This is a genomic window from Roseburia sp. 499 (assembly GCF_001940225.2).
GTDB lineage: Bacteria > Bacillota > Clostridia > Lachnospirales > Lachnospiraceae > Petralouisia.
The window spans coordinates 692,059-1,153,431 of record NZ_CP135164.1; the positions used below are offsets into that span (position 1 = coordinate 692,059).

Here is a 461,373-nt window from a genome sequence, read left to right on the forward strand (position 1 = left end):
GATGTATGATGTTATTCCGATGTTTGAAGAGCATAAAAAGGAAGAGATTGTACATAGTTTAAAGGGAAAGTATAAGGAAGCTGATATTGAGGAAGCTTGGGAAGAAGTCAAAGAATTAGCTGAGGATGATCAGTTATTTACAAAGGATGAATATGAAGGCTATATTGACCAGTTTAAGACCAGACCTACCGTAGTAAAGGCATTGTGTCTGCATATTGCCCATGATTGTAATCTTGCCTGTCGCTATTGCTTTGCGGAAGAAGGAGAGTATCATGGTAGAAGAGAACTGATGACTTTCGAAGTTGGTAAGGCAGCATTGGATTTTTTAATTGCTAATTCCGGGAATCGTCGGAATCTGGAGGTAGACTTTTTCGGTGGAGAACCACTGATGAACTTCGATGTGGTAAAACAGTTGGTAGCATACGGAAGAGAGCAGGAGAAAATTCATAATAAGAACTTCCGATTCACGCTGACAACCAATGGCGTATTATTGAATGATGACATCATGGAGTTTGCCAATAAAGAGATGGGCAATGTGGTATTGAGCATTGATGGAAGAAAAGAAGTTCATGATTATATGCGTCCATTCCGTAAAGGGGCCGGAAGCTATGACTTAATTGTGCCTAAGTTCCAGAAGTTTGCAGAGAGCAGAAATCAGGATAAGTATTATGTAAGAGGAACTTTTACACACAATAATCTGGACTTTTCAAAGGATGTATTGCATTTGGCTGATTTGGGATTTAAACAGATTTCCGTAGAGCCGGTAGTGGCACAACCTACAGAAGACTATGCATTAAAAGAAGAAGATTTACCACAGCTTTTCGAGGAATATGATAAGCTGGCAGTGGAAATGATAAAAAGACATAAAGAAGGAAAAGATTTCAACTTTTTCCATTTTATGATAGATTTAGAAGGTGGTCCATGTGTGGCAAAGAGATTGTCCGGATGCGGTTCAGGAACGGAGTATCTTGCAGTAACACCATGGGGAGATTTTTATCCTTGCCACCAGTTTGTAGGAAATGAAAAGTTTCTGATGGGAAATGTATACGATGGCATTAAGAACACGGAATTGCAGAGTGAATTTAAGTGTTGCAACGTATATGCGAAGGAAAAGTGTAAAAACTGTTTTGCAAGATTTTATTGCAGTGGCGGTTGTGCTGCGAATTCCTATAATTTCCATGGAAGCATTACAGATGCTTACGATATTGGATGTGAGCTTGAGAAGAAACGTGTAGAATGTGCTATTATGATAAAAGCTGCATTGGCAGATGAAGCATAATTGATAACGCATAGAGAATAACACAAGAGAGGAAGAACTATCATGAAGAAAAGCAGAGCTATGGGGATTCTGGTTCTGATTCTGGCAATTTTGGCAGGTATGACTTGGTATGCCGGAACCATTATCTCGACTGTCGGTGTTGGAGAAAATCGTAACATCAAATTAGGCCTTGATTTAGCAGGTGGTGTCAGCATTACCTACGAGGCAGTAGAAGAAAAACCATCCGCCGAAGACATGAAAGACACTGTTTATAAGTTGCAAAAACGTGTGGAAAAGTATAGCACGGAGGCAAGTGTATATCAGGAAGGTTCCAATCGTATCAGTATTGAGATACCGGGAGTTTCTGATGCCAATACCATTTTAGAGGAAATGGGAAAACCGGGTTCCTTAGAATTTCAGACATCTGCCGGGGAAACAATCTTAGACGGAAACGATATTAAGGATGCTCAGCCGGAGACTTACACAGACGAGCAGGGAAGAAGACAGAATGTAGTATCCCTGACTCTGACGGAAGAAGGAACGAAAAAGTTTGCGGAAGCGACAGAAGCAAATCTGGGAAAACAGATTCCGATTGTATATGATGGTGAAACTATTAGTAGTCCAAACGTACAGTCAGTAATTTCTGATGGAAATGCACAGATTACCGGAATGGAGAGCTATGAAGCAGCTGATGAATTGGCTTCTACCATTCGTATTGGTTCCCTTTCCTTGGAACTTGAAGAATTGAACTCAAAAGTTGTAGGTGCACAGCTTGGAACTTCTGCAATGTCCAGTAGTTTATTGGCAGCAGCCATTGGTCTGGCAGTAGTGATTTTGTTTATGATTGTAATGTATCGTATACAGGGATTTGCATCCGGTATTGCATTGATTTTATATTCTGCATTGATGGTATGGGCATTATGGATTTTCGACATTACTCTGACCTTACCTGGTATTGCAGGTATTATTCTTTCCATTGGTATGGCAGTTGATGCAAATGTTATTATCTTTGCCAGAATACAGGAAGAAATTGCAGCCGGAAAAGCTGTAGGTACAGCGATGAAGATTGGTTATGACAAGGCATTGTCAGCTATTGTAGATGGTAATGTTACGACTTTAATTGCAGCAGTAGTATTAGGACTGAGAGGTTCCGGTCCTGTGAAGGGATTTGCTTATACCTTAGGAATTGGTATTGTATTATCCATGTTTACTGCATTGGTAGTAACCAGATGGCTGATGAAATGCTTCTATGCACTAGGTGCGAAAAGTGAAAAACTTTATGGTAAGAAGCCGGAAAGAAAAACCATCAATTTTCTTGGAAAACGAGCAGTTTTCTTTACAGTATCAATTGCATTGATAGCAGCCGGATTTATTGGAATGGGTGTGCATAATGCAAATGGAAACAAGGTATTAAATTTCAGTCTTGATTTTGTAGGTGGAACTTCTACAACAGCAGAGTTCTCAAAAGAATATTCTATTGCAGAGATTGATAAGGAAATTGTTCCGGTAATTGAAAACCTGACCGGAGATAAAAACGTTCAGACTCAGAAGATTAAGGAGTCTAACCAGATTGTAATTAAGACACGTTCTTTGAATTTAGAAGAACGTGAAGCATTAAATGATACATTAGCAGAAAAGTTTGGGGTAGATAAAGAAACCATTACTTCTGAAAATATCAGTTCAACTATCAGCTCCGAAATGAAGTCTGATGCAGTCTGGGCAGTAGCAATCGCAACTATCTGTATGTTGATATATATATGGTTCCGGTTTAAAGATATTCGCTTTGCAGGAAGTGCAGTATTGGCACTGGTACATGACGTATTAGTAGTGCTTGCCTTCTATGCAGTTGCAAGAGTTTCTGTTGGAAATACTTTTATAGCATGTATGCTGACGATTGTAGGTTACTCTGTTAATGCAACAATTGTTATCTTTGACCGTATTCGTGAGAACTTGCCGGTTTTACGCGACCAGAATGAAGAGAACTTATTGGAAGTGGCGAACAAAAGTATTACACAGACATTGTCCAGAAGTATTAATACCTCTCTGACAACCTTTGTCATGGTTGCGCTTCTGTTTGTTTTAGGAGTAAATTCTGTGAAAGAATTTGCATTACCTCTGATGGTTGGTATCATCTGCGGTACTTATTCTTCTATATGTATTACGGGAGCGTTATGGTATACCTTCCGAGTAAAGTTTAAGAAAAAAGAAAAATAATAAGGTAGAAATAGAAAAAGAGAAGCATTAGCTTCTCTTTTTTTAGTATTAAATCGTTTTATTCCGTTTCGCTTGCTTCAGTCTTATCCACACCGGCCCACTGATCAAATTTCTTCATAACAGCATCGTAGGTTTTCTGAGAAATTTCCGGTAACTCTCTGCCCCATGATTTGGTAGCAGCTTTAAAACCTTTTTCGAAGGCAGCACGCATGGATTCAGCTTTCTCTGGGTCATCGCCCACCAGAGCTTTTGCAAATTCAATAATGCGGTCAGAAGTCTGTTCTACGCCCCAGTAACCGTCTTCTGCAATATCAGCCTGCGCCTGCGCTTTTACTTCCGGAGTAACGGTGTAATCACCACTTGCCAGGAATTTCCACATATCGTCAACTTGACCGATTTTTATGCCCTGTTGAGACATCATTTTTTCAACCAGACTCTTTAATTGAGAAGTTCTTGCATCAGCATCTGCTTTCAGGCGAGCAACAACATCTTCCTTGGCATAGATTGTTTTGGAAGAGGTATCCGTACCTTTTTCATAAACGACTCCGGTATCTTTTTCACTTGATTTAGAGTCGGTAGAAGTTGATTTTGTGTAAGTTTTGGTATTAGTTGCTGCAGTATAAGCAGCTGCATTAGTAACACTGTTTACGTTCATAGTAACCCTCCTTGGAAAAAATCAATGGGTATCCATACCCGTTTTTACTATTCTTGTATTTTCTATCGGCAGGAAAATGGAGAAAATTAATAGCTTAATGATTGACTTTTTATATAAAAAATGTTTAACTAGTAAGTAGTATGTATACAAAATACAGGAGAAAAACAATGTATGAAATGAGACTCAGGGCACTGGCAAAAATAAATCTGGGACTGGATGTTATTCGAAGAAGAGAAGATGGCTATCATGAGGTGAAAATGATTATGCAGACCATCCGGCTCTATGATCGGATTACCATTAAAAAAACGAAAAATCAAAAGATACAGGTGAAGACAAACTTGTTCTATTTGCCGGAAAATGAGAATAATCTGGTATATAAGGCAGCGAAGTTGCTTATGGATGAATTTCAGATACAGCAGGGTGTGCAAATTGATTTGCAGAAGTTTATTCCGGTTGCAGCGGGTATGGCAGGAGGAAGTTCAGATGCAGCGGCTGTATTGTATGGAATGAATCGAATGTTCCGGTTAGGTTTGTCCACAGAAGAATTAATGCAGAGAGGAGTAAAGATTGGTGCAGATGTTCCTTATTGTATTATGAGAGGAACAGCTTTGGCAGAGGGAATAGGAGAGGAATTAACAGAACTTATGCCGGCACCGGAGTGTAAGGTATTAATTGCGAAACCGCCCATTAGTGTATCTACCAAGTTTGTGTACGAGAATTTGAGGTTGGATGAGAATACAAAACATCCGGACATCGATCTTTTGGTACAGGATATTGAAAGGGGAAGTCTTAAGGATATGGCGGCACATATGGGAAATGTGTTGGAAAGTGTTACTATCCCAAATTATCCGGTAATTGCTGAGATTAAGGAACAGATGATAAATGATGGGGCATTAAATGCCATGATGAGTGGAAGCGGTCCTACTGTATTTGGTTTGTTTGAGGACAAGGAAAAAGCAGAATATGCGTATCACCGGATGCGGGAAGGAAATCTTGCAAAACAGGTGTATTTAACGGAAATATACAATAACAGGAGGTAGACCATGGCTGATAAATTGGAATTAAACATGAATGCGTATTTGCCCTTGCGTGATGTAGTATTCAATACATTGCGTGAAGCAATTTTAAAGGGAGAATTAAAACCGGGAGAACGACTGATGGAGTTACAGTTAGCTTCTAAGCTTGGTGTCAGCAGAACACCAATCCGTGAAGCAATTCGTATGTTGGAATTGGAAGGGCTTGCAGTAACGGTACCAAGAAAGGGTGCGGAAGTTGCACGAATGACAGAGAAGGATATGGAAGATGTGCTTCAAATTCGTAAGGCATTGGATGAACTTGCGGTAGGTCTTGCGTGTGATAATATTCAGGAGTCTGATTTGGAAAAATTGCAGGTGGCATTGAAGAACTTTGAAGCAAGTACCAGAAGTCATGATGTAAAAAGGATTGCACAGGCAGATGTAGAGTTTCATGATGTGATTTATCAGGCTGCGAATAATCCCAAACTAGTAAACATGCTAAATAATCTGCGGGAACAGATGTATCGTTATCGTGTGGAGTATTTAAAGAGTGAAGAGAGCTATCCAACGCTGATTCAGGAACATGAAAAGATTTTTGATTGTTTGAAGAGAAAAGACAGAGATGAAGTGATACGAGTTATGAGTTATCATGTGGTAAATCAGGAAATGATGGTAAAAAATATTATTCGGGAACAAGAGTAAACCGTTGTGGTTTCTTACATATTTCTTGAATAAACAAGAAAAATCTGGGAAAAATAGAAAAAAGAGAAAGAAAAAGAATTCCTATCATAGGGATTCTTTTTTTACGCTATAAGATATAAATGAAAGAAGGTGAAGTATTATGCCCAAAAAGATTACCACAAGGCTAGAGGAAAACATTCGAAATTATGAAGAACTGTTCTCGGATTGTGCTGACATTAAGAAAAGACGAATTAAGGTGGGACAGCATTTAAAAAAGGAATGCTATATTGCCTACATTGAAGTGGCGGTCAGTGGTACGGATTGGAAGGAGTCAGCCATTGGAAAGCTGTTAAATACATTACGGGAGCTACCTGAGGAAGAATTAGCCTCTTATGTAAGAAGCAATACATGGGATATATCAGATTCGGAGCCGTTTGAGACTATCGAAGATGCAGCTCAGGGTATGTTGACAGGAGATGTTATTTTCTTTTTAGAGGGTTATGAACGGGCATTGAAGATTCCGGATCAGGGATATCCTGGAAGAGGTGTATATGAAGTAGAGTCAGAAAAAGTAATACGGGGCTCTAATGAGGGATTTTCAGAGTCTATCAAGCTTAATACAGCATTAATCCGAAAGCGTTTGCGCAGTCCTCATGTCAAGGTAAAGGAAAGCTTTGCGGGGAGAAGAACACATACCAATGTGGATTTAGTCTATATGAAGGATTTGATTTATCCGGGAATGTTAGAAGAAATTGAAAAGCGTTTGCAGGAGTTTGAGATAGATGGAACATTGGACAGTGGGATTATTGAACAGTTGACGGAAAAAAGGAAATATTCTCCATTCCCGCAGTTTCAGACCACTCAGAGACCGGATAGGGCAGCTATGGCAATTTTAGAGGGAAGGATTGTGTTGCTTTCGGATAATTCGCCTGTGGCGCTGATACTTCCGGCAACCTACAACACCTTTATTCAGACCAGTGATGATTATTACAGTCGTTGGGAGATTGCTTCTTTTACCAGAATATTGAGATATGTAGCCTCTTTTCTTGCCATGACATTTCCGGGGCTTTATCTTGCTATGACTAATTTCCATACCCAGATTTTGCCCACAGACTTATTGCTTTCCTTAGCAGCAGCAAGGCAGGGAGTACCGTTTCCGGCGGTAGTGGAGGTTCTTTTGATGGAGTTGGCATTTGAATTGCTTCGAGAGGCAGGAGTACGACTTCCGGGAGCCAATGGAAATACCATTGGAATTGTGGGAGGATTGATTATCGGTCAGGCGGCAGTGGATGCAAATATTGTAAGTCCCATTGTAGTAATTGTAGTGGCATTGACTGCCCTTTGTTCCTTTGCTGTACCTAACGAAGAATTTGCTACGGCATTTCGAATCTTGAAGTTTGCATTTATTCTGGTGTGTGGCTATCTTGGTTTCTTCGGATTTTTGCTTGGAATTATGGCAGTACTGATTCATTTGTCTCATTTGGAGAGCTTTGGAATTCCATATTTGTCTCCTTTTGTGGGGGCGGATTTGAACGGATATCAGGATGAACGAGATACTTTTTTACGTCTCCCTCTGAAGTTCTTGAAAAAAAGACCGGTTTATACCAGGAATGGAGCAAGAACCAGACTAAAAATAAAGTAAGGCGGAAAAATATGTTTGCAGATAATTGGAAAATTTCGTTACGCCAGATAAGCAGATTGATAATCTTAGATTTATTTGGACTAAGCAGTCTGGTATTACCCGGAATTCTTGCGGATATGACGGGAGCAGACGGTATTTTTTGCCTGCTTCTTGGAATGTGCGGCGGGCTTTTAATGTTGGGACTAATACAAGGAAATTTAAAGTTCATGCAGGAAAGTTATTATGAATACATGAAAGAAAATATAGGACAATTTCTGGCGGATATTTTCATGGTATTCTATCTTATGTATTTCATCGTACTGGCAGGATATGTGGTATATCAAATGGACGTGCTTATCTTATCATGGTTACTGCCGGAGGGGGCTTACTGGATGGTAGAACTTTGGGTGTTGTTATTGGCAGGCTATGGAACCTTTCGAGGAATTGAAGGACGGGCAAGAATTTATGAGATTCTGTTCTGGTTTCTGGGAATCCCCTTGATTATTATGCTTGGATTTGCAGCGACTTCTGTAAATACAGATTATTGGACACCAATTTTCTACTCAGATGGAAAACTTTATATGGAAAATAGTTTTACTGTGTGGAGTTTTCTGTTGCCTTTGGCAGGAATCTTGTTCTTAAAACCATTCGCAGGAAAAACGGAAAAATTGGCAGTGTGCGGAAAACGGGCAGTGATTACCGTAACGTTGGTAAATGTAGTAATTTATTTGATTTTGATAGGGAATTTTGGACAGAATACCGTGCAGATATTAAAACGTCCCATAATTACCTTAATGAGTATGATAAATTTGCCGGGAGGTTTTTTCCCAAGACAAGATGTGACCATGACAGCAGTTTGGTTCTTTGCGCTGTTTGCTTTGCTCCATACGGGAGTATTTCAGGGAACGTTGATTCTAAAAGAGTTATGCCACGAAACTAAGACAAATTATAGTATGGTGGCAGTTTTAGTATTGATATTTTTTACCGGAAACAGCTTTATGAAGAATCACTTTATGGAGAATATCTTTGAATCATATCAGCGGTGGATTGCATTACCGGGAATGTTTGGAATTTTGCTGTTGGTGCCTATTATCTGTCATGTGCGAACATATTTCAAAAAAAGGAAGGGAGGAAGAAAGCGGTGCGAAAACGTATAGCAGCGTTTAGTATGGCAGTAAGCATTAGTATGCTGTGTGGTTGTGATTCTGTAGAGCTGGAGCAACGCAGTTTCCCACTAGCAATGGGGATTGATGTGCAAACTGAGCAGCCGGAAGAAAAGTTGGTGGTGAGCTTTGATTTTCCGGATTTAAAACAAATTTCTGAAAAAAGTAAAACTTCCGATACTCCTATGGAATTTTCTCTTGAGGGAAAAGACCTGTATCATGTAGAAAAGTCTTATGAAAATAATACCAATCGTATTTTGGATTATAATCATTTGAAAAATATCATTCTCAGTGAGGAAAATTTTAACGATATGCGTCTGTTGCGTCAACTTTTGGAAAGTTGGGAGGATCGGCCTGGTGTGGCAGGAAATACCAGTCTGCTTTTGTCAGAAGGAAAGGCTGCAGAGATTTTGTCTCTAACGGAGGAAACAGAAGGGTCTGTAGGAAAATATCTGGAGGAAATGTTAGAAAGCCAGAAGGATTTTAAGTCAGATAAAATTGCTACGATAGGAGACTTGATGGATCAATGGCATAATCAAGATGAACTGATTTTAATACCGGTATTGACAGAACAGGGAGAGCGCCCGGTCATCTCGAAATATGGAGTGATTTCTAATTTTCAGTATGTGGGAGATATTTCGGTGGAAGAGGCAATGGAGGTCTTTTTAAGCCAGAATCTGCTTAAGAACTTTCAATATGAGTGCGAGGATGGAACCATTGTGGAAATTACGGATATTTGTGTGGAAAAACAGATTACAGAAGAAGAGGGAATACCGGTGGTGACAGTGTCTGTTGATGGAAAAGGAAGTATCTGTCAGTCCAACCAGACAGATAAACGGCAGCAATATCAACTGGAACAGCAATTAGAGAAACAACTGGAATTTGAACTTACTGAAACAGCAGGAAAGCTTCAGAAGGAAATGGGTATCGATATGACAAATAGTTATGTTGCTCTTGGAGGACATAATAGAAATTTATATGAAACATATCGGAACATGCCGGAAACTTATGGAAAGGCAGTACAACAGGTATTTCAAACAGATATTACAATTTTAAATTTTCAATAAATGGAATAAAATAGAAAAAACAGGTAATACTTTCTTTAACCGGTAAAACAAGGGTTTTCGCGAGACCCGGTTAAGGAAGGTATTAGTGTGAAAAAATTACATAGAGCAGGAAAAAGAATTCTGGTGCTGGCAGCAATGATAGTGGTAGCGGTGACAGGGTATCAGCGGTATCAGCAACGTGAAATGGCAGAGGAAATTGCAGGAAAAATTATACGTTTTCATATACTTGCTAACAGTGATTCGGAAGAAGACCAGCAATTAAAGCTGAAGGTAAGGGATGCAATTGGAAGTTTTATGCAGCCAAAGCTTGTCGAAGTAACAGAGATTGAAGAAAGTCGTCAAATTGTGATGGAGAATCTTTCTGCTATTGAAGAACAGGCGGAAAAAGTGATATCAGAGGAAGGATATACATATACTGTATCTGCAAGACTTGCTAACACGGATTTTCCCGAAAAGACGTATGGACCTTATACCTTTCAGGCAGGAAATTACGAGGCTCTCGAGGTAACCATTGGAAACGGCGAGGGGCATAACTGGTGGTGTGTCATGTACCCTAATTTGTGTTTTTTTAACAGCACTTATGAAGTGGTGGATGAGGAAGCTGAGAAGTCCTTAGAACGTGTGTTGACCCCAGAGGAATATAAGAGTCTTATGGAGGATAAAAACTACCAAGTGAAATTTGCTATTGCAGATTTATGGAAAGATGTGAAGGAAGCAGTTGCAATTTCTCATTAAAAAAGGTAATATAAATCTATATGACTTAATATATGGAGATAGTAACATGATACAATCAGTTGAAGATAAAAAATATGCCCCAATCGGGGTGTTTGATTCCGGCGTAGGCGGGCTTACCGTAGCAAGAGAAATTATGCGCCAGTTGCCGGAAGAACGTATTATTTATTTTGGTGATACGGCAAGAGTGCCTTATGGTAGTAAATCAAAAGAGACGATTACCCTTTATTCCAGACAGATTATTCGTTTTCTGGAGTCAAAGGGGGTCAAGGCAATTGTGGTAGCTTGTAATACAGCAAGTGCTTTTGCACTAGAAACTATTCGTCCGGAGATGAAGATTCCAATCATTGGAGTGGTAAAGCCCGGGGCGAAGGTTGCAGCAGAGACTACCATAACTGGAAGAATTGGAGTAATCGGAACAGAAGGAACCATTGGCAGCCAGATATATACTAAGACTATAAAGGAGCATAATCCGGATGCGACAGTATTAGGAAAGGCGTGTCCGTTGTTTGTGCCGTTAGTAGAAGAAGGATGGCTGAAGGATCCGGTTACCATTGAAGTAGCCAAGCGTTATCTGGAATTTTTCCAGAAGTCAGATATTGATACCTTGATTTTAGGATGTACTCATTATCCGTTATTGCGGTCGACCATACGAGGTATTATGGGAGAAAAGGTGAATTTGGTAAACCCGGCATATGAAACAGCACAGGGATTGAAACGACTTTTGGCAGAACACCGGTTGACAAATGACGGTGCTGATACCAGAGATGTGCCTATGTATCAGTTTTATGTCAGTGATGCAGCAGAGAAGTTTAAAAATTTTGCAAATTCTATTTTACCATGTGAGATAGAAGAAGCACGTTTAATACATATAGAGGAGTAATGTATGACAAAAGATGTATTATTAAGAATTAGTGGATTGCAGTTTGCAGCCCAGGGTGAAGAGGAAGCGGAACCGGTAGAGGTAATTACTGCCGGAGACTATTACAAGAAGAATGGAAAGCATTATATCTTGTATGATGAGGTAATGGAGGGCTTTGAAGGAAGCACCCGTAATATAATCAAGATTACAGATGACTATTTGGATATTACCAAAAAGGGTGTTTCTAATGTTCATATGATATTTGAAAAAAATAAGAAGAATGTTTCTTATTATTATACGCCATTTGGAAGTATTCTCATTGGCATTGATGCAAAAAGCGTAGATATCAATGAAACCGATGAAAATATAGATGTTAAGGTAAAATATAATCTGGAAGTGAATTATGAGCATCTTGCAGACTGCTCTATTACCATGAATATTAAGTCAAAAGAGGCGAAAGATTTTTCACTATCATAGGATAAAATAGCAAGGAGAAGATGATTATGAAGGTAAGAAAGGCGATTATTCCGGCGGCAGGTTTGGGAACCAGATTTTTGCCGGCAACGAAAGCACAGCCGAAAGAGATGTTACCTATCGTGGATAAGCCAACGATACAGTATATTATTGAAGAGGCTGCAGAAGCGGGGATTCAGGACATTATCGTAGTGACGGGACGTAATAAACGTTCTATTGAAGACCATTTTGACCGTTCCATTGAATTGGAACTTGAACTGGAGAAAAACGGAAAACAGCAAATGCTGGATATGGTAAAAGAGATTTCAGAGATGGCAAATATTCACTATATTCGTCAAAAGGAACCACGGGGATTGGGACATGCTATCCTTGCAGCGCAGCATTTCATTGGAAATGAACCATTTGCTGTACTTCTTGGGGATGATGTAGTTATTTCTAAGAAGCCATGTCTGGGACAGATGTTGGATGTATTCCATGAATATCAGACTTCTATCTTAGGAGTACAGACCGTGCCACATGAGGTAGTTAATAAATATGGAATCATTGCCGGAAAACAGGTGGATGATCGTGTATACAAGGTTCAGGACATGGTAGAAAAGCCGGCATTGGAGGAAGCACCATCCAATATTGCTGTACTGGGACGATACATTATTACGCCTGAAATATTTCCATTTTTGGAGACACAGGATGCTGGAAAAGGTGGCGAGATTCAGTTGACGGATGCGCTAAAGCGTCTTGCGAAAGAACAGGCAATGTATGCGTATGATTTTAAAGGCCATCGTTATGATGTGGGAAGTAAAATTGGATTCCTACAGGCAAACATAGAATTTGCATTACGAGATGATACATTAAAGGATGAAGTGAAGGAATATTTGCAGCAGCTTCATGGTAATATGGATGAGATGTTGAAATATGACTAATTTTTAAACTAAAAAACTGGGATTATACCGTTGCGGTACAATCCCAGTTTTTTATGTATGGTTATTATTTTTGTTTCTTAAAGCGATCCCGGAATCTCTTTTTCTGAGGAGCCGGTTCATTAGAACCACGAAGTCCTTTTACTCCGGTAATGTAAAGACCACTTACCACAGCCTTTACTTCCTTTTTAGTAGGAATGCTGTCATAAATCTGAGCATCACAGATTAAAGTCATTACTTTAGGTCCAACCTTTGCCTTAACGATAGGCATTTTGGAACGTCGTAACATCTTTGGTGTCTGTTCTAAAACTGCAGCGGGAAGTCCGGCGTCTTTTAGACGCATCTTTTTCTTATCGATAATCAGCATTGATATTGTCTGCGATGACGCAGCAATCTGTGCATCCTGTTCCTCTTTCTTTTTCTGAGCTTTTTTACCTACAAAGTAAAGTGCGATGACTGCTATTAACATAACAGCGGCAATTACCAGTAGTACGATTTGCCAAGTTGCCAAATGAAACCCTCCTTTTGTTTAAAGTCTGTTAAATATTGTATCATTGATTAGTATAAAAATCAATGGTATAATGTACGAAAAATGACCGGAGGAGAAAGAAAAGATGAAGAGAAATACAAAAGTATTGGTGATTTCACTTGTGATATTGCTGGTGATTGGGGTAGCACTACTTTGGTGGGTAATAGCAGGAATACAAGAGAATGGTGATAAAAAGACAACGAAAGCGCAGCTAGAGGAAACTTTTAAAGAGCAGAATGATGCCAAAGAACAGAATGATGCCAAAGAACAGGATATAGAAAAGCAAGAGATAACAGAAGAGGATGCGGAACAAATACCGGAAGAAGATACACAGGAGCCGGTAACGATTGTGTTTTCCGGAGACATTCTTCTAAGTTCCTATGTGTTGAATAATTATGAAAATAGTGGAATAAGCGGAGTGATTTCAGAAGAATTACAGATGGAGATGCAGAATGTGGACCTTACCATGGTAAACGAGGAGTTCCCTTTTTCTACAAGAGGAACACAGGCGGCAGATAAGCAGTTTACATTTCGGGTAGATCCGTCTTATGTAAAAATATTGCAAGAAATGGGAATAGATGTAGTTACGCTGGCAAATAATCATGCCTTGGATTATGGAAAAGAAGCGTTGTCCGATACATTTCAGACTTTAGATAGTGCAGAAATTGCTTATGTAGGAGCAGGAGAAAGTAAGGAACGTGCAGCACAGCCTTATGTAACAGAAATGGGTGGAAAGACCTTTGGATTCCTGGCAGCGTCTCGTGTAATACCAGAGGTAAGCTGGAACATTGACAACCAGCAGCCGGGAATGTTGTGTACATATGATAGCACAGAACTTTGTGAGGCAATTCGTAAGGCCAAGGAATCTTGTGATTATGTAGTGGTTTATGTACATTGGGGAATTGAACGGGAAAATACACCACAGGATTATCAGAGACAATTAGGACAGGCGTATATTGATGCAGGAGCAGATATGGTGATAGGCTCTCATCCTCATGTATTACAGGGGATAGAGTATTATAATGGAAAACCTATTGTATATAGTCTTGGTAACTATATTTTTAATCAGGATATTGGGAGTACCGTGCTGCTGAAAGCAACCGTCACACCGGAGAATGAGACAAACCTTCAACTGATTCCGGCATATGCTTCCGGTGCGAAGACACAGAAGATGGATACAGCTTCTAGTGCGGAATTATACCAGTTTATGGAAGGGATTTCATTTGGTGTATCCGTTACGGATGAAGGAGTTGTGATGAATCAGCAGCAGTAATTGAAGGGGAAGGTATACTTAATTATGGTGCAAGGCAGTTAAGAAACTCTTTCCTTGTAATTTTGTATAGTCCGTGTTCAAGGTCAAAAGGAGCGATAGTATTCGCAAGTGACTGGCGCTCATATTTTGTACCGGAGAGTGCCTGACACAGAGCATCTGTATCAAGTGTACCAAAGAAATCTCCATGGATAGTGCAATCATTGATGATTCCATGTGTAATATCTAGATTTATTTTTACGTTTCCACCGGCAAAATGTCCTGTTTTAGAAAGGGTACATTTTGGATTTCTACCATAAATTGCATCCCAATTTTGGAATTTTTGAAGTGCGAGTTCATGGATTCTCTTACAATCTTCGTTGGTCAAAGTATAGAAAGAATAGTCGGGACTACCCATAATACTATTTATCATACGTTGCTTAAATTCCGCCGGAGGCATTGGGGAAGGAAGGTGCTCAGAAATATTTGTAACTCGTTCATGAACACTTTTAATTCCTTTGGAAATTATTTTGTAAGAATCCACGGTAGTGCTTTGTACCATTTGCTCTATGTCGGTGTTAAAAAGAAGAGAACCATGGTGCAGTGTAAATCCATTATAGAGGTACTGTGCGTTACCGGAAAATTTTTTGCCATCAATCACTAAATCATTTCGACCATTAAAACCGGCACCGGGGATTCCCATTTCATGCAGTGCATCAATAACAGGAGTGATATATTCAGAAAAACTGATTTCTTCACTCTGGGAAGGAATAATGAATGTAAATTGAAATCCACCCATATCGGTATAGATTGTGCCACCACCGGACATACGGCGCACAATGTTAAGTTGATGTTCATTTGCATAAGGAAGGTTGATTTCCTCTAGGGTATTCTGATATTTCCCAACCATCAGAGTAGGGCTTGTTTGCCAAAAGAGAAATACCGGTTCTTGAAACATTTTTTCTGTGATAAGATAATACTCCAGACCAAAATTAAAATAGGGGTCGGTGGACCCGGTTTCTATGTAAATCATATAGTTTCCTCCCTATATAGTCAAGTCTTTTTTCCCTTAAAATAAGGGATTTGTTTAAATTGTTTCTCAGTAAAACGAGCCATCATCATGGATATTTCTCTGCATCTGGTGCAAAAATAGTGGTTTCTGGGTACACGAATTAAAACGTCTCGATTGTTTCGTTTTAAATGGCCTTGTGTATACCCGTCCCTCTATGGTGATGTACCTCCCATGTCTACCAGGATCATCTCACATTTTGGAGAGTCCTCACTTCCTTCGTTCCACCTATCCATAACCAGGGTGTCAGCTTAGCTCCTTTGCAGGGTCATGCCCTCTGGAAAATATTCCTGCCGACTACTGGCTCATACTTTGTAAATTTTGTTACTGACTGTTTCTATGAAAGCACCTTGCGGCGGACGTTTACCTCTCATTTCCACTTTTGCCGATTACTCAGCTTTTATTCTTGTCAGCCCTTATCGTGGCTGAGCAAAACAATCCTTTCCTAATTGCTTTGTTCAACCGCGATAACAAGCTTGGGTTTCTGTGTTTCTTTTAATTCAGTGCCAATGCCGGACGCTGTATATCTTCAAGCATTTTCGTTCCGTCATATGCAACACCCTTGGTTAATATCGTATAAAATATACGTATTACCTTACACGCAACCGCTATTACCGACTGCATTTTCTTCAATGGATTCCGTTCTCTTGTTCTATAATAATTATGGATTTCCTTAAACTCTGCATTCTTTCCTATTAACGATATTGCCGCTTCATATAAAACATAGCGCAGCCTTTTTCTTCCACGATAACTGATATGACTTTCTCCGTTATGCTTTCCTGAATCATTGCTAACGATTGCATATCCGGCCAACTTCTGTAACTGCTTTGGATTGTCAAAACGTCTTATATCTCCAACCTCTGCAATAAATCCACAGATTGTTATCATACCAATCCCTTTTATCTCCAAGAGTTTATCTATATATGGAATCTCATACAGTTTTTCTTCTATTGTCTGCATCAAATCATTCATTCGACAAGTATACATTTCATAATCACCAAGCAAAATCTGAAGTTCTACTCTTGCTGCTTCTGGTGCTTCTTGACTTCCGATACTATGCTCTGCTTTATTTACCAGGGTCTTTGCCCTCTTAATTCCTACTGCTCTCAGCTTCGCATCTCGCCATATTTTATTCACTCCATCAACTCCAAGTCTTACGATATCCCCCGGCAATGGTGCCTGCTTTAAAATCATCATTCCACTTACGGCATCAAGATTCCCATAAACATCCTTGTATTCTGGAAAGTAAATGCTAAACCAACGTGCAATTCGATTTTTGATTCGAGTTATTTCTTCCTGTGTCTGGAATCTTAAATTTGAAAGATTTCTTATTTCCGCATAAATTCCTGATGGAATATATGGATAGGAAAATCTTCCTTCGTTTACCAACGCAGCAATTGTCTTCGGATCTTTTCGATCATTCTTGTTCGGATTATTGTCATCCAATTCCTTTGATTTTTTTACATGATGTGGATTCACATGCACCGGGCGCATTCCTAAGTTTTGTAGAAACATTCCTAAACCAAACCAGTAGTGTCCTGTAGGCTCCATGCCTGGGAGCACTACCTCTTTGTCGTGATTTTCAGCAATTTCATCCATCCAGTTCTTAAACGCCATAAAACCTTCTTCATCATTGCTGAATGCAAATGGTTTTCTTGAATACTCATAATTACGCCAATCAAATGCTCTTGCATAATGCACTTGACTACCAACATCAATACCAACAATCAAAGTTTTTTCTGTTATTGATGCAATTTTACTGTTTTGTGTGTTATACTTCATTTTAGATACCTCTCTGTTTAATAAGATTTTTTACTAACCGTGCAAAGTCAGTAATCTTATTTTACACTGAGGTATTTTTTTCTCAACCTTCTTTCTTGGAATCCTCTACATTTTTAATTATACAGGAAGCTCCTTTTAGGATTCTAATGCCTCGGCGGCACGATAAGAGCTGCGTACTAATGGAGAACTTGCAATATAATGGAAGCCTTTTTGCATTCCTATGACTTTATAGATATCAAATTTTTCCGGAACTACATATTCTTTCATTTCAATATGTTCTTCGGAAGGGCGTAGATATTGACCTATGGTAAAAATATCACAGCCTACGGCTAATACGTCATCCATAGTATGAAGTACTTCTTCATCTGTTTCCCCAAGACCTACCATAATGCCGGTTTTGGTACGAATAGAAGGATCTTGTTCCTTTACATAGCGTAAAACGTCAAGGCTTCTTTGATAATTGGCTTCTGGGCGTACAGTGGAATAGAGGCTGGGGACGGTTTCGATGTTGTGATTGATAACTTCAGGATGGGCAGCAATTACAGTATCTAAGGAAGCATGATCCCCTTTCATATCGCTAATAAGTACCTCAATGGAGGTAGAAGGGCACAATTCCCGGATTGCAGCAATTGTTTTAGCAAAGTGGGAAGCACCGCCATCCGGAAGGTCATCCCGTGTAACTTGTGTGATCACCACATGACGAAGTCCTAAATGTTTTGCAGCTTCAGCAATATGCTGAGGTTCCAGCGGGTCGACAGGTTCCGGGGTTCCGTGAACGACATTGCAAAAACGGCAGTTCCTGGTGCACTGACTACCTAAAATCATGAAAGTAGCGGTGTGTTTTTGAAAACATTCACCTAAGTTAGGACAGTTGGCTTCCTTGCAGACTGTGTTGAGTTTTAAATTTGTCATGAGTTCACTGACTTCCTCAACGGCTTTTTGATTATATTTTACTTTGAACCATTCGGGCATTTTTTCCATGATAGTATTCTCCTTTAGTCATTCCAACTTATGACAGCGACAGGCTCATTAACAGCAACTTCATCGCCTTCTTCATAATATACTTCGGTCAGAACTCCGGAAGCAGTTGCTTCTACTTCGCTGACTACTTTTGCAGTTTCAACCTCAAAAAGAATATCGTTTTTTTCGATGTTATCTCCTTTTTGTTTTAACCAAGCAGCCAAAACACCTTTTTCCATGTCGGAAGAAAGTTTTGGCATCTTAATAATTTGTTCCATAATGAAACTCCTTTCTATCCTTAAAATAAATATGGTATCCAATGTTCTGTAGCATCTCCCAGATAAGGAGATAGAAGTTGACATAGATTTTGGTATCCATAACGTTGTCCGATGAGAGCAGTAATTGCTTCCTTTGGTAGAAAAGGAGCAGTACACTCTGTGATAATACCGTGATTTACAGAGAGAGTAACGTTATCACGGCGTAGCGTAAATTTAGGAGATTTTCCCCAATTCCATTCCCAGGTATTATATTTTTCATCTCGTAGATGTTTAATTGCCTGATAGTCTGCGTCAGACAATATATATGGGGTGTCATTCTGTTGAAAAAATTGATCATGTAAAGCGGACTTAAACTCATCCATGTTCATATGGATTTCTTGTAAATGCTGGGAAATATTAGTCACTTGAGAAGAAACAGATGTTACTGCTTTTGATTCAATGGTGGCGTCTGTGACTTTTAAAAAGCGATGCAATTTTTCCATATCTGCGTGAAAAAGTAATGTGCCGTGATGGAGAACACGGTTTCCGTGGATTGTCTGGGCACTACCTGATATTTTTTTATCACCAATGGTAATATCGCATACATTTCGTTTTCTGGCATCGATGCCAAGACTTTGTAAGGCACCGATGACGGGAGTTAAAAAGTCATCATAACAAGGAGGACCGGACGTTGCAGTGGAAGTAATGAAGGCGTAATTCAAATTTCCTTTGTCATGAAAAACAGTACCACCACCACTGATACGTCTTGCAACTTTGATTCCGGCAGTTTCTACTGCGGGAATATTAATTTCTTGATAGACATTTTGATATTTTCCAACTACAAGAGAATCGTCATTTTGATAAAGTAGAAAATAAGAGTCATCTGTGAGATTGTTTAAGACATATTCTTCTGTAGCAAGATTCCAAAAAACGTCATTTTGATTCATTTCCAGATATTGCATAAGGGTCCTCCTGTTCATATATTACATGATGAGAGTATGTATTACTTTTCTTTCTTAGGAGCGTCTTTATCTACGACTTTGATAATTCCTTTTTTCCACATGATGCGGGAAGAAATTATAGCAATAGGAAGCATAAAGAGGATTAAGAATCCTACCATGCCGAATAAAGAACTGCCGCTGGTAAAACGTACTACAAGTGCTAAAACAGATACAATAACAAGTACAGGGAGTACACCCATTACACCATTTTTTACTACCTTGCTTCCGGAACTGGTGTTGGAGAAAAGTCCCAATGCAAGGGAACCGAACAGTGCAGGGATAATATAGTTAGATGCTGTTTTTACAGCAGGCAATTCAAAGATTGGACTAATCCATGTGCTGAGAAGTGCTGCCAATGCTAAAATAACAATAGTCATAATAGAAGAAACGGCTACTCCAACAGAAGCAACGGCTTCACCTTCTGGCGTATTTGCTTCTTTTTTTGCAATCTTCATTGCATTTACTGCAACCGGAAGCTTTAAGTTCATAATATTACCGGTGATAAAAGTAAGATAACTGGAAGAGCCAAGGATTGGTGTGTAACTGAGAGCCTCAGAAATTCCTACCGGGATATAAATCATTAAAATACTAATAGTTGACAGGTTGAATACTTCGCCTAAGGAAGGAATACATCCGTAATAGCCAAGTACAATAAAGGGAACAGCAACCATATAGATGAGAGCGATTAAGGTACCGATACGTCCCCATTTATGCGACCATGTTTGAAATGAATCCATAGTTTGTGCATTTGTATTTTCTTTTTTCATAATAAGTTCCTCCTAATCACATGTTATTTACAGAAACAGACCAGCCCAGAAGATGGAAGAAATCATACCACCAATCATGGAGAAGGCCATGATAAATTCACTCAGCCAGCGAAGTTTTGGACTCTTGGAGGCCAGAACACCAAGAAGGATAGCAATTACTAATCCGGTCAACATAACGGCAGCCTGAACAGAATCGCCAAATAATAACACAGGAACATAAACTGCAAACAGGCAGAGCATGAAAGTTCCACTTAATACATATTTCCAGGTACTTGAGTTTTTTGTTTTATTTACACTCATGGAAAGTTTCTTTCCAAAAGGAAGTAATACAAAAAAACCGCTTAACATACCGATACTCATAAGAATCATAACAACACCAAACTGGCTTCCGGTTGCGCCACCAAGCATTTCTGCACTGCTGGAAAATCCAATGGCAGAGGATACACTGCTGGCAATCAGGGATTCATAGGAGAGAGAACCGATGACGGAAAGTCTCCACCAGGACCATACGGTACCAAGTACAGAAATCAGTGCAAATAATCCAACTACAATGGATAAACTCGGAACGATGGAAAAGACAAGACTAGACTTGATGACTTTTCCTAAATCTTTTTTACTAATGCCCATTTCCAGGCAACGTGTGTATGCTTTTTTTAGATAAGCCAGTGAAAAGCCAACGATATAAAGCAGGCCAATCGCAACTAAAATAAGCAACAGGGGACTTGAAATAATCTCTTTCATAAATAAACCTCTCTTTCGTAAATCAACTCGCGATTTAATTAAATGTTAATTAAATATATTTAAAAGAATGCGCTAGTTGTGCTCTTCCAGCCAACGCATTGCTGTATATGCATAGACAGCGCTACCGCTTGTCAAGGCCGCTTCGTCGAATTTTGCCTTTGGATGATGTTGTGGATAACAGTAACCTTCTTCAGGATGACCGGCAGCAAAAGCAAGCATAATGGAAGGAACCTCTTGACTTACATAGGCAAAGTCTTCGGAACCGGCTGTCTTAGGTGCTTTTTTCGCTCCAGACATGGCATTTAACTGTCCGGCAGTAAATACCTTGGATGGACCGAATAATTCCTGAAGATATTTGACCGTACATTTGGATAAATCGTCATCATTTACAAGAGTAGGACATCCACTTCCAAATGTAACTTCTGCAGAAGCGCGGAAGGTTGCTGCGGTACCTTGTGAAATTTCCACCATTCTGGTTTTTAAAAACTCTCTCACATCCTCATCATAGGTACGGATAGTACCGCCCAGTTCTACTGTATCTGGAATTGCATTAGAAGCTTTTCCGCCATGAATAGAACCAATGGTGAGGACTGCCTCATCAGAAAGTGCAAGTTCTCTTGCGTTGATTTCCTGAAGAGCGGTGATGATATGTGCAGCAACGGTAATTGGATCAACACCATTATTTGGCATGGAGCCGTGGCATCCTTTTCCTTGTATTTTGATGGTGAAGTAGTCTGCAGCAGGTGCGCTTACACCCCCATCAGAAACGATTGCGGTTCCGGTTGGAAATGGCATTCCTGCCATAACATGTATCATCAGGGCTGCATCTACATCAGGATTTTTTAGTAGGCCGTTACTAATCATGTCATGGGAACCCTCGAAGATTTCTTCTGCCGGCTGGAACATGAGTTTTACTGTTCCATTGATTTCATCTTCGTGAGCTTTTAATAGTTTTGCAGCTCCTAACATCATGGTTGTGTGCATGTCATGACCGCATGCATGCATTTTTCCATTAGTAGATGGAAAATCAACATCTGCTTCTTCTTGAATTGGAAGGGCATCCATGTCTCCACGTATCATGAAAACTTTACCTGGCTTTTTTCCACCGGCAAGAGCAACCAGACCGGCTTTGCCACATTCTTGTGGTTCATAACCCATTTCGATAAGCTTATCTTTTACAAAGGAAAAGGTTTCCTGAATATCGAAACCTGTGCCTGGGTGTGTGTGCAGATAACGTCTGTTAGAAATAAGTTCTGCTTCATATTCTTTGCATTCTTGTAATAATTCGTTTACTGTCATAATAATATTTCCTCCTATTACTCAATTGTTTATTATCTCACATATGCTTATTATATCACAAGAACATTATAATATTATTTTGAGATAAAAATAAAAAAAATGGTGCCCATTGCCTGAGCACCATTGCTTGTTGGAGATATTATCATTGGTTTTTTGTTTGTCAAGACAAATATTTAACCTGATTTATTCACGGTTGTGCCGTGAAAGTGGCTGAAAGCCACATTGTTACTGTATTTTAACTGAATATTGCTTTTCACTTATTAAGTGAATAAAAAAAGAGCATCCAAATGTGGTAAAATTAAGGTGTCGAATCTTAAATCATAACCCAAAAGGAGCCCTTTATGAGTATTGTAAACACCTTATCTCTTGAAAGCAATAGACAAATTAAAATAAATTTTGACGGAGGTGATTTGTCCTCCGATGCAGGCTTACTTCTTATCAAAGAATTCGTAAGCAAACTTGGTATTGATAAGCTTTTTGACAAAGCTTTCAAGACCAATGATTCTGCATTATTCAGATATCATACGGATCAGAAAAATCTGCTCCAGATGATATATATGATCATTGCCGGTTATTTCGAAGATGATGCTTCCGATGAACTTACAAATGATCCTGTATTCAAGTCTGTACTTGAAAAAGATGCCCTTGCATCACAACCTACGGTATCAAGATTTTTTAACCGTACGGATGAAGATACCTTAAACCAGTTCCTTACTATTGGCAGAATGCTGAGAAAGAAAATCTACAGTATCCAGATGCCACAGGCTGTTATTCTGGATCTTGATTCCACTCTTCTTGATGCATATGGTAAACAGGAAGGAAAAGCCTTTAACTTCCACTATCAGAGTAATGGATACCATCCGCTTGTCTGTTATGATGGAATGACCGGGGATCTGATTAAAATCCAGCTTCGTGATGGAACACAGTATTCCTGTACCGGAGTGGTTGACTTCCTGCAGCCGATACTTGATGAATACCTGAACGATTATCCGGCAATCCGTATTCTGCTTCGTGGTGACAGCGGTTTCGCTACGCCTGATCTTTATACGCAGTGTGAGGAAAATGGCACAAGCTATGTTATCCGGCTGAAAGAGAATGGAATTCTCCGTGAAAAAGCATCCCATCTTGTGGATGAACTTGATGAGATAACAAGGAATAACAAAGTTGATTATGCGGTAGTTTATGGTGAATTCATGTACAAAGCAGGTTCATGGCCTTATGAAAGGCGCGTGGTCTGCAAGGTTGAAAAGCCAGAGAACCAGATGATTTACATGTACACATTTATTGTCACAAACATGGATTCCTCACCAGAGTATCTCATCAAATTTTACTGCAAAAGAGGACTGATGGAAAACTTCATCAAAGAAAGCAAATCCGGTTTTGATTTCGCTTCCGTAAGCAGTCATACCAGAATGGTAAATGCCAACAGGCTTCAGGTACACGCTCTTGCGTATAACATATTTAATTGGTTTAGACGATTGGCGTTATCAGCAAATATGCGAAAGCAACGCATTGATACCGTCCGTTTAAAACTGCTGAAGATTGCTGCGAAAGCAGTTCATTCAGCAAGATATATAACATTCAAGCTGTGTAGTAGCTGTCCTTACAAGAATGAGTTTTATGAAACTCTGTCAAATATCAGCAAGCTTAGTATACAGCTGGAATAGCAACTATTAACGAACCTTGACAGCTCGATAACTGCTCTGAAATTTTCCATAGGTATTTTATACCCTTTTGCAGGTGATTTGAGAGAAGTTGTTACGGCAAGGATTAGATTTTTTGATTCACGGTAAATTTATTGGTTCAGATACTGATCCGTGAATAATTCAGGTTAAGTTTTCGGCAGGCGAGTAATAAAGATTCTGCTAAAATTATGAACCTGACGTGCCGGGAAAAGACACTGGAGCTTAACGATGTTTTGGAGAGAATAGAGCAGTCGGTTGAAATTATGTCTGTATATGCTACTGATAACTTCGAGAGTATAGAAAGGCTTTTAAGCGATTCAGCATATGAGGAACAATATATACAAAATCTTTCTGAACTTGGCTTGACAATAGCAAATGAGACGGACGGTGCCGTTGCGGTCTGGGGCAGACTGAGTCCAGAATGTACTACATCAAAGTCTGGATTTTTCTGGGTAAAAGACATGGAAACAGGACGGTTTGAAGATTGTGAACTTACAGATTTGTCCAAATATGAAAAAGACGATATAGAACATGTCGGATGGTATTATATTCCGATGGAGGCAGGAAAAGCCGTATGGACGCAGCCCTATTATAACAAAAATATTGAGGTTTATATGATTTCCTATGCCATTCCTGTCTACAAGGATAATGAATTTCTTGGAGTAGTGGGAATGGACATCGATTTTAATTATATAACAGAAAAGGTGGACAGTATTGAGGTATATGAGACAGGAGAAGCATATCTGACAAACGAGAATTTTGAAATTGTTCATAGTAAAAACCATGAGAAAGGTACTTTGGTAAAAGAACTCGGTGAAAGTCTGGAAGCAGGAAAAAACGAGGATGTTATAAATACGGATACGGTTTATTCCTATACATTTGCTGGAATCCAAAAGAAGGCGGCATTTCAAACACTGAAGAACGGTATGTGTCTTGCGGTTACGGCACCTGTTTCGGAAATTAATAAAACCCAGAGAAAGATTATGGGGCAGATTGTGTTTACAGAGTTTTGGGCAGTGATAATATTTGTGTGTATTGCGTGGGCAATTGCCAGAACGATTGTGAATCCATTAAAAGAATTGGATATTGCTGCAAAGGAAATAGCAAGTGGAAATCTGGATGTTTCGCCTACCTGTAAGTCAAAGGATGAGGTGGGAACTCTTGCGGAAAGTTTGCGGGAGACGGCAAATCAGTTGAAAATACGAATTGATTATATAAACAATCTTGCTTATGTAGATCCACTTACCGGTATAATGAATAATACAGCTTATTTGCAGGAGGTTTCTTTAATAAATATAGATGTACAAAAAAGGATAGGAGATTTCACAGTATTTGTTGTTGATGTAAATGGACTAAAAGCCATCAATGATAATTATGGTCATGATTATGGAAATAAGCTTATCATGGCTGCAACCAAGATTCTTACAGGAGTTTTTGGATATGAGAATGTTTATCGCATAGGAGGCGATGAATTTGCAGCAATTATGAAGAATATCAGTAGCGAAGTATGTGGTGAGCTTAAACAGGAATTTGAAAGCCCGGGGGGAGAATAGCATGGTAATGAGAAATAGTCTTGATTAGAGATGGAAAAAGGATTGTTCTGATTAAAAAGTAAATAGAATATATGATATTAAGGAAAAATATCCATAGGAACAAAGAATGAATAGTCCAAAATTTGAAAATCTCTTAAATCTTGCCTTAGATGCAACGGAGCGGGAACGTGAAAAGTCTGTGCAGCTTGGAGTAGGCTACGAGCCGGAAGAAAACCGATGGGAAATCATTGTAAAATATTCCGGAGCAATCAAAAATCTGGAACAACAAGATAACAGAATCCGAGTGACAGAACTGATGAATGAGTATGCTATCTTAAATGTGCCGGAGGATGCCATGGGGTTGATAGCTGCGGCACCGGAAGTAGAGTTTGTGGAAAAGCCCAAGCGGATGTTTTTTGCTGTAAGTCAAGGAAAGAGTGTTTCCTGTATCAATGCAGTTCAGACCGGAAGATTCGGGTTGACGGGAAAAGGGGTGATTGTTGCAATTCTGGATTCTGGGATTGATTACAGTCACCCCGACTTTCGTAATGCAGATGGAAGTACTCGAATTCTTGCTATCTATGATGAAACTTTAGAACGGGAATATACCGCAGAAGAGATAAATCAGGCACTGATGGCAGACAGTGAACAGGAAAGATTTCGATTAGTGCCGAGCCGTGATACTTCCGGGCATGGTACCCATGTGGCAGGAATTGCAGCAGGAAATGGCAGGGCATCTAATGGGGTGAATCGGGGAGTTGCCTATGAAAGTCCACTCTTAGTGGTAAAGCTTGGAACGGCAGAACCGAATGGTTTTCCAAGAACGACACAGATTATGCGGGGCTTAGATTATGTGGTGAAGAAGGCACTGGAACTGCAGATGCCTATGGCTGTAAATATCAGCTTTGGAAATAATTATGGTGCACATAGCGGAACGGCACTTTTGGAAAGCTATATCAATGATATGGCTAATTTTTGGAAAACAAGTATCGCTATAGGAACGGGAAACGAAGGAGCGGCAAGAGGCCATACATCAGGGTATTTGCAGCAGGGAATAGAGAGGGAGATTTCATTTGCTATTAGCACTTATGAAACTGTTATGAATCTGCAGGTATGGAAATCCTATGTAGATGATTTTGATGTGTCTATTGCTAGTCCTTCCGGGCGTACGGTAGGTCCGATACAGAAGATTCAAGGGCCTCAACGTTTTGTACTAGGGCAGACTGAGCTTTTGATTTATTATGGAGAGCCCAGTCCTTACAGTCCCTATCAGGAGATTTATATTGATTTTATTCCGGCACAGACCTATATAGATTCGGGTGTTTGGAGATTGATATTGACGCCAAGAAGAATTGTACGGGGGAATTATGATATATGGATGCCGGGACAATCTGTGCTGAATGCCGGGACAGGATTTCTTTATCCGGTAGAGGAAACAACGTTGACCATTCCATCTACAGCGGCAAAAGTAATTTCCGTAGCGGCTTATAACTCCAGAAATGATCAATTGGCGGATTTTTCGGGAAGGGGGTATACCAGACAAACTAATGAAGTGAAGCCGGATTTGGCAGCTCCGGGAGTCGATATTCTTTCTGCTGCCCCAGGAGGGGGATATGCAGTGCGTAGCGGAACTTCTATGGCAACTCCTTTTGTGACAGGAAGCTGCGCACTTTTGATGCAGTGGGGAATCATAAACGGGAATGATGCTTATCTGTATGGGGAGAAAATAAAAGCGTATTTACTGCGCGGAGCAAGACATTTGCCGATTTTACAGGAATATCCCAATCCGGAAGTGGGTTGGGGTGTGTTGTGTGTAAAGGATAGTCTGCCGGAATAAAAAATCTCCTGCTGTTTATGGCTTTGATAAAAATACATAAAATTTTCAAAAATGGCATGAATTATTTGACAATAATGTATAAAAGATTTACAATAAGAGTAAGATTTTTTGCGGGATTTTTGATTTGACAGAACATACAATAAAGGAGGAAAGGAGTGTGTGATTGCTGTTTTTAAACCAATCATGCGACGGAGAAAATGGTAGAATACAAGGATGGAAAAGTTTGTCTCGAAAAACTGGAGATAAAGGATATCATTGATATTAATATTCTTCAAGATTTTCTGGATAACTTTGCGTTGGGGATGAATTGTGCAGCAGTGGCAGTTGACCTAGAGGGAAAAGAGGTTACAAAACCAAGTTATTATCGTGATTTTTGTCAAAGACAGGTGCATATGTCTTCGCTTGGGGATAAACGTTGTGCGGAATGTCATAATCAGATGGGGGAAGAAGCGGCAAAAATCGGCAAACCTTATGTAGGAAATTGTCATGCAGGACTGATTGATTTTGCGGCACCGATTACCGTTGATAATTATCATATCGGAACTGTACTTGGAGGACAGATTCTGAATAAGCAACCGGATTTGGATGCAATGCGTAAAATGGCATTAGAGTTGGGGTTAGATCCGGAGGAGGTTGAAGCGGCTGCAAGTCAGATTGATGTTGTGCCGGAACAAAATATTAAGGCTGCTGCCGAAGTGCTTTATGTAGTAGTGAATGAAATGGCACAAAGTGGCTATAACAGGTTGGAAATCGAGTATTTGTCTAATACATTGGCAGAAAACTTTATTCAGATTTCACAAGCGGTAGAGGCACTTACGCGTTCGGCAGTGGAAATTACAGACAGTCAGCATGAATTAGAAAGTGAGATTCAAGGGGTAAATGATCTGACAAATGAAATTGCTAAGATTAATGAATCCATTGCACAGGTTGCACGCAAGATTAAGATGATTGGATTGAATGCGTCTATTGAGGCAGCAAGGCTGGGAGAAAGCGGAAGAGGATTTGCTGTTGTAGCAAACGAGATACAGCATCTTTCAGAAAATACAACAAGTACAACAGCGCAGGTGACAAGTCTGAATCAGCGGATTGAAGAAAAGTTGCAGACAACAATAAGTAATTCGCATAAGACGCTTTCTGTTACGGAAGACCAGTCAGCGGCAATGGAAGAACTTTATGCTACGGTACAAAATTCCGTAGAATTAGCAGAATACATTAAGAGGATATTTTTAGATGACTAATATATAGTATCAGGATGCGGTTTTGTAGGATTAGGGATTTTCCCGATAGGTTACCGGGAAAATCCCTGATTTATGTTTAGGGAGAGGTTTATGAAAAGAATTTTAAATGTTTTGTATGGTGTTTGTGTTGGTATGGTAGTGGGGCTTTTTTTATGCTTATGTGGGGAATTTCGAAACGAAGTATTTCAGACTCGTGAGGATAGTGGATATGCATATTTGACGGAATATAAGCAGGAGAAAGTAGAAGACAGGAGTGCGCCTGTTGGGGTAAAAAATGAATATGTAATACAGCAGTTGGCTATTCCGGAAGGAGGAAGAAATCTAATATTTTATACCATACACCAAAATGTAGAGGTATATATTGGAGAAGAACTTGTATACAGTGTGCGACCGGCAGAAAACAATCCATTTGGAAAGACCCCGGGAAATAACTGGAATGTAATACCGATTTATGAAAAAGATGCAGGAAAGGAAATCAGAATCGTAATCATTCCGGTGTATGAAAGTTCTATTGATATTGTTCCGGATTTTTATTTTGGAGCGAGAGTTGGTATTTGGGCAAAAGTAATGCAACGTAATTTGTTGGCGCTTATTTTGAGTGTACTTGCGATTGTTTCGGGCATTATACTTGTTGTGTTTGGCCTGCTTACACGTCGAAGTGTAGAGATGAATAAGGGACTGACGATGATGGGAATGTTTGCACTGAATATAGGAATTTGGAAGTTGTCGGAAAGTGATGCTATGGCAATGGTGTTCCGTAATTCTATTGTTTTGGCATATATACCATTTTTGGCATTGTTGTTGGTAGTTGTTCCGTTTGTGTTATATATGAAGAATTTATTTGCGAAAGAAAGCAGAATCTGGTATGTACCGTGTTTTATAAGTATTTTTGTAATAATGATTTCCATTGTTTTACAGATTACCGGGATAGCCGATTTCAGGCAGACTCTGTGGATGAATCACATGGTCATGGGGACCGTGATAGTGGTTGGACTGTTTATGCTGATTCGAGAACTTCGTATGGTTGGCTGGAGCAGGCACTTAAAGATTATGGTTATATGCATGAGTTCATGTTTAGTTGGAATGTTAGGAGACATTGCTATTTACTATGGTTCTAATGGTGCTACCATGACAGTTATGGGAATGCTGGGATTTCTGATTTACATTATCGTATTGGGAGTAATATCTATAAAAGAAGTGCGAAAATTGATGTCTATAGGAAAGCAGGCAAAGCGGTATGAGCAGATGGCGTACCACGACCAGCTTACCGGACTTTATAATAGGGCGGCTTATGCGGATTATATAGGGCGTCCGGAGTTTAAGTCGGAGCATTGTATTTTGGTAATGTTTGATTTAAATAATTTGAAATATTGTAATGATACCTGGGGACATGAAATGGGGGATTCTTATATTGTAAATAGTGCAGAGCTTATTTACGATGCATTCGGTAGCGTAGGAAAATGTTACCGAATGGGTGGAGATGAATTTTGTGTACTTTTAAAAGAAGTTTCTTTGAAAAAATGTGAAAATCTAGTAAAGAAATTGCAGAAAGAAACAGAAATCTGGAATAGCGAGACGAAAGAAAAATTCCAGATTCAAATTGCGTGTGGGTATGCGCAATTTGATGAAGATATGGACTATGATTTGGGTGATACCTTAAGGCGCGCCGATAAAATGATGTATCACGAAAAGTTTAAAATGAAACAGGAATAGGAAAAAAATCCTATTTTAATGCGGAACGGCATATCATATAATAAAAACAAAGTTATATAACTTTGTTATATAACGACGCTATGTAAAAAAGTAGAAAAGAGAGAGTTATGCCACCAAAACCAAAATGTACAAAAGAGGATATTATAAAGACAGCATTTGAAATGACAAGAGAGAACGGAATTGAATCTGTGGTTGCAAGAGAACTGGGAAAAAGATTGGGGGTATCAGTTACCCCCATTTTTTCTAATTTCAAGAGTATGCACGAATTGGAAGAAGAAGTAAGAAAGCTTGCAATGCAGGAATTTGACAAATACATTGCAGATGCATTGAACTATTCACCCGCATTTAAACAGTTTGGAATGCAGATGATTCGTTTCGCAAAGGAAGAACCGAAATTGTTCCAGGTGGTTTATATGCAGGAACATGCAGAAAGTTTGCGTTTTGATGAAATGTTTAAAAGGATGGGGGATGTAGTTAAAGTTTGTGTTGAGGTAGTGCAGAAGGATTATGACTTGACAGAGAAGGAAGCGTATGAAGTTTTTAGTCAGTCATGGTTGACAACCTTTTCACTCTGTGTGCTGGAAGCAAATAAGATTTGCAGTTTTTCTGATGACGAGATTTCAGAGGTTTTGAGCAGAGGATTTCAAGCAATCTTAATGCTTGTAAAATCTGGAGGATGTAAGGTGGTATCAGTAGATAGAGAAAGTGAAATGCAAAGTATGGGGTGAAGAATATAAAAAGATAGGAAAAAAATCCTATATCATTTTATATGTAAAAAATGTAATAATATAAAAAGTGTCGAAAATTTGCTGTTTTATATCAGATTTTTGTGTAAAAAGACGAAAAGAATTATCAAAAAAAGCTATATATGGTAAAATATGAGTAACCCGTAGGGTATATATTGTGATTGGACATAATGCACATGAATAACTTGTGCGCCCCTTCGGGAATCTCTGTTTGTTGGAGGAAGGATATGGCAAGGGAGAAAAAGCGTTTAGGAGATATGCTGATTGCAGAGCATATCATTAGTCAGGAACAGTTAGAGGCTGCATTGAAAAAAGCTTCACAAGAACATAAGAAGATTGGTGAGGTTCTGGTAGAACAGGGGTATGCTACAGAGGAAGCAATTGCAAAGGCAGTATCTAGACAGCTTGATATAGAAGTAGTGTCGTTAAAAGGAATTGAAATAGATGAAAGTGTGTTGAAACTGGCAGATGGAAAAATCTTAAAAAAACATACGATGATTCCTTTTGCGTTTAGCAAAAATAATATGAATATCGTAAAAGTTGCTATGGCAGACCCAATGGATATGATTGCGATGGATGACTTTTCCATTGTAACGAATCTTCAGGTAGAGCCTTTCATTGCTACCACTCGCGATATTTTAATGGCACTGGATAAGTTTTATGGTAACCGTGAAACCTTAAAAGCTGTGCAGGAATATGCGAAGGAACGTGGGGCTGTAACAGCAGCTGCGAATATGGCGCTGGAAGAAGAAAATGATGATGTCAGCAGTTCGCCAATTGTAAAACTGGTGAAGTCCATGATTGAGCAGGCGGCGCGTCAGAGAGCCAGTGATATTCATATAGAAGCCCTTAAGAGTATGGTGCGGATACGTTTTCGTATTGATGGTGTTTTATATGAGAAGTTTTCTTATGATATAGAGTTGTTGAGCGCTATTATTACTCGTATTAAGATTATTGGCGGTATGGATATCGCAGAGAAGAGAAAACCTCAGGATGGTCGTATTACTATGGTAATTGACAGGGTAGAATATGATATCCGTGTATCCATTCTTCCTACTGTGTACGGGGAAAAATGCGTAATGCGTCTTGCACAGAAGAAAGCATTGACCAGAAATAAAAAAGAGTTAGGATTTTCACCAAAGGAACTGGAGTTGTTCGATGGCATACTGAAGAATCCAAATGGAATTCTGTTAGTAACCGGTCCTACGGGAAGTGGTAAATCTACAACACTTTATACAGCATTAAGTGAATTAAATAGAGAAGACGTGAATATAATTACCGTAGAAGACCCGGTAGAAGCAAATTTGGATGGGGTAAATCAAGTGCAGGTAAATGTCAAAGCGGAGTTGACTTTTGCCAGTGCATTGAGGTCTATTTTGCGACAGGACCCGGACATCATTATGATCGGAGAAATAAGAGATGGAGAGACTGCCCAAATAGCAGTACAGGCTTCTATTACCGGACATTTAGTAGTAAGTACGTTACATACTAATAGTGCGGCAGGAACCCTGACACGATTGATGGATATGGGGGTAGAGAGTTATTTGCTGGCAGATTCCATGGTAGGAGTAATTGCACAAAGACTTGTGCGTAAGTTATGTCCAGATTGCAAGAGAGTACATACACCTACTACAGAGGAATTGAAGTTTTTGAAAATGGAAAAAGATGAAGAAATCACTCTATATGAGCCATGCGGATGTCAACACTGTAATAATACAGGGTACGTCGGACGTATGGGAGTATATGAGATTATGCCGATTACACCGGCAATTCGTTCTGTGATTGCAAAGCATGGAAGCACAGAAGAAATAAAGGATGTGGCGCTACAAGAGGGGTTGAGCACTCTTTATACAAGTGCAAGAAGATTAACCTTACAGGGAATAACTTCCGTAACCGAAATGGCGAGAATCGTATATGAAAATTAGAAAGGCGTGGAAGGTATGATAGAGGAAAAACTGCTTGGTGGGGCTGAACAGGAAGAAAATAAACTGGAAAAATTGGAAAGAATCATGCATGAAGCAGGAGAACGCCATGCTTCTGATATACATCTTGCACCGGGAAGTCCGGTTATGCTTCGTGTAGATGGAGACTTGGAACCAATGTCTCCGGAGAAAATTAAACCATATGAGGTAGAGGCGATTATCAAACCAATGTTGACAGAATCGCAGATGGCAGAATTGGAGGAAAAGGGAGAACTGGATTTTGCGTATTCCATGTCAGGTTTTAATCGATTAAGAGTAAATGTATTCCGACAGCGTGGAACCTATGCTATGGCACTGAGAATTCTTTCCTTTGATATTCCGAATCCTGGAGACTTAGGAATTCCAGACGCGGTCATAAAATTGACGGGATTGAAGCGAGGACTCGTACTGATTACCGGAGCAACGGGAAGTGGTAAATCTACGACATTGGCAGCTTTGATAGGACTCATTGCCCGTACTTATGCAAAGACAATTATTACATTGGAAGATCCGGTAGAATATATCCATCAACATAATAAATCTATGGTTTTACAAAGAGAAGTAGGTGGGGATACCATGTCCTATGCAAATGCCTTGAAGGCAGCATTAAGACAGGATCCGGATGTTATTCTGGTAGGAGAGATGCGTGACTTAGAGACGATTTCCACAGCAATTACGGCGGCAGAAACAGGGCATTTGGTATTTTCTACGTTACATACCAATAGTGCGGCAGATTCCATTGACCGTGTAATTGATGTATTCCCACCGCATCAACAGCAACAGATACGAATTCAGTTGGCTGGAGTTATTGAGGGGGTAGTGGCACAGCAGTTACTTCCGGTACAGAAGACAGGAGGACGTGTGGCAGCATATGAAGTAATGCTTTCTAGTCCGGCAATTTCCAATCTGATTCGAGAAGGAAAGGCATTCCAGATTCCTTCTATGATACAGACAAGTCGTAAAGAGGGAATGCAGACCATGGATGATGCCATTTATGATTTATATATGAGAAATTTAATTTCCGCGGAGACTGCCATTGCTTATGCGCATGAACCAAACGGAATGAGAAATAAAGTACAGATATTCTGATAGGAGGGTTAGTGTGGCAGAGTTTTTATATGTTGCCATTGATAAGAATGGCAAAGAAAGAAAAGGAAGTCTGGAAGCAGAGAACAGAGAAAGAGCATATGACAAATTGAAGAATGAGGGAATGATTCTTCTGGATTTAAATGAGGCAAATGCCCTGAACAAGGATATCAAAATTAATTTGGGTGGGAAAGTAAAGCCTAGGGATTTAAGTGTTTTCTGTCGTCAGTTTGTCAGTATGATAAATGCAGGTGTGACCATTGTAGATGCATTGAATATGCTTTCAGACCAGACCGAGAACAAGAGACTGGCAGAAGCAATCAGACAGGTTCGTATCGACATTGAAAAGGGAGAAAGCATGGCAGATGCCATGGTAAAGCATGATACGGTATTTCCAAGTATTATGGTCAGTATGACCGCGGCAGGAGAAGCTTCCGGTAAATTGGATACTGCATTTAGCAGAATGGCAGACCAGTTTGAGAAAAGCGCAAAACTTCAGGCGATGATTAAAAAGGCAATGATATATCCAATCATACTTTTCTTTGTAGCAATTATCGTTGTGGCAGTATTTTTAATTAAGGTTATTCCAAGTTATACAGATATGTTTGAACAGCTTGGAAGTGAATTGCCGGGAATTACGAGGGCAGTTGTAGCAGCCAGCGACTTTGTAGTAAATAATTTTATTCTCATATTAGTAGTAATAGCTGCGCTGGTGATTGGAATTAAGATATTTGCAAAGACAGAGAATGGAAAAGACTTCTTCGGAAATCTCGCCATTAAGGTTCCGGTGATGGGCAAGTTGAATGTGAAGACTGCCTGTTCCAACTTTGCAAGAACTTTGAGTACGCTGTTGTATTCGGGAGTTCCCATGATAGACGCGCTAGAGATTGTATCTAGAGTACTGAGCAATTCCTTGTACAAAAAGGCACTCTTACATGCCAAAGAAGAGGTTGCCAAGGGTGTTCCACTCTCTGAGCCAATCGCAAGCAGCGGATTGTTTCCACCAATGGTTTCTCATATGACAAAGATTGGAGAGGAAACCGGTGATGTAGAAGAGATGCTGAATCGTCTGGCTGATTACTATGACGAAGAAGTACAGGCAGCAACAGAAAGTCTTACAGCAGCTATGGAGCCAATGATTATCTTGGTGTTGGCAGGAATTGTTGGAATTCTGGTTGCAGCAATTATGGCACCTATGGTTAAGATGTATGGTGATTTGGAACATGTTTAGAATTAAAGGGAACTGTGATAGGGCACAGCTTCTTTTAAGATATAATGAGCATAAGCGAATCAACGTGCTTGCATGATTGATGAGCGGCGAAATTATTGAGTGAGCAATGCTCACGAAATATAAAGCAAGAGAAAAGGAGAATGAGTATGTTAAAAATGATGAACAAAAAACAGAAAACAACAACAAACAAGGGTTTCTCTTTAGTAGAACTTATTGTAGTAATTGCTATTATGGCAGTATTGGTAGCTGTACTGGCACCTGCAATGTTGAGATATGTGGAGAACTCCAGAAAATCAACGGATGCTTCTACTGTAGAAGGTGTAGTATCTACTGCACAGGCAACAGTTATTAGTGATAATGTAGCACCAGGAACTTATGTAATTACTATTAAAGATTCTGGTTGTAAAGTTGAAAAGGATGATGGTACTAAGTTAGCGGATAGCTTAGAGGAGTCTTATGGGGCACCTGCATCAGGAGTTTTTAAAGATGTCAAATTGAAATCCTCTACATGGAAAACAGGTGGTGTTGAAGTTCAGATAGTAGTTAACGATACAGGAGCTACAACAGTTAAGTATTTTAGTGCTGGAAAAACTGGTGATGATTCTTTTGCAAAATATATTGAAGCAACAGAAGCTGATAAGACCGCTGTAACAGAAAATAAATAGATTTAAAATTATTAATTTAACACACCCGAAAGGACACATTTAACCAATGGAACCAGAACTGATACCCGTATACATAATCTTATACATATTTATATTTCTTTTAGGAATTGAAATTGGAAGCTTCTTAAATGTATGCATATATCGCATACCCAACCACGAAACCGTGGTAACAGAGCGCTCTCATTGTATGAGTTGCGGGTATCAGCTCAAATGGTATGACATGATACCGGTTTTCAGTTGGCTTTGTCTTAGGGGAAAATGCCGAAAGTGCAAATCGGCGATTTCTGCCCAGTACCCTATTGTTGAGGCGGGAAATGGAATTCTATATATAATTATTTTTGGGGTAAATGGTTTTAATATGGTAAGTGTACTGTATTGTCTTATGGCATCAGCACTTTTGGTATTGAGTATCATAGATATTAGAACTTATGAGATTCCTTTTGGAATTAATGTTTTTATATTTGCATTGGGACTGGTCCGGTTGTTGGTTGATAATCGGAACTGGTCGATGTATCTGATTGGCTTTTTTGCCGTCAGTGTATTCTTAGAAATATTGTTATTAGCAAGTCATGGAAAGGCAATCGGTGGCGGTGACGTAAAGTTAATGGCTGCTGCCGGTTTGCTACTTGGCTGGAAGGAAATCATTTTGGCGTTTTTTATCGGATGTATTCTTGGCTCTGTGATACATCTTGCCAGAATGAAGATACAAAAGGCAGAGCATATGCTGGCGATGGGACCTTATTTGTCAGCGGGGATTTTTATTGCAGCCTTATGGGGCGAACAGATGGTGCAAACATATATGGAAATATTGATTGGAGTAGGATGAAATGGCAAATAAAGTATTGAGTATTGAGATTGGTCAGGATCTCACCAGAGTAATTGAAGTTGATTATAAGAGCAATAAGCCTAAAATTTATAAATATTTTTCATTTCCCACACCGGAGGGAACCATTTCCGATGGTATCATAGGGGAAAAGAAAGCAGATTTCAGCCGTTTGTTAAGAGGCGGACTCAGAAGTAATGGAATTACGACGGATAAGGTAGTTTTTGCAGTAAGTGCAGGAAGTATTGCAAGTCGTGAAGTTGCAATTCCTATTGTAAAGGAAAATAAGATTCAGAATGTGTTGCTTGCAAATTCTTCCGAATATTTCCCGGTAGATTTATCACAATATCAGTTGGCATACCGGTTGTTGGAAAAAGATGATGAGAATAAACAGTTAAAGCTTCAAGTCTATGCGATTCCAAAGAAACTGGTAGAATCCTATGAGGAACTTGCGAAGGTTTGTAATCTTACCGTTCAGGCAATTGATTATGTAGGTAACAGTGTTTATCAGTTAATGCAGAAAATTGCACCAAAGGAAATGTCAATATCTGTTAAGGTAGACGAGGGATTATCCTTAATTACCATTGTAAAGGATGGTAAGGTAGAGTTACAGCGTAGCGTTGCTTATGGTATAGAAGGGGTAACGGAGTGCATCAGCGATTCTAAGATAATTGGTTACAAGCCACAGTATGAAGCTATTTTTGAATATATGAGAACGAATACCTGTGTTCATAAAAACATAGATAGAGGAAACGTAGAGGAAGAAACAGCAGAGAGTAATCCGACACTTTCCCAGCTTCGGGATGAGGCAACGGAGTCCTTACGATATCTTGTTGGAAACATTTCCAGAGTTTTGGATTATTATACTTCAAGAAATAGTGGCGTTGCGATTTCTCAGATTTCTCTTTTGGGAATTGGTGCGGAGTGTATGGGATTAAAGGAGTTATTGAGCAATGAATTAGGTGTTACAGTAACTACGGAAACCATGTTTGACCAGAGTATTCCGGAGGGAGCTGCAAATTATCTGGCATGTGTTGGAGCAGTGTTGAATCCTCTTGACATTGCGAAAGAAGTAAATGCTAAGAAAGGGCAGGAAGGTAGTGGTTCATCTGAATCATTGCAGAGTTCCCTTATTATATTCGGAGTAGGTGCGTTTGCAGCACTTTTATTGACGGTGATTCCACTGGTTCAGAATTTTAACTTGAACACGAAGAAAATTGATTTGGAAGATCGTCTGGAAGAATTGCAGCCGGCACAGGAAGCTTATGATGCATATTTACAGGCTCAAAATGAATATACCGATGCGGCAACAATGGATGCTATGGCAACAACACCAAATGATGGATTGTTAGATTTTCTGCAAGAGTTAGAGGAAAAGAGTCCTTCCAATATTACAATGGATAATATGACGGCAGGAATTACAGGAGTTACCTTAAGTCTGAAGGCAGAGAACAAGGAACAGATTGGTGATTTAATTACACAGTTAAGACAGTTTAAGTCGGTAGGTTCGGTAGAAACCAGTGGTTTTTCAGAGGAAAAGGATGATGCCGGTAATGTTAGCATTAATTGCTCTATTACTTGTACTTATGCCTTGGCAGATGGAAGTGAAGATGCCGAAAATGCAACAGAAACAGATGTAGTAGACACTACAGATACCAATAATGCAGGAGAATAGGAGGGGGACATATGACAATTTCAAAAAAAGACCAAAAACTACTCCTATGTGTAGGAGGATTATTGCTGGCATTGTTAGCATATCTTTTCGTATTTCGTAATTTTAGTGAGAAAAATAGTGATTTGCAGAAAGAAAACCAGAATCTGTCAAGCCAAGTGCAGCAGTTAGAAATTTTGGATGCCAATAAGGAACAGTATATTTCAGATACGAAGGATTTGAAGGCACAAGTGCAGGAGATGATTGACCAATACCCATCAGAGGTACGGGAAGAAAATGCAGTTATGTATGCGTATGAAATGGAAAATGAATCGGATATTCATGTAAATTCCATGACGATTACACCGGCTAATCTATTGTATACCATGGAAAAAGGATATGGTTTGTCAGTAATTACTGTAAATATGGATTATTCTGTAACATATGAGGGATTCAAAGATATTATAGACTTTATCCGTACGGATAGAGACAAACGTAACGTGGAGAGTATTTCTCTTTCTTATGATTCCGAGACAGGCAATCTGTTGGGAACCATGGTTGTAAATTTATTTGAGTTACAGGGAATTGATAAGGAATACGAAGCTCCTTACATTCCATCTATGCCGAGAGGAAATAACAATCCATTTGGAACAACGGGAGTAAGTCAGGAAAATCAGGAAGAGGCTGCGCAGAATGAAGAGCAGAACGAAGATTAAAAATGATAAAAAAAAGAATAATGGTGGATATACACTGGTAGAGATATTGGCGGCAGTAGCTATTCTGGTCATTGTTGTAATACCGCTTCTTCATAGTTTTGTTTCGATAGCAAGACTGAATGGAAAGGCGAAAAATGAGCAGGAAGCTACAGCAGTGGCTCAAAATCTGATGGAAAACATTAAGGCGGCACCTATGGAAGTGTTGCTTGCCTCATCAGAGACGTACAAGGATGAAGCTGGAAATGTCATCGAGGATGAAGACGGAAATCCGAAGATGAAAGTACAGGTAGTGCCAAGTGAGTCGAATCCGGGGGAATATATGATTTATTATAATCAGTGTGATTTCAATGGAAGGACATATCGTGCAGTGGCTAAATTGGATGCTACGACCTACCGGAAGGAAGAGGAAACAGAAGAAGATTTATATAATGATGTAGGGCTTGCAGATATTACTACCATGAGCAATAAGTCGGATGCATTTTATGTACAGGATATTGCAGGAGATACAGAGGCGGCAAGACATTTTGGAACGGAAAGTATAGTATATCCTGCAATGCATAGAGATATTACAGTGGACATTGATAAAAGTGCCACAGGCAAGGCAACAGTTCATATCAATGTAAAATATGAGTACAACGGAGTTTCTTATACGAATGTTGAGAATGTCTGCGTTTATTCTAATTCTGGTGGAACAGAGCTAGAAAATGTATATCTTTTCTTTCAGCCAATGTATACAAGTAACGGAGGAGCGGCAAAGGAGAGTATCCATGTGAATAACAATGCAAGTCTTCCGGTGGATGTATATCTGGTAAAGCAGAATTATGACAGTACTACGGAGGTACAAGAACGTAATTACCGTGTAGATGTAGATATCAATGAAACGAATCGAACAGAATTCACCCAAGACGGTAGTTATTATGTATTGACGAATCTTCAGACGAATCTGGATAAAAGCCGGAATCAGATGAAGCTTACTTATGGTGGGTTTTCAAGGCAGACAATCGGAGGAAAGTCTTATACAGCAGAGGAATTACTGGGAATTGATACAGATTCGTCTTTGGTAAAGGAAATAAAAAAGGACAGATTATATACGGTTGAGATTTCAGTTTATAGAGTAGAGGATGATACTTATGGTGACGCGTTGGTTACACTTACCGGAACGAAAGAAGAATAATAAAGGTTCCATGCTTATTATGGTGATTATGATTGTAGCCATAATTGGTATTTTAGTTACAATTTTGTATGGAATGAGCCTTCTTAATTTTCAGATGAAGTATACGGATGAGACAGCGAAGAATACTTTTTATGATGCAGAAAGTGCTTTGGATGAGGTGAGAGCAGGTTTGCAGGTGGAGGTATCAGATGCAATAACCAATGCTTATATTCGCACCATGGAGTCTTATTCACAGTTGACAGAAGAAGAGAGAGATACACAGTTTAAAAGTGAATATGTACGAAATCTTCGTGAAGCCATTAGGGAGACCGGAGACAGCAGTAAATATAGTACACATCACTTGAGTGGTTATCTGGTGAAAACAAGATATGATGAGTCTACAGAAATAGGAGCCAGAATAAGCAGTTCTAATAATGCGTTACGCATTACAGAACAGGGAATAATTTTGGAAGATGTGGAAGTAACTTATTATGGTGTTCAGGACTATGTGTCTTATATTAAGACAGATATTGTGCTGAATTTCCCGGAAATCGATTTTACACAGGCAGCTTCTATACCGAAACTTACTACATATTCCATGATTGCCAATACACAGTTTAGCGCAACTGGAACAAAGGCAGATGTTGAAGGAAATGTATACTGGGGAAAGAGTGGAAGTAATGGTGGAACTGTGATTGATAATTCAGATATAACATTAAAGCAGAGTGCAGATAGTACTACCAAGGCATCTCTTATCACAGGCGGAGATATCAATATAAGTAATAAAGCCTCTTTTATCGCTGATAATGTAGAGTTATGGGCGGACAACATAGAATTGGCGGGCAGTGACCTTGACATTTCCGGTGTGTCTTACTTAAAGGATGATTTGGTAGTTGCCAATAATAAGGGACTAGATGGTGCAAGGATACCAAGTGACCTTAAGATTTCCGGGGACTATTATGGTTATGGAAGTCCTGCGACGGCAGTATTGGCAGAATCAGTACAAGAGGCAGATATTGAAGCGTCACCGGCAGATTATAGTAGTGCCATATTGGTGAACGGTGCGCATACAAAGGTGGATTTGTCTGGATTGGATGCACTGATGCTGGCTGGAAGTTCCTATATTCAGACCACTGGACAAAGTGGAGCCAATGTATCAGGAATTACCAATAAGGATACGGCCATGGGAGAGTCATTGGCAATTAAAAGTAGTCAGACAGCCTACTTGGTACCTACCGGTTGTGTTGCACCGGAAAGTGAAAATGGTGGAATGAACCCGATGCCTGCAACCCAGTATAATAAGTTGGTACAGGAGATGGGAAAGGATAAGTTGGTAGATTTCAATACCGTGGTTCCGGAATATGGAGATTCCTTAAGTAGTATGGGAGTAAATAGTTATCAGCCGGCATACTATCGTTTAAATAATAATGTAAGTATGGTGTATTTATTTATGAAATTTGATACACAGGCAGATGCTAATAACTTTTTTGAACGGTATTATTCTATTGCAAAGAACAGAAGCGCCTTAGATGGTAAATTGGATGCATATACCAGTCAATTAAAATTGCCGGATCTCGATACCATGGCTGACAATACCAGATTTTATTATAATGGTAACATTCTGGTGAATGATGGAAGTACCGATAGTTTTTATATCAATAAACTTCAGTCGGTAACTTCGGAAGAACAGTCTTATTTAGCGGCTACTCAGGCGGAGTATCAAGATAGTTTTACAGCTTTAAATAAAAAATTGATTCGTGATTATACACAGCTTTCGGCAGAAGAAAAGTCGAATGATGTATATGGCAATTTGGTAAATGGATTTTCCAGTGCAGACAATAAATACAATATTCCGGCAGGAAGTAAGAAAGTATTCATATCCTCCGGTACAGAAAATTATGCAGCTGTAGTGGTAAATGATAATTATACAATTACAAGTAACAAAATTAGCGGTACTGATATGGAAGGAAATACAATAGCAAATGCAGAATTGAATGTTGTTATCTCTTCCGGAAATGTAATTGTACAGAGTGATTTTGAAGGTCTGATTATTGCGAAGGGAACGATTACGATTAAAAATCGTGACGATGGAAGCAGTAGCTATCAGTTGAAATCATCACCTACAAAAACAGCAATTGCGTTATCAGCTGCAAATCAGGAAGGTGTTACAGCAGCGAAATATCTAAAAGGTGATGTTGCATTGATTAATGGTGTAAACGATGATGAAGAGGGTAGTGAAATTAAGATATCAGATTTAATTACTTATGATAACTGGCAGAAAAACTAGAAAGAAGGAGGTACATTATGCGGAACAACAAAGGATTTTCTTTTGCAGAAGCAATTGCGGTAATTGCCATTTTGGCAGTGCTGGCAGCGGGAGTTGTTGTTGGAATCGGTTCGCTGGGAGGATGGCGAGTGACGAATTGTGCCTCTGATATTAACAGCTCAATGAAGAATACAAGAGTAAATGCTATGAGCAAGTCCAGTGCATATATGCAGATTCGGTGTGACAGCAATGGAGATTATTTTCTGATGGAGAGTGGAAAGCAAGAAGAAAAGGTGGCATCAGGAAGTATAAGCATTACTTATGAAACAAATAATGGGGTCACTGTTGATATTACGGATGGGAGCCCGCTTATATTGTCTTATAGTAGAAGTTCTGGTGCTTTTATGCCTATCATAACCAATGTTAGGGATGATGGAACATTTACTTTTATGACAGATGCAGGTGGTGCATATTGCTATTGCAGTAAAATTGTCATAACAAATGGAGCAAAGACGAAAACAATCACACTGGTAAAAGATACCGGAAAACATACGCTGGAGTAACAGGAGATGGTAGAGTGAAGGATAATAGAGGATTATCACTGGTAGAATTGGTTGCTGTTGTGGCAATTATGTTAATTTTGTCAACAGCAGTGATAGGATTTGTAGCGGCGGGAATGCGGCATTATCAGGAAGCACGTTCCGAAGTGAACCGGCAGAGTGAAGCTCAGATGGTGTCCAATCAGCTACAGGATCTTTTGATAGATACTGCTAATGGGGTCAAGTATGATGATAGCTCTAAAGAATTATGGGCATATACTACGGAAGCAGAAAGTGGAACCAGTATTTATACAGCTACGAAAATAAATTGGGATAGACCTACAGAAAAGTTGTTGTTTTCTAAATACATTTATAATCCTGAAGGTGGCGGTGGTTATACTCAGGTTGAGGATGGCGTGGATCAGTTATTAGCAGAACATGTCAGTGACTTTACAGCGGATTTGTCTCGGTTAGAAAATGAAAATATTATTACATTTGGGATTGAAATTACAATACAGGAAAAATCCTACCACACGGAAGGCGTTGTAACCCTTAGAAATAAGTTGAAAGAGGTAGCGGACGAGAATGAGGCATTTAAAGATGTCGTGGTGGAATTGAATCCTATTGTGAAGAACGTTGTTATCAGTCCTTCCAGTGCATGTATGTGGCAAGGGGGGAATTATTCAGGTTTTACAGCAGTAGTAAATGGTGTGAACTATCCGGCACAGGATGTTTCATGGAAATTTTCAGAGGCAACGGTAGCTGCATTGACAGATGCAGGAACTACAATTGATTCGAATTCCGGTATGGTTACACTGGGAGAAAATGAAACATGTGAGAGTCTTACAGTTGTGGCAACTTCACTGGAAAGTACCAAAAATCAGCCCGACAGCAGTAAATGGGTAAGTGGGAATGCAACAGTTCTTAATAAGTATGTTACCGGAATTCAGATGGGAGCATTAGAAAATACCGCAAATCTCAGTGCTGAGGCAACATTGTCAGTAAATGGTGTAAACTTTGAAGGGAACGAGGACTTGTCAGGAAATATAAGTTTTGAGATTACCGATGAAACCGGTGCTGAGGCAACAGATATCCGAACCAGCGTAAGAAGTGCCGGACAGCAGGTGGCAGGTCAGAAATCAGAATATATTTTAAAGATATTTGCAACTTCAGATAAGTATAAGGGAAAAACAGTATACGTCCGCCCAAGTATTAGTTTTAACGGAAAGACTTGGAAAGGTGCAGAGCAAACTGTTACTTTTAAAGAGCGTAAGATAACAAGTCTTACCTTGGAGGTGCAAGATGAGAATGGAAACTGGATGGAATGTGGCAATACTGCTTATAATGGAAAACGCGGAGAGGTATTGAAGTTTAGAGTAAAAGTTTCCTATGGTTCCGGCGATTCTTTAAATACTGAGTTTGAAACCTATTGGTTGCCGGGAGATAGTGAATGGTCAGAATATCTTACTTGGTCTGTGACAAAGGGTGGTAAGGAAACGCAAGACTATGGAGATGTAGCTGAGCTTGTGAATAACGGAACCTTTACTCTTGGGGATTTAGAACGTTACAATGTGGCGAATCAGTATTCCTTTGCTATCAATGTAGGATATAAAGACGCCGCCGGTTCTGCAAGTGGTCAGAGCATAAAAATATCAATACCGGAGGTTTCTATATCTGTTTTAGAACGGCATGATGGTCAGTCAAAAGAATTTATGACAAATGGTGAAAGTCAAAATCTTCATTTTGTAGTGTCAGGGCTTGATGCTAGCTTATATGATATTACCATGGAGAGTGTAGAACAAAGTGTAATGCAGCAGGGAAATGTAAGAATTTCCGGAGACTTAGTAATATTGACACCACAAAAAGCGGGCAAAGCCGACATAAAGTTCAATCTTGTGGATAAAGCGGGAAATATAATTCAGAAAGGAAATAAGGACATTAATGTTAACTTCCCGTTAGAGGTTGGAAATAAAAATCTCTATGTTAGAACCGGTGCATTTGGAAACTATGATTATACTTTGATAGAAAGTTCTATGTATGTTCCTGTAAAAAATTATAGTACAAAAGGAACTACGGCTTATTCCATTAATGGTGTTAAGGTGGAGTATCGAACAACCAGTGGATTATTTGGAACAGACAAGACAGTAACAATTAATGATGGAAATAAGTATACAAGTGTCAGCCATGATGGCGAACAAATATGGTACAGATAGAAAGGTAGGAGTGGCATGAAGAAAGTAGTAAAAAGAACGTTGTCAGGTACATTATGTGCGATTCTTGCTGTCTGCCTGTATCTGGGCTCTGTCATTCAAGAGGTGCAAGCGGGAATCATAGCCAATAACGCAAGTGCAGATACAAAGAAGGTTTATACAGAGAAGGATTCAAATTATAAGAGCGGAACGGCAGAAAATCCACTGACTATTTTAGAGATTGTGCCGAACCATAGTATGGCAAAGATTGGTTATCTCATACCGGGATGTGAACCAATTGACATGAATAAGTTAAAAACAGATGATACGGTATTTGGAACATATCGTTCTATGTTTGCTACCAGTAACAATGGAGAAGAAACAGCGGTTACTGTGGAAGATGTAGATTTAAAAAAATTTGCAGATCAGCTTCCTTCTAAAGCTACGGTACGGGAACCATGGCAGGATAAAGAACTGTTGAAATCCATGGCACCTGCAGATATTAATTGGGTAACGCAAGAAACGAATTTTGGTATGTGGCGATTTGTGATTAACGCATATACGGAAACGGGATATTATCAGTATGTAGAAGACGGAACAGGATATTTTAATCTGGAAAACAGAGATACTGCACCGGAGTTTGTATATGATGAAAATCATAAGGGAAGTTATAACTGGGTAGAAGCAGAAAATACAGAAGGAATTACGACAGATTATACTGCGGATTGTGTTTGGACAACAAGAACTTCGAATTACTATTTTGAATATAAAGAGCGTGCTATTACCAATAATGATTTACTGATAAAGAATACATTTGATACTTCTTCGCAAGAAGGATTTGTTTCTCAGGTTATTACGCTGACACCGGAAGAACTAAATAGTGAGGAGAATCTTAAATTAATTGATACAGTGGATTTGATTGTCATTGGGCAGGATGCAGAGACTGATATACGCAAATTGTGGAATGCAATGCGTGATGATGAAGATTTGGATCCTGTAGATGAGAATGCGCCTACTAAATTCAGTCAGAATGATTTGCCATGGGCTGCGGTAAAGCGTATTGTAGAAAGAATGGCGTCCGAGAATCCATCAGCATTGATTTTAGATAAGACCACTTATGATAATGGTGGAAGTACGAACCTTACCAAGCTTGCTATTATGTTGTTAGAGTATGATCCTACATTGTTTATCGATTGCTATTTTGATAAGATTGATGGAAACGGAACATATACGGATAGTAATAAGGTTGCACATGCAGAGTGGGTATGTAGTGAATATCCGGAGCAGAATACATTTGATTTAAATCTGGCAAAGAACAAGAATATTAACTTGGAAGCAGGGAATGGAGTAATTGCAGACAATATATATGCGTATAACGGATATAATGTTTTTACGCATGGATATGGCGATAAAAAATACAGTGAGACTACATTGAACAAAGAAGCCTTTGATTATTTCGAGGAAATAAATGGAAGCAGACCGGAAGCACTTAGTGCCAGTGAATTTGTTCAGTACATATTAAATGGTAATCGCTATAAGACCTCTATGAGAATTTTGGAGGTGGAACCAACGAATTCCTTTATCTATCCGGGAGATGATTATATAGATACCACCAAGGATGATAGTTGGGTGGAATACTATCGCGCATTGGTTCCATGGATGAAGGGAGATTTAAAACAGCTGGTGAAGAATGGTAAAATAGAAATCGTAACCATGCCAAGTTGGGAATTCATCGGTAAAATAGAAGATTTGAACGCTGAGTATGATATGATTGTTTTTGGACCAAAGCAGAATAAGGCAAATGGTTCGGAAGGATATAATGATACCGATATGAATGGGCTGATTTATAGTAGTATCGGAGATAAGGTGTTAAAAAATGCGAGTGCAGTTCGTAAATTTCATGAAATGCAAAGTGGTGAAGCAATGCGTTATTCCGGCAATGACTTGACAGAAAAGAAGTTTGTCGAAGTAAAGAATTTCTTGAAGGGCGGAAAACCGGTAGTTGTGGATAGCGTATTTTATACCAAAGGTTCTACAGGAATTAGCACCAATACAGTAAATAAAGTTACAGTAGATGAAAGCTCTTATGCATATCAGTTGTTTGCTCTTAAAGGAACAGAAGAAGGCAGGAATATTTTTGTAACCGACCGGCTGGATATGTCAGAGATGAAAAAATTATTGTCCAGAGAAAGCTGTGAAATTGAGTTTTATACCGCAGATGGTGGAAAGGGTTATCCGACAGAATATAAGTATGAGACGAAGAGTGATGGAAGTATTAATGGTGATACAGTAACTTATGTGGATTCTCAGACGTTTGCTTATCAGTTCCGAATTAATGGTACGCAAAGTCAGAATTATGGGGTAAAACTTTACATTGACAGAAATGGTGATGGTATATATAAAGGCTCTTTGAAAGAAAATGTTTTAGGACAGAATGAGGATGAGTCGGAAGAAATTGAAGGGCTTACCGTAACAGATATGTATGGAAATCCTGTGGATGCCAATAGTCTCAAGGCTGGTGTCTGGTATCGGGTATCCAAGGAATTGCCTGCAAATTATTTGGGAATTTTACCATGGAAGTTGGAGTTATATGATACTGCCAATACCATGATTCGTGATAATGTGGTGAAATATTCTGCAATTAAGACTACAGCAGAGAATCGAGAGAAAATAAAGGTGTTGCAGATGAATCTGGTGGTCAATCTGGGAACAAACGATTCTCAGCCCGATGGAGTTGTTATGGCAACAGAGGGGTACAAAAGTGACGATCTAAATGCCAAGAAGTTTCAAAAATATCTGGGCGCAGTAAATGACTTTGATGTTACAGTAGAAGTGTTGTCAAATAAAGCTTGGAATCAAATGTTTGGAAAAGGAAGCAACAAGTCAGATGAGGAAAAAATAGAAGATTGGAAAGCATATCTGGATGAGTATGATATGTTGATGATTGGATATATGGATGTTGCGCAGTTTACAAGTAATAATGTTTTTCAGGCCGGATTTGAATATTTTGTCAGTCAGAACAAGAGCGTCATCTTATCTCATGACATAGTGAAGGATGAAAGCTACAAATGGGATTCCGGAGTTTCCGGTAAGATGTCTAATTATGATGATAACATTCGTGATTTGTTGAGTCAGCGACGATATAATAGCAGTTATGTGAAACTAAAAGATAAGGAGGTTGCTTTAGTTTTAGACCAGACATTGAAAGATCATAAGGAACATAATAATGATATTACCTCTCTTACCACAACCAATGAGAATGGGGAATTGGTACCGAATTACGGTGATAATAGTACGAATTTTTATGTGAAGTATGGACCAAATTCGAATAGTAATAATAAAGGGGCAAAATCTGATAGAGATTGCCATACAACGAATCCGAGTTTCCCATCTACAACCACATATGTGAATATTAACAATTCCGGGCAGATTACCAATTATCCTTATACATTGGGAAGTGTCATTAAGGTTGCAAATACACATGCTCAGTATACCCAGTTAAATTTGGATGATGAAGATATGGTGGTATGGTATTCACTGACGGATTGGTATTCGAAAGATTATGCAGATGAAGTAAAACAGATTTCAGGAAGTAATGCAAAAGGGAAATCGGAATTCGGGCGAGGTTTATATTCCTCTAGGGAAAGTGATGTAAGAAATAATTTCTATATCTACAATATAGGAAATATCACCTATACAGGTATGGGACATTCGGGATATAAAGATGGGGCAACCTTGCCGGATGATGAGGTAAAACTTTTTGTAAATACCATGATTAGTTCGTATCGTGCTACCTCAGATAATCCATATGCAGAGGTAACCAATGCAGATAAGGTAGAGAACAGCAAGAATGATGTATATCTGTATGTGCCTATGGATGAGGCGAATTTTGACTATACCAATGAAAATATTCAGGTGAAATTTAAGATAACGGATCCTAGTTGGTTGCAGACACAAGATAAGGATACCTATTTGCAGTTTACCACGGATAAATTAGGAACAGAACCGCTTACCAATCAGATGCCTTTGTATCTGGAGAGAACCGGCAATCTGGCAGGAACAACGGAGCTTACATCGAAGGATAGATATGTATATTTGAAGAAACCTGCAAATTGGAGTGACAATATTTCCTGTTATATATATTCTGGTATTGATGAGTCTAATAAAAATGCATCGTGGCCGGGAGTAGAAATGGAAAAAGTCAATGGAGAAGGCTTGTATCGCTGTAAGGTTCCATCCTCCATTATTAGTCCACTAGTGATATTTACGGATGGAAAGAGTCAATATCCGGGGCAGAATCAGCCTGGTTTGAGTTATAGTGGTTCTTCCATGATAGCAGACGGGACAAAATATTGGAACTGGACGGCTTATCCGGAAGAGAAACAGCAGGCATATCAGGTGGATGTCGATGGTAGTTATTACTTTAATGTAAGTTATCAAGAACTGATAAATCAGGGACAGTTGGAATACTATTTGTGTTTGAAGTCGTCCTATAAGAAAAATGGAAATACAGTTATGAACAAAGAAGTAACCAAGGTAACTGTGCTTCCAATGCCATTATTTGACTTGAATTAGAAAAAGTGGGAATTTTTCAGCATTGAAAGGTAAAAATAATTCGCACTAAATCATATGAAATTACTGTGGTTTTCTCTGTAATAAGGTAAAATAGAAGAAAAACTTTATCGCAGAGGTGCAAAATGAGCCGAGAGCAGGAAAGAATCAGAAAGAAACTTGAAAACAATCCCATTGCTGAATGTAATAAGATTCAGAACAGATTTTGTCCGGAACTATTTTCGATGTTCGGCAGAGTAAAAGATCCCCGTAATCAGAGTTACATTGATTATTCTTCAAGAGTCATGCTTGGAACTATGTACTATAAAAGTATTGCAGGGATTTCGAGCATGCAGGAAATGACAAGAACCTTTAATGATGAGAAAATCTGCAGAAATTTATACAGATTCATGGGAGAAGAAGTAAAAGATTATATGCCCCATGGTGTGACAGAAAATGAATTTCTGGAAAGATTAGATCCAAGGGAGTTAGAGAATGTTCAGCAGAATATCGTATATTCCATGATTCGTCGAAAGACCTTTGATAATGCCAAGGTGTTAAAGAAATGGCAGATTATTGTAGATGCAACCGAATTGGACGAAGGATACCAAAAGAAGAATGAGCATTATCTGAGCCGGTGTTACAACAGAGGCTCAGATAAAGAGTACATTAAGTATCACAGAAGCATACTTGAGGCAAAAATATACTTTGGAGAAAATCTTGTATGCAGTATTGCATCAGAAACAATAGAAAATTCGGAGAAATATATAAATCAAAGTGATGAAGCAGTAAAACAGGATTGCGAAAGTAAAGCTTTTGTAAGACTTGCTGCCAAAATCAAACAGAAATTCCCGAGGCTGCCAATTATCATTACGGCAGATGGACTGTATGTTACAAAAACAGTTTTACAGATATGTAAAGATTATCATTGGGATTACATTATCCGATATAAAGAAGGCTGCGCTTCATCAATAGCTAAAGAATACCGTGCACTTCCGGAAAAAGAAACAATTGGAACTGATATAGAGTATCAGAATAAAATCATGTTCAATGACTTTGACGTGAATCTAATCTATTATCGGGAAAGGTGGATTGTAAAAGGTGAAGAGAAAGAAAGAGAGTTTGCCTGGATTACAAGCATCGAGATTACGAAAAGTAATGCAAAAAAAATCGTACGTGCCGGACGTAACAGATGGAAAATAGAAAATCAGGGATTTAACCGCCAGAAGCATTGGCAGGGAGATATAGAGCACGCATGTAGTTGGAATGAGCGGGCACAGAAGAATCACTATCTGATGGAACAGATAGCGGATTTTGTGAAGCAGCTATATGAGTATTTCTATCTTGAAAAAAATGGAATAAAAAAGCTGCAAAAAAATATATCTCCTGAATTGTTAGCCAGCTTTGGACGGCAACTAACAGAAACAGAAGATATACCAGTTCAACTGAATAACTCAGTTCAAAACTGAATTAATTGTAGCAAAGAAGGTGATGCCTGCCAAGAGGAAAATGCAAAATTTATTCACAATTTTTTTTGACAGGAATTTGTGTAAGTATGCAATGTGGATAACTTAAGACATTTTCACACGAAATGTCGAAGATAAGCATTTTACGGAAATGGTAGGCTATAAAACAAATTTACCTTTCAATGCTGGGAATTTTTGTTTTTACCTAGACAAATGAAAGAATTAATGCTATTCTATATACATAGTATGTTACTGGAACAGCAGGCATTAACTATACATAAATCAAGAGGATATTTATGTGTGTTAATGCCTTTTTTTATATCATAGGAAAGAACTTACGAAAAAGAAGTCAATCATAGGTTATAAAGCACAAAAAGGCTGGATAATATACAAAGTATCCCCTAAAAATAAAAAAGGAGTGAGTAACAGATGAAAGACAAGATTTTTGGTGTTCTTCAACGTGTAGGAAGATCTTTCATGCTTCCTATCGCAATTCTGCCGGTGGCAGGACTTTTACTTGGTATTGGTGGTTCCTTTACCAATGAAACCATGCTTGATACGTATGGTTTAATGAAAATCATGGGACCCGGAACGATTCTCAATATGATTTTCACCGTAATGAGTGAGGCAGGTAATGTTATATTCGCAAACCTGCCGGTTCTCTTTGCTATGGGCGTGGCAATAGGAATGGCAAAGAAGGAAAAAGAAGTAGCAGCATTAGCATCCGTAATCGCATTCTTTATCATGCATGCATCTATCAGTGCTATGATTACTATCAATGGTGGTACGGAAGCGATGTTAGACGGAGCTACAACTGACGTATTAGGAATTACATCTCTTCAGATGGGTGTGTTTGGTGGAATTATCGTAGGACTTGGAGTAGCAGCATTGCACAACCGGTTCTACAAGATTGAACTTCCACAGGTATTATCCTTCTTTGGAGGTACCAGATTCGTACCAATTATTTCTGCATTGGTGTATGTAGTAGTAGGTATTGCAATGTTCTTTATCTGGTCGGTAATTCAGCAGGGAATCTACAGTGTAGGTAATGTGGTATTAGCTTCCGGTTATGGTGGAACATGGGTATACGGAGTTATGGAGCGTGCATTGATTCCGTTCGGACTGCATCATGTGTTCTACTTACCATTCTGGCAGACCGGAGTAGGCGGTTCTATGGAAGTTGCAGGACAGATGATAGAAGGTGCACAGAACATCTTCTTTGCACAGTTAGCAGATCCAACCGTAGATCACTTTGCGGTAGAAGCAACCAGATTTATGTCCGGTAAGTTCCCATTGATGATTTTCGGACTTCCGGGAGCAGCGCTTGCAATGTACCGTTGTGCAAAGCCGGAAAAGAGAAAGGTAGTAGGTGGTCTGTTATTATCCGCAGCATTGACATCTATGCTGACTGGTATTACAGAACCGATTGAATTTACATTCTTATTTGTTGCACCGGTATTATATGTTATTCACTGTGTATTTGCAGGTCTTGCTTATATGTTCATGCATCTCTTGAATGTAGGTGTAGGTATGACCTTCTCCGGTGGTTTGATAGATATGTTCCTGTTCGGTGTATTGCAAGGAAATAAAAAGACCAGTTGGGTATGGATTGTTGTCGTAGGAATTGGATATTTCATAGTATATTATTTTATGTTCTCCTTCTTGATTAAGAAGTTTAACTTCAAGACACCTGGTCGTGATGATGCGGACGAAGTAAAACTCTATACCAGAAAAGATGTAGAAGCGAAGAAAAATGGAGAAAAAGAAGGCGGAAATGAACTGTCCCGTAAGATTTGTGCAGGTCTTGGCGGAAAGAAAAATATTTCTGATGTAGACTGCTGTGCAACACGTTTACGTTGTACCGTATTTGATGCAGATAAAGTAGATGATGCTTTATTAAAATCAACAGGGGCTTCCGGAGTAATTCACAAAGGATTAGGTGTACAGATTATTTATGGACCGAAGGTTACTGTCATTAAATCCGATTTAGAGGATTATCTGGAAACAGCACCGGACGAAGAAGATATTCAGATATCTGCTTCTGTAGAAGAAAAGCAGGAAAGCCAGTCTGGAAACCAGGGACAGAAATTGGTAAAAACCATTATGATTGCAAGCCCGTTTGATGGAAATGCAGCAGAATTAGAAACAGCACCGGATGAAGGATTTGCAGGAAAAATGATGGGAGATGGAGCTGTAGTAGAGCCATCTGAAGATACAGTAAAGGCACCGGTAGATGCCACTGTAAGTTTTGTATTTCCAACAAAACATGCCATTGGATTAGAAACAGAAGATGGAATGGAGATGCTTCTTCATATCGGAATTGATACCGTAAAATTAAATGGAGAAGGATTTGAAGTATTAGTAGAAGAAGGTGCAAAGGTGAAAAAAGGCGATGCACTAATGAAGATTGACATGGATTATATCAAGTCACATGCACCATCTTTAGTATCACCGGTATTATGCACTGATTTGTCAGATAACCAGAAGATTCGTATGGTAAAGACAGGAGCAATAAAGGCGGGAGAAGATCTTTTCGCTGTAGATATTTATGAATAAAGCATAGGGGAAGGAAAGAGTATGTACCGTGTTACCAAGGCATTAAACCATAATGCAATATTAGCAGTAAAGGAAAACAGCGTAAAGGAATATCTTTTGCTGGGAAAGGGAATCGGATTTGGAAAAAAGGTATCAGAATATGTAGAACCGGGTGAGGATGTCAGAGTATATTCCTTACAGTCTGATTCAGAGCGTGGAAATGCCAGAAAAATGGTACGGGATATGGATCCGGTATATTTAGAGATTTCTAATGCCATACTAAAAAAGGCAGAAGAAGAGTTTGGTAAGATAGACCGGAGCATACTCTTTCCTATGGCAGATCACATTGCATTTGCAGCAGAAAGAATTCGCAAAGGGGAACAAATTAGTAATCCACTGACTCAGGATATACAGGTATTGTTCTATAAGGAATATAAGATTGCAGAATTGGCAGAGGAGTTGCTTTGGCAGATGGAGGGAATCCGTATTGATAAGGATGAGATAGGATATATTGCACTTCATGTTCATTCCTCCATCTGTGATGAAAATGTATCCAATGCTATGCAGATTGCAGCGGCAGTGCGTGAGTGTGTTGCAATGATTGAGGAAGAGACGGGCAGTAAGATTGATGTACAGACCCTTTCTTATAACCGTTTGATGAATCATGTGAAATATATGGCAGCGAGAGGTATGACCGGAGAAGAATTGAAACTGGATATGAATGAATATATTGAGAAGCAGTATCCAAATTCTTTTCAGATTGCAGATGAAGTGTGTAAGCATCTCTCCCGCGCACTTCAAATAGAACTGCCGGAAATTGAGATAGGATATCTGGCAATGCACATAGAACGTGTATGCTCCAATGAAATAGAAAGTTAAATTATTACAAAAAGAAAATGAAAGAGAGGAAACGAAAATGAAAACATTTCAGTACAAAATTACAGAAGAAGTAGGAATTCATGCAAGACCGGCAGGACTTTTGACAAAGGCAGCAAAGGAATGTGGTTCCAAGGTTACCATTTCCAGCAATGGTAAGAGTGCAGATGCAACTAAGTTGATGGCTGTTATGAGCCTTGGTGTAAAATGTTTTGATGAGGTTACTGTTACCGTAGAAGGTGAAAATGAAGAAGAAGCAGCAGCTCAGATGGAAAAGTTTTTCAAGGAGAATCTGTAGACAGGAGAGATTTCATGGAAAAATATAGTGGTAAGTCAATTTTTCAGGGAATTGCAATTGGAAAATTATTGTTTTATGAAAAGCAGCAGGCAGAAGTAAAACGACATAAGATAGAAGATAAGACAGCAGAAATTGAGCGCTATGAAAAAGCGAAAGAAACTGCTATTGCACAACTTCAGAAGTTATATGAAAAGGCATGTAAAGAAGTAGGAGAAGTAAATGCTGCCGTATTTGAAGTGCATCAGATGATGCTGGAGGATGAAGATTATAATGATTCCGTGCGAAATATGATTGAGCAGCAGGAAGTAAATGCAGAGTATGCGGTAGCTGTAACAGGAGATAATTTTTCTAATATGTTTGCTGAGATGGAGGATGAATATTTCAGTGCAAGAGCAGCAGATATTAAAGATATTTCAGACCGCGTCGTATCTGTGCTTTGTGGTGGAGACGGAGGCGTGAATGATTTGGACGAGCCGGTTATTTTGGTGGCAGATGATTTGGCCCCAAGTGAAACTGTTCAGATGGATAAGGAAAAACTCCTGGCATTTGTAACAGAGCAGGGCTCATCCAACTCCCATACAGCAATTTTAGCCAGAACCATGAATATTCCGGCATTGATAGGAATAGCCATTCAGAAAGAATGGAATGGAAAAATGGCAGTAGTGGATGGATTTACAGGCACTTTGTATGTAGAGCCTACCGCTGAAGTCTTAGATGAGATGACAGAGAAGCAGAAAAAGCTATTAGAAGAACGGGAATTGCTTCAGGAGTTGAAAGGAAAAGAGGATATTACAAAAGACGGACGTAAAATCAAGCTGTATGCTAATATTGGCAATGTTTCTGATGTTGCAGGGGTACTTAAGAATGATGCAGCAGGAATTGGTCTGTTCCGTAGTGAATTCCTGTATTTGGAAAAGGATCATTTTCCAACAGAAGAGGAACAGTTCTTTGCCTATAAGACAGTAGCAGAGAGAATGGCAGGGAAGAAGGTTATTATCCGTACATTGGATATCGGTGCTGATAAGCAGGTAGATTACTTCAATCTGGATAAGGAAGAAAATCCTGCTATGGGCTATCGTGCAATCCGTATCTGTCTCACACAGCCAGATATATTTAAGACACAGCTTCGTGCCTTATTCCGTGCAGCAAAGTATGGAAATATTGCAATCATGTATCCTATGATTACTTCGGTAGGTGAGGTAAGAAAAATTAAGGAAATCGTGGCAGAAGTAAAGGAAGAATTAGAGAAAGCAGAAATCCCTTACGGAGAAGTAGAACAGGGAATCATGATTGAAACACCGGCAGCAGTTGTTATGAGTGATGAGTTGGCGAAGGAAGTGGATTTCTTCAGTATCGGAACCAATGATTTGACTCAGTATACACTGGCAATTGATCGGCAGAATGCAAAATTGGATGACTTCTATGACTCTCATCATCCTGCAATTCTTCGAATGATACAGATAGTTATTGATAATGGTCATGCTAACAACTGTTGGGTTGGTATTTGTGGAGAATTAGGAGCAGATACAACTCTTACGGAAACATTTGTAAAAATGGGAATTGATGAATTATCCGTTTCACCGGGATTCGTACTTCCGATTCGAAAAATCATTCGCCAGATGGAGAGTGGAAAGTAAATAGAAAAGACCTTTGTTATCTGAAAAGATAGCAAAGGCTTTTTTTATATGTTAAAATATAGGAAAACACGAAAAAAGTAGGAAGAAGACTATGGGCAAAATTTGTATAGCTGTACTGGCGCATGTAGATGCCGGAAAGACAACTTTATCAGAGGCAATGCTTTATCACAGTGGAAGCATTCGGAAAATGGGAAGAGTAGACAATCAGGATGCTTTTTTGGATAACTATGCACTGGAACGGGAACGTGGCATCACTATTTTTTCCAAGCAGGCAGAACTCAAACTTGGGGAACAAGAGATTACGCTGTTGGACACTCCTGGACATGTGGATTTTTCAGCGGAAATGGAACGAACCTTACAAGTATTAGATTACGCTATTTTAGTCATCAGTGGGGCAGACGGTGTTCAGGGACATACTAGGACTTTATGGCAGCTGTTAAAGCGATATCAGGTACCGGTTTTCTTATTCATCAATAAAATGGATCAGCCTGGAACAGATGAGCAAGTGCTTATGGAGCAGTTGCGGGATGGTTTGTCAGAAAACTGCATTGATTTTTCTGTAGGAGAGTCGGAAGAATTTTATGATAATATTGCCATGTGTGGTGAAGAAGCTATGGAGCAGTTTTTAGAAGATGGCAGTATTAAAATAGAACAGGTCAGAAAAATGATACAGGAACGAATGATATTTCCGTGTTTTTTTGGTTCTGCGTTAAAGGAGCAGGGGGTAGAAGAATTCTTAGAAGGACTTGTTGCGTATAGTCAAGTGCCTTCCTATCCGAAGGAGTTTGGAGCAAGGGTATTTAAGATTGCAAGAGATGAACAAGGAAATCGACTGACATACTTAAAAGTAACAGGAGGAAGTCTTAGGGTAAAAACGATACTTCCGGGCCAACAGGAGAAGATTAATCAGATTCGGATTTACTCCGGAGAAAAATATATTACCGTAGAAGAAGCAGAAGCCGGAACAATTTGTGCTGTAACCGGATTGAGTCAGACCCGTCCGGGAGAGGGCTTTGGTATGGAGTCTGAAGTATCTGTACCATTGCTAGAACCTGTGCTGACTTATCAGATTTTACTTCCGGAAGGAATGGATGCAGCAGTAGCACTTCCGAAGTTGCGCCAGCTTGAGGAAGAAGAACCGGAACTTCATATCGTCTGGGAGGAACAACTGCAAGAAATTCGGGTGCAGGTCATGGGGGAAGTACAGATAGAGATTCTGAAATATCTGGTAAAAGAGCGGTTTGGAATAGAGATTGAGTTCGGAGCAGGAAATATTGTATATAAAGAGACCATACGAAATGTAGTAGAAGGCGTGGGACATTTTGAACCATTACGTCATTATGCAGAGGTACATCTTAGAATGGAACCGGGAGAGCCAGGAAGTGGGCTTCAGTTTGCCACTGAATGTAGCGAAGATGTGTTAAGTCGTAACTGGCAAAGATTGATTTTGACACACTTGGAAGAAAAAGAGCATAAGGGTGTCTTGACCGGTGCACCGATTACGGATATAAAGATTACTTTGACTACTGGCCGAGCTCATCAGAAGCATACCGAAGGTGGAGATTTCCGACAGGCAACTTATCGGGCAGTACGACAGGGATTAAAACAAGCGGAATCTGTACTGTTGGAACCGTATTATTCCTTTCGACTTGAAGTGCCGGAAAGCAGTATTGGACGTGCTATGACAGACTTAGAGCGGATGCATGGAGTGTTTGAAACACCGGAGATTCAAAATGGGAGAGCGGTGCTTACAGGAAGTGCACCGGTGGCGTTGCTTCAGGATTATCCTAAAGAAGTGACAGCATATACCAGGGGGGAAGGTAAGCTCTTTTGCACGATTTTGGGATATGGCCCTTGTCACAACGAGGAAGAGGTTATTGCAGAGAAGTGTTATGATTCAGAAGCGGATTTAGAGAATCCTACAGGTTCTGTGTTCTGCGCTCATGGAGCAGGATTTGTAGTAAATTGGGACGAGGTTAAAAATTATATGCATCTGGAAAGTACACTAGAGACTGCAGAAGTATCACAGATAGAAGAGGAGCCGATATTTACAGAATATACAGAAGAAATGTGGATTGATACGGAAGAAATTGATGAAATCCTGTCAAGAACATATGGAGCAAATAAGAAAGACAAGGGGAATTCTGTAGAAAGTGGTTTTGCCAAAAAGCGTAAGCCATTAGAAATATCTTCTGTAACCAGAACCTATCAGCCGAGAAAGTCAGAGGAAGAATATCTGCTGGTAGATGGTTATAACGTGATTCACGCATGGGAAGAGTTGAAAGAGCTGGCAGAGACCAATCTGGACGGAGCAAGAGGAAAGCTCATGGATATTTTGTGTAATTATCAGGGGATTCGTAAGTGTAATTTGATTGTAGTGTTTGATGCTTATCGTGTAAAAGGACATGCAGCAGAGGTGACGGATTATCATAATATCCATGTGGTATTTACGGCTGAAGCAGAGACTGCAGACCAGTATATTGAAAAATTTGCCCATGAAAATGGAAAAAAATATCGTGTGACAGTAGCAACTTCAGATGGACTAGAGCAGATTATTATTCGTGGGCAGGATTGTCTGTTGTTGTCGGCACGGGAACTAAAGGAAGAAATAGAACGAGTATCAGAACAGACCAGGCAGGAATATATGAAAGAGCAAGCGGGAGAACGGAATCGTCCTATGGAGGAGTTGCTAAAAGAAGTACATATTTAGAGGATTGTTTATTGAAGACGGAAGGCGTTGATGGTATAATATTAATATTAGGAGGTACGGCCATGAAGAATATATTAACGATATTTAAATCAGATGTAAAAAGGTTGGTAAAGAATCTGTTGGCACTTATTATTATCATCGGATTATGCTTTTTACCATCATTGTATGCTTGGTTTAATATTTATTCTAATTGGGATCCTTATTCCAATACCGCTAATATTAAAATAGCAGCTTTTTCAGAAGATAAAGGATATACACTTCCGGATGGAACAACAGAAAATATGGGAAATGAAGTATTAGAGGAATTAAAGACAAATGAGTCCATAGGGTGGGTGATTGTAGATACTTCAGAAGAGGCAATTGAAGGAGTAAAAAGTGGAGATTATTATGCAGCCGTTGTCATTGAAAAGGATTTTACCTATAAAATGTACAATATGTTTGCAGAAGGATTTGCCAATCCCGGTATTACATATTATGAGAATCAAAAGAAGAATGCAGTAGCAACTAAAATTACAGATACAGCGGTTTCCACCCTGCAGCAAAGTATTGATGCAAAGTTTATAGAAGTGGTCATTTGTACGGTGTTTGAGCAGACTAATGCAATGTCTGGGGAGTTGGAAAACAGCAATAAGATAGAGGAATTCATTGGAAAAATAGAAGGAATCAATGAAAACCTCAAAGAATATGAGGCAGCAGTCAGTAGCCTTTTAGAGGGAAATGAGGCTCTGACCGCATCAGTGGGTGAAGCCAAGGGAAAGCTTCAGGGACTGCAGGAAAAGGTGGCAATAGGAATTAGCGATATAGATGCAGTAAGTGGAAATATTGCCAATACACAGACACGCCTTTCTGATTTTAGCGCGAATGTAAATACATCTCTTGCAACCATTGAAACATCTTTGAATAAGATTGCCACAGATATTTCAAATGCAAAATTGGCAGATAAGACAAGTACAGTAGTGTCAGATATGACGCAGGCAGCTCAGGATGTGGCAGAATTGCAGAAACAAATTGCGGAGTTGGTGACAGCATTGAATAATATTACAATGCCGGAGGATAGCCAGCAGAGTCAGGAATTAGAACAACAGCTTCAGGAGGCATTGGAAGCTCTTAATTCCCTTGCAAATGGAGCCGGAGATATTCAGAATGCTTTAGAACAGCTTGGAATTGCAGGAGAAAAAACAGGAAGTTTAGCAAATATGGATACCGGCAATTTACCAAATGTAGCAAATGATATTCGGGAAAGTCTGGTAAATGCCAAAGTAGGAGATATCACAGCTACACTTACCAGTTGCAGCAATTCTGTGGCAAATATGAGAAATATGTATACCAATAGTCTGGTGCCGCAGGTGGATGGTATTCTGGATAGTACAGGACAGATTTTGGGAACAGTATCTCAGTTGTTAGAAAGCACGGATGAAACATTGGAAAATACCAGTGATATTTTCGATGGTGTGGTAACGACATTAGATGGAGCAAATCAGAGTCTGGAACAGATTCAGACAATTTTACAGAGTGTAAGCGGGAAGTTGACTGCAATCATAGATAAGTTGAATAGCGTAAGCGAGGATGAAAGGGTAGATGCATTGATAGAGCTTATGCAGGGAGACCCGGATACCTATGGTGAGTTTTTCTCAGAGCCGGTAAAAATTGACACGAAACAGGTGTATCCTATTGAAAATTATGGTTCTGCCATGACACCTTTTTATACAGTGCTTGCATTATGGGTAGGAGCCATGCTTTTAGCTGCATTAGTAAAGGTAAAGGCGGAGCCGAAAAATATGCCGGATGTAAAGTTGTATCAGTTGTTTTTTGGGAGATATTTGTTATTTTTTGTATTAGGGCAGATTCAGGCGCTTATTGTAGTGCTAGGAGATATTTATCTCCTGCATTGTCAGATTCTGGATAAGGGAATGTTCTGGTTGACTGCATCGGTAACAAGCTTTGTATTTACGTTGCTGATATACGCATTGACTCTTTCTTTCGGAGATGTGGGAAAGGCTATTGCAGTAGTTATTATGGTTATTCAGATTGCAGGCTCCGGTGGAACCTTCCCAATTGAGCTTTTGCCTTCTGTTTACCGAAATATTTATATCTTCTTCCCGTTTCCGTACGCTATCAATGCTATGAGGGAGACCATTGGAGGAATGTACGGAAGTACCTATGTAAAATCTATGGGAGAACTGCTGATATTTGCAGTTGCGTCCCTTGTAATTGGATTAATAATTAGAAAACCATTTATCAAACTAAATCATTTCGTGGAAAAACGAATGGAAGATACGAAAATGATGTAAAAAGGAGTGAGGAAAATGGAAGATGATAAATATAAAAAAGCATATGATATGGTGATGCACTATGAAGGACAGATTCATCAAAAGAATCAGAAGAGAATTTCCATTGGACTAAAATGTATTCTCGTTATCCCGTTGATTTTTCTTGCTCTTTTGTTTTGGACAAATAGCTCGAAAGTTATATTTCTCATACTTTGGATTGTTTCTCTATTTATTTTGGCAGCATATTTAATTGCTGTAGAATATATGGATTACAATCTTATGGAACGTATGGCGAAGTTAAATGGGGAAGAACAGGAGATGGAAGGATATCAGCTCATCGGAAATGAAGTGTTGGAGAACCGGATACAAGAAGTATTAGAAAAAATAGAGAGTGAAGAAGGCATGGAGGGCGGAAATGAAAAACATCATTAAAATCTTTCTTGCAGATACCAGAAGAATCAGTAAAAATGTAGTAGCAGTAGTGATTGTTATGGGGCTTTGTGTCATTCCGTCGCTATATGCCTGGTTTAATATTTTTTCAAATTGGGATCCATATGGTCCGGATGCTACTTCTAATCTGAGGGTTGCAGTGGTCTCTTTAGACCAGGGAAGCACAGTTTCGGGTGTGGAATTAAATGTTGGTGATAGTGTAATTGAAGGATTAAAGAGTAATAATACCATAGGCTGGGTTTTTACCGATACCGAGGATGAAGCGGTTAAAGGAGTAAATAACGGAGATTACTATGCTGCTCTTGTAGTACCTGAGAATTTTACAGAGGATATGATAAGCTTTTTAGGGGGCGATATTCAACATCCTCAAATTGTATATTACGAAAATGAAAAGAAAAATGCAATTGCGCCTAAGATTACCGGAAAAGCAAAGAAGGCGGTACAGGAACAGGTAAATAGTACCTTTGTCAGCACATTGGCAGAAGGAATTATGGAGGTAAGTAATGTATTATCCGGTCGAGAAGGAGAAAACGGAAGCGTATTTGATACTGTTACAGAAAAATTAGTAGAATTAAAGGAAAATCTGCAATTGTATTCTAATTTGCTCAGTTCGTTTATTGGAATTACAGATTCAGCGTCTAATATTATGGCAACCAGTCAGGCGGTGTTGCCTAACCTGAATGATATCGTTAATAATGGGAAAAATACTATTAACAGCATACAGGATGCAGCGTTGAATAATTCGGGTAGTGCAGAGTCACTACTGGATATGGTATCTTACAGTTTTAAAATTGTAGATGGTGCATTAGAGGATTTGAAGAATGCAGTTCAGTCAGATTTAAATTCTATTGATGGGCAATTGGATGCAAATAGTGCGATTGGTGGTATTCAGACGGCACTTCCTTATATACGTCAGTTGTTTAATAATGCGGTATCCGGATGGACGGATGAAGGCACGCAGTTAAAAATTGATGAAATTAATAGTAGTCTGGATACGATTGAAGCAGATTTGAATAAGTTATCTGCCAGTCAGACAGAATTGTCGGATACAGCAGAAGCGTTGAAAAACAATTTAGTACAGGAAATTATTACATGTCAGAATCAAATACAAGCATTAAAAGATAGTTTTGAATATTCCGTAAGACCTAACTTACGTTCTACAATGAATTCCGTTCAGAGTTCACTGTTAGATGTACAGTCTATGTTGGGAGGTATGGATGGTGATTTTAGTGAAGTTGAAGAAGTTTTGGCAGAATATGAAGGAGTACTAAAGGATGGAACAGCAGGACTGGAAGAGTCTAGGGCGAAAACAGAAGAAGTAATTGCCAGTCTGGATGTCGTTGTTACCAGTTTAAAAGAATTTGAAAATGATGAACAGTATCAGGAACTAGTGGATATGTTAAAAACAGACCCAAAACAGCTTGCGGATTTTATTTCATCTCCGGTAAGCCTGGAGACGGAGCAGATATATCCAATTGCTAATTATGGTTCTGCTATGGCACCTTTTTATACAATACTGGCGCTTTGGGTTGGTGCATTAATTTTGGTTGCTATTGTACATGTAAAGGTACTCCCGGAGAAAGGAATTACTAATGTGAAGCCTTACCAACAATATTTTGGAAGATATATTTTCTTCTTCCTAGTGGGACAGGTGCAGACATTAATTACAATATTGGGAGAGATATTCTATATAAAAATACAATGTCCGCATCCGTTTCTATATTGGCTTGCGGCGGCAGTTAGCAGTTTGGTATTTACCATATTCATCTATTCATTGACAGTGGCTTTTGGAAATATCGGAGAAGCGCTTGCAGTGGTCATAATGGTCATTCAGGTAGCAGGAGCCGGAGGAACCTTTCCAATCGAGACCTTACCGAAGGTATATCAGTACACTTACAAATATCTTCCATTTCCGTATGGAATGAATGCTATGCGAGAATGTATCGGAGGAATGCATGGAGCTGATTATTTGAAATATATCGGTGTAATGGGAATATATGTAGTAATCTCTTTGGTGATTGGATTGTTGTTGGCAATTCCATTTAGGAAAATGAACGAAAGAATTGAGCGTAGTAAAGAAAAATCAGATGTTATGATTTAATCATAACATCTGATTTTTTTTACTGTTAAAATGGTTTTTGATAGCGGCAAAGCTCTCTGTGCTGATGACATGTTCGATTCGGCAAGCGTCTTCAGCAGCAACTTCCGGTGCTACGCCCAATGTTACCAGCATATTGGTGAGAGTGTTGTGACGTTCATAAATCATTTCTGCAATTTCTCTTCCGGTATCGGTCAGAGTAATAAAGCCAGCTTCTGAAACTGTAATATGTTCCTTTTCCCGTAAATGTTTCATGGCAACACTAACACTGGATTTTTTAAATCCGAGCTCTGTAGCAATGTCAATAGAACGTACCACAGGTAACTTATGGCTTAGAATTAAAATCGTTTCTAAATAGTTTTCGGCTGATTCATTTGTTTTCATATAAAATCCCCTTTTTTAGTTAGTTACGAATAACTGTAGTATACCATATGCAACAGAAAAGCGCAAATTGAGAAAAATTATCAATAACATCCTTGACAACTAACGCAAGTTAGCATATACTAACCTAAGTAAAGGAAATGAGATTCATTATCAATACGAAAAGAGAGGATGAGCGTGATGCCTTTAACTATGGCGAAAGCAGGAGAAGCTAACATCATTAAAAAAGTTGGTGGAAAAGAAGAGACCAGAAGATTTTTGGAGAATCTTGGATTTGTAATTGGTGGTCTGGTAACTGTTGTATCCGAAATCAACGGAAACATGATTGTAAATGTAAAGGAGTCAAGAGTTGCCATTAATAAAGATATGGCAAATAAAATAATGGTATAAAGGAAGGAAAAGAACATGACATTAAAAGAGATTGCGTGCGGAAAAACAGTAAAAGTCCGCAAGCTCAATGGAGATGGTCCGGTAAAACGTCGGATTATGGACATGGGGATTACAAAGGGAGTAGAAGTGTTTGTGAGAAAGGTAGCTCCTCTGGGAGATCCTGTAGAGGTTACAGTAAGAGGATACGAATTGTCTCTGCGGAAAGCTGATGCAGAAATGATAGAGGTAGAATAGGAGGAGTTCATATGTCAGTAAAGATAGCGTTAGCAGGTAATCCAAACTGCGGAAAAACAACATTATTTAATGCACTGACCGGTTCCAATCAGTTTGTGGGAAACTGGCCGGGAGTAACAGTGGAGAAAAAGGAAGGAAAGTTAAAAGGTTATAAAGATGTGGTTATTATGGACCTTCCGGGAATTTATTCGCTGTCTCCGTATACGTTAGAAGAAGTGGTAGCGCGAAACTATTTAATCGGTGAAAGACCGGATGCGATTTTAAATATTGTGGATGGAACCAATATAGAACGAAATTTATATTTATCTACACAGTTGATGGAACTGGGAATTCCGGTTATCATGGCAGTTAATATGATGGATATTGTTGCGAAGAATGGCGACAAAATAAAGATAAAGAAGCTTAGTGAAAAATTGGGCTGCGAGGTAGTAGAGATTTCTGCTTTAAAAGGAACCGGAATCAAAGAAGCTGCAGAAAAGGCAGTAAAGCTTGCAGAAAGCAAAACAGCAAAGGTACCGGTACATAGCTTTGCGCCGGAAGTGGAAAGCGTTCTTGCTTCTATTGAAGATAAGATTGGAGCAGATATTCCGGAAGAACAGAAACGTTTCTTTGCGATTAAGCTATTAGAGAAGGATGACAAGATTTCTGCACAGATGAAACAGGTTCCTGATGTAACAGCAGAAATCAATACGATTGAAAAAGAAATGGATGATGATACCGAAAGCATCATTACAAATGAGAGATATACTTATATTTCTTCTATTATTAAGGAATGTTATACAAAGCAGAATAAAGAAAAACTGACAATCTCTGATAAGATTGACAAGATTGTAACAAACCGTTTTCTGGCGCTTCCAATTTTTGCGGCTGTAATGTTTCTTGTATATTATGTTTCCGTAACAACGGTTGGCGCATTTGTTACAGACTGGACCAATGATACGTTGTTTGGTGAATGTATTATTCCGGGAGCACAGTCCTTCTTTGAAAATATCGGATGTGCAGATTGGTTAACAGGACTTATTGTAGACGGTATTATTTCCGGTGTAGGAGCAGTTCTTGGATTTGTTCCTCAGATGCTGGTATTGTTTATCTTCCTTGCTTTCTTAGAGGCTTGTGGATATATGGCAAGAGTTGCATTTATCATGGACAGAATCTTCCGTAAGTTTGGTCTTTCCGGAAAATCTTTTATTCCAATGTTAATCGGAAGCGGATGTGGTGTTCCGGGAGTTATGGCAAGCCGTACTATTGAAAATGACAGAGATCGTAAGATGACAATTATGACTACTACATTTATTCCGTGTGGAGCGAAATTACCAATTATCGCTTTGATTGCAGGTGCATTATTTGATGGCGCATGGTGGGTATCTCCAAGTGCTTACTTCGTAGGAATTGCAGCAGTTATCTGTTCTGGTGTTATTTTAAAGAAAACTAAAATGTTTGCAGGAGATCCGGCGCCATTCGTTATGGAACTTCCGGCATATCATCTTCCTACTGTTGGAAATGTATTAAGAAGCATGTGGGAGCGCGGATGGTCCTTTATTAAGAAGGCAGGAACTATCATTCTTCTGTCTACTATTGTACTTTGGTTCTTACAAGGATTCGGATGGGTAGACGGTTCCTTCGGAATGTTAGAGGCGGAACAGTTAGATAATAGTATTTTGGCAAGTATCGGAAGTGTAATTGCACCAATTTTTGCACCACTCGGATGGGGAGATTGGAAAATGGCAGTTGCAGCCGTAACAGGATTGATTGCAAAGGAAAACGTAGTTGGTACATTTGGTATTCTCTTTGGATTCGGCGAAGTAGCGGAAGATGGAGTAGAGATTTGGGGACAGTTGGCAGGAAGCATGACAGCAATAGCAGCATATTCCTTCTTGGTATTTAACCTGTTGTGTGCACCTTGCTTTGCAGCAATGGGAGCAATTAAGAGAGAAATGAACAATGCAAAATGGTTCTGGTTCGCTATTGGATATCAGTGTGTTTTGGCATATATTGTTTCCTTGTGTGTATATCAGGTTGGAACATGGATTACAACAGGCGTGTTTGGAATAGGAACAGTTGTAGCACTTGTTCTTATCGCGGGATTTATTTATCTGCTGTTCCGTCCTTATAAGGAGAGTAACACATTAAAAGTAAAAGGTATGGTTGGAGCAAAATAATATGAAAACACAGATGCAGAAAGAAATGATACTGGAAAAATTAAAAGAAAACGGATGTAGAATTACCAGGCAGCGAAAATTGATTCTGGATATTATTTTAGAGGAAGATTGTAACTGCTGTAAGGAAATTTTTTATAAGGCATCCAAAAAAGATGAGTGTATTGGCGCAGCGACCGTGTATCGTATGGTAAATATGTTGGAAGAAATTGGTGCCATTAGCAGGAAAAATATGTATAAAGTAGCATATTCCCCGAACTGTCTTTTAGAAAATGCTTGTACCGTAGTTTTGGATGATGAAAGTAGCTATAATCTTTCTGCAAAAGAGTGGAATGAGGTTATTCGCAGAGGATTAAATGCTTGCGGATACCTAAAAGACCAAGGCATAGAATCCGTTACAATAGCTGGATGTGAGTGCGAAGAAAAGACATGTTAGAGTGATAAAAAAGGATGTTCTTTCTGAAGAAAGCAGAGAGAATATTCTTTTTTTCATATCCTGTAGTGTTAAAAATGTAGAACAACCGATTGCGCACATAAAAAGTGAAAATGGATGTAAAAAGTGCACAAAAAAATAATGAAAATATATATAAAAATGAATGTTGACAACAGAAACTATAGTTGATATACTCAAAATATAGAACAACCGATTGCGCAACGGTGAACAACGGGAACACGAAGAGAAAAGGAGAGAGAACATGGATAAATTTGTGGTAAACATTATTCATCGTCCGGAGATGGTTCCAGAGTATGCAGAGAAAGTAACTGGACACGGAAAAGAAGAAGACATCGGAAGGAAAGCGTTATTGACGGAATCATTGGATATTTTTAAGACACAGCAGAGACTGGCACATGAGAACGGATTAAAAACCACCATACAGATGACATATGCAAGCCTTTTTAATGACGAAGCAGTAGAATTGGCAAAGGCAGACCATGAAAAATACGGAGACGAAATTGCCCTATCTTTGCTGGGATTGCCGTGTAAGGAATTTCGTGAAAAATATAAAACTAAGGATTTCTGTATCTGGATGTTTTCTATGGAAGACAAGAAATCTATTGTAGATGATGTATTTGAAAAATTCCATGAACGTTTTGGATTCTATCCGGAATCTACCGGTTCCTATTACATGGACGCAGATTTGACAAATTACATTAAGAAAAAATATCCTTCTGTGAAATGTGCGGTTGCAACCTGTTGGGAGGAAGGACCAAAGGCATATCATACTTGTAATAATTCTTGGTATACCTTGTTTGACGGAGGCCCATGGGCACCATGGATTCCATCCAAGCAGAATACGCATGCACCGGCAGCAGACGAAAGTGAAGATTCCGGAATTGTAGCAATTCCACATCTTTCTCGAGACCTTTTGGCATGCTATGACGGAAACGGTTCCAACTTCGGAACCCATCCACAGAACGTATTGCGTGGTATGATTTATGATTCCAAGACCTGGGAATATCCATATTTGTATAATCTGATTGACCAATATCGCTCATTAGAAAAATACAACAATGGTTATGCATACAACATGATGTTTGTAGGACCGGGCTGGATGAATAAGATGGGACGTTGGGAAGCTCCTTATGAATTATTAGAAAAATCTTATGCAGATGGTTGCGCTTACTATGGAAAACTGAAAAAAGAAGGCAAGCTTATTGATATGACTATGGCGGAATTTGCAGATTACTATCGTCAGAAGAAAACCTATAAGGAGCCGGAATGTGCGCTTTGGAGAGATATTTTGTATGGCTCTGATAAGCAGGTGTTCTGGTATACAGACCCATATATGAGAGCATGTGTAAATATGGATCAGGGGGGTGCAATCGTAGACCTTCGTCCTTATGCTGCAAAACTGGAGTGGCCGGTAGGAATCGGAACTCCGCATGTACAGGATGCTTCTTATCCATTCCTGATTCAGGAAAAATATCGTGCAGGATATTTTACTCACTATGCAGGAGAAGGAACAGTACGAAGTGCAAAGCTTACCCATAATGGAGAAGAAGTAGATTTGTGTTTATGCCGCACGAAAGCACATTTTTCTCAAGAAGGAAATACTCGTATCTTAACCCTTGATCCGGTAGATATTGAATTTGCTGATTTAACAGTAAAGCTTCAGACGAAGATTTTCTTTGAAGAGGGAGCATCTAACATCAAAATGGAAAGAACCATTCTTGAAATGAGTGACCCAACGGCAGAAGTAGAGTTGAACGAATACATGGTAGCATGTTATGGAACCACAGAATATCCGGAGGATATGACAGGAATTACTTTAGCATGTGAAGGTAGTGAAACAAAGATCATTTCCTACGAATATAAGTGCAGAGAAGAAAGTCTGGCGGGAGCAAAAGCAGTGAGTGCAGTTATCCCGGCTATCCAGACCAAAGTATCTCTTACTCCTTCCGCTGACGCAGAAGGATATATTAAGGAAGGTTATGCATTCTCTCCAATGTTCACATTGGGATATAAGAAAAAAGTTTCGGATAAGGAGGTATTTGCGACATGGCTCAATCTGGAAAAGGCAAATTAAATTACCGTTGTCCGTCCTGCTTTATGAGGGATTTGGACATTGATATGTTCTACGACAAAGAGAAAAAAGAATATTACTGTATCCGTTGTCAGTACAGTGGAACAGAAGAAGATGTTTTGGCAAAAAATGAAATGGTGCGATTTCGTTATCGTGATATGATGAAACGTTTTGATAAGTTTGATTTTGATTAATCAGTAGATGCTGGGGCTGTTTTTTTACAGCCCTTTTGCCGTTATAGAAAGGGAGAAAAGGCATGAATAAATTTATCAAAGGTGTAGATTTGTCTACCATGGCAGAGTTGGAACGGTTAGGAGCAAAGTATTATAATCACGGTGTAGAGGGAGATGTATTGGATATTCTTATGGAATACGGTATCAATGCAGTACGCTTGCGTGTTTGGCACAATCCTTATTCGGAAACAGGGGAACCATACGGAGCAGGAACCAATGATTTGGCTACTACGATTCAAATGGCAAAAAAAGTTCGGTCAAAAGGTTTGGATTTCTTACTGGATATCCATTATAGTGACTTCTGGACTGATCCGGGCAAGCAGATAAAGCCCAAGGCGTGGAAAGATTATTCAGTATCGGAATTAGAACAGGCAATGTATGATTATACCGTAGAGGTGATGGAAGCATTGGTAAAGGCAGATGCAGCACCAACTATGGTACAGGTGGGAAATGAGCTTTCGAATGGAATTCTCTGGCCGGAAGGAGAGGTTCCTAATTATGATAATCTGGCAAGGTTTGTCAGTGCCGGAATCCGTGGGGTAAAGGCAGTGATACCGGATATGCCAATTATGATTCATTTAGACAATGGTGGGAATAATGAACTATATCGCAGGTGGTTTGATAACTACTGTCAGCGGGGAGAAGACTTTGACGTGATAGGGCTTTCTTATTATCCCTTCTGGCACGGAAGTCTTGACAGCCTTAGCAATAATATGAAAGATATTGCAAAACGTTACAATAAAGAGTTGATAATCGCAGAGGTTTCCATGGGATATACAATGGAAGATTATGCTTCTTATGAGAAGTTAGGACCCGAGGAGCGAAAGGGTATGGCAACTAAACCATCTCTGGTAGAAAAAATAGAGTACCCTATGACAAAACAGGGGCAGAGTGACTTCATGCTGGATATTATGAAACGATTGAAGGAGATACCGGAAAATAAAGGATGTGGCTTTTATTATTGGGAACCGGCGTGGATTCCGGTGGCAGGTTCCGGCTGGGCAACAGAAGCCTCCTTAAAATATATGCAGGATAAAGGACCTTGTGGAAACGAATGGGCAAATCAGGCGTTGTTTGACTATGAGGGGAATGCGCTTCCGGCATTGGAAGTGATACGGGATTTTAAAGGATAAAAAAATATGTTACAATAATAAAAAAATTGTATATATTAAAAATAGGGAATAAAATTATAGTAACAGATAGGAGAGAAGGGAAATGAATGCAGTAATTGGAATTTTGATTCCATTTTTAGGAACTACGTTGGGAGCGGCTTGTGTGTTCTTTTTGAAAAATGAGATAAAGCCGTTAGTGCAGAAATCATTGCTTGGTTTTGCATCCGGTGTTATGGTAGCGGCATCTGTTTGGTCTTTACTGATACCGGCGATTGAGATGTCAGAGGATATGGGAAAACTTGCCTTTGTTCCGGCAGCAGTGGGATTTGCTCTTGGAATTGCTTTTTTGCTTGGAATGGACAGACTGATACCGCATTTACATATGAATGCGGATAAGCCGGAAGGACCGGAAACAAACCTAAAAAAAACAACCATGCTGGTACTAGCTGTTACTCTTCATAATATACCGGAAGGTATGGCGGTTGGTGTTGTGTTCGCAGGACTTTTAAGTGGAGAAAGTCAGATTACAATGGCAGGAGCATTTGCCTTGGCAATTGGAATTGCCATTCAGAACTTTCCGGAGGGAGCAATTATTTCTCTTCCGTTGAAAAGTGAAGGTGGAAGTAAGGGAAAATCATTTTTCTATGGTATGGCGTCCGGAATAGTGGAGCCTATTGGTGCAGGAATTACAATTTTACTGACGGGATTAGTGGTTCCGCTACTACCGTATCTTTTGTCCTTTGCAGCAGGAGCCATGATTTATGTGGTGGTAGAGGAATTGTTGCCGGAGGCATCAGAAGGAGAACATTCGAATATTGGTACCATAGGGTTTGCCTTGGGGTTTTTGGTTATGATGATATTGGATGTGGCACTAGGATAAGAATTCCGCTTGCGGAATTCTTTTTTTGGGGTAAAATTTGACACCGGATACCAAAACTGATAAGATAACGCGTGATGGGAAAATAATGAAAGGGGAGGGGATAACATGTCTAAAGAAATTAAAGTAAATCAAGAGGCAGTGGAATGCAATGCCGATGCCATTTCTGGCGCAACCCAGTATTTTGAAGTGGTTGCATTAACTCCATCTGATAATCGAACTACAATTACAGCAAATGCCAAGGGACAGGCTGCTTATGCAAAATCTCAGGAGATAAAGAAATCTTTTGGAGATGCTATGAAGCGGGAAGCATCTAATATTAGAAGCCTTGGTGTGACATTCCGGCAATATGATGAAATGTTGAGTGAACTCTGGGAAAACGGTTTTGGAAAAAAATGAATAGTGATAATGGGAGCAGAGAGATGGAAAAGGAAGCAGGAATTGAAGAATTACAAGAGAAAATAAAAGAATTAGAGGAAAATCAGGAAGAATTTGAATATAATGCAAAGCAGGTTTTGCAAGATGAAGAGGAAGAAGATATAGGGATTAGCCAGTCACATGCAATGCTTGAAAAAATAAGGGAAAAATGTTCCCCGGAAGATATTGCAATTCAGCAAATTATTGATGAAAAACAGGACATGTTAAGAGGTCTTCGAAAGAAAAAGATAGAATTTGATGACGAATTTCGTAGGGAAATCAAGAAGCAAAGACAGAAGAAAGAAATAGGTATCGAGGAACTATATCAACAGATATCTGATATGAAATATAAGGAAGATAAATAAGGAAAGGGGAGAACTTATATATGAATGAAAATTCGTACTTGAATCCGGTAGATATAAGAGCACAGTGCGATGCTGCTATAAATAGTTTGGAAAAAGATAATGAGGCAACGTATATCATAGAGAGAAACTTGAATTCTTTTATCGAGGATTCACAGGTGCAAAGTTATGCGTTCAAATCATTAAAACAACAAATGGAAGATTATAAGTCTGTATTGCCGGTTATGAGAATGGCAAATCAGGCAGATATAGAAGATTTTCGTTTTTTAAAACTGATGACAACAGGAACGGAATTAAATGGAAGTAATATTTTGGAACAAAAGAATATGGCAATAGAAGCAAAAAAATCTGATGAAGCAAATGCTGAAAAATATAGGAAAAAAGCGCAGAAAGCAACATCTGTTACGCTTCGGGTACAATATACTACAAAAGTAACTAGTTATATGGCAATGGCGGCATTAGATCAAAGATTATATGATGAGTGCCAGAAGAAAGAAGATACTTATGATGGAATTGAAAAATTTACATGTGGATTGTTCGAGGAAGGAGCGTCAATACGGGCGGCGGTAGAAAGTGCCTTGAGTGGAATACAGGGAGCATTTCAAAATGGAGTATATGTACCTGATATGCAAGCAGCGTGGAGAGGGGAGATATCCGGTTGTTATATTAATAGGGTAGTGTTAGCATCTAATTAGTACAAAATAAAATGAGATATTCCCTTGAAAATATTATATAATACCAAGAGGAGGTACTCATTATGCCAAGAAAACAACACACTAAGCAGTTCAAGTTGGATGCTGTCAACTATCGTAAGGAACACCCTGATCTCACTCAGGCTGAATGTGCCAAGAATCTCGGAATAGGTGTTAGCACCTTAGCCAGGTGGGAAGCTCAATATAGAGACTCTGATGGCGACATCCCAGTTAGAGGATCCGGAAACTATGCCTCTGACGAAGAAAAGGAAATCGCTCGTCTGAAACGGGAGCTTCGTGATGCTCAGGATGCGCTCGATGTGTTAAAAAAAGCCATCAGCATTCTGGGCAAAGACTGACAGAAGCTATCTATACAGAAGTTTCTGCAAAGGTAGAGGCATCTAAAGTTACTAAACGCCGCGTCTCTACTTCTGGAATGCTGAAATTTTTAGGCGTGTCTCGTTCTGGATACAGAGCCTTTCTAAACCGTAAGCTCTCTCCTACTCGACAGCGAAAAGAATCTGTCAAAAAGGAAATCCAGAAAATCTATGATGATTCTAAACAGAATTACGGCGCTCCTAAAATAACACAGGAACTTCGCAAATCTGGCGAAACCATTGCAGAGCGTACTGTAGGTAAATATATGCGCGAAATGGGTATAAAAGCTCAATGGGTCAAGCCTTGGACCACTACTACCAGAGACTCTGATTTTAGCAGTGAACTCCATAACATCCTGAATGAGCAGTTCAACCCTGAACGTCCTAACGCTGTCTGGTGCACCGATATCACTTATATCTGGACACAGGATGGATTTGTCTATCTTAATTGCGTTATGGACTTATTTGCCAGAAAGATTATTGCATGGACGCTCTCTGACACTATGGAAGTATCTTCCGTAATTGAAACAATCAATAAAGCAAAGGCTGTTCGAAATACCGATTTGCCTTTGATTATACATTCAGACCGTGGCAGCCAGTATGTTTCTAACGCATGGCGTGAAGCCACAGAAAATATGCAGCGTAGTTATTCTCACAAGGGCTACCCTTATGACAATGCCTGCATTGAATCCTTCCATTCCCTGATTAAAAGAGAATGGCTTAACAGATTTCATATTCGAAACTACAAGCATGCTTATTCGCTTGTCTTTGAATACATTGAAACCTTTTATAACACCGTCAGAATACATAGTCACTGTGACTATGTGTCTCCTGATGAATTTGAAAAACTGTATGAGAGGGCGAAATTACTGCCGGCAGCTTAGCTGGCAGAACTTCTCATTTTAATTTGTGCTAAATCTTGACATAGGACCAGGGTGATGAAGATAAATGCAGATGGCACAATAACAGCGAGATGGGCAGAAGTAAGAAGGATATTAAATAAAGATGCAGAAGAAATTACAGAGGAAGAATATAATGCATTAGCAGTGCTTTATTTGAATATGGGGGAAGAGGATTTGGCACAGTTTCTTAAATTGTGTATGGATAAGGTGGAGGATGTAAAGGATACATCAAAATGGATTGGAAATGGAAGTGGTGTGTATACAGACAATAAGGAGGATTACTCTGTATGGGAAATAGATGAAGAAAAAGTACAGAAGATATTAAATAGAATTGTACTTGCTTCGGATGAAACATTACTTACACTTCAGATGATAGACAGTGAGGCGCATGGAGAAATATATAAGGCTTTGATGAATCAGAGAGATATTATGCTTCAGAGAATATCATTATTAAAAATAGTAAGTGAAATTGGAGAATTTCGAGGATGGTATCAGGAAGAAGAGCCAGTAGTATCTGTAGACATAGATGAAGTTGGAGTTATAACATTGGAATTCTGTGAGCGAAGAGATATTTGTGATACTGCATGTACTCAAATGAGTAATATGGGAGAATCTAGTGTAAAGATTTCAGAGACACGAAATGGGATAATGATTAATTGGAAAGCTATTGAAGAAGGCAGGACTTCTGTTGATGGATACCTAGGTATTTCGTCTTGTGGCGAAGTGAGTGATATATCAGAATATGCCTTGGAGCAGTTAGGAAATCAGATATTAGGGAATGTGATTGGAGGTGTTCCCTATGTTGGAGGTGCGTTAACATTTGTCATGAGTGCAACAGATGCAACTATAGGGTATCAAGGAAGGTTAAATGATGCAAAATTTATTGCAGGAGAGTATGAACAACTTAAAAAGACGAATATTTATACAATTTTTGACTGTAGTGCAAATTTAATAGAATATGATGTTGCAAGTGCCGAAGAGAGAAAAATGTATGTGCAACCAGGAAGAAATACACAAGCTATTATTGAACGAGTAAATGATGAATTGAAAACAAAATTTGTAATGGAAGATGTTATTATAAATCCTATTGAAGTATGCAAGATTATTAATCAGTTAATAGAAGAGAATCCAGAAAATGCAAATGCATTTAATAAGGCGATTATTGGTGATAAGGAGAGAATGTATGAAAAAAAAGATTATTAAAGTGGGGATAGGCTTTATATTATTAATTATGGTTATTACAATAGCAATTGTTTTTTATAAACATGAAAAGGAGAAAGAACGGTTATCTCGAGAACCGTATTTCACAGAATATGAATTAAATGATACTGAAATGGATATTTTGAATTTGGAATACCATGTAAAAGTAACACCTGAAATGAGAAAATTGGCAAAAGAAGATAATGAGGATATTTGGCCAGATTTCAGATTCGTGACGATAGAGCCAACAGAAGATACAGAAGTAGTAGTAACTGTTATGAATTATTTGTTATTTGATTGTCAAGAAGAATCAAATAAATCAGGAAGGGAAACGGCAAATAAATATGGAATTAGCAAAGAAAATAGATTGACCGTAGAATGGGTAATGAGTCATCCAAGAGAAGCAGTAGATATCATGAATGAAATGTTAGAGGCTAGAAATGATTTTATGTATCTTTGGAATGGTATATATTCTTTATATGAAAAAATTACTGGAACACCACTGGAGAGGAGTGAACCATAAAAGTTTAATGTGGAAGATAAAGTAAGAGGCATTGTAAACAGCAGAGTATGGAAATGAATAGTGGGGAAAAGATGTGAAGAGGAAAAAGATTATGAAGGCAGTTGCATGGCTTGTAGTGCTGGGAGCAGTCATTGCAATAACAATTCTTTTTTATAGGTATGAAAAAGAAAAGGAGAGATTGGCACAGGAACCGTATTTCACAGAGTATAAATTGAATACAACGGAGATGGCTGCTTTAAACGGAGAGTACCATGTAAAAGTAACTCCAGGAGTGACAAAATTATCCAAAGAAGACAATATAGATACGTGGCCGGATTATACATTTGTGAAGATAGAAGCAACGGAGAATACGGAAGTAGCCGTAACGGTGATGAATTATTTGTTGTTTGATGATAGATATGAATTAAATAAAGCAGGATGGGAAAAAGCGGAGAAATATGGAATTAATGCAGATAATAGATTAACGGTAGAGTGGGTAATGAATCATCCCAGAGAGGCGGCAGATATTATGCTTTCAATGGCAAATAGGGGGCAAGGTTTTCAAGATTTAGAAAATTATGTTTATCCTATATATGAGAAGATTACTGGAATACATTTGGAATATGATTTTTGGAAGGATTTTGACAGTTTTAGTGAATAGAAAAGATTATTAAAAAAGAGTAAATGATGAATATGGAAAACAAAGAAAAAGAATATTTAGGTATTATAATTATTACGTTACTACATGGAATTTATACATATATTGATCTTGGAAGAATGCCACATATATCGTTTGGAATATTTGATAGGATTAGTGTGGGAGCCTTTGTTATGTGGATGATTTATAGTATGTTTTTGTATGTTATTGTGCAAATGTGGATGAACCAGACTCATAATATTTTAAAACAGTCTATAATTGCAATATTATTTGGTGCAATAAGTGCGACTGTAAAAGGAGGCCTCGATTTGGGCGTTACAAAATTGTCCGATTATTTACAAAGCATCATAAAACTAGCATATATAGACCAGATAACCACAATCCTTTTTGGGATGTTACTCATGACGTTTTTAATTGTTTTCGTTGCAAAACGAAAAATTCATTTTGATATAAAAAGAGTTAGAGTTCCTATGTGTATACTTATCATCACCGCGTTATCGTATATTGCAGTCGTAATAAATTATATCCATCAAAATCAAGCTGCAATACGGACTTATAATGCAACAGAGGAACAAATATATAACTTAGATTATCATTTTGGACTGAAAATATTAGATAAGAATGTATGGTTCTATGTCGTATTTTACATTGCATTCTGGTGGTTTATGAGAAGATTGACAGAAAAACAAGAGGAAAAGTAGAGGAGTTAAGTTATGGGTTATTTTTTCAAAAAAGAAGCAATCATTGTAGCATTATACATTGTTTTAATCGTAATTTTACGACATGGAACGGAAAAGAAAAAGATTACTTATTGGAAAATAGTAGAAAGCTTTATTATTGTAGTAGGTCTGGAAGCAATGACAGAATATTATGGTGCTTATATGGCGTCGGGGACACAGGTATTACTATACGCTATTGCACAATGGCTACTATTAAGCATTGTATATATTTTAGCTGGGCTGACTATTTATCATGCATGCACACAAAGTGAAATGAGTTATATGACAATGTGTAAAAGGTTTCCTTTGTGGGTTAGAGTGTGTATTCCAGTGTGTATTGTTTTAGGAGTTATTCTCATTATACTGGAAAATGATTATTATATTGGATTATTAGAACAGCTAAATCAAGGCAATATAAACCTGATGGATGCATTGAACGTTAATTTTGTAAGTCCGTACTACAGAATCCGAGAGGTATTGCGACTCTTAAATATTGGAATTCTGGTATATGGTTGCAGTACCATATATAAAAACTATGATAAGCAAGGCGAATAAAAAGATATAATAGCATAGAGGAAATAATAAGAGGAGTTATTGAGAAAAACCATTCAATAACTCCTCTTGCTAAATCAGATACTTTTGTGTATTATACTTATAGGTTAGATATAACTAACCAAAGAAAGAAAAAACTAACTGAAAGGATGACGGAAATCCAATGAGTAGGGAAATGAAGTATCTGATTGCCAATGTGAACATGAAGGCGTTGGATGCGCAACTGGCATTTCAGTGTGCACCTGTATTGATGAATTGTAAGATTTCAAATCTTTTAATGGTAGAGAAAGAGAAAGTCGAACAGGTGATACAGTTGTTTGAAGAAACGGAATTGTCGTGTAAGCTGTTAATGATATCCGTAGAGAAAGCTGCTTTTTTGATTTATCGCGAGAGTGAATTAGTTTCTTATTTGGAACAAATCGAGGTTCAAGAGTTGATGAAAACATTTGGATATGTGAGTTGCCAATTAGAGAAGATTTTAGAGGAGTTTTCAAAACGATATACGAAATATGTGCAGGCAGATGGAGATTTTCCTCATGAAATGGGATTACTGTTAGGTTATCCGGTAGAAGATGTAGTGGGATTTATTCAGAATGAAGGAGAGAATTTTTTATATTCCGGATATTGGAAAGTGTATACGAATCTTTCGGAAGCGTTGGAGCATTTTGAACGCTATAATCAGGCGAAGGAAACAGCTGTGAGAATGGTTTCCGAAGGAAAGGACATTTTTCATGTACTACATACCGGCTCTTTTCAGAAAACGAATCAGAAACAAAATATGGTATAGGAGGACTTTATAAGATGAGTAAGATTATTGTAGCATTCTGGTCTCAGTCAGGAAATACAGAAGCAATGGCAAATGCCATAGGAAGAGGAATTACTGCCGCAGGAAAGGAAGCGGAAGTGCTTCATATTTCTAACGTATCAATGGATGATTTGAAGCAGGCTGATTGTTTTGCGTTAGGTTGCCCAGCAATGGGAGCAGAGGTTTTGGAAGAAGGAGAGATGGAACCTTTCGTGGCAGAAGTAGAAGGATTTGCAGCAGGTAAGAAAATCGCTTTGTTTGGTTCTTACGGATGGGGCGATGGCGAATGGATGCGCGATTGGGAAGAACGCATGAAGTCAGCAGGAGCAACTATTGTAAATGGGGAAGGTTTAATTATACAAGAAACACCGGATGCAGCCGGTGAAGCAGAGTGCGAGAGTCTTGGAAAACAATTGGCATCTCTGTAAAATGTGCAGGCTGCTGATACCCGGCAGCCTGACTTTCTAAAAAAGCAAAACGAGGAGAGAAAAATGAGCGTAGTTATTATCGGTGGACATGACAGAATGGTCTGTCAGTATAAAAAGATTTGTAAGGCACATCAGTGCAGAGCGAAAGTGTTTACTCAGATGTCAGGTAACCTGAAAGAGAAAATAGGAAGTCCGGATTTAATTGTATTATTTACAAATACAGTATCTCATAAAATGGTACGTTGTGCGTTAACAGAGGCAGAGCGCACCAATGCGGATGTGGTGCGATGTCATACCAGTAGCGGAACTGCTTTGGAAGAAATTTTATCTGAAAAGTGCGGAGCATAGATGAAAGAGTGCAAAGCACTCTTTGTTTTAAAAATAAAAGAAACATGACGAGGTGTTGTCATGTTTCTTTTGTTATATTATATTTGAAAATTATTTTAGGAAAAAGGAGCATTCCTGTAATTCAGAAATAACGCCAATTGAATAAAAGAAAACCTCGAAGTACAATTAAGGTGTTCATCTTGGCCGGATGAAAAAACACTTTAAGAATACTGGAGGTTTCTAATAATGAATTTAACACAGAATGACAGACTTAAGCAAGTAACAAGTGACACTTTAATTGTTGGAGTTGATGTTGGATCACAAACTCACTTCTGCAGAGCGTTTGACTGGAGGGGATTTGAACTCTCCCGAAGAGTATTCAAGTTTAGTAACACCGGAATGGGATTCCTCACTTTTCTTAGGTGGACAGAGGAACTCATGAATAAGACCGAAATGAAGAAGGTGATTGTCGGCTGCGAGCCTACCGGATGCTACTGGCTTACTTTTCAGAAGTTCTTACAGGACCATGGTATTCAGCTTGTAACGGTTAATCCGTTTACAGTTAACAGGAGCATGGAACTGGATGATAACAGCCCTGAGAAAAGTGATTTAAAGGATCCTAAGACAATTGCGTTGCTTGTGAAAGATGGAAGGTATTCAACTTCTTATCTTCCAAGTGGAGTGTATGCTGAAATCCGAGAGGCCTCTGTTTGCAGAGACCAGATCATGAAACAGCATGTACGTCTGTCAAATCAGATACAGGGATGGCTTCAGAAGTTCTTTCCGGAGTATTTTGAGTGTTATGCCGATTGGGATTCTACCAGTGGACTTATGCTTCTGAAAGAGGCACCACTTCCACAGGATATCCTAAGAATCGGAGCAGGTGGAATCAATCAGATATGGCGTGATGCAAAGGTGCGTGCGGCAGGCATAAAGAGGGCGCAGACCCTGGTAGAAGCCGCACAGAATAGTGTAGGACTGGAAGCCGGTGAGGCTGCAAGACTTGAGATATGGGTTCTTGTAAATGACTACATCCTGAAAGCAGAACAGTTAAAAAGGCTTGATGAATACCTGGAGGAAAAAGTAAAAGAAGTACCAAATGTGGAGAAACTGCTCGCCATTAAAGGAGTAGGGATGAGTACTGTGATTGGTTTTATTGCAGAGGTTGGTGATATCGGACGTTTCACTGATCCAAAGCAGATACAGAAGCTTGCAGGACTAGAGATAGTCAAAAAGAGCTCAGGTAAAAAGAAAGGTCAGCCAAGAATCAGTAAGAGGGGCAGAAGAAAACTACGAAGAACCATGTATGAATCAGCACGTGCATTAATGACATGGAACCCTGCATTTCAGGATGTTTTCCTTTATTACAGGAACAGACAGAGGAACCCTCTTGGAGGAATGCAGGCAAAGATAGCAGTTGCGTGTAAGGCAATTCGGGTATTCTACGTAGTATTACAAACAGGCTGTGACTTTGATGAGGAGAAGTTCCGAAGGGACATCATCAGGCCGGAGGCAGCCTAATAAAAAAAGCACATACTGTAGCAGATAACGTCCGCCAGGAATTCAATTGGTGCTGGATTACAGGAGTGCTCTCTAGCAATGACAAAGCAGAGCGAAGCCGCTAAGACATTTTTTATAGGGCATGACCCTGAGAAGGAGCAGAAGCGGCACCCCACTATGGGTAGGCTGGACGAAGGAATTTAGGACCCTTGTAGTAGAGGATGATCCTGTTAGACATGAGAGGTTAGCAGCCATAGGGAAGAATGGGACACAGATTCGCCTTCATAAAAAGGATGACGTTTTATTTCGTGTACCTTTCTGACTGGAAAACGAAGTGCATTGCAACTGAAATGACACAGTTTTCGCCCATTAATTAATGCTTATCATTGTTTGTAACTTTATAAACCATTGCACAAATGGCTAAAATACAGGCTTTTTTGTGCAAAATAAATAAGAAAGTGTAGAGAGAATGAAAAAATGGAATATGAAATTGTGAAATTGGAAGAAAAAGTGGTTATGGGATTTACAGCACGCACCAACAATAATAGCCCGCAGGTGGGAACTGTTATTGGAGGCTTATGGGAGAAGTTTTTTGGAGAAAATGGATATGCAAAAATTCCGGAAAAGAAGACTGGGAAAACATTAGGCATTTATACTGATTATGCTTCTGATGCAAATGGAGACTATACGGTTATGACTGCTTGTGAAATCACAGGCGTAGTGAGTGAAGAAGCCAAAAGTCTGGGGATGGAGGTAAGAAAAATACCAGCAGGAAATTATGCAAAATTTGTGGTAAAAGGAGACATGCAGAAAGCAGTCGCAGAAGCATGGCAGGAAATCTGGAAGATGGATTTAAAAAGAAGTTATGGTTATGATTTTGAAGAATATCAAAATGATGACATGGAAAATGCGGAAATTCATATTTATATCAGCTTGTAAATGCTTTGAAAATATTTATTCCAGATATTGACAAATTCCATATTTATATGATAACCTTTATTTCAGATGTGCGAAAAAAGAAATGGGTTGTTTTCATAGTCGCATTATTGATTGAGTTAGAAGCTCAAATTTTATAAGTTGGTTACTTAAAACCAGTGTGGTATACACATCAACTTGTGAAGTGGTCAATAAGAGTAGTAAAAGTAAGTATTTGCTATATAGACTCTGGAAACCCTATTTGTAACTGAAGAAGCGCATAGTTATTTGAACTGGAAAATAATAGCATATGTGAATAATCAGGCGCAGGTGATGTTATATCACCTGCGCTTTTTGCGCGATTCAGCAGACTGAACGTGGAGTATCACAAAATTTCTGTTTGCAGAAAATTTTGTGATATGACATGGGCAGGAGCAACGCGAACTTAGAATTGCTTGCAATTCTAAGTCTGATGAATCGGTACAATAAGACTAAACATGGAGAAAAACAATGAAGACTTTGACACAGAATGATGCACCCATCTATGATGCATTAAAACAATTTCAGAAAAAAAGAGTAGTGCCCTTTGATGTACCCGGACACAAGAGAGGGAAAGGAAATCCTGAATTAAAAGAGCTTTTGGGAGAGCAGTGTGTATCGAATGATGTAAATTCCATGAAGCCATTAGATAACCTTTGTCATCCCGTATCTGTAATTCGTGATGCGGAAAAACTGGCGGCAGAAGCCTTTGGAGCAGCAAATGCTTTTTTTATGGTAGGTGGAACAACTTCTGCAGTACAGAGTATGATTTTAAGTGTCTGCAAGCGGGGAGAGAAAATTATCCTGCCGAGAAATGTACATAGAAGTGTCATTAATGCCATGATTTTAAATGGGGCTCATCCGGTCTATGTAAATCCTGATGTAGATACACGGCTTGGAATTCCACTAGGAATGAAATTGTCTCAATTAGAAAAGGCAATGGAGGAAAATCCGGATGCAAAGGCCGTATTAGTAAATAATCCTACCTATTATGGTATTTGTTCTGATTTGCGCTCTATCGTGAAATTAGCACATGCACATGGCATGATGGTATTGGCAGATGAAGCTCATGGGACCCATTTTTATTTTGGGGAGAATCTTCCAATATCTGCGATGGCAGCAGGAGCAGATATGGCGTCTGTAAGTATGCATAAGTCTGGCGGAAGTCTGACACAGAGTTCTTTTTTGTTGACAGGACCGAATGTAAATGCAGGATATGTAAGACAGATTATAAATTTAACACAGACCACCAGTGGTTCCTATTTGTTGTTATCAAGTCTGGATATCTCTCGAAGAAATCTTGCCATTCGTGGAAAAGAGGAATTTTTCAAAGTAATCGGTAAGGCAAGATATGCTAGGGAAGAGATTAATCAGATTGGAGACTATTACGCTTACTCAAAGGAATTAATTAATGGAGACAGTATTTTTGACTTTGACGAGACGAAGCTTTCTGTTTATACCTTAGATATTGGATTGGCAGGAATTGAAGTCTATGATTTGCTGCGCGATGAATATGATATTCAGATTGAGTTTGGTGACATTGGAAATATTCTTGCTTATATTTCCATCGGAGACCAACAGAAAAATATCGAACGTCTGGTAGGGGCATTGGCGGAGATTCGTCGTCGTTTTCGCAAGGACAAGGCGGGAATGTTGACCCAAGAGTATCTTGCACCTAAGGTTGTGGTTACTCCGCAGGAGGCCTTTTATGCAGAAAAAGAATCTTTACCTATGATGGAGACAAAGGGAAGAATCTGTAGTGAGTTTGTAATGTGTTACCCACCGGGAATTCCGATTTTGGCACCGGGAGAAGAGATTACAGCAGATATTTTACAATATATTCAATATGCTAAGGAAAAGGGTTGTTCCATGACGGGTACAGAAGACCCTGCCATTGAGCGGTTAAATGTACTGAAAGGAGTATAGAGATGGAAATATGGTTTTCTGAAAATCATACAGATGATGTGAAACTTTCCATTCGGGTGGACCGGCAACTTTACAGTGTCCAGAGTGATTACCAGAGGATTGATGTATTTGATTCCAAGGAGTTTGGCAGAGTGCTGACATTAGATGGCTATGTGATGATGACAGAACGTGATGAATTTGTCTTTCATGAAATGTTGGTACATGTGCCTATGGCAGTGCATCCTAATGTGAAAAAAGTGCTAATTATTGGCGGCGGTGATGGTGGTGTAGTACGGGAACTGTATCATTACCCTGAAATAGAAAGCATTGATTTAGTGGAGATAGATTCCATGTTAGTGGAGGTAAGTAAAGAGTATTTTCCTAAAATCTCCTGTCGCATGGATGACCCGCGTTTAAATATACATTGTGCAGATGCATTGAGATTCATGCGTTCTAAAGAAAATGAATATGATTTGATTATTGTAGATTCCACAGATCCTTTCGGACCGGGAGAGATTCTGTTTACGAAGGAATTGTATGGAAGTTGTTACAAGGCATTAACGGAAGACGGAATCATGATTCATCACAATGAAAGTCCGTTTTATCAGGAAGAAGCGGCATGGTGTCAGCGGATTCATAAGCGAGTGAGTGATATTTTTGAAGAAAGTCAGGTGTATCAGGCACATATTCCGACTTATCCTTCCGGTCACTGGCTCTTTGGATTTGCTTCCAAAAAGTATCATCCGTTGAATGACCTTGCACCGGAAAAATGGAATATGCGGGGAATCCGTACCCGTTATTATACTACAAGACTTCATCAAGGAGCCTTTGCGTTGCCTGCTTATGTAGAGGAAATGTTGAGGGAAGTGGAGGAATTTTAAATATGTTAAATAAAAATATAGAGACCTTTATCGGCTGTGATGCGGAATATGAAGAAGCAAAAATCGTACTGTTTGGAGCCCCCTTTGATTCCACAACCTCATATCGTCCGGGAACCCGGTTCGGCAGTCGTGCTATTCGGCAGGAATCATACGGATTAGAGACATACAGTCCCTATCAAGATGAAGATTTAGAGGATTATGCGGTATTTGACAGTGGCGACTTAGAACTTTGTATGGGAGATTCTAAGATAGCCTTGGAGCAGATTGAGGAACGAGCGAAGATTATCTTGGAGGACGGAAAACTGCCATTTCTTATAGGTGGCGAACATCTGGTGACCTTAGGAGCAGTTCGGGCAGTGGCAGAAAAATATCCTGACCTTCATATTCTTCACTTTGATGCTCACACAGATTTGCGTCAAGAATATCTGGGAGTAGAGTTATCCCATGCCTGTGTGATTCGTCGGTGTCATGATATTTTAGGAGACGGAAGAATTTTTCAGTTTGGAATTCGTTCCGGCGAACGGGCAGAATTCCGATGGAGTGAAGAAGGACATGTGACAACTCATAAGTTTAATTTTGATGGTTTAGAAGATGTTTTGAAGAAGCTGGAAGGAAAACCGGTGTATTTTACCATAGATTTGGATGTGTTAGACCCATCCATTTTTCCGGGAACAGGAACACCGGAAGCCGGAGGCGTAGGATTTATGGAGCTATTGGATGCTATTTACGAATCCTGCTATGCTCTTAATATTGTGGGATGCGATGTGAATGAACTGTGTCCGCCTTGCGATACCAGTGGAGCATCTACAGCAGTGGCGTGTAAGGTAGTAAGAGAATTTTTGTTGGCATTATTGAAAAAGCATAAATAGGAGGAACAAAAAATGAGAAAATTAATGATTATCGGCTGCGGAGGCGTAGCTAGTGTTGCTATTCATAAGTGTTGTCAGAACAGTGAATTTTTTGATGAAATCTGTATTGCAAGCCGTACCAAGGCAAAGTGTGATGCATTAAAGGAAAAGTTAGAAGGAACTACATCCGTAAAAATTACAACAGCGCAGGTAGACGCAGACAATGTACCGGAGCTGGTAGCTTTAATCAAAAAAGAGCAGCCACAGGCAGTATTGAATCTGGCATTGCCTTATCAGGATTTGCATATTATGGATGCGTGTCTGGAAACAAAGGTGCACTACATTGATACCGCAAATTATGAGCCGGAGGATACAGCAAAGTTTGAATACAAGTGGCAGTGGGAATACAGGGAACGTTTTGAACAGGCTGGAATTACAGCGTTATTGGGAAGCGGATTTGACCCGGGAGTTACCAGCGTATTTTCTGCTTATGCCCTGAAACATTATTTTGATGAAATCAATTATATTGATATTCTGGACTGTAATGCAGGAGACCATGGATATCCGTTCGCCACCAACTTTAACCCGGAAATCAATATCCGTGAAGTGTCCGCAAAAGGTTCTTACTGGGAGGATGGACATTGGGTAGAAACAGAGCCAATGGAAATCAAACGCGTTTACAATTTCCCTGAAATTGGAGAAAAGGATATGTATCTGTTACATCATGAAGAAATTGAATCCCTTGCCCTTAACATTCCGGGAATTAAACGAATCCGTTTCTTTATGACCTTTGGACAGAGTTATCTTACACATTTAAAATGTTTAGAAAATGTAGGAATGACAAGCATCGAACCAATTATGTATGAAGGAAAAGAAATCATTCCGTTACAGTTCTTAAAAGCAGTATTGCCGGACCCATCTTCCTTAGGCCCAAGAACAAAGGGAAAGACCAACATCGGCTGTATTTTTATTGGAAAGAAAGACGGAGTAGAAAAGAAGCTGTATATCTATAATACCTGTGACCATCAGGAGTGTTACAAAGAGGTTGGTTCTCAGGCAGTTGCTTATACTACAGGAGTTCCGGCAATGATTGGAGCCATGATGGTAATGAGCGGAAAATGGCAGAAACCAGGTGTATATAATATAGAAGAATTTGATCCGGACCCATTCATGGATGCCTTGAATAAGTGGGGACTTCCATGGAAGATTTCTGAGAATCCGGATTTGGTAGAATAGGAAAACGCATGAAATATCAGGAATTACCTACCCCATGTTATGTGGTGGAGGAAGAAAAAATTGTTAAAAATATAAAGATATTACAAGATGTCATGGAGCAGACAGGGGCACATATCCTGCTGGCACAGAAGGCATTTTCCATGTATTACAGTTATCCTTTGCTTGGAACTGTTTTAAGTGGAACCACTGCCAGTGGGTTATATGAGGCAAGGCTCGGTGCAGAAGAAATGGGAAAGGAAAACCATGTTTTTTCTGCGGCATATCGGGAAGATGAATTTGAAGAGATTGCAGAGCTTTGCGACCATATTGTGTTTAATTCCATAGGACAGCTTCGGAAATTTGAGAACATTGCAAAGGCGAAGGGAAAAAGCATTGGAATCCGTATCAATCCGGAATGTTCTACGCAGGAAGGTCATGCAATTTATGACCCCTGTGCACCGGGTTCCCGATTGGGAATTACGCTTAGCCAGTTGCAGGAGGCAGAAAGGGTCTATGGACAGGGGTTGCTTGCTAATGTAGAAGGACTGCATTTTCATACACTTTGTGAACAGAATTCCGATGACTTGAAAACCACATTGGATGCGGTAGAGGAGAAATTTGGTTCTTACCTAAAGAAAATGAAGTGGTTGAATATGGGAGGCGGGCATCATATCACAAGAGCGGATTATGACGTGGACTTGCTCATTTCCTGTATTCGTCATATGCAGGAAGCCTATGGTGTGGAAGTGTATCTGGAGCCGGGAGAAGCAGTAGCATTGAATGCAGGACTTCTGATAACGAAGGTGCTGGACATTACAGAAAATAGTGGTGTTCAAAATGCCATTCTGGATACATCCGCCGCATGTCATATGCCGGATGTACTGGAGATGCCTTATCGTCCGCCACTTCAGGAAAGTGGAGAACCGGGAGAAAAAGCATATACCTATCGTTTGGGCGGTCCCACATGCCTTGCAGGAGATGTGATTGGAGAATATTCCTTTGATAAAAAATTGACAATCGGGCAGACTCTGGTGTTTGAGGATATGGCAATATATTCTATGGTGAAAAATAATACTTTTAACGGGATGAAGTTACCTGCCATTGTGTGGAAGAGCGGAGAGGATTGCAGGATTGTGAAAGAGTTCGGGTATGAGGACTTTAAAGGGAGAATATAAGAAATTGAAAGAACGCATTGAGCGAATTGTATAAATGATGGAAAACCTATTTCGGCATAGCTGAGATAGGTTTTTCTATCATAAGAAAGACCGTTTTGTTATTTTTTATTTATATTTTAGAAATTTTTCCTTTAGAATTATCTGATATTCTTAATCTATCAAATAAAAGGAGAGAAAAACAGATGATGTGGATGAGAAAGATTGTTAGGAGAAAAACGCAGTTTACCATCATAATGCTGCTTACCATGATGGCTTCTGCAATTCTGACGGCGTGTATTTCATTTACCATTGAAACGCAGCAATTTGTAGATGAGTATTACAGCGTCGAGAACAGTCCGATGTGCTTTGCCGTTTCCGGACGTGAGGATGCTGCAGAGTTGATTTTAGAAGATAAGGATGCTTCTAAGGTCGTCTCAAAAATAGTGGAAGGTAAGGCAAAATATATAACGGATGTTTTTTATGTAAATGATAAAAAAATTTCCAATGAGGGAAATTTTGCCTATGATATCAGTAACCTGGACGAGATTGGTTATCCTGTTACCATTGCAGAGGGAGAGGAAAAAGAGGCACCGGGGGATGGAGAGATATGGATTTCACATATATTTGCCAAAGCGTATGATGTGCAGGTAGGCGACAATTTCAAGATAGGAGACGGTCAGGAATACCGTGTTTCAGCAATTGTAAATACCGCATTGTGCAGTTCCGGTTTTATAGACGCCTATCCTTTTTATGTAAATGAGAAGACGTTGAAGGATATGAGCGGAACCGAAGGTTATGTGGTGAATATTTTTACGGATGATGAGGAACTATCACTGAGAGAGCTTCAGGAAGTCTTACCGGAAGAATTTGCGCAGAGCCAGATGATTATGCTTGATAAAGAAACACTCAAAATGTGTCTGAATATTTTGGCAGGTATTTTCGGAGGTGTCGGAGTGGTGGCAGCCATTATCATTCTTGTGGTTTCTATGGTGGTCTTCCGGTATTTGGTTCGGGCGACCATTGCAAAAGAATATCAGATGATTGGTATTTATAAGGCACTGGGAAGAGATAACAGAGAAATTAAGAGGATTTATCTGACGGCTTATATGGTGGCTGGTATGGTAGGAATGTTGCCCGGATTTTTCCTGGCAAGACCTCTGGCAGGTTACCTTGGTAGAACTGCATTGGGAGGAAACAGAGAGTTTGTCCTAACTGGGAAGACAACTGTGATAGGGATAGCCGTAATTCTGTTCATGGGTCTTGTTCTTCTGCTAAATGTTTACAGCGAATTGAAGAAAGTACATAGCATTTCACCGATACAGGCGATGAATCTTCAGAATCTTTCTTCGAAAGAAAAATTGTGTAAATCAGTGATTCCGAATGCCTCATCCAGTGCAGCTATGGCTGTGAATGGGATATGTAAACGTAAGGGAATGAGTCTTTTAATCATTATGATTCTCACCGTCTCGGTTTATATGGATGTGATGGCAGGAGAAGTTGCCTTAACTTTGTCCAAGTATGCACAGGACAGAAATATTTGGGAAAATCTTCCGGATTATGACTGTATGATAAAGACAATGGGAAATGAAGAGGCACTTAAGTATATTCAGAATTCAAAAGATGTTGAGGATTATGTGCAGGTGATGTTAGATCCGGTTTGTTCGGATATGAAAATTGAGGGTACCCAGTGGACTGCAGATGAAGCACACCCAATGATTTATGAGAATTTTAATGAAAAACGGTATGAAAATGTGCCTTTTACGAAAGGAAGAATTTGTCTGGAAAAGCATGAGATTGCTGTTTCTGAGCAGTTTTTGACTGAGGTAGGAAAGGAAGTAGGCGATTATATAAAGATTAGTTCCGAGGAGAAAGAAATTAATTGCCTAATAGTCGGAAGTTATAGTGCCATGATGAAGGGAGGAGCTTCCTTCTACATGCAGGAAGAAGATTTTCGTGAACTTGGATTTAAAATAAATTATGACACAATACTGGTATTTTTGAATGAGAATGTGGACTACGATAAGTTTTCAGAAGAGTTTGAGAAAGTGGTGGATGAGAGCCAGATTTATAAAGATTTCAATTTTGTAGAAAGGGAAGGAGATACTGTTAGGGAAATAGCCAATCCAATTTGTGTAGTATTGTCTGTAGCTTTTGCAGCTTTCAGTGTTTTGAATATTGTGAACATGGTGCATACACAGCTGAAGGAGAATCGTAGAAAGTATGGTATCCTTAAGGCAATGGGCTTCACCACAGGATATATTTGTCGGGAAAATGTGATAAGCTTTACCATTCAATATGTAATAGCAGTAGTGGTTACTATCCTACTGAGTGAATGGATTTCGCCGATTATGTTCTCCTTGGCATGTGGAGTAAGGTATATCTGCAAGCCTGCATGGTTGGTGGCGGCAGTTGCAGGTGCAATGTATGTAATATTGATGATGATTACACTTTTGATGTTACGGACAATAAAAAACATCAAACCGGTTGAATTAATGGAAGAGTAAATAAGCAGAAAGGACACATGTATATGAAAAAGACGATTATTGAAACCAGAGATTTGTGTAAGAGCTTTGTGGTTGGAAAAAATGCAAACAATGTGCTGAAAAATATAAATTTATCTATTTACGAAGGAGATTTTACGATTATAATGGGAAGTAGTGGAAGTGGCAAGTCAACATTGTTGTATTCGCTCTCTACTATGGACAAACCTACCTCAGGTAGTGTAATGTTATATGGTGAGGATATTGCAAAAATCAATGAAAAAAGAGCTGCCAGAATCAGAAAAGAGAAAGTGTCATTTGTGTTTCAGAGTATGAATCTTCTTTCGGATCTGAATGTGTTTGAGAATATTGCATACTGCGGCTATGGTACAGCAGAAAAAGAGAAAATTAATCAAAAGACAAGGCAGCTTTTAGAACGAATGGGACTTGCCGATATGGCGGAAAAATACCCTTCAGAAATATCCGGTGGAATGAAGCAGCGTGTAGCGATTGCCCGGGCACTGATATCCGGGGCAGGCGTGATTTTTGGAGATGAGCCTACCGGAGCGTTGAATTCATCTATGGGGAAGCAGGTGCTTGACCTTTTGACGGAGTTGAACGAAGAGGGGCAGTCAATTGTCATGGTTACCCATGACCTTAAGGCTGCAGCCAGAGCAACCAGACTTCTTTATCTGGAAGATGGCAGAATTGTAGGAGATTTGAATCTGGGACATTATACGGAAGAAACCAGAAAAGAGAGAGAAAACACGGTGTATACTTTCTTAAAAGAACATAACTGGTAAGGAGGATACCATGGCGGGAGAAAGAATCCTGTTAATTGAAGATGATAAGGAACTTCAGGAAATCATGTCCGGTTTTCTGAAGAAGGAAGGCTACGAGGTGGTACAGGCTTTTGACGGGCAAGATGGGATACGTCTTGCCCGGGAGGCTCGGCCGACCCTCATACTGTTGGATCTGATGCTTCCGGGAGCAGACGGATTTGAAGTGTGCAGGTCTGTGCGTACCACATCGGTAGCACCGATTATGATTATATCAGCGAGAAACAGCGATATGGACAAAATGTTGTCACTGGGAATCGGAGCAGATGACTATATGGAGAAGCCCTTTTCCATGCTGGAGCTTTTGGCAAGAGTTAAGTCACATATCCGTCGTTATACATCCTTTTCCCAACCGAAGGAAGAAGAAAAACGAATCGTAATGGGAGCGGTTGAGATTGAACCGTTGTCCTACAAAGTGTGGGTGTGTGGCAAGGAAATTGAATTAACATCAAGAGAATTTCAACTACTTAATTACATGGCTTCCCATCCGGGCAGAGTATTCTCAAAGGAGCAGCTTCTTGATGCAGTATGGGGATGCGCGGAATATATTGATGAAAATACCATTACCGTATACATAGGAAGAATACGAGAGAAAATGGTTCGAGCAGGCGCCTGCTACATAAAAACGGTTTGGGGGGCTGGATATAAATGGGAGATGTAATTCGAAAAAAATTATTGTGTTATGATGTGGCCAGTCTTTTGCTGGCCTTATTGCTTTTTGTTTTCCTGTTTTCTGCGGCATATTACAATATTAGTTATCAGGGAGATGAGCGTGATATAAGGGTAAAAATGAATCAGTTGCTTGTCTGTTTGCAAGAGGAACAGAATGAAGCTATGAAGATTCCTTCAGGCATTCGGGAGGCAGATTTCCCCTATTGTGTATTTGATGATGGTGGAAGAGTGATAGCTGCCACCATGAAAGGTTTTACGGTGGGAGAAAAGTATGATTTGAGTATCATAGGAACGAATAGATATTATATGGCTCCCATCGTAAGAGGCAAAGAGGTGGCAGGAATGCTGCTTGTGGATTTTTCTGGTGAGCGGCAGAAGACACTGGAAGATCTGTTGGGAGTGGAAATTGGAATGTCCCTGCTGTTACTTGTAGCAATCTGTTTGGTAAGATATAAAGCATATCGTGTAATGAAAAAGGATATCTGGGGGCCAGTCAATGAAATACATAAATCAACCAGAAGTATTTTGAATGGAAGTTTTGAGGAGAGCATTCGTTACGATTATAGCGGAGAAATCGGCACATTATGTCACGACTTTGAGAAAATGAGAGATGAGATTCGTGACGGAGCTATGCGTGAACAACAGTCAAGGGAAAAAGAACGCGTGCTATATGCAAGCATTTCACACGATTTAAAAACACCGCTTGCTATTATTACCGGGTACTTAGAACAGATATTATATGGAGTAGTAAATACCAGGGAGCAGATTTTGGAAACAGCGGAGCATGCGCTGAAAAAGGTAAAAGTACTAAATAAGTTGACAGAGGATATTTTAGAGCATTCCAAAGCGCAGATGAACCAGCTACAGATGCAAAAACGTGAATTTTATGCAGATGCTTTTTTTAAAGAACTGCTTGAGGAATACCGACAGGAAGCTCTTTCGCAGGAATATCAGCTTACCTATGAGTTGCCGCCGAAGGTGCTTATTTTGATTGACCCTGACAGGATAGCTCAGGTAGTCCAGAATATTGTAAGTAATGCGGTAAAATATAGGAAGGATAGGTGTGAAATACAGGTATCCTTTGAAATTATGGAACAGGAAAAAAGGATTCTTGTAATTAGTATCAGCGATAATGGAACAGGGATTGAGGCTGCAGATATCCCATTCGTCTTTGATTTGTTTTATCGCGGAAATAAAGCAAGAACGCAGAATGTGCCGGGATCTGGCATAGGTTTAAATATTTCAAAATATATTGTGGAGCAGCATGGCGGAACCATGGAATGTGATAGTGTTGTTGGGGTAGGAACAACGATATCTTTTTCTATACCGATTCTTTGAGAGAGTTGATTTATTGAGTATTGGAAATCTGGCATGAGAAAAACTTTAAAACTGGCACTATTAAAAAGGTCAGAATGAGAGTATGATAGTCACTAGATTTTTAACGAGGAGTGATGAAAAATGTCAGAAACAAAAGCAACAACAAAAACAGCAGGAAGCTTAGAACAGGTGAAATTTTTAACAATTACCGCAATTGGAATCGCGTTGGTATATGTATTTACATGGTTAGTAAATATCAGACTTCCTTTTGCACCAAATGGAGGACTCATTCATCTTGGAAATGTTCCTCTTTTCATTTTTGCTATTATTTTTGGTAAAAAGACAGGAGCAATCGCCGGAGGAATCGGTATGGCGCTTTTTGATGTGACTTCAGGATGGACTGTCTGGGCACCATTTACTTTGGTTATTGTAGCAATTATGGGATTTGTAGTAGGTTTGATTGCTGAAAAGAAAAAGGGATTCTTCTGGTATTTATTAGCGATGGTAGCAGCGCTTCCAATTAAGATTGTAGGTTATTATATTGCAGAAGGAATTATTAAAGGAAATTGGATAGTACCGGTTACTTCTATTCCGGGAAATTTGCTTCAGATTGGAGTGGCCATTGTAATTGTGGCTATTATAATCGTACCTTTGAAAAAAGCAGCGAATAAAGTATTAGGATAATAGGTGACAAACTATGTATAAGATTATGACACCGGGACCAACTCAGGTGAAAGAAAATGTCCGCATGGCGCGTAGTCTGGAATGTACCAATCCGGATTTGGATGAAGAATTTGTGGAATTTTATAAGGAAACTTGCGAATTAATCAGCAGTCTCCTACACACAAAAAATGAGACACTGATTCTAGACGGTGAAGGAATTCTTGGACTGGAAGCAGCCTGCGCATCACTAACAGAGCCGGGAGATAAGGTTCTTGTTTTAGATAATGGAATCTATGGTAAGGGATTTGCAGACTTTGTTTCCATGTATGGCGGTAAGCCGGAACTTTATACAGTGGACGATAAGAATCCTATTGATACGGTAGCATTAGAAGAATATCTCAAGGATAATCATGATTATAAGTATGCCACAGTAGTACATTGTGATACCCCAAGTGGTATGCTCAATGATATTGGAAGCATTTGCCCGCTTTTGAAAAAATATGGCATTATGACAGTAGTAGACTCTGTTTCAGCCATGTTTGGCGAAGAAGTACGGGTAGACGACTATCAGATTGATATTTTGTGCGGTGGTTCCCAGAAAGCGGTTTCCGCACCTCCGGGACTGACATTCGTGGTAGTAAGTGAAGATGCAAAAAAGGCGATGGCAGAGCGAAAGACACCGATTGCTTCTTTCTATGCTAACTTAAAAGTCTTTGAGGGATATTATGAGGCAAAGTGGTTCCCATATACCATGCCAATCAGTGACATTTACGGACTGCGGGCAGCTTTTGACAATATTGCAGCAGACAAAGATATGCTGGAGCGTCATGCAAAAATCGGAAATGCTTGCCGAAAAGCGGTGACAGAAGCGGGATTAAAACTGCACTTAGAGGCAGGATTTTCAAATACGGTTACGGTATTTGATGTACCGGGAGAAACAACTGCGAAAGAGATTCTGGATACCATGCGAAAGGAACACAATATCATGCTGGCAGGTTCCTTTGATACTCTGGCAGGACAAGTCATTCGTATCGGACATATGGGAAGTAATGCCAATGTAGAAGATATGTTAGAGACTTTAGGAGCATTAGACGATACCTTGAAAAAGCTGGGTGTTTCATTAAAGGCTGATATGAAAGAAGTATTTCAAAAGAATATGTAAGAGAAAAGATAAGGCATTTGGAGTATTCCGGATGCCTTAATTTGCTATAGGAGAAAGACATAATGAACTCTCGGAATCCTGAGTGTTCATGCCGGCGGAAACCCGGCATTGTACTTTGAAAAGTAAATATTATATGTGGAACGAAAAAATCGCACGAGAAATAAACATAGCTTTCACTATGTTTCAAAAAGTGGTATTATAGACAATAGGATTATGCTGCATTCAAAATCAACTTTCTGAGGGTAGATTCAAATGGCAAATCCCATGCATCCAGATGTTGTAGCATCAGGATGTGATAGAGTCGGCAGTACCACATCTTTGTTGAGCGGTGTCTGCCGTCTTCTAATTTAAAGTCTAATTTCTCACGTTTATTTGAACGTTCCGCAGATGTTCTTGCGTTATACTCCAGCTTCCATTCATTGCTGCTTCTTGGTGGATTATTAAATAATCTTGGGTTATCATTCATTACCAAATGAACGGTACGCCCATATTTGGCATCAGAGCACGGATTATCGCAGGTGCAGGAAATACAACCATTTTTCCTGCTGATTTTTGGACACTTGAATTTCATTCTGCCTTTTGAAATTTCAATACCATCACGGCGCATACGAAAACCACATGGACAGATTGGTACACCATCCTTATCAATGGTAAAGTCGTTTTTATAGACAGGTGGTCTGCCACCTTTGCCGTTAAGATCGATAAAAGGCGTGATATTTTCACGCTGAAAGTATTGATAATAAGGCATGGCATCATGGGCAGAATCTAATAGTACCTTTGAGATTTTATAGTCTGGCAGGAATGATTTCATTCTGAAAAAAGCATGTAAAAATCCATGTGAATCATGCTTGGAGGCACAGGAATAGTGAGGAAATACAGGCAAGTCGCTTTCAGCGTCGACAAGCATGTATAAGTCATACCCATGATAAAAACAATCACGAGATGAATCCCATCCGATATCGCAGTCGGGCTGGGAAAAGTAACGGTCACATTTGCAGTCAGTAATACCGTTTTCTTTGCATTTGCAGACACGATGCTTACGTTCTCTGTGTGAAGTGACAACAGGAGTTCCATCTCCGGCAAGTGCTAAAGCATTTTTATGAATAAGTCCTTTATCGACAGAACTATCAAGGAATTCTTTTTTATAGATTTTAAACAGAGAAGCATAAGGCTGATCATCCAGATGAAACTCCGTGTTTTCTAACTCGGGAAGGAGTTCAGCAACGGTAACTTTTTCTACAGAATCCGCTTTTGTTCCTTTAGATTTAGGTTTTTTAACCTTTGTCTTAAGGGGATGGATATGAGAAGACATATGACTATCATCGGAGTCCCACAGACAACGGTTAATGAAATCATAAAAAGTTCCAACACCAGGAGTGTTGCTTACTTCAAATCCGCTAAGAATGGCATAAAGAGGATTGATTTTAAGCTGAGCAGCCCATTCTGTTAAGGAAGTAACTTTAAAATCGATGGATAAAAGATAGGAACGCTGCATGCAGGATGGAGTTCTTGGAGCAGGTCCGAATTTGGAATATTTATCAGCCAGAATAACATCGGTTTCAGATAAATCAAGGTTCCAGAAACGTTCAATGATATCCCAAGTTGAACGAGCAAGAACATCAGGGTTAGGATAATATTTACGAAGATTAGTAACAACAAAGTTTTGGTAGTCAGTATGACTGCCACAGTTAACAGGTAACATAAAAATCGCCTCCATATCGAAAAATGATTGCCGCCGCAAACGACGGTTCTTATTAATCAATAGGCGCGAAGCGCCGCATTTTTTGATGCGATTGTCAAGTGTTTTTGACAAAAAAGTGGGGGATTTTATAAAAAAAGGAATCTGAAAGCCTTATATTTACTGGCTTAAAGATTCCGAGAGATTATCATAACCAAACGGAGGATTGCAATGATAGAGTTGAAAAAGATTTATGAGGAAATTCAGGAAAAAATAGATAGATTAGATTTTGATTTATTATGGCCGGGATTTCATAAGAAGGAATTTGCTCTCTATAATGATGAAATTGTGGTTTTAAATGGAAAAGAATTTCCAAAAACGGAAGAATTTCTCGCCAATACTGCAATTATGTATGAGGGAAGATATATTGCAATCTGGTATTTAAAGGGAGCGATAGACATTACAATTTTGACCAGTAAAATTGTTCATGAAATGTTTCATGCGTACCAGTTGGAACAAAATGAACTGCGGTTTGCAGATGAAATAGAAGGATTAATGCATTATCGATATACACCGGAATATTTGCAGATACGGTATCGGGAGAATGTTCTTTTAAAAGAGTTGGGAGAACAATTTCAGGAAGAAAAGATGCAGGAGTTTTTAAGTTCCCGTAAGATGAGAAAAAGCCAGTTTCCATATGAATATCAGTATGAAACCGAGGTTGAAGCAATTGAAGGGGCGGCAGAATATGTAGAGTTACAGGTATTAAAAGTATTAGATGAGAAAAAATATCAAAAACGCTATATACATCTGATGGAAAATATGTTAAAAAAAGAGAAGCTGATACCTGCACGGGCGATTAGTTATGATACAGGTGCATTGTTTTTGCTGTTGTGTAAAGAAAATGGACTTCCGATTTCTAATGAGATAGGAAATACAACTGAAATTTTTTATGCAAAGTTAATTGAACAGGCAGAAGAGAAACGATTTTCAGGGGAAATAGATTATGATATTCAGAAAATGTGTCAGGAAAGGGAACAGGAACTGGAAAGAAAGGTATCGCATATCATATCTACAAGTCCTGAGGTCATAAGAGGAAAAATGGAGTTATGTGGATTTAATGCATATGCACCATGGTTTTATCAAGGGTACATTTATTCTGAAGGATTTTTGTCCTATAAAGACCGGGAACAAAAGAATTGTTATGGGAATTTCTTGTTTAAGTTTGAAAATAATTACATTACAGAGATATATCGAGAAGTATAAAGATAGAATGTAAAAAGGAAAGGTGGGAAGAGATGGCTGATGTTAAAGTAGAAGGATTGCAAAAAAATATTTATGATACCTTAAAGGAATGGGAAATCAAAATCGGTTACCGCAAGGAAGAGGTGCAGTTATATTATCCAAAAGAGTCTCTTTTGGAACTTTTAGAGGCAGAGGAAGAGAATCTGGAACAACAATTAGAAGGGTTCTGTAAGGCAGTAAAAAGAGAATTGGGCGATATTGCAATATATGAAACCAATGAAAAGGGGCGATATTGTGTCAGAGTTCCGGCACAAGGTGTTTCTTATATTCATGAACATATTCCGGAAAGTGAGTTTTTAAAAGCATTTTTAAAAACAGTAACAACTCCCGGTACCAAACTAGAGGATGTTGCTACTGTTTTTTATCAGTTTTCAAAACATGTTGTCATAGAAAAACAGGAAGAGCGGGAGTGGGGCATTTTCTTTTTAGAGGAAGAAATCGACCCTTATGTGTATTATGTGGAAGAGGATGATTTTGGCTTAGAGTATCATCGTTTCACAAAAGAAGCATATCAGAGGTTGAACCTAAAGAGATTATGAATATGATATTCTTTGTTATTCTTGTATTTTTATGTGAAATCTGATATTGTATATGAGTGAAGTAAAGAAGATGAATGAAAGAGTGAATATAATTTTGCCAGCACAAAAAGTATTCTTGTTTGAAAGAAAGGAAGATATAAGTTATGGCAGAAGAAACGAAATTGATTCTTGATGAAATTGGAGAATTGAAAACAGAAGTTAAATCTATTCAATTAACCTTGGAGAATGAGACAAATCGTAACATTAAGATTATTGCAGAGGGACATTTGGACTTGAGTAGAAAATTGGATGAAGCGTTAATGGTGGATAATGAGAAAGAAATGCTTTTAATCCGGGTAAACGTGTTAGAAAATGAAGTGAGAAAATTGAAAGAACGCATTGAGCGAATTGCATAAACTATGATTGCAAAAGACCGTTTGTCCAGCGTGGCAAACGGTCTTTGTTTATAAAATATGCAGTTTTATGATTTTTTCTTTTCGTATATGTGTCTTGCTAAATATACGAAAGGAGTATCTGCTACACTGGTTACTACGAAAATAATATAACTGGAAACCATAATGGAAATTAGGGTTTCGACTCCGTAAACACCTAAAAATGCTCCAAGGGTAAAAAGTACAGTGTTCATCAACTGAGAAATCAGAGTAGAGCCGTTGTTACGAATCCATAGGAATTTCTTGCTGTCTCCAAATTTTTTTGTAGTAAAGGCCCACCACTTATGGTATGCCCATACGTCGAACAATTGCACAATAACATAGACAATGATACCAACCAGCATCAGGCGTGGCGTATTAGAAAAAATAGTGCGGATGCTTGGCATTGCCCAATCATTTGCATTTGGTGTATAGAGAAGCCAGGAAGAACTGATAGGAATAAAAATCACTGAGGTTGCAATTCCAAGATAAACAGCTTTTTTTGCAGTTTTCTTTCCGTAAATTTCGCTGGAAATATCTGTTACCAGAAAAGTGGAAGCAAATAGAATATTTCCCAATGTCATTTCCATGCCAAAGGCATTTACAACAATTAGTGCTTCAATATTGGCAGCGATTGTGGCAATAATTGTCCAGAGATAAAGTCCTTGTTCCTGAAAAATATAAAAAGCAACAAGAACAGCAGAAAAAGTGAATATAAGTGATAAAATCAATAAAAGTTCGTTTGGCATTATTTGTTTCCTCCTACTCCAAAGTCTGTGTTTTCCATGAGAATATCTACTCGTGGATTGTCAATATAGCGTGGATAGAGATGCTCACGAAATAGAGCAATTACTCTTGGGTCCGGTTTGATTGGCATACGGTTTTCTACCATAATATTCACACATACCCGTTCAAAATGTTTTAGTCCTGTTTCGATGTCATGTTCCATGCTTTCTACTGTCTGTCCCGGAATTCCTTGTAACAAACAGACTTCATCAAAATATTTTGCAATATCCTCAGGGTTATCTGTATCGATTCCTTTTACCAGATAACTTTCCCGAAAGAGAGAATCGAAGGTTTCTACACCGATTTTTAGTTTCAGAGTAATCCCTTTTTTCAAAAAACGTTCTCGGAAAGCAGGAATTGCATCACGATGCATCCAGTGACATTCAAAATGAATTTCAGTAATCCCTTTTTCCAGACAAATGCTTTCTATCATATTGATAGTATCTGCATTCAAGTCTACGAAGCTACCGGAGTTGATGACCTCAAGCTTATGATATTGTCCGGTTATCTGTAAGAGCTGTTCACGGTTCAGGGTGAAGTTGGCAGCTTCATCCGAAGACTTGTCCAGATGATAGTCACAAAAACGGCAGCGTTTCCAAACACAGCCGGAGCCTCGTAGCATCACAATTTCTCTTGGGTTTTTTTCTGTTATTATAGAATAACGGATGGGGTCAAAAGTTTCTGTCATAATAATCCTCTTTCTGTTCGTGCATAAAAAAGGACACGTCCTTCAAAAAACGTGTCCATCCATAACAAAGTAAACAGAAGGCATTTCCTTCTGCAAAATCCGTAGTTTTGTTTAGAGACAGGATGGTCACGAACTGTCTTATCTTTTTTGAGCCTCTAACTCTTCAATACGCTTTTTTAATTGCGAGATTTCGTCAGCGTATCTAGCGTTTTCATCAGCGTATCTAGCGTTTTCAGCAGCATATTCTGCGATTTCTTTTTCCAATTCGTCAATCCGGAATCGATATTTGTCATTGGGAAGCTCGATTGCGCCATCCAGTAAAGGTTTCATTTTTTTACAACCTCCTACTTTTTCTAAATCTGCACAAATATGTGCGTAGAGAAGTTCGGTTAATTCCAGTAACTGTTTCGCATCATCTACCGTAATGTTGCCGAACTGTACATTTGCTTCGATACTTCCGATTATATCATGCTTAAGTTCCTCCTGCAACAATCGGATTCTTGCTACATTTTTGTTATTTTCTTGCAAGCTGTTCTTTCCAATGGTATGATAGGAAATATGAAAAACGGATTAGAAAACCAATACATCATAAAAGATAATAAAAAGCTCCGTATGGGATATACAACGGGGAGTTGTGCTGCTGCTGCTTCAAAAGCGGCAGCCCATATGTTACTTACGGGAGAAAATATTGCATATGTAAGTTTAATGACACCCAAAGGGATTAAACTTCATTTAGAGGTTTTGGATATTAAAAAGACAACGGATAGCGTTTCTTGTGCCATAGAAAAAGATGCAGGAGATGATCCGGATGTAACAGACAAACTCTGGATATATGCCAGTGTGTCAAAAAAGGCTCAGTGCGGAATCGAAATCGTCGGTGGAAAAGGGGTAGGTGTGGTAACAAAACCAGGATTGGAACAGCCGGTAGGAACTGCAGCTATTAATAAGATACCCCGGAAGATGATTACAGAGGAGTTAGAAAATATCTGTAAAGAGTGTGGGTATCAAGGCGGACTTCTGGTAGAGATTTCCGTACCAGAGGGAGAAAAAACAGCCGAAAAGACCTTTAATCACAGACTTGGAATCATGGGCGGAATTTCTATTCTTGGAACTACAGGGATAGTAGAGCCTATGAGTGAGACAGCACTTCTTGCAAGTATACGGGTAGAGTTGAATCAGCAGATACAAATAGGGCATAGAAGCCTTGTGATTACGCCTGGAAATTATGGAAGGGAATTTTTAAGAGAAAACTTTCCCTTTGACTTGGAATCTGCAATTAAATGTAGCAATTTTGTGGGTGATACCATTGATATGGCAATAGAATTAGGAGTAGAAAATATTCTCTTTGTAGCACATATCGGTAAGTTTATCAAGGTAGCCGGAGGGATCATGAATACCCATTCCAGAAATGCAGATGCAAGAATGGAGATTTTATGTGCTAATGCAGCGGTTGCAGGTGTCGATGTTAATGTATTGCAGCAGATAATGCAGGCAGTTACCACGGAAGAAGGCTTACGTGTGTTGAAAGACCAAGGTTATCTGGAAAAGACCATGGAGCTGGTAATTGAAAAGATACAGTATTATCTGGAAAAGAGAAGTTATGGGAAATGTAATATAGCGGTGGTACTGTTTTCGAATGAGCAAGGAGAACTAGGTAGAACGGAAAATTTCGAGAAAGTAGCAGAAGAGATACAAAAAGGAAGGAAATGATAAAATGGAGATTATAATAAAAGATATGACTGAAAATGAGATAGAAGGGAAAGCTTTTGTTCATTGGAAATCGTGGCAAGAGTCATATAAGGGGCTCGTTGATGATAACTATTTGAAGGAAAAGGTTACGCTAGAAGCTTGTAAAGAAATGGCATATAAGTGGCCGGATAATCTAATTGTTGCAATGGATGGAAGTAAGACGGTAGGTTTCTGCGGATATGGTAAATCTGAGAATAGTGATTTAAAAGATTGTGGAGAAATATTTGCTTTGTATGTGCTTAAAGAGTACCAGAACCAAAAAGTAGGATATACATTAATACAAGAAGCTTTGAGGAGATTGGAAAAATTTCCGAATATCGCAGTATGGGTATTAACGGGCAATGAAAAGGCTATAAATTTTTATAAGAGAGTCGGTTTTGCATTTGATGGTGTAACTCAAAAGATTGTTTTGGGAACTCCAAACAGTGAAGAAAGAATGATTTTACACAGATAAATAATGGAAACTGTTCCTACATTAAGGAGAAATTATGACAGGAAAATTATACGGAATTGGAGTAGGACCGGGAGATCCGGAACTCCTTACGCTAAAGGCAGTACGCCTCATAAAGGAATGTGATGTAATTGCAGTTCCGGGAAAACAAAAAGAAGAAACAGTGGCATACAAAATTGTAAAGCAGGCAGTACCGGAAATCGCAGAAAAGGAATGCTTAGAAGTCGATATGCCAATGACAAAGGATAAGGAAAAACTGGCACAGAGCCATAAAGCAGCTTTTGAAAAGGTATCACAGGTGTTGGATGCAGGAAAGAACATTGCATTTTTAACATTGGGCGATCCTTGTGTATATTCTACCTATATTTATATACATCAGAGAATCCAACAGGCAGGATATGAAACAGAAATTGTCAGTGGAATTCCATCTTTCTGTGCTGTATCAGCAAGGCTGAATCAGGGGCTTGTGGAGCGTAGTGAGATGCTTCATGTGATTCCATCTTCCTATGGAATCGAAGAAGGAATGAAGTTATCTGGAACCCGTGTATTGATGAAAGCGGGAAAAAAGATGGGACAGGTGAAGGAACAGTTGAAAAAAATGAATGTTCAGGCATCTATGATAGAAAACTGTGGCATGGAAAATGAAAAAATCTATCACAGTATAGAAGAAATACCGGAAGAAGCAGGCTATTATTCATTGATTATCGTAAAGGAGCAGTAGAAATGGTTTATTTTGTAGGAGCAGGAAGCGGTGCTCCGGATTTAATTACAGTGCGGGGACAAAAGCTGTTACAGCAGGCTGATGTAGTGATTTATGCAGGTTCTTTAGTAAATCCTGCATTGTTAGAAGAAACAAAGCCGGATTGTGAAATTTATAACAGTGCAAAAATGACCTTAGAAGAAGTAATCGAGGTAATGAAACGGGCACATCAACAGGAGAAAATGACAGTGAGGCTTCACACCGGAGACCCTAGTATTTATGGTGCGGTCCGAGAACAGATGGATATTTTGGAACAGGAAGGGATTCCTTACGAAAGCTGTCCGGGCGTTAGTTCCTTTTGTGGTGCAGCCTCTGCACTGAATCTGGAATATACCCTGCCGGATGTATCGCAAAGTGTCATTATTACAAGAATGGCGGGAAGAACTCCGGTGCCGGAAAGGGAAGAAATTGCAAGCTTTGCAGCGCATCATGCCACAATGGTAATATTTTTAAGTACCGGTATGTTGCCACAACTTCAGGAACGGTTGATGGCAGGGGGCTATGAGCCTGAGACTCCTGCAGCCATTGTGTATAAGGCAACCTGGCAGGAAGAAGAAAAATACATTTGTACTGTAAACACACTGGCAGAAACGGCACAGGAGCATAACATTACAAAGACAGCACTGATTATCGTAGGTGATGTGGTGACACATAGTAATTACCGTAGGAGTGATTTGTATCACCCTGAGTTTGAAACGGAGTTTCGAAAACCATGCAAATAGAAATCATTAGCTTCACAGAACAGGGAAGCCTGATAGTAGCAAATATAAAAAAAGAATTAGAATCATATGGAAAAGTGCAGGTTACCAATGGAAAAAAGATGGAACGGTCTTTGCAGGAATGGTGTGAAAATGCATTTTTGCATGCACAACTTTTGATTTTTGTGGGAGCCACAGGGATTGCAGTGCGAGCAATTGCGCCTTTTATAAAGGACAAATTTACAGATCCGGCAGTGCTTGTGGTGGACGAGAAGGGAAAATATGTCATTCCTATTTTGTCCGGTCATGTGGGAAAAGCCAATGAATATGCCGATTATCTTGCAGAGAAACTATCTGCAACAGCAGTGATTACTACAGCAACAGACTTGAATGGAAAGTTTGCAGTAGATGTATTTGCCCGGAAAAATCAGTTAGTAATTAGAGATAGAGCATGGGCAAAAGAAATCTCCGCAGGGATTTTACAGGGAGAAAAAGTTGGATTTTTCAGTGAAGGAAATGTGATTGGAGATATTCCAAAGGATTTGGTATTAAGGCAATCGTCAGAGGAAGAGCATCATATTTACGTAGGGATTCATACCTCAAGTTATCTGATTCCAAAAGCAGTAACCCTAGGAGTAGGATGTCGAAAAGGAAAGTCTGCGGAAGAATTAGAGCAGTTCATATTAAAGCAGTTAGAACAACAGCATATCGCATTAGAAAGTATTGCCTGTGTAGCTTCTGTGGATAAGAAGAAGGAAGAACCGGGGATTATTGCGTTTTGCCAAAAGTACGGGTTTGTTTTTCAGACCTTTTCCCCGGAGCAGTTAAAAGAAGTATCGGGAGAATTTACGGAGTCAGCCTTTGTGGAAGAAAATATCGGTGTGGGAAATGTATGCGAACGGGCAGCAGTCTGTGGACAAAATCATCAACCAAGCCATGTCATCTTGCCAAAAACAGCAGAAAATGGCATGACTCTTGCAATAGTAGAAAGAGAATGGAGTGTTACCTTTGAATAAATTATACGTAGTTGGAATTGGACCTGGGGCTTATGAAGATATGACCCTAAAGGCAATTAAAACATTAGAAAGCTGCGATGTTATTGTAGGATATACAGTATATGTGGACTTAGTGAAGGAGCATTTTGCAGAAAAAGAATTCCTCACCACTCCTATGCGTAAGGAAGTGGAGCGGTGTCGTCTGGCATTTGAACAGGCACAAGAAGGCAAAGTCACAGCCATGATATGTAGCGGTGATGCCGGAGTATATGGCATGAGTGGATTGATGTTAGAACTAGGAGCAGAATATCCGGATGTAGAAGTGGAAATTATTCCGGGAGTAACCGCAGCCTTAAGCGGTGGTGCAGTACTTGGAGCACCTTTGATGCACGATTTTGCAGTGATTAGCCTCAGCGATTTGATGACACCTTGGGAGACCATTGAAAAGAGATTACAGGCAGCAGCAGAATCAGACCTTGCCGTTTGTTTGTATAATCCTTCCAGTAAGAAACGGGCAGATTATTTGAAAAAAGCATGTGAAATCATGCTGAAAGCAAAGAAGCCGGAAACCGTCTGTGGTATTGTTTCTCAGATTGGCAGAAAAGGCGAGTACATGGAACTGTATTCCTTAGAGGAATTAAAAGATGTACAGACAGATATGTTTACAACCGTTTTTATTGGGAATTCTTCCACAAAAGAAATCAATGGAAAAATGGTAACACCAAGAGGGTATCGTATCTCTTAGAAGGACAGAGAGGAAAAGGCGCATGCAGGAAGTATTATTATTTTCGGGAACAAGTGAAGGAAGAAAGTTGGCAGAGATTCTAAGTGCTCACTCTGTAAAAGTGACCGTCTGTGTAGCAACAGAATATGGTCAGGAAGTAATGCAGGAATCAGAGTTGGTAGAAGCTAGAGTGGGGCGTATGAATCAGGAGGAAATGGAAGTCTTGATTCAATCAAAAGACTGGCTGGCAGTCATAGATGCTACTCATCCATATGCCAAGGAAGTGACAGAAAATATCAAGAAAGCATGTGAACATCAGAAAAGAGAAGTGTTGCGTCTGTTACGAAATAGCAGTGAGCGTGCGGAACATATTTATTATGTGGATTCGACAGAAGAAGCGGCAGAATATTTGAATCAAACCGAAGGAAATATTTTTCTTACTACCGGAAGTAAAGAAATTGCCAGATACATGGAACTGATAGAGGATACCTCAAGAATCTATGCAAGGATTTTGCCGGGAACAGAGGAATTGGAAAAGTGTCATGAACTGGGACTCAAGGGAAAACAGATTATCTGTATGCAGGGTCCATTCAGTGAAGAATTGAACCTTGCCATGATGAAGGAAGTAAATGCGGAATGGTTGGTAACTAAAGAGACTGCAGGAGCAGGGGGGTATCCGGAAAAAATTCGTGCAGCAGAGCGGGCAGGAGCAAGAGCTGTTGTAATAAAAAGACCGGAAGAAACCGGGTATTCCATGGAAGAAATATTGGAAAAACTCAGTATTTCACCCAAACAGGAAAGCAATGTCAGACAGGAAATTTCGCTTGTGGGAATTGGAATGGGAAACGTAGAAACACTGACATTGGAAGGTTATGAAACCATAAAAAAAGCAGACCTGTTGGTAGGTGCAAAACGTATGTTAGAATCCATACCGGAAGAACTCAAAAAAGGGGAAGTGCAATTTATTTCTTATAAGGCACAGGAGATTCTTTCTTATATTGAAAATCATCCACAGTATGAAAAGACAGCAGTTCTTTTGTCTGGAGATGTGGGATTTTACAGTGGAGCACATGCATTATTAGAGCAGATAAAGGCATTAGAGACGCAGGAAAATACACAATTTCAGGTAAAAATGGTGTGCGGTATTTCCTCTGTGGTATACTTTGCATCCAAACTTCAAATGTCATGGGAAGATATGCGGCTCATGAGTCTTCATGGACGCAATCAAAATGTAATTGGCGCATTGCAGAAGCATGAAAAAGTATTTATCCTGACGAATGGCGCGGAGGGAATCAGAACCCTCAGTAGAGAATTAATACTGTTTGGCATGGAACAAGTCAGACTCTATTTGGGAAGACAGCTTGGAAGTGACGAAGAAGAGATAGAAGAAGGAACGCCGGTGGATTTTCAAGATTATGATAAGGAAGGGCTTTGCGTGCTGGTGCTGGTAAATGCAAAGGCAAAGGAAGCCGTTATAACCCATGGGATTCCTGACCAAGATTTTTTACGGGAAAAGGTGCCTATGACCAAGGAAGAGGTGCGGAGTATTTCCTTATCCAAGCTGAGATTGCAGCGAGATTCCCTTGTTTATGATATTGGTGCCGGAACCGGAAGTATTTCTGTGGAATGCGCCCGAATGGTAGTGGATGGAACGGTATACGCTATCGAAAAAAAGCCGGAAGCATGTAAGTTAATTGAACAGAATAAGTATAAGTTTGCAGCGAGCAACCTTCATATTATAGAAGGAGAGGCGTCGGAAGCATTAGAAGAACTTCCTACACCTACTCACGTTTTTATTGGAGGAAGCAGTGGAAAATTAGAAGAAATTTTGAATATTTTGTGGGAAAAGAACCCCAAAGTGCGCGTGGTGATAAATGCTATTTCATTAGAAACTATTGCAGAAGTGACAAGACTGATAAAGAAATACGATTTTGCAGAAAAAGAAATTGTGCAGGTAACCGTGGCGAAGTCAAAGGAAATTGGAAGTTATGAAATGATGATGGGGCAGAATCCGGTATATGTGGTGACGTTGCGGCGGTAGTTGAGAAAACATAAACAGATAGTTGTTTTACGGAGACAAAAACCGGTGTTATAGTAAAAGAAAAACCGGAGGAAAAACGTATGGATATGGAACAATTTGGCGAATATTTGGCAGAGTGTCGCAGAAACAAAAAGATGACGCAGGAAGAATTTTCGTGTAGACTCGGGGTAACTGCCCAGGCAGTGTCGAAATGGGAACGAGGACAGAGTTTTCCGGATATTGGGCTTTTGAGTGGAATTTGCAAGATTCTGGATGCAGACCCTTGTGAGCTTTTAAATATTTCAAGGACAGAAATTCGGATAGAAAGTAATGACCGAAAAGAGCAGCAGGAACTGTTAAATAATCTCTGTGCAGAACCGTTACAGATTATTTTTGGTGAAGACCTGATACCGGTTTTTGTGGAAGGACTTAAAACAGAACTGGTAGCAGAAAAACGTTTGGAAACGGTAAGAAAAACAGGAATTCTTGTACCGGTCATCAGAATTCGCGATTCGGTGGAACTTGGAAACAGGGAGTATCGTATTACAGCATATGATAAGGTATTGCGTCAAGGAAGTGTAGAGCATATCACGGAAACTACTTACGAAACGCTAATAAGCGAAATCTTTGAACAGTGCAGACAGCATTATGATGTGGTATTAAACAAACAATTAGTCAAGAATCTGATTGATCATATCAGAGACGAATATCCGGGAGTAGTAGAAGGATTGGTTCCGGATAAGATTTCGTATCTTTTTGTGAAGAAGGTATTAGCCGAGTTGGTAAGAGAAAAGAAAAGTATTCACAATATGATTGGAATTTTAGAAGTATTAGAGGAAGAAGTAGTGGAAAAGGGCGTTACGGACATAAAGGAAATCGTAAAGTTGTTCTAAGTTCTTTCTGATTTCTATATACTAATAGTACAAATATAGAAGTAGGAAGGAATAGGACACATATGTGCGGAATCGCGGGATTTTATCATAAAGAAAAGGATTACAGGGAACGGGCAGAATATTACCGTTCCCTTCTTACTGCCATGCATCAGGCGCAGTGGCATAGGGGACCGGATGATGAAGGAATTTATTTGTCCAGACATTGTGGGCTTTCACATAGCAGGCTTTCCATTATTGATATTCAAGGAGGGCATCAGCCCATGATACGAAGCAGGGACGGGCGAACCTGTGCAATTGTATACAATGGAGAATTGTACAATACAGCAGAATTGCGGCAAATGCTGCAAATAAGGGGATGCCAGTTTACCACAACTAGTGATACGGAAGTGATTCTTACCGGGGTCATGGAACTGGGGGTAGAATTTGTAAAAAAAATGAATGGAATTTTTGCATTTGCGTTATGGGATTCTAAAGGGCAGAAACTGTATTTGTTTCGAGATCCGATGGGAGTAAAGCCCTTGTTTTATACCTGGTGTGAAGAAGAATTGATTTTTGCATCAGAACTTAAGGGGATTTTTGCCCACCCCTTGCCAAAGCCTGAGGTAGATAGAGAAGGGTGGAATGAGATTTTCGGAATCGGACCGGCAAGGAGCGGTGGCTGTGGCGTTTTCAAGGGAGTCCATGAGGTACTGCCAGGAGAGTATCTGGTATGCACAAAGGATGGTTGTCACAGAGAAAAATATTGGAGGCTTCATAGTCATCCACATGAGGATGACTATGAAAGAACTGTGGAGAAAGTTTCTGAACTTGTTTATAGTGGTGTGGCAGGGCAAATGGTATCAGATGTACCAATTTGTACTTTTTTATCTGGGGGAGTGGATAGCAGTCTGGTGTCGTCTATTTGTGCGTCAGAACTGAAAAAACAGGGAAAGCAGCTTACCACCTTTTCTTTTGATTTTGTAGATAATGAGAAAAACTTCAGGAAAAATGATTTTCAGCCGTCCCAGGATCGTCCTTATGTAGAAAAGATGGTGGAATATCTGGGCAGTGAACATCATTTTCTGGAGTGTAGCAATGAACAACAAATTTCTATGCTGAAAGATTCTGTAAAGGCTCATGATTTGCCAGCTATGGCAGATGTGGATTCTTCTATGTTGTATTTTTGTTCTCAGGTAGCAAAGACTCATAAAGTGACACTGACGGGAGAATGCGCAGATGAAATATTTGGCGGCTATCCATGGTTTCATAAAAAAGAAATGCTAGAGTCAGGAACTTTTCCGTGGACTATGGACCTTGCACCGAGAAAGCAGCTCTTGACGGAGGAGTTTTTAGAATATTTAAAAATGGATGAGTATGTAGACGAAGCATATCATAAATCATTGGCGGAGGTGCCAAAATGTTCGGAGGATACAGAGGAAGAAGCAAGACGCAGGGAAATTTCTTATCTGAATCTAAAGTGGTTCATGCAGACATTACTGAATCGTATGGACCGAACCAGTATGTACTGTGGATTGGAGGCGCGGGTTCCCTTTGCAGACATTAGAATTGTGCAGTATGTGTGGAATGTGCCATGGGAAATGAAGACAAGGAACGGTGTGGTGAAAAATCTTCTACGACAGGCTGGACAGGGAAGATTGCCGGAGGAAGTATTGTTTCGCAGGAAATCCCCGTATCCTAAGACCTATGACCCGAAGTATGAAAAACTTTTGAAAAGTATGTTCCAGGAAATGCTTGAGGATTCCAATGCTCCGGTATTGCGTTTTCTGGATAAGAAGAAACTTCAGAACTTCATGAAACAGTCTTCGGATTATGGAAAGCCATGGTATGGTCAGCTGATGGCAGGACCTCAGATGCTGGCGTATTTATTTCAGGTGAATGAGTGGATGAAGATGTATTTTCCTAAGTTCGTTGTCTGAGGTTTTTCCTTCTTCTGCAAAGAACCTGATACATAAAATCGGATTTTTATATGAATCCACACTTTTAGTTCTTCTATACAGCAGCAACAAGAATGTTAGATAAGGGTATGCCAAAAGAACTCGGACAGATATACATTTAAGCCCGTGTTTCTCTTTCCTCAGACATCTTTCTGGCATACCCATTCATTCTTTTATGCTGCTGTAAGAAGAACACAAAGTGTTCCACATATGAAAATCCGATTTTTTGTATTCAGCTTCGGCTGCAAGAAGGGAAAAACTGAGTTTCGAATTAGGAAAATTTTCAAAATCTATTGACAATTCGTATTTACGTGCTATAATACAATCAAACATATGAATAAATGTTCAAATGATAAAACAAAGAATAATAAAAGGAAAGGAAGTAAATATTATGAAAAAGACTTATAAAATTGATGTAGATTGTGCAAACTGTGCAAATAAGATGGAGGAAGCTGCTAAGAATACAGCAGGTGTAAAGGATGCAACTGTAAACTTTATGACACTTAAGATGATTGTAGAATTTGAAGAAGGACAGGAGCCAAAGGCAGTAATGCAGGAAGTGTTGAAGAACTGCAAAAAGGTAGAGGATGATTGTGAGATTTTCCTATAAGAATGGGAGGGATATCTATGAACAAGAAGCAAAAGAAAGTTTTTATACGAATCATTATAGCAGCAACATTGCTGGTGATTTTGTCGTTCGTTCCGATAAAGGGATATGTGAAATTTGCATTATATATGGTTCCGTATCTGGTAATCGGTTATGATATTTTGAAAAAAGCGTTTAAGGGAATATTAAATAAACAGGTATTTGATGAAAATTTTCTTATGGCAGTTGCAACTGTAGGGGCGATTGCTTTAGGAGACTATAAAGAAGGTACTGCCGTAATGCTGTTTTACCAGATTGGAGAATTGTTCCAAAGCTATGCAGTTGGTAAAAGCAGAAGAAATATCAGTGAACTTATGGATATTCGTCCGGATTATGCCAATGTAGAAAAGGACGGAAAACTGGAAAAGGTAGACCCGGACGAGGTGGAGATAGGGTCAATTATTATCGTTCAGCCAGGAGAAAAAATACCGATTGATGGTATTATTACAGAAGGAAATAGTACATTAAATACCAGTGCACTGACTGGAGAAAGCCTTCCAAGAGAAGCAGTAGCCGGAGATGAAGTGATTAGTGGATGTATCAACATGACAGGTGTACTTAAGATTCAGACTACAAAGGAATTTGGAGAATCTACGGTTTCTAAGATTCTTGATTTAGTGGAGAATTCCAGCTCAAAGAAGTCAAAATCAGAGAACTTTATTTCCAGATTTGCTAAGTACTATACTCCGGCAGTTTGTTATGGTGCCTTGGCGTTGGCAATCTTGCCGCCATTAGTGCGGATGCTCGCATTAGGAATGACACCGGAATGGGGCGTTTGGGTATATCGTGCATTGACTTTCCTGGTTATTAGTTGCCCATGTGCATTGGTTATCAGTATTCCGTTAAGTTTCTTCGCGGGAATCGGAGGAGCCAGTAGAGAAGGCGTTCTGGTAAAGGGTTCTAATTATTTGGAGACACTTTCTAAGACAAAGTATGTAGTATTTGATAAAACCGGTACCATGACCCAAGGAGTATTTGAAGTCAGTGGTATTCATCACAATGAAATGGAAGATGAGAAGTTGTTAGAATATGCGGCTTTGGCAGAAAGTTCTTCTTCTCATCCAATCAGTAAGAGTTTGCAAAAGGCATATGGAAAGCCGATTGACAGAAGTAGGGTGACAGAGATAGAGGAAATCAGTGGAAATGGTGTGACGGCAAAGGTGGATGGTGTTGCAGTTGCAGCAGGTAACGCGAAATTGATGGAACGTCTTGGAATTGTATACAAGGAATGCCATCAGGTAGGAACTGTAGTGCATATGGCGGTGAATGGTGTCTATGCAGGCCATATTCTGATATCTGATATTTTAAAACCTCATGCAAAGGATGCCATTCATGCATTGAAGCAGGCAGGCATCACAAAGACAGTTATGTTGACTGGAGATGCTAAGAATGTAGCAGAGAAAGTGGCAGATGAATTGGATATTCAGGAAGTGTACAGCGAACTGCTTCCGGCTGATAAGGTGACAAAAGTAGAAGAACTCCTAAGTAAAAAGGGTGAAAAGGCAAAACTTGCTTTTGTCGGGGATGGAATTAATGATGCGCCGGTTCTGTCCAGAGCAGATATTGGTATCGCAATGGGAGCTCTTGGTTCCGATGCGGCTATTGAAGCGGCAGATGTTGTATTAATGGATGATGATCCGTTAAAAATTGCAAAGGCAATTAAAATATCCAGAAAGTGTATCCGCATTGTGTATGAGAATATTTACTTTGCCATAGGAATCAAGGTGATTTGTCTGATTTTGGGAGCTCTTGGTATTGCAAATATGTGGCTGGCAATTTTTGCAGATGTAGGTGTTATGGTAATTGCAGTTTTGAATGCCATTCGAGCATTATTTGTAAAGAAACTGTAGATGGAAGGCGGTGAAGGAATGGCTGAAAAGGAAACAGAGTGTTGCGAATCTTATGAGGTTCATGAGAATCTTTTGAAAATTGTAAATAAAACCATGCCGGAGGAAACGAAGCTTTATGATTTGGCAGAGTTGTTTAAGGTATTTGGTGATTCTACCAGAATCCGGATTCTGTTTGTATTGTTTGAAGCAGAGGTGTGCGTATGTGATTTGGCACAGGTCTTAAATATGACTCAGTCTGCGATTTCTCATCAGTTACGAATCTTAAAGCAGAATAAGTTGGTAAAGAGCCGAAGAGAAGGAAAGTCTATTTTTTATTCTCTTGCAGATGAACATGTGCGGACTATTATAGCACAAGGATGTGAACACGTTGAGGAAGAATAAAGGCAAGTTATAGTAGAAAATCCCCCTTATCTATGCTAGAATGAACTCATATCAAGGAGGAATTATTATGTTAGAAGTAGGAATCAAAGGATATCAGGAATTTGTTGTAGCCGAAAAGGATACAGCAAAGGTTCATAAGAGTGGAACATTAGATGTTTTAGCAACTCCGGCTATGGTTGCATTAATGGAAGAGACTGCATGGAAGAGTGTGGCAGAAAAATTAGAGGATGGAATGGGAACTGTAGGTACTAGTTTAAATATAAAGCATCTTGCGCCAACTCCGGTAGGAATGAAGGTATGGTGCGAGTCCTTGTTGAACGAAGTAGACGGTAGAAAATTGGTATTTTCAGTAGATGTTTTTGATGAAACAGGAAAAGTTGGTGAAGGAATCCATGAACGTTTCATTATTGAAGAAGAGAAGTTCCAGAAAAAGGCAGATAAGAAGAAAGAAAAATAGAAGTGACTAGTATTATGAAGAAAAATCAACAAATGTCAGAATCTGTTTTCGTAGCAGCCTTTTTATGTTTGTCCGGTGGATTTCAGGATGCCTATACCTTTTTTAATCGAGGAGAGGTATTTGCCAATGCACAGACCGGAAATATGGTTTTAATGGGAACAAGTTTTGCAACAGGAGATTATCATACAGGAATACGTTACCTTCTTCCTGTTCTTGCGTTTGCGGCAGGAGTTTATGTGGCAGAACGTATTCGTAGACATTTTAAATATTATGAAAAAATGCATTGGAGACAGCTCATTGTGATTATGGAGATTCTCTTTTTATTCGGCGTAGGATGGATGCCACAAAAGATGAATCTTGTAGCGAATGTGCTGGTCTCCTTTGTCTGTGCTATGCAAGTACAAAGTTTCCGTAAGGTAAAGGGAAATGCCTATGCCAGTACCATGTGTATTGGAAATTTACGGACAGCGACAGATATGTTGTGTAGCTATCATGTAACAAAAGATAAACGGTTATTGAATAAAAGTTTTTTATATTTTGTATTTATAGGAATCTTTATTGTAGGAGCAGCTTTTGGTAGTGTTCTGGCAAAGATTATAGGAGAGCGGGCAATATGGATTTCCTGTGCACTGTTATTGATGGCATTTTTTGTTATGTTTATACGAGAGGATGTAGAACATAAGGCGTTGTAGAAACCTTAATATAGGAGGAACATGTGAAATTACCAAGAATTATGCTGGCGGCACCCGCAAGCGGAAGTGGAAAAACATTAATAACATGTGGATTATTGCAGCTGCTGGTGAATCGGGGAAAGAAACCAGCGGCTTTTAAATGTGGACCGGATTATATTGACCCGATGTTTCATAGGAAAGTAATTGGAACACCATCTAAGAACCTTGACACCTTTTTTACAAAAGAAAATGAGACGAGATATCTGTTTGGAAAAACAGCAGAACAGGCGGATATTTCAGTTCTGGAAGGTGTTATGGGGTTTTATGATGGTATCGGTGGAGTTACGGACGGGGCTTCTTCTTATGAGCTTGCAAAAGTGACAAATACGCCGGTTGTTCTGATAGTAAATGCGAAGGGAATGAGTCTTTCGGTAGTTCCGTTTATTAAGGGATTTTTGGAATATCGGAAGGATAGTCATATTCAGGGAGTTATCCTAAATCAGACTACAAAAATGACATATTTGTTATTAAAAGAGCAGATAGAACAGGAACTTGGAATTGTAGTATTAGGATATGTGCCAAAGTGTCCGGAACTTACTATAGAAAGCCGTCATTTGGGATTGGTGACACCGGATGAAATCACAGGCTTGCAGGAAAAATTGCAGCAATTGGCAGAACTTCTGGAGGAGACTCTGGATGTGGAAAAAATATTGCAACTGGCAGATGATGCAGAAGTGTTAGAGTGGGAAACACCAGAGATTCCGAGGTTGGAAAAGAAGAGGGAACAAAAAACGCCAAGAATTGGTATAGCAAGAGATGAAGCATTTTGTTTCTGTTATCAGGATAATCTGGAATTGTTGCAAGAAATGGGTGCGGAGCTGGTAACCTTTTCGCCACTGCATGATGAAACACTTCCTTCGCATCTGGATGGTATGATTTTTTATGGAGGATATCCCGAACTTTATGCAAAGCAGTTAAGCCAAAACAGTTCTATGAAAAAGCAAATAAAAGAGGCTGTTTTAAACGGGATGCCTTATCTTGCAGAATGTGGTGGATTTATGTATCTTCAGGAAATGATGGAGGACATGGAAGGTAGAAAATATCCCATGGTAGGTGTGATAAAGGGACAGGCTTATTCAACAGAAAAGCTGGGAAGATTCGGATATATTACGCTTACTGCAAAGGAAGAAGGGCAATTGTTACAAATAGGAGAGTCCATGAAAGCACATGAATTTCATTATTTTGATACGACTAATAATGGAACGGCTTATCAAGCGAAAAAGCCGCATGGAAACCGAGAATGGGATTGTATCAATGGAACGGAAAATTATGCAGCAGGATTTCCGCATCTGTATTATTATTCTAATCCTAAGTTTGCATTCCGATTTTTGCAAAAATGTGTAGAATGGAGTCAGGAAGGATGAGAAAGATGACATTAGAAGAGTGCGTGAAAGAAATAAAACCGGTAGATAAAGCGGCAATGAAGGCATGTGAAAAACGTTGGGATTCCATTGCAAAGCCTTTAAAAAGCCTTGGAAAAATTGAAACAAATTTGACACAAATTGCAGGAATTCAGAGAACGGCAGCAATTCATATGAATAAAAAAGCGTTGGTAGTTATGTGTGCTGATAATGGTGTGGTAGAAGAAGGAGTGACACAGACCGGACAAGAGGTCACAGCCATTGTAGCGGAGAACTTCTTGGATGAAAAGTCTTGTGCAGCCATTATGTGCAAAGATACGGGAACAGACATTTTACCAATTGATATTGGAATGGCAGTAGATACGCCAAGGGTAGAAAAACGCAAGATTGCTTATGGAACGAAGAATCTGGCAAAAGAGCCGGCTATGACAAGAGAAGAAGCAGTACGTGCTATAGAAACAGGAATTCAGGTTGTATCAGAGCTGAAAGAAAAGGGATATGACATAATTGCTACCGGAGAAATGGGAATTGGAAATACCACTACCAGCAGTGCGGTAGCAAGTGTTTTGCTAAGCCAGCCAGTAGAAGCAGTGACTGGAAGAGGTGCAGGGCTTGACAGTGCAGGTCTTAAGCGAAAAATAGAAGTAATAAAAAAGGCAATAAAGCAACATCAACCTAACCCGAAGGATGCAGTCGATGTGTTAGCAAAGGTGGGAGGATTTGATATTGCAGGATTGGCAGGGGTCTATTTAGGCGGAGCTGTTTATGGTATTCCTGTCATAGCAGACGGTTTTATTTCCAGTGTTGCAGCGCTTGTAGCTATTCGTATAGAACCGATGGTGCAGGATTATGTACTCGCCTCCCATGTATCTAAGGAGCCGGCAGGAGCCATGTTGCTAGAGGCAATTGGCAAATCTCCAAGCCTTACCTGTGATATGTGTCTGGGAGAAGGAACCGGAGCAGTTGCGCTATTTCCATTGTTAGATATGGGAGTACATATTTACGAGAAAATGAGCACGTTTGCTCAGATTGACATTGAGGAATATGTACCACTAGATTAGGAGAAAATTATGATAATATTTATCATTGGTGGAAGCGGAAGTGGAAAATCAGAATATGCAGAACAGCGGGCAGTAGAACTAAGACAGGAGAATCCTGATGCAGAACTTGTTTATGTGGCAACTATGGAACCAATGGATGTGGAGAGCGGAAAACGGATAGAACGTCATCGACGCATGCGCGACGGAAAGGGATTTACCACCCGGGAGTGTTACACACATCTGGAAGAGTTAGAGGTAAAAAGTCAGGAAATTGTGTTGTTGGAATGTCTGTCTAATCTTACTGCAAATGAGATGTTTTCAGCAGAGGGACGGAAAGAACAGACCGTATCTGCAATAAAAACGGGAATAAATCGTCTCATAGAGCAAAGTAAAGATGTGATTGTGGTAGGAAACAATGTATTTGAAGATGGGATAACGTATGATGAAATGACAGAAGAGTATTTACGTCAGATGGCGGAACTTCACAAATTTCTAGCGGAACAGGCAGATGAAGTCATTGAAGTTATTTGCAAAATTCCGGTGTTCTGGAAGGGAGAAAAACATGAAGTACATTAATGCATGTATCATTGCCTTTGCCATGTATTCCAAGATACCCATGCCAAAGGCAGATTGGGAAAAGGAAAATATGAAATATGCCATGTGCTTTTTTCCATGGGTAGGAACTGTGATAGGAGCATGTTTCTGGCTTTGGGGCTATTTTGCAGGAAAAATTCCGGTTGGGCAGATTTTGTATGCTGTGGTACTTACGTTGATTCCGGTGCTGATAACCGGAGGAATTCATTTGGATGGTCTTTTAGATACGGCAGATGCGTTAAGTTCCTATCAGCCCAAAGAGCGACGTTTGGAAATTTTAAAAGACTCCCATACAGGAGCTTTTGCTATTATCGTGTGTTGTATATATTTTCTGGCATATTTTGGATTTATATCAGAGATTACTCAAAAAGGAATTCCGGTGGTAGCAGCGGGATTTTTCTTAAGCAGATGTTTGAGTGGATTTGCAGTGACATCATTTCTATGTGCAAAGGATAGCGGATTGGCGGCAACTTTTGCTAATGGCGCAGATAAAAAGCATGTAAGAGTTGTATTGGTGTTAGAAGGACTAATTGCAGTAGGAATTATGTTGTGGCTCAGTATTCCACTAGGAAGCGTGGCAGTCTTCGCAGCATTGTTGACATTTCTCTGGTATCATCATATGTCTGTGGAAAAGTTCGGAGGAATCACCGGAGACTTGGCAGGATGCTTCTTGCAGATTTGTGAATTGATGATACTGATAGCTGTAGTTGTAGTGGAAAAACTAATATAGCAGGGAGGAAAAGACATGATAGTGATTACCGGAGGAGCTTATCAGGGAAAACTGGAGGTGGCGAAAAATCTTTGTAAAAAGAAGAATCCAGTAATTGCGGAGGGAGAAAGTGCCAGTCAGAAGGAATTAGAACAGGCAGATATTATTGCACATTTTCATTTGTATATCAAAAGGTTGATGGAAGAAGGGGGAGTACCTGAAAATCAGGTGCAGGAGTTGATACAGAAAAATCCGACAGTCATTCTGGAAATTACGCAATTAGGGTGTGGAGTCGTACCCATGGAGGCATTTGACAGAAGTTATCGGGAAAAAGTAGGAAGAATTAGCTGTCAACTTGCAGAAACAGCAGAAGCAGTATATTTGGTAAACTGTGGAATTTCAAAGAGATTAAAATAGTCACAAAAGAGAAGAGTCGAGCATACATATGAAAAAAAGGAAAGAATTATTTTCAAAGATGAAGGAGAAGTGCAGAAGTATAAAGCAACGCTTTTGTAATTTTACGGAAAGAAATTGGAAGAATACCGGAAAGCTTTTATATTGGATAGCAATTTTGTTATTTAGCATTTCCACGGGAGTGATGACAGGGACTTTTATGAAGCCTGCATGGGTTGGAAGTTTACTAGTGAGTGTGATTACCTTTGGGATTACCATTCTTGCTTTCTGGTTGGCAAAAAAGATAGCGAAGCTTGTGTTACGAAATGATATCACAGAGTTTCTGAGTTGGTTATTGCTCTGCCTGGTGTGTGTAGATGTAATGACAGGAGAGACTGGTGCTGCAGGAGAGACAGAGAGTACAGTTTTTGCTATTCTGTTCAGTTTGGTGCTAGCTTTATTTTTAAAAAGTATCTGGGCACTTTTTCATCATAAAGTACATACAAAAACCATTTTTATTACGCTATTTCTTACTGGGGTACCAGTGATTGCAGTTGTGGCACTCCTTTGCATAGGAGGATTTTCGGATACTTATATTGCAGCGTATCAGAAACTGACAACGGTAGAAAACTTAACGGAACAGGAAAAAGTGGATATTGAAAAGGACATGGAAAATGGACCTTACACAGTGAAAACTGTGACCTATGGAACTTCCGGTGAAGAAGATGTTTTGTCTGCAACGGCAGATATTAGCAGATTTGCTCAAAATGATGGGATAAGTGGATTTTTGAAGGAACAATATCAAGGATATTCTATGAAAGAAGTTCCTATGGCCGGAATCATTTGGTATCCGGAAGAAAGAGAGAATTGTCCGACACTTTTTATGATACATGGAAATCATGATTGGATTACTGATTCATATATGGGATATGAATATCTGGGAACGTATCTTGCTTCTCATGGATATGTGGTAGTATCGGTAGATGAAAATGCTTGTAATGGATTGTCAGGTGAAAATGACGGACGAGCAGTACTATTACTGGAGAATATGAGACAAGTAGAGCAGTTTAATGAACAGAAGGAAAATCTTTTGTATGGTAAAATGGATTATGAGAATCTTGCATTGGCAGGGCACTCCAGAGGTGGAGAAGCCATTGCAGAAGCATATCTGTTTAATGAGTTGAGTTATTATCCGGACAATGGAAACCGTACGTTTTCCTGGAACTTTTCCATTAAGTCCCTTATTGCTATAGCACCGGTGGAGGGGCAGTATCAGCCGGCTGACCGGGAAGTGGAACTTACGGATGTGAATTATTTACTGATACATGGAGCAAATGACCAGGATGTTGATACATTTATGGGAATGAGACAATATGAAAATATTAGTTTTACCGGAAAAAAGGATTGCATCAAGAGTTCGTTGTATGTAGCAGGTTTAAATCACGGGCAGTTTAATTCTTTATGGGGAAAATATGATTCCTCAGAACCGATAAATCGTATTTTAAATGTAGAGAATTTTCTCTCACAGGAAGAACAACAGCAAATAGCAAAAATATTTGTAAAGACTTTTTTAGATAAAACATTGGAAAATAAAGAAAACAGCAATACGGAACTTCTGGTTGATTGTCAGAAATATCAGGAGATTCTACCACAAACTTTATATGTTCAGTCTTATGCTACCTCTGATGCAGTTACTTTATGTAATTTTGAAGAGGATGTCAGACTGGAGACGGGAAGCCTTGAAGGGGTTAAGATAAGGGCCAAAAGTGTAAATGGCTGGCGGGAAGAAGAGTTGGATTTTTCCTCTGGGAGCTCTAGAGAAAATTATGCAGTTGTCCTAAAATGGGAAGACCAGCAGGGAGAGCCACAGATTATTTTTTCTCTGCCGGAGGCAGAATGGAACAGTAACAGTTTACGATTTGATATTATGAATCTGGAGGAAGATTTTGAAGCGGAAGAAGCGCAGCTTCTAGAGGTAGAAGTGATTGTTACGGATGCAGAAGGGAAAAAGGCAAGTGTAAAGGCAGAGGATTATGTTGCTGTTTATCCGGCATTTCCTGTTCGGCTGAACAAGCTGCAATATTTGTTTGGTTCCGCAGAATATAAGCATCAGTTCCAGACAGTTTCTATTCCGTTTACGGATTTTGAAGGAATAGATGTAACGAGAATTACGGATATTACATTGCAATTTTCACAGAAGAGTGGAAACGTAGCAATTGACAATGTAAAATTGTCGCAATACTAGGAATAAAAGAAAGGCTGATAATATAATGGATTTATTTATCTGTTCTACCATTGCATTGTTTTTCGGGATTCTTCTGGATTTTATTTTAGGAGATCCTCATGGATGGTGGCATCCGGTGATTGGAATTGGAAAAATAATTACAAAGACGGAAAAGATAGTACGAAGTATTTTTCCAAAAACAAAAAAGGGTGAACGTGTTGGGGGAATTGTACTGGCAGTTGTAGTTATTTTGTTGTCAGTAGCAATCCCGGCAGTTTTATTGTATGCAGCTTATTGGATACATCCGATAGTAGGAATGGTGTTAGAAGCAGTTATGTGTTATGCCATGCTGGCAGCAAAGTCTTTAAAAACAGAGAGTATGAAAGTGGCAGATGCATTGGAACAGGACGGACTGGAAGCAGGAAGAAAAGCAGTATCCATGATTGTAGGAAGAGACACAGAGCGTCTGGATGAAACAGGAGTCATAAAGGCAGCGGTAGAAACCGTGGCAGAAAATACTTCAGATGGCGTAATTGCACCACTGATTTTTATGGGAATCTTTGGGGCGTTGGGAGGATTTTTCTATAAGTCTATTAATACCATGGACTCTATGATAGGGTATAAAAATGAAAAGTATCAATATCTGGGAACTGCGGCAGCTAAGTTAGATGATGTGGTGAATTTTATTCCGGCACGCATCAGTGCAATGATGATGATATTGTCCGCATTTTTATGTGGTATGGATGGAAAAGGAGCCTTTCGGATATTCAAAAGAGACCGCTATAATCATGCCAGTCCAAACTCCGCGCAGACGGAATCGGTAATGGCAGGAGCACTTGGTGTTCAATTGGCAGGAGATGCATGGTATTTTGGTGTAAAGCATGAAAAGCCGACGATTGGGGATGCAAAACGTACGGTGGAGCTTCTGGATATCAGAAGAAGTAATCGGCTTATGTATGCGACTACTGTATTGACAGCGTTGGTAGTAATGGGAATACGAATATTTTTGATATTTGCAAATATTTCATTTTAAAGTATAATCGTGGAGTCCGAAGAGAAAAATGATGAGAATTAAAAGTATCGCATGTATTGTAGTATGTATAGGAATGCTTGGAATAGCAGGATGTAGCACAGATAAAACACCAATTAGTAAGATACCTATGAAAGTTCAAATGGTACGGTAAAGACAAGTAAAAATGTTGGGAATTATGCGAGCTATAAGCTTTCGGCATAGGATATTATCTTAGAATAAACAAAATGATTTTGATGAATAGTTAGATTAAACTAAAAATAAGCAAAGTGATTACCGAAATAAGCAAAGTAATTTTGATAAATAGTGGAATAAGCAAAGTGATTTAGTAAAATTATTTTGCTTATTTTGTTTATTTGTAATAGAATAAAAAATAACATTATGGAAGAACAGGGAAAGAAGAAAGGAAAAATCATGCATAAACACGGCGGAGATATTTACAGCCATCCCAATTTTATAGATTTTTCAGCTAACATTAACTTTCTGGGAGTGCCGGAATCTATCATGGAAGCTGCAAAACATGCATTAGGCAAGGTAGTACATTATCCACAACCAGGGAGTGTTAGGCTGTGTCAGGCTGTGGCAGAAATGGAAAAGGTAAAGGAGTCACAGATTATTTGCGGAAATGGTGCAGCAGATGTGATATTTTCTTTGGTATTGGCAGAAAAGCCTAAGAAAGCACTGATTCCCGTTCCTACCTTTCAGGAATACGAGCAGGCACTTTTGAGTGTGGATTGTCAGGTAAAGGCAGTAAAGTTTTCTAAGGAAGATTTTCTGGAAGAAATTGCAGAGGATATAGACATGGTATTTTTCTGTAACCCCAATAATCCTACAGCAGTGATACAGGAACGAGAATATTTATTGCGACTGTTACAAAAATGCAATAAAACCGGAACAAGACTTGTGGTAGACGAGTGCTTCTTGGACTTTATTTTAGGTGCAGAAGATATTACTATGAAACCGTTTTTGGAAGAGAATTCTAATTTGTTTATTGTGAAAGCTTTCACAAAGATATTTGCAATACCGGGAATACGTCTTGGATATGGTTTGTCTTCTGATAAGAGATTGTTAGAAAAGATGCAGCAGGTAACACAGCCGTGGAATGTATCAGTTATCGCACAGGAAGCAGGAATTGCAGCCACCAAGGAAAATGAGTTTATAGAAAGAACCAGAACAGCAGTAGAAGAAGAAAAACAGTATTTACTGCAGGAATTGCAGCAACTCCCGGTGGAAGTATATGGACATGCGGCAAACTTTATCTTTTTTCATGCAATGCAGGGATTAGATGAAAAGCTGGAACAGCGGGGAATTCTGATACGAAATTGCAGTAATTTCCGTGGATTGAAAGAGGGATGGTATCGTATTGCAGTACGCAGCAGAGAAGAGAATCAGGCACTGTTGAGAGAAATGCGAGAAATTTTGATTTGATAAAATATATTTAAAGGGAGAGAAGGAATATGGATATCAAAGAGAGAATGCACAGTACAAAATTGTATAATCCGGGAGACGAGGAATTACTGAAGGAACAGAATGGTTATCTGGATAGGTTATACGACTTTAATATGACACGCCCAACGGAACCGGAAAAGCGGGAAGCAATGTTAAAGGAAATGTTTGCGGAAATTGGCGAGGGATGCTACATAGAACCCCCATTTCATGCAAACTTTGGGGGAAAACACGTTCATTTTGGCAGTCACATTTATGCGAATTTTAATCTTACTATGGTTGATGATACCCATATTTATGTAGGGGATTATACCATGATTGGACCGAACGTAACTATAGCAACTGCCGGACATCCTATTAATCCGGAGCTTCGCCGGAAAGGCTATCAGTATAATGCCCATATACATATTGGAAAGAACTGTTGGCTTGGCGCGGGAGTAGTTGTATTGCCGGGAATCACTATCGGAGATAATGTAGTGGTTGGTGCCGGAAGTGTTGTGACTAAGGATTTGCCGTCTAATGTGGTTGCAGCAGGAAATCCATGTAAAGTACTTCGGGAAGTAAGTGAACACGATAGGACATATTATTTTAAGGATAAAAAGATAGAAAAAGAGTTTTTTGAGGAGTAAACAGGAGAAAAGTATGAGAACGAATATCTTGACAAGTATGTTTCCGAAAGGATTTCCAGATTGGTTTGTGAAACAATTAGAAAAGAGAATAGCAAAGCGAGAACACTTAGTGATGGTTGCATCAGAATTTGAAAAAAATCATGATATGACAGATTATTATTCTAAGATGTTCGCTGATATGTTTCAGGAGGCAGGGATTGAATTTGAACATATTCATATTGTGGACAGTAGAATGACGAAAAAAGAAATGAAAGATACCATACAATTAGCTGATGTGTTGTGGCTTTCCGGTGGAGATACGCCGGTGCAGTATGATTATTTCAAAAAATACGAGTTAATACCGGTAATACAGGAGTATGATGGAATTGTAATTGGTATGAGTGCAGGAGCGATTAATATGGGAAAAACAGCAGTTTGTTCCCTAACATGCCAACATATGGAACAGATAATATATGAAGGTTTAGGGTTGGTGGATATATCCGTAGAACCTCATTTGGATAGTCAGAATGTTTCGCAAGAATTATTAGAGGTTTCTAAGAAATATTCCCTTTATGGAATGTGTGATGACAGCGTAATAATCAGTGAAAATCATAACTTAACCTATTTTGGTGATATTTTTTTGATTGAAAATGGTGTTGTAAAACAATTATCTAAGGCATAAAGTTTGGAGGAAATCAATGGCAAAATCAATTATGATACAAGGTACTATGTCTAATGTGGGAAAGAGTCTAATCGCGGCAGGATTGTGTCGGATTTTTAAACAGGATGGTTATAAGGTAGCGCCTTTTAAATCTCAGAATATGGCATTGAATTCCTATATTACAAAGGAAGGACTCGAAATGGGGCGTGCTCAGGTGGTGCAGGCAGAGGCGGCAGGAGTAGAGCCATCTGTTTTCATGAATCCTATTTTGCTGAAGCCTACCAATGACATAGGTTCTCAGGTAATCGTGAATGGAGAAGTAATAGGGAATATGAGTGCCCGTGAATATTTTGCCTATAAAAAACAGTTGATTCCGGAAATTTTAAAGGCATATGAGAACCTGGACAAGGAATACGACATTATCGTAATTGAAGGAGCGGGTTCTCCGGCAGAAATCAACTTAAAACAGGATGATATTGTTAACATGGGTATGGCAAAAATGGTAAAGGCACCGGTACTTTTAGTAGGAGATATTGATCGGGGCGGTGTTTTTGCACAATTAGTTGGAACGATTATGCTGTTGGAAGATGATGAAAAGGCAATGATAAAAGGAACTATCATTAACAAATTTCGGGGCGACAAGACTATTTTAGATCCGGGAATTGAGATGCTGGAAGAAATGACCAAAATTCCGGTGGTAGGAGTAACTCCATATATGCAGGTAGATATTGAAGACGAAGATAGCCTTAGTGAGAGATTTGCCCGCAAAAACAGTCAAGGTGTGGTAGATATTGCGGTAATACGTTTACCAAGAATTTCTAATTTTACAGATTTTGCAGTGTTAGAAGGAATGGCGGAAGTAAATCTGCGGTATGTAGACAGAGTCGAAAAATTGGGAAATCCTGACATGATTCTGCTACCGGGAACGAAGAATACCATGGCAGACTTAAGGTGGTTGCGGGAGAGTGGACTGGAAGCAGCCATCTTAAAAGCACAGCAGAAGGGAACAGTAATTTTTGGAATCTGTGGTGGATATCAGATGCTAGGGGAACTGCTAGAAGATCCGGAAGGAGTAGAAGAAGGGGGAACGTTACGAGGGATGGGACTTTTACCTGCAAAGACAATATTTACAGTGGAAAAAACAAGAACAAGGGTATCTGGTGAGATTCAGCAGTTTTCTGGTATGTTTCAGAGGCTTTCAGGGAAAAAACTAGAAGGTTATGAGATTCATATGGGGGTTACCAGCATCAATGGAAAAGCAGAAAGTTTTTCTATTATTTCGGAAGAAGGAAAGGTTTCAAAATCTGATGGAGCATGTATTGAAAATGTGTATGGAACTTATGTGCATGGCATTTTTGATGAAGATGGAATTGCAGAGGAACTGGTGCGGATTTTAGCAGAAAAGAAAGGGATTTATCTGGAAGAACAGCAAAATGTGGATCGCCATGCACATAAGGAGTCACAGTACGATTTATTAGCAGATACACTGAGAAAATATTTAGATATGGATAGGGTATATGAAATCCTGTTATAGATATTAGGTAAAATTTGTAAAAGTTTTATAAAAAACTTTACTATGTTACAATGAGTGTATATAATATGGGATATAAGATGGTTTATAAGAAATACGATAAAGGAGAGGTTACTTTGAAAAGAGAAGAAATATTTAAAAATAGAAGCATAAAAGAAAAAGTGATGGACACTATTATGCTGATAATACGTATGTATATACTTAGTATTAGTGTGGCAATTGCAGGATTTATATTAATAAAATTGGTGCCTTCCACAATGGAAGTTGCTATTATGGCAATATGCATTGTGATTCTTTTGGGGTTAGGAGCTGCTAGTATTATTCTTACTTTGCGACAGGCAAAATTGCTGATAGACTATATTGTAAATCCTGTTAAGGAATTAGATAACGTAGCACAAAATTTTTCAAATGGAGTATTCAATGTAGAAGTGAACTATGGTGCAGAAGATGAGATTGGAAATTTGGTAGAAAGCTTTCGAAAGTCAGGAGAGACATTGCATCGGATTGTTGTTGATTTAAATCAGATTCTGGCAGAGCTTGCAGAGGGAAATTATACAGTACAATCACAGTGCAAAGAGTCATATGTAGGAGAATTTGAGTCCGTTATGGAGAATTTGGTAGATACTGTGCAGCGTATAAGTGGTACACTTCATTTAATTAGAGAGTCTTCCAATCAGGTAGCAACAGGTTCGGAGCAACTTGCAATTAGTTCACAGGATTTGGCAAAGGGAGCTACAGATCAGGCTGTTGCGGTTGAAAGTCTGGTAGAGAATGTTGCAGAGGTTACAGACCAGGTTGTTGCTAATAGCCAGTCTACAGATATTGTACACGATAAGGCAAAAGAAGTAGGAAGAGAAGCAAATGTCAGTCAGAATAAGATGCGTGAACTGATGGAAGCCATGGAACGGATTTCTACGACTTCAAATGAGATTGAAAGCGTTATTACAGAAATCGAAGGAATAGCTTCACAAACAAATCTGTTATCATTGAATGCATCTATTGAGGCGGCAAGAGCAGGAGAGGCAGGTAAGGGATTTGCAGTTGTTGCAGAGCAGATTCGTATGTTAGCGGAGAATAGTGCGAAATTCGCAGAAACCTCCCGACATTTATTAGAGGCAAATCAAGTAGAAGTAGAACGAGGAAATGAAGTAACAAGCCAGACGGCTGAATCTTTAAATCGAGTGATTGAAGAATTAGATATAATTATTGGAGAAGTAGCGAATATTCGGATTTCATCTGATAAGCAGGCAGTCTCAGTAAAGAAGATAGAAGAAAGAGTAAAGCAGATTGGTGATGTAATACAAACGAATTCAGCGGCATCTCAGGAAACTTCTGCAACCAGTGAGGAATTATCTGCAGAAACGATATCATTAGATGAATTGGTCGGAAGATTTAGATTGATTGATAAGGCATAATAGCTGTAGTATGAAATGGAAAAACAGGTGTTTATGATGTAAAATAATACAATCATAAGCATCTGTTTTTATTGTGACAGGAATATAGATGTGCTAAAATGTGAGAGATAAGGTGAAATATATAAAAGCCAGGAGGTAAATAAAATGATAAAGCATATTGTAATGTTTAAATTAAAGGAAGAAGCAAATGGGAAAACAGCACAGGAAAATTTGGAAGGAGCATTAGAGCTTTTAAAGAACTTTGAGCAGGAGATTCCTTCTTTGGTACATTTTGAAGCAAGAACCAATTCTGCAGAAGCACCGGAAAGTAATTATGAATTAGCATTAGTTTGCGATTTTAATAATATTGAAGGATTAAATGAATATCAGGTGCATCCGGTACACAAAAACTTTGGAGCATATATTACACCTGTAAGAGAAAGCAGAGCATGCATTGATTATGAGTATTAATCAGGGGCTTATTCATATTTACGAAGGCGATGGTAAAGGGAAGACAACTGCAGCAGTAGGACTATGTATTCGTTTCGCCGGAACCGGAGGAAAAGTTCTGTTTACCCAGTTTTTGAAACGAAATGATTCCGGAGAGTTAAGCATTTTAGAGCAGATAGAAAATATCTGCCTTTTGCGATGTGAAAAAAACTTTGGATTTACGTTTCGCATGACACCGGAGCAAAAACAGGAGGCGGCAGGGTATTATAACGCTCATTTAGAAAAAGCACTGAAAGAAGCAATGGAGCAACATGTGGGACTGTTAGTGCTGGATGAAGTGTTAGATGCTTACAACAGTGACATGATAAAGCATGAAGTTCTTTTAAAGTTTTTGCAAGAGAAGCCACAGGAATTAGAAGTAGTATTGACCGGGCGAAATCCGGCAGAAGAGTTGCTGGAGCTTGCGGATTATGTCACTTATATGGAAAAGAAAAAGCATCCTTATGATGAGGGAATTGGTGCACGAAAAGGAATAGAGTTGTAAGGAATAAAAATATGAAGACAAAATTAGAGCAGGTACTTCCGCAGAAAATTGAAAAGCGTAGCTTCGAGATTATTACGGAAGAACTGGGAGACAAAAAAATAGAAGAAAAGTATGCACCCATTATCAAGCGCGTGATTCATACAACGGCAGACTTTGAGTATGCGGATAATCTGGTGTTTTCAGAGGGCGTGTTGGAACAGGCATTATCTGCATTACAAAACGGTGCCTGCATTGTAACAGATACCCAGATGGCAAAGGCGGGAATTAATAAACATGCATTAGCAAAGCTTGGGGTTGAGATTTATAATTTTATTGCAGATGAAGATGTGGCAAGGATTGCAAAAGAAAATGGAACCACCCGGTCAGTTGCATGTATTGACAAGGCGGCAGCATTGGGAAAGCCGGTTATTTTTGTAATAGGAAATGCACCTACTGCATTGGTACGGATTTATGAACTAGTACAGGAGGGAAAGTTAAAACCAGAGCTGATTATCGGAACTCCGGTAGGGTTTGTAAATGTAGTTCAGTCAAAAGAAATGATTATGGAATTAGATGTTCCATATATCATTGCAAAGGGAAGAAAGGGAGGCAGTAACGTGGCAGCCGCCATTGTGAATGCTTTATTATACATGATTTATGAACGTTAAGATGGCAGGAATTGATTTTACCATGGCACAAATCAATGTGAGACAGTGTTTTGCTTTTACTAAGAATGCAATGACCATTGCCATGGAAAAAATAAAAGAGGACAAAAGAATAAAAGGGTGTGTGATACTTTCCACTTGTAACCGGATGGAATTGTGGCTGAGTCTTTCTGAGGGCGTGGAATTGGATTTGCCTACCTATATTTGCGGTCTGAAGGAATTGAATGCGGAAGAATACAAAAAATTTCTGAAAGTTAGAGAAGGAAAAGAAGCAATTGGTCATTTGTTTTTCTTGAGTGCGGGTATGAAATCCCAGATTGTGGGAGAAGACCAGATATTGACGCAGGTGAAGGAAGCAGCAGCTTTTTCAAGAGAACAGGAATGCATGGATCATGTGTTGGAAGTGCTGTTTCGTATGGCAGTGACCGCAGGAAAACAGGTGAAGACAGAGGTGCCGATGGATAAGGCAAACTTTTCCGCGGCACATCAGGCGATACATTTTCTGAAAGAACAGGGAGTAACCTTTGAAGGGAAAAAGGCATTGGTTATCGGAAATGGTGAGATGGGAAAGATTACAGCTCAGGCGCTCATGGAGGAAGGTGCAGATGTGACAGTAACTGTGCGCCAATACCGCAGTGGTGTAGTAAATATTCCGCAGGGAGCAAAGCGAATCAATTATGGAGAACGTTATAGCTATATACCGGAATGTGATTTTGTTTTTTCTGCAACAGCAAGTCCGAATCTTACCATAACAAAAGAGGAATTAGAGAACTGTAACATACAAAAGTCTCAGATATATGTAGATTTGGCAGTGCCGAGAGATATGGACGAAGACCTGAGAGCGTTAAAAGATATTGAGTTATACGATATAGATTCTTTTCATTTAGAACACCAGTCAGAGCAGATGAAACAGCAGCTTCGTCAGGCAGAGGATATTTTGAACCAATATATGAAGGAATTTTATGATTGGCAGGAAAGTAGGGACTTAGTACCGAGGATTCAACAGATTGGAGAGTCCTCGGGGCAGGAATTTTGTTGGCGCATGGAAAAGGAATTGAAGCATATTGCGTTAAAAGAAGAAGAAAAAGAAGTCTTGCGTGGACAGATGGAACAGACGACAGCGAAAGTGGTGGATAAGTTGCTTTTTGCATTGCGAGATCAGGTGGATACAGATACTTTAAGACAGTGTGTGGAAATATTAGAACAGGTGTATGAATAAATATTAAGAGTGGAGAAAATGTATGATAAGAAAAGCACAACCACAAGATGCTTCCCGTTTGGCGGAGATATTAGTATTTGCAAAAAGAACTGCATACAGACCAATATTTCGAAATGATGAAGTATCTTTTAATGATATACAGGTATTGGATATTGCATTGGAATATCGTGATAATGCAGAACGTTTAAAAGATGTATATGTGTTTGATGATGGAATTGTAAAGGGAATGATGAGTTGGAATTGTTTTTCTGATAGCGGGAAAGAGTTGGAATTGAAAGAATTGTATGTAGATACTTTTTTTCAAAATCAGGGAATCAGAAAGAAACTGTTGGACAATTTTTTAGAACATGCGAAAGAACAGAAAGTTTCCAGCGTATTTTTGTGGGTGCTTGAAAAGAATCAACATGCAAGAAAGTTCTATGAGCAGCAGGGATTTTATTTTGAAGGGACCAAAGAGTTAGAACCTGGAACAACAGAATATATTTGTTTGTATAAAAAAGAAATATAGAACAAGGAGAAGGCAGATGCATTTTATATATTGTCCGCATTGCGGAGAAAAACTGGTAAAAAAAGAAATTGGTGACGAGGGACTCATTCCTTATTGTAATAACTGTCAAACACCTTTATGGGATATGTTCACCACATCCATTATCTGTGCAGTTGTAAATGAGTATAATGAGATTGTCTTACTGCGACAAGAGTATGTTTCTACTACAAAACATGTATGTGTTGCCGGAATCATGCAGTTGGGAGAAAGTGCAGAGGAAACTGTAAAAAGAGAGGTAAAGGAAGAACTTGGGTTGGATGTACTGCGTTTACAATATATTCGTAGCTATGTGTATGAGAAAAAAGAGATGCTGATGCTTGGGTTTAAAGTAGAGGTAAAAAAAGCAGAGTTTCAGTTGTCACAAGAGGTGGATGCAGCAGAATGGGTAGCGTATGAAAATGCTTTGGACAAATTAAGGGAAGGAAGCATCGCTTGGCAGTTAGTGAAGGAAGTGTTAGGATAAGTTAATTATGCATTCGCTATAAAGAATTTTGGAGAGAGCAGGAGCACATATGAATACATATTTTCCATTATTTATTAATTTAAAAGAAAGAGAAATCGTCGTTTTTGGTGGAGGGGCCATTGCCACTAGGAGGGTGAAATCCTTACTTCCTTATGGTGCTAAAATACGGGTAGCGGCACCGGAAATTTCGGAAGAATTGCAGGAACTTGCGAAAGAGAAGGATAATCTTACTTTAGAATATCGCAAATATAAACCAAGTGAGTTGCAAAAACCGGATTTTGTATTGGCGGCAACAGATGATGAAAGAGTAAATACCATTATTTTCCGTGAATGTCGCCACAAAGGAATTATGGTAAATGTGTCTTCTGATAAGGAAATGTGTGACTTTTTCTTTCCGGGAGTAGTACAGCAGGGAGACATTACGGTAGGAGTTACTGCAAATGGGAAGAATCATAAAAAAGCGGCAGAAGTAACAAAACAGATTCGAAAATTGCTGGAGGAAGAAAAATATTGAAAACGACAAAAATCGGAACCAGAGAAAGTAAACTTGCTGTGATTCAGGCAGAAATGGTTGCAGATTATATTAGAAAAAACTGCAAAGAGATAGTACCGGAATTAGTAAAAATGAAGACTACCGGAGATAAAATTTTAAATAAAACACTAGATAAAATAGGTGGAAAAGGATTATTTGTCAAGGAATTGGATGTGGCACTCTTAGAGGGACGCAGTGACATTTCTGTGCATAGCTTAAAAGATATGCCAATGGAAGTCTCAGAAGAATTGCCGTTATTAGGTTTTTCAAAAAGGGAAGACCCACGAGATGTATTAGTACTTCCGAAAGGGAAAAAGGAATTGGATCAAACTTTGCCATTGGGGTGTTCCAGTGCTAGACGAATCATTCAGTTGAAGAAAATCTTTCCGGATATGGATGTCAAAAGTGTCCGTGGAAATGTGTTGACCCGTTTGGAAAAATTAGATAGAGGAGAATATAGCGGACTTATCCTTGCAGCAGCCGGATTAAAACGTTTGGAATTAGAAGAACGCATTAGCCGATATTTTACCACAGATGAGATGATTCCTGCGGCAGGACAGGGGATTCTTGCGTTACAGGGAAGACAGAACGAAGACTATTCCTATTTGACAGAGTTTTATGATGAAGAAAGTACCTATTGTGCGTTGGCAGAGAGAAGCTTTGTGCGTACATTGAATGGTGGATGCAGTTCCCCTATTGCAGCATATGCGGTGGTAGAGAATGGACTGTTAAGATTGACTGGATTATATGCCGTAGAGGGAAGCAGTGATTATGTGACCGGACAGATAGAGGGAAACATGAAAGAGGCAGAAGAATTAGGAGCAAAATTAGCAAGACAATTAAAAGAGGAAAAAATATGATAGGAAAAGTATATTTAGTAGGAGCCGGTCCTTCCGATGTGGGACTTCTTACCATCAAAGGAAAAGAAATATTGGAAAAAGCTCAGGTAGTAGTATATGATCGATTAGTTGGTGCCGGAATTCTGGCATTGATTCCACAGGAAGCGGAAACGATTGATGTGGGAAAGCGAGCTGGTAATCATACCATGCCGCAGGAAGAAATCAATCAGGTATTACTGAAAAAGGCACAAGAAGGAAAACAGGTGGTGCGCTTAAAGGGAGGAGATCCTTTCTTATTTGGGCGCGGTGGCGAAGAGTTAGAATTGTTAGTAGAAAATGATATTCCATTTGAAATTATACCGGGAGTTACTTCTGCTATTTCTGTTCCGGCATATAATGGAATTCCTGTAACACATCGGGATTTTACTTCATCCTTGCATATTATTACAGGGCACAAAAGACAGGGCGAACAGCTGAAACTGGATTTTGAAGCATTAGTGCGTCTCAATGGGACATTAGTGTTCCTGATGGGAGTGTCTGCTCTTTCTGATATTTGTAACGGACTGCTTGGGGCTGGAATGGAATCAGATATGCCGGCGGCAATTTTGCAGCAGGGAACAACTGCAGGGCAGAAGAAAATCATTGCTACGGTATCTACGTTAGCAGAAGAAGTAGAAAAGCAAGGCATACAGACTCCGGCAATCATCGTAGTAGGAAAGGTATGTGCACTTGGAAACAGTTTTGGATGGTATGAAAAGAAACCATTGTTTGGAAAAAGGATTCTTGTCACCAGACCAAAGGAACGAAGTGGAACTTTATGTGGAAAATTACGGGAAAATGGAGCAGAAGTTGTGGAAATGCCTACGATAAAGACGGTTCCCATTTCAGAAAATAAATCACTAAAAAACACGTTGGAAAGACTGGGAGAATATGACTATTTGGTATTCACATCTCCTGCCGGAGTAAAAGTATTTTTTGATGAACTAAGAGAATGCAGAATGGATATTCGTTCTCTTGGTACGGCCAGAATTGCAGCGATTGGAAAGGGAACTCAAAAAGAACTGGAAGAACGAGGACTAATCTGCGACTTGGTACCGGAAATTTATGATGGAGAGCATTTGGGCATTTTATTGGGAGAAACAGCAAAAGATGGAGAAAAGATTTTGATTCCAAGAGCAGCAGAAGGAAATCAGCAGTTGATTCAGGAGATAGAAAAGAGAACAAAGGCTGAGATTACGGATTTGCCAATTTATGAAACCGTATATGAGACAGCAAGATTTGAGCCGGAGCATGTGGATATGACGGTATTTACCAGTGCATCTACGGTAAAAGGGTTTGCACAGGCAATACAGAATTTAGATATAAAAGAGATATCGGCAGTCTGCATCGGAAAGCAGACAGAAGCGACTGCGAAAGCACTTGGAATGAGAACAGTGACAGCAAAAGAAGCTACAATTGATAGTTTGGTAGAATGCTGTATTCAGAATTATACTGACAGATAAAATGTTAATGAAAAAGAGGTTAATGAATTTAGTAGATGTGTTCATTAACCTCTTTTTGTATATGCCAATCCGTTGATTTACACAGACATAGCAGTAATTAAGATACTGCCCGGTCTACCACAGACTTAGTTTTCCATTTTCCCTGGAAGAATCGGATGACTCCGGCAGCTCCGGCTAGAATCCAGGTGAGGCCATTGGTGTACCATACGCCCCACATGCCGATAGCCGGAATTGCCATCAAAAGATAAGCAAAGCCGATTCGTCCTACTACTTCGGTAAGACCATTTATCATGGCATAGGCAGCATCACCTACACCATTTAACATACCACGCGTAACGTAAATCATACCTAAGGCAAAGTACATAAGACTGGTGATACAAAGTCCTTTGGCACCGATTTCGATAATGTTCGGATCATCTACAAACAGTTTTACAATAGGTTTTCCAAACAAAAACATGACTACAATCATCAGCAGGCTGAAAATCAGAACAATAAAGGTGCTCTTTTTACAACTGGTGCTGACACGGTCATACTTTCCTGCACCTGCATTTTGACCGGCAAAGGTGGATACTGCGGTCCCAAGAGAACCAAATGGTTGCTGTACCAACTGTTCTACGCGGCTGGTTGCAGTATAGGCTGCCATTACAGTTGCACCGTATTTATTTACGACACTTTGTAAAGCCACACAGGAAAAGGCAATCAGTGCATTTTGACCGGCTACCGGAAGGCCAATTTGAAAACTCTTTTTTACGATATCAGACTCCATTACAAAGTGGTGTTTTTTTAACTTCATATATGGATTCTTCCAAAGGGCAAAAAGGATAGAACCAATCGCAGAAAGAAACTGTGCAATGACAGTTGCCCAAGCAGCACCGGCTACGCCCATATGGAAAACCAGTACAAATAAAAGGTCCAATCCTACATTTATAAAGCTTGCTACAATCAGAAAAATAAGAGGTGTCTTGGAGTCCCCAAGAGCACGCAAAATAGAGGAAATTCCATTATAAAGTGCTACAATAACAGTAGCTCCGCATACAATCTGCATATAGATGACAGCGTCCTCCATGTTTTCCGGTGGTGTGTTCATAAGAGTCAAAATAGGTCTTGCAAATACAATACTTATTATACTCATTCCAATTCCTGTTCCCGTAATAATGTAAACAGAGTTTGCTATGATTTTTTTTACATATTCGTCTTTCCCGGCACCAAAAAACTGTGAAATTAAAATACCAATTCCGGAAGTCAGACCAAGGCAGAGGGAAAAGAATAAAAAGTTTAGATTTCCTACAGCACCTATAGCACCAAGTGCATTAGATCCTACAAATTTACCTACAATAATGGAATCCACCATGTTATAAAGTTGTTGAAAGATATTTCCTACCAACATAGGAAGCGCAAATCTTAAGAGCAATCCTACTTCATTTCCTTTTGTCATATCGCATACATATCTTTCCTTCATAAACCCGCCTCCTAGTTTTCATCAACGTGATAACAATATATCAACTTTTTTGAAAGAGTAATATAATAGATTCGTATAAAAATAGAATAAATCTATCATTTACAGAAAAACCACTCTGTGCTATATTTAAAAGCAAAATGAACGTCAAATAACATATTTAGATAGAAAAGAGGAAGAAAAATGGAACTGATTACAAGACCACGTCGTCTGCGTGGAAATGCAGTGCTTCGTAAGATGGTACGAGAGACTAGAATAGATGCGTCTAGTCTGGTATATCCCATGTTTGTAATGGAAGGGAAAAATATTAAGGAAGAGATTCCGTCCATGCCGGGGCAGTATCGTTACAGTGTGGATCGAATGGAAGAAAAATTAACGGAACTTGCAGATGCAGGAGTTAGTAGCGTAATGCTTTTTGGAATTCCGGAACACAAGGATGAAGTTGGAAGTGGAGCTTACGCAGAAGACGGTATTGTGCAGAAGGCATTTCGTAAGGCAAAAGAAGTCTGCCCGGAACTTTATATGATAGGGGATGTATGTATGTGTGAATATACGTCTCATGGACATTGCGGTGTGTTGTGCGACCATGATGTGGATAATGATAAGACTCTGGAACTTCTGGCAAAAACAGCATTGTCACAGGTGCAGGCAGGAGCGGATATGGTGGCACCTTCTGATATGATGGATGGAAGAGTGGCTGCAATTCGTGCAAAATTAGATGAGAAGGGATATGTAAATACACCGATTATGTCTTATGCGGTGAAGTTTGCCTCATCTTTTTATGGACCTTTTCGGGATGCAGCAGGGTCAGCACCTTCCTTTGGAGATAGAAAGTCTTATCAGATGGATTTTCATAATCGTAGAGAAGCTTTGAAAGAAGCTATGCTGGATGTGGAAGAGGGAGCCGACATTATTATGGTAAAGCCAGCTATGGCATATGGTGATTTGATTCGGGAGGTAAAGGACAGAACTGATATACCGGTAGCTTCTTACTCGGTTAGTGGCGAGTATGCGATGGTAAAAGCGGCTGCTCAGGCGGGATTTATTGATGAAGCGAGTATCTTGTGTGAAATGGCAGTCAGTGCTTATCGGGCAGGAACCGATATCTATATTACTTATTTTGCAGAAGAATTGGCAGGCTATATGAAAGAAGGAAGAATTGGATGATAACAAATTCAGAGTATTTATTTAAAGAAGCAGTTAAGGTTATTCCGGGGGGAGTGAATTCCCCGGTGCGTGCATTTGGTTCTATAGGTTCCACTCCAAGATTCATTAAGCGCGCAGAAGGCGCATTCATTTATGATGAGGACGATAATCAGTATATTGATTATATTGGTTCCTGGGGACCAATGATTTTAGGGCATAATCAGAAGGATGTATTGGAAGCGGTAACAGAAGCATGTAAGCATGGATTAAGTTATGGTGCAGCTACGGAAGTAGAGGTAGAGATGGCAAAACTGGTATGTGAACTGGTTCCTTCCATAGAAATGGTGCGTATGGTGAATTCCGGTACAGAAGCAGTTATGAGTGCGATTCGTACTGCAAGAGGATACACGAGGAGAGATAAGATTATCAAGTTTACCGGATGTTATCATGGTCATTCGGACGGGCTGTTGGTAAAGGCAGGTTCCGGAGTGATGACGGCAGGTGTACCGGATAGCCTGGGAGTGCCAAAGGGCTGTACTCAGGATACATTGTCTGCGATATATAATAACCTGGATAGTGTAAAAGAGCATTTTAATCGATGTGGAGAAGAAATAGCGGCTATCATTGTAGAACCGGTAGCAGCTAATATGGGAGTTGTGCCACCAGAACCGGGATTCTTAGGAGGATTGCGCAGTATCTGTGATGAATACGGAGCGCTGTTGATTTTTGATGAGGTAATTACCGGATTTCGCTTGGGAATTGATGGAGCACAAGGGTATTATGGAATAAAGCCTGATTTAACTACTTTTGGAAAAATCATTGGTGGTGGAATGCCGGTAGGAGCTTATGGCGGAAGAAAAGAAATTATGGAAGTAGTAGCTCCATTAGGTGGTGTATATCAGGCAGGTACATTAAGTGGAAATCCGATTGCTATGGCAGCAGGACTCACCCAGCTTACTATATTGAAGGAAAATCCGGAGTTTTATAAAAAGTTAAATGATAATGGAGAATGGTTTTTTGAAGAAATCCGGAAAATTGTATCGGATGCAGGATTACCTTATCAGGTAAATCATGTAGGTTCCATTGGTTCTCTGTTTTTTACCAAGGAAAAAGTAAAGGATTATGATAGTGCAAAGACTTCAGATACGAAGGCATTCGCAGATTACTGCAATTATATGTTGAAGGAAGGCATTTATCTGGCGCCGGCTCAGTTTGAAGCAATATTCCTGTCTATGGCGCATAGCAGAGAGATATTAGAACAGACTCTGGAGGTTATGAAAAAATATTTCTTATAGTTCTTTACAAAAAATTTAAAAAAACTTAAATACTTTTTGACTAGACAAGTAGTATGATAGTGAAAGGAAGGAAAACAGAAGAATGGAGAGGGTACAGTGACGAGTGAAGAACGAAGAAGACGAGAGGCATGTCTGGCACGGAGAAGAAAAAGAAAACGGAAAAGAATCCTACAGATGGTACGAAAAGGTGTGATTAGCTGTGGTGCAGTCTTAGTAGTGGTTTTAGTAATCATACATATATCCCAATCGGCACAGGCAAGTGAGAATATATCAGAACAGTCCGTTGATGAGATGGCAGAGGATTTTAAACAGAAGGTGATTTTAGAAGCACCGGATTATCAGGTGGAGCTTTTAACGCCGAATGAATATTCTCGACCACAGATTGCCATGGACGAGGTAAGAGGAATTGTCATACATTATACAGCCAATCCGGGGACTACGGCGGAACAGAATCGAAGTTATTTTGAAAGTTTAAAAGATAGTCATGAGACGAAGGCAAGTAGCCACTTTGTAGTAGGAATTGATGGTGAAATTGTTCAGTGTATTCCAAGCTCTGAGATTTCCTATGCGTCCAATGACCGAAATAATGATACAATTTCTATTGAGTGTTGTCATTTAAATAAGGATGGCAAGTTTACACAGGAAACGTATGATTCTTTGGTGCACCTTACGGCATGGCTTTGTGGAAAGTTTGATGTTCCGGTGGAAAATGTCATTCGACATTATGATGTGACCGGAAAGGAATGTCCTCTTTATTATGTGGAACATGAGGATGCATGGAAACAGTTTAAAAAGGATGTACAAGATTATCTGGATACTTATGGAGTAGAACCGGAAGAGGATTTGTCATAAAAGGAATCTGAAATATCAGATGGTTGTCTGGTGTTTCGGATTTTTTTTTCGTAAACGACACCACTCGCGCGCGGCGAATTCCGCAAGCGGAATTCTTTTTCATAGAATTATGATAGAATTAACAGAAAATTGATATGTGCTATATCTTGCCAAAAAAGAAAGTATAAAGTAAAATAAAAGTCAGATTGTGGAAAAAAGGAGAAGAATATGGTAGAGCAGCATTATGAGAGCTTGAAAACAGAAGAAAATCCGAGAAAAGAGCTGATTTCTATAAAACAGGAATTAAAGGAAAAAGCTGTTGTCTTGGAATGGCAGAAAAAGCTGCAGGGAAACTATGATATTTTTCTGAAATTTTTAGAGCATGAAGATGCAAAAGTGCGTAAGAATGCGGCGTTGATTTTGGGAAATTTGCAAGCGCAGCAAGCAGCACTATCGTTATATGAAGCATATCAGGCAGAAACACAGCGTTTTGTAAAAAGTGATTATCTAACAGCTTTATCTCAATTGGATTATGAAGCGTTTGTGCCGGAGTTACAGCAGCGGTTGAAGGAACTGGAAGAATATAAGCCGGCAGAGAATGAAGAAAAGCATGTGCGAGAAGAGATGACGGTATTGCGTAAGATGCTTTCCGACAAAGAAGAGAAGAAACACCATGTTTTTCGAGGATATAAGGAAAACTATGAGGTTATTCTGACTACTGGAAAGAAAAATCAGGAGATAACAGAGCGGCAGATAAGAAAAGGAAAGACGCTTCGAATGAAAAGTGGCGTACGGGTAAAAACAGATGATATCAGGGAGTTGTTGGAAATTCCCACTTATCGGGAAATGTTGTTTTTACTTAATGCGAGAACGTTGCAACCGCAACCGGAACAGGCAGCAGACACGTTGGTAGCATCAAATTTGTTGGAGCTGTTGAAAAAGGCACATGGGAGCGAAGAGACCTGCTATTTTCGCCTGGGGATTCATGGTAAGATGCCTTTGGATAAGCGAAGTGAATTTGCCAAGAAATTAGCATTTTCTTTAGAAAAGAAGACAGCTTATCGATTGAGAAACTCTACTTCTGATTATGAAATAGAGATAAGATTGATGGAAAAAAGTGATGGAACATTTCTTCCGTTGATAAAGTTTTATACTTTGTCAGAAGAGCGATTTTATTATCGAAAAAATACCATTGCGGCATCAATTCGTCCGGAACAGGCAGCGACAGTGGCAGCACTTGCAAAGCCGTATATGGAAGAAGATGCTCAGATTTTGGACCCGTTTTGCGGTGTGGGAACGATGCTTCTAGAACGAAATCGAATCTGTCCGGCAAGAGTGATGTACGGGATTGATATTTTTGGAAAAGCAATTAGTGGGGCTAGGGAAAATACAGAACTGGCAGGTCAGAATATATACTATATTAACAGGGATTTTTTTGAGTTTACCCATGAATATCTTTTTGACGAAATTATTACAAATATGCCGGAACGAGGAAAAAAGAGTAAGGAAGAACAGGATATTTTTTATCAAAGATTTTTTGAAAAAGCAGCAAAGGTTTTAAGGGAAAAGGGAAAGATTATGATGTATTCCAATGAAAAAAACTTTGTGAAAAAACAGCTGCGTGTAAGAAAAGATTTTACTATGTTGCAGGAATACAGTATGGACGAGAAGGATATGTATTATCTGTTTATTATGGAAAAAAGGGGCTAGAAAACAATGAGACCAGAAGAAAAAATAATAATGGACGGAGAAGAATTACAGGAATTACAAGAAAAGTTCTGTAAAATGCACCATATATATAGTGTTTATTTAAAAGGTGATGTATCTCAGGAAGACATGATTCAGATAAAGGGCTGGAAGGGGGTTGGTGAATATATCAACCTGGAAATCTGTAAAGATTTGCTTTGGCAGTTACAACAGTCCGGAGTAGAAGATGTTGTGGAAGCAGATCTTCCGGTGGATTATGTAAAGGTATGTGCAATAGCGGTACGGGTCAATCAGAAGGTAGTAGCAACTTGGCTGATAGGTGGAATACTCATGGATGAAATACCTTCAGAGGTTGTTTGGGGGGAAGAGGTAAGTGGTACTACCAAAGAAGAATTTGCAGAAACAGTAGAATTTTTGTGTAGTATGTTACGGAATTATTTTAAACTGGGACTTGGAACGATAGAGGCAAGTGAGGAATCTGAAAAAAGCCGTCAGGCAGAAGAGCATATGAAGACAGAGTTGCAGCGCAGTGAGGCCATGGCTTCTGTTGTACAAATGTTGGAATCTGAGCAGGAATTTTCAGAAGTAATTGAACAGATATTTCAGTATACAGGAGCGTATTTGAAATTGGAAGGGGCTCAATTACTTCAGATTGCGGAAGAAAATGATAGCGCTTCTGTGATATGTGAGTGGATGGAAGAGGGCTTGCAAAATCAAAGGAAAAAGCATCAGATAAGACCGGTGAAAGAATATCCGTTTATGAACGGAAAACCATATATGCTTTCTAGTAGTACGCCATTGAACCAAGAATTTCGTGTATTTTTTCAACAGGAAGGACTTAGGGCCGGAATGTTTCTTCCAATAGAGGTAAACGGAAATTTGGCAATGTATTTGTCTTTAATGGTATATAACGGGGAAAGAGAGTGGAAAGTAACAGAAATTAAGTTTGCCCATGATGTTCGTAGAATTATTCAAAGTATATGGGCGAAAAGAGTTGCACGGAATTCACTGGAAAGTTCCTATGATTCTCTAGAAGAGATATTAGATAATATTGAATGTGGCATCTGTGTATCCTCTTTGGAAGAAAGAAAGATGCTATTTACCAACCAGAGGTTTTCTACACTTTTCCCAAAGAGTATCTTGGAGAAAAAAATAAATCAGGTACTGGAAAGGGTATTAAGTGAAAAGGAACAGGGAGAAATATATATAACAGAAGAGAAAAAATGGTTCGATGTTCATCGTACAGAGATTGTATGGGTCAATGGAAAAAATGTTGCTCTTCATACGATTTATGATATTACGGAGAAGAAAAAATATCAGCAAAGAATAGAAAAACAGGTGAATAATGATTTCCTGACAGGGTTATATAACCGAATGCGTTGCGAAGAAGATGTGGCACAGTATATCAAACAGACCAAAGAAGATGGTGACGAGGGGGCACTGTTGTATATGGATTTGGATGATTTTAAACATATTAATGATGGATTGGGACACCAGTATGGAGATGTACTGCTGAAAGCAATTTCTCACAGCCTTCAGCGAATTGAAGGAATAAAAAGTAGTTGTTACCGTATGGGTGGCGATGAATTTATTATTGTAGTTACCCATAACATGTATTGGATGTTGGGAAAGATTATTGATGAGATTTTTGAGATATTTTCCAAACCATGGTTCCTAAAAGGGGCAGATTATTATTGTACAGCGAGTATGGGAATTGTACGTTTTCCGGCAGATGGAGATAATGTACAGGACTTGATAAAAAAAGCAGATATGGCATTGCTTGAAGCCAAGAAGTCTGGTAAGAACCGGTATGCATTTTATGGCGAAGGATTAGAATGTGGATCCTTTAAACGACTGGATTTAGAGAAAAATATGCGTAATGCTACGATGAATGCTTGTGATGAGTTCGAAGTATATTATCAACCGATTGTAGATGTAACAAAACCGGGAAATCCTTGTACCGGTGCAGAGGCTTTGATTCGGTGGAATTGTGAGAATCTTGGGTTTATTTCTCCGGGAGAATTTATTCCGCTTGCGGAGTATTTGGGACTTATTAATCCTATCGGAGATTATGTTTTAAAAGAGGCATGTCATAGTTGTAAGTATTGGAATGATATGGGACATCCGGAGTATAAGGTAAATGTGAATCTTTCTGTTGTTCAATTATTGCGCAATGATGTAGCAGAACGTATCCAGGAAATATTGGAGGAAACAAAAATGAATCCAAAGAATTTGACACTGGAAGTGACAGAGAGTCTTGCAATTAATGATATGGCAAGAATGCAACAAGTGTTGCAGAAAATCAAAGGATTAGGCGTAAGAGTAGCGTTGGATGATTTTGGAACCGGATATAGTTCCTTGAATCATATTCGCGAAATGCCAATAGATGTCATCAAAATTGATAAATGCTTTATTGATGATTTAGGGGAGGAACCATTTGATGAGGCATTTGTAAGGATTGTCTGTGAACTTGCTGCTACTATTGGAATGCATGTGTGCGTAGAAGGGGTAGAGAATGAGCAGCAATATGAGATATTGAAAAAAATGTCAATAAAGATGATACAGGGGTTCTATTTTGGGAAACCTATGACCAAAACAGATTTTGAGAAAAAATATTTGTAAATATTAAATTTTTCCATTGACAATTTGGATAACATTTGATATTATTTTAAAGTCGTCATGACAACAGCATCATTTTCATAATGGTGTATGCGGAAGTGTCGGAATTGGCAGACGAGCAAGACTAAGGATCTTGTGATAGCAATATCGTGTGGGTTCAAGTCCCATCTTCCGCATTCTTTCATTCAAAGGGTTCATCCGTTAGGATGGACCCTTTTGAATTAGAAGCGAAGGGGCATTGAATACAGTGGATTCAAGGTCTCCGCTAAAGTAAGAAGGAAGCAGACTATGGAGAAAAAATTACAGGAAAAATATAAAGAAGCGTTGGACTTTTGGAATCAGACATTAAAATCATCAAAAGAAGATTATGCAGATATCCATCCGGAAACAGGCTGGCGTGAATTGGAAAGTGAAACAATCTGTGCTATTTTTGATAAAGTGACGAATTGGAGTAATGTGTTGGACTACGGTTGTGGTAGTGGATGGGCAGATGTCTATTTGATTAAAAATGGAAGTGACCGGGTTACCGCAGTAGATGTTTCGGAAAATGCAGTTGAATCTGCAAAGTTATATGCGGAAGTATTTCAGGTAGCAGATAAGATTGAGCACAAAGCAGTACAAATTGACTGGTTGGAACAACAGGAAGAGGACACATACGATAATGTCATCTGTATAAATGTGGTAGATGTTGTGCCGGATGAGGTTTCAGATAGTATCATTGCAAATCTGAGAAAGGTTTGTAAGAAAGGCGGTCAGGTGATTATCGGTATGAATCCGTATTTTGATGAAGAAATGCGTTCAAAACGCGAAGATATTACCTGGGAAGGACACTATATGTTTGCAGATGGAGTACTTCGGATGAATAATCATCCCGATGAAGAGTGGATAGAACGGATAGAAAAATACTTTACGGTAGAAAAAGTAGAATATTATAGAATGGATCAGGAAAAAGAAGGAGTAAAACGCCGCTTGTTTTTCTTGAGAGCATAAGAAAAAATCCCTTGGTGTAAGGAGAAAGTAATGTATCGGATTGTAATCTGTGATGATGAAGAAGAAATATTGGAACATATTGTCAAAAGAGTAAGGACGAGTTTTGAACAACTGTCTATTTCGGCACAGTACACTGCGTTAACAGATTCCAGAGAACTTATAAAAATACTGGAAACACAGACGGTGGATATTTTATTTTTAGATATTGATATGCCTTATTTTACCGGAATGGATATTGCTAAGGTGATTACGGATAGAGGTTTAAAAACGTTGCTGGTGTTTGTGACCAGTTATGATGCATTAGTGTATCAAACCTTTGCTTACAGACCTTTTGGATTTATTAGAAAGTCTTATTTTGATAAAGAGGTAGATGAGGTTATCGGGCGTTTAGAAAAAGAATTATTATCATGGAAAGAAGAACTAATTTTACAAAAGGGGCAGGAAGTGATTAAAATTCCAATGGATGATATTTATTACATGGAAGCCAATGGAAATTATATTAATATATATACGGAAAATGGAAATGAAAAATATCGAGAGACCATGACAAAGATTGAAGAGAAACTTAAGGGCAAAAAGTTTGTCAGATGTCATAAAGGATATCTTGTGAATACCAAATATATCAGTAGAATGAACAGTAATGAGATAGTGTTGACGGATGGTAGGATAATACCCATCGGAAGAAGCTATGAAAGAGAAGTGAAACAGATAATACTTGAACAGATGAGAAGATAAACAAAGAGAGGACTCGTATGGCATTTAGGATAATTTTCATACTAACAGTGCTGTTGTGTGCAGTGATTTTTTTGTGGATGAAAGAGTGGAAACAGAGAAAAGCGGTGGAAAAAGAAGAAACTGAGAAGGATAAGCAGCTTACTCGATATATAGCAGAAAACATTGATATGGAAAAGGCACTTTTAGAAGTGAAGAAAAAATATGCAAAGCAACAGGATATGGCAGAGGAAATTAAAAAGATGCAGATGCAGAGCCGGTTGTTAAAGCATGATATGAAGAATCATAGTCTGGTAATACTTTCTTATCTTAACGAGGGGAAAGTGGAAGAGGCAAAGGATTATACCAGTAAAATTCTGGATAATCTAAATAAAATGTATACCTATATCAATGTAGGTAATTCTCTTATGAATTACATAATTAATCATAAGTTATCGAATGCCAAAGAGCAGGGCGTTGAAATCAAAGCAGAAATTGAAAATCTGGCTTTTGCATATATGGATAGTGTTGATTTTTCCGCATTATTAAATAATCTTCTGGATAACGCAATAGAAGCGGCGGTTCAAACAAAAGAAAAGAAGATGGAGGTCATCATATCTAATCAAAAAGGATTGGATTCCATAGTAGTGAAAAATAGTATAGATACTTCCGTGCTAAGAAATAATCCGGAATTTAAGTCCACAAAGGAAGGGGAAGGACATGGATTCGGAATGGTACAAATAAGAAAAATTACAGAGAAATATGCTGGAATGATAGATATTTATGAAGAAAAAGATTATTTTGTAATAAATGTCGTTTATCCCTGTTAGAATACGGTTTATCCCAAGGTCATTGACCAAGGGATATTTTTTTGTTAAATATTTTGTAGAGGACAACAAGAAGGATAGAGGGAAATCTATGATAGTAGTCAAGGATGTGAGAAAACAATTTAAGGATAAACAAGTGTTAAAAGGAATTTCTTTTCATATTGCACCATTTGAGTGCGTGGGTATCATAGGAAAAAATGGTGCCGGAAAGACAACACTTTTAAATATGATATCCGGTATTTTGAAGGCAGATAGTGGTTTTATTCGTATCAATGCCTGCAAGGATATATTGAGCGATGTGCAGGTTCTAAAAAAAATGTCTTATGTGTCAGGAACAAGGACACAGTTATGGAGTGATATGAAGCTAATTTATTCTTTCGAAAATTGCAGAAAGATGTATGGCATAAGTAAGCAGGAGTATGAAGAAAGATTGCAAGAATTGGTAGAATTTTTTGATATCAGAGATTGTCTTCAAGAGCCGGTTACACATCTCTCGTTGGGGCAAAAAATGCGGGCAGAACTGGTCTATGCATTTTTACCGAAGCCGGAAGTATTGCTTTTAGACGAGGCTACCATTGGCTTAGATGTTTCCGTAAAGGATAGGATTATGAAATTGTTGGAGGAGATGAAAAAAGAGAAGAAGACAACCATTGTCTATACAAGTCATAATCTTATGGAAATAGAGAAACTTTGTGACAGAGTTTTGGTCTTGGATGAGGGAAATATAATCTTTGATGGAAGCGTAGAAGAAATTCGTAAAGAGTCTGCTCCGGAATATCAAATGGATATAGAACTGGCGGGAACAGTTCCGGATTTGGAAGATTTGCCGATTGAAAAATATACGATAAATCACAACATTCTTTCGATAAGATTCAATAAGCAGAAAGTGGAAACAGCTGTAATTATGAAGCATATGATTGACAGATGTTCCATAAAAAATGTGAAGATTACGGAGCCGAATTTGGAAGACACGATTAAGAACATATACGGGAGGAACAGTGTAAGATGATTGAAGTGAAAAATGTAAAAAAATATTATAAGGTTGCTGAGCGGGAGAAAGGAATCGTTGCATCGCTAAAGCATTTGTTTAACAGAAAGTACGAGGTGAAAAAGGCGGTGGATGATATCAGTTTTTCCATAGGCGAAGGAGAAATTGTTGGATTCATCGGGCCAAACGGAGCAGGTAAATCAACGACTATTAAGATGCTTTCCGGAATTCTTTATCCGGATGCAGGAGAAGTTGTAATTGATGGATTTATTCCTTATAAACAGCGGAAAGAGTATGTAAAAAATATCGGAGTTGTATTTGGGCAAAAGACACAGTTGAATTGGGATTTACCACTAATAGAAAGTTTTGAACTGCTGAAATACATATACAAAATACCGGAGGAGAAATATCAGAAAAATCTTAAGAAGTTTACAGAACTTCTGGATATGCAGGATTTTATAAATCAGCCGGTCAGACAGCTATCCCTGGGACAAAGAATGCGTGGAGATATTGTGGCAGCGCTTTTGCATTCTCCGAAAATTGTATTTTTTGATGAACCTACCATAGGGCTTGATGTGGTAGCAAAAGAAAAAATCAGGGAATTTATCAGATATATGAATGAAACAGAGAAAACCACAATGATATTTACGACCCATGATATGCAGGATATTGAAAAGGTGTGCAACCGGCTCATTATCATTGATAAAGGTACAAAGATATATGATGGTGGCGTAGAAGAAATTAAAAACAAATATGCCTCTTGTAAAAATATAGAGATGCTTCTGGAGGATGGAACAAAAGAAAATTATGTATTTGATGTTAATAAGATTCCAATGAATGAAGTGATGGAGGAGTTGTTTTCTCGTTTTTCTATAAAGGATATTTCCATTCAAGAACCGGAAATTGATGGGATTATTCGTGATATTTATGAAGGAGGAATACGCGTGTGATGAGAGTGTATATGGAATTCGCTCTGAAAAAATTTCAGAATCGATTGGCATACAGATTGGAATTTTTTATGGGGATTATCAATACTATCATAACAATTGTAGTATTTTGCAGTATTTATAAAGCATTATATGCGGGGACAGAAAGTGTAGATGGAATTACATTTCAGATGGTTGCTACTAATTTTGTTATTTCGTTGGGGCTTTCGAATGCATTTTCTTTCGATGAGATGTTTTTACAGAATAAACTGCATGATGGAAATATTACCAGTGAATTCTTGAAACCGGTGGATTTTAAGTTTCGGATGCTTTGGGAAAATATTGGAGAAGGAATGTTTAAAGTCTTTTTTCATTTTGTTCCGGCAGTGGTGTTTTGCAGCTTTTTTATAGAGTTGTGTGCACCGAAAGACGGAATCAGTGTTCTATTAATGGGAATCAGTGTAATTTTAGGTTATCTTATTTTATGGCAGATTAGTTTTATCGTGCAAACATGGTGCTTTTGGTTGTTTAGTGTGTGGGGAATTATAACCATTAAAAATGTTGTGGTAAATATTCTGGCGGGCTCGATGATACCGATATGGTTTATGCCGACGTTTTTGAGAAAAATAGTATCATATACTCCATTTGAATCCATTTATTTTACACCAATAAGAATTTATCTGGGAGAATTGGCTGGGAATGAAATTCTGTATGGTATGGCAATGCAGGTGGTTTGGATTGCAATATTGTATCTGATTGGAAATCTTTTTTGGAAAAACGGAGTTCGAAAATTAGTAGTACAGGGTGGTTGAGAAAATTGCGTGGTAGAAATGCCGCGCGGAAATGAGGAAAAGTATGGGTGAAATTAGGATTGCTTTGCAGTCATTAAGAATGAGTATGTTATCGAATCTACAGTATCGGGCAGATTCGATTGTTGCCACAATAGCAGTATTTTTGAGAGAGGCGACTAGTATTATTGTAATTTATCTTACGTTAATGAAATTTGACCATATCAATGGATGGAATGTGAATGAAATGCTATTTTTATTCAGTCTTTTATTTATTACATATAGTATTATTGTGATTCTTTTTGCAGATTTGCGGGACTTTTCCAGCATGGTAAGAGAAGGAAGATTTGACCGTCTTCTGGTTCGACCAAGAGGAATTTTGTGTCAGTTGATTGCAAATCATTCGGATGTGATTGCGGCTATTGGGCATGGAATGTTAGGAATCATCCTTTTTCTGGTATCAGCAGGCCGTGTAGGTGTAGTCTGGAATGTTTCCACCATTGTCTATTATATCAGTACCATCATAGGGGGAGTTTTGATTCAGGGCGGAATGTTCATTATATTCAGTGCTTTAAGCTTTTATTTTGTGGAGACCAATAGTATTCGGGAAGTTTTTTATTGGAATATGCGCAAATTTGCCGGATATCCAATCAGTATTTATAACAAGTTGATTCAGGGAATCATGATTTATGTGATACCGTTTGCCTTTGTTAATTATTTTCCGGCACAGTATCTGTTAAGAAAACCGGATATGGAGCAATATCCTGCAATTTATATGTATATAGCACCCTTACTTGGGGTTGTGGTATATTTGATTGCCTATATATTTTGGAGAATCAGTATTCGGTTTTACAAGAGTACAGGAAATTAGGATATAAGTCTGTTGACAAATTTCCTCTGGACAAATTCTTTTTTTGTGCTATAATCACCCTCGGACTTTATGTGAGAGGTGAAAAAAATTGGAAGAAAAGAAACACATATATCTGATTGATTATTTAAAAGCAATAGGAATTGTTATGGTGATTATTACTCATTATGAATGGGAAGATAAAACAACCCCATTTTTTACCTGGGTGATTGCCATGGCAGTTCCAATTTTTATGTTGCTTATGAGTTATAATTTTTCCATGTCCTTTGAACGGAAGACACATGGCAGGTTTCTGGAATTATATCAGTGGAAAACTGTTATGCCAAGAATTGTAAGATTTACCGTACCCTTTGTTATGATTTTTACACTGGAAATGATATTGGAGCGTCTGGAGGGACAAGCTTATTCTTTGAAAAATATGGTGGTCTGTTTTATAGAAGGTGGTATAGGACCGGGAAGTTATTATTATCCTATTCTGATTCAACTATTGTTTTTGTTTCCTATCATTTATCTTTTGGTAAAGCATGCTTCGTGGCTGGGGGTAGCGGCAGTTGCTTTACTCAACTTCGCTTATGAATATTATGTGCGATATAGTGAAATGGAATTAGATACTTATCGGTTGTTGGCGCCAAGGTATTTGATGTTTCTTGCTATGGGATGTTATCTATATTTTCATTTCAAGGATGAAAAGAAGTACCCGTTGCCTGCTTGGAGCCTGTTACCGGGCTTTGTAGTGGGATTCAGTTTTATTGTATGGGTGTATCAGTTGGAGAATCAGCCGGAACTGGAGCTGTTTCGTTTTTGGACAAGAACTTCTATGCTGACAGCGTTTTACATTTTCCCGATTATATATTTATTGTTCCATTATCTAAAGAATAAAAAGATTCCGGGAAAAGCAGGTGTGTTTTTGTCAGAGATAGGAAAAGCGTCTTATCATATTTTTCTGGTTCAAATGGTTTACTTTGAATTTTTTGATGATGTATTGTTCCCGATGCATCCGGCTATTCCGGTAACCATGGGAAATGTGGTGGTATGTGTGGCAGTAGGGTATGGATTTTATCTTCTTGAGAAAAATTTACATGAGAAATCTACTGGTACTTTTCTGCCGATTCGGATATACTATAGAAAGATGCGCAGTTTCGTACATAATTAGAAAAGTAGTGGAAGGGAGCAATGAAAATGAAGTTTATTTCCTGGAATGTAAATGGGTTACGCGCCTGTGTGCAAAAAGGATTTTTGGAATATTTTAAGGAAGTAGATGCAGACTTTTTCTGCATTCAGGAGTCAAAGCTACAGGAAGGGCAGATTGAACTGGAGTTGCCGGAAGGCTATGAAGCTTACTGGAACTATGCAGAGAAAAAGGGATATTCCGGTACGGCGATTTTTACAAAACATAAGCCTTTAAATGTGACTTATGGAATCGGCATTGAGGAGCATGACAAAGAAGGCAGAGTGATTACACTGGAATATGATAACTTTTATCTGGTAACCTGCTATACGCCAAATTCCCAGAATGAACTGGCAAGACTGTCTTACCGAATGGAATGGGAAGATGCATTTTTAGCATATGTGGACAGCCTGAAAGAGAAAAAATCTGTGATTTTCTGTGGAGACCTGAACGTAGCGCATAAGGAAATTGACTTAAAGAATCCAAAGACGAATCGCAAAAATGCAGGATTTACAGATGAAGAACGTGAAAAGTTTTCTGTGATATTAAGTCATGGTTATATTGATACTTTCCGTTATTTCTATCCGGAGCAAGAGCAAATCTATTCCTGGTGGTCTTATCGATTTAAGGCGAGGGAGAAGAATGCGGGATGGCGTATTGACTATTTTGTAGTGTCAGAGGATTTGAAAGAAAAATTGGAAGATGCTAAAATTCATACGGAAGTAATGGGGTCAGATCATTGTCCGGTGGAGTTGGATATTGAATTGTAAGAAAGAAAACAGAATTGCAAAAAAATGATGTGCATGTTAAAATATTAATAAATTAAGTTAAAACGTGGAGAAGTGCCGCTAGATGACTTGAAAACAGTATGAGCAAAATAATACCGACATCTAATAATTCGTGACATAAAACTAATATAGCATAGCAAACTTCTACGGGTATTATTTTTACAAAGGAGGACATTTATGAAACGAAAAATTGTAGCATGTGGGATGATTGCATCATTACTTTTAGGCACAATGTCAGGTTGCGGAATTTCAGATAAAGTATTTGATGTAGAGATGGAAGGTGCATTTGGAAAAAAGGTAGATGACGAGGAGGATAAATTCTATATTTATTCCTGGAATAGTGAACTACAGGACAGGCTCGAATATGTATATGAGGTGTATCCGGAACTGAGGGATAAGGTGGAATATGTCAATGTTGGAGATTCAGATATCTATCAACAGCGTGTGGATCGTGCATTACGAGTTCCGGATGCCAAGGATTATCCGGATATGATTGCTTTTGAATCTGGGTATATTATGAAATATACAAATAGTGATTACACACTTCCTATATCAGAACTTGGAATCAAAGACAGTGATTTGGAACAGATGTATCCTTATACGTTAGAGATAGCAGAAGACAAAAGAAATGGAGAAATAAAGGGATTGTCATGGCAGAGCTGTCCGGGTGCATTTATGTACAGGGCTGATTTAGCAAAGACATATCTTGGAGTGAATTCTCCGGAGGAAATGCAGGCAAAGATTTCAAATTGGGATGATTTTCTGGCAACGGCGGAGCAACTAAAAGCAGCATCTAATGATTCAGTAAGAATACTTTCTTCCAATAAGGATATTTCTAATGTGTTTTATTCCAATAAATCGGTTTCATGGGTAGACGATAATAATAATTTTCAGATGGATGATACAATGGCAGAATACATGGAGGTGTCAAAAAGGCTTGAAGGTGAGGATTTGACATGGAAAACAGACACATGGACAGATGAATGGAGTAATGGGGCAGCCACAGACAATGTGTTTGGGTATTTTGGGTGTACATGGTTTTTGCATTGGACAATTAAAGCAAACTGTGGAGCAACTTTTAATGAGGATGGAAGTTTAGATACTTCTTCTAGTACAGGAACCTATGGAAAATGGAATATGTGTCAGGGACCTATGCCCTATTATTGGGGAGGAACATGGCTTGGTGCTACTGCGGAATGCTCAGATAAAGAAATTGCCGGAAAAATTATGAAAGCATTATGTTGTGATACGGATGTTATGCAAAAAATGTCAGAAGAAACGATGGATTATGTTAATAATAAAGCGGCAATGCAGAATTTGTCTTCAGAGGGGAAAGGTACATACGACTTTCTTGGTGGGCAAGATTTCATTAATGCATTTATCCCTTTGGCGGAGGAAGTAAATGTATCATGGATGAGCGCTTATGATGGAAAAATTAACGAACTCTTAGAACTTCAGTTAGAGGAATTTCAGCAGGGAAATAAAACATATGATGATGCAATTGCAGATTTTAAGAAGGCTGTAGCAGATCGTTATCCAAGACTGAATGTACAATAGAAGGAGAGAGCGTATGAAAGAGAGAAAAACAAAAGTTTTAAGTGGCAGTTCCCTATACAGTATCAAGCATAAGTTGATTCTATGCTTTTTGATACCAATTGTGTTTATGGTTATTATTGGAGTTGCGTCTTATCAGAAGGCAGCAGAAGGATTGGTTCTGGAGTTTAATCAGGCGACACTCCAGACGGTTGGCACTATGAATGAGTATATTAATATGCGTTATGAATATATTCAGGCAGAGGCGTTAAAGTATGCGTTTGATTCGAATACACAGAAATATTGTAATCCGGATGCAGATGCAGATGCCGTTGCAAGACAGGAGAGCAAGGATGCATTGGAGACTGCTATGGTGGATTCAGTTGCAGCGAATCCATTTATTGAGAATATTCATATCGTACCGAATAGTTCACAACTGATTTTGTCGTTTTCTAATGGAGCAACGACGCAGGGGATTTATGAGGATATTGTGGACCCAATGAATGGGGAGACACTTGAACGTTGGACTGATGAACATAAAGAATTGGATCAGACATTGGGTCTTACTCAGAATGATTATCTGTTGGCTTGTCAGATGGATACACAGGATATGAATGGTGGAGTCATTATTGATGTTAAGGAGTCGGAAGTTCGCTCTTTTCTGGAACAGTATGATTTTGGTGACGGAAGTATTGTGGGGTTTGTTACAAAAGGTGGAAAAGAGGTAATATGTGGAGAAAATGAGACAGAGAATATATTTGGGGAACAGAAGTTTTTTAAGGATATTGATCCGGATGTAAAGCGTAATGGAATTTCAAGAGTGAATTACGAGGGAAAAGAGTATGTATTTTTCTATAGCTATAGTGACAGGGCAGAAAGTACGATTTGTGTGTTAGTACCTTTAAGTGTTGTAACAAGCCAGGCGAATGCGATAAAGGTTTTGTCAGTGGTATTGGTTGTTGTGGCATCATTGATTGTTATTATAGTTGGAATTATCATATCTGCAAGCATCCAGAAAAATATGACGAATGTGGTTTCAAAACTTGGTCAGGTAGCTGATGGTGATTTGACCGTTACAGTAGATGTTAAGAGCAAGGATGAATTTAGAGGATTGGCAGAGGCAGCTACTCATATGATTCGAAAGAATCGAAATCTGGTAAAGAAAGTTGAGCTTGCAACAGAACAGCTTGAAGTGTCCACAGAAGAAGTGAAAGACGCATTTGGAATGATAAGCGAGTACTCTGAGAATGTATCAGCTGCAATATCAGAAATCAATGATGGAATGGAAGAACAATTTAATCATGCGCATAGTTGCGTTGAAAAGACAGAACTTCTTTCGGAAGAAATGCAGCAGGTTATTCAGGTTACCAGAAGTGTGGAAACGCTAGTTGCTAATACAGAAGAAATGTTAGGAAAAGCAAAAGAGATTATCTATAATTTGGGGCTTAGAGCCAATGATGCTTTTACCATTACGAATAGAGTAGGGCAGAGTATTGAATCTCTGGCAAAGGAATCTAATGTTATAAATGAATTTATTTCAACAATTTCAGATATATCTGAACAGACAAATTTGTTGTCTTTGAATGCAACTATTGAAGCGGCACGAGCTGGTGAGGCTGGTAAGGGATTTGCAGTGGTATCTGATGAGATACGTAAGTTGGCAGATAGTTCTTCTGAAGCGGCAGGCGAAATTCGCAATAAAGTCGATTTGATTATTGGGCAGACGAATGAGAGTGCAGAATATGCAAAAGAAGCAGAGTCTATGGCAAAGTTGCAACATGAGGCGGTGGATGAAGTAATAGAGGTCTTTGAAGCAGTTGGAGAAAGTATGCATGCTCTTGTGGATGGTCTGATGAAGATTATTGAAAGCACTGAAAGAGTAAATAGAGAAAAAGATGGTACACTTGTTGCGGTTAATGAGATTTCTAAAATTATTGAACAGACAGCACAGAAGACAGAGTATGTAAATGAAACTATGAATAGTATGCAGAATCGTGTGAATAATCTTACGAATGCAGCAGAAAACTTGGATCAGAACATGGAAGAACTTAAGTCAGAGATTTCAGTATTTCAGATTGAGTAAAATTTTTCAGGATAGGGCTGTCATTTATGACAGCCCTATTATATTGCTTTAGCAATAAGTTATTTTTATGAAAAAAGTTTACAGATGTCTGTGAAAGATAACGTTTTAAAGAAGGAGAAAAAAACAATGGAAAAAGGAGATATTCGATTTCGAAAAGTAATCGTTCATATATTAGATTCTACAGTGGGAATGCCGGTGCTTTCCGATACTTTGCTGGATTTCGGTTCAGACTTCGGAGACTTCTTGCGAGAGCATATTTATAAAGTAATGGCAACCGATGATAAGAAAAGCTGTGAGTTTCGTAAGGAAGAATCTGCGGTATATCAGCAACTTCTGCCACTAACAGAAGCGGAAGTGACAGATGAAGCTTTTGTAGAGGCAAGTCAGCAGATTTCTACACATTTATACGAAATCATGAATAAAAATATAGATATTCCACCGGCTGATTTTGTAGTAGCACTGTTTGAAACAGATACGGCAAAGCATATTGCAATGTTGAAAATGGATTATAAGACATCCTACACGCATCATACTCAGTCAGATGCATTTGGAAATACCAATGAAATTATTAAGTTTCGGGCGATTCTTCCTACAGAAAGCCAGAAGTTATCAGAGGCGGCTATTGTAAATCTCTATGACTTTTCTATTTCACTGATAGAAAAGAAATATGATGTGAATGGAGTGAAAACCAATTATTTTTCCAAGCTGTTTCTAAATTGTAGTGGAGCGTTATCGCCAAAAACACAGCTTGCTATTGTCACTAGGGCAATCGAAAATGTGCAGAAGAAATATTATAACGATTCTGAGCAGTTTGAGGTTCAAATGGAGACAAAGCAGATTATACATAATCAGCTAGAAGAGACAGGTATCGTAGATGTACCATTTGTTTTGGATAAGGTATTTAAAGAAAAGGAAGAATTCAAACAGGAAGTAAACGAGAAGCTGGAGAAGTATCATATTGTAGCGGATACTCAGATTGAACCGCAGGCGGAAAGCACCACAAGAAAGTTTGCCAAGCAGTATCTTTCTACTGATACAGGAGTGGAAATCAAGATTCCAATGGAACAGTATCAAGATGGAGAACATATTGAGTTTATTACCAATCCGGATGGAAGTATTTCTATTCTGATAAAGAACGTGGGACATATTACATCGAAATAGAATTATTATGTCAAATAGCACCGTTAAGTTACAAAATAGCACAGGTTCATTGCAGAAATAGCGAATAAATGATAGCATAAATGTAAGTAAAAGACAGAAAAAATGCAATGAGGAGACGAATCATAATGAAAAGTAAAATGAGAACGATTCGAATAGCAATCTGTGATGACGAAGAATTTTATCGCAATGAACTGGAAAAGCTGGTCAGTGTTTATGGAAATGAAGCAGAGGCAGATTTACAGATAGATATTTATTCGGAAGCGCACACATTGACAGAGGCAATTGAGAAAATGGAAAAGATGTATGACATTATTTTCTTTGATGTTGATATGCCGGAAATGTCAGGGATTGAAGCAGCAAAAGCAATCCGAAAGGTAGATGAAAATGTACTCATTTGTTTTGTTACCAGTCATGAACGATATGCCTTAGATGCGTATGGAGTGGATGCTGTCGGTTACGTTATTAAACCTATGAAATATACAGATGTTAAGAAAATCATGGAAAAGGCAAAAATCCAGATATATTATCGTATGGATGAAGAAAAAGCACAGAAACGGTACTTAGAGGTTGTATCTGGAAGAGCAAATGTGTTGATAGATTTGGAGAAAGTGGTATATATTGAAAAAAGACGGAATCAGTGTGTCTTTCATATGACAGATGGGGAGCAGGTCTGCTATGATACATTGGCAAAAGTGTATAAGCAGTTGGATGTAGAAACATTTTTATATACGCATCAGGGATATATTGCGAACTTTCATTATATCAAAGAGGTAAAACGAGATGCAGTCTGTTTTGGGGCAGGGATGGAAATTCCAATTAGCCGCAAATATTATGAACCGATAAAAAAACGTCATATGGATAAGATATACCGGATTCGTGATGAGAGAAATCGGAGTACATCTTAGTCATAGTTTGGAATTAAAATATTAACGTGGAAAGTAGTTTCCGAATAAGAAATATCAATTTGTCCGTTTAAGGCGTCAACAACCTTGCGGACATTTTTTATGCCAATTCCATGAAAAAAATTTTTATCCGTCTTTGTACTAGTAAAGAAACCGTCTTTTTCCTGAATATTTTCCATGTGGTTGTTATCAATCATAATTTCAAGATAAGATTCAGCCTGTTTCATATCAGCTTTTATCCAGCCATCCGGGCACTTTGAAGCGGCAGTGATGGCATTGTCAAACAGATTGGCAAGGATAGTGGTAAGTGTAAAATCGTCTATATTTATATGTGAAAAATCCGTCTTAATCTCACAGTTTATTTTGTGTCGCTTGGCTAACTGCTGCTTTTCATTTAAAATAGCAGATATCGTAGGAGAGGAAGTTTCAATGAGCGCAGGAGCAGAAAAATTCTCGGCAATTCTGCCAATATATTCATGTATTTTATTAAAATTTTGCTGAGCAGCATAGCCGTCAATAATAATCAGGTGATTTTTAATGTCGTGACGGATGGAATGTAGGTCTTTCAGATTTTCTTCAATGTGCGCAGCATATTCCTGTTCCATCCGTTCCATTTCAGATTGTATTTTGTAGTTGGCATTTTCCGTAAGTAAAGAAAGAAACTTATCATAAAGCGAAATGCACAAAATGATGAGGATAGCAATAGTTGAAAAGATGGAGGAAAGTACATAGGAGTCAGGATTTTCCATACAAAGGTACAGAGTGACATGGCTTAGCACCAGGCTGATACCAAGAATAACCAAATTGAAATATATCTGGTAGTGATTGTGGAAACTCCGAATCTTTTTCATATTTGTGTAGAGAACATAAAAGATATAAGCGAGAAAACATACAATAATTGTTTTGTATGTTTGATATAGTGGGGATATAGATAAAACATCTGTATCATTTAAAATACAGGTGTGCATAAATAGAATAAGTGTTAAAAGGATATAGGAAAAAATTTTATACTGAACGAATATAACAATTGTTTTTTTTAGGTCTGGATACAAAAAACTTAATAAAAATAAAGTATCAAATAAATAGCAAAAGAATGTAGCATATGGAATATCTTGTGGTATGGAGTATAAAAAATAAATGGTAAAGTAAATAAGTTTATTCTTCAGAGGAATTTTCTTGTGTGATTCATTCACTGAAAAACGTAATAAAAAAAGAATATTAAAAAAATTGGATAAAATATCTAAATATATTCGATAAAATTCATTCATGATGTAAACCTCCAATATGCATATATATAATGGTTCAGTTGTCAAGACAAAAATCTAAGACTTTTATAATGAACTGATATCCATGGTTAGAGGAAGATAGATTCTCCCCAGTGACATTCTACAATTAAGCAGCCTCCTTAGCGGCTTCATATAGCATAGCTGGATAGTATACGGATGCTGGAGGAACATTACCGATTGCAGAATGGCAACGATCAAAGTTGTACTTATGAATATAAGCAGCGATAGCCTGGCGTGCCTCTTTGATATTTTTCCATTCGGTAAGATATGCTTCTTCGTACTTGAATGTACGGAACCAGCGTTCAATCATGATGTTGTCAGCCCAACGGCTTTTTCCATCCATGCTTTGCTTGATTTTGTTTGCCTTGAGAAAATCCTTGTATTTCTGACTGGTAAATTGGCAGCCTTGATCTGAGTTGAGAATTTCTGGTTTTGCAACTTTGAATGCTTTTTCACAGGCCTCTATGCAGGCACGTGTATCCAAAGTATCATCCAGTTCCCAGCCTACGATACAACGGCTATGCCAGTCTATAATGGCTGTTAAATACAAGAAACCATGCTTCATTGGAATATATGTAATGTCGATTGACCATGCCTGATTAGGACGATCTATGACGGCATTTCTAAGTAAATATGGAACAACCTGTGCCTGTTTCAAACGTTTTGAAAGATTTGGCTTCGGATATACTGGGTTAATACCCATTTCATCCATGTATCTGCGTGCTTTGCGTCTACCGACTTTATATCCACGTTGCTTAAGCTGGGAAGACATCTGTCTGGCACCCCATGTCGGATTATCCGTGTGAAGCCGATCTATGATTCGTTTACATTCAAGTTCTTCATCAGAAATAGGTGTTCCTTTGTAATAAATACTTGTTCTGTTAATGCTAGCAAGCTTCGCAACAACAGAAACCGGAAGATTGCTTTCCTTATTCTTCGAATGGTTTTTTACTAAATTTACTCTCGTAGTCAGGTCCAAGCAATTCTTCAGATTTTTTTTTGAGCCAATCCACCTGCATGGTGAGTTGACCAACCTTTTTCGCATATTCAGCTTTTTCCTTGCGTTCCGATGCAAGCTTTTCCTTGATATTTTCTTCTCTTTTGTCATCAAAGACAACAGAGGCATTGTCTAGGAATTCTTTCTTCCAGTTACGGAGTAAGTTTGGCTGAATATTGTTTTCAGTAGCTATTGTATTTATATCTTTTTCACCTTTAAGCACTTCCAATACGAGTTTTGCTTTGAACTGAGCTGTAAAATTTCTTCTTGTACGAGACATAATTTTTCCTTCTTTCTGATTGATAATAAAAGTATATCAAATTCATTAAGATTTGTCTCAGGAAGTGTCTTAAATTATGATACCATTATAATATAATAAAATTATTATAACTAATAAAATTGAAAAAAAGAAGATAAAATAAAAAGAATATCAAAATATGTCAAATGTCATCATTAAGTTACCAAATAGCACAGGTTTGTTGAAAGTAAAAGAAGAAAATGCTAGAGTGATTTTTGGAGGAGGTGATTAGCAATATGTGGATAAAATTAAAAACAGAGGAGTTGCAAAAACTTAATGGTGGTGAGAAGTATGAGAGTATTATTAATATATTAGAAGTATTGATTCAAAAAATATTGCTCAAATAGTAATAAGTGTTGAGGAGAAGTATAGTTAAAGTAGTATTAGGGGGATGTGCATAAGAAAAATTTGAAAGGCGTGTCAAATAGCACCGCTAAGTTACCAAATAGCACAGGTTTGTTGAAAATGAAAAAATAAAATGTTAGGGTAGATTTGCAGGGAGAAAAACAAACCTATGATGAAATTGGTATAGAGCAGAAAATACTGCTTTATATAGAAACGGATTCCGGTCAATATGCGCATACCGAACCGGAATCCAAACTAGCACTTATAAAAAGTACCTAGGTAGAGTATACAACTTTTTTAGATGAGTGTAAACAAAAAAACGAAAAGGAGAAAAAGAAAATGGAATTAGCAATGCAAAATGGATTTTGTGAGATATCAGTTTGTGAAATGGAGCTTATTGATGGAGGGAAGAGTGGAAATTCAGGAGGATCCGGTTTCATGACAAAAGTGGGAATTGCTGGATTAATATATGATTTTGGGTGTGGTGTGATTGAGGGATTTAAAGAAGCCATGAAGAATGATAAGTGATTTAGAAGTAAAGGAAAAAGCATGGATACGGTAAGGTGGAACAATGCAGAAACAGGAGAGAAAAATGAATTTTTTTAAAGAAAAGTGTTATATTAAAGTTAGTAACATGGCGGGATATAAATATATCTTGTTTTCTGTATTTGCAAGCGTAATAGTAGCATGTATTATGGCGACAATTGAAGAAAGATTTAGTGTGTCATCTCAAAATATAGCAACACAAAATATTATTTTAGTAATTTTTATTGGACCATATGTTGAAACATTGGTACTTGTATGTGTAATATCCATATTAAAGAAAATAATTAAGAAGAAAATAATTGTGATTCTAATGGTGGATTTTATATTTACTCAGTTACATACAGTAAGTATTTTAAGTAAGGTATGCGTTTTTTTTATGATGTTTTTAGCAATGTATGGATATTTGGTACATGAATCAAAAAGAATAAGTCCATTTATGAAAATGTATGTTATTCATGCAGCATATAATGGAAGTTTAGTGATATTATCACAAGTTACAAAGTAAAAAGGAGAAAAAGTATGAATAAAATGGATTTTGATGAATTAACAATGAATGAAAGTTTGGAGATTGAAGGAGGCGGTTTAGTCGAAGATTTAGGAAGATTAACAGGGAAAGTACTATACTATTTTTGCAAAGCTGCTGATAGACTTACTACAGCGGGAGAAATGGAGCGGTGGAATAGAAATAATAAATAAAGAATTAAAAATTAAATAATGATACTGGGGTATATGAAACTTGAGATGTAAATGATATAGAGTGGCGGGGGGGACTTGTGAAGTTGTAGAAGGTGTTACAATGTTATTGCCATAATAGTTTTTGGTAAAAGATAGAAATGAAGTTAAGGGCAAATTATTATTTTTTGCCTTTAACTTTTTCGAAAATTTAAAAAGAGTAGAGAAGAGAATGATTGTGAGGTTTTTGAAAAAAGTGTCACTTGTATTGGTGATTATATCATCAATAGGAATAGTATTAAGTTAGGTTTTATTGTTATTGGAAAGTAGATTGCCTTATGAAAAAATGCATGTTATTTCGTTTATAGGGGGAGAACGTGGGCAATTTTATTTAGAATTTATATGTTAGGTAATTGATAAATGATTTTATCAGTTCTTGTGGATAACTCTCCTCTATATAAGGAGAAAAAATCGGTCAGTATTCAGAATTGTTTCTGAATTGACATAGAGCATCAAATTTGGGGCGTACTTTAATAAGCTCAAATAAGTATTATGACAATTGAATATTTTTTCAGGCAACTAAAGGTTTTAGACTTCGAATGTATTGTGGACAATTCATCGCATATGCAACGATTACCGTCAACTGGCTTGCAATACCGGCAAGAAAGACATCAGCTTTGGTGGTGGAGTGATTTCTTGTTTTCCTTCCAGCAATACACATGTTGATTTTAAAATGATTGATTACACGCTCGACAATGGCTCTTATTTTATAAGTGTCATTCCACTCGTCAGAATCACGTTGGATGCCAGGAAACATACGTAAATCCATGTTCTCATAAGTATATGTTGTTCGCCCTTTAGCAGCTGTGCTGCAAGGGGTTTCACAGTTGCAATGCCAACCATGGCTATAAGACATCTTAGGGCAGATCCATTTGATACGATTTGAACGACCTTTTTCCTTTGTTACTCCACAGTATTTCATGGAAAGAGAGGAGTCATTAGGGCAAGTAGGATAGCCATAAGCATTATAACCAACCTTTTTAAGAGGGCTTTCATTTCTTGGATTATAGGGGATTAGAGCTTTGGAAAAATGGAAATCATTGAATAACTTTCCATACAATTCAGCAGAGTCGAAAGCAGCATCTCCAAGAAAAGTATTTGGATGAAAGTCTGGATGAAGGGAAAAGAAATCACTAAGAACTGGAACAAGTGCTGCAGCGTCACCTAAGGATTTATCTTCATCGGGAGAAGCAGTTTTCTTTTCAACAGGAAGTTCTGGATGCGCAGATTTGAAATCGTCATCATTGATAAAAGCGATATGTCTTACGATACCTAAACCATTGGTAAGAATAGCAAATTTGTCTGCATAGCAAAAATGACCATTGATGTACATATGCTTTGCGTCAGGACAGGAAACAGCCTGTGAAGGCATGAGGCCATAAGCCATCTTGTAAGGGTCGACATCAGGTTTATCTTTGTAAAAAGCTTTGAGTTTTTTGATTAAAGCATTTAAAGTTTTTGGATTGTTTTCAGTAACATAAAGTTCAATTCCGGAGGTATCAAAGGTAAGCATCTGTGCGAGAGATGAGTCAATTAGTTGGCAGATGGGCTCTGTGTAATCAACCATTCGTTGAAACATGAGTTCAATGTAAGGCTCGAATTCGTTTTTGAACCTGGACATTAAGGAAGCGTCAGGAACTTTAGAAAAACCGCAGAAATCACGTAATTCCTTGCAGAGATTTAAGAATAAAAGAAGCAGGGAATCGGTAGGAATAGAAAATATTTTCTGGAGGATATAGGCGGTAAGAAAACCATGAAGAGAATAAAGACGATTCCTGCCGATGGTAAGATAAAAAGCGGATGTGAATTCTGGAGGGATGAAGTCATCAAGATCAAAGTATTCTGCGAGAATATTAAAGAATGATGGAGAGTCATCCATGAACTGGTTTTGACAGTCTGAAAAAGTTTCACTTAAAGAAATTTGATGATACTTAATAGCCATAAATTTTCTCCTCTCTTGTGAAAAAGTGTTTGTGTTGTTACTTATATTTTATCACTTGAGGAGAGAAAATTTATATAAAATTAGCAATAAAACCCAGTAAAATCAATGGGTTACGGCGTTTATCAAACGCCTAAATTTATATGTAAGAAGGAGAAAAAATAAGTATTTAAAAACAAATAATTAGACGGACTGAAGTAAGTACTTGTAACAGGATAAAGAGGAGTCTAAAGATGAAATATTACTGTATTAAACAACATGACATTACTGACTGCGGCGCAGCGTGTCTTGCCACCATTGCAAAGCAGAACGGTTACAAAATTTCTATATCGAAGATTAGGGAGATTGCCGGAACGGACAAGCAGGGCACGAATGCCTATGGTGTCATCAAGGCAGCGGAACAACTTGGCTTTTCTGCAAAAGGAGTAAAGGGAAATAAAGAAGCATTTTTCTCTGAATTTCCATTACCTTGTATTGCACACGTTATTGTAGATGGAAATCTAATGCACTATGTAGTAATCCATAAGATTACTAAAAAGCAGGTTGTCATTGCAGATCCGGCAGAAGGAATCGTAAAACTTACACCGGAAGAATTTTTCGGTGAGGTAACAGAAGGAAAAAAGCTACCAAAATATCAGTGGACAGGCGTATTAATTCTGTTAGTGAAGTCGGAAAGCTTTGTAAAAGGAAAGGAAATCCAAGGTTTATTTCAGCGTTTTTTTCATCTTTTGCTTCCACAGAAAAAATTATTGATACATATATTTCTGGCATCTTTGGTTTATACCGTTTTGGGTATAGCAGGCTCTTTCTATTATAAGGCACTGATGGATGATATTTTACCGGATGGATTGATTCAGACGTTGACTACGCTGTCGGTAGGCGTTATTTTTTTGAACATTTTTAAGGTAATATTGGATGCAATACGTTCTCATTTATTGCTATATTTGAGCCAAAAACTGGACATTGCATTGTTACTGGGATACTATCGTCATGTTTTGGAACTTCCTATGAATTTTTTCGGAAGTAGAAAAGTTGGGGAAATTGTATCCCGTTTTAATGATGCATCTAAGGTAAGGGATGCGATATCCGGAGCAACATTAACGATTATGATAGATACCATTATGGCAGTAGCAGGAGCAATTATTCTATATATGCAGAATACGAAAATGTTTGGAATCGCAGTGATTATGATAATTCTATATGCAATAATCGTTGTGGGATTCCAAAAAAGCTATGATAAGTGGAACCGGAATGAGATGGAGGATAATGCGCAGCTTACTTCTTATTTGGTAGAGTCTTTAAATGGAATGCAGACAGTAAAAGCATTTAATGCAGAACGCAAAGCGAATCGGGAAACAGAAAGCCCTTTTGTAAAATTGTTAAAGAGTGTATTTAATCTTAGTTTTATCAGCAATATGCAAAATGAATTGAAGGTATTTGTAGAACTGGTTGGTGGAGTTGTGATTCTTTGGGTTGGAGGTTTGGATGTAATACATGGAACCCTGACGATGGGACAATTGATAACATTTCAGTCTTTATTGGCATATTTCTTAGACCCGGTAAAGAATTTGATAAATTTACAGCCACAGATGCAGACTGCGGTTGTCGCAGCAGACCGTTTGGGAGAAATCTTGGACTTGGAGGCAGAAAAAGGAGAAGAGGAATATCATAAGCTTCATCCACAGAGTATTGCAGGAGATATAGAATTAAAAGATATTAATTTCCGGTATGGAACCAGAAAGCTTGTATTGGAAAATGTGAACTTAAAAATAAAACAGGGAGAAAAGGTTGCATTTGTAGGGGAAAGTGGTTCGGGAAAACCACATTGGCAAAACTTTTGCTCCATCTCTATCAGGCAGAAGAGGGAGAGATACTTTTAAATGGAAATAATATAGAAGATATTCAAATTGAAACATTGAGGGAGAGAATTGCATATATACCGCAGGAAACATTTTTATTCAGCGGCAGTATTTATGAAAACCTTACCCTTGGAATGGATAGTCCGATCATGGAGGAAGTAGTGGAAGCATCGAAAAAGGCTCAGGCGCATGAATTCATCAATGAACTGCCATTGCGATATGAGACCAGGCTGGAAGAGAACGGAGCGAATCTTTCCGGTGGGCAGAGGCAGCGTCTTGCTATTGCCCGGGCAATGTTGAAAAAACCGGACATACTGATTTTAGATGAAGCTACTAGTAATCTGGATGCAGTAACAGAGCGTGCATTGGATAGTACAATTGGAGAATTTTCCAAAGAAATGACAACAATTTTTATTGCACATAGATTAAGTACAATAAAAAATTGTGACAGGATTTTTGTAATGGATAAAGGGAAAATTATTGAAGCAGGAACCCATGAGGAATTGAAAAATTTCGGTGGAAAGTATGCTGAACTTGTGAAGCATCAGTCGTTGGAAGGTGGTGTATAGGATGAAACCGATTATCATAGATATGGAAGAAATGTCAGACAGCACGGAGGTTTATGGCTCAAGACCAAGTCCGATATTTGCAATATTGATTTATAGTTTAGTAGCAGTTCTGGTTGTAGCAGGAGTGTGGATGTGTTTGTTTCAGATTGATGTTGTAACCCATGCAAACGGTATGATTCGCAGTAGTGATACAACGGCAACAATTACCAACGTTACGGCCGGCAAGATAACTTCGTGGGAAGTAACGGATGGGGCATATGTCAGTGAGGGAGAAACTTTGTTTACAGTAGATGCTGAAGAATTGGAACAGCAAAAGGAGGAATGTGAAGCGGAGTTGAGTAATGTAAATGCAAGACTTGAGATTCTGAATGCATATCAGCAGGCTCTGGATGGAAATGAAGAAGTATTGCAGTCCTGTCAGAATAATACTTATTATGCAGAGTTCAAAACCAGAAAGGAAGGCATTAACATTAACTGTGATACGGTACATAGTGATGCTTCTGCCAGACAGTCGCAATATCAGAACAGTATGGATAGTATCAAAAGTTCCATTGGAACAGTAGAGAGGGATAAAGAAAAATTATCACAAATGTTGACAGATGTAAGAAACAGAAGCAATAGTTTTTCTAGTGATGAAGTATATTATTATGCAACAGTAGAGGAGTACATTAGTAGTTACAATTTTACAGCCAGTCAGTATGACATACAGATTGAAGAACTTCAGAATGCGGTAGATGAAAATGGTCAGCCTCTAGATTATGGAAGCAAAATAGAGGAATTGCAGAATCAGAAAGCACAGGCATTGAATCAAGCAGAATCAGAGATGGTAGCATCCATAGAACAGTCAATTGCATCTAATCAGACCAATCTGGAAAGCCTGAATAGTAATCTGAATGAAGTAAAAGGCAATATAGAAAGCCTGAATAATGGTTCCGAACAGTTAAGTACAGAGCAGATTATTGTAAATGAGAAAAATGCAGTATATGCAGAGATAAATACATATCAGAGTAAAAAAAGATGAGTACGAGACCACACTTGCTTCTTTACAAAGCCGCATTGATGCATGTAAGATACGGGCACAATGTGATGGTTATCTGAATATGAGTACAGATAGAACTGTGGGTGATTATGTTAATGCAGGTGAGAGTATAGGAAATATTGTTCCGGAAAATGATGGACTTTATAAAGTTGTTATTTATGTAGAGAATCAGGATATAGGTGCTATAAAAGAAGGTCAGAAAGTAAAATATGAAATTCCGGCATATCCCAGTTCGGATTATGGTGTGATAGAAGGAACAGTAACCGGGATATCAAAGGATATTAAGGTGAATCAGGATACAGGAACGGGGTATTATGAGGTAGAGGCAACGATATCGTGTAAAGGAAAAAATATAGATGAAAAGCAAGTGGAGTTCATACAGGGAATGGCAGTGCAGGCAAAGTTGGTGACTGAGAAAAAGAGTGTTATGGAATATCTGCTGGAAAAGATAGATTTACTGGGATGATTTTGGGAAAAATAAGTAAATTACCATAAGGAAAAATATTAAAAAAAATCGAATTAGGTATTGACTTTTATCCGCAAAACAGATACAATATATTTCGCGAGTTCAAGCAGGAGTGGCGGAATTGGCAGACGCGCAGGCTTCAGGTGCCTGTGGTAGCAATATCGTGTGGGTTCAAGTCCCATCTCCTGCATTAACTTAAAAATAGTAGGTTGTTGCGTATGCAGCGACCTTTTTGCTTTATTGGAAATTTTTGAAAAAAAATAAAGGAAATAGCGAAGAAACGCAGAATATATCAAATAGGAGACTGTGTTTGTATTCTACTTGATATAGATGAATATAGAGGTGATGTGTAGTGACCATAAGAGAAAATATGGAATTACTGGAACGTACCAATCTGAGTCAATTTGCAACCTTGAGTGAGAATTCTAAGGGGAGAGACCGAGAGGAGATACAGTGTGATATCCGTCCGGTGTTTCAAAGGGACCGGGATCGTATTGTACATTGCAAGTCGTTTCGGCGTTTGATGCATAAGACACAGGTATTTCTGGCCCCCAGAGGTGATCACTATCGAACCAGACTGACTCATACCCTTGAGGTATCTCAGAATGCCAGAACCATTGCGAAGGCATTACGTTTGAACGAGGATTTGGTAGAGGCAATTGCGCTTGGACACGATTTGGGACACACACCTTTTGGACACGCCGGAGAGCGTGTATTGAACGATATTTGCGAAGATGGATTTAAACACAACGAGCAGAGTGTTCGTGTGGTAGAAAAGTTGGAAAAAGATGGAGCAGGTTTAAACCTCACTTGGGAGGTGAGAGACGGCATTTTAAATCATCAGACCAGTTTGATGCCGGCAACTTTAGAAGGGAAAATTGTAAGGTTGTCGGATAAAATAGCATATATCAATCACGATATTGATGATGCCATTCGGGCACAGGTGTTGACAGAAGATGGGATTCCGAGGGAGTACCGGGAAATTTTGGGAGAGACGACTCGGAATCGTTTGAATACTTTTATACATAATATTATTACCAATAGTCAGGGGAAAAATGACATTTGTATGTCTGAAGAAGTGGAAAAAGCCATGAAAGGGCTACGTAGCTTTATGTTTAAAAGTGTCTATACGAATCCTGTGGCAAAGAGGGAAGAACACAGAGCCATGGAACTTGTAGAACGTCTTTTTTATTACTACATGGAGCATGTAGAAAAGATGCCGGAGCAGTATCGTAATATGCTAAGTGCGGGAGAGAAAAAAGAACGGGTGGTATGTGATTACATTGCAGGTATGACAGACCAATACGCCATTGCAAAGTTTGAAGAGATTTTTGTACCGAAGGCATGGCAGGTAGATAAATAAATTTAGGAAGAGAAATAGATAGAAAGGAGACAGAAGATGCCATATTATTCCGAGGAACTGGTAGAAGAAGTGCGTTCTGCCAATGATATAGTAGATGTGATTTCAGGGTATGTCCGGCTTCAGAAGAAGGGCAGTACCTATTTTGGCTTATGTCCCTTTCATAATGAAAAAACCCCATCCTTTTCCGTATCGCCGGGAAAGCAGATGTATTATTGCTTTGGATGCGGAGCTGGCGGGAATGTGCTTACTTTTTTAATGCAATATGAAAACTATACTTTTCCGGAAGCAATGGAGGCATTAGCAGACCGTGCCGGAATTGAACTGCCGAAGCAGGAAATGTCGCAAAAGGCAAGACAGGAAGCGGACAAGCGTGCCAGAATTCTGGAAATTAACAAGATTGCAGCAAAATACTTTTATGCCCAACTTCGTATGGAGCAGGGAAACATTGGAATGGAATATTTCAAAAAACGTGAGTTGACCTCGGAGACTATGACAAAGTTTGGACTAGGTTATTCCAATAAGTTCAGCGATGACCTGTATCAGTATTTACACAAACAGGGATATGAAGATGATATTTTAAAGGATTCCGGTCTTGTGACTATTGATGAACGTAGAGGTGGTCATGATAAGTTCTGGAATCGTGTCATGTTTCCGATTATGGATGCCAACAATCGTGTCATTGGATTTGGCGGACGTGTTATGGGGGAAGGAGAGCCCAAGTATCTCAATTCGCCGGAAACCATGATATTCGATAAGAGCCGTAATCTTTACGGACTTAATATAGCGAGAACCACCAGAAGGCCGTATATGTTGTTGTGCGAGGGCTATATGGATGTAATTGCATTGCATCAGGCAGGCTTTGATAATGCAGTGGCATCACTTGGAACCGCATTTACACCGGGACATGCTAATTTGCTGAAACGTTATACGAAGGAAGTGTATTGTACCTTTGACAGTGACGGTGCCGGAATTAAGGCAGCCTTAAGGGCAATTCCGATTTTAAAGGAAGCAGGGCTTACGGCGAAGATAGTTAATATGAAGCCATACAAGGACCCGGATGAATTTATCAAGGCATTGGGACCTGAGGAATATCAGAAGCGTATTGATAATGCACAGAACAGTTTTATGTTCGAGATTCAGGTTATGGAACAGAATTATAATCTGAAGGATCCGGAAAGTAAAACAGCATTTTACAATGCCATTGCAGATAAGATTCTGGAATTTGAGGAACAGCTGGAACGAGAAAATTACATGCAAGCAGTGGCGGAGAAATACCAGATGGGATTTGAAAATTTCCGGAAGTTAGTAATGCATCGTGGAACCAGAGGTGGAATCACCAAGGAACCTCGGACTTTGAAATCAGGTATCAATGAGAAGAATAAAAAAGAGGATGGTATGAAACAATCCCAGAAATTGATGCTGACTTGGTTGATTGAAGAACCTGGATTGTTTGAGATTATAAAGCCTTATATCGGACCGGAGGATTTCACGGAAGAACTGTATCGGGAGGCAGCAAAACTGGTATTTAAACAATATGAGGAAGGAAAGCTGAACCCGGCAAAGATTATCAGTATGTTTACCGAGGAAGAACAACAAAAGGAGATTGCCGGTCTGTTTAATGCAAGACTGAAGGAAGTAACCACCCAGTCTGATAAGGAAAAGGCATTGAAAGAAACGATTATTCGTGTGAAAAAGAACAGTATGGATTACCGCTCCAAGCATTTAGACCCCACAGATATGGCGGGATTGCAGAAACTGGTCGCGGATAAAAAAAATATGGAAAAACTTCAGAAACTTGAGATTTGCATATTTCCACCAAATAAGGACAAAATATAAACAACGAATGGAAGGATGAAACGAAATGGAAGAAAAAACTGTGAAATTTAGCGAAAAACTGCAGGAGTTATTAGCACTTGCCAAAAAGAAGAAGAATGTACTGGAATATCAGGAGATTAGCGATTTTTTCAAAGAAATGGAACTGAATGCAGAACAATTTGAGAAGATTCTTGACTTTTTGGAGTCGAATAACATTGACATTCTGCGAATTTCCGATGATGACGATGAGGAAGATATTCTGCTTGATGAGGAAGACGAGGTAGAAGTTGAGAATATTGACCTTTCAGTACCGGATGGAGTTTCCATTGAAGATCCCGTTCGTATGTATTTAAAAGAAATTGGTAAAGTACCATTATTAAGTGCAGAGGAAGAGATAGAACTGGCAAAACGTATGGAGTTAGGCGATCAGGAGGCAAAGAAGCGTTTGGCAGAAGCTAACTTACGTTTGGTAGTTTCTATTGCAAAGCGTTATGTGGGACGTGGTATGCTGTTCCTTGATTTGATTCAGGAAGGAAATCTTGGTCTGATTAAGGCAGTAGAGAAGTTTGATTATCGTAAGGGATATAAGTTTTCAACATATGCAACATGGTGGATTCGTCAGGCAATTACCAGAGCAATTGCAGATCAGGCAAGAACCATTCGTATTCCGGTTCATATGGTAGAGACAATCAATAAGTTAATTCGTGTATCCAGACAGCTCTTACAGGAACTGGGAAGAGAACCGTCTCCGGAGGAAATTGCAGAAGAGATGAATATGCCTGTAGAACGTGTTCGCGAGATTTTGAAAATTTCCCAGGAACCTGTATCTTTAGAAACTCCTATCGGAGAGGAAGAAGATAGTCATTTAGGTGACTTTATTCAGGATGATAATGTGCCGGTACCATCTGATGCAGCAGCATTTACTTTATTGAAGGAGCAATTGGTAGAGGTGCTTGGTACTCTGACTGAGAGGGAACAGAAAGTGTTACGTTTGCGTTTTGGATTAGATGATGGTCGTGCAAGAACTCTGGAAGAAGTAGGAAAAGAGTTTAACGTTACCCGTGAACGTATCCGTCAGATTGAAGCAAAGGCGTTAAGAAAGCTTCGTCATCCAAGCAGAAGCCGTAAGTTAAAGGATTACCTGGATTAGTATGGTACAGTTATCAAGACGATTATCAGCAGTTGCCAATCTGGTAACAATCACAGGAATCCTTGCTGATGTGGGGACAGACCACGGCTACATACCGGTATTTCTTGCCGGACAGAAACGGATACAAAGGGCCATTGCTATGGATGTGAATCAGGGACCTTTAGAGAGAGCAAAGGAACATATTCGGCAATATGAGCTGGAAGATAGGATTGAGACCAGATTATCAGACGGACTAAATGCCCTAAAGCCGAAAGAGGCCGAAGGAATTGTGATTGCAGGCATGGGCGGTAATTTAATGAAGCGGATTCTGATGCAGGGAGAAGAAGTTGCAAAAACTGCAAAGGAATTGATTTTGCAACCACAGTCGGAAATTATGGAGTTTCGAAGGTTTCTTTGGGAAAGCGGTTATGTTATCACTGCAGAAGATATGGTGTTAGAAGATGGGAAATATTATCCAATGATGCGAGCAACATATCGCAGTAATAGAAAAAATGAACCGGATATATTAGCGTTTAAATATGGCGAAAAATTATTGGAACAAAAGCATCCGGTATTGCGACAATATTTACAGTGGCAGAAAAAACAGAAGGAACAGATATTGGAAAAGTTGCAACAGAATGCCAAACAGGACGTAAGTAGCAGGACACAGGAACTAAAGCAAGAGCTTGCATATATTACCCGTGGTCTGGAAATGATAGATGGAGCAGATGAAAAATGAAGTGTCAGGAAATCATAACTATTTTGCAGAAGCAGGCACCGGAGCATTATGCCTGTGACTGGGATAATGTGGGACTTTTGGTGGGAGATTCTGAGAAAGAAGTGCATAAGATATATATAGCATTGGATGCCACAGAAGAAACCATAGAAGAAGCAGTAGCGGCAAAGGCAGATATGCTTTTGACCCATCATCCCATGATTTTTAGAGGATTGAAAAAGGTAAATTCCGCGGATTTCGTTGGAAAACGTGTGATGTCTCTGATTCGTGAGGATATAGCTTATTATGCTATGCATACGAATTTTGATGTGAAGGGAATGGCTGAACTTGCAGCAGACCGGATGATGTTGAAAGATTGTCAGGTATTAGATGTGACTTGTGAAGATGAAGAAGGGCTACAAGGAATTGGCAAAGTTGGAAACTTGTCAGAACCGATGAAAGTGCGAGCATGTGCTGAGTTGGTGAAAAAAGCTTTTCACGAGGAACAGGTGAAGGTGTTTGGAAATCTTGACAAAAAGATTTCAAGAGTAGCAATTAGTCCCGGCTCAGGAAAAAGTGTTATTGGCGAAGCATTGAAAAACGGTGCAGAAGTTTTGATTACGGGAGATATTGATCATCATGAAGGAATCGATGCAGCAGCGCAGGGGATGGCAGTCATTGATGCAGGACACTATGGTGTTGAGAAGATTTTTATTCCCTACATGAGAAAATATCTGGAAGAGAATACCGAAGGGATTACGATAATAGAACAACCTGAAAAAAAGCCATTTGTTTATATATAAGAAAGAAGGAAAAATAATGGGAGAAATAAGGTGTAAAGTAGTAATAAACGGTAAAGAAAAAGAATATGAAAAAGGAACTGAGTTTTCTGTACTTGCAGCAGAATATCAGTCACAGTACCAAGACGATATTGTACTGGTGCTTTTTAACAATCATTTGCATGAATTAAATCGATTGTTGGAGCAGGATGGAGAGTTATCTTTCATTACAACTAAAGATAAAGCAGGACGTAAGGCATATCGTAGAAGTGTTACACTTTTGATGCAGCGCGGGGTTTACGAACTGGCAAAAAAAGAGAAAGCAGAAGTATCGGTACGGGTAGAACATTCTATTAGCCAAGGGTATTATTGTGAATTATATGGAAAAGACGGCAAGATAATCCCGGATAACGCATATCTGTTGCAATTGAAAATGGAAATGATGCGTTTAGTGGATGAAAAACGCCCGATTGAAAAGCGAAATATGCCTACAGATGAAGCAGTAGCATTGTTTCGGGAACTTGGTATGCATGATAAGGAGCGCCTGTTTCATTATCGCAGAAGTTCCAGAGTAAATGTTTACAGTATTGGTAACTATATGGATTATTATTATGGCTATATGGTACCGGATACCGGATATTTGAAATATTTCGATTTGCAATTATATGACGAGGGATTTGTGGTGTTATTCCCAGATAAAAATACCAAACTTACAGCAGAGTTTAAGCCTTCTCACAAGCTGTTTCAGGTATTGAAAGAGTCAAGCGAGTGGAGCGATAAATTGGATATTGGAACTATTGGCGCTTTAAATGATGCAGTAGCTCAGGGAAGAATCCAAGATGTTATTTTGGTATCAGAAGCATTAATGGAGCGGAAAATTGGAAAACTGGCAGAGGAGATAGCTGCTCAACCGGATAAAAAGTTTGTTATGATAGCAGGACCATCTTCTTCCGGAAAAACTACATTTTCTCATCGACTTTCTATACAGTTAATGGCACAGGGGGTGCATCCTCATCCGATTGCTTTGGATGACTATTATGTAAACCGTGAAGATACACCGAAGGATGAGAATGGAAAATATAACTTTGAGTGTTTGGAAGCATTAGATATTGAACTGTTTAATAGGGATATGTCTGCCCTTCTGGCAGGAGAGAGGATAGAACTTCCGGCTTATAATTTCCGTACTGGATTGCGAGAATATAAGGGCAACTATAAGCAACTTGGAAAGAATGATATTCTGGTAATAGAAGGAATTCATGGATTGAATGATAAGCTTTCCTATTCTTTGCCAAAGTCTAGCAAATTGAAGATTTATATCAGTGCGCTTACACAGCTAAATATTGATGAACACAATAATCTTCCGACTACGGATGGAAGAATTATTCGTAGAATTGTAAGAGATGCCAGAACTAGAAATATTACGGCAAAACAGACCATAGCAATGTGGGATTCTGTAAGGCGTGGGGAAGAGCAATATATTTTCCCATTCCAGGAAGAAGCGGATGTTATGTTTAATTCTGCCTTGATTTATGAACTGGCAGTGTTAAAACAGTATGCAGAACCATTGTTGTTTGAAATCGATAAAAATTGTCCGGAATATGTAGAGGCAAAGCGCCTGCTGAAGTTTTTGGATTATTTCTTACCGGTTCCAAGTGAAGAAATTGGAAGAAATTCTATTTTAAGAGAATTTATTGGTGGAAGTTGTTTCAACGTGTAAAATAAAGTGTTACTATTCACAGCAAAATATGGATTAAAAACAGAATCGTCGAGCTTGCTCGTAAGAGAATGTTTTTCAATCCGTATTTGACTGGAATCAGGAACCTCCACCTACATAAGCAAAACGTTGAGCTGCGAAGCAGTGACGTACAGCTTTGCTGGACGGTTTTGCGCATGTTGTGTGGAGGTGGCTGTGAATAGTGACTTTAGTATTGTCACAATTTCCACTCTTGATTTTCCTAAAAAAATATGTTAGGATGACGAAAGTGTGCAATAGCATATAGAAAAATAAGTAGGGCAGATAATCGCGGCTGCAAGTGTCGAAAGACCGCAGGTGAGGAAAGTCCGGGCTTCATAGGGCAGGATGCCGGCTAACGGCCGGTGGAGGTGACTCCAAGGACAGTGCAACAGAAATATACCGCCAGGTAACTGGTAAGGGTGGAAGGGCAGTGTAAGAGACTACCGCCTGTCTGGTAACAGACAGGGCATATGTAAACCCCATCCGAAGCAAGACCGAATAAAAGCGTTGACGTGGCCCGCCAGCTTTAGGTAGGTCGCTTGAGATAACTGGCAACAGTTATACTAGATAGATGATTATCCACGACATAACCCGGCTTACAGCCCTGCTTATTTTTGAAAAAGACTCCCGTTTCTAAAAACAGGAGTTATTTTATTACCAAAATATAAAATGTTTCTTAAAAGAAAATAACTCCATTGACTTTAAAATTTTTCTGCGCTACCATAAATTCATACTTAAGTCAGGAGTGAGGAAAATGAAACAGAAGTTACAGCGTTTTATGATGGGAAGATATGGAGCAGACCAACTTGGTCAGGTATATATGGGAATATCATTGGTACTTTTACTGATATCCTTATTTACCAGATGGGGAATATTTTATCTGCTTGGATTTGGTCTGATGATTTATGAGTATTATCGAATGATGTCAAAACAGATTGACAAACGGTATGCGGAAAATCAGAAGTTTGCTACTTGGAGATATAAGAGAGTCGTAGAACGGAATAAGAGAAAGGAACACTGGAAACAGAGAAAGGTGTATCATTTTTATAAATGTCCTTCCTGTAATCAGAAGGTAAGAGTTCCGAGAGGAAAAGGAAAGATATGTATTACCTGTCCAAAGTGTAGAACGGAATTTATTAAGAAGAGTTAATAGAATGGAAAACCCCAGATGACAAAATGTGTTATCTGGGGTTTTTGATATGCAAAGGAATGTTACCGTACTTTCTTATGAGTATTATATTTTTCCTCGCAATATTTGCATCGATAAGTTTCTGTGTCTGGGTCTGTCAGAAGGAAAATCTGATCTAATTCCTGCTCAATAGAAGTAATGCAACGAGGATTCTGACAGGTAATGACATTTTTGATTTCTTTTGGAAGATGCAGTTCTCGTTTCTCTACAATTTTTTCGCCTTTGATGATATTGACCGTAATGTTGTGGTCGATAAATCCAAGTACGTCTAAGTCTACGGCATCAATATCACATTCCACTTTTAGAATGTCTTTTTTTCCCATTTTATTGCTACGGGCATTTTTTATAATAGCAACGCAGCAGTCAAGCTCGTCTAATTTTAAATCATGGTAAATGGAAAGACTCATTCCGGCTTGAATATGGTCTAACACAAACCCTTCTGTAATAGCACCTACATTTAACATACTTCCACCTCCAATAATGTGAGAATCAAAGCCATACGAACGTAAACACCGTATTGAGCCTGTTTGAAATAAGCAGCTCTTGGGTCATCGTCTACCTCCACGGAGATTTCATTTACTCTTGGAAGTGGATGCATAACAATCATATCATCCTTTGCCAGTTCCATTTTTGCTTTATTTAGGATATAAAAATCTTTCATACGGATATAGTCTTCTTCATTGAAGAAACGTTCTCGTTGTACACGTGTCATATATAGAATGTCTAATTCACCGATAGCGTCTTCTAAACGTTCGACTTCTTGAAATGGAACATTGTTCTTCTTTAAAACATCTTCGCGGATATAGCTTGGAACGCGCAGTTCTTCCGGTGAAATTAAAACAAATCGAATGCCGGGATAACGAATGAGTGCGTGAATCAATGAGTGGACAGTTCGTCCAAATTTTAAATCGCCGCAAAGACCAATGGTAAGATTGTCAAGACGTCCTTTTAAAGAACGAATAGTAAGAAGGTCCGTAAGTGTCTGAGTTGGATGCTGATGACCACCATCACCTGCATTGATAACCGGAATACTGGATTTTTGAGAAGCAACCAATGGGGCACCTTCTTTTGGGTGTCTCATGGCACATATATCAGCATAACAGGAAATAACGCGAATAGTATCGGAAACACTTTCACCTTTGGAAGCAGAACTGCTGTCTGCACTTGCAAAACCAAGGACTTTTCCACCAAGGTTCAACATGGCTGCTTCAAAGCTTAATCGTGTTCTCGTACTTGGTTCATAGAAACAAGTAGCAAGTTTTTTCCCCTCACAGGCATGTGCGTATTTCTGAGGATTTTTTTCAATATCAGTTGCCAACGTAAGTAATTTATCCAGTTCCTCAACGGATAAATCCAGCGGGCTCATTAAATGTCGCATATGACTCCTCCTATTTGTAAATTGCTGTTAAACAGTATGAGTGCCTGCAAACAATAAAAAATGTCGCAGGCATTTTTACTATCATATAACAGAAAGAAATAAATTTCAAGAGTTATTTTGGCGAAAATATTTGCCAGAAAAAGAGAAGTATAGTACAATGAAAAAAATATAGATTAATGAGGTGTTCTTATGGCAAATGAAAAAGTTGTATTAGAAGAGAATGAAATTGTATACAAAGAGCGAAAAAGAATTCTGTTTTTCGGATTACCTTGGACTTTCACAAAATACAGTATCACTGCAGATATGATTACGGTGGATAGTGGATTGTTAAAGACGGAAGAAAATGATTGCTATATGTATAAAGTACAGGATGTGAAGTTGACGGCTACATTGATAGAACGAATATTTGGACTTGGAACCATTATATGTTATACGGGAGATGTAACAAACCCACAGCTTTCATTAGTACATATTAAGCATGCCAAGGAGATAAAAAATTATCTGCTGAAGGCATCAGAAGCAGCACGAATGAAGAGAAGAACAGTTAATACTCAGGATATTGGTGCTGGTGATTTAGATTTAGACGGAGATGGAATTCCGGATTAAAAGTTATAGTTTTTAGAAAGAATATGCCGATTTATCTGACGAAAATGTGGGATAAACCGGCATTTGTTTATTTTTTTCTGCATATGATTTTTTCGTAGAGAAGTCCTGTAAGCATCCAGTAAGGGGCATAATCTAATCGTATCACTCCTTTTATATTTGCCCGTGCATTACTGTAGTCCCAGGGGCATACATTATATTTTTTTAAGATACTGCCACTGATATATTCTCCTATAAAAATAAGGATGGAATAAATAGAGGCACGTATTAGGGTAGGAAGATTTTTGATTCTTAGATAAAGTAGTTTAATAATAGCAGCCATTCCATAGATAGGAAACATCCATAAGGAGGTCTTTCCTATTAGCGTAAGTTCGCGTTTACGAAAAGAATCAAAAGCAGTAAAAAGAATTTCCAGGCACCATCCGGTGAGACCACAAATGATAAAATTTTTTTTCATAAGGATAGTATGTACAAAATATTGTAATTTATTGAAAAAGGGGAAAAAATAGAGTATACTTGTTTTCAGTGTGTGTGAAAAGAAATAATAAAAATAGAAAGTCAGGAGGAATCATTATGGCAGAAAATAAAGAGTGTAGTGGTGCATCCAGTTGTTCCAGAGAGAGCTGCGAAGGATGTCCAAGCCACAGCGGTGCGCCAAAGAGTCTGATAGAAGAGGGAAATCCTTTTTCCAGTGTAAAAAAAGTAATTGGAGTAGTTAGTGGAAAAGGTGGTGTAGGGAAATCTTTCGTAACGGCATCTCTTGCTACAGCTATGAGAAAACGAGGATACGAAGTAGGAATTTTAGATGCTGATATTACAGGTCCATCTATTCCGAAAATGTATGGAGTGCATGGACCGGCAGAAGGAAATGATATGGGATTATTTCCGGTACAGGCGGAAGATGGAACAAAGATTATGTCTTTGAATCTTCTTATGGAAGATGAGGAAGCTCCGGTTGTGTGGAGAGGTCCGGTTATTGCATCTACAGTAAAACAGTTTTGGCATGATGTATACTGGGGCGACATCGATTACTTATTTGTAGATATGCCACCGGGAACCGGTGATGTGCCTCTTACGGTATTCCAGTCTCTTCCGGTAGATGGTATTGTCATTGTAACTTCTCCGCAGGAACTAGTGCAGTTGATTGTAAAAAAAGCAATTAATATGGCAGAAATGATGAAAATTCCGGTATTGGGATTAGTAGAAAATTATAGTTTTCTGAGATGTCCGGATTGCGGAAAAGAAATCAAGTTATTTGGAGAAAGTCATATCGATGAAGCAGCGGCAGAAATGGGAATTCCGGTACTTGGAAAGATGCCATTGAATCCGGAGTATGCTCAGATGGTAGATGAAGGAAAATTTGCTCAGATCGAGAATCCTTATCTGGATGAAGCAGTAAAAAAAGTAGAAAACATATAAAGAAAAAATAATTTTTGATAGTGTTTTTGACAAGTAAAAGCCTTGCAGAAAGCGTGTTTGCGCCTGCAAGGCATATTTTTTTGTAGAAAAAATTGTAAGAAATGCATAATTGATTTTTAGAAAAGAACAGATTACAATACCCAATACAGAGCGACGTTCTATATTCTAATATCGCCGGATCTGAGCCGGCATCTTTTTATTCTGAATCAGAGAATCAAAATTAAAGTTATAGTCAAAGGCGTGAAGCTTCGCCAGAAACCAAAAACAAAACAAAAGAAAAAATGAAACGAATGGAAAAAGAAAATAAGTAGGGAAGGAGGAAGCGTGTGAAAGTTATTTTTGAAGAATACAGTGGAATTATTATTATTGGCGTTGTAATTGTGGCGTTAATTGCATTGGTAAGTCTTTTATTAGTAGAGGGCGGACCGGTTCATGATGCATTTGTAAATATGGTCAATTCATTATTTGCTAAGGCAGGAACGGCATAGAGGTTGAGATTCCCTGCCGGATTTCGGCAGGGAATTCGTTTTGAAGATTGGTTAAAAAGAAGAAAGGAAAAGTACGTGGAAACAAGCTGGGAACTTCAAGAAGAGGATTTTGGGGTATTATTACCCTATATACAAAAGAAAGAAGTAACAGATATTGATTACAACGGACACGAGTTGTGGATAACCGATTTAGAGCATGGGCGATATCGTGCAGAAGTGACCGTGACAGAGGAGTTTGTAGAGGAATTTACACATCGGATTGCCAATCGGGTAAATAAACCCTTTAACCGGATGCATAATGTTTTAGAGGCAGAGACAAAGACACTTAGAATTAGTATTGTGCATGAATCGGCGGCAGTGTCCGGACGTTCCATTTGCATTCGTAAGTCCTTGCCGGAGGTAAGGCATACCATTGAAAGCATGTTAGATACGAAGTATTGTCCCTTGCCGATACTAAATCTGTTGATTAATTGTGTAAGGGCAAAGATGAATTTTGTTTTTTGTGGAGAACCGGGAGTAGGAAAAACGGAGTGCGCAAAGTTTTTTTCCAGATTTATACCGCCTAATCAGAGAGCAATTACCATTGAAGATAATCTGGAAATGCATTTTCGGGAAATTAATCCGGAAAATGACTGTGTAGAATTACAAGTGAGCAGGGAATTAAGTTATACAGATGCGATTAAGTTGTGTCTTAGGCAGAATCCAAAGTGGATTATATTGTCAGAGGCACGTTCTACGGAAGTACAGTATTTGTTAGAACAGTGGTCTACCGGAGTATGCGGTTTTACGACGTTACATCTGGATGATTTGAGAAATCTGCCGGATCGAATTATGAATATGATTGGTCGAGCAAAGGATGCAGAGCGTCTGGAAAATTATATCTATGAGTTTGTCAGTGTGGGTGTCTTAATTCGTCAGCGTACAGATGAGAAGGGGCGGCAGAAACGTTATATAGACCAAGTGTGTTTTTATGACCGGTACAGGGGAAAAAACAATATTTATATGTTGTTGGAGAATGGAGAAATCCTGTCAAAAGAAATCCCGAAAGATATCAAAAGAAAAATGGAACGTGCAGGGATAGCGGAGCCATTTCGGTGTAAAGAAACATTGGCATATGAACCGTTGGATATGAGCTTTTTACAGGAGGAAAAATGAAAAAGAGAAGAAAAAAGGAAAGTATCTGGTGGATGTTGAATCCGAAACATTTGCAGAAGCAGATTGATGAATATGGATATTATTTTTCTATGGGAAGTTACTTGTTTTCGTTAGTGATATCTTTTGTAGGTGTGTGTTTGTGTGGCATTATTTTTTCGTTACGTTGGTACCTCACTACAGCAATGGTAGTAGTGTGGATGGTGCTATTGCCGGGAATGATACTAAATGGATACAAGAATATGTATGAACATAAGAAGTTTTTAGAAGCTGCAGACTATATGGAACAGATTTTATATTCCTTTCAGCAGGAAGGGAAAATTTTGGCGGCGCTTAGAGATACAGGAAGCCTTTTTGTAGAAGGCAGGATGCGTACATCCATTAATCAGGCAATAGAGTATATTGAGAATGGAGTCTACGAAAAGGATTTGTATCAGGAGGCACTTTCAAAAATAGAGGTGCAGTATCCGGGGAGAAGGATTTCTGCTATACACAATTTCTTACGATTGATTGAGAAAAATGGTGGAGATTATAGGAGCGGAATCAAGCTCTTGTTAGCAGATAAGGCTTTGTGGGTAGAGAATGTGCTGTTATTGCAGGAAGATAAAAAAAGAGGCAGAAGTAGGGTGATTATGGCACTTATTATTACAATCATTCTGGCTGCTGTATTTCATGGAGTATATCGCTCTATGCCGGAACAATATTCTATTGTAAATCATCCGGTAACCCAGATAGGAACAACCTGTTATCTAATTTTGAATATGTTGATTTTCCGAAAGGCAAATCGTGAACTTGCTGGAAGTTGGCTGGAAAGAGACAGTAACAGTGAGGAGAAAAAGGTCCGGTATTATTGGAAAGTAGTGACAAGTGAAAAGGAGCCGGGCGCATGGAAAAAGAGTTTGTTGTGGGCGATACCACTTGGGCTTGGAATGCTATGGTGCTTATGGAAAGGACATGTTTATGTGGCAGTTATTTTGGTTGTGGTAGGGATTTTCTTAGGAAATCAAAATAGAATTGCATATCACATTAGCTATAATTGGCTGGTGAAGGAGATAAATCTTCGTTTCCCCCAATGGTTGATGGAAATGGCACTGCTACTACAGGGAAACAATGTGCAGGTTGCTGTTGGAAAGACAGTTTCAGAGGCACCGCCAGTGTTAAAACCAGAGTTAGAGAAGATGATACGAGGGTTGAAAGACCAGCCGGAATCCATAGAACCTTATATGGAATTTTTAAAAATGTTTCAGTTGTCCTATGTGCAGTCAGCAATGAAAATGTTATATGCTATATCAGAAGCTGGAAATGGTGACAGTCAGGAACAGATACAAGTCATGGTAAGACGTAATGAAAAGCTACTGGATCAGTCAGAGAAGATATTAAATGAGAAAAAATTGGCAGGAATTAATGCTATTGGATATTTGCCTCAGATTACAATTTCTTTTCAAATGATGATAAATATGGCAGTGTTTATGGTGGTTTTTCTTACAAAAATGAGTATTTAACGGAAAGGAAAAAGAATGGGACAGGTAATAAAAATATACATGGGATTGTTTTTTCTTCTTTTGGAAGCGTTAACAGGAATGGAAGTGGTAGCGGCTGGGATACAGACTGCGGCTGCAAGAGATTATCATTCAGATATTATGGAAGAAATTGCATGTAGTAATTTTAATGAGGAAGTAATTGAGGCGTGTATGGAACAAGCAGAGAAAGCAGGATATCAAGTGGAAATTGAACCTGCAGTATATGACGAGGATGCTAACATACAATTAGCATCTGTAATCTTATATTATGACTATGCTATACCGGTATTGAATCTTTTTTCTCAACATGAGATTCGTGGAATGGCAGGATAGGAGAAAATATGAAAGTGATAATGGAGGAATATGCAGGAATGGTAATTTATGTGATTGCAGGCTTAATGATGGTGGGAGTATTCTGGCAGTTGTTAATAAGAGTAAGTGGATATTAAGGAGGAGAGGAAAGATGAGAACTTTATGGAATGAGTATGGAGGAGTGATTCTGGGAATTACGGGAGCAGTTGCAATAACAGGAGTTGTAGTATGTATGTTGCTTCCGAAAGGAAGTATTTATGAAATAATGATGGCATTTTCCAGAAGTATCTGCTAAATATAAGGAGCTTATTGTAATGGGAAAATGGATAGAAGAATATGGGGAGACTTTGCTGGCAGGAATGGCAGGGTTCATGATAATAATGTTAGTTCTTACGTCAGGAATTCTGGCAGTTATCGGAAACAGAGCAATGATAAAGGAAAATTCCTATACAGAATATCAGGATTTTTCAATTTTTTCAAAAATATGTCAACGGGAAAAGCCAAAGATTTGGTGTAATACAGAAAAAAGTTGGCATGTAGGGGAAGTAATTTTAATAGAAGAAGTATTTTCGGCAGAAGATGCAGAAGGTAAAAAATTAAATGTAAAAGTAGAAACAATCACAGACAAAAATGGAGTAAATTGTATGGATGTGTATCATAGGGAAACACATCAGGTAATCTTTCAGAAAGCGGGAATCTATATATTTGAAATCAAAACGCAGGATGATGAAAATCAGTATACAACAGAAAAAATAGAGGTTTCTGTGGATAATAGGAAGGTGGAAGAATGAAACATGTGATAAATGGAATCATGATGTCTGCAATCACATTTATGGTGATTGCGGCTGTTATGATAATTAGTGGACGCAGTGTTCGAAAAAATGAATTAGAAAAAGCATTGGAGCATGCAGCGGAGCAAACCATAGAAAGTGTGAAGGTAAAACAGGAAATTACGAGAGAAGAATTTATTGAAATGTTTAAGGAGAATCTTTCTATGGGAATTGAAAGTGATTCGGAAATAGTTGTTTCTATTATGAAAGCAGAACCAGAGAAGGGCATATTGTCGGTGCAGGCAGAAGAGGAGTATCACAATCCTTTGGGAAATAAAGAGAAAGTGAGTGCCGAAAGAACGATAATTTTGGAAAAGTATCGTTTGGAAAAAAAGAAGAGGTATACCGTAGTTTATAAGGTTGGAAATGTAGACTATAAAGTATATACACTTACAGAAGGAAGTGTGTTGCCTGTACCGGCAAATCCCAATGAAAATTTTATCTGTTGGTTGGACGAAACAGGGCGGAAAGTAGAGATGGATGGAACTGTAGTAGAATATAGCAGAGTATTTACTGCGAAGATGAATTGATTTGGGAAAATAGAATGTGAGGAACATTGAAAATAGAATAGATAAAGAGGAAAACAGCTTGCTTTTTGGCGGGAAGGCTGATAATATCGGTTCATACCTGCGTTTTTGGAAGAAAATGAAAAAAATGTAAAAAATTTTAAACCAAATGAAAAGTTGATGCGACTTATATATGAGGGTTAAAAATAAAAAGACCATCGAAAGGAGAAAATGGCAGTGGATGGAGAGAAGAATATGCAGACAGAAAAGCTAAAACAGGCGATAGAGTTAATGAAGCAGGGAGAAGAAAAAGGGTTTAACTACATATATGGAGAGACATACAATTTCGTTTATTCCCGTGCGAAACTTGCAATTAATGATGAGCAGGAGGTACAAGACCTGATACAGGAGGTCTATGTGGCGGCTTATCGAAATATTGGAAGCCTTAAGAATGCAGACAGTCTGTATGCATGGCTCAATACCATCACTATGCGCCAGGGAGCATCAATGATAAGAAAGAAAAAGAATCATGTATTACTGTCAGAGGAAAATCAGGGAATGTTTGAAGAAATACCGGATGAATCTGTAGAACTGGAACAAGATGCTATTGTTAGGGAAAATGCTGGAATCTTAAAGGGATTGCTGGAAAAACTATCACCGGAGCAGAAAAGTGCTATTGTATCCTTTTACTATGATGGTTTGAAAGTGGAACAGATTGCAGAACTGACAGAAACCAGTGCAGGCACAATAAAGAGCCGTCTGCATCTGGCAAGAAAACGTTTGCAAGAGCATATTGTGGAGCTGGAGAGAAAGCAAGGATGCAGGCTGCATGGTTTCAGTGCACCATTGTTACTGCTTGCGATTAAGATGTTGTTAGAGGAAACAACACTTCCACAGGCTTCCGCACAGGGAATTTACAATCAGGTCTGCACACAGGTAGGAGTATCGGCATCTACGCTGGCATTCCAGAGTGCAGGAGCCGGAAATATTGCAATGGCAATTTCCGGTGAAACAGCAGGCATAGGAAATGGTTTAAAAACAGGACTGACAGGAGAAATGAAAGGACAAGGAACAGGTATGAACAAGTTATTAAGTAAATTAGCAGGATTAGGAAAAGTAAAGATAGCGGCCATTGTGACAGTAAGCGTTGTAGTAGCGGGAGCTGGAGTAGCAACAGGCGTATATGTACATCATCAGGCAGAAGTAAAAGAAGCACAGGTGCAGGCAGAAGAAAAGGCAGAAGCTGAAAAGAAAGCACAGGCAGAACAGGAAAAACTTCTTGCAGACTTGACTAGTCGGTATGAAAAAGCTGAGGAATTAAGAGACAATCTGATTCTGGAGGATGCAGTCATTGAGATTTTGAATCGTGATTTTACAACGATTAAGACGGCATTGGATGAGAAAACAGCAGATGAAGCGACAGAAAAGACCATGGTAACACTGGAAAAGAATCTGGAAGGATACAGACAGCAGAATGAGCAGTATCTGACAGAGAAAAAAATGGCTATCATGGATTATCATAATGCAACGTTCCCACAGGAAAATCAGGATGCGTGGGACAAGCTCCTTACAGAGTATCAGGAATTGTTTGATGCAGTGAAGTATAAGGATGCCAATGCAAAATTAGAGGAAGTGAATGCGGGAATCATGGCATTCCTTCAGGAAAATACCACAGAAGTAGCAGCGGATGATACCGAAGGAAATACCGGAAACGGAACATCTGATAATGGAAACAATGGAAATGGAAGTACCGGGAATGGAAATACGGGAAGTGGTTCTGGAAACGGAAATTCAAATGGCGGTACCGGGAATGGTGGTAACGGAAATGGCGCAGGAAGTGGTACTGGGAATGGAAACACAAGTAATGGCGGAGGCACAAGTAATACACCGAGTGCAGAGCCGATAACACCAGTAAATGATGACCCGACGTTAACAGGTGTTCTTCCGAATGGGTGGACAATAGAAGAAGCGGAAATGTTAACATCAATATGTAATGCATGGTTTGATTTTATTTATGATGATGCAGGAGCACAGGCACAGTTGACTGCAAAGTTACCGGGAAGAAACTGCACTTTGGTGCATTATCCAGCAGAACAGAATGCAGAAGCAAGAGCATTATGGGATAGTATAGATGAGAATGTGTATTGTCGTTCTAATTTTCGTTCTAGTGATATATTTGGAAGTTATTTTATTTATGGAAATTAGAGAGGATTGCGGATGATGGGGTATATGTGTGGTATCAAAGAGGAATGTCAGCACATTTTTCGAAAGATGATAAGGGAGATAGTGCGGAAAGTTAGCAGAGGCTGAAAGAAGCGCAGAAAGATAGTAGTCAGTAAAAGAAGGGGATAATAAAATTAGGATAAGGAACAATCGTGTTGCAAGGTGGTAATTCTATTCTGATAGTGGTCAATCCATTGCGGTCGATTGTTTCTTTTGTAATTAGAGTATGGCATAGAAGAAATATCGTATAAAATCAATTTGTTAAGGGAAGGAGAGCGAGAAAAAGAGAATGAAGAGAAAAAGAAGAATAGGGAAAGGAATTCTAACTGCGGTGCTGGCGTGTATGCTTAGTACTGCTTTTTTTTCGGTAACTGTAGAAGCTGCTGTACCGGAAGTTACCTATGACCCAAATGCTACAAAGACGGGGTATCATTTGGAAGTATTAGATCAAACTCCTTGTGTTCATACGCCTGGGGTAGATACAAGAACCCTCACCTGTGCCCAGACCGGATTAAAGCATAGTGCGGCAGAGATACAGGGAGCGGTACAGGCATCTCCGGGACTTACTTTTTGGACAGAAGTTCAGACAAGGGAGCCGGTGGGGAAGAGAGCGGATAAGGTGGGAAATGTACTTCTGGTGGGAAGTGTTCCGGGTACTGCTGGTCTTATATTGTCGGAGCCTTATGACTGTGATGATGGTTATGCAGCATATGCATATTACCGGATATATTTTTCCCACTGCCAATACACAGACGTAAACTATTTTGTTGGTTCTCAGCACTATTGGTTAGGTTGTGCCAGAGGAGATGTGGGAGAAAACGAATATCGTCCGGTATCATTTACGCATATACTGACAAGATACCGTTTTGTACCTAATAACTATACCATAGTGTATAACGGAAATGGAGCTACGACAGGTTCCATGGCAAATCAGTCTGCGACTTATGACCAGACATTTAATCTTACAGCCAATGCTTACCAGAAAGATGGTTACCGATTTGTTGGATGGAACACTGCATGGGATGGAAGCGGACAGTGGTATTCTGACAGCCAGGCAGTATCAAATCTGACTGCAACAGACGGTGGTGTGGTAACACTTTATGCCCAGTGGACCCCTATCACATATACGGTTCATTTTGAAGGTAACGGAGCAACCTCCGGAAATACACCGAATCAAAATTGTACCTTTGGTGTAGGTGGTTTCCTGAATACTAATGGATTCAAAAAGCAGTATGGTGTCAACTATAACGGAAATGGCGGAACCAGTGCAAAGACAAGTGATATTGCCGATGCCACATTTAATGGATGGCAGGATAACAATACCCTATATTACAAAGGGATGTATTTCAATTACTTTGGTTTTGATGCACCGTATTATATCAATAAATATCCTGATGTTAAAATGACGTGGGGATATAACAAGTATGCCACATTTGAACATTGGTATATCTATAGTATTTTATATGGAACTGAAAATCGTCAAGCCAGCTATAATTTTAAAATAGACGATTATATGAATTACGGCGGAACTGACTTAAAGGCAGCATTTGGAAATAACCGTCTGGCATATGTGGCTCATTGGATGAACAATGGAATTTATGAAGGAAGAAAAGGTGCAGTTAGTGTTGATACCGCTACATCAGACCTATATCCGAATCAGGCGTGGGTTGCGAATCTTGCCACCAGACAGGGCGAAACAGTAAACCTTACTGCAGACTGGACACCGGGAAGTGTTACGTTGCCAACAGCCACAAGACCGGGTTATCAGTTTGCAGGATGGTACACCAGCCCAACGGGTGGAACATTTATTGGAAATGCAGGAGCAAAATATACACCAACTGTAAATGGTGGAACATTGTATGCACACTGGACAGCAAATGATTACCAGATAGCATTTGACGGAAACGGTGCAACATCAGGAAGTATGGAGAACCAAAAGGCGAAATATGATGTGCCTGTGACACTGAATCCAAATGAGTTTGAACGAACCGGATATACCTTTACCGGATGGAATACGTCACCGGATGGAACGGGAACATCCTATGCAGATAAGCAGCAAGTGAAGAATCTTACCACAGAAAAGAATGGTGTTGTAACCTTGTATGCACAATGGAGTGCAAATTCATATACCATTCATTTTGATGGAAACGGAGCTACGGATGGAGCAATGGAAGATATTCCGGCAGTATATGACCAGGATGTGACATTACTGCCGAATCTGTTTGTCCGTACAACAGAACAGGGAGAAAGTGTCTTTACCGGATGGAACCGGGACGGTGCGGTGTATGAAACAGAATTTGCCGACCAAGACACAGTAAGAAATCTAACGCCTGAAGATGGAGCGGTAGTTACCCTTTATGCCATCTGGGATGATTGCCCGGAGATTGAAGCAGTAGACCGCTATTTCAGTCTGGACTTTGCACAACAGGGAAAAATAACAGAAGAGGAACTGTTAAGTACCGCATCGGCTACAGACCGGGAAGATATTGAACTTGAGAATCGGACAAGCACACAGATAGCAGAAAATGGAATCAACGGAAGTCTCAGTCTGTACGGATATGCAGCAACAGACTTTACCGGAATGACAGACAGCGGGAGTGTCAGCATGACGTATAAGGCAGTGGACAGTATAGGAAATACTGTTTATAAGACGGTTACAGTTTTTATTACCAATACAGAGCCACTGGCGCAGACAGATTTCTGCTATACCAGATTTATCAACGAGAAATACTTTGGTGCTGATTATGACAATGGAGGTCTGCATCCGGAATCCGTCTGGAGAAATGACCCGGAGTACAGAAGTGTGCTGGAGAGTGCATTAACCAATCAGAAGAATGGGGATTCAGAGGAGATATTTTATTTGAGAAAGAAGGAATAGAAGAGGAACAGGCATATCAAGGGAAGCCTATTTATAGTGGTGTACAGAAAATAGGAACTTCCCATGATATAAAACTTTATTTCTCAGCAGCTTTTTGGGCAAAATTAGTATCGACTAAATCTTTGTAAGCTGGGCGTTCAGACAATTCATCTGCTTCTTCCAGAATATCCAAGAGTAAATCGTAGCTTTTTTCTTCAAAGATAACGTCTGTTTTCCAGGTATCCTGTTGGGCATATCGGGTAATAATGGCAGTAATAGTGTCCAAATCTGTTTCCTTGAACTGGGGAGCAATTACGTTGGCAATTTCTTCAGGAGTGTGAGTGCTGACATAGGTCATACCTTTTTGAATTGCATTTGTGAAACTTTGGATGATTTCGGGATGTTCTTTTAGATAGCTGGATTTTGCACTGAAAGCAGTGTAAGGAATATAACCGGAGTCAACACCGAGAGAAGCTACAACATAACCATTTCCTTCTTTTTCTAATGTAGTAGCACTCGGTTCAAATTCCACAGAAAAATCTCCTTGTCCTCCAGAGAATGCAGCAGCAGTGGAGCCAAAGTCAATATTTTGAATAATGGTAAGGTCTACAGAAGGGTCCAGATTATTTTTCTTTAGAATATATTCAAAGACCATTTCAGGCATACCGCCTTTTCGTCCACCAAGTACGGTTTTTCCTTGAAGATCGGACCAGGAAAAATTATCTATATTTGTACGGGCTACTAAAAAGTTTCCTGCTCTTTGGGTGAGTTGGGCGAAGTTAACAACAGGGTCATTGGCCCCTTCGTTATAGGCATAGACCGTAGTTTCCGGTCCCATAAAGCCAATGTCTGCATCATTAGAAAGGAGAGCAGTCATAGTCTTATCGGCGCCAAAACCTGTAACCAACGTCAAATGGATACCTTCCTCTTCAAAATATTCCTTTTCGATAGCCACATACATAGGTGCATAAAAGACAGAATGTGCTACTTCGTTTAAAGTAACGTCAGTAAGGTGTTGCTGTTTTGAGGAAGAACAACCGGAAGAACAGAGGATGCAAAATAAGGTAACCAGACAAAGAATCTTTTTCATAATAAATCCTATTCATTTTTTATTAAGTTATGGGAAAGAGGTAAAAATGTGATATAATTACAAAGAAGAATATGAGCATAGTAGAAAGGGTAGGACTTATGGATATTGAAAAGACAGTAAAAATGCAAAGAAAATATTATGAGACGCAAAAAACAAAATCTTGGAAATATCGAATGGCAGCACTGAATCGATTGGAGCGGGCGATTTTAAAATGGGAAACAGAGATTAATAAAGCGTTGAAAAAGGACTTAAATAAGTCAGCCTTTGAAGCATATATGACAGAAGTAGGGATGACATTAGCGGAGTTGCGCTATGTAAAGAAACATTTAAGAAAGTGGATGATGGATAAAAAGGTAAGAACTCCATTGGCACAGTTTCCTAGTAAAAGCTATGTAAAGTCAGAACCATACGGAGTGGTTTTAATTATGTCACCATGGAATTATCCATTTATGCTTTGCATGGAGCCATTAATCGGAGCATTGGCAGCGGGAAATTGCTGTGTGCTGAAGCCATCTAATTATTCTCCAGCGGTATCAACAGTGATAAAAGGAATGATTGAGGAGACCTTTCCAAAAGAATACGTAACTGTGGTAGAAGGAGGAAGAGCAGAAAACCAGAGTCTGCTGGAACAGAAATTTGATTATATCTTTTTTACCGGTGGCGTACAGGTGGGAAAATTGGTCATGAAAAAAGCAGCAGAACATTTGACACCGGTAACATTGGAATTGGGAGGGAAGAGTCCTTGTATTGTAGAAAAAACAGCTGATTTGAAGTTGGCAGCAAAGCGTTTGGTATTTGGAAAATTTTTGAATGCAGGTCAGACATGTGTAGCACCGGATTATCTTTTAGTACAAAAAGAGGTAAAGGAAGAATTCTTGCAATATGTGCTTTTTTGGATAGAAAAGATGTATGGGAAAGGGTTAGAAAATCGAGAAAGCTATCCTAAAATCATCAATGAAAAACATTTTAAACGTATCAAACAATTGATAGAAGGAGAGGAGATTTTAATCGGGGGAGCGGTAGAGGAAGATTCTTTACAAATTGCGCCTACTGTGTTGAACCATGTAAGTTCTAAGTCACCGATTATGCAAGAAGAAATATTCGGACCGGTATTGCCTGTTCTAGAGTTTGAGAATATTCAGGAAGCAGTGCAATTTGTAAGAAAAAGACCAAAGCCATTGGCATTGTATTTATTTACCGGAGATAAGATGGTAGAGCGAAGAATTACCGAACAGCTTTCTTATGGTGGAGGATGCATTAATGATACTATCATTCATTTAGCAACTTCCCATATGGGATTTGGTGGTGTTGGAGAGAGTGGTATGGGAAGTTACCATGGAAAAGAGAGTTTTGACACCTTCTCCCATAAAAAGAGTATAGTGAAAAAGTATAATTGGTTGGACAATCCTGTTCGTTATGTTCCTTATGGAAAGCAGAAAGAAAAGATAATGCGGATGTTTTTAAAATAAAAATAATCTTGCTTTTTTAGTTTAATGCGGTATAATATACGCTTGTGAGAAAATGCATAATAAAGTGAAAGTGAAGTAGAAAAGAGGGTATTTATGTTAGATAAGACAGATTTACATACTCATACTATTGCTAGCGGACATGCTTATAGTACGCGAAAGGAAATGATAGAAGCTGCAGCAACAAAAGGCTTGGAAGTATATGCAATTACAGAACATGCACCCGCAATGCCGGGAAGTTGTAATAGTATGTACTTTATGAATTATAGAGCATTGCCAAGAAAACATGGTGAAATGACAGTGCTTTATGGTGTTGAATTGAATATTCTGGATTATGAAGGTCATGTAGACTTGCCGGAATCTATATTGAAAGAAATGGATTTGGCATTGGCGAGTCTTCATACACCATGTTTTACAGCGGGAAGCAGGGCAGAAAATACAAGAGCTTATATTGGAGCTATGAAGAATCCGTACATCAATTTTATTGCCCATCCGGATGATGCAAGAATGCCTGTTGACTATGAACAACTGGTAAAGGCTGCAAAGGAATATAATGTGATTCTTGAGGTGAATAATGCTTCATTGTCACCGGGAAGTTTTAGGGGAGACCCAAGGGAAATTTATCATGAAATGCTTGGTTTGTGTATCAAATATCAGGTTCCTGTAGTAATGGACTCAGATGCCCATATTGATACGGCGGTAGGAGCTCATGATTATGCCAGAGAGGTGTTAGAAAGAGCAAATTTTCCGGAAGAACTTTTAGTGAATGTGCATCCGGAGATACTAAAAGATTATATTAATTATTACTGTAAAAAGTAGATATTTATCTATTTACTTCAAAACTTTAATATGTTAAAATTACTATATGATAACGTACTGAAATGTACGGGACGAGAGACAATGAAAAGGAGAAATGGCATATGAGCAAAAAATTAAGAACAGACGCCGTAGACCATTTATTTGAAGCAATCCTGAGTCTGGAGAACAAAGAAGAATGCTATACGTTTTTTGAGGATGTGTGTACGGTAAATGAATTGCTGTCTTTATCTCAGCGATTTGAGGTTGCCAGAATGTTACGGGCACAGAAAACGTATTTGGATATAGCGGAGAAAACAGGTGCATCCACAGCTACTATTAGCAGAGTAAATCGTTCCTTGAATTATGGAAACGATGGCTATGATATGGTATTTGAAAGAATTGGATTGAAAAAAGACGAATAAAAATGAGAGGTAAAAGAGATGTTGCTACAATTATGTAGCAACATTTTTTTACTTTACAGGAAATTGCGTTGCAATTCCTATAAAGTAAAAACGCTCCGCTAAGCGATACGTTCAGCATACTGCGTATGCTCTGACATACCGCAAGGGATGCGCACCTCGCGGAGATGAAATTAGTCGTAAACGACACCGCTCGGGCGCGAAAGAGTCTGGCGAGCAGACGCTTTTTTAATTTTTTAAAAAAACCTATTGACAAGGTAGGAAAAGTAGGATATAGTATGACTATAATAAATAACCACTTAAACAAGTAGAAAATATAGGAAAAGGAGAACCAGCTATGAAAGAAGTGAGAGAAAAAGATTTGTACATAACAAAGGATGACCGAATGTGTGGCTGTTTCTGTTGTCAAAGATAAAATGTAGAATATAAAAACAAAAACATTCGTAAAATTAAGGAGAGAAAAAATATGAGTAAAAAAGCATACGCAGATAGAAATTTAAAATTTGAAACATTACAGTTACATGTAGGACAGGAAAAGGCAGACCCGGTTACAGATGCAAGAGCAGTTCCAATTTATGCAACATCTTCTTATGTATTCCATAATTCAGACCATGCAGCAGCAAGATTTGGATTACAGGATCCGGGAAATATTTATGGAAGACTTACTAATCCGACTCAGGATATTTTTGAACAGAGAATTGCAGCTTTGGAAGGTGGTGTAGCAGCACTTGCAGTTGCTTCCGGTGCAGCAGCTGTTACTTACACCATTCAGAATCTGGCACACAATGGGGAAAATATTGTAGCAGCAAATAATATTTACGGTGGAAGCTACAACCTGTTAGAGCATACGCTTCCGGAATATGGAATTACCACTACATTTGTAGATCCTTCTGATGTCAATAACTTTGAAAAGGCAATCGATGAAAATACAAAAGCACTTTATATTGAAACACTTGGAAATCCAAATTCTGATGTAAGTGATATTGAAGCAATTGCAAAGGTTGCTCATGCACATAAGATTCCGTTGGTAGTAGACAGCACCTTTGCTACTCCATATCTGTTAAGACCAATCGATTACGGTGCAGATATCGTAGTACATTCTGCAACAAAGTTTATTGGAGGACATGGAACTGCAATTGGTGGAGTTATTATAGATAGTGGAAAATTTGATTGGGAAGCATCTGGAAAATTCCCATCTCTGACAGAACCAAATCCAAGCTATCATGGAGTAAGCTTTACAAAGGCAGTGGGACCGGCAGCATTTGTTACTAAGATTCGTGCTATTTTATTAAGAGATACTGGGGCAACAATTTCTCCGTTCCATGCATTTATCTTTTTGCAAGGATTGGAAACATTGTCCTTAAGAGTAGAACGTCATGTAGAAAATGCATTGAAAGTAGTAGAATATTTGAACAACCATCCACAGGTGGAAAAGGTACATCATCCGTCTGTGTCTAAAGATCCAAAACAGCAGGAGTTGTATAAGAAATATTTCCCGAAGGGCGGCGGATCTATCTTTACCTTTGAAATCAAGGGTGATGACCGTACCGCAAAAGATTTTATTGACAATCTGGAAGTATTCTCACTTCTGGCGAATGTGGCAGACGTGAAGTCTCTTGCAATCCATCCGGCTTCTACAACTCATTCTCAGTTGAATGAGCAAGAGTTAAATGAGCAGGGAATTTACAAGAACACCATCCGTTTGTCAATTGGAACAGAGCATATTGATGATATTATTGAAGATTTAGAAGAAGCATTTAAAGCAGTAAAATAAAAAAGGAGGCAGTCAAAAATGGCTGGTATATATCAGGGAACACTGGATTTAATCGGAAACACTCCGTTAGTTGAGGTTACAAACATAGAGAAAAAGCATGGCCTAAAAGCTAAAGTTTTAGTGAAATTGGAATATTTTAATCCTGCCGGAAGTGTTAAGGACAGAATTGCAAAAGCCATGATTGAAGATGCGGAAGAAAAAGGAATTTTGAAGGAAGGCTCTGTTATTATAGAGCCAACCTCCGGAAATACAGGAATTGGTCTTGCAGCCATTGCAGCAGCGAAGGGATATCGTGTTATCCTTACTATGCCGGAGACCATGAGCGTGGAACGACGTAATATCTTAAAAGCATACGGGGCAGAATTGGTTCTGACAGAGGGGCCAAAAGGAATGAAGGGAGCTATTGCCAAGGCAGAAGAATTGGCAAAAGAGATTCCAAACAGCTTTATTCCGGGACAGTTTGAAAATCCGGCAAATCCGGAAATTCATAAGAAGACTACAGGTCCGGAAATCTGGAAAGATACAGAAGGAAAGGTAGATATTTTTGTGGCTGGTGTAGGAACCGGAGGAACAATATCCGGAACCGGAGAATACTTGAAATCTCAGAATCCACAGATAAAGGTAGTAGCAGTAGAACCGGAATCATCTCCGGTATTGTCTGAAGGAAAAGCAGGTCCTCACAAGATTCAGGGAATTGGAGCCGGATTTGTACCGGATACGTTGAATACAAAGGTTTATGATGAGATTTTCAAAGTATCAAATGAAGCGGCATTTGATACCGGAAAAGAAATTGCAAAAACGGAAGGAGTATTGGTAGGAATTTCCTCCGGAGCTGCATTATATGCTGCATTAGAGTTGGCAAAGAAACCGGAAAATGAAGGAAAAACGATTGTGGCATTGTTGCCGGATAGCGGTGATAGATATTACTCTACTTCATTGTTCGTAGAATAGTGGAATATTTAGAAAGATCTGAGGTCTCTTGAAAAGCAGGAGAGCTCAGGTCTTTTTTTCGAGCATATATGGTTGCTACTTGAGAGTTACGGCATTTTATGCTATTATCAAACATATGTTTAATTGTACCCAGAAGAAGTTGGATGTGTACGAGAATAGGACAGTGTCAGAAATAGAGAAATAGCAGGAAAATAAAAGTACCAAGGAGAGTTTTACATGTCGTTTGCACATTTACACGTCCATACAGAATATAGTCTGTTGGACGGTTCCAATAAAATAAAAGAATATGTTGCCAGGGTAAAGGAGCTTGGTATGAACAGTGCTGCCATTACAGACCATGGCGTTATGTATGGTGTCATTGATTTTTATCGTGCTGCAAAGGAGGCGGGAATTAAGCCGATTTTGGGATGTGAAGTCTATGTAGCACCAGGTTCCCGTTTTGACCGCGAAAAGGTAGAGGGAGAAGAGCGATATTATCACCTGATTTTACTGGCAGAAAACGATAAAGGGTATCACAATCTGATGAAAATTGTATCTCGTGGATTTACTGAAGGCTATTATTATAAACCAAGGATAGATCGCGAGGTATTAGAGACATATCATGAAGGGATTATCTGTTTAAGTGCTTGTCTTGCAGGAGAAGTACAAAAACTTTTGTTAAAAGGAAATTATGAAGAAGCGAAAAAGGCAGCACTTTGGCACGAAGAAATCTTTGGAAAAGGAAATTATTTTCTGGAATTACAGGATCATGGTATGCCGGAGCAGAAAACAGTAAATCAGCAATTACTGAGATTAAGTCAGGATACCGGAATTGAATTGGTTGCCACCAATGATGTTCATTATACTTATGAGACAGACGTAGATTCCCACGACATTTTGCTGTGTATTCAGACTGGGAAAAAACTGTCAGATGAGAATCGTATGCGTTATGAAGGCGGACAGTTCTATGTAAAATCAGAAGAACAAATGCGGGAACTGTTTCCATACGCATTACAAGCAATTGAAAACACGCAGAAAATTGCAGACAGATGTAACGTAGAGATTGAGTTCGGTGTATTAAAATTACCGAAATATGATGTGCCGGAGGGATATACCTCATGGGAATATTTACAAAAGCTGTGTTATGAAGGATTGGAACGAAGATATTCCCCGGAAAAACAAGAGGAATTAAAGCCGCAACTAGAATATGAATTGGGTGTCATTCACCAGATGGGATATGTAGATTATTTCCTAATTGTGTGGGACTTTATTCATTATGCCAGAAAAAATGGAATTGCAGTGGGACCGGGACGAGGCAGTGCAGCAGGAAGTATTGTGTCCTATACCCTTGAGATTACGAATATTGACCCGAATCGTTATAGTTTGATTTTTGAGCGATTTTTGAATCCTGAGCGTGTTACTATGCCGGATATTGATATTGACTTTTGCGTAGAACGGCGGCAGGAGGTCATTGACTATGTAAGCCGTAAATATGGTAAGGATCAGGTGGTTCAAATCGTAACCTTTGGTACGATGGCAGCCCGCGGAGTCATTCGTGATGTAGGGCGTGTTATGGACTTACCTTATGCTTATGTAGACACTATCGCAAAGCAGATTCCAAATGAACTTGGAATTACCATAGAAAAAGCGCTTACGATGAATCCGGAATTGCGTGGGATGTACGAAAGCGATGAGAATATAAAGAAACTCATCGATATGTCGAAACGTTTGGAAGGGTTGCCACGGCATACTTCTATGCATGCAGCGGGAGTTGTTATCAGTTCCAAAGCGGTAGATGAGTTTGTACCACTATCCAGAGCATCGGATGGTTCCATTACTACCCAGTTTGTTATGACAACATTAGAAGAACTGGGATTGTTAAAAATGGATTTTCTGGGATTACGTAACTTAACAGTGATTCAGAAGGCAATGCGTTTAATTGAAAAGAGCCAGGGAGTAAAGCTGGATATTGACCATATTGATTTTGAAGATAAAGCAGTTCTGGATTCCCTTGGAACCGGACATACGGAAGGCGTTTTCCAGTTAGAAAGTGCCGGAATGAAGAACTTTATGAAGGAATTAAAGCCGCAGAGCCTGGAAGATATTATTGCGGGAATCTCATTGTATCGTCCGGGACCAATGGATTTTATTCCTGCTTACATTAGAGGAAAGAACAATCCGGAATCGATTGTTTACGATTGTCCGCAACTGGAACCAATTCTGAAGCCAACTTATGGCTGTATCGTATATCAGGAGCAGGTTATGCAGATTGTTCGTGATCTTGCAGGATATACCATGGGACGAAGTGATATGGTGCGTCGTGCTATGTCTAAGAAAAAGACATCGGTTATGGAAAAAGAGCGTCAGAACTTCGTTTATGGAAATCCGGAGGAAGGGGTACCGGGATGTATTAGCAATGGCATTGATGAAGCAGTTGCAAATAAGATTTATGATGAAATGATAGATTTTGCAAAATATGCCTTCAACAAGTCTCATGCAGCTGCTTATGCAGTAGTCTCTTATCAGACTGCGTATTTGAAATATTATTATCCGGTAGAATATATGGCAGCGTTGATGAGTTCTGTTATGGACAATTCAGGAAAGGTATCTGAGTATATTCTGACTTGTCGACAAATGGGAATTCAGGTACTGCCACCTAGTGTAAATGAGGGAGAAAGTGGATTTTCAGTTTCGGATGGGGCTATTCGTTACGGACTTGCGGCAATAAAAAGTGTTAGTCATACAGTGATTGAGAAGCTTTGCGAAGAACGTGAAGAACGAGGAAAATTTACCAGTTTGAAAGATTTTTTGACTCGAATGGCAGACCGAGAAATCAATAAGCGTGTGGTAGAAAATTTGATTAAGGCAGGAGCATTGGATAATTTGGGTGCAACCAGAAAGCAGAGCATGATGGTTTATGCCGGAATCATGGATTCCATTGCGCAAGATAAGAAGAATAATATGGCAGGTCAGATGACATTGTTTGATCTTGCAGGAGAAGAAGAAAAAGCAGACTTTGAAGTGAAGCTACCGGATGTAGGAGAATATTCCAAAGAAATGTATCTGGGCTTTGAAAAAGAAGTGTTAGGAGTGTACATCAGTGGCCATCCATTAGAAGAATATGAAGAAAAGTGGCGAAAGAATATTTCCAGAGTTACTACAGATTTTCTGTTGGATGAAGAAACTGGCCAGACGAAAGTGGCAGATGGAGAAAAAGCCATTGTTGGCGGAATGATTGTGGATAAAACCATAAAATATACCAAAAACAACAAGACAATGGCGTTTATTACATTAGAAGACTTAGTAGGAACCTTGGAGGTCATTATTTTTCCAAAAGACTACGAAAAGAATAGCAGACTTTTGAATGTAGATGACAAAGTATTTATCCGGGGGAGAGTATCGACAGAGGAAGAAAAGAATGGAAAGCTCATCTGTGAGAAAATCTATTCTTTTGATGATACCAGAAAAGAATTGTGGCTCCAGTTCGAAACAAAAGATGCTTATGCAGAAAAGGAAGAAGAATTGTTTCAGATGTTAAAGAATTGTGACGGAAGTGATAGTGTTGTGATTTATATTTCGGGTGAAAAACAGATAAAAAGGCTTCCGCCAAGCCGAAATATTGGGGTTTCTAACGAGATTGTGAACAATTTAACTAACTTTTTGGGTGAAAATAATGTAAAAGTTGTAGAAAAGAGCATTGAAAAACAGTAAAAAAGATATTAGAATGTAATAGATTGATATTTATGCACACAGATGCATAAGGAAAATACCAACAGCATGCATCTGGCGCAACGGGCAGGCGAATATTTGCCCGAGTGCTATATAAAATATAGAATATGGAATTACAGGAGGGAAATGTCATGGCAGACAAGATCCAGACAATAGGTGTGCTTACCAGTGGAGGAGACGCACCTGGAATGAACGCAGCAATCAGAGCTGTAGTAAGACAGGCACTTGCAAAAGGATTAAAAGTAAAAGGTATCAAGAGAGGATACGCAGGTTTACTTCAGGAAGAAATCATTGATATGGAAGCAAAGGATGTATCCGATATTATCCAGCGCGGAGGAACTATTCTTCAGACTGCAAGATGTCCGGAATTTGTTAATCCAGAGGTTCAGAAGCAGGGAGCTGAAATTTGTAGAAAACATGGTATTGATGGACTGGTTGTAATTGGTGGTGACGGTTCTTTCCAGGGAGCACAGAAGTTAGCAAACCTTGGAATTAACACAATTGGACTTCCAGGAACTATTGACTTGGATATTGCATGTACAGAATACACCATCGGTTTTGATACAGCTGTTAATACAGCAATGGAAGCAATCGATAAAGTACGTGATACTTCTACTTCTCATGAAAGATGTTCTGTCATCGAGGTTATGGGACGTGGCGCAGGATATATCGCATTGTGGTGTGGTATTGCAAACGGTGCAGAGATGGTTCTGCTTCCGGAAAAATATGATTATGATGAGCAGAAAATTGTAGATGATATTATTGCAGCGCGTAAGCGTGGTAAGCAGCATTACATCATTGTAAATGCAGAAGGAATTGGACATTCAACAGAAATGGCAAAGCGTATTGAAGCAGCTACCGGTATGGAAACTCGTGCTACTATCTTAGGACATATGCAGCGTGGTGGAAGTCCTACATGTAAGGACCGTGTATATGCATCTACTATGGGTGCTCATGCAGTTGACTTATTATGCGAAGGAAAGTCCAATCGTGTCGTAGGATATCGTCACGGAGAGTTTGTAGATGATGATATTAACGAAGCATTGGCTATGCAGAAGCAGATTCCGGAATACGAATATGAAATCTGCAAGAACTTAAGTCTGAAATAAAAGAGGAATATACGATGATAACAAGTGCCAGTAATCAGCAGATGAAGCATGTTATCCAGTTAAATAAGAAGGCAAAAACCCGCTATGAACAGCGGGTTTTTGTGGTAGAAGGAATAAAAATGTGCATGGAAGCACCAAAAGAAGATATACAGGCAATGTATGTCTCTGAGACTTTTCTTAATGTGCCGGAGCATGGACAGAAATTGAAAAATTATTCCTATGAAGTGGTAGCGGATAATGTGTTTAAGACAATCAGTGATACCCAGACACCTCAGGGAATTCTTGCGTTGGTGAAGATGCCGGAATACACCTTGGAGGACTTGCTGGGGAAGGATGGGAGAAGTTCTCATTTGCTTATATTAGAAAGTATTCAAGACCCGGGAAATCTCGGAACCATGATTCGTACCGGGGAGGGAGCCGGAGTGACCGGAATTCTAATGAATAAGACAACCGTAGATATATTTCATCCTAAAACGATTCGTTCTACCATGGGGTCACTTTACCGTGTGCCTTTTTATATAACAGATTCTTTAGAAGAAACACTGCAGGAATTAAAAGAAAGGGATATTTCTTTGTATGCGGCGCATTTAAAGGGAACGATGTCCTATGATAAGCCGGATTATACAAAGCCATGTGGATTCTTAATAGGAAACGAAGGAAATGGATTGTCTGAGACAATCGCAGAATCTGCAGACGAATATATTCGAATTCCGATGGAAGGAAAAGTGGAGTCGTTGAATGCAGCAATTGCAGCAACACTGCTTATGTATGAAGTGAATCGCCAAAGGCGGTAAGATATAAAAATAATTATGGGAAGTTACGGACATTTTATGTTCTGATTTCCTTTCAGATTTGACAAGGGAAAACCTAAAGCACTTTTGTGCATGTCTTATATTGTAGTTGGTGGAAATGTATTTTCCTAAGTTCGTTGTTTGAAGTTTTTCCCTCTTCTGCAAAGAACCTGATACAAAAAATCCGATTTTAATATGAACCCACACTTCTAGTTCTTCTATACAGCAGCAACAAGAATGTTCGATAAGGGTATGCCAAAAGAACTCGGACAGATACACATTCAAGACAATGTTTCTCTGTCCTCAAACATCTTTCTGGCATACCCATTCATTCTTTTATGCTGCTGTAAGAAGAACACAAAGTGTTCAACATATTAAAATCGGATTTTTTGTATTCAGGTTCAGTTGCATGAAGGGAAAAACCGAGTTTCGAATTAGGGAAATTAATATCATTCCGCTAACTGCAATATTTAGACATGCTAAAAAGTGTGTCTGGTTTTGCCCTTGTCAAATCTGAAAGGAATCAGAAACAAAAAAGTTTCAACTTCCCATAATTATTTTTATATCTTACTCCTCAATAACATGAATCTCTAAAAAGTCAAATTCTATTTCCTCTACAAAGTTATCTTGATAGAATCGTGCTTTATCATGGCGTTTGAATTCAGCCACGGTGGAGTCCAGCCAGATAGGTTTGCTTAAGTCAAATTCATAGCAGGCCTGATCTAAGGCATGAAAGATTTTATGAGTTCTTGTATCGTCACTGTAATCTGTGATAACAGTGTCTTTTAAAAGGCGATTATCCTTAAATATTTTAAACCAGATGCGCATAATGGTGTCCTCTCTATTTGATATGTGTTGTGTTACAGCTACGAGTATATCAAATCCGTTGAGGAAATACAATGTCTTAAAATTGTATAATGACAAAGGGAACAAGGGAAGGTAAAATAGTAATATAAGGTAAATCGGAGGAGGGTTTTACAATGGGAAAATACGTTATGGCGCTAGACGCCGGAACCACAAGTAACAGATGTATTCTTTTTAACGAAAAGGGAGAAATGTGCAGTGTAGCTCAAAAAGAGTTCACACAGTATTTTCCAAAGCCGGGGTGGGTGGAACATGATGCTAACGAGATATGGTCTACACAACTGGGAGTTGCAGTAGAAGCAATGCAGAAGATTGGGGCTTCTGCGGAGGATATTGCAGCGATTGGTATTACAAATCAGCGTGAGACAACGATTGTATGGGATAAAAATACAGGAGAACCTGTGTACAATGCTATTGTATGGCAGTGCCGCAGGACATCGGAATATTGTGATTATTTAAAAGAAAAAGGATTAACAGATATGTTTCGCCAAAAAACAGGATTGGTGATTGATGCATATTTTTCCGGAACCAAATTAAAATGGATTCTTGATAACGTACCGGGAGTGCGAGAAAGAGCAGAAAATGGAGAGCTTCTTTTTGGAACCGTAGAGACATGGCTGATTTGGAAACTTACAAAGGGAGAGGCACATGTAACTGATTATTCCAATGCATCGCGTACTATGTTGTTCAATATCAATACCTTAGAGTGGGACAAGGATATACTGGCGGAATTGGAAATCCCGGAGTGTATGTTGCCGGAAGCAAAGCCTTCCAGCTGTGTTTATGGCATGACAGATGCTTCCTTTTTTGGAGGACAAATTCCTGTCAGCGGAGCTGCCGGAGATCAACAGGCGGCATTGTTTGGACAGACCTGTTTTCAGGCAGGAGAAGCCAAAAATACATACGGAACAGGATGCTTTATGCTGATGAATACAGGGGAAAAGCCGGTATTTTCCCAAAATGGATTGGTGACTACCATTGCATGGGGAATTGATGGAAAAGTGAATTATGCATTGGAGGGTTCTATCTTTGTAGCCGGTGCGGCAATTCAGTGGTTGCGTGATGAATTAAAAATCATTGATAGTGCCTCAGATTCAGAGTATATGGCGAAGAAAGTAAAGGATACCAATGGCTGTTATGTAGTACCTGCTTTTACCGGGTTAGGAGCGCCACACTGGGATCAGTATGCAAGGGGAACCATTGTAGGAATTACCCGTGGAGTAAATAAATACCATATTATTCGTGCTACGTTGGAATCATTAGCATATCAGACCAATGATGTGTTACAGGCAATGAAAGCAGATTCCGGCATTGAATTAAATTCATTGAAAGTAGATGGTGGAGCAAGTGCAAATAATTTTCTGATGCAGACTCAGGCAGATATTATCGATGCGCCTGTTAATCGACCCTCTTGCGTGGAAACGACAGCAATGGGTGCAGCTTATCTGGCAGGGCTTGCTGTGGGGTATTGGGAAAGTAAGGAAGATGTGATTAAGAATTGGGCCATTGATCAGACCTTTGAACCAAAGATTTCAGCCGAAGAAAGAGCGGAAAAAATAAAAGGCTGGAACAAAGCTGTGAAGTATTCCTATGGTTGGGCAAAGGAGGAGTAGCTATGTATGACGTAGTGATTATTGGGGCAGGAGTATCAGGAAGTGCATCAGCAAGAGAACTTTCCAGATATAATTTGAAGATATGCGTGGTAGAAAAGGAAGAAGATGTATGCTGTGGAACTTCTAAGGCAAACAGTGCTATTGTTCATGCCGGATTCGATGCGCCCAGTGGTTCACTTATGGCAAAGTTAAATGTAGAGGGAAATCAGATGATGGAGAATCTTTCCAAAGAACTGGATTTTCCTTTTAAGAAAATTGGGGCTTTAGTTGTCTGTCTGAATGAGGAAGAAATGCCGAGATTACAGGCACTTTATGAAAGAGGAGTGAAGAACGGGGTAAAAGATCTAAGAATAATTGCCGGGGAAGAATTGGTAAGAATGGAAACCAATATTGCAGAGGAAGCAGTGGCGGCATTGTATGCACCAACCAGCGGAATTGTATGTCCATTTGGTATGAATATTGCATATGCAGAAAATGCGGCAGATAATGGGGTAGAGTTTCAGTTTGATACTGAGGTAAAAGGTTTTGAAAAGAATGGTGAAAACTGGATAGTAAAGACAAGCCGGGGAGATTTTGAGACGAGATATATTGTAAATGCCGCAGGCGTTTATGCGGATGTTTTTCATAACATGGTAAGTGATAAGAAGATTCATATTACACCGAGACGTGGTGATTATTGCCTGTTAGACCGTTCCACAGAAGGATTTGTAAATCATACCATTTTTCAACTTCCGGGTAAGTTTGGAAAAGGGGTATTGGTAACGCCCACAGTACATGGAAATACTCTGGTAGGGCCAACTGCTATTGATGTTGGAGATAAAGAAGGAACCAATACTACGCAGGCAGGACTGGATGCATTAATTAGTAAAGCAGGAAAGACAGTAAAAGGCTTACCTATTCGACAGGTCATTACTTCATTTGCTGGCTTACGCGCTCATGAGGAAGGGCATGAGTTTATAATCGGAGAAGTGGAAGGAGCAAAGGGATTCATTGATTGCGCAGGAATTGAGTCGCCGGGGCTGACCAGTGCGCCGGCAATCGGTAAAATGGTAGCTGATATTATTCGAGATTTAAGTCATGCAGAACAAAAGTCTGATTTTAAAGGAAACAGAAAAGGAATCTTAGACCCTAAGATGTTAAGTAAAGAGGAAAGAAATGCATTGATTCAGGAAAAGCCGGAATACGGAAATGTTATCTGCCGTTGTGAGATGATTACAGAGGGAGAAATCCTGGATGCAATTCATCGCCCATTAGGTGCAAAATCTCTGGACGGAGTAAAAAGGAGAACCAGAGCAGGAATGGGACGCTGCCAGTCAGGTTTTTGTTCGCCAAGAACCATAGAGATTCTGGCAAGGGAACTTGGGGTAGAAGCATCGGAGATTACAAAGTCAGGCGGCAATTCTAAAATTATTGTAGGCGTCAATAAGGATAGGATATAGTCAGAAAGCCAGGAGGAGAAGCGTATGTTAAACTATGATATTGTAATTATAGGCGGTGGCCCGGCAGGACTTGCAGCAGCCATATCGGCAAAAAAGCATGGGGTAGAGCATATTTTAGTATTGGAACGCGATAAGGAACTGGGAGGAATTTTAAATCAATGTATTCATAATGGGTTTGGCTTACATACGTTTCAAGAAGAACTCACAGGACCGGAATATGCGGGAAGATTTATGGAACAATTAGTGGAGGAAAAGATTGAATACAAATTAAATACCATGGTATTGGGGATTACGAAAAATAAAATTGTAACTGCCATGAACAGGGAAGAAGGAATGATTGAGATTCAGGCAAAGGCGGTAATTTTAGCAATGGGTTGCCGAGAACGTTCCAGAGGAGCATTGAATATCCCGGGTCACCGTCCGGCTGGAATTTATTCTGCAGGAACAGCTCAGCGTCTGGTGAATATGGAAGGATATATGCCGGGACGAGAGGTGGTGATCTTAGGTTCAGGGGATATTGGGCTTATTATGGCAAGACGAATGACCTTGGAAGGAGCTAAGGTAAAGGTAGTTGCAGAATTATTGCCTTACTCTGGTGGATTAAAAAGAAATATTGTACAGTGTTTGGATGATTTCGGAATCCCTTTGAAATTAAGTCATACGGTAGTGGATATTGATGGAAAGGAAAGAGTGAAGGGAATTACTCTGGCACAGGTAGATGAAAATAGACGCCCTATTCCTGGAACAGAAGAGTATTACCCTTGTGATACATTACTATTGTCTTGCGGTTTGATTCCGGAAAATGAACTTTCCAGAGAACTGGGAGTAGAGATAAGTCCGGTAACTTCAGGTCCTTTGGTGAACGAATGTTTAGAAACAAATATAGAGGGAGTATTTGCCTGTGGAAATGTACTTCATGTACATGATTTGGTGGACTTTGTTTCGCAAGAAGCGGATGCAGCAGGAAAACATGCAGCAGAATATGTCCTGCATGGAAAGAGAATAAGTGGAAGTGATATTCCAATTACTGTAACGGAAGGGGTACGCTATACCGTTCCAAAGACAATTAATCCTACGCGAATGGATGAAAAGCATACGGTGCGTTTTCGAGTAGGGGACGTATATAAAAACTGTTATATTTCCGTATATCTGGATGAGGAACGTATTATTCATAAGAAACGTCCGGTTGTAGCACCGGGAGAGATGGAAGAGGTAGTACTGTCAAAGGAACAGCTTATGGCTTACACGGAACTTTCGCAGATTACGGTAAAAATAGAGGAGGCATAGAAGTATGGAAAAAAGAGAGTTAATTTGTATCGGTTGTCCTATGGGCTGTCCTCTTAGTGTAGAACTTGATCAGGGAGAGGTAGTTAGTGTAAGGGGAAATACCTGCAAACGTGGCGAGATTTATGCGAGAAAGGAAGTAACGAATCCAACCAGAATCGTAACAAGTACGGTAGTGGTAGAAGGAGGAAAATTGGCTGCTGTTTCAGTAAAAACCAGAGAAGACATTCCAAAGGAAAAGATTTTCGAGTGTATGAAAGCGTTAAAAGGAGTGAAGGTGCAGGCTCCGGTTCATATGGGGGATGTTATTGTGAAAAATGTGGCAGATACAGGAGTAGATGTAATAGCCACGAAAAGTGTAGGTAGTCTATCTTAAATTTTATATAACTTCACATGCAAATCACCAATATCCCTCTCTTGCATATAGTAGGGTAGGGGGATATTATGCGTATATGTGAATTAAGAGAAAAAGAAGTCATTAATATTTGTAATTGTGAGTGTCTGGGATTTGTGGTAGATGTTGAAATTGATGAATGTACCGGGTGCGTTCGGGCAATTATTATCCCACGTTGCGGGAAATTGTGGGGGTTCATGGGAAAGAATAATGACTTGGTAATTCCGTGGAAACAGGTTGTCAAGATCGGACCGGATATTATATTGGTGGAATTGCCGGAAACAAAGCCTTCTAAGTAAAAAATTGATTGACAATATTTGGGAAGAAAGCTATACTTATACCAAATATGTGAACGTAGGAGGAAAGCCCGATGAAGTGTCCGTTTTGCAGCAGTGATAATACAAGAGTAATTGATTCCAGACCAGCGGATGATAATAGTTCCATCCGAAGAAGACGTTTGTGTGATGATTGTGGAAAGCGATTTACTACCTATGAGAAAGTAGAGACAATTCCACTGATTGTTATCAAGAAAGACAATAACAGAGAACAGTATGACCGTGCGAAGATAGAAGCAGGAGTATTGCGGGCATGTCATAAGAGACCGGTATCTGCAAATCAGATTAATAAGCTGGTAGATGAGGTAGAAGTAGAGATTTTCAACAGGGAAGAGAAGGAACTATCCAGTTCCCAGATTGGTGAAATTGTAATGAATAAGCTAGAAAGTTTAGATCCGGTGGCTTATGTAAGATTTGCATCTGTATATCGGGAATTTAAGGATGTCAATACTTTTATGAACGAATTAAAGAAGATTTTGGATAAATAGGTAGAAGAGTCCGGTGATGAGGACTCTTTTTTTCTTGCACAAATACCAATGGGGTGTTATACTTGCAAAGGACAAAAAACAAAGTACAGGAGAGATGTATGCTTAAGAGATTTTATCCGGGAGAATATTTGGAATCTGCCTATGGAATTGATTTTGAAAAACTGTACGAGGAAGGCTACCGTGGTATTATCTTTGATATTGACAATACGTTAGTTCCTCATGGAGCTCCGGCAGATGAGCGGGCGAAGAAATTGTTTACAGCATTAAAGAAACTGGGATATCAGTGTTGCTTGTTGTCTAATAACAAGGAGCCGCGTGTAAAAATGTTCAATGATGAAGTGCAGGTAAATTATATTTTTAAAGCCGGAAAACCTAAGGTTGGAGGTTATCAGCGTGCAATGGAACTGATGGGAACCAATCGAGAGAACACCCTGTTTGTGGGAGACCAGATTTTTACTGATGTATATGGTGCGAATCGGGCAGGAATCCGTACGATTCTGACAAAGCCTATACATCCGAAGGAAGAAATACAGATTGTTCTGAAACGTTATCTGGAAAAGATTGTACTGTTCTTTTATAAAAAGAGTCAGAAAAAGCAGAAGTAGAAAGGGATTGAAAATGAAGATTGCAATAGGAAATGATCATGCAGCTACTGAGTTGAAAATGGAGATTATGGAATATGTCAAGGGATTAGGACATGAAGTAATCAATTTTGGTACAGATGGACATGAGAGCTGTAATTATCCGGAATTTGGTGAAAAAGTGGGACGTGCTGTAGTATCCGGTGAAGCAGATTGCGGCATTTTAATTTGTGGTACAGGAGTAGGTATCTCCATGGCTGCAAATAAGGTAAAGGGAGTACGTTGCGGTGTATGTTCAGATGTGACTACAGCTCATTTAATCAAGGAGCATAACAATGCCAATATTATTGCATTTGGTGCAAGAATTGTAGGAAGCGAATTGGCGAAAGATATTGTGAAATCTTATCTGGAAGCAGAATTTTTAGGTGGCAGACATCAGAATCGAATTGATATGATTAGCGAGATTGAGCAGAGAGAATGCCAGTAATGAATAAAAAAAGGTTGAAATATATAGACATTTAGTATAAAATGGAAGAAACGTCGGGCGAAATGCGCCCATAAGTAGCTTAAGGAGGAAATTCGAATGATTTCAGCAGGAGATTTTAGAAATGGTATTACGATAGAATTAGATAATAACATTTACCAGATTATTGAATTCCAGCATGTAAAACCAGGAAAAGGTGCAGCCTTTGTTAGAACTAAGTTAAAGAACATTAAAAGTGGCGGTGTAGTAGAAAAGACTTTCCGTCCTACTGAGAAATGTCCACAGGCGCGTATTGATAGAGCAGACATGCAGTACTTATATTCTGATGGAGATTTATACCACTTTATGGACGTAGAGAGCTATGAGCAGATTGCTTTGGATGCAGATACCATCGGTGATGCATTGAAGTTCGTAAAAGAAAACGAAATGGTTAAAATGTGTTCTCATAACGGAAACGTATTTGCAGTAGAACCACCTCTGTTTGTAGAATTAACGATTACTGATACAGAGCCAGGATTCAAGGGTGATACAGCTACTGGTGCAACAAAGCCGGCTGTTGTAGAAACTGGAGCAACTGTATATGTACCATTATTCGTAGAGCAGGATGATGTAATTAAGATTGATACCAGAACAGGTGAATATCTGTCCAGAGTTTAGGGGCCGTTGTAATACCTACGTTGGTAGTCAAGAGAAATAATTAAGATTGTAAAGAAAAAAATTCCAGAGAATAAAAACTCTGGAATTTTTTTATCATAGATTAAAGTAAAATGTCATGTCTGATTAGCGCTTTTCTGACATTGCCTTAATAGACAATGCATATTCTGAAGGACTCATGCCAGTGATTTTTTTAAACTGTCTGGAGAAGTAGTGGATAGAGGTATATCCTAACGTATCAGCAATTTGCGTAAAGTTCATATTTTGTTCGCGAATCAGTTCCTTGGCACGGGTGATTTTCATATGAGAAAAATAGTCTATAATACCGCAGTCGCATTTGGCGCGAAATAGTTTTTGCAACTGGGAGCGCCCTAGCAGATTATCATGGCAAATTTGTTCAATCGTCAGTGATTCGGAAATGTGGGCATTCATATAAGACAGGATGTGGGAAAAAGTTTCCTCATCCTGTTTTAATTTTACTGATTTTGTGAGAATATTTCCGGTATTTGCAGAAGTTCCTCGGCGGTAAAGAGAAATCAAAAATTGCTCTAAGGACGATTGAATCATCTGTTCCGTTCCGGGGATTGGTTCCGGATTCTTTTCTAAACCACGAGTGTATGGATTGTCCAGAGGAGTAACAAAAGCATGAGAGGCTTCTGCAATAACTGTTGCAAGCAAATTGCGTTCGCGTTCACCAAGTGAACAGATTCTATCTTCAAAGAAATCCATAGCAGGAGAATGGCATACAAAGGAGACAACCACTAGGTTCGGAGCGGTGATGCCGTTTGTGGTGACAGAATGAAACTGGTTAGGCTTATGAAAGATAATATCGCCTTTTTTTAACTGGTAGGTATTATCATCTGCGGTAACCGTAACTTCACCCTTGTCTACACACAGAAATTCCCAAAAGTCATGGGATTCTCCATCAAAGGAAAAATCAGCGCCATATTCAAAATAATGTATCGTAATAATTTGTGGAATGTCAAAAAGCTTGGTAAGGGAATATTTATAAAAATCCATAGCGCCTCCTTTAGGTTAAAAAATTGATAACTCTATTTTAACATATAATTGTGCAAAAAACCAAAAAAATTGTGCAAATACAGAACCTTTTTTTTATATTATCATGATATAGAACAAAAGGATAATTACCTTAAGGAGGGTATGGGAATGAAAAAACCAGTATTAGTAATTATGGCAGCAGGAATGGGAAGCCGTTATGGTGGATTGAAGCAGGTTGACCCAGTGGATGCACAAGGACATATTATTATTGATTTTTCTATATACGATGCAATAGAAGCAGGATTTGAGAAAGTTGTATTTATTATTAAAAAGGCAAATGAAAAAGTTTTTAAGGAAGCAATTGGGAAACGAGTGGAAAAGAAAATCCAGGTGGAATATGTATACCAGGAGCTGGATAAACTGCCGGAAGGATTTCAGATTCCGGAAGGGAGAGAAAAACCTTACGGAACCGGTCATGCAATTTTATGTTGCAAGGATGTAATTGATGGACCTTTTGCAGTAATCAATGCAGATGATTATTACGGAAAGCATGCATATAAAGTGATTTATGATTATCTGGTAAATCATCAGGATGATGAGAAGTATCGTTACACTATGGTCGGATATGCGTTGAAGAATACTTTGACGGATAACGGTCATGTGGCAAGAGGTATATGTGAGACCGATGCAGAAGGATTTTTGACCGATATACATGAGCGTACTCATATTGAAAAAAGAAATGGTGGAGCAGCGTATACAGAAGATGATGGAGTTACATGGAACGAGTTACCTATGGAAAGTACAGTTTCCATGAATATGTGGGGATTCTCAGAGAGTATTATTAAGGAATTAGAGCAAGGATTCCAAAAGTTTTTAAAGGAAGAATTACCAGAGAATCCATTAAAGGGAGAATATTTCCTTCCATTTGCTGTGGATGAATTGTTACAGCAGGGAAAGGCAAGTGTAAAAGTACTTACTTCTATGGATAAGTGGTATGGAGTTACCTATAAGGAAGATAAGGAAATGGTGGTAAATGCTATAGCAGGATTAAAGAAAAGTGGAATGTATCCGGAAGAATTTTAGCCAGAACAGGGGGCGGGTTATCGATGGAACGTCAGATGAAATTGGAGAAACAGGCCTTAGTAGTAACGAAAGAATTTCAGATGGATGGAGAGGCCAAAAGTGCAGTTGGTTATGGAAGCGGACATATTAACGATACCTTTTTGGTGGAGGGTGAGAAACGTTATATTTTGCAGCGAATGAATCGTAGCATATTTACTCATCCGGAAGAAGTGATGGAAAACATTATGGGAGTCACCTCTTTTTTGAAGAAAAAAATAGAGAAAGCCGGTGGTGATACCAGTCGGGAAACGCTAAATGTAATTGCGACAAAGAACGGAAAAAGTTTTTATGTTGACGAAGCAGGTGAATACTGGCGGATGTACAATATGGTAGAAGATGCAGTAAGCTACGACAGGGTGGAGTCGGAACAGGATTTTTACGAAAGTGCAGTGGCATTTGGAAACTTCCAGCAGCTTCTTTCTGATTATCCGGCAGAAACACTTCATGAGACTATACCGGGATTTCACGATACTGCAGCGCGGTATCAGACTTTTTTGAAGGCAGTAGAAGAAGATATTTGTGAAAGAGCTGCGGAAGTAGAGGAAGAAATAGCATTTTTCAAAAACAGAAAAGAAACGGCACAGATACTTGGAAATATGCTGAAAGAAGGGAAATTGCCCCTTCGTGTTACGCATAATGATACAAAACTGAATAATATTATGATGGATGTAAAGACCGGAAAAGGAATCTGTGTCATTGATTTGGATACAGTGATGCCGGGACTTGCGGTACATGATTTTGGAGATTCCATTCGTTTCGGTGCAAGTACCGCAGCGGAAGACGAACAGGATTTGTCCAAGGTAAGCTGCGATATGCATTTGTTTGAACTGTATGTACAGGGATTTTTAAAAGGCTGTGGTGGAAGATTGACGGAAACAGAGATAAAAATGCTTCCTATGGGAGCAAAAACCATGACCTATGAGTGTGGTATGCGTTTCCTTACAGATTATTTGCAGGGAGATGTGTATTTTAAAACACATCGAGAAGGTCAGAATCTTGATCGTGCCAGAACGCAAATGAAATTGGTGGCAGACATGGAAGAGAAATGGAGTTGCATGGAACAGATTGTAGAGGAATGCGCAAAAATACATAAGTAAAGTTTTACTAAAAATATATGAAAGAAATATACAATTTTACTAAAAATAGTAAAAATCATTTTCATACGGAAAAGGTTATGGTATGATGTAAGTAAAAGCAGAGAAAAATGCCGAAAATTTAGTATTACATATCTAGGAGGAAATATTATGGCAATTTTAGTAACAGGAGGAGCAGGATATATTGGAAGTCATACCTGTATTGAGTTAATAAATGCAGGATATGATGTAGTAGTTGTGGATAACCTGGTAAATTCCAGCGAAGAAGCAGTAAAAAGAGTGGAGCAGATTACAGGTGTGAAAGTTCCATTCTATGAGGCAGATATTTTAGACAGAGAAGCATTAGAAAAGATTTTTGATACGGAGAAAATCGACAGTGTCATCCATTTCGCAGGACTGAAAGCAGTGGGTGAGTCTGTAAGCAAGCCATTAGAATATTATTATAATAATATTTCAGGAACATTGGTGTTGTGTGATGTGATGCGTAAGCATGGAGTAAAGAATATTATTTTCTCATCCTCTGCAACCGTATATGGAGATCCGGCAATCATTCCGATTACAGAAGAGTGCCCGAAGGGAAAAATCACCAATCCATATGGCCAGACAAAGGGAATGTTAGAGCAGATTCTGACAGACTTCCATGTGGCAGATCCAGAGTGGAATGTTGTGTTGCTTCGTTACTTTAATCCAATTGGAGCACATGAAAGTGGATTGATTGGGGAAGACCCGAAGGGAATTCCAAATAATCTGGTACCTTATATTGCGCAGGTGGCAGTAGGCAAGTTGAAATGTCTTGGTGTATTTGGAAATGACTATGATACTCCGGACGGAACCGGTGTGCGTGATTATATTCATGTAGTAGACCTTGCAAAGGGTCATGTAAAGGCTTTAAAGAAGATAGAGGACAAATCAGGCGTAAGTATCTATAATCTGGGAACAGGTATTGGTTATAGTGTACTGGATGTGGTAAAAGCCTATGAAAAAGCATGTGGAAAAGAAATCCCATATGAAATAAAACCAAGAAGAGCAGGAGATATTGCAACCTGTTATTCCGACGCTTCCAAGGCAAAGAGAGAATTAGAATGGGAGGCTGAATATGGAATTGAACGTATGTGTGCAGATTCCTGGAGATGGCAGAGTATGAATCCGGATGGATATCGGAAGTAAAAGTCATTCATAATTGATTATGGAAGAGAAAAGCACTTGTTGCAGAACGTAAAAAGTTTGCAACAAGTGCTTTTTTATGCGTTTAAGAATGTAATGGGAGGGTCAGGGTAACTTCAAATCCATCATATTTACTATGGTTAATGACTGTATGTCCATTGTGGGAAGCTATAATCTGTTTCACAATAAGTAATCCCAAACCGTGGCGTTGTTCTGTGGTGTTTTCGTCACAGAGCATATAATGTGGAGCGTTATCCAGTTTTTGAATCTGCTCATCTGTTGCACCAACACCATCATCAGATATTACTACACTGCATGCTCCGTTTTTAGATAAAACATTGACAAAAATTTTGCATCCTTGCTCATTATGATTGATGCTGTTTTGAATGAGATTACTGATTGCTCGTTTCATTAAGTCCTTATCGACATTTACAGGGCAGAAGGTTAAGGATTCGTCTGTTTCCCATTCAATAGGGTGTTTATCGTCAATGTCCATATTGATGAAATCAACAACAACTTGCCGGACAATTGCAATCATATTTTGTTTTGTAGGATTTATCGGTTGCATATTATATTCTAATTTGGAAGCCAGATTAAGGTCGTTAACCAAGTTCCTCATACGTTCGCTTTGTTTTAAAATGACAGTGGCTTTTTGACGTTCGTCATCAGTTAAACGGGCATCTTCTTTCAACTGACCGGCATATCCCATAATCATGGAAAGCGGTGTTCTTATATCGTGAGACACACCTGCAATCCAATTTGCCCGAGCGGTCTCTTTTTTGCGTAGCAATGCGTTTTGCGATTGTACAATTTCAGAAGTTTTGTTGATGCTTGTAGCAAGTTCTGAAAGCAGACCCTTTTCATGGATGTGGACAGGTTCTCCTGCCCCCAAGGCTTCTATACCGTTTGCAATTGGCTTGACGGATTTTAGTAACTTTGAATTAGCAATCATATATATGATGAAAAAAAACGTAATATTGACTGCTAAAATAAGAAGCACAATTTTAGGAAAGCCGGCAATTAATTGATAATCCCAACTGGGCCACATATGTTTCCAAAAGCTTTTTTTGGGGTAGCCCAACACCATCAAACCATTTTCGGCTGCCCCTGTAAAGGTGGGATAGTCGTCGATATAACCACGAGTGATATTAGCAATAGAGGATGCGGAATAACTAAGTGGAACAGTATCGGGGGTATTATCTGTTTTCCAGACTACTTGTAGGGTATTGTTATCAATAAAAACTGCCCATACATTTTCTGATGCCAATTCATTGGTAATTTCATCGGATAATACATATCCGGTAGAAGTTTCTTGTAAACTCTGGGCTGCTTCATCAGCGGTTTTCCATGGATGACCATTTTGCGCCTGTTTTGAAGTCATAATAGCTAATGCGAGAATATTCAAAATGATAAGTGTTATGGAACAGAGAAGTAATATTACGACGAATCGTCGTATTAGTTTTGGTATGTTTTTCATATCATTTTCCTCCTATGACCAGTTTGTATCCCAATCCCTTGACTGTAATTAGGGATACCGGGCGTGAAGGATTTAGTTCTATCTTTTCACGGATACGGCGAATATGAGCCATCAGAGAATTTTCATATCCATAAGGATTGTCTCCCCAAGCAGCTTCGCATAAAGAGTCAATGGTTACAATGCGACCTGCGTTGCGATATAGGACAGAAAGAATATCGTGTTCTTTCGCTGTTAAAGGGATATGTTCTCCATTCTTAATTATTTCGGCGCGGTCAAAATCAATTTCGCTGTCATGCAATGTCACAAGAGGATTTTCCTCTTTATAACTTCTGCGTAGAATTGCCATAATGCGAAAAGTCAATTCTTTTGGAAGAAATGGCTTCACTACATAATCGTCAGCACCGAGTCCGAAACCCTGAAATTTGTCTTCGTCTTCGCCACGGGCAGTCAAAAAGAATATTGGATATTCGCTCTTTTTTTTCAATTGTTCCATTAAAGAAAAGCCGTTGCCGTCTGGTAACATTACATCAAGGATAGCAAGCTCAGGTGCAAAACTGTCGGCTAAATCAAGTGCTTCTTTCACAGTTTTAGCGGTTGCAATATTACAAAATCCTTCCTCTTTTAAAATAGATACTACCATATTTAGAAGCTCCTGCTCATCATCAACAAGCAGTATGCGTTTACGTTTTAAATATTCAAAGTCCATATGGATACCTGCTTTCTTCATAATTATGTTGGTTATTATAACATACAATTTTGAATTTTTCGAATGGACGAAATAAATGTAAGGTAGATGTAAGGTAGAGAGAAGGTTGTCACAAGGTTGGGCATGTAGAATGAAGATGTATTGAGAAAGGAGCAAAATCGTATGAACATTATTGAAACAAAAAACTTAACAAAATCATATTCAGACTTTACCGCTGTATCGGGAGTCGATATTCATATCCCAAAAGGAACTGTCTACGGATTCTTAGGCCCAAATGGAGCAGGCAAGTCCACGACAATGAAGATGTTTCTTGGACTGACAAAGCCTACAAGTGGCTCATTTGTAATTGATGGAAAGAAATATCCTGAAAACAGAGTTGAAATTCTGAAGGAGGTTGGTTCTTTCATTGAAGCCCCTGCTTTCTATGGAAATTTAACCGGAGAAGATAATCTGGATATTATCCGCAAAATTTTGGGGTTGCCCAAATCTGCTGTTTCCGAAGCACTGGAACTTGTTGGTCTTACCCAGTTTAAAGACAGACTTGCAAAAAAATACTCTCTTGGCATGAAACAGAGACTGGGACTTGCGAGTGCTTTGATTGGGAAACCACCGATTCTTATTCTCGATGAACCGACGAATGGGCTTGATCCTGTGGGGATTCACGAAATTAGAACGCTGATTCGTTCCTTGCCACAGAAGTTTGATTGTACTGTATTGGTGTCTTCACATTTACTTTCTGAAATTGAATTAATGGCAGATAACATCGGCATTCTTAATCATGGGCATCTTCTGTTTGAAGGAACGCTTGATGAACTGAAACAGGGAGCTGAGTTACAAGGGTATCCAACAGATAATTTGGAAGATACTTTCCTTGCATTGATTGATGCGGATAACAGACAGCGAGGTGGTGTAAGATGAGCTTTCGATTAGAGTGTAAAAAGGTAAAACGGACAGGTTTTTTGCCCGCGTTAATAGGTGGTGGAATTTTAGCGGCTGTTGTACCGGTTATCAATATGGTATTTCGTTCGGAATGTTATGTTGGGCTTGAAAGTTCTCCGATTCAAATACTGATTGGGGCAAATTGGCAGATGATGGCAATGCTCAATATTTTGCTAGTGGTGGCAGGGGCATGTATTATGTACCATACTGAGTATGTAGATAATGCAATCCAGAAGATGTGTACATTGCCCACAAAGGAAAGTAATTTATTTTTTGGCAAGTTCGCTCTAATAGCAGTTATGTGTGTTGTAATATTGATAATAGAAGCCGTAGCAATTGCTTTGTGCTCCTATCATTGGTTTGAGTGGAATGTAAATTTGGAAGTGGAATTACTTAAAAACTTTGGCTATTTTCTGTTGTTGTTGCTACCTACCGTGTTATCCGCTCTTTTGATAGCATCGGCATGTAAAAATATGTGGGTTTCGCTGGGAATCGGTGTTGTCTGTGTATTTATAGCTACAATGATTCCTACAAGTAATTTTACGTTATCGTTGTTTCCGTTTGCTTTACCATTTCAGACATTTGCAGGTGTGACAGAAAACACGATTCGTAATTTCGCAATTGCAGGAACGATTGAAAGCATAGTTATTGCCATTGCAGAAGTTTTATTCTTGAGAGTAAGGAGGTCGTTTGAATGAGTTTTATTTCTCTAATCGGTGTTGAACTTGGAAAAATACGTCGTTCAAAAATACTACTAATATTATTTGGCGCAATAGTTATTTTATGGGTGCCCTCAATAATCAATGCTAATATGAATTTTCAGATGCAGGCAGAGGGAATCTCGCCGGAAAATAATTTTCTGGTACAGGGCTTTATGAGTATGTCATGGTTTATGTTCCCGGCCAGTATGGTTGTAAGTACTGTTCTGCTAAATCAGACCGAAAGAAGTAACAAGGGTATATTGAAAATGCTTGCTTTACCTATAAGTACGGCAAAGTTATGTCTAGCTAAATTTGTTGTATTGATTTTATTGGCAGCTTTCCAGATTTTGATGACAGTTGGAATGTATTTTGTTAGTGCAGCAATTGTATCACATACGCAAAATTATGACTTTATGTTGTCGCCTTTATTTGTTTTCAAGGAAGCAGGATGGATGTTTCTGTCTTCGATTCCTATGCTTGCATTTTTTTGGCTCTTGTCTGTAGGTATCCAGACACCGATTTTTTCTATTGGAGTGGGTCTTGCTTCCATTGTACCGTCTATTTTGATGATAAATACAAAGGCATGGTTTTTATACCCAATGGCATATCCATTTTTTGTAATTACGTCAGAATATGGTAAATTGGCTTCAAATATAACAACGATGCAAGTTGAATGGATTCCGTGGTTGCCGGTTGCTTTCGGCATCACCATTGGTTGCTTACTTATTTCCTGCTTACGTTTCGGGCAGGCTGAAAGGAGATAATTACTATGAAAGATAAAATTTTAACTACAATCAGTACAATTATGCTTTTTATACCGTGGACAATACTTCAGCTTAGAACTTTTGATTGGGCATTGAAGTCACCTGTTGCAGAAATCATGATTTCTGCTTATGCAGCATTTATGATTTTCAGTGGTATTTTCACAATCATTTCTTATGTTAGGGAGAAAGTTCAGAACAACCTTATGAAAATCTGTCTGGTGGTAAATAGTCTTTATGCTGCTGGTGGCATTGCTGTTCTAGGTATGATGATTTTTCAAAAGATGATGTAAATAGAAAAAATGTAAACAGAAAAATCCTGCTTGCAAAAAAAGTCACTGAAAGATATGATTAGAGAAGAGGTTAGAAATTGTGAGGATAATACTATTTATATCAGGAGTGTGACATGAATAAAAATCGAAAGAGAATCATTGGAAGCTTTTTGCTGATACTTCTAATGAGCGGCATGTGTGGAGGGACAATTCAGGCAACGCAGAGCCAGATTGATGAAGTGCAGGAGAATATAGACGAATTAGAAGAGAAAAAGGAAGAAGCCGAGCAGCAGGTAGATAATCTTTCTGATTCTGCAGACAGTCTGACAGGAGATTTAAAGGAACTGGATGAGAGTTTGTCACAGGCAACGAATGAATTGAATGAGACAGAGCAACAGCTGAATAGTGTCAGGGCGGAGCTAGAGCAGACAAAAATTGATTTGGAAGCAGCAAAGATACAGGAACAACAGCAGTATGAAGCAATGAAAAAGCGTATTCAGTTTATGTATGAAATGGATACAGACAGTATTGCAGAAATATTAATGGAATCTAGTAGTATTGTAGATTTTCTAAACCGTAGTGAATATATTATAAGTATACATGAATATGACCGAAATATGTTAGATACATATCGTGCCACAAAGGAAGAGATTGCTAGTAAGGAACAGCAGTTAGAAACACAGGAAGCAGAACTTGTGGCCTTACAGCAACAGGAAATAGAGAAAAAACAGCAACTTGCTTCCTTAGTAGACAGTACGTCTCAGAAGTTGGTAGCGGCAAAAGAACAGTTGGCAGCAGCAAAGGCAGATGCAGCAAGTTATGAGGCTGAAATAGAACGACAAAAGGAATATGAAGCACAGCTAGAGGCACAAAAGGCAGCAGAAGATGCTGCGAGACTGGAAGAAATATGCCAGCAGGAAGAAGAATTGAATCAAGATACGGAAAACCAGACTCCCATTATTGCAGATACTTCGGAACAGGCACTTTTGGCAGCGCTAATTCAGTGTGAAGCCGGGGGAGAAAGTTATGAAGGAAAACTTGCAGTGGGAAGCGTGGTAATTAATCGGGTACGAAGCAGTCATTTTCCAAATAGCATTGCAGGAGTGATTTATCAGAGTGGACAGTTTTCTCCGGTTGCCAGTGGACGTTTTGCTACAGTTTTAGCGGAAGGGGCAGATGCTTCCTGTGTTCAGGCAGCATCCGAGGTATTAGGAGGAAGAATTACAGTGGATTGTCTTTATTTCAGAAGAAATACAGGAGACATTGAAGGAATTGTAATTGGAAATCATGTTTTTTATTAATACATAGAGAAGGAAAAAAGGTTGGTTATTGTGCAGAATAGACAAAAACCGACCTTTTTTACACCAGAAAGAAGCAGGAGAATGATAAAAATATAACAAAGTCATACTAAAAAACTAGAAAAAGAAGGGCATTGCTGAAAGGCTTGCAAAAGGAAGATTTTCCTTGCAATTTGGCGTCATATGTGCTAGGATAAATTTATCGCAGGAATGAAGACGATGCCTGTTTCCTTTTTTTTTAGCAAAAGATTGTTAAAAAAATAACATACATTGCGGAAAGGAATCATTCATTGGCTTCAGCGGAAGAGTTAGCTACATATAATTTTATAAAAAAGGAGACGAAGAAATGGCAAAGAAAGTAGTTTTAGCAGGCGCATGTCGTACCGCAATCGGTAAAATGGGCGGAGCATTAAGCAATACTCCAGCTGTTGATTTAGGTGCAATCGTAATCAAAGAAGCATTAAACAGAGCAGGTGTTAAGCCAGAGCAAGTTGATGAAGTAATGATGGGATGTGTTATCCAGGCAGCACAGGGACAGAACGTTGCACGTCAGGCTTCCATCAAGGCAGGATTACCAATCGAAGTACCAGCATTTACATTGAATGTAGTATGTGGTTCCGGTCTGAAATGTGTAAATGAGGCAGCAAACATGATTATGGCAGGACAGGCAGACATCGTGGTTGCAGGTGGTATGGAAAACATGTCCATGGCTCCATATGCTATGACAAAAGCCCGTTTCGGATATCGTATGAATAATGCAACAATCATCGATACCATGGTAAACGATGCATTAACAGATGCATTCAATCACTACCACATGATGATTACAGCAGAAAACGTATGTGATAAATATGGCATTACAAGAGAAGAACTGGATGAGTTCTCTGCAAACAGCCAGCAGAAATGTGAAAAGGCTATCGCAGCAGGAAAATTCGATGATGAAATCGTACCAGTTCCTGTAAAAGTTAAGAAAGAAACAGTTATGTTTGCAAAAGACGAAGGACCTCGTGCTGGAACAACAGCAGAATCCTTAGGAAACTTAAAGTGCTGTTCCGGAAAAGAAGGCGGTCTTGTTACTGCTGGTAATGCTTCCGGTATCAACGATGGTGCAGCAGCAATCGTTGTTATGAGCGAAGAAAAAGCAAAAGAACTTGGTGTTACACCAATGGCTACATGGGTAGCTGGAGCACTTGGTGGAGTTGAACCAGAAATCATGGGTGTTGGACCAGTTGCTTCTACTAAGAAAGTATTAGAAAGAACAGGTCTTTCTATCGACGATATCGATTTAATCGAAGCAAACGAAGCATTTGCTGCTCAGTCTATCGCAGTTGCAAGAGACTTGAACTTCGATATGTCTAAAGTAAATGTAAACGGAGGAGCAATCGCTCTTGGACATCCTGTTGGAGCTTCCGGATGCCGTATCCTTGTAACATTATTACATGAGATGCAGAAGAGTGGAGCAAACAGAGGTCTTGCTACACTGTGTATCGGTGGTGGAATGGGCTGCTCTACAATCGTAGAAAAGTACTAAAATAAAAGGAACGGTCTGCAGGTTCTGTCAGACTGTTCCAATTTATAAATATAAGAATTATATGGTTTTATAAAAAAGAAAAATTAGGAGGCACAACGATGAAAGTTGGAGTTATTGGCGCAGGAACAATGGGACAGGGAATTGCGAAAGCATTCGCTCAGACCGATGGATATGAAGTTGCACTTTGCGATATTAAGCAGGAGTGGGCTGACAATGGAAAAGCAAAGATCGAAAAAGGATATGCAAGACTTGTAGAAAAAGGAAAAATGACACAGGAAGCAGTAGATGCTATTCTTGCTAAAATCACACCAGGATTAAAAGAAGATCTTTGTGCAGATTGCGATTTAATCGTAGAAGCAGCATTTGAAAATATGGAAGTTAAGAAAACTACATTCTCTGAGTTAGATAAAATTGCAAAACCAGAATGTATCTTTGCTTCTAATACATCCAGTCTTTCTATTACAGAAATTGGAAATGGCCTTACACGTCCAATGGTAGGTATGCATTTCTTCAATCCTGCTGATAGAATGAAATTAATCGAAGTAATCGCAGGTGTTAATACACCAGTTGAAACAGTAGAAGCTATTAAGAAGATTTCTGAAGAAATCGGAAAAACACCGGTTCAGGTTAATGAAGCAGCAGGTTTCGTTGTAAACCGTATCTTAATCCCAATGATTAACGAAGCAGCATTCATCAAAATGGAAGGCGTTTCTGATATCGCAGGTATCGATGCAGCTATGAAACTTGGTGCAAACCATCCAATGGGACCACTTGAGTTAGGAGACTTCATCGGATTAGATATCTGTCTTGCAATTATGGATGTTCTTTACAACGAAACTGGAGACAGCAAATATCGTGCATGCCCATTACTTCGTAAAATGGTTCGTGGTGGAAACCTCGGAGCAAAGAGCGGAAAAGGATTCTACATTTACAATGCAGATCGTACTAAGACTCCGGTTGACGCTCAGTAATTATATCAAGCAAATGGAATTTTATAAAAATATATAAAATGGAGGAATAAATATCATGGATTTTTCTTTAGATAAAAAACATGAAATGGCGAGAACTCTGTTCAGAGACTTTGCTGAAACAGAAGTAAAGCCTCTCGCACAGGAAGTTGATGAGACAGAAGTATTCCCACAGGGAACAGTAGACAAAATGGCAAAATACGGTTTTATGGGAATTCCAGTGCCAAAGGAATATGGTGGACAGGGATGTGATCCTTTAACATACGCTATGTGTGTAGAGGAATTATCCAAAGTTTGTGCTACAACAGGTGTTATTGTATCTGCACATACATCTCTTTGTATCGATCCAATTATGACATATGGTACAGAAGAGCAGAAACAGAAATATGTAGTACCTCTTGCAAAAGGTGAGAAACTTGGTGCATTCGGTTTAACAGAGCCAGGCGCTGGTACAGATGCTCAGGGATGCCAGACAAAGGCTGTATTAGATGGTGATGAATGGGTATTAAACGGATCTAAGTGCTTTATCACAAATGGTAAAGTTGCAGACGTTTACATTGTAATTGCTGTTACAAGTGTTACAGAAGACAAGAGAGGAAGAAAGAAAAAGAACTTCTCTGCATTTATCGTAGAAAAGGGAGCTCCAGGATTCTCCTTTGGAACAAAGGAAAAGAAAATGGGTATCCGTGGTTCTTCTACATACGAATTGATTTTCGAAGACTGCAGAATTCCAAAGGATGCATTATTAGGACCAGAAGGAAAAGGTTTCCCAATTGCTATGCATACTCTTGATGGTGGACGTATTGGTATTGCTTCTCAGGCACTTGGTATTGCAGAAGGTGCATTAGAAAGAGCAATTGAATACACCAAGGAAAGAAAACAGTTTGGACGTTCTATCGCTCAGCAGCAGAATACACAGTTCAAGTTAGCTGATATGGCTGCAAGAATTGAAGCTGCTCAGTTACTTGTATATAAGGCAGCTATGGCAAAAGCAACACAGAAGGTATATTCTGTAGAAGCTGCTAAGGCTAAGTTATTTGCTGCAGAAACCGCTATGGCAGTAACAACAGAAGTTGTTCAGTTATTCGGTGGATACGGATACATCAGAGAATATGATGTAGAACGTATGATGCGTGATGCTAAGATTACAGAAATCTACGAAGGAACTTCTGAAGTTCAGCGTATGGTTATTTCTGGTGCATTACTTAAGTAAGATAATTAGTAAAAGAATAAAATATAAGGAGTGAAATACCGTGAAAATAGTTGTATGTGTAAAACAGGTACCAGATACAAAAGGCGGAGTTAAGTTTAATCCAGACGGTACTTTGAATAGAGCTGCAATGCTTACTATTATGAACCCGGATGATAAAGCAGGCTTGGAAGCAGCACTTAGATTAAAAGATCAGTATGGTGCAGAAGTAACCGTACTTACTATGGGTCTTCCAAAGGCTGATGAAGTTCTTCGTGAAGCATTAGCAATGGGTGCAGATAAAGGAATTCTTGTAACAGACAGAGTATTAGGTGGAGCAGATACATGGGCTACTTCTACTACACTTGCTGGAGCAATCAGAAATCTTGAATATGATTTGGTTATTACAGGACGTCAGGCAATCGATGGAGATACTGCTCAGGTAGGACCTCAGATTGCAGAACATCTTGGACTTCCGGTTATTTCTTATGCACAGGATATCAAGGTAGAAGGAGATTCTGTTGTTGTACAGCGTCAGTACGAAGACAGATATCATGAATTAAAGGTAAAAATGCCTTGCTTAATTACAGCATTATCTGAATTAAATGAGCCACGTTACATGACTCCAGGCGGAATCTTCGATGCATATGACAAAGAAGTAACCGTATGGGGAAGAGCAGACTTAAAGGATGTTGATGATGCAAACCTTGGTCTGAAAGGATCTCCAACAAAGATTGCAAAGGCATCTGATAAAGTTCCAAAGGGAGCTGGAGAGATGTTAGCAGGTGATTCTCCAGAAGAATTAGTTAACGCTTTAGTTGGAAAATTCAAAGAAAAACATATTATCTAGTATATAAGGAAGAGTGGTGAACAAGATGGGTTTAGAAGCATATAAAGGAGTATTTGTCTTTGCACAGCAGGTAGACAACGTTTTAGATGGCGTTGCATTCGAATTACTTGGTAAAGGTAAAGACTTAGCAAAAGATTTAAATACAGACGTAACAGCAGTATTAATCGGATCTGGTGTAAAAGGTCTTGTTGATGAATTAGCTGAGTACGGAGCAGATAAGGTTATCGTTGTTGATGATCCAGAATTAAAAGATTATAGAACAGAGCCATATGCACATGCACTTGCATCTGTTATCAATGAGTATAAACCAGAAATCATGTTAGTTGGTGCAACCGCAATTGGTCGTGACCTTGGTCCTACTGTTTCTGCAAGAGTAGCAACAGGTCTTACAGCAGACTGTACAGTACTTGAAATTGGTGATTTCCCAATCAACCCAGTAGCAGGTCAGGAACAGAAACACAATCAGTTGTTAATGACACGTCCTGCATTCGGCGGAAATACAATCGCTACTATCGCTTGCCCAGACAATCGTCCTCAGATGGCAACTGTTCGTCCAGGCGTTATGCAGAAAATTGCTCCAGTAAAAGGCGCAAAAGCAGAAGTAATCGAATACAATCCAGGATTTACACCAAACAACAGATATGTTGAAATCTTAAATGTTGTTAAGGCTGTAAAGAATACTGCAAACATCATGGATGCAAAAGTATTAGTATCCGGTGGTCGTGGAGTTGGTTCTAAGGAAAACTTCAAGATGTTAGAGGAACTTGCAGAAGTATTAGGCGGAACAGTAAGTTGTTCTCGTGCAGCTGTTGAAAATGGCTGGTTACCAGTAGACCTTCAGGTTGGACAGACTGGTAAGACAGTTCGTCCTCAGATTTACTTCGCAATTGGTATTTCCGGAGCAATCCAGCACGTTTCCGGTATGGAAGATTCTGATCTTATCATTGCAATCAACAAAGACGAAGCTGCTCCTATCTTTGATGTAGCAGACTATGGTTTGGTTGGAGATTTGAACAAAATCGTTCCTGCTTTAACTAAGGCTTTAAAGGCTGAAATGGAAGCGTAATAAGAGATTGTAAATATATGAGAGAGCCGTCACAGAACTGTGGCGGCTTTTTTACATCTCGGGTGCGAAAGAGCCCGGCGAGCGGACTCTTTGTTTTAAAATCTAAAGAAAAATATTGTAAAAATGCACAAGAAATAATAAAATAATTGACGAAAAATATACAAAATAGTATAATTAAGAAAAATAAATAAAATTGGTTTTACCAATGGAAGCGGAGGGATATGTTATGTTGTTTCATGTCTATGGAAGTCATGCAGTAGGTCAGTGGATAGCCATGATTGGGGTACTGATTGCATTGATTCTTCTAAATGAGTTTGCGAGGAGAACAAAAGCAGGCGGATTAATTATGTTTGGTGCAATACCGGCTATACTTACAATTTATTTTATTGTAATTGCAGTAGCAGCAGGTAGTGGAGCTCAGTGGGCGTTGGAAAATCAGACATATATGTATATGAACGGTTGGTTCCATTATGCCAAGTTATATGCTGCGTTAGCAGGATGTATTGGATTTATGATGATTAAATATGAATGGGGAATCGGAAAAAAGCATTGGTTCAAAGTATTTCCATTTGCCATTGTTGCAATTAATATACTCATTGCAGTAGCTAGCGATTTTGAATCTGCTATTAACGGTTGGAACAGTTGGTGGCTTTCATCTGAAGGTGTATGGTTGTATGGTGGTTGGCATAATGTGATGAACGGAATAGCAGGTCTTTTAAATATTTTATGTATGACAGGATGGTGGGCAGTATATTCTTCCAAAGATAAAAAGGATATGATTTGGCCGGATATGATTTGGGTATATATCCTTGCTTATGATGTATGGAATTTTGCTTACACATATAATTGTTTGCCGACACATGCATGGTTCTGTGGTGTAGCATTACTTTTAGCACCAACCATTGCTGCGTTGCTTTGGAATAAGGGCGGTTGGATTATGAATCGAGCCAATACCCTGTGTATTTGGTGTATGTTTGCACAAGTATTTCCGCTGTTTCAGGAAACATTCCATGATGGAACACAGTATTTTCCATGGGCAACTATTACTACTCAGTATGCAGATGGAACAGTAAACAATATCGTAGAAGGAACTGCAATTAATGCAGATCCAACGGCTATGACGGTGGTAAGTGCATTGGCTTTGATTGTGAATGTAATTACTTTTGTATACATTGTATATAAAGCAGTTAAGAAAAAAACAAATCCGTATAAGGGTGAGATATTTACAGAGTTTAAGTATTATAAGGATGCATCAGCAAGAGCTGAGATAAAATAGTGATGAAGTAGGACAAGCCAAATGTGGATAGGAGTATCCATATTTGGCTCGTTGCCTAAATATAAGCAAAGGATTGGAAAAAATGAAAAATTATAAAATCATTGAGGTCAAAAGAAGTATTTTCGAGGATAATGATGTGGATGCTGAAAAACTTCGTACAGAGCTAAAGAAAGAGGGAACTTTTTTGCTGAATCTTATGTCGTCGCCGGGAGCAGGTAAGACAACGACCTTAAAGCGAACCATTTCTCTATTGAAGGATGAAATGAAGATGGGAGTTATGGAGGCGGATATTGATTCAGATGTAGATGCAGCAGCTATCGAAGAAACGGGGGTACCTGTAATTCAGATTCATACAGGAGGTATGTGTCATTTGGATGCGGATATGACGCGTCAGGGAATCCGGGAATTCAATACAGCCAATATGGATTTCGTGGTATTGGAAAATGTAGGAAACCTAGTCTGTCCGGCGGAATTTGATACAGGAAGTACAAAGAATGCCATGATTCTTTCGGTACCGGAAGGAGATGATAAGCCCCTAAAGTATCCGTTGATGTTTTCTATTTGTGATGTAGTGTTGATAAATAAATGTGATACACTATCTGTTTTCGATGATTTTGATAAAGTAGCAGTGAAGGAGCGTATTCAAAAACTGAATCCAAATGCAAAGGTTATTTATGTGTCTGCGAAAACCGGAGAAGGATTTGAAGAGTGGATAAACTGGATTCGCAGGGAAGTTGAAGAGTACAAGAAAGGAGAATAGTCTATGGCAGATAAATTATTTCCAAATCCAAACCCAGAAGCACCATTTCGTGAGCCTATTGCAAAATTGGCGAAGGTGGTAACAGATCGAATTCCCGTGGTGCTAGGAAAAGAAAAGATTACAAAAGACTCCCCGGAATACATAGGACTTGCAGCCATTTGTACTGATGAGATGGCAGAGATTGCAATCAAAATGGGCAAACGTAAGCCAAGGACACTGGAAGACATGGTAAAACTTACCGGAAAAGACAAAAAATATCTGGAGGATATATTGCAACAAATGGCAATCAATGGTGTCATTGAGTATAACTGGGAGAATCCAGAGCGGCAGAAACAGTATGTGTTGCCGATGTTTGTTCCTGGTAGTGCAGAGTTTGCAAATATGAATAAAGAACTTCTGGAGGAACATCCGGAACTGGGGCGTTTCTTTGAAAGAATGAGCCGAATTCCATTAGAAAAGGTTACGCCAATGGTGCCGCCTGGAGGAGCAGGAATTGGTATGCATGTGATTCCGGTGGAACGGGCAATTGAGATGGAGAACAAGTCTGTTTCTTTAGAACATATTTCTCATTGGTTAGATAAATATGATGGGAAATACGCAGCAAGTCCGTGTTCCTGTCGCCGCTCTCGAAAAACTTTTGATGAAGGGTGCGCGGACGACCCGGAAGGATGGTGTATCGCAGTTGGTGATATGGCAGACTTTGTGGTAGAGACAAATAAGGGTGGACGGTATATTGATAGAGAAGAAGTGCTTGAGATTATGCGGCAGGCAGAAGAAAATGGGTTTGTACATCAGATTACGAATATTGATGGAGAAGATAAAATTTTTGCTATCTGTAACTGTAATGTGAATGTATGCTATGCACTTCGTACTTCACAATTGTTTAATACACCAAATATGTCACGTTCTGCTTATGTTGCAAGAGTAAATAAAGAAGATTGTGTAGCCTGTGGCAGATGTGTGGAGTATTGTCCGGCAGGAGCTGTAAAATTAGGACAGAAATTATGCAAAAAAGATGGCAGTACGATTTCATATCCTAAGCAGCCACTTCCATCCGAGGTTCCTTGGGGACCCCATATGTGGACAGAAGATTATCGTGATAAGAATCGTATTAATTGTTACGATACCGGAACAGCACCTTGTAAAACTGCCTGTCCTGCGCATATAGCGATTCAAGGATATCTTAAGATGGCGGCACAGGGCAGATATCAGGATGCATTGGCACTGATAAAAAAAGAGAACCCTCTTCCGGCGGTTTGCGGAAGAGTTTGTAATCGACGCTGTGAGGATGCATGTACTCGTGGAAAAGTAGACGAAGCAATTGCTATCGATGAGGTAAAAAAATTCATTGCAGAACAAGATTTGAATGCTGAGACACGTTATATTCCGAAAAAGGTTGTTCCGTCTCTTAAGGGAGAGTTTTTGGAGAAAATTGCAATTATTGGCGGAGGACCGGCGGGATTAAGTTGTGCATTCTATTTAGCAGAGAAAGGATATCATCCAACCATTTTTGAGAAAAACGAACGGGCAGGAGGAATGTTGGTGTATGGAATTCCTTCCTTCAAGTTGGAAAAGGATGTAGTGCAAGCTGAGATTGAGATAATTGAAGCAATGGGCGTTACAATCAAAACCGGTGTAGAGGTGGGAAAGGACATTACCCTTGATGAATTAAGGCAACAGGGGTATCAGGCATTTTATATTGCCATTGGATGTCAAGGTGGCAGAAAAGCAGGAATTCCGGGAGAAGATGCAAAAGGCGTTGCTACAGCCGTTGAGTTTTTGCGGGAGGTTAGCGCAAAAGAATCCTATTCTATTGAAGGAGACGTAGTTGTTATTGGCGGAGGTAATGTTGCGATAGATGTTGCTCGGAGTAGTGAACGTTGTGGAGCACCTAAGGTATCCATGTATTGTTTAGAAAGCCGTGACACCATGCCGGCATCGGAAGAAGAAATTGCAGAAGCAGAGGAAGAAGGCGTTCTTATCAATGGAGGCTGGGGACCCAAAGAAATTCTTACGGAAGAAGGCAGGGTGAAAGGGATTGTCTTGAAAAAATGTCTTTCCGTTAAGGATGAAAATGGAAACTTTTATCCAACTTACGATGAAGAAGATACCATTACTGTTCCATGCAGACATGTATTCTTATCAGTGGGGCAAAGTATTGAATGGGGTGATTTGCTGAAAGGTTCTAAAGTGGAGCTGGGACGTGGCAATGGTGCAGTAGCAGATTCACTGACTTATCAGACTGCGGAGCCGGATATTTTTGTTGGAGGCGACGTTTATACAGGACCGAAGTTTGCCATCGATGCCATAGCAGCAGGAAAGGAAGGAGCAATTTCCATTCACCGCTATGTACAACCACATAGCAGTCTGACAATTGGGCGTAATCGTAGGGATTTTGTGGAATTGGATAAAGAAAATATCAGATTGGAGAATTATGATAATTCCAGCCGCCAGATTCCGGGACAGGATATGTCCATCGACCATAAGAAATCCTTCCGTGATGCAAAACTTCCGTTTACGGAGGAACAGGTGCGGACAGAAACAGCACGATGCTTAAGCTGTGGTGCTTCTGTGGTGGATGAAAATCGTTGTATTGGATGTGGAGTATGTACGACCAAGTGTGAGTTTGATGCAATACATTTGTACCGTGAGAATCCTGCGTGCAGCACTATGCATAAGAGTGAAGATAAATTGAAATATATTCTACCATATGGAGCAAAGCAGGCAATTAAGGTGAAATTTTCTAGGAAAAAGAAGCCGGAGACCCCATAAGAGAAAGGAAGGAGAATGAAATGCATGAACTTGGAGTAGTATTTCATGTAATCAAAATGGTAGAGGAAGTTGCTGAGGAAAATTCTCTTACAGAAATTAAATCTGTTACGTTAGAGTTAGGAGAAGTATCCACGGTGATAGAGGAATATCTGCAAAAGTGCTGGAAGTGGGCAACGGCAAGTCGTACGGAGATTATGAAGGAAGCAAAGCTTTTGGTAGAAACGATTCCGGCGGTCACTTATTGCGAGAACTGTGGCGAGACTTACGGAACGGTGGAATATGGAAAAATATGTCCATATTGTCAGAGTCCACAGACTTATTTATTGCAGGGGAATGAATTTAATATTAAGGAAATAGAAGCAAGGTGAGATAGTAGAAATTTATGAGAGAGCCGTCACAGTCAATGTGGCGGTTCTTTTTATTTTGTCAGAAAAGTGTAAATTTTACCTCAATTCTACAAAAAAAGTCTACTTGTGGGATAAAGATTAGGGAAAAGGAGAATATCATTATGAATATATTAAATCTAACCTGTCCGGGATGTGGCGCTCAAATGATAGTAAGACCCGGAGAAAAAGAAGCGGTCTGTGAATACTGTGGTCATAGAATAATTATTGAGGAAGAGTCAAAAGAACAGGCGGCATATGAACGGAGAAAGGGAATACTTCGTGCAGATGAGGAGATGAAAAAGGAACAAAAAAGTAAAGAAGTTTGGAAAAAGAAAGGAAATATACGGTAGAGGGACTGGATACATATTTGTCAGACCTTTCAAATCTGGATGATGCCTTTATTGAAGTGATTCATAGTAAGACAGAATCACTCAATCGTTATAACACGGAACCATCTTCTCTTATTACAAATGAGGTGGTTTCTGCCGAGCCGGTAAAAATGTTTCTTTTGACTGACGGTAAAAACCAGAATATTCTTTATGATGTTTATGAAGTAACTTATAAAATGCATGATGATAGTGTGAAAACAGTATATCTTGCCGTTTACTATAAAAATATAATTGTTCGTCAGGGGGAGGATGTTTCCATTGATTATGATGACTGTATGTATACAGGAAATATTATCAATCTTGGAGATTATCGGGACAGTGTAATTTCGGTGTATATGACTCTTAAAGAGGTAAAAGCGGATATTCAGACTAAGCAGGAGACTGCAATGAAAATAATGGAACGATAATGAAAAGAATTTATAAATTTTACTCAATTTAAAAAATTTCAGGTTTCTATTTGAATAGAAATGTGATATACTAAATACATTCATAAAGACTTATGGAGCAATCCCATAGGTCTTTCCTTTTGAGATGTTAAGAAAAGAGAGGTGAAAAGAATGGACAGTTGTGATAGTTGCGGGCGAAGTAGATGCGATGGACATAGACGTAGTGCATTAAGAAACAGCAATATCCGGCTGTCTCTTCTTTTTGCGCGTTAGAATACAAGAAAGTACGGTTATTATGTCCATCAATAAGTCCTCATAAAAAAGAATCCACTTACAGAGAATAAGTACAGGAGGAAGAAATGATGGAAATGAACAATGAAAAAGAAATACGAAAAGAATCGGATATCATGCCGGAAAAACCGGATTATGCCAAAGAACTGGAAGCTATCATCAAAAGTAATGCGTCAGATGTTGAAATAAGAGAACAGTTAGAAGATTATCATGAAAATGACATTGCAGATGTATTAGAAGAATTGACATCGGAAGAGAGGAAAAAACTCTATCGGATTTTGGGAAAGGAAACCGTTTCAGAGATTTTTACCTATTTAGAAGATGTAGAGATTTATATTAATGAATTGGATTCCGAAGTAGCAGCAGATATTATTGAATCCATGGATGCGGATGACGCGGTAGATGTTCTGGATGAACTGGAGGAAGAAAAGAGCCAGGAGTTAATTGAATTGCTGGACGAAGAATCCAGACATGACATTGATTTGATTCATTCTTATGATGAAGATGAAATCGGTAGTCGCATGACGACGAATTTCATTGTGATAAGGAAGGACGTTACAGTACGTCAGGCTATGAAGGCTCTGGTGGATCAGGCGGCAGAGAATGATAATATCGGAACGGTATATGTAGAAGAAAGTGATGAAACCTTTTATGGTGCCATTGATTTGAAGGATTTGATTATTGCCAGAGATTATACCAAGCTGGAAGACTTGATTAGTACTTCTTATCCGTATGTATACGCAAAAGAAACAGTAGAACAGTGTATTGAAGATTTGAAGGATTATTCCGAGGATTCCATTCCGGTACTGGATAACGATAATCGAATTCTGGGTGTTATTACGGCACAGGATTTGATTGAAGTAGTGGATGAAGAAATGGGTGAAGACTACGCCATGTTGGGAGGTCTTACTGCAGAAGAAGATATGCAGGAGCCAATATTTCAGAGTATTCGGAAACGTATTCCGTGGTTAGTCGTATTGCTGTTTTTAGCCCTTGGAGTTTCCGTGGTAGTAGGAATGTTTGAAAAGGTTGTAGCAGAGCTTACCATGGTAATGGCATTCCAGTCATTGATTCTTGGTATGTCCGGAAATGTGGGAACACAGTCATTGGCAGTTACCATTCGTGTGTTGATGGATGAAAATCTTTCTGCAAAAGAAAAGATGTATTTGGTGTGGAAGGAAACAAGGGTGGGCTTTTTAAATGGAGTAATTCTTGGTGTTCTGGCATTTGGAATCATTGGTATATATATTCTGGTAATAAAGCAGAAAACAGTGTTGTTTGCTTTTTCCGTATCCGGGTGTATTGGCATGGCATTGATAACAGCGATGATGATTTCCGGATTTACCGGAGCAATGATACCGATTATATTTAAGAAAATGAAGATTGATCCGGCAGTTGCATCCGGCCCTTTGATTAGTACCATAAATGACTTGGTGGGAGTTGTAGTTTATTATGGAATGGCATGGGTATTTCTGATAAATATCCTTCATCTGAATTTGTTGTAAATAAATAAAAAATATGCTATACTTAGTCCGCATGAAGAAACAAAAGATGAGGTACATTCATGAACAAAAGACGACGAACCGGGATTTTTCTGGTGATGTTCTGTTGTATGATGTGCGGCTGTGCAAGGGTTAAAGAAGAGAACAGAAAAGAAACGATAGAGCAGCAGGTTTCGGAAACGGTACAGGAGAACAACATTTCAGAAGTGTCTAAAAATCAAATAAATGATTTGACTGATGCAATAGAACAGATTCTGGACCGTGCTGACAGAGCATTTATTAGTGGATATCTGGTAGATGAATCGTTTTTTATGTGGTTGTCCGGACAGTATGGCGAGGATTGTATTTATAGTTTGGCAGATGCTGTAATGGAGAAACCGCAGGATTGTGAGAGCTGGTATAAGTTTACAGGAAAGTCTATCCATGTATTGTGGTTGGAGTATTGTGAGCACACAGGATTTCAAAGTTATGCGCTTGAAAATGTGTATCAAAAGGAATGTGCAGATATTGGACAGGTAGTTATGGATTTTACCGGAGATATTAATCTTTCTGAGGGATGGTCCACAACAGAATATATGGATTCGCAGGCAAATGGCATGGAGGATTGTATGTCATCGGCATTGCTGGAAGAGATGCGCAACGTAGATATTCTTATGATAAATAATGAATATACCTATAGCACAAGGGGCGAGCCATTGGAAGGAAAGACATATACTTTTCGAGCGAATCCGGAGCGCGTAAAGGTACTAGAGACTCTTGGAGCGGATATTGTATCTGTGGCAAATAATCATGTGTATGATTATGGAGCAGAGGCTTTAGTAGATACGTTGGAAACTTTGGAAAATGCAGAAATTCCTTATGTAGGAGCTGGACGAAATCTTGCAGATGCCATGAAGCCGGTTTCTTTTATTGCAAATGGACGCAAGATTACGATTGTATCGGCTACTCAGATAGAACGTTCCACCAATTATACGAAAGAAGCAACGGAGAATAGTCCGGGAGTGTTAAAGACCTTAAATCCGGACAAGTTTATTACTGTGATTGAAAAGGCAAGAAAAAACAGTGACTATGTGATTGTTTTTGTTCATTGGGGGACGGAAGGAACGAATCACTATGGAAGTGATCAGGTTACGCTGGGACGGCAGTTTATAGATGCGGGAGCAGATGTGATTATTGGTGGACATACGCATTGCCTTCAGGGATTTGAGTATTATAATGGAAAGCCTATTATTTACAGTCTCGGAAATTTTTGGTTTAATGATAAAACACTGGATACGGGATTATCTCAGGTTGTTATTCATACAGATACCAATGAGATAGATTTTCGATTCCTGCCATGTATTCAGCGCGGAGGTGTTACCTCGTTGGTAGAAGAGACAGGAGAAAAACAGCGAATTCTTGATTTTATGCAGGAGATTTCTGCGTCGGGAATTACTGTGAATAGTGAAGGCTATGTATATGAAGAATAGACAGAGTGCCGTTGGGAATTAATGAATTACTACGGCTAAATATAAACAAATATTATTTTAAAGAAAGAGGAGACTATTATGAGTAAGAAACCTACCGTATTAATGATTCTGGATGGATTTGGCTTAAATGAAGAACATAAGGCAAATGCTGTTTATGAAGCAAAGAAGCCTAATATTGATGCATTGATGAAGGAATATCCATTTGTAAGAGGATATGCAAGTGGACTTGCAGTAGGACTTCCGGATGGACAGATGGGTAACTCCGAAGTAGGACATCTGAATATGGGTGCCGGAAGAATTGTATATCAGGAATTGACCAGAATTACGAAGGAAATCGAAGATGGAGATTTCTTCAAGAATGAAGCATTACTGGCAGGAATGAAAAATGTAAAGGACAATAATTCTGCACTTCATTTATATGGATTGTTGTCTGATGGTGGTGTACACAGCCATAATACACATTTATACGGACTTTTAGAGATGGCAAAAAGAGAAGGAATTGAAAAAGTATATGTACATTGCTTCTTGGATGGACGTGATACTGCACCAACTTCCGGTAAAGGATTTATGGAAGAATTAGAAAGCAAAATGAAAGAAATCGGTGTAGGTGAAATTGCTTCTGTAACCGGACGTTACTATGCAATGGACCGTGATAATCGTTGGGACCGTGTAGAAGCAGCTTATAATGCAGTGGCAAATGGAGAAGGAAAGAAAGTTTCTAATGCAGTAGAAGCAGTAGCAGCTTCCTATGCAGAGGATGTGACAGACGAATTCGTAGTACCTACTGTAGTAGAGAAAGACGGAAAGCCGGTTGCAACTGTAAATGATAAAGACACTGTTATCTTCTTTAACTTCCGTCCGGACCGTGCAAGAGAAATTACCAGAGCTTTCTGTGCAGATGATTTTGATGGATTTAATAGAGGAGCAAGAAAAGATGTAACTTATGTTTGCTTCACAGAATACGATGTAACCATTCCAAATAAAACAGTTGCATTCCATAAGGTAGAGTTGACAAATACTTTTGGTCAGTTCCTTGCTGATAATGGAAAGACTCAGGCAAGAATTGCTGAAACAGAGAAATATGCGCATGTTACTTTCTTCTTTAATGGTGGCGTAGAAGAACCAAATCAGGGAGAAGACAGAATTTTAGTAAAATCTCCAAAAGTAGCAACTTATGATTTGAAGCCGGAAATGAGTGCTTATGAAGTTTGCGATAAATTGGTAGATGCTATTAAGTCTGACAAATATGATGTAATTATCATTAACTTTGCAAATCCGGATATGGTAGGACATACCGGAGTAGAGGCAGCAGCAATTGCAGCAGTAGAAGCAGTAGATACTTGCGTTGGAAAAGCTGTGGAAGCAATTAAGGAAGTGGATGGAACTATGTTTATTTGTGCAGACCACGGAAATGCAGAACAGTTACTGGATTATGAAACCGGTGAAAGCTTTACTGCACATACCACAAATCCGGTACCATTTATTTTAGTAAATTATGACCCGGCATATACTTTAAGAGAAGGTGGATGTTTAGCAGATATTGCTCCAACTCTTATTGAGATTATGGGAATGAAGCAGCCGGCAGAAATGACAGGAAAGTCTCTGTTGGTAAGAAAATAAGAATAAGAAGTTGTACTTAATAAAAAAGCGCAGAACCTTTTTATAGGGACTGCGCTTTTTACATAAAATTTTATATTAGGAACGAATAGAATCATGTTCACGAATTTTTTTTAGTAAATCTGGTTGAGGATTTACAAATTCTCCACCATAAGCATAGTGAGAAGCATCTATAATATCACAGCGAATAATCTGAAGAGTTGCGGTATATGTAATTCCATCATTAAAATTAACAGAAGCATGGAAGAAATAATCCAGAGGCAAAATACATTCCGAAGTAAAGCCTACACCGTGCTCTGAAATATCAGTAACATCAATAGGAGCTTCGAGATGATGAATCCCGGAAACATCCTGTTTATAAAGGTCGCAGATGCTTAAGGTGAGATGTATGGGAACTCTAAGACTTCTTCGTTTTTCTATCATAGTTTTGTAATCCTCCTGTAGTTGTCTAAGCATACCTTAGCAGAATATGAGAACTTCGTCAAGATAAGAGCCAATAAGAATTTTTATAAGTACAACTTATGAAACAACTAAATTATACAAAATATCTAAAGAAACATCAAAAATTTTCTACAAATAAGAAAAGGGTATCTCATAGGAATTTCATTGACTTAAGGAAAGAGACTGTATTATAATCAAAACGAATGTTAAAATGTGCATGGATTAGGTGCAATATTAGGAAAGTGAGAATGGAGGATAACAATGAGTATTCAGGAATTTAAACCGGTAAAAGAAGGAAAGGTACGTGAAGTTTATGATAACGGAGACAATCTGATTATTGTAGCGACAGACAGAATTTCTGCTTTTGATGTTATTTTAAAGAACAAAGTTACAAAGAAAGGTGCAATCCTTACACAGATGTCTAAGTTTTGGTTTGATTTTACAAAAGACATTGTGCCGAACCATATGCTTTCCGTGGATGTAAAAGATATGCCAGAATTTTTCCAGGATGAAAAGTTTGATGGTAATAGCATGATGTGCAAAAAGTTAGAGATGCTTCCAATTGAGTGTATCGTACGTGGATATATTACAGGAAGTGGTTGGGCAAGTTATCAGGAAAACGGAACTGTTTGTGGAATTAAGCTTCCGGAAGGATTAAAAGAGTCTGACAAGTTGCCGGAACCGATTTACACACCAAGTACTAAGGCGGAAATTGGAGATCATGATGAGAATATTTCCTTCGAAAGAAGTGTAGAAGTATTAGAGAAGATTTATCCGGGAAAAGGTGCTGATTATGCACAGCAGATTAAAGATTGTACGATTGCATTATATAAAAAATGTGCAGAGTATGCATTAAGCAAAGGTATTATTATTGCAGATACTAAGTTTGAATTTGGTTTGGATGAAAATGGAAAAGTCGTTCTGGGAGATGAGATGTTGACACCGGATAGTTCACGTTTCTGGCCATTAGAAGGATATGAATCAGGAAAGTCACAGCCATCCTTTGATAAGCAGTTTGTAAGAGATTGGTTGAAACAGAATCCGGACAGTGATTATTTATTACCACAGGAAGTTGTAGACAAGACAGTAGATAAATATAAAGAAGCATATGAATTATTAACCGGTAAAAAATTTGTATAATAGAACTGGAGATATCTATGAACAACGATAAGATAGAAAAAAATATTTCAGGAGATGAATTGCATGAAGAGTGCGGCGTCTTCGGAATGTATGATTTTGATGGAAATGATGTAGCTTCCACCATATATTATGGATTGTTTGCATTACAGCACAGAGGACAGGAAAGCTGTGGTATTGCAGTCAGTGAGACAAGTGGTCCTAAGGGAAAGGTTACTTCCTATAAGGGAATGGGACTGGTAAATGAGGTATTTACGGAAGAGAATCTGGAGGCAATGAAGGGAGATATCGGTGTAGGTCATGTACGTTACTCTACTGCCGGAGCATCTACCAGAGAAAATGCACAGCCTTTGGTGTTGAATTATGTAAAAGGAACATTGGCATTAGCGCATAACGGTAACTTAATTAATGCGAAAGAACTTCGCCATGATTTGGAATATACCGGAGCAATTTTCCAGACAACCATTGACTCTGAGGTAATTGCATATCATATTGCAAGAGAACGTTTGAACAGCAAGACTGTAGAAGAAGCAGTGGGACGTGCGATTAGAAAGATTAAGGGTGCGTTTTCATTGGTTGTTATGAGTCCAAGAAAGCTGATTGGAGCAAGAGACCCGTTTGGATTCAAGCCTCTTTGTATTGGAAAACGTGATAATGCATATATTTTGGCATCCGAGACCTGTGCCCTTGATACCATTGGTGCAGAGTATGTAAGAGATGTGCTTCCGGGAGAGATTGTAACAATTACACCGGAAGGAATTCAGTCGGATACAAGTCTGTGTCTGCCAAAAGAGCAGGAAGCAAGATGTATTTTTGAATATATTTATTTTGCAAGACCGGATAGCCATATTGACGGCGTAAGCGTATATGGCTCCAGAATCAAAGCAGGACGTTTTCTTGCTATGGATTCACCGGTAGAAGCTGATTTAGTAGTTGGTGTACCGGAATCCGGTAACGCAGCAGCACTTGGATATTCCATGGAATCCGGAATCCCTTATGGAACAGCTTTTGTAAAGAACGGATATGTAGGTCGTACCTTTATTAAGCCAAAGCAGAGCAATCGCGAATCCAGTGTAAAGGTAAAATTAAATGTGTTAGAAGAGTCGGTAAGAGGAAAACGTGTCATTATGATTGACGATTCCATTGTACGTGGAACCACCTCCGACCGAATTGTAAAGATGCTTCGTGAAGCAGGAGCAACAGAGGTGCATGTGAGAATATCTTCTCCACCATTCTTATGGCCATGCTATTTTGGAACCGATATTCCGGAGAGAGAACAGTTAATTGCTTATAATCGTACCATCGAAGAAATTCGTGATATTATTGGTGCAGACAGCCTTGGTTATCTTGGAATCGACCGCCTGACAGAATTGTCAGAGGGACTTCCAATTTGTACCGGATGCTTTAACGGAAAATATCCAATGGAACCGCCAAAAGAAGATATTCGCGGGGACTACGAGAAATAAGTAGAAAAGGAGAACACAATATGTCAACAGATAGATATAACAGCCCATTATCTGAACGTTATGCAAGTAAAGAGATGCAGTACATTTTTTCCCCGGACATGAAGTTCCGTACATGGAGAAAACTGTGGATTGCCCTTGCTGAAACAGAAATGGAATTGGGATTAAGCGAGAATGGAAAACCAGTCATTACACAGGAACAGATTGACGAAATGAAGAGCCATGTGGATGATATTAACTATGATGTAGCCAAAGAAAGAGAAAAACTGGTACGTCATGATGTTATGAGCCATGTATATGCATATGGACAGCAGTGTCCAAAGGCAGCAGGAATCATCCATTTAGGAGCAACATCTTGTTATGTTGGTGACAATACAGATATTATTGTTATGAATGAGGCATTAAAGCTTGTTCATAAGAAGTTGGTAAATGTAATTGCAGAACTTGGTAAGTTTGCAGATGCTTATAAAGACCTGCCAACACTGGCATTTACACATTTCCAGCCGGCACAGCCTACTACAGTAGGAAAGCGTGCGACTCTTTGGGCTCAGGAATTTATTATGGACTTAGAGGATTTGGAATATGTACAGAACAGTCTGAAACTGTTAGGTTCTAAGGGAACTACAGGAACACAGGCAAGTTTCCAGGAATTATTTGCAGGAGATCAGGAGACTATCGATAAGATTGATCCTATGATTGCAAAGAAAATGGGATTTGAGGAATGTTATGCAGTATCCGGTCAGACCTATTCCAGAAAGGTAGATACCAGAGTTGCTAATGTTTTGGCAGGAATCGCAGCAAGTGCTCATAAGATGTCTAATGACATTCGTTTGTTACAGCACTTAAAGGAAGTAGAAGAGCCATTTGAAAAGAATCAGATTGGTTCCTCCGCTATGGCATATAAGAGAAATCCAATGCGTTCTGAGCGTATTGCATCTTTGTCTCGCTATGTAATGGTGGATGCATTGAATCCGGCAATTACTTCTGCTACTCAGTGGTTTGAGAGAACTTTGGATGATTCTGCAAACAAGCGTCTTTCCATTCCGGAAGGATTCCTTGCAATCGATGGAATTTTAGATTTGTGCCTCAACGTAGTAGATGGACTTGTAGTATATGATAAGGTAATTCGCAAGCACATGATGGCAGAACTTCCATTTATGGCAACCGAAAACATTATGATGGACGCAGTAAAGAACGGTGGTAACCGTCAGGAAATGCATGAAAAGATTCGTCAGCTTTCTATGGAAGCAGGCAAGAATGTTAAGGTAGAAGGAAAAGACAACAATCTGTTAGAATTGATTGCTGCTGACCCTGCATTCAATTTGTCATTGGATGAACTTCAGAAGTCTATGGATCCGTCTAAGTATGTAGGACGTGCTCCGTTGCAGGTAGAGAAGTTCCTTCAGAACGTAGTAAATCCGGTACTTGAGAAAAATAAAGATGTACTTGGAATGACAGCAGAGATTAATGTATAAGTCGAAAAAGATTCCCGGAAACGGGAATCTTTTAGCGTGCAGACAAAGTATGTTTATTAAATGAGTTGATGTATATTAATGAAAAAATATACATCAGCTTATTTTTATGTTATCATTGATGATAAAGAAAAATTTATATTTTATGAATTTGACAAATCGAAATTTGCAGGAGAATAATATGCCATTAGGATTAAAAATAGGAACTGTTGCAATTGAACCACATAGAATTGAGTGGGAAATATCAGCTCAAGAGATAATAGGAATATTGAAAGAAGTATTGAAGGAAGATATTATTGATGCACAACATATTGGTAGTACATCAATAAAGAGTATCTGTGCGAAACCCATTGTGGATATTGTCGTTGGGGTCAGTAGTTTTGATAAAATCATGCAGCATAATGATGTTTTAAAGGAAAAAGGGATAGTCTATCGTAGAGAAGACCATCCTGGGCAACATTTATATTTTTGTGGAGATATAGAGAACGGTATTCAAACACACTATATTCATGTGGTTATTTGGGGACAAGAGAACTGGAATAATTATATTAATATGCGTGATTATTTGAATGCACATGAGGATAGAGCTAAGGAGTATTCAGAACTAAAAGAACGTTTAGCTAAGATATATCCAGAGGATAGGATTGCGTATACAAATGGCAAGAGTGCGCTTATTGAAGATATCTTACGGTGTGCAGAAGAATGGCGTAAGGAACAATAGCGAACTCCCACTTTCTAATTTACGCGAGTTTCGTCTCGTTTTTGATAAAAAGCATAAATTTTCTCTAACTGGTAAATACTGATACAAAGAAAAGTATTAAGTTGAAGCATATTAGCATATGCGAAAGGAGAAAATTATGAGCTTTTGTTTGAAAATCACAGACGTACATGCAAGAGAAGTGTTGGATTCCAGAGGAAATCCAACCGTGGAAGCAGAAGTTACCGTACAGACTGTTACTACCGGAAAGCACACCAAAGGGCGTGCCTCCGTACCTTCCGGAGCATCGACCGGACAGTTTGAAGCGGTGGAATTAAGAGACGGGGAGCCTCGTTACTTTGGACTTGGTGTGCAAAAGGCAGTGAAACATGTCAATGACAAGATAAACAAAATATTGATAGGAAAGAATGCGTTGAATCAAGTGGAAATTGACCGGTGCCTTATTGCAGAAGATGGAACGGATGACAAAATCAACTTAGGAGCAAATGCTATGTTGAGTGTGTCTCTGGCAACGGCAAGAGCAGCGGCAGAAGCCATGGAACTGCCTTTATACCAATATCTTGGGGGAACCAATGCGAGACGAATGCCGGTTCCCATGATGAATATTTTAAATGGAGGCCGTCACGCTGATAATACCGTAGATTTTCAAGAATTTATGATTATGCCGGTAGGAGCAAAAGCATGGGAAGAAGCACTTCGTATGTGTGCGGAGGTCTATCATAACCTGAAAAAAATATGTGAAGAAAAAGGACTTTCTACTGCAGTAGGGGATGAAGGTGGATTTGCACCGGACTTACCGGATACGTTTGCAGTGCTGGAACTGATTATGGAGGCAGTGAAGGCATCGGGATATGTCCCGGGCGAAGATTTTAAGATTGCATTAGATGCAGCATCCAGTGAACTTTATAATGAAAAAACAGGAATGTATCATTTTCCCGGGGAATCGAAATTAAAGGGAGAAGAAGTGGTACGGGATACGCAGGAAATGATAAACTATTATGAAAAACTCATCGAAAAATTTCCTATTATCTCTATTGAAGATGGATTGGCAGAAGAGGACTGGGATGGATGGAAAGCATTGGCGGAGCGTATCGGAGAAAGAGTACAGCTGGTAGGCGATGATTTGTTTGTTACCAATACCAGACGCCTGGACTTAGGAATTAAGATGGGAGCAGCCAATGCCATTTTAGTAAAAGTAAATCAGATTGGAACCTTGACAGAAGCTATGGAAGCAATTGAACTTGCCCACAGAAATGGCTATCGTGCAGTAATATCCCATCGCTCAGGAGAAACAGAAGACACCTTTATTGCAGATTTGGCAGTAGCAGTAAATGCCGGACAGATTAAGACGGGAGCTCCATGTCGTGGAGAGCGTACCGCGAAGTACAATCAGCTTCTTAGAATCGAAGAACAGCTAGGTTGTGTGGCTGAGTATAAGAATCCGTTTGACAAGTTTTAGACGCTATGATACAATCCCATCTTTGACACTTGGAAAAGAATAAGACAGTCACAACCCTACTATTTTCAAGGGTTGCGGCTGTTTTTTTGTTCGTAGCGATATGTGCTATTTTTTGATTATGCTATTTAATCTGTTTTGTTTGTTTTATGATGGTTCGCATGAAAGCTTTTGAGAGGAATTCAAAGTCTGTCCTAAATCCGAATGCATTGTGTAAAGCATCGGTAAGTTTTGTGCGTTTATACGATGGTATATATCCACCGTCTTTTGACAACAGTGTCACATTCATATTTCTTAAGGTTTCCAATATCTGGCTGCAGGTGAAGTCTGATTCAAGTTTTTTCTCAAGCAGACGATAGAGAAGCAGGCTGATATAACATGTCATAAAATGAGCCTTGATACGGTCATCTCTTCTAACGTACACAGGCCGTGCTTCGAATTCCGTCTTCATAATACGGAAGTTTTCTTCAATCTCCCAGCGTTGTTTGTTGATCTTTATAATCTCATTGATATCTCCTTCAAGATTTGTGATAACAGCATAGAAGCCATCATATAGCTCTTCTTTTCGAATCAAATCTTCATCAAGCCCATAGACCTGATTTTCAGCAATCTCGCCATCAGTAGTGACTAATGTCTTTTTGACAAAGCGCATAGGGTCGTTTTGATTTTTTCCTTTTCGCTTTGAACCCGGAGAGGCAATAAGCTTTTCGGCACGTTCAATCTGACGGGCACGTACTTTTCTCTGATATGCCTTATATTTAGGAGAGTAGGTGACAATGAGGGTCTCATCCATGTCTCCTGTAACAACGGGAACTTCCTTGTAATAGATAGAGTTGAAGACCTCTTCGTCTGTTTCATCCAAAGTGCGAAGATCAACAAATGAAGTTGTTCCTGTTTTTCGGAACTGTGTTGGATTCATGGCAATATCACGATCCTCTTTTTTCATTTTTTTCAAAGAGTGTGTGATGATGTATGAACGATTTCCAATGCTGTTAAAACGTCGGTTGTCTGCACTGCCGAGACCCGCATCGGAACAAAAGATAAAATCGCTGCAGTTAAAATCCTGAAGAATCTTTTTCTCTAATGGTTTTAATGTTGTCTGCTCATTCTGATTTCCAGGAAAAATGTCAAAGGCTAAAGGAATGCCATCTGCATCCATAAACAAGCCCATAGTAACAATCGGGTTTGGACGGTTTTCTTTGCTTTTTCCATACTTTTTGATGCTGTCTTCTTCTTCAATTTCAAAGTAGTAATTCGTGCAGTCATAATAGAGGATACGTTGATTTCTTGGATGTATGAAGTTAGAGTTCTTGTAGAGCTCTTCTTGTATGAAATCGGATTCCTGTGCAATAACAGAGAGTGCGCGATACAGATTTTGAAGAGAATATTTTGGTGGTTCCAGGAGAGATTGGCAGTAAGAATAGCTGCTCAGTTTACTGGATGGGGAAAGAATTCTGGCATAAATCAAATCTGTAAGGATGGCATGAAAATCATAGTTGAATTTATGGCGGGTACGAATGTTTCTGCAGATGTTATCCAGTCTTAATTCGCTACAGAGCTGCTGTAAAAACAGATATCCGACATTAAAAAATCTATCTTCCTCCAATGGAATGCGTGAAAGAGGTGAAAAAGAAACGGACACTTTCTCTTTTCTCTGATTAAAAAGATTTGTTTCTTTTTCGGCTTCCTTTTTAGCCCATGCCATCATTTCTTTTTCGTCTCCAGAAAACTGTTCTAAAAGATCGTTGTATTTTCCGAGTTTCTTATAGATGCGGGAAGAAGTCTTTCCATTATCTTTGCGGTAAGATTGTTTGATATAAACATCTTTGTTATTTTTGCTGCCAGTAATACATATATACATAAGAATTATCCTCCGATATGTCTTTTCTTATATTATACCACAAAGAGTACAAAAGAGCACGTATAAAATCATAAAATTTGACAAAAAAATAAGCCCAGAATGGCTTAAATAAAGGATTTGTATTAAAATGTAAAAAAATCAAGTGTCAAAGACCCGAGTACAATCAGCTTCTTAGAATCGAAGAACAGCTAGGTTGTGTGGCTGAGTATAAGAATCCGTTTGACAAGTTTTAGACGCTATGATACAATATCCTAAGTTGTGAATGAAGACAGCCTCAGGAGGTGTAGGATAAGTGGCAGTATTAAAAACAGTTTTGCAGGTTGCATTTATTATAATCAGTATTGCACTGACAGTTATCGTTTTAATGCAGGAAGGCAAGCAGACAGGACTTGGCGCAATTGCAGGAAGTTCTGAGACATACTGGAGCAAGAATAAAGGTCGTTCCGTAGAAGGAATGCTCGTGAAGATTACCAGAGTGTTGGTAATCTTGTTTCTGGTGATTGCAGCAGTATTAAATATTGGAAGTTTTTAAGTACGAAAGACTGTCGGGATATTATTTTCCGGCAGTCTATTTTTATCCTATAGGATAAAAATGCTCCGCGAAGGATGCGCACCTCGCGGAGATGAAGTTAGTCGTAAACGACGCCGCTCGGGCGCGGCGAATTTCCTAAGCGGAATTCTTTATATATATTATAGGAGAGAAAATGGAGAAAGAATTACTGGAGAAAAGAAAACAGGCAGTTTATGAACTGATGTGTAATGATATGTATGTTCCCATGAAGATAAAGGAACTGGCGATTCTCATGAATGTTCCAAGAGAGGACAGGCCTGATTTAGAGGAAGTATTGAATGCTCTGATGGCAGAAGGTAAGATTGAACTTTCTAAGAGAGGAAAATATTCTAAAGCAGAGGGAACATTTCTGGTGGGAACTTTTACCGGAAATATTCGTGGATTTGGTTTTGTTACGGTGGAAGGTGAGAATGAAGATATTTTTATTCCGGAAACACAGGTAAACGGTGCTATGCACGGAGATACGGTGCAGGTGGTCTTGTCTACGGGAAAAGTGGCAGAAGGAAAGCGTAAGGAAGGAACGGTAGTCAAGATTCTGGCAAGAGGAACCGTACAGGTAGTAGGAACCTTTCAGAAAAGCAAGAATTTTGGGTTTGTAGTACCGGATAATCAGAAATTCGGACAGGATATTTTTGTCCCGATAGAACGTTCTAAGGGAGCGGTAGATGGTCATAAGGTAGTAGTAGAACTTACGGATTATGGGAAGAAGAATCGAAAGCCGGAAGGAAAGGTCATGGAGATTATCGGTCATATCAACGACCCGGGAACGGATATTATGTCTATTGTAAAGGGATATGATTTGCCCGTGGAGTTTCCGGAAAAAGTGCTAAAGCAGGCTGATACAGAGGCAAAGCCTGTCAGCACTGCGGATATGGCAGGGCGTATGGATGTTCGTGACTGGCAGATGGTAACCATAGACGGGGAAGATGCTAAAGACTTGGATGATGCTATTACCATTACGAAAGAGGGCGATAAGTATCGTTTAGGCGTACACATTGCGGATGTTACCAATTATGTACAAGAACGCAGTGCATTAGATGTAGAAGCGTTGGAACGTGGAACCAGTGTCTATCTGGTAGATCGTGTGATTCCTATGTTGCCGCATACCCTTTCCAATGGAATCTGTTCCTTGAATGCAGGAGAAGACCGATTGGCATTAAGCTGTATTATGCTTATTGATAAAAAGGGAAATGTAGTAGACCATAAGATTGCAGAAACAGTGGTAAGAGTAGACCGTCGTATGAGTTATACCAGTGTGAAAAAGATTCTGGTAGATCATGACGAAGCCGAAATAGAAGAATATAAAGAACTGGTGCCAATGTTTGAATTGATGCAGGAATTGGCAGCAATTTTGCGAGAAAAGCGTAGAAAAAGAGGTTCCATCGATTTTGATTTTCCGGAGACAAAGATTATTCTGGATAAGCAGGGAAAACCATTGGAAGTAAAGCCTTATGAGCGAAATGTAGCTACCAAGATTATTGAGGACTTTATGTTGATTGCCAATGAAACAGTGGCACAGGATTATTTTTGGCAGGAACTTCCTTTTGTATATCGTACCCATGATACGCCTGACCCGGAAAAGATTCAGAAGTTGAGTCTTTTTATCAATAATTTTGGATATACCATTAAAAACGGCCAGGAAGAGATTCATCCAAAGGAGTTGCAGAAGCTTTTAGGCAAAATTGAGGATACACCGGAAGAGGCGCTAATTAGCCGTTTGACCTTACGCTCTATGAAACAGGCAAAATACACAGTAACCAGTACAGGACATTTTGGACTGGCTACCCAGTATTACTGTCATTTCACATCCCCAATCCGCCGTTATCCTGACTTACAGATTCACCGTATTATCAAGGAAAATCTGCGAGGAAAGCTGAATGAAAAGCGGATTGAGCATTACGATAAGATACTTCCGGATGTGGCATCCCATTCCAGTGAGATGGAACGAAGGGCAGATGAAGCAGAACGGGAAACAGAAAAGCTGAAAAAGGTAGAATATATGGAGAAACACATCGGAGAGACTTTTGAGGGTGTTATTTCCAGTATTACTGCCTGGGGCATCTATGTAGAACTTCCGAATACCATAGAAGGTATGATTCATGTAACGAATCTGACAGATGATTATTATCATTACGAAGAAGAAACCTATGAAATGGTAGGAGAAGCTACAGGGAAACGTTATAAATTAGGGCAGAAAATAGAAGTAGTGGTAGATAACGCTGACAAGTTTATGCGTACCATTGACTTTGTACTGCCGGAAAAGGAAGAATAGAGGAAACATATGGGGAAAGATAGTATTAAGTTGATTGCCAATAATAAAAAGGCATTTCATGATTATTTTATTGAAGATAAGTATGAAGCTGGTATCAGCCTTGCCGGTACGGAGGTAAAGTCTCTCCGTATGGGCAAGTGCTCCGTAAAGGAATCCTTCATAAGAATTGAGAAGGGCGAGGTTATTATTTACGGAATGCATATCAGTCCCTATGAAAAGGGAAATATTTTTAACAAAGATCCATTGCGTCCAAGAAAACTGTTATTGCATAAGCATGAGATTAATAAAATAGCAGGAAAAATGGCGGAAAAAGGTTATACAGTAGTGCCATTGCAGGTATACTTCAAGGGGAGCCTGGTAAAAGTAGAGATTGCATTGGCAAGAGGAAAGAAATTGTATGATAAGCGTCAGGATATTGCCAAAAAGGATCAGAGAAGAGAATCAGAGCGGGAGTTTAAGGTCAAAAACTTATATTAAATATTGCATCTCCAGTTTGGTTGTGTTATAGTCTTTTTTAGAAAAAAACGGGTTTTAGAGTATGATTAATAAGGGGAGTCATGTCTGAAAGAAATCAAAATTCTATTTTTAATTTCGTATACATTTTCCCTAATATCATAAACATATAGGAAAAAAGGAGTATAAAAATGAGCAATTTCGTTTGTGAAAGTATTGTACAGTCAGGGCGTACTTCAGAGCGTTTGAGTTATACCTTGACCGATAATAATTTTTTTTACCAGACGGCATATAAGATTTTGCAGAATCAGGCAGGAAATACGTTTATTTCTTGCTATAAGTCTATGTGGAACGGAAAAGTGCGGCTAAGTTATCCGATTGGAAATTATCATCCTATTTATAGTTATAAGGGACAGCTTTTGCCGGAACATGTGATTGAGATTATTACAGAAATATGCAAAAATATAGATTCTTTTAAAATGAATGGATTGATACAGCCGGAAACGATTGATTTGTCTTATGATTCGATATTTTTAGATGAATATCTTGCAGTACATATGATATGTGTTCCACTGGCCATTTCTTCTACACCTGAGACGCAGATGTCTTTTGAACTGGCAATGAAAAGTTTACTATGTGAGATAATCGAAAAGGCACAGTGCCAACAGGACGAAGGGTTACTCCTACTTTATCAGGATTGCCAAGACAGAAAAAATACCTCAGAGGATATTTTTAGAAATTTAAAAATGAAGAAATATAGTTTTGGAAGAAGTACGAATAGTAATATGCAGAGAATAGAACTATGGGGAATTACCAATGGACAGAATCTGCAGATTGATATGGAAGAATGTATTCTAGGGAAGAGTCCGGAATATGCACATAAGGTAATTGCTGGGTCTAGTTCTGTCAGCAGGAAGCATTGTAGAATTTTTTGGTTGAACGGTCAGTTCTATATTGAAGATATGGGAAGTCTGAACCATACTTATGTCAATGGAAGCTTGGTGAAGAATGGGGAATATATTCCTTTGCAGCAAGGCGACGTGATACAGATTGCAGATTTGGAATATGAAGTACGATAAGGAGTGTAAGTCATGCAGAGTATATCAATGGTATTAATTGATAGTGATACAAAGTTTGTGGAAGGGCTGGAATGGAAGCTTCTGGAAGAATTGGGAGAAAGAGTTGAGCTAGAGTCCATAACAGAACAGGAGTATTTTGATACATATTTTGAAAAACCTAAGAATATAGATGTCCTGGTGGTTCATGAAGAACAGTATTTGGAGTGTGTACAAAAACAGAATATTAACCTGACTTTTGTACTTCGGGAAAATGAAATTGAGATGCAGGAGGATAACCGTATCTGTATGCTGCATAAATATATGAATCTGGGTGAGATGGTACGTCGTATTACAGAAAAGATAAGTCGGAGATTGAACATACAGACCAATACAGATGCCAATCGTGTTACCAGAGGAATTATGGTATATTCCCCTATTGGCGGTGCAGGAAAGACCACAACCGCATTAGGATTATCGGTTGCACTTTCCAAGCAGGGGAAGAAAGTATTATATTTTAATGCGGAAAATGTGCAGAATTTTCAATGGTATATGAGGGATAGGAATTATGCATATGAAGAATTGGCCGCATGCATCGTAAATGAGGACGAGCATGCTTTGTCCTATTTGAAAAATGCGTTGGGACATGAGGAATTTGATTATGTGAGACCGTTGCGACAGTCTGTACTGGCATATGGCATAACTGAGGATAATTATTTCTATTTCATCAGCCGGATTCTGGAGGCAAATGTATATGATTATATTATCTTCGACGTTTCTTCTGAATTAACACTGTTTAAGACAAAACTCATGGCAAAGTGTTACCGTGTGGTGAATGTTCTGCAGCAGGACGCATTATCAGTGTATAAAACAGAAGAATTTTTGAAAAATATTGATTATTCCGATGATGAGAAAATGCTTTGGATATGCAACAATTATGAAGAAAACCATGAGAATCGTATTCTGGGCAGCGAAATATTGCAAAATTGCAGTATTGCAGAGTACGTTGGAAAGGAAAATATGAATGGGGCATCCATTACATTAGAAAATATTCGTAGAAGTAACTTATTTCAGGCAACAGCATATCTGCTGGGTTAGGAGAAACAATGGAAAATACAATTATTATGTCACTTTATTTGCATAAAAGGCAAGAAATACATGATATAGAAGTACCTTTGGATATTACAGCAAATGAATTGCTGACGGCATTGAATCAAGGGTATCATCTGGGAATCGATTTGAAGGATATTAGACAGTGCTATTTGAAAACGGAGAATCCCATAGCCTTATTAAAGGGGAATAAGACCATAGAAGAATATCAGCTTAGAAATGGAACAATTATTAATTTTACAAGATAGGGGAAGAAAATGAAGGAACAGAATTATAAATTAATTTTATTTGGGACAAAAATATACCAGGAAATTGTATTGTATGGAAAAAATAAGGATGGAGTATGTATAGGTACCACAAAGAACTGTAATGTGCGATTTAGCCGTGACAGTTTTTTTGATGATTTTGAAATTCTGGTTACACCACAAGGGAGAGAATGGAAACTGGTGTGTAGCGATTCCGTGTATTTCATCTCAGAAGGTTTGATGAAGCAGTCTGCCATGACCTTAAAGCATGGAGCGGAAATTGTTTTAAAATATCAAAGTAGCAATGCAGAATTGATGAAGGTTTCTTTTTATATCGATTTTGATAACATGTACAGCGATTTCGAACGTGTATTGGAAATACCGGAGCAGGAGAGTATTACTATTGGTGGAAAGCCATTTTGCAATATCCATATTCAAGATGATTTGGTGGAAGAAGATACAATTGCATTGGTAAAAAGTAATGGGGATTATATCCTGAAGGATACCGGAGCAAGATACGGTGTTTATGTAAATGGATTCCGTATGGAAGAAAAGGAACGGAAAGTGTATGATATGGATTTCTTTATGCTGGATGGATATTCCTTTTATATACGCAATTCAAAGCTGTTTACCACTAATGCAGAGACCATACAGGTCAATGGAATGAAGGAAAAGGATGTCTCTAAAACAGGAAATCAGCTCATGTATCCTAAGTTTCAGAGAAGTACCAGAGTAAAGTATATTGTGCCGGAAGATGAGATAGAAGTATTGGCACCGAAGGCAAAAAAAGAAGTGCCGAAAAAAAATCTTGTAATGACGTTAATTCCGGCATTGCTATCTATGGTGTTGATGGTATTTTTACGTGGAGCCATGGGTGGTGGTGGAATGTTCGTTATTTACAGCGCTGCCATGATGGGAATGGGAATTGCTACATCAATCGTTACATATTTCATGGATGGAAAAGAGTACCGGACGGAGATAAAGGAAAGAAGAAAAGAATATCTTCAGTATGCGCAGGATAAAGAAAAAGAAATTAAGGAAATTCGAAAAAAGGAATTAAGAATTCTGGATCAAAAGTATATTTCTATTGATCGGGAAATCGAGGAAGTGGAACAATTTGACAGCAGATTGTTTGAAAAAGACGTTGAAGATGATGACTATCTGACTATCCGAATCGGAACAGGAACGGTAGAGTCAAATAGTCAGGTTTCGTATAAAAAACAGGAATTCAAGGATACAGAAGATGATTTAAGCGAGTATCCGGAAAAATTGGCAGATGCCTATCGGTATATCGAAAACGCTCCGGTCTGCATTGATTTAAAGGAGAATAATTGTGTCGGAATTGTAGGAACTCCTCAGGTGCAGTATGAGATACTGAAAAATATTACCATTGATTTATCCGTGCGCCATTTTTATCATGATGTAAAGTTTTATTATTTGTTCAATGAAAAGGAGCAGGAAAAATATACATGGTTACGCTGGCTTCATAATGTAAAAAGTGGGGTCGGAAACATTCGAAATTTCATGTATGATGAAGAGAGTAGAAAAATCATTTTAGAGGTTTTGTATGAAGAATTATCTTCCAGAGAAGGATTGAAGGAAGAAGAATTAAAACATCTGCCTCATTATGTGGTGTTTGTTACAGATGCAGAAGGATTGGCACAGCATCCGGTATCTAAGTATGTGGAAGAGTGTGGAAAGTACGGATTTAACTTTTTGTTCTTTGAAGAATATGAAGAATTATTGCCAAAGGGATGCGACCGAATTCTGAAAATGGAGAATGATTTTGCCACAGGTGTGATGGTAACTTCTGAGAATGGAGAAGAAAAGCAGCCATTTCATTATCATACCATTCCAAATCGTGTGGCAGAGAATCTGGCATTACGGTTGGGGTGCGTTTATGTAGACGAAGTGAGCTTGGAAAGCAGCCTGACGAAGAGTATTTCATTATATGAGTTGTTGGGAATCATCAATATTGATAACTTAGATATTGCATCCAGATGGCAGGAATCTAAAGTCTATGAGAGTATGGCAGCGCCTCTTGGCGTGAAAAGTGGTGATGAGGTGGTATGCCTTGACTTGAATGAAAAGCATCATGGACCCCATGGACTGGTAGCGGGTACCACAGGTTCCGGTAAGAGTGAGATTTTGCAAAGTTATATTTTATCTATGGCAACCTTGTTCCATCCTTATGAAGTAGGATTTGTAATCATCGACTTTAAGGGCGGTGGTATGGTAAATCAGTTTAAGGAACTTCCACATTTGATTGGTGCAATTACCAATATTGACGGAAGGGAAATTGACCGTTCCCTGCTCTCTATTAAGGCAGAACTGCGAAAAAGACAGGAATTATTTGCAGAGTATAATGTAAATCATATTGATGCTTATATTAAGAAGTTCAAGGCAGGAGAGACCTCTATTGCATTGCCTCATTTGATATTGATTGTAGATGAATTTGCAGAGTTAAAGAGTGACCAGCCGGAATTTATGAAAGAGTTAATCAGTGCGGCGCGTATTGGTCGAAGCCTTGGTGTACATTTGATATTGGCAACACAGAAGCCATCCGGTGTAGTAGATGATCAGATTTGGAGTAACTCTAAGTTCAAGCTTTGTCTGAAGGTGCAGAACAAAGAGGACAGTAACGAAGTATTGAAGTCGCCATTAGCAGCAGAAATTAAGGAGCCGGGACGTGCTTATCTTCAAGTGGGAAATAATGAAATATTCGATTTGTTTCAGTCTGCGTACAGTGGTGCAGCAGCGGACCAGAGCCAGGTGGATATCGTAAAGGAATTTTCCGTTAGTGATGTAAATCTTCTGGGAAAGAGCCAGGTGATTTTCCAACAGAAGAATCCAAAGTCCGAAAAGTCCGCTACTCAGTTGGAAGCAATCGTAGAATATGTGGCGAAATATTGCGCTGATAATAAGATAGAGCGGTTGCCGGGAATCTGTCTGCCATCACTGGGTGAAGTGATAGATTATTGTCAGTGTGAACCGAATTTTGAAATTGAGACAGATATAGGTGTTGTGATTGGTATTTACGATGCTCCGGAGCAACAGTTACAGAAGGAGACCTTTATAAATTTTTCGCAGGAAAACATTTTTGCAGTGGGTTCATCACAGTATGGAAAGACCAATTTATTGCAGGTATTAATTAAGGGACTGGCGATGAATTATACTCCGGACGAAGTCAATATTTATATTTTGGACTTTGCATCTATGATTCTGAAGACATTCGAAGGATTGAATCATGTGGGTGGAGTCATTACTTCTTCTGAGGATGAAAAGCTGAAGAACTTCTTTAAAATGATGAATGAGGAAATTTATCGCAGAAAAGATATGTTGTCACAAATGGGAATTAGTTCCTTTAGTTCCTATCGTGATGCCGGATATCGGGAACTGCCTCAGATTGTAATTATGGTAGATAATCTTACAGCATTGAAGGAATTATATCTTCAGGATAATGATAATTTACTGCTGATTTGTCGTGAAGGTCTGGCAGTAGGTATTTGTGTTGTAGTAGTAAATGCACAGACCACCGGAATTGGTTATAAGTATTTAGCGAATTTCTCAAAAAGAATTGCTTTATATTGTAATGACTCCTGTGAGTATAACAGTGTGCTGGATCATTGTCGTATGCAGCCAAGAAATGTACCGGGACGTGGAATTATCGATATTGATAAGTCTTTATATGAGTATCAGACATATCTTGCGTTTAAAGGAAGAAAAGAGATTGAACGTGTAGAAGAAATGAAATCATTTATGGCAGAGGTAAATGCTAAAAGTAAAGCTAGGGCAAAACGGATTCCTGAAATTCCGGCAGTATTGGATTGCAATTATGTTGCAGAGCAGTATCCGGAAATAGCCCAAAAGGCATATCAGGTCATGATTGGTTTAAATTACAGTACCATTATGCCGGTAGTATTGGATATCCGTACGCTCGGTGTACTTGGAATTGTTGGAAAAGAAAAATCGGGACGTGGAAACTTTGTTCGTTATTTATTGCATACATTGCAGAAGAACAGTCAAAATGCACCGGTTAAGGTTGTTATTATTGATGATGTTTCAAAGAAATTCGCAGATTTAGCAGAAATGGAAATGATAGAGAAGTATACTATGGATGCGAATTATATTGGAGAAGCATTGACGTTGTGGGAAGAGGAACTGAGAAATCGCTATGAAGCAATGGTGGCAGGTGATGATCAGATACTTGAACAGGCACCGTTACTTCTTTTGATAATTCAGAATATGGATGCTTTGGATATCTTGCAGAATAATCTGGCATGGATGGATTTGTACAAGAATATTACAGGAAAATTGAAGGCTATGAAGGTAGCAATCTTACTTTCGAATGTACCAAATGCTAATATTTCCTATTCTTCACCGGAACCATTGAAAAATATAAAGGATAGCAAGCATATGTTGATTTTTGATGAAATACCAAATCAAAAAGTACTGGATATCCCGATGTCTATTGCAAGAGAATATAAGAAAAAGTTGGAAGTGGGTGAGGGATTCTATTGTAAGGAGAATGAAGTAATTAAGATAAAAAGTGTGTTGGATTGTGAGTAAAACAAGATTTACAAAAATTGGAAAAAGTAGTTGACTTTATTGGAGTGAAGTAGTATACTTGACCTTGGAGTTGAGAGGGACGAGTTGCGATAATGAAAGGCTAGGGGTAGTCATTCATGGTTTATCATTCGATAAGCAACTATTTCAGTAAAATATCCGAGTAGGTAATTAAAAGTTAATTGCATATTGTTAGATTAAATTACCGAGAATAGGTATATCTATGTTTGTAGTTATGCTTATGCGTAGGGGTTTAATATATATTATAATTTTTAAGGAGGAAAAAACAATGAGTAATGGTCAGATTAGAATTACACCTGACACAATGAGACAGCGTGCATCACAGTATGATGCTGAAGCAGCAAACGTAGGTGAGGTAATCTCAAAAATGAACACTTTGTTAACAACATTGCAGGAAGAATGGGAAGGTGCTGCTAGCCAGTCCTATGCAGAGAGATTCATAGAATTAAGACCTAACTTTGAAAAAGCACAGGCACTTATTACTGAAATCGCAAATGCATTAAGAGCTACTGCACAGACAATTGAAACAACAGATTCTGACATCGCTAGTCAGTTTAAAGGCTAGATAGGTGACAAAAGCCTCTTAATGAAAATTAAGAGGCTTTTTCTTAACATAAGAAAGAATTTTTTTCGGGCAGGTGAGAGCATGAAGTGCAGAGTATGTGGAAGTGAAATAGAGAATCAAATATATTGTCCTATGTGCGGAGCAACAGTGAATCCGCAGCAAGAAGTACAGGAACAGCAGCAAGAACAGGCAGATTATTCCTACAAGTATCAGGGAATAGATGCAGATGCTACGACTGTTTTATCTGTGAATAATATTGAAAATGAAAAAGAAGAAAAGGAAAATGACGAAGAAGAGAAATGTGTGGTATCTGCAGAAGTAGAATTACCGCGGAAGAGTCACAAGAAACTGATTATAATATTGAGTATTATAGCAACAGTTTTGATGGTGGCGGGTATCGCAGTTTTTTGTTATTTTCATTACATATATCCAAACAAAATTGCTTACATGGAAAAGGAACTTTATTTTGTCAATAAGGGAGCAATTGAAAGTAGTAGCGGAGCGAAGGTAAAGAAACCGGATGGTTCGTATACACTAATACAGGCAGATTACGAGAAAAATGCATTTTTATATGCCGGAGAAGATGGGAAAAGCCTGGTAATAGCAGGAGAAAAAGAGAATTTAAAAGCGTCTAAGGATAAGCAAATCGTAGCGGTAATCGCAGATGAGGCACTGTCTAAGGTGTATTATTGGACACAAGAGGAAGAAAACTTTTATTCTTTACATTGTATGGGAGAAGAGGATACCATAAAAAGATATGTTACAGGAGTAAATGGAACCGTAATCAGTGAGAAAGGGAATTATTTGGCGTATTCCTATCAGGCGGGGGAAGATGCATATGTGGTTTGTGAGGTTATGCCTTCCGGTGAGGTAAATCAGATTGCAACCATGGAGAATCCTGTCAGGGTTCTGGGCGTAACAGAAGAAGGAAAGGTATTTTGTGAGCAGCAAAACCCGGCAAATACGAGGACCGAAGAAGGGGAAGAACCGGAACTTACCTATACGATTTATTGTATTCAGGATAAAAAGAATTATGGAAGTGACCTGTCAATGGTTACTTATTTTGGCTATTACAGTAATTTAAATTCCTTCTGTATACAGACTGCGGATAAGTCTGTTTATTATTTCGATATGAAGGAAGAAGGAAAAGAACAGTTAGTAGCAACCAATGTAGACTGGTTTACCGATGTCTCAGAGCCGTGTACATATGAGAAGTCTTGTGACAGACAGGTGATTTTTGGTAACAGTATGGATAGAAATTTCGAGAATACATCCCCATGTTACTATTATCTAAAGGAAAATTGTATGTATAGCTACGATATATTAAATGATCAGGAATCATGCAAAGTAGCAGGAAATTTTGGAAGAGCACAGAAGATAGAAATGTGGAATAGCAATCTGATTTTTTATTTAGCTGGGGATAAACTTTATAGTTGTGAGAAATTAGATGAGGAATGGCAGGAACCAAAGCTTTTGGCAAAGGAATGTACAGATTATAAGTATTCTCCGGAGCAGGACTGTGTGTACTATTTGACGGATGAAACACTTTATTCTTATGGTGATGGAAAGGAAGAAAAGATTTCTGATAAGGTGAAGAGTTTTGACCTGAATCCAGAGGAAGAAAGATTAGCTTATAACACGGATACAAGTATTGTAATATACGAGAAAGAGGAAGAAGAATATGCAGTAAAGTCTCAGGGACAGATATTTGTGATTGGTCAGGACGTATATTATACAGATGATAAAAATAATTTGTATCAGTTATTGAGTGAAACAGGAGAAACACAGAAGGTTACAGACGGGATAGAATCCGTAGGGTACATTTGGAAATAGAAAATGGAGGAAAGTCATGGAAGAGATATTCGAGGTAAAAAATCATGGATTAGAGAATTTTTTAGTATATTGGGTGCAGGACAAACAGGCGATAGAGCCTAAAAGCGTTGAGATTATCAAGGGAATTCATTCTAATATTATTGAATCATTAGAAGAAATAGAAGAAGAGGAAAAGTATGGATTCCAGTATAATATTGCATATAAAGCTACGCTACGCAAATATCTTATGCAAACTATGGGAAAAACGGAAGTGTTAAAGCTTCTAGAAACAGTCATTGAAGCATTTCAGTTTTTGAAGAACAAAGGGATTGATGAGAAATATTTGTATTTAAATCTGGATTATATTTTTGTTGATTTTGTAACCAGAGATATTTCTTTTTTATGCATTCCGGAAAATAAGAAATTACCAGGTAATAAGAGTTTACGAGAGTTTTTGAAGGAACTGCTTATGAGTATTACCTATAAAGAAGAAGAGGATATTTACTATATTGCAAAACTGGTGTTGTATGTTTCCAATAATCCATATATTGAGGTGGAGAATTTTGAAGAACTGGTATTAAGTTTGAAAGAAACGAAAATTATACAGAGTCAGCCACAAGTAACTGTTTCAAATGCAGTACCGCTGGTGGCTCCGGTATCTGCTACACCGGTTATGCCGGCATTCACGGCGCCGGCAGCACCACGTCCAATGAGGGAGGAAACGGTACAAGGAAGCCAGCCGAAGCCAATTAAGCTGGAGGCTGCGAAACCTGCACCATCCGGAAGCCTTGCAGGTTCTCAAGAGATAGGGGAGCATGATGAAACAACGGTATTAACTACACCGTCCGGAAATTTAAAAGAGCCATTGAAGACAAGAAAGGGACTGTTTCAAAGAGTATCGGATAAAAAACCGACGCAAGTGTTAATTCGTACGAAGAATCAAGAAAAAATTGTTATTAATAAAAATGTATTCCGTATTGGTAAATCAAAAACAGATACAGATTATACAGTGGAAGATAATGTGGCAATCAGCCGAGTACATGCCGTTATCTATAAAAGAGATGGAGCTTGCTATATTCGGGATAATGATTCTACCAATAATACATATGTAAACGGAGTCATTTTAAAGGGAGAAAAGGAACAACTTCTGATGAAGGGAATGAAGGTTTCCTTAGCAGACGAAGAATTTATATTTGATTTAGTATAGTAGGGAGAAATATGAGATATATTACAGCTTATGCAAGTGATGTTGGGATCAAAAAAGAGACAAATCAAGACGCTATATTGATAAAGAAAGCAAGGACAGCACAGGGAGAGATTCTCCTTGCCATTATCTGTGATGGTATGGGAGGGTTGGAAAAAGGAGAAGTAGCAAGCAAGGAAGTAATTGAGCGATTTTCCGGATGGTTTCATGAAGAACTGCCGCAGATGCTGTATGAAGGATTCGACCAGAACAAGCTTCAGATGAGATGGAAAGAAATTGTGGTAGAAGAGAATCTGAGGATTGGTGAATTTGGGAAGAAGAATAATGTAAATCTGGGAACTACACTAACTGCATTACTTGTAATAGAGGACAGTTATTATGTAGTGCATGTAGGAGACAGCCGTATTTACGAATTATCTGATATGTTGTATCAGATAACGGAAGATCAGACACTGGTAGCAAAGGAAATAGCAGCAGGTCGTCTGAGTGAGGAACAGGCGGAGACGGACCCGCGAAGGAGTGTTTTGTTACAGTGTATAGGAGCATCACAGACAGTGGAACCGGTGTTTTATCACGGAAAGATAAAAGAAGATGCGGTTTATATGTTGTGTTCAGATGGATTACGTCATATGTGTACACCGATGGAAATGTGGAATTCTTTTTGCGCACAAGCCAATCCGGATGAAAAAGTTATGAAAAATAATATTTTAGAATTTATTGAAATGTTGAAACAGAGACAGGAAAAAGACAATATAAGTTGTATATTAGTAAAAACGATAAGATAGAGGGATTAGAATGTCAAAAGTAGGTCTGGTACTGGATGGAAAATACGAAATATTAAAAGAAATCGGTCAGGGTGGAATGAGCATTGTATATGTGGCAATGGATAACCGACTGAATAAACAATGGGCAGTAAAGGAATTAAAGAATGACGGCTCGCAGAGCGTAGAAATGCAGTTAAAGGGAATTGAGCGGGAAGCTAATATATTGAAAAAGGTAGACCATCCCGTATTGCCGAGAATTGTAGATATTATAGATAAAGACGGAACAATATATGTTGTCATGGATTATATTCAAGGATTGGCATTAGATCGTATTTTGAAGGAAGAAGGAGCACAGCCGCAGGAAAATGTAATTGAGTGGGCAAAACAGTTGGCAAGTGCTTTGGATTATCTTCATTCCTTGAATCCGCCCATTATCTATCGTGATATGAAACCCTCCAATATTATGTTGCAGCCGGACGGGTGAGTAAAGCTGATTGATTTTGGAACAGCAAAGGAATATAAAGTTGAAAATATTGCAGATACTACAGCTCTTGGAACCAGAGGCTATGCAGCTCCGGAACAGTTTGGGGATGAGCAGGGCCGAGGAATCTACAAAACGGATGCGAGAACAGATATTTATTGCCTAGGTGCAACTATTTATCATATTGTAACAGGGAAAAATCCCTGTGAGCCTCCATATGTTATGCGTCCCATTCGGGAATGGAATCCGGCATTATCTAGTGGATTAGAAAAAATTATAGAAAAATGTACACAGCCAAATCCGGAAGATCGTTATCAAAACTGTTCTGAGTTAATTTACGCCTTAGAACATTATGATGAATTGGATAGTGGTCATCGTAAGAAGCAGACAGGAAAGTTGATGCTCTGGGGTGGAACCGTAGCTGCAATGGCAGTTAGTATCGTAATATCTGCATTGGGATATCAAGGAATTCAAAATACCAGAAAGCAGGATTATCGAAGTCTGATTGAAAAGGCGAATACATATAAAATAAATGGAGATTATTCCAAAGCATCGGAAGTATATGTAGAAGCAATTACAGATGTAGATGGAAAGAATCCGGAAGCATATTTGGATATGTTAAGCCTTTATGTGAATTATATGGATGCAGAAGAAGGACTGGAAAGAATTGGTGCATATATTAATTCCGGCTATCAGAATATTCAGGATAACAGTGAGGTAGTACGTCAGGTAGCATTGACGTATCTGAACGAGGAAAAAGATTATGCCAACAGTTTATATTATTTTCAGATGTTGGATGAAGAAGAAGTGCCGGAAGCAGTATATTATAAGAAAATATTGTCATGTCTGTCTGAATTAGATGTTACAGGAAGCAATATGGAAGATTTAGCAGAGACAATGAAGGATTTTGAAACTTATAATGACAGTCAGACCCTATCTGAGGCGAAAATGCTTAACTACAAAATCATGGGCGATATTTACATGATATATCCAGGGTCCATAGAAGGAGCAGTAGAGTCTGCTATTCGAGTGGCTGATAAGGCATTGGAAGAAGTAGAAGATTTAGATAGTGATGAGATGCTTGTGGAATACACGGTTGATTTCAGTGATATTTTGTACAAGGCTTATAGAGAACGAGCAGAAGAAATAGAAGATAACACAGAGAAAAGTGAGAATTATAATTTAGCCATTACATATTGTGAAGAAATACTATCTATTATTTCAGATGATAATCAGGAAAAAGACCGTTGCAAATATATATGTGATGTTGCTGAAATGTATGAAGAAATCGGTGATTTGGAATCTGCCAAAGCAAAGTATGAAGTAGGAATTAAGGAATTTGGAAATAAATATAAGGATATTTATATTGGATATTTATCCTTGTTGTGTAATGAAGCAGCAGCAAAGGACAGTAATATAGAAAATTGGAATCCGGATGCTATTTTTGCCATTTATGATCAGGGTATGCAGGTTGCAGATATTTCCAACGATATAAAATGGAAAAAATTAGTGCAGAAGCTAGGACCATTATTTCAAAAGTATGGGAGGTAAAACAGATGGCAAATGAAATTATGTTCTATGGAGGAATTGCAGGTGCAGTTCTATTTGGAATAGGAGCTATCATCTTGTTTTTCGTTTTTCGTATTCATACTGTAATAGGAGAATTGACCGGAATTACAGCGAAAAGAAGTATTCGAAAGATTCAAAAAGAGGGATATGAAGGGCAGAGTAAGATTCGTGCTATTCGTGAGAATACAGATCAGATTGTGGCAAAGAGAGGTAGAACAACCGGAAGATTACAGCCAAAGACAAATAAGCAAATAGCTTTGGAAAAACCAAATATACATGATGAGACAGTTGTACTGAATCAGACATTAGACGAACAGACAACAGTGCTGAACCAAGGAATAGACGAACAGACAACAGTGCTAAATCAAGGAATAGAGGAAGAAACAACAGTATTGCAACAGCCACAGATTCAGTTTGAGGTGGAGGAAGATGTGGTAGTGACGCATACGGAAGAGCGGATATAAATTATTAGTATAAGAAAGGGGAAGTTATGAGTAGAATTAAGCAATTGGAAACTGAGATTAGAGGGTATAAGAATAAGATTCAGGAATTACAGTCTGAAATTAAAAAGAATGAACAAAATTATGAATCATTAAGAATTTTTAAAGGGAATGTGGAAAAGTCATATGAAGAATTTAATAATGTAAATAATGCAAAGAAAAGCCAACTTACTGATATAGAGATGGTAAAAAAGAATAGTATTACTGCTCAGAGGTATTATGATGGAATGAATAATATTTTGAATGGGATTGGAACTAAAACGGTTGTGGGGGCGTATTTGGGATTACTTTTTATGATTTCAGGTAAAATGCAAAGTTACATGAATAATATTAATTGTTGTGAGACGAAAATCAAAAGTTATAATGGGACAATTGCAGGTTTGGATATAGCTTTGCAGGATGCAAAAAATAATGAAAAACAGGGAGGAAATAAATAATGGGAAGGCATGTTGTTTATGACGAGAATGAGTTATCACTGGTAACCAATAGTATGGTAAATTATGCAGAGTTTTTATCACGTTGTATTGAAGAATACATAACATTGCTTGACGATTTGCAAAGTAAGGGAATCCAAGATGAGGTAATTTGCTCAAAAATTGCAGATTTAGAAACAACAATAAAATCATATAAAACCGTAATTTATGATGAGTGCCAAGATATTAGAACAAAAGTAAATAAGAGCATTGAGGAAATTGCATTAGAAGACGATTTTAGATTTCCGAGTGATATTACTTCTGTGGTAGGTTCTCTATTATCTATGTTTTTGTAAATATAGGAGGTATACAATGTCAACACAGGTAAAAGTAAATTTATCAGAATTAGAAAAAATAGAAGGAAAATTGTTATCTTTACAAAAGAGAATGACTAACCGGAAGGTGAGTGTGAACTTTGTAAATACCAAGGGAAGTGTAGCTGATGAAATGGTTAATGCAGCTTCAAAACTAAATGAAATAGGCACAACATTAACTACACTTATTACTAAAACCGGAAAAGTAGTAGAGAACGCAAAAGTTTCATTTGAAGCTGTAGATGCAGAAATATCAAGGCTATTTGAATCAGGAGATGAATAAAAGTCATGAAAAGAATGAGAAAATTTATTATTTTAGGAATCATTGTAATAATTGGAATAGGAGTGTGCGGTTGTAATATGAAAAAAAATACGGACAATGCTAAGAAGTCAGAATTGGTTTTAAGTGAAAGACAAAAAGAAATTTTGGAGGAGGCAGGCTTATCTACGAATCCGGAAGAACTGACATATTCCCAAAAAAAATCAATTGTGGCAATAGAAGAAATGCTCACAGCAGTAGAAAAGAAATATAATCGTTCATTTTCATATGATGGGTATGTTCAGAAAGGACCATTGGAGTATGAACATTTAATAGCATATCCTTCGGACGGAGATCCTCAAACGGATAGTTTTGAAGTGAGAAAAGTAGAAGGTGAAAATGGAACGGAATATGAAGATGATTATATGTTAGTGGCAATAAGAGATGATTATACGGAATATGTAGAAGAGCTTATAGTTTCAAGTTTAGATAATGAACATATAAAAGTTTTTGCAGATATTTATACAACTGAATTAAGTGCTATTCCGACTGATAAAAAGGAATATAATGAAAATGTTAGTAGTTGGAAAGGGGTATTCATATATTGTTCAAATAACGATGAAATGTCAAGGGATACTGAAATAATACAACAGTTACTGGAAAATGAGAATTTAAGATATGATTGTGATATTATCTTTTTGAAAGAGGATGTTATAGATAAACTTACAGAATATAATTATACAGAATATATAACTTCAGATTGTTACGTGAAAAAAGAAAAAATTAGAATTGATTAGGAGACCAGCTATGAAAAGTCAAGCATAAATTAGCTGGAAATTTCAAAATTCTTTTTATGGTAAAAATGGGTAACTTTAACAAAGCTCCCGAAAAGCCCTTTTTCAAAATCTACTATTGATTGATATACAGACCTCTTACTCGAGGTTAAATTCTACATTGTCAGTGAGCATCTTCCAGATGACTCTGACTAGCTTGCCGGCACAATGCCCAAGTGCATTGTAGTGAGACCGGCCTTCAGACCTCTTGGCATCATAATAAGCCTTGAAGGTTGCGTTGTTTCTAACAACGTTCCATGCTGCATTTACAAGGGCATATCGTAATACACGAGAGCCACGTTTGGACATACGAGTGGTTTTAGCCTGAAAGTTTCCAGACTGATAAACAGAAGGATCCAAACCAGCAAATGCTAGCAGTTTATTAGGATTGGAGAAACGGTGAATATCACCAATTTCACCAAGGATCATTCCACCATTGATATATCCGATACCAGGAATGGTCATGAGCACAGAATCATTGAATTTCATGATTTCTGTCATCTCAGCTTCAATCTTTTCTAATTGACTATCCAGTAACTCGATTTGTTGAATGGTTTGAGTTATCTGAATAGATATAGCGCTGTCGTTAGCACCGACAGACTTCTGTGCTAGAACTCTTAATTCTTTGGCCTGCTCCTTTGTAAAGTGTCCGTGTGAGTTCACTTTGAGTAGATTTGCCAGATGAGTCATATGCATGGAAGCAATCTCTTTTGGAGAAGGTGCTTCTTTTAAAAGAGCATAGACAGCGTGTTGATGCAGACCAGATTTGAAGAAATACTGAATTTCCGGAAATACTTGATCAACATAGGTTGTCAGTTGGATTTTCAAGCGGGTTCGCTGTTTTATAGTTTTCTGTCTAAAGCGTCCCAAGGCCTTAAGATCCATCATATCGAGGTCATAGAAACTGAAGAATCTTAGGTTATCCTGCATCATAAGAGTTTTAGCAATCACATATGTGTCGACCTTATCTGTCTTAGTTTTGCGAATGTTATTCTTTCGCATCTGACAAGTTTTGATGGGGTTCAACACACACACTTGGTAAAGCTCAGTAACAAGGTATCGAACAAGGTTGTCACCGTAGTGTGCCGTTGACTCAAGACCGATGATGATGCTGTTCTTGTCGAATGATTCGAGCTTAGAGATCAGCAGTTGGAAGCCATCAGCGTCGTTTGTGAATTTGAACGGCTCAAGAATTATTTCACCGTCGGAAGAAATCGCAGCGGCGAAATGGTTGAGTTTGGCAATATCAATGCCTACAAAAATTTTCATGAGGTTGTACCTCCCTTTCATAAAGTCTGATACCATGATGTCCACCATCGATTATCATCGTAGACTTGATAGAAATAAGTACTCTGAGTGAAAAACACTTCGGTAACATCCAGCTGATAAACAATTCAGATAAAGGTAGTGGCAATACACTCCAGTAGAGTAGTCAAGCTACAGGGTAAAATCAAAAGTCCATAGTATCTGAATTGTATTAAACCATAAATATAGAAAAATGAAAGGATAGTATGATTACTAGCTTCTAATTAATCATACAAGGTGGGAAAATGGAATTAAGTGAAAGTGAATTGTGTATGTTGGAGCAACTATGTTATTTGAACAGAGATGTTGCCGCTGCAGCTGGAATAGAAGAAAAATTTGGCGGTATAAGGTTAATTGAGTCAGAGGGACAAGCTATAGAAGATATACTTGAAGTGTTTGATGAAACTGCTCTAGCGAACCTCGAGGCACTAGGTGATGAAGAAGTTGGAGGTGCATGTGCAAGTGGCAAAGAATGGGCAGATATAATCAGATATATAAAATCGAGTAATTTAAAGGATTTAGTTTTGACAGACACTATGGAAAATTCAAATGGAACGACTTTGGCATTATGTTTTGCAGAGACAGCAGATTCATCAGAGGCAATAGTGGCATTTAAAGGGACAACTGGCAAGCAGGAGTGGATTGATAATGTGGAAGGATTGAATATAGAGGAGACAAAACTCCAAAAAGAAGCATTGGATTTTATAGAGAGCCTTAAATATACGAATATAACAGTAACAGGACATTCAAAAGGTGGAAATAAGGCTATGTATGTTGCAATTACATCAGATAAGGTGACACGATGTGTTGCATTTGATGGACAAGGATTCTCACAGGAATTCATTAATAAGTATTGGGCTGAGATTCAGGCGAAAGGAAAAAATATTTCAAATTATTCATTGGCAACAGATTATGTACATGCATTATTGTTTCCGGTTCCTAATTCCAATCAGTTTTATTGTATTGGGTATGGAGTCGATAATATGAAGCAGCATCATAGTCCAAATTCTTTTTTTATGCAAGATAATGGTGGAAATTTGTGGATAGATGAAAGTGGAAACATCATTATTAGAATAACAAAAGAAGAAGAGTCGATTACGATGTTGCATGAGTTTACCACCTTTATAATGAATAACGCAGATGGGAAAGATGAAGAAAAGATCATTGAATATGTTTCTGGATTAGTGGCAATGGCATTTGGTGGTAGTGAAATCTCGAAACAAGAAATAATTGATTATGCTTTATCAGACCCAGATTCATTAGCACTTGTTTTGGCATATTTGGTCAAATATATGGATGTGTATGATTTAGATGCTGATGATATCGACAAGTTATTAGAGACACTGGGATTAAATTCTTTGAATCAGTTGATTACAATAACGCAGTTTGAGTTTTTGGGAGATAAGTATAACCTTAATGTAAATTTGGCCAATATACTAAATCTTATAAAACAGAATCTAACAGATGGAGATGATGATTGGATTATAAAAAGAATTTTGCCATTACTAAAAAGTTGGTTCTTTGATGATGTTGATATAGATGTGAGTGATTTATGGGAAAGAATCAATAGTAAAGTTAAAGCCATAGATACATCTGGAGGAAAAGATAACGCGAAAGTAAGGACAGGTAAAATTTATGATTTTTCGCAAAATGTATATGATACTTTAATGAGTACTATTTCAAAAATAGAGAATATATCTATTTCTCCTGTTGAATCATGGTCAAGTTATGCAAGCGAAGAGTGGTATTCCCAGATTTTTGTTCCAATAGCAATAAGTGGAATAAGAGCATATTTTGATAAATTGTCAGAAACAAACTTAGAGTGTAAAAGACGTATAGATACAATATTTGAAAATGTGCTACAAACAGATTCAGATTATGCAAAAAAAATCACGGAAAACAATAATAACTTGGAAACAATAAACAACAATTTGTTAGAAGGGATATTGGCGTCATAAATTGAGGAAAGGTCTGCCTATAAATATTATGGCATAGAAGAGGAGAAAAAAAGAAAATGGCAAAAGCAGGAGGAAACGTTATCATTGTAGATAGTGAGTATGAAAGTTGTGCAGCAACAGTAAATTCCGTAATTGCTGAGGTAATAGAATTAGGGCAGAGTTTTTCAAAGGAATTATTGTATTTAACGGAAAACGGATTGCAAGACATGTTAATAGATAATGAAATTATTGATAAGTCTTCAAAAATATGTGCAGCTATGTTGAAATTAGAGGAAGCGGCTAAAGATGTGCCGGATTCTTTGAAAGCATTTTTAAGTGAAGCAGACGCAACAGATGCTTATTTATATTAAGGGGTGGAAAAATGAAAGCGAAAATCATAGTAGTACTTCTGGCATTAGGTTTTGCGAGCCTTTCCGGATGTAAGGATTCTAAAGTAGCAGAACAGAAACAAAATGAAAGTGTAGAAGAAAGTGGCAAGGAGGAAGACGAAGTGCAGGTATATCGAAATCCAACAGAAAAGGAACTGGAAATTTTAGAAGGATGTAATATATCAAGTGATTCTATGAAAAAAATAAAAGAAGAAGGAATGAATCTTTCTACACAGAGTTTTGTAGATACAGCTCAGATTATGCTGGATTATCTGGAAGAAAAGTACGGGGAAGAGTTCAAGGTAGTAGGAGGAGAAATACCGGGAATTATATCAGGAGATTACATGATATTTGCCCAAGCAGTAGAGGGTGAACATAGAGGAGAGCGCTTTGAGGTATATTATCAGGTAGATGATGACGGAAATGTGTATTGTGAAGATGGATATTTTGCCATTTTGAAAAGCGATGAGTTTCAACAGATGATGCAAAAAAAGGCAGATGAAACAGGAGAAGGATGGAAAGTATTTGCCGTGTTAAGTGGAACGTATAATGAGAAATACACGAAGGATACGATATTATCGAATTTAGATCCGTCAACGTTACGAGGCGAAGTACGATGTGCTATGAGTCCTGAGAAAACAGAAGAAGAATATGAAAAACAAACAGAAAAATTGGAACAAGAGAATAGTGATTTAAGTGGAATGGGGAAAGGAATAAGTATTTTATATTGTCAGATACTGAAACAGGAAGAGTATGATAAATTGCAAACATTTGAAGATTTTATAGATATTTTGTTAAGGCATAGTGAAGAAAAACCTTTGTATAGAGGAGAAAAATGGTCATAAAGAGAGGGGAAGAGTATGGAGGAATTATCAAATGAAGAATTATTATTTCTAAGTAATCTAATGCATATAAAAGAGGCTGGAGAATATGAAGAAGATAAATTTGTGTTTAATGATATATGGATAGGTAATAATAAAGGAAAGACAATAGGTGTTTTAATAGGAAATATTGACACTGACAAACTTGCTACTGATTATGCAGACAAAACTTTCGATGGTGAAATTTCCGGTGCCGAATGGGCAGCAATGTTAGAAAAAATTCAAAATGATAAAAATATCTGTGATTTAAAGTTAGTAGACTTAGAACGTGATGATAGAAATGCATTATCCGTATGCTTAGAAGACAAAGATGGAAATCAGTATGTGGTATTTCGCGGTACAGCAGCCGGAGAATGGGTCGATAATTTTCAAGGTGGTTATCTGGCAGACACAGAACAGCAGTTAAGAGCATTGGCATTTGTAGAACGTCAGAGTGGGGAAAATATAACGGTGGTTGGACATTCTAAGGGTGGAAACAAGGCAAAATATGTAGCGATACGTTCCGACAAAGTAGATCGATGCGTTTCCTTTGATGGACAAGGATTTTCCGCAGCGTTTTATGAAAAATATGGTCCACTGATAGATGCGAACAAGCACAAGATAACCTGTTACGCATTGGATTACGATTTTGTAAATATTCTTTTGTCGGATATATATAATGATAAGACTTATGTGGATGGACATGGCGTAGAGGGATTCAACTTTGCGCAGAACCATAGCCCTAATTCATTGTTCAATGAAGAGTTTGGATTTGATGAATGTGAGCAGTCAGATGCAATGGCAAGTTTCCATAATTTCTTTAATTATATCATAAATACAGGAGATCCGGAAGAAGTAGCAGCACTGATGGATTATCTGGGAAACATTGTGAATATGTTGATGGGAAAGAGACCTCCGAAATATGACAAAGGATATTCCGATGAGGAGAAAAGAGCATACATTTTGGATCCGGAGAATGCAGAAGAACTTGGCATGTTTATTGCTTATCTGGCAAAATATGAAAGAAGTGGAAATCATATGACAGATATAGTTGTTGATGTATTGCAGGGACTGGATTTTGGATGGTTTGGAGAGATATTATGTTGGTTGATAGGAAGGTGGATGAAAAACAGCGAGGAAGATGATGAACATCCTATTTTGGACTTTGTTGAGGACAATGGAGCAAGTCTGAGTTGGATTTTGTCAAAATTCGATATTTTGACGGAAGAAGAAGCAGAAACAATTATGACAGCACTTAGAGTGGCAGAAGCGAAAGAAAAGGAAATACCGGAACCGAGCAGTAAGTACTACAAAGAACAGGAAGTATCCTTTATCATACGTGATTTCAGCACAGATATGCGTACGACTTTGATGGAGCAGGTAAAAGAGGTAGAGGATGAGGCATTCTGGGATTTCACAAAATGGGACGTCTGGTACAGGGTAGAAGATTTGTTTGGAAATCTTGACATAGCGCATTATAAGAATAGTATTCAGGAATACCATAGAAAGGTCATAGACATTAATGATACTACAACGGCGCAGATGCAGAACATTTTTGATGCAGTTGATAATTTGGACGATAAGTATGGTGCAATATTTGAGAAAAAGGCAGAAGAATTTGCATCCATTACTCAGGAAGTAAGAAAGATTATGGCATAAAAAGAAGAAGATGAGGCATGATTTTAAAATGTAGGTGGAGGATTAATTATGAGCCAAATCAGTCAGTTAGAAGCAGAAATCCGGGGATGTCAGGAGAACATTCGTAAATTACAGGAAAAAAAGGGACAATTGGAAGAAGCGAAAAGTCAAAATGGTATGATTGCCAATGAAACTAGGGTATATATTAGTAACCGAAGAAGTTATGCAGGTAATATTCATCAATATAACCAGAGAACTACAATATCTAAGATTATCGCAGAAAAAATAGGAGTAAACTATAGTAGGACAGAAGAAGTAAAGCTTCTTAACAATTATGATGAGATTGAAAGGGAACTAAAAAAGGCAATTCAAAAGATGGAAGAAGAGATTGAGGAACAGAATGAATCAATCAGAGTAAAACAGAAAAGGATTGAAGAAATAAGGGAAGAAGAACGAAGAGAGAGGGAAAGAAGAGAACGTGAGCGTAATGAACAGCAAAGCAGGGAAAGAACACGTTAAGCCGGGCATTTGTTAGAAAACAGATTTAGGGGAGAGGTGAGAAAAATGGCGAATGTAGGAAGTCAGGAAATTAATATAAGCAAAGAAGAAATAAACACAAGTATAAGTAGATTAAATAATATCAGTGTAAGACTTGGATGCTGCAAAAATCAGAAGTTTTTCTTAAACGAAAGTATAGGAGAGACAGCAGTGCAGGCAAAAAATATGTATGATGAAGTATTATATGTGATTGGAGCCATGCAGGAATTGGTAGACCAGACGATGTCATTGTTAGAAAATACGATTGCTTCATTTGAAGAGGCAGAGAAAGTGGCAGTCGCACAGTACATAGAAAAAATTTAGTATAAAATTTAGGGACATTTGGGTTGACAATATATGGAAGAAATATTACAATAAATTTTATGTATAAATAATAGTAAATAAGGATAAGGGGAATTAGGGGAATTCATAATCAATGCTTATCATTCGATAGGCAACTAATTCAGTAAAAATCCTAAATACAAAAGTTTAATAAGTTAAAGTTTTAAAGTTCATAGTTAGGTTCAGATTGCCCAAATGGTCAGAAATGTTATGGCATAAATTAGGAATATAAAGTTAAAACTTACTTTATAGATTATTACAAAAAAACAATGACACAAAATAGGAAAGAGTGGAGGAAAAGAAATGAAAAAAAGAATATTTGCATTAGCAACAGCATTAGTAATGACGTTGTCTATGGGAATGACAGCATTTGCAGCAGAGAGTCCGACCGTAACAGGGAGTTTAGCAGGAAAATTTGCAGAATCAGCAACAGCAGTAATCGATGGACAGACAGTAGAGTTAGATTTTGACTATGGACTCTATCCTAAGAATTTAACACAGGCACAGATAGATTCTGTAGACTATTATAAGCCTGAGGAAGTAACGAGAAATGATGAAGAATGGCAGAGATTATTGGAAAAGCAGGATGAGAGAGCACGTGAGTTATTTGAAAAGGTAATGGGATATAAAAACGAAGGAGCTGCTATAAAAGACTGGTTTGGATTGTCATTGCCGGAAGGGTATACGATGCCAGCAGAGGGTGTAGAGGTCACTATTAACGCTCCATATGGAGGGGATGGAAAGTATACGTATCTTATCTTCCATTGTAAGGCAGATGGTACATGGGAGTATATTCCAACCACAGAAGGTAACGGAACTCTTAGTGGAAGATTTACTTCTTTTTCACCGGTATTTATTATTAGAATACCAAAAGAAAATACAACATCTACACCAAGTACAGATACTGTAAAGCAGACAGTGCAGACCCCGGCAACAACTACTCAGAATGCAACATCTACCACAAAGGCACCAAAAACAGGAGAATTTGCAGGAATTTATGTAGCAGGAATGATGGCATTCTTAAGCATGGCAGGAATTGTTGTATATGTAAGAAAAAAGAACGTCAGATTATAGAACAAAAATAAGGCGTTAAAAAAGTTATATAAAGTTAAAACTTACTTTATAGATTATTACAAAAAACAATGACACAAAACAGGAAAGAGTGGAGGAAAACGAAATGAAAAAAAGAATATTTGCATTAGCAACAGCATTAGTAATGACGTTGTCTATGGGAATGACAGCGTTTGCAGCAGAGAGTCCGACTGTAACAAATAGCAATTTAGCAGGAAAGTTTGCAGAATCAGCAACAGCAGTAATCGATGGACAGACAGTAGAGTTAAAATTTGATTATGGGCTTCGTCCTAAGAATTTGACACAGGCACAGATAGATTCTGTAAATTATTATATGCCCATGGAACGAACGAGTAACGATGAAGAATGGCAGAGATTACAGGAAAAGCAGGACGAGAGAACACGCGAGTTGTTTGAAAAGGTAATGGGATATAGAAATGAATCTGTTGATATGAATGATTGGTTTGGTTTATCATTACCGGAAGGTTATACGATGCCGGCAGAGGGAGTAGAGGTTACCATTGATGCGCCATATGCAGGAAAAGGAGATTACACATATTACATTTTCCATTGTAAGGCAGATGGTACATGGGAGTATATACCAACAACGGAAGGTGATGGAACCCTTAGTGGAAGATTTACTTCTTTTTCACCGGTATTTATTCTTAGAATACCAAAGGAGAATACAACATCTACACCAAGTACAGATACTGCAAAACAGACAGTGCAGACCCCGGCAACAACTACTCAGAATGCAACATCTACCACAAAGGCACCAAAAACAGGAGAATTTGCAGGAATTTATGTGGCAGGAATGACGGCAGTTTTAAGCGCGGCAGGAATTGTTGCATATGTAAGAAAAAAGAACGTCAGATTATAGAACAGAAATAAGGCGTTAAAAAAGTTATATAAAGTTAAAACTTACTTTATAGATTATTACAAAAAAGCAATGACACAAAATAGGAAAGAGTGGAGGAAAAGAAATGAAAAAAAGAATATTTGCATTAGCAACAGCATTAGTAATGACGTTGTCTATGGGAATGACAGCGTTTGCAGCAGAGAGTCCGACAGTAACAAACAGTTTAGCAGGTAAATTTGCAGAATCAGCAACAGCCGTAATTGATGGACAGACAGTAGAGTTGGATTTTGATTGGGGACTTAGACCAGAAAATTTAACAGAAGCACAAGTCGAACAAGTTGAATATTATATCCCTAATGAGGTACTCTTGGAGGGAGATGAGGAAGCAGAGAGAAGACTTGACGAGAAACGAATAGAAAGAACAAGAGAATTATTCGAAAAAGTAATGGGATATAGAGTTGAAAATGTTGCAAGAAAAGATTTCTTTGGTTTAGCTTTACCGGAAGGTTATACGATGCCGGCAGAAGGAGTAGATGTTACAATTGATGCGCCATATGCAGGAAAGGGAGATTATACTTATCTTATTTTCCATTGTAAAGCAGATGGAACATGGGAATATATTCCGACTACAGAAGGTGATGGAACTCTTAGTGGAAGATTCACATCATTTTCACCGGTGTTTATCATGGCAATACCAAAGACAAATAGTACAACTACAACAAATGAAAGCACACCAGTAAAAACTGGAACAGCAGCAACAGCAACAACATCTACTGCAACAGCACCAAAAACAGGAGAATTTGCAGGAATTTATGTGGCAGGTATGCTGGCGTTCTTAAGCGTAACAGGAATTGTTGTATATACAAAGAAAAATAAGATAATGATGTAACACAGATAAAAGAGAATATTTAGTAAGAAAAAAGCTGCATATCTTGAAAAAGGAAGATATGCAGCTAAATTAAAAAAAGGAATATGTAGGGTAGACAATTTAAATTAACATCATAAAAGAAATTTATTGAAGTGAAAGGGAGAGAAAAATGCGAGAGATATTTAATAAAAAAACTCGTAAGAAGGGAAAAAGAATAGTAGCAGGAGTAATTGCAGCCGTTTTAGCTGTTATGATGGCGATTCCAATGCGAATTCCTGTGATAAAAGCAAATGCGGAAGAACCTGAGAATTCCATTGAAATTATAAGTGGAAATTTAAATAGTGCAAAATATACATACTGGATAGAAGATCCAAATGTAGCGGGGGGGAAAGCGCCAAAAGAAAAAACAACATACTTTGACAGTACGACTACAAGATATGATTTCGAAAGAAGAAATGTATCAAAAATAAAAATTCAGTATGAAGTAAGAGATGGATATTGTTTGAAAGCAGTAAAACAAAATGGTTTACTTTTACAAGAAAACCAATATGAAATAGGTGACGATGAAAAATTTACCTATGATGCAGGAAATGAAAACAACATCGGCACAATCAAAATCATCTGCATCCCGAAAGAACTTAAAGTAAGCGAACTAAAAGTAGCCCGTGAACAGGATTCTTCAAGACTATACAATAATAACGTAGTTTTATCTTGGAAAAATCCTCAAATACCATCTGGAAGCGAATATGCTTTAAATGATTATCGTTTAATCATTCAAAAAGAAGTAAATGGAAATAAAACTACAATTTATAATGGTAGTTATTTAGACAAATGTAATGAAACGAATGGCACTTTCGTAGATTGCGAAGCAGGTGCACATTCTACCAATGCGACATATACCGTTTCCGTTGTTGCTAATAAGGCATATGAACAGGATAATACATTTACAGGTGTGGGAAGCAGTATAGACTGGAAAGCACATTATGATGTAGAGTTAGTAGTAAATGGAGATGGAAAAGTAAAAATTGGTGATACAGAATATGCAAATTCTGTGGAACCATATATTTTATATAATATTCTTGAAGCAGAAAATAATGAAACAAATTTAAACATGACAATAACACCGGGAGAAAACCAGGGTGTAAAATCCTTGTTGGTGAATGGAACGGAAGAAAAGCTGGAAATAGAAAATAATACATATAATATGCTTGTAAAGCAAAATGGAAGAGTAGAAATTACTTTCGCAGAACTTACAGCAGCTCCATCCATCACAACCTCCGGTGATAAATATACACAGATTGCAGATAATGGAGAAGTACAGGTTACTTCCGCAGAAAATGTAGACGAGACCCGTTATGGATATGAAGCACTGGGAACACCTCAGGAACAGCCAAGATGGAAAAATGTAGAAAATGATTTTTCTAAGAAATTTGATGGTGCTTCTCAGACCGACAAGATTTCAGCAAATGATTTGTTTGGAACAGAAAATTATGCTATTTTGCGTGCATTTTCAGGTAAAGAAGGAAAGGCAGACAGTAACGTAGCAGAACAGTATTATGTTCGTACACCGGAGATGCCGGCAACTACCGGTGTGTCATTAGACGGATATACTTTAGGCCAGTGGACAGCATCAGACGTAACACTTAACTATAAGAATACATCAGCACGAAAGTATGCCGGATTAGAGTTAGGATATTTAGATGATCAGGGTAATATAACCTGGCAGGAAATGGGGAAAACAGATAATAATTATGGGTTCACGTTGAGTGATACTAAGGAATACAAAGTATACTTGCGATTTAAGATTGAAGATCCAAACAACAGAGAACCATTTATTTATGGAGAACCATTTGAATTAACAGATAGCGTCAAAATCGATAAAGAACAGCCTGGGCTTACAGTATCAGGATACACAAGCGGAACATGGGTGAATGAGGATGTAACACTGACACTGGAAAACAACAATCCACAGCAGATTTCTGGAACGAGTTATCAGTATGCCGTTTCTGAGAATCAGGTTGATGTAACAAGTGATACTCTGAACTGGCAGGATTGTATTTCTGGCAATGAAGTCAATATTTCCTGTGAAGATGGAAAAGTGCTGAAAGAGTATGTATATATGAAAGCAGTCAGCGGAGCAGGGGTAGAATCACAAGTATGTGTATGTGAAGTAAAAATCGATAAAGAAAATCCGGATACACCGGAAGTAGTTGCAGATCCGATAGACGGAGATAATGGTTGGTATAAGACTTTACCGGAAATCAGGGTAGAGGAAGTAGCAAGAGACGCCGGAAGTGAGATTTCCACTTACTATAAACTGTATGACATCCATCAGCCGGAAAGCAGCATAGTGGAAATGAATTTGGTTGAAAACGGCCAGCCCAAGATTACCCAGGATGGTTCTTATATTTTGGAGTATTATGCAAAGGATGAAGCAGGAAATATCAGTGAAGTAGGAAAACTGCAATTGGATGTAGATACAGGAGCACCAAATAGTCCTTCCATAGAATTCAGAACCGAAAATGATTCTGTGCTGGCACATATCATTAACTTTATCACCTTTGGATATTTCTGTAATGAAAGAGTCGTTGCAGTAATAGAAAGTACTGACAGTCTGTCTCAGGTGAAAGAATATGGTGTATGGTATACCCAGGATGGAGAAGAGGGAGAAGTAAGCATCCTTGAGGGAACGACAGTGGAAGTAGAACTGCCGGAGAATTTCAAAGGAACAGTGTCTGCTTATGCAGTGGACTATGCAGGAAATCAATCAGGTGTCAGTGTATCAGATGGTATTGTTTATGAAAGTACACAGGCAGAGATTACCATTACCACAGATGTGGATAATAGCAAGTGGCAGAATAAAGATGTAAGTTTTCATGTTATTACACAGGACAAACAGTCCGGTCTACAGAAGGTAGAATATATTTTGAACGGAAAGACCGTATATGAGAATGATTTTACAGATGGTAGCCATAATGATGTGGTATATATGGATCAGCAGGCGATTCAGGCAACAGAAGAAGCTGTAACCAGTGCAGGATATACGTTGCTGGTAAAGGTTACCGATAATGCAGGAAACAAATCAGAGAAATCAGCAGTAGTATATCTGGATAAAACGGCACCGGTAATTGGATTTAGTGGTGTTGAGAATGGCGCTTATTCTAATAATACCGAGACTTTGAATGTCAAAGTAGATGAGCAGATTTACGATTTGAATCATGTAACGGTATCAGCAACCAGAACAATAGATGGAGTTACCACTCCATACGATATGGAAGGATTTGTTTCTGATAGTGTGAATGCTAAGAAGAGTTATGCTTTTTCAGAAGATGGTAACTATGTAGTAACAGTAAATGCAGTGGATGCAGCAGGAAATACAGCAGCTCCAAAGCAGATATCATTTACCATAGATAAGACCGCACCAAAAATAGAAATTAACGGACCACAGAATGATTCCTATCATGCGTCAGATGTTCCGATAGAAGTAAAGGTAGAGGAATCTTTCTTTGATACAGATACAGTATCCATCAGTGTGACAAAGACTCTGGATGGTCAAACAGGAAATGTAGACTTTGGAAACTGGAGCAATCAGAGTAAAAATAGTACCTTGTCAAGAAACTTCAGTGAAGATGGAACATATCAGATTGAAGTACAGGCAAAAGATGCCGCAGGAAATGAGGCAGTAGCACAACAACTGACTTTTACAGTAGATAAGACCGCACCGGAAGTAAATATCAATGGTGCAGCAGATTATCTGATTACAGGTAATAATATTACATTATCCTATGATGTAGTGGAATCTTATTTTGATACTGACAATGTAACCATTCAGATGCAGAAAGAAGATGCTGCAGGAAACGTGACGGATGTGAATGTGGGAAGCTGGGTAAACAGTGGAAAGGAATCCACTCTGACTTATGTGGTGAAAGAGGAAGGAATCTATACATCTGTTATTACAGCGGTAGATAAGGCAGGAAACGAATCCACAGCAAGAAAAACTGTAACCGTAGATACTTCTGATCCGATTATTAAGCATGTAGACGAAATGAATGGAAAGTATTATCAGGTCTTCAAGTTGCCGTATGAATTAAGTGAGATGGTAAGAGACCTGACCGTTCCAAACGTTAGTATGTATTTGAACAGTGATGAGTACGATGGTGCATCAGAGATAACAGATGAAGGAAAATATGTATTTAAAATGGATGTTTCCGACGAAGTAGGACACAAGGCAGTAGCACAGGCAGAATTTATTGTAGATAATACAGAACCTAAGATTATTTTTAGCGGTATCGAAGACGGAGCAAAGTATGACAAAGAAGTGGAATGGAGTATTTCTCTGAAAGATGCCAAAGACGTAATGAAAGAAATCACAGTTGATGGAGAAAAGCAGGAGTTTGATACAGAGAAGAACATCTGTCAGGGAACACTGAAAAGTAAAGGAACACACACCGTTCAGGTAAAGGCAGAGGACTTAGCAGGAAATATTACTGAAAAATCAATCAACGTAACCATTACAGAGGGAACAGTACTTGAGACTTGGAGTGATAATAAACCGCTCGTAGTAGGTGGAATTGTAGCAGTAGCAGGAGTTACGGGAGTAGGTGCTGCTTATGCAACCGGAATCGTAGGAAAAGGAGCCGGAAAGGGTCTCTTTAAGAAAAAAGGAATGAAGAAGTAGTAAAATGTACAGAACATTCGAGGAAAGGAGAAGCATGATGGTTGAGAAAATGGAATACTTACCACTAGGGAGCATTGTAGTTGTCAGTGGCGGAGTCAAGAAGTATGTCATTGTGGCAAGAGGGCTTCAGGTAAAGATAAATGGTGAAAATAAATTTTTCGATTATGGAGCCTGTATGTATCCGGAAGGAATGGTAGGAGACCAGTTAATGTATTTTCAACACTCCAATATCAGCAAAGTAGTATTTAAAGGCTTTTCAGATGAAGATGACGAAATGATGATTCAAAATATTCAGGAAGCCATGGAGAACCTTGAAATAGAACATGCAGATGTAAGGCAGTTGAAGCAGAGTATGAGGAATTAATATGGCAAAGGATTATGATGAGGAAGAATATAGAAGGTTAAAATCCAAGAAGCGGAACAATGAGGAACAGCAGGAAGACTGTCAGGCAGAAATAGACAGTCTGGATGACCAGATTTCGCGGCTCCGTGCGGTATACAATACCATTGACGGAGCCAAGGAATCCATGGAAGATATTAAGATGGTACACAGTAATATGCCCATGTTTTATGAAAGTTTGTGGAAGGGTGGCAAGGCACAGTATTTTTATGATATGTGTGAAAGCGGAGAGTTAAATGCCAATTATACCGGATATATCAAAAATCTGGATGCGGCAGAAGATGCCATCAACTGGGAGATTAATAAATTAGAAGAGAAGAAGAATGAAAAATATGGAATTCTTTCAGGATTAATGAATGCATGGGATGATTTGTGTACCAGAATCCGTAATTTTTTCAATTAGAGAAAGGGTCAGTGTATAAAGATGGAAATAAAATTAGATTCCTTATATGTGGGTATGGATGTTGCAGTAATGCGGGCGAATGCAGCGGCACTGACAATGGAGGGACTTACAACAGAAATCAGTGGACAGTCGGAAGCGCTGGAGAAATTTGTAAGTGTATACGGTGAGCTTTCAAAAACTCTGTCTGAATATCTTGCAGTTCTTGAAAATGATATGCAAAGTGTGTCAGAGGCTCTTGATACTATAGTTCGAAATGATAATGAACAGTGTCAGAGCATAGGAACAATGGGACGATATTCGATGACACGTTAGAAGTAAAGTGAAGGAGAGATTATGAACGGATTTGTAATAAAATACAATGACATATATAATCTGTTATGGGAGTATAAGTCAAAGTTGGAGAATTTAATGGAAAGAATAGATGTATGCCAGGAGAGCATAAATCGTTTTATTGGAGATTCGGGATTTCAGGGAAAAGCAGCAACAGCGATTAAAAGCTATATGAATGATGTACATCTTACAATGCTTTCTAGTTTTAGGGTGACAATTCAGAGTTTACTTGATAATATAGTATTGTACAAGGCCGGATATTATGGAATCGATGATTCAACAAATTTTGTAATTCCAGAGGAAACAATCAAAGAGTTCAGGACGAAACTGAATACCAACTATATGGAGATGCAGGAGCAGGAAGACGGAGTGTACCGGGCGGTTTCAGGTATCTCCGATATCTCTTCTGTAGGACAGCCGGATACAAATCAGGTTCCCAAAATACACCAACAGTTGGATCAGGAACTGTTAAATCTTATCACGGATATCGAAACGCAGGAGAGCAGTACTGTGACAGCACTGGAACAGTCCACAGAACTTCTGATTACAAGTCTTAATAACTGTATCGGGAAGATTGGAACCAATTGGACTGATATCAATAGCTATGAGGGTAACAGCTTTTACACAGATGTAGATGCGTATGTGCTGGCAAATTTAAGCCAGATGTTCTATCAACAGCATGAAGCTAATCAGGAAGTGTATGATGAGATATGGGAAGTTGAACAGAGCCTGAAAGATGCGGCAGAAGAAAGAGAGACCATGGGAATCTGGAAGACTATTGGAGGTGCTGCCCTTGTTATAACCGGTGTGTTCTGTATTGCGGCGTCAGGAGGTGCAGCAACACCGGTAGTAGTGGCAGGTTGGACGAGTGGAGGTGTGACCGTTGCGTTTGGTGTGTGCGATTCTATAGAAGGTGCACAGGATATCTACTATGGAAGTATGGGAGATATTGACAGTACAGCATTCAATTGTCTGAAAGATGTGGTGTTCCAGGGAAATGAAGATGCCTATTATATGGTGGAGAACATTTTTGCATGTTCAGCTTCGGCGTGTATTCCAATCAGTAGGGCATCCCAAGTGGGCCAATTGACCTTCCGTTCGGGAAGCGTAATCGCAGCAAAAGAAGTAATGTCTACTGTGATAGGAGATAAAACCTCAGAATTAACGATGGATTTGACGGGAAACCGGACACTGAGTATGTTAGCAGGTATGGTGTCAAGTAATGCAAGTGCACATGGATTGAATGGGCTGGATGCACGGTTCAATTGGTCGGGGTATACTTACCAATCACTTTTGGGACCGATGTCACCGGAAGATGCAAAAGCATACGAGCACTTTATGAAAAATGGAAGTGAAGCAGGGCTTACCGAGATTGAACTAAACGCATTACAGAAAGTAGATGGCCAGATAGCGCTGAATAAAATAGATATTGATGAATGGCTGAAGTTCAAAAAAAGTGAGAGTGGTAGTAATTCTACAGTAGTTAGTAAGCTAACATCAGCAGATGTAAAGGCTGCAATTGAAAAGAACGGAATGTCTGTTGAAGACTTTTCAAAATTACTTGACCCTAATAGAATGTTGACTCCAGATGAATTGAAATTTGTAGATAGAGTAAGAGCTGATATAGGATTGCCAGAGGTTGGTACAGTGATGAACAAAACAATACCTCAAAGTGATATATATAATTACTTATATAATGAGAATTATAGTGGTGTCAGAGGTTTTGTTTCGGTTGATGAACATTCTAATACCCTAAAGACATTAGCTGATGTATTTGAAGGGAATAGGTTGGATTATAACAATACTGCATTTAAAACAGGAAGTGGAGTTGATGGAATTTCAAAATCAGTAGGTAATGCCGATACAGTATATGGAAAAATAACATATGTGTTAGATGATGCAGATGGTATTAAAGTTCCAGAGGATTTTCCAATAGAGGCAAACGCTCCTTATACAGGACGTGGATTTACAGGTAGTAAGAATATTGTCTTGCCAGAGCTTGTACAAGATACGCGACCGTTTGTAGATGGAGATATTCTGGGTATATATGATGCTAAAACAGGAGCGCTAACGCAACAATTTGTATACGATTCAGATTTAGGTTGGTTATTAAGATGAGTTGAGGAGATTTAAGTATGAGTGATATGTATTGTGAGTATAGTGGCTTAAAATACAAAATTAAAAAGAGAAATTGTGAATACATAATTACATCAAAAGTAAGAAAGGAGGGCTTTACTAATTATATTGATGTACTGGGAAATGAACATTCTGAGTTATATATGAAAATTGTTAAAGCAAATGAGGTAGATGTAATATACAGTGAAGATGTATTTATAAAATATAAAGATAAATACTTTCAATTATTTGCAGATAAAATATCTAGAAATGCCGTGCTCGATGATTCGTATATGATATGGACTAATTCAGAACAATTGGCAGAGGAATATATTTTTGAAAAGAAAGAGCAATTTGTATTTATTAAGTATATAACAAGAAAAGAAATTGAGGCTGTAAAAATAGTGAAAACTCCAGTATTGGATTTTAAAGATATTGAGCAATCAGAAGAGATTCTAGAGGGAGATGTTTTGGATAGTTGGCTTTCTGAATTAATTTGATTTTATGCATCCACATAATTTAGTCAGTGTATTAGCGGTATTCAAGACCTTAAAAAGTCATGAAATACCGCTGATTTTTTATCTGCCTCTATAAGTCAGCCAATTGCATGAGCAGTGAAAAACAACGCTGCATAGCCATACGGAAAACAACTGCGGTATAAGCCTCATCCTGTGCATGAATGGAAGTACAGCTGTTATGGGACTTTTATTTAATAAAGGGATAATTAAAGACAGAAAAAGCATTAAAGAATCAAATGAGACAATAGAACTACGTAAGAAATTCAAATCTGAAGACAGAGAAGAACGTAAAAGAATTCTTGAAAGATTTGAAAAAGGAGAATTAGTAAAATAAGTATTGCTGGTATAACAATAGGAGAAAATATGAGTGATATTATGCTCTCGAGTACCTAATAAACTAAATCCATGCATTTTTATTAATTAACCATCATGGCTGTTGCGAAGCAATTAAGAATCCATGATGTTAATTAATAGACACTAGAGAAATTTTGCCAAGCCCCGTATACGAACGAACATTGCAAAATGAATATGCTGATGTAGCGCACTCTTAGTAACAGAATGTTGTGAAAGAGTGCGTTTTTCTGCGTAAGAAGTGCTGTAAAATGCCTTGACTTTCCACTACACCACTGTTATAATAATAAACTGCTAAACAACATCAGCCATCAAAACCAGGGGTTGTACTGGTTTCGACGGGGGTTGTGAAGCTATGGAAGCCATTGGCGGGCTCGACCGCCTCATCAACGGAAACACTAAATATAAACGCTGAAGATAATTTAGCATACGCTGCCTAGTTGCAGCAGTCGGCCTTAGACCACCCACAGTTTAAGATCCCGGCTTCGACCATGTGGGAAACGACTTATGCAAAGCTTTGCGCATATGGGCGTATCATGAAGCTACTGAAACTGTAAGCCTGTTATCCGGCGTGCAGTAGAGGGAATGTAAAAAGAATAACTGTAATGGGAGACGCCATAGTGGATTGACTTTCGGACAGGGGTTCGATTCCCCTCAGCTCCACTATTGATAGAGTTCAGCAATCGTGCTGAACTTTTTCTGTATTATATGGCAAAATTTGCCAATCAAATTCTATTTTTATTTTCATAGAAATATATCAATTTATTTTGTTTTATTTAGAAAGAAAAGAGAAAAAAGTGAAATTTTTTAGCAGATATGGTATAATATTGCGAAGGGTTTGATTCCCTGTAAATATATTAGCAAGAAGAAAAAATGGAGTATAAACTATGGAGAAGACATTAAAAAAACATATGATGAAAAGTTTTTATAAAATAGAAAGTAGTCATTTACTGTCTATGATTAGAAGAGGACTTACCATGTTGGTTCCAATTCTAGTAATAGGGACAATGACACATGCAATTTTGTATTTTCCCAATGAAAGTTTTCGATATCTGATTGAAGAAAGAGTTCCGATGATTTCACAGTTTTTAGAAATTATTTATCAGGGAACATTTGGAATGTTTTCTATGTGTCTTGTGATTTCTTTGAGTATTAGTTATGCAATGGAAAAAGGCGAAGAAATTGATAAGATGTTTTTTTATGCGATAGTAGCAGTCGCTAGCTTTGGAACACAACTTGGGATGGTCGATGGAGAAATACAGACGGACATTTTGGGGAATACAGGTTGTTTTATGGCTATGATTGTAGGGCTATTGTCTTGTGCCATGTTTCATAGGTTGAGAAAGATAGAGGGGATTTCGCTTCGGAAATACACGGTAGGAATGGAGGCAATTCCGGCAAACGCTATCCAGAGTATTTTACCGGCAACTATTACAGTTGGAAGTTTTGCTTTAATTCAGTATGCAGTGACAGCAATATCAGGTGAGAAGAATCTATATACTCTGCTGACAGGATTTGCATATCGTGGATTTGAAGGAATAGGAAATGGTTTTTTATCTGCATTGTTATATACTGTGTTGGTACATGTTTTGTGGATACTTGGATTCCATGGAAGCCATATGATGGAAACAGTAGCAATCGATAATTTCTCGGCAGTTGGTGAAAATATCATTTTCAGCAAGAGCTTTTTCGATACCTTTGTTGTAATGGGCGGATGTGGAACGACTATTTGCGCTTTGATTGGAATTTTTCTTGTTGCGCGGAAAACGAGAATGCGCAATATTGGAAAACTGGCATTGCCAACTATAATATTTAATTCAAATGATATTTTGAATTTCGGAATTCCTATTATATTAAATCCGGTTCTGGCAATTCCATTTGTATGTGTACCAATTATGGCGTTGGTAGTATCTTATGGAGCTGTTGCACTTGGACTGGTTCCTTGTGTTACTCATGAGATTACTTGGACAATGCCAATTCTGTTCAGTGGCTATATGGCGACAGATTCAGTTGCAGGAAGTATACTACAATTAGTAATTGTAATAGTTGGACTTGCAATGTATATTCCATTTTTGAAAATGTATGAAAAAATATACGATTTGAAAATGGAAGAAAAGATGCAAAATCTTATAAGAGGACTTCAGGAATGTGAGGAAAAGGGGCAGAAGCCGGATTTTCTTCAGCGTATTGACGATTCCGGTATGGTAGCACGAACCTTGCTTCAGGAATTAAAAGCAGATTTGAAAAATAAAAAATTATATTTGATGTATCAGCCACAAGTGAATCGTGAAGGAAAATATATTGGTGGAGAAGCGTTGATTCGCTGGCAGCATCCGGAGTATGGATTTATTTATCCACCACTTATTATCTATTTGGCAACAGAGGGTGGAATCCTTCCGGAACTGGAGCGTGAATTGGTGGATATGGCAGTGAAGGCAATTCAACAGATTTCCGAAAAATGTGAAGAGGATTTTAAAATATCCATAAATATTACGGCGCATTCATTGAATTGGGAGCTGGAAGAGTGTATAAAAGAAAAATTGGAGGAATGTCATGTACCGGCGGAAAAATTGTGGTTAGAGATTACAGAACAGGATGTATTAACCAATTCAGAAATAGTAACCAGAAAAATCCATCAGTTAAAAGAGGCGGGACATAGGTTACTCATTGATGATTTTGGAATGGGTCATACCTCTTTGATTTATTTGCAATCTGACAACTTTGATGTAGTGAAACTGGATGGTTCATTGGTGCGTCAAATTGTGGAAAACGAGACGAATCAAAAGATTATAGCGTCTATTGTAGAATTGGGTAGAAAGCTTAGAATAAACGTAATTGCAGAGTTTGTGGAAAACGAAGAGCAGAAGCAGAAATTAGAAGAACTTGGATGCTACTGTTATCAGGGATACTTGTATGGAAAGCCAATGCTTTTGGAGGAGTTTATCGAAAATTTATGTGAGAATCATGCGAGAAAATAAGCGAGGGAACAGCATGGAAAAAAAAGGAAGAATGGTAGAGGGTTTTTATTTTACAGATGAAAAGTTGGCAGAACAGGCGAAAAGAGAAGCAGATGGTGTCCGGTATATCAAGGAGCATACCAATATGGAGAATCAGGAAGTTGTACTACAACTATATCATAAGCTTATGGAAGAAAAACTTTTTGAGACGCCGGTAGGAATTGGCTTTTTGAAAGAATTACGAGATTTTCTTCGAAAGGTGCCTGGTGTGCAGGAAAAGGAACTTGAGCCAATTCCTGTGGAGGTGCGTTCAAATGAAGATGAGGTGCGGAATATAAAGAGGGAAAAGACCGCATTTAAGGGGAAAATGGAGAGAAGACTAGAGCAGGAAAAGAAAAGATTGAGAACAAGCCTGGCAATAAATCTGTTTTTGGTAATTCTGGTGATTGGAATGATAGTTGTTACGTTGACGAACAATCATCCTAATATTATAAATTATGAGAATAAGATTGTTGATAAATACGCACAATGGCAGCAAGAACTAGAAGAACGGGAGCAGACAGTAAGAGAAAAGGAGCAGGAACTCGGAATAACACCATAAGTTTCACAGTTTTTACATATTTGTATGATATGATGTAGAACAAGTGAGAGTGGAAGGTGTGAAAGCAGATGGAAAAATTGAAGATACTGGTAGTAGATGATGAGAGCAGGATGCGTAAATTAGTAAGTGATTTTCTGGTAAAACAGAACTTTGAAGTGTTGGAAGCGGCAGATGGAGAAGAAGCACTGGACAAGTTTTACGCAGATAAGGAAATTGCATTGATAATATTAGATGTTATGATGCCTAAGATAAATGGTTGGGATGTTTGTAAAGAGATTAGAGAGACTTCTAAGGTGCCGATTATCATGTTGACTGCCAAGGGAGAAGAGAGTGATGAACTGCTGGGATTTGATATTGGAGCAGATGAATATATATCTAAGCCATTTAGTCCGAAAATACTGGTGGCACGTGTAGAAGCTATCTTGCGAAGGACGGGTAAGACAGGGGAGGATGAGGTCTTAGAAATCGGTGGCATTACGATTGACCGTTTAGCACATCAGGTAAAAGTAGAAGGAAAAGAACTGGAATTAAGTTATAAGGAATTTGAATTATTAACTTATTTTGTAGAAAATAAAGGAATTGCACTTTCCAGAGAGAAGATTTTGAACCATGTGTGGAATTATGATTATTTTGGAGATGCAAGAACCATTGATACACATGTAAAAAAATTGCGTAGTAAATTAGGTAGTAAGGGAGAATACATTAAGACCATTTGGGGAATGGGTTATAAGTTTGAGGTAGAAGAATGAAACATTCCATAACCAGAAAAATTACAACTATTATGATAAGCATCGTAGCCGGCACAGTCTTACTGTGCTGGTTTATTAATACCACTCTTTTGGAGGACTACTATATCTCTCATAAAAAAGATGTTCTGATTGAGACGTTTCAGACGGTAGATAAGGCTTACGCGGAAGGAAACGGCGATACAGAATCGTTTGAAATTGAGTTGGAAAAACAGTGTGCCAATAGCAATATTACACTGATGGTAATTAGTTCAAATGGAACCATTATTCAGTCTAATGTGTCTAACAAGGACATGCTGTTAGAACAGTTTTTAGATATTATGTTTTCCGCCCAAAGCCAGAATGCTGTAGTAGTAGAAAATACAAAGGATTATCTGATAGAAAAAACAGCAGATACCAGGTTGAAATCTGATTATTTGGTATTGTGTGGAACGATGCAGGATGGAAATCAGATTCTTTTACGAACTGCGTTGGAGAGTATTAAGGAAAGTGTAGGAATCGCCAATCGTTTTCTGGCATATGTAGGAATAGTGGCTGTTATTTTGTGTGCTATTATTTTGTATTTTGTTACAAGAAGGATTACAAACCCTATTTTGCAACTGGCAGAAATTTCCAGAAGAATGACCAATCTGGATTTTGATGCAAAATTCCAGAGCCGGGGAGAGAATGAGATAGATTTTCTGGGCGAGCATATGAATCAGATGTCGGAAACGCTGGAAAAGACCATATCAGAGTTAAAAAGTGCCAATAATCAGTTGAAAATTGACATAGAAAAGAAAGAACAGGTTGATGAAATGCGCAAGGAATTCATTTCCAATGTGTCCCATGAACTAAAAACACCGATTGCATTGATTCAGGGATATGCAGAAGGTTTACAGGAATGTATCAATGATGATGCAGAGAGTAGGGAGTTTTATTGTGAGGTTATCATGGATGAAGCGGAAAAGATGAATCGAATGGTAAAAAATCTTTTGACCTTAAATCAGTTGGAATCCGGAAATGAGCAAGTCGTATTTGAGCGTTTTGATATTACCGAGTTAATACAAGGAGTAATCAATGCCACAGCAATTTTGAGGGAACAGAATGGAATTAGCTTAACTTTAGACGCAGGAAAGCCGATGTATGTATGGGCGGATGAATTTAAAACAGAGCAAGTGTTGACAAACTATATCAGCAATGCGATTCATTATGCTTCTGGTGAAAAAAAGATTCACATTACGGTAAAACAAGAGAATGATATTGTAAGAGTAGGAGTATTTAATACAGGAAATCCAATTCCTGAGTCTGACATAGAACATATATGGGAGAAGTTTTACAAGGTAGATAAGGCAAGAACCAGAGAATATGGTGGGAATGGAATTGGACTTTCCATTGTAAAGGCAATTATGGATTCCTTCCATCGAGAATGCGGTGTTATTAATTATGAAAACGGGGTAGAATTCTGGTTTGAATTGGATGGCAAGAACAGCTAAAATAGTTGCGGCTTAGATAAAATAATGGTAGAATAAAAGTATATTTGATGAAAGACAGCGTAGAAAAGGAGAGGGCCTATGAAAGGATTCATGAAAAAGGGCACAGTCATCATAGTAGCAGGGATGCTTCTGACAGGCTGTGGAGAAGAGTTGACTACATTGACAGAGAGTGAAGAGGCAGTAATTGTTAATTATTCAGCCGGAACACTGGCGAAGTTCAATAAGCGTCAGCAGGATGGGATGACCGCTGTTGCTTTAAAAGAAGAAACAGAGACAGACGAGATGACAGTTTCGGAAGAGAACGAACAGACGGACGAACAGGAGAAGCAGGAAAGCCAGGAGAAGCAGGATGCGGATACGGTGGATGCACAGGAAGGGGAACCGGAAGTAAGTTTGAACCAAGCACTTGGACTTACAGGAGTGGAGATAAAGTACACTGGGTATGAGATAAGCAGCAGTTATGAAGAAAGTGATTATTTTTCCATGGCGGCTACAGAGGGAAAAACATATTTTGTAATGAAGTTTAATCTTACTAACACAGGGAACGAAGAGGTGATGTGTGATATATTAAATCAAAAGCCAATCTTCACATTATCTTTAAATGGAACTTCAGCACGCAAGAATGAGGTTACATTGCTTCCGAATGATTTGTCTACATATTCTGCAAGTCTGGCACCAGGGGCAGTTACGGAGGCAGTGCTTATCTTTGAAGTACCGGTAGGAGAGACTACAGAGATTACATCTATCCAGGCTGATGTTCAGGTGAACGGGATAACTGTAAATGTCATCATGTAAAAAGTACAAAATAACAAAAAAGTTTGAAAAAATGTAAAAAATATTGTGTATTTTTTGAAAATAATATGCTATAATATTTGAAAAGAGCAGAGAAAAAATAATGTAAATACGGATAAAAACAGTATGAGTAAGATGCCGGAGAGGAGAAGGTACTATGGATACAAATATTCTTTTAGAGAATGGAACAAATGAACTGGAGGTGTTGGAATTTACCTTAGCTGGAAATCATTATGGTATTAATGTTGCTAAGATTCGTGAAATTTTGACATATCAGCCGGTAACTCCGATTCCAAATGCTCATCCAAGCGTGGAAGGTATATTTATGCCAAGAGATACCATGATAACAGTTATTAATTTGAGAAATTGTCTTGGAATTCCGAACATGGAACAAGACGGACTGTTTATTATCACAAACTTTAATAAGTTGAACATTGCATTTCATGTCGATGAAGTTTGTGGAATTCACAGACTTTCTTGGGCAGATATCATTAAGCCGGATTCTACAATTAATGTTGAAGAAAGTGGAGTATCTACAGGTGTTATTAAGTTAGAGGATCGTTTGATTGTAATTCTTGATTTTGAAAAGATTGTAACTGATATTAGTCCGGAAACAGGATTGCAGGTATCTGATATGGATGAAATTGGAGAAAGAGACAGAAGTGAATCTCCAATCGTGATTGCAGAAGATTCACCATTGTTATCTAAACTGATTACAGATTGTCTGAAGAAAGCCGGATATACACATTTAGTAGTGTGTGCGGATGGACAGGAAGCATGGGATAAGCTTTGTGAGTTCCGTGATAGTGGTACTCTGGACAATAAGGTACATTTAATTATTACGGATATTGAGATGCCGAGAATGGATGGACACAGACTTACGAAGTTAGTAAAGGAAGATGATGATATAAAACATATTCCTTTGATTATTTTCTCATCAATGGTAAATGAAGATTTACGAAGAAAGGGAGAAGCACTTGGTGCAGATGCACAGCTTACAAAGCCGGAGATAGGAAAGCTGGTAGATGCTATCGATAAGCTTTTGGATGAGAGAGAAAATAAATTAGCAGCAAAGGCGGCTAAGAGTAATATTGCATAGTCTATAGATAGAAGGAGATTCTGATGAGAAGTCGGAGTCTCCTTTTTATTAAGTAAACTTATAAAATACAGTAAATTTTTTAATATCACTTATATGCTCCGCTCCTTGTCACAGGCAAAAACCCATGTTACAATAAAAAAGATGTAATACCATATCGAAGGAGGATGTCAGGAATGAACATGTTGTCATTGGAAACTGAATTAAAAGGAAATTCTTATCCTGGAAGAGGAATTGTAATCGGTAAATCAACGGATGGAAAGTACGCTGTTACCGCTTATTTTATTATGGGAAGAAGTGAAAATAGCAGAAATCGTGTATTTGTAGAGGATGGGGAAGGAATCCGTACACAGGCATTTGACCCGTCTAAGCTGAGCGATCCAAGTCTGATTATTTATGCTCCTGTAAGAGTGTTGGGCAACAAGACAATTGTTACTAATGGAGATCAGACAGATACTATTTATGAGTTGATGGATAAGCAGCAGACTTTTGAACAGGCACTTCGTACCCGTGAGTTTGAACCGGATGCGCCGAATTATACCCCTCGTATCTCTGGTATTATGCATGTGGAGAATGGAGCATATAATTATGCAATGTCTATTTTGAAGAGTAACAACGGTAATCCGGATGCTTGCAATCGTTATACATTTGCTTATGAGAATCCGGTAGCGGGAGAAGGACATTTTATTCATACCTATATGGGAGATGGTAATCCATTGCCAAGTTTCGAAGGAGAACCGAAGCTTGTAGCACTGGAAGGTGATATTGATAGTTTTACAGAAAAGGTATGGAATAGCTTGAATGAAGATAATAAGGTATCTCTTTTTGTAAGATATATTGAAATTGAGACAGGAAAATACGAGACCAGAATCGTAAATAAGAATAAATAAATTGTGTTGGAGCATGGAGGAAAACATGAAAGAATTAGAGTTAAAATATGGATGTAATCCGAATCAGAAGCCATCCAGAATTTATATGGAGAATGGCGAGCTTCCTATTAAAGTATTAAGTGGTAAACCAGGATATATCAATTTTTTGGATGCATTTAATGGATGGCAGTTGGTAAAGGAATTAAAGCAGGCAACCGGACTTCCGGCAGCAACATCCTTTAAGCATGTATCACCGGCAGGTGCAGCAGTAGGACTTCCTCTTACTGATGTGGAAAAGAAAATCTATTGGGTAGATGATATGGATATAGAGTTTACACCGCTTGCTAATGCATATGCAAGAGCCAGAGGTGCAGACCGTATGTCTTCCTTTGGAGATTTCATTTCTTTATCTGATGTCTGTGATGTGGCAACAGCTAAAATTATTAAACGCGAGGTTTCTGATGGTGTTATTGCACCGGGATATGAACCGGAAGCGCTTGAAATTTTAAAGGCGAAAAAGAAGGGAAATTATAATATTATTGAAATTGACCCAAATTATGTACCGGCTCCAATTGAGCATAAAGAAGTATTTGGTATCAGCTTTGAACAGGGAAGAAACGAACTGAAGATTGATAAGGATTTCTTTGATAATATTGTAACAGAAAATAAGGAAATTCCGGAATCTGCAAAAATTGACCTTGCAATTGCAATGATTACGTTGAAGTATACTCAGTCTAATTCAGTCTGTTATGCAAAGGGTGGACAGGCAATTGGAATCGGTGCCGGACAGCAGTCCAGAATCCATTGTACTCGTCTTGCAGGACAGAAGGCAGATAACTGGTTCTTACGTCAGTCTCCAAAGGTACTTGGATTACAGTTCGTAGACGGAATCGGAAGAGCTGACCGTGATAATTCCATTGACCTTTATATTGGTGATGATTATATGGACGTATTGGCAGATGGTGCATGGGAGAAAATCTTTAAGGTAAAACCAGAGGTATTTACCAGAGAAGAAAAGCGTGCATGGTTAGATCAGATGACAGATGTGGCACTTGGCTCTGATGCATTCTTCCCATTCGGCGATAATATTGAACGCGCTCATAAGAGTGGTGTGAAGTATGTGGCAGAACCGGGCGGATCTATTCGTGATGATAATGTTATTGATACATGTAATAAATACAATATGGCAATGTGCTTTACAGGAATTCGTTTGTTCCATCACTAAGAAAATAATGATGAAAAAAGGGCGTTACACCAAGGTTTGGTGTAACGCCCTTTAGAATATTACGGAATTATTACCAGTGGATGTCGATAGTCATTGAGTGGTGGTTGATTGCCTTTGGCGGTTAAAGCCAGATGATATAAGTCGGAAGCGGTAATATCCAGCTGGAGAAGAGAACGAGCATCAGCTGATAATTGGTTCTCTGCATCGGAAATATTGGTAATGAGAGGAGCCTTTCCGGTTTCTTTGAACGAAGAAAGCAGAGGAGCGGCAGACTTACGAAAACCTAGTAATTTAAAGTAGGGAGTGAGTGTGTCTGTTTTTAGAAATCCATAATCAGTACTTTTTATATTTAATATCAGATGTAGCAACAGACGGCTGATTCTGGTATATGTGGTGTTCTTTGTTTTTAAAAGTTCACAGAATTGGGACCATGAGGTAAAGGAATGTCTGGCGCGATACATACGGTTTGCTAGTTCTGGAGAACTGTCGGCATAAGTGGCAAGTGCATCCGGGGATTCTGTTAGAAGTTTATAATGTACTAATTGGGAAAAATCATCTTCAAATAGCAAGGTATGTGGATATTGGGTTAGTAGCTCAAAACTGTATTCCGGCATAGTGGAGTGTTCCAAATTCCTATCTGCAGAATCAGTGTTTAAATCATGCAGATGTTTGCGAATGGCGGAAGCTGAGCAGAAACCCTCTGACATCTCTGTGTCATGATATCCCTTTCCTTTGCGTAAAAGAGGAACAGGTTGGATGGAAGAGGAAAGGGAAGCCAAAGCTTTTAAATATTCAATAGCTAAAATATTATTTGGCGAAGCCAAAATATGATTTACTTCAGTAGCATCATCCGATTCTGTGACAGAAAAAACAGTTTCCAATGCCTTAGCGCGGGCAGCGGGAAAGGAAAGTCCGTTTTTTAATTCTTGTTGGAGATGTTCTTGAAATGCTAGAGGATTTTTCAGCAGAATATCGGAAATCTTTTGAAGAATGGAAAGATTATCGTTCTCTGTACCGAATCCAAGATGAGTGACAACTCCTGTATTATGAAGGAGAGAGACACCGCCTTTGGCAAAATACTCGGCACTGGCAGAAGCGTATAATACCGGAAGTTCTAATACCAGGTCTGCACCACCCTTTAGTGCCATATGAGCGCGGGTATATTTTTCAAGCAAGGCAGGTGCGCCCCGTTGAACAAAATTTCCACTCATAGCAATGATAACGTAGTCTGCGTTTGTTTGTTTTTTTAAGGTTTTTATCTGATAAGCGTGACCATAATGAAATGGGTTATATTCTGCAATGATTCCTAATACGTTCATTAATAATGCTACCTCCAAATAGCTACATAATAACTAAATTATATGTGTTTTTTTAGAAATTATCAAGAAAATAAAAAAGCACGGAAATTTGTACAAAAATGCTATTGTATACAAGATAGGATTGGTTTATAATAAATATAATAATTAGCAATAGCGATGGTGGAAACGTCGCTATTTTGTATTGTTTGAGAAAAGGAGAAACGACAATGAACGTATTAGTAATCAATTGCGGAAGTTCTTCCCTGAAATATCAGGTTATTGATTCTGAAACAGAGGAAGTTCTGGCAAAGGGACTTTGCGAGAGAATTGGAATTGATGGAAGACTGGTTTACCAGAATAAGAAGAATGGTGGAGAAAAGGAAGTTTCAGAAGTAGCAATGCCTACACATAAGCAGGCAATTCAGTTAGTTCTGGATGCAATTGTGAATCCAAAGACCGGAGTGTTAAAGGATTTATCTGAAATCGGAGCAGTAGGACACAGAGTAGTACATGGTGGAGAAAAGTTCGCTTCTTCCACTATTTTAAATGAGGAAGTTTTAAAGGCAGTAGAAGAGTGTAATGATCTTGCACCGCTTCACAATCCGGCAAACTTAATTGGAATCCGTGCATGTCAGGAATTGATGCCGAATGTACCAATGGTCGGAGTATTTGATACTGCATTTCATCAGACCATGCCGGAAAAAGCATATCTTTATGGTATTGATTATGACTATTATGAGAAATATAAGATTAGAAGATACGGTTTCCATGGAACTTCCCACAGCTATGTTTCTAAAAGAGCCGCTGAAATGTTAGGAAAACCATATGATCAGGTAAAGACGATTGTATGTCATTTAGGAAATGGTGCATCTGTGTGTGCAGTAGAAAATGGAAAATCTGTAGATACATCTATGGGACTTACACCATTGGAAGGTTTAATCATGGGAACACGTTCCGGAAATATTGATCCGGGAGCAATGGAATATCTGGCAAAGAAGGAAAATTTGAACTTGGAGCAGGTTGTACAGATATTGAATAAAAAGTCCGGATTAGAGGGATTATCTCATATTTCCAGTGATTTGCGTGATGTAAGATCTGCAGCAGAAGAAGGAAAGCCGGAAGGAATTCGTGCATTAGAAGCATTCTGCTATCATATTGCAAAATATATCGGTGCTTATACAGCAGCTATGAACGGTGTGGATGTTATCTGCTTTACTGCCGGAATTGGTGAAAATGCCGGTGGTATTCGTTCTAAAATTTGTAACTACTTAGGATATCTTGGATTAAAGATGGATGAAGAGGCAAATAAAGTAGAAGGCGAAGAACGTATCATTTCAGCAGCAGATTCTAAAGTAACCGTAATGTGTATTCCTACAAATGAAGAACTTGCAATTGCAAGAGAGACGGTAGCATTAGTTACAAAATAGCTTGTCATAAAATAGAAAATTATCATTGACAAATGGAATTTAGATATGTATAATATATCGAGTGTGGATAGGAGACTGCCATGATAGTAGAATTAGCAGACATTATTTCCTGTGAGAATAAGGAAGTGTCGAAACAGGTAGAAATTGAATTAATGTCTTTTAACTCAAGACTGGGAGAGTTTCCCATCGTGAAGAAAGCACCTTTTGTACTGAAGTTTACCAACGAAGAGAATAAACGGTTGTTTATTCGCGGGGAAGCTGATGTTACAATTGCGATTCCGTGTGACCGTTGTCTGACTGATGTAGACAAGGAGTTTCACATTTTGATTGATAAGGAATTAGACCTTACTAATCAGAACGAAGAGAAACGCATGGATGAGACAGATTATATGGTAGGTACCAATCTGGATGTAGATAAACTTATTTTTGGAGAAATTTTGGTGAGTTGGCCGATGAAGGTTCTGTGTAAAGAAGATTGCAAGGGTATTTGCAAACGGTGCGGAGCCAATCTGAATGTCACAGAGTGTCAGTGCCAGAAAACAGAACCGGATCCAAGAATGGCAGCAATCCAGGATATTTTTAACAAATTTAAGGAGGTGTGACCATGTCTATATGTCCAAAAAATAAATCTTCCAAAGGAAGAAGAGATCAGAGAAGAGCAAACTGGAAAATGACTGCTCCAACATTAGTAAAATGCAGCAAGTGTGGCGAATTAATGATGCCTCATAGAGTTTGCAAGAACTGTGGAAGCTATAATAAAAAAGAGATTATTCCTCAGGACTAATAACAAGCAGTAAAGGACCGTTAGTAATAACGGTCCTTTTTTATTTCCTAGAATATAAAAAGCGCTCCGCTAAGGATGCGCTTTATAAACTTTTAATAAAATGATACATTGACTTTTGGGCGTGGATAGTGGACAATATGTAATAGAATTTACATAAGAAAGGAATAGAGAAATGGGAATATTTAATATGGACGGGGAGCTTGTGAGAACATTGGGGAAGATAATAGATATTATTTGTTTGAGTATTCTGTTTATTGTCTGTTCTTTTCCTATATTCACCATGGGAACCGCAGCTACAGCATTATATTATACTGTGAATAAAGTAATCAGAAATGACAGAGGATATATTTTTAAAGAATATATGTTGGCCTTTAAGAATAATTTTAAACAGACAATACCTATATGGCTTTTAGTGTTAGCGCTTTCTGGTTTGCTTGGATTAGATATTCATATTATGAATGCTTGGAGTGAAAATGGAAGCAAGCTAGGTGCCCTTGTTGTTGTTTTTTTAATTATGGGAGCATTTTTGGTGGCATGGATGCTTTATCTTTTGGCATATATGGCAAGATTTGAGAATACTAGAAAACAATCTATGAAAAATGCATTATTAATTATGTTGATACATCTTCCGTGGACGGTGGTACTGATTGTATTGACACTTGCAGGTTTATTTCTTATGTATGTGGCGCCGATATCTATATTTTTTGTTCCGGGATTGTTTACATTGTTGGAATCCCTCATTTTAGAGAAAATTTTCTGGAAGTATATGAGCGAGGAAGATAAGGAAGCAGAGAAGGAGCGGAATCGGGAATATAAAAACTGATTTTAAAACTGATTTTTTATATTGATTTCTCTATATAGTTATAGTATATTCATTAGTAGGCATCCGTTGAAAAGGAAATATAGTTCCGTAAGGAAGTTCTTTTTCAAGGACCGTAAGGAGGAAATTTCATGCAGGAAACGATAAAAGTAGCAGTAGATGCCATGGGTGGAGATAATGCACCGGCAGAAATTGTGAAAGGCGCCATTGAAGCTGTTACACTGCGTCAGGACATCAAGGTATATCTTGTAGGTCAGCAGGATGTGGTGAAGGAAGAATTGGCGAAAAATTCCTACACGGGTTCTCAGATTGAAGTGGTTCATGCAGATGAAGTCATTGAGACAGCAGAGCCTCCGGTTATGGCAATTCGAAAGAAAAAACAGTCATCAATCGTGATAGGAATGAATATGGTAAAACAACAGGAGGCAGATGCCTTCGTATCCGCAGGAAGTTCCGGGGCAATATTGGTAGGCGGACAAGTCATTGTAGGAAGAATCAAGGGCGTAGAACGTCCACCGCTGGCACCACTTATTCCAACGGAAAAGGGAGTATCCTTGTTAATTGACTGTGGGGCGAATGTAGACGCGAGAGCGTCACATCTGGTACAATTTGCCAAAATGGGTTCCATTTATATGGAAAATGTTATGGGAGTTAAGAATCCCAAGGTTGCCATTGTTAACATCGGTGCAGAAGAAGAGAAGGGAAATGCTCTTGTAAAGGAAACATTCCCACTGCTTAAAAATTGTCCTGATATTAACTTTGTAGGAAGTATCGAGGCAAGAGAGATTCCACATGGTGAAGCGGATGTTATTGTCTGTGAGGCATTTGTGGGAAACGTAATCTTAAAGCTTTATGAAGGTGTAGGATCAACGCTGGTTAGTAAAGTAAAACAGGGAATGATGACTACCTTAAGAAGTAAGATAGGAGCCCTACTGGTAAAACCTGCGCTGAAGAAGACATTAAAGTCTTTCGATGCATCTGAATATGGTGGAGCACCATTGTTAGGCTTAAATGGATTGGTGGTTAAGACTCACGGAAATTCAAAGGCCAAAGAAGTATGTACTTCAATTATCCAATGTGTTACCTTTAAGGAACAGGAAATTAACGAAAAAATAAGAAAGAATATTGGAACATCTCCCATGGAAGAGGAGTAGAAAGGAATTATCATGGAATTTGAAAAGTTAAAGAAAATCATTGCAGAAGTATTAAATGTAGACGTAGAGGAAATCACAATGGACACTACATTTGTAGATGATTTAGGAGCAGATTCTCTGGATATTTTCCAGATTATCATGGGATTAGAAGAAGAATTTGACATCGAAATCGCAAACGAAGAAGCAGAGAAAATTGTTACCGTTGGCGATGCAGTAGAACAGATTAAAAATGCAATGAATTAAGAAGCATTTAACTGTATACGGTAAAAGAGGAACAAGGGTGTCTGAAAGAACGTGCAATATACGTTTTTTCAGGCTACCCTTTTCGTCATATATTGCGAACATATACACAGGAAAGGAAAAATATGAGTTTACTAAAAGAATTTGAAAAGCGAATCGGCTATGAGTTTTCCGATGAGAAACTGTTGAGGCAGGCTTTGACACATAGTTCATATGCAAATGAACGCCATATGGGAAAACTGGCAGATAATGAGAGATTAGAATTTCTGGGAGATGCAGTATTGGAAATTGTAAGCAGTGAGTTTCTGTTTCATAAGTATCCGAAACATCCGGAAGGAGAACTTACCAGATTGCGGGCAAGTATGGTATGTGAACCAACACTTGCATTTTGTACCAGAGAACTGGAATTGGGAAAATATCTTTTGCTGGGAAAGGGCGAGGATATGACGGGAGGAAGAGAACGTAAGTCTATTCTTTCTGATGCAATGGAGGCTGTTATAGGGGCAATTTACCTGGATGGTGGTTTTGCTAGTGCAAAAGAGTTTATCAACCGTTTTATTTTAAATGATATTGAACATAAACAACTCTTTTTCGATAGCAAGACTATCCTGCAAGAAGTAGTGCAGGCAAAAGAAGAAGGAGAATTGAGTTATCGTTTGATTCATGAAGAAGGGCCGGACCACGATAAAAAGTTTGTAGTAGAAGCCAGAATAGGTGAAGTAGTTTATGGTCAGGGAACAGGCAGAACAAAAAAGAGTGCAGAGCAGGAGGCAGCTTATCACACTCTTTTAGAATTGAAAAAGCAGGAAAGTAGTTCCTGACAGGAGGAGTTATGTATTTAAAAAGTATAGAGGTACATGGATTTAAGTCCTTTGCTAATAAAATTGTGTTTGAATTTCACAATGGGATTACTGGTATTGTGGGACCAAACGGAAGTGGAAAGAGTAACGTAGCGGATGCGGTTCGTTGGGTATTGGGAGAGCAGAGGGCAAAACAATTGCGTGGTGCCAGTATGCAGGATGTTATTTTTTCCGGGACAGAGAATCGTAAACCCTTAAGTTATGCATATGTAGCGATTACCCTTGATAATGCAGACCGTTCTCTCAATATTGACTATAATGAGGTTACGGTGGCGAGAAGGGTGTATCGTTCCGGAGAAAGTGAATATCTGATTAATGGAACAGCATGTCGTTTGAAGGATGTAAATGAGCTTTTCTACGATACTGGAATTGGTAAGGAAGGGTATTCCATTATCGGTCAGGGACAAATTGAGCGAATCTTAAGTGGAAAACCTGAGGAACGTCGAGAACTTTTTGATGAAGCGGCAGGAATTGTAAAATATAAGCGGAGAAAAGCCACAGCTCAGAAAAAGCTAGAGGATGAACGCCAGAATCTGGTACGTGTAAACGACATTTTGTCAGAATTAGAAAAACAGGTTGGACCATTAGAGCGACAGTCGGAAAAGGCAAAGATTTACTTAAAGAAAAAAGAAGAGTTAAAGACTTATGATGTAAATATGTTCCTAATGGAAATGGAACGGATGGAAGAACAGTTGAAAACCGTGGAAGAAAACGTGGGAATTGTGGAAAAAGACCTAGAGGAATCCAACCGTTCTTATACCAATATCAAGGCTGAATATGAGCAAATGGAACAGGATATGGAGGCGGCGGATGAAAGAATTGCTGCTTTACGGGAGGAAATTGGAAATACCACTGTTTTAAAGGGAAAGCTGGAAGGCCAGATTAATGTTTTAAAGGAACAGATTCATACAGCAGAACAGAGTGAAGAGCATTTCCGTAGCAGGCAGGAGGCTATCAATCGGGATAAGGGCCAACGTCAGGAACAAAAAGCAGCTTATGAAAAGGATAAATCAGAACTGGATGTGCAGATGCAGGCAATGGCAGATGAAAAAGCCAAAGTTATGGAACATTTTCAGAAGATTCAAGATGAGATTGAGCGCTGTACCAGAGGGATAGAAGAAGGCAAGAATGAAATTATTGAACTTTTGAATAATAAGGCTTCTACCAAGGCAAGACAACAACGCTATGATACCATGCAGGAGCAGGTCAATATCCGAAAAGCACAGCTGAGTAAGCGTTTATTAGAGCAAAAGAGCGAAGAAGAAGAACTTCAGGCTGTGGTGGAGGAATGCGAGAAACGTTACGAAGAGGCAAAGGCAGAGTATACCGGTCTGATTGAGAAAGAACAGAAGTTAGAAAACAGCCGACGAGAATGGCAGACGAAACAGGAAGAAGTAAAAAATGCTCTGGAGCAGGACACTACACGCTATCATAGAGAACAGTCCAGACTGGAATCCTTGGTGAATATCGCAGAACGATACGATGGTTATGGTAATTCCATTCGTCGTGTGATGGAGCAGAAGGAAAAGGAAAACGGAATCTTAGGTGTGGTTGCTGACATCATAAAGGTAGAGAAAAAGTATGAAACAGCGATTGAGACTGCTTTAGGTGGAAGCATTCAGAATATTGTTACCAGTGACGAAGATACTGCAAAACGAATGATTCAGTATCTGAAACAGAACCGATACGGAAGAGCTACATTTCTTCCGTTGACCAGTGTTGGAAAGAAACAGCCACAGATTAATGAGAATGCTTTAAAGGAGCAGGGAGTTATTGGAATTGGAAGTGACTTGGTACAGGCAGAGAGCAAGTACAATGGATTAAAGAGTCATCTTTTAGGCAGAACTTATGTGGTAGATACCATTGACCATGCAGTTGCATTAGCAAGAAAGTATCAGTATACACTGCGTATTGTAACATTGGAAGGTGAATCCTTAAGCCCGGGTGGTTCCATGACCGGTGGAGCTTTTAAGAATACCAGCAATCTTCTGGGAAGAAAAAGAGAAATTGAAGAGCTGGAAAAAAACGTGGCCCAGTTGAAGGAAAATATTGCGAAATATAGGAATCGTATGGAAGAAATTGCGACCGCAAGAGAGTTGTTGAAGGAAGATTTGGAACAACTGCGGGAGGATTTGAAACAGGCGATGCTAAATTCCAATACAGCGAAGCTGAATATGGAACGTGCAAAAGAACAGAAGGAAGAAAATGACGGTCAGTATAGCGGACTGATAAAGGAAAGCAAGGAGATTGAAGAACAATTATCTGAGATTACCCAGAACCGTCAGCTGATTCAGGAAGAGATTCTTCAAGCAGATAAGCGGGAAAAGGAAATTGAAGAGGAAAGTGGCAATTTCCAGAAGATTTTAGAAGAACAGAATAAGCTTGCAGAAGAGAGCCAGAAAGATGTATCTCGTGTACAGTTAGAAGAAGCAAATCTTGTGCAAAAGGCAGAATTTATTCAGGAGAATATTTCCCGTGTGCAGGCGGAGATTCAAAAATTGGATGATGAATTAAAGCAGGCAGAGCAGGAAAAACTGGATTCTCAGGCAGATGTAGATAAGAAGTACCATGATATCGAAGAGATAAAAAAGACCATGGAAGCTTCCGATTCTGCCCATGGTGAGTTGGAACAGAAGCTTTCTGATAGCCAGAAGGAAAGAGAAGAGATGTCCGTTAAGTACAAAGGCTTCTTCCAGAAACAAGAAGAGTTGTCTAAACGTATCAATGATTTGGACAAGGAGTCTTTCCGTTTGAACAGCCAGAAAGAGAAGTTGAATGAATCTATCGAAAACCAGACGAACTATATGTGGGAAGAATATGAATTGACTCGTCATAATGCACTGGAACTGAGGAATGAGGAATACGATAATCTGGCAGAGATGAAAAAGCAGATTGCGCAGATTAAGGATGATATCCGAAAACTGGGTGATGTTAATGTGAATGCCATTGAGGATTACAAGAATCTGTCAGAACGATATACTTTCATGAAGACCCAACATGATGATCTGGTAACGGCAGAACGAACATTGCTGGATATTATAGAGGAACTGGATACGGGAATGCGTAAACAGTTTATGGAGAAGTTCCGAGAGATCCAGATAGAGTTTGATAAGGTATTTAAAGAGTTGTTCGGCGGTGGAAAAGGTACGTTGGAACTGGTAGAAGGTGAGGATATTCTGGAATGTGGTATCCGTATTATTGCACAGCCGCCTGGAAAGAAGCTTCAGAACATGATGCAACTTTCCGGTGGAGAGAAGTCTTTAACGGCCATTTCGCTGTTGTTTGCCATTCAGAACTTGAAGCCATCTCCATTCTGTTTATTGGACGAAATTGAGGCGGCACTGGATGATTCCAATGTAGGAAGATTTGCAAACTATTTACATAAGCTGACAAAAAATACCCAGTTCATTGTGATTACCCATAGAAGGGGAACCATGGCGGCGGCAGACCGTTTATACGGTATTACCATGCAGGAAAAGGGTGTTTCCACATTAGTTTCTGTAAATTTAATAGAGGAAGAACTGGACAAGTAGAGAGGTATGAAATATGAGTGAAGAAAAACAGGGCTTTTTCAGCCGTCTGGTAAAAGGGCTATCCAAGACCAGAGATAATATTGTATCCGGAATTGATGCGATTTTTAGTGGATTTTCCAGTATCGATGATGATTTTTATGAAGAAATCGAAGAGATTTTGATTATGGGAGACATTGGTGTCAATGCTACCATGAAAATTATTGAAAATCTGAAGGCAAAGGTAAAGGAAGAACATATCAAAGAGCCGGCAGAGTGTAAGGAACTCCTAATACGCAGCATCAAAGAGCAGATGGATGTAGGAGAAACAGCATATCGTTTTGAGGAAGAAAAGTCTGTTGTGTTAGTAATTGGCGTAAATGGAGTGGGAAAGACCACATCTATTGGAAAACTGGCAGGTAAATTGAAGGCTCAGGGGAAAAAGGTAGTTTTAGCGGCAGCAGATACCTTTCGTGCAGCAGCAGGAGAACAGCTTTCTGAGTGGGCGAATCGTGCAGGCGTAGATATGATTGGCGGTCAGGAAGGAGCAGATCCGGGAGCAGTAGTATATGATGCGGTGGCAGCTGCTAAAGCGAGAAATGCAGACGTGCTTCTTTGTGATACGGCAGGAAGACTTCACAATAAAAAGAATCTGATGGAAGAATTGAAAAAGATTCATCGTATTTTAGAAAAAGAGTATCCGGAAGCTTATCGTGAAACTTTGGTAGTTTTGGATGGAACGACTGGACAAAATGCACTTGCTCAGGCAAGACAATTCTCAGAAGTTGCGGATATTACCGGAATTATTTTAACGAAAATGGATGGAACGGCAAAGGGCGGTATTGCTGTAGCAATTCAATCTGAACTGGGAATTCCGGTAAAATATATCGGTGTAGGCGAGACCATTGATGATTTGCAGAAATTTGATTCAGAACAGTTTGTAAATGCACTGTTCACGCAGGAGGAAAAGTAAAATGGATATGTTGACATTAGAAAAGTTTGAGGAAGCAAGCAAAATCGTAAAAGAGGTTACTTTGGAGACAAAACTGGTATATAGTGATTTTTTAAGTAATCAGACAGGAAATAAGGTATATTTAAAGCCGGAAAATATGCAGTTTACCGGAGCATATAAGGTGCGAGGCGCTTATTATAAAATCAGTACCTTAAGCCCGGAAGAAAGAGCAAAGGGATTAATCACTGCTTCTGCAGGAAATCATGCACAGGGAGTTGCGTATGCAGCAAAATGTTTTGGCGTAAAAGCAACTATCGTAATGCCTACCACAACACCATTGATTAAGGTAAACCGTACAAAAAGTTATGGCGCAGATGTAGTGTTGTATGGGGATGTATATGATGAAGCATGTCAGAAGGCATATGAGTTAGCCGAAGAACATGGATATACCTTTATTCATCCTTTTGACGACTTAGCAGTAGCAACCGGACAGGGAACCATTGCCATGGAAATCTTCAAAGAACTTCCATTAGTAGAGTATATTCTGGTACCGATTGGAGGGGGCGGACTTGCAACGGGAGTATCCACTCTTGCAAAGTTGCTGAATCCAAAAATAAAAGTAATTGGTGTGGAGCCGGCAGGAGCAAACTGTATGCAGGCATCTTTCAAAGAAGGAAAAGTAGTGACACTGCCAAATGTAAACACGATAGCAGATGGTACCGCAGTGAAAACACCGGGAGAAAAAATATTCCCATACATTCGTGAAAATTTAGATGAAATCATTACAGTAGCAGATGATGAATTAATCGTGGCATTTCTTGATATGGTAGAAAATCATAAAATGGTAGTAGAAAATTCCGGATTGTTGACAGTGGCAGCACTTCGTCATCTGGATGTAAAAGATAAACGTGTGGTATCTATCTTAAGTGGTGGAAACATGGATGTTATTACCATGTCTTCCGTGGTACAGCAGGGACTTATTTTCAGAGATCGTATCTTTACGGTATCCGTATTATTACCGGATAAGCCGGGAGAATTGAGTAAAGTGGCAGATACCATTGCAAAAGTACAGGGAAACGTTATAAAACTAGAGCATAATCAGTTTGTATCCACCAATCGAAATGCAGCGGTAGAACTTCGCATTACATTAGAAGCATTTGGAACAGATCATAAGAAACAGATTATGGATGCGTTAGAAGCAGATGGTTACAAGCCGAAGTTGGTAAGAACAAATTTATAATATATACCAATAAAAATATTAACCTTCCCATAAATATTTTTATAGGAATTTATATTGTGTCAAGAAAAAATACTTGACACCCACTCTTTTTTCGTGTATGATAGCAAAGGTGATTGTAATGGAGAAAAAGGTAATGCAGACATTTCTCTATGATTTTTATGGAGAATTGCTGACAGAACACCAGCGGAATATATATGAGGACTTTGTGTTAAATGATTTGTCCTTGAGTGAGATTGCGGAGGAAGCAGGAATCAGTCGTCAAGGTGTACATGATTTGGTAAAGCGTTGCGACAGGATTTTAGAAGGATATGAAGAGAAACTGCATTTGCTGGAACGTTTTATGAATACAAAGGAAAAAATTACAAAGATTCGAGCCTTGACTCGCAATTACCAGAATCAGAATGAAGCAGAGATTATGGCGCAGATAGAGAGTATTTCCACTGAGATATTAGAGGAGTTATAGTATGGCATTTGATAGCTTATCCGAAAAACTACAGAATGTATTTAAGTCTCTGCGGAGCAAGGGAAGACTGACAGAGGATGATGTTAAGGCAGCGCTGAAGGAAGTAAAGCTTGCGTTGTTGGAGGCAGATGTTAACTTTAAGGTAGTAAAACAGTTTATCAAGTCTGTGCAGGAGAGAGCTGTGGGTCAGGACGTTATGAATGGTCTGAATCCTGGACAGATGGTAATCAAGATTGTAAATGAAGAATTAGTAACTCTTATGGGTTCTGAGACTACTGAGATTGCTTTGAAGGCAGGAAATGAAATTACCGTTATTATGATGGCTGGTCTTCAGGGTGCGGGTAAGACAACTACCACGGCAAAGATTGCAGGAAAGTTAAAACAAAAGGGCAGAAAGCCATTACTGGTTGCTTGTGACATTTATCGTCCGGCTGCCATTCAGCAGTTACAGATTAATGGAGAAAAGCAGGAAGTAGAAGTGTTTTCCATGGGAGATGGTCATAAGCCGGTAAACATTGCAAAGGCTGCCATTGAGCATGCAAAGACAAAGGGACATAATGTTGTAATCCTGGATACGGCAGGACGTCTGCATATCGATGAAGAGATGATGCAGGAGCTTCAAGAGATAAAAGAGAATGTAGAAGTAAATCAGACTATTTTGGTAGTTGATGCCATGACAGGTCAGGATGCAGTAAATGTAGCATCTAACTTTAATGATAAAATAGGAATTGATGGAGTTGTCCTGACAAAATTAGACGGTGACACCAGAGGCGGTGCGGCACTTTCCATTCGCTCGGTTACCGGAAAGCCAATTTTGTATGTTGGTATGGGTGAGAAGTTGTCAGATTTGGAGCAGTTTTATCCGGATCGTATGGCAAGTAGAATCCTTGGTATGGGAGATGTCCTTACCATGATTGAAAAAGCCCAGGAAAATATAGATGAAGAAAAGGCAAAAGAACTAGAACGCAAGATGAAAAAGGCCGAGTTTGGATTTGATGATTACCTAGAGTCCATGAACCAGATGAAGAAGATGGGTGGTCTATCCAGCGTACTTAGTATGTTGCCGGGAATTGGTGGCTCCCAGATAGCAGAGATTGAGAATGCTATGGATGAGAAGAAGATGGCAAGAATTGAAGGAATTATATATTCCATGACACCGAAGGAGAGAGCAAATCCTTCCATTTTGAATCCGAGCAGAAAGCATAGAATTGCAAAGGGTGCAGGTGTAGATATTAGCGAAGTTAATCGTCTGGTGAAGCAGTTTGAACAGACCAGAAAGATGATGAAGCAGATGCCGGGATTGATGGGCGGCAAAGGAAAACGCCGAGGCGGATTTAAATTGCCTTTTGGTTTGTAGAGCAGGTAACAGAGAATTCTCTGATTACAAAATAGAAGAAAAGTACCCAAGGAGGTGAAAGTAATGGTAAAAATCAGATTAAGAAGAATGGGACAGAAGAAAGCTCCTTTCTATAGAATCGTTGTAGCTGATTCCAGATCTCCAAGAGATGGAAGATTCATCGAGGAAATCGGAACTTACGATCCAACTAAGGATCCAAGTGAATTCCACGTAAATGAAGAATTAGCAAAGAAATGGTTAGCAAATGGTGCTCAGCCTACAGAAATGGTAGGAAAGATCTTCAAAGCAGCCGGTATCGAAAAATAAGATTCGTGAGGTGACGTAATGAAAGAATTAGTTGAAGTAATTGCGAAAGCACTTGTGGATCATCCGGAAGAAGTCGTAGTTACGGAATCTGAGAACGAGAAGTCCATTGTTTTAGAATTACGTGTTGCCCAGCCAGATATGGGAAAAGTAATCGGTAAGCAGGGACGTATTGCAAAAGCCATTCGTTCTGTTGTAAAAGCAGCAGCAGCTAAGAGTGACAAAAAAGTTATCGTAGATATTATGCAGTAACACGAAAATATGGGAAGCGAATTATCGCTTCCTATATTAGTTTGAGAGAATACTTGAGGAATAGAAGATGGAAGAATTATTACAGGTAGGTGTAATTACAAATACACATGGAATTCGTGGTGAAGTGAAAGTATTTCCTACTACAGATGATGTAAAGCGTTTTAAGAAGCTGAAACAGGTAATATTAGATACCGGAAAAGAACAATTGGAGTTGGAAATTACTCAGGTAAAGTATTTTAAGAATCTTGTAATTTTGAAATTTAAGGACATTGATAATATCAATGACGTTGAGAAATATAAGGGAAAGAGTCTTTTTGTTACCCGAAAGAACGCAGTAAAATGTGAAAAAGATGAATATTTTATTGCGGATTTGATTGACATGAAGGTCGTAACAGAGGAAGGACAAGAAGTTGGAACAGTGGCAGATGTGCTTCAGACCGGAGCAAATGATGTATATGTCATTAGTCGTCCCGGAAAAAAAGAACTGTTACTTCCGGCAATTAAGGATTGCATTCGAAAAGTCGATATGAAGGAAAGGGTGATGCAAGTATTTGTAATGCCCGGACTGGATGATGAAGAGTAGGTGAGAGGATGAACTTTTATATACTTACCTTATTTCCGGAAATGGTAAGAAATGGATTGAATACCAGTATCATTGGAAGAGCCACAGAAGCAGGTTTTTTGAATATAGAAGCTATTGACATTCGGGATTATTCAGTCAATAAGCATCATAAGGTGGATGACTATCCCTATGGAGGCGGGGCAGGAATGCTGATGCAGGCTCAGCCGGTATATGATGCATGGAACTCTGTGGCAGAGAAAAAAGGAAAAAAGATTCGTACCGTATATTTGACACCTCAGGGAAGATGTTTTGATCAGCCTTTGGCGAAAGAACTTGCCAAGGAAGAGGATTTGATTTTGCTTTGTGGACATTATGAGGGCATCGATGAACGTGTGTTAGAAGAGGTGGTTACGGATTATGTATCCATTGGAGACTATGTTCTTACCGGAGGCGAATTAGCCGCAATGGTGATGGTAGATGCCATTTCGCGTATGGTGCCGGGAGTTTTGAAAAATGAACTTTCCGGTGTGACAGAGTCATTAGAAGGAAATTTGCTGGAATATCCACAATATAGCAGACCGGAAATCTGGCGGGAAAGATGTGTGCCGGAAGTTTTGCTATCTGGAAATCAGAAAAAAATTGATGCATGGCGTCTGGAACAGGCAAAAAAGCGAACAAAAGAACGCAGGCCGGATTTGTATCAGAAATATGAAGAATTGCAGAAGTGTAAAGAAATACTTCAACAGCAGAAACTTTTGCATATGGACATGACAGAGGTCATTGACCGTGGACAGGCAGAACTGCTGTATGCAGAAGCCAATGATATTTGTCTTAGAGATATGGTGAGCGGTATGGTTTTTTTGTCAGTATCCAATGTAGAAAGCGGTAGACGTATTTTAAAGCAGATTGTTCAAAAGGAAAAAACGGAAGTTTTGACAGTACATCAGGAATTTATGGTTTCGGAAGTTCAGCAATTGTTTGGTGGAGAAATATTTGCAGACTGCTACCAATTTGTTTATACAAGAAGAGAAAAGCTTCCGATTGCAGGATTATACCGTCTGGATGGAAAGACAGCAGAAGGGCAGATTGAAATACGTAAACTGGATATGAAGTATTTTGATATTGTAAATCAATGTTACGCAACCATGGATGATCCGGAATATATCAAAGGTCGTTTGGAATCAGGCTGGATGTTCGGAGCATTTTTGGGTGAGAAGCTTACCGGATTTATAGGACTGCACGAAGAAGGAAGTATGGGAATGTTGGAAGTCCTTCCGGAATATCGTGGCAGAAAAATTGGAAAGGCATTGGAAACATATCTGATTAACCTCTGTCTGGAACACGGTTTCACTCCGTTTACACAGGTGAAAGAGGGAAATGAGATTTCTACAAGACTACAGGAATCTTTAGGATTATGTAAGTCAAAACAAAAGGTATGTTTTATGGAAAAAATGCTTTACAATACAAACTTATTATGATAAACTATAACAGTTGTGAATAAACACGATGGTCCTCTGGTACGGATAGGCGTATTAAGAACATCTAATTAGATCAGGAGGTCACAAAATGAACGCATCAGAAATTATCAAGAACATTGAACAGGAACAGTTAAAGGCAGAAGTACCTGAATTTAACGTAGGTGATACCGTAAAAGTTTATGGTAAAATCAAGGAAGGAAACCGTGAAAGAATTCAGGTTTTCGAAGGAATCGTATTAAAGAAACAGGGCGGAAGCAACAGAGAGACTTTTACCGTAAGAAAGTTCTCAAATGGTGTTGGTGTTGAGAAAACATGGCCATTACATTCTCCTAACGTTGAGAAGGTAGAAGTAGTACGTTGTGGTAAAGTAAGACGTGCAAAACTGAACTACTTAAGAGAACGTGTTGGTAAGAGAGCAAAAGTAAAAGAATTAGTAAAATAATTCGGAACAAGAATGAAGAAGGAAAGGGACAAGTACGATTGTAGTTGTCCCTTTTATCATAAGTATAAGTAAGAGATATCCCATGAAATGGAGCAAAATATGAGAAGAAGATCCAGTGGACTGAATTTCAATAGAAGAAAGAGAAAAATAAATACAGGTTTGCTAAAGGAAATCGGCATCTGGGCAGGAGAGATTCTTCTGGTAATGGTGGTAGCGGTGATGTTGGTTTCATTCGTAGGATTTCGAATAACAGTGGTAGGAGCTTCCATGTCCCCCACTTTAGAGAGTGGACAAGAGATTTTGGTAAATCGTTTTGTGTATAAGATTTTTAGTCCAAAGCAGAATGATTTAATTGTATTTTTGCCAAATGGAAATGAGAAGTCCCATTATTATGTGAAACGTGTCATTGCAGGACCGGGAGATAAAGTGCAGATAAAAGACGGTGTGGTTTATGTAAATGGAGAGAAGTTTACGGAAGAGGCAGCGGTTTCTAATATTGAAAATGCACTTTTAGCAGAAAATGAGATTACCGTAGGTGAAGATGAATACTTTGTGCTTGGGGATAATCGAAATAATAGTGAAGATAGCCGATATGCCAGCATTGGAAACGTAAAAAAGGACCACATTGTGGGAAAAGCTTGGTTTGTAGTTTCCCCTTGGGGAAAATTTGGTTTTATTAAATAGTAAGGAGAGAATACAATGCATTTTCAATGGTATCCGGGGCATATGACGAAGGCAAAACGTCAGATGCAGGAAGATATAAAATTGATTGATCTTGTAATTGAGTTGGTAGATGCACGGATTCCTTTAAGTAGCAGGAATCCGGATATTGATGAACTGGGAAAACAAAAGGCAAGATTAATATTAATGAATAAGGCAGATCTTGCCAACGAGGAACAGACCAGAAAGTGGTCAGAATATTTTCGTAACAAAGGTTTTTATGTAGTGAAGCTGGATGCGCGCAGTAAGGCGGGAATGAAGTCTATCAATGATGTAATCATGGAAGCGTGTAAAGAAAAGATAGAGAGAGATCGGCGAAGAGGAATCAAGAATCGTCCGGTGCGAGCCATGGTAGTGGGAATTCCAAATGTTGGAAAATCCACATTTATCAATACCTATGCAGGAAAGGCATGTGCTAAGACAGGAAATAAACCTGGTGTTACCAAAGGAAAACAGTGGATACGTCTGAATAAGAATGTAGAATTATTGGATACGCCGGGAATTCTATGGCCAAAGTTTGAGGATCAGAGTGTAGGACTTCGTTTGGCACTGATTGGGTCTATTAAGGATGAGATTTTAAATATCGATGAGCTTTCACTGGAATTGATTCGGATTATTCAGAAAAATTATCCGGGAATTCTGAAAGCCAGATATGAGGTAGAAGAAGAGAGAGAAGCGGTAGAAGTATTAGAACAGATTGCCAGAAATCGTAATTGTGTGCAGAAAGGAAATGAACTGGATTATAGTAAAGCAGCTCTTTTGGTTATTGATGAGTTTCGAAGTGGGCGTCTTGGAAAAATAACCCTTGAATTTCCGGAAGGATAAGGGTAGAATGAAAAGAGTAAGGATTTTATGACTTGAGAGATAGAAAAGAGAAGCTAAATGGAAGAGAAAAAGAAGAAATTTAACTGGAAAGAGACTGTTAGTTTCATTTTGTATATTGTAGCAGTATTTATAATTACCTATCTGGTAATTACCTATGTGGGGCAGAGAACAGAAGTGATTGGTACTTCTATGGAATATACTCTTAGCGATGGAGATAATCTGATTGTAGATAAAATTTCGTATCGTTTTCATGATCCGGAGCGGTTTGATATTATTGTTTTTCCGTTTCAGTATAAGGAAGACACTTATTATATCAAAAGAATTATTGGTTTGCCTGGGGAGACAGTGCAGATTGACATGAATGGAACCATTTATATTGATGGGGAAGAGTTACAGGAATCATATGGACGGGAAGTCATAAAAGATCCGGGAACTGCTGCGGAACCTATCACGCTAGGAGAAGATGAATATTTTGTGCTGGGAGATAATCGGAATGCCAGCTCAGATAGTCGAGACCCTAGTGTAGGTGTTATCAAGCGAGAGGATATTATAGGAAGAGCATGGCTTCGGATTTATCCATTTTCAAAATTTGGATTCATTAAGCATAAGTAAAGGATAGAGGACAAAAACGTGAGTGAGTTAAAGAAAATTGGGGTAATAAAAGAAGAATTACAGGCAGCAGAGGAAACGATGCTGCCTTCTTTTATTACAGAATACAAAAGTGATGAACGTGCAGGTGTGCAGAAATTGGTACAGCAGGCGCAGAAGCGTTTGGACAATCTTGCAAAGGAACGGGCAAGGATTGAGCAGTTGAAGGTATATGAGAGAAAATATGAAGCCTGTGGCTATATTTGTGGAATCGATGAAGTAGGAAGAGGACCTCTTGCCGGACCTGTAGTAGCAGGAGCAGTAATATTGCCAAAGGATTGTGATATTCTATATATCAACGATTCTAAGAAGTTAAGTGAGAAGAAAAGAGAAGAATTGTACGATATCATTATGGAACAGGCAGTAGCAACCGGAATCGGAATGGCAGCTCCCGGAAGAATTGATGAGATTAATATTTTACAGGCAACTTATGAAGCTATGCGTCAAGCTATTCAAAATCTTGCAGTAACACCCGATATATTATTAAACGATGCGGTTACTATTCCAAAGGTAAGTATTCGACAGGTCCCAATTATTAAGGGAGATGCAAAGAGTATTTCTATTGGTGCGGCAAGTATTATTGCAAAAGTTACAAGAGACCGTTTGATGGTAGAATATGATAAGGTGATGCCGGAGTATGGATTTGCATCCAATAAAGGATACGGTTCTAAGGAGCATATCGAAGCATTGAAAAAGTACGGTCCATCACCAATTCACCGTCAAAGTTTTATTAAAAACTTCCGGTAAGGCAGAGAAAAAATCTTTTGAAATCACACATCCTGTTTACAGAACTGTGTGATTTCAGAAGATTTTGGCGAGCGTAGCGACCGAGGAATTCCGAAGGAATTTCGAGGTCTCTGCCTTACCGGAAAAGTAAGAATTTGGCGAGCAAAGCGACCGAGGAATTCCGAAGGAATTTCGAGGTCTCTGCCTTAAAAATAAGTTAGGAGCAGAAGGGAGAAGCCATGTCAATCGTAGAAGGAATTAATCAATATCAGAATAATACACCATCCAATACTCAGACAATGTCAGCGGTAAAGGAAACTATACGTCCGGCTTCTGTCTATCTTCAAGAAATGACACCGGGAAAAGTATTTGAAGGAACGGTATTAGAGATAAAAAATGGACAGGTTACCATAGGATTAAACGACGGACAGACTCTGACAGCTCGTCTGGAGAGTGGAGTCCAGTTGGAAAAGGGAATGCCAATGTTGTTTGAGGTAAAAGCAAACAGCGGGGAGCAGATTGCTATTCATCCGGTGAACTGGGAAAGTGCGCAGAATCCAACTTTGTTAAAGGCTTTGGAAGCTGCGGGACTAAAGGTGACACAGCAAAATCTGTCTATGGTGAGTGAAATGATGAAAGAGCAGATGCCGGTAGATAAGACGAGTCTTCTTCAGATGTCGCGGCTGATGTCACGTTTTCCGCAGACAGATGTTCAGACATTGATACAGATGCAAAAGGCTGGGATTGAGATAACAAATAGTAACCTTCAGCAGTTTGAAAATTATCGGAATAATCAACAGTCTTTTTTGCCGGAAATGCGAGAAGTAATCAATGGACTTCCACAGTTAGCAGAGCAGCTTTATAGTGGTGAACAGGGAAGTGTAAATATGCAGGGGCAGGTGGCTATGAACGCACAGCCTTTATTACAATTTCAGCAACAGATTGTAGGAATTCTGGTAGGTAGCCAGACAGGAGCAGATGGCAGTGCTCAGACAGCGGTGCAGGCGGCTATGACAACCGGTGCAGCAGAGCAACTGGCACAGAATGAGGTGTTAGAGAATCTGTCAGTTTCTCAAGTGAATGCTACAGAAGGGGTAATTATTCATCAAGATTTGACTCAGAGTGACAGTGGAGTAGGAAATCAATTTCAAAGTCAGGCGGATTTGAAAAATAGTTTGGAAAGTGGTTTTGCTTCAGGGAAGAACGGAGAGGAAACTGCGTCAGGTCAGATTGGAGAGAAAAATAGTGCGGCTCAATCAGAGATAGTAGAGCAAAATAGTTTAATCGGAAATGCGTTAAAGAGAAATCAGGTAAGTAGTATTTTATCCTCTGGTCAACAGGCAAACCTTGCTGCCTTATTACAGGAATTTTCTGGGGCAGTAGAAAATAAGATATTATTTCAAAATGGGCAGTTAAATACAGAACTGACAGCAGGAGAAATGTTACAGCAAATCATAGCCTCTGTAGAAAACAGTGAGAATTATACCACTGCTGCCATGCAGAAATTATTTTTTTCAGATGAATATAAAGAAGTGTTGACACGGGCGATGGAAGAACAATGGCTTACTACACCGGAAGATTTGAAGGAAGAAGGAGCTGTAAAGGAACTGTATCATCGCTTGGGGCGTCAGATGGAACAATTGCAACAGGTATTGAATCAGACAGGAACAGAGCAGGGAGCAACATTGGCAAAGTCTGCACAGGGTGTACAGAGCAATCTGGAATTTATGAATCAACTGAATCAAATGTATACTTATGTACAGCTTCCGTTGAAATTGCAGAATCAGAATGCACACAGTGACCTTTATGTATACACAAATAAGAAAAGTCTAATGGATAAAAGTGGAGAACTGACCGCATTGTTGCACTTGGATATGGAGCATTTGGGAGCAACAGATATTTATATTAAAATGATGGGAACATCTCTGGCAACTACTTTTTATCTGGAAGATAGTAGTTCTTGTGATATTATTTTAAAACATATGGATTCATTACAAGAAAAATTGGAAGAAAAGGGCTATCAGTGTAAGGTAGATGTGGAAAATAGAGGAAAACAGCAGGATTTTGTGGAAGAATTTTTAGAAAAAGAGAAGCCTGTGGGAAGATTTCAGCGATATTCCTTTGATGTGAAAGCATAATTGGAAGGGAGGAGATGGCTGTGGCAGATATAAGATACAAAAATACAAATGAACCGGTAATTACAGAACGAGGGCAAGGGGGAAAACCAAAAACTGCCGTGGCTGTAGCCTATGAACCAGGTGAGGCGGCACCTAAAATCATTGCAGCAGGAAAGGGAATTGTTGCGGAAAAGATTATTGAAAAAGCAAAAGAGGCAGAAATTCCTTTTTATCGAGATGATAAGCTGGCAGATACACTTTCAAAATTGGAAATTGGAGATAGTATTCCGCCGGAATTATATGAAGTAGTGGCAGAAATATTGGTATTTGTAGATGATATGGATAAATTGAGGGAAAAGGTAAGAGATTAAGGAGGAAAAACAGGGAGTATATGGTAAAAATAGGGAAAAGAAAAGAAGGATATCTTCAGGAAGAAAAAGCGGTGCAATATTTGAAAAAGAGAGGGTATCGAATATTACAACGTAATTTTTATAGCAGATATGGAGAAATAGATATTATTGCAAGAGACAAGGAATATCTGGTTTTCATAGAAGTGAAATATCGAAAAAGCGAAAGAGGTGGTCACCCGGTAGAGGCAGTGGATGTGAGAAAACAAGGGCGCATCTGTAAGACGGCACAATGGTTTTTGAAAAGGTATGGATACAACCAGGAAACACCTTGCCGCTTTGATGTGGTGGCAATTCTTGGAGATGATGTGAATTTACTGCGTAATGCATTTGAGTATCAATGTTAAGGCAATAGGAAGGAGAATTTATGGTATTCAAAAAGACTACATCAGAAACTGTATTAGATATAAAGGAGCAGAATGGTTTTCCCATGCTAGTCTATCCCTTGTTAGAACAGACCGGTATCGTAAAACATTGTTTCACCACCAGGCAGGGAGGCGTTAGTGAAGGCATCTTCGAAAGCCTGAATCTGAGCTTCACAAGAGGAGATAAAAAGGAAGCGGTAGAAGAGAATTTCCGGCGGGTAGCAAAAGCACTGGGAACAGAATACGAGAACTTTGTATTTACAGACCAGACCCATACTACCAATGTAAAGCGGGTAGGAAAAGAAGATGCAGGAAAGGGTTTGACAAAAGAGCGGGGCTATACGGATGTGGATGGACTTATTTCTAATGAACCGGGGATTGTTTTATCGACCTTTTATGCGGACTGTGTTCCTTTGTATTTTGTAGATCCGGTGCATCGGGCAATTGGGCTTTCTCATTCCGGCTGGCGTGGAACCGTAGGAAGAATGGGAAAGGTGACATTAGAAGCCATGAATCGGGAATTTGGTACTAGACCGGAAGAGGTCATTTGTGCCATTGGACCGTCTATCTGTCAGTCTTGCTATGAAATCAGTGAGGATGTAGCAGTAGAATTCAAACATGAATTTCATGGACATGAGGAAGAAATTTTGATTGAGAAAGGAAATGGAAAATATCAGCTTGACTTGTGGCGTACGAACGAGTTAATCTTATTAGAAGCAGGAGTAAGACAGGAACATCTGGCAGTGACCAATATCTGTACCTGTTGTAATGATAAGTTGTTGTTTTCACACCGGGCAAGTCAGGGAAAACGTGGAAATTTAGGAGCATTTTTAGCATTGGTATAGAGACAACAATTTTTTATAAATAGCAGAAAAGAGGAAGTAGAAATGGAAAAATATATGGATTATGTATTAGAACAGACAAAGAAGGTTTTGGCTATAGACAGCCCTACCGGATACACTAAGGAAGCAGCAGATTATGTAATCGGTACATATGAAGCGTTAGGGTATCATCCGGTAAAAACGGTAAAGGGAGGAGTACTGGTGGAAATTGGTGGTGAAGATGCAACGGATGCCATTTTGTTAGAAGCACATATGGATACCTTAGGAGCTATGGTGCGTGAGATTAAAGGGAACGGAAGATTGAAACTGTCTCCATTAGGTGGAATGAATCCAAATAATGCAGAAGCAGAGAATTGTCGTATCATCACCAGATTTGATGGAAAATATGAGGGAACTTTCCAATTAGAAAATGCATCCATTCATGTAAACGGAGAATATAATAACACCAAACGAAGCTATGATAACATGGAAGTAGTGTTGGATGAAAATGTAACTTCCGAAGAAGAGACTAGAAAGCTTGGAATTATGGAAGGTGACATTGTAGCATTTGACCCAAGAACCACTATTACAGAAAAAGGATATATCAAGAGCCGTTTTCTGGATGATAAGTTGAGTGTGGGAATTTTACTAGGATTCGCGAAATTTTTAAAAGAAGAAAATATTACAACAAAACGAAAAATTTATCATCATATAACAGTATATGAGGAAGTAGGACATGGTGCCTGCGGAACAGTACCGGAAGGCGTTACTGAGATCCTTTCTGTTGATATGGGATGTGTAGGAGATAGTCTACAGTGCAGTGAACGTCAGGTGTCTATTTGTGCCAAAGATAGTGTAGGACCTTATAACTATGATGTGGTAACTAATTTGATAAAAGCTGCAAAGGAAAATAATATTGATTTTGCCGTAGATGTATATCCACACTATGGTTCTGATGCAGACGCTGCATTAGAAGCTGGATATGATTGCCGTCACGGGCTCATTGGAGCAGGTGTATACGCTTCCCATGGATATGAAAGAAGTCATGTAGATGGAGCAAGAAATACATTGGAGTTGTTAAAGGCATATTTAGTATAATCTATTAAAATGCAAGCCGGAGAATTCGTTTTCTCCGGCTTAAAGTTTATTATCCTATTTAATCATCAGATTCCTGGTCATCGCTGGTAGAATATACCTGACGTTTTCTAGCCATTTCATCGCTTTCTAAGTATTCATCGTAAGTAGTAATCTTATCAATCAGACTTCCGTTTGGTAAGAACTCGATAATACGGTTTGCAGTAGTCTGTACTACCTGATGGTCACGGGAAGCAAATAAAACAACACCCGGGAACTTAATCAGTCCGTTATTTAATGCAGTAATAGATTCCATATCCAAGTGGTCAGTAGGTTCATCTAAAATCAGTACATTGGAGCCTTCGATCATCATACGGGATAACAGAACACGTACTTTTTCTCCACCGGATAATACTTTCATTTTCTTAACACCATCTTCACCGGCGAATAACATTCTTCCTAAGAAACCACGGACATAAGTGGCGTCTTTTACTTCAGAGAACTGGGTCAACCAGTCTGCAATCTGTAAGTCATTATTGAAGATTTCGGTGTTATCCTTCGGGAAGTAGGACTGGGAAGTAGTAACGCCCCATTTATAAGTACCTTCATCCGGTTCCATTTCACCGGCAAGAATTTTAAATAATGTTGTTTTTGCAAGTTCGTTTCCACCTACAAAAGCAATCTTATCATCATGTCCCACGATAAAAGAAATATTATCTAATACCTTAACACCATCAATAGTTTTGCTTAAGTTTTCTACTGCAAGGACTTCATTACCGATTTCACGGTTTGGACGGAAATCAATGTAAGGATATTTACGGCTGGAAGGCTTGATTTCATCCAACTGAATTTTCTCCAAAGCTTTCTTTCTGGAAGTAGCCTGTTTGGATTTAGAAGCGTTTGCGGAGAAACGGGAGATAAATTCCTGTAATTCTTTGATTTTTTCTTCCTTTTTCTTGTTGGCTTCTTTCATCTGTTTGATTAACAACTGACTGGATTCATACCAGAAGTCATAGTTTCCGGCATATAGCTGAATCTTAGCGTAGTCAATATCTGCGGTATGTGTGCAGACCTTATTCAAGAAATAACGGTCATGGGATACCACGATAACAGTATTGTCAAAATTAATCAAAAATTCTTCTAACCATGCAATTGCATCCAGATCTAAGTGGTTGGTAGGCTCGTCGAGAAGCAGGATGTCAGGGTTGCCAAATAACGCCTGGGCAAGCAATACCTTGACCTTCTGGGCACCGGTTAAGTCCTTCATGAGAGAATAGTGGAATTCTGTTTCAATTCCAAGACCGTTTAATAACTGTGCAGCATCAGATTCTGCATTCCATCCGTCCATTTCAGCGAATTCAGCTTCTAATTCGCTGGCACGAATACCATCTTCATCAGAAAAATCTTCTTTCATGTAAATGGCATCCTTTTCCTTCATAATGTCGTAAAGACGCTGGTTTCCCATGATAACAGTATCAAGTACGGAGAACTCATCGTATTTAAAGTGGTCCTGCTGTAAGAAGGAGAGACGTTGTCCGGGAGTGATGGAAATATCTCCACTGGTAGGCTCTAACTGTCCGCTTAAGATTTTTAAGAAAGTAGACTTTCCGGCACCGTTAGCACCAATGAGACCATAACAGTTTCCTTCTGTAAATTTAATATTTACATCTTCAAATAAAGCTTTTTTTCCGATTCTTAAAGTTACATTGTTTGCACTAATCATTATAATACACCTTTCTACTTATTTCATATGCAAAAATTACTCAGTCCTTTCTATTTTACCGTATATCTGCTATTTTGCAAGTTATTTGAAAAAAAAGTTTTATTCTATGAAAAAAAGTGCATGAAACCTATGAAAGTTGTGCTTTAAATATTGTATTTATGTAGGTTAATGGAGTATAATGAAGTTAATAAGTTAGAACGTGACAATGGCAGATGGGACTTTTATTAGGCGATAGGAGAAGAGTATGGGAGATGTTAAGATAAAAGGTACGATTTGGCAGGATGGGAAAGAAAAAACAGATGGATTTAGTGCGTTAATACAACAGATGCCGAGCGGATGTGCTGTGATTCAGGGGGGAGAAAAGTGGAAAATTATTGATGGAAATGAGGAGTTTTTTGCGCCAAGTGGATATACACGGGAAGAAATAAGCAGTATGTCCAATGATTTTTTTGACATTATTTATAAGCCGGACTTGCGAAAGATGCAAAGGGCGACAGAGCGGGCATTACAGAGGGAAGAAGTGCAGGAGTGTGAATTCCGGATACATGATAAACGGGGGAAAATCCATTGGTTAGCTGTAAAAATACGATTTTGCGGATATCAGGATGGAACACCATACTTTTTGACTTCCAGTTGGGATATTAATGAGAAAAAACAAAATGCAGAAGAAGATTTTCTGACGAAATCATTTCTGTTGTTGTCTCATGCGAAAGATGTAAACAATTCATTAAATACTGTCATCGAAAAAATCGGAAGGCAGTATGATTTAGGTGCAGTGGCAGTGCTTGAATGTGATGAAGTGCAAGGGAGTTTCAGGCGTACCAATGCATGGGAGAGAAAACAGGGAATCTTACCACGACAGCAGCTTTCGCAAGAAAGACCGAAGTGGAAAAAGATAAAAGAAAAAATGGACAGAAGTGAACTGGTATGCATTAATGACTGTCAACATGGAAAAGAGTTGGATGAAGAGCATCATAAAATTTTCGAGGAAAATGGAATATATGCAATGATGACAGTGGGCTTTTCCTACTTTGAAGGGGAAAAGGGCTATGTGATGTTTTGCGATATGGAAAAGGCCAGGGAATGGAATGAATTTGAAAGAAAAATGTTCTGTGAATTGGTGCGGCTGCTATCTGTGTTTGTGGCAATACGCCGTCAGCAGGAGGAAGGAGATCAGACAATACGAAAACTGAAAAATCGGGATGCACTGACGGGGCTTTATAACGAGGAAGGATTTAAGGAAGAAGTTCGTGAAAGCATGGAAAATTGGAATCATGACTTGCAGTACGCAGTGGTATTTACAGATATTAATGATTTTTCTTACATTAATGATAATTATGGACAAGAGGTAGGAAATGAGATATTAAAGGGATTTGCAGAGTTGATTATGAAAAGCGAGAATTCTATTGCTTGCCGTTTGTATTCAGATTTATTTATCAGTTTTATGTGGGGAAGGAATAAGGATGCTATATTACAGCATGTGGTAAAGAAAAATAAGGACTTTACGATGCAACAGAAGCAGAAATATTTCTTGGAAAATATAAAATTGTCTACAGGAATTTATTTTATGGAAGACTCTGAGGAAAAATTGGAGATTGCTATCGAAAATGCGAATTTAACCAGAAAAAGTATCAAGAGAAATGATAGTATTTTTTGTGGGGTATATGAGGAAAAACTGCGTCAACAGCGAGAGTACGAGAAGAAAATTGTCGAAGAGTTTCCAACTGCATTGAAAGAAAAAAGGTTCAAGGTTTATATTCAGCCTCAGGTTCAATTAGGCGAAAGAAAATTTATAGGTGGGGAAGCTTTGGTTCGTTGGGAACGGACATTAGGAGAAATTGTAAGTCCGGATGAGTTTATTCCGGCGCTAGAGAAAACAGGTGATATTATAAAATTGGACTTTTATGTATATGAGAATGTGCTACAGGCCATGCAGCAATGGAAAAAGGAAGGAAAACAGTTGCCTGTTATATCTGTAAATTTCTCCAGAAGGCATTTTGATGCAGGGGGAATATATCATAAAGTCGTGGAAGAGGCAAAAAAATATGATATTCCGCCAATGTGTATTGGAATTGAGATAACAGAGAGTCTTTTTACTAAGGGAAACGACCTGGTAAGAAGCGAGATGCAGAAACTGAGAGAAGCGGGATTTATGGTGGAAATTGATGATTTCGGTACCGGCTACTCCTCTTTAAGTATGTTGCTGGATATTCCGGCAGATGTAGTGAAAATTGATAAAAGTTTTTTGAGTAAGGCAAATGGGAAAAAGGGACGCCAGTTTATTGAAAATATGGGAAGACTGATACATGGTACGGAGGAGAAAGTTATTGTGGAAGGAATTGAGACAGAAGAGCAGTGGGAGTTTTTGAAAAAATGCAGTTTCGAGTATGGTCAGGGATTTCTGTTTGAACGCCCAATTCCACTTTTGGTGTTTGAAGAAAAATACATAAAATAAAGGGAAAAGCTATTGATTTTTTGTGACATTTTGAGTATAGTTGAAGGTAGAGAATGTGAAAAAATTTATCAACATTCAAATAACCTGCATATTTGTTCTTCATAGGGGCAGATATGCCTAATTTTAGGTAGGAGGAAAATCTAATGAAGAGATCTATGAAAACCATGGATGGTAACCATGCAGCAGCTCATGCTTCTTATGCATACACAGATGTTGCAGCCATCTACCCAATCACACCATCTTCTGTTATGGCTGAAGCTACAGACGAATGGGCAACACAGGGAAGAAAGAACATTTTCGGACAGACAGTTCAGGTAACTGAAATGCAGTCTGAAGCTGGTGCAGCAGGTACTGTACACGGTTCTTTGGCAGCAGGTGCTTTAACAACAACCTACACTGCATCCCAGGGATTATTATTGATGATTCCAAACCTTTACAAAATTGCTGGTGAAGGACTTCCGGGAGTATTCAATGTATCCGCTCGTTGTATCGCAAGCCATGCGTTAAATATTTTTGGAGATCATTCTGACGTATATGCTTGTCGTCAGACTGGTGTAGCAATGTTGTGTGAATCTTCCGTACAGGAAGTTATGGACTTAACTCCAGTTGCACACTGTGCTGCTTTGGAAGGAAAACTTCCTTTCATTAACTTCTTCGATGGATTCAGAACCTCTCACGAGATTCAGAAAATCGAAACATGGGATTATGAAGATTTGAAAGATATGGTTGATATGAATGCAATCGATGAATTCCGTAAGAATGCATTGAATCCAAATCATCCACGTCAGGATGGTTCTGCACAGAACCCGGATATCTTCTTCCAGACCAGAGAGTCTTGTAACTCTACATACGATGCACTGCCTGCAATCGTACAGAAGTACATGGACAAAGTTAATGCTAAAATCGGAACAGATTACAAACTGTTCAACTACTATGGTGCTGCTGATGCTGAAAAAGTTATCATCGCTATGGGTTCCGTATGTGATACCATCGATGAAACAATTGATTATTTAGCTGCAAAGGGAGAAAAAGTCGGAGTTGTTAAGGTTCGTTTATACAGACCATTCAGCAAAGAAGCTTTCGTAGCTGCTATCCCAGAAACTGTTAAGTTAATCGCTGTATTAGACAGAACAAAAGAACCAGGATCTCTTGGAGAGCCATTATACTTAGATGTAGTTGCAGCATTAAAGGGAACAAAATTCGAAAGCGTTCAGGTTACAAGCGGACGTTACGGATTAGGTTCTAAGGATACAACTCCTGGACAGATTATTGCTGTATACAACAATACAGAAAAAGAAAGATTTACAATCGGTATCTATGATGATGTTACAAACTTGTCTCTTGAAGTAAAAGAAGACCCTGTAACAACACCAGAAGGAACCATTAACTGTAAATTCTGGGGACTTGGTGCTGACGGTACCGTTGGTGCTAACAAAAACTCCATCAAGATCATTGGAGATAACACAGACATGTACGCTCAGGCATACTTTGACTATGACTCCAAGAAGTCCGGTGGTGTTACTATGTCTCACTTACGTTTCGGTAAGAAGGCAATTAAGTCTACATACTTAATTAAGCAGGCTAACTTTGTTGCTTGTCATAACCCATCTTACGTTCGTAAGTACAACATGGTTCAGGAATTAGTACCAGGCGGAACATTCTTATTGAACTGTTCTTGGTCACCGGAAGAATTAGAGAGTCATTTACCAGGACAGGTTAAGAGATACATTGCTGAGAACGATATCCAGTTCTATACCATCGATGGTATCAAGATTGGTAAAGAAATCGGACTTGGTGGACGTATCAACACTGTACTTCAGTCTGCATTCTTCAAACTGGCAGCAATCATTCCAGAAGAAAGAGCAATCGAACTGATGAAGGCAGCTGCAAAGGCTACTTACGGTAAGAAAGGTGATAAGATCGTACAGATGAACTACGATGCTATCGATGCCGGAGCAACCGGAGTTGTTAAGATTGATGTACCTGCAAGCTGGAAAGATGCTAAAGATGAAAGCTTTGCAAAAGTTGCAACAGGTGATAGAAAAGACGTTGTTGATTTCGTTAACAACATCCAGATTCCTGTTAATGCTCAGGAAGGTAACAAGATTCCAGTATCTGTTGTTAAGGAATACGAACATGGACAGACTCCATCCGGATCTGCTGCATTCGAAAAACGTGGTATCGCAGTAGACGTTCCAGTATGGAATCCAGATAACTGTATCCAGTGTAACATCTGTTCTTATGTATGTCCTCATGCAGTAATTCGTCCAGTTGCAATGACAGAAGAAGAAGCTGCTAAGGCTCCAGAAGGAATGCAGATGCTTGACATGACAGGAATGCCAGGATACAAGTTCAGCATGACTATTTCCGCACTTGACTGTACCGGATGTGGTTCTTGTGCTAACGTATGTCCAGGAAAGAAAGGCGAAAAAGCACTTTCTATGGCAAACTGCGAAGCAAATGTTGGAGAGCAGAAATACTTCGACTTTGGTTTAACTGTAGCAAAGAAACCAGAAGTTGTAGATAAGTTCAAAGAAACAACTGTAAAAGGATCTCAGTTCAAACAGCCATTACTTGAGTTCTCCGGAGCTTGTGGTGGATGTGGTGAGACACCTTACGCTAAATTAATCACACAGTTATTCGGTGACAGAATGTACATTGCAAACGCAACAGGATGTTCTTCTATCTGGGGTAACTCCTCACCTTCTACACCTTATACTGTAAACGAAAAAGGACAGGGTCCTGCATGGTCTAACTCCTTATTCGAAGATGCTGCTGAGTTTGGATACGGTATGTTATTAGCTCAGAAGGCAATCAGAGGAAAATTAAGAACAAAAGTAGAAGCATTAGTTGCTGAAGGAAAGAACGCTGATGTTGCAGCTGCTGGAAAAGAATGGTTAGATACTTATACTGTAGGTGCTCTGAACGGAACAGCTACTGATAAGTTAATCGCAGCATTAGAAGGTTGCGGATGCGATGCTTCCAAAGAAATCCTTGCTGAGAAAGATTTCCTTGCTAAGAAGTCCCAGTGGATCTTCGGTGGTGACGGATGGGCATACGACATCGGATTCGGTGGTGTTGACCATGTATTAGCAAGCGGACAGGATATCAACGTAATGGTATTCGATACAGAAGTTTACTCCAATACAGGTGGACAGTCTTCTAAGTCTACTCCTACCGGAGCAACTGCTCAGTTCGCAGCAGGCGGAAAAGAAGTTAAGAAGAAAGACCTTGCTTCCATCGCAATGAGCTATGGTTATGTATACGTTGCACAGATCGCAATGGGTGCTGATTACAACCAGTGTGTAAAGGCAATCGCAGAAGCTGAAGCATATCCAGGACCATCCTTGATTATTGCTTACGCTCCATGTATCAACCATGGTATCAAGATTGGTATGAGCAAAGCTCAGACAGAAGAGAAGAACGCTGTAGAAGCTGGTTACTGGCATACATTCCGCTTCAATCCAGAATTGAAGAAAGCAGGAAAGGCAGCATTCTCCTTAGACAGCAAGGCTCCTACCGGAGATTACAAGGCATTCTTAAACGGAGAAGTTCGTTACAATGCTCTTGCAAGATTCAATCCGGAAAGAGCAGAAGAACTGTTTGCTCAGTCTGAAGAAAATGCAAAAGAACGTTATGAATATCTGAATAAGTTAATCACATTATATGGTGAGAACTAATTTGAATTCATAAATCAAGTTCGAAAGAGAGTATCCCACAAAGGATACTCTCTTTTTGCGTTAGTGCGCCTTGCGGCGCACGTTTCTAATGGGTGAAAGTCCCTAATCCGCCCTAGTAGTGGGAAGGATACAGCCAAAGACAAGGGTGTCCATCGCGAGGTGGAATCTGAAGGAAGTCGGATGGCAAATCTCCGGTCTGACGAACAGAAATCACATCAGGCTATAGTTAAGGATAAGGTTGCTAAGCAAACTAAAGTCCAATAACTACTCGGAATTAACTATGGTAAATGTGGCAGATATGTGGAGTGAAAGAAACGTGTGGTACCAAGGGAGGTCTTGTCATCAAGTGGAAACAGAGTATGAAACTTGTAGTAACAACGAATGGCAAGAAGTCAGCAGAGGTCATAGTACCATTGTGGTTGCAAACATGGTGGGAAGGACTGAACTTTAGGAGATGTGAGTAAATGAAAGTAACCAAAGATGGATTCAAGGACAGACAACTTCATATTGAAGACTATCTGCAAATGGTATCTGCGGAACAGAAAGAGTATGCAGAAGTGTCCGCCTGTCAGAGGATTACTGAAAACAACGACATCGTCACAGATTTTCAAACGGACAAACTGATGGAAAAGATTTTATCGAATGACAATCTTAATCAAGCATACAAGAAGGTAAAATCTAATAAAGGAGCAGGCGGAGTCGATGGGATGAGCGTGGATGAACTTCTATCGTTTCTCAGAGACAACGGAAAGCAACTGAAACAACAGTTAATGGATGGTAAATATAAACCTAATCCAGTCCGAAGGGTAGAGATACCCAAAGAAACAAAAGGCGAGTTCAGAAAACTGGGAGTACCAACGGTAGTTGACCGTGTCTTTCAACAGGCAATCACACAAGTACTCTCTCCTATTTATGAAGAACAGTTTTCAGAAAACAGTTATGGCTTTCGCCCATGCAGAGGTGCACAAGATGCACTAAAGCAATGCCAGACAAATGTAAATGATGGTTACGGATATGTGGTAGATATGGATTTGGAGAAATTCTTTGATACTGTATGCCAAAGCAAACTCATAGAAGTATTATCACGAACCATCAAGGATGGAAGAGTTATCTCGCTCATTCACAAATACCTCAATGCTGGAATAATCAGCAGAGGGGGACTTGAAAGGACAGAAGTGGGAATGCCACAAGGTGGACCACTTAGCCCGTTACTCAGTAACATAATGCTGAATGAACTAGACAAGGAACTAACACGCAGAGGACACAGATTTGTGCGCTATGCAGATGACTGTATGATATTCTGTAAAAGCAGAAAAAGTGCAGAAAGAACCTTGGAAAACATCACACCATTTATTGAAGGAAAACTTTTCTTAAAAGTAAATCGAGAAAAGACTTGTGTATCACATATCAGCAAAGTCAAATACCTTGGATACAGTTTTTATAACTACCGAGGAAAATGTAGATTCAGAGTACATCCAAAATCAGTTACAAAGATGAAGAATAAAATCAGAGAACTGACAAATAGAAGTAATGGATGGGGAAATGAATATCGAGCATTAAAACTGACACAGTTTATAAGAGGTTGGGTAAACTACTTTGGAATGGCAGATATGAAGAAACTCTTAAAAGAAACAGATGAATGGCTACGCCATAAAATAAGGGCAATCTATTGGAAACAATGGAAGAGGGTCAGAACAAAATTTAGAGAACTCAAAAAGTTAGGTGTGGATAAGGAGAAGGCGTGGATTTGCGCCAATATGCGAAATGGAAACTGGTATTGCAGTGGATATTTTGTCTTGCAGACTGCATTTAACAATAAGAAACTCCGTGAACTTGGATACCCAACATTCACAGAGTTCTATTTGAAAATATGTGAAAACTAAGGAACCGCCTTGGTACCGAACGGTATGCCAGGTGGTGGTGTGCCATGAAAGGCGCACAGAAGATGAAGGCAGGTCCTTCGGCAGGGATTGAACAGGCAAATCTGTCAAATCACTCTAATGCTGCTGTAGTCAAGCCTATGGTAGTAAGCGATTAGAGAAAAGGCTACAAACTAATAGTCAGATAGGATACATGAAGATGAACGCAAGTGAACCATTGATGAAGTGTCGAAAGCGTAAGATTTCTGCAAAACTCACTTTTCACCACTAGGTGGGGATAAAGATAATGGATACCTGTAACGCTGATTATCTGTGGAACGGCATTAAGATGGCATGAGCATGTATTAGGCTTCTGTGTGAAACATGGGAACCTACAGACTAATGAAAATCGAAAAGGTACAAGTCGCAGAAAGGCAAGACCGAAAGTAGAAAAGTAGACTGTAGGGGCGGAGTCATTCGTAGTAGTTATGAAGTCACTGTAATGGTGATGGAGCAAAGGGATGACATCATTGAGCTTGAATTTGAGAACAACTAGAAAACTAGGAGGATTTGATGAACGAGAGCAAGCAATACGAAATACCAAAGAAGGCTGTCATTGAAGCATACAAAAGAGTTAAGGCTAATAAAGGAAGTGCTGGAATAGACGGTATAGATTTTGAAAAGTTTGAAGGAAAACTCAATAACAATCTCTATAAAATATGGAATCGAATGAGTTCAGGCAGTTATTTTCCATCACCTGTAATGGCGGTAGAAATACCAAAGAAAACAGGAGGTGTCAGACGATTAGGTATACCAACTATAACAGATAGAGTGGCACAAATGGTGGCAAGAATGTACGTGGAAAGTGCAGTAGAGCCTATGTTTTGTGATGACTCTTATGGATATAGACCTAACAAGTCAGCTTTGGATGCGATAGAGATGACAAGAAAGAGATGTTGGTACTATGATTATGTAATAGAATTGGACGTGAAAGGTCTATTTGATAACATTGACCATGAGTTACTAATGAGAGTTGTGCGAAGACATGTCAAAGAGGTGTGGATATGCATGTACATTGAAAGGTGGCTCAAAACTCCTTTTGTATTGAGGAATGGCGAGGTAATAGAGCGAAATGCGGGAACACCACAGGGTGGAGTTATTAGTCCTGTGCTTGCGAATATGTTCTTACATTATGTCTTTGATATGTGGATGAAAAGAAATTTTCCACAGGCACCATTTGAAAGATATGCAGATGATGGAGTTGTACATTGTAAAACTAAAGGAGAGGCTCTTTTCATAAAGGAATGTTTGGTAAAGAGATTTGCAGAGTGCAAACTTGAACTACATCCGATTAAAACAAGAATTGTGTACTGCAAAGACAAGGATAGAACGAGGAATGAGGATTTAACAGAGTTTGATTTTCTTGGATATACCTTCAAAGCTGTATACATTATGTGTAAAGATGGGAAAATGCGTTCAAACTTTATTGCATCAGTCAGTAAAACGTCAGCTAAAACATTCAGGGATAAGATAAAATCGTTAGAAATTCACAAGAAAACTGGGTGTAAAATCGACATGATTGCAAAAATTTTAAATCCAATGTTGAGAGGTTGGATTAACTACTTTGGGAAATTCAATCCTTCAGCGATGAAATATACACTTCAGTGTGTAGAGCGTAGATTAGTTAAATGGGCAATGTGTAAATATAAAAATTTCCGTGGACACAGACAAAGGGCAGAAAAATGGCTCTTGTCTGTAAGAAAACGAGAGCCTAAGTTATTTGCTCATTGGAGCAAAATGTATTTGTATTGTTAAATGATAAGAGCCGTATGAAGGGAGACTTTCACGTACGGTTCCGTGAGAAGTTTGAGGTGAGAGTCCTCTTACTTACTCGACTGGAAGGACGGATAATCAGCTAATGATTATCCTCCTATCCGATTAGGACTTGACGTATTCACATTTACAAAACATATTCATGGTGTTAAAATAGATTATATAGAATATAAGGTATGGAGGTTGTACATATGAGGAATGGTGGCAAAAAATATGAAGAAATATTAAGAAGTATTAGTACCATGACACCGATGAACAATAGTGGGATACCAGAAGCGGAAAATATTTAAAAGAGATTGGAACAGGGGAAGAAGGAATTTGAGACATCTGTCCAAAGTGTGTTGGATGCTTTGATGAAGATGAGTGCTTTGGATTTGGCATTAGGTGATAATTCTAAGTTAGTCACAAGGGTAAGTGGAGAACTTTCAAGAGTGGCAGAGGGGTTCGGGAGATTGCAGTAGTAGCGAGCCCAGAGTACCTCAGAAGTAGCAGCAGCTCACGAGAATCTGACAGAGAATATAGGAACTGTTTCGGACAGTTCGGAGGAAATTTTAAAAGGAATCAAAGAAAGCGAGAATCAGTTGCAGACTGTGATGGAAGTTTCTGGTAAGACCATTGATAATTCCATGGAAATGAAAGCTGATATGGAAAAATTACTGGAAATTATATCACATATGAATGAGGTAATTGCTGCTATTAATGGAATTTCAGCACAGACCAACCTGTTAGCTCTGAATGCCAGTATAGAGGCAGCTAGAGCAGGAGAAGCAGGAAAAGGATTTGCAGTAGTAGCAGAGGAGATTCGTAATTTGGCAGATGAGACAAAAGCCTTACTGCTAATATGGATGGATTTTTGTCAAGTATTCATTACTACGACAGTTTCTGCAAGTCAGGAAATCTACAGTTCTGTTGTTCAATTAGAAGAGCAGGCGGTGAAGGTAGAGGAAGAAACGGTAGTTTTAAATGAACAGGCAAATACTATGAAGCAGGTAAGTAATTCCTTGGAAGAGATTATTAAACCGGTGTCTGTCATTGAGAGTCAGATGGACGAAACGGCAAAGCGTATGGGAAGAATGTCAGAAGATGTATTTTATATGCTAGATAATCAGATGTTTGTAAATGCTGTTCAGGGAGCTATTACAGCTCATCAGAATTGGGTAAGCACCTTAGAAAAAATTGTAACAGAAGGGGTTATTGTTCCACTTCAGACAGATGCTTCTAAATGTGGATTTGGGCACTCTTATTATGCGATGAAACCGAAGAATACACAGATAAAGAGTGTATGGGATGGAATTGAAGCAAAGCATAATGAACTTCATGGAATCGGAAAAAGTGCAATTCAGGCAGTATGGGATGAAGATGAAATAAAAGCGCAGGAAGAGTTAGAGCGTGCACAACAGCTTTCGAAAGAAGTGATTGGGGAATTCCAAAAGATTCTTGAGATTGTGGAAGAACTAGAACGTAAAAAAGAGCAGGTATTTAGATAAGAATGAGAATTACAAAGTGTCTTTGAAGTAGTGGCTTCAGAGACACTTTTTGTTTTTGTGTCTGTGTTTACAAGAAATATGTAAACTGTTATAATAGAATTCGTGCAAAAAAAAGGAAATATTTTCCTTTTTAAATAAAATCAACAAAAAATGGAAGTAAAATGATAAATGGGAAGAAGGGAGCAGAAGAATGACAGAATATGAGATAAGGAGTAAGATACGAAGGAATGAGGATATGGTGGATTCTTATCAAAGCCAGATTCGGGAATTAGAAGAACAGATGGAAGATTTGGAATATTTGCGAAGTAAATTCTCAACATTGCAAACAAATTTTGGTAATAAGCAAGATGTACGAAAGAGAGGATTGTCAGGAGTTTTCGCTAAAACAGCGCAAATAAAAATTGCTTCACGGTATTATTCCGGAATGAATGATTTACTTAATGGTACAGAATTTATGAACGCATATAATGGGTTGTCAGATGCGAAAGACACAATTGTGCGGGAATTAGATAAAATTTTTACCCAAAGGGAAGATTTAACAAGAGAGTTAAATTATCGGAAACAGCGAATTACATATTGGGAAACGGAATTAAGAAAATTACAGTATAGATAATGAAAAGGGAGCAAAAGATGGCAGAAAAAGATTTGATTATTGATGATGAATATTGTACCACTATGGGAAATTATTTTGAAACCCAGGGACAAATACTGAATACGATGGTAAAGGATTATATTGCAGCTTTAGAAAAGGTTAGAAAAAATGCAATTAAGTCAGGAGAAGTAGCAAAGGCGTTAGACGTATACATTACTTATGCGAAAAAACTAGATGGGCAAATGGAAGAAATTTCAGTTATTGCTAAGAAGCAGGTATCTGATTTTTTGACACAGGTAGATAGCGCGGATGAATATCTTTTTTAAGGAGAGGAGTATCATATGGGTAAGATTGAGATTGACATTAATGCTTTGAATGTTTTTATTTCAGAGCTTAAGACGTTACAAAGTAATTGGTTGAATCATGAAGTAAATAGTCCGGAAACAGTAGGTGGTGGCGGAACGGTAAATCAGTTAGAAGAAATCGCGAAAGTATATGCAGGGCTTCAGATTAAAATGGGAGCATTATTATCCGGTACAATATCATTTCTGGATTATACAAAGAAAGAATATGAGGAACAGGATAAGGCAATCGCTACGAAAATGAAAAGAGAAAGGGATTAAGAGGGGGGGAGGAAGATGAAACGTGATTTTTCAGATGCATCAAAGGAGGAATTGATAAACCTGGTTGCACAGGTGGAAAGTGAGAAATGGTGTGATTTTACAGACTGGATTGGAGACCGATGGTGTGATTTTGAATCATGGATTGGAGCATTGGATATTCAGCATTATATTAATGATGTGAATGCATATCATAAAAAAGTAATTGATAAAAATAATACAACAGTGCAGGAAATTGAAAATATTTTTAACGCAGTAAAAGAGGTTGATACCAGCTATGCGGTAAGAATGTCTGCCTGCAAAGAACAGTTAGAGTCCATAGGAAAATTGATTTTGGAGCTGACAAAGGTAGTAGACCCCAGTACGGGGGTGTTTCGTACTGATGTTGTGAATGGCAGACTGACTGGATTCTTTTCCGATTATGAAAAGACAAAAGAAATCCTGTTAATTCTGGGTCAGACTGGTCTGACCCAGGAGGAGCTAGAGGAATTAGATGACGAACAGTTAAAAAATGTTTTGAGCAGAGTTATTTCAGGGGTGATTGATGTACTTCCCAATATCAAGGTGGGAGATAAGCTTCAAGTACCAATCGGTCCGGATGTTACCCTCTATTATTCGGTATCAGGAAAATATGACAATGATTCGGATATTGATATTGACCTTGTGATAAGCGACCAGAGACTGAAGCTTAAGGAGATGTCATGGTCAAAGAATCTGACCGATGGTGTAAGCATTGATAAAGGTCTTGTAGGTGGAGATGTGGACGTTTCGGCGAAGACGGACAATGGTTCTGTAAAATTTAGCTCTGGCGGAGCCTGTGAGATGGAAGGAACATATAAAAATGGTGATACAACTTACAAGGTAAAGACATCATTTGCATATGAAAAGATGATTTTGGAGGAATCTGTAGCAACAGAAATCGGAAAAGGGACGATTACCTCTACAATCGGTATTGAGAAAACAAAGAATAACGGCTGGACGCCGTGTCCTGTTACGGTATATGAAACAGAAGTGGTGGAGATTCCAGAGATAGAAGATACGGATGATGATTGGGAAACGGTTGTGTTTGTAGTCGGAGGAATCATATGTGTGGGCGGTCTTATCCTTGCGATACCGACAGGAGGTGCATCGCTAGGATTATGTGTGTTGTAAGGAGGCGTTATTCAGTGAAAAGAAAATATATAAAAAAGAGTTGTATTTTAATAATAATATTTGTCCTTAGTATTTCGGGTTGCGGCGCCAGTCAGAATCAGGATAAAAATAAAGAGATAGTGTTAGAGAATGAAAATAGTTCTGGTGGCAAGGAAAGAAACGAAGAAGATATTATTAAAGTAAATTTGGATTATAGAATTATTAACATATCAGGAAAGTCGGTGGAAGAAACAGTAGAAGAAATTAGAGGTGGAGGGAATTGTTTAGATATTTATGAAAATGTAGATGGAACAGTAACGATAGAGATTACGAAAGAACAGCAGGAATATTGGTTGAATTCCAGAGGAGAATTGTTAGAAGACTTGCAGGAAAAGTTGAAGGAATATGACGAGAATTATCGTTTGGAACACAACGATTCTTATACGCAAGTAGATGCATATTATAATTTAGACCTTCCTGCCGATAAAGCGATTGTTTATGTAATGTATGCAGAATTTCTATGTGCTTCCTATCAGTTGTTTTCAGGTGTAGATAGTGATAGTTGGAGAGTGGAGATTAATATTTATAATTCAGATACCGGAAAGTTAGTAAAGAGCGGAAGCAGTGATGCAGATTTTGGGTATGAAAATTCCGACTGGGAGGCAAGTAAATAAGGAATGATTATGAAAAGAAAATATATTAATAACGGTTGCATTTTAATAATCATATTTGCATTAAGTATTTCAGGTTGTGGGTATAGTCAGACACAACCTGAAAAGAAAGAGATAGAGGTTGAAAATAGTTCTGGGAGTAATGAGAAAAAAGAAGAAGATATTATTAAGGTAAAATTACCACAAAAGTTTATCAATCTTTCCGGAAAAGGTGTGGAAGGACTGATAGAAAATATAAAAGAGGGAGAAGATGATTATATTGATGTATATGAGAATGAAGATGGAACTGTAACAGTAGAGATTACTGAACAGCAACAGCAGGAATACTGGTTACCATCAAGAGGAGAATTGCTGGAAGACTTGCAGGAACAATTTAAGGAATATGATGAGAACTACCGTTTGGAGCATAACGATTCCTACACACAGGTAGATGCATATTATAATTTGAATCTTCCATGGGATAAAGCGGGGGTATTTGTGATTTATGCAGAATTTCTATGTGCTTCCTATCAGTTGTTTTCAGGTGTAGATAGTGATAGTTGGAGAGTGGAGATTAATATTTACAACTCAGATACCGGAAAGTTAGTAAAGAGCGGAAGCAGTGATGCAGATTTTGGGTATGAAAATTCCGACTGGGAGGCGAGTAAATAAGATGGAAAAAATATTATATGAAGGCATAAATATAAAATTACCGGAAGAGTTTAGAACTATGACAGAAGATGAAGTGCAAATGTATTATAATAATATTGCATTTGACAGTGCATTTATAGAACCGGAGAAAAAAGCAGTTTTAGGTATTGTAAAAAATGAAAATGAATTAGAACAAGAGCAGGTTGGCAAGCGGATTGCAGAATATCAGAGCAGTTATGCGCGTATGGCTCCCGGATTTGTTATGGGAGAATTGTTAGAGAAAAAGGGAGAAAAACATAATGCTGCGATATTAACTTTTAAGTCTAATGCACCTATGCGTGATTTGTACAACATAATTTCCATTATGAATATAGAAGGAAGAGAATTATTTTTTACTTTTAGTTGTGATTTGCAGGATGCGCCAGTATTGATGCGTGTGATGTTGAGAATAATAGAAGACACTTTAAGTCAAATAGAACAGAATATGCGTTAGTTACATAAATAAGGAAAAGAGGAAGTTGTCATGAAAAATCCCAAAAGAAAAAGGGATTTTTCATGGCATTTACTATTTAAAAAAATTCTGTTATACTGATGAAAGTATTTTAAAAATGAAATAGGAGAGAACGGTTTGAAAGAACATATCATATATAAGGTTTTGCCAGGAAGTATCGCAGAGGAACTGGAAGTAGAACCGGGAGATGTGCTAGTTTCTGTGAACGACCACGAGATAGAGGATATTTTTGATTATCATTATTATACGAATGAGGAATATCTTACCGTAGTGATACGAAAGCCCGACGGTGAAGAATGGGAATTGGAAATTGAAAAAGAATATGAAGATGATTTGGGAATCGAATTTGAAAATGGTTTGATGGATGATTACAAATCCTGTCATAATAAATGTATTTTTTGTTTTATTGACCAGATGCCAAAGGGAATGCGTGATACTCTTTATTTTAAGGATGATGATTCCAGACTGTCTTTTTTGCAAGGAAATTATGTGACTCTTACAAATATGAAGGAACATGATTTGGATAGAATTATTGAGTACAAGCTTGGACCTATCAATGTATCGGTACAGACTATGAATCCTGAATTGCGTTGTAAGATGTTAAATAATCGTTTTGCAGGAGATGCGTTGAAAAAGTTAGAGCGGCTTTATGAAGCGGGAATTCCAATGAATGGACAGATTGTGCTTTGTAAAGGAGTCAATGATGGTGCAGAACTGGAACGGAGTATTCAAGAGTTAATGGAGTATATGCCTATTATGGAAAGTGTATCTGTCGTTCCGGTAGGATTAAGTAAGTACCGAGATGGGCTATATCCGTTAGAGCCTTTTGAAAAAGAGGATGCTTGTGAAGTCATTGATATGATTGAAAGATATCAGAAGGAATGTGTGAAACAGTATGGACTTCACTTTATTCATGCCAGTGACGAATGGTATCTACTGGCAGAGCGTGAACTTCCAAAAGCGGATAATTATGATGGCTATATTCAATTGGAAAATGGTGTAGGAATGCTTCGTCTTTTAAGAGATGAATTTGCAGAAGCATTGGAGCAACTTGGAACAGATGAAGTTACGAAGGAAGAATATCATATTACCATAGCAACGGGATTGCTTGCAGCACCAACACTACAGGAACTTAGTGAAGATTTCAGTAAGAAGTTTCCACAGGCAAAAATTGAAGTAGTATCCATCAGAAATGATTTCTTTGGAGAAAGAATTACGGTATCGGGATTATTAACCGGACAAGACTTAATTGCGCAGTTAAAGGATAGGAATCTGGGAGAAAAATTATTATTACCTTGCAACCTTTTGCGTAGTGGAGAAGAAGTTTTATTAGACGATATTACATTAGATGAATTGAAAAAAACTTTACAAGTACCAATAGATATTGTAAAATCAAGCGGTCGGGACTTGGTGTCCTGCCTTGTGAAACACCCTTAGGGTATACCTAGATGGCGTGAAAAGAACGCCAGTAAAGAGGAAACACCCTACGGGTATACCTAGATGGCGTGAAAAGAACGCCAGCAAGGAGGAAAGGAGAAAATATGAGTAAACCGATAGTAGCAGTTGTAGGACGTCCAAATGTGGGAAAATCTACACTGTTTAATGTGTTAGCCGGAGAACGTATTTCTATTGTACAGGATACGCCCGGGGTTACAAGAGATAGAATATATGCAGATGTGAGTTGGCTGAATATGGCATTTACCCTGATTGATACAGGAGGAATTGAGCCAGAGAGTAAGGATATTATTTTATCACAGATGAGAGAACAGGCACAGATTGCTATTGATACAGCAGATGTAATTATTTTTATGGTGGATGTGCGTCAAGGATTAGTGGATGCAGATTCTAAAGTGGCAGATATGTTACGCCGTTCTCATAAGCCTGTAATATTAGTGGTAAATAAGGTAGATAGTTTTGAAAAATTCATGCCGGATGTATATGAATTTTATAATCTTGGAATTGGTGATCCGATTCCGATTTCTGCCGCTTCCCGATTGGGATTGGGAGATATGCTGGATGAAGTGGCAAAGCATTTTCCAGAGGATGTAGAAGACGAGGTAGAGGATGATAGACCAAAAGTGGCCATCATTGGAAAACCAAATGTAGGAAAGTCTTCGTTGATTAACAAGCTGGTAGGTGAGGATAGAGTGATTGTATCCGATATTGCAGGAACTACCAGAGATGCTATTGATACTGCAATAAAATATAATGGTACCGAATATGTATTTATAGATACAGCAGGATTGCGTCGTAAGAATAAAATAAAGGAAGAACTGGAACGTTACAGTATTATTCGTGCAGTTACGGCGGTAGAACGTGCTGATGTAGTGATTATCGTGATTGATGCAACAGAAGGTGTAACGGAACAGGATGCTAAGATTGCCGGAATCGCTCATGAACGTGGAAAAGGAATTATTATTGCAGTAAATAAGTGGGATGCCATTGAAAAGGATGATAAGACCATTTATAAGCATACAGAGCGTATTCGTCAGATTTTGAGTTTTATGCCATATGCAGAAATTTTATTTATTTCTGCTAAAACAGGGCAGCGTACCCAGAAGTTGTTTGAAATGATTGATATGGTTTTGGAAAACAATTCTATGCGTGTGGCTACAGGAGTGTTGAATGAGATTATGTCTGAGGCAGTTGCAATGCAACAGCCGCCATCCGATAAGGGAAAGAGGCTAAAACTGTATTATATTACGCAGGTAGCAGTAAAGCCGCCAACCTTTGTTATTTTTGTAAATGATAAGGAATTGATGCATTTCTCCTATACCAGATATCTGGAGAACCGGATCAGAGATGCCTTTGGATTCAAAGGAACATCATTAAAATTTATTATACGTGAGAGAAAGGAAGATTAACGATGATTTTAAGCAGGGGGATTTGTCTTGCTATTGGTTATATCTTTGGTCTGTTTCAGACTGGCTATATTTATGGAAAGGCGCATAATGTTGATATTCGTCAACAGGGAAGTGGTAATGCAGGAACAACGAATGCTCTTCGTACTCTGGGATGGAAGGCAGGACTTGTTACATTTATTGGAGATTTGGGAAAAGCAATGCTTTCTATGTTAATAGCTTGGCTGTTATTTCATGAAAAGTATCCGGATGGAGTAAAACTGTTGGAAATGTATGCAGGATTTGGAGCAGTTTTAGGACATAATTTTCCATTTTATTTGAAATTTAAGGGAGGAAAGGGAATTGCATGTACCTCAGGATTCATTTTGGCATTTGATCCGCTTATGGCTCCGGTTTGTTTGATTCTTTTTATTGGTGCGGTGGCAATTACCAGATATGTATCCCTTGGGTCTATTTTGGTAGTAATAAGCTTTTTTGTTCAGCTTGTGATATTTGGTCAGAAGAATATGTTGGGAGTGAACACGAATTTATTGCCGGAAGTTTATATCGTAGGAGGATTATTTACGCTTCTTGCATTATGGCGTCATAGAGCGAATATAAAACGTTTGCTGAGTGGAACGGAAAATAAGCTTTCTTTTCATAAGAAAGAAGAAAAATAGTTGGAGGAAATTATGGCAAAAGTAAGTGTAATAGGTGCAGGAAGTTGGGGAATTGCCCTTGCCACTGTGTTAAATAAAAATGGACATGAGGTTACTATTTGGTCGATTTTAGAAGATGAAATCAACATGTTACAAGAAAAACATGAGCATGTGACAAAGTTGCCAGGGGTAAAACTTTCGGAAAAGATACAATATACCACAAATCTGGAAGAAGCCATTCAAGGAAAAAATCTTCTGGTTCTGGCAGTTCCTTCCGTGTATGTAAGAAGTACCGCAAAGAATATGAAGGAATTGGTTGCAGAGGGACAGTTGATTGTTAATGTAGGTAAGGGAATCGAAGAAAGTAGTCTTAAGATTTTGTCTGATGTAATTGAAGAAGAGATTCCACAGGCAAATGTAACGATTTTATCAGGTCCAAGCCATGCAGAAGAAGTTGGAAGAGGCATCCCAACCACTTGTGTTGTAGGTGCACATGATAAAAAGACGGCAGAATACGTTCAGAATATATTTATGAATGAAGAATTTCGTATTTATACCAGTCCGGACATGCTGGGAATTGAGTTAGGTGGAGCATTAAAGAATGTTATTGCCCTTGCAGCAGGTATGGCAGATGGTTTAGGATACGGAGATAATACCAAGGCTGCACTTATTACCAGAGGAATTGCTGAAATCAGCAGACTTGCTGTGGCAATGGGCGCAAAGCAGGAGACATTAGGTGGTCTCACAGGAATCGGTGATTTGATTGTAACTTGCGCCAGCATGCATAGCCGAAATCGTCGTGCGGGAATCCTTATTGGACAGGGAAAGACCATGCAGGAAGCTATGGATGAAGTCCAGATGGTAGTAGAGGGAGTTTATTCTGCCAAGGCAGCTATGGCGTTGGCATCAAAGTATCATATTTCAATGCCGATTATTGAACAGGTGAATCAGGTGTTGTTTGAAGATAAGCCGGCAAGAGAGGCTGTATCAGAGCTGATGCTTCGAGACAAGAAGGCAGAGCACGAGGACTTGTGGAAAGAAGCAGAGAAATAGAGTAACGGAGTGGATAATAAAGATGAGAGGAAGAAAAGGGGTATAAAATGGAAGTGCAAAAGAAATGGAAGAAAAAGCATATCGTAAGCGGAATATTAATCGCTAGTATCATATGTCTTGTTACCTATTTTATTCATGAAAATAGTCGAGTACGTTTTAAGGATATTAACATGGGAATCTCCATTTGTGGTTCTATAGGATATGGATATCCTGTGACAGTAGAGGATGTTCGTGTCCGGGATCTTGCTAAAGTAAAGAAGCTGACCATTGGGAATCCGCAGAATTATACGACGCTGGAAGATATAAAAAAATGTAAAAAATTAGAGGAATTGCATATTATTGACTATGCTGGTGCAGATACTTCAGACTATGCAGTGAGGCTGGCGGTTCAGGAACAAGAGATGAAGGAAGAGCAGGTGGAAGAGTTTCAGAGAGAACTTTCACAAGTATTGCCTAAGCTGAGAAATCTGAAAAGTTTTATGTTTACAAATACATATGGAAAATGTGATATATATAACATAGATTTTTTAAAAGGGTGTAAGAATTTAGAAGAAGTATCAATTTGTCATAGTAATGTGAAGGATTACTCTGTTCTTTCACAGCTTCCACGATTGAAAAGAATAGATTTGTGCTATAGTTCCATAGAAACAGCCGATGATTTACTTCAGTTAAAAGAGATTGAGGTGATATGGGTTGATAATACACCATTGGCAGCGAATGAGAAGGAAGTACAAAGATTAAAAGAGGCCTTTCCGGAAGCAGAAATATATGCTGATATCTATAAGTAGGAATGGGGAGGGCTTAGAATGAAGAAAAGAAAAGTGTCTGAATACATAATACTGGGAGCAAGCATTTTGGTATTGTTGCTTGTAGCTTTTAATGGAATCGGAAAGACCAACTGGGAGGAGAAAATCGCGGATGCAACTCGACAAGAAAGTCTGTGGCAGAAGTTTGAAGGTTTTATTAATAGTAAGTTTGATAAGTGGCAAAATATAGAGTACAAGCGGGAAAATAACTGGAATCAAAGAAGCATGATGGAACAGTTTGCACTTATATATGTTCCGTGTACAGAGGAAGAACAGAAGGATGGTCATCTGACTAAGATAGCCACAACAGGCGAGACGCAACGAAAAATAGATGCATTTAACGAGTATATGTTAAATGGAAGCGGAAAACAGTATGCAGAGTCTATAGGGTATATGGAGTTGCCGGAAGGGAAGCTGACCATTGAGTATATGATGGAGAATCAGGAAGAAATAGTGGATATGATAGCGTGGTGGCATCAAGAAAATGATTATAGCAGAGATGCACAATATGAAATAGATCAAATTTATGATGACTTGTGTGAGAATGATACATAATAAAAAGGTTGTAGATCAGCCTTTTTTTTGTGGAAAAATTTTGCAAACCACAAAATATTGTGTTATACTAGGAACGTTTAGGAAAAATAGAACATACTATCGATTAGAGCGTAAGATGAAATAATATAGATGAAAAAGGAAAGGAAGAAGGAAATGGCAAAGAAACAGGAGTATGGAGCCGGGAATATTACGGTTTTAGAGGGGCTTGAGGCTGTACGGAAAAGACCTGGTATGTATATCGGAAGTGTTTCCAGAAAGGGACTTAATCATCTGATTTATGAAATCGTAGATAACTCCGTGGATGAACATCTGGCAGGCTACTGTGATACCATCAAAGTAACTTTGGAAGCGGATGGTTCCTGTACGGTAGAGGATAATGGACGAGGTATTCCGGTAGGAATGCATGCTAAGGGTGTTTCTGCGGCACGTCTGGTATTTACCACACTGCATGCAGGAGGAAAGTTTGATAATGATGCCTATAAGACCAGTGGTGGATTACATGGTGTGGGTTCTTCTGTTGTAAATGCATTGTCCACTTATTTGGATTTAGAGGTATATTTGGACGGAAAAATACACCATGATCGTTATGAAAAGGGAAATCCGGTAGTAGAACTGGAAAATGGACTGCTTCCTACCTTGGGAAATACCAAAAAGACCGGAACAAAGATTAACTTTTTACCGGACCCGGAGATTTTTGAAAAGACAAGATTTAAAGAAGATGATGTAAAGAGCCGTCTCCATGAGACTGCCTATTTGAATCCGAACTTAACTATTATATATGAAGATAAACGTGGCGAAGAGACAGAACATATTGAATTCCATGAGGAAGAAGGCATTATCGGCTTTGTCAAGGATTTAAATAAAAAGGTAGAAGTAGTGCATGATGTGGTGTATTTTAAGGGAGAAAGCGAAGGCATTATCGTAGAAGCAGCTTTTCAATATACCAATGAGTTTCATGAGAATGTACTGGGATTCTGTAATAATATTTATAACGCAGAAGGCGGAACGCACCTGACCGGATTTAAAGCAACTTTCACCACTGTTATCAATAATTATGCCAGAGAGCTTGGTATTTTAAAGGAAAAGGATGCAAACTTTACCGGAACAGATGTAAGAAATGGCTTGACAGCAGTTGTTTCCGTAAAACATCCTGCACCGAGATTTGAAGGACAGACCAAGACAAAGTTGGATAATCAGGATGCGGCAAGGGCTACGGGTAAAGTAACTGGAGAAGAGATTCAGCTTTATTTTGATAAGAATTTGGATACACTGAAAAACGTAATTGCATGTGCGGAAAAGGCAGCAAAGATTCGTAAGACCGAGGAAAAAGCCAAGACGAACCTTTTGACAAAACAGAAATTTTCTTTTGATTCTAACGGAAAACTGGCAAACTGTGAGAGCAGAGATGCATCTAAGTGTGAAATATTTATTGTAGAGGGAGATTCTGCGGGAGGTTCCGCAAAGACTGCAAGAGACCGTAACTTCCAGGCGATTCTTCCTATTCGTGGTAAAATATTAAATGTAGAAAAGGCAAGTATCGATAAGGTGTTAGCGAATGCAGAAATTAAGACCATGATAAATGCCTTTGGGTGTGGATTCTCCGAAGGTTATGGTAATGATTTTGATATTACCAAGCTTCGTTATGACAAGATTATTATTATGGCCGATGCCGATGTGGATGGTGCGCATATTTCTACATTACTTTTGACATTATTCTATCGGTTTATGCCGGAATTAATTTTTGAAGGGCATATTTATATTGCAATGCCGCCACTTTATAAAGCAATTCCATCCAAGGGAGAAGAGGAATACTTATATGATGATGCGGCATTAGAAAAGTATCGTAAGACACATAAAGGTTCATTTACCTTACAACGTTACAAAGGTCTTGGAGAAATGGATGCCCAGCAGCTTTGGGAGACAACCTTAGACCCGAAAACGCGAATTCTGAAAAAAGTAGAAATTGAAGATGCAAGAATGGCATCGGATGTAACAGAAATGCTAATGGGAACAGAGGTTCCACCACGGCGTGAATTCATCCATGAACATGCCCATGATGCTGAGTTAGACGTATAGAAAGGAAATAAATATGCAGGAGAATGAACAGATCATAAGAACCGAATATTCGGAAATTATGCAGAAGTCTTATATAGACTATGCTATGAGCGTTATCATTGCAAGAGCGTTACCGGATGTAAGAGACGGTTTAAAGCCGGTACAGCGCCGTACTCTTTATGATATGCATGAACTTGGAATAAGATATGACAAGCCTTATCGTAAATGTGCCCGTATCGTGGGAGATACCATGGGTAAATATCACCCACATGGTGACAGTTCTATTTATGAAGCTTTGGTAGTGATGGCACAGGAATTTAAGAAAGGAATGCCGTTAGTAGACGGACACGGTAACTTTGGTTCTATCGAGGGAGACGGAGCTGCTGCTATGCGTTATACGGAAGCACGTTTGCAGAAAATTACCCAAGAAGCATATCTTGCAGACCTTGATAAAGATGTAGTAGATTTTGTGCCAAACTTTGATGAAACAGAAAAAGAACCTTCTGTACTTCCGGTAAAAGTACCAAACCTTTTAATAAATGGTGCAGATGGTATTGCCGTAGGTATGGCAACCAGTATACCGCCTCACAATTTTGGTGAAGTAATTGAAGGCGTCAAGGCATACATGAAGAATCCGGATATTACAACTAAGGAAATGATGGAATACATCAAAGGACCGGATTTTCCAACCGGAGGAATCGTTGTAAATAAAGATGATCTTCTTAATATCTACGAAACCGGTATGGGAAAAATTAAAATTCGTGGAAAAGTGGAAGTAGAGCAGGTAAAAGGTGGAAAAGAACGTCTGGTTATTACCGAGATTCCGTATACCATGATTGGTGCTAATATCGGAAAGTTTTTAAATGATGTGTACAGTTTGGTAGAGACAAAAAAGACAAATGATATTGTGGATATTTCTAACCAGTCCTCGAAAGAGGGAATCCGCATTGTCTTAGAACTGCGCAAAGGTGCAGACGTAGAGAACCTAAAGAATATGCTCTATAAGAAGACTCGTTTGGAGGATACCTTTGGAGTTAACATGCTGGCGGTAGCAGAGGGAAGACCGGAGACTATGGGTCTGGTTTCTATTGTACGGCATCATGTGAATTTCCAGTATGAACTTGCTACCAGAAAGTACAAGACATTGCTTGCAAAAGAAATGGACAAAAAAGAGATTCAGGAAGGTTTGATCAAGGCATGTGATGTCATCGATCTGATTATTGAGATTTTAAGAGGTTCTAAGAATATCAAAGATGCGAAGGACTGTCTGATGAACGGTAATACGGAAAAAATTGAGTTCCGTTATAAAGGTTCTGAGGCAGATGCCAAGCAGTTGAACTTTACAGAGCGTCAGGCGACTGCAATTTTAGAGATGCGTCTCTATAAATTGATTGGTTTGGAAATTGAGGCTTTAATGAAAGAGCATGAGACTACCTTACAGAACATTGAAAAATATGAAGAAATTTTAGGAAGCCGTGCTGCAATGGCAAAGGTTATCATCAAAGAACTGGATGGTTTCAAAAAAGAATATGCAGTGGAGCGTAAAACTGCTATCGAAAATGCCGCAGAAGCAGTTTTTGAAGAAAAGAAAATAGAAGAAATTCCTGTAATTCTTTTGATGGACCGTTTTGGATATGCCAAAACCATTGATGTGTCTGCCTATGAGCGAAATAAAGAGGCGGCAGATGCAGAAAATAAATACATTATCCATTGTATGAACACGGACCGTCTTTGTATTTTTACGGACAAGGGACAGATGCACATGGTAAAAGTATTAGACCTGCCATATGGAAAGTTCCGAGATAAAGGAACTCCGATTGATAATGTAAGTAATTACAGTAGTAGTGAAGAAAATATAGTTTATATTGAAAGCATTGGAAATCTTCTGGGACGTAAGCTGTTATTTGCAAGTAGTGATGGTATGCTGAAGCAGGTAGATGGTGGAGAGTTTGATGTTTCCAAACGTACTACGGCAGCAACCAAGCTGAACGAGGGAGCAACTGTTATGTTGATACAGCCGGTGTCAGGTACAGAAGGTGAAACAATCATTATGGGAACTGAAAAAGGAATGTATCTGCGGTTTGCGGCAGGAGATGTACCGGAGAAGAAGAAAGGTGCCGTAGGTGTTCGAGGTATGAAGATAGACCCGAAGGATAAGCTGGAAGCAGTATATTTATTAGGGGAAGAGGAAGAGAAGAACATCGAAACCAAAGGAAAAGAAATTGCATTGCACAGATTGCGTATAGCAAATCGTGACGGAAAAGGCGTAAAGAAGTAAGAGGTTTACAATCATCTTGTCAGTAGTCCGCTATTGTGCTATAATGGGCGGAAAAAGGATGAGGATAAGCAGGAGGCTGATATGAATAAATTGCAGGAGCAGATACAGGCTCTGAAACAGGAAAAAGATGCGGTAATTTTAGCTCATTACTATGTCGAAGATGAAGTACAGGAAATCGCAGATTATGTGGGGGATTCTTTTTATTTAAGCAAGATTGCAACGGAAGTTCCACAGCAGACCATTTGTTTTGCAGGAGTTTCTTTTATGGGCGAGAGTGCTAAAATATTGAATCCGGAGAAAAGGGTGCTTCTCCCGGATATGACAGCAGATTGTCCTATGGCACATATGGCAAGGGTAGAAGATATTGAACGGGTACGTCAGGAATATGATGATGTAGCAGTGGTATGCTATATTAATTCTACTACAGAATTAAAGGCACATTCTGACGTTTGTGTGACTAGTGCCAATGCAATGAAGATTGTTAAAAAATTACCAAATAAAAATATATTTTTTATTCCGGACAGACATCTGGGAAGTTATATTGCAGCAAAGGTACCGGACAAGCACTTTATTTTTAATGATGGTTTTTGCCCGGTGCATCAGAAGTTTGATGTAGAGAATATTAAGGCAGCAAAGGTTGCTCATCCGGAAGCAAAACTTTTGGTACATCCGGAATGTCCAAAGGAAGTTGTAGAACTGGCAGATTTTATCGGAAGTACTTCTGAAATTATTACGTATGCAGGAAAAGATGAATCACAAAGCTTTTTGATTGGGACAGAAAGTGGTGTGATGTATGAACTGCGGGAGCGGTATCCGGAAAAAACATTTTATGAAATTATATCCGGACAGTGCTGTATGGATATGAAAAAGGTTACGTTAGAAAAAGTGAAGGACTGTCTGGAACAGGGCAGTGGAGAAGTAAAGTTAGAGGAATCAGTACGGCAAAGTTCTGTAAATGCACTTGACAGAATGCTGGAACTGGCAAAGTAGGTGAGGAAATGGAAAGAGAAACAGATGTTATAATTGTTGGAACAGGTGCAGCGGGGTTGTTCTGTGCCTTGCAATTTCCGGAGGATAAGAGGATAACAGTTATAACAAAGGAAGATGCGGAAAGCAGTGATTCGTTCCTGGCACAAGGGGGCATGTGTATGCTCCGGTCAGAAGAGGATTTTGATGGGTATTTTGAAGATACCATGAAGGCAGGTCACTATAAGAATAATAAGGCATCGGTGGAAGTGATGATTCGCAGTTCTCAGCATATTGCCCAGAAGTTAATTGGGTATGGTGTTGACTTTGAAAGAAAAAACGGGGAATTGGCATTTACCAGAGAGGGCGGACATTCCAGACCAAGAATTCTCTTTCATGAAGATATTACCGGAAAAGAGATTACCGGAACGTTATTAGAACGGGTAAAGGAACGCAAAAATATTAAGTTATATGAACATACCACGATGTTGGATATTTTGTGCAAAGACAATGTATGTTATGGACTCGTAGTACAGTTGCCGGATGGCAAAGTGGATATTTTGACGGCACCTAATACGGTACTTGCTTGTGGTGGAATTGGCGGTTTGTATCGTCATTCTACTAATTTTCCGCATATCACAGGAGATGCTATTGCAATAGCATTAAGACATAAGATTACTCTTCAGGATGTAAATTATGTACAGATTCATCCTACTACGCTGTATTCTGAAAAGCCGGGTAGAAGTTTTTTGATTTCAGAATCTGTGCGTGGAGAAGGAGCGCTGTTATACAATGCGAAAATGGAACGTTTTGTAGATGAACTTCTGCCGAGGGATATTGTAACAGCAGCGATTAACAAACAGATGGCGGAGGATGGAAAGCCTTATGTCTGGTTATCTATGGCACCGATTGCAAAGGAAGATATTTTAAGTCATTTTCCGAATATTTATAAGCGGTGTTTAGAAGAAGGGTATGATGTGACAAAGGAATGCATTCCGGTAGTACCGGGCCAGCATTATTTCATGGGAGGTATTCAGTCTGATTTAGAGGGAAGGACTTCTATGCGTCATTTGTATGCCGTAGGAGAGACGTGTTGTAATGGAGTGCATGGAGCCAATCGTTTGGCTAGTAACTCGCTATTAGAAAGTCTTGTGTTTGCAGAACGGGCAGCGCAGGATGTACTGAAGCAGACAGAAATACCGGAAAATGAAAACATAGAAGAATTGTTTGAGCCGGGACGATATGTCAACTTAAATGAATTTAATAAAGAAAATAAGCAGATGGTACGTCAGGAAATAGAAAGGATGAAAGAGGAATATGAACAGCATAACCATGACATTAAATGCGGATGAATTGATTTTACAGGCATTGCGGGAAGATATTTCCAGTGAAGATGTAACTACCAATGCAGTAATGCCAAAAGCGCAGAAGGGAGAAGCACACTTAATCTGTAAGCAGGATGGTGTGTTGGCAGGACTTTGGGTATTTAAGCGTGTCTTTGAACTTTTGGATGAAGATATTTGTGTAAAACTGAATTTTGAAGATGGTGACACGGTAAAGAACGGTGAGATTATTGGAACTGTGACCGGAGATATTCGGGCAATTTTATCTGGAGAACGTACGGCACTTAATTATTTGCAACGTATGAGTGGAATTGCAACTTATACGAACTCTGTAGCTAAGTTATTAGAGGGAAGTAAAGTAAAACTGTTAGATACCAGAAAGACCACACCAAATAATCGTATTTTTGAAAAATATGCAGTAAAGACAGGTGGCGGTTATAATCATCGTTATAACCTTTCTGATGGCGTATTGTTAAAGGATAACCACATTGGCGCAGCAGGAGGCGTAAAACAAGCTGTGCTTATGGCAAAGGAATATGCACCTTTTGTACGCAAGATTGAAGTAGAGTGTGAAACGGTAGCTATGGTAGAAGAAGCATTAGAGGCCGGAGCAGATATTATCATGTTGGACAATATGAGCGTAGAAGAAATGAAAAAGGCAGTAGCGCTGATTGATGGAAAGGCAGAAATTGAGTGTTCCGGAAATGTGACAAAGGAAAATATTTCACATTATATTTCACTTGGAGTAGATTATATTTCTAGTGGTGCATTAACACATTCAGCACCGATTATGGATGTTTCTTTGAAAAATCTACATGTAGTATAGAAAAGTTTACGAAGGACAACCATAAGGAGGTTTAGGATATGCTGGAATTAAAGGATTTGAAGTGGCAGCTTCCTACGGGAGAAGAGATTCTGAAGGGAATTAATCTTATCATTCCGGAAGGAAAGATGACTGTAGTAACCGGACCAAACGGCGGTGGAAAGACATCTCTGGCAAAAGTGATTGCAGGACTGTCACAGCCTACTTCAGGAAATATTATTTTAAATAAAGAGGATATTACAGAATGTAGTATTACAGAACGAGCTCAGAAGGGAATCAGTTATGCCTTTCAGCAGCCGGTACGTTTTAAGGGATTGACGGTGCGGGATTTATTGGAGCTGTCAGCGGAAGAAAAATTGCCGGAAGAGAAGGCATGTAGTATTCTGGGCGAGGTAGGATTGTGTGCGCAAGAGTATATTGACCGTGCCGTAGATGCCAGCCTTTCCGGTGGAGAGAGTAAGCGTATTGAGATAGCAACTGTTTTAGCAAGAAAAGGTGCTAAGGTACTAATTTTTGATGAACCGGAAGCAGGAATTGATTTGTGGAGCTTCTCTTGTTTAATCGATGCTTTTCAGAAACTGAAAAAGGAGTATGGAGAGACATTGTTGATTATTTCTCATCAGGAGAGAATTCTGGAAATTGCAGATTATGTGGTAGTAATAGAAGATGGAAAAGTCCGTAAGGCAGGTGACCGTGCTGAGGTGCTGCCGGAGCTTTTGAGTCAGGAAAAGGCAAGCCGTTGCCCATTAGGAAAAGACCGGGAGGGAGGATTTAGCCATGAATGATATTACCAAAAAGCTATTAAGCGAGGTCTCAGATTTCAAAGGAGAGTTCAAAGGTGCCTATAACATTCGAGAAAATGGTGAATGTGCAGGAAGACAGTCTTCTGAAAATATAGTAATTGAATCTAAGACGGATGGACCGGGACTTGTAATCCACATTAGTTCCAAGGCTCAAGGGGAAACAGTTTATATTCCGGCATGTGTAACTCATGGAAATGTAGATGATTTAGTATACAATGATTTTTATGTAGGTGCAGGAGCTGATGTTATTATTGTAGCAGGATGCGGTGTGCACACGGATAACGAAGGTGTGGCAAAGCATAATGGTATTCATCGATTTTTCTTAGAAAAAGGTGCTCATGTATTGTATCAAGAGAAACACATCGGAACCGGAACAGGAAAGGGTTTAAGGAAAATTGACCCTGTTACGGATATCTATATGGAAGAAGATTCTGTATTAGAGATGGATACACTTCAGATTGGTGGCGTAGACCAGAGTGACCGTAAGACAACAGCCTCTTTAAAGGCAAGGGCACGTCTTATTATCCGGGAACGTATTATGACCGATGGAAAAGAGCTGGCAAAAAGCGATTTTAACGTTTCCATGGACGGAGAAGATTCCGGAGTAGATTTGGTATCCCGTTCTGTAGCAAAGGGAGAATCTTATCAGGAGTATCATTCGGTGATTAAAGGAAATTGTCGTTGTACCGGACATTCAGAATGTGACGCTATTCTGGTTGGAAGTGGAAGAGTAAATGCAGCACCGGAGTTGTTTGCAGGTGATATCGATGCATCTTTGATTCATGAAGCAGCGATTGGAAAAATTGCAGGCGAGCAGATATTGAAGCTTCAGACGCTTGGATTGACAGAGCAGCAGGCAGAAGAAAAAATCATTGAAGGATTTTTAAAAGGATAAATAAGGTTTAGCGTGGCAGGCAGTCATAGAAAATATTTTTCTATGACTGCCTGTTTTTGTCGTTAGTGTTAAGATTGTATAAAGATAAAAGGAGAAAAAAATAATAGAATACTGGTATCAGATAGAAAATGCATATCCCAAATTTATATAGAATTTTGCATAATAAGACGTAGAAAAAAATATCTGGAAAGCAGGAATCAGAATGGAATGGTTATTGTTGCCCGCAACGCTTTTAATTATGTTGTTGTGTCTTAGAATAGCAAATAAAATAGAAGGATTTTATATGACGGAGGAGCACTTTACAGAGGAAATGTACCAAGAGTTTGAGAACTTATACCAACAACAAGAGGAGCAGGAAGGAAAAGAAAAAAATGAATAAGAAAATGTGGTACCAACTTAGCTATACTAGAATTATTGCCTTAAGTTTTATTTTGGTGATATTGACAGGAAGTATTCTGCTCTCTTTACCGATTGCAACGAAAAGTGGACAGGTCACACCATTTGGAGATGCAGTATTTACTGCAACCAGTGCTACTTGTGTAACAGGACTGGTAGTGCATGATACATTTACATATTGGAGTACGTTTGGACAGATTGTGATTCTTGTGATGATACAGATTGGTGGAATTGGACTTATGACAATCATTACAATGATGGCAGTGTTCTTAAAGCGTAAGATTAGCATTCATGAGAGAAGAATTTTAATGCAGTCTGCTGGAAATATGCGTATGAGTGGAGTCGTAAAGCTGATAAAAAGTATTATGCTGGGTACTTTTGTGGTGGAAGGAATTGGCGCAGTAATACTTGCTATATGCTTTCACAAGCGGATGGGGTTAGGAGAAAGTATTTATTATGGAATTTTTCATTCCATATCGGCATTCTGTAACGCAGGATTCGATTTGATGGGAAAATATGAACCTTGTTCTTCTTTTACCTCATACGAAACAGATGTTGTGGTTAATATAGTTATTATGGCTCTGATTATCGTTGGAGGAATTGGATTCTGGGTATGGAATGAAATTGTTAAGCATAAGTTCCGGTTTCGGGATTATTCGCTTCATGCAAAGCTTGTACTGGTAACAACAGGAATTTTGTTGCTGGCAGGAACCATTGGATACTATATTCTGGAACGTGGAAACATGGGAAATCTAAATGAAGGGCAAAAATGGATGTCCAGCATGTTTATGTCTGTTACCACAAGAACAGCAGGATTTAATACCAGAAATCTGGAAGAATTATCTCAGTCAGGACAATTGCTTACGATGATATTAATGTTTATTGGTGGAAGCCCGGGGTCCACCGCAGGAGGAATAAAAACTACGACATTGGCTGCAGTTGTTTTAATGGTGCAAGCCATGGGAAAAGGAAGAGATAATGTGACTGTTTTTAAAAAACGTTTGGAAAGCAGTCAGGTACGTCAGGCATGTACCATTGTTGTGGCTTATATAACCGGAGTGTTAGCAGCGACTATGCTGATTTGTTTCGTTGAGCATACAAGTATGTCAACGATTCTGTTTGAATCCATTTCAGCGATAGGAACGGTGGGATTATCTCTTGGAATAACATCTACACTGGGAATGATTTCGAAAATTATTTTGATTGTACTGATGTTCGGTGGAAGAATAGGTGCATTATCGTTTTTACTGTTATTTGGAGAAAGAAAAAAAGAGGCGCCATTAAAGCGTCCGGAAGAAAAAATACTAATTGGATAGGAGAAAATGTATGAAGTCAATACTTGTTATAGGAATGGGAAGATTAGGAAGGCATCTGGCGGCAAAGATGCAGGAACTTGGAAATGATGTTATGGTAGTAGATAAAAATGAGGCGATTATTGAAGAATTATCCGGAATATTTCCAAATTCTTTTGTGGGAGATTGTACCAATGAAGGAGTAATTCGTTCCTTAGGTATTAATAATTTTGATTATTGTTTTGTAGCGATAGGGGAGGATTTTTATGCGTCGTTAGAAATTACATCTATTTTAAAAGAGTTCGGAGCAAAGCATGTAGCATCCAAAGCCCGTAGAGAACGACAGGCAGAATTTCTGAAGAAAATCGGAGCAGATGAAGTGTTTTATCCGGAAAAGGAAATTGCAGAAAAACTTGCAGTTCGATATAACGCAGCAAATATCTTTGATTATATTGAATTGACATCAGATTATTCTATTTTTGAAATTCCGATTCTACCTCAATGGCAGGGAAAAACCATTGAGGAAATTGATGTACGCAAAGCGTATAATGTTAATATTGTAGCGGTGAAAAATGAAAATACCTTGAATCCTGCTCCGGGAGGAAATTATGTGTTTAAAGCAAATGATCACATCGTAGTAATTGGGCGTTCCGGTGATGTATTTCGGTTATGCTAATTATTGGTCCATAAAGCGATAGCCCACTCCGATTTCAGTTAAGATGAAACGGGGATGGGAAGTATCTTTTTCTATTTTGCGGCGCAGTCCGGCCATGCAGACACGGATACTTTTGGCATCTCCGTTTTCAGAGTACCCCCATACCTCCTTCATAATCTGACTGTGAGTGATGACCTTTCCATGGTTTTTCACCAGCAGAAGTAAAAGATTATATTCCATAGGAGTTAGATGAACTTCCTCTTCACCCAGAAAAATACGTCTTCTTTGGGTATCAACAGTCAGTTCTTCAAAATGATAGATGGTATCGGGCTTTGTAATATCATCATGGGAGATAAAGCGTTCCATAACACGAACACGCGCCAGAAGTTCTCCCATGGAAAAAGGCTTTGTTACATAGTCATTAGCACCGGCATCCAGAGCAGCAATTTTATCTTGTTCAAATTCCCGAGCGGAGACAACAAGAATAGGAATCTGAGAAATCTGGCGGATTTGTGGAATAATGTCGGTTCCATCCATATCCGGGAGTCCTAAATCTAACATGATGATATCGGGATTTTGTGTACAAAATGCCATGATACCTGCTTGACCGGTAGAAGCAGTAAGAATTTGATATCCTTGTGTTTTTAAGGAAAGTGTAATAAAATTAGCAATTTTTTGATCGTCTTCAATTAAAAGAATTTTAGTATTCATAAGTTAAACCTCCTGAAATGGCAGGGAAATTGTAAATATGGCTCCGTGTTCCGGGGCTTTTTTGTTAGAAGCAATAATGGTTCCACCATGGGCACGAAGAATTTCTCTGCATATAAATAATCCGAGTCCTACACCTCGTCCTTTATCAGCTATGTGAGTCGGTCGTGTAACAAAACCGTCAAAAATAGAAGGAAGAATAGAGGACTCTATGCCGATACCATTGTCGGAAACTTCAAATATAATGTTAGTGTCTTTCTGATATACAGAAAGAGAGATTTGAGTATCACTTCCGGAATGCTTGTAAGCATTATCCAAAAGATTTAATAACACTTGAACAAATAGTTTTCCATCTACAGAAACCAGAAGAATTTCTTCCGGCATAGAAACGGTGAGACGGTTACGGGGATAAACCTTAGGAAGTCTTGAAATGGCCTGATTTATCAAATCATCTACTGCTTCATATTCTGTGGAAACCGTAAGTTTTCCATCACTGATACGGGTCATATCCAATATATTCTGAACGGTCATAATCAGCCAGGAAGATTCCTCCGTAATGTCAGAAGCAAGGCTGGCAATGTCGGAAGAAGAAAGGGTATCAATGTTTTCTGTAATAACACTGGCAGCCCCCATAATACCGGTTAGGGGAGTTCGTATATCGTGAGAAATGCTTCGGAGCAGTGTGGTTTTTAAGTGTTCACTTTCCATGGCAAGTTTCATTTTTTCACGCTCCAAATATACATATTCACGGTCTAGTACTAATGCCATTTGATAGACAATATGATAGATAAGCTTTCGGGTGCCGGCTTCTTCCGGTAGTGGATGGATAAAATAAATGGAGCCAATCTGTGTAGAAAGTCCTTTTATAGGGAGACAATAAAGTTCCTCTGCGGGAAGACTCTGATAGTCAGGAGAGGAAAAAAAACAGGTTGGAGAACCTTCGAATTTGTTTTCATCCAAATGAATCAGACAATCCATGTTAGCCTGTCCGGTCAGATAATTCATAGCATTATTTACAATATTTTCAGTTCCGGCAAGATTTAAAAAGCTTTCTGTAATCTCATACATTAATTGAGCTGTCTGTTCATTTTTTCGGGCAATTTCTGTTTGACGCTGAAAATTAGAGGACAGAAGACCACAGATTAAGGCAGCAAGTAAAAAGAAGGTAATCAGCAGAATATCTTGTGGGTCACTCATTGCAAAAGTGTAAAGCGGTTTTGTGAAAAAATAATTAAAGAGAAATACACTTAATATTGCAGTCATAAAGCCATAGAGATATCCGCGAGTCAATACGGTAGAAAGCAGTACTCCAATTAAGAACAACATAAGAAGATTTTCTGTATCAATGCCAAGATGATATAAAAATTTAGAAAGGCATGTAGTGCTGACACAGATTAAAATTGCAATTAAAGTACAGTATATATGGTAAATATATTTTTTTTTGTTCTGAAAATAGGGCATAAGTTGTTCCATTCCTTTCTGCTTAAATCTCAAATCAGTATAGCACATATCATTTGATTTGAGAGGCAAAAGACCGGAAGATTAATACAATTTTAATACGGACAGTGAGAGCGTAGAAAAGGGCGATGGAGTGTGATATAATTTAAAAATAATTTCAGAACGACAAATGAAACGAAGGAGAGAATCATAAGATGAAGTATGAAGAGAGTAAATATGCAAAAATAGCAGGAGAGAATTTCAAAGCAGGATACAATTGTGCCCAAGCGGTATTTCTTGCGTTTGAAGATTTCTATGATTTAGACAAGGAGACGGCATTAAAACTGAGTTCTTCTTTTGGAGGAGGACTTGGGAGATTGCGTGAAGTATGTGGAGCAGTCAGCGGAATGGCTATGGTAGCAGGTGTGTTGTATGGTTATGATAATCCGGAAGATTATGAGGGAAAGTCAGAACATTATGCAAGGGTGCAAGAACTTGCAAAGGCATATGAGGCAGAAAATGGTTCCATTGTTTGTCGTGAATTATTGGGATTAGATAAGAAGAGAGATGAGCCGAAACCGGAGAAGCGTACCGGGGAATATTATAAGAAGCGTCCTTGTGAACAGTTGGTGAGAATAGCAGCAGGAATCATGGAGGAGTATATTAAGAAGAATCCACCTGTGAAAAGATAGAAAGGAAACGCCACAAGCCAAGCAAGCTCGCGAGGAATCGCTCGCTTGAGGCTGTGAAATAATAGAAAAAGCAGTGCAAGCTCGCGAGGAATCGCTCGCTTGAGCGCTGCGCACTATAAAAAAGTAAGAACAATTACAGTTGCAAACAAGCTTGCCCATAATTGTTCTTACTTTTTTGCACTGCTTTACCGTAACAAAAGTATAAACTTTTTATAAAATATAAAATTCTGTATTGACAAAGAAAATGCGTAGTGTTACATTAAGTACATGAACGTTAGCACTCGAATCAAATGAGTGCTAATAACACAAAAAGTTATGCATAGAACAGATTTATCAACAAGGAGGAATTGTAATGAAATTAGTACCATTAGCAGACAGAGTTGTATTGAAACAGTTTGAAGCAGAAGAGACTACAAAGTCTGGAATCATTTTAGCAGGTTCCGCACAGGAGAAACCACAGGAAGCTGAAGTAGTAGCAGTAGGACCTGGTGGAAACGTAGATGGAAAAGAAGTAACTATGCATGTAAAAGTAGGAGATAAGGTTATTTATTCCAAATATGCAGGAAATGAAGTAAAGCTTGACGGAGAAGAATATATCATCGTAAAGCAGAATGATATTCTTGCAGTAGTAGCTGATTAGTAAATAGTGATTGGCAAGAAAAGAACTTATTTGATTATGAAATAATTGAAAAGGAGATAGAGAATCATGGCAAAGGAAATTAAATACGGCACAGAAGCAAGAGCAGCATTACAGGCTGGTGTAGATAAATTAGCAGATACTGTAAGAGTAACTATTGGACCTAAGGGAAGAAATGTAGTTCTGGATAAATCTTTTGGCGCACCTTTAATTACAAATGATGGTGTTACAATTGCAAAAGAAATCGAGTTGGAAGATGCATATGAGAATATGGGTGCACAGCTGGTAAAAGAAGTAGCAACCAAGACAAATGATGTTGCCGGAGATGGTACTACAACAGCTACTGTTTTAGCACAGGCAATGGTAAAAGAAGGAATGAAGAATCTGGAAGCCGGAGCTAACCCAATTATCTTAAGACGTGGTATGAAAAAGGCAGCAGATAAGGCTGTAGAAGCGATTGTAGCAATGAGCAGCAAGGTAAACGGAAAAGACCAGATTGCAAAAGTTGCAGCAATTTCTGCAGGAGACGAAGAAGTAGGAAACATGGTAGCAGATGCTATGGAAAAGGTTTCTAATGATGGTGTTATTACTATTGAAGAATCTAAGACCATGCAGACAGAGCTTGATTTAGTAGAAGGTATGCAGTTTGATCGTGGATATGTTTCCGCATATATGGCAACAGATATGGATAAGATGGAAGCAGTTTTAGATAATCCATATATCCTGATTACTGATAAGAAAATCAGCAACATTCAGGAAATCCTTCCACTGTTAGAGCAGGTAGTACAGTCCGGTGCAAAACTGTTAATCATTGCAGAAGATGTAGAAGGTGAAGCACTGACAACCTTAATCGTAAACAAACTTCGTGGAACCTTCAATGTAGTAGCTGTAAAGGCTCCTGGATATGGTGATAGAAGAAAAGCAATGTTAGAGGATATTGCAATTTTGACAGGTGGTAAGGTAATCTCTGAAGAAGTTGGATTAGACTTAAAAGAAACTACATTAGATATGTTAGGACGTGCAAAATCCGTTAAAGTTCAGAAGGAAAACACTGTAATCGTAGACGGTGAAGGTGATAAGGATGCTATTCAGTCCAGAATTGCACAGATTAAAGCACAGATTGAAGAAACAACATCTGAATTTGATAAAGAAAAATTACAGGAAAGACTTGCAAAATTAGCAGGTGGCGTAGCAGTTATCCGTGTAGGTGCTGCAACAGAAACAGAAATGAAAGAAAGCAAACTTCGTATGGAAGATGCTTTGAATGCAACCAGAGCAGCAGTAGAAGAAGGAATTATCGCAGGCGGTGGATCTGCATATATCCATGCATCTAAGGAAGTTGCTAAGTTAGCTGAAACATTAGAAGGTGATGAGAAGACCGGTGCAAAGGTTATCTTAAAGGCACTGGAAGCACCATTGTATTACATTTCTGCAAATGCAGGATTGGAAGGTGCTGTTATCATCAATAAGGTAAGAGAATCTGAACCGGGTGTTGGATTCAATGCAGCAACAGAAGAGTATGTCAACATGGTAGAAGCTGGAATCCTTGATCCTGTAAAGGTAACCAGAAGTGCATTACAGAACGCAACTTCTGTAGCATCTACTCTGTTAACAACAGAATCTGTGGTTGCTAATATCAAAGAAGATGCACCGGCTATGCCAGCAGGCGGAGCAGGTGGAATGGGAATGATGTAATTCCTGAAAAATATATAGAATCGAGAGAAGACCGGGCAAATCAGTGCCCGGTCTTTGACATTAATGATGTATTTGTATCTTTGAAAAAAGTATGGTACAATATAGAGCAGAATGAACTTAAAGGAGGACAACACAGTGAGTAAAATCGCAGTGGCAACCGACAGTAACAGTGGGATTACCCAGAATCAGGCAAAAGAATATGGAGTACATGTAATCCCAATGCCCTTTTTTATAGATGGCGAGACTTTTTATGAAGATATCAATCTGACCCAGGAACAATTTTATGAGAAGTTAGAAGGAAATGCAGAAATATCTACTTCTATGCCGGCAGTAGGAGATGTGACAGATTTCTGGGACAAGTTATTACAGGAGTATGACGAAATCGTATATATACCTATGTCCAGTGGGTTGAGCAGTTCTTGTGAGACAGCAATGATGTTAGCACAAGAATATGAAGGAAAGGTTCAGGTAGTAAATAACCAGAGAATTTCTGTAACTCAGAAGCAAACAGTATTGGATGCTTTAGAGATGGTAGAACGTGGAATGAACGCAGCACAGATTAAAGAGTATCTGGAAGAGACAAAGTTTGATTCCAGTATTTATATTATGTTAGATACCCTGTATTATCTGAAAAAAGGAGGACGTATTACTCCAGCAGCGGCTGCGTTAGGAACATTGTTGAAATTAAAACCGGTGCTTCAGATTCAGGGAGAGAGATTGGATGCTTTTGCGAAGGCAAGAACAATGAAGCAGGCGAAAACGATTATGTTGGATGCAATGGCAAAGGATTTTGCAGAGCGTTTTGGCGATGCAGAAGGCGAGAATATGTGGATTGAAGTAGCATATACAAAGGATAGGGAAGTGGCAGAAGAGTTTCGAGCTCAGATTCAGGAGTTATATCCAAATCATAAAATTGTGTTGGATCCCTTGTCGTTGAGTATATCTTGTCACATTGGTCCTGGGGCATTGGCAATTGCATGTAGTAAAAAATTACCATCTCAGGAATAGAGAGAGGACATAGATAGAAGTTGAGAAGAAGGAACTGTCGAATACGGTTCCTTCTTTCTGTATGAATTATCGGATAACTTAACAGGAGCAGATATGGATATTAATCTGGAATACTACAAAATATTTTATTATGTTGGAAAAATGAAAAGTATTACATTAGCGGCAGAAGAATTGTCAGTTTCACAACCAGCCGTAAGTCAGGCAATAAAGAATCTGGAAGAGGCACTTGGAAGTCCTTTATTTGTAAGAACTCCAAAGGGAGTACGATTTACCACAGAAGGAGAAATGCTATATTCTTTTGTGCAGCGAGGTTACGAATATATTCAGCAAGGAGAACGAAAGTTTAAAGAGATGCTGGAACTAGAAACGGGTGAGATTCGTATTGGTGCCAGTGATATGACACTGCAGTTCTATCTGTTGGAGATGCTGGAGCAGTTTCACCGATGTTATCCGGGAATAAAAGTAACAGTAACCAATGCACCAACTCCTGAGACTTTAAAGCATCTTCAGGATGGGAAAATTGATTTTGGTGTGGTAAGTACACCGATTATCAGTAAACATGACTGGAAAATAGAAGCAGTTCGCACTATAGAAGATGTATTTGTGGCAGGAAAGAACTTTGGGGAACTAAAAGGAAAGACGTTGACGTATGCCCAGTTGGAAAAACTTCCGATTATGTGTCTGGAGGGGACAACGTCTACCAGAAATTATGTAGATGGTTTTTTAAAGGAAAACGGAGTAGTGTTGCATCCGGAATTTGAACTTGCAACCAGCAATATGCTGATTCAATTTGCTGTAAAAGGATTGGGAATTGCAAGTGTGGTAAAAGATTTTGCCACAGATTATTTAAAATCAGGGGAACTGTTTTTACTCGAATTTGAAGAAAAGATTCCAAAAAGGAAAATCTGCGTGGTTACAGATGAAAGGATACCTATGTCTGCCGCGGCACAACAGTTACTAAATATGATGGGAAAAGATAAGTAGAAGTTATAACAAATATAATAAACATTGATTTTACTTATGCGTATATTTCCTGTATAATCGTGAAGTAAAAAGGTTAAAACACAAGGAGGAATTCAAACATGGTAAAGGCTGTTGTTGGAGCCAACTGGGGCGATGAAGGAAAAGGAAAGATTACAGATACGCTGGCAAAGGAAGCAGATATTATTGTACGTTTCCAGGGAGGCGCGAATGCAGGACATACAATCGTAAATGATTACGGTAAGTTTGCATTACATTCTCTTCCAAGTGGTGTATTCTATAATCATACCACAAGCATTATCGGAAACGGAGTAGCATTGAACATCCCGGTATTATTTAAAGAGATTCAGTCCATTGTGGATAGAAATGTCCCAATGCCGAAGATTCTTGTATCCGACCGCGCACAAATAGTAATGTCTTATCATATTTTGTTTGACCAGTGCGAGGAAGAACGTCTGGGCAAGAAATCTTTTGGTTCCACAAAGTCAGGAATTGCTCCATTTTATTCTGATAAATATGCAAAAATCGGATTTCAAGTCAGTGAGTTGTTTGATGAGGAATTGTTAAAGGAAAAGGTAGAGCGTGTCTGCGAAACTAAAAATGTCATTTTAGAGCATTTGTATCATAAGCCGGCACTGAAGCCAGAGGATTTGTTAGAAGAACTTCACAGTTATAGAGAAATGGTAGAACCGTATGTATGTGATACTTCTGCTTATCTTTACGAAGCAATTAAGGCAGGAAAGAATATTTTGTTAGAGGGGCAGTTAGGTTCCTTAAAGGATCCGGATCATGGTATTTATCCAATGGTAACGTCTTCTTCCACATTAGCAGCTTACGGTGCAATTGGAGCAGGAATTCCACCTTATGAGATAAAGAAAGTAATTACAGTATGTAAGGCATATTCTTCTGCCGTTGGAGCAGGCGCATTTGTCAGTGAGATTTTCGGTGATGAGGCAGACGAATTAAGACGCCGCGGTGGTGATGGCGGAGAATTCGGTGCGACTACCGGACGTCCAAGACGTATGGGATGGTTTGATGTGGTAGCAAGTAAGTATGGTTGCCGTATTCAGGGAACAACAGATGTTGCCTTTACAGTATTGGATGTACTTGGATATTTAGATGAGATTCCGGTTTGTGTAGGATATGAAATTGACGGAGAAGTAACGACAGAATTCCCAACTACTGCGAAGTTGGAGAAGGCAAAACCGGTATTGGAAAAACTGCCAGGATGGAAATGTGATATCCGTGGTATCAAGAAATATGAAGATTTACCGGAGAACTGCCGTAAGTATATTGAGTTTGTAGAAGAAAAGATTGGCTTCCCAATTACCATGGTTTCTAATGGTCCGGGAAGAGATGACATTATCTATCGATAAGAGGAGAATAGTATGATTCGTAATATTATCTTTGATGTAGGAAATGTGTTAGTGGAATACAGCTGGGAGCGGATGCTTAAGGCATTACATATTACGGGAGAAGCATATGACGCTGTTGCGAAAGCAACAGCGTTATCTCCTATGTGGAATGAATTGGACCGAAGCCGTATGAGTGATGAAGCGATTTTAGAAGGTTTTATCCAGAATGCCCCGGAGTATGAGAAGGAAATTCGTCTAGTCTGGGATAATATTCCCGAGAGTATTCATTGCTACGATTATTCAGTAGAGTGGGTGAGAAAATTCAAGAAAAAAGGTTATAAGACCTATATTTTATCCAATTATTCCAGACGTGGATATGAGATGACCAAACAGGAACTTCCATTTGTGTCAGATATGGATGGTGTTGTATTTTCTTTTGAAGTATGCCAGACGAAACCGGAGCCGGAGATTTATCAGACACTGTTTGAGAAATATAATTTGAAACCGGAAGAGTGTGTTTTTATGGATGACAATGAGAAGAATGTTATAGCAGCAAGAGAGGCTGGTATGCAGGCAATCTGGTTTAAAAATAAAGAGCAGGCAGAAACAGAACTAGAAAAACTTGGAGTAGATATATCATAACAAGAATGAAAGGGAATCAGTAAAAATACTGGTTCCCTTTTTTCATCACAAAAAAAACACAGTTTTTTCCGGAAATCAACACATTTTCTTCCTAGAATAGAATAAGGATGTTTTAGGACAAAAAACATCGAAGAAAACACAGGGAGGAATCAACGTGATTGAAATTACACATCTGACCAAGAAATATGGCAATCATGTGGCAGTAGATGACTTAAGTCTTACTGTGGAAAAAGGAAAAATATATGGTTTCCTTGGACCAAACGGGGCTGGAAAGTCTACTACTATGAACATGATTACAGGGTATCTTGGAGCCACATCCGGAGAAATAAAAATCAACGGATTCGATATTTTGAAACAGCCTCAGGAGGCGAAAAAGTCTATCGGCTATCTGCCGGAAATGCCACCACTGTATGTCGAAATGACAGTAAAGGAATATATGAGATTTGTCGCAGAATTAAAGCAGATTCCAAAGTCAGAACGCCAAGAAGCAGTAGAAAAGGCGATGGAAATGACAGGCATTACGGAAATGAAGGAAAGACTGATACGAAATCTGTCTAAAGGATATAAGCAGAGAGTGGGAATGGCTCAGGCAATCCTAGGATTTCCGGAGATTATTATTTTAGATGAACCGACGGTTGGATTAGATCCAAAGCAGATGATAGAGGTTCGAGAACTGATAAAAAAGTTGGGAGAAGACCATACAGTTATTTTGAGTTCTCATATTCTTTCTGAAATCAGTGCGGTATGTGATCATATTTTTATTATTTCCAAGGGAAAATTGGTGGCAAGTGATACCACAGAAAATCTGACTGCAAAAATGCAGGGCGGGCTGGAACTGACATTGGAAATTAAAGGCGCAGAAGAAGATGTGCGAAGAGTGGCAGAAAATATTTCCGGTGTACATAGTATGCAAATAGAGATGGAAAATGAAGAGATTTGTAAGTTGATATTAGAAACGGAGAAAGATACGGATATTCGGGAACAAGTATTTTATGCTTTTGCAGATGCTGAACTTCCTATCTTCGGCATGAGTACCAGTGGAAAATCCTTGGAGGATATTTTCCTTACACTGACTGGGGAAGGAGGACAACAGTAATGTGGGCAATTTATAAAAGAGAAATAAAATCACTTTTTCAGTCTGTAATCGGCTGGCTGTTTTTAGCAGCAATTATGGCATTGTTTGGACTATATTTTTATGTATACAATTTGATGTATGCATCTCCGTATATCAGTAATACATTATCGGCAACCACAGTAATTTTGTTGATTGCAGTACCGGTACTTACTATGCGTGTGCTGGCAGAAGAACGCAAGGCAAAGACGGACCAGCTGCTATTAACATCCCCTGTTTCTGTAGGAGATTTGGTAGTAGGAAAGTATTTGGCAGTAGGTACGATTTTTACAGTTTCCATAGTGATGATAGGAATTACACCATTGTTTTTACGAATTTTTGGAGAAATACCTTTTAGTGAGTGTTATGCAGCAGTATTAGGATTCTGGTTGTTTGGTATGACATGTATTGCTATAGGTACTTTTATTTCTTCTATTACGGAAAGTCAGGTAATTGCAGCAGTACTGACCTTTGCGGCGTTGTTCTTAGGTTATATGATGAGTGGAATTACTCAGGTAATTTCTTCTACCGGAAATATTATAACTAAGATATTGAACGGTTTTGATTTGACTAGTGGATTGGATAATTTTTTCCAGGGATGCCTCGATGTAAAAGCTATTATTTATTATGTGTCATTGTCAGCGTTATGCTTGTTCTTTGCATGTCAAGCTATTCAAAAGAGACGGTGGAGCATGAGTACAAAAAAAATAAAGCTTGGAGTATTCAGTAGTGGTATGATTGCAGTAGCGCTTGTGGCAGCCGTGGCAGTAAACATGGTAGCATCTCAGTTACCGGAAAAGATAGCAAGCATTGATGTAACCTCTCAGAAATTATACTCTATTACCGATAACACGGAAAAGATTTTAAAGGACTTGAAAGAGGATATTACTATTTATGTTCTTGCAAAAAAGGATAGTCAGGATACCAATTTGGAAAAAACACTGAAACGGTATGAGGATGCTTCTAGTCATATTACAGTGGAGTATAAAGACCCATCCGTATCCCCAACCTTTTACAGAGAGTATTCAGACACAGCCTTAACCAGTAACAGTCTTATTGTGGTAGGAGAGAATCGTTCGAAAGTAATTGATTATAATGATATTTATGAATATAGTGTAGATTACAGCACCTATCAGCAGACAGTATCCGGTTACGACGCAGAAGGTCAGCTGACCAGTGCAATTTCTTATGTTACCAGCGAAAATACGACAGTGATGTATCAAATTAGTGGACACGGAGAAGCGACTTTGTCTGGAAGCTTTACGGATGCATTAGAAAAGCAGAATGTAGATGTTGCTTCTTTGAATTTGGTAGAAAATGAAACAATTCCGGAAGATGCAGCATGTCTTTTCATGATAGCACCGAAGCAGGATTACTCGGAAGATGATGTAAATAAGATAAAGAGTTATCTCGAAAATGGTGGAAAAGCAGTAATTGTAGGAAATTATGAGGCTGAGGATTTAACAAACTTCAAAACAATTTTGGCAGCATATGATGTAAGTATTGTGGATGGTATGGTAATGGAAGGAGAGTCAGGATATTATTATCCTCAGGCGCCATATTGCCTTTTGCCGGAAATTGAGTATGATACTGTAACCTCAGAGGCAAGCAATGGATACATTTTTGCACCTTACTGTCAGGGATTTACTTATCCGGAACAGACGGAGGAAGAAGCAGAAAGCAGTGATATTACTTATACGCCACTTCTTACCACTTCAGAAAGTGCTTATTCCAAGGTAGACTTGGCAAATGCAGAAACCTTTAATAAAGAAGAAAATGATATCGCAGGTCCTTTTACAGTGGGATTGCATGTGTCAAAAGCATCAACGGAAGAAGAGGGAGAAAGTACAGAACTTTATTTGTTTGGTGCAGCAGATATTTTCACGGATGAAGCAAGCAGCTATGTATACGGAAACAATCTGAATCTTTTTACAGGAATTACGACTCAGTTTAGTGGTGGAGAAGCAGAAAGTATAATTCCGGTAAAATCTTATGAGGTTTCCAGTTTAGTAGTGAGTCAGGCAGTGGTTACCGGTGGAATGCTGATTATGCTGGTTTTGATTCCGGTAGGATTGTTAGTAGCAGGTATTATCATCTGGGCAAGAAGGAGAAAACGATAATGGATGGACAAAAAAAACAGTTTATTGGCATTTGCGTCCTAGTGATTGTGTGTGTTGCAGCCTATTTTGGATTAAAGACTTATAATGAAAAGGCAGCGGAACAGGAACAGAAGGAAGAAGAAAGTAAAAAAATAGAAGCAGTAAGTATTGATAAGGATGCCGTAAAATCTTTTTCTTATCAGATAGATGGAAATACCATTACTTTTGAAAAAGAAGAATATACCTGGTATTATCAGCCGGATCATAGTATTAACATTGACCAGGATGCAATCAGTGAAATGTTGGATGCAGTAACAGCAGTGACAGCAGAAGAAAAACTAGAGAATGTAGAAGATACCAGTGAGTACGGATTTGATAGCCCTACCAATGTATTGACTTTTACCATGGAGGATGGAACCAGAACTATCACTATTGGTATGCAAAATGAAATCACCAGTGAATATTACATTATGGATAATAATTCTAGTGCTATTTATGTGGTAGAGACGAATCTGAATACAACTTTCTCGAAATCCGTTGAGGATGTGACTGCGGAAGAAGAGGAGACAGAAGATACAACAGATACAACTGGAGAATAAAAAGATATAAAAAGCAGGAACACATGTTCTGACATGCGTTCCTGCTTTTTGCTATGACTCTATACAACACTATATCATAATCAAAAATATAAGTCTAGTATTAATTTTATTTTTTTGTTATCCTTACTAAGCAACAAAAAAAGAGAGAAAAAACAAAGCAAATGCGAAGAAGGAGGCAAAAGCATATGAGAGAAGAACAGGAATATTTTGATAGGTGTAGAGAGGTCATACGGCAGAATATCGTCCTTTATGAAGAAAAGGCGGAAAAGGGAAAAAAGGAAACAGAAGAATTGTATGCAGCAGTCTCCTCCGGGGATATGGAGCTTTACGACCAGCTGATTGTAAGTAGGGACATGCAGGAACATAATGAAAATATGCTGCGGAAAAACAAGGCAGCATTTCAGAAGCCTTATTTTGGAAGAGTGGATTATAAGGAAACAGAGACCGGACAGGAGGAAAGTCTGTATATCGGGAAGAACGGAGTTTCCAAGGATAAAACGAATGTTATTGTTATCGACTGGAGGGCCCCGGTTTCCACACTGTATTATGAAAATGAATTAGGAGCCGGAAGTTATGACGTCCCGGATATTGGAACTATTCCGGTAGATTTGCAACTTAAACGAACCTTTGATGTGAACGAAGGAAAGCTTTTGGGTTATTATGACAACGATACGGCAGCTACGGACGAATTATTGGTGAAGTATCTATCCCAGAATAAGGATGTGATTCTGGGAGATATTATTTCCACCATACAAAAGGAGCAAAACGAAATCATTCGTGAAACACCTTTTGCCAATGTGATTGTGCAGGGAGTGGCAGGAAGTGGAAAGACAACGGTTGCCATGCATCGGATTTCTTATATTTTGTACAACTACGAGAAACGTTTTACACCCAGTGAGTTTTGTATTATTGGAAGTAACGATATGCTACTTAACTATATCACTAGTGGATTGCCGGAGTTGGATGTACATCATGTAAAGCAGAAGAGGATGGATGCATTTTTCTGTGAAATGCTGGGAAGAGAGTGGAAGAAAAAATATAAAATCATAGAACCGCAGGAAGCATTTAAGAGTAAATTGGCTTTTGTGAAGGAATTAGAAGAATATCTGGCAGAAATGCGAGAAAAACTGTTGCCTTGTACACCGGTGAAGGACGAAAGGCTTGGTGTGATTCTTTCAGACGAAAGTATTGCTACCACGTTGCAGGAAAATAGAAATGCTTCGGTGTATCAGATATGTAAACTTTTGAATGAGCGTATTAAGAACCGCATTCGTTTTCTGGTGCCGGAGGATAATTCTGATTATTGCAAGGAAAAGATAAAAGAGTATCGTGGATATTACAAATTAGAAGCACCTCAGAAAAATTTGTTAAATATTTATCAGAATTTTATAGAGCAATATGGCAAGAAACATCAGATGGATGTCACAGAATGGTCGGAAAGAACGAGGAAAGGGAACTTTGATGTTTATGATGTGGCAGCTCTTGCATTGATTCAAAAGCGGATTTCAGAAAAAGAAGTGCAGGATCAGTATGGACAGATTATTGTGGATGAAGCACAGGACTTTGGTTCTATGGTGTATTATGTGCTCAGCAGAATCTTGTCCGGATGCTATTTTACCATTATGGGAGATGTGTCCCAGAACATTAACTATGAAACTGGTATGAATGATTGGGAGGATTTGCAACAGGAGATTTTTGAATCACAAAGAACGCGGTTTCACATTCTGGCAAAGAGTTATCGTAATACCATAGAGATTTCAGAATATGCAGGAAAAATACTAGAAAAAGCATCCTTTGGAAAGTATAAGATTCATCCGGTTATTCGTCATGGCAGACAGGTAGAATTTTATAAGACCAGAGAGATTGCGAAAAAGACGGCAGAGCTTATCAAGGAGATACAAGAGCGAGGTTATGACACCACAGCAGTAATTTGTCGGGATGAGGCAGAGGCAGAACGAGCAAGAGAACAGTTAAAGGGATTAATGGGAGTAAAAGAAGGTGAAGACGAATTTCAGAAAGGAGTTATGGTACTTCCAATTCAGCTCACGAAGGGATTAGAATTTGATGCAGTTATTTTATGGAATCCGGATGAAAATGCTTATCAGAAGAAAGAAGGAGATGCTAAGCTTCTGTATGTAGCGGTAACTAGAGCATTGCATGAGTTGCATGTGGTGCATGACACAGCATTGTCGCACTTGTTTGAGAGATAAAATCAATCCTAAAACGATATTTGTCATTGGGAAGTTCAATCGCGCCATCTAGTAAAGGTTTCATTTCTTCACAACCTCCTACTTTTTCTAAATCTGCACAAATATGTGCGTAGAGGAGTTCGGTTAGTTCCAGTAGCTGAAAGGGAATCAGGACAATCATTTTTCTTCGGTTCAGTTCCGTGACATCGTGTTCCAGATACATGTAGTTTTGTACCTTGTAGTCAAATGTGCCCTGATTGCAAAAGGAAATATGTAGAATACTTTCTTTCGGGATTCCGGGCTGATTGTCCAGATAAATGATCATTAGTTCGGGAAAATATAGGGTGTTGTCGTCGCTCCATTGTGACATGGCATAGAAGAATTCGTACTCAAAAACCCGTAATACAATCCTTTCATCTTTTGTCATCTGAGCTTCCAGATGAAAGGTATGGACGTCATTAATAATAACGATAATATCTGCAAATCGGTCTTTCAGACCGGGAGTGCTGACATGGTGTAGACACACCATAATTGAATTGGGAATCAAACGTACACAGGAAGTGTACAGATAGAGAATATAGTAATTGTATGGGCATTGTCAAGGAAAATATTTTTTATTTAAAATGGGCGGGAAATTCAGTCCATTTCCCACCCACTCGATTGGCTAGTTCTTTTCTTTTTTTTCTTTTCTTGATTTTTCCATTAATGTGTAGAGCCATAAAATTCCTGGAAGGACAAGAGTAGTGGCAAGAGCGGCCATAAACATAGGGAAGAAATCTTTTCCTAAGATTGCTAATACCAGTGTGCCAAGATAGAGTGCCACTAGCAAGATAACACCAATCATAGCAAGAACCTGTTTTGCTTTTTTCATATGAATACCTCTTTTATCATTTTCTAATAACATAGTATCGGGTTAGAGGAGATTTGGCAAGTAAAAATTAATTACTCTTCCGCCTTTATTTCAGATAACTATAAAAATACTTATGGAAAGTTCAAGACATGTATTTTCCTAAGTTCGTTATCTGAGGTTTTTCCTTCTTCTGCAAAGAACCTGATACAAAAAATCCAATTTTAATATGAATTCACACTTTTAGTTCTTCTAGACAGCAGCAACAAGAATGTTTGATAAGGGTATGCCAAAAGAACTCGGACAGATACACATTCAAGACAATGTTCCTCTGTCCTCAAACATCTTTCTGGCATACCCATTCATTCTTTTATGCTGCTGTGAGAAGAACACAAAGTGTTCCACATATGAAAATCGGATTTTTTGTATTCAGGTTCTAGTGCATGAATGGAAAAACCGAGTTTCGAATTAGGGAAATCACTTAACTTCCCATGAGTATTTCTACTAGTATAAAAATAAAAGCGGAATAGTTGTTTTAAAAGAAAAAGTATAGTAGAATGGACAGGAAAACAAAGGCTAAGGGTGATAAAATGAATGAATTTAAACAGGGCATCAGGGATGGCTGTGCTATTGGCATTGGCTATTTTTCTGTGTCCTTTACTTTTGGAATTGCAGCAGTAGCAAGTGGTCTGGACTGGTGGCAGGCATTGGCAGTATCTTTTATGAATCTGACCTCTGCAGGGCAGTTTGCGGGAATTACAGTAATGGCAGCTGCCGGTTCTTATATTGAGATGGCGATATCACAGTTTATTATCAACTTAAGATATGCGCTGATGAGTATTTCACTCTCACAGAAGGTAGATAAGAATTTTACCGCAGGAAAGAAAATGGTTCTGGGGTTTGCAGTAACAGATGAAATATTTGCGGTATCCATGAGCCGGGAAGGAGAGGTTAGTAGCCAGTATTTTGCAGGACTTACGGTACTACCTCTTCTAGGTTGGAATCTGGGAACACTGGCAGGAGCAGTGCTGGGAGATGTTTTGCCAGATAATATTGTTTCGGCTTTGGGACTTGCCATTTATGGAATGTTTATAGCCATTGTGGTTCCTGTTGCCAAAAAGGACAAGCATGTGTTGATGATTGTACTTCTTGCAATAGCATTAAGCTTCGGCTTGTATTATCTGCCGGGATTAAATCGCATTTCCAGTGGATTTGCCATTATTATTTGTGCGGTTATAGCATCTGCGGTAGGAGCATGGTTATTTCCTGTACAGGATGAAGCAGAGGAGGAAATGGAATCATGAAAAATTTCTGGATTTATCTGCTGGTGATGTTTGCTGTGACCTATATGGTTCGAGTACTTCCTTTCTTGATTTTTCGTAAAAAAATCGAGAATAGATTTGTGCGTTCTTTTTTGGCATATATTCCTTATACGGTTTTGGGAGCTATGACCTTTCCTACTGTTTTTTATGCAACTGGGTCAGTTATTACAGCAAGTGCAGGAGTCATTGTTGCACTAATCCTTGCCTATCGTGGAAAGGGGCTTTTTGAGGTGGCGGTGTTTGCAAGTTTGACGGCATTTTTAATGTCTCTTTTGCCCTTTTAAAAATAAGGAAAAAGTGTTAAACTAAGAAAAGAATAAAAAGAGAGAAGGAGATAAATTATGGCAAATACACCAACACCACATATTGAAGCAAAGGAAGGGGATTTTGCAAAAACTGTTTTGATGCCAGGAGACCCGTTGCGTGCAAAGTTTATTGCAGAGACTTATCTGGAAAATGTCAGATGTGTGAATCAGGTACGAGGCATGTTAGGGTTCACAGGAACTTATAAAGGAAAAGAGATTTCCGTTATGGGGTCCGGAATGGGAATGCCTTCTATCGGTATCTATTCCTATGAGTTATTTAACTTCTACGGCGTGGACAACATTATCCGAGTAGGTTCTGCAGGAGCACTTCAGGATGATATCAATCTTATGGATGTAGTGATTGGTATGGGAGCGTCCATGGTATCAGACTTTGGAGATCAGTTTGGTTGTCCGGGACATCTGGCACCACTGGCAGATTACAATCTACTGAGCAAGGCAGTAGAAAGTGCCAAAGACCTTGGAACAGAAGTAAGGGTAGGAAATATCTTATCGGAAGATGCTTTTTACAACGACCGACCAAATCCAAAGGACTGTTTTAAAAAGATGGGCGTTCTGGCAGTGGAGATGGAAAGCGGAGCATTATACCTAAATGCGGCAAGAGCAGGAAAGCATGCTCTTTGCATTCTGACCATTTCTGACCACATTTATCGTCCGGAGGAGTTGACTTCGGAGGAAAGACAGTTAGGCTTCGGAAAAATGATTGAGATTGCATTAGAAACAGCAATTCGTGCATAAGCAAATATCTATTTTTCTCATATTGATTTTAGAATGCGGGAAACTCCCATTTGATATAGATTTCAACTATATCAAATGGGAGTTTTTAGGTATTATACAGAACAAAAAAGTGTCTATATAATAAAGGTCACAATGTTCAAGGACAAAAATCAAGGAGGAGAGAAAATGAATACAACAATCGTAGGCTATCCGAGAATCGGAAAAATGAGAGAACTGAAATTTGTCATAGAAAAATATTGGCGTGGAGAGGTGACGGAAGCAGAACTTAAAGAGACCGCAAAGACATTACGGAGTGAAAATTTGAAAAAGCAGAAGCAGGCAGGAATTACAGTAAGTCCGGTCAATGATTTTTCTTATTATGATGGAATGTTAGACTTGGCAGTTATGCTGAATGCAGTACCGGAAAGATACCGCAAGCTTAATTTATCAGAGTTAGATACATATTTTGCAATGGCAAGAGGCTATCAGGGAGAACATGGGGATGTAAAAGCATTTGCCATGAAAAAGTGGTTCAATACCAATTATCACTATATGGTGCCGGAACTAGAAGAAGGAATGGAATTAAAGCTTCAGTCGGAAAAACTGTTTGCAGAATACGAGGAAGCAAAGCAACTGGGGATTTGTCCAAGACCGGTAACCATTGGAGCCTATACCTTCTTGAAAATGGCGGTTGCTCAGGAAGGAATATCTAAGATAACTTATGTGGCGCCAATAAAGGAAGTGTTTCAAGAGTTATTGCAGGAATGTAATAAGCGTGGTGTAGAGTGGATTCAGATTGATGAGCCGGCGTTGGTTCTGGATATGGATGAAGCGGATAAAAAACTTTTTTGCGAACTTTACGAAGGAATTTTAGAAGTGAAAGGAAGCGTAAAGGTATTATTACAAACTTATTTTGGTGATGTACGTGACTGCTATCAGGAACTTACGGCATTGTCATTTGACGGACTTGGATTGGACTTCGTAGAAGGAAAGTACACAGAAAAAATAATTCAGGAAAATGGTTTTCCGAAAGAAAAGTATTTGTATGCGGGAATTGTAAACGGAAAAAATATCTGGAAATGTGATTATGAAAAGAAGCTAGCATTAGTGGACAGCCTAAAGAAGGTGACGGACAAGTTGATACTTACCACCTCTTGTTCTTTACTGCATGTGCCATATACTACCAAAAGTGAGAAAAAACTGTCTGTCGATACTTTAAAGTATTTTTCCTATGCAGAAGAAAAACTGGAGGAACTTCATGAGCTAGCAGAGCTTTCTGAAAAAGATTATGTAAATGAGACAGCTTATAAGAGAAATATAGAAGTAACACATTCAGAAAGAGGAATGAAAGACAACAGTATATGCAAACAGGTAGCGGCTCTTTCTAAGAAGGATTTTGTGCGAAATGTACCAAGAACAGAGCGTCAGAAACTACAAAGAGAAAAGCTTGGATTACCAATATTTCCGACTACAACCATTGGTTCATTTCCACAGACAAAAGAGGTAAAGGCAAATCGAAGTCGTTATCGTAAGGGAGAGATTACCAAGGAACAATATGATGAACAGGTATTTGCATTTATCAAAGATTGTGTGGAAAAGCAGGAAGAACTTGGATTGGATGTTCTGGTGCATGGTGAATATGAACGAAATGATATGGTAGAATTCTTTGGAGAAAATTTCGGTGGATATGTGTTTACCGAATATGCCTGGGTGCAGTCCTATGGTACAAGATGTGTAAAGCCACCGGTTATCTTCGGTGATGTAAAGCGGATAGAGCCAATTACAGTAAAATATTCCAAATATGCGGCGTCATTGACGAAAAAACCAATGAAAGGAATGTTGACTGGCCCGGTTACTATTTTAAACTGGTCTTTCCCAAGGGAGGATGTTTCTAATCGCGAAATGGCTTTTCAGATAGCTTTGGCAATTCGTCAGGAGGTACTAGACTTAGAAGCTGCCAGAATATCTGTGATTCAGATTGATGAAGCTGCTTTAAGAGAGAAATTGCCTCTTAGAAAAGCAGAGTGGCATAGCGATTATCTGGATTGGGCATTGGAAGCGTTCCGGTTATGTCACAGTGGCGTAAAACCGGAAACTCAGATTCATACGCATATGTGCTATAGTGAATTTGAAGATATTATCAAGGAAATTGACGAGATGGATGCAGATGTGATTACTTTTGAGGCATCACGTTCCAAATTAGAGATTTTGGATGCTTTAAAGGATGCGGAATTTGAAACAGAAGCAGGACCGGGAGTCTATGATATCCATTCACCGAGAGTCCCTTCCGTGGAGGAAATTGTAGAGGCTTTAAGAAGGATGCTTGATAAGATTCCTGAGGAAAAACTGTGGGTCAATCCGGATTGTGGACTAAAGACCAGAGGAATTCCGGAGACAGAAGCCAGCCTTAAAAATATGGTAGCTGCGGCTAAAATTTTGAGGGAAGAATGAAATTAAGTCTTGACAAAAAAAGAGAGTTAGAATATACTAACTATGATAAATGATATCCATTCTCAAAATAGGAGGGATGCAAATGGGTACAATCATAGTTGGTGCAGTAGTGGTGGTTGTGGCTGCATTGGCAGCACGTTCCATATACCGTGATAAAAAGAGTGGAAAAGCTTGCAGCGGATGTAGCGGCGGATGTGCCGGATGTCATGGTGGATGCCACACGGAACAATAAATAGAAAAAATGGGATGCCTTGAAGAAAACAAATCTTCAAGGCATTTTATCTTATAGAAGAATAAAACATAGGAAGAATGGGAAGGTTGCATTTTATAGAAATTGGATTATAATTAAAAACAGGGGTAAAAAGACGAAATTAGGAGAGAAAAAATATGTTAAGTTATTATATAAATCAGCTACGTTCCATGCTCTATGTGGCACCGGTGATTTTAATTGCAATTTCTTTTCATGAATTTGCCCATGGATATGTGTCATACAAAATGGGAGACCCGACGCCCAAAAGGGATGGAAGATTGACCTTAAATCCATTTAAGCATTTGGACGTGGCAGGAACTTTATGTCTGTTGTTTTTCCATATGGGATGGGCAAAACCGGTACGAATCAATACGGCATGTTACAAAAATAAGAAGAGAGGCACAATTCTGGTATCTTTGGCAGGACCGGTTATGAACTTCTTATTAGCATTTCTTTCATTGGTGATTTATGGATTGCTATTAAAATATGGAAGTATCTCTCGGGTGGTCTACATAGGAGTGACGCTTGCTTATTACTCCGCCGTGGTAAACATTGGACTTGGACTGTTTAATTTAATTCCATTGCCGCCGTTGGATGGTTCCAATGTGTTGGGAGAAATTATTCCTAAGGTAAACCAGTATTTTTACGAGATACGACGTTACAGCAGTCTGATTCTGATTGTACTGCTGGTGAGCGGTGCATTAAGCAGACCATTGGGATATGCCAATCATGTTATATTAAATGGAATGTGGAAACTGGTAAAAATGATTCTGCAAATTGGAATCACAGGTACGACAGATATTTATATTTAAAATTTTGTATAAACGGAAAAAAACGGGTGATACTATAATTATCCGAAAAACGAAGCCCCCACTTGTTCTTCGGATAAAGCGAAAGCTTTGAACCAAAGATAAGGTTAAATACTTATCCTCCCCTTTTGAAAATCCCTGCGGTGGCAAATGTGCTGACCGTGGGGATTTTTTACATATATAACAGGAATGAAAAAAATCCTTTGAAAAATCATAAGAAATGAGTTATACTGTTATAGCATGTATCAATAATGAATATGTAATGATAATATTTGAAACAAAGGATGGTATTTATTATGGCATTATTAGAACAGTGGAGAAGCGTTGCATACAATCAGGAAACTGACCGAGCACAGCTTCAGAAGTTCTGGCAGGATTATTTTATGCTGGAAAAAGGCGTATATGAGAAGTTACTGGAGAATCCAGATGAGAAGGTAGAAGGTACCGTAAAGGAACTGGCAGAGAAGTACGGATTGTCTGTAATGGAGATGACAGGTTTCCTTGATGGTATTAACGAGAGCTTGATAGAAGAAAATCCTATTGAAGAGATGGAAGAAGATACCAAGGTAAGTCTTGCATTTGATAAAGAAAAGCTTTACAAAAACATGGTAGATGCAAAGGCAGATTGGTTATATGAACTTCCACAGTGGGAGAAGATTTTTGATGAAGAAACCAGACACAAACTGTATATTGAACAGAAAAAGTCCGGTACAGTTGTAAAGGAAGCAAAAGTATACCCAAATGATCCATGTCCATGTGGCAGCGGTAAGAAATATAAGAAGTGTTGCGGAAGAAACAAATAAGATTCTAACGATTCACTCTTTACAAAATGAAAAAAAGAGTCTACAATACACAGTAGAAAAAGCGTTGAAGAGAAGAGTACGTTGCAGGAATGCACCAGAGAGAACCGCCGAAGATGGCTTAAGCCCCCTTCGAGCTGTGAGCGGTTTGGCAGGAAGGCTTCGGAAGACCACCTCGGAGCGGCTTTAATACAGCCCGGTGATTCCGTTATCATCAAATGAGCGGCTTTGTCAGAGACAATATGACAGAGCAAGCAGGGTGGAACCGCGAGTATATTCGTCCCATGCATTGTCTTTATGACAGTGTATGGGACTTTTTTTATCGAAAGGAGAATGGTTATGTGTAAAGTAAAAGAATTTATAGCAAGTTTATCTGAAACAACAACCGTCACCAAGCGGGAATTATTTTTTGCAGCTTTGACCTGTATATTTGGTGGAATGGTAGTAGGAATGTTTTGTTCTCCGAAAAAGAGAACAATGATAGGTTCCCATAACGGAAATAATAATGGCAACAATAATGGATGGGATGATGAAATGTGGGAAGAAGAATGCCCGGAAGAAGATTCAGATATCCTTTCCTTTAACTAGAATAATTATGAAAAAGAAATAGAGGAGAAAGAACATGAAAATCACATTAAAAGATGGCTCCATAAAGGAGTACAGCGAAGCAAAAAGTGTATATGATATCGCATTGGATATCAGTGAAGGATTAGCAAGAGCAGCCTGTGCCGGAGAAGTAAACGGTGAGGTTGTGGATTTAAGAACTGTTTTGGAGAAAGATTGCGAATTAAATATTTTAACACAGAAGGACGCAGAGGGTATTCGTACCGTACGTCATACCTGTTCTCATGTGTTGGCAGAAGCAGTAAAACGTCTGTTTCCAAACGCAAAATTAGCAATTGGACCATCTATTGACGAAGGATTCTACTATGATTTTGAAGCGGAACCATTTTCCAGAGAAGATTTAGACAATCTGGAAAAAGAAATGAAAAAGATTATCAAAGAAGGAAATAAATTAGAGAAGTTTACTCTGCCAAGAGCAGAAGCAATTCAGTTCATGAAGGATAAAGAAGAACCATATAAGGTAGAATTAATCGAAGACCTTCCGGAAGATGCAGAGATCTCCTTCTATAAGCAGGGCGAAGGGTTTACTGATTTGTGTGCAGGACCTCATCTTATGAGCACCAAGCCAATCAAAGCATTTAAGCTGATTTCTTCTTCTATGGCATATTGGAGAGGAGATTCCAACAAAGCACAGCTTCAGAGAATCTACGGAACTGCATTTGCAACAAAAGATGAATTAAATGCATATTTAGAGCATTTAGAGGATATTAAGAAGCGTGATCACAATAAGTTGGGAAGAGAAATGAAGTTATTTACTACCGTTGATGTAATTGGACAGGGACTCCCACTTCTTATGCCAAAGGGACAAAAGATTGTTCAGACATTACAGAGATGGATTGAAGACTTAGAAGACAATGAGTGGGGCTATATCCGTACCAAGACACCATTGATGGCAAAATCTGATTTGTACAAAATTTCCGGTCACTGGGATCATTACAAAGACGGTATGTTTGTATTGGGAGATGAGGAAAAAGACAAGGAAGTATTTGCACTTCGTCCAATGACTTGTCCGTTCCAGTATTATGTATACAAAGCAGAACAGCATTCTTATCGTGATTTGCCATTACGTTACGGCGAAACATCTACTTTGTTCCGTTCAGAAGATTCCGGTGAAATGCATGGACTTACTCGTGTACGTCAGTTTACCATTTCCGAAGGTCATTTGATTGTAAGACCGGATCAAATGGTAGAAGAATTCAAGGGATGTCTTGCATTAGCAAAACACTGCCTTACTACACTGGGCTTAGAAGAGGATGTAACTTATCATTTGTCTAAGTGGGATCCGGACAATCGCGAAAAATATATTGGTACTGCGGAAGTTTGGGAAGAAACACAGCAGCATATGCGTGATATTATGAATGAACTTGGAATCAAGTTTACGGAGGATGTAGGAGAAGCTGCATTCTATGGTCCTAAGGTAGATATCAATGCTAAGAATGTATATGGAAAAGAAGACACTATGATTACCATTCAGTGGGACGCATTGTTGGCAGAACAGTTTGATATGTACTACATTGACCAGAATGGAGAGAAGATTCGTCCATATATTATTCACAGAACATCTATTGGATGCTACGAGAGAACGCTTGCATGGTTAATTGAAAAATATGCCGGAAAGTTCCCAACATGGCTTTGTCCGGAACAGGTAAGAGTATTGCCGATTTCTGATAAGTACGAAGCATATGCAGCAGAAGTGGAAAAAGAATTAAAGAAAAATAAGATTCTTTGCAGTGTTGACAATCGTTCCGAAAAAATCGGATATAAGATTCGTGAAGCAAGACTGGACAAAATTCCATACATGTTGGTAGTAGGTCAGCAGGAAGAAGCAGATAAGACTGTATCTGTAAGAAGCCGTTTTGCCGGTGATGAAGGTGTAAAACCATTAGATACTTTTATTGAACAGATTTGCAAGGAAATCCGCACTAAGGAAATCCGTAAGGAAGAAGTTGTGGAAGAACAGAAGAAATAAATTATATTGGTAAGTTGGTTTTAGAGAATCCGCTATACAAAGGAAAATAGTACTTTGTATGGCGGATTTTTACAGAGAGAAGGGTTTAGGAAGGGTATAGGAAAGAAGAAAAAATATATTGAAAGGGCGAGGATAGAGGAATATAATAAAGTAAAATGGAAATCGGTTTGATTCAAAGGAGGAAAAGGGCTTATGAAACGAAAGATATTAGCAATGTTAGCAGTAGCATCTTTGACAGCTAGCATAACACCGGTTATGCAGGCAAAAGCAGAAGAAACGGCACAGGAGAACACTGTTGAGGAAGGTACAGAGACAGTTGAAACAACAGAGCGTGGAGCAACGGAAATAGAAAACGGTATGTGTGGAGAAAATGTTAGTTACACATTGACCGCAGATGGAACACTTACTATTTCTGGAAGTGGAGATATGTATGATTATGAATTTCTTCTGAATCCATCGCCATTTTCTACTAATAGTAATATTAAAAAGATTGTTATTGAAAATGGAGTAACAGGTATTGGAAAATGGGCATTTTATAATGGAAGTTTAACAAGCGTTACAATACCAGAAAGTGTAACAAATATTGGTGATGCTGCATTTTGGCAGTGTGGAAGTTTGACAAGTGTCACAATACCGGGGAGTGTAACAAGTATTGGTGATTCTGCATTTTGGAGATGTAAAAATTTAACAAGTATTACCTTCTCGGAAGGAATCAAGAGTATTGGGTATGGGGCGTTTTCAGATTGTAGTAATTTAACAAGTATTGTAATTCCGAATAGTGTAACTGAAATACAAGAAGCTGCATTTGCTAGTTGTAGCATAACAAGTATCACAATTCCACAAAATGTAGCAAGTATTGAACCGGGAGCATTCGGACTATGTAGAAATCTGACAGATATTATAGTTGCACCGGAAAATACACACTATACATCTGTGAATGGGGCCCTGTATAATAAAGATTTGACAGAATTATTGAGATATCCAGCAGATGAGACGGAAGCAGTTATATTGCCAAGTGTAACAACTATAGCAGATTGTGCTTTTAATGGTTCAGAGGTATTAAAAGAAGTAAAAATTCCAAAAGGTGTAATCAAGATAGGTGATGCGGCTTTTAGTGGTTGTCCGGAATTAAGAGTAGTGGAAATACCAAGCGGTGTAACAAGTATAGGGGATATGGCTTTTTCCGTATGTAATAATCTGAAAAGTGTGGTAATTCCAAGCAGTGTAACGAGTATGGGAATACAGGTATTTGGAAAGTCTATACCAGAAGAACTTACAGTCTATTGTTGTCTCGGTTCTACAGCAGAAGTATATGCCAAGGAACATAACATAAATTATACCTTATTAAATAATACAGACGAATTGCGTTTTTATGACAGTAATGGAGATATGATAACCAATGAGTTTGTTTTTGATGGCTCTTATACATATTTTATGCAGGCAGATGGAACGCCTATGAGAGACAGACTTACTTATCATCCGGATGGAGAACATATTATTTATCTGGATACCAATGGACATGAGGTATTTAACGATTTCCAGTATTGCCCGAGCGTAGGATATACCTGCTACTTTGACTCCAACGGATATATTTATAAAGACCAGATTACCTTTGTTGGAGACAAGACCTATTATTTGAATCTGAATGGAAAACTGGAGAATGAAGGATGGTTTCAGTTTGGAAACGGTATGGATTATGGATATGCTAATTGGGATGGAACGCTGAATACCGGTGGATTTTCCTATGATCCATGGGGAAGAGTGGTGTTTTATCATTGGAACGGAATGGTAGCACGAGGACTTATCACAGATGGTCAGTGGTATTATCTCATGGATGAAACAGATGGACATTATCTGGGAAGTTTTCCGGTGAATTAGAAGAAGGTTCAGATACGATAAGAGAAAGCGTTATGAAAAGAAAAATATTGGCTTTTGCGTTAGGTATATTCTTGATATCTTCAGGAGGTGTTCTTTCATTACATGCTGCGGAAAGTGGTCGATGTGTTCCACATTATAATGTTGCGGAAGTTGGGGGAGACTGGGACAGATTTAGATATAGACTTACGGATGGAACCTTAGTAAAAGATGCGTTTGTTTTCGATGGAATGCATACATATTATGTACAATCCGATGGAACAGAGTGGGTGGTTTCAGTTTGCCAATGGAAGGGACTATGGATATGCCAACGGGGATGGTACTTTGAATACTAGTGGATTTTATTATGACCCATGGGGAAGAATTGTGTATTGTCATTGGAATGGAATGGTGGCAAGAGGACTTATCACAGACGGAACTACTTATTACAATATGGATATGACAGACGGGCATTTGATAGGAGTGTTCCCGGCAAATACTGAAGTAAAAGCGCATGAACATCATTGGGAAGCTGTAAATTTGACAGTACGTCATCCGGAACAAAAATGCTGGACAGATCAGGGGCATCGTGAAACGGTATTAATTAAGGAAGCTCATGAAGAACCTAATATGGTAGTTAAATGGATTTGTAAGACTTGCTATTTTAGAGATGGGATAATTGTAGAATTACCGAGAGATAAAGAACCATCTCAAGATGAAACATATCAGCAGCATTTTCAATATCATTGGGACCGAAATGATGGATTAGTTCAATGGGGGGATGTGGAGGTTCAAGATGGAATGAAATGGGTACCTGCAATGTATACTGAGGAATGGATTCAAAATATTGTACCAGTAGTGTATAAAGAAGCAAAGGATGAAGTAATAACATTATATTATAAATGTTCTGAATGTGGCGCAGTTAAGTAAGGAAAAATATAGGAAGAAGGGAAAATGATGAAAGAAAGAAAAGTAATAAAAAAATCGACTGTATTTGTATTATGTTTTTTGTTGGGGCTTATGTCATCAGTAAGTACTGTTCAGGCAGAAGAAATGTCTGGAGAGACAGAAGAAAGTGTGATAGGGGAACAGCCAGCAGAAAATTTTTCAGAAATAGAAGAAAATGTTTTGAAGGATAATGAAGAAATAAAAATGCCATCAGGTTATCAAGAAGAAGTATCGGTAGATACTGCAGAAGAAGGTTTTAATGGGTCAGAAAAGGGAGCGGTTTCTTCAAGCAATTCTTGTGGTGATAACGCGGTATGGACTCTGAACAATGGCATACTTACCATCAGTGGAACGGGAGCAATGTATGATTATTCGTCTAGTGCTTTTCCAGCATGGTATAGTCAGAAATCCAACATTACTTCAATTGTAGTTGCAGAGGGAATTACTTACATAGGTTCATGTGCGTTTTATGGATTAGATAGCGTGACAACTGTATCTCTGCCATCATCATTAACTTCATGTGGTAGTATAGTATTTGCAGAATGTAGTAGATTAAATAATGTAACGTTGCCGGCAGGAGTTACATCAATTCCATATGCAATGTTTGCTAATTGCACAAGCCTTAGTACAATTAGTGCACCGGGAGTAACTGTTTATGGAGATTATGCATTCCAAGGATGCAACTTTTCTACGTTTACAGTAGGTAGGTATGTCAATAACATTAACTCGCTGGCGTTTTATAATGCAAGTGTAACGTCGTTTGAAGTAGAAACAGGAAATACAGTGTATTTTGCATCCAATGGTGTACTATTTGCGGATGGAGGAGCTACACTGTATGCATATCCTTCAGCAAATCCTAATACTTCTTATATAGTTCCGAATACGGTAAAAAAGATAGGAGACTCTGCATTTATTAATAATAAGTATTTAACACAGATTACAATTGGAAATTCTGTTACAAGTCTCGGAGAATCAGCATTTCAGGCCTGTGCCAATTTATCATCTATTGCGATTCCGGATAGTGTGACGGAAGCTGGTTATTTTACTTTTTATGGATGTCAGAATTTGGGAAGTGTAAGGTTTGGAAGTGGGTTGAAAGAGACCTCATATGAGATGTTTGAAAAGTGTACGGCATTAACAACCATTGATTTTGGTGGAAGTTTGGAATCTTTGTATGCAAGAAGTTTTGGGTATTGTAGTGCGTTACAGAGTGTTAGTCTTCCTGCAAATATAAAAAGTATAGGAAATGGCTGCTTTGGTGAATGTTACAATTTGAAAAATTTTACATCAGTGGCATTAACTAGTATTCCGTATCAGGCTTTTTTGAATGATTATTTTTTGACAACGGTTTCCTTGAACGAAGGATTGACAACAATTAATCGTTTGGCTTTTGGTGGATGTACAAATTTGAAAAAGATTACCCTACCGTCCACGATAAAGATAGTTTATTCCTATGGGTTCCCGGATATAACAGAAGTGGTTCAAACAGGTACCACGCTGACAAAGTATGGGCATAACGGCTATCGAAGCATGGAAAAGGTATCTGTGTCCGGTACAAGAAATTATAACTATGCTTATGAAGTATTGGATATTGTAAATCAGAGAAGAAGCGAAAATGGTGTTGTACCATTGGTTATGAATTCTTCTTTGATGGAATCAGCTATGCAGCGTGCGGCTGAAACATCTGTTCTGTTTTCACATACCAGACCGGATAGCTCATTATGCTTTGATATTAATAGTCTGATGTCCGGTGAAAATATAGCAGCAGGAGATTCAACTGCTTCAAGTGTTATGACCAGCTGGATGAATTCAAGTGGACATAAAGCTAATATATTGAATTCCAGTTATACAACAATTGGTATTGGCTGTATCAATATTAATGGTACCTATTATTGGGTTCAGTGTTTTGGAACAGGAGCTGATAGTAATAGTTGTTCTAAGCCTTCAGATACATATACAACGGAAACCATTAATATAGCGGCAGAAACTTTTGAGGAAGCGCCCACAACATCAGGAATTATCTGGGGGACACCGGAATCCTATACCTATTCGGTGGGAATCAGCGTGCCAAAAACAGATTTAGATTTGAATAGTTCAGTACAAGCTAACTTTTATATTATAAATCCGGGAAATTCATGGTGTACTATAGTAAATAATGATCAAAATATTATTTGGTCCAGTAGTAATAACTCGGTTGCAACAGTAGAAAATGGAGTGATAAAAGCAATAAAGACGGGTGGCACTACGATTACGGCAAAAACAAAAAATGGTGCCTATAAAGCTACGATACAAGTTGGGGTAAATATAGGAACATTCATTACACAGTACGGTAATTTGAGCTTTTACCGTCACCCGGATGGAAAAATGCGTTGTTATGACGAAAATTTCAACATGATTACAAACCAGTTTGTGTTCGATGGTTCATACACATATTTTATGCAGGCAGATGGCACTCCAATGTGTGATCGTCTGACTTACCATCCGGATGGAGAACACATTATTTATCTGGATTCAAATGGACACGAAGTATTTAATAATTTCCAGTATTGTCCAAGTGTAGGATATACCTGCTATTTTGACTCTCAGGGATATATTTATAAAGACCAAATTACATTTGTGGGAGATAAAGTGTATTATCTGAATGCAAATGGAAAGATGGAAAATGAAGGATGGTTCCAATTTGCAAATGGTCGGGATTACGGATGCGCAAATTGGGATGGAACTCTGAATACCGGTGGATTCTCCTATGACCCGTGGGGAAGAGTGGTATTTTATCACTGGAATGGAATGGTAGCTCGCGGACTTATTACAGATGGTGTGTGGTATTATAGCATGGATACAACAGATGGTCATTATCTGGGAAACTTTCCGGTAAACTAACTTAAGAGTAGGAATAGACGGAATTTGTAAACTATATAAAAGAGAAAAGGAACAGAGAATGAATGAGTAAGTAAGAGATTCAACATTCTACTGTTCTTTTTCTATATAGAATGTAAAAAGTATGAAAAATATATGTAGCATTGAAGAGTGTTGAAGAATATTCACTGTTACATATTGTTTTCAGATTTTATGTGTGTTAAAATTTGGATGTGAAGTAATTCTCATAAAACTGGTTTTAAAGAAAAAACATAGGAGGAGAAGAAAATGAAGATGAAGTATGTCAAACAAGCATTAGCAACCGTATTAGCGGTAACATTGCTGGTTGGTAGCAACAGCAATCTGTCGGTTCAGGCTGCAGAAGAACAGGAAGATGTGGTGTCAGGAGAAATCTTAGAAGACCAGAAAGGAACAGTAACGGACAGTGGAACCTGTGGAGAAAATGCAACCTGGACTTATGAGGATGGAGTATTGACAATCAGCGGAAGTGGGGTAGTAAATAGTTGCGCATGGAATAGTTATAAAGCAGATGTTACAAAACTTGTTATTTCAGAAGGAATTACATCGGCAACTGTTTATTCATTGTTTACGGAAATGCCCAAATTGACAGAAGCATCTTTACCAAATTCACTGACAGAATTGCCTTATTTTAGTAAGTGCACGAGTTTGAAAGAGATAACTATTCCGAGTGGAATAACAAGTATTCCGAATAGTAATTTTGCATACTGTACTGGCTTAGAGAGGGTAACAGCACCTGGAGTTACTAAAATTTATGATGGTGCATTTAAAGGCTGTACATCATTGATGAATGCCAATGGAATGGCAATCATAAATAATATATTGGTTTTAATTGATTCAACAAAGGTTGGAAATAATCTTGTAATTCCGGAAGGAGTAAAAGATTTTGCTTCATGGATGCATTTTCCTAGCAGTGTAACATATGTTTCAATTCCAAGTACACTTCAGACAGCTTTAGGCGGATTAGCTGGTCCGCTCATCTCCTGTGAGAATCTGGAAAAAATAGATGTATCAGAGGGAAATACACTTTACACATCTGTGGATGACAGCTTGTTGAGTAAAGATAAGAAGACCTTATGGATTGTACCGAAGGAAAAGAGCGGAAAATATGTAGTTCCGGATGGGGTAGAAACAATAGGATATGAGGCAATGTCTCATTGTGCATATTTGTCAGAAGTAGTGATTCCTGCAAGCGTAAAAAAGATTGAAGAAGGCGGATGTGCTACTGCAAATGCTACTTCAATATATTTTTCCGGGGATGCCGTAGAAAATATAGATGGTATATTCTATAACGATTATTATGATGATGATGATTTCAAAACATATTATGAAAGTATGGCAGAAGGAGAACGTAAACAATATTTCACAGAAGAATTGCAGACAATTGCCCAGAAAAAAATTTACTATGTAGAAGGTACTTCAGGCTGGGATGCGTTAAAGGCAAAATATCCAAGAGTTCAATGGCTGACCTGGGATGGAAATAACGTTGACGCAGGTCGTACCGTACCGTATTATAGTCTTTCGGAAAATGGTGGTACTTGGGATGGAACTCATTACACGAAGACGGACGGAACAGTAGCAACAGATATATTTTTCTTTGATGGAAGCAGTACTTATTACTTACAGGCTGATGGAACACCTATGAAAGATACCCTTACTTATCATCCGGACGGAAAACACATCATTTATCTGGATTCCAATGGACATGAGGTATTCAATTCCTTCCAATATTGTCCGAGTGTAGGTTATACCTGCTATTTTGATTCACAGGGATATCTCTATAAAGATCAGATTACATTTGTAGGCGATAAGACCTATTACCTGAATGCAAATGGTAAACTGGAGAATGAAGGATGGTTCCGGTTTGCAAACGGCATGGATTATGGATATGCTAATTGGGATGGAACATTAGTTACAGGAGGATTCTCCTATGACCCATGGGGAAGAGTAGTATTCTATCATTGGAACGGAATGGTAGCACGTGGACTTATTACAGATGGTCAGTGGTATTATCTCATGGATGAAACAGATGGACATTATCTGGGAAGCTTTCCGGTAAACTAATCTGAAGTTAAAATGTATGGAATTGAATAAATAAATATAAAAGGAAGAAAAGATTACAATTTGAAAATTTTGTCATTTTTTCTTCCTTTTCTTTTATAGATGATTTAAAATGAAAGAGAACTATGTATGACAATAGATAAAACGGAGCAGAGTAAAACTTATGAAGCCAAAATATAGGAAAAAGACAAAATTTATCGAAGATGAAAACGTAAAATACAAAAACTTTCTGGTACACACAATTGCTGTTTTTTTATGTATATTTCCATTTTGTGTTTATAGCCATGTAGAACATCTTTCAGAAATGGCACAGAAATATTTCTCAAATACAGAAGGCTACACAGCAGATTTCTTCTTATATCATAAAGAAAAACTATTGCTGATATTTGCAATATGGCTGGTGCTGTTTTTTATAGGAGAGCATATTTATCCGGAACATCCTGTAAAAAATATTCCTCTGAAAAGAAAAACAGCAAGAATAACTTTGATTCTACTGGGGATATATACAGTTTGTATTCTGGTGTCTGCCTTGTTTTCAACAGATAAAGCAACAGCAATTTGGGGCAGTTGTACAGAGTATGAAGGCATAGTGGCACTTTTAGGCTATCTTGTATTGTTTTTTGCCGGGTATAATTATTTTCAGAGTGAATATCACCGCAAAATTTTAAAACGTGGAATGGTGGTTTTGATGTCGGTTATCTGTGTACTGGCATTAGTGGAATTCATTTGTGGTCCTATTTATGAAATGAGTTTTATGAAGTATTTGATTGCTCCGGCAGAATATAGAGAGATGGCAGCCTCATTATCGAATAAGGAATTTTTGGGTAAAATAACACTGTCCTTTTATAATCCGGGATATTTAGGGGGCTTATGTGCAATGTTGCTTCCAATTAGCTTTGGATTGGCTTATGAAGTAGAAATAAGGTGGAAGAAGATATTGTATATGCTTTTGACAGCAGGATTAGGTTTTACTCTGCTTGGAACAGGAACTACAGGTCCGTTTATTGCAGCGATAGTAGGAATGCTTGTTTTAACTTTGGGCTTGCGTGCAGATAAAAAGCGACTTTTTACAAATATTGGCTATATGCTAGGCATTTTTGGAATCGTTTTTCTTCTGACTAATATAGTAACCGAAGGGAAAATGACGGAGCGACTGTTTTCGGTGGTGACCAATCAGAGTAATCAAGAACAGAAAAAACAACGTTTTATGGTAACAAATATGCAGATAGAGGGAGGAACATTGGAGATTTCAGCTGAGGAGTATTCGTTCAATGTGGAAAGGGACGCTTCGGAAGATTTTGTGCTGGAAACATTAAAGTTTACAGATGAGGATGGAAGTGAAATTCCAACTACGATAGATGCGGATGGAACATTACATTTGCTGACAGAAGGTTATGAGGCAGTGGAGTTTACTTACAATGGACGATATCTGTCGATGGATTTGGGATACGAAGATACAGTAGATTTTTATCTGACAGAAGAAGGATTTGCTTTGGTGGGGCAAAATGGAGCTCCATTGGTAAGAATACCACAGTCAGAAATCAAAAGTGAGTTTTTGAAAAGTCTATATCCGATAGCTACAGGAAGGGGATATATGTGGATAAATACGCTTCCTGTTTTAAAAGAATGTATTTTAATCGGAAAAGGTCCGGGAAATTTTGCCTATGCGTTTAATCAAAATGAGGTTGTAGGTCTTTTGAATACGCATGGAAGTTACAAATTTGTAGTGGATAAACCCCATAACTGGTATTTGCAAATTGGGGTAAATACAGGTCTGCTATCGCTGATATGTGTTTTAGGACTGATGTTACGTTATATAAAAAGTGGGGTTACATGCTATTGTGCAAGCAAGAATCATGATAAGGGAGAAGGAATGGTTTTTGAGAAAGCATTATGGGCAGGACTTATTGCTTTTTGTGTCACAGGGCTTGTAAATGATAGTATTGTAGCAGTAAATCCGATTTTCTGGTTACTGTTTGGCGTGGGAAGTTGTGCTGTTGATAATAAGCGAGGTAAATGTGAATAAATCATTTTAAAATTCTCATACTAAGAATGTTATAATTCAGGAAAGGAGATTTTAAAATGACTCAGTTAAAATGTTCTGTTAAAAACTGCATGTACAACGATAATGACGACCAGCTTTGCTCCAAGGGAGATATTATGATTGGTGGACAAAGTGCAACAGCATCTAATGAGACACGTTGCGAGAGCTTTCAGGAACGCAGGAGTTCTGCAACCAATTCTGTAGGTTCTCCAAGAGAGAGTATTAAAGTGGGATGCAAGGCAGAAAATTGTGTCTTTAATGAAGCGTGTAAGTGTAGTGCTCAGGAAATCGGCATTGCCGGAAGCAATGCATGCAATTGTGCAGAGACAGAATGTGCAAGCTTTGAATGTAAATGTAAATAAACTTTACTAAAATTACCACGAAATTTTACAAAAAATTAAAAAAATAATACTTGTAAAACAGAAAAGCAGGAAGTAGAATGGAGCTGAAATGAGTTGTTGGCTATTTTACTTCCTGTTTTTATATGGAAGTGAGCTTTGTAAGTCGTAAGACCATGGAGGAAGTTAATGAGAAAAAAATCTCACATATCGTTAGCAAAGTACATTGTAGACAGCATTGCAGAACAGGATATGATAGAGCATAAGAAGGCATTTTACCTCGGAAGCATTTTGCCGGATTGTAAGCCATCGTTTTTGACAGAGCGTCATGAGATGGAAGGAACCTTTCCAAAGATACAGGAACAGATGAGAATTCTGGTAGAGAGGCAAATGAATTTCCAAATAAATGCGCGAGTGTTTTATCGCAATTTGGGAGAGATTATACATTATATTGCTGATTATTTTACATTTCCGCATAACGCTCATTATCCGGGAAATTTAAAAGATCATTGTGCATATGAAGAACAACTTAAAAATAGTTTGAGAGAATATATCCAAAGTGGTGAGGCAAAGAAGAATTGTATCTGGATTTGTAGAAACGCCAAAATACTAAACAGTACAGAAGCTATTTGTGAATTTATTCAGATGGCGCATGACAGATATGTCAAAATAAAGAATACAGTGGAGGAAGATTGCCGTCAAATCGTGGCGTTATGTCATCAGGTGGTAGAGGCAATCATCTTATTGATAAAGGGCGAAATCAAGGGAAAGATGTTATTATCCGCCGCATAAAGTAAGAAAAAAGTGTTTTATGTCGAAATGTTGTGTAAAAAAAACACGTTTTTCGTTTGATTTTTCTCCGGGAAGAAGATACAATAAAACGGGGAGAAAAGGAGATATCTATGAGACACTTGCTAGAACTGAAAAGAGAAATTGAAAGTGTACGAGAAGAATTGGATGTGGCCGTTCAGAATGGTGTGGAAGGAACGGAGTGTTATGAGATTAGTCTTCAATTAGATAGTCTCATAGCAGATTACATGCAATTAAAGGAAGATAAAATTCAGTTGCGGAATTGTAGCTGAAGATGAGACAATAAAATATAGAAAGTGGTGCCGGTGTGCTGAAGATTAAAAATCTTAAGTGTGCCGGCACTATTTTTTTGAAAAAATAGTGATTACTATATATTGTAGTGTTAAGAAAATAGACAACAACATGAAGTGTAAAAGAGGAAAAATCCTGCAAATTATGGGCTGGAAACCCTGATTTTGTCAGGATTCTTTTTTAAATTTTCTATTGCTTTTTTCCTATTTATGGTCTAGAATGGAAGAAAAAGTGGAGGAAAGTGGTAGAAAAGGGTAAGAAGTGGTGGATAAGTGGAGCGAAATGTGGAAAATATGGAAAAACCATCACGACCTGTACGGTTAGAAGGTGATTTTCAATGTTCATGGGAGAATTTAATCACACAATCGATACAAAAGGCAGACTGATAGTACCGTCCAAATTCAGAGAGTTACTGGGAGATGAATTTGTTGTGACAAAGGGACTGGATGGATGCTTATTCGTGTATCCTGCGGACGAATGGAAAATCATCGAGGATAAATTCCGTGAAGTATCACAGTTCTCCAAGGAAGCCAGAAAATTTGCCAGATTTTTCTTCGCAGGAGCAGCATCCTGTGAGGTGGACAAGCAGGGAAGAGTATTACTTCCTGCTGTTTTGCGTGAATTCGCGGGATTGGAAAAGGAAGTGGTTTTGGCCGGAGTCTTAAATCATATCGAAATATGGAGCAAAGACAGATGGCAGGAGACCAGCGAATATGATGATGTAGAAGAAATCGCAGAACATATGGCAAGTCTGGGACTTACAATTTAACCGTATGCTGCAGAAAGGAATATGCATGGAATTCAAACATAAGTCCGTACTTTTAAAAGAAACCATAGAAAATTTAAATATAAAACCGGATGGCATTTATGTGGATGGAACCCTTGGCGGGGGCGGACATGCATATGAGGTATGCAAGAGACTTTCATCCAAAGGAAGGTTTATTGGTATCGATCAAGATGAGGATGCTATAAAGGCTGCTACGCGGCGGTTAATGGAATTTGAAGATAAAGTTCAGATTATTCGAAGTAATTATTGTGATATGCGGGAAGCATTGGAAGAGGTTGGTGTTTGCAAGGTAGATGGAATTGTGCTTGATTTAGGTGTTTCCTCTTATCAATTGGATGATCCGGAACGCGGATTTACTTATCGAGTGGAAGATGCGCCATTAGATATGCGCATGGATAGACGTCAGGAATTTACAGCAAAGGAATTGGTAAATACCTACAGTGAAATGGAACTGTATCGGATTATCAGAGACTTTGGGGAAGATAAATTTGCAAAGAACATTGCGAAACATATTGTTGCAGCGAGAGCTGAAAAGCCAATTGAAACAACTGGAGAATTAACGGAAATTATTAAAGCAGCAATTCCAGCCAAGATACGCATGAATGCGGGGCATCCTGCAAAACGTACGTTTCAGGCAATTCGTATTGAACTGAATAAGGAATTGGAGGTTTTACAGAATACACTGGAAGACATGATAGAATTACTGAATCCGGGTGGACGAATATGTATTATAACATTCCATTCCCTGGAAGATCGAATTGTAAAGAGCATTTATAAGAAAAGCGAAAATCCATGTACCTGTCCAAGTGATTTTCCAATTTGCGTATGCGGAAAGAAACCATTGGGAAAAGTTGTAACAAGAAAACCAATTGTATCGACGGAGGAAGAACTGGAATACAATTCCAGGTCTAAGAGTGCCAAGTTAAGAGTGTTCGAAAAGGCATAATGACAGGAGTAAAATAAGCAGGGATGCGTCAGGAGTGAGAATAAAATGAAGGAAGAAGAGGTATCAAACAGAAGAACCGTGAATTACATAGAAGGAAATACCGTACGGAAGATGGAAGCTGTACCGCAGAGAAGAAGTGAACAGGTACATCGCGAGTTAGAGCGTAAGCAGGAAAAAGACCGTGTACGGGAAGAAAGACAGAGAGAAGCACGGATTGCAGCTAGAAGAAATCAGGAAAGAGCTCTTCAGATGAGTCCGGGGTATGTTGTATTTTTGGCAGTGGCAATGGCTGCAATGGTGGGAGTTTGTGGAGTATATCTTAAATTACAATCAGATATTGCAAATAGAATGAAAACAGTTGCAGTACTAGAAAGCCAAGTGACAAATTTAAAAACAGATAATGATGCGAATTTAAAGAGAATTAATACATCAATTGATTTGGAAAGCATTAAGAATACGGCAATCAACGAATTAGGTATGGTATACCCAAGTAAAGACCAGATTATATACTTCCATATTGACACATCAGATTACATGAATCAGTATGAAGATATTCCAGAAAAATAAGAGGGTGTAGTAGTTGGCGAAAAGAAAGAAAAAGCCGAAGAAGTTTACGAAGGCCATGAAAAAAAAGCTACTGGTAGTATTTATGCTGGTAGTGTTAATGCTAATTGTATTAGTTGTACGTCTTTTCTATATTAGATATACAAAGGGAGACGAATACGAAAAAAGAGTACTGAGTCAGCAAGGATATGAGAGTCAGACGATTCCATATCAGCGCGGAGATATTTTAGATTCTCAGGGAACAATTTTGGCAACTAGTGTAGATGTATATAATGTGATATTGGATTGTAAGTTGATTAATGAAGATGAAAAATATATTGAACCTACAATAAGTGCATTAGTACAGTGTTTCCCGGATGTGACAGAAGAAGAAGTAAGGGTTGCTCTGACAGAAAAGGCAGACAGCCGTTACTTTGTGTTGCGCAAAAAACTGCCCTATGAAGAAATTCAAGGCTTTGAGCAAATGCAGAATGAAGTTTATACCGAGGGGAAAAATAAGGGAGATAAAGTGAATCCGAATATCCAGGGTGTATGGTTTGAAAAAGAATATGTAAGAGAGTATCCTTATAATTCGTTAGCATGTAAGGTTCTTGGATTTACCACATCCGGAAATGTGGGAATCGGTGGAATAGAAGATTATTACAATGATACATTAAATGGTATCAATGGAAGACAGTATGGTTATTTAAATACCGACAATAATTTTGAAAAAACAATAAAAGAACCGGTAAATGGGCAGAGCCTTGTAACTACTATTGATATGAATATTCAAACTATAGTAGAACAGAAAATCGCAGCTTTCAATGCAGCTCATGCCAATGAAGCAACAGAAGGACCGGGAAGTCAGAATACAGCAGTTATAGTTATGAATCCTCAAAACGGAGAGATTCTTGCTATGGCAGACAGCAAAGGTTATGATTTGAATAATGCATGGGATTTATCTGCATATTATACACCGGAAGAGATTGCTGCTATGGATGAACAGACGACTTTAGATAATCTAAATGGTATATGGCAGAATTTCTGTACAACTTATACCTATGAGCCCGGTTCCACAGCAAAGCCGTTTACTGTTGCAACTGGACTTGAGACAGGTAAGTTGACCGGAGATGAGACATATTTTTGCGATGGATATCAGGAAGTAGGAGGGCATACCATTAAGTGTGTCGCACATTCTCATGGTGGACATGGCGTAGAGACTGTTGAGAAAGCTATTATGAATTCTTGCAATGATGCATTAATGCAGATGGCGGATGCCATTGGAAAAGAGGAATTTAGTAAATATCAAAAAATTTTTAATTTTGGTTTAAAGACTGGAATTGACTTGCCGGGAGAGGCGAGAACCGATAGTCTGGTAAAGAGTGCAGAAGAAATGGGAAGCGCCGATCTTGCTACATACTCTTTTGGTCAGAACTTTAATGTGACTATGATACAGCTTGCCAGTGGATTTTCTTCCATTATAAATGGAGGAAATTACTATCAGCCTCATCTAGTGAAAAAAATTGTAGATGATAATGGAAATACCGTTCAGACAATCGAGCCTGTTTTATTGAAACAGACTATTTCAAAACAGACCAGCGATACCGTAAAGGGTTATTTATATAATACTGTTTCATCCGGTACAGCAAAAAGTGCCAAGGTGGAAGGATATTCCATGGGTGGAAAGACAGGTACGGCAGAAAAATATCCGCGTAGAAACGGAAAGTATCTGGTATCTTTCATAGGATTTGCACCGGTAGAAGACCCACAGGTGCTGGTATATGTCGTTATCAATGAGCCGAATGTAGAAAATCAGGCGCAGAGTAGCCTTGCTACAAATTTGGCGAAAGACATTTTTACAGAACTCTTTCCTTATATGAATATCTATAAGGATGAAGAAGACCCGCAGGCACAGGAAAATGTCCAGAGTCAGGCACAGGCAGCACAGATGACACCGGAAGAACAGTCATCTGCGCAGGAAGATTACACAGAGAACATTTTTAATTAGAATAGTACATAACCTCATAAAAGATGTAATAGATTATAGTAATTGCTTTTATGAGGTTTTTATGTATGTTTCGGAATAAAACATATAACCGTAAGAAAATATTGATTGTATTTACGGTGGTTATGCTGTTACTCTGTGTTCTTGTAGGACGTCTGGTATATCTGATGATATTTTGTTCCCAGTATTATGGACAAAAGGCAGAAGATTTGCATGAAAGAGAAAGAGACATTAAGGCAGCCAGAGGAAAAATTCTAGATGCCAATGGTGTGGTGCTGGCCACAAATCGTACTGTTTGTACCATTTCAGTAATTCATAGTCAGATGGAAGAACCTGAAAAAATTATTCAGGTACTGTCTAAAGAATTGGGAATGGAGGAGGGAGAGGTACGAAAAAGAGTAGAGAAAGTAAGTTCTATTGAGCGAGTAAAGTCTAATGTAGACAAGGAAACAGGAGACTGTATCCGAGCATATAAGCTTCCGGGAGTAAAGGTGGATGAAGATTACAAACGTTATTACCCATATGATTCTTTAGCGTCTAAAGTACTTGGATTTACAGGAGGAGACAATCAAGGGATTATTGGACTAGAAGTAAAGTATGAAGATTACCTTAAGGGAACCAATGGAAAAATACTAACACTGACAGATGCAAGAGGGGTAGAAATCGAAAATGCAGGAGAGCGTAGACAAGAACCGGTAGATGGATACAATCTTCACATTAGTCTGGATTACAATATACAAATGTATTGTGAACAGGCTGCAAGGAGGGTCATGGAACAGAAGTCGGCAGATAGTGTTTCCGTAATTGTTATTAACCCGAAAAATGGCGAAATTATGGCAATGGTAAATTTACCGGAGTTCAATTTAAATGAACCATTTACCGGAGGGCAGACGCAGGACCAATTGAACCAGATGTGGCGTAATCAGTGTATTAATGATACCTATGAGCCGGGTTCCATATTCAAGGTCGTTACGGCAGCAGCAGCTTTGGAAGAAGGTGTAGTCAGTGTTGATGATAACTTTTTCTGTCCGGGATATAAGATGGTAGAGGATCGAAGAATCCGGTGTGCCAAAGCAGGTGGACACGGAGCAGAAACCTTTACACAGGGGATTATGAATTCATGCAATCCGGTGTTTATTGAGGTTGGACTACGGCTTGGAGTGGATAATTTCTACAAGTATTTTGAGCAGTTTGGCCTGTTAAATAAGACAGGAATTGATTTGCCGGGAGAGGCAGTCACCATTATGCATAAAAAAGAAAATGTAGGACCCGTAGAACTTGCTACCATATCTTTTGGACAGTCTTTTCAGGTGACGCCCATACAGCTTGCGGCCACAGTATCTTCCATTATAAATGGAGGAAAGCGAGTAATTCCTCATTTTGGTGTGGATATCCGGGATAATCAGGGAAATGTTGTGGAAACATTTCAATACGATACCGAGAAACAGATTGTTAGTGAAGAAACTTCAGAAACCATGCGTACATTGTTAGAAAAAGTAGTATCGGAAGGCGGAGGAAATAAAGCATACATAGAAGGATATTCTATTGGCGGTAAGACAGCAACCTCTCAGACATTGCCAAGAAGTGCACATCGCTATATTTCTGCTTTTATGGGCTTTGCACCGGCGGAGGATCCACAGGTATTAACATTGTTCATTGTTAATAATCCACAGGGGATTTATTATGGAGGAATGATAGCAGCACCTGCAGTAAAGGACATTTATTCTAATATTCTTCCTTACCTGGGAATTGAAAAGGAAGAGATAGTACAAGAAGAACCGGATAGTTCTGAGTAAATGGGTGAATAGACTTGCATAATATAAGGAAAGGTTTTATAATTGAAAAGTTATATGAAGATAAAAAAGAAAGATACGGTGAGCATAAAGCATCGTAAAGCGAGAGGTGTAAGAAAATGGCACAGAAAGTAATTTTTCCGGTGTTGATTGCGTTTGCAATTACAGCAGTATTAGGACCGGTGGTAATTCCGGTGTTAAGGAGATTGAAAATAGGGCAGACGGAAAGGGAGGAATTGAAATCACATTTGAAGAAAGCAGGAACCCCTACGATGGGCGGCCTTATGATACTGGCGGGTATTATAGTTACTTCCCTGTTTTATATGAAGGATTATCCGAAAATTATTCCAATTCTTTTTGTAACGATGGGATTTGCAATTATTGGATTTTTAGATGATTATTTAAAGGTAGTACTAAGAAGGTCGGATGGGCTGCTTCCATGGCAGAAGATGCTGGGACAAATTGTAGTGACAGCAATATTTATTTTCTATATGATAAAATATTCCGGCATTTCTTTAACCATGCTGGTACCGTTTACCGGAGGTTTTGAGAAAGGAATCTATCTGGATTTGGGATGGTTTGCTGTTCCGGTTATGTTTCTTGCAATTATAGGTACCGTGAATGGCGCTAATTTTACAGATGGTCTGGATGGCTTAGCTTCCAGTGTTACAGTATTGATTGCAACATTTTTTACCGTAGTAGCAATTGGAACGAATAGTGGCATTGAACCAATTACCTGTGCGGTAGTGGGAGCGCTGCTTGGATTCTTGCTGTTTAATGTATATCCGGCAAGTGTATTTATGGGAGATACCGGTTCTCTTGCATTAGGTGGTTTTGTTGCAGCTACCGCTTATATGATGCAGATGCCGATTTTTATTTTGATTGTAGCGTTGATTTATTGGGTAGAATTATTATCTGTTATGATTCAGGTAACTTATTTTAAAAAGACCGGAGGAAAGCGAATCTTCCGTATGGCACCGATTCACCATCATTTTGAATTAGGTGGATGGTCTGAAACAAGAGTAGTAGCAGTATTTTCCATTGTGACAGCACTTCTTTGTTTAGTAGGGCTGTTGGCGTTATAAGGAAGAGAGGAAGAACATGAAAATCGAAGGAAAGAAATTTCTGGTGGTAGGAACCGGAATTAGCGGTATTGCCGCAACAGAACTTCTGGTGAAGAAAAATCTGGAAGTATTACTTTATGATGGAAATGGAGAATTAAAGGAACAGGAAATCAGAGAAAAGTCTCCTTTGTTAGCACAGGTTGAGATTGTCTTGGGAGAACTGTCAGAAGAAAAAATAAAGAGCTGCGATATTGCAGTGCTAAGTCCGGGAGTTCCTATTGATATCTCGGTAGTGAATCAGATGCGCGAGGCAGGTCTTGCTATCTGGGGCGAAATCGAACTTGCCTATGCTTTTGAAAAAGGAAAGGTTCTGGCAATTACCGGAACAAATGGAAAGACTACCACAACTGCGTTGTTGGGAGAGATTATGAAGAACTATTGTGCCAAGGTGCAGGTAGTAGGAAATATTGGAATCCCATATACCAGTGTAGTAACGGATACAGACGAGAATTCTGTTACAGTGGCGGAAATCAGTAGTTTCCAACTAGAAACTGTACATGAATTCTGTCCGCAAGTTTCTGCTATTTTAAATATTACACCGGATCATCTGAATCGTCATCATACCATGGAAAATTATATTCTGGCAAAGGAATATATTACTAAGAATCAAGGAAAAGAACAGGTATGCGTGCTGAACTATGAAGATGAAGTATTACGAAAGTTTGCAGAAGAGACAAAAGCAAAGGTTCTGTTTTTCAGCAGCCAGAGAAAACTTTCAGAAGGAATCTTCCTAGATGGAGAGAATATCATCTGGGTAGCAGAGGGAAAAGAAACAACGGTATGCAATGTAAAGGAACTTAAGCTTATCGGAAGACATAACTATGAAAATGTAATGGCTGCAACAGCTATGGCACTTTCTTTTGGAGTACCAATGGAGAAAATAAAGGAAGTTCTGGTTCGATTTGTGGCAGTTGCACATAGAATAGAATATGTGGTAACAAAGCGCGGCGTACGTTTCTATAATGATTCTAAGGGGACCAATCCGGATGCTGCTATTCAGGCGATTCGTGCTATGGAGTGGCCAACGCTATTAATTGGTGGTGGTTATGATAAGAATTCGGAATACGATGAGTGGATTGAGGCTTTTGACGGAAAAGTGAAAAAGCTGGTACTTTTAGGAGCAACCAGAGAAAAAATAGCAGAAACAGCTATCAAGCTTGGATATCCGAAAGAAGATATTGTATTTGTAGAAAGTTTGCAGGAAGCAGTGGATGTATGCTACCAGAATGCAGAAAGCGGAGATGCAGTATTGCTTTCCCCGGCATGTGCAAGTTGGGGAATGTTCAAGAATTACGAGCAGAGAGGCGATATGTTTAAGGAAATGGCGAGAGCATTGAAGGAGTAAGTAAGGGTCAGGAGTGCTGGTATGGGCAGAGAACAAAATCAAGACAAAAGACAAAAGAATATTAGATATTTTGATTATAGTCTGCTGGTGATTATTCTGTTTTTAATCTGCTTTGGACTGGTAATGCTTTATAGTACCAGTTCTTATAATGCTCAGATTAAATTTGGGGATGGGACTTATTATCTGAGGAAACAGTTGCAGGCAACTGTGTTAGGTCTGGTAATTATGTTTGTGATTTCAAGAATCGATTACCGGGTGTGGAAAAAGTTCTGGCTTTTGGCATACATAGGAGCATTTGGGCTTTGTACGTTGGTACTTTTTGTAGGAGTAGAATTAAACGGTGCGAAGCGTTGGCTTAAGGTAGGACCGCTGAGTATTCAGCCTTCGGAAATTGCAAAGCTTGCAATTATTGTGTTTTTGGCTTCTATTATCAGTGAGATGCCGAAACAGATGGGAAAGTTCTCTTCCTTGGTAAAGGTCGTGATTATAGTAATGCCCATGGTTATCATTGTAGCTTCTGAAAACTTAAGTACAGCGATTATTATTTTAGGAATTGCTATTGCACTGGTATTTGTATCAAGCCCAAAGTATATGCAATTTGTGGTGATGGCGGGAATTGTTATTGTATTCGGCGCCGCCTTTATTATGCTAGAGTCTTATCGTGCGGAGCGTCTCAAAATCTGGTTGAATCCGGAAAAATATGAAAAAGGATATCAGACCCTTCAAGGTTTATATGCCATTGGTTCCGGTGGACTTTTTGGAAAAGGATTGGGCGCAAGTATGCAGAAGTTAGGGTTTGTACCGGAAGCGCAGAATGATATGATTTTTTCTATTATTTGTGAAGAGTTAGGTTTGTTTGGCGCAATATGCGTAATCATGTTGTTTGTGATTCTGATTTGGCGTTTTATGGTAGTTGCCAATAATGCCCAGGACTTATATGGTGCGTTGCTTGTTACCGGTGTCATGGCGCATATCGCAATTCAGGTTATTTTGAATATTGCCGTTGTAACCAATACTATACCAAATACCGGTATTTCTTTGCCGTTAATCAGTTATGGAGGAACTTCTGTATTGTTTTTGCTGGCAGAAATAGGACTGGTGTTGAGTGTATCCAGAGGAATACGGCTGGAACAGGAGTGACGGGATGAGGGAAGAACGAAAAAGAAAGAAAAGATGGAAAGTACGTCTGGCAGTATTTTTGATTATTTTAGCCTTGCTTGCATTAGGAGCATTTGTGGTAATTAAAGTATTTACGGTCAAAAAAGTGGAAATTACTGGGAATGTGAATGCTTCAGATGAAACAATTAAAGAATGGATTCTGAAGGATGAGTATTCCTGGAGCAGTCTTTATGTATACTTCAAGAATAAGTTTGTAGAGCCTGAAGATATTCCATTTGTGGATACTATGGAAGTTTCTTTGAAATCGCCGCATGTATTGTCAATTAAGGTATATGAAAAAGGACTTCTGGGATGTGTTTATATGGAAGCATTGGGGCAGAATGCTTATTTTGACAAGGACGGACTGGTGGTAGAAATGTCTTCGGATATTATAGAAGGTGTGCCACGGATTACCGGACTGGATGTGGAAGAAATTGTATTGTATGAGAAACTGCCTATTAAAGGAAAGAATGTATTGAAAAATTTGCTGTCCCTTACTCAGAACTTGAAAAAGTATGAGTTGGTACCTGAGAGCATTAATTACAGTAAAGAAGGTAGTTATACCTTAGGATATGGAAATATTACTGTTTTGTTGGGACAAGCACAGCATTTAAATGAAAAAATTTTAAGGCTGTCTTATATTATGCCTCAATTAGAAGGACAGGTAGGAACGTTACATTTAGAGAGTTGGACCGAAGATACAACAGATATTAGCTTTGAAAAAGCACAATAAAAGAAAAAAGTTTCGTAAAATTAAAAATTTTTATTGATTAATTAGCAAAAAAATTATACTATATTGTATAAGAGTTTATATTGGATAAATGAGGACAAAAGGAGGAAGAACCTTGCTGGAGATTATGACAAGTGAAGCAGATTCCAGTGCCAAGATCATCGTAGTTGGTGTCGGGGGAGCTGGAAATAATGCAGTAAATAGAATGGTTGATGAAAATATTGGTGGTGTTGAATTTATAGGAATCAACACAGACAAGCAGGCGTTAGCACTTTGTAAGGCGCCAACCCTGATTCAGATTGGTGAGAAACTGACCAAGGGATTGGGAGCAGGTGCACAGCCTGAAATTGGTGAAAAGGCAGCAGAAGAGAGTAGCGAAGAACTGACAGCAGCCATCAAGGGTGCAGATATGGTATTTGTAACCTGTGGTATGGGCGGTGGAACAGGAACTGGAGCAGCTCCTGTTGTTGCAAAGATTGCTAAGGATATGGGAATTTTGACCGTTGGTGTTGTAACCAAGCCGTTTAAGTTTGAAGCGAAAGCTCGTATGGTGAATGCACTTGGTGGAATTGAAAAATTAAAAGATAGTGTAGATACATTAATTGTAATTCCGAATGATAAGTTATTAGAGATTGTAGATAGACGTACTACGATGCCGGATGCATTAAAGAAGGCTGATGAGGTATTACAGCAGGCAGTACAGGGAATTACCGACCTGATTAACTTACCTGCATTGATTAACCTTGACTTTGCAGATGTTCAGACTGTTATGAAGGACAAGGGAATGGCTCATATCGGTATTGGTAATGCGAAGGGTGATGAGAAGGCAATTGAGGCTGTAAAACTTGCTGTTGCCAGTCCTTTATTGGAGACAACAATTACCGGTGCTTCTCATGTTATTATTAATATTTCCGGTGATATTTCTCTTATGGATGCAAATGATGCTGCAAGTTATGTACAGGATCTTGCAGGAGACAATGCAAATATTATCTTTGGTGCGAAGTTCGATGAGACTATGACAGATGAGGCAACAATTACTGTAATTGCAACTGGTCTAGAGGATGTAGCGGCAGCTCCGAAGATTATGCCAAGCATGAAGTATACAACAAATGCAACAACAAGACCGACAACAACTACTAGTCGTCCGTTGAATTCATATACTTCAGGAACAACTCAGAATACTACCGGTGGTATGGGTGTGACTGCATCCACATTGGGATTGCAGAGACCTAAGAAACCAGAAAGCAGTATCCCAGAGCGTGATATTAAGATTCCGGAGTTTTTAAAGAATACAAGAAAGTAACTATATAAGACAGAAAAGGTGTCTAACTGTAAGAAGCAGTTGGACATCTTTTTTTTGTATTCTAGGAAAGACCTTGTTACATTAAAGTGTGAAAGTGAATAACTTTCCTAGAATATAAAAAGCGCTCCGCTAAGGATGCGCAGCTCGCGGAGAGGAATTTTGTCGTAAACGACACCGCTCGCGCGCGGCGAATTCCGCAAGCGGAATTCTTTTTTATTGCAAAGTATGCAGATGCCTGTAAGATTTTGTAAATCGATTTTTTGAAAAGGGGACAACGGTTTGACAAAAAAATCATGGAAACAACTCTATAATGAAAAGGTCAGAAAGGGGGCTTTCAGTGAAATATGAACTGTATGCAGATGTTTGGTTTGCTACAAATTATACCATGGACTGTTTAGCGTTGTGGCTATGTGGGAAACTTATGAAGCAGAAACAAAAGAAAAGGAGACTTTTTCTGGCAGGTTTTTTCGGGACCGGAGCAGCCATGTCATGTTTTTTCCTCATGAAGAGCTATATCTGTTATCTGCTGGCCGTACATTTTGTGATAAATCCTTTGATGATTTTTATGTATTTTAGAAGTAGGAGTGGAAAAGAATTTCTGATTCAGTATCTTTTTACTTACTTATCGGTGATTCTTTTGGGTGGAATCCTAGAGTTTAGTAGAGGAATGTGGAAGAGCAGTAGAGGCTATTGGATGGCTGTAGTAGTTGCTGTCATGTTTATTTTTTTGATAGAGAAAATATTAGATAGCTGGAAAAAGCAAAAGGATACGGTTGTCGAAGTAGTGATTTTGACAGGAGAGCGACAGATGAAAGCAAAGGGATTCCTGGATACGGGAAATCTTCTGAGGGATCCAATCGTAAACCGACCGGTACATATTATAAAGGAAGAACTTCTGGAACCGGAATTAGCAGAGGGGAAGCTGTTGATGCGCCTGATTCCTTATCATTCGCTTGGAAAAGAGCATGGACTGTTAGAAACCGTTACATTGGAAGGAATGTACATATTGCAGGGAGAAACATCGGTTTATTTGGAAAAACCGGTATTTGGGATTGCAAAAGAGAAATTATTTCAAGGTGATAAATATGATGTAATACTAAACGGAGTATGTATGGAGCATTAGAGGAGGAAAAGGATGTATATAAAAATTGCAATACCACAGCATTTTCAATTAAAATTGATTCCTAATTTTCAGAATATGATGTTGCTGAAAAAGGGAGATATCCATTATATTGGGGGAGCGGAGATTTTGCCGCCGCCTTTAGAAGCAATAGAAGAGAATCATTGTATTCGCCAGCTTGGAGGAGAAGAACAGGAGAAGGCTAGAAGCAGACTTATTGAGCACAATCTACGTTTGGTGGTGTACATAGCGAAGAAGTTTGACAACACAGGAATTGGCGTAGAGGATTTGATATCTATCGGAACCATAGGATTGATTAAGGCAATCAACACTTTTAATCCGGAGAAAAATATTAAGCTTGCTACCTATGCGTCCAGATGCATCGAGAATGAGATTTTAATGTATTTACGAAGAAATAATAAGACAAGGCTGGAAGTTTCCATAGATGAGCCGTTAAATGTGGACTGGGATGGAAATGAACTCTTGCTTTCAGACATTCTGGGAACAGAAGAGGATATTATATATCGTGATATTGAAACTGAGGTAGAGAAAGGATTACTAAAAAAGGCAGTGGAAAAGCTTTCGCCAAGAGAAAAGACCATTGTTGAACTAAGATTTGGGTTGAATCATCCGAATGGAGACGAACTGACACAAAAAGAGGTTGCAGACCTTCTTGGAATTTCACAGTCTTACATTTCTAGATTGGAAAAAAAGATAATGAAACGGCTTCGAAAAGAGATTGTAAAATTTGAATAGATATACTAAATATGGTATAATCATACTATACAGACAGAATGGAGATGGTAGTATGAAGCTAGAATTTTTGGGGGCAGCCCATGAGGTAACCGGAAGTTGTCATTATTTACAGGTTGGAGGTACTACATTACTGGTAGATTGCGGTATGGAGCAGGGAGCAGACATTTATGTGAACCAAGAGATTCCAGTAAATGCAGCAGAAATTGATTTCGTTCTGGTGACTCATGCACACATTGATCATTCCGGTCTTTTGCCGTTGTTGTATAGTCACGGATTTCGTGGAAAAATATATGCGACTACAGCAACAACAGAATTGTGCAATATTATGCTGAAGGATTCGGCACATATTCAGATGTTTGAAGCCGAGTGGCGGAATCGTAAAGCAAAGCGAGCAGGAAAGCCGCTTGTAGAGCCGATGTATGATATGGAAGATGCTATGGGAGTTTTGGAACATTTTATTCCGTGTGCGTATGGGGAAAAGATTACATTATCAGAGGAGATTTCCATTCGTTTTATTGATGCAGGGCATTTGCTTGGATCTTCCAGTATTGAGGTGTGGGCAAACGAAGGGGAAGAGGAAGTTAAACTGGTATTTTCCGGTGATATCGGACATGAAAATAAGCCATTGATTCGTAATCCTGAATATATTAAGGACGCAGATTATGTAATTATGGAATCGACCTATGGAAATCGTGTACATCAGAATCCACCGGATTATGCAAAAGAACTGGCGAGAGTATGCAAGGAAACCTTTACCAGAGGCGGTAATCTGGTGATTCCGGCATTTTCCGTAGGCAGAACGCAGGAAATGTTGTATTTCTTGAGAAAGATAAAAATGGAGAATTTGTTGCCGGAGTTTCAGGATTTTGAAGTTTATATTGACAGTCCGCTGGCGGTAGAAGCTACCAATATCTTTCACAAGAGTGTGGAAGAATGCTTTGATGAAGAGGCAAAGGAACTGGTTGAAAAGGGAATTAATCCGATTGGATTTCCGGGGCTTAAGACTGCGATTTCCAGTGATGAATCCAAGATGATTAACTTTATTAATAAGCCGATTGTAATTATTTCAGCTTCCGGTATGTGTGAGGCGGGAAGAATTCGACATCATTTAAAGCATAATCTGTGGCGGGCAGATTCCACCATTCTATTTGTAGGTTATCAAGTTCCGGGAACACTTGGAAATCATCTATTGAGTGGCGCAAAGGAAGTGAAACTTTTTGGTGAGACGATAGAGGTGCATGCAAAAATCGAAAATCTTCCGGGAATCAGTGGGCATGCAGACCAGCCACATTTGTTAGAGTGGATTAAGGCATTTGAAGGAAAGCCTAAGAGAGTGTTTGTTGTGCATGGAGATGATAAAGTATGCGATCATTTTGCACAATTGGTAGAATTGGAAACCGGCATTCCTTCCGTAGCGCCGTATAGTGGAGATACCTATGATTTGCTTACCAACACCTGCGTTGCGCAGGGTAGCCGTGAAATGACACAGAATAAAAAGAAGGATACGCGTGTGGTTTCTAATGTATTTGCACGGCTGGTTGCAGCAGGAGAACGTCTTATGTCTGTCATTCGTAAATGTGAAGGCAGACCGAATAAAGAATTGGGCAAGTTTGCAGATCAGATTAATTCCCTCTGCGATAAGTGGGAGCAATAGAAAGATAATTTTTCATGTTTTTTAAAGCAGATTTTTCAAGTCTGCTGACCTGAGCCTGGGAGATATGAATTTCTTCGGCGACTTCCATTTGAGTTTTACCCTCGAAGAAACGGAGTTTGATAATATAATTTTCACGCTCATTTAAACGTTTCATGGCATCGCTTAGAGAAAGTTCTTCTACCCAGGCTTCTTCTTTATTCTTTTTATCACTAATCTGGTCCATGACGTAAAGGGTATCGCCGCCGTCTGTGTAAACCGGTTCATATAAGCTTACGGGACTTTGAATAGCATCTAGTGCAAAAACGATATCTTCCTTTGGAATATCAATTGCTTTTGCAATGTCCTCTAATGTTGGTTCACGGGAAAGTTCTTTGGACAATAACTCGCGGGTATGGATAACCTTATAAGCTGTGTCTCTGAGGGAGCGGCTAACGCGGATAGAGTTATTGTCTCGCAGGTAGCGACGTATTTCACCAATAATCATGGGAACTGCATAGGTGGAGAACTTTACCCCCATATCAGGATTAAAATTGTCAATGGACTTAATAAGTCCGATACAGCCAATTTGAAACAGGTCGTCTACGTTTTCATTGCTGTTGGAAAAACGTTTGATGACACTTAGGACAAGCCTCAGATTGCCTTTGATGTATTCTTCACGAGCCTGCATGTCACCGGCTTTGATTCGTGTAAAAAGGGCACTTTTTTCTTCTTCTTTTAATATAGGAAGCCGAGATGTATTGACTCCGCAGATTTCTACTTTGTATGCAGCCATGGTGTTACCTCCGGAAATTTTTATATTAAAAGAATGCACGGAATTTGATACTTTTATTCATATAAAATTTGTGATAAAATAAAAAATAATAAATGGATTTCCCTAAGGAGGGGGTCTGGAGGGTTGATTATATGAAAGACGCTATTGATAAGAGAAATGAAAGAGAAAAAATAGCAAATAGTATTGTTAAGAGATGGAATGTTGTTTATATTACGAAAGAAGAATTGGAAAGAAAACGCCAAGAAGAAGAACGTATGGCGCGGATGGAGGAAGAACGGGAAAAGGCAGATGATATACTGCGACGTTTGGATGCGGAAGCCGAGGCAGATAAGAGGAAGAAGGCAGATGAGATTCAGGCACTCATATATCAAAAAGAAATAGAAGGACATAAAAGCCAGGATACCTATGGAACGACTCCGATGGATGGAGTTACCCAGGAGAAAGTAGAGGCAATTTTAAGTGATAAAGATCGCATGTTACAGGAGCTTATTCAAAATACCGAAGTGGTTTCAACGCAGCCAGAGATGGAAGAAAACTTGGGAGAGGAGCTTGCAGCAGATAACGCCGCAACAGAAATGGAAGCTGAAACAGAACCTTCGCAGGATGCGAGTGAAATTAATCAAGAAGCTGAGGAAGATTTGAGTGAAAATTAGCAAGATGTTATTAGAGGAATAGAAGAGAGGAGGCATCCTTATGAAAGGACCGGAAGAAGTGAAGAAACAGCCATTAGCAGAAGAAGCAGAAAAAGAGACAAAACAGCCATTGAGTGAAACATGGTCTCAGGATGCACAGGATGAACTTCAGGAATTCATTGAACTTCAAGGAATCTATATCAGACAATAATATCCTTTGGTGACATTCCGTACATTTTGCGGAATGCGCGTAAAAAGGTAGAATAATCGGAGAAACCGCATTGGGAGGCAGCCTTTAGTATAGGTGAGCCTCCTTTTATCATGTCTGCAGCACAAATTAAGCGCTTCTGCTGAACGTAATTATGAAGTGTGTATCCTGTTTCTTCTTTGAATTTGTGCATAAGGTAGTATTTGCTGAGAAAAAATTTTTCTGCAAGTGTTTCATTGGACAGATCAGCATCTAAGTGAAGATTGATGTACTTTAAAATATCCGCAATTTGTTTATCATAGCGGGAGGCAGACTGATCTTCTTGGTATTGTTCCGGAGAGAATACCTGATTTAAGTAAACCATGAGTTGTAAAAAGTAAGTTTGGCTTAAAACTTCATGTCCAAATTCTTCGCTGGTTAAGGAATCTTCCAAAGAGTGAATTAATGTCTGAATCTTCGTTTGAAGAGAAGCATTCAAACGGATGAGATTAAAACTCTTTTCGTTGGCAGTAGCAAAACAAGCAGATAGGTCACAGGGGCGATCTTTTTGAGATTTTATAAAGTCGTTTTGTAGCCAGATAATAATACGCTCATAGGTAGTACCTGGGTCAATAATTGGCTTATGAATGTCATGATGATTCACCAGAAGAATGTCCCATGGTTTTAAATAATATGCCTTTCCTTCTACCAGATAAGTAACATTACCCGAAAGAAAGACAATAATTTTATTAAAATCATGATAGTGAAATTCAAATTCCTGTGTTTTTTTATCTTTTAAATGGAATAGGCGGAAGTTCTGATGCAGGTATCCGCTCTGTTTTTCTTTAGAAATTCCAGTTTTTTCAGTCATATTGGTATCCTCTGCAAAATATAATTAATTCTAAAAATATCATACCGCACTTTTTGCAATGTTTCAAGCAATTTATTAACTATTATTTGCAAAAAGAAACGATATAATAGAGATATAGAAAATAATACATAGCAATTGCAGGTATAGCCTGGGAAAGGAAATGCGTATGGATACTATTACAATGAAAAAATATCATGGATTAGGAAATGATTATTTGGTGTTGGATCCGAATAAAAACGATATAAAATTACAGAAGAGAAATGTGGAGATGCTTTGTAGAAGAAACTTTGGGGTTGGCGCTGACGGTATTTTATACGGACCATTTGAAGAGGATGGAAAATTCAGGGTTCAGATTTTTAATCCGGATGGTTCAGAAGCAGAGCGCAGTGGCAACGGCGTCCGAATTTTTGCAAAATATTTGCTGGATGAAGGGTATGTAAAGGAAAAGAGATTTACCTTAAATACATTGGCTGGAGATGTGGAAATTGAATTTATGGAGGAAGATGGAAGCAAGATGCGAGTGAATATGGGAAAACCTGCTTTTGCTGGCGTGCAGATGCCTTTGGTAGGGTTAGAAGGAGAGATTGTCAATGAACATTTAAGATTTCATGACAATGATTATAATGCGACTTGTTTGTCTGTAGGAAATCCAAATTGCGTGATTATGATGGAGGAAGTTACCCCACAAAAAGCAAAGGAACTAGGTCCTTATGTGGAGGGGGCATCTTATTTTCCGAACAGAACCAATATGCAGATTTGCAAAGTTATTGATCGGGAAAACATTGCGATTGAAATCTATGAGCGTGGGGCAGGATATACCTTAGCTTCCGGTACCGGTGCCTGTGCTGCTGCAGCGGCTACAAGACGTATGGGTCTGGTAGATAAAAAAGTGACAGTTCACATGCAAGGTGGAGATCTGGTGATAGAATTTGGCGAAGATGATACCATTTATATGACAGGAACCGTGGGAACGGTAGGAACCTTTACATTGGCGGAGAATTTCTTTGCATAGGTAACGATAAAAATTCTTATAAGAAGTTCTAGAAATGTATTTTCCTAAGTTCGTTGTCTGAGGTTTTTCCTTCTTCTGCAAAGAACCTGATACAAAAAATTGGAGTTTCATATTGAATCACGCTTTTAGTTCTTCTAAACAGCAGCAACAAGAATGTTCGATAAGGGTATGCCAAAAGAACTCGGACAGATACACATTTAAGCCCGTGTTTCTCTGTCCTCAAACATCTTTCTGGCATACCCATTCATTCTTTTATGCTGCTGTAAGAAGAACACAAAGTGTTCAACATATGAAACTCCAATTTTTTGTATTCAGCTTCAGTTGCATGAAGGGAAAAACCGAGTCTCGAATTAGGAAAATTAATATCATTCTTCAAAATGCAATATTTAGACATGCTAGAAAGTGTGTCCGGCTTTGTCCTTGTCAAATCTGAATAAAATCAGAAGTAAAAAGTTTTTAACTTCTCATAAGAATTTTTATAGGAAGCAACAATGCAGATAAAAAATCGTAAAAAAGAGGGTGACAAGATACCCTCTTTTTGTTATGATTAAAAGTAAAGTGTTCTGGAGAAGTCCAGAAAGTATTTGAAAGAAAAGAGGACAGACCATGAAAAAAATGTTGGACCTAATCAGTGCAGAGGTGACGAAGGCATTTGAAGAAAATGGATATGATGCAAAATATGGAAAAGTGACGTTGTCAAACCGTCCGGATTTATGTGAATATCAGTGTAACGGTGCAATGGCAGCAGCAAAGGAATATAAGTGTGCGCCATTTATGATTTCAGATAAGATAGCAGAGTGCTTAAAGGAGAATCAGATGTTTTCATCTGTAGAATCTGTGAAACCGGGATTCTTGAATTTGAAGTTAAGTGAAACATATCTGGCAGATTATGTTGGAGAAATGGAGGCAGACAAGGAACGCCTTGGTTGTGAAAAAGCAAAGAATCCTAAGACAATTATGATTGATTATGGCGGACCTAACGTAGCAAAACCTCTTCATGTAGGACATTTGCGTTCTGCTATTATCGGGGAAAGTGTAAAACGTATCGGTAAGTTCATGGGACATAATATGATTGGTGATGTGCATCTGGGAGACTGGGGCCTTCAGATGGGACTTATCATTACTGAACTTAAGGAGCGTAAGCCGGAACTTGTTTATTTTGATGAGAATTATGATGGAGAATACCCGGCAGAGCCACCTTTTACTATTTCTGAGTTAGAAGAAATTTATCCTACTGCCAGCGGAAAATCCAAGGAAGATGCAGCATATAAAGAAGCAGCGATGCAGGCAACCTATGAGTTACAGCAGGGAAGAAGAGGATACAATGCGTTGCTGAAACATATTTTGGATGTTTCTGTGAACGATTTGAAACGTAACTACGAGAACTTAAATGTTTCCTTCGACTTATGGAAGGGTGAATCAGATGCACAGCCATATATCCCGGATATGGTGCAGAAGATGAAAGATGATGGATTTGCTTACATAAGTGAGGGTGCTCTTGTAGTAGATGTAAAAGAAGAAACTGATACGAAAGAGATTCCTCCTTGTATGATTTTAAAATCAGACGGAGCTTCTCTTTACAATACCACAGACTTGGCAACTATCGTATGGCGTATGAAGGACTATAATCCGGACGAGCTTATTTATGTAGTGGATAAGCGTCAGGAACTGTATTTTACACAGGTGTTCCGTTGTGCAAGAAAGACCGGATTGGTAAAACCGGAGACAAAACTGAATTTCTTAGGTTTTGGTACTATGAATGGAAAAGACGGAAAGCCATTTAAGACTCGTGAAGGTGGCGTAATGCGTTTGGAATATCTGGTTTCATCCATTAACGAAGAGATGTATAAGAAGATTGCAGAGAACCATACCGTAGAAGAGGCCGAAGGAAAAGAGACCGCAAAAGTAGTTGCATTGTCTGCAATTAAATATGGTGATTTGTCCAATCAGGCATCCAAAGATTATGTTTTTGATATTGATAGATTTACTTCCTTTGAAGGAAATACAGGACCATATATTTTGTATACCATTGTTCGTATCAAGTCAATCTTAAAAAAATATCAGGCAGAAAAAACTATGCCGGAAGGGGCGGCAATACTTCCAGCCCATTCTGAAAGCGAAAAAGCATTGATGTTGGAATTAAGTAAATTTAATGCAGTAATGGAAACAGCATTTGAAGAAACAGCACCACATAAAGTGTGTGCATATATCTATGATTTGGCAAATGCATTTAATCATTTCTATCATGAAACAAAAATTATGGCAGAAGAAGATGTAATGGTGCAGGCAGGCTACATCAAGTTGTTAGAATTAACCAGAAAAGTCCTTGAAACCTGTATCGATGTGTTAGGATTCGAGGCACCGGAAAGGATGTAGTTAGCTACAAGCATCGCCCAGATAAAAAGAACAGTTCTAATGAAAATTTATTTTCGAATAGGACTGTTCTTTTTAGATGAGATGAGGCGCCAGCCTCTAGCGAGAAGAAGCGAAGCGGAATCGAGCTAGGCGATGCGTGGAGTATGGAATTATGTGAATTTATTTGTGATAGTGCCATATTTTATATGGTAAGCACCGAAGGTGCCTTTGCGGATAAGCAGAGATTTTTAGATAAATTTGGCGCCAGCCTCTAGCGAGAAGAAGCGAAGCGGAATCGAGCTAGGCGATGCGTGGAGTATTACGATAAACAAAAAACTAAGGAGAAAAGACTTATGAATAAAGATAAAGAAATCAGAAACATATGGAAACTTATATTTCTGCACTTGTTTCCAGGAATTGCGTTAAGCATTATGTATATATTTTTTTCGAAGGTGGGAATTTTAGAAGGATATCCCAGGGCAGTTATATTAGGAGTTTCTGCGATTTTTTCAATAATTCCTATTGAACTTGGATACCTATTTTATGTAGCAAAGAAGGAAGAAGGAACTTTTAATATATTTAAGATATTAGGTTTAAAAAGTAAGTTGAAGGTTAAAGAATTTATACTTTATTCTCTTTCATTGCTTATAGTGGGAGTGGGAATTTTAATTGCTTTAAAGCCACTTTCAAATTTCTTATTAAAAACGGTATTTTGTTGGATTCCAAGTTGGTATAATTTTGTCCAAGATATGAGTTTGTTTAGTAAAAACTATATTATCATAGCAACTTTAGTAAGCTTTTTCATTTTTACACTCATAGTACCAATTATTGAGGAGTTTTACTTCAGAGGATTTTTAATGACTCGAATGAAGTGGATGGGAAAATATAGTGTTTTATTTAATGTAATATTATATTCAGTTTACCATTTTTATCAACCCTGGCTTGTTATTACAAGGATTGCTATGATGTTACCATTATACTATTTTGGTAACTGTTCAGAACCTCGATAAGTTCGTGTGATTTTATTTTGTATAAAACAGAGAATTTTAATTTTTTCTGTTTTGATAAAAATCGCTTTATTGTGGATAAGAGAATTTCTACTTAGAAGTTTTCTTATCTCATGTGGATAGATATATTTTTTCGCTTATATTTTATTTCAAATCCATCGATTTTCGATGATTTTGAATAGATTTAATACCATTTGTGCTCAAAAATTTAATACTTATCCACCGTCATTTTTACCATAAGCGGTTTTCTTAAGATTCGCTTATTTCCTTGAATTTCGTTATAATTATACTATAGAAATCAAGGAAAGAAGGTGGTCTGTTTGCCTATTAATATCACAATGGAATTCGTTCAACAGTTAATGGATCAGAATACTGCTTTGACAAAGCAGGTATCTGAAATGAACGAAACAATTAAAGAGCTTAATCAGACCATCAAAGAACTTAAGGAGCAGCTCAACAAAAACTCCAAGAATAGTTCAAAACCACCTTCAAGCGATGGACTTAAGAAACCACCGGTAAATAAGAATCGTAGTCTGCGTCAAAAGTCTGGTAAGAAGCAGGGAGCTCAGAATGGCCACGATGGAACATGTCTTTCTGTTATCGCTGAACCTGACATTATAGAACCACATATGCATTCTGATTGTGATAATTGCCCTTATCATGATAGCTGTCTTGATAAAGCTTGCATCAAGGAGACTCGTCACGAAATTGATGCTGAAGTAAATGTAAATGTCACAGCACATCAGCTTATTGTAGTAAGAAACTGTCCTCTTCATAACTGCCAGAAGGCAGGTTCTTTTCCTGCTGGCATCAAAGCAACTGTGCAGTATGGTAAAAACTTACAAGCAATGGTAGTCGCTTTTAATACTGTTGGAGCAGTAAGTATTAATCGCACTCATGAAATACTCAGTAGTGTATTCAACATCCCACTATCAACTGGAACCATCAAAAACATGGTGACTCGATGTGCCGATGTTTTAAAGCCAACCTATGAAAAGATTTATTGTATTATGACGAAGCTTGGGCTTATTCATTGCGATGAAACAGGAACTCGTGTTGATGGCAAGACCTGGTGGGTTCATAACGTTTCAGATATGGATTATACCTATCTGAGCATCCAACAGAAACGAGGGCATCTTGGAATGGATGCAATTGGAATCCTTCCATCTTTTCAGGGTATTGCTGTCCATGATTGTTGGGCTTCATACTGGAAGTATCCAGATGTGAAACATGCGGTATGCTGCGCACATCTATTGCGTGAGCTTAACGGGATAATCGAAAACTATCCCGAGCAAAAATGGGCTCTACAATTCAAAGAACTTCTTCTTGATATGAAAAAGGTAAGAGACAAAGCTCTTTTAGGCGAAAAAGATGAAATCAGCTATTATCATCGACATAAGTTTGATAAGAAATATGATGAAATCATCAAAACCGCATATGAAGAAAATCCTCTTCCTGAAGAAACCATAAAAAAGCGTGGTCGCAAGAAAAAGAGCAAGGTATTAAATTTGATTTGCAGACTACAGAATTACAAGGCATCAGTCTGCCTATTTATAAATAACCTCTGTGTACCTTTCGATAACAACCAGGCTGAACGAGATTTAAGAATGATAAAAGTCAAAACTAAAGTATCAGGCTGTTTTCGAAGTGAAGAAGGTGCACAGGAATATTTAACAATTATGAGTTATATCGGAACCGCTCATAAGCATGGAATCAATGCATTCACAGCGATAAAAGAATCATTAAATGGGAATGCAGATATCATCTTTGCTTAAGACGTTCTGAACAGTTACCTATTTTGTATATAAAAAAGACTCTCTGAAATTAGGAGTATTTGTGCATTGTTTAGCAAACTTTCCGGATGTGGTAGCATATATGTTACTGTTGTAATATAGCGTGGAAGATGAGGAGGAAAAAATAGAGGGACTGAAGGCGATTATGAAACATGCCACAGGTAAAACGGATTGGACATTTGAGCAAAAGATGTTGAATGCTGTCTGTGTATTTAAATTAGTAGTAGAAAAAATAAGTTGCAAGCAAATTTTCTAAGAGTATTAGGAAATTGAAAAATTATTGACAAACTATACATAACAATATATAATCCGTTTATATAAACTATTTATATAAACGGATTATTTTTTGAATTGAGGAGGGAACACATGCCAAAACAAAGAATTACAAAAGAAATGGTAGTTAAAGCTGCCTTTGAACTGGCGAGAGAAGGCGGTATGGAACAGGTTCTGGTAAAAAACATTGCAGAAAAACTTGGGTGTTCGGTACAGCCCATTTACAGCTATTGCTCGAATATGGAAGAGTTAAAAAAGGATGTGCAGAAGTGTGCAGCTGAGTTCTTCCGAGAGTATGTTGCTGCACACGTAGATAAAGAAGATTTTTTTCATAGTATTGGTAAGGCATATCTGCTTTTATCGAAAGAAGAACCAAATTTATTTGAACTATATTTTCTTCGGAAAAGACCAGATTGTATGGCTACATCATTGGAGAAACTTTATGAACAAGAATGTACACCGGAAGTTGCAGAGTTCCTTGCAGAAAACTATTCCATATCTTTGGAGGCTGCAAGAAGGTTGCATCTGAATATGGTAATTTATAATACCGGCATCAGTACACTGATGATATCCAGTAACTTTGGGATTTCCTTGGAGGAACTGGAACAAAAGTTAGTCGAGACCAATGAGGTGTTTTTGGAACAAGCAAGAAAAGAAACAAATGAAAAGGAGAATAGAAAATGAAGAAATTAGTAGTATATCAAAGTTCCACCGGGTTTACAGCAAAGTACGCAGCATGGATTGCAGAGGCACTTTCTTGTGAAGCAAAGGAGTTAAAGCGAGTTTCAGCCGGAGAAGTAGCAGAATGCGATTGTATTATTTTTGGTGGATGGATCATGGGCGGCATGATTACAGGACTGGATAAAATGCGAAAAATGAACCCAAAACAGTTGGTAGTGTTTGCTGTTGGGGCAACATCAAACAGTGAAGAATTGCGAAATAACTTAAAGAACCAAAACCATTTGGAGCAGACGCCATTTTTCTATTTTGAGGGAGGACTTAACTTCGAAAAGATGAGTTTCTTCCCGAAAATGATGCTTAAAATGATGCAAAAATCTGTTGCAAAAAAGGAGAATAAGACAGAACAGGAGAAGGAGATGGAGAAGCTGTTTGCAGGTTCGGTTGACAATTCTGATAAAGCTAATATAGAACCATTGGTTGCATTGGTGAAAGAGGCGTAAGAGAAAAGGAGAATTAGAATGAAAAAGAAATTAAAAATAGCACTTATTGTTGTGGTAGTAATTGTATTACTTTTTGCAGCTATGTTTGTAGCAATGGGGAAGAAAGCAAATGAAGCTTTGGATAAACAGGTGAATGTCGAAATTGATATGGAAAAGGTTGCAGATGGTGTTTATAAGGGAAGCAGTGATGGAGGCATGGTAAAGGTGGAAGTGGAAGTAGAAGTGAAAGACCACAAGATTGTCAATATCAATCTGTTGAAACATGAATGTGGAACAGGTAAGCCGGCAGAAAGCATGCTAGATGAAATGATAAAAAATAATACGGATGATGTAGATGCAGTTAGTGGTGCAACTACTTCAAGTAAAACGCTTCGTAATGCTGTGAATAAAGCACTTCAAAGTGGAATGAAATAGGCAAGGAGAATGGAATGAAAAAAATAATATCTGTATTGACAATATTAACAGCGATTCTGGCAATAATTTGTTGTACTTTTGGTATTTTTGATAAGGAAAAGCATAATTATTCTACGATTAAAACAGCCTATGAGGAAGAAATTACTTTATACCAAGAGGGAGTTTATGCAAGGGATTCGTTTTCGATGGCTTCTCAGGCAATTGCGCAGGATTATATTACCTTATTTGTGGGGGTGCCGGCTCTTTTAGTCACGTTGTATATGGCAATGAAACATGGGAAAATATGGATGCTATTTCTTGCAGGATTTATAGGATATTTTCTATATGCATATATCCCTTATGCTACAATGCTATCATATAATAAGTGCTTTTTACTATATGTTATGCTGATGGCAATAGGGATATATAATTTCATTTTATGTATGATTCAGATTGTAAAAACGGAATTTCCGTCATATTATTTTAAATATTTTCCGGTTAAAGTATTGGCGGTATTTCAAATAATCACGGGTGTACTACTGTGTGGTATGTGGCTTTCGCGAATTATCAGTGCAGAGTTAGCATGTGGGGCTCCAGTTGGGTTGGAACATTACTCTACACTAGTAATTCAGGCGGTGGACTTGGCCATTATTGTTCCTGTAAGTTTTATTAGTGCGTATTTACTTTTGAAAAGAAACAAAATAGGATATGGATTGTACGTTGTTTTACAAGTGAAAGGAATTGTAATGGCAATGGCGGTTACAGCGATGACAATTGGTATGATACGAAATGGTGTGAAGGTCAGTATCATGGAAATAGCATTCTTTCCCTCTATTTTAGTAATTAGTGTAGCATTTTTAGTATATGCTTTATGGGGAATTAGAAGAGCAAAGCGAGAAGAAACATAATGGAAATGAACTTATAAAAAGAATGAAAGGAAAATCTAATGAAAAAGAAAAATGACATTTTGGCTATTATTACAATATTATGTATGTGCGTAACATCAATGGCTGGAATTCTATCCATGAACTTCGAACATGCTTATAACTTTGTAAATCAATATGGACACACAGTAGAGATTTTTGGTTACGGAATTTATGCCAATGATAGCTATTTCAAAGCTCCAATTTCCATAGGAAGTGACTTTTGCATTTTGCTTGTAGTGGTTCCGTTATTCGTATATACTTATTTACAGTATAGAAAAAAAGGCGATACAACCACGGAAATAAAACTGATTTCCATGTATGCCGTTGCATTTTACTATGGGGCGAGCATTGCCTTTGGTGTTACCTATAACCAGATTTTTCTAGTGTATGTGTTGCTGTTTACCAGTTCCTTGTTCGGGATGTTTGCACATATCAGAAAGGTGAGCGTAGAACAGAAAGTAACTGTCACAAAAGGATTAAGTGCATTTATGATTGTAACTGGAGTAGCACTGATTGTAGCGTGGTTGCCGGATATTATTTCAGCAATGGTAATGGGAGGGACACTTCCTTTGATTGGCGTATACACAACAGAAATTACATATGTGCTTGATATGGGCATTATTAGTCCGATGTGTTTTGTATGTCTGTACTTGTTGAAGAAGAAAGAGGGACTTGGAGTGGTACTTTTGACAGGTTTGTTGAAATTGTGTATCATTGTAGGGATTATGATAATTCCACAATCGATATGTCAGGTTCTTTCCGGTGCAGAAATAGCACTTCCGGTACTTGTTACAAAAGGATTATCTTTTGTGGTTTTGGGAGGATTTGCATTGTATTTTAATAGAAAATTATATCGAGAATTGGAAGAATAGGAGGAATTCATGAAGAAAGTAATTGTAATCGGTTTGATTCTGTTGGTGTTAATCGGGGGAATCATCATATACTGGAAGTTGCCCTATTCACCGGAAAAGGAGAAGTTTCACAATTCCATGCAAAAGAGGGTGGATGGAACGAAAAAAAGCGATGCGGTTTGTACACGAGAAGAAATAGAGCAGCTACCGGAACCGTTGAAGAAATATTGTGACTATATTGGATTGGAAAATTTTCCAAAATACCAGGTCGCAAATGCAGTATTTGATAATACGGACTTTGTATTTGATACAGCATCCGGAAAAGTAATAAGTATGGATTATGATTTGTGGCTTTTTTATGGAGATTTCTATCGTTCCGCATTTTGCAGCAGTTCCATGTACGGGATTCCATTTGAAGGTGTGGACTATGCTACGAAAGATAATCAGGGCGGTATGAAAGGAATCCTTGCAAAACACATCCGGCTTTTCGATGAAAAGGATGAACAGGGATACAAGGCAGGCCTTATTTCTTGGCTGGCAGAATCTGCAACCATAAATCCATCCGTATTGTTGTCTCCATATGTTACTTATGAGGAAATAGATGATACACACGTTAAGGCAACCGTATCTTATCGAGGTGTGTCCGGTTCCGGAATATTTACGTTTAATGCAGACGGAGCAATTACAGAGTTTTATAGTCCGGAACGGCAAGTAGAAGAAATCGACGGTGTGAAGATGGAGCTTGGATGGGTATGCACCTATGATGGTTATGAAGAGAGAAATGGGATTAAAATAGCAACGAAAATAAAGAGTATTAAGGTATTTCCGGATGGGAAGGAATTGGTTTACTTTGCAGCAGAGGACTATACAGTAGAGTATATGAAATAAAAGGTTCGCAGAGAAAGTCAGGGAGTCAGGCATGGACAAGATCTTAGTTGTAGATGACAATAAAGAGATTACAGATTTAATTGAAAGTATATTAGAAAAAGAAGGATATGAAGTTGTAAAGGCTTATTCCGGTTTGGAGGCAGTAAATCTTTTCGAGGCAACAATGTCGTTAGTCATTTTGGATGTAATGATGTCTGAAATGAATGGCTATGAAGCCTGTCAGAAAATTCGCCAGCAAAGTCAGGTTCCAATTTTGTTTTTAAGTGCAAAGGGAACAGATGTCGACAAAGTAGTGGGGTTGTCTGCCGGAGGAGATGACTATATGGTAAAGCCATTTAGTGCCATTGAATTAGTCGCGAGAGTCAGGGCGTTAATCCGCAGATATCATTATGCAGGGAAAATTCAGCAAAGTACAAATTTGATTGTTGTAAATGATGTATTAGCCATTGATGTTGATGCCAGAAAAGTGACCAAATATGGGGAAGAGATTAGTTTGACAAGAACAGAGTTTGGCATTTTAGAATTATTAGCCCAAAATAAAGGAAGAGTCTTTAGCACCGAAGAGATTTTTAAAAGTGTATGGCAGGATAAGTATTATGAAGGGAATAATACGGTTATGGTGCACCTGGCCAGACTTCGTGAGAAAATAGAGGATAATCCAAGAAAAGCCCAAATTATTAAGAATGTATGGGGTGTGGGTTACAAAATTGAGGATTAGAGGTGAAAACATTGAAGCATAAATTGCAGTGGAAATTTATATTTATTATGTTTATCAGCCTTATTGCGGGGATTATTTTAATGGCAGTAAGTCAGGGCATTTATGGATATTATCACCAAATGAGCGCAGAAAAGACGCAGGAAGTATTTGAAGCCGGTTGGTATGCAATCGCCTTGGATATCGCATTTGTCGGAGTGGTTGTCATTGTTTTTCTCATTTTATCCAGAAGCATTGTCAAGCGTATTGAACAATTAAATAGCAGTATTGAGCAGATTTCGAAAGGAAACATGAAAAATATTCCGATAGATAAACATAAAGATGAGTTAGGAACGCTCTCAGGAAGTGTATATGAAATGGCCAGAATGCTAGAAGAATCCTTAGAAAATGAGCGGGCTATGGTACGCAATATTGCCCATGATTTGCGTACTCCGGTTACCTCTATTCAAGGATATGCACAGCTGTTGGAGCAGAGTGAAGAACTTTCCTTGCAAAATAAGGAACATGTGGCAATTATTCAAAGAAAATCAGAACATTTGTCGGAACAAATAGAGGAATTATTGGAATACTCCATCTTACAGTTTGAGGAAAAAGAGTATTCTTTTGAGATGCTATCATTAAGCAGCTTGGTAGAGCAGATTTTTATTGATTTTATCCCACAGCTGGATGCACTAGATATGAAGTTTTCACTGAAGGGAAATGACGCACCGCATATGATTTCCTGTAACCAAAATCTTATGATACGGTTATTGGAGAATCTGATTAATAATGCACTGCGGTATGGGAAAAAAGGGAAAATAATAGAAGCATTCTTGTCAGAGGATGAATCGCATGTGTATCTGGAAATTGCTAATTATGGAAGTACATTAACACAGACGCAGATACAGAATATCTTTCATCCCTTTTATCAGGGAGAAGATGCAAAGGAATATGTGACGCAAAGTAAAGGGTTAGGGCTTGCGATTGTATCTAAGATTGCAGCTATTCATCATGGAACTATTACAGTACAGTGCGAGGAGGAAACAAAGCGTACCGCGTTTTTACTGACTTTTGATAAATAAGAAATAAAAAATGTAATTAAGTTGTAAGTTTTTCTTACAACTTTTTTTATGTTTAGAAGTTATGATGATAATTGTTCAAGAAACAAAAGAATTAAGGAGGAGATTATGTTTCAGAAACAATTTAAAAAAAATAAGGTGATTCATCTTACATTACTTCTATTTATGATATTGGCTGCATTTTTAATGTCGGTTGCAAGCTGTGTTATTTTGCAGACTTCCGGTTCTATGGAAAATATTTTTTCTATTGCAAAACCGCCTCATTTCTTACAAATGCATACAGGAGAACTGGATGAGGAAAAAGTACAGGAATTTGCAGACAGTGTGGACTATGTATCCCAGAGCGAAATCGTTGAAATGGTAAATATTGATGGCGCAAATATCTGGTACGAGAAAAAAGGAAGCAGTGCTGTTTCTATGGCAGAAAGTATGTTGGATAATGGATTTGTCAAACAGACAAAATACTTTGATTATTTGTTAGATTTAGATAATAACATTGTTAAACAAGAAGATGGAGAAATAGGAGTTCCTATCAGTTACATGGAAAAGTATGGTCTATCTATTGGAGATACCATTACGCTTACAAAAGGCGACTTTTCGAAAACATACGAAATCAGAAACTTTTTAAGAGATTCTCAAATGGCATCTACTATGGCATCCTCTGTTCGATTTTTAATGAGTGACCATGATTTCATGGAACTAAAAGAAAAGGTGGGGGAAGTAGAGTATATCCTTGAATTCCGTCTGGAAGATAGTGGTCGGGCAGGGGAATTTCAAAAATTGTATGAGGATTCCGATATGCCGGTAAATGGTCAGGGTATTACTTATCCACTCATTAAGCTGGTAAATTCGCTGGCTAGCGGATTGTTAGCCGGAGCAATGATTTTGGTCAGCATTATTTTAATTCTACTTGCGGCATTCAATCTTAGGTTTACGATTTTAGCAGTGCTGGAAGAAGAAATCCATGAAATTGGTGCGATGAAAGCAATTGGTATCAGTAATAAAGATATAAAGAAGATGTATTTAAAAAACTATCGTGTGTTAGCAGTAATCGGTTGCATCATTGGATTTCTCATTGGAATAGTTACCAATAAATTATTTACGAAAAGTATAAGACTTGTGCTGGGAGAGCAGGCGCTGGGGATAAAGGGTGTTATTGTTTCTATGATAGCCGTGTTGTTTGTATATTGGTTCATGATGCATCTTTGCAAAAAGATATTAAAACGCATCGGTAACATCACAGTAGTTCAGGCCTTGGTTTATGGAGAGACAGGGACACGAAGAAAAAGAACAGAGAAATGTTCGTTTTCACTTCAAAAGTATTGTAAAAATCATGTGAACTTGTATTTTAGTTTAAAAAATCTGGTGCAAAAGAAAAAATCCTGGTTATTGATTGTGGTAGTATTTTTCCTTGCTACAAATATCATGTTAGTTCCTTTGAATCTTATTCACACAGTTCAGGACAAAAAATTTGCCAATAACATGGGAAATGCAGACTGTGACTTGGGGATAGAACTTCAGACAAAGGATCATATAGAAGAAAATTGTGCACAAATAGTTTCTATGTTAAAGAATGATGCACAAATAGAAAGTTATAGTGTTTTTTCCACAAACAAGTATGAAACCTTAGGAGAAGATGGTGAGGAATCCATTCAGGTGCAATGGGGAGATTATACGGAGTTTATGATTCCATGTATCGAAGGACGTTCACCAGAGAAGGAAGGAGAAATTGCACTTTCTTATTTGAATCAAGTAAAGTTAGGAAAAAATGTTGGAGACTCTTTGGAAATTACCATGGATCATCAGCGAAAGGAGTATAAAGTTACCGGAATTTATCAGGATCTTACCAGTGGTGGATATACAGCAAAAGCTTTTAGCAATGATGAATTTAAGGAAGTACAAAATTATACGATTTATGCTAAGTGTACGGATAAAAGCGATGTCAAAAAGCTGGCGGAGCAATATAGTGAAATGTTTTCGTTTGCTAAGATTTTACCTATAGAAGAATATACTTCTCAAACATTTGGTAGTGTGATTGACACTTTTGCTGATGCTGCATACGTTTGTGTAGTGGTAGCAGTGTTTATCGGGGGATTGATTACCGCGCTGTTTTTGAAGTTACAAAGCGCAAAAGAGTATTCGGAGATTGCAACATTAAGAGTATTAGGTTTTTCTTCTAAAGATATTATAAAACAATATATGATAAAAGGATTTCTTGCATCATCGCTTGGTATTTTGTTGGGGATTCTCTGGTGTAATACCGGTTGTGGGGATATGGTAGGATTTGCGTTAAAGTTTGCAGATTCCGGAATTGCAGATTTTGAATTTGTAACGCAGCCAATATTTAATTTTGTGATATGTCCGTTGATTCTGGTGCTGACAGCAATGATAGTGACTTATGTGTGTGCACGGGAAGTGAAGGATTATGAAATTATAAAAATGCTTCAAGAATAGCGCAAGAAGAATAATGAAAAAACAGGAGGTTGTTATGAGTAAAATTTTAGAAACAAAAAATGTATATAAAGAATTTGGTCAGGAGAATAAAACTGTTGTATTAAAAGGAATTAACATGGAAGTAGAGGAAGGCGAATATGTCGTGATTATGGGGCAATCCGGTTCGGGAAAATCTACCTTACTGTACAATATCAGTGGCATGGATAAGACAACATCCGGAGAAGTAATCTTTGATGGAGAAAAGATTTCTGAATTTGATGATGAAAAAATGAGTCAGTTACGTTTACAAAAGATGGGATTTATTTTTCAGCACTCTTATTTGTTGAAAAAAATGTCTTTGAGAGATAATGTAATGCTTCCGGCTTTTAAAGCCAAAAAATACTCGAAAAAAGAGATATTGGAAAAAGGCAATTCGTTAATGGAAAGCCTGCATATTGAGGGGGTCGCTGATCATGCAATTAATCAGGTGTCAGGAGGACAGGTACAAAGGACTGCCATTTGCCGAGCGTTAATAAATGAACCTAAAATTTTGTATGGGGATGAACCCACAGGAGCATTGAATGCGTCTACAACCAGAGAAGTAATGGATATATTAAATACAATCAATAAAAAAGGAACAACAATTGTGCTTGTGACCCATGATGCCAAGGTGGCCGCAAGAGCAGACCGCATTATTTATCTGCAGGATGGGGAAATTGTATCAAGTCTGACACTGGGAAAATATGAAAAACAGCAGGAAAAGAATCGAGAAGAAAAGACAAACCAGTGGCTTAGGGAACAAGGATTTTAAGGAGAGAAAAAGATGAAGAAAAAAATTGGATTTGGGATTCTGCTACTTGTGGAGTTGCTGTTTATTGTTGGAGTGTATTTTATCAGGGGGCAAATAGGAGCTTATCTTTGGTCTGCAAATGTATTTATTATTGCGCCAATAGCAGCCGTGGCATTTCTGGCTCAGCTTATTGTTTTGATTATTAGAATCGTTAAGAAAAAAAAGATACGTTGGAATGCAGCATACATAATTTTATCTTTTATCATGACATATCCGATTACGATACTGATGGGAATATCTGTTTTAACATATCCGACTAGTAATAGCGAAAAAGATACAATAAGTGTGAGTAATCCGGTACAAGAATCGGTTTTACTTGGAGGAAAAGAGTATAAGACACATGCGGTCTGGCCATCAGAATGTTATGCCTATGATATTCTGAAAGAACCATATGATATAGACTCAGATGATTTATATGATTATGGAATTTATCTTGCTGATGTATATTGCCCGGTGAATGGAACGGTAATTGATTGTAAAGATACCGAAGAGGATATTCTTCCAAACACAGAGGAATTTGAAAGTTCATTGGGAAATTACATTTTTATCGAAGTTGATGAAACGGGAACCTATCTTATTCTGTCACATTTAGAAAAGGATAGTGTGTTAGTAGATGTGGGAGAACATGTTACGAAAGGCATGAAAATCGCAAAGGTTGGGAATTCCGGAACAACATCCGAACCCCATTTGCATATGCAGCATCAGAGAAATAATCCACTGGAAATGAAGATTCCGGTTTGTGCAGAAGGATTGCCAATGAAAATTGAAAATTAGGTCTAAAAAATAAAACTTGACAAAGTGACCAGTTGCTCACTATAATAAACATAGAAAGTGAGCGACCGGTCACTTTATGTTATTTGAAACAATAAAACACAAGAAGAAAGGTAGTGTCAAAATGGAGCAAGTATTGATAAATCAAAAAACATTGAAGCAGAGAAAGAGCATAAAGCAGATACAGAAAGCAGCTATTGGCAAATATGGGCGAGGACATGGAGCAGTTGCAAAGGCTAGAATCGGAAAGCTTGTAAGCCTCTCTGGGCAGGAAGTAGCGAAAACAAGTACAAAAGGTATAACAATTCCAGACTTATCACAAGACGAATTACTTTGTATTATAAGAGAAAGCAAATTAACAGGGATGAGTGGAAATGAATTTCCAACGGTTCAAAAGTTAGAAAATTTTTTGCAAAGTAAAAAGGAAAATAGTATATTAGTAGTCAACGGTGTGGAGTGTGAACCGGGTTTACTGCATGATGAATGGCTTCTGGAACAGTGTTTGGATGAAATTATGGGAGGAATTCAGATTTTGTCTAAAACGCTAGGTATAAAACATTCGGTGTTAGCGGTAAAAACAGATATGAAATTTGAAAGTAAAGGAATAAAATTATGTCGGGTACCGGCAAGATATCCCATGGGAGAAGAGCATATCCTGCTACAACAGCTTTTTGGGGTTACTATGGATAAAACGGAGTATCCGGCAGAAAAAGGTTTTTTGGTGATGAATGTGCAAACCGTATATCAGATATATCATCTGTGTAATGGAACGTATCAGGAAGGAAGATATGTGACATTGGCAGATATAGATACCGGGGAAGCAAAGGTTGTTTTTGCAAAGGATGGCGACAACATCAGAAAAATTTTAGAAAAAAACTTTGTAAAGCATAAAAGTAAGGAATGCTATGCAGGAGGTGGAATACTGTCTGCACATCCGATAAATGAGAATGAATGTTTTAAGGGAAATATTTCATTTGCCGCTATTGGATACCCTGCTAGTATTTCCAATGAGAATCAGTGCAAGAAGTGTGGGAAATGTATGCGTAAGTGCCCTATGGGAGTAAACGTAAAAGAGATTGTAAAAAGGCGCGAACAGAATCCGAATGCGGACATTACAGGATTGGGATTAGAAAAATGTATCCATTGCAATAGTTGCACCTATTTTTGCAAGGCAGGAAAGAATATAGCTGCCATACTAAAGTAGAGGAAAGGAATGATTTTGTGGGAAGAAAAAGAGGCGAAACGAAGGAAAAAATTATGCAAGAAGCCTTAAAATTATTTTCGGTAAATGGTTTTGATGCAGTGTCAATACGAACCATTGCAGATGCAGTAGGAATTGGAAACAGTGCTTTGTATAAGCATTTTTCCAGCAAACAGGAAATATTAGAGGCTATTGTGGATTACTCCAAATCCTATTTTTTGAAAGTAGGCTGTGAGCAGATGGAGGGAAATAAGGATGTTGAGGAATTGAAGGATTCCTGTCTTAGGATGTTTGAGTTCCAAACACAGGATGAATGGATTGTGATGTTTCGTAGATTGCTTATGATTGAACAATTCAAAAATCCGGATATGGCAGAAATATATCGCAATTTTTTCATTGAATTGCCGGTACAATCGCAGGAACAGTTGTTTTTGAAACTAATGGATGACGGTATTATGAAGAAAAAGAACGCGCGTGTGTTGGCAATGGAATTATATGCGCCATTTTTCCTATATCATACGGCTGCGGAAAGTAGAGAAGATATTTTAGAATTATTACAGTGCCATGTGCAGAATTTTTATAAGGAGAATATAATATGCGAAAAATAAATAAAACAGGTGTGTTATGGATATTTGCGGTCATTGGTTTTATAGTGACATTATATATGGTTGAGGCAAGTCCTTTTGGAAGTGCAGCAGTTGCGGTACATAATGAAGGTTACGGAACTTTTGATATGAAAAAGTATGACTATGCGAGTGTTACGGAGGTTCTGGCTAATATGGACTCAGAAGGCATCCGTGTATACCAGAAATATTATTTTGCAGATTTTCTTTTTATCATATGTTTCGGATTGATTCAGTGTATGATTTCAAGTGCTGTTTATAAGAAGAATAAATTGATTTATAAGAGGATAGCGATAGGTGTTCCAATTGCTCGTGGAATCTTTGATGTGATTGAAAATGTATTGTTGTTGATAACAATTAGCAATTATCCGAAGGTAAGCAATGGGTTAATTATGATTGCATCTATATCGACACAGTGTAAGCTTTGGTGCATTCGTATCTGGGTAGTAATGCTTTTGATAGGCATTGTCTATAATATTTGCAAAAAGAAGGTTAAATAAAATTTGAAGGTAAGAGAGCTTTTAAACGTGAGCCAACCACTTACATTCTGTAACATCCATGTCAAAAAATCTGGCTTCAAAAGATGATTCTTCAGGAGAACATGCATAGATGCCAAAGGTGATTTCTTCTGCACCTTCCCACATATGGCAGATTCTCATTTGCTTGAATGTAATTCCGTCGGTGGAACATTCAATGCAATAATCAGATTCTCTACGGCTAAAGCGATACCACATAGACTTAATGGAAGCGTCAATGTCTGTCGTTGCCCAATCAGAATAGCCATGATTGGTAACAACACTGCCAAGTCTTTGGAATTGTTCATTCTCATATTCAATAGAAGCCTTTAGCCAGTTTTCACTATCCAGATACATGACTACGCCGCATTGGTCAAAGCGGCGTTTGCTATCAAATTCCGTACGAACAACAAATGAAAAAAAATTCTCAGAAGTGCTCATTTGCAATACAGGAGCGTTATCGTTTTGAAAGCCGTAATAAGTTCGCTGCCAGAGATCTGTTCCGGGTTCTGTGATAATTGTTATCTTACCGTCCTGTATATCATAACTTTTAGGTTCTCTTGTCCATTTCAGTTCATTTACATCAAACATTGATTTAACCTCCCATATGAAATTCGAATTTTTTGATTTCATTTTATCATATCAAGTTGTGCGTCACAAGGATTACTGTTAGAATAGTTGTAGTACGAAGGAGGCAAGAACATGATTACAACGGAAAGACTGGTCTTAAAACCATATTGTGATAAAGACATGGATAGGATGATTGAATTACTGACCAATGAAAAAATAAAGGAAACATTTATGATTCATGATTTTAAGTCAAGACAAGAAGCAGAGAAAATGTTTTGGAAATTACAGGAAAATTCTTTATCAGAAGAACATTATGAATTTGGTATTTACCTGGAAAATGAGTTGATTGGTTTTATCAATGATGTTGAAATAGAAGGGAAAAAGATTGAATTGGGGTATGTCATTCACCCGGATTTTCATAATAAAGGATATGCAACAGAAGTCTTACGTGCAGCAATAAAAGATTTATTTGAGAAAGGGTTTGAGGAAGTTATAACAGGGGCCTTTGTAAGTAATATTGCAAGCTGTCGCGTGATGGAAAAGTGTGGAATGGTACGAATAGATAAGGAAGAAGATATAGAATATCATGGAAAAGTCCATCATTGTATATATTATGCGATAAAAAAGAATAGAAAATGATTTAGAGACCGGTATTGCAGAAGATGCAATACCGGTTACTTTTTTACATATTGTAAATATTACGCTTGACAAGTGTATCGAAGTACGATATGGTATATCAAGGTTCGATATATCGAGGTAAAAAAGTAATGGAGGAATCATTATGGAAGATAAACTAAAACGAATCTATGTGCCCATGACAGAAACAGGATTCTATATTCTATTTTGTCTGCGAGAGGAAATGCATGGATACAATATTGGACAGCAGGTTAAAAAGCTTACAGGCGGTGAAGTATCTATAAGTCCCGGTACCATGTATGGAAGCCTTTCCAAGATGGAAAAAGATGGACTTATTCATTTTGTAAGAGAAGAGGAAAAACGAAAAATATATAAGATTTCTGATTTAGGAAGAGAAATACTTGATATTGAGTTGAAAAGAATTGAACGTTTATATAAAAATAGCAAAGGAGAAATGATGTATGGCGGAGAAGATTGAAAAAAGAAAGTTTTATGTTTCAGATTTCCAGGAGGAAGCAGCATGGCTGTCAAAGATGCATGGGGAAGGATGGAAGTTGGTTTCTGTAGAAGGCAGAAATTATAGATTTGAATCCTGTGAAAAAGAAGAGTGGAGTTATCAGCTTGATTTTAAGGAAAATGGAATCAAGGAAGAAGACTATATCCAGATGTATCAGGATTTTGGATGGGAATATGTGGTTCAATATGGGAAATGGTTCTATTTTAGAAAGAAAAAGACAGAGGAGAAAGAAGATCTGTCAATATTTAGTGACAATGAATCTAAAATTGATATGTGCAGACGGGTAAGTAATGGACAGTTCCTCTCTTTTTTGCCACTGTACGCGGTGGTGCTTGTATACAATTATCTGGTCTTTTTTACAAGAATTTTTCAGCAAGGAGGTTTCTTCGTTGGGTTACTGAAAGGAATTGCAATTGCGGCTGTATTAGTAAGTGTGTATGGAATCGGTGGGTATATCGGACAGATTTCACGACTGAATAAGTTGATTTCGGAATTGGAATGCAAGTAAAGTGAGGGAAATAACATGTATTCGATAGGAGAGGTTGCTAAAATAACGGGAGTATCTCGTGACAGACTGCGAAATTATGAGAAGTATGGTCTTCTTTCGCCAAGCGTTAATGAAGAAAACAATTATCGTTTCTATTCGGAGTTTGAAATTGATAAGATTCTTGCAATACAGTTGTATAGAGCAATAGATTTAGGAATGGGGGAGATAGAACAGATTGTCAAAAATCCTGATTTGGATATATTGGAAAATATTCTTGATAGCAAGAAAAAGCAGGTTTTAGCCCAAATTTCTAAATTAGAAGCAATATTGCAGTATACCAATGTTTTACAATGTGATATACAAAAAATAAAGGATTGTCTTAATAACTATAAGATTATGTTTATGCCGGATTTTGAAATTTCCGGTGAGATATCAGATTATAGAGCTTACAGCGAGTATAATGTTTTGGGGAGTCAGGCGGGAGAGATTCCTATTATAAAGAAACTTTATAGAGAAATCTCTTTTTCAGAGAATGAAATATTAGATAGTAGGATGTTGATTACTTCTAAGAAAGCAGGAAAACAAACGAAACAGAAATGTGTATATACGGTTGTTGAAGAAAAAGGAGATGATATTTTACAAACGGTTTTTAAGAGTACGATGAAATGGGTCAAAGATAATGGATATGAAGTCATGGGAAAGGCATATATAGAAATGTTGTTTTTACATCAAGAGAGTGATTATATGCATTCTTATTTAGGAGTGTACGTTCCTGTAAAATAATGCTTGACCTTGGTACAATACCATAGTTTATCCTTCTACTTATAAATGATAAAATGAACTCTCGGAATCCTGAGTGTTCATGCCGGCGGAAACCCGGCATTGTACTTTGAAAAGTAAATATTATATGTGGAACGAAAAAATCGCACGAGAAATAAACATAGCTTTCACTATGTTTCAAAAAGTGGTATTATAGACAATAGGATTATGCTGCATTCAAAATCAACTTTCTGAGGGTAGATTCAAATGGCAAATCCCATGCATCCAGATGTTGTAGCATCAGGATGTGATAGAGTCGGCAGTACCACATCTTTGTTGAGCGGTGTCTGCCGTCTTCTAATTTAAAGTCTAATTTCTCACGTTTATTTGAACGTTCCGCAGATGTTCTTGCGTTATACTCCAGCTTCCATTCATTGCTGCTTCTTGGTGGATTATTAAATAATCTTGGGTTATCATTCATTACCAAATGAACGGTACGCCCATATTTGGCATCAGAGCACGGATTATCGCAGGTGCAGGAAATACAACCATTTTTCCTGCTGATTTTTGGACACTTGAATTTCATTCTGCCTTTTGAAATTTCAATACCATCACGGCGCATACGAAAACCACATGGACAGATTGGTACACCATCCTTATCAATGGTAAAGTCGTTTTTATAGACAGGTGGTCTGCCACCTTTGCCGTTAAGATCGATAAAAGGCGTGATATTTTCACGCTGAAAGTATTGATAATAAGGCATGGCATCATGGGCAGAATCTAATAGTACCTTTGAGATTTTATAGTCTGGCAGGAATGATTTCATTCTGAAAAAAGCATGTAAAAATCCATGTGAATCATGCTTGGAGGCACAGGAATAGTGAGGAAATACAGGCAAGTCGCTTTCAGCGTCGACAAGCATGTATAAGTCATACCCATGATAAAAACAATCACGAGATGAATCCCATCCGATATCGCAGTCGGGCTGGGAAAAGTAACGGTCACATTTGCAGTCAGTAATACCGTTTTCTTTGCATTTGCAGACACGATGCTTACGTTCTCTGTGTGAAGTGACAACAGGAGTTCCATCTCCGGCAAGTGCTAAAGCATTTTTATGAATAAGTCCTTTATCGACAGAACTATCAAGGAATTCTTTTTTATAGATTTTAAACAGAGAAGCATAAGGCTGATCATCCAGATGAAACTCCGTGTTTTCTAACTCGGGAAGGAGTTCAGCAACGGTAACTTTTTCTACAGAATCCGCTTTTGTTCCTTTAGATTTAGGTTTTTTAACCTTTGTCTTAAGGGGATGGATATGAGAAGACATATGACTATCATCGGAGTCCCACAGACAACGGTTAATGAAATCATAAAAAGTTCCAACACCAGGAGTGTTGCTTACTTCAAATCCGCTAAGAATGGCATAAAGAGGATTGATTTTAAGCTGAGCAGCCCATTCTGTTAAGGAAGTAACTTTAAAATCGATGGATAAAAGATAGGAACGCTGCATGCAGGATGGAGTTCTTGGAGCAGGTCCGAATTTGGAATATTTATCAGCCAGAATAACATCGGTTTCAGATAAATCAAGGTTCCAGAAACGTTCAATGATATCCCAAGTTGAACGAGCAAGAACATCAGGGTTAGGATAATATTTACGAAGATTAGTAACAACAAAGTTTTGGTAGTCAGTATGACTGCCACAGTTAACAGGTAACATAAAAATCGCCTCCATATCGAAAAATGATTGCCGCCGCAAACGACGGTTCTTATTAATCAATAGGCGCGAAGCGCCGCATTTTTTGATGCGATTGTCAAGTGTTTTTGACAAAAAAGTGGGGGATTTTATAAAAAAAGGAATCTGAAAGCCTTATATTTACTGGCTTAAAGATTCCGAGAGATTATTAAAATAAGTAGGAGGATAAAATTTTGAAGAAAGAAAATAAGTACATTCTGTACACATATCTATTATTTTTTGTGTTGTTTTGCATTACAGGTGGAGCACTGACCATATTTGGAGAAGGATACATATTTGGGGCATTACAAATGCTTTGTTCATGGGCTCCAACAATTGTATTGGTGATTCTGTTTAAACAGTTGGTTATAAACAAAAATAAAAAGGAATTTGTAAAGCAATTGTTTTCTGAAAAAGTAAATATTCCCTTGTTGTTAGGTGTCATAGTCAGCCAAATAACTATTTTTGTTATTGCTTTATATTTTGTAAGTATCATATTGGATTGCAATATGATGGATATGGTGGATTTGTCCTTGAAAAATGTTTTATGGGGATTTCTTTATAATTTGTTTTTAGGACCCATGGGTGAGAATTTTGGGTGGAAAGGGTATCTGTTCCCGGTTTTTGTAGAAAAATATGGAAAGAGAAAAGCCATTATCTTATTAGGTCTGGTACAGGCGTTCTGGCATTTCCCGTTGTGGCTTGCATCTGGGTATACCGGTTGGTCATTGGTTATATATTCTGTCGCTTTTTCATTAGCATTGTCAGCAGCTAATATTATCATGTGTATTTGCTATGAAAAAAATCATAATCTACTGATGCCAATTATGGTTCATCAAATGTTTAATTTTACCGTTGGATGTTTATATTCAGGAGAATTATTATGTATGTTGAGTATAATAAGCATTTGTTATACAATAGTAGCAGTTATTATTTGGAGGTTATACGAGAAAAAATGAACATGAAGAAAAAATTAATCGTATTCTTAGGAATCACATTTATACTTCCTCTCGTATGTTGTTTGATTATGCAGTCTTTTCCAATATTTCGGACAGGAGCTGCGAATCTGATATTATATGCGATAGAAGGAGCATCCCCTACTATTGCAGCAATCGTTGTTCATTGCAGAGGGAAAGAAAAAGGGATAGGTGCTTTTCTGTCAGATAAGTTATGGAAACAATTTTCGGTAAAATATTGTCTGATTGGCTTTTTTACACCGGCGATAGTGTTAACATTGGGGAAAGCAATCGTTTATTTTACGATGGGAACAAATGAGTTCTTTTCGCCTCTTAGCGTGAAAAAAATACTGATTATCTCATGGGCTCTTGTAGCTGAAGAACTTGGATGGAGAGGTTTTTTGCAAGATTGGCTTCAAGAGCAGTGTAGGGAAGTATGGATACCGTTGATTACAGGTGTGATATGGGCACTATGGCATTATCATTTTGTGATTTCCGGAACAATGGATATCCCATATGTTGCATTTTTATTTGGTTGTGTTGCTGAAAGTTATGGATATTATCTGATTACAAAAGCTTCTAAGGGAAATGTGGTACCGGCTTGTATCTGGCATTTTTCGGGAAATTTGTTTTTTAATATATATCATATTAACCCGGAATGGAATGGTGGAAGTATGATACCATATTGGATAATTAATGGTATATATCTTGTATATTTTTTGATGTTTATGTTATATCAAAGAGAAGAAAAAGAATAGGAGGATTCCATTGATTTTAAAATTGAATCAGAATGAACAGATAAAAGAACCGGAAGTACAGATTACATATGCGCAGATGAATGAAGAGGTAGAAAGAGTGGCTACTTTTGTGCGTACTTTGGGCACAACCATACGTTGTAAATCAGATGGGAAGGAAACGTATATTCCGGCTGCCGATATCTATTATTTTGAAAGTGTAGATAAAAAGAGCTTTGTCTACTGTGAAAAGGATGTGTATCAGACAGAACTTAGGCTGTATGAGATAGAAGAACAGCTGGGGAGTAAGGGATTTGCAAGAATCAATAAAGCTTGTATATTGAATCTTGCGTTCTTGGATAGTATCCGACCTTTGCCAAGTAGCAGACTTGAGGCAACTTTGAAAAATGATGAGAAACTGTTTGTTAGCAGAAAGTATCTGGGAGAAATTAAAAGTATCTTGCAAAGGAGAAGTGGCTTATGAAGAAATTTGTGTTACATGTCATGGCAACAACAGGAATTACAGTGGTGGTACTATCGTTGGTGGCATTATGTTTTGAGGCATGCTATCTTAAAATTGACGGCGTATTTCAGTCTTTATTGGTAAATGTATTGATGCATATTGGTTTTTTACTGTTATCTAAGATAGAGTATCGTTATCCCATTGTGGAGGAGATTTTGAAGATGGGATGTACCTTGCTAATCGTTTTGACAGGCGGCTGGCTATTTGGATGGTATGCGTACATGCCGGTGTGGTGTTTAATCTTGATGACAGTCATTATTTATGTACTTGGTGTGGCAATCGGTGTTATTTCTATGTTGGAAGAAGTAAAGTCTATTAATGTCCTGTTGGAAGAAAGGGATGCACCTTAGTAGCCAATTTTTGTATCTTGGTATCGATAATATTGTGTGAAAATGTAATCTAACTATAATGATAACTGTAAACAATATAACTCATACAGTTGCTAAATAGAATTTGGCGGTTGTATGTCAAATAAAAAAGAGAGGTTGTTATGGCAGTTATTTTACAAACAGATAATATTATGAAAAAATTTGACAAAGAAGAGATATTAAAGGGTATTTCTTTAGAAATAGAAGAAAATACCTTTACGGCAATTCTTGGACCAAGTGGGTCAGGAAAGTCAACATTGCTTAATGTTATTTCCGGGTTACTACGTCCTACGGAAGGAAGCGTAATCTGTGATGGTACGGTAATATCAGAATTAAGTGAAGCAAAGTTGGCTGACTGGAAGCGGAACCAGGCAGGTCATGTTTTTCAGAATTACTTACTTCTTGAAAATCTTACCGTTGAAGAAAATATCAAAATAGGAATCAACAAAAACGGTGAATCTTTTTCCTTTGACAGACTAGTTCGGATACTTGAATTGACGGAATTGTTACATAAATTTCCGGCACAGCTTTCAGGAGGACAGCAACAGAGAGTTGCCATTGCAAGAGCGGTAATAAAATGTCCGAAGATACTATTTTGCGATGAGGCAACAGGGGCTTTGGATGAGACAAATAGTAAGACGGTTGTGGAGTTATTACATAAGATAAAAAGAGATTTGGGAGTAACAGTCTTATTTACCACCCATAATCTGCAGATTGCAAAGACAGCAGATCGAGTGATTACAATTAAGGATGGAACTATTTGTAAAGACATTCGAAATAGTGAACCTATTACTGCAAGTGAAATGGTATGGGGGTAAATGAAATGGGACTGTTATATAAAAATATCTTAAAACAGATTTTAAATAATAAAGTATTTGTGGGCTTATTGGGGATTCTTTCCTTTTTAACGTCCTTGTCGTACTTTTTTGTGAAATTTTCTATTGATGGAAATCTGGAAAATCTAGAGCAATTGGTAACATTAAGTGAGAATCAGGTATTATATAGAAATGCCTTATTGAGTAATACAACGTTGGCAAATATATTTTTGTTATCTACCTGTTCTTTAACAGCCTTTGTCTTTGCTATGTTTTTCTATCGTTTTCACCGTACCAATAAAACAAAGCTTGGCTGTTTAAAAGCATTAGGATATAAGGACAGGGAAATTGGTGCATGTTTTGCATTATTTACGGTTTTGATTTCTATTATTGGTGGACTTTTCGGAATACTGGGTGGTTATTTTTTATCAGAGGTACTTGTATCTGCAAATGAGCGAAGTTATGCAGTGAATGATTTAGTGAAATATGTAAATCCACTAAGTATTATCTGTGGCATAGGAATTCCTGTTATGGTATATCTTGTTGTTACCGGATTGTGTTTTCAGATGATTAGAGGGAAAGAACCAGGTGTGCTAATGTCCGGAAAAACACCTTTTAAGAAGCTTGGTTTTACATTTCGCCTTACAGATCATATTGTGAAGTGTCTTCCGGTAAAAGAGAAATTTCCTTATCGGATAGCACTGAGAAAACCAGTGGCGGTATTGATGATTTTTATAGGAATTCTTGTTTTTAATGTATGTGTGATATTAGGACAGTCTTTAAATAAAAGTAGTCAGAAGATTATGGATAGTCAAATGGAAGGACGCAGTTATGCATATGAGTTACAGCTGGAAGAAATTACGGCGCAAAAAGTGCCGGAAAATGCTGTTTCGTATCTTACTACAAGTGTAAAGGTATTGGCCAATAATGAGAAATTAGAACAGAACATAGTGGGCATATCAAGGGAAAATGATTTCTTTTGTCTGTTAGATGAACAGAAAAATGTGTTATCATTGCCAAAAAAGGGAGAGGTATATATCAATCCGGGGGTAGCAGAACTCTATGGGGTAAAGGAAGGAGATACCTTATCCATTTTGCAAAACGGAATGGAAAAGGAACTGACAGTGGTGGCGGTTGTTTCTAATGCAGAGAAAGATAGCATTTATTGTAACATAGAAGAACTGCAAGCATTTATGAACTGTGAAGCAGAAAGCTACAATGGCCTTTGGGGTGAAGAAAAAATAGAAGGAACGGGAGAAATCACTTCCTGGGGACAGCGCGTAGAACAGTTAGAACGAGATTCTGTATCAGGAAAAGTCAGTGCTGTTATCAATCAGGCAACAGGGGCAATCGTAGGTATGATTTTATTGTTCCTTTCCTTATTTTTAAACTTTCAGGATAATAAGAAAGATATGCAGATATTACGTTTGATTGGATATCAGGATAAGGATATCAGACATATATTTGTAGACATTTATTGGAAGATTGTGGTAGTATTTTTTATAATTGCAATTATTCCGGGAATCCTCATTGCGCAGGCAATCCAACGAGTTCTTTCCGTAGCAATTGGTGATTTTATGCCATTTTGTATGAATTTGGGAGTGGTTGTAGTATTGTTTCTGGTATTGAGTGTATTGTACTTTTTGGTAAAGACGATTTTTGCCAGAGAAGTAAGAAAAGTCTGAGTGGAAGCAAGGGGGGAATTATGATAATATTCCATGTATAGACTAAGGATGAAAGGATAAAGGAAAAGTGAGAATGAAAAAATGTGGGATAGTATTTTGTAAATTAAAATTGTTGTTAGCTATATTAATTTTTAGCATATTTATGCTAAATAGTCAGAAGTGCTATGCCAAGGATGTTGAAGAAGAATCGGAAATAAGTGAAAAAATTGACAATTATTTGCAGACAACATTAGAGGATGCAAATGTAAAAGGAATGGCTTTAGAAATTGTAAATTCGGATACAGTAGTATATAGCAATACCTATGGAGATGCAAAAGAAACATCAGATAATTTTATTATAGGTTCGATGAGTAAGTCATTTACGGCATTAGCAATTGTGGATTTAGCTGATAAGGGAATTGTGAATTTGGATGTTAGTATATGTGAATATTTAGAAGATTATCCGGAACTTGAGGAAATAACGGTTCGGGATTTGTTAAATCAAGTAAGTGGAATAGCATCAAATCAGCTGCTGAGTGATATCAATATTACATCAAGTAAAGGGCAGTTTCAATATGCTAATGCAAATTATAATCTCCTGGGAAAAATAATTGAGAAAGTTACTGGTAAGGAATATACAGAATATGTAAAAGAGAGCATTTTTGAGCCGTTGGAAATGACAAATACATACGCAAATTATGGAGAAGATCAACAAAAGACGTTGGTGCAGGGATATACCAGTTACTTTGGAATTATGATTCCGAGAAATGTAATGTATCCGGATAAGGATTCGTGGTCTCAGGTTCCGGCGGGATATATCATTTCAAATATTGAGGATATGGGAAAGTATCTTCAGATGTACTTGAGAAAAGGAAATTCTATATTCGATAGTGAGACTGTGAATACTGTTCTTCATAATGGAGTGGACGCTTCCACCGATACAAGTGCAGTTAGTGATATGTATGGTGGTGATGCAAAATATTGTATGGGATGGATAGAGAAAAAAGTAGACGATGAACCTATTATCTATCATGCTGGAAAGGTAGAAAATTTTACATCAGTTATGGTATTGTTGCCAGAACGGGATTTAGCAGCAGTAATGTTATTTAATTCCATGGATTTTTTGGTGGGACAAAGTCTGATTGAGCAAATAGAAGAAAATGTTGTATCAATTATTCGTGGAGAAGAGATAAAAGAAATCAATTCTAATTCATATATATTGCAACATGGGATTATCAATGTAGTGTGTTTAGTGATGATTTTTTTATGTTGTTTACCAATTTTAATTTTTTTGAAACGTGAAAAAGAGAGAAAAGGAAATATTGTTATTTCAATAATAATTCACTTGGTGTGTCCAATATTGCTGGCAATTGCATTTCCGATAGCTGGGATGCCGTTGTTTGTGATTAGAGGATTTGTTCCAGATATTTTTTTAGTTCTTATTTTATCAATTACGATACTCATTTTGGGTGGAATCATTAAATTTGTGAAAAGATAGGATACAAGTGTCAAATATGGACAGAATTACGGAGGATAATATGAAGGAAAAAATTTGTAGTTGGGTAAATAAGGTACCAATTCTATTTTGCTTTTTGGTATGTATCTGCACCTTGGGGATTTCCAGCATCTTTGTGTGGGATGATAATCCGATCACAGGATGGGATAAACTGGTAGGGGATGTGTGTATTACACTTTTTTGTATGATTTTCCTGTGGTGCCTTGGACTTTGGAAGAAAGCTGGTTTTACCCGCGCAGGATTTGGTAGAGGATTACTTTTGGGAATTCCGTTTTATGTAATCGGAATCTGCGCAGCAGTTATTGGAAATATAGGAACAGACTTCGCGGCACTTACATTGCGCTCGGAATCTTTTCTGGTGCTATTTGCTTTGAATATGTTTTTTGTGGGGATGAATGAGGAAGTGTTGATGCGTGCACTTGTTCTGAATGTTCTTCGGGTGAAGTATGGAGAGACAGAGCGTGGAGATGTGAAAGCTGTTTGGATATCCGCACTTATTTTTGGATTGATACATTTGCCAAATGTGTTTTTCATGAGTCCTCTGACTGTTGTAGTACAGGCTGTAAATGCGGCTTCTGCCGGAGTATTGTTTGCAGTTATTTATTTGAAAAGTGGGAACTTATGGGCGAATATCATTATACATATGATAGTGGATTTTCTGTCCCTTTTTGTTGGACAATGTTTTACATCAGGAGCCTCAGTGCTTAGCATGGAGCTGACCATTGGCGGGGTTGTTGGAATGATAATTGCAGGCTCATTGCCACCGCTTATCGTGGCGTGGTTTTATCAAAAGTGTAAGTCAGCAAAAAGAACGGATTAATGGTGTTGACTTTATTATCTTCTTCATGGTAATATACAAAGTGTTTAGATACTAAAGTGTTTAGATACTATAATCGCATGAGATATGCTTATAATGTGGTTGTAGTATTGTTTTGTCAGGAGGAAGATATATGTACGAAATAACGCAGATAAATGCCGGTTCCATAGGTCTAAAAGTTGGCGAGGATTCGTTAGTAGTGGGAGATGCCCTGATGCATATGTTCAGACCAGAGAGAACGTTGCTTTATGAAGAGTATGAAGAAATGCAGGAAAGTGCGAGAAAAATCGGAAACATGGGAAAGAGGAAGATATATTTTGGACATGGTAAAATGGTTTGGAATCGTAAATGGGTGAAAGAACATGCGTAATTATAGTGTTTTGTTAGAACAAGTGGAACGAATTGTTCATAAATATAGTCAGAAGGAGAGTTGTAAGCGCGATTATGGTGTGGATATTCCATTGACACAGACGGAGATACACTTGATTGCTGTCATCGGAGAACAGCCGGGCATCGGTGTAAAAGGTCTTGCAAAGGAAAAAGGTGTGACAGATGGAGCAGCTTCGCAGATGGTTCGCAAGCTGGTACAAAAGGAGTTGATACAAAAGCGAGTATCGGCAGAATCAGAAGCTAAGGTAGAACTGACGTTGACGGAAAAAGGAAAGATATGCTTTGAGGAACATCTCCAATATCATGCCAAGGAAAATGAAAAGTGGTATCAGATTTTGGATAAGTTGGACGATGAGGGATATGAAACGTTGGCACAGTTAGTGGCACAGGTGGAGGAAATGTTAAGTTAGAAACTAGCATTAGAGTTTTTGGTTGTAATTAAAGATAAAGCAATACCAGAAAAGTTACGGAGGAATAAAACATGATATTTGGAACAATTAAAGGACATGACGTTGTAACAATGTCAAAAAAGAAAGTTGAAAAAGCAAATTTTGGAATGCCAATCAATTCTGTGATACCGGAAAAAAGTTTACAGGAAGAAGTGCTTATGGCGTTAGAGGATGGTGGACAGGTCTATGCTCTGTATAAAAAGAAAGAGATGATGGCTTGTTATATTCTAACAAGAGAGTTAGTGAATACTGCAGAATATGCTGTGGAAGAAGAGATAGAAGGACAGACGGCCTTGGAACAGGGAGACTCTGAAGAGTACGAAAAACAAGAAACTAGACAGAATCAGCAACAGATGGCATATGTATTAAAAAAAGAATACATAGTACCGGAAGCCGAAAGTGTTCGGGAGGAATTCGAGAAAGTGATTCTAGAAGAAGTAAAGGAGTCAACTGTCTATCATGATGTAAAGTATATTGCGTGGAAGGACACGCTTCTTGCCCCTGAGAAAGTAAAACTGGGCGGCATAGAGATTGCCGGTGGAATGGGCATGGGAATTGCTCTGGGGATACTGTTCGGTGTGGCATTGGATCATCTTGCTATTGGCATTTGTATGGGAGTTGCGTTTGGATATATATTTAGCACTAATTTTCGTACTTTATATCGTATCAAAGGAAAGAAGTGAAAGGAAGTTTTGAATGAAAATTACGTTAAGAGAAGAAGCTGAAAGCAAGCCGGAAGTCATTATAATTTATCCGCAAATGGATGATACGATAAAAAATGTGATAAAGAAAATAGAAAGTGTAGATATCCGGTTCTATGTGATTATTATGGTTGTGTATACGATAGAAGCAATTGCATTTTTGCTTTATAGAAAGTTTTCAAAATAATCGGAAGTTCTTCTTTTGTGGTTCAAAAAGTCATGAAGCGTGGATTTACCATGTTTTATGACTTTTTTTAATTGTTTTAATGATATCAATTATAACATATTGACAAAACACATTACTAATAGTAATATTACTATTAGTAATAAAGGAGGCCTATTATGGAAAATATCATTTTAAGTTTGCTATTGATAAAAAGTATGACAATATATGAAATGCGATCGTTCATACAGAAGAATCTTAGTACGGTTTGTAGCGATAGTCTTGGAAGTATTCAAAGTGCCATCAAAAAATTATTTGAAAAGAATTGCATCAGTTTGCGGGAATATGAGCAAAAAGGTGTTCTGAAAAAGGAATATCAAATTACGGCAACAGGACTCCAACAGTTCAGAGAATGGATTGAAGCACCCATGAACTTGCAGAAGATGAAGAACATGGAAGAGGGAAAGTTCTTTTTCTTAGGAATGGCACCAAAGGAAACCCGTATTGCATCCCTGAAAAAATATGTAGAGAGTCTTCGGGTAGAACGAGAAAAACTATTGCAGATAGAGCAGTACATAGAGAGTATAAAGAATGATGTTATTCAAATGAATGTAGAACGTATTAGTGAAGAGGCGAATTTGGGTAAGCATTTACTGGAGGTTTCAGGTGAGAGTACATTAGAGAATGTGGTAAAAAATATTTATGATTATCAAATATATGATCTTCAATATGGTTTAAAACGATTAAAGGACGATATTCTGTTTTATGAGGAAATTATTGAAAGAGAATTGAAAAACTAAAAATAGAAGGAGACAGAAGATGAAAAATAAGAATGAAAATAATACAAAGGTAGTAGGGCTCATTGCAATATTTGCAAATTTAAGCATCACTGTCATGGAGGTGCTGATTTTACTTAAGGTTTTGCCATATGAGATAACCGGAGGCGGACAGTTGGAAAGTTATGAAAAGGCAGCAGTGCTTGCCGGATCCAGTATCGTTGTTCAGGTGGTTTTGATGTACTGTATTGCGGTTGCATCCAATATTCTTTCACATAAAAGATTTCAAAAAGTTGCAGGTGTGATACTTAGGGTGTTTATTGTTTACTTTGCAATTAATATTGTTATGAATCTCATGGGAAAAACATGGTTTGAGAAGATATATGGTAGTGTTATCTGTCTGGTGCAGATTGTTTGCTTTACGGTAATCGTTCGTAGGCAAAAAGCCAATTAATACGATACATTAAAGGATGAAACGGATAATTATCGTGTCATTGCACCATCACGTTTTGGTTATCCGGGAAGTGATGCTCCTGAGGACCCAAGTGTAGAAAATCAGGTAGAGGCTTTTGTGGAATTATTAGATACATTAGAGATAGATCAGGTATATGTGTTGGCTACTTCAGCTGGAGGAGCAACAGCCATCAAGTTTGCGCTGATGTATCCGGAACGAACAAAGGGATTGATTTTATACTGTTCCGGATATCCGACATTAGAAGAGCCGGAAGATGAAGTTACTTATGTAGGACCACCGGCATTCCTTTGCAGTGATTTCCCTATGTGGTTTTTTAGCCCGTTGTTTGGTCCGGTGATGGGAATGGACAGAGATACGATAGAAATGATTATGCCTTTGAAAGAACGAAAAGAAGGAATTGTGATAGATGCCAAGGTATCTAATACCGTTATGTATAATCATAGAGAAGATTACGATATGAGTACATTAGAAGTACCGGTTCTCTGTTTCCATGCAAAGGATGATAAGCTGGCTGATTACAGTGGTGCTAAACCTTGGGAAGAAAGGATACCGGATTGTACCTTTATTTCCTTTGAAACAGGGGGACATCTTATGGTAGGGAATGGTGAAGTAATTCAGAAGGAGTTAGCAAAATTCGTAGAGAGAACAAGATGAAAAACTTGACATTTGGGGAATCATAGTGTTATATATAATAGATAATTAAATAAGCATACAGGATAAAGTTATGGAAGATGGGTGAGATTCCCACACAAGGCCGTTACTGTGATTCATTGATATTTTCTAACAGATGCCACTGAGAAATTGGGAAGGCGTTAGAATATTGCTTTTGCATAGGTGATAAGTCAGGATACTTGCTTTATTCGGTCATGAATAATGACCAGATTTGACTTTGCGGATCCCCGAAGTATGAATCCAAGAGAGAAAAGAACAATTACCATATATCTGGAATTTGTATTAGATGATGGTATATTGTTTATTTTGGTACGCAAAGTCTGCAGGAAACTGCAGACTTTTTTTATCATATGGTAAAATTGATGAATTAATAAAGGATGCGCACTTCGCGGAGATGAAGATAGTCGTAAACGATATCGCTCGTGCGTGAAAGAGTCTGGTCGAGCGGACTCTTTTTTATTTTGGAGGAGAATAGATGAAAAAGAAAATTTTAAATATCTGTATGGTGTTAGTAGTTCTTTTGATGATTGCCGGTGGCATTGTCACAGTGGGATCAGTCAAAGGTTGGTTTGAGAAAGAGACAACTTCTGATATTACAGTTTCCGAAAAAACAGGGATTGCTAAGATTGAAAGAAATGGTGTTGCCTTTGAGGTTGATAGAGATACAACAGTAAGAGCAGGGGACAAACTGTATACGCAAAAGGGAGCAACACTGACCATTTCAGAGGCAGATACAGCTAGGATTTACATGAATAGTGATGCTGAAATTTCAGTGGAGAGTATTGGCGATACAATAGAATTTGAAGTTTTAAAAGGCGAGGTTCTTGTAGATGCACGTGAATGGAAAAATGTAACTGCAATATCCGGTGAAGCAGAAATATACATGAAAGATGCAGTGATATCAATTTCTACGCAGACAGGTTCTGGTGAGATACCGGTCTATTCCGGAAAAATAGACGTAAAGGATAAAAAATCAGAAGAAGCGGTTACAGCAAAATCTGGGCAGGTAGTTTCTATTGTTGAAAATTCAGGGTATGAAGTTAGTAAACTAAAAGTAAGCAGCCTGAATGATTTTATCATACAACAACTTGCAAAGTGCGATATTGATGAATCCTTTTGCTTTACAAAAGCAGACTTGAAAGCAGTTCAGAAAGAAAGAGAAAATGAGATTTTAAAGGCGCAGCAGGAACTGCTGGAGAAAAACGAGAGTGCTTCTGATGAAGAAGAGACAGGCACGGCAAATAGGAATGAAATTGCAGAAAATTTGGATAATGGTGAAGGGGAAAAGGTTGCAGAAAATGGAACGAATCCCGGAAGTAATGAAGCAGCAACGAATTCAGGAAATGGTCAGACAACATCTGAATCAGGAGGTGAGACACAGACAGAGAATACGCCCCCTAGTCAAACGGTAGAACAGCCGGAAACACATGCGAAGTATTGTACCATAGAAATACGATGCGATACCATATTGAATAATATGCAAAATCTTACGCCGGGACTGGAAGGATATGTACCCTCAAACGGAACTGTTTTAGGAACTTCTAAAATAGAGTTTACAGAAGGGGAAACTGTTTTTGATGTATTAAAAAGAGCATGCGACAGTGCAGGAATACAGATTGAATATTCTTATACACCGATATATGAAAGCTATTATATTGAAGGGATTAACCATTTGTATGAATTTGATTGTGGAAATGAATCTGGTTGGATGTATAAAGTCAATGGCTGGTTTCCGAATTACGGATGTTCCAGCTATACCGTGCAGGAAGGAGACACCATTGTGTGGTGCTATACCTGTAATGGACTGGGTGCAGATGTAGGTGGAGGAATGTGATGGTGAAAGATGCATTTTCAAATTGTCATCCGATTGTTAATTTTACATTTTATATAGGTGCTCTGCTTATGGGAATGTGTTTAATACATCCGGTGTTCTTATGCATTTCTCTCCTTTTATCTCTTTCCTATTATGTAATGGTAAAAAGAGAATGCTTGAAATATCTGGCGGGAATGAGTGGAGTGTTTTTGGCGATAGCGATAATTAATCCATTGTTTAATACACAGGGAGAGAAAGTTTTGTTTACCTATTTAAATGGTAGGATGTATACCTTAGAAGCACTTTGCTATGGGATTGCAATTGGAGCAATGTTTGTAACAATTATTACATGGTTTTCTACTTATAATGCAGTTGTGACCAGTGATAAGTTCTTGTATTGCTTCGGCAAGCTTGCTCCGTCAGTTTCGCTCATTTTGACGATGGTATTTCGCATGGTACCACAATTTCAAAAGAAGAGCAGGCAGATTATTGAGGCTAGGAAATGTATCGGAAAGACGATAAAAAATGGACATTATTTTGAAAAGGCAGAGCATGGAATGACAACTGTTTCTGCATTGACGACATGGGCGTTAGAGGGGGGAGTTGTTATGGCTGACAGTATGAAAAGTCGTGGTTTTGGAAGTAGCAAACGGACGTCTTTTTCTATCTATTGTATACGTCGCAGAGATAAGTATCTGCTGATCATGATGTTGCTATTATTTGTAATGATTGTTGTTTGTGCATTTTGTGGAGGAATGAAAGTATCTTATATTCCACAGTTAAAAATTGCCGGAGTAAATCAAATATGGATGGTACTCGGTGCTATTTGCTACTTTTTATTTTTATCGATACCTACGGCAATAAATATCATGGAGGTTTTCATATGGCGCATTTTGAAATCAAGGATTTAAGTTTCTATTATCCTACAGTACCGGATAAACCGGCATTGGACTCGATTCAGTTAAAATTTGAACAGGGCGAATATGTGACGGTCTGTGGGCGAAGTGGTAGCGGAAAAACTACATTGTTAAAACATTTGAAGAGTGTGCTTGCACCTCATGGGAAGTTGACAGGTGAAATCTATTTTAAAGGCAAACTACTAAAGGAAGTAGGTCTACGGGAACAGTCTTCCGAAATTGGATATGTGATGCAAAATCCGGACAATCAGATTGTCACAGATAAGGTGTGGCATGAGTTGGCATTTGGACTGGAAAGTCTTGGATATGATCAAAAGACAATTCGACTACGTGTAGCGGAGATGGCAAGTTATTTTGGAATTCAGGATTGGTTTCACAAAAATGTGTCGGAATTATCCGGCGGTCAGAAACAGCTTTTGAATCTGGCTTCTATTATGGCTATGCAGCCAAGTGTATTGATTTTAGATGAGCCTACCAGCCAGTTGGACCCGATTGCTGCTTCAGACTTTTTAAATACAGTAAGAAAAATCAATCAGGAACTTCGGACCACCATTATTATTACAGAACATCGCTTAGAAGATATTTTTTATGCTTCTGATCGGGTGGTTGTTATGGAAGAAGGCAGAGTGATTGCCAATGATCGTCCGGAACATATCGGTGAATTTTTAAAAGAAAAAAATAGTCAGATGTTTACAGCAATGCCTACGCCGGTCCAAATCTATTATGGCGTTCCAAACCATTTGAAATGTCCATTAACAGTCAGAGAGGGAGCGGAGTGGATGGATACGTTATTGGAGGGCATTGAGATAAAAGAAACGAAAGTGGAAAAAGGCCGGAAATATATCGAAGAAGAGATAAAAAATCCGGCAGTAGAGCTGAAAGAGTTGTGGTTCCGTTATGAGAAGGATAGTCCGGATGTTTTAAAAGGGGTTTCTCTGAAAGTGCCAAGAAACACGTTGACAGCTATTGTAGGTGGAAACGGAACCGGAAAGTCAACCACATTAAAGGCAATCTGTGGTATCTGCAGACCATACAGGGGAAAAGTATTGATAGACGGGAAAAAGATGGAAAAATATAAATCATCTCAGCTTTTTAAAGGCATGCTTGCGATGCTTCCGCAGGATCCGCAAAGTCTTTTTGTACATAAAACAGTAAAAGAGGATTTAGGGGAAATGATTTCTTCCAAAGATTTGGAAAAAGAAAAGAAAATACAGCAAGTAGCAAAGGTTTGTGAGATTACCGATTTTTTGGAAAGCCATCCGTATGATTTGTCCGGGGGAGAACAACAGCGAGCCGCACTTGCAAAGGTATTATTGACAGAACCCCAAATACTGTTGCTTGATGAGCCAACCAAGGGGATTGACAGTTTCTTTAAACTAAAATTTGCAGAGATTATAGAAAGACTAAAAGCACAGGGAATGACTATTATTATGGTTTCACACGATGTGGAATTTTGTGCAAAATATGCAGATACGGTCAGCATGTTCTTTGATGGGGCTATTGTAACGACAAATACTCCAAATAGATTTTTCTCAGGCAATAGCTTTTATACTACAGCAGCAAATCGTATGAGCAGACATCTGTTTGAAAATGCCATTACCAACGAGGAGGTCATTGCCTTATGTCAAAAGAACTTATAAATAGTCAGTACTATCTAATCAGTGTCGTAATGATTCTTTCATCATTTGCAGTGTTTTTCTTTACGTTTGAGAAGAGAAGACCACAGGCAAGAGAACTGGTGACACTTGCGGTTATGAGTGCCATCGCTGTTGCTTCCAGAGCGGTCTTTGTAATGATTCCGTTTTTTAAACCAATGAGTGGAATTATTATGATTACGGGAATGGCTTTTGGACCGGGGGCAGGGTTCTTAACAGGTGTGGTCAGTGCCTTTGTCAGCAATTTCATTTTTGGACAAGGTCCATGGACACCATGGCAAATGTTTGCTTATGGAGTTGCAGGGGCGCTTGCTGGTTTTTTTAGAAAAAAGGGAATTATGCATGAAAACAAGAAAATTGTAACAGCAGTGATTGGGTTTGGAATAATAATGATTGTGGTAGGTCCTATTTTGGATACCTGTGCAATTTTTACCATGGGAAACACTGTATCCCAAGGTTATATTTTATCCATTTATATGTCTGGTGTTATACCGAATCTGATTCATGGAGTAGCAACAGTTTTAACTTTATTACTTCTTTGTAGACCAATGATGGAAAAATTGAATCGTATGAAATTGAAATATGGCATGATGAGCGAGGAATAGAATGAGATTTGACAGTTATCACCCAATGATTAATTTTATATATTTTTTTGCGGCAATTACCTGCACGGTTTTCTTTCAACAACCGGTGTTTGTAGCAATTTCTTTTGTGTCTTCCTTTGCATATACCGTGAAACTGAAGGGGCGGAAAGCATGGATACGGAATGGGTGTTTTTGCTTATTCGCTGTAGGTTATGCAATTTGGTATTCCTTCTATCATCATTTTGGGGAAACAGAATTAAAAGTCAATTTTATTGGCAACCGGATTACATTGGAATCCATTGTATACGGATTGATAGTTGGAATTACAATTGCGACAGTACTGATGTGGTTTTGTTGTATTTTCACACTGATTACAGCGGATAAGGTCGTATATTTGTTTGGAAGAATTTCTCCGAAACTGTCGTTGTTCTTATCGATTTTGCTTCGCACAGTGCCGAGGATAAAAAGCAAAGCTTTGTATATTGAAAGTTCGAGGGAAGGAATTGGAAAGGGTGTAAAACAGGGAAATATTTTAAAGAGAGCACAACATTTGTTTTCTATTATTTCCATTTTGATTACGTGGACTATGGAGGATTTTGTAGAAAGTTCTAATTCCATGAAGAATAGAGGTTATTCGTTAAAAGGAAGAACCGCATTTTCCATATATCGATTCGATAACAGAGACAGAGGAATTGTTATTTTATTTTTCATGTGTCTGACCATGGTGGAAATGGCAGTATTGCTGGATCAGACGAAGATGTACTATAAACCTGTTATTACGGGAAACAGGATTACAGTGTTGTCATATGTATTTTATCTGGCATATGCGCTGTTTTTGCTATTACCCATGGGATTGCAGATGATAGGAGAGTACAGATTTCAAAAATTAAGGAATAAAAATGTGAAATAGATATGGAAGGGAAAAGTATACTGCATCATGACATCTTATGCAGTTTTATATAGATATGATAAAAATTAGGACAGATAAATAAAATGTCCTAAAAAGAGGAGGAAAAACATGAAAAAAGGAAAGTGGAAGACAAGGTTGTTGTCGTGGATATTATGTTTCCTAATGATAGTGACATCTGTTCCGTTAAATGTTTTCGCAAGTAACACAGAAACGGATGGCACTTTGCCAACGACAGAAACTACAACGCCTGCACCGGATGCAAAGGTTTACCTGACGGTAAGCAATCAAGGTGTACTTGCAACAGCGGCGGATGGAAGTGCAATGGCACATAGGGAAGTGACCGTCAAAGATATAAATAGTGATGGAAAACTCACATTTGATGAAGCACTTATCGCAGCACATGCCACATACAATAGTGCGGATGGATATGCTGCTGCATATGGATATGTATCCAAGCTTTGGGGCGTGGATACAGCAAATACATTGTTCTTTATCAACAATGTAGGATTAGAAACCAGTGTTAGCGTGGATACTGTAAAGGAGAATGATGAGCTGGTTGCTTCTATCAATAGCGACAACACTTATTATTCCGATTGGTATACTTTTTTTGATACACCTACCAAGAGTGTAACAGCAGGAAAAACATTTACGCTGACACTTAAGGGACATTTGGGTATGGCATATATGGAGGAAGATAAGAAAGATATAGCGATATCAGGTGTTTCTGTTGGAACATGGAACAATGGTACTTTTACGGCATTAGATGAAAAGACCACAGATGCAGAGGGAAAAGTGACATTATCTTTCGACCAGGCAGGGACTTATTATGTGACTGCAAGTGGAACAGTTTCTGATACGGTGACGGATTATACCGGTACACCGGATGAAAATTGGGTATATCCTACCATTACACATGATTGTCCAATCATAGCACCTGTGTGTGTGGTGACAGTAACAGAGCAGCCAAGACTTGCTTCTTTAGAGGTTGGAACTTATTCGTTGACCCCTGAGTTTAATCCTATGGTATCAGAATATACGTCGGTGATACCGGATTATTTATCAAGCGTTTCTGTTAAGTCTACATTAGCGGATGCTTATAAAGATAATAAGAAGATTTGTTACTATACTTATAATAGTATGTTTGGTGGTTTTGGATGGACCAGCAGTAGCAGCATTAATACAAGTAAAGGATATTTTGGTGTTGTAATTTATGATAAATCCGGAAGTATGACCAATGAGGATATCCGGTATACGGTTAATTTTAACAAGTATGCTACGTTAAAAAATTTGACAGTAGATGGAACAGCTGATCTTGCGTTCCAGAGGGATACTACTGATGGCTACCATTATTATGTAGACAGTACAAAAGATGGTGTTGATATCACAGCTACCGGTTATAAAGGAAATTATACAATTAACATCGGTGGCAATACAGTAACAAGTGGTGAAACATTTCATCTTACTTATCACTGGAATGATGCAGGAAAGATGGAAGTTCCGATTACTGTCAGCGGTACAGATTTGACAGAGAATACATATACTATCATTTTAGAAAAAGAACCTTTGAATGATGAGCCTTATATGGTAGTTCAGCCGGAACGTGCAGATTATATTATTGGAGATACGGCAAAAGCTATGTCTGTCCGTGCCAGTGCAAATGGTACATTGAATTATCAGTGGTACAAAAATAGCACCAATTCTATTGATGGTGCAACTGCCATTGAAGGGGCAAACCAGGCAAGTTATACTCCGGAAATAGAGTCGGTTGGTACGAATTATTATTTCTGCAGAATTACAAATACAGAAAAGACCGTATATACAGATTCGGCAATTGTTGATGTAGTGGTAGATCCGGATCCAACACCGGTTGTAACACTCACAACTACAGGTGGCACGTTACCAACGGATGATGGTTATTCCTATAAAGATACCGTTGGTTATGTATACAATATGGGGGATACAGCAACACCGCTTACTGTTACATATACGACTAAAGCAGAAGGAGAGATTACCTATAGCTGGTATGTCAAAAACAAATATTCCACATATGGTACCGAAGCGACTCTGACACCTGATACAGCAAAAGCGACTCCTGAAGGGTATTGGTATTATTGCCGGGTAACAAATAAATTCAAGGGAAAAACATATACTGCTAATTCAGATGCGGTTTATGTTTATGTAAAAGCTACTGAGGCTGCAATTCCTGTGGTAAGCCAGCAGCCTACCGTGGATAAAGAATACCTGACCGGTCAGACACCAAATCAATTGAGCTTTTATGTAAGTAGTCCGGATGGAGGAACACTTTCTTATCAATGGTATTCTAACACTGAAAAGAGTGAAAATGGTGCTATACCGGTAGAGGGTGCTACGAACCGTACATTTACTCCACCAACTTCGGATAAAGCGGGTACAGTGTATTATTTCTGTCGTATTACAAATACAATGCAGAAGTTTTCTAACAGTACCATAACAGATATTGTTGCCATTAACTTTAAGTCGGCAGATGATATTATTGCCGGTACATGGAATGGTTCCGGAACACAGGAGGATCCGTATCTGTTAGAGGATGCAGAGGATTTTGTACAGATAAGTAGTTTTGTGGCAACAGATGGAATTCCATTTACAGATAAATATTTTAAAGTAACAGCAGATATTACTCTGCCGGATACATGGAATGGTATAGGTGGAGGTTCTACTTCCGGTAATGGAAAGAATTTATTACCTTTTTCAGGAACAATAGATGGCGATGGTCATACCATTACTTTTGCAAAAGGCAGTGTACCTTTGTTTAAGTATGTTCGTGAAGCCACAGTAAAGAATTTGAACATTTATGGTGAGTATATCAATGGTTACGGATTGGTTGCAAACTATGTAGTAGATTATGGCATGGATGGCAATTATAGTACCGGTTGTCCTGCTACCATTAATATTGATAATGTAACAATTAAGTCTGGTACAACCATTAAAAACAGTGGATTTATTGGTGGATATGCATCCGGGGTAAATACAGTAACAATTACGAACTGTACAGCAGAGGCAGGCGTAAGGATTGGTTATAATGTGGAAAAGGATGCACCTGCAGGTGTAAGCAGAATTGGTTCTTTTGCAGGAGATTTTAACGGTACAATCAGTGGTTGCCACAGTGCAGCAACGGTATATGGAAAAGATTATGTAGGCGGTATTGTAGGTGGCAAGGGTCAGACTATGGGACCATATGCTATTCGAAACTGCTCCTTTACGGGTGAAATCATTGCAACAGGTAAATTCGTTGGAGGTATTGCCGGCGGTGGATATTCCGGCTCCATGTGGGGTGTGGACAGTGCGCCAAATAGCCCTTGTGCAACCATTGAAAACTGTTTTTCAACAGCAACTATTACAGGTGCTGACAGAGTAGGAGGTATTCTTGGCGGCGAGGAAGGCGTTACTCAAAATTGGGGCAATGCATATATCCGAAACAATTATTTTGCAGGTACGCTTACAGCGACAGCTGATGGTGGAGTTACCGGAAATATTGTTGGTTACATGAAGTCTTTAAATGGAAAGCATGTAATCGAGAGTAATTATTATCCTGAAGGCAATGATGCAAAGTGGTTTGGTGCGGTATCTTATGTAGATACAAATTGTGCAGAACATGAAAATGCAAGTGGTGCAACTTATTTTGACACAAGTAAGAATCTGGCAGAACAAGAACTTCCGTCTGGAGTATCTAAGACGAATCATAATCGTACAGATAATCCGCTGGGGGTAGATGCTACAAATCTTGGCACGCCAATGACTGCAGAACAGTTTGCAGATGGAACTGTTACAGATTTGCTGAATGCTTCAGAGTCTAGTTTGCACAATTGGGTTCAGAGCGAGGAATACCCAACACTCTCTAATGATGCTATTGCGTATAAGTTGGAGATATCAGGTGAATACAAGAAAGATTATACAATCGGCGATGAACTTGATTTGACAGGTGTCATTTTTAAAGCTACATGGAGCGATGGAAAAGTTACCAATCCTACACTGGATGATGTAACTGTCACAGGATTTGATAACCATAAACACGGAGAACAGACACTTACAATCACTTATGGTGCTGCAACTGCTGAGATTGTAGTTACAGTGTTAAAGCCTGCCGGAACAATTAGTGTAACCTTCTCTCTGCTTGGAGATGATGTGCATGACAGTGAGGCAGATGGTGAAATTCATACGCTTGCAGCCGGAAATTTGACAACATGGGTTAGTGCAAAAGAGTATACAGTAGATACGAATGCTACAGTAAAGGATGTATTAGAAATGGTTTTAGTGGAAAATAACATGACATGCTCTAATCCATCCGGAAATTATGTAGAATCTATTACAAGAAATGGTGTAACCTTGGCAGAGTTTACAAACGGTGCCAATTCAGGTTGGATGTATAACCTAAATGGTGTGCATAGCGACCTTGGTATTAGTCAGCAGTATTTGCAGAATGGAGATGTAATAGTATTTCATTATACAGATGATTACACAAAAGAGAGTAACTCTACTGCAACAGATATCCCTCCGGTAGATGTCAGTGCGACCGCAGATGAAGTTGCGGTAAAGGTTTGCAAGGAGACAGGTGACTATTTGGAAAAACTGGCTCAAAATACAACTCCGACAGTAGGAAGTATTGGTGGAGAATGGCTGGTTCTGGGACTGACCAGAAGTGGAAGAGCAGTTCCGGACGGTTATTATGATAATGTTGTAAATTATGTAAAAGAAAATATTAACGATAAGGGTCAGCTTCACAGAGCAAAGTCTACTGATAATTCGCGTATCATTCTGGCACTAACATCTGCAGGTTATGATCCTAGAGAGGTTGGTGGTTATAATCTTCTCACAGGTTTAACAGATATGGACTATGTTACAAAACAAGGTATCAACGGACCGATTTGGGCATTGATTGCATTGGATTCTCATAATTATGAAGTCCAGGGAGAGAGTGTTGTTGAGAATGTATCTCATATGGCACTTCAGACATTGAATTCTTATAGAAGAGAAGTAACAGGGCAAGTAACTCGCAGTAAACTTATTGACTATATTTTGGATGCACAGTTAGATGATGGTGGCTGGGCTCTCAGTGGTGATGTTTCTGACTCTGATATGACTGGTATGGCACTTCAAGCATTGGCACCATATTATAAAACAAATGAAGAAGTAAAAATAGCAGTAGACCGAGCTTTAATAGCGCTTTCTGATATGCAGGAAGAGAGTGGTGCTTATGCAACCATGGGTACAGTTACAAGTGAATCCATGGCACAAGTTGTAGTGGCATTAACCGCGCTTGGAATCAATCCGGATACGGATGCCAGATTTGTGAAAAACGGAAATTCCGTATTGGATGCGTTAATGGCATACGCAGTAGATGGTGGCGGTTTTAAGCATGTGGCTGACGGTGAAGTAGATGGTATGGCAACGGAACAGGGCTACTATGCACTTGTGGCTTATGAACGATTTGTGAATGGTCAGAACGGTCTTTATGATATGAGTGATGTTACCATTAAAGTAGCAACCAATGAGACGAATGTGAATATTTCAGAACCTGATAATTCCAATGTAAATAATTCTGATAAAGTTAATTCAGCACTTAATAATGCTGAAGCAAATAAAACTGAGAATAATCAGATGGAAGCAAATGTTCAAAATAATCCTAAGACAGGTGATGAAAATAATATCGCTTTGTATGGCACCATACTGGCTGTCAGTCTGATTGTTGCGCAGTATTGCCGGTATAATATGAAAAAAAGAAGAAAAAGATAAAATAAGCAGAGGATAAAAAAGAACCACTACAGATGTAATGTCTGCAGTGGTTCTATCTTTATATTCCAGGAAAGACTTTGTTACATTAAAGGCGAAAGTAAATAACTTTCCTAGAATATAAAAAGCGCTCCGCTAAGGATGCGCAGCTCGCGGAGAGGAATTTTGTCGTAAACGACACCGCTCGCGCGCGGCGAATTCCGCAAGCGGAATTCTTTTTTATAATGTTGTTGAAATTAAAAAGTTCGAAGAAGCTGATAGGTGGAAATAACGTCTGTAAGTTGTGCACATTCAATGGTATAGGTAGCATTGGGAGAGACTTCATGTAACTGAGTTAGCGTTTTTTCGACTGAAATATTCCCCATACCTAATCCGAGATGGGTGTCTTTCCGACCATCGTTGTCATGAACATGAACATGACCAATATTTGCACCAAGGCAGTGAATCCAATCGGATAAAGGAAGAGGGGAATAGCAGTTAGCGTGTCCAATGTCAAGGCATAACATAAAATTTTGAGCTTCTACCAGTTCCTTTACATTCAGAATTGGTTGGGGATTTGGGTCATAGACATTTTCCAGTAGAACTTGTATTTCTTTTCGCTTTTCCATGAACGGATTCCAGAAATCAGCCATTCGTTCTGCCCATCCATCGATAAAATAGACAGATGGAATAAAACATGTGTGGAAAACAATTTTTTTTGCTCCGAGACGAACGGCAGCATCATAGGATTGAGCAAATCTATATTCTGTCACCCTTTTGATTTGAGAATCATAGGCAACTGGATTTAAATCTAAAAAAGGTCCATGAAATGACAATTCAGATACATTCATGGAATCCAGGTGTAACTTGAAATTTTTGATTTTTTCACTTAGCTTATCCAAATTATCAGAAATTGAAAATTCAATGGTCTCTATACCGGTGTTTGCTTCGTTTGATAGAGCCTCTAAATCATTTTTGGGTAGAATGTCACTAATATAAATCATTTTGTCCCTCCTTTTTTAGTGTATCACACTTTTTTTATGAAATCCAGTGAGAGGAATAGTGGACTTTGCATATAAAGAAGCGTATAATATGAACAAAGGTGGTGCATGAAGAACGAGGCATAAGAAGGAAAAATAATGCTATTGGGCGGATGGGATGTGATTTTATTTACACTAAGATAAAATCTGTAAGAAAAAGAATGATACTGTTGGGTGGCATCTTTGCGTGGATGCTGGGTTTATTTTGTACTTTTTTTGGAAGCGACATTTATGCAGCGGAAAAACGGCTGGTAAAGGTCGCTTTTTTTCCTATGGATGGATACCATATTACGAACGCAGATGGAAGTTATGGTGGTATGGATGTAGAATACCTAAATGCGTTGTGTGAGTATACAGATTGGGAAATCGAGTATGTAAAGTGTGATAGCTGGGAAGAAGCATTGCAGTTACTCAGTAATAAGCAGGTAGATTTGGTTGGTTCAGCGCAATATTCTGTTGAAAGGGCAGAAGTCTATCAGTATGCAGACCTGTCCAGTGGGTATACTTTTGGAGTAATTGCTACGAATCCGGAAAGTACCATCGCTTATGAAGATTTTACGGCGATGCAGAATATCACATTTGGTATGGTGGAAAATTATGTCCGAAAGGGCGAATTTTTGCAATACCTTCTTGATAATGGAATTGAAAATCCAAATATCATAGAGTATGCATCGACATCAGATTTACAGAATGCACTTTCGGAAGGAGAAATTGATGCATTGGTTCACACTTTCACGGAAGTGAAAGAGGGACAACGTCTGATTGGACGTTTTGCACCAAGGCCATTTTATTATATTACATATCAGGGAAATGATGATGTAATGCGTGAATTGAATCAGGCAACTGCTGATTTAAAGATGAATCATCCGGAACTGGAAACGGAATTGATGAATGAATTTTATTATAACAAATTTGATAAAACTGCATTGCTTACAACGGAGGAAAGTGCGTATATTGCGGGAACAAAAAAGGTTGTAGTAGGGTATCTTGATGGATTTTATCCATTTTCCTATGAGCAAGATGGGGAATTTAAGGGACTTACCAGAGAACTGCTGGAAAGCAGCATTCGTGTTACAGGGTTAGAACTGGAATATCGTAAAATGGAAAATCGGAAAGCAGCACAGGATTCGCTTCAAAATGGTGAGATTGATATTTTGGCATATTGTGCAGATTCAGAAGCGGTATTAGATGCAGAACAGTTGACAACGGTATGTGATTATGCAGATGTTCCATTGGTTTTGGTGACGGCAAAAAATCAGAGCATTAATGAAATAGAAACAATGGCGACAGTTTCTTTTTTACAAGATAAGGTTGGAACAGCAGTAGAAATAGAGCAAGCAAAAGTTGTTACTTATGATACGCAGCAGGAATGTATTGATGCGTTAAAAGAAGGGAAAGTAGATGCAGTACTTTGTGATGGATATCTTGCAGAGTATTTGATGAGAACAAAAATTCGTTATGAAAATTTAGCGATTAAAAATGTATTTAGCAGCGAATATGTCATTTCCATGGCAATAAGAGAAGACGATGAAATGCTTTTTGGAATTCTTGAAAAAACAATCATGGAAATTGATTCGAAAAGAGTCAATGCCTATATGCTAAAGGAAAATACTTATCCTTTGATAAGCATTATTGAATTTGTGCGAAATAACAGTCTTTGGATTATTAGTATTTTAATTGTAATCATTCTTTTCATTATTTTTGTAGCTGTGCACATGATTAAGGATAGTAAAAAAATCCAGAAGCTTATGTATAAGGATACTAAAATGAATATCTGGAATTTGAACTATTTGATTTTCTGGGGGGAACATAAATTATTGCCGGAGCATAAGGTACAGTATGCTGTAGTATATGTGAATTTGGCGCAATTTCGTCGTTATAACACCATTTATGGATGGAGCGCAGGAGAGCATATGCTGAAAAGAATAGCTAGCATTCTGATAAAAAATGTGGACTCTAAAGCAGAAATTTGCGCAAGAGATCAGGGCGACCATTTTGTAATGCTTTTAAATTATTCAGACAGAGAAGCGTTCATGGAGCGAATTCAGGAAATCAGGGATGAGATTGAAAAATCGATTTTGAGTGATACAGATAATCATATGCTGTTGCAGATGGGAATTTACTACATTCCGGAGGATGACAGTGACTTGCATGTAGCAATCAATTATGCAAATCAGGCACTGGAATTTACCGGAAAGAATAAGGGGGATGAAGTAAAAATATACGATGATGGACTGGAAAGTTTAATCAAGGAACGTCATGAACGTGAAAAATTGTTGGAGTCTGTAGATGTGAACAAGGATTTTGCGGTATATTATCAGCCAAAGGTAGATATTCGTAACGGGAAAATCGTGGGTGCCGAGGCACTGGTACGTTTTCTTGATCCGACCGAGGGTGGAGCAGTAAAAGCGCCGGGATTTTTTGTACCATATTATGAACAGACAGGAAAGATTACAGAGATTGATTTTTTTGTATTTGAGTCGGTCTGTAAAATGCTTCGTAGACGTTTGGATGCAGGACTACCTGTAGTTACGGTTTCTTGTAACTTCTCAAGAATGCACTTTATTAAACCAGGATTCCCGGAGCATTTTGTGGAAATTTTGGAACGTTATCAGATTTCCAAAGACTTGATTGAGATGGAAATTACAGAGACACTTATTGTAGAAGAATTGCAGCAGCGTAGGGTAAAAAAGACTTTGGATATACTAAAAGAAAAAGAAATTCGTTTGTCGATTGATGATTTTGGTGCAGGATATTCTTCTCTTGGTGTTTTTGAACAGATTCCTGCTTCGGTTATTAAGTTGGATCGTTCGTTCTTACTGAATCAGGAAAATCGTGAACGTCAGGTGAAAATTATGCGTGGTATCGTGAAGTTAACGGAAGAATTAGAAGCGCAGGTAGTATGTGAGGGAGTAGAAACAGAGAAAGATGTTGCTTTGATGAAAGAAATCGGAGCTTATGTGGCGCAGGGATATTTTTATTCCAAACCTGTATCGGAGGCGGAATTTGAAGAAAAGCTTGTAACAATGATATAAACGAAATAGGGTCTTCTCAAAAACGGTCAACGGCTATATAGTGTAAATGTAGTTGTTGACCGTTTCGTACATAAAGGAGAAAAAAGATATGAAAATGAAAGAGTTTGGATGTAATAATGAAAAAAAGATGTTGCTTATTCACGGTGCAGGAGCTAGTTATAAGATGTGGACTGCGCAAATTGAAATGTTGTCAGAGGAATACCATCTTTATGTGCCCACGCTGAACGGACATGTAATAGGAGAAGACAGAGAATATGATAATCCGATGCAAGAGGCAAAAGAATTGGTGGAATGGTTTGAAAATCACGAAATCCGGAAGATACATTTAATTGCAGGAGCATCCTTAGGAGCGTATGTTGCAGAGGAAGTTTTGAGAATGCGACCTGATTTTGCAGAATATGCATTTATCGAGTCGTTAAAGTCCTATCATTATGGAACAGTTATGACCCATATTTTTTCAGTATTTGGAGAAAAAATGCTACGAAAAGCAGCAAGTGTGAAAGGAATCATGGATGGCTCATATCAAAAGGATTATATTTCTGACGATATGAAATATGTTTTATCAAATATGACCAAAGAATCCATGCAGCATGTTCTTTTGACTGCCGCAAATTACAGCGTGCCACAGGGAAAGAGGAGCATTACAGCCAAAACATTAATTGTATATGGAAGTAAAGAAGCAAAATTATGTAAAAAGAATACAGAATTGCTAAGACAGCAGATTATAGATTGTCAGTGTATTGTGTTGGAGGGATATGACCATGGGGAATTATCCATAGGCAATCCGGAAAAACACACAAAAATGTTGAGAATGTGGATGAAAGATGGTAACATAGCAAAGGGTGATTGGGATGAATGAGAGATTCTTCTTATTGGATGAAAAACGACAGGAACAGATATTAAATGCGGGATATAAGGGGTTTGCGCAAAATACTTATGCAAAGACGTCTATGTCTATGGTTGCAGAAGAAGCCGGAATATCAAAATCATTGTTGTTTCACTATTTTGTAAATAAGAAGGAATTTTATTTATATCTGTATGAGAGAGCACTTGCTCAAGTGAAGGAAACTTTACCGGAGAAAAACAATGTAGAAGAGAGAGAACTCTTTGAAGTGTTAAAAGAGCATATGCAAAAGAAATGGGAGTTATTGAAGGAGAATCCGTTTCTGTTTCAATTTATGAACCGTTCTTATTATGAGACAGATGAAACTTTGCAAAAGGAACTGCATGATATTATGAATCAATATATGACAGCGCCTATCAGCCAACTTATGCAATGTGCAAAACATATGGGGAAAAGGCAAGACAAGGATGAGATTATTCATGTATTGCTCTATATGGCAGAAGGATTTGCATTTGCAAATAATGAAAAAATTCAAAAAAATCCGGTGGAAGCAATGAAGGAGTTTGAGAGATTGTTGGATTATGTGAAAAAATTATACGATGAAGAATAGAGGAGCGCAATTAAGAGAATGAATAGTCTGAAAAATAATATGAAATGGAGCATAGTTTATTGGTGTGGAACCATATTACAAATGGGACTGGTGTGTATTATAAAATTTCTTTTAGAAAAAAGCCATATACAATATCCGGTAGTTTTCAATTTTTTATTTTTACTTCTGGGTGGAACATCTTCCGCAATATGGGGAATTATTGTAGTTAAAAAATCGGGACAAGTAGGTAAATATATAGACATTCTAAAAGACTATTTTGGAATGAAGCAGCCAATGAGGCTGTATGGTATGATAGCGTTATTTTTGATGATACTATTCGGAGTGCAAATTGTTACAGGAAAAATAGTTGATGGAGTAATGTGGTATACGTTTCCAATGCTTTTTGTTCAGGCGGTTGTGTTTGGGGGAATAGAAGAGGTAGGATGGAGATATACCTTTCAACCATTGGTAGAAAAAAGCCTTCCATTTGAAATTGCATCTATTATAACCTTTTTGTCTTGGGGAATTTGGCATTATATGTATTTTTATATCACAAATACAATTTCAGGGATTCAGCATGATACATTTTTAATTGGATTATTAGGAAGTTGTTTCATTTTAGGTGCAATATATAGAGTGGGGCAAAGTTTGTGGTTATGTGTGTTGTATCACTGCCTATTAAATATGTTTTCTCAGACAATGGCAGCAAATGATTTAGTACCGACAATAGTATGTAATGTAGTATGTATTTTCCTTGCGATATTGGTAGTTAGGAAAAGGCGTGGTCGGAGGGAGAAGTAACAATGTTAAGGACAAAAGAAAAAAGAATCAACAAATATGAAATGGATATGTGCAGTGGTTCCATTTTAAAGAAAATGCTGCTATTTACATTACCGCTTATGTGTTCCAGTATACTGCAACTGTTGTTTAACGCAGCAGACATTATTGTGGTCGGAAACTTTGCCGGAGATAATGCTCTTGCAGCAGTAGGGTCAAATACAGCGTTAATCAATTTATTGACAAACTTTTTTCTTGGATTTTCTATTGGCGCGAATGTTTTAGTGGCACGTTTCTATGGAGCAAAGCAGGAAAAGGAATTAAAAGAGACAATACATACAGCGATGATGCTTAGTATATATAGCGGAATATTTTTGACTGCAGTGGGGTGTATTGGAGCAAAACAGATTCTAATCTGGATGGAGACACCGGAGGATGTTTTACCTCTGGCAACGGTCTATCTTAGAATTTATTTCATAGGAATGACAGCTACGATGCTTTATAATTTCGGTAGTGCTATTCTCCGCGCAGTAGGTGACACCAAGCGACCGCTATACTATCTGTCTTTTGCAGGAATGATCAATGTAGTGCTAAATCTTATTTTTGTGATTGTTTTTAAAATGTCAGTTGCAGGAGTAGGATTAGCAACTGTAATATCAGAATGTATCTCGGCTTTTCTGGTGGTAAGATGTATGAGAAAAAGTCAGGGAAGTATTCGGTTAGAATGGAAAAGTTTACGGATTTATCCGCAGAAGTTTTTTAAAATTTTACAGATTGGTTTACCGGCAAGTTTTCAGGGAATGTTGTTTTCCATATCCAATGTAATTATTCAGACATCCGTAAATTCTTTTGGAGCTGTTGTGGTTGCAGGGAATTCAGCGGCTGCAAATATTGAAGGATTTGTATATGTTTCCATGAATGCATTTCATCAGGCTGCAATATCCTTTACCAGCCAGAATATCGGAGCGGCAAAGTATGAACGAGTGAATAAAATATTATATAGAGCTGAAATGTGCGTTATAGTGGTTGGACTTGTTATGGGAAATCTTGCTGTATTCTTTGGATATCCGCTTCTAAGTATGTATACCTCCAGTCGAGTAGTAATGGATGCGGGAATGAAACGGTTAGAAGTGATTTCAAGAACATATGCGTTATGTGGAATGATGGATGTTATGGTTGGTTCTTTAAGAGGACTCGGATATTCCGTTATGCCGATGCTGGTATCCTTAGTAGGGGCGTGTGGATTGAGACTATTATGGATTTTTACATTTTTCCAACAAGAGCCATTCCATACCACAACATCTTTGTATATGACTTATCCGGTAAGTTGGACGATTACTTTTTTGGCACATGTGATATGTTTTATTATTGTAAGAAGGAAATTAGCAAAAAAATGGGGAAACTAAAAGTTTCCCCCGTTCCATCCCCAGTTTGTTACGGCTTCGTATTTGATATATACATGGTCAGCCGGAATATTTAAAACGTCTTTAAAAATCTTGCAAATCTCAGCGGTTAATTCGGAAAATGCAGATTTATTTTCACTACCAAATACTTTTACTTCTATAAAAGCAGTCGGTGTATCGTTTTCACCACGGAAATAAAGATGATAATTCTGTTCAAAACCAGTCATAAGCCAGCTTTCACTTTTTCCCGGAATGATAGAAATTGCCTGGCCCAGACGTTTCACCAGTTCTGCCTCCTGTTCAGGAGAAATACTTACACTTACTTTAGAATCAATAAATGGCATAAAATAGCCCTCCTTTTTTGTTTATTTTAATTATAAATTTAGTATACCAGAATATTTTATGCGGGAACAGGGAAATTTATCTTGTGTGAGAAAAATAATGGAAGAGATGAAAGGAGATTTCCCATGAATCAGTTATCAGACAAGGAATTGTCCGCATTAAATGATTTGCTTTCCGAGGAAGAACTTTTGATTAAGAAGTTTCAGATGTTGGCAGAGCATAGCAGTGATGCGGAAGTAAAATCAAAGTTTACCGAGATTTCAAATGAACACAAGGAACATTTTCGTTC

General features: G+C 38.5%; 429 protein-coding genes, 2 tRNA genes, 2 other RNA genes, 2 pseudogenes and 1 riboswitch (2 of these 436 cut by a window edge). Of the genes and pseudogenes, 392 read left to right on the forward strand and 43 right to left on the reverse strand.

Features of this window, described 5'->3' with window-relative positions:
* On the forward strand, nt 1-1,279 hold the 3' portion of the coding sequence (scfB, locus tag BIV20_RS03560; RefSeq protein WP_075718129.1) for a thioether cross-link-forming SCIFF peptide maturase. Its footprint begins 80 nt before the window's first position; 1,279 of the gene's 1,359 nt are visible here — the last part of the coding sequence; its start codon lies beyond the left edge, outside the window; it ends in the stop codon at nt 1,277-1,279.
* 42 nt (nt 1,280-1,321) lie between these two features.
* Entirely contained in the window at nt 1,322-3,472 is a 2,151-nt protein-coding gene (secD, locus tag BIV20_RS03565; protein WP_075718131.1) for a protein translocase subunit SecD, read from the forward strand.
* 58 nt (nt 3,473-3,530) lie between these two features.
* Here the strand turns inward: secD and BIV20_RS03570 are convergent, their stop codons facing one another.
* Nucleotides 3,531-4,127 (reverse strand): hypothetical protein, encoded by a 597-nt coding sequence (locus BIV20_RS03570; protein WP_075718133.1) that lies wholly within the window; start codon nt 4,125-4,127, stop codon nt 3,531-3,533.
* 167 nt (nt 4,128-4,294) lie between these two features.
* Between BIV20_RS03570 and ispE the strand changes: the two genes are divergently transcribed.
* The 9 genes from ispE to galU all read left to right on the forward strand — a co-directional run bounded on the left by ispE (nt 4,295) and on the right by galU (nt 12,663).
* On the forward strand, nt 4,295-5,167 hold the full coding sequence (ispE, locus tag BIV20_RS03575) for a 4-(cytidine 5'-diphospho)-2-C-methyl-D-erythritol kinase (RefSeq protein ID WP_192848862.1): 873 nt from the start codon (nt 4,295-4,297) through the stop codon (nt 5,165-5,167).
* Nucleotides 5,168-5,170: 3 nt separating this feature from the next.
* The gene (locus tag BIV20_RS03580; protein ID WP_075718135.1) at nt 5,171-5,845 is read left to right on the forward strand and encodes a GntR family transcriptional regulator; all 675 of its coding nucleotides are present in this window, start codon (nt 5,171-5,173) and stop codon (nt 5,843-5,845) included.
* A 139-nt stretch (nt 5,846-5,984) separates the two neighbouring features.
* The gene (locus BIV20_RS03585; protein ID WP_075718137.1) at nt 5,985-7,466 is read left to right on the forward strand and encodes a spore germination protein; all 1,482 of its coding nucleotides are present in this window, start codon (nt 5,985-5,987) and stop codon (nt 7,464-7,466) included.
* An 11-nt stretch (nt 7,467-7,477) separates the two neighbouring features.
* Complete coding sequence (locus BIV20_RS03590) at nt 7,478-8,602, forward strand: GerAB/ArcD/ProY family transporter (protein ID WP_075718139.1); 1,125 nt, start codon at nt 7,478-7,480, stop codon at nt 8,600-8,602.
* Nucleotides 8,587-9,675, forward strand: a complete 1,089-nt coding sequence (locus BIV20_RS03595; RefSeq protein ID WP_075718141.1) for a Ger(x)C family spore germination protein — start codon at nt 8,587-8,589, stop codon at nt 9,673-9,675. The genes BIV20_RS03590 and BIV20_RS03595 overlap by 16 nt, the downstream gene beginning before the upstream one ends.
* Before the next feature lie 87 nt (nt 9,676-9,762).
* On the forward strand, nt 9,763-10,410 hold the full coding sequence (spoIIR, locus tag BIV20_RS03600; RefSeq protein WP_083655081.1) for a stage II sporulation protein R: 648 nt from the start codon (nt 9,763-9,765) through the stop codon (nt 10,408-10,410).
* Between the two features lie 46 nt (nt 10,411-10,456).
* Nucleotides 10,457-11,290, forward strand: coding sequence for a glutamate racemase (gene murI / locus BIV20_RS03605; protein WP_075718143.1), 834 nt, complete (start codon nt 10,457-10,459; stop codon nt 11,288-11,290).
* 3 nt (nt 11,291-11,293) lie between these two features.
* Nucleotides 11,294-11,746, forward strand: a complete 453-nt coding sequence (locus BIV20_RS03610; protein ID WP_075718145.1) for a DUF1934 domain-containing protein — start codon at nt 11,294-11,296, stop codon at nt 11,744-11,746.
* 26 nt (nt 11,747-11,772) lie between these two features.
* Nucleotides 11,773-12,663, forward strand: a complete 891-nt coding sequence (gene galU / locus BIV20_RS03615) for a UTP--glucose-1-phosphate uridylyltransferase GalU (protein WP_075718147.1) — start codon at nt 11,773-11,775, stop codon at nt 12,661-12,663.
* Nucleotides 12,664-12,727: 64 nt separating this feature from the next.
* On the opposite strand, the gene BIV20_RS03620 is transcribed toward galU, so the two are convergent.
* Nucleotides 12,728-13,171, reverse strand: coding sequence for a hypothetical protein (locus tag BIV20_RS03620; protein ID WP_075718149.1), 444 nt, complete (start codon nt 13,169-13,171; stop codon nt 12,728-12,730).
* Nucleotides 13,172-13,274: 103 nt separating this feature from the next.
* On the opposite strand from BIV20_RS03620, the gene BIV20_RS03625 reads away from it, so the two are divergent.
* A complete protein-coding gene (locus tag BIV20_RS03625) occupies nt 13,275-14,462 on the forward strand; it encodes a CapA family protein (RefSeq protein WP_075718151.1) in 1,188 nt (395 codons plus the stop codon).
* A gap of 22 nt (nt 14,463-14,484) precedes the next feature.
* Here the strand turns inward: BIV20_RS03625 and BIV20_RS03630 are convergent, their stop codons facing one another.
* From BIV20_RS03630 to BIV20_RS03665, 8 genes are all read right to left on the reverse strand, one after another.
* The gene (locus BIV20_RS03630) at nt 14,485-15,471 is read right to left on the reverse strand and encodes a lipoate--protein ligase (RefSeq protein WP_075718154.1); all 987 of its coding nucleotides are present in this window, start codon (nt 15,469-15,471) and stop codon (nt 14,485-14,487) included.
* 531 nt (nt 15,472-16,002) lie between these two features.
* On the reverse strand, nt 16,003-17,289 hold the full coding sequence (locus BIV20_RS03635) for an IS110 family transposase (protein ID WP_075718156.1): 1,287 nt from the start codon (nt 17,287-17,289) through the stop codon (nt 16,003-16,005).
* Nucleotides 17,290-17,424: 135 nt separating this feature from the next.
* Nucleotides 17,425-18,270 (reverse strand): lipoyl synthase, encoded by an 846-nt coding sequence (gene lipA / locus BIV20_RS03640; RefSeq protein ID WP_075718158.1) that lies wholly within the window; start codon nt 18,268-18,270, stop codon nt 17,425-17,427.
* 14 nt (nt 18,271-18,284) lie between these two features.
* Complete coding sequence (locus BIV20_RS03645; RefSeq protein ID WP_075718160.1) at nt 18,285-18,527, reverse strand: biotin/lipoyl-containing protein; 243 nt, start codon at nt 18,525-18,527, stop codon at nt 18,285-18,287.
* A gap of 20 nt (nt 18,528-18,547) precedes the next feature.
* Nucleotides 18,548-19,468 (reverse strand): lipoate--protein ligase, encoded by a 921-nt coding sequence (locus BIV20_RS03650; RefSeq protein WP_075718162.1) that lies wholly within the window; start codon nt 19,466-19,468, stop codon nt 18,548-18,550.
* A gap of 41 nt (nt 19,469-19,509) precedes the next feature.
* Entirely contained in the window at nt 19,510-20,274 is a 765-nt protein-coding gene (locus BIV20_RS03655; RefSeq protein WP_075718164.1) for a hypothetical protein, read from the reverse strand.
* Nucleotides 20,275-20,301: 27 nt separating this feature from the next.
* Nucleotides 20,302-21,015: a DUF5058 family protein gene (locus tag BIV20_RS03660; RefSeq protein ID WP_075718166.1), complete on the reverse strand. Its 714-nt coding sequence runs from the start codon at nt 21,013-21,015 to the stop codon at nt 20,302-20,304.
* Nucleotides 21,016-21,087: 72 nt separating this feature from the next.
* On the reverse strand, nt 21,088-22,314 hold the full coding sequence (locus tag BIV20_RS03665) for a M20 metallopeptidase family protein (protein WP_075718168.1): 1,227 nt from the start codon (nt 22,312-22,314) through the stop codon (nt 21,088-21,090).
* 341 nt (nt 22,315-22,655) lie between these two features.
* Here BIV20_RS03665 and BIV20_RS03670 point away from each other — a divergent pair, with 341 nt between their 5' ends.
* The 27 genes from BIV20_RS03670 to BIV20_RS03800 all read left to right on the forward strand — a co-directional run bounded on the left by BIV20_RS03670 (nt 22,656) and on the right by BIV20_RS03800 (nt 64,239).
* A complete protein-coding gene (locus BIV20_RS03670) occupies nt 22,656-23,981 on the forward strand; it encodes an IS1380 family transposase (RefSeq protein WP_075717874.1) in 1,326 nt (441 codons plus the stop codon).
* Between the two features lie 206 nt (nt 23,982-24,187).
* Nucleotides 24,188-25,552, forward strand: a complete 1,365-nt coding sequence (locus tag BIV20_RS03675) for a sensor domain-containing diguanylate cyclase (RefSeq protein WP_075718172.1) — start codon at nt 24,188-24,190, stop codon at nt 25,550-25,552.
* Between the two features lie 106 nt (nt 25,553-25,658).
* Complete coding sequence (locus BIV20_RS03680) at nt 25,659-27,368, forward strand: S8 family peptidase (RefSeq protein ID WP_075718174.1); 1,710 nt, start codon at nt 25,659-25,661, stop codon at nt 27,366-27,368.
* 197 nt (nt 27,369-27,565) lie between these two features.
* Nucleotides 27,566-28,606 (forward strand): PocR ligand-binding domain-containing protein, encoded by a 1,041-nt coding sequence (locus BIV20_RS03685; protein WP_075718176.1) that lies wholly within the window; start codon nt 27,566-27,568, stop codon nt 28,604-28,606.
* Between the two features lie 90 nt (nt 28,607-28,696).
* Entirely contained in the window at nt 28,697-30,319 is a 1,623-nt protein-coding gene (locus tag BIV20_RS03690) for a GGDEF domain-containing protein (RefSeq protein WP_075718178.1), read from the forward strand.
* A gap of 107 nt (nt 30,320-30,426) precedes the next feature.
* Complete coding sequence (locus tag BIV20_RS03695; protein ID WP_075718180.1) at nt 30,427-31,047, forward strand: TetR/AcrR family transcriptional regulator; 621 nt, start codon at nt 30,427-30,429, stop codon at nt 31,045-31,047.
* Between the two features lie 245 nt (nt 31,048-31,292).
* Entirely contained in the window at nt 31,293-32,990 is a 1,698-nt protein-coding gene (locus BIV20_RS03700; protein ID WP_075718182.1) for a GspE/PulE family protein, read from the forward strand.
* Between the two features lie 15 nt (nt 32,991-33,005).
* A complete protein-coding gene (locus BIV20_RS03705) occupies nt 33,006-34,115 on the forward strand; it encodes a type IV pilus twitching motility protein PilT (RefSeq protein WP_075718184.1) in 1,110 nt (369 codons plus the stop codon).
* A gap of 13 nt (nt 34,116-34,128) precedes the next feature.
* Nucleotides 34,129-35,343, forward strand: a complete 1,215-nt coding sequence (locus tag BIV20_RS03710) for a type II secretion system F family protein (protein ID WP_075718186.1) — start codon at nt 34,129-34,131, stop codon at nt 35,341-35,343.
* Between the two features lie 146 nt (nt 35,344-35,489).
* Nucleotides 35,490-36,008 carry a type II secretion system protein gene (locus BIV20_RS03715; protein ID WP_075718188.1) on the forward strand — a complete coding sequence of 173 codons (519 nt, stop codon included), beginning with the start codon at nt 35,490-35,492 and terminating at the stop codon, nt 36,006-36,008.
* A 46-nt stretch (nt 36,009-36,054) separates the two neighbouring features.
* A complete protein-coding gene (locus BIV20_RS03720; protein WP_075718190.1) occupies nt 36,055-36,834 on the forward strand; it encodes a prepilin peptidase in 780 nt (259 codons plus the stop codon).
* Nucleotide 36,835: 1 nt separating this feature from the next.
* Nucleotides 36,836-38,506: a pilus assembly protein PilM gene (pilM, locus tag BIV20_RS03725; RefSeq protein WP_075718192.1), complete on the forward strand. Its 1,671-nt coding sequence runs from the start codon at nt 36,836-36,838 to the stop codon at nt 38,504-38,506.
* 11 nt (nt 38,507-38,517) lie between these two features.
* Nucleotides 38,518-39,198 (forward strand): hypothetical protein, encoded by a 681-nt coding sequence (locus BIV20_RS03730; protein ID WP_075718194.1) that lies wholly within the window; start codon nt 38,518-38,520, stop codon nt 39,196-39,198.
* A complete protein-coding gene (locus BIV20_RS03735) occupies nt 39,176-40,372 on the forward strand; it encodes a type IV pilus modification PilV family protein (RefSeq protein ID WP_075718196.1) in 1,197 nt (398 codons plus the stop codon). The genes BIV20_RS03730 and BIV20_RS03735 overlap by 23 nt, the downstream gene beginning before the upstream one ends.
* Nucleotides 40,329-42,638: a hypothetical protein gene (locus BIV20_RS03740; RefSeq protein ID WP_075718198.1), complete on the forward strand. Its 2,310-nt coding sequence runs from the start codon at nt 40,329-40,331 to the stop codon at nt 42,636-42,638. The genes BIV20_RS03735 and BIV20_RS03740 overlap by 44 nt, the downstream gene beginning before the upstream one ends.
* Nucleotides 42,639-42,655: 17 nt before the next feature.
* Entirely contained in the window at nt 42,656-43,180 is a 525-nt protein-coding gene (locus BIV20_RS03745; protein ID WP_075718200.1) for a pilus assembly FimT family protein, read from the forward strand.
* A 14-nt stretch (nt 43,181-43,194) separates the two neighbouring features.
* Nucleotides 43,195-45,369 (forward strand): PilW family protein, encoded by a 2,175-nt coding sequence (locus tag BIV20_RS03750; protein WP_075718202.1) that lies wholly within the window; start codon nt 43,195-43,197, stop codon nt 45,367-45,369.
* Nucleotides 45,370-45,384: 15 nt separating this feature from the next.
* Nucleotides 45,385-49,920 carry a DUF5057 domain-containing protein gene (locus tag BIV20_RS03755; RefSeq protein ID WP_075718204.1) on the forward strand — a complete coding sequence of 1,512 codons (4,536 nt, stop codon included), beginning with the start codon at nt 45,385-45,387 and terminating at the stop codon, nt 49,918-49,920.
* A 122-nt stretch (nt 49,921-50,042) separates the two neighbouring features.
* Nucleotides 50,043-51,365: a transposase family protein gene (locus BIV20_RS03760; protein ID WP_075719895.1), complete on the forward strand. Its 1,323-nt coding sequence runs from the start codon at nt 50,043-50,045 to the stop codon at nt 51,363-51,365.
* 426 nt (nt 51,366-51,791) lie between these two features.
* Nucleotides 51,792-53,918, forward strand: coding sequence for a PTS transporter subunit IIABC (locus tag BIV20_RS03765; protein WP_075718244.1), 2,127 nt, complete (start codon nt 51,792-51,794; stop codon nt 53,916-53,918).
* Between the two features lie 21 nt (nt 53,919-53,939).
* Nucleotides 53,940-54,776, forward strand: coding sequence for a PRD domain-containing protein (locus tag BIV20_RS03770; RefSeq protein WP_075718246.1), 837 nt, complete (start codon nt 53,940-53,942; stop codon nt 54,774-54,776).
* 37 nt (nt 54,777-54,813) lie between these two features.
* Nucleotides 54,814-55,071 (forward strand): HPr family phosphocarrier protein, encoded by a 258-nt coding sequence (locus BIV20_RS03775; RefSeq protein ID WP_075718248.1) that lies wholly within the window; start codon nt 54,814-54,816, stop codon nt 55,069-55,071.
* 14 nt (nt 55,072-55,085) lie between these two features.
* On the forward strand, nt 55,086-56,708 hold the full coding sequence (gene ptsP, locus BIV20_RS03780) for a phosphoenolpyruvate--protein phosphotransferase (RefSeq protein WP_075718250.1): 1,623 nt from the start codon (nt 55,086-55,088) through the stop codon (nt 56,706-56,708).
* A 91-nt stretch (nt 56,709-56,799) separates the two neighbouring features.
* Entirely contained in the window at nt 56,800-59,418 is a 2,619-nt protein-coding gene (locus BIV20_RS03785; RefSeq protein WP_075718252.1) for a translation factor GTPase family protein, read from the forward strand.
* A 62-nt stretch (nt 59,419-59,480) separates the two neighbouring features.
* Nucleotides 59,481-61,709: a YhgE/Pip domain-containing protein gene (locus tag BIV20_RS03790; protein ID WP_075718254.1), complete on the forward strand. Its 2,229-nt coding sequence runs from the start codon at nt 59,481-59,483 to the stop codon at nt 61,707-61,709.
* 15 nt (nt 61,710-61,724) lie between these two features.
* On the forward strand, nt 61,725-62,120 hold the full coding sequence (locus BIV20_RS03795) for a hypothetical protein (protein ID WP_075718256.1): 396 nt from the start codon (nt 61,725-61,727) through the stop codon (nt 62,118-62,120).
* Entirely contained in the window at nt 62,104-64,239 is a 2,136-nt protein-coding gene (locus BIV20_RS03800; protein ID WP_075718258.1) for a YhgE/Pip domain-containing protein, read from the forward strand. Before BIV20_RS03795 ends, BIV20_RS03800 begins: the two co-directional genes overlap by 17 nt.
* Here BIV20_RS03800 and BIV20_RS03805 read toward each other — a convergent pair whose 3' ends face one another.
* The gene (locus BIV20_RS03805) at nt 64,240-64,620 is read right to left on the reverse strand and encodes a metal-dependent transcriptional regulator (protein ID WP_075718260.1); all 381 of its coding nucleotides are present in this window, start codon (nt 64,618-64,620) and stop codon (nt 64,240-64,242) included.
* 174 nt (nt 64,621-64,794) lie between these two features.
* Between BIV20_RS03805 and BIV20_RS03810 the strand changes: the two genes are divergently transcribed.
* From BIV20_RS03810 to BIV20_RS03975, 34 genes are all read left to right on the forward strand, one after another.
* On the forward strand, nt 64,795-65,007 hold the full coding sequence (locus BIV20_RS03810) for a FeoA family protein (RefSeq protein WP_075718262.1): 213 nt from the start codon (nt 64,795-64,797) through the stop codon (nt 65,005-65,007).
* A gap of 15 nt (nt 65,008-65,022) precedes the next feature.
* Complete coding sequence (locus BIV20_RS03815) at nt 65,023-65,241, forward strand: FeoA family protein (protein ID WP_075718264.1); 219 nt, start codon at nt 65,023-65,025, stop codon at nt 65,239-65,241.
* Nucleotides 65,242-65,252: 11 nt separating this feature from the next.
* Nucleotides 65,253-67,400, forward strand: a complete 2,148-nt coding sequence (gene feoB, locus BIV20_RS03820; RefSeq protein WP_075718266.1) for a ferrous iron transport protein B — start codon at nt 65,253-65,255, stop codon at nt 67,398-67,400.
* A 1-nt stretch (nt 67,401) separates the two neighbouring features.
* On the forward strand, nt 67,402-67,833 hold the full coding sequence (locus BIV20_RS03825) for a transcriptional repressor (RefSeq protein ID WP_075718268.1): 432 nt from the start codon (nt 67,402-67,404) through the stop codon (nt 67,831-67,833).
* 259 nt (nt 67,834-68,092) lie between these two features.
* A complete protein-coding gene (locus tag BIV20_RS03830) occupies nt 68,093-69,925 on the forward strand; it encodes a hypothetical protein (RefSeq protein WP_075718270.1) in 1,833 nt (610 codons plus the stop codon).
* Nucleotides 69,898-70,116, forward strand: coding sequence for a hypothetical protein (locus BIV20_RS03835; RefSeq protein WP_075718272.1), 219 nt, complete (start codon nt 69,898-69,900; stop codon nt 70,114-70,116). The genes BIV20_RS03830 and BIV20_RS03835 overlap by 28 nt, the downstream gene beginning before the upstream one ends.
* 62 nt (nt 70,117-70,178) lie before the next feature.
* The gene (locus tag BIV20_RS03840) at nt 70,179-71,288 is read left to right on the forward strand and encodes a glycoside hydrolase family 53 protein (protein WP_075718274.1); all 1,110 of its coding nucleotides are present in this window, start codon (nt 70,179-70,181) and stop codon (nt 71,286-71,288) included.
* 82 nt (nt 71,289-71,370) lie between these two features.
* On the forward strand, nt 71,371-72,147 hold the full coding sequence (locus tag BIV20_RS03845; RefSeq protein ID WP_075718276.1) for a ZIP family metal transporter: 777 nt from the start codon (nt 71,371-71,373) through the stop codon (nt 72,145-72,147).
* Nucleotides 72,148-72,252: 105 nt separating this feature from the next.
* Nucleotides 72,253-72,543 (forward strand): TIGR04197 family type VII secretion effector, encoded by a 291-nt coding sequence (locus BIV20_RS03850; protein ID WP_075718278.1) that lies wholly within the window; start codon nt 72,253-72,255, stop codon nt 72,541-72,543.
* A gap of 23 nt (nt 72,544-72,566) precedes the next feature.
* On the forward strand, nt 72,567-72,926 hold the full coding sequence (locus tag BIV20_RS03855; protein ID WP_143524497.1) for a hypothetical protein: 360 nt from the start codon (nt 72,567-72,569) through the stop codon (nt 72,924-72,926).
* Nucleotides 72,927-72,946: 20 nt separating this feature from the next.
* Nucleotides 72,947-73,618: a hypothetical protein gene (locus BIV20_RS03860; RefSeq protein ID WP_075718282.1), complete on the forward strand. Its 672-nt coding sequence runs from the start codon at nt 72,947-72,949 to the stop codon at nt 73,616-73,618.
* A gap of 62 nt (nt 73,619-73,680) precedes the next feature.
* A complete protein-coding gene (locus tag BIV20_RS03865; protein ID WP_075720726.1) occupies nt 73,681-73,974 on the forward strand; it encodes a transposase in 294 nt (97 codons plus the stop codon).
* Between the two features lie 8 nt (nt 73,975-73,982).
* The gene (locus BIV20_RS03870) at nt 73,983-74,876 is read left to right on the forward strand and encodes an IS3 family transposase (RefSeq protein WP_192848870.1); all 894 of its coding nucleotides are present in this window, start codon (nt 73,983-73,985) and stop codon (nt 74,874-74,876) included.
* Between the two features lie 54 nt (nt 74,877-74,930).
* Complete coding sequence (locus tag BIV20_RS03875; RefSeq protein ID WP_075718288.1) at nt 74,931-76,097, forward strand: hypothetical protein; 1,167 nt, start codon at nt 74,931-74,933, stop codon at nt 76,095-76,097.
* Nucleotides 76,078-76,617, forward strand: a complete 540-nt coding sequence (locus tag BIV20_RS03880; protein WP_075718290.1) for a hypothetical protein — start codon at nt 76,078-76,080, stop codon at nt 76,615-76,617. Before BIV20_RS03875 ends, BIV20_RS03880 begins: the two co-directional genes overlap by 20 nt.
* Nucleotides 76,618-76,708: 91 nt before the next feature.
* Nucleotides 76,709-77,257, forward strand: coding sequence for a hypothetical protein (locus BIV20_RS03885; RefSeq protein ID WP_075718292.1), 549 nt, complete (start codon nt 76,709-76,711; stop codon nt 77,255-77,257).
* Nucleotides 77,258-77,289: 32 nt separating this feature from the next.
* The gene (locus BIV20_RS03890) at nt 77,290-77,955 is read left to right on the forward strand and encodes a hypothetical protein (protein WP_143524498.1); all 666 of its coding nucleotides are present in this window, start codon (nt 77,290-77,292) and stop codon (nt 77,953-77,955) included.
* A 12-nt stretch (nt 77,956-77,967) separates the two neighbouring features.
* Nucleotides 77,968-78,528, forward strand: coding sequence for a hypothetical protein (locus BIV20_RS03895; RefSeq protein WP_075718296.1), 561 nt, complete (start codon nt 77,968-77,970; stop codon nt 78,526-78,528).
* Nucleotides 78,529-78,688: 160 nt separating this feature from the next.
* Complete coding sequence (locus BIV20_RS03900; RefSeq protein WP_075718298.1) at nt 78,689-79,312, forward strand: DUF3793 family protein; 624 nt, start codon at nt 78,689-78,691, stop codon at nt 79,310-79,312.
* Between the two features lie 14 nt (nt 79,313-79,326).
* Complete coding sequence (locus tag BIV20_RS03905) at nt 79,327-79,758, forward strand: flavodoxin (protein WP_075718300.1); 432 nt, start codon at nt 79,327-79,329, stop codon at nt 79,756-79,758.
* A gap of 63 nt (nt 79,759-79,821) precedes the next feature.
* Nucleotides 79,822-80,106 (forward strand): DUF2325 domain-containing protein, encoded by a 285-nt coding sequence (locus BIV20_RS03910; protein ID WP_075718302.1) that lies wholly within the window; start codon nt 79,822-79,824, stop codon nt 80,104-80,106.
* A 225-nt stretch (nt 80,107-80,331) separates the two neighbouring features.
* Nucleotides 80,332-81,606 (forward strand): IS110 family transposase, encoded by a 1,275-nt coding sequence (locus BIV20_RS03915; RefSeq protein ID WP_075718304.1) that lies wholly within the window; start codon nt 80,332-80,334, stop codon nt 81,604-81,606.
* A 456-nt stretch (nt 81,607-82,062) separates the two neighbouring features.
* Nucleotides 82,063-82,524: a GyrI-like domain-containing protein gene (locus tag BIV20_RS03920; RefSeq protein ID WP_075718306.1), complete on the forward strand. Its 462-nt coding sequence runs from the start codon at nt 82,063-82,065 to the stop codon at nt 82,522-82,524.
* A 486-nt stretch (nt 82,525-83,010) separates the two neighbouring features.
* A complete protein-coding gene (locus tag BIV20_RS03925; protein ID WP_075718308.1) occupies nt 83,011-84,465 on the forward strand; it encodes an aminotransferase class I/II-fold pyridoxal phosphate-dependent enzyme in 1,455 nt (484 codons plus the stop codon).
* A gap of 2 nt (nt 84,466-84,467) precedes the next feature.
* On the forward strand, nt 84,468-85,325 hold the full coding sequence (gene speE / locus BIV20_RS03930; protein ID WP_075718310.1) for a polyamine aminopropyltransferase: 858 nt from the start codon (nt 84,468-84,470) through the stop codon (nt 85,323-85,325).
* 2 nt (nt 85,326-85,327) lie between these two features.
* Nucleotides 85,328-86,194 (forward strand): agmatinase, encoded by an 867-nt coding sequence (gene speB, locus BIV20_RS03935; RefSeq protein ID WP_075718312.1) that lies wholly within the window; start codon nt 85,328-85,330, stop codon nt 86,192-86,194.
* Between the two features lie 12 nt (nt 86,195-86,206).
* The gene (locus BIV20_RS03940; protein WP_075718314.1) at nt 86,207-87,409 is read left to right on the forward strand and encodes a saccharopine dehydrogenase family protein; all 1,203 of its coding nucleotides are present in this window, start codon (nt 86,207-86,209) and stop codon (nt 87,407-87,409) included.
* Between the two features lie 8 nt (nt 87,410-87,417).
* On the forward strand, nt 87,418-88,563 hold the full coding sequence (nspC, locus tag BIV20_RS03945) for a carboxynorspermidine decarboxylase (RefSeq protein ID WP_075718316.1): 1,146 nt from the start codon (nt 87,418-87,420) through the stop codon (nt 88,561-88,563).
* 182 nt (nt 88,564-88,745) lie between these two features.
* Nucleotides 88,746-91,046 carry an ABC transporter permease gene (locus BIV20_RS03950; RefSeq protein ID WP_075718318.1) on the forward strand — a complete coding sequence of 767 codons (2,301 nt, stop codon included), beginning with the start codon at nt 88,746-88,748 and terminating at the stop codon, nt 91,044-91,046.
* Nucleotides 91,047-91,069: 23 nt separating this feature from the next.
* The gene (locus BIV20_RS03955) at nt 91,070-91,825 is read left to right on the forward strand and encodes an ABC transporter ATP-binding protein (RefSeq protein ID WP_075719160.1); all 756 of its coding nucleotides are present in this window, start codon (nt 91,070-91,072) and stop codon (nt 91,823-91,825) included.
* A gap of 10 nt (nt 91,826-91,835) precedes the next feature.
* Nucleotides 91,836-92,522 (forward strand): response regulator transcription factor, encoded by a 687-nt coding sequence (locus BIV20_RS03960; RefSeq protein WP_075718320.1) that lies wholly within the window; start codon nt 91,836-91,838, stop codon nt 92,520-92,522.
* Nucleotides 92,510-93,871: a HAMP domain-containing sensor histidine kinase gene (locus BIV20_RS03965; protein WP_075718322.1), complete on the forward strand. Its 1,362-nt coding sequence runs from the start codon at nt 92,510-92,512 to the stop codon at nt 93,869-93,871. The genes BIV20_RS03960 and BIV20_RS03965 overlap by 13 nt, the downstream gene beginning before the upstream one ends.
* 120 nt (nt 93,872-93,991) lie before the next feature.
* Nucleotides 93,992-94,534 (forward strand): ECF transporter S component, encoded by a 543-nt coding sequence (locus BIV20_RS03970; RefSeq protein ID WP_075718324.1) that lies wholly within the window; start codon nt 93,992-93,994, stop codon nt 94,532-94,534.
* Nucleotides 94,535-94,547: 13 nt separating this feature from the next.
* The gene (locus BIV20_RS03975; RefSeq protein WP_075718326.1) at nt 94,548-95,675 is read left to right on the forward strand and encodes a pyridoxal-phosphate-dependent aminotransferase family protein; all 1,128 of its coding nucleotides are present in this window, start codon (nt 94,548-94,550) and stop codon (nt 95,673-95,675) included.
* 211 nt (nt 95,676-95,886) lie between these two features.
* On the opposite strand, the gene BIV20_RS03980 is transcribed toward BIV20_RS03975, so the two are convergent.
* Nucleotides 95,887-97,377, reverse strand: a complete 1,491-nt coding sequence (locus tag BIV20_RS03980) for a hypothetical protein (protein ID WP_075718328.1) — start codon at nt 97,375-97,377, stop codon at nt 95,887-95,889.
* A gap of 207 nt (nt 97,378-97,584) precedes the next feature.
* On the opposite strand from BIV20_RS03980, the gene BIV20_RS03985 reads away from it, so the two are divergent.
* From BIV20_RS03985 to BIV20_RS03995, 3 genes are all read left to right on the forward strand, one after another.
* Entirely contained in the window at nt 97,585-98,619 is a 1,035-nt protein-coding gene (locus BIV20_RS03985; protein ID WP_075718330.1) for a hypothetical protein, read from the forward strand.
* Nucleotides 98,620-98,651: 32 nt separating this feature from the next.
* Complete coding sequence (locus BIV20_RS03990; protein ID WP_075718332.1) at nt 98,652-99,197, forward strand: DUF3877 family protein; 546 nt, start codon at nt 98,652-98,654, stop codon at nt 99,195-99,197.
* 143 nt (nt 99,198-99,340) lie between these two features.
* A complete protein-coding gene (locus tag BIV20_RS03995; protein WP_075718334.1) occupies nt 99,341-99,592 on the forward strand; it encodes a hypothetical protein in 252 nt (83 codons plus the stop codon).
* A 65-nt stretch (nt 99,593-99,657) separates the two neighbouring features.
* Here the strand turns inward: BIV20_RS03995 and BIV20_RS04000 are convergent, their stop codons facing one another.
* The 3 genes from BIV20_RS04000 to BIV20_RS04010 all read right to left on the reverse strand — a co-directional run bounded on the left by BIV20_RS04000 (nt 99,658) and on the right by BIV20_RS04010 (nt 101,609).
* Nucleotides 99,658-100,356 carry a queuosine precursor transporter gene (locus BIV20_RS04000; RefSeq protein WP_075718336.1) on the reverse strand — a complete coding sequence of 233 codons (699 nt, stop codon included), beginning with the start codon at nt 100,354-100,356 and terminating at the stop codon, nt 99,658-99,660.
* Nucleotides 100,356-101,081, reverse strand: a complete 726-nt coding sequence (locus BIV20_RS04005; protein WP_075718338.1) for a radical SAM protein — start codon at nt 101,079-101,081, stop codon at nt 100,356-100,358. Before BIV20_RS04005 ends, BIV20_RS04000 begins: the two co-directional genes overlap by 1 nt.
* Before the next feature lie 138 nt (nt 101,082-101,219).
* Nucleotides 101,220-101,609: a hypothetical protein gene (locus BIV20_RS04010; RefSeq protein ID WP_075718340.1), complete on the reverse strand. Its 390-nt coding sequence runs from the start codon at nt 101,607-101,609 to the stop codon at nt 101,220-101,222.
* Between the two features lie 30 nt (nt 101,610-101,639).
* Between BIV20_RS04010 and cbiD the strand changes: the two genes are divergently transcribed.
* From cbiD to cobA, 35 genes are all read left to right on the forward strand, one after another.
* On the forward strand, nt 101,640-102,791 hold the full coding sequence (gene cbiD, locus BIV20_RS04015; protein WP_075718342.1) for a cobalt-precorrin-5B (C(1))-methyltransferase CbiD: 1,152 nt from the start codon (nt 101,640-101,642) through the stop codon (nt 102,789-102,791).
* A 4-nt stretch (nt 102,792-102,795) separates the two neighbouring features.
* On the forward strand, nt 102,796-103,284 hold the full coding sequence (locus tag BIV20_RS04020) for a GNAT family N-acetyltransferase (RefSeq protein WP_075718344.1): 489 nt from the start codon (nt 102,796-102,798) through the stop codon (nt 103,282-103,284).
* A gap of 34 nt (nt 103,285-103,318) precedes the next feature.
* Entirely contained in the window at nt 103,319-104,002 is a 684-nt protein-coding gene (gene cobI / locus BIV20_RS04025) for a precorrin-2 C(20)-methyltransferase (protein WP_075718346.1), read from the forward strand.
* A gap of 2 nt (nt 104,003-104,004) precedes the next feature.
* Nucleotides 104,005-104,763, forward strand: coding sequence for a precorrin-4 C(11)-methyltransferase (gene cobM / locus BIV20_RS04030; protein WP_075718348.1), 759 nt, complete (start codon nt 104,005-104,007; stop codon nt 104,761-104,763).
* Complete coding sequence (locus tag BIV20_RS04035; RefSeq protein WP_075718350.1) at nt 104,754-105,755, forward strand: cobalt-precorrin 5A hydrolase; 1,002 nt, start codon at nt 104,754-104,756, stop codon at nt 105,753-105,755. The genes cobM and BIV20_RS04035 overlap by 10 nt, the downstream gene beginning before the upstream one ends.
* Nucleotides 105,748-106,479: a precorrin-3B C(17)-methyltransferase gene (gene cobJ, locus BIV20_RS04040; RefSeq protein WP_075718352.1), complete on the forward strand. Its 732-nt coding sequence runs from the start codon at nt 105,748-105,750 to the stop codon at nt 106,477-106,479. The genes BIV20_RS04035 and cobJ overlap by 8 nt, the downstream gene beginning before the upstream one ends.
* Nucleotides 106,480-106,501: 22 nt before the next feature.
* Complete coding sequence (locus tag BIV20_RS04045; protein ID WP_075718354.1) at nt 106,502-108,499, forward strand: bifunctional cobalt-precorrin-7 (C(5))-methyltransferase/cobalt-precorrin-6B (C(15))-methyltransferase; 1,998 nt, start codon at nt 106,502-106,504, stop codon at nt 108,497-108,499.
* Between the two features lie 80 nt (nt 108,500-108,579).
* On the forward strand, nt 108,580-109,371 hold the full coding sequence (locus BIV20_RS04050; protein WP_075718356.1) for a helix-turn-helix domain-containing protein: 792 nt from the start codon (nt 108,580-108,582) through the stop codon (nt 109,369-109,371).
* Nucleotides 109,372-109,433: 62 nt separating this feature from the next.
* Nucleotides 109,434-111,287, forward strand: a complete 1,854-nt coding sequence (gene asnB, locus BIV20_RS04055; RefSeq protein WP_075718358.1) for an asparagine synthase (glutamine-hydrolyzing) — start codon at nt 109,434-109,436, stop codon at nt 111,285-111,287.
* A gap of 409 nt (nt 111,288-111,696) precedes the next feature.
* On the forward strand, nt 111,697-111,915 hold the full coding sequence (locus tag BIV20_RS04060) for a cation transporter (protein WP_075718360.1): 219 nt from the start codon (nt 111,697-111,699) through the stop codon (nt 111,913-111,915).
* 17 nt (nt 111,916-111,932) lie between these two features.
* Nucleotides 111,933-113,801 carry a heavy metal translocating P-type ATPase gene (locus tag BIV20_RS04065; protein ID WP_075718362.1) on the forward strand — a complete coding sequence of 623 codons (1,869 nt, stop codon included), beginning with the start codon at nt 111,933-111,935 and terminating at the stop codon, nt 113,799-113,801.
* A gap of 18 nt (nt 113,802-113,819) precedes the next feature.
* The gene (locus tag BIV20_RS04070) at nt 113,820-114,182 is read left to right on the forward strand and encodes an ArsR/SmtB family transcription factor (protein ID WP_075719162.1); all 363 of its coding nucleotides are present in this window, start codon (nt 113,820-113,822) and stop codon (nt 114,180-114,182) included.
* A gap of 67 nt (nt 114,183-114,249) precedes the next feature.
* Nucleotides 114,250-114,639, forward strand: a complete 390-nt coding sequence (locus tag BIV20_RS04075; RefSeq protein ID WP_075718364.1) for a thioesterase family protein — start codon at nt 114,250-114,252, stop codon at nt 114,637-114,639.
* Between the two features lie 14 nt (nt 114,640-114,653).
* Nucleotides 114,654-115,331: a YoaK family protein gene (locus BIV20_RS04080; RefSeq protein WP_075718366.1), complete on the forward strand. Its 678-nt coding sequence runs from the start codon at nt 114,654-114,656 to the stop codon at nt 115,329-115,331.
* Between the two features lie 23 nt (nt 115,332-115,354).
* Entirely contained in the window at nt 115,355-116,734 is a 1,380-nt protein-coding gene (locus BIV20_RS04085) for a cobyrinate a,c-diamide synthase (RefSeq protein ID WP_075718368.1), read from the forward strand.
* Nucleotides 116,735-116,739: 5 nt separating this feature from the next.
* Nucleotides 116,740-117,792, forward strand: a complete 1,053-nt coding sequence (cobT, locus tag BIV20_RS04090) for a nicotinate-nucleotide--dimethylbenzimidazole phosphoribosyltransferase (protein ID WP_075719164.1) — start codon at nt 116,740-116,742, stop codon at nt 117,790-117,792.
* A gap of 9 nt (nt 117,793-117,801) precedes the next feature.
* Entirely contained in the window at nt 117,802-118,347 is a 546-nt protein-coding gene (locus tag BIV20_RS04095; RefSeq protein WP_075718370.1) for a bifunctional adenosylcobinamide kinase/adenosylcobinamide-phosphate guanylyltransferase, read from the forward strand.
* Nucleotides 118,334-119,095: an adenosylcobinamide-GDP ribazoletransferase gene (gene cobS, locus BIV20_RS04100; RefSeq protein WP_075718372.1), complete on the forward strand. Its 762-nt coding sequence runs from the start codon at nt 118,334-118,336 to the stop codon at nt 119,093-119,095. Before BIV20_RS04095 ends, cobS begins: the two co-directional genes overlap by 14 nt.
* A gap of 15 nt (nt 119,096-119,110) precedes the next feature.
* Nucleotides 119,111-119,491 (forward strand): bifunctional adenosylcobinamide kinase/adenosylcobinamide-phosphate guanylyltransferase, encoded by a 381-nt coding sequence (locus tag BIV20_RS04105; protein WP_075718374.1) that lies wholly within the window; start codon nt 119,111-119,113, stop codon nt 119,489-119,491.
* Between the two features lie 28 nt (nt 119,492-119,519).
* Nucleotides 119,520-121,712, forward strand: a complete 2,193-nt coding sequence (locus tag BIV20_RS04110; RefSeq protein WP_075718376.1) for an alpha/beta hydrolase family protein — start codon at nt 119,520-119,522, stop codon at nt 121,710-121,712.
* A gap of 25 nt (nt 121,713-121,737) precedes the next feature.
* The gene (gene cbiB / locus BIV20_RS04115) at nt 121,738-122,724 is read left to right on the forward strand and encodes an adenosylcobinamide-phosphate synthase CbiB (RefSeq protein WP_075718378.1); all 987 of its coding nucleotides are present in this window, start codon (nt 121,738-121,740) and stop codon (nt 122,722-122,724) included.
* Between the two features lie 378 nt (nt 122,725-123,102).
* Entirely contained in the window at nt 123,103-124,149 is a 1,047-nt protein-coding gene (gene cobD / locus BIV20_RS04120) for a threonine-phosphate decarboxylase CobD (RefSeq protein ID WP_242939777.1), read from the forward strand.
* 29 nt (nt 124,150-124,178) lie between these two features.
* On the forward strand, nt 124,179-124,796 hold the full coding sequence (locus BIV20_RS04125; RefSeq protein WP_075718380.1) for a sugar O-acetyltransferase: 618 nt from the start codon (nt 124,179-124,181) through the stop codon (nt 124,794-124,796).
* A 13-nt stretch (nt 124,797-124,809) separates the two neighbouring features.
* Nucleotides 124,810-125,457 carry a Type 1 glutamine amidotransferase-like domain-containing protein gene (locus BIV20_RS04130; protein WP_075718382.1) on the forward strand — a complete coding sequence of 216 codons (648 nt, stop codon included), beginning with the start codon at nt 124,810-124,812 and terminating at the stop codon, nt 125,455-125,457.
* A 16-nt stretch (nt 125,458-125,473) separates the two neighbouring features.
* Nucleotides 125,474-126,970: a cobyric acid synthase gene (locus BIV20_RS04135; protein ID WP_075718384.1), complete on the forward strand. Its 1,497-nt coding sequence runs from the start codon at nt 125,474-125,476 to the stop codon at nt 126,968-126,970.
* A gap of 65 nt (nt 126,971-127,035) precedes the next feature.
* The gene (locus BIV20_RS04140) at nt 127,036-128,382 is read left to right on the forward strand and encodes a methyl-accepting chemotaxis protein (RefSeq protein ID WP_242939778.1); all 1,347 of its coding nucleotides are present in this window, start codon (nt 127,036-127,038) and stop codon (nt 128,380-128,382) included.
* 144 nt (nt 128,383-128,526) lie between these two features.
* Nucleotides 128,527-128,832, forward strand: coding sequence for a Dabb family protein (locus tag BIV20_RS04145; RefSeq protein ID WP_075718386.1), 306 nt, complete (start codon nt 128,527-128,529; stop codon nt 128,830-128,832).
* On the forward strand, nt 128,822-129,355 hold the full coding sequence (locus BIV20_RS04150; protein WP_075718388.1) for a cob(I)yrinic acid a,c-diamide adenosyltransferase: 534 nt from the start codon (nt 128,822-128,824) through the stop codon (nt 129,353-129,355). The genes BIV20_RS04145 and BIV20_RS04150 overlap by 11 nt, the downstream gene beginning before the upstream one ends.
* Nucleotides 129,356-129,366: 11 nt before the next feature.
* A complete protein-coding gene (locus BIV20_RS04155) occupies nt 129,367-130,002 on the forward strand; it encodes a precorrin-8X methylmutase (RefSeq protein WP_075718390.1) in 636 nt (211 codons plus the stop codon).
* Complete coding sequence (hemA, locus tag BIV20_RS04160; protein WP_075718392.1) at nt 129,992-131,218, forward strand: glutamyl-tRNA reductase; 1,227 nt, start codon at nt 129,992-129,994, stop codon at nt 131,216-131,218. Before BIV20_RS04155 ends, hemA begins: the two co-directional genes overlap by 11 nt.
* 22 nt (nt 131,219-131,240) lie before the next feature.
* The gene (locus BIV20_RS04165; RefSeq protein WP_075718394.1) at nt 131,241-131,726 is read left to right on the forward strand and encodes a GNAT family N-acetyltransferase; all 486 of its coding nucleotides are present in this window, start codon (nt 131,241-131,243) and stop codon (nt 131,724-131,726) included.
* Nucleotides 131,727-131,742: 16 nt separating this feature from the next.
* The gene (locus BIV20_RS04170; RefSeq protein ID WP_075718396.1) at nt 131,743-132,228 is read left to right on the forward strand and encodes an NAD(+) diphosphatase; all 486 of its coding nucleotides are present in this window, start codon (nt 131,743-131,745) and stop codon (nt 132,226-132,228) included.
* Nucleotides 132,229-132,277: 49 nt separating this feature from the next.
* Nucleotides 132,278-132,742, forward strand: a complete 465-nt coding sequence (locus tag BIV20_RS04175; RefSeq protein ID WP_075718398.1) for a precorrin-2 dehydrogenase/sirohydrochlorin ferrochelatase family protein — start codon at nt 132,278-132,280, stop codon at nt 132,740-132,742.
* A complete protein-coding gene (hemC, locus tag BIV20_RS04180) occupies nt 132,739-133,620 on the forward strand; it encodes a hydroxymethylbilane synthase (protein ID WP_075718400.1) in 882 nt (293 codons plus the stop codon). Before BIV20_RS04175 ends, hemC begins: the two co-directional genes overlap by 4 nt.
* Nucleotides 133,617-135,101 carry a uroporphyrinogen-III C-methyltransferase gene (gene cobA / locus BIV20_RS04185; protein ID WP_075718402.1) on the forward strand — a complete coding sequence of 495 codons (1,485 nt, stop codon included), beginning with the start codon at nt 133,617-133,619 and terminating at the stop codon, nt 135,099-135,101. The genes hemC and cobA overlap by 4 nt, the downstream gene beginning before the upstream one ends.
* Before the next feature lie 97 nt (nt 135,102-135,198).
* Here cobA and BIV20_RS04190 read toward each other — a convergent pair whose 3' ends face one another.
* A complete protein-coding gene (locus BIV20_RS04190) occupies nt 135,199-136,560 on the reverse strand; it encodes an MATE family efflux transporter (RefSeq protein ID WP_075718404.1) in 1,362 nt (453 codons plus the stop codon).
* Nucleotides 136,561-136,740: 180 nt separating this feature from the next.
* Between BIV20_RS04190 and hemB the strand changes: the two genes are divergently transcribed.
* The 19 genes from hemB (at nt 136,741) to BIV20_RS04285 (ending at nt 157,891) form a co-directional block, all read left to right on the forward strand.
* Nucleotides 136,741-137,724, forward strand: a complete 984-nt coding sequence (hemB, locus tag BIV20_RS04195) for a porphobilinogen synthase (protein ID WP_075718406.1) — start codon at nt 136,741-136,743, stop codon at nt 137,722-137,724.
* Nucleotides 137,724-138,998 (forward strand): glutamate-1-semialdehyde 2,1-aminomutase, encoded by a 1,275-nt coding sequence (gene hemL, locus BIV20_RS04200; RefSeq protein WP_075719170.1) that lies wholly within the window; start codon nt 137,724-137,726, stop codon nt 138,996-138,998. The genes hemB and hemL overlap by 1 nt, the downstream gene beginning before the upstream one ends.
* Before the next feature lie 96 nt (nt 138,999-139,094).
* Nucleotides 139,095-139,850 carry a peptidoglycan recognition protein family protein gene (locus BIV20_RS04205; RefSeq protein WP_075718408.1) on the forward strand — a complete coding sequence of 252 codons (756 nt, stop codon included), beginning with the start codon at nt 139,095-139,097 and terminating at the stop codon, nt 139,848-139,850.
* Between the two features lie 207 nt (nt 139,851-140,057).
* Nucleotides 140,058-141,539, forward strand: a complete 1,482-nt coding sequence (locus BIV20_RS04210; protein WP_075718410.1) for a methyltransferase — start codon at nt 140,058-140,060, stop codon at nt 141,537-141,539.
* 6 nt (nt 141,540-141,545) lie between these two features.
* The gene (locus BIV20_RS04215; RefSeq protein ID WP_083655089.1) at nt 141,546-144,158 is read left to right on the forward strand and encodes a putative bifunctional diguanylate cyclase/phosphodiesterase; all 2,613 of its coding nucleotides are present in this window, start codon (nt 141,546-141,548) and stop codon (nt 144,156-144,158) included.
* Between the two features lie 89 nt (nt 144,159-144,247).
* Nucleotides 144,248-144,331 (forward strand) — tRNA-Leu (locus tag BIV20_RS04220).
* A 112-nt stretch (nt 144,332-144,443) separates the two neighbouring features.
* Nucleotides 144,444-145,145, forward strand: coding sequence for a class I SAM-dependent methyltransferase (locus BIV20_RS04225; RefSeq protein ID WP_075718412.1), 702 nt, complete (start codon nt 144,444-144,446; stop codon nt 145,143-145,145).
* A gap of 30 nt (nt 145,146-145,175) precedes the next feature.
* The gene (locus BIV20_RS04230) at nt 145,176-145,880 is read left to right on the forward strand and encodes a LytR/AlgR family response regulator transcription factor (RefSeq protein ID WP_075718414.1); all 705 of its coding nucleotides are present in this window, start codon (nt 145,176-145,178) and stop codon (nt 145,878-145,880) included.
* A 17-nt stretch (nt 145,881-145,897) separates the two neighbouring features.
* A complete protein-coding gene (locus tag BIV20_RS04235) occupies nt 145,898-146,686 on the forward strand; it encodes a sensor histidine kinase (RefSeq protein WP_075718416.1) in 789 nt (262 codons plus the stop codon).
* Nucleotides 146,687-146,774: 88 nt separating this feature from the next.
* Nucleotides 146,775-147,692, forward strand: a complete 918-nt coding sequence (locus tag BIV20_RS04240) for an ATP-binding cassette domain-containing protein (protein ID WP_075718418.1) — start codon at nt 146,775-146,777, stop codon at nt 147,690-147,692.
* The gene (locus BIV20_RS04245) at nt 147,689-148,621 is read left to right on the forward strand and encodes an ABC transporter ATP-binding protein (protein WP_075718420.1); all 933 of its coding nucleotides are present in this window, start codon (nt 147,689-147,691) and stop codon (nt 148,619-148,621) included. The genes BIV20_RS04240 and BIV20_RS04245 overlap by 4 nt, the downstream gene beginning before the upstream one ends.
* Nucleotides 148,621-149,409 (forward strand): ABC transporter permease, encoded by a 789-nt coding sequence (locus BIV20_RS04250; protein ID WP_075718422.1) that lies wholly within the window; start codon nt 148,621-148,623, stop codon nt 149,407-149,409. The genes BIV20_RS04245 and BIV20_RS04250 overlap by 1 nt, the downstream gene beginning before the upstream one ends.
* Before the next feature lie 43 nt (nt 149,410-149,452).
* Nucleotides 149,453-150,256: an ABC transporter permease gene (locus tag BIV20_RS04255; protein ID WP_158024903.1), complete on the forward strand. Its 804-nt coding sequence runs from the start codon at nt 149,453-149,455 to the stop codon at nt 150,254-150,256.
* Nucleotides 150,257-150,344: 88 nt separating this feature from the next.
* A complete protein-coding gene (locus tag BIV20_RS04260; RefSeq protein ID WP_075718426.1) occupies nt 150,345-151,406 on the forward strand; it encodes an acyltransferase family protein in 1,062 nt (353 codons plus the stop codon).
* A 26-nt stretch (nt 151,407-151,432) separates the two neighbouring features.
* Entirely contained in the window at nt 151,433-152,191 is a 759-nt protein-coding gene (locus BIV20_RS04265) for an exodeoxyribonuclease III (RefSeq protein WP_075719174.1), read from the forward strand.
* A 195-nt stretch (nt 152,192-152,386) separates the two neighbouring features.
* The gene (locus BIV20_RS04270; RefSeq protein WP_075718428.1) at nt 152,387-153,766 is read left to right on the forward strand and encodes an ABC transporter substrate-binding protein; all 1,380 of its coding nucleotides are present in this window, start codon (nt 152,387-152,389) and stop codon (nt 153,764-153,766) included.
* Nucleotides 153,767-153,779: 13 nt separating this feature from the next.
* Nucleotides 153,780-155,825 (forward strand): methyl-accepting chemotaxis protein, encoded by a 2,046-nt coding sequence (locus BIV20_RS04275; RefSeq protein ID WP_158024904.1) that lies wholly within the window; start codon nt 153,780-153,782, stop codon nt 155,823-155,825.
* Nucleotides 155,826-155,951: 126 nt separating this feature from the next.
* A complete protein-coding gene (locus BIV20_RS04280; RefSeq protein WP_075718432.1) occupies nt 155,952-156,986 on the forward strand; it encodes a nucleoid-associated protein in 1,035 nt (344 codons plus the stop codon).
* A 125-nt stretch (nt 156,987-157,111) separates the two neighbouring features.
* Nucleotides 157,112-157,891: a LytR/AlgR family response regulator transcription factor gene (locus BIV20_RS04285; protein ID WP_242939779.1), complete on the forward strand. Its 780-nt coding sequence runs from the start codon at nt 157,112-157,114 to the stop codon at nt 157,889-157,891.
* Here BIV20_RS04285 and BIV20_RS04290 read toward each other — a convergent pair.
* The 3 genes from BIV20_RS04290 to BIV20_RS04300 form a co-directional block, all read right to left on the reverse strand.
* Nucleotides 157,888-159,156, reverse strand: a complete 1,269-nt coding sequence (locus BIV20_RS04290; protein WP_075718434.1) for a sensor histidine kinase — start codon at nt 159,154-159,156, stop codon at nt 157,888-157,890. The genes BIV20_RS04285 and BIV20_RS04290 overlap by 4 nt on opposite strands.
* 124 nt (nt 159,157-159,280) lie before the next feature.
* A complete protein-coding gene (locus BIV20_RS04295) occupies nt 159,281-160,219 on the reverse strand; it encodes an IS3 family transposase (protein ID WP_242939769.1) in 939 nt (312 codons plus the stop codon).
* On the reverse strand, nt 160,104-160,451 hold the full coding sequence (locus tag BIV20_RS04300; RefSeq protein ID WP_075717668.1) for a transposase: 348 nt from the start codon (nt 160,449-160,451) through the stop codon (nt 160,104-160,106). The genes BIV20_RS04295 and BIV20_RS04300 overlap by 116 nt, the downstream gene beginning before the upstream one ends.
* Before the next feature lie 702 nt (nt 160,452-161,153).
* Here BIV20_RS04300 and BIV20_RS04305 point away from each other — a divergent pair.
* From BIV20_RS04305 to BIV20_RS04315, 3 genes are read left to right on the forward strand one after another with little or no spacing between them, the layout of a single operon-like run.
* The gene (locus tag BIV20_RS04305; RefSeq protein ID WP_075718436.1) at nt 161,154-161,342 is read left to right on the forward strand and encodes a hypothetical protein; all 189 of its coding nucleotides are present in this window, start codon (nt 161,154-161,156) and stop codon (nt 161,340-161,342) included.
* A gap of 43 nt (nt 161,343-161,385) precedes the next feature.
* On the forward strand, nt 161,386-161,865 hold the full coding sequence (locus tag BIV20_RS04310; protein WP_075718438.1) for a hypothetical protein: 480 nt from the start codon (nt 161,386-161,388) through the stop codon (nt 161,863-161,865).
* A gap of 14 nt (nt 161,866-161,879) precedes the next feature.
* Nucleotides 161,880-162,056, forward strand: coding sequence for a hypothetical protein (locus BIV20_RS04315; RefSeq protein ID WP_158024905.1), 177 nt, complete (start codon nt 161,880-161,882; stop codon nt 162,054-162,056).
* Nucleotides 162,057-162,603: 547 nt separating this feature from the next.
* Here BIV20_RS04315 and BIV20_RS04320 read toward each other — a convergent pair.
* Entirely contained in the window at nt 162,604-164,034 is a 1,431-nt protein-coding gene (locus BIV20_RS04320) for a transposase (protein WP_075717430.1), read from the reverse strand.
* 230 nt (nt 164,035-164,264) lie between these two features.
* Between BIV20_RS04320 and BIV20_RS04325 the strand changes: the two genes are divergently transcribed.
* The 13 genes from BIV20_RS04325 (at nt 164,265) to BIV20_RS04385 (ending at nt 176,650) form a co-directional block, all read left to right on the forward strand.
* Nucleotides 164,265-165,911, forward strand: coding sequence for a peptidase domain-containing ABC transporter (locus BIV20_RS04325; RefSeq protein WP_330554434.1), 1,647 nt, complete (start codon nt 164,265-164,267; stop codon nt 165,909-165,911).
* Entirely contained in the window at nt 165,857-166,459 is a 603-nt protein-coding gene (locus BIV20_RS04330) for an ABC transporter ATP-binding protein (protein ID WP_330554435.1), read from the forward strand. The genes BIV20_RS04325 and BIV20_RS04330 overlap by 55 nt, the downstream gene beginning before the upstream one ends.
* A 1-nt stretch (nt 166,460) precedes the next feature.
* Nucleotides 166,461-167,480, forward strand: a complete 1,020-nt coding sequence (locus BIV20_RS04335; protein ID WP_075718442.1) for a biotin/lipoyl-binding protein — start codon at nt 166,461-166,463, stop codon at nt 167,478-167,480.
* Between the two features lie 49 nt (nt 167,481-167,529).
* A complete protein-coding gene (locus tag BIV20_RS04340; RefSeq protein WP_278335657.1) occupies nt 167,530-167,964 on the forward strand; it encodes an HlyD family efflux transporter periplasmic adaptor subunit in 435 nt (144 codons plus the stop codon).
* 106 nt (nt 167,965-168,070) lie between these two features.
* Nucleotides 168,071-168,154: transfer RNA gene (locus BIV20_RS04345), tRNA-Leu, on the forward strand.
* A 162-nt stretch (nt 168,155-168,316) separates the two neighbouring features.
* Nucleotides 168,317-169,327, forward strand: a complete 1,011-nt coding sequence (locus BIV20_RS04350) for a deoxyguanosinetriphosphate triphosphohydrolase (RefSeq protein WP_075718446.1) — start codon at nt 168,317-168,319, stop codon at nt 169,325-169,327.
* Between the two features lie 36 nt (nt 169,328-169,363).
* Complete coding sequence (dnaG, locus tag BIV20_RS04355) at nt 169,364-171,163, forward strand: DNA primase (protein ID WP_075718448.1); 1,800 nt, start codon at nt 169,364-169,366, stop codon at nt 171,161-171,163.
* A gap of 25 nt (nt 171,164-171,188) precedes the next feature.
* Nucleotides 171,189-172,292 carry an RNA polymerase sigma factor RpoD gene (gene rpoD, locus BIV20_RS04360; protein ID WP_075718450.1) on the forward strand — a complete coding sequence of 368 codons (1,104 nt, stop codon included), beginning with the start codon at nt 171,189-171,191 and terminating at the stop codon, nt 172,290-172,292.
* Between the two features lies 1 nt (nt 172,293).
* Nucleotides 172,294-173,010 (forward strand): tRNA (adenine(22)-N(1))-methyltransferase, encoded by a 717-nt coding sequence (locus BIV20_RS04365; RefSeq protein ID WP_075718452.1) that lies wholly within the window; start codon nt 172,294-172,296, stop codon nt 173,008-173,010.
* Nucleotides 173,007-173,789: a Nif3-like dinuclear metal center hexameric protein gene (locus BIV20_RS04370; protein ID WP_075718454.1), complete on the forward strand. Its 783-nt coding sequence runs from the start codon at nt 173,007-173,009 to the stop codon at nt 173,787-173,789. Before BIV20_RS04365 ends, BIV20_RS04370 begins: the two co-directional genes overlap by 4 nt.
* Before the next feature lie 16 nt (nt 173,790-173,805).
* On the forward strand, nt 173,806-175,482 hold the full coding sequence (locus tag BIV20_RS04375; RefSeq protein WP_075718456.1) for a nucleoside kinase: 1,677 nt from the start codon (nt 173,806-173,808) through the stop codon (nt 175,480-175,482).
* Nucleotides 175,483-175,770: 288 nt separating this feature from the next.
* Nucleotides 175,771-176,115: RNase P RNA component class A (rnpB, locus tag BIV20_RS04380), an RNA gene on the forward strand.
* A 139-nt stretch (nt 176,116-176,254) separates the two neighbouring features.
* The gene (locus tag BIV20_RS04385) at nt 176,255-176,650 is read left to right on the forward strand and encodes a hypothetical protein (protein ID WP_075718458.1); all 396 of its coding nucleotides are present in this window, start codon (nt 176,255-176,257) and stop codon (nt 176,648-176,650) included.
* 62 nt (nt 176,651-176,712) lie between these two features.
* Here the strand turns inward: BIV20_RS04385 and BIV20_RS04390 are convergent, their stop codons facing one another.
* Entirely contained in the window at nt 176,713-177,153 is a 441-nt protein-coding gene (locus BIV20_RS04390) for an aspartate carbamoyltransferase regulatory subunit (protein ID WP_075718460.1), read from the reverse strand.
* Complete coding sequence (gene pyrB / locus BIV20_RS04395) at nt 177,147-178,067, reverse strand: aspartate carbamoyltransferase (RefSeq protein ID WP_075718462.1); 921 nt, start codon at nt 178,065-178,067, stop codon at nt 177,147-177,149. The genes BIV20_RS04390 and pyrB overlap by 7 nt, the downstream gene beginning before the upstream one ends.
* 189 nt (nt 178,068-178,256) lie before the next feature.
* Here pyrB and BIV20_RS04400 point away from each other — a divergent pair, with 189 nt between their 5' ends.
* A complete protein-coding gene (locus BIV20_RS04400; RefSeq protein WP_075718464.1) occupies nt 178,257-178,673 on the forward strand; it encodes a PH domain-containing protein in 417 nt (138 codons plus the stop codon).
* Nucleotides 178,674-178,740: 67 nt separating this feature from the next.
* Here BIV20_RS04400 and BIV20_RS16675 read toward each other — a convergent pair whose 3' ends face one another.
* Entirely contained in the window at nt 178,741-179,127 is a 387-nt protein-coding gene (locus BIV20_RS16675; RefSeq protein WP_075718466.1) for a putative ABC transporter permease, read from the reverse strand.
* A gap of 116 nt (nt 179,128-179,243) precedes the next feature.
* Between BIV20_RS16675 and BIV20_RS04405 the strand changes: the two genes are divergently transcribed.
* The 10 genes from BIV20_RS04405 to BIV20_RS04450 all read left to right on the forward strand — a co-directional run bounded on the left by BIV20_RS04405 (nt 179,244) and on the right by BIV20_RS04450 (nt 189,998).
* Entirely contained in the window at nt 179,244-180,089 is an 846-nt protein-coding gene (locus BIV20_RS04405; RefSeq protein WP_075718468.1) for an Mrp/NBP35 family ATP-binding protein, read from the forward strand.
* A 326-nt stretch (nt 180,090-180,415) separates the two neighbouring features.
* Nucleotides 180,416-180,577: a hypothetical protein gene (locus tag BIV20_RS04410; protein WP_192848865.1), complete on the forward strand. Its 162-nt coding sequence runs from the start codon at nt 180,416-180,418 to the stop codon at nt 180,575-180,577.
* A 75-nt stretch (nt 180,578-180,652) separates the two neighbouring features.
* Nucleotides 180,653-181,732, forward strand: a complete 1,080-nt coding sequence (locus BIV20_RS04415; RefSeq protein WP_075719178.1) for an ATPase, T2SS/T4P/T4SS family — start codon at nt 180,653-180,655, stop codon at nt 181,730-181,732.
* Nucleotides 181,729-183,231 (forward strand): hypothetical protein, encoded by a 1,503-nt coding sequence (locus tag BIV20_RS04420; RefSeq protein WP_075718470.1) that lies wholly within the window; start codon nt 181,729-181,731, stop codon nt 183,229-183,231. Before BIV20_RS04415 ends, BIV20_RS04420 begins: the two co-directional genes overlap by 4 nt.
* Before the next feature lie 15 nt (nt 183,232-183,246).
* A complete protein-coding gene (locus tag BIV20_RS04425) occupies nt 183,247-183,582 on the forward strand; it encodes a hypothetical protein (protein WP_075718472.1) in 336 nt (111 codons plus the stop codon).
* Between the two features lie 130 nt (nt 183,583-183,712).
* Nucleotides 183,713-183,856: a hypothetical protein gene (locus BIV20_RS04430; protein WP_158024906.1), complete on the forward strand. Its 144-nt coding sequence runs from the start codon at nt 183,713-183,715 to the stop codon at nt 183,854-183,856.
* A gap of 19 nt (nt 183,857-183,875) precedes the next feature.
* A complete protein-coding gene (locus BIV20_RS04435; protein WP_075718474.1) occupies nt 183,876-184,352 on the forward strand; it encodes a hypothetical protein in 477 nt (158 codons plus the stop codon).
* Nucleotides 184,349-184,921, forward strand: a complete 573-nt coding sequence (locus BIV20_RS04440) for a hypothetical protein (RefSeq protein ID WP_075718476.1) — start codon at nt 184,349-184,351, stop codon at nt 184,919-184,921. The genes BIV20_RS04435 and BIV20_RS04440 overlap by 4 nt, the downstream gene beginning before the upstream one ends.
* Before the next feature lie 207 nt (nt 184,922-185,128).
* Entirely contained in the window at nt 185,129-187,102 is a 1,974-nt protein-coding gene (locus BIV20_RS04445; RefSeq protein ID WP_075718478.1) for an RNA polymerase sigma factor, read from the forward strand.
* A gap of 307 nt (nt 187,103-187,409) precedes the next feature.
* Entirely contained in the window at nt 187,410-189,998 is a 2,589-nt protein-coding gene (locus BIV20_RS04450; RefSeq protein ID WP_075718480.1) for an InlB B-repeat-containing protein, read from the forward strand.
* Between the two features lie 76 nt (nt 189,999-190,074).
* On the opposite strand, the gene BIV20_RS04455 is transcribed toward BIV20_RS04450, so the two are convergent.
* Entirely contained in the window at nt 190,075-191,067 is a 993-nt protein-coding gene (locus tag BIV20_RS04455; protein WP_075718482.1) for an ABC transporter substrate-binding protein, read from the reverse strand.
* Between the two features lie 71 nt (nt 191,068-191,138).
* Between BIV20_RS04455 and BIV20_RS04460 the strand changes: the two genes are divergently transcribed.
* From BIV20_RS04460 to BIV20_RS04495, 8 genes are all read left to right on the forward strand, one after another.
* Nucleotides 191,139-192,536, forward strand: a complete 1,398-nt coding sequence (locus tag BIV20_RS04460) for an aldehyde dehydrogenase (RefSeq protein WP_075718484.1) — start codon at nt 191,139-191,141, stop codon at nt 192,534-192,536.
* A 93-nt stretch (nt 192,537-192,629) separates the two neighbouring features.
* Entirely contained in the window at nt 192,630-193,352 is a 723-nt protein-coding gene (locus BIV20_RS04465; protein WP_075718486.1) for a phosphatase, read from the forward strand.
* Between the two features lie 101 nt (nt 193,353-193,453).
* Nucleotides 193,454-193,753: a YerC/YecD family TrpR-related protein gene (locus tag BIV20_RS04470; protein WP_075718488.1), complete on the forward strand. Its 300-nt coding sequence runs from the start codon at nt 193,454-193,456 to the stop codon at nt 193,751-193,753.
* A 463-nt stretch (nt 193,754-194,216) separates the two neighbouring features.
* Nucleotides 194,217-195,524 carry an O-acetylhomoserine aminocarboxypropyltransferase/cysteine synthase family protein gene (locus tag BIV20_RS04475; protein ID WP_075718490.1) on the forward strand — a complete coding sequence of 436 codons (1,308 nt, stop codon included), beginning with the start codon at nt 194,217-194,219 and terminating at the stop codon, nt 195,522-195,524.
* Nucleotides 195,525-195,542: 18 nt separating this feature from the next.
* Nucleotides 195,543-196,475 carry a cysteine synthase A gene (gene cysK / locus BIV20_RS04480; protein WP_075718492.1) on the forward strand — a complete coding sequence of 311 codons (933 nt, stop codon included), beginning with the start codon at nt 195,543-195,545 and terminating at the stop codon, nt 196,473-196,475.
* A gap of 216 nt (nt 196,476-196,691) precedes the next feature.
* Nucleotides 196,692-200,165: a DNA polymerase III subunit alpha gene (locus BIV20_RS04485; RefSeq protein ID WP_075718494.1), complete on the forward strand. Its 3,474-nt coding sequence runs from the start codon at nt 196,692-196,694 to the stop codon at nt 200,163-200,165.
* 149 nt (nt 200,166-200,314) lie between these two features.
* The gene (pfkA, locus tag BIV20_RS04490; RefSeq protein ID WP_075718496.1) at nt 200,315-201,292 is read left to right on the forward strand and encodes a 6-phosphofructokinase; all 978 of its coding nucleotides are present in this window, start codon (nt 200,315-200,317) and stop codon (nt 201,290-201,292) included.
* A gap of 14 nt (nt 201,293-201,306) precedes the next feature.
* Nucleotides 201,307-202,086, forward strand: coding sequence for a TrmH family RNA methyltransferase (locus BIV20_RS04495; RefSeq protein ID WP_075718498.1), 780 nt, complete (start codon nt 201,307-201,309; stop codon nt 202,084-202,086).
* Between the two features lie 564 nt (nt 202,087-202,650).
* Here BIV20_RS04495 and BIV20_RS04500 read toward each other — a convergent pair.
* Nucleotides 202,651-202,914 carry a hypothetical protein gene (locus tag BIV20_RS04500; RefSeq protein ID WP_075719180.1) on the reverse strand — a complete coding sequence of 88 codons (264 nt, stop codon included), beginning with the start codon at nt 202,912-202,914 and terminating at the stop codon, nt 202,651-202,653.
* 149 nt (nt 202,915-203,063) lie between these two features.
* Here BIV20_RS04500 and glpK point away from each other — a divergent pair, with 149 nt between their 5' ends.
* The 9 genes from glpK (at nt 203,064) to efp (ending at nt 210,222) form a co-directional block, all read left to right on the forward strand.
* On the forward strand, nt 203,064-204,560 hold the full coding sequence (gene glpK, locus BIV20_RS04505; RefSeq protein ID WP_075718500.1) for a glycerol kinase GlpK: 1,497 nt from the start codon (nt 203,064-203,066) through the stop codon (nt 204,558-204,560).
* 2 nt (nt 204,561-204,562) lie between these two features.
* A complete protein-coding gene (locus BIV20_RS04510) occupies nt 204,563-205,999 on the forward strand; it encodes an NAD(P)/FAD-dependent oxidoreductase (protein WP_075718502.1) in 1,437 nt (478 codons plus the stop codon).
* A 24-nt stretch (nt 206,000-206,023) separates the two neighbouring features.
* Nucleotides 206,024-207,286 carry an NAD(P)/FAD-dependent oxidoreductase gene (locus BIV20_RS04515; RefSeq protein WP_075718504.1) on the forward strand — a complete coding sequence of 421 codons (1,263 nt, stop codon included), beginning with the start codon at nt 206,024-206,026 and terminating at the stop codon, nt 207,284-207,286.
* A 4-nt stretch (nt 207,287-207,290) separates the two neighbouring features.
* Entirely contained in the window at nt 207,291-207,659 is a 369-nt protein-coding gene (locus BIV20_RS04520) for a DUF1667 domain-containing protein (RefSeq protein ID WP_075718506.1), read from the forward strand.
* Nucleotides 207,660-207,727: 68 nt separating this feature from the next.
* Nucleotides 207,728-207,976, forward strand: coding sequence for a YlmC/YmxH family sporulation protein (locus BIV20_RS04525; RefSeq protein ID WP_075718508.1), 249 nt, complete (start codon nt 207,728-207,730; stop codon nt 207,974-207,976).
* 71 nt (nt 207,977-208,047) lie between these two features.
* Nucleotides 208,048-208,500, forward strand: a complete 453-nt coding sequence (nrdR, locus tag BIV20_RS04530) for a transcriptional regulator NrdR (RefSeq protein ID WP_075718510.1) — start codon at nt 208,048-208,050, stop codon at nt 208,498-208,500.
* Nucleotides 208,501-208,598: 98 nt separating this feature from the next.
* Nucleotides 208,599-209,105 carry a YqeG family HAD IIIA-type phosphatase gene (locus BIV20_RS04535; RefSeq protein WP_075718512.1) on the forward strand — a complete coding sequence of 169 codons (507 nt, stop codon included), beginning with the start codon at nt 208,599-208,601 and terminating at the stop codon, nt 209,103-209,105.
* Between the two features lie 13 nt (nt 209,106-209,118).
* Nucleotides 209,119-209,568 (forward strand): ribose 5-phosphate isomerase B, encoded by a 450-nt coding sequence (rpiB, locus tag BIV20_RS04540; RefSeq protein WP_075718514.1) that lies wholly within the window; start codon nt 209,119-209,121, stop codon nt 209,566-209,568.
* Nucleotides 209,569-209,664: 96 nt separating this feature from the next.
* On the forward strand, nt 209,665-210,222 hold the full coding sequence (gene efp, locus BIV20_RS04545; RefSeq protein WP_075718516.1) for an elongation factor P: 558 nt from the start codon (nt 209,665-209,667) through the stop codon (nt 210,220-210,222).
* Between the two features lie 123 nt (nt 210,223-210,345).
* On the opposite strand, the gene BIV20_RS04550 is transcribed toward efp, so the two are convergent.
* Entirely contained in the window at nt 210,346-211,239 is an 894-nt protein-coding gene (locus BIV20_RS04550) for an AraC family transcriptional regulator (RefSeq protein ID WP_075718518.1), read from the reverse strand.
* A gap of 147 nt (nt 211,240-211,386) precedes the next feature.
* Between BIV20_RS04550 and BIV20_RS04555 the strand changes: the two genes are divergently transcribed.
* The 3 genes from BIV20_RS04555 (at nt 211,387) to galE (ending at nt 214,601) form a co-directional block, all read left to right on the forward strand.
* The gene (locus tag BIV20_RS04555) at nt 211,387-212,301 is read left to right on the forward strand and encodes a sugar phosphate nucleotidyltransferase (protein ID WP_075718520.1); all 915 of its coding nucleotides are present in this window, start codon (nt 211,387-211,389) and stop codon (nt 212,299-212,301) included.
* A 23-nt stretch (nt 212,302-212,324) separates the two neighbouring features.
* Complete coding sequence (locus BIV20_RS04560) at nt 212,325-213,437, forward strand: phosphotransferase enzyme family protein (RefSeq protein ID WP_075718522.1); 1,113 nt, start codon at nt 212,325-212,327, stop codon at nt 213,435-213,437.
* 147 nt (nt 213,438-213,584) lie between these two features.
* A complete protein-coding gene (gene galE, locus BIV20_RS04565; RefSeq protein WP_075718524.1) occupies nt 213,585-214,601 on the forward strand; it encodes a UDP-glucose 4-epimerase GalE in 1,017 nt (338 codons plus the stop codon).
* Between the two features lie 82 nt (nt 214,602-214,683).
* Here galE and BIV20_RS04570 read toward each other — a convergent pair whose 3' ends face one another.
* Both BIV20_RS04570 and BIV20_RS04575 read right to left on the reverse strand, forming a co-directional pair.
* Nucleotides 214,684-216,075, reverse strand: a complete 1,392-nt coding sequence (locus tag BIV20_RS04570; RefSeq protein WP_075718526.1) for a sensor histidine kinase — start codon at nt 216,073-216,075, stop codon at nt 214,684-214,686.
* 1 nt (nt 216,076) lies between these two features.
* Nucleotides 216,077-216,781: a response regulator transcription factor gene (locus BIV20_RS04575; RefSeq protein WP_075718528.1), complete on the reverse strand. Its 705-nt coding sequence runs from the start codon at nt 216,779-216,781 to the stop codon at nt 216,077-216,079.
* 162 nt (nt 216,782-216,943) lie between these two features.
* Here BIV20_RS04575 and BIV20_RS04580 point away from each other — a divergent pair, with 162 nt between their 5' ends.
* From BIV20_RS04580 to gpmI, 19 genes are all read left to right on the forward strand, one after another.
* Nucleotides 216,944-217,699, forward strand: coding sequence for an ABC transporter ATP-binding protein (locus BIV20_RS04580; protein WP_075718530.1), 756 nt, complete (start codon nt 216,944-216,946; stop codon nt 217,697-217,699).
* Nucleotides 217,696-218,418 carry an ABC transporter permease gene (locus BIV20_RS04585; protein WP_075718532.1) on the forward strand — a complete coding sequence of 241 codons (723 nt, stop codon included), beginning with the start codon at nt 217,696-217,698 and terminating at the stop codon, nt 218,416-218,418. Before BIV20_RS04580 ends, BIV20_RS04585 begins: the two co-directional genes overlap by 4 nt.
* Nucleotides 218,415-219,185, forward strand: coding sequence for an ABC transporter permease (locus tag BIV20_RS04590; protein ID WP_075718534.1), 771 nt, complete (start codon nt 218,415-218,417; stop codon nt 219,183-219,185). Before BIV20_RS04585 ends, BIV20_RS04590 begins: the two co-directional genes overlap by 4 nt.
* 5 nt (nt 219,186-219,190) lie before the next feature.
* Nucleotides 219,191-219,475 carry a hypothetical protein gene (locus BIV20_RS04595; protein ID WP_075718536.1) on the forward strand — a complete coding sequence of 95 codons (285 nt, stop codon included), beginning with the start codon at nt 219,191-219,193 and terminating at the stop codon, nt 219,473-219,475.
* Nucleotides 219,476-219,588: 113 nt separating this feature from the next.
* A complete protein-coding gene (locus tag BIV20_RS04600; RefSeq protein ID WP_075718538.1) occupies nt 219,589-220,755 on the forward strand; it encodes a cell wall hydrolase in 1,167 nt (388 codons plus the stop codon).
* Between the two features lie 343 nt (nt 220,756-221,098).
* Nucleotides 221,099-222,283 (forward strand): acetyl-CoA C-acetyltransferase, encoded by a 1,185-nt coding sequence (locus BIV20_RS04605; protein ID WP_075718540.1) that lies wholly within the window; start codon nt 221,099-221,101, stop codon nt 222,281-222,283.
* A gap of 98 nt (nt 222,284-222,381) precedes the next feature.
* Nucleotides 222,382-223,254: a 3-hydroxyacyl-CoA dehydrogenase family protein gene (locus BIV20_RS04610; protein ID WP_075718542.1), complete on the forward strand. Its 873-nt coding sequence runs from the start codon at nt 222,382-222,384 to the stop codon at nt 223,252-223,254.
* Nucleotides 223,255-223,309: 55 nt separating this feature from the next.
* Nucleotides 223,310-224,464, forward strand: a complete 1,155-nt coding sequence (locus tag BIV20_RS04615; protein ID WP_075718544.1) for an acyl-CoA dehydrogenase — start codon at nt 223,310-223,312, stop codon at nt 224,462-224,464.
* 40 nt (nt 224,465-224,504) lie between these two features.
* Nucleotides 224,505-225,290 (forward strand): electron transfer flavoprotein subunit beta/FixA family protein, encoded by a 786-nt coding sequence (locus tag BIV20_RS04620; RefSeq protein ID WP_075718546.1) that lies wholly within the window; start codon nt 224,505-224,507, stop codon nt 225,288-225,290.
* 25 nt (nt 225,291-225,315) lie between these two features.
* Nucleotides 225,316-226,356 carry an electron transfer flavoprotein subunit alpha/FixB family protein gene (locus tag BIV20_RS04625; RefSeq protein ID WP_075718548.1) on the forward strand — a complete coding sequence of 347 codons (1,041 nt, stop codon included), beginning with the start codon at nt 225,316-225,318 and terminating at the stop codon, nt 226,354-226,356.
* A gap of 226 nt (nt 226,357-226,582) precedes the next feature.
* Nucleotides 226,583-227,632: a DUF5692 family protein gene (locus BIV20_RS04630; protein WP_075718550.1), complete on the forward strand. Its 1,050-nt coding sequence runs from the start codon at nt 226,583-226,585 to the stop codon at nt 227,630-227,632.
* Nucleotides 227,633-227,714: 82 nt separating this feature from the next.
* On the forward strand, nt 227,715-228,392 hold the full coding sequence (gene hypB, locus BIV20_RS04635) for a hydrogenase nickel incorporation protein HypB (RefSeq protein ID WP_075719182.1): 678 nt from the start codon (nt 227,715-227,717) through the stop codon (nt 228,390-228,392).
* 3 nt (nt 228,393-228,395) lie between these two features.
* Nucleotides 228,396-231,164 (forward strand): FAD-dependent oxidoreductase, encoded by a 2,769-nt coding sequence (locus BIV20_RS04640; RefSeq protein WP_075718552.1) that lies wholly within the window; start codon nt 228,396-228,398, stop codon nt 231,162-231,164.
* 20 nt (nt 231,165-231,184) lie between these two features.
* Entirely contained in the window at nt 231,185-231,532 is a 348-nt protein-coding gene (locus tag BIV20_RS04645; RefSeq protein ID WP_075718554.1) for a hydrogenase maturation nickel metallochaperone HypA, read from the forward strand.
* Between the two features lie 140 nt (nt 231,533-231,672).
* Nucleotides 231,673-231,900 carry a hypothetical protein gene (locus BIV20_RS04650; protein WP_075718556.1) on the forward strand — a complete coding sequence of 76 codons (228 nt, stop codon included), beginning with the start codon at nt 231,673-231,675 and terminating at the stop codon, nt 231,898-231,900.
* Nucleotides 231,873-232,346, forward strand: coding sequence for a hypothetical protein (locus BIV20_RS04655; protein ID WP_075718558.1), 474 nt, complete (start codon nt 231,873-231,875; stop codon nt 232,344-232,346). The genes BIV20_RS04650 and BIV20_RS04655 overlap by 28 nt, the downstream gene beginning before the upstream one ends.
* Nucleotides 232,347-232,687: 341 nt before the next feature.
* Nucleotides 232,688-234,121 carry a magnesium transporter gene (gene mgtE, locus BIV20_RS04660; protein WP_143524509.1) on the forward strand — a complete coding sequence of 478 codons (1,434 nt, stop codon included), beginning with the start codon at nt 232,688-232,690 and terminating at the stop codon, nt 234,119-234,121.
* Between the two features lie 59 nt (nt 234,122-234,180).
* The gene (locus tag BIV20_RS04665; RefSeq protein WP_075718560.1) at nt 234,181-235,587 is read left to right on the forward strand and encodes a CapA family protein; all 1,407 of its coding nucleotides are present in this window, start codon (nt 234,181-234,183) and stop codon (nt 235,585-235,587) included.
* A gap of 78 nt (nt 235,588-235,665) precedes the next feature.
* The gene (gpmI, locus tag BIV20_RS04670; protein ID WP_075718562.1) at nt 235,666-237,207 is read left to right on the forward strand and encodes a 2,3-bisphosphoglycerate-independent phosphoglycerate mutase; all 1,542 of its coding nucleotides are present in this window, start codon (nt 235,666-235,668) and stop codon (nt 237,205-237,207) included.
* Nucleotides 237,208-237,282: 75 nt separating this feature from the next.
* On the opposite strand, the gene BIV20_RS04675 is transcribed toward gpmI, so the two are convergent.
* The gene (locus tag BIV20_RS04675; protein ID WP_075718564.1) at nt 237,283-237,627 is read right to left on the reverse strand and encodes a PilZ domain-containing protein; all 345 of its coding nucleotides are present in this window, start codon (nt 237,625-237,627) and stop codon (nt 237,283-237,285) included.
* Between the two features lie 279 nt (nt 237,628-237,906).
* Between BIV20_RS04675 and BIV20_RS04680 the strand changes: the two genes are divergently transcribed.
* The 5 genes from BIV20_RS04680 (at nt 237,907) to eno (ending at nt 243,894) form a co-directional block, all read left to right on the forward strand.
* Nucleotides 237,907-238,785, forward strand: coding sequence for a phosphoribosylaminoimidazolesuccinocarboxamide synthase (locus BIV20_RS04680; protein ID WP_192848866.1), 879 nt, complete (start codon nt 237,907-237,909; stop codon nt 238,783-238,785).
* 17 nt (nt 238,786-238,802) lie between these two features.
* Complete coding sequence (gene purF / locus BIV20_RS04685; RefSeq protein ID WP_075718566.1) at nt 238,803-240,248, forward strand: amidophosphoribosyltransferase; 1,446 nt, start codon at nt 238,803-238,805, stop codon at nt 240,246-240,248.
* Nucleotides 240,249-240,268: 20 nt separating this feature from the next.
* Nucleotides 240,269-241,720 (forward strand): adenylosuccinate lyase, encoded by a 1,452-nt coding sequence (gene purB / locus BIV20_RS04690; RefSeq protein WP_075718568.1) that lies wholly within the window; start codon nt 240,269-240,271, stop codon nt 241,718-241,720.
* Nucleotides 241,721-241,898: 178 nt separating this feature from the next.
* A complete protein-coding gene (locus tag BIV20_RS04695; protein WP_075718570.1) occupies nt 241,899-242,438 on the forward strand; it encodes a GrpB family protein in 540 nt (179 codons plus the stop codon).
* Between the two features lie 136 nt (nt 242,439-242,574).
* Nucleotides 242,575-243,894, forward strand: a complete 1,320-nt coding sequence (gene eno / locus BIV20_RS04700; protein ID WP_075718572.1) for a phosphopyruvate hydratase — start codon at nt 242,575-242,577, stop codon at nt 243,892-243,894.
* A gap of 121 nt (nt 243,895-244,015) precedes the next feature.
* Here the strand turns inward: eno and BIV20_RS04705 are convergent, their stop codons facing one another.
* Complete coding sequence (locus tag BIV20_RS04705) at nt 244,016-245,752, reverse strand: IS1634 family transposase (protein WP_075717394.1); 1,737 nt, start codon at nt 245,750-245,752, stop codon at nt 244,016-244,018.
* Nucleotides 245,753-246,044: 292 nt separating this feature from the next.
* Between BIV20_RS04705 and secG the strand changes: the two genes are divergently transcribed.
* The 17 genes and pseudogenes from secG to BIV20_RS04790 all read left to right on the forward strand — a co-directional run bounded on the left by secG (nt 246,045) and on the right by BIV20_RS04790 (nt 264,783).
* Nucleotides 246,045-246,284, forward strand: coding sequence for a preprotein translocase subunit SecG (secG, locus tag BIV20_RS04710; RefSeq protein WP_075718574.1), 240 nt, complete (start codon nt 246,045-246,047; stop codon nt 246,282-246,284).
* A 172-nt stretch (nt 246,285-246,456) separates the two neighbouring features.
* Nucleotides 246,457-248,595 (forward strand): ribonuclease R, encoded by a 2,139-nt coding sequence (rnr, locus tag BIV20_RS04715; protein WP_075718576.1) that lies wholly within the window; start codon nt 246,457-246,459, stop codon nt 248,593-248,595.
* A gap of 9 nt (nt 248,596-248,604) precedes the next feature.
* The gene (smpB, locus tag BIV20_RS04720; protein ID WP_075718578.1) at nt 248,605-249,072 is read left to right on the forward strand and encodes an SsrA-binding protein SmpB; all 468 of its coding nucleotides are present in this window, start codon (nt 248,605-248,607) and stop codon (nt 249,070-249,072) included.
* Nucleotides 249,073-249,239: 167 nt separating this feature from the next.
* Nucleotides 249,240-250,127, forward strand: a complete 888-nt coding sequence (locus BIV20_RS04725) for an FHA domain-containing protein (protein WP_075718580.1) — start codon at nt 249,240-249,242, stop codon at nt 250,125-250,127.
* A gap of 12 nt (nt 250,128-250,139) precedes the next feature.
* Nucleotides 250,140-251,201, forward strand: coding sequence for an AAA family ATPase (locus tag BIV20_RS04730; RefSeq protein ID WP_075718582.1), 1,062 nt, complete (start codon nt 250,140-250,142; stop codon nt 251,199-251,201).
* An 8-nt stretch (nt 251,202-251,209) separates the two neighbouring features.
* Entirely contained in the window at nt 251,210-251,461 is a 252-nt protein-coding gene (locus tag BIV20_RS04735; RefSeq protein ID WP_075718584.1) for an EsaB/YukD family protein, read from the forward strand.
* A gap of 9 nt (nt 251,462-251,470) precedes the next feature.
* Nucleotides 251,471-256,027 carry a type VII secretion protein EssC gene (gene essC, locus BIV20_RS04740; protein WP_143524500.1) on the forward strand — a complete coding sequence of 1,519 codons (4,557 nt, stop codon included), beginning with the start codon at nt 251,471-251,473 and terminating at the stop codon, nt 256,025-256,027.
* 286 nt (nt 256,028-256,313) lie between these two features.
* Nucleotides 256,314-256,610 carry a WXG100 family type VII secretion target gene (locus tag BIV20_RS04745; RefSeq protein ID WP_075718586.1) on the forward strand — a complete coding sequence of 99 codons (297 nt, stop codon included), beginning with the start codon at nt 256,314-256,316 and terminating at the stop codon, nt 256,608-256,610.
* A gap of 81 nt (nt 256,611-256,691) precedes the next feature.
* Nucleotides 256,692-258,443 (forward strand): hypothetical protein, encoded by a 1,752-nt coding sequence (locus BIV20_RS04750; protein ID WP_143524501.1) that lies wholly within the window; start codon nt 256,692-256,694, stop codon nt 258,441-258,443.
* Nucleotides 258,444-258,459: 16 nt separating this feature from the next.
* On the forward strand, nt 258,460-259,629 hold the full coding sequence (locus BIV20_RS04755; protein WP_075718590.1) for an FHA domain-containing protein: 1,170 nt from the start codon (nt 258,460-258,462) through the stop codon (nt 259,627-259,629).
* Nucleotides 259,630-259,640: 11 nt separating this feature from the next.
* The gene (locus BIV20_RS04760; protein ID WP_075718592.1) at nt 259,641-260,411 is read left to right on the forward strand and encodes a PP2C family protein-serine/threonine phosphatase; all 771 of its coding nucleotides are present in this window, start codon (nt 259,641-259,643) and stop codon (nt 260,409-260,411) included.
* Nucleotides 260,412-260,508: 97 nt separating this feature from the next.
* Nucleotides 260,509-262,422, forward strand: a pseudogene (locus BIV20_RS04765) (protein kinase domain-containing protein).
* 5 nt (nt 262,423-262,427) lie between these two features.
* On the forward strand, nt 262,428-262,904 hold the full coding sequence (locus tag BIV20_RS04770; protein ID WP_075718594.1) for a hypothetical protein: 477 nt from the start codon (nt 262,428-262,430) through the stop codon (nt 262,902-262,904).
* Nucleotides 262,905-262,930: 26 nt separating this feature from the next.
* On the forward strand, nt 262,931-263,377 hold the full coding sequence (locus tag BIV20_RS04775) for a hypothetical protein (protein WP_075718596.1): 447 nt from the start codon (nt 262,931-262,933) through the stop codon (nt 263,375-263,377).
* Nucleotides 263,377-263,709, forward strand: coding sequence for a hypothetical protein (locus BIV20_RS04780; protein ID WP_075718598.1), 333 nt, complete (start codon nt 263,377-263,379; stop codon nt 263,707-263,709). The genes BIV20_RS04775 and BIV20_RS04780 overlap by 1 nt, the downstream gene beginning before the upstream one ends.
* Nucleotides 263,710-263,725: 16 nt before the next feature.
* Entirely contained in the window at nt 263,726-264,010 is a 285-nt protein-coding gene (locus BIV20_RS04785; RefSeq protein ID WP_075718600.1) for a hypothetical protein, read from the forward strand.
* A gap of 5 nt (nt 264,011-264,015) precedes the next feature.
* Nucleotides 264,016-264,783 carry a hypothetical protein gene (locus BIV20_RS04790; RefSeq protein ID WP_075718602.1) on the forward strand — a complete coding sequence of 256 codons (768 nt, stop codon included), beginning with the start codon at nt 264,016-264,018 and terminating at the stop codon, nt 264,781-264,783.
* Nucleotides 264,784-264,918: 135 nt separating this feature from the next.
* On the opposite strand, the gene BIV20_RS04795 is transcribed toward BIV20_RS04790, so the two are convergent.
* Nucleotides 264,919-266,088, reverse strand: coding sequence for an IS110 family transposase (locus BIV20_RS04795; protein ID WP_075718604.1), 1,170 nt, complete (start codon nt 266,086-266,088; stop codon nt 264,919-264,921).
* Between the two features lie 281 nt (nt 266,089-266,369).
* On the opposite strand from BIV20_RS04795, the gene BIV20_RS04800 reads away from it, so the two are divergent.
* The 25 genes from BIV20_RS04800 to BIV20_RS04920 all read left to right on the forward strand — a co-directional run bounded on the left by BIV20_RS04800 (nt 266,370) and on the right by BIV20_RS04920 (nt 293,178).
* Complete coding sequence (locus tag BIV20_RS04800) at nt 266,370-268,082, forward strand: Mbeg1-like protein (protein WP_075718606.1); 1,713 nt, start codon at nt 266,370-266,372, stop codon at nt 268,080-268,082.
* A 56-nt stretch (nt 268,083-268,138) separates the two neighbouring features.
* Nucleotides 268,139-268,432 carry a hypothetical protein gene (locus BIV20_RS04805; protein ID WP_075718608.1) on the forward strand — a complete coding sequence of 98 codons (294 nt, stop codon included), beginning with the start codon at nt 268,139-268,141 and terminating at the stop codon, nt 268,430-268,432.
* 11 nt (nt 268,433-268,443) lie between these two features.
* Nucleotides 268,444-269,295, forward strand: coding sequence for a hypothetical protein (locus BIV20_RS04810; protein ID WP_075718610.1), 852 nt, complete (start codon nt 268,444-268,446; stop codon nt 269,293-269,295).
* Between the two features lie 15 nt (nt 269,296-269,310).
* A complete protein-coding gene (locus tag BIV20_RS04815; protein WP_075718612.1) occupies nt 269,311-270,969 on the forward strand; it encodes an Mbeg1-like protein in 1,659 nt (552 codons plus the stop codon).
* 48 nt (nt 270,970-271,017) lie between these two features.
* Nucleotides 271,018-271,467: a hypothetical protein gene (locus BIV20_RS04820; RefSeq protein WP_075718614.1), complete on the forward strand. Its 450-nt coding sequence runs from the start codon at nt 271,018-271,020 to the stop codon at nt 271,465-271,467.
* Between the two features lie 45 nt (nt 271,468-271,512).
* The gene (locus BIV20_RS04825; protein WP_075718616.1) at nt 271,513-271,809 is read left to right on the forward strand and encodes a hypothetical protein; all 297 of its coding nucleotides are present in this window, start codon (nt 271,513-271,515) and stop codon (nt 271,807-271,809) included.
* A gap of 321 nt (nt 271,810-272,130) precedes the next feature.
* Nucleotides 272,131-272,901: a hypothetical protein gene (locus BIV20_RS04830; RefSeq protein WP_075718618.1), complete on the forward strand. Its 771-nt coding sequence runs from the start codon at nt 272,131-272,133 to the stop codon at nt 272,899-272,901.
* 103 nt (nt 272,902-273,004) lie between these two features.
* A complete protein-coding gene (locus BIV20_RS04835) occupies nt 273,005-273,778 on the forward strand; it encodes a hypothetical protein (RefSeq protein ID WP_075718620.1) in 774 nt (257 codons plus the stop codon).
* 103 nt (nt 273,779-273,881) lie between these two features.
* Entirely contained in the window at nt 273,882-274,646 is a 765-nt protein-coding gene (locus BIV20_RS04840) for a hypothetical protein (protein ID WP_075718622.1), read from the forward strand.
* A gap of 148 nt (nt 274,647-274,794) precedes the next feature.
* Complete coding sequence (locus tag BIV20_RS04845; protein ID WP_075718624.1) at nt 274,795-279,303, forward strand: Ig-like domain-containing protein; 4,509 nt, start codon at nt 274,795-274,797, stop codon at nt 279,301-279,303.
* A 34-nt stretch (nt 279,304-279,337) separates the two neighbouring features.
* The gene (locus tag BIV20_RS04850; RefSeq protein WP_242939780.1) at nt 279,338-279,667 is read left to right on the forward strand and encodes a DUF4176 domain-containing protein; all 330 of its coding nucleotides are present in this window, start codon (nt 279,338-279,340) and stop codon (nt 279,665-279,667) included.
* Nucleotide 279,668: 1 nt separating this feature from the next.
* A complete protein-coding gene (locus BIV20_RS04855) occupies nt 279,669-280,106 on the forward strand; it encodes a YwqH-like family protein (RefSeq protein ID WP_075718628.1) in 438 nt (145 codons plus the stop codon).
* Between the two features lie 21 nt (nt 280,107-280,127).
* Nucleotides 280,128-280,418: a hypothetical protein gene (locus BIV20_RS04860; RefSeq protein WP_075718630.1), complete on the forward strand. Its 291-nt coding sequence runs from the start codon at nt 280,128-280,130 to the stop codon at nt 280,416-280,418.
* 21 nt (nt 280,419-280,439) lie between these two features.
* Nucleotides 280,440-282,554: a T7SS effector LXG polymorphic toxin gene (locus BIV20_RS04865; RefSeq protein WP_083655093.1), complete on the forward strand. Its 2,115-nt coding sequence runs from the start codon at nt 280,440-280,442 to the stop codon at nt 282,552-282,554.
* A 17-nt stretch (nt 282,555-282,571) separates the two neighbouring features.
* On the forward strand, nt 282,572-283,051 hold the full coding sequence (locus BIV20_RS04870) for a hypothetical protein (RefSeq protein WP_242939781.1): 480 nt from the start codon (nt 282,572-282,574) through the stop codon (nt 283,049-283,051).
* A 196-nt stretch (nt 283,052-283,247) separates the two neighbouring features.
* The gene (locus tag BIV20_RS04875) at nt 283,248-283,403 is read left to right on the forward strand and encodes a hypothetical protein (RefSeq protein WP_158024907.1); all 156 of its coding nucleotides are present in this window, start codon (nt 283,248-283,250) and stop codon (nt 283,401-283,403) included.
* A 337-nt stretch (nt 283,404-283,740) separates the two neighbouring features.
* Nucleotides 283,741-284,086, forward strand: a transfer-messenger RNA (tmRNA) gene (gene ssrA / locus BIV20_RS04880).
* 221 nt (nt 284,087-284,307) lie between these two features.
* Complete coding sequence (locus tag BIV20_RS04885; RefSeq protein WP_075718632.1) at nt 284,308-286,398, forward strand: PTS sugar transporter subunit IIC/EAL domain-containing protein; 2,091 nt, start codon at nt 284,308-284,310, stop codon at nt 286,396-286,398.
* A 13-nt stretch (nt 286,399-286,411) separates the two neighbouring features.
* Entirely contained in the window at nt 286,412-286,978 is a 567-nt protein-coding gene (locus BIV20_RS04890) for a hypothetical protein (protein WP_075719194.1), read from the forward strand.
* A 68-nt stretch (nt 286,979-287,046) separates the two neighbouring features.
* On the forward strand, nt 287,047-287,727 hold the full coding sequence (locus tag BIV20_RS04895; protein ID WP_075718634.1) for a response regulator transcription factor: 681 nt from the start codon (nt 287,047-287,049) through the stop codon (nt 287,725-287,727).
* Nucleotides 287,724-289,196: a sensor histidine kinase gene (locus BIV20_RS04900; RefSeq protein WP_075718636.1), complete on the forward strand. Its 1,473-nt coding sequence runs from the start codon at nt 287,724-287,726 to the stop codon at nt 289,194-289,196. The genes BIV20_RS04895 and BIV20_RS04900 overlap by 4 nt, the downstream gene beginning before the upstream one ends.
* 78 nt (nt 289,197-289,274) lie before the next feature.
* Nucleotides 289,275-289,991, forward strand: coding sequence for a hypothetical protein (locus tag BIV20_RS04905; RefSeq protein ID WP_075718638.1), 717 nt, complete (start codon nt 289,275-289,277; stop codon nt 289,989-289,991).
* 154 nt (nt 289,992-290,145) lie between these two features.
* Nucleotides 290,146-291,087 (forward strand): chemotaxis protein, encoded by a 942-nt coding sequence (locus BIV20_RS04910; protein WP_075718640.1) that lies wholly within the window; start codon nt 290,146-290,148, stop codon nt 291,085-291,087.
* A gap of 173 nt (nt 291,088-291,260) precedes the next feature.
* On the forward strand, nt 291,261-291,974 hold the full coding sequence (locus BIV20_RS04915) for an IMP cyclohydrolase (RefSeq protein ID WP_075718642.1): 714 nt from the start codon (nt 291,261-291,263) through the stop codon (nt 291,972-291,974).
* A gap of 25 nt (nt 291,975-291,999) precedes the next feature.
* Nucleotides 292,000-293,178 carry a phosphoribosylaminoimidazolecarboxamide formyltransferase gene (locus BIV20_RS04920; RefSeq protein WP_075718644.1) on the forward strand — a complete coding sequence of 393 codons (1,179 nt, stop codon included), beginning with the start codon at nt 292,000-292,002 and terminating at the stop codon, nt 293,176-293,178.
* A gap of 59 nt (nt 293,179-293,237) precedes the next feature.
* Here BIV20_RS04920 and BIV20_RS04925 read toward each other — a convergent pair whose 3' ends face one another.
* Nucleotides 293,238-294,497, reverse strand: coding sequence for a nucleotidyltransferase (locus BIV20_RS04925; RefSeq protein ID WP_075718646.1), 1,260 nt, complete (start codon nt 294,495-294,497; stop codon nt 293,238-293,240).
* A 206-nt stretch (nt 294,498-294,703) separates the two neighbouring features.
* Here BIV20_RS04925 and BIV20_RS04930 point away from each other — a divergent pair, with 206 nt between their 5' ends.
* From BIV20_RS04930 to BIV20_RS05055, 27 genes and pseudogenes are all read left to right on the forward strand, one after another.
* A complete protein-coding gene (locus BIV20_RS04930; RefSeq protein WP_075718648.1) occupies nt 294,704-295,903 on the forward strand; it encodes an acetate/propionate family kinase in 1,200 nt (399 codons plus the stop codon).
* An 80-nt stretch (nt 295,904-295,983) separates the two neighbouring features.
* Nucleotides 295,984-296,505 carry a YceD family protein gene (locus tag BIV20_RS04935; RefSeq protein WP_192848867.1) on the forward strand — a complete coding sequence of 174 codons (522 nt, stop codon included), beginning with the start codon at nt 295,984-295,986 and terminating at the stop codon, nt 296,503-296,505.
* A gap of 2 nt (nt 296,506-296,507) precedes the next feature.
* Nucleotides 296,508-296,687: a 50S ribosomal protein L32 gene (gene rpmF / locus BIV20_RS04940; protein WP_075718650.1), complete on the forward strand. Its 180-nt coding sequence runs from the start codon at nt 296,508-296,510 to the stop codon at nt 296,685-296,687.
* Between the two features lie 172 nt (nt 296,688-296,859).
* Nucleotides 296,860-297,510: a YesL family protein gene (locus BIV20_RS04945; protein ID WP_075718652.1), complete on the forward strand. Its 651-nt coding sequence runs from the start codon at nt 296,860-296,862 to the stop codon at nt 297,508-297,510.
* 128 nt (nt 297,511-297,638) lie between these two features.
* Nucleotides 297,639-298,661 (forward strand): phosphate acyltransferase PlsX, encoded by a 1,023-nt coding sequence (gene plsX, locus BIV20_RS04950; RefSeq protein ID WP_075718654.1) that lies wholly within the window; start codon nt 297,639-297,641, stop codon nt 298,659-298,661.
* Between the two features lie 12 nt (nt 298,662-298,673).
* Nucleotides 298,674-298,904 (forward strand): acyl carrier protein, encoded by a 231-nt coding sequence (gene acpP / locus BIV20_RS04955; protein WP_075718656.1) that lies wholly within the window; start codon nt 298,674-298,676, stop codon nt 298,902-298,904.
* A gap of 122 nt (nt 298,905-299,026) precedes the next feature.
* Nucleotides 299,027-299,722 carry a ribonuclease III gene (gene rnc, locus BIV20_RS04960; RefSeq protein WP_075718658.1) on the forward strand — a complete coding sequence of 232 codons (696 nt, stop codon included), beginning with the start codon at nt 299,027-299,029 and terminating at the stop codon, nt 299,720-299,722.
* An 11-nt stretch (nt 299,723-299,733) separates the two neighbouring features.
* The gene (gene smc, locus BIV20_RS04965) at nt 299,734-303,294 is read left to right on the forward strand and encodes a chromosome segregation protein SMC (RefSeq protein WP_075718660.1); all 3,561 of its coding nucleotides are present in this window, start codon (nt 299,734-299,736) and stop codon (nt 303,292-303,294) included.
* A gap of 13 nt (nt 303,295-303,307) precedes the next feature.
* Nucleotides 303,308-304,243: a signal recognition particle-docking protein FtsY gene (gene ftsY / locus BIV20_RS04970; RefSeq protein ID WP_075718662.1), complete on the forward strand. Its 936-nt coding sequence runs from the start codon at nt 303,308-303,310 to the stop codon at nt 304,241-304,243.
* A gap of 7 nt (nt 304,244-304,250) precedes the next feature.
* A complete protein-coding gene (gene ilvA / locus BIV20_RS04975) occupies nt 304,251-305,462 on the forward strand; it encodes a threonine ammonia-lyase (RefSeq protein WP_075719198.1) in 1,212 nt (403 codons plus the stop codon).
* 118 nt (nt 305,463-305,580) lie between these two features.
* Nucleotides 305,581-305,925 (forward strand): YlxM family DNA-binding protein, encoded by a 345-nt coding sequence (gene ylxM, locus BIV20_RS04980; protein WP_075718664.1) that lies wholly within the window; start codon nt 305,581-305,583, stop codon nt 305,923-305,925.
* A 1-nt stretch (nt 305,926) separates the two neighbouring features.
* Nucleotides 305,927-307,282 carry a signal recognition particle protein gene (gene ffh / locus BIV20_RS04985; RefSeq protein WP_075718666.1) on the forward strand — a complete coding sequence of 452 codons (1,356 nt, stop codon included), beginning with the start codon at nt 305,927-305,929 and terminating at the stop codon, nt 307,280-307,282.
* Nucleotides 307,283-307,345: 63 nt separating this feature from the next.
* On the forward strand, nt 307,346-307,588 hold the full coding sequence (rpsP, locus tag BIV20_RS04990) for a 30S ribosomal protein S16 (protein ID WP_075718668.1): 243 nt from the start codon (nt 307,346-307,348) through the stop codon (nt 307,586-307,588).
* An 18-nt stretch (nt 307,589-307,606) separates the two neighbouring features.
* A complete protein-coding gene (locus BIV20_RS04995; protein WP_075718670.1) occupies nt 307,607-307,837 on the forward strand; it encodes a KH domain-containing protein in 231 nt (76 codons plus the stop codon).
* Between the two features lie 67 nt (nt 307,838-307,904).
* Nucleotides 307,905-308,420 (forward strand): ribosome maturation factor RimM, encoded by a 516-nt coding sequence (rimM, locus tag BIV20_RS05000; protein ID WP_075718672.1) that lies wholly within the window; start codon nt 307,905-307,907, stop codon nt 308,418-308,420.
* A gap of 8 nt (nt 308,421-308,428) precedes the next feature.
* Nucleotides 308,429-309,154: pseudogene (gene trmD, locus BIV20_RS16740) on the forward strand (tRNA (guanosine(37)-N1)-methyltransferase TrmD); the annotation flags it as partial.
* A 390-nt stretch (nt 309,155-309,544) separates the two neighbouring features.
* Entirely contained in the window at nt 309,545-309,877 is a 333-nt protein-coding gene (locus BIV20_RS16745; RefSeq protein WP_442971699.1) for a GNAT family N-acetyltransferase, read from the forward strand.
* An 88-nt stretch (nt 309,878-309,965) separates the two neighbouring features.
* Nucleotides 309,966-310,319, forward strand: coding sequence for a 50S ribosomal protein L19 (rplS, locus tag BIV20_RS05010; protein WP_075718676.1), 354 nt, complete (start codon nt 309,966-309,968; stop codon nt 310,317-310,319).
* A 99-nt stretch (nt 310,320-310,418) separates the two neighbouring features.
* Nucleotides 310,419-311,003, forward strand: coding sequence for a signal peptidase I (lepB, locus tag BIV20_RS05015; RefSeq protein WP_075719200.1), 585 nt, complete (start codon nt 310,419-310,421; stop codon nt 311,001-311,003).
* A gap of 15 nt (nt 311,004-311,018) precedes the next feature.
* Complete coding sequence (gene ylqF / locus BIV20_RS05020; protein WP_075718680.1) at nt 311,019-311,864, forward strand: ribosome biogenesis GTPase YlqF; 846 nt, start codon at nt 311,019-311,021, stop codon at nt 311,862-311,864.
* A 57-nt stretch (nt 311,865-311,921) separates the two neighbouring features.
* The gene (gene lepB / locus BIV20_RS05025; RefSeq protein ID WP_075718682.1) at nt 311,922-312,476 is read left to right on the forward strand and encodes a signal peptidase I; all 555 of its coding nucleotides are present in this window, start codon (nt 311,922-311,924) and stop codon (nt 312,474-312,476) included.
* Between the two features lie 78 nt (nt 312,477-312,554).
* Nucleotides 312,555-313,259 carry a ribonuclease HII gene (locus BIV20_RS05030; protein WP_242939790.1) on the forward strand — a complete coding sequence of 235 codons (705 nt, stop codon included), beginning with the start codon at nt 312,555-312,557 and terminating at the stop codon, nt 313,257-313,259.
* A 218-nt stretch (nt 313,260-313,477) separates the two neighbouring features.
* Nucleotides 313,478-315,376, forward strand: coding sequence for a flagellar hook-length control protein FliK (locus BIV20_RS05035; RefSeq protein ID WP_075718686.1), 1,899 nt, complete (start codon nt 313,478-313,480; stop codon nt 315,374-315,376).
* Between the two features lie 29 nt (nt 315,377-315,405).
* The gene (locus tag BIV20_RS05040) at nt 315,406-315,726 is read left to right on the forward strand and encodes an EscU/YscU/HrcU family type III secretion system export apparatus switch protein (RefSeq protein ID WP_242939791.1); all 321 of its coding nucleotides are present in this window, start codon (nt 315,406-315,408) and stop codon (nt 315,724-315,726) included.
* A 20-nt stretch (nt 315,727-315,746) separates the two neighbouring features.
* A complete protein-coding gene (locus BIV20_RS05045) occupies nt 315,747-316,109 on the forward strand; it encodes a YraN family protein (protein WP_075718688.1) in 363 nt (120 codons plus the stop codon).
* Nucleotides 316,110-316,129: 20 nt separating this feature from the next.
* On the forward strand, nt 316,130-316,972 hold the full coding sequence (pgeF, locus tag BIV20_RS05050; RefSeq protein ID WP_075718690.1) for a peptidoglycan editing factor PgeF: 843 nt from the start codon (nt 316,130-316,132) through the stop codon (nt 316,970-316,972).
* Nucleotides 316,973-317,014: 42 nt separating this feature from the next.
* Nucleotides 317,015-318,046 (forward strand): M42 family metallopeptidase, encoded by a 1,032-nt coding sequence (locus BIV20_RS05055; protein WP_075718692.1) that lies wholly within the window; start codon nt 317,015-317,017, stop codon nt 318,044-318,046.
* 58 nt (nt 318,047-318,104) lie between these two features.
* Here BIV20_RS05055 and BIV20_RS05060 read toward each other — a convergent pair whose 3' ends face one another.
* Nucleotides 318,105-319,745 carry an ABC-F family ATP-binding cassette domain-containing protein gene (locus BIV20_RS05060; RefSeq protein ID WP_075718694.1) on the reverse strand — a complete coding sequence of 547 codons (1,641 nt, stop codon included), beginning with the start codon at nt 319,743-319,745 and terminating at the stop codon, nt 318,105-318,107.
* A 244-nt stretch (nt 319,746-319,989) separates the two neighbouring features.
* Between BIV20_RS05060 and BIV20_RS05065 the strand changes: the two genes are divergently transcribed.
* The 30 genes from BIV20_RS05065 (at nt 319,990) to BIV20_RS05210 (ending at nt 352,654) form a co-directional block, all read left to right on the forward strand.
* A complete protein-coding gene (locus BIV20_RS05065) occupies nt 319,990-322,200 on the forward strand; it encodes a GGDEF and EAL domain-containing protein (RefSeq protein WP_075718696.1) in 2,211 nt (736 codons plus the stop codon).
* 143 nt (nt 322,201-322,343) lie between these two features.
* The gene (gene nifJ, locus BIV20_RS05070) at nt 322,344-325,880 is read left to right on the forward strand and encodes a pyruvate:ferredoxin (flavodoxin) oxidoreductase (RefSeq protein WP_075718698.1); all 3,537 of its coding nucleotides are present in this window, start codon (nt 322,344-322,346) and stop codon (nt 325,878-325,880) included.
* A 305-nt stretch (nt 325,881-326,185) separates the two neighbouring features.
* The gene (locus BIV20_RS05075) at nt 326,186-326,344 is read left to right on the forward strand and encodes a hypothetical protein (protein ID WP_158024908.1); all 159 of its coding nucleotides are present in this window, start codon (nt 326,186-326,188) and stop codon (nt 326,342-326,344) included.
* Nucleotides 326,345-327,763, forward strand: coding sequence for a group II intron reverse transcriptase/maturase (ltrA, locus tag BIV20_RS05080; RefSeq protein ID WP_075718700.1), 1,419 nt, complete (start codon nt 326,345-326,347; stop codon nt 327,761-327,763). It begins immediately after the preceding gene.
* A 549-nt stretch (nt 327,764-328,312) separates the two neighbouring features.
* Nucleotides 328,313-329,554, forward strand: coding sequence for a group II intron reverse transcriptase/maturase (ltrA, locus tag BIV20_RS05085; RefSeq protein WP_075718702.1), 1,242 nt, complete (start codon nt 328,313-328,315; stop codon nt 329,552-329,554).
* A gap of 314 nt (nt 329,555-329,868) precedes the next feature.
* The gene (locus BIV20_RS05090) at nt 329,869-330,033 is read left to right on the forward strand and encodes a hypothetical protein (RefSeq protein WP_158024909.1); all 165 of its coding nucleotides are present in this window, start codon (nt 329,869-329,871) and stop codon (nt 330,031-330,033) included.
* Nucleotides 330,034-330,165: 132 nt separating this feature from the next.
* Nucleotides 330,166-331,059: a methyl-accepting chemotaxis protein gene (locus BIV20_RS05095; protein ID WP_075718704.1), complete on the forward strand. Its 894-nt coding sequence runs from the start codon at nt 330,166-330,168 to the stop codon at nt 331,057-331,059.
* Between the two features lie 190 nt (nt 331,060-331,249).
* A complete protein-coding gene (locus BIV20_RS05100) occupies nt 331,250-331,672 on the forward strand; it encodes a hypothetical protein (RefSeq protein WP_075718706.1) in 423 nt (140 codons plus the stop codon).
* A 17-nt stretch (nt 331,673-331,689) separates the two neighbouring features.
* Entirely contained in the window at nt 331,690-331,977 is a 288-nt protein-coding gene (locus BIV20_RS05105) for a hypothetical protein (protein ID WP_075718708.1), read from the forward strand.
* 15 nt (nt 331,978-331,992) lie between these two features.
* Nucleotides 331,993-332,274 carry a hypothetical protein gene (locus tag BIV20_RS05110; protein WP_075718710.1) on the forward strand — a complete coding sequence of 94 codons (282 nt, stop codon included), beginning with the start codon at nt 331,993-331,995 and terminating at the stop codon, nt 332,272-332,274.
* 15 nt (nt 332,275-332,289) lie between these two features.
* Nucleotides 332,290-333,423, forward strand: a complete 1,134-nt coding sequence (locus tag BIV20_RS05115; RefSeq protein ID WP_075718712.1) for a hypothetical protein — start codon at nt 332,290-332,292, stop codon at nt 333,421-333,423.
* 14 nt (nt 333,424-333,437) lie between these two features.
* The gene (locus BIV20_RS05120) at nt 333,438-334,076 is read left to right on the forward strand and encodes a hypothetical protein (protein ID WP_075718714.1); all 639 of its coding nucleotides are present in this window, start codon (nt 333,438-333,440) and stop codon (nt 334,074-334,076) included.
* Between the two features lie 3 nt (nt 334,077-334,079).
* On the forward strand, nt 334,080-334,724 hold the full coding sequence (locus BIV20_RS05125; protein ID WP_075722045.1) for a hypothetical protein: 645 nt from the start codon (nt 334,080-334,082) through the stop codon (nt 334,722-334,724).
* 1 nt (nt 334,725) lies between these two features.
* Nucleotides 334,726-335,196: a hypothetical protein gene (locus tag BIV20_RS05130; RefSeq protein ID WP_075718716.1), complete on the forward strand. Its 471-nt coding sequence runs from the start codon at nt 334,726-334,728 to the stop codon at nt 335,194-335,196.
* Between the two features lie 135 nt (nt 335,197-335,331).
* Nucleotides 335,332-336,651, forward strand: coding sequence for a DUF512 domain-containing protein (locus tag BIV20_RS05135; protein WP_083655096.1), 1,320 nt, complete (start codon nt 335,332-335,334; stop codon nt 336,649-336,651).
* Between the two features lie 104 nt (nt 336,652-336,755).
* A complete protein-coding gene (der, locus tag BIV20_RS05140) occupies nt 336,756-338,078 on the forward strand; it encodes a ribosome biogenesis GTPase Der (protein WP_075718720.1) in 1,323 nt (440 codons plus the stop codon).
* A 2-nt stretch (nt 338,079-338,080) separates the two neighbouring features.
* Nucleotides 338,081-338,734 (forward strand): glycerol-3-phosphate 1-O-acyltransferase PlsY, encoded by a 654-nt coding sequence (gene plsY, locus BIV20_RS05145; protein WP_075718722.1) that lies wholly within the window; start codon nt 338,081-338,083, stop codon nt 338,732-338,734.
* A gap of 12 nt (nt 338,735-338,746) precedes the next feature.
* Entirely contained in the window at nt 338,747-339,766 is a 1,020-nt protein-coding gene (locus BIV20_RS05150) for an NAD(P)H-dependent glycerol-3-phosphate dehydrogenase (RefSeq protein WP_075718724.1), read from the forward strand.
* A gap of 47 nt (nt 339,767-339,813) precedes the next feature.
* Complete coding sequence (locus BIV20_RS05155; RefSeq protein WP_075718726.1) at nt 339,814-340,554, forward strand: hypothetical protein; 741 nt, start codon at nt 339,814-339,816, stop codon at nt 340,552-340,554.
* A gap of 18 nt (nt 340,555-340,572) precedes the next feature.
* Nucleotides 340,573-341,127, forward strand: a complete 555-nt coding sequence (locus BIV20_RS05160) for a hypothetical protein (RefSeq protein WP_075718728.1) — start codon at nt 340,573-340,575, stop codon at nt 341,125-341,127.
* 153 nt (nt 341,128-341,280) lie between these two features.
* A complete protein-coding gene (locus BIV20_RS05165) occupies nt 341,281-343,203 on the forward strand; it encodes a DNA gyrase/topoisomerase IV subunit B (protein WP_075719204.1) in 1,923 nt (640 codons plus the stop codon).
* Between the two features lie 13 nt (nt 343,204-343,216).
* Complete coding sequence (locus BIV20_RS05170) at nt 343,217-345,460, forward strand: DNA gyrase/topoisomerase IV subunit A (RefSeq protein WP_075718730.1); 2,244 nt, start codon at nt 343,217-343,219, stop codon at nt 345,458-345,460.
* Nucleotides 345,461-345,541: 81 nt separating this feature from the next.
* Entirely contained in the window at nt 345,542-346,450 is a 909-nt protein-coding gene (nadA, locus tag BIV20_RS05175) for a quinolinate synthase NadA (protein WP_075718732.1), read from the forward strand.
* Nucleotides 346,451-346,458: 8 nt separating this feature from the next.
* The gene (locus BIV20_RS05180; protein ID WP_075718734.1) at nt 346,459-347,778 is read left to right on the forward strand and encodes an L-aspartate oxidase; all 1,320 of its coding nucleotides are present in this window, start codon (nt 346,459-346,461) and stop codon (nt 347,776-347,778) included.
* A complete protein-coding gene (nadC, locus tag BIV20_RS05185) occupies nt 347,744-348,595 on the forward strand; it encodes a carboxylating nicotinate-nucleotide diphosphorylase (RefSeq protein ID WP_075718736.1) in 852 nt (283 codons plus the stop codon). Before BIV20_RS05180 ends, nadC begins: the two co-directional genes overlap by 35 nt.
* Nucleotides 348,596-348,633: 38 nt before the next feature.
* Nucleotides 348,634-349,377, forward strand: coding sequence for an ABC transporter ATP-binding protein (locus tag BIV20_RS05190; protein ID WP_075718738.1), 744 nt, complete (start codon nt 348,634-348,636; stop codon nt 349,375-349,377).
* Nucleotides 349,370-350,290 carry a SufB/SufD family protein gene (locus BIV20_RS05195; protein WP_075718740.1) on the forward strand — a complete coding sequence of 307 codons (921 nt, stop codon included), beginning with the start codon at nt 349,370-349,372 and terminating at the stop codon, nt 350,288-350,290. The genes BIV20_RS05190 and BIV20_RS05195 overlap by 8 nt, the downstream gene beginning before the upstream one ends.
* Nucleotides 350,291-350,492: 202 nt before the next feature.
* Nucleotides 350,493-350,669, forward strand: a complete 177-nt coding sequence (locus BIV20_RS05200; RefSeq protein WP_158024910.1) for a hypothetical protein — start codon at nt 350,493-350,495, stop codon at nt 350,667-350,669.
* Entirely contained in the window at nt 350,662-352,002 is a 1,341-nt protein-coding gene (locus BIV20_RS05205; protein WP_075718742.1) for a TrkH family potassium uptake protein, read from the forward strand. The genes BIV20_RS05200 and BIV20_RS05205 overlap by 8 nt, the downstream gene beginning before the upstream one ends.
* A gap of 10 nt (nt 352,003-352,012) precedes the next feature.
* Nucleotides 352,013-352,654: a potassium channel family protein gene (locus tag BIV20_RS05210; RefSeq protein WP_075718744.1), complete on the forward strand. Its 642-nt coding sequence runs from the start codon at nt 352,013-352,015 to the stop codon at nt 352,652-352,654.
* On the opposite strand, the gene BIV20_RS05215 is transcribed toward BIV20_RS05210, so the two are convergent.
* Entirely contained in the window at nt 352,655-353,344 is a 690-nt protein-coding gene (locus BIV20_RS05215; RefSeq protein WP_075718746.1) for a response regulator, read from the reverse strand.
* Between the two features lie 3 nt (nt 353,345-353,347).
* A complete protein-coding gene (locus tag BIV20_RS05220; RefSeq protein WP_158024911.1) occupies nt 353,348-354,814 on the reverse strand; it encodes a DUF4118 domain-containing protein in 1,467 nt (488 codons plus the stop codon).
* Between the two features lie 179 nt (nt 354,815-354,993).
* Here BIV20_RS05220 and BIV20_RS05225 point away from each other — a divergent pair, with 179 nt between their 5' ends.
* The 11 genes from BIV20_RS05225 (at nt 354,994) to BIV20_RS05275 (ending at nt 367,807) form a co-directional block, all read left to right on the forward strand.
* Nucleotides 354,994-355,470, forward strand: coding sequence for a C-GCAxxG-C-C family protein (locus tag BIV20_RS05225; protein ID WP_075718748.1), 477 nt, complete (start codon nt 354,994-354,996; stop codon nt 355,468-355,470).
* Nucleotides 355,471-355,822: 352 nt separating this feature from the next.
* Nucleotides 355,823-356,110: a co-chaperone GroES gene (locus BIV20_RS05230; RefSeq protein WP_075718750.1), complete on the forward strand. Its 288-nt coding sequence runs from the start codon at nt 355,823-355,825 to the stop codon at nt 356,108-356,110.
* A gap of 66 nt (nt 356,111-356,176) precedes the next feature.
* Nucleotides 356,177-357,802, forward strand: a complete 1,626-nt coding sequence (groL, locus tag BIV20_RS05235; protein ID WP_075718752.1) for a chaperonin GroEL — start codon at nt 356,177-356,179, stop codon at nt 357,800-357,802.
* Nucleotides 357,803-357,937: 135 nt separating this feature from the next.
* Nucleotides 357,938-358,810 (forward strand): DegV family protein, encoded by an 873-nt coding sequence (locus BIV20_RS05240; protein ID WP_075718754.1) that lies wholly within the window; start codon nt 357,938-357,940, stop codon nt 358,808-358,810.
* Nucleotides 358,811-358,903: 93 nt separating this feature from the next.
* Complete coding sequence (locus BIV20_RS05245) at nt 358,904-359,794, forward strand: LysR family transcriptional regulator (protein WP_075718756.1); 891 nt, start codon at nt 358,904-358,906, stop codon at nt 359,792-359,794.
* A gap of 98 nt (nt 359,795-359,892) precedes the next feature.
* Nucleotides 359,893-361,167: an adenylosuccinate synthase gene (locus tag BIV20_RS05250; protein WP_075718758.1), complete on the forward strand. Its 1,275-nt coding sequence runs from the start codon at nt 359,893-359,895 to the stop codon at nt 361,165-361,167.
* Nucleotides 361,168-361,179: 12 nt separating this feature from the next.
* Nucleotides 361,180-361,788, forward strand: a complete 609-nt coding sequence (locus tag BIV20_RS05255; protein ID WP_075718760.1) for an HAD family hydrolase — start codon at nt 361,180-361,182, stop codon at nt 361,786-361,788.
* A gap of 154 nt (nt 361,789-361,942) precedes the next feature.
* Nucleotides 361,943-362,884: an ABC transporter ATP-binding protein gene (locus BIV20_RS05260; protein WP_075718762.1), complete on the forward strand. Its 942-nt coding sequence runs from the start codon at nt 361,943-361,945 to the stop codon at nt 362,882-362,884.
* The gene (locus tag BIV20_RS05265) at nt 362,884-365,019 is read left to right on the forward strand and encodes a Gldg family protein (RefSeq protein ID WP_075718764.1); all 2,136 of its coding nucleotides are present in this window, start codon (nt 362,884-362,886) and stop codon (nt 365,017-365,019) included. The genes BIV20_RS05260 and BIV20_RS05265 overlap by 1 nt, the downstream gene beginning before the upstream one ends.
* On the forward strand, nt 365,019-365,597 hold the full coding sequence (locus BIV20_RS05270; RefSeq protein WP_075718766.1) for a DUF4340 domain-containing protein: 579 nt from the start codon (nt 365,019-365,021) through the stop codon (nt 365,595-365,597). The genes BIV20_RS05265 and BIV20_RS05270 overlap by 1 nt, the downstream gene beginning before the upstream one ends.
* Nucleotides 365,598-365,782: 185 nt before the next feature.
* Entirely contained in the window at nt 365,783-367,807 is a 2,025-nt protein-coding gene (locus BIV20_RS05275) for a HelD family protein (protein WP_075718768.1), read from the forward strand.
* Here the strand turns inward: BIV20_RS05275 and BIV20_RS05280 are convergent.
* Nucleotides 367,743-368,213: a hypothetical protein gene (locus BIV20_RS05280; RefSeq protein WP_143524502.1), complete on the reverse strand. Its 471-nt coding sequence runs from the start codon at nt 368,211-368,213 to the stop codon at nt 367,743-367,745. The two genes, BIV20_RS05275 and BIV20_RS05280, sit on opposite strands and share 65 nt — an antisense overlap.
* A gap of 237 nt (nt 368,214-368,450) precedes the next feature.
* Nucleotides 368,451-368,657, reverse strand: coding sequence for a hypothetical protein (locus BIV20_RS05285; RefSeq protein ID WP_075718770.1), 207 nt, complete (start codon nt 368,655-368,657; stop codon nt 368,451-368,453).
* A gap of 566 nt (nt 368,658-369,223) precedes the next feature.
* Between BIV20_RS05285 and BIV20_RS05290 the strand changes: the two genes are divergently transcribed.
* From BIV20_RS05290 to BIV20_RS05435, 30 genes are all read left to right on the forward strand, one after another.
* The gene (locus tag BIV20_RS05290) at nt 369,224-369,937 is read left to right on the forward strand and encodes an AzlC family ABC transporter permease (RefSeq protein WP_075719208.1); all 714 of its coding nucleotides are present in this window, start codon (nt 369,224-369,226) and stop codon (nt 369,935-369,937) included.
* A complete protein-coding gene (locus BIV20_RS05295; protein WP_075718772.1) occupies nt 369,934-370,239 on the forward strand; it encodes an AzlD domain-containing protein in 306 nt (101 codons plus the stop codon). The genes BIV20_RS05290 and BIV20_RS05295 overlap by 4 nt, the downstream gene beginning before the upstream one ends.
* 57 nt (nt 370,240-370,296) lie before the next feature.
* Entirely contained in the window at nt 370,297-371,016 is a 720-nt protein-coding gene (gene deoD / locus BIV20_RS05300) for a purine-nucleoside phosphorylase (protein WP_075718774.1), read from the forward strand.
* Between the two features lie 165 nt (nt 371,017-371,181).
* Nucleotides 371,182-373,446 (forward strand): 5-methyltetrahydropteroyltriglutamate--homocysteine S-methyltransferase, encoded by a 2,265-nt coding sequence (gene metE / locus BIV20_RS05305; protein ID WP_075718776.1) that lies wholly within the window; start codon nt 371,182-371,184, stop codon nt 373,444-373,446.
* Between the two features lie 82 nt (nt 373,447-373,528).
* Complete coding sequence (locus BIV20_RS05310) at nt 373,529-373,678, forward strand: FeoB-associated Cys-rich membrane protein (RefSeq protein WP_075718778.1); 150 nt, start codon at nt 373,529-373,531, stop codon at nt 373,676-373,678.
* Nucleotides 373,679-373,833: 155 nt separating this feature from the next.
* Complete coding sequence (locus BIV20_RS05315) at nt 373,834-374,508, forward strand: site-2 protease family protein (protein WP_075718780.1); 675 nt, start codon at nt 373,834-373,836, stop codon at nt 374,506-374,508.
* Between the two features lie 293 nt (nt 374,509-374,801).
* The gene (locus BIV20_RS05320; protein ID WP_075718782.1) at nt 374,802-375,308 is read left to right on the forward strand and encodes an SEC-C metal-binding domain-containing protein; all 507 of its coding nucleotides are present in this window, start codon (nt 374,802-374,804) and stop codon (nt 375,306-375,308) included.
* Between the two features lie 336 nt (nt 375,309-375,644).
* Nucleotides 375,645-375,893, forward strand: coding sequence for a hypothetical protein (locus BIV20_RS05325; protein WP_075718784.1), 249 nt, complete (start codon nt 375,645-375,647; stop codon nt 375,891-375,893).
* 34 nt (nt 375,894-375,927) lie between these two features.
* Complete coding sequence (thrS, locus tag BIV20_RS05330) at nt 375,928-377,898, forward strand: threonine--tRNA ligase (RefSeq protein WP_075718786.1); 1,971 nt, start codon at nt 375,928-375,930, stop codon at nt 377,896-377,898.
* Nucleotides 377,899-378,090: 192 nt separating this feature from the next.
* Nucleotides 378,091-379,776: a leucine-rich repeat domain-containing protein gene (locus BIV20_RS05335; protein WP_075718788.1), complete on the forward strand. Its 1,686-nt coding sequence runs from the start codon at nt 378,091-378,093 to the stop codon at nt 379,774-379,776.
* 222 nt (nt 379,777-379,998) lie between these two features.
* Nucleotides 379,999-380,682: a hypothetical protein gene (locus tag BIV20_RS05340; RefSeq protein ID WP_143524503.1), complete on the forward strand. Its 684-nt coding sequence runs from the start codon at nt 379,999-380,001 to the stop codon at nt 380,680-380,682.
* A gap of 24 nt (nt 380,683-380,706) precedes the next feature.
* Nucleotides 380,707-383,580, forward strand: a complete 2,874-nt coding sequence (locus BIV20_RS05345) for a leucine-rich repeat protein (protein WP_075718792.1) — start codon at nt 380,707-380,709, stop codon at nt 383,578-383,580.
* Between the two features lie 264 nt (nt 383,581-383,844).
* Nucleotides 383,845-385,659, forward strand: a complete 1,815-nt coding sequence (locus BIV20_RS05350; protein WP_075718794.1) for a leucine-rich repeat domain-containing protein — start codon at nt 383,845-383,847, stop codon at nt 385,657-385,659.
* 160 nt (nt 385,660-385,819) lie between these two features.
* A complete protein-coding gene (locus BIV20_RS05355) occupies nt 385,820-387,682 on the forward strand; it encodes an O-antigen ligase family protein (protein WP_075718796.1) in 1,863 nt (620 codons plus the stop codon).
* Between the two features lie 56 nt (nt 387,683-387,738).
* Complete coding sequence (locus BIV20_RS05360; protein WP_075718798.1) at nt 387,739-388,062, forward strand: DUF1540 domain-containing protein; 324 nt, start codon at nt 387,739-387,741, stop codon at nt 388,060-388,062.
* 165 nt (nt 388,063-388,227) lie between these two features.
* Nucleotides 388,228-388,830 carry a zinc dependent phospholipase C family protein gene (locus tag BIV20_RS05365; protein WP_075718800.1) on the forward strand — a complete coding sequence of 201 codons (603 nt, stop codon included), beginning with the start codon at nt 388,228-388,230 and terminating at the stop codon, nt 388,828-388,830.
* Between the two features lie 110 nt (nt 388,831-388,940).
* Nucleotides 388,941-389,120: a Spo0E family sporulation regulatory protein-aspartic acid phosphatase gene (locus BIV20_RS05370; protein ID WP_075718802.1), complete on the forward strand. Its 180-nt coding sequence runs from the start codon at nt 388,941-388,943 to the stop codon at nt 389,118-389,120.
* Between the two features lie 356 nt (nt 389,121-389,476).
* The gene (gene mraZ, locus BIV20_RS05375) at nt 389,477-389,908 is read left to right on the forward strand and encodes a division/cell wall cluster transcriptional repressor MraZ (protein WP_075718804.1); all 432 of its coding nucleotides are present in this window, start codon (nt 389,477-389,479) and stop codon (nt 389,906-389,908) included.
* Nucleotides 389,909-389,933: 25 nt separating this feature from the next.
* Entirely contained in the window at nt 389,934-390,872 is a 939-nt protein-coding gene (gene rsmH / locus BIV20_RS05380; protein WP_075718806.1) for a 16S rRNA (cytosine(1402)-N(4))-methyltransferase RsmH, read from the forward strand.
* A gap of 45 nt (nt 390,873-390,917) precedes the next feature.
* Nucleotides 390,918-391,439: a hypothetical protein gene (locus tag BIV20_RS05385; RefSeq protein ID WP_075718808.1), complete on the forward strand. Its 522-nt coding sequence runs from the start codon at nt 390,918-390,920 to the stop codon at nt 391,437-391,439.
* 13 nt (nt 391,440-391,452) lie between these two features.
* Nucleotides 391,453-393,423, forward strand: coding sequence for a peptidoglycan D,D-transpeptidase FtsI family protein (locus tag BIV20_RS05390; protein WP_075718810.1), 1,971 nt, complete (start codon nt 391,453-391,455; stop codon nt 393,421-393,423).
* A gap of 65 nt (nt 393,424-393,488) precedes the next feature.
* Nucleotides 393,489-395,216 (forward strand): peptidoglycan D,D-transpeptidase FtsI family protein, encoded by a 1,728-nt coding sequence (locus BIV20_RS05395; protein WP_075718812.1) that lies wholly within the window; start codon nt 393,489-393,491, stop codon nt 395,214-395,216.
* Nucleotides 395,217-395,332: 116 nt separating this feature from the next.
* Nucleotides 395,333-396,298: a phospho-N-acetylmuramoyl-pentapeptide-transferase gene (mraY, locus tag BIV20_RS05400; protein ID WP_075718814.1), complete on the forward strand. Its 966-nt coding sequence runs from the start codon at nt 395,333-395,335 to the stop codon at nt 396,296-396,298.
* Between the two features lie 16 nt (nt 396,299-396,314).
* Nucleotides 396,315-397,682, forward strand: a complete 1,368-nt coding sequence (murD, locus tag BIV20_RS05405; protein ID WP_075718816.1) for a UDP-N-acetylmuramoyl-L-alanine--D-glutamate ligase — start codon at nt 396,315-396,317, stop codon at nt 397,680-397,682.
* A gap of 21 nt (nt 397,683-397,703) precedes the next feature.
* Nucleotides 397,704-398,822, forward strand: a complete 1,119-nt coding sequence (gene ftsW / locus BIV20_RS05410) for a putative lipid II flippase FtsW (RefSeq protein WP_075718818.1) — start codon at nt 397,704-397,706, stop codon at nt 398,820-398,822.
* Between the two features lie 4 nt (nt 398,823-398,826).
* Complete coding sequence (locus tag BIV20_RS05415) at nt 398,827-399,573, forward strand: cell division protein FtsQ/DivIB (RefSeq protein WP_075718820.1); 747 nt, start codon at nt 398,827-398,829, stop codon at nt 399,571-399,573.
* A gap of 112 nt (nt 399,574-399,685) precedes the next feature.
* Complete coding sequence (ftsZ, locus tag BIV20_RS05420; RefSeq protein ID WP_075718822.1) at nt 399,686-400,873, forward strand: cell division protein FtsZ; 1,188 nt, start codon at nt 399,686-399,688, stop codon at nt 400,871-400,873.
* A 337-nt stretch (nt 400,874-401,210) separates the two neighbouring features.
* Entirely contained in the window at nt 401,211-401,996 is a 786-nt protein-coding gene (locus BIV20_RS05425) for a sigma-E processing peptidase SpoIIGA (RefSeq protein WP_075718824.1), read from the forward strand.
* A 12-nt stretch (nt 401,997-402,008) separates the two neighbouring features.
* Nucleotides 402,009-402,749, forward strand: coding sequence for an RNA polymerase sporulation sigma factor SigE (gene sigE, locus BIV20_RS05430; RefSeq protein WP_075718826.1), 741 nt, complete (start codon nt 402,009-402,011; stop codon nt 402,747-402,749).
* Between the two features lie 52 nt (nt 402,750-402,801).
* Nucleotides 402,802-404,403 (forward strand): MBL fold metallo-hydrolase RNA specificity domain-containing protein, encoded by a 1,602-nt coding sequence (locus BIV20_RS05435; RefSeq protein WP_075718828.1) that lies wholly within the window; start codon nt 402,802-402,804, stop codon nt 404,401-404,403.
* Here BIV20_RS05435 and sigG read toward each other — a convergent pair.
* A complete protein-coding gene (gene sigG / locus BIV20_RS05440) occupies nt 404,372-405,175 on the reverse strand; it encodes an RNA polymerase sporulation sigma factor SigG (RefSeq protein ID WP_075718830.1) in 804 nt (267 codons plus the stop codon). The genes BIV20_RS05435 and sigG overlap by 32 nt on opposite strands.
* 131 nt (nt 405,176-405,306) lie before the next feature.
* Between sigG and BIV20_RS05445 the strand changes: the two genes are divergently transcribed.
* Nucleotides 405,307-405,828: a hypothetical protein gene (locus tag BIV20_RS05445; RefSeq protein WP_075718832.1), complete on the forward strand. Its 522-nt coding sequence runs from the start codon at nt 405,307-405,309 to the stop codon at nt 405,826-405,828.
* Between the two features lie 40 nt (nt 405,829-405,868).
* Complete coding sequence (locus BIV20_RS05450) at nt 405,869-406,018, forward strand: hypothetical protein (RefSeq protein ID WP_158024912.1); 150 nt, start codon at nt 405,869-405,871, stop codon at nt 406,016-406,018.
* Here BIV20_RS05450 and BIV20_RS05455 read toward each other — a convergent pair.
* Nucleotides 406,008-406,865: an AraC family transcriptional regulator gene (locus BIV20_RS05455; protein ID WP_075718834.1), complete on the reverse strand. Its 858-nt coding sequence runs from the start codon at nt 406,863-406,865 to the stop codon at nt 406,008-406,010. The genes BIV20_RS05450 and BIV20_RS05455 overlap by 11 nt on opposite strands.
* A gap of 166 nt (nt 406,866-407,031) precedes the next feature.
* Here BIV20_RS05455 and dapF point away from each other — a divergent pair, with 166 nt between their 5' ends.
* The 18 genes from dapF to BIV20_RS05545 all read left to right on the forward strand — a co-directional run bounded on the left by dapF (nt 407,032) and on the right by BIV20_RS05545 (nt 425,695).
* The gene (dapF, locus tag BIV20_RS05460) at nt 407,032-407,877 is read left to right on the forward strand and encodes a diaminopimelate epimerase (protein WP_075718836.1); all 846 of its coding nucleotides are present in this window, start codon (nt 407,032-407,034) and stop codon (nt 407,875-407,877) included.
* 606 nt (nt 407,878-408,483) lie between these two features.
* Nucleotides 408,484-410,253, forward strand: a complete 1,770-nt coding sequence (argS, locus tag BIV20_RS05465; RefSeq protein WP_075718838.1) for an arginine--tRNA ligase — start codon at nt 408,484-408,486, stop codon at nt 410,251-410,253.
* A 332-nt stretch (nt 410,254-410,585) separates the two neighbouring features.
* The gene (locus BIV20_RS05470) at nt 410,586-411,242 is read left to right on the forward strand and encodes a CPBP family intramembrane glutamic endopeptidase (protein ID WP_083655100.1); all 657 of its coding nucleotides are present in this window, start codon (nt 410,586-410,588) and stop codon (nt 411,240-411,242) included.
* A 317-nt stretch (nt 411,243-411,559) separates the two neighbouring features.
* Entirely contained in the window at nt 411,560-413,014 is a 1,455-nt protein-coding gene (gene tnpC / locus BIV20_RS05475) for an IS66 family transposase (RefSeq protein ID WP_143524481.1), read from the forward strand.
* Nucleotides 413,015-413,398: 384 nt separating this feature from the next.
* Nucleotides 413,399-413,989 carry a TetR/AcrR family transcriptional regulator gene (locus BIV20_RS05480; RefSeq protein ID WP_075718840.1) on the forward strand — a complete coding sequence of 197 codons (591 nt, stop codon included), beginning with the start codon at nt 413,399-413,401 and terminating at the stop codon, nt 413,987-413,989.
* The gene (locus tag BIV20_RS05485; RefSeq protein ID WP_075718842.1) at nt 413,986-414,486 is read left to right on the forward strand and encodes a flavodoxin domain-containing protein; all 501 of its coding nucleotides are present in this window, start codon (nt 413,986-413,988) and stop codon (nt 414,484-414,486) included. Before BIV20_RS05480 ends, BIV20_RS05485 begins: the two co-directional genes overlap by 4 nt.
* 18 nt (nt 414,487-414,504) lie before the next feature.
* A complete protein-coding gene (locus tag BIV20_RS05490) occupies nt 414,505-414,900 on the forward strand; it encodes an FMN-binding protein (RefSeq protein ID WP_075718844.1) in 396 nt (131 codons plus the stop codon).
* 14 nt (nt 414,901-414,914) lie between these two features.
* On the forward strand, nt 414,915-415,787 hold the full coding sequence (locus BIV20_RS05495) for a hypothetical protein (RefSeq protein WP_075718846.1): 873 nt from the start codon (nt 414,915-414,917) through the stop codon (nt 415,785-415,787).
* Nucleotides 415,788-415,825: 38 nt separating this feature from the next.
* Nucleotides 415,826-416,677 carry a hypothetical protein gene (locus BIV20_RS05500; RefSeq protein ID WP_075718848.1) on the forward strand — a complete coding sequence of 284 codons (852 nt, stop codon included), beginning with the start codon at nt 415,826-415,828 and terminating at the stop codon, nt 416,675-416,677.
* Nucleotides 416,678-416,686: 9 nt separating this feature from the next.
* Nucleotides 416,687-417,544, forward strand: coding sequence for a DUF6544 family protein (locus BIV20_RS05505; protein ID WP_075718850.1), 858 nt, complete (start codon nt 416,687-416,689; stop codon nt 417,542-417,544).
* A 31-nt stretch (nt 417,545-417,575) separates the two neighbouring features.
* A complete protein-coding gene (locus BIV20_RS05510; RefSeq protein WP_075718852.1) occupies nt 417,576-418,262 on the forward strand; it encodes a response regulator transcription factor in 687 nt (228 codons plus the stop codon).
* Between the two features lie 2 nt (nt 418,263-418,264).
* Nucleotides 418,265-419,320, forward strand: coding sequence for a HAMP domain-containing sensor histidine kinase (locus tag BIV20_RS05515; protein WP_075718854.1), 1,056 nt, complete (start codon nt 418,265-418,267; stop codon nt 419,318-419,320).
* Between the two features lie 105 nt (nt 419,321-419,425).
* Nucleotides 419,426-421,771 (forward strand): ABC transporter permease, encoded by a 2,346-nt coding sequence (locus BIV20_RS05520; RefSeq protein ID WP_075718856.1) that lies wholly within the window; start codon nt 419,426-419,428, stop codon nt 421,769-421,771.
* A gap of 34 nt (nt 421,772-421,805) precedes the next feature.
* Nucleotides 421,806-422,561, forward strand: a complete 756-nt coding sequence (locus BIV20_RS05525; RefSeq protein ID WP_075718858.1) for an ABC transporter ATP-binding protein — start codon at nt 421,806-421,808, stop codon at nt 422,559-422,561.
* Between the two features lie 12 nt (nt 422,562-422,573).
* Nucleotides 422,574-423,374, forward strand: a complete 801-nt coding sequence (locus BIV20_RS05530; protein WP_075718860.1) for a M23 family metallopeptidase — start codon at nt 422,574-422,576, stop codon at nt 423,372-423,374.
* Between the two features lie 121 nt (nt 423,375-423,495).
* Nucleotides 423,496-424,575 (forward strand): 4Fe-4S dicluster domain-containing protein, encoded by a 1,080-nt coding sequence (locus tag BIV20_RS05535; RefSeq protein WP_075718862.1) that lies wholly within the window; start codon nt 423,496-423,498, stop codon nt 424,573-424,575.
* A gap of 17 nt (nt 424,576-424,592) precedes the next feature.
* Nucleotides 424,593-425,180, forward strand: coding sequence for a TetR/AcrR family transcriptional regulator (locus tag BIV20_RS05540; RefSeq protein WP_075718864.1), 588 nt, complete (start codon nt 424,593-424,595; stop codon nt 425,178-425,180).
* Nucleotides 425,168-425,695, forward strand: a complete 528-nt coding sequence (locus BIV20_RS05545; RefSeq protein ID WP_075718866.1) for a hypothetical protein — start codon at nt 425,168-425,170, stop codon at nt 425,693-425,695. The genes BIV20_RS05540 and BIV20_RS05545 overlap by 13 nt, the downstream gene beginning before the upstream one ends.
* A gap of 21 nt (nt 425,696-425,716) precedes the next feature.
* Here the strand turns inward: BIV20_RS05545 and BIV20_RS05550 are convergent, their stop codons facing one another.
* Nucleotides 425,717-426,301 (reverse strand): DUF1349 domain-containing protein, encoded by a 585-nt coding sequence (locus tag BIV20_RS05550; RefSeq protein WP_075718868.1) that lies wholly within the window; start codon nt 426,299-426,301, stop codon nt 425,717-425,719.
* A 111-nt stretch (nt 426,302-426,412) separates the two neighbouring features.
* On the opposite strand from BIV20_RS05550, the gene BIV20_RS05555 reads away from it, so the two are divergent.
* The 4 genes from BIV20_RS05555 (at nt 426,413) to BIV20_RS05570 (ending at nt 428,703) form a co-directional block, all read left to right on the forward strand.
* Nucleotides 426,413-426,919 (forward strand): GNAT family N-acetyltransferase, encoded by a 507-nt coding sequence (locus BIV20_RS05555; RefSeq protein WP_075718870.1) that lies wholly within the window; start codon nt 426,413-426,415, stop codon nt 426,917-426,919.
* A 142-nt stretch (nt 426,920-427,061) separates the two neighbouring features.
* Nucleotides 427,062-427,394 carry a PadR family transcriptional regulator gene (locus tag BIV20_RS05560; RefSeq protein ID WP_075718872.1) on the forward strand — a complete coding sequence of 111 codons (333 nt, stop codon included), beginning with the start codon at nt 427,062-427,064 and terminating at the stop codon, nt 427,392-427,394.
* The gene (locus tag BIV20_RS05565) at nt 427,378-427,941 is read left to right on the forward strand and encodes a DUF2812 domain-containing protein (protein WP_075718874.1); all 564 of its coding nucleotides are present in this window, start codon (nt 427,378-427,380) and stop codon (nt 427,939-427,941) included. Before BIV20_RS05560 ends, BIV20_RS05565 begins: the two co-directional genes overlap by 17 nt.
* Nucleotides 427,942-427,956: 15 nt before the next feature.
* Nucleotides 427,957-428,703 carry a MerR family DNA-binding transcriptional regulator gene (locus tag BIV20_RS05570; protein WP_075718876.1) on the forward strand — a complete coding sequence of 249 codons (747 nt, stop codon included), beginning with the start codon at nt 427,957-427,959 and terminating at the stop codon, nt 428,701-428,703.
* A 202-nt stretch (nt 428,704-428,905) separates the two neighbouring features.
* On the opposite strand, the gene BIV20_RS05575 is transcribed toward BIV20_RS05570, so the two are convergent.
* Nucleotides 428,906-430,396 carry a hypothetical protein gene (locus BIV20_RS05575; protein WP_075718328.1) on the reverse strand — a complete coding sequence of 497 codons (1,491 nt, stop codon included), beginning with the start codon at nt 430,394-430,396 and terminating at the stop codon, nt 428,906-428,908.
* Nucleotides 430,397-430,605: 209 nt separating this feature from the next.
* On the opposite strand from BIV20_RS05575, the gene BIV20_RS05580 reads away from it, so the two are divergent.
* The 21 genes from BIV20_RS05580 (at nt 430,606) to BIV20_RS05680 (ending at nt 453,078) form a co-directional block, all read left to right on the forward strand.
* The gene (locus tag BIV20_RS05580) at nt 430,606-431,370 is read left to right on the forward strand and encodes a CPBP family intramembrane glutamic endopeptidase (RefSeq protein ID WP_075718878.1); all 765 of its coding nucleotides are present in this window, start codon (nt 430,606-430,608) and stop codon (nt 431,368-431,370) included.
* Complete coding sequence (locus BIV20_RS05585) at nt 431,295-432,125, forward strand: CPBP family intramembrane glutamic endopeptidase (RefSeq protein WP_158024913.1); 831 nt, start codon at nt 431,295-431,297, stop codon at nt 432,123-432,125. The genes BIV20_RS05580 and BIV20_RS05585 overlap by 76 nt, the downstream gene beginning before the upstream one ends.
* A gap of 10 nt (nt 432,126-432,135) precedes the next feature.
* Nucleotides 432,136-432,585, forward strand: a complete 450-nt coding sequence (locus BIV20_RS05590; protein WP_075718880.1) for a LytTR family DNA-binding domain-containing protein — start codon at nt 432,136-432,138, stop codon at nt 432,583-432,585.
* Nucleotides 432,582-432,974 (forward strand): hypothetical protein, encoded by a 393-nt coding sequence (locus BIV20_RS05595; protein WP_075718882.1) that lies wholly within the window; start codon nt 432,582-432,584, stop codon nt 432,972-432,974. The genes BIV20_RS05590 and BIV20_RS05595 overlap by 4 nt, the downstream gene beginning before the upstream one ends.
* A gap of 140 nt (nt 432,975-433,114) precedes the next feature.
* Nucleotides 433,115-433,810 carry an ABC transporter ATP-binding protein gene (locus BIV20_RS05600; RefSeq protein WP_075718884.1) on the forward strand — a complete coding sequence of 232 codons (696 nt, stop codon included), beginning with the start codon at nt 433,115-433,117 and terminating at the stop codon, nt 433,808-433,810.
* Between the two features lie 5 nt (nt 433,811-433,815).
* Nucleotides 433,816-435,492 carry an FtsX-like permease family protein gene (locus BIV20_RS05605; RefSeq protein ID WP_158024914.1) on the forward strand — a complete coding sequence of 559 codons (1,677 nt, stop codon included), beginning with the start codon at nt 433,816-433,818 and terminating at the stop codon, nt 435,490-435,492.
* Between the two features lie 73 nt (nt 435,493-435,565).
* Nucleotides 435,566-436,969, forward strand: a complete 1,404-nt coding sequence (locus BIV20_RS05610; protein WP_075718888.1) for a serine hydrolase domain-containing protein — start codon at nt 435,566-435,568, stop codon at nt 436,967-436,969.
* Nucleotides 436,970-437,009: 40 nt separating this feature from the next.
* Entirely contained in the window at nt 437,010-437,807 is a 798-nt protein-coding gene (locus BIV20_RS05615; protein ID WP_075718890.1) for a CPBP family intramembrane glutamic endopeptidase, read from the forward strand.
* 130 nt (nt 437,808-437,937) lie between these two features.
* Complete coding sequence (locus BIV20_RS05620; RefSeq protein ID WP_075718892.1) at nt 437,938-438,174, forward strand: hypothetical protein; 237 nt, start codon at nt 437,938-437,940, stop codon at nt 438,172-438,174.
* Entirely contained in the window at nt 438,167-438,604 is a 438-nt protein-coding gene (locus BIV20_RS05625; RefSeq protein WP_075718894.1) for a MarR family winged helix-turn-helix transcriptional regulator, read from the forward strand. Before BIV20_RS05620 ends, BIV20_RS05625 begins: the two co-directional genes overlap by 8 nt.
* Before the next feature lie 71 nt (nt 438,605-438,675).
* The gene (locus tag BIV20_RS05630) at nt 438,676-439,326 is read left to right on the forward strand and encodes a hypothetical protein (RefSeq protein WP_075718896.1); all 651 of its coding nucleotides are present in this window, start codon (nt 438,676-438,678) and stop codon (nt 439,324-439,326) included.
* 13 nt (nt 439,327-439,339) lie between these two features.
* The gene (locus BIV20_RS05635; RefSeq protein WP_075718898.1) at nt 439,340-439,531 is read left to right on the forward strand and encodes a hypothetical protein; all 192 of its coding nucleotides are present in this window, start codon (nt 439,340-439,342) and stop codon (nt 439,529-439,531) included.
* 155 nt (nt 439,532-439,686) lie between these two features.
* On the forward strand, nt 439,687-440,307 hold the full coding sequence (locus BIV20_RS05640; RefSeq protein ID WP_075718900.1) for a PadR family transcriptional regulator: 621 nt from the start codon (nt 439,687-439,689) through the stop codon (nt 440,305-440,307).
* Between the two features lie 19 nt (nt 440,308-440,326).
* The gene (locus BIV20_RS05645; RefSeq protein ID WP_075718902.1) at nt 440,327-440,737 is read left to right on the forward strand and encodes a hypothetical protein; all 411 of its coding nucleotides are present in this window, start codon (nt 440,327-440,329) and stop codon (nt 440,735-440,737) included.
* Nucleotides 440,738-440,776: 39 nt separating this feature from the next.
* Entirely contained in the window at nt 440,777-441,412 is a 636-nt protein-coding gene (locus tag BIV20_RS05650; RefSeq protein WP_083655105.1) for an alpha/beta fold hydrolase, read from the forward strand.
* A gap of 48 nt (nt 441,413-441,460) precedes the next feature.
* A riboswitch (cobalamin riboswitch) is annotated at nt 441,461-441,631 on the forward strand.
* Between the two features lie 274 nt (nt 441,632-441,905).
* Nucleotides 441,906-443,264: a DUF4430 domain-containing protein gene (locus BIV20_RS05655; RefSeq protein WP_075718906.1), complete on the forward strand. Its 1,359-nt coding sequence runs from the start codon at nt 441,906-441,908 to the stop codon at nt 443,262-443,264.
* A complete protein-coding gene (locus BIV20_RS05660; protein WP_075718908.1) occupies nt 443,264-444,154 on the forward strand; it encodes an energy-coupling factor transporter transmembrane component T family protein in 891 nt (296 codons plus the stop codon). The genes BIV20_RS05655 and BIV20_RS05660 overlap by 1 nt, the downstream gene beginning before the upstream one ends.
* Nucleotides 444,127-445,800 carry an ABC transporter ATP-binding protein gene (locus BIV20_RS05665; RefSeq protein WP_075718910.1) on the forward strand — a complete coding sequence of 558 codons (1,674 nt, stop codon included), beginning with the start codon at nt 444,127-444,129 and terminating at the stop codon, nt 445,798-445,800. The genes BIV20_RS05660 and BIV20_RS05665 overlap by 28 nt, the downstream gene beginning before the upstream one ends.
* A complete protein-coding gene (locus BIV20_RS05670) occupies nt 445,782-446,420 on the forward strand; it encodes an ECF transporter S component (protein WP_075718912.1) in 639 nt (212 codons plus the stop codon). The genes BIV20_RS05665 and BIV20_RS05670 overlap by 19 nt, the downstream gene beginning before the upstream one ends.
* Nucleotide 446,421: 1 nt before the next feature.
* The gene (locus tag BIV20_RS05675) at nt 446,422-447,309 is read left to right on the forward strand and encodes an energy-coupling factor transporter transmembrane component T (RefSeq protein ID WP_075718914.1); all 888 of its coding nucleotides are present in this window, start codon (nt 446,422-446,424) and stop codon (nt 447,307-447,309) included.
* Between the two features lie 108 nt (nt 447,310-447,417).
* Nucleotides 447,418-453,078: a bacterial Ig-like domain-containing protein gene (locus BIV20_RS05680; protein WP_075718916.1), complete on the forward strand. Its 5,661-nt coding sequence runs from the start codon at nt 447,418-447,420 to the stop codon at nt 453,076-453,078.
* A gap of 233 nt (nt 453,079-453,311) precedes the next feature.
* On the opposite strand, the gene BIV20_RS05685 is transcribed toward BIV20_RS05680, so the two are convergent.
* On the reverse strand, nt 453,312-454,058 hold the full coding sequence (locus BIV20_RS05685; RefSeq protein ID WP_075718918.1) for a sugar phosphate isomerase/epimerase family protein: 747 nt from the start codon (nt 454,056-454,058) through the stop codon (nt 453,312-453,314).
* A 227-nt stretch (nt 454,059-454,285) separates the two neighbouring features.
* On the opposite strand from BIV20_RS05685, the gene BIV20_RS05690 reads away from it, so the two are divergent.
* The 5 genes from BIV20_RS05690 (at nt 454,286) to BIV20_RS05710 (ending at nt 460,745) form a co-directional block, all read left to right on the forward strand.
* Nucleotides 454,286-457,129 carry an EAL domain-containing protein gene (locus BIV20_RS05690; protein WP_158024915.1) on the forward strand — a complete coding sequence of 948 codons (2,844 nt, stop codon included), beginning with the start codon at nt 454,286-454,288 and terminating at the stop codon, nt 457,127-457,129.
* 88 nt (nt 457,130-457,217) lie between these two features.
* Nucleotides 457,218-457,988, forward strand: coding sequence for an alpha/beta fold hydrolase (locus BIV20_RS05695; protein WP_075718922.1), 771 nt, complete (start codon nt 457,218-457,220; stop codon nt 457,986-457,988).
* A complete protein-coding gene (locus BIV20_RS05700) occupies nt 457,981-458,583 on the forward strand; it encodes a TetR/AcrR family transcriptional regulator (RefSeq protein WP_075718924.1) in 603 nt (200 codons plus the stop codon). The genes BIV20_RS05695 and BIV20_RS05700 overlap by 8 nt, the downstream gene beginning before the upstream one ends.
* An 18-nt stretch (nt 458,584-458,601) precedes the next feature.
* Nucleotides 458,602-459,363, forward strand: coding sequence for a CPBP family intramembrane glutamic endopeptidase (locus tag BIV20_RS05705; RefSeq protein WP_075718926.1), 762 nt, complete (start codon nt 458,602-458,604; stop codon nt 459,361-459,363).
* Between the two features lie 2 nt (nt 459,364-459,365).
* Complete coding sequence (locus BIV20_RS05710; RefSeq protein WP_192848868.1) at nt 459,366-460,745, forward strand: MATE family efflux transporter; 1,380 nt, start codon at nt 459,366-459,368, stop codon at nt 460,743-460,745.
* Here BIV20_RS05710 and BIV20_RS05715 read toward each other — a convergent pair.
* The gene (locus BIV20_RS05715; RefSeq protein WP_075718928.1) at nt 460,742-461,086 is read right to left on the reverse strand and encodes a phenylpyruvate tautomerase MIF-related protein; all 345 of its coding nucleotides are present in this window, start codon (nt 461,084-461,086) and stop codon (nt 460,742-460,744) included. The genes BIV20_RS05710 and BIV20_RS05715 overlap by 4 nt on opposite strands.
* A 123-nt stretch (nt 461,087-461,209) precedes the next feature.
* On the opposite strand from BIV20_RS05715, the gene BIV20_RS05720 reads away from it, so the two are divergent.
* On the forward strand, nt 461,210-461,373 hold the 5' portion of the coding sequence (locus BIV20_RS05720) for a hypothetical protein (protein WP_075718930.1). 22 nt of this gene lie beyond the right edge of the window; only the first 164 of its 186 coding nucleotides appear in the window; it begins with the start codon at nt 461,210-461,212; its stop codon lies off the right edge, out of view.

Coding starts and splice junctions, on each gene's coding strand:
- secD (WP_075718131.1), top strand. CDS start 1,322: ATGAAGAAAAGCAGAGCTATGGGGATTCTGGTTCTGATTCTGGCAATT.
- BIV20_RS03570 (WP_075718133.1), bottom strand. CDS start 4,127: ATGAACGTAAACAGTGTTACTAATGCAGCTGCTTATACTGCAGCAACT.
- ispE (WP_192848862.1), top strand. CDS start 4,295: ATGTATGAAATGAGACTCAGGGCACTGGCAAAAATAAATCTGGGACTG.
- BIV20_RS03580 (WP_075718135.1), top strand. CDS start 5,171: ATGGCTGATAAATTGGAATTAAACATGAATGCGTATTTGCCCTTGCGT.
- BIV20_RS03585 (WP_075718137.1), top strand. CDS start 5,985: ATGCCCAAAAAGATTACCACAAGGCTAGAGGAAAACATTCGAAATTAT.
- BIV20_RS03590 (WP_075718139.1), top strand. CDS start 7,478: ATGTTTGCAGATAATTGGAAAATTTCGTTACGCCAGATAAGCAGATTG.
- murI (WP_075718143.1), top strand. CDS start 10,457: ATGATACAATCAGTTGAAGATAAAAAATATGCCCCAATCGGGGTGTTT.
- BIV20_RS03610 (WP_075718145.1), top strand. CDS start 11,294: ATGACAAAAGATGTATTATTAAGAATTAGTGGATTGCAGTTTGCAGCC.
- galU (WP_075718147.1), top strand. CDS start 11,773: ATGAAGGTAAGAAAGGCGATTATTCCGGCGGCAGGTTTGGGAACCAGA.
- BIV20_RS03625 (WP_075718151.1), top strand. CDS start 13,275: ATGAAGAGAAATACAAAAGTATTGGTGATTTCACTTGTGATATTGCTG.
- BIV20_RS03630 (WP_075718154.1), bottom strand. CDS start 15,471: ATGATTTACATAGAAACCGGGTCCACCGACCCCTATTTTAATTTTGGT.
- BIV20_RS03635 (WP_075718156.1), bottom strand. CDS start 17,289: ATGAAGTATAACACACAAAACAGTAAAATTGCATCAATAACAGAAAAA.
- lipA (WP_075718158.1), bottom strand. CDS start 18,270: ATGGAAAAAATGCCCGAATGGTTCAAAGTAAAATATAATCAAAAAGCC.
- BIV20_RS03645 (WP_075718160.1), bottom strand. CDS start 18,527: ATGGAACAAATTATTAAGATGCCAAAACTTTCTTCCGACATGGAAAAA.
- BIV20_RS03650 (WP_075718162.1), bottom strand. CDS start 19,468: ATGCAATATCTGGAAATGAATCAAAATGACGTTTTTTGGAATCTTGCT.
- BIV20_RS03655 (WP_075718164.1), bottom strand. CDS start 20,274: ATGAAAAAAGAAAATACAAATGCACAAACTATGGATTCATTTCAAACA.
- BIV20_RS03660 (WP_075718166.1), bottom strand. CDS start 21,015: ATGAAAGAGATTATTTCAAGTCCCCTGTTGCTTATTTTAGTTGCGATT.
- BIV20_RS03665 (WP_075718168.1), bottom strand. CDS start 22,314: ATGACAGTAAACGAATTATTACAAGAATGCAAAGAATATGAAGCAGAA.
- BIV20_RS03670 (WP_075717874.1), top strand. CDS start 22,656: ATGAGTATTGTAAACACCTTATCTCTTGAAAGCAATAGACAAATTAAA.
- BIV20_RS03675 (WP_075718172.1), top strand. CDS start 24,188: ATGAACCTGACGTGCCGGGAAAAGACACTGGAGCTTAACGATGTTTTG.
- BIV20_RS03680 (WP_075718174.1), top strand. CDS start 25,659: ATGAATAGTCCAAAATTTGAAAATCTCTTAAATCTTGCCTTAGATGCA.
- BIV20_RS03685 (WP_075718176.1), top strand. CDS start 27,566: ATGGTAGAATACAAGGATGGAAAAGTTTGTCTCGAAAAACTGGAGATA.
- BIV20_RS03690 (WP_075718178.1), top strand. CDS start 28,697: ATGAAAAGAATTTTAAATGTTTTGTATGGTGTTTGTGTTGGTATGGTA.
- BIV20_RS03695 (WP_075718180.1), top strand. CDS start 30,427: ATGCCACCAAAACCAAAATGTACAAAAGAGGATATTATAAAGACAGCA.
- BIV20_RS03700 (WP_075718182.1), top strand. CDS start 31,293: ATGGCAAGGGAGAAAAAGCGTTTAGGAGATATGCTGATTGCAGAGCAT.
- BIV20_RS03705 (WP_075718184.1), top strand. CDS start 33,006: ATGATAGAGGAAAAACTGCTTGGTGGGGCTGAACAGGAAGAAAATAAA.
- BIV20_RS03715 (WP_075718188.1), top strand. CDS start 35,490: ATGTTAAAAATGATGAACAAAAAACAGAAAACAACAACAAACAAGGGT.
- BIV20_RS03720 (WP_075718190.1), top strand. CDS start 36,055: ATGGAACCAGAACTGATACCCGTATACATAATCTTATACATATTTATA.
- pilM (WP_075718192.1), top strand. CDS start 36,836: ATGGCAAATAAAGTATTGAGTATTGAGATTGGTCAGGATCTCACCAGA.
- BIV20_RS03730 (WP_075718194.1), top strand. CDS start 38,518: ATGACAATTTCAAAAAAAGACCAAAAACTACTCCTATGTGTAGGAGGA.
- BIV20_RS03735 (WP_075718196.1), top strand. CDS start 39,176: ATGAAGAGCAGAACGAAGATTAAAAATGATAAAAAAAAGAATAATGGT.
- BIV20_RS03740 (WP_075718198.1), top strand. CDS start 40,329: ATGGTGACGCGTTGGTTACACTTACCGGAACGAAAGAAGAATAATAAA.
- BIV20_RS03745 (WP_075718200.1), top strand. CDS start 42,656: ATGCGGAACAACAAAGGATTTTCTTTTGCAGAAGCAATTGCGGTAATT.
- BIV20_RS03755 (WP_075718204.1), top strand. CDS start 45,385: ATGAAGAAAGTAGTAAAAAGAACGTTGTCAGGTACATTATGTGCGATT.
- BIV20_RS03760 (WP_075719895.1), top strand. CDS start 50,043: ATGAGCCGAGAGCAGGAAAGAATCAGAAAGAAACTTGAAAACAATCCC.
- BIV20_RS03765 (WP_075718244.1), top strand. CDS start 51,792: ATGAAAGACAAGATTTTTGGTGTTCTTCAACGTGTAGGAAGATCTTTC.
- BIV20_RS03770 (WP_075718246.1), top strand. CDS start 53,940: ATGTACCGTGTTACCAAGGCATTAAACCATAATGCAATATTAGCAGTA.
- BIV20_RS03775 (WP_075718248.1), top strand. CDS start 54,814: ATGAAAACATTTCAGTACAAAATTACAGAAGAAGTAGGAATTCATGCA.
- ptsP (WP_075718250.1), top strand. CDS start 55,086: ATGGAAAAATATAGTGGTAAGTCAATTTTTCAGGGAATTGCAATTGGA.
- BIV20_RS03785 (WP_075718252.1), top strand. CDS start 56,800: ATGGGCAAAATTTGTATAGCTGTACTGGCGCATGTAGATGCCGGAAAG.
- BIV20_RS03790 (WP_075718254.1), top strand. CDS start 59,481: ATGAAGAATATATTAACGATATTTAAATCAGATGTAAAAAGGTTGGTA.
- BIV20_RS03795 (WP_075718256.1), top strand. CDS start 61,725: ATGGAAGATGATAAATATAAAAAAGCATATGATATGGTGATGCACTAT.
- BIV20_RS03800 (WP_075718258.1), top strand. CDS start 62,104: ATGAAAAACATCATTAAAATCTTTCTTGCAGATACCAGAAGAATCAGT.
- BIV20_RS03805 (WP_075718260.1), bottom strand. CDS start 64,620: ATGAAAACAAATGAATCAGCCGAAAACTATTTAGAAACGATTTTAATT.
- BIV20_RS03815 (WP_075718264.1), top strand. CDS start 65,023: ATGACATTAAAAGAGATTGCGTGCGGAAAAACAGTAAAAGTCCGCAAG.
- feoB (WP_075718266.1), top strand. CDS start 65,253: ATGTCAGTAAAGATAGCGTTAGCAGGTAATCCAAACTGCGGAAAAACA.
- BIV20_RS03825 (WP_075718268.1), top strand. CDS start 67,402: ATGAAAACACAGATGCAGAAAGAAATGATACTGGAAAAATTAAAAGAA.
- BIV20_RS03830 (WP_075718270.1), top strand. CDS start 68,093: ATGGATAAATTTGTGGTAAACATTATTCATCGTCCGGAGATGGTTCCA.
- BIV20_RS03835 (WP_075718272.1), top strand. CDS start 69,898: ATGGCTCAATCTGGAAAAGGCAAATTAAATTACCGTTGTCCGTCCTGC.
- BIV20_RS03840 (WP_075718274.1), top strand. CDS start 70,179: ATGAATAAATTTATCAAAGGTGTAGATTTGTCTACCATGGCAGAGTTG.
- BIV20_RS03845 (WP_075718276.1), top strand. CDS start 71,371: ATGAATGCAGTAATTGGAATTTTGATTCCATTTTTAGGAACTACGTTG.
- BIV20_RS03850 (WP_075718278.1), top strand. CDS start 72,253: ATGTCTAAAGAAATTAAAGTAAATCAAGAGGCAGTGGAATGCAATGCC.
- BIV20_RS03855 (WP_143524497.1), top strand. CDS start 72,567: ATGGAAAAGGAAGCAGGAATTGAAGAATTACAAGAGAAAATAAAAGAA.
- BIV20_RS03860 (WP_075718282.1), top strand. CDS start 72,947: ATGAATGAAAATTCGTACTTGAATCCGGTAGATATAAGAGCACAGTGC.
- BIV20_RS03865 (WP_075720726.1), top strand. CDS start 73,681: ATGCCAAGAAAACAACACACTAAGCAGTTCAAGTTGGATGCTGTCAAC.
- BIV20_RS03875 (WP_075718288.1), top strand. CDS start 74,931: ATGAAGATAAATGCAGATGGCACAATAACAGCGAGATGGGCAGAAGTA.
- BIV20_RS03880 (WP_075718290.1), top strand. CDS start 76,078: ATGAAAAAAAAGATTATTAAAGTGGGGATAGGCTTTATATTATTAATT.
- BIV20_RS03885 (WP_075718292.1), top strand. CDS start 76,709: ATGAAGGCAGTTGCATGGCTTGTAGTGCTGGGAGCAGTCATTGCAATA.
- BIV20_RS03890 (WP_143524498.1), top strand. CDS start 77,290: ATGGAAAACAAAGAAAAAGAATATTTAGGTATTATAATTATTACGTTA.
- BIV20_RS03895 (WP_075718296.1), top strand. CDS start 77,968: ATGGGTTATTTTTTCAAAAAAGAAGCAATCATTGTAGCATTATACATT.
- BIV20_RS03900 (WP_075718298.1), top strand. CDS start 78,689: ATGAGTAGGGAAATGAAGTATCTGATTGCCAATGTGAACATGAAGGCG.
- BIV20_RS03905 (WP_075718300.1), top strand. CDS start 79,327: ATGAGTAAGATTATTGTAGCATTCTGGTCTCAGTCAGGAAATACAGAA.
- BIV20_RS03910 (WP_075718302.1), top strand. CDS start 79,822: ATGAGCGTAGTTATTATCGGTGGACATGACAGAATGGTCTGTCAGTAT.
- BIV20_RS03915 (WP_075718304.1), top strand. CDS start 80,332: ATGAATTTAACACAGAATGACAGACTTAAGCAAGTAACAAGTGACACT.
- BIV20_RS03920 (WP_075718306.1), top strand. CDS start 82,063: ATGGAATATGAAATTGTGAAATTGGAAGAAAAAGTGGTTATGGGATTT.
- BIV20_RS03925 (WP_075718308.1), top strand. CDS start 83,011: ATGAAGACTTTGACACAGAATGATGCACCCATCTATGATGCATTAAAA.
- speE (WP_075718310.1), top strand. CDS start 84,468: ATGGAAATATGGTTTTCTGAAAATCATACAGATGATGTGAAACTTTCC.
- speB (WP_075718312.1), top strand. CDS start 85,328: ATGTTAAATAAAAATATAGAGACCTTTATCGGCTGTGATGCGGAATAT.
- BIV20_RS03940 (WP_075718314.1), top strand. CDS start 86,207: ATGAGAAAATTAATGATTATCGGCTGCGGAGGCGTAGCTAGTGTTGCT.
- nspC (WP_075718316.1), top strand. CDS start 87,418: ATGAAATATCAGGAATTACCTACCCCATGTTATGTGGTGGAGGAAGAA.
- BIV20_RS03950 (WP_075718318.1), top strand. CDS start 88,746: ATGATGTGGATGAGAAAGATTGTTAGGAGAAAAACGCAGTTTACCATC.
- BIV20_RS03955 (WP_075719160.1), top strand. CDS start 91,070: ATGAAAAAGACGATTATTGAAACCAGAGATTTGTGTAAGAGCTTTGTG.
- BIV20_RS03960 (WP_075718320.1), top strand. CDS start 91,836: ATGGCGGGAGAAAGAATCCTGTTAATTGAAGATGATAAGGAACTTCAG.
- BIV20_RS03965 (WP_075718322.1), top strand. CDS start 92,510: ATGGGAGATGTAATTCGAAAAAAATTATTGTGTTATGATGTGGCCAGT.
- BIV20_RS03970 (WP_075718324.1), top strand. CDS start 93,992: ATGTCAGAAACAAAAGCAACAACAAAAACAGCAGGAAGCTTAGAACAG.
- BIV20_RS03975 (WP_075718326.1), top strand. CDS start 94,548: ATGTATAAGATTATGACACCGGGACCAACTCAGGTGAAAGAAAATGTC.
- BIV20_RS03980 (WP_075718328.1), bottom strand. CDS start 97,377: ATGTTACCTGTTAACTGTGGCAGTCATACTGACTACCAAAACTTTGTT.
- BIV20_RS03985 (WP_075718330.1), top strand. CDS start 97,585: ATGATAGAGTTGAAAAAGATTTATGAGGAAATTCAGGAAAAAATAGAT.
- BIV20_RS03990 (WP_075718332.1), top strand. CDS start 98,652: ATGGCTGATGTTAAAGTAGAAGGATTGCAAAAAAATATTTATGATACC.
- BIV20_RS03995 (WP_075718334.1), top strand. CDS start 99,341: ATGGCAGAAGAAACGAAATTGATTCTTGATGAAATTGGAGAATTGAAA.
- BIV20_RS04000 (WP_075718336.1), bottom strand. CDS start 100,356: ATGCCAAACGAACTTTTATTGATTTTATCACTTATATTCACTTTTTCT.
- BIV20_RS04005 (WP_075718338.1), bottom strand. CDS start 101,081: ATGACAGAAACTTTTGACCCCATCCGTTATTCTATAATAACAGAAAAA.
- cbiD (WP_075718342.1), top strand. CDS start 101,640: ATGAAAAACGGATTAGAAAACCAATACATCATAAAAGATAATAAAAAG.
- BIV20_RS04020 (WP_075718344.1), top strand. CDS start 102,796: ATGGAGATTATAATAAAAGATATGACTGAAAATGAGATAGAAGGGAAA.
- cobI (WP_075718346.1), top strand. CDS start 103,319: ATGACAGGAAAATTATACGGAATTGGAGTAGGACCGGGAGATCCGGAA.
- cobM (WP_075718348.1), top strand. CDS start 104,005: ATGGTTTATTTTGTAGGAGCAGGAAGCGGTGCTCCGGATTTAATTACA.
- BIV20_RS04035 (WP_075718350.1), top strand. CDS start 104,754: ATGCAAATAGAAATCATTAGCTTCACAGAACAGGGAAGCCTGATAGTA.
- BIV20_RS04045 (WP_075718354.1), top strand. CDS start 106,502: ATGCAGGAAGTATTATTATTTTCGGGAACAAGTGAAGGAAGAAAGTTG.
- BIV20_RS04050 (WP_075718356.1), top strand. CDS start 108,580: ATGGATATGGAACAATTTGGCGAATATTTGGCAGAGTGTCGCAGAAAC.
- asnB (WP_075718358.1), top strand. CDS start 109,434: ATGTGCGGAATCGCGGGATTTTATCATAAAGAAAAGGATTACAGGGAA.
- BIV20_RS04060 (WP_075718360.1), top strand. CDS start 111,697: ATGAAAAAGACTTATAAAATTGATGTAGATTGTGCAAACTGTGCAAAT.
- BIV20_RS04065 (WP_075718362.1), top strand. CDS start 111,933: ATGAACAAGAAGCAAAAGAAAGTTTTTATACGAATCATTATAGCAGCA.
- BIV20_RS04070 (WP_075719162.1), top strand. CDS start 113,820: ATGGCTGAAAAGGAAACAGAGTGTTGCGAATCTTATGAGGTTCATGAG.
- BIV20_RS04075 (WP_075718364.1), top strand. CDS start 114,250: ATGTTAGAAGTAGGAATCAAAGGATATCAGGAATTTGTTGTAGCCGAA.
- BIV20_RS04080 (WP_075718366.1), top strand. CDS start 114,654: ATGAAGAAAAATCAACAAATGTCAGAATCTGTTTTCGTAGCAGCCTTT.
- cobT (WP_075719164.1), top strand. CDS start 116,740: ATGACATTAGAAGAGTGCGTGAAAGAAATAAAACCGGTAGATAAAGCG.
- BIV20_RS04095 (WP_075718370.1), top strand. CDS start 117,802: ATGATAATATTTATCATTGGTGGAAGCGGAAGTGGAAAATCAGAATAT.
- cobS (WP_075718372.1), top strand. CDS start 118,334: ATGAAGTACATTAATGCATGTATCATTGCCTTTGCCATGTATTCCAAG.
- BIV20_RS04105 (WP_075718374.1), top strand. CDS start 119,111: ATGATAGTGATTACCGGAGGAGCTTATCAGGGAAAACTGGAGGTGGCG.
- BIV20_RS04110 (WP_075718376.1), top strand. CDS start 119,520: ATGAAAAAAAGGAAAGAATTATTTTCAAAGATGAAGGAGAAGTGCAGA.
- cbiB (WP_075718378.1), top strand. CDS start 121,738: ATGGATTTATTTATCTGTTCTACCATTGCATTGTTTTTCGGGATTCTT.
- cobD (WP_242939777.1), top strand. CDS start 123,103: ATGGAAGAACAGGGAAAGAAGAAAGGAAAAATCATGCATAAACACGGC.
- BIV20_RS04125 (WP_075718380.1), top strand. CDS start 124,179: ATGGATATCAAAGAGAGAATGCACAGTACAAAATTGTATAATCCGGGA.
- BIV20_RS04130 (WP_075718382.1), top strand. CDS start 124,810: ATGAGAACGAATATCTTGACAAGTATGTTTCCGAAAGGATTTCCAGAT.
- BIV20_RS04135 (WP_075718384.1), top strand. CDS start 125,474: ATGGCAAAATCAATTATGATACAAGGTACTATGTCTAATGTGGGAAAG.
- BIV20_RS04140 (WP_242939778.1), top strand. CDS start 127,036: ATGGGATATAAGATGGTTTATAAGAAATACGATAAAGGAGAGGTTACT.
- BIV20_RS04145 (WP_075718386.1), top strand. CDS start 128,527: ATGATAAAGCATATTGTAATGTTTAAATTAAAGGAAGAAGCAAATGGG.
- BIV20_RS04150 (WP_075718388.1), top strand. CDS start 128,822: ATGAGTATTAATCAGGGGCTTATTCATATTTACGAAGGCGATGGTAAA.
- BIV20_RS04155 (WP_075718390.1), top strand. CDS start 129,367: ATGAAGACAAAATTAGAGCAGGTACTTCCGCAGAAAATTGAAAAGCGT.
- hemA (WP_075718392.1), top strand. CDS start 129,992: ATGAACGTTAAGATGGCAGGAATTGATTTTACCATGGCACAAATCAAT.
- BIV20_RS04165 (WP_075718394.1), top strand. CDS start 131,241: ATGATAAGAAAAGCACAACCACAAGATGCTTCCCGTTTGGCGGAGATA.
- BIV20_RS04170 (WP_075718396.1), top strand. CDS start 131,743: ATGCATTTTATATATTGTCCGCATTGCGGAGAAAAACTGGTAAAAAAA.
- BIV20_RS04175 (WP_075718398.1), top strand. CDS start 132,278: ATGAATACATATTTTCCATTATTTATTAATTTAAAAGAAAGAGAAATC.
- cobA (WP_075718402.1), top strand. CDS start 133,617: ATGATAGGAAAAGTATATTTAGTAGGAGCCGGTCCTTCCGATGTGGGA.
- BIV20_RS04190 (WP_075718404.1), bottom strand. CDS start 136,560: ATGAAGGAAAGATATGTATGCGATATGACAAAAGGAAATGAAGTAGGA.
- hemB (WP_075718406.1), top strand. CDS start 136,741: ATGGAACTGATTACAAGACCACGTCGTCTGCGTGGAAATGCAGTGCTT.
- BIV20_RS04210 (WP_075718410.1), top strand. CDS start 140,058: ATGGTAGAGCAGCATTATGAGAGCTTGAAAACAGAAGAAAATCCGAGA.
- BIV20_RS04215 (WP_083655089.1), top strand. CDS start 141,546: ATGAGACCAGAAGAAAAAATAATAATGGACGGAGAAGAATTACAGGAA.
- BIV20_RS04225 (WP_075718412.1), top strand. CDS start 144,444: ATGGAGAAAAAATTACAGGAAAAATATAAAGAAGCGTTGGACTTTTGG.
- BIV20_RS04230 (WP_075718414.1), top strand. CDS start 145,176: ATGTATCGGATTGTAATCTGTGATGATGAAGAAGAAATATTGGAACAT.
- BIV20_RS04235 (WP_075718416.1), top strand. CDS start 145,898: ATGGCATTTAGGATAATTTTCATACTAACAGTGCTGTTGTGTGCAGTG.
- BIV20_RS04240 (WP_075718418.1), top strand. CDS start 146,775: ATGATAGTAGTCAAGGATGTGAGAAAACAATTTAAGGATAAACAAGTG.
- BIV20_RS04245 (WP_075718420.1), top strand. CDS start 147,689: ATGATTGAAGTGAAAAATGTAAAAAAATATTATAAGGTTGCTGAGCGG.
- BIV20_RS04250 (WP_075718422.1), top strand. CDS start 148,621: ATGAGAGTGTATATGGAATTCGCTCTGAAAAAATTTCAGAATCGATTG.
- BIV20_RS04255 (WP_158024903.1), top strand. CDS start 149,453: ATGGGTGAAATTAGGATTGCTTTGCAGTCATTAAGAATGAGTATGTTA.
- BIV20_RS04265 (WP_075719174.1), top strand. CDS start 151,433: ATGAAGTTTATTTCCTGGAATGTAAATGGGTTACGCGCCTGTGTGCAA.
- BIV20_RS04270 (WP_075718428.1), top strand. CDS start 152,387: ATGAAACGAAAAATTGTAGCATGTGGGATGATTGCATCATTACTTTTA.
- BIV20_RS04275 (WP_158024904.1), top strand. CDS start 153,780: ATGAAAGAGAGAAAAACAAAAGTTTTAAGTGGCAGTTCCCTATACAGT.
- BIV20_RS04280 (WP_075718432.1), top strand. CDS start 155,952: ATGGAAAAAGGAGATATTCGATTTCGAAAAGTAATCGTTCATATATTA.
- BIV20_RS04285 (WP_242939779.1), top strand. CDS start 157,112: ATGAAAAGTAAAATGAGAACGATTCGAATAGCAATCTGTGATGACGAA.
- BIV20_RS04290 (WP_075718434.1), bottom strand. CDS start 159,156: ATGAATGAATTTTATCGAATATATTTAGATATTTTATCCAATTTTTTT.
- BIV20_RS04295 (WP_242939769.1), bottom strand. CDS start 160,219: ATGCGAAAAAGGTTGGTCAACTCACCATGCAGGTGGATTGGCTCAAAA.
- BIV20_RS04300 (WP_075717668.1), bottom strand. CDS start 160,451: ATGTCTCGTACAAGAAGAAATTTTACAGCTCAGTTCAAAGCAAAACTC.
- BIV20_RS04305 (WP_075718436.1), top strand. CDS start 161,154: ATGGAATTAGCAATGCAAAATGGATTTTGTGAGATATCAGTTTGTGAA.
- BIV20_RS04310 (WP_075718438.1), top strand. CDS start 161,386: ATGCAGAAACAGGAGAGAAAAATGAATTTTTTTAAAGAAAAGTGTTAT.
- BIV20_RS04315 (WP_158024905.1), top strand. CDS start 161,880: ATGAATAAAATGGATTTTGATGAATTAACAATGAATGAAAGTTTGGAG.
- BIV20_RS04320 (WP_075717430.1), bottom strand. CDS start 164,034: ATGGCTATTAAGTATCATCAAATTTCTTTAAGTGAAACTTTTTCAGAC.
- BIV20_RS04325 (WP_330554434.1), top strand. CDS start 164,265: ATGAAATATTACTGTATTAAACAACATGACATTACTGACTGCGGCGCA.
- BIV20_RS04335 (WP_075718442.1), top strand. CDS start 166,461: ATGAAACCGATTATCATAGATATGGAAGAAATGTCAGACAGCACGGAG.
- dnaG (WP_075718448.1), top strand. CDS start 169,364: ATGCCATATTATTCCGAGGAACTGGTAGAAGAAGTGCGTTCTGCCAAT.
- rpoD (WP_075718450.1), top strand. CDS start 171,189: ATGGAAGAAAAAACTGTGAAATTTAGCGAAAAACTGCAGGAGTTATTA.
- BIV20_RS04365 (WP_075718452.1), top strand. CDS start 172,294: ATGGTACAGTTATCAAGACGATTATCAGCAGTTGCCAATCTGGTAACA.
- BIV20_RS04370 (WP_075718454.1), top strand. CDS start 173,007: ATGAAGTGTCAGGAAATCATAACTATTTTGCAGAAGCAGGCACCGGAG.
- BIV20_RS04375 (WP_075718456.1), top strand. CDS start 173,806: ATGGGAGAAATAAGGTGTAAAGTAGTAATAAACGGTAAAGAAAAAGAA.
- BIV20_RS04385 (WP_075718458.1), top strand. CDS start 176,255: ATGAAACAGAAGTTACAGCGTTTTATGATGGGAAGATATGGAGCAGAC.
- BIV20_RS04390 (WP_075718460.1), bottom strand. CDS start 177,153: ATGTTAAATGTAGGTGCTATTACAGAAGGGTTTGTGTTAGACCATATT.
- pyrB (WP_075718462.1), bottom strand. CDS start 178,067: ATGCGACATTTAATGAGCCCGCTGGATTTATCCGTTGAGGAACTGGAT.
- BIV20_RS04400 (WP_075718464.1), top strand. CDS start 178,257: ATGGCAAATGAAAAAGTTGTATTAGAAGAGAATGAAATTGTATACAAA.
- BIV20_RS16675 (WP_075718466.1), bottom strand. CDS start 179,127: ATGAAAAAAAATTTTATCATTTGTGGTCTCACCGGATGGTGCCTGGAA.
- BIV20_RS04405 (WP_075718468.1), top strand. CDS start 179,244: ATGGCAGAAAATAAAGAGTGTAGTGGTGCATCCAGTTGTTCCAGAGAG.
- BIV20_RS04420 (WP_075718470.1), top strand. CDS start 181,729: ATGAAAAAGAGAAGAAAAAAGGAAAGTATCTGGTGGATGTTGAATCCG.
- BIV20_RS04425 (WP_075718472.1), top strand. CDS start 183,247: ATGGGACAGGTAATAAAAATATACATGGGATTGTTTTTTCTTCTTTTG.
- BIV20_RS04430 (WP_158024906.1), top strand. CDS start 183,713: ATGAGAACTTTATGGAATGAGTATGGAGGAGTGATTCTGGGAATTACG.
- BIV20_RS04435 (WP_075718474.1), top strand. CDS start 183,876: ATGGGAAAATGGATAGAAGAATATGGGGAGACTTTGCTGGCAGGAATG.
- BIV20_RS04440 (WP_075718476.1), top strand. CDS start 184,349: ATGAAACATGTGATAAATGGAATCATGATGTCTGCAATCACATTTATG.
- BIV20_RS04445 (WP_075718478.1), top strand. CDS start 185,129: ATGGCAGTGGATGGAGAGAAGAATATGCAGACAGAAAAGCTAAAACAG.
- BIV20_RS04450 (WP_075718480.1), top strand. CDS start 187,410: ATGAAGAGAAAAAGAAGAATAGGGAAAGGAATTCTAACTGCGGTGCTG.
- BIV20_RS04455 (WP_075718482.1), bottom strand. CDS start 191,067: ATGAAAAAGATTCTTTGTCTGGTTACCTTATTTTGCATCCTCTGTTCT.
- BIV20_RS04460 (WP_075718484.1), top strand. CDS start 191,139: ATGAGCATAGTAGAAAGGGTAGGACTTATGGATATTGAAAAGACAGTA.
- BIV20_RS04465 (WP_075718486.1), top strand. CDS start 192,630: ATGTTAGATAAGACAGATTTACATACTCATACTATTGCTAGCGGACAT.
- BIV20_RS04470 (WP_075718488.1), top strand. CDS start 193,454: ATGAGCAAAAAATTAAGAACAGACGCCGTAGACCATTTATTTGAAGCA.
- BIV20_RS04475 (WP_075718490.1), top strand. CDS start 194,217: ATGAGTAAAAAAGCATACGCAGATAGAAATTTAAAATTTGAAACATTA.
- cysK (WP_075718492.1), top strand. CDS start 195,543: ATGGCTGGTATATATCAGGGAACACTGGATTTAATCGGAAACACTCCG.
- BIV20_RS04485 (WP_075718494.1), top strand. CDS start 196,692: ATGTCGTTTGCACATTTACACGTCCATACAGAATATAGTCTGTTGGAC.
- pfkA (WP_075718496.1), top strand. CDS start 200,315: ATGGCAGACAAGATCCAGACAATAGGTGTGCTTACCAGTGGAGGAGAC.
- BIV20_RS04495 (WP_075718498.1), top strand. CDS start 201,307: ATGATAACAAGTGCCAGTAATCAGCAGATGAAGCATGTTATCCAGTTA.
- glpK (WP_075718500.1), top strand. CDS start 203,064: ATGGGAAAATACGTTATGGCGCTAGACGCCGGAACCACAAGTAACAGA.
- BIV20_RS04510 (WP_075718502.1), top strand. CDS start 204,563: ATGTATGACGTAGTGATTATTGGGGCAGGAGTATCAGGAAGTGCATCA.
- BIV20_RS04515 (WP_075718504.1), top strand. CDS start 206,024: ATGTTAAACTATGATATTGTAATTATAGGCGGTGGCCCGGCAGGACTT.
- BIV20_RS04520 (WP_075718506.1), top strand. CDS start 207,291: ATGGAAAAAAGAGAGTTAATTTGTATCGGTTGTCCTATGGGCTGTCCT.
- BIV20_RS04525 (WP_075718508.1), top strand. CDS start 207,728: ATGCGTATATGTGAATTAAGAGAAAAAGAAGTCATTAATATTTGTAAT.
- nrdR (WP_075718510.1), top strand. CDS start 208,048: ATGAAGTGTCCGTTTTGCAGCAGTGATAATACAAGAGTAATTGATTCC.
- BIV20_RS04535 (WP_075718512.1), top strand. CDS start 208,599: ATGCTTAAGAGATTTTATCCGGGAGAATATTTGGAATCTGCCTATGGA.
- rpiB (WP_075718514.1), top strand. CDS start 209,119: ATGAAGATTGCAATAGGAAATGATCATGCAGCTACTGAGTTGAAAATG.
- efp (WP_075718516.1), top strand. CDS start 209,665: ATGATTTCAGCAGGAGATTTTAGAAATGGTATTACGATAGAATTAGAT.
- BIV20_RS04550 (WP_075718518.1), bottom strand. CDS start 211,239: ATGGATTTTTATAAATATTCCCTTACCAAGCTTTTTGACATTCCACAA.
- BIV20_RS04555 (WP_075718520.1), top strand. CDS start 211,387: ATGAAAAAACCAGTATTAGTAATTATGGCAGCAGGAATGGGAAGCCGT.
- BIV20_RS04560 (WP_075718522.1), top strand. CDS start 212,325: ATGGAACGTCAGATGAAATTGGAGAAACAGGCCTTAGTAGTAACGAAA.
- galE (WP_075718524.1), top strand. CDS start 213,585: ATGGCAATTTTAGTAACAGGAGGAGCAGGATATATTGGAAGTCATACC.
- BIV20_RS04570 (WP_075718526.1), bottom strand. CDS start 216,075: ATGAAAAACATACCAAAACTAATACGACGATTCGTCGTAATATTACTT.
- BIV20_RS04575 (WP_075718528.1), bottom strand. CDS start 216,781: ATGGACTTTGAATATTTAAAACGTAAACGCATACTGCTTGTTGATGAT.
- BIV20_RS04580 (WP_075718530.1), top strand. CDS start 216,944: ATGAACATTATTGAAACAAAAAACTTAACAAAATCATATTCAGACTTT.
- BIV20_RS04585 (WP_075718532.1), top strand. CDS start 217,696: ATGAGCTTTCGATTAGAGTGTAAAAAGGTAAAACGGACAGGTTTTTTG.
- BIV20_RS04590 (WP_075718534.1), top strand. CDS start 218,415: ATGAGTTTTATTTCTCTAATCGGTGTTGAACTTGGAAAAATACGTCGT.
- BIV20_RS04595 (WP_075718536.1), top strand. CDS start 219,191: ATGAAAGATAAAATTTTAACTACAATCAGTACAATTATGCTTTTTATA.
- BIV20_RS04600 (WP_075718538.1), top strand. CDS start 219,589: ATGAATAAAAATCGAAAGAGAATCATTGGAAGCTTTTTGCTGATACTT.
- BIV20_RS04605 (WP_075718540.1), top strand. CDS start 221,099: ATGGCAAAGAAAGTAGTTTTAGCAGGCGCATGTCGTACCGCAATCGGT.
- BIV20_RS04610 (WP_075718542.1), top strand. CDS start 222,382: ATGAAAGTTGGAGTTATTGGCGCAGGAACAATGGGACAGGGAATTGCG.
- BIV20_RS04615 (WP_075718544.1), top strand. CDS start 223,310: ATGGATTTTTCTTTAGATAAAAAACATGAAATGGCGAGAACTCTGTTC.
- BIV20_RS04625 (WP_075718548.1), top strand. CDS start 225,316: ATGGGTTTAGAAGCATATAAAGGAGTATTTGTCTTTGCACAGCAGGTA.
- BIV20_RS04630 (WP_075718550.1), top strand. CDS start 226,583: ATGTTGTTTCATGTCTATGGAAGTCATGCAGTAGGTCAGTGGATAGCC.
- hypB (WP_075719182.1), top strand. CDS start 227,715: ATGAAAAATTATAAAATCATTGAGGTCAAAAGAAGTATTTTCGAGGAT.
- BIV20_RS04640 (WP_075718552.1), top strand. CDS start 228,396: ATGGCAGATAAATTATTTCCAAATCCAAACCCAGAAGCACCATTTCGT.
- BIV20_RS04645 (WP_075718554.1), top strand. CDS start 231,185: ATGCATGAACTTGGAGTAGTATTTCATGTAATCAAAATGGTAGAGGAA.
- BIV20_RS04650 (WP_075718556.1), top strand. CDS start 231,673: ATGAATATATTAAATCTAACCTGTCCGGGATGTGGCGCTCAAATGATA.
- mgtE (WP_143524509.1), top strand. CDS start 232,688: ATGGAAATGAACAATGAAAAAGAAATACGAAAAGAATCGGATATCATG.
- BIV20_RS04665 (WP_075718560.1), top strand. CDS start 234,181: ATGAACAAAAGACGACGAACCGGGATTTTTCTGGTGATGTTCTGTTGT.
- gpmI (WP_075718562.1), top strand. CDS start 235,666: ATGAGTAAGAAACCTACCGTATTAATGATTCTGGATGGATTTGGCTTA.
- BIV20_RS04675 (WP_075718564.1), bottom strand. CDS start 237,627: ATGATAGAAAAACGAAGAAGTCTTAGAGTTCCCATACATCTCACCTTA.
- BIV20_RS04680 (WP_192848866.1), top strand. CDS start 237,907: ATGAGTATTCAGGAATTTAAACCGGTAAAAGAAGGAAAGGTACGTGAA.
- purF (WP_075718566.1), top strand. CDS start 238,803: ATGAACAACGATAAGATAGAAAAAAATATTTCAGGAGATGAATTGCAT.
- purB (WP_075718568.1), top strand. CDS start 240,269: ATGTCAACAGATAGATATAACAGCCCATTATCTGAACGTTATGCAAGT.
- BIV20_RS04695 (WP_075718570.1), top strand. CDS start 241,899: ATGCCATTAGGATTAAAAATAGGAACTGTTGCAATTGAACCACATAGA.
- eno (WP_075718572.1), top strand. CDS start 242,575: ATGAGCTTTTGTTTGAAAATCACAGACGTACATGCAAGAGAAGTGTTG.
- BIV20_RS04705 (WP_075717394.1), bottom strand. CDS start 245,752: ATGTATATATGTATTACTGGCAGCAAAAATAACAAAGATGTTTATATC.
- rnr (WP_075718576.1), top strand. CDS start 246,457: ATGGAGAAAGAATTACTGGAGAAAAGAAAACAGGCAGTTTATGAACTG.
- smpB (WP_075718578.1), top strand. CDS start 248,605: ATGGGGAAAGATAGTATTAAGTTGATTGCCAATAATAAAAAGGCATTT.
- BIV20_RS04725 (WP_075718580.1), top strand. CDS start 249,240: ATGAGCAATTTCGTTTGTGAAAGTATTGTACAGTCAGGGCGTACTTCA.
- BIV20_RS04730 (WP_075718582.1), top strand. CDS start 250,140: ATGCAGAGTATATCAATGGTATTAATTGATAGTGATACAAAGTTTGTG.
- BIV20_RS04735 (WP_075718584.1), top strand. CDS start 251,210: ATGGAAAATACAATTATTATGTCACTTTATTTGCATAAAAGGCAAGAA.
- essC (WP_143524500.1), top strand. CDS start 251,471: ATGAAGGAACAGAATTATAAATTAATTTTATTTGGGACAAAAATATAC.
- BIV20_RS04745 (WP_075718586.1), top strand. CDS start 256,314: ATGAGTAATGGTCAGATTAGAATTACACCTGACACAATGAGACAGCGT.
- BIV20_RS04750 (WP_143524501.1), top strand. CDS start 256,692: ATGAAGTGCAGAGTATGTGGAAGTGAAATAGAGAATCAAATATATTGT.
- BIV20_RS04755 (WP_075718590.1), top strand. CDS start 258,460: ATGGAAGAGATATTCGAGGTAAAAAATCATGGATTAGAGAATTTTTTA.
- BIV20_RS04760 (WP_075718592.1), top strand. CDS start 259,641: ATGAGATATATTACAGCTTATGCAAGTGATGTTGGGATCAAAAAAGAG.
- BIV20_RS04770 (WP_075718594.1), top strand. CDS start 262,428: ATGGCAAATGAAATTATGTTCTATGGAGGAATTGCAGGTGCAGTTCTA.
- BIV20_RS04775 (WP_075718596.1), top strand. CDS start 262,931: ATGAGTAGAATTAAGCAATTGGAAACTGAGATTAGAGGGTATAAGAAT.
- BIV20_RS04780 (WP_075718598.1), top strand. CDS start 263,377: ATGGGAAGGCATGTTGTTTATGACGAGAATGAGTTATCACTGGTAACC.
- BIV20_RS04785 (WP_075718600.1), top strand. CDS start 263,726: ATGTCAACACAGGTAAAAGTAAATTTATCAGAATTAGAAAAAATAGAA.
- BIV20_RS04790 (WP_075718602.1), top strand. CDS start 264,016: ATGAAAAGAATGAGAAAATTTATTATTTTAGGAATCATTGTAATAATT.
- BIV20_RS04795 (WP_075718604.1), bottom strand. CDS start 266,088: ATGAAAATTTTTGTAGGCATTGATATTGCCAAACTCAACCATTTCGCC.
- BIV20_RS04800 (WP_075718606.1), top strand. CDS start 266,370: ATGGAATTAAGTGAAAGTGAATTGTGTATGTTGGAGCAACTATGTTAT.
- BIV20_RS04805 (WP_075718608.1), top strand. CDS start 268,139: ATGGCAAAAGCAGGAGGAAACGTTATCATTGTAGATAGTGAGTATGAA.
- BIV20_RS04810 (WP_075718610.1), top strand. CDS start 268,444: ATGAAAGCGAAAATCATAGTAGTACTTCTGGCATTAGGTTTTGCGAGC.
- BIV20_RS04815 (WP_075718612.1), top strand. CDS start 269,311: ATGGAGGAATTATCAAATGAAGAATTATTATTTCTAAGTAATCTAATG.
- BIV20_RS04820 (WP_075718614.1), top strand. CDS start 271,018: ATGAGCCAAATCAGTCAGTTAGAAGCAGAAATCCGGGGATGTCAGGAG.
- BIV20_RS04825 (WP_075718616.1), top strand. CDS start 271,513: ATGGCGAATGTAGGAAGTCAGGAAATTAATATAAGCAAAGAAGAAATA.
- BIV20_RS04830 (WP_075718618.1), top strand. CDS start 272,131: ATGAAAAAAAGAATATTTGCATTAGCAACAGCATTAGTAATGACGTTG.
- BIV20_RS04835 (WP_075718620.1), top strand. CDS start 273,005: ATGAAAAAAAGAATATTTGCATTAGCAACAGCATTAGTAATGACGTTG.
- BIV20_RS04840 (WP_075718622.1), top strand. CDS start 273,882: ATGAAAAAAAGAATATTTGCATTAGCAACAGCATTAGTAATGACGTTG.
- BIV20_RS04845 (WP_075718624.1), top strand. CDS start 274,795: ATGCGAGAGATATTTAATAAAAAAACTCGTAAGAAGGGAAAAAGAATA.
- BIV20_RS04850 (WP_242939780.1), top strand. CDS start 279,338: ATGATGGTTGAGAAAATGGAATACTTACCACTAGGGAGCATTGTAGTT.
- BIV20_RS04855 (WP_075718628.1), top strand. CDS start 279,669: ATGGCAAAGGATTATGATGAGGAAGAATATAGAAGGTTAAAATCCAAG.
- BIV20_RS04860 (WP_075718630.1), top strand. CDS start 280,128: ATGGAAATAAAATTAGATTCCTTATATGTGGGTATGGATGTTGCAGTA.
- BIV20_RS04865 (WP_083655093.1), top strand. CDS start 280,440: ATGAACGGATTTGTAATAAAATACAATGACATATATAATCTGTTATGG.
- BIV20_RS04870 (WP_242939781.1), top strand. CDS start 282,572: ATGAGTGATATGTATTGTGAGTATAGTGGCTTAAAATACAAAATTAAA.
- BIV20_RS04875 (WP_158024907.1), top strand. CDS start 283,248: ATGGGACTTTTATTTAATAAAGGGATAATTAAAGACAGAAAAAGCATT.
- BIV20_RS04885 (WP_075718632.1), top strand. CDS start 284,308: ATGGAGAAGACATTAAAAAAACATATGATGAAAAGTTTTTATAAAATA.
- BIV20_RS04890 (WP_075719194.1), top strand. CDS start 286,412: ATGGAAAAAAAAGGAAGAATGGTAGAGGGTTTTTATTTTACAGATGAA.
- BIV20_RS04895 (WP_075718634.1), top strand. CDS start 287,047: ATGGAAAAATTGAAGATACTGGTAGTAGATGATGAGAGCAGGATGCGT.
- BIV20_RS04900 (WP_075718636.1), top strand. CDS start 287,724: ATGAAACATTCCATAACCAGAAAAATTACAACTATTATGATAAGCATC.
- BIV20_RS04905 (WP_075718638.1), top strand. CDS start 289,275: ATGAAAGGATTCATGAAAAAGGGCACAGTCATCATAGTAGCAGGGATG.
- BIV20_RS04910 (WP_075718640.1), top strand. CDS start 290,146: ATGGATACAAATATTCTTTTAGAGAATGGAACAAATGAACTGGAGGTG.
- BIV20_RS04915 (WP_075718642.1), top strand. CDS start 291,261: ATGAACATGTTGTCATTGGAAACTGAATTAAAAGGAAATTCTTATCCT.
- BIV20_RS04920 (WP_075718644.1), top strand. CDS start 292,000: ATGAAAGAATTAGAGTTAAAATATGGATGTAATCCGAATCAGAAGCCA.
- BIV20_RS04925 (WP_075718646.1), bottom strand. CDS start 294,497: ATGAACGTATTAGGAATCATTGCAGAATATAACCCATTTCATTATGGT.
- BIV20_RS04930 (WP_075718648.1), top strand. CDS start 294,704: ATGAACGTATTAGTAATCAATTGCGGAAGTTCTTCCCTGAAATATCAG.
- BIV20_RS04935 (WP_192848867.1), top strand. CDS start 295,984: ATGATAGTAGAATTAGCAGACATTATTTCCTGTGAGAATAAGGAAGTG.
- rpmF (WP_075718650.1), top strand. CDS start 296,508: ATGTCTATATGTCCAAAAAATAAATCTTCCAAAGGAAGAAGAGATCAG.
- BIV20_RS04945 (WP_075718652.1), top strand. CDS start 296,860: ATGGGAATATTTAATATGGACGGGGAGCTTGTGAGAACATTGGGGAAG.
- plsX (WP_075718654.1), top strand. CDS start 297,639: ATGCAGGAAACGATAAAAGTAGCAGTAGATGCCATGGGTGGAGATAAT.
- acpP (WP_075718656.1), top strand. CDS start 298,674: ATGGAATTTGAAAAGTTAAAGAAAATCATTGCAGAAGTATTAAATGTA.
- rnc (WP_075718658.1), top strand. CDS start 299,027: ATGAGTTTACTAAAAGAATTTGAAAAGCGAATCGGCTATGAGTTTTCC.
- smc (WP_075718660.1), top strand. CDS start 299,734: ATGTATTTAAAAAGTATAGAGGTACATGGATTTAAGTCCTTTGCTAAT.
- ftsY (WP_075718662.1), top strand. CDS start 303,308: ATGAGTGAAGAAAAACAGGGCTTTTTCAGCCGTCTGGTAAAAGGGCTA.
- ilvA (WP_075719198.1), top strand. CDS start 304,251: ATGTTGACATTAGAAAAGTTTGAGGAAGCAAGCAAAATCGTAAAAGAG.
- ylxM (WP_075718664.1), top strand. CDS start 305,581: ATGGAGAAAAAGGTAATGCAGACATTTCTCTATGATTTTTATGGAGAA.
- ffh (WP_075718666.1), top strand. CDS start 305,927: ATGGCATTTGATAGCTTATCCGAAAAACTACAGAATGTATTTAAGTCT.
- rpsP (WP_075718668.1), top strand. CDS start 307,346: ATGGTAAAAATCAGATTAAGAAGAATGGGACAGAAGAAAGCTCCTTTC.
- BIV20_RS04995 (WP_075718670.1), top strand. CDS start 307,607: ATGAAAGAATTAGTTGAAGTAATTGCGAAAGCACTTGTGGATCATCCG.
- rimM (WP_075718672.1), top strand. CDS start 307,905: ATGGAAGAATTATTACAGGTAGGTGTAATTACAAATACACATGGAATT.
- BIV20_RS16745 (WP_442971699.1), top strand. CDS start 309,545: ATGGATGATCCGGAATATATCAAAGGTCGTTTGGAATCAGGCTGGATG.
- rplS (WP_075718676.1), top strand. CDS start 309,966: ATGAACGCATCAGAAATTATCAAGAACATTGAACAGGAACAGTTAAAG.
- lepB (WP_075719200.1), top strand. CDS start 310,419: ATGAGAAGAAGATCCAGTGGACTGAATTTCAATAGAAGAAAGAGAAAA.
- ylqF (WP_075718680.1), top strand. CDS start 311,019: ATGCATTTTCAATGGTATCCGGGGCATATGACGAAGGCAAAACGTCAG.
- lepB (WP_075718682.1), top strand. CDS start 311,922: ATGGAAGAGAAAAAGAAGAAATTTAACTGGAAAGAGACTGTTAGTTTC.
- BIV20_RS05030 (WP_242939790.1), top strand. CDS start 312,555: ATGCTGCCTTCTTTTATTACAGAATACAAAAGTGATGAACGTGCAGGT.
- BIV20_RS05035 (WP_075718686.1), top strand. CDS start 313,478: ATGTCAATCGTAGAAGGAATTAATCAATATCAGAATAATACACCATCC.
- BIV20_RS05045 (WP_075718688.1), top strand. CDS start 315,747: ATGGTAAAAATAGGGAAAAGAAAAGAAGGATATCTTCAGGAAGAAAAA.
- pgeF (WP_075718690.1), top strand. CDS start 316,130: ATGGTATTCAAAAAGACTACATCAGAAACTGTATTAGATATAAAGGAG.
- BIV20_RS05055 (WP_075718692.1), top strand. CDS start 317,015: ATGGAAAAATATATGGATTATGTATTAGAACAGACAAAGAAGGTTTTG.
- BIV20_RS05060 (WP_075718694.1), bottom strand. CDS start 319,745: ATGATTAGTGCAAACAATGTAACTTTAAGAATCGGAAAAAAAGCTTTA.
- BIV20_RS05065 (WP_075718696.1), top strand. CDS start 319,990: ATGGGAGATGTTAAGATAAAAGGTACGATTTGGCAGGATGGGAAAGAA.
- nifJ (WP_075718698.1), top strand. CDS start 322,344: ATGAAGAGATCTATGAAAACCATGGATGGTAACCATGCAGCAGCTCAT.
- ltrA (WP_075718700.1), top strand. CDS start 326,345: ATGAAAGTAACCAAAGATGGATTCAAGGACAGACAACTTCATATTGAA.
- ltrA (WP_075718702.1), top strand. CDS start 328,313: ATGAACGAGAGCAAGCAATACGAAATACCAAAGAAGGCTGTCATTGAA.
- BIV20_RS05095 (WP_075718704.1), top strand. CDS start 330,166: ATGGAAGTTTCTGGTAAGACCATTGATAATTCCATGGAAATGAAAGCT.
- BIV20_RS05100 (WP_075718706.1), top strand. CDS start 331,250: ATGACAGAATATGAGATAAGGAGTAAGATACGAAGGAATGAGGATATG.
- BIV20_RS05105 (WP_075718708.1), top strand. CDS start 331,690: ATGGCAGAAAAAGATTTGATTATTGATGATGAATATTGTACCACTATG.
- BIV20_RS05110 (WP_075718710.1), top strand. CDS start 331,993: ATGGGTAAGATTGAGATTGACATTAATGCTTTGAATGTTTTTATTTCA.
- BIV20_RS05115 (WP_075718712.1), top strand. CDS start 332,290: ATGAAACGTGATTTTTCAGATGCATCAAAGGAGGAATTGATAAACCTG.
- BIV20_RS05125 (WP_075722045.1), top strand. CDS start 334,080: ATGATTATGAAAAGAAAATATATTAATAACGGTTGCATTTTAATAATC.
- BIV20_RS05130 (WP_075718716.1), top strand. CDS start 334,726: ATGGAAAAAATATTATATGAAGGCATAAATATAAAATTACCGGAAGAG.
- der (WP_075718720.1), top strand. CDS start 336,756: ATGAGTAAACCGATAGTAGCAGTTGTAGGACGTCCAAATGTGGGAAAA.
- plsY (WP_075718722.1), top strand. CDS start 338,081: ATGATTTTAAGCAGGGGGATTTGTCTTGCTATTGGTTATATCTTTGGT.
- BIV20_RS05150 (WP_075718724.1), top strand. CDS start 338,747: ATGGCAAAAGTAAGTGTAATAGGTGCAGGAAGTTGGGGAATTGCCCTT.
- BIV20_RS05155 (WP_075718726.1), top strand. CDS start 339,814: ATGGAAGTGCAAAAGAAATGGAAGAAAAAGCATATCGTAAGCGGAATA.
- BIV20_RS05160 (WP_075718728.1), top strand. CDS start 340,573: ATGAAGAAAAGAAAAGTGTCTGAATACATAATACTGGGAGCAAGCATT.
- BIV20_RS05165 (WP_075719204.1), top strand. CDS start 341,281: ATGGCAAAGAAACAGGAGTATGGAGCCGGGAATATTACGGTTTTAGAG.
- BIV20_RS05170 (WP_075718730.1), top strand. CDS start 343,217: ATGCAGGAGAATGAACAGATCATAAGAACCGAATATTCGGAAATTATG.
- nadA (WP_075718732.1), top strand. CDS start 345,542: ATGAATAAATTGCAGGAGCAGATACAGGCTCTGAAACAGGAAAAAGAT.
- BIV20_RS05180 (WP_075718734.1), top strand. CDS start 346,459: ATGGAAAGAGAAACAGATGTTATAATTGTTGGAACAGGTGCAGCGGGG.
- nadC (WP_075718736.1), top strand. CDS start 347,744: ATGAACAGCATAACCATGACATTAAATGCGGATGAATTGATTTTACAG.
- BIV20_RS05190 (WP_075718738.1), top strand. CDS start 348,634: ATGCTGGAATTAAAGGATTTGAAGTGGCAGCTTCCTACGGGAGAAGAG.
- BIV20_RS05195 (WP_075718740.1), top strand. CDS start 349,370: ATGAATGATATTACCAAAAAGCTATTAAGCGAGGTCTCAGATTTCAAA.
- BIV20_RS05200 (WP_158024910.1), top strand. CDS start 350,493: ATGGAATGGTTATTGTTGCCCGCAACGCTTTTAATTATGTTGTTGTGT.
- BIV20_RS05205 (WP_075718742.1), top strand. CDS start 350,662: ATGAATAAGAAAATGTGGTACCAACTTAGCTATACTAGAATTATTGCC.
- BIV20_RS05210 (WP_075718744.1), top strand. CDS start 352,013: ATGAAGTCAATACTTGTTATAGGAATGGGAAGATTAGGAAGGCATCTG.
- BIV20_RS05215 (WP_075718746.1), bottom strand. CDS start 353,344: ATGAATACTAAAATTCTTTTAATTGAAGACGATCAAAAAATTGCTAAT.
- BIV20_RS05220 (WP_158024911.1), bottom strand. CDS start 354,814: ATGGAACAACTTATGCCCTATTTTCAGAACAAAAAAAAATATATTTAC.
- BIV20_RS05225 (WP_075718748.1), top strand. CDS start 354,994: ATGAAGTATGAAGAGAGTAAATATGCAAAAATAGCAGGAGAGAATTTC.
- BIV20_RS05230 (WP_075718750.1), top strand. CDS start 355,823: ATGAAATTAGTACCATTAGCAGACAGAGTTGTATTGAAACAGTTTGAA.
- groL (WP_075718752.1), top strand. CDS start 356,177: ATGGCAAAGGAAATTAAATACGGCACAGAAGCAAGAGCAGCATTACAG.
- BIV20_RS05245 (WP_075718756.1), top strand. CDS start 358,904: ATGGATATTAATCTGGAATACTACAAAATATTTTATTATGTTGGAAAA.
- BIV20_RS05250 (WP_075718758.1), top strand. CDS start 359,893: ATGGTAAAGGCTGTTGTTGGAGCCAACTGGGGCGATGAAGGAAAAGGA.
- BIV20_RS05255 (WP_075718760.1), top strand. CDS start 361,180: ATGATTCGTAATATTATCTTTGATGTAGGAAATGTGTTAGTGGAATAC.
- BIV20_RS05265 (WP_075718764.1), top strand. CDS start 362,884: ATGTGGGCAATTTATAAAAGAGAAATAAAATCACTTTTTCAGTCTGTA.
- BIV20_RS05270 (WP_075718766.1), top strand. CDS start 365,019: ATGGATGGACAAAAAAAACAGTTTATTGGCATTTGCGTCCTAGTGATT.
- BIV20_RS05275 (WP_075718768.1), top strand. CDS start 365,783: ATGAGAGAAGAACAGGAATATTTTGATAGGTGTAGAGAGGTCATACGG.
- BIV20_RS05280 (WP_143524502.1), bottom strand. CDS start 368,213: ATGACAAAAGATGAAAGGATTGTATTACGGGTTTTTGAGTACGAATTC.
- BIV20_RS05285 (WP_075718770.1), bottom strand. CDS start 368,657: ATGAAAAAAGCAAAACAGGTTCTTGCTATGATTGGTGTTATCTTGCTA.
- BIV20_RS05290 (WP_075719208.1), top strand. CDS start 369,224: ATGAATGAATTTAAACAGGGCATCAGGGATGGCTGTGCTATTGGCATT.
- BIV20_RS05295 (WP_075718772.1), top strand. CDS start 369,934: ATGAAAAATTTCTGGATTTATCTGCTGGTGATGTTTGCTGTGACCTAT.
- deoD (WP_075718774.1), top strand. CDS start 370,297: ATGGCAAATACACCAACACCACATATTGAAGCAAAGGAAGGGGATTTT.
- metE (WP_075718776.1), top strand. CDS start 371,182: ATGAATACAACAATCGTAGGCTATCCGAGAATCGGAAAAATGAGAGAA.
- BIV20_RS05310 (WP_075718778.1), top strand. CDS start 373,529: ATGGGTACAATCATAGTTGGTGCAGTAGTGGTGGTTGTGGCTGCATTG.
- BIV20_RS05315 (WP_075718780.1), top strand. CDS start 373,834: ATGTTAAGTTATTATATAAATCAGCTACGTTCCATGCTCTATGTGGCA.
- BIV20_RS05320 (WP_075718782.1), top strand. CDS start 374,802: ATGGCATTATTAGAACAGTGGAGAAGCGTTGCATACAATCAGGAAACT.
- BIV20_RS05325 (WP_075718784.1), top strand. CDS start 375,645: ATGTGTAAAGTAAAAGAATTTATAGCAAGTTTATCTGAAACAACAACC.
- thrS (WP_075718786.1), top strand. CDS start 375,928: ATGAAAATCACATTAAAAGATGGCTCCATAAAGGAGTACAGCGAAGCA.
- BIV20_RS05335 (WP_075718788.1), top strand. CDS start 378,091: ATGAAACGAAAGATATTAGCAATGTTAGCAGTAGCATCTTTGACAGCT.
- BIV20_RS05340 (WP_143524503.1), top strand. CDS start 379,999: ATGGAATGCATACATATTATGTACAATCCGATGGAACAGAGTGGGTGG.
- BIV20_RS05345 (WP_075718792.1), top strand. CDS start 380,707: ATGATGAAAGAAAGAAAAGTAATAAAAAAATCGACTGTATTTGTATTA.
- BIV20_RS05350 (WP_075718794.1), top strand. CDS start 383,845: ATGAAGATGAAGTATGTCAAACAAGCATTAGCAACCGTATTAGCGGTA.
- BIV20_RS05355 (WP_075718796.1), top strand. CDS start 385,820: ATGAAGCCAAAATATAGGAAAAAGACAAAATTTATCGAAGATGAAAAC.
- BIV20_RS05360 (WP_075718798.1), top strand. CDS start 387,739: ATGACTCAGTTAAAATGTTCTGTTAAAAACTGCATGTACAACGATAAT.
- BIV20_RS05365 (WP_075718800.1), top strand. CDS start 388,228: ATGAGAAAAAAATCTCACATATCGTTAGCAAAGTACATTGTAGACAGC.
- BIV20_RS05370 (WP_075718802.1), top strand. CDS start 388,941: ATGAGACACTTGCTAGAACTGAAAAGAGAAATTGAAAGTGTACGAGAA.
- mraZ (WP_075718804.1), top strand. CDS start 389,477: ATGTTCATGGGAGAATTTAATCACACAATCGATACAAAAGGCAGACTG.
- rsmH (WP_075718806.1), top strand. CDS start 389,934: ATGGAATTCAAACATAAGTCCGTACTTTTAAAAGAAACCATAGAAAAT.
- BIV20_RS05385 (WP_075718808.1), top strand. CDS start 390,918: ATGAAGGAAGAAGAGGTATCAAACAGAAGAACCGTGAATTACATAGAA.
- BIV20_RS05395 (WP_075718812.1), top strand. CDS start 393,489: ATGTTTCGGAATAAAACATATAACCGTAAGAAAATATTGATTGTATTT.
- mraY (WP_075718814.1), top strand. CDS start 395,333: ATGGCACAGAAAGTAATTTTTCCGGTGTTGATTGCGTTTGCAATTACA.
- murD (WP_075718816.1), top strand. CDS start 396,315: ATGAAAATCGAAGGAAAGAAATTTCTGGTGGTAGGAACCGGAATTAGC.
- ftsW (WP_075718818.1), top strand. CDS start 397,704: ATGGGCAGAGAACAAAATCAAGACAAAAGACAAAAGAATATTAGATAT.
- BIV20_RS05415 (WP_075718820.1), top strand. CDS start 398,827: ATGAGGGAAGAACGAAAAAGAAAGAAAAGATGGAAAGTACGTCTGGCA.
- sigE (WP_075718826.1), top strand. CDS start 402,009: ATGTATATAAAAATTGCAATACCACAGCATTTTCAATTAAAATTGATT.
- BIV20_RS05435 (WP_075718828.1), top strand. CDS start 402,802: ATGAAGCTAGAATTTTTGGGGGCAGCCCATGAGGTAACCGGAAGTTGT.
- sigG (WP_075718830.1), bottom strand. CDS start 405,175: ATGGCTGCATACAAAGTAGAAATCTGCGGAGTCAATACATCTCGGCTT.
- BIV20_RS05445 (WP_075718832.1), top strand. CDS start 405,307: ATGAAAGACGCTATTGATAAGAGAAATGAAAGAGAAAAAATAGCAAAT.
- BIV20_RS05450 (WP_158024912.1), top strand. CDS start 405,869: ATGAAAGGACCGGAAGAAGTGAAGAAACAGCCATTAGCAGAAGAAGCA.
- BIV20_RS05455 (WP_075718834.1), bottom strand. CDS start 406,865: ATGACTGAAAAAACTGGAATTTCTAAAGAAAAACAGAGCGGATACCTG.
- dapF (WP_075718836.1), top strand. CDS start 407,032: ATGGATACTATTACAATGAAAAAATATCATGGATTAGGAAATGATTAT.
- argS (WP_075718838.1), top strand. CDS start 408,484: ATGAAAAAAATGTTGGACCTAATCAGTGCAGAGGTGACGAAGGCATTT.
- BIV20_RS05470 (WP_083655100.1), top strand. CDS start 410,586: ATGAATAAAGATAAAGAAATCAGAAACATATGGAAACTTATATTTCTG.
- BIV20_RS05480 (WP_075718840.1), top strand. CDS start 413,399: ATGCCAAAACAAAGAATTACAAAAGAAATGGTAGTTAAAGCTGCCTTT.
- BIV20_RS05485 (WP_075718842.1), top strand. CDS start 413,986: ATGAAGAAATTAGTAGTATATCAAAGTTCCACCGGGTTTACAGCAAAG.
- BIV20_RS05490 (WP_075718844.1), top strand. CDS start 414,505: ATGAAAAAGAAATTAAAAATAGCACTTATTGTTGTGGTAGTAATTGTA.
- BIV20_RS05495 (WP_075718846.1), top strand. CDS start 414,915: ATGAAAAAAATAATATCTGTATTGACAATATTAACAGCGATTCTGGCA.
- BIV20_RS05500 (WP_075718848.1), top strand. CDS start 415,826: ATGAAAAAGAAAAATGACATTTTGGCTATTATTACAATATTATGTATG.
- BIV20_RS05505 (WP_075718850.1), top strand. CDS start 416,687: ATGAAGAAAGTAATTGTAATCGGTTTGATTCTGTTGGTGTTAATCGGG.
- BIV20_RS05510 (WP_075718852.1), top strand. CDS start 417,576: ATGGACAAGATCTTAGTTGTAGATGACAATAAAGAGATTACAGATTTA.
- BIV20_RS05520 (WP_075718856.1), top strand. CDS start 419,426: ATGTTTCAGAAACAATTTAAAAAAAATAAGGTGATTCATCTTACATTA.
- BIV20_RS05525 (WP_075718858.1), top strand. CDS start 421,806: ATGAGTAAAATTTTAGAAACAAAAAATGTATATAAAGAATTTGGTCAG.
- BIV20_RS05530 (WP_075718860.1), top strand. CDS start 422,574: ATGAAGAAAAAAATTGGATTTGGGATTCTGCTACTTGTGGAGTTGCTG.
- BIV20_RS05535 (WP_075718862.1), top strand. CDS start 423,496: ATGGAGCAAGTATTGATAAATCAAAAAACATTGAAGCAGAGAAAGAGC.
- BIV20_RS05545 (WP_075718866.1), top strand. CDS start 425,168: ATGCGAAAAATAAATAAAACAGGTGTGTTATGGATATTTGCGGTCATT.
- BIV20_RS05550 (WP_075718868.1), bottom strand. CDS start 426,301: ATGTTTGATGTAAATGAACTGAAATGGACAAGAGAACCTAAAAGTTAT.
- BIV20_RS05555 (WP_075718870.1), top strand. CDS start 426,413: ATGATTACAACGGAAAGACTGGTCTTAAAACCATATTGTGATAAAGAC.
- BIV20_RS05560 (WP_075718872.1), top strand. CDS start 427,062: ATGGAAGATAAACTAAAACGAATCTATGTGCCCATGACAGAAACAGGA.
- BIV20_RS05565 (WP_075718874.1), top strand. CDS start 427,378: ATGGCGGAGAAGATTGAAAAAAGAAAGTTTTATGTTTCAGATTTCCAG.
- BIV20_RS05570 (WP_075718876.1), top strand. CDS start 427,957: ATGTATTCGATAGGAGAGGTTGCTAAAATAACGGGAGTATCTCGTGAC.
- BIV20_RS05575 (WP_075718328.1), bottom strand. CDS start 430,396: ATGTTACCTGTTAACTGTGGCAGTCATACTGACTACCAAAACTTTGTT.
- BIV20_RS05585 (WP_158024913.1), top strand. CDS start 431,295: ATGTATGTTGAGTATAATAAGCATTTGTTATACAATAGTAGCAGTTAT.
- BIV20_RS05595 (WP_075718882.1), top strand. CDS start 432,582: ATGAAGAAATTTGTGTTACATGTCATGGCAACAACAGGAATTACAGTG.
- BIV20_RS05600 (WP_075718884.1), top strand. CDS start 433,115: ATGGCAGTTATTTTACAAACAGATAATATTATGAAAAAATTTGACAAA.
- BIV20_RS05605 (WP_158024914.1), top strand. CDS start 433,816: ATGGGACTGTTATATAAAAATATCTTAAAACAGATTTTAAATAATAAA.
- BIV20_RS05610 (WP_075718888.1), top strand. CDS start 435,566: ATGAAAAAATGTGGGATAGTATTTTGTAAATTAAAATTGTTGTTAGCT.
- BIV20_RS05615 (WP_075718890.1), top strand. CDS start 437,010: ATGAAGGAAAAAATTTGTAGTTGGGTAAATAAGGTACCAATTCTATTT.
- BIV20_RS05620 (WP_075718892.1), top strand. CDS start 437,938: ATGTACGAAATAACGCAGATAAATGCCGGTTCCATAGGTCTAAAAGTT.
- BIV20_RS05625 (WP_075718894.1), top strand. CDS start 438,167: ATGCGTAATTATAGTGTTTTGTTAGAACAAGTGGAACGAATTGTTCAT.
- BIV20_RS05630 (WP_075718896.1), top strand. CDS start 438,676: ATGATATTTGGAACAATTAAAGGACATGACGTTGTAACAATGTCAAAA.
- BIV20_RS05635 (WP_075718898.1), top strand. CDS start 439,340: ATGAAAATTACGTTAAGAGAAGAAGCTGAAAGCAAGCCGGAAGTCATT.
- BIV20_RS05640 (WP_075718900.1), top strand. CDS start 439,687: ATGGAAAATATCATTTTAAGTTTGCTATTGATAAAAAGTATGACAATA.
- BIV20_RS05645 (WP_075718902.1), top strand. CDS start 440,327: ATGAAAAATAAGAATGAAAATAATACAAAGGTAGTAGGGCTCATTGCA.
- BIV20_RS05655 (WP_075718906.1), top strand. CDS start 441,906: ATGAAAAAGAAAATTTTAAATATCTGTATGGTGTTAGTAGTTCTTTTG.
- BIV20_RS05660 (WP_075718908.1), top strand. CDS start 443,264: ATGGTGAAAGATGCATTTTCAAATTGTCATCCGATTGTTAATTTTACA.
- BIV20_RS05665 (WP_075718910.1), top strand. CDS start 444,127: ATGGCGCATTTTGAAATCAAGGATTTAAGTTTCTATTATCCTACAGTA.
- BIV20_RS05670 (WP_075718912.1), top strand. CDS start 445,782: ATGTCAAAAGAACTTATAAATAGTCAGTACTATCTAATCAGTGTCGTA.
- BIV20_RS05675 (WP_075718914.1), top strand. CDS start 446,422: ATGAGATTTGACAGTTATCACCCAATGATTAATTTTATATATTTTTTT.
- BIV20_RS05680 (WP_075718916.1), top strand. CDS start 447,418: ATGAAAAAAGGAAAGTGGAAGACAAGGTTGTTGTCGTGGATATTATGT.
- BIV20_RS05685 (WP_075718918.1), bottom strand. CDS start 454,058: ATGATTTATATTAGTGACATTCTACCCAAAAATGATTTAGAGGCTCTA.
- BIV20_RS05690 (WP_158024915.1), top strand. CDS start 454,286: ATGCTGGGTTTATTTTGTACTTTTTTTGGAAGCGACATTTATGCAGCG.
- BIV20_RS05695 (WP_075718922.1), top strand. CDS start 457,218: ATGAAAATGAAAGAGTTTGGATGTAATAATGAAAAAAAGATGTTGCTT.
- BIV20_RS05700 (WP_075718924.1), top strand. CDS start 457,981: ATGAATGAGAGATTCTTCTTATTGGATGAAAAACGACAGGAACAGATA.
- BIV20_RS05705 (WP_075718926.1), top strand. CDS start 458,602: ATGAATAGTCTGAAAAATAATATGAAATGGAGCATAGTTTATTGGTGT.
- BIV20_RS05710 (WP_192848868.1), top strand. CDS start 459,366: ATGTTAAGGACAAAAGAAAAAAGAATCAACAAATATGAAATGGATATG.
- BIV20_RS05715 (WP_075718928.1), bottom strand. CDS start 461,086: ATGCCATTTATTGATTCTAAAGTAAGTGTAAGTATTTCTCCTGAACAG.